At 29.4% G+C, this 461,373-nt stretch carries 459 protein-coding genes, 25 tRNA genes, 3 rRNA genes, 14 pseudogenes, 1 CRISPR repeat array and 2 other annotated features (2 of these 504 only partly in view); of the genes and pseudogenes, 97 read left to right on the top strand and 404 right to left on the bottom strand.

The annotated features are described in order from the left end of the window. On the bottom strand, positions 1–448 hold the 5' portion of the coding sequence (locus I6H46_RS05515) for a metal ABC transporter substrate-binding protein (protein WP_019118071.1). It extends 665 nt beyond the left edge of the window; only the first 448 of its 1,113 coding nucleotides appear in the window; it begins with the start codon at positions 446–448; its stop codon lies off the left edge, out of view. A 93-nt stretch (positions 449–541) separates the two neighbouring features. Here I6H46_RS05515 and I6H46_RS05510 point away from each other — a divergent pair, with 93 nt between their 5' ends. Beyond that, positions 542–973 carry a Fur family transcriptional regulator gene (locus I6H46_RS05510; protein WP_019118072.1) on the top strand — a complete coding sequence of 144 codons (432 nt, stop codon included), beginning with the start codon at positions 542–544 and terminating at the stop codon, positions 971–973. Between the two features lie 31 nt (positions 974–1,004). Here the strand turns inward: I6H46_RS05510 and I6H46_RS05505 are convergent, their stop codons facing one another. From I6H46_RS05505 to I6H46_RS05470, 8 genes are all read right to left on the bottom strand, one after another. Next, the gene (locus tag I6H46_RS05505; protein WP_026074047.1) at positions 1,005–2,276 is read right to left on the bottom strand and encodes a dicarboxylate/amino acid:cation symporter; all 1,272 of its coding nucleotides are present in this window, start codon (positions 2,274–2,276) and stop codon (positions 1,005–1,007) included. Beyond that, positions 2,266–3,117, bottom strand: a complete 852-nt coding sequence (locus I6H46_RS05500) for an SDR family oxidoreductase (protein ID WP_004838306.1) — start codon at positions 3,115–3,117, stop codon at positions 2,266–2,268. The genes I6H46_RS05505 and I6H46_RS05500 overlap by 11 nt, the downstream gene beginning before the upstream one ends. Positions 3,118–3,264: 147 nt before the next feature. Next, complete coding sequence (gene purD / locus I6H46_RS05495; protein ID WP_019118074.1) at positions 3,265–4,509, bottom strand: phosphoribosylamine--glycine ligase; 1,245 nt, start codon at positions 4,507–4,509, stop codon at positions 3,265–3,267. A 9-nt stretch (positions 4,510–4,518) separates the two neighbouring features. Next, the gene (gene purN / locus I6H46_RS05490; protein ID WP_019118075.1) at positions 4,519–5,136 is read right to left on the bottom strand and encodes a phosphoribosylglycinamide formyltransferase; all 618 of its coding nucleotides are present in this window, start codon (positions 5,134–5,136) and stop codon (positions 4,519–4,521) included. After that, positions 5,108–6,133 carry a phosphoribosylformylglycinamidine cyclo-ligase gene (purM, locus tag I6H46_RS05485; RefSeq protein WP_019118076.1) on the bottom strand — a complete coding sequence of 342 codons (1,026 nt, stop codon included), beginning with the start codon at positions 6,131–6,133 and terminating at the stop codon, positions 5,108–5,110. The genes purN and purM overlap by 29 nt, the downstream gene beginning before the upstream one ends. A 1-nt stretch (position 6,134) precedes the next feature. Further along, a complete protein-coding gene (locus tag I6H46_RS05480) occupies positions 6,135–7,418 on the bottom strand; it encodes an amidophosphoribosyltransferase (RefSeq protein ID WP_019118077.1) in 1,284 nt (427 codons plus the stop codon). Beyond that, complete coding sequence (purE, locus tag I6H46_RS05475) at positions 7,415–7,897, bottom strand: 5-(carboxyamino)imidazole ribonucleotide mutase (RefSeq protein WP_019118078.1); 483 nt, start codon at positions 7,895–7,897, stop codon at positions 7,415–7,417. Before purE ends, I6H46_RS05480 begins: the two co-directional genes overlap by 4 nt. A gap of 12 nt (positions 7,898–7,909) precedes the next feature. Continuing rightward, entirely contained in the window at positions 7,910–8,590 is a 681-nt protein-coding gene (locus tag I6H46_RS05470; RefSeq protein WP_019118079.1) for a phosphoribosylaminoimidazolesuccinocarboxamide synthase, read from the bottom strand. A gap of 309 nt (positions 8,591–8,899) precedes the next feature. Here I6H46_RS05470 and I6H46_RS05465 point away from each other — a divergent pair, with 309 nt between their 5' ends. Further along, positions 8,900–9,481, top strand: a complete 582-nt coding sequence (locus I6H46_RS05465; protein WP_019118080.1) for a DUF4230 domain-containing protein — start codon at positions 8,900–8,902, stop codon at positions 9,479–9,481. Between the two features lie 51 nt (positions 9,482–9,532). Continuing rightward, complete coding sequence (locus I6H46_RS05460) at positions 9,533–10,042, top strand: nucleoside 2-deoxyribosyltransferase (protein ID WP_019118081.1); 510 nt, start codon at positions 9,533–9,535, stop codon at positions 10,040–10,042. A gap of 322 nt (positions 10,043–10,364) precedes the next feature. Here the strand turns inward: I6H46_RS05460 and I6H46_RS05455 are convergent, their stop codons facing one another. From I6H46_RS05455 to I6H46_RS05425, 7 genes are all read right to left on the bottom strand, one after another. Further along, the gene (locus I6H46_RS05455; RefSeq protein ID WP_200225541.1) at positions 10,365–10,727 is read right to left on the bottom strand and encodes a hypothetical protein; all 363 of its coding nucleotides are present in this window, start codon (positions 10,725–10,727) and stop codon (positions 10,365–10,367) included. A 17-nt stretch (positions 10,728–10,744) separates the two neighbouring features. Next, positions 10,745–11,239 (bottom strand): hypothetical protein, encoded by a 495-nt coding sequence (locus I6H46_RS05450; protein ID WP_200225539.1) that lies wholly within the window; start codon positions 11,237–11,239, stop codon positions 10,745–10,747. Between the two features lie 169 nt (positions 11,240–11,408). After that, a tRNA-Arg gene (locus I6H46_RS05445) sits at positions 11,409–11,482 on the bottom strand. Then, on the bottom strand, positions 11,473–12,264 hold the full coding sequence (locus tag I6H46_RS05440) for a metallophosphoesterase (RefSeq protein WP_026074049.1): 792 nt from the start codon (positions 12,262–12,264) through the stop codon (positions 11,473–11,475). Before I6H46_RS05440 ends, I6H46_RS05445 begins: the two co-directional genes overlap by 10 nt. After that, complete coding sequence (gene nadE, locus I6H46_RS05435) at positions 12,257–14,071, bottom strand: NAD(+) synthase (RefSeq protein WP_019118083.1); 1,815 nt, start codon at positions 14,069–14,071, stop codon at positions 12,257–12,259. Before nadE ends, I6H46_RS05440 begins: the two co-directional genes overlap by 8 nt. Before the next feature lie 93 nt (positions 14,072–14,164). Beyond that, a complete protein-coding gene (locus I6H46_RS05430; RefSeq protein WP_004838286.1) occupies positions 14,165–15,403 on the bottom strand; it encodes an FprA family A-type flavoprotein in 1,239 nt (412 codons plus the stop codon). A 12-nt stretch (positions 15,404–15,415) separates the two neighbouring features. After that, positions 15,416–17,347, bottom strand: coding sequence for an acyl-CoA dehydrogenase family protein (locus tag I6H46_RS05425; RefSeq protein WP_004838285.1), 1,932 nt, complete (start codon positions 17,345–17,347; stop codon positions 15,416–15,418). A 366-nt stretch (positions 17,348–17,713) separates the two neighbouring features. On the opposite strand from I6H46_RS05425, the gene I6H46_RS05420 reads away from it, so the two are divergent. Continuing rightward, positions 17,714–18,928 (top strand): FprA family A-type flavoprotein, encoded by a 1,215-nt coding sequence (locus I6H46_RS05420; protein WP_019118084.1) that lies wholly within the window; start codon positions 17,714–17,716, stop codon positions 18,926–18,928. A 106-nt stretch (positions 18,929–19,034) separates the two neighbouring features. On the opposite strand, the gene I6H46_RS05415 is transcribed toward I6H46_RS05420, so the two are convergent. The 10 genes from I6H46_RS05415 to I6H46_RS05370 form a co-directional block, all read right to left on the bottom strand. After that, a complete protein-coding gene (locus I6H46_RS05415) occupies positions 19,035–20,510 on the bottom strand; it encodes a 4Fe-4S dicluster domain-containing protein (RefSeq protein ID WP_200225536.1) in 1,476 nt (491 codons plus the stop codon). Positions 20,511–20,533: 23 nt separating this feature from the next. Continuing rightward, entirely contained in the window at positions 20,534–20,824 is a 291-nt protein-coding gene (locus tag I6H46_RS05410; protein WP_004838280.1) for a (2Fe-2S) ferredoxin domain-containing protein, read from the bottom strand. A gap of 65 nt (positions 20,825–20,889) precedes the next feature. Beyond that, on the bottom strand, positions 20,890–22,509 hold the full coding sequence (locus I6H46_RS05405; protein WP_200225533.1) for a sensor histidine kinase: 1,620 nt from the start codon (positions 22,507–22,509) through the stop codon (positions 20,890–20,892). Then, positions 22,506–23,165 (bottom strand): response regulator transcription factor, encoded by a 660-nt coding sequence (locus tag I6H46_RS05400; protein WP_019118086.1) that lies wholly within the window; start codon positions 23,163–23,165, stop codon positions 22,506–22,508. Before I6H46_RS05400 ends, I6H46_RS05405 begins: the two co-directional genes overlap by 4 nt. Continuing rightward, a complete protein-coding gene (locus I6H46_RS05395; RefSeq protein ID WP_019118087.1) occupies positions 23,162–23,779 on the bottom strand; it encodes a phosphate signaling complex PhoU family protein in 618 nt (205 codons plus the stop codon). The genes I6H46_RS05400 and I6H46_RS05395 overlap by 4 nt, the downstream gene beginning before the upstream one ends. 1 nt (position 23,780) lies before the next feature. Next, the gene (pstB, locus tag I6H46_RS05390; protein ID WP_019118088.1) at positions 23,781–24,632 is read right to left on the bottom strand and encodes a phosphate ABC transporter ATP-binding protein PstB; all 852 of its coding nucleotides are present in this window, start codon (positions 24,630–24,632) and stop codon (positions 23,781–23,783) included. A gap of 10 nt (positions 24,633–24,642) precedes the next feature. Continuing rightward, the gene (gene pstA / locus I6H46_RS05385) at positions 24,643–25,443 is read right to left on the bottom strand and encodes a phosphate ABC transporter permease PstA (RefSeq protein WP_019118089.1); all 801 of its coding nucleotides are present in this window, start codon (positions 25,441–25,443) and stop codon (positions 24,643–24,645) included. A gap of 9 nt (positions 25,444–25,452) precedes the next feature. Beyond that, a complete protein-coding gene (gene pstC / locus I6H46_RS05380) occupies positions 25,453–26,313 on the bottom strand; it encodes a phosphate ABC transporter permease subunit PstC (protein ID WP_019118090.1) in 861 nt (286 codons plus the stop codon). Then, positions 26,314–27,174 (bottom strand): substrate-binding domain-containing protein, encoded by an 861-nt coding sequence (locus I6H46_RS05375; RefSeq protein WP_019118091.1) that lies wholly within the window; start codon positions 27,172–27,174, stop codon positions 26,314–26,316. Positions 27,175–27,320: 146 nt separating this feature from the next. After that, positions 27,321–28,274 carry a substrate-binding domain-containing protein gene (locus I6H46_RS05370; RefSeq protein WP_019118092.1) on the bottom strand — a complete coding sequence of 318 codons (954 nt, stop codon included), beginning with the start codon at positions 28,272–28,274 and terminating at the stop codon, positions 27,321–27,323. Between the two features lie 166 nt (positions 28,275–28,440). On the opposite strand from I6H46_RS05370, the gene asnA reads away from it, so the two are divergent. Continuing rightward, entirely contained in the window at positions 28,441–29,454 is a 1,014-nt protein-coding gene (gene asnA, locus I6H46_RS05365; protein ID WP_019118093.1) for an aspartate--ammonia ligase, read from the top strand. Positions 29,455–29,517: 63 nt separating this feature from the next. On the opposite strand, the gene recQ is transcribed toward asnA, so the two are convergent. From recQ to I6H46_RS05325, 8 genes are all read right to left on the bottom strand, one after another. After that, the gene (gene recQ / locus I6H46_RS05360; RefSeq protein WP_200225530.1) at positions 29,518–31,305 is read right to left on the bottom strand and encodes a DNA helicase RecQ; all 1,788 of its coding nucleotides are present in this window, start codon (positions 31,303–31,305) and stop codon (positions 29,518–29,520) included. 40 nt (positions 31,306–31,345) lie between these two features. After that, positions 31,346–32,347, bottom strand: coding sequence for a DUF4097 family beta strand repeat-containing protein (locus I6H46_RS05355; protein ID WP_200225527.1), 1,002 nt, complete (start codon positions 32,345–32,347; stop codon positions 31,346–31,348). Between the two features lie 21 nt (positions 32,348–32,368). After that, positions 32,369–33,127 carry a tRNA pseudouridine(38-40) synthase TruA gene (gene truA / locus I6H46_RS05350; RefSeq protein WP_019118097.1) on the bottom strand — a complete coding sequence of 253 codons (759 nt, stop codon included), beginning with the start codon at positions 33,125–33,127 and terminating at the stop codon, positions 32,369–32,371. Then, positions 33,124–33,918: an energy-coupling factor transporter transmembrane component T family protein gene (locus I6H46_RS05345; protein ID WP_019118098.1), complete on the bottom strand. Its 795-nt coding sequence runs from the start codon at positions 33,916–33,918 to the stop codon at positions 33,124–33,126. Before I6H46_RS05345 ends, truA begins: the two co-directional genes overlap by 4 nt. Continuing rightward, entirely contained in the window at positions 33,911–34,768 is an 858-nt protein-coding gene (locus I6H46_RS05340; protein WP_019118099.1) for an energy-coupling factor transporter ATPase, read from the bottom strand. Before I6H46_RS05340 ends, I6H46_RS05345 begins: the two co-directional genes overlap by 8 nt. After that, positions 34,765–35,598: an energy-coupling factor transporter ATPase gene (locus I6H46_RS05335; protein WP_019118100.1), complete on the bottom strand. Its 834-nt coding sequence runs from the start codon at positions 35,596–35,598 to the stop codon at positions 34,765–34,767. The genes I6H46_RS05340 and I6H46_RS05335 overlap by 4 nt, the downstream gene beginning before the upstream one ends. Before the next feature lie 71 nt (positions 35,599–35,669). Continuing rightward, positions 35,670–37,088, bottom strand: coding sequence for a L,D-transpeptidase family protein (locus I6H46_RS05330; RefSeq protein WP_019118101.1), 1,419 nt, complete (start codon positions 37,086–37,088; stop codon positions 35,670–35,672). A 41-nt stretch (positions 37,089–37,129) separates the two neighbouring features. Further along, positions 37,130–38,260 carry a THUMP domain-containing class I SAM-dependent RNA methyltransferase gene (locus I6H46_RS05325; RefSeq protein ID WP_200225524.1) on the bottom strand — a complete coding sequence of 377 codons (1,131 nt, stop codon included), beginning with the start codon at positions 38,258–38,260 and terminating at the stop codon, positions 37,130–37,132. A 110-nt stretch (positions 38,261–38,370) separates the two neighbouring features. On the opposite strand from I6H46_RS05325, the gene I6H46_RS05320 reads away from it, so the two are divergent. Continuing rightward, entirely contained in the window at positions 38,371–38,730 is a 360-nt protein-coding gene (locus I6H46_RS05320) for a desulfoferrodoxin family protein (RefSeq protein ID WP_019118102.1), read from the top strand. Between the two features lie 71 nt (positions 38,731–38,801). On the opposite strand, the gene I6H46_RS05315 is transcribed toward I6H46_RS05320, so the two are convergent. Both I6H46_RS05315 and I6H46_RS05310 read right to left on the bottom strand, forming a co-directional pair. Further along, on the bottom strand, positions 38,802–39,656 hold the full coding sequence (locus tag I6H46_RS05315; protein ID WP_019118106.1) for a DegV family protein: 855 nt from the start codon (positions 39,654–39,656) through the stop codon (positions 38,802–38,804). Between the two features lie 4 nt (positions 39,657–39,660). Further along, complete coding sequence (locus I6H46_RS05310) at positions 39,661–40,434, bottom strand: MBL fold metallo-hydrolase (RefSeq protein WP_019118107.1); 774 nt, start codon at positions 40,432–40,434, stop codon at positions 39,661–39,663. Between the two features lie 102 nt (positions 40,435–40,536). Here I6H46_RS05310 and I6H46_RS05305 point away from each other — a divergent pair, with 102 nt between their 5' ends. After that, positions 40,537–41,013 carry a YbaK/EbsC family protein gene (locus tag I6H46_RS05305; RefSeq protein ID WP_004838245.1) on the top strand — a complete coding sequence of 159 codons (477 nt, stop codon included), beginning with the start codon at positions 40,537–40,539 and terminating at the stop codon, positions 41,011–41,013. Further along, positions 41,010–41,714 (top strand): hypothetical protein, encoded by a 705-nt coding sequence (locus I6H46_RS05300; protein ID WP_200225521.1) that lies wholly within the window; start codon positions 41,010–41,012, stop codon positions 41,712–41,714. The genes I6H46_RS05305 and I6H46_RS05300 overlap by 4 nt, the downstream gene beginning before the upstream one ends. 115 nt (positions 41,715–41,829) lie before the next feature. Here the strand turns inward: I6H46_RS05300 and I6H46_RS05295 are convergent, their stop codons facing one another. From I6H46_RS05295 to I6H46_RS05220, 18 genes and pseudogenes are all read right to left on the bottom strand, one after another. Then, positions 41,830–42,666 (bottom strand): class II fructose-bisphosphate aldolase, encoded by an 837-nt coding sequence (locus I6H46_RS05295; RefSeq protein ID WP_004838241.1) that lies wholly within the window; start codon positions 42,664–42,666, stop codon positions 41,830–41,832. Beyond that, a complete protein-coding gene (locus tag I6H46_RS10285; RefSeq protein WP_267907432.1) occupies positions 42,666–42,791 on the bottom strand; it encodes a hypothetical protein in 126 nt (41 codons plus the stop codon). Before I6H46_RS10285 ends, I6H46_RS05295 begins: the two co-directional genes overlap by 1 nt. A gap of 157 nt (positions 42,792–42,948) precedes the next feature. Then, positions 42,949–43,832 (bottom strand): annotated as a pseudogene (locus tag I6H46_RS05290) (PTS transporter subunit IIC). A 165-nt stretch (positions 43,833–43,997) separates the two neighbouring features. After that, positions 43,998–44,159 (bottom strand): PTS transporter subunit IIC, encoded by a 162-nt coding sequence (locus I6H46_RS09780; protein WP_234287435.1) that lies wholly within the window; start codon positions 44,157–44,159, stop codon positions 43,998–44,000. An 80-nt stretch (positions 44,160–44,239) separates the two neighbouring features. Next, positions 44,240–44,527, bottom strand: coding sequence for a PTS sugar transporter subunit IIB (locus I6H46_RS05285; RefSeq protein WP_004838236.1), 288 nt, complete (start codon positions 44,525–44,527; stop codon positions 44,240–44,242). Between the two features lie 122 nt (positions 44,528–44,649). Then, positions 44,650–44,976 carry a PTS sugar transporter subunit IIA gene (locus I6H46_RS05280; protein ID WP_200225518.1) on the bottom strand — a complete coding sequence of 109 codons (327 nt, stop codon included), beginning with the start codon at positions 44,974–44,976 and terminating at the stop codon, positions 44,650–44,652. A 4-nt stretch (positions 44,977–44,980) separates the two neighbouring features. Beyond that, entirely contained in the window at positions 44,981–45,268 is a 288-nt protein-coding gene (locus tag I6H46_RS05275; protein ID WP_200225515.1) for a PTS sugar transporter subunit IIA, read from the bottom strand. Further along, a complete protein-coding gene (locus I6H46_RS05270; RefSeq protein WP_200225512.1) occupies positions 45,250–46,656 on the bottom strand; it encodes a BglG family transcription antiterminator in 1,407 nt (468 codons plus the stop codon). Before I6H46_RS05270 ends, I6H46_RS05275 begins: the two co-directional genes overlap by 19 nt. Before the next feature lie 53 nt (positions 46,657–46,709). Next, positions 46,710–46,871, bottom strand: a complete 162-nt coding sequence (locus I6H46_RS05265) for a helix-turn-helix domain-containing protein (protein WP_200225498.1) — start codon at positions 46,869–46,871, stop codon at positions 46,710–46,712. Next, the gene (locus I6H46_RS05260) at positions 46,872–47,279 is read right to left on the bottom strand and encodes a hypothetical protein (protein WP_200225496.1); all 408 of its coding nucleotides are present in this window, start codon (positions 47,277–47,279) and stop codon (positions 46,872–46,874) included. Positions 47,280–47,295: 16 nt separating this feature from the next. Further along, positions 47,296–47,472 (bottom strand): DEAD/DEAH box helicase family protein, encoded by a 177-nt coding sequence (locus tag I6H46_RS05255; protein WP_200225494.1) that lies wholly within the window; start codon positions 47,470–47,472, stop codon positions 47,296–47,298. 233 nt (positions 47,473–47,705) lie between these two features. Continuing rightward, a complete protein-coding gene (locus I6H46_RS05250) occupies positions 47,706–48,626 on the bottom strand; it encodes a DMT family transporter (RefSeq protein ID WP_200225493.1) in 921 nt (306 codons plus the stop codon). Between the two features lie 7 nt (positions 48,627–48,633). Beyond that, on the bottom strand, positions 48,634–49,500 hold the full coding sequence (locus I6H46_RS05245) for a DegV family protein (RefSeq protein ID WP_019118110.1): 867 nt from the start codon (positions 49,498–49,500) through the stop codon (positions 48,634–48,636). Positions 49,501–49,508: 8 nt separating this feature from the next. Then, the gene (gene hisS / locus I6H46_RS05240; RefSeq protein ID WP_019118111.1) at positions 49,509–50,807 is read right to left on the bottom strand and encodes a histidine--tRNA ligase; all 1,299 of its coding nucleotides are present in this window, start codon (positions 50,805–50,807) and stop codon (positions 49,509–49,511) included. Between the two features lie 13 nt (positions 50,808–50,820). Then, positions 50,821–51,498, bottom strand: coding sequence for a DUF6873 family GME fold protein (locus tag I6H46_RS05235; RefSeq protein ID WP_019118112.1), 678 nt, complete (start codon positions 51,496–51,498; stop codon positions 50,821–50,823). Positions 51,499–51,547: 49 nt separating this feature from the next. Beyond that, positions 51,548–51,621, bottom strand: a tRNA-Cys gene (locus I6H46_RS05230). Positions 51,622–51,625: 4 nt separating this feature from the next. Then, positions 51,626–51,700 (bottom strand) — tRNA-Gly (locus I6H46_RS05225). Positions 51,701–51,708: 8 nt separating this feature from the next. Further along, a tRNA-Phe gene (locus I6H46_RS05220) sits at positions 51,709–51,784 on the bottom strand. 310 nt (positions 51,785–52,094) lie between these two features. On the opposite strand from I6H46_RS05220, the gene I6H46_RS05215 reads away from it, so the two are divergent. After that, entirely contained in the window at positions 52,095–52,475 is a 381-nt protein-coding gene (locus tag I6H46_RS05215; protein ID WP_004838221.1) for a VOC family protein, read from the top strand. 52 nt (positions 52,476–52,527) lie between these two features. Here I6H46_RS05215 and rlmH read toward each other — a convergent pair whose 3' ends face one another. After that, the gene (gene rlmH, locus I6H46_RS05210) at positions 52,528–53,010 is read right to left on the bottom strand and encodes a 23S rRNA (pseudouridine(1915)-N(3))-methyltransferase RlmH (RefSeq protein ID WP_019118113.1); all 483 of its coding nucleotides are present in this window, start codon (positions 53,008–53,010) and stop codon (positions 52,528–52,530) included. Beyond that, entirely contained in the window at positions 53,007–53,639 is a 633-nt protein-coding gene (trmB, locus tag I6H46_RS05205) for a tRNA (guanosine(46)-N7)-methyltransferase TrmB (RefSeq protein ID WP_019118114.1), read from the bottom strand. Before trmB ends, rlmH begins: the two co-directional genes overlap by 4 nt. A gap of 118 nt (positions 53,640–53,757) precedes the next feature. Here trmB and I6H46_RS05200 point away from each other — a divergent pair, with 118 nt between their 5' ends. Together I6H46_RS05200 and I6H46_RS05195 are read left to right on the top strand one after the other, a co-directional pair. Next, positions 53,758–54,141: a PadR family transcriptional regulator gene (locus I6H46_RS05200; RefSeq protein WP_234287268.1), complete on the top strand. Its 384-nt coding sequence runs from the start codon at positions 53,758–53,760 to the stop codon at positions 54,139–54,141. Beyond that, the gene (locus I6H46_RS05195; RefSeq protein WP_019118115.1) at positions 54,138–54,719 is read left to right on the top strand and encodes a DUF1700 domain-containing protein; all 582 of its coding nucleotides are present in this window, start codon (positions 54,138–54,140) and stop codon (positions 54,717–54,719) included. The genes I6H46_RS05200 and I6H46_RS05195 overlap by 4 nt, the downstream gene beginning before the upstream one ends. Before the next feature lie 92 nt (positions 54,720–54,811). Here the strand turns inward: I6H46_RS05195 and I6H46_RS05190 are convergent, their stop codons facing one another. From I6H46_RS05190 to I6H46_RS05170, 5 genes are read right to left on the bottom strand one after another with little or no spacing between them, the layout of a single operon-like run. Beyond that, positions 54,812–55,519: an ABC transporter ATP-binding protein gene (locus tag I6H46_RS05190; RefSeq protein WP_004838212.1), complete on the bottom strand. Its 708-nt coding sequence runs from the start codon at positions 55,517–55,519 to the stop codon at positions 54,812–54,814. Position 55,520: 1 nt separating this feature from the next. Next, a complete protein-coding gene (locus I6H46_RS05185) occupies positions 55,521–56,303 on the bottom strand; it encodes an ABC transporter ATP-binding protein (RefSeq protein ID WP_004838210.1) in 783 nt (260 codons plus the stop codon). Next, positions 56,296–57,276: a branched-chain amino acid ABC transporter permease gene (locus I6H46_RS05180; protein WP_004838209.1), complete on the bottom strand. Its 981-nt coding sequence runs from the start codon at positions 57,274–57,276 to the stop codon at positions 56,296–56,298. Before I6H46_RS05180 ends, I6H46_RS05185 begins: the two co-directional genes overlap by 8 nt. 1 nt (position 57,277) lies before the next feature. Beyond that, complete coding sequence (locus I6H46_RS05175) at positions 57,278–58,165, bottom strand: branched-chain amino acid ABC transporter permease (RefSeq protein ID WP_019118117.1); 888 nt, start codon at positions 58,163–58,165, stop codon at positions 57,278–57,280. Positions 58,166–58,218: 53 nt separating this feature from the next. After that, positions 58,219–59,385, bottom strand: a complete 1,167-nt coding sequence (locus tag I6H46_RS05170; RefSeq protein WP_019118118.1) for an ABC transporter substrate-binding protein — start codon at positions 59,383–59,385, stop codon at positions 58,219–58,221. Positions 59,386–59,738: 353 nt separating this feature from the next. Between I6H46_RS05170 and I6H46_RS05165 the strand changes: the two genes are divergently transcribed. The 4 genes from I6H46_RS05165 to I6H46_RS05155 all read left to right on the top strand — a co-directional run bounded on the left by I6H46_RS05165 (position 59,739) and on the right by I6H46_RS05155 (position 64,485). After that, positions 59,739–61,244 carry an acyltransferase family protein gene (locus I6H46_RS05165; protein WP_234287267.1) on the top strand — a complete coding sequence of 502 codons (1,506 nt, stop codon included), beginning with the start codon at positions 59,739–59,741 and terminating at the stop codon, positions 61,242–61,244. Between the two features lie 69 nt (positions 61,245–61,313). Continuing rightward, positions 61,314–61,661 (top strand): SGNH/GDSL hydrolase family protein, encoded by a 348-nt coding sequence (locus tag I6H46_RS09775; protein WP_234287266.1) that lies wholly within the window; start codon positions 61,314–61,316, stop codon positions 61,659–61,661. A 195-nt stretch (positions 61,662–61,856) separates the two neighbouring features. Next, complete coding sequence (locus tag I6H46_RS05160; RefSeq protein WP_019118120.1) at positions 61,857–62,765, top strand: AAA family ATPase; 909 nt, start codon at positions 61,857–61,859, stop codon at positions 62,763–62,765. Next, a complete protein-coding gene (locus I6H46_RS05155) occupies positions 62,758–64,485 on the top strand; it encodes a vWA domain-containing protein (RefSeq protein WP_019118121.1) in 1,728 nt (575 codons plus the stop codon). Before I6H46_RS05160 ends, I6H46_RS05155 begins: the two co-directional genes overlap by 8 nt. Positions 64,486–64,551: 66 nt before the next feature. On the opposite strand, the gene murJ is transcribed toward I6H46_RS05155, so the two are convergent. The 9 genes from murJ to I6H46_RS05110 form a co-directional block, all read right to left on the bottom strand. After that, positions 64,552–66,078 (bottom strand): murein biosynthesis integral membrane protein MurJ, encoded by a 1,527-nt coding sequence (gene murJ / locus I6H46_RS05150; RefSeq protein WP_019118122.1) that lies wholly within the window; start codon positions 66,076–66,078, stop codon positions 64,552–64,554. Between the two features lie 213 nt (positions 66,079–66,291). Further along, complete coding sequence (locus I6H46_RS05145) at positions 66,292–67,299, bottom strand: M15 family metallopeptidase (protein ID WP_019118123.1); 1,008 nt, start codon at positions 67,297–67,299, stop codon at positions 66,292–66,294. Between the two features lie 321 nt (positions 67,300–67,620). Continuing rightward, the gene (gene murI, locus I6H46_RS05140) at positions 67,621–68,370 is read right to left on the bottom strand and encodes a glutamate racemase (protein ID WP_019118124.1); all 750 of its coding nucleotides are present in this window, start codon (positions 68,368–68,370) and stop codon (positions 67,621–67,623) included. After that, positions 68,363–69,205, bottom strand: a complete 843-nt coding sequence (gene ispE, locus I6H46_RS05135; RefSeq protein ID WP_019118125.1) for a 4-(cytidine 5'-diphospho)-2-C-methyl-D-erythritol kinase — start codon at positions 69,203–69,205, stop codon at positions 68,363–68,365. The genes murI and ispE overlap by 8 nt, the downstream gene beginning before the upstream one ends. Before the next feature lie 115 nt (positions 69,206–69,320). Next, positions 69,321–70,163 (bottom strand): 3-hydroxybutyryl-CoA dehydrogenase, encoded by an 843-nt coding sequence (locus I6H46_RS05130; RefSeq protein ID WP_019118126.1) that lies wholly within the window; start codon positions 70,161–70,163, stop codon positions 69,321–69,323. A 114-nt stretch (positions 70,164–70,277) separates the two neighbouring features. Then, on the bottom strand, positions 70,278–71,615 hold the full coding sequence (locus I6H46_RS05125; RefSeq protein ID WP_200225490.1) for an acetyl-CoA hydrolase/transferase C-terminal domain-containing protein: 1,338 nt from the start codon (positions 71,613–71,615) through the stop codon (positions 70,278–70,280). A gap of 151 nt (positions 71,616–71,766) precedes the next feature. Then, the gene (locus I6H46_RS05120) at positions 71,767–72,771 is read right to left on the bottom strand and encodes an electron transfer flavoprotein subunit alpha/FixB family protein (RefSeq protein ID WP_019118128.1); all 1,005 of its coding nucleotides are present in this window, start codon (positions 72,769–72,771) and stop codon (positions 71,767–71,769) included. Between the two features lie 10 nt (positions 72,772–72,781). After that, positions 72,782–73,594, bottom strand: a complete 813-nt coding sequence (locus I6H46_RS05115) for an electron transfer flavoprotein subunit beta/FixA family protein (RefSeq protein WP_019118129.1) — start codon at positions 73,592–73,594, stop codon at positions 72,782–72,784. A 30-nt stretch (positions 73,595–73,624) separates the two neighbouring features. Further along, entirely contained in the window at positions 73,625–74,761 is a 1,137-nt protein-coding gene (locus I6H46_RS05110; protein WP_019118130.1) for an acyl-CoA dehydrogenase, read from the bottom strand. A gap of 865 nt (positions 74,762–75,626) precedes the next feature. Between I6H46_RS05110 and I6H46_RS05105 the strand changes: the two genes are divergently transcribed. From I6H46_RS05105 to I6H46_RS05095, 3 genes are read left to right on the top strand one after another with little or no spacing between them, the layout of a single operon-like run. Then, positions 75,627–77,054 (top strand): FAD-binding oxidoreductase, encoded by a 1,428-nt coding sequence (locus tag I6H46_RS05105; protein ID WP_019118131.1) that lies wholly within the window; start codon positions 75,627–75,629, stop codon positions 77,052–77,054. Positions 77,055–77,071: 17 nt separating this feature from the next. Beyond that, complete coding sequence (locus I6H46_RS05100) at positions 77,072–77,422, top strand: CidA/LrgA family protein (RefSeq protein ID WP_004838185.1); 351 nt, start codon at positions 77,072–77,074, stop codon at positions 77,420–77,422. Next, the gene (locus tag I6H46_RS05095) at positions 77,415–78,107 is read left to right on the top strand and encodes an LrgB family protein (RefSeq protein ID WP_004838184.1); all 693 of its coding nucleotides are present in this window, start codon (positions 77,415–77,417) and stop codon (positions 78,105–78,107) included. Before I6H46_RS05100 ends, I6H46_RS05095 begins: the two co-directional genes overlap by 8 nt. A gap of 33 nt (positions 78,108–78,140) precedes the next feature. Here I6H46_RS05095 and I6H46_RS05090 read toward each other — a convergent pair whose 3' ends face one another. The 4 genes from I6H46_RS05090 to purH form a co-directional block, all read right to left on the bottom strand. After that, positions 78,141–78,533 (bottom strand): ATP cone domain-containing protein, encoded by a 393-nt coding sequence (locus I6H46_RS05090; RefSeq protein ID WP_019118132.1) that lies wholly within the window; start codon positions 78,531–78,533, stop codon positions 78,141–78,143. A gap of 429 nt (positions 78,534–78,962) precedes the next feature. Then, a complete protein-coding gene (gene guaB / locus I6H46_RS05085; protein ID WP_019118133.1) occupies positions 78,963–80,414 on the bottom strand; it encodes an IMP dehydrogenase in 1,452 nt (483 codons plus the stop codon). 8 nt (positions 80,415–80,422) lie between these two features. Beyond that, positions 80,423–84,091 (bottom strand): phosphoribosylformylglycinamidine synthase, encoded by a 3,669-nt coding sequence (locus I6H46_RS05080; protein ID WP_200225488.1) that lies wholly within the window; start codon positions 84,089–84,091, stop codon positions 80,423–80,425. 9 nt (positions 84,092–84,100) lie between these two features. Further along, a complete protein-coding gene (gene purH, locus I6H46_RS05075) occupies positions 84,101–85,606 on the bottom strand; it encodes a bifunctional phosphoribosylaminoimidazolecarboxamide formyltransferase/IMP cyclohydrolase (protein WP_019118134.1) in 1,506 nt (501 codons plus the stop codon). Positions 85,607–86,100: 494 nt separating this feature from the next. Between purH and I6H46_RS05070 the strand changes: the two genes are divergently transcribed. The 5 genes from I6H46_RS05070 to I6H46_RS05050 all read left to right on the top strand — a co-directional run bounded on the left by I6H46_RS05070 (position 86,101) and on the right by I6H46_RS05050 (position 89,615). Then, entirely contained in the window at positions 86,101–86,499 is a 399-nt protein-coding gene (locus I6H46_RS05070; protein WP_019118135.1) for a helix-turn-helix domain-containing protein, read from the top strand. 7 nt (positions 86,500–86,506) lie between these two features. Beyond that, positions 86,507–87,058, top strand: coding sequence for an ImmA/IrrE family metallo-endopeptidase (locus I6H46_RS05065; protein ID WP_019118136.1), 552 nt, complete (start codon positions 86,507–86,509; stop codon positions 87,056–87,058). Then, positions 87,045–87,608 (top strand): tRNA (mnm(5)s(2)U34)-methyltransferase, encoded by a 564-nt coding sequence (locus I6H46_RS05060; RefSeq protein ID WP_019118137.1) that lies wholly within the window; start codon positions 87,045–87,047, stop codon positions 87,606–87,608. The genes I6H46_RS05065 and I6H46_RS05060 overlap by 14 nt, the downstream gene beginning before the upstream one ends. A 45-nt stretch (positions 87,609–87,653) precedes the next feature. Then, positions 87,654–88,979 (top strand): S41 family peptidase, encoded by a 1,326-nt coding sequence (locus I6H46_RS05055; protein ID WP_200225486.1) that lies wholly within the window; start codon positions 87,654–87,656, stop codon positions 88,977–88,979. A gap of 78 nt (positions 88,980–89,057) precedes the next feature. After that, entirely contained in the window at positions 89,058–89,615 is a 558-nt protein-coding gene (locus tag I6H46_RS05050) for a manganese efflux pump MntP (RefSeq protein ID WP_019118138.1), read from the top strand. 62 nt (positions 89,616–89,677) lie between these two features. On the opposite strand, the gene I6H46_RS05045 is transcribed toward I6H46_RS05050, so the two are convergent. The 8 genes from I6H46_RS05045 to rpsL all read right to left on the bottom strand — a co-directional run bounded on the left by I6H46_RS05045 (position 89,678) and on the right by rpsL (position 98,909). Continuing rightward, positions 89,678–90,214: a phosphoribosyltransferase family protein gene (locus tag I6H46_RS05045; RefSeq protein ID WP_019118139.1), complete on the bottom strand. Its 537-nt coding sequence runs from the start codon at positions 90,212–90,214 to the stop codon at positions 89,678–89,680. An 8-nt stretch (positions 90,215–90,222) separates the two neighbouring features. After that, positions 90,223–91,284, bottom strand: a complete 1,062-nt coding sequence (locus I6H46_RS05040; protein WP_019118140.1) for a guanine permease — start codon at positions 91,282–91,284, stop codon at positions 90,223–90,225. Between the two features lie 144 nt (positions 91,285–91,428). Continuing rightward, positions 91,429–91,893, bottom strand: coding sequence for a peptidylprolyl isomerase (locus tag I6H46_RS05035; protein WP_200225484.1), 465 nt, complete (start codon positions 91,891–91,893; stop codon positions 91,429–91,431). Positions 91,894–91,985: 92 nt separating this feature from the next. Next, positions 91,986–94,490, bottom strand: coding sequence for a bifunctional lysylphosphatidylglycerol flippase/synthetase MprF (mprF, locus tag I6H46_RS05030; RefSeq protein ID WP_019118142.1), 2,505 nt, complete (start codon positions 94,488–94,490; stop codon positions 91,986–91,988). 109 nt (positions 94,491–94,599) lie between these two features. Beyond that, the gene (gene tuf, locus I6H46_RS05025) at positions 94,600–95,796 is read right to left on the bottom strand and encodes an elongation factor Tu (RefSeq protein WP_198482170.1); all 1,197 of its coding nucleotides are present in this window, start codon (positions 95,794–95,796) and stop codon (positions 94,600–94,602) included. Between the two features lie 9 nt (positions 95,797–95,805). Then, positions 95,806–97,881, bottom strand: coding sequence for an elongation factor G (gene fusA / locus I6H46_RS05020; protein WP_019118143.1), 2,076 nt, complete (start codon positions 97,879–97,881; stop codon positions 95,806–95,808). An 8-nt stretch (positions 97,882–97,889) separates the two neighbouring features. Then, positions 97,890–98,360: a 30S ribosomal protein S7 gene (rpsG, locus tag I6H46_RS05015; protein WP_004818603.1), complete on the bottom strand. Its 471-nt coding sequence runs from the start codon at positions 98,358–98,360 to the stop codon at positions 97,890–97,892. Between the two features lie 138 nt (positions 98,361–98,498). Continuing rightward, positions 98,499–98,909: a 30S ribosomal protein S12 gene (gene rpsL, locus I6H46_RS05010; protein ID WP_004838162.1), complete on the bottom strand. Its 411-nt coding sequence runs from the start codon at positions 98,907–98,909 to the stop codon at positions 98,499–98,501. Between the two features lie 194 nt (positions 98,910–99,103). Between rpsL and I6H46_RS05005 the strand changes: the two genes are divergently transcribed. Further along, the gene (locus I6H46_RS05005) at positions 99,104–100,270 is read left to right on the top strand and encodes an aldehyde ferredoxin oxidoreductase N-terminal domain-containing protein (protein WP_200225482.1); all 1,167 of its coding nucleotides are present in this window, start codon (positions 99,104–99,106) and stop codon (positions 100,268–100,270) included. Here the strand turns inward: I6H46_RS05005 and I6H46_RS05000 are convergent. The 13 genes and pseudogenes from I6H46_RS05000 to I6H46_RS04940 all read right to left on the bottom strand — a co-directional run bounded on the left by I6H46_RS05000 (position 100,262) and on the right by I6H46_RS04940 (position 113,834). Continuing rightward, positions 100,262–100,843 carry an energy-coupling factor ABC transporter ATP-binding protein gene (locus tag I6H46_RS05000; RefSeq protein WP_019118146.1) on the bottom strand — a complete coding sequence of 194 codons (582 nt, stop codon included), beginning with the start codon at positions 100,841–100,843 and terminating at the stop codon, positions 100,262–100,264. The genes I6H46_RS05005 and I6H46_RS05000 overlap by 9 nt on opposite strands. After that, on the bottom strand, positions 100,815–101,477 hold the full coding sequence (locus tag I6H46_RS04995) for an ABC transporter permease (protein ID WP_019118147.1): 663 nt from the start codon (positions 101,475–101,477) through the stop codon (positions 100,815–100,817). Before I6H46_RS04995 ends, I6H46_RS05000 begins: the two co-directional genes overlap by 29 nt. A gap of 1 nt (position 101,478) precedes the next feature. After that, positions 101,479–102,378, bottom strand: a complete 900-nt coding sequence (locus I6H46_RS04990; protein WP_019118148.1) for a substrate-binding domain-containing protein — start codon at positions 102,376–102,378, stop codon at positions 101,479–101,481. Positions 102,379–102,387: 9 nt separating this feature from the next. Then, complete coding sequence (locus I6H46_RS04985) at positions 102,388–104,283, bottom strand: molybdopterin biosynthesis protein (protein WP_019118149.1); 1,896 nt, start codon at positions 104,281–104,283, stop codon at positions 102,388–102,390. Continuing rightward, the gene (locus I6H46_RS04980; protein WP_234287265.1) at positions 104,280–105,377 is read right to left on the bottom strand and encodes a molybdopterin molybdotransferase MoeA; all 1,098 of its coding nucleotides are present in this window, start codon (positions 105,375–105,377) and stop codon (positions 104,280–104,282) included. The genes I6H46_RS04985 and I6H46_RS04980 overlap by 4 nt, the downstream gene beginning before the upstream one ends. 129 nt (positions 105,378–105,506) lie before the next feature. Beyond that, the gene (locus tag I6H46_RS04975; protein ID WP_019118151.1) at positions 105,507–106,205 is read right to left on the bottom strand and encodes a formate dehydrogenase accessory sulfurtransferase FdhD; all 699 of its coding nucleotides are present in this window, start codon (positions 106,203–106,205) and stop codon (positions 105,507–105,509) included. Continuing rightward, positions 106,192–106,812, bottom strand: a complete 621-nt coding sequence (gene mobA / locus I6H46_RS04970; protein ID WP_200225480.1) for a molybdenum cofactor guanylyltransferase — start codon at positions 106,810–106,812, stop codon at positions 106,192–106,194. Before mobA ends, I6H46_RS04975 begins: the two co-directional genes overlap by 14 nt. Then, positions 106,812–107,312, bottom strand: coding sequence for a ferritin family protein (locus tag I6H46_RS04965; RefSeq protein WP_019118153.1), 501 nt, complete (start codon positions 107,310–107,312; stop codon positions 106,812–106,814). The genes mobA and I6H46_RS04965 overlap by 1 nt, the downstream gene beginning before the upstream one ends. After that, positions 107,305–110,001: a formate dehydrogenase subunit alpha gene (gene fdhF, locus I6H46_RS04960; protein ID WP_019118154.1), complete on the bottom strand. Its 2,697-nt coding sequence runs from the start codon at positions 109,999–110,001 to the stop codon at positions 107,305–107,307. Before fdhF ends, I6H46_RS04965 begins: the two co-directional genes overlap by 8 nt. A gap of 1 nt (position 110,002) precedes the next feature. Further along, positions 110,003–110,947 (bottom strand): 2Fe-2S iron-sulfur cluster-binding protein, encoded by a 945-nt coding sequence (locus I6H46_RS04955; RefSeq protein WP_019118155.1) that lies wholly within the window; start codon positions 110,945–110,947, stop codon positions 110,003–110,005. 4 nt (positions 110,948–110,951) lie between these two features. Next, complete coding sequence (locus I6H46_RS04950; protein WP_019118156.1) at positions 110,952–112,490, bottom strand: NADH-ubiquinone oxidoreductase-F iron-sulfur binding region domain-containing protein; 1,539 nt, start codon at positions 112,488–112,490, stop codon at positions 110,952–110,954. 7 nt (positions 112,491–112,497) lie between these two features. After that, positions 112,498–112,998, bottom strand: coding sequence for an NADH-quinone oxidoreductase subunit NuoE (gene nuoE / locus I6H46_RS04945; protein WP_019118157.1), 501 nt, complete (start codon positions 112,996–112,998; stop codon positions 112,498–112,500). A 2-nt stretch (positions 112,999–113,000) separates the two neighbouring features. Then, positions 113,001–113,834 (bottom strand): annotated as a pseudogene (locus tag I6H46_RS04940) (formate/nitrite transporter family protein). A 326-nt stretch (positions 113,835–114,160) separates the two neighbouring features. Between I6H46_RS04940 and I6H46_RS04935 the strand changes: the two are divergent. Then, positions 114,161–114,442, top strand: a complete 282-nt coding sequence (locus I6H46_RS04935) for a hypothetical protein (protein WP_019118159.1) — start codon at positions 114,161–114,163, stop codon at positions 114,440–114,442. 30 nt (positions 114,443–114,472) lie between these two features. Here the strand turns inward: I6H46_RS04935 and rpoC are convergent, their stop codons facing one another. The 3 genes from rpoC to I6H46_RS04920 form a co-directional block, all read right to left on the bottom strand. Continuing rightward, the gene (rpoC, locus tag I6H46_RS04930) at positions 114,473–118,033 is read right to left on the bottom strand and encodes a DNA-directed RNA polymerase subunit beta' (protein WP_019118160.1); all 3,561 of its coding nucleotides are present in this window, start codon (positions 118,031–118,033) and stop codon (positions 114,473–114,475) included. A gap of 10 nt (positions 118,034–118,043) precedes the next feature. Further along, entirely contained in the window at positions 118,044–121,754 is a 3,711-nt protein-coding gene (gene rpoB, locus I6H46_RS04925) for a DNA-directed RNA polymerase subunit beta (RefSeq protein ID WP_019118161.1), read from the bottom strand. A gap of 256 nt (positions 121,755–122,010) precedes the next feature. Continuing rightward, on the bottom strand, positions 122,011–122,523 hold the full coding sequence (locus I6H46_RS04920; protein ID WP_019118162.1) for a nitroreductase family protein: 513 nt from the start codon (positions 122,521–122,523) through the stop codon (positions 122,011–122,013). 116 nt (positions 122,524–122,639) lie between these two features. On the opposite strand from I6H46_RS04920, the gene I6H46_RS04915 reads away from it, so the two are divergent. Both I6H46_RS04915 and I6H46_RS04910 read left to right on the top strand, forming a co-directional pair. Then, positions 122,640–123,269: a hypothetical protein gene (locus tag I6H46_RS04915; protein WP_019118163.1), complete on the top strand. Its 630-nt coding sequence runs from the start codon at positions 122,640–122,642 to the stop codon at positions 123,267–123,269. A gap of 87 nt (positions 123,270–123,356) precedes the next feature. Beyond that, entirely contained in the window at positions 123,357–125,285 is a 1,929-nt protein-coding gene (locus I6H46_RS04910; RefSeq protein WP_019118164.1) for a fructose-bisphosphatase class III, read from the top strand. A 47-nt stretch (positions 125,286–125,332) separates the two neighbouring features. Here the strand turns inward: I6H46_RS04910 and I6H46_RS09770 are convergent, their stop codons facing one another. Then, positions 125,333–125,563 carry a hypothetical protein gene (locus I6H46_RS09770; protein WP_234287264.1) on the bottom strand — a complete coding sequence of 77 codons (231 nt, stop codon included), beginning with the start codon at positions 125,561–125,563 and terminating at the stop codon, positions 125,333–125,335. Between the two features lie 105 nt (positions 125,564–125,668). Then, a complete protein-coding gene (locus tag I6H46_RS04905) occupies positions 125,669–126,547 on the bottom strand; it encodes a hypothetical protein (protein ID WP_234287263.1) in 879 nt (292 codons plus the stop codon). 141 nt (positions 126,548–126,688) lie between these two features. On the opposite strand from I6H46_RS04905, the gene I6H46_RS04900 reads away from it, so the two are divergent. After that, on the top strand, positions 126,689–127,483 hold the full coding sequence (locus I6H46_RS04900) for a histidinol-phosphatase HisJ family protein (RefSeq protein WP_200225478.1): 795 nt from the start codon (positions 126,689–126,691) through the stop codon (positions 127,481–127,483). Between the two features lie 18 nt (positions 127,484–127,501). On the opposite strand, the gene hydE is transcribed toward I6H46_RS04900, so the two are convergent. Next, positions 127,502–128,536, bottom strand: a complete 1,035-nt coding sequence (gene hydE / locus I6H46_RS04895; RefSeq protein WP_019118167.1) for a [FeFe] hydrogenase H-cluster radical SAM maturase HydE — start codon at positions 128,534–128,536, stop codon at positions 127,502–127,504. Between the two features lie 237 nt (positions 128,537–128,773). On the opposite strand from hydE, the gene I6H46_RS04890 reads away from it, so the two are divergent. The 3 genes from I6H46_RS04890 to I6H46_RS04880 all read left to right on the top strand — a co-directional run bounded on the left by I6H46_RS04890 (position 128,774) and on the right by I6H46_RS04880 (position 130,479). Beyond that, positions 128,774–129,589 (top strand): aggregation-promoting factor C-terminal-like domain-containing protein, encoded by an 816-nt coding sequence (locus I6H46_RS04890; RefSeq protein WP_019118168.1) that lies wholly within the window; start codon positions 128,774–128,776, stop codon positions 129,587–129,589. Between the two features lie 165 nt (positions 129,590–129,754). Next, positions 129,755–130,243 (top strand): dihydrofolate reductase, encoded by a 489-nt coding sequence (locus I6H46_RS04885; RefSeq protein WP_019118169.1) that lies wholly within the window; start codon positions 129,755–129,757, stop codon positions 130,241–130,243. After that, positions 130,240–130,479: a hypothetical protein gene (locus I6H46_RS04880; protein WP_019118170.1), complete on the top strand. Its 240-nt coding sequence runs from the start codon at positions 130,240–130,242 to the stop codon at positions 130,477–130,479. The genes I6H46_RS04885 and I6H46_RS04880 overlap by 4 nt, the downstream gene beginning before the upstream one ends. Positions 130,480–130,623: 144 nt before the next feature. Here the strand turns inward: I6H46_RS04880 and I6H46_RS04875 are convergent, their stop codons facing one another. The 54 genes and pseudogenes from I6H46_RS04875 to cls form a co-directional block, all read right to left on the bottom strand. Continuing rightward, positions 130,624–133,734 (bottom strand): InlB B-repeat-containing protein, encoded by a 3,111-nt coding sequence (locus I6H46_RS04875; RefSeq protein ID WP_200225475.1) that lies wholly within the window; start codon positions 133,732–133,734, stop codon positions 130,624–130,626. Then, positions 133,653–136,451 (bottom strand): InlB B-repeat-containing protein, encoded by a 2,799-nt coding sequence (locus I6H46_RS04870; RefSeq protein WP_200225473.1) that lies wholly within the window; start codon positions 136,449–136,451, stop codon positions 133,653–133,655. Before I6H46_RS04870 ends, I6H46_RS04875 begins: the two co-directional genes overlap by 82 nt. A 341-nt stretch (positions 136,452–136,792) precedes the next feature. After that, positions 136,793–138,505, bottom strand: coding sequence for a hypothetical protein (locus I6H46_RS04865; RefSeq protein WP_200225471.1), 1,713 nt, complete (start codon positions 138,503–138,505; stop codon positions 136,793–136,795). Then, positions 138,480–138,845, bottom strand: coding sequence for a hypothetical protein (locus tag I6H46_RS04860; RefSeq protein WP_200225469.1), 366 nt, complete (start codon positions 138,843–138,845; stop codon positions 138,480–138,482). The genes I6H46_RS04865 and I6H46_RS04860 overlap by 26 nt, the downstream gene beginning before the upstream one ends. 168 nt (positions 138,846–139,013) lie before the next feature. Further along, positions 139,014–140,240, bottom strand: a complete 1,227-nt coding sequence (locus I6H46_RS04855; protein ID WP_019118172.1) for a diphosphate--fructose-6-phosphate 1-phosphotransferase — start codon at positions 140,238–140,240, stop codon at positions 139,014–139,016. A 123-nt stretch (positions 140,241–140,363) separates the two neighbouring features. After that, a complete protein-coding gene (locus I6H46_RS04850; protein ID WP_019118173.1) occupies positions 140,364–140,945 on the bottom strand; it encodes a ribonuclease H1 domain-containing protein in 582 nt (193 codons plus the stop codon). Positions 140,946–140,950: 5 nt separating this feature from the next. Then, on the bottom strand, positions 140,951–142,396 hold the full coding sequence (locus tag I6H46_RS04845; RefSeq protein WP_019118174.1) for an alpha-amylase: 1,446 nt from the start codon (positions 142,394–142,396) through the stop codon (positions 140,951–140,953). After that, entirely contained in the window at positions 142,397–143,038 is a 642-nt protein-coding gene (gene deoC, locus I6H46_RS04840) for a deoxyribose-phosphate aldolase (RefSeq protein ID WP_019118175.1), read from the bottom strand. Continuing rightward, positions 143,028–144,128 (bottom strand): PP2C family protein-serine/threonine phosphatase, encoded by a 1,101-nt coding sequence (locus I6H46_RS04835; RefSeq protein ID WP_019118176.1) that lies wholly within the window; start codon positions 144,126–144,128, stop codon positions 143,028–143,030. The genes deoC and I6H46_RS04835 overlap by 11 nt, the downstream gene beginning before the upstream one ends. A gap of 782 nt (positions 144,129–144,910) precedes the next feature. After that, positions 144,911–145,252: a 50S ribosomal protein L17 gene (gene rplQ / locus I6H46_RS04830; protein ID WP_004838127.1), complete on the bottom strand. Its 342-nt coding sequence runs from the start codon at positions 145,250–145,252 to the stop codon at positions 144,911–144,913. A 9-nt stretch (positions 145,253–145,261) separates the two neighbouring features. Beyond that, a complete protein-coding gene (locus I6H46_RS04825) occupies positions 145,262–146,218 on the bottom strand; it encodes a DNA-directed RNA polymerase subunit alpha (protein WP_200225467.1) in 957 nt (318 codons plus the stop codon). A 33-nt stretch (positions 146,219–146,251) separates the two neighbouring features. Further along, complete coding sequence (gene rpsD / locus I6H46_RS04820) at positions 146,252–146,845, bottom strand: 30S ribosomal protein S4 (protein ID WP_004838125.1); 594 nt, start codon at positions 146,843–146,845, stop codon at positions 146,252–146,254. 12 nt (positions 146,846–146,857) lie between these two features. Beyond that, complete coding sequence (rpsK, locus tag I6H46_RS04815) at positions 146,858–147,262, bottom strand: 30S ribosomal protein S11 (RefSeq protein ID WP_004838124.1); 405 nt, start codon at positions 147,260–147,262, stop codon at positions 146,858–146,860. A gap of 8 nt (positions 147,263–147,270) precedes the next feature. After that, positions 147,271–147,612 carry a 30S ribosomal protein S13 gene (gene rpsM / locus I6H46_RS04810; protein ID WP_004838123.1) on the bottom strand — a complete coding sequence of 114 codons (342 nt, stop codon included), beginning with the start codon at positions 147,610–147,612 and terminating at the stop codon, positions 147,271–147,273. A gap of 11 nt (positions 147,613–147,623) precedes the next feature. Further along, entirely contained in the window at positions 147,624–147,737 is a 114-nt protein-coding gene (gene rpmJ / locus I6H46_RS04805; RefSeq protein ID WP_004818043.1) for a 50S ribosomal protein L36, read from the bottom strand. 71 nt (positions 147,738–147,808) lie between these two features. Then, entirely contained in the window at positions 147,809–148,027 is a 219-nt protein-coding gene (infA, locus tag I6H46_RS04800) for a translation initiation factor IF-1 (RefSeq protein ID WP_019118178.1), read from the bottom strand. 166 nt (positions 148,028–148,193) lie between these two features. Beyond that, positions 148,194–148,838, bottom strand: a complete 645-nt coding sequence (locus I6H46_RS04795; RefSeq protein ID WP_019118179.1) for an adenylate kinase — start codon at positions 148,836–148,838, stop codon at positions 148,194–148,196. A gap of 4 nt (positions 148,839–148,842) precedes the next feature. Continuing rightward, positions 148,843–150,114 carry a preprotein translocase subunit SecY gene (secY, locus tag I6H46_RS04790; RefSeq protein ID WP_004838120.1) on the bottom strand — a complete coding sequence of 424 codons (1,272 nt, stop codon included), beginning with the start codon at positions 150,112–150,114 and terminating at the stop codon, positions 148,843–148,845. Continuing rightward, the gene (rplO, locus tag I6H46_RS04785; RefSeq protein ID WP_004838119.1) at positions 150,114–150,557 is read right to left on the bottom strand and encodes a 50S ribosomal protein L15; all 444 of its coding nucleotides are present in this window, start codon (positions 150,555–150,557) and stop codon (positions 150,114–150,116) included. The genes secY and rplO overlap by 1 nt, the downstream gene beginning before the upstream one ends. A 10-nt stretch (positions 150,558–150,567) precedes the next feature. Beyond that, entirely contained in the window at positions 150,568–150,750 is a 183-nt protein-coding gene (gene rpmD / locus I6H46_RS04780; RefSeq protein WP_004838118.1) for a 50S ribosomal protein L30, read from the bottom strand. 10 nt (positions 150,751–150,760) lie between these two features. Continuing rightward, positions 150,761–151,267, bottom strand: a complete 507-nt coding sequence (gene rpsE / locus I6H46_RS04775; protein ID WP_004838117.1) for a 30S ribosomal protein S5 — start codon at positions 151,265–151,267, stop codon at positions 150,761–150,763. A 15-nt stretch (positions 151,268–151,282) separates the two neighbouring features. Then, positions 151,283–151,648 carry a 50S ribosomal protein L18 gene (rplR, locus tag I6H46_RS04770; RefSeq protein WP_004838116.1) on the bottom strand — a complete coding sequence of 122 codons (366 nt, stop codon included), beginning with the start codon at positions 151,646–151,648 and terminating at the stop codon, positions 151,283–151,285. A 9-nt stretch (positions 151,649–151,657) separates the two neighbouring features. Beyond that, entirely contained in the window at positions 151,658–152,197 is a 540-nt protein-coding gene (rplF, locus tag I6H46_RS04765) for a 50S ribosomal protein L6 (RefSeq protein WP_004838115.1), read from the bottom strand. Positions 152,198–152,207: 10 nt separating this feature from the next. Then, the gene (rpsH, locus tag I6H46_RS04760) at positions 152,208–152,603 is read right to left on the bottom strand and encodes a 30S ribosomal protein S8 (protein WP_004838114.1); all 396 of its coding nucleotides are present in this window, start codon (positions 152,601–152,603) and stop codon (positions 152,208–152,210) included. An 18-nt stretch (positions 152,604–152,621) separates the two neighbouring features. After that, positions 152,622–152,807, bottom strand: coding sequence for a type Z 30S ribosomal protein S14 (locus I6H46_RS04755; protein ID WP_004838113.1), 186 nt, complete (start codon positions 152,805–152,807; stop codon positions 152,622–152,624). Positions 152,808–152,818: 11 nt separating this feature from the next. Beyond that, complete coding sequence (gene rplE / locus I6H46_RS04750) at positions 152,819–153,361, bottom strand: 50S ribosomal protein L5 (RefSeq protein WP_004838112.1); 543 nt, start codon at positions 153,359–153,361, stop codon at positions 152,819–152,821. Between the two features lie 17 nt (positions 153,362–153,378). Beyond that, positions 153,379–153,687 (bottom strand): 50S ribosomal protein L24, encoded by a 309-nt coding sequence (gene rplX, locus I6H46_RS04745; RefSeq protein WP_004815475.1) that lies wholly within the window; start codon positions 153,685–153,687, stop codon positions 153,379–153,381. Positions 153,688–153,696: 9 nt separating this feature from the next. After that, on the bottom strand, positions 153,697–154,065 hold the full coding sequence (gene rplN / locus I6H46_RS04740) for a 50S ribosomal protein L14 (RefSeq protein WP_004815474.1): 369 nt from the start codon (positions 154,063–154,065) through the stop codon (positions 153,697–153,699). Between the two features lie 19 nt (positions 154,066–154,084). Next, entirely contained in the window at positions 154,085–154,345 is a 261-nt protein-coding gene (gene rpsQ, locus I6H46_RS04735; protein WP_004838111.1) for a 30S ribosomal protein S17, read from the bottom strand. Positions 154,346–154,349: 4 nt separating this feature from the next. After that, the gene (gene rpmC, locus I6H46_RS04730) at positions 154,350–154,556 is read right to left on the bottom strand and encodes a 50S ribosomal protein L29 (RefSeq protein WP_004838110.1); all 207 of its coding nucleotides are present in this window, start codon (positions 154,554–154,556) and stop codon (positions 154,350–154,352) included. Beyond that, the gene (gene rplP / locus I6H46_RS04725) at positions 154,556–154,987 is read right to left on the bottom strand and encodes a 50S ribosomal protein L16 (RefSeq protein WP_004838109.1); all 432 of its coding nucleotides are present in this window, start codon (positions 154,985–154,987) and stop codon (positions 154,556–154,558) included. The genes rpmC and rplP overlap by 1 nt, the downstream gene beginning before the upstream one ends. A 29-nt stretch (positions 154,988–155,016) precedes the next feature. Beyond that, positions 155,017–155,742, bottom strand: a complete 726-nt coding sequence (rpsC, locus tag I6H46_RS04720; protein WP_004815467.1) for a 30S ribosomal protein S3 — start codon at positions 155,740–155,742, stop codon at positions 155,017–155,019. Positions 155,743–155,744: 2 nt separating this feature from the next. Then, entirely contained in the window at positions 155,745–156,092 is a 348-nt protein-coding gene (gene rplV / locus I6H46_RS04715) for a 50S ribosomal protein L22 (RefSeq protein WP_004838108.1), read from the bottom strand. A 10-nt stretch (positions 156,093–156,102) separates the two neighbouring features. After that, complete coding sequence (rpsS, locus tag I6H46_RS04710; protein WP_004838107.1) at positions 156,103–156,390, bottom strand: 30S ribosomal protein S19; 288 nt, start codon at positions 156,388–156,390, stop codon at positions 156,103–156,105. Positions 156,391–156,399: 9 nt separating this feature from the next. Further along, on the bottom strand, positions 156,400–157,233 hold the full coding sequence (gene rplB / locus I6H46_RS04705) for a 50S ribosomal protein L2 (RefSeq protein ID WP_004838106.1): 834 nt from the start codon (positions 157,231–157,233) through the stop codon (positions 156,400–156,402). An 11-nt stretch (positions 157,234–157,244) separates the two neighbouring features. Next, positions 157,245–157,538, bottom strand: coding sequence for a 50S ribosomal protein L23 (gene rplW, locus I6H46_RS04700; protein WP_004838105.1), 294 nt, complete (start codon positions 157,536–157,538; stop codon positions 157,245–157,247). Next, the gene (gene rplD / locus I6H46_RS04695) at positions 157,538–158,161 is read right to left on the bottom strand and encodes a 50S ribosomal protein L4 (protein WP_004838104.1); all 624 of its coding nucleotides are present in this window, start codon (positions 158,159–158,161) and stop codon (positions 157,538–157,540) included. The genes rplW and rplD overlap by 1 nt, the downstream gene beginning before the upstream one ends. A 13-nt stretch (positions 158,162–158,174) precedes the next feature. Next, complete coding sequence (gene rplC, locus I6H46_RS04690; RefSeq protein WP_004838103.1) at positions 158,175–158,804, bottom strand: 50S ribosomal protein L3; 630 nt, start codon at positions 158,802–158,804, stop codon at positions 158,175–158,177. 65 nt (positions 158,805–158,869) lie between these two features. Further along, positions 158,870–159,178, bottom strand: a complete 309-nt coding sequence (gene rpsJ, locus I6H46_RS04685; RefSeq protein ID WP_004815458.1) for a 30S ribosomal protein S10 — start codon at positions 159,176–159,178, stop codon at positions 158,870–158,872. Positions 159,179–160,080: 902 nt separating this feature from the next. Then, a complete protein-coding gene (locus I6H46_RS04680) occupies positions 160,081–160,290 on the bottom strand; it encodes a P-loop NTPase family protein (RefSeq protein WP_200226241.1) in 210 nt (69 codons plus the stop codon). A gap of 96 nt (positions 160,291–160,386) precedes the next feature. Continuing rightward, complete coding sequence (locus I6H46_RS04675; protein WP_019118190.1) at positions 160,387–160,542, bottom strand: hypothetical protein; 156 nt, start codon at positions 160,540–160,542, stop codon at positions 160,387–160,389. 199 nt (positions 160,543–160,741) lie between these two features. Continuing rightward, positions 160,742–160,858 (bottom strand): annotated as a pseudogene (locus I6H46_RS04670) (single-stranded DNA-binding protein); the annotation flags it as partial. Between the two features lie 502 nt (positions 160,859–161,360). Then, positions 161,361–161,858 (bottom strand): hypothetical protein, encoded by a 498-nt coding sequence (locus tag I6H46_RS04665; RefSeq protein WP_200226238.1) that lies wholly within the window; start codon positions 161,856–161,858, stop codon positions 161,361–161,363. 511 nt (positions 161,859–162,369) lie between these two features. Next, positions 162,370–163,142: pseudogene (locus tag I6H46_RS04660) on the bottom strand (VirD4-like conjugal transfer protein, CD1115 family); the annotation flags it as partial. Between the two features lie 137 nt (positions 163,143–163,279). Continuing rightward, positions 163,280–163,696, bottom strand: a complete 417-nt coding sequence (locus tag I6H46_RS04655; protein WP_004838098.1) for a hypothetical protein — start codon at positions 163,694–163,696, stop codon at positions 163,280–163,282. Positions 163,697–163,823: 127 nt separating this feature from the next. Further along, positions 163,824–163,985: a hypothetical protein gene (locus I6H46_RS04650; RefSeq protein WP_019118194.1), complete on the bottom strand. Its 162-nt coding sequence runs from the start codon at positions 163,983–163,985 to the stop codon at positions 163,824–163,826. Positions 163,986–164,220: 235 nt separating this feature from the next. Next, positions 164,221–164,823 carry an HD domain-containing protein gene (locus tag I6H46_RS04645; protein ID WP_019118195.1) on the bottom strand — a complete coding sequence of 201 codons (603 nt, stop codon included), beginning with the start codon at positions 164,821–164,823 and terminating at the stop codon, positions 164,221–164,223. Further along, entirely contained in the window at positions 164,816–165,514 is a 699-nt protein-coding gene (locus I6H46_RS04640) for an acyl-ACP thioesterase domain-containing protein (protein WP_019118196.1), read from the bottom strand. The genes I6H46_RS04645 and I6H46_RS04640 overlap by 8 nt, the downstream gene beginning before the upstream one ends. Position 165,515: 1 nt before the next feature. Further along, positions 165,516–167,150 (bottom strand): ABC1 kinase family protein, encoded by a 1,635-nt coding sequence (locus tag I6H46_RS04635; protein ID WP_019118197.1) that lies wholly within the window; start codon positions 167,148–167,150, stop codon positions 165,516–165,518. 7 nt (positions 167,151–167,157) lie between these two features. Next, positions 167,158–167,598 carry a deoxycytidylate deaminase gene (locus I6H46_RS04630; RefSeq protein WP_004838093.1) on the bottom strand — a complete coding sequence of 147 codons (441 nt, stop codon included), beginning with the start codon at positions 167,596–167,598 and terminating at the stop codon, positions 167,158–167,160. A 97-nt stretch (positions 167,599–167,695) separates the two neighbouring features. Continuing rightward, positions 167,696–168,949, bottom strand: coding sequence for a membrane protein (locus I6H46_RS04625; RefSeq protein ID WP_019118198.1), 1,254 nt, complete (start codon positions 168,947–168,949; stop codon positions 167,696–167,698). Beyond that, positions 168,949–169,812 carry an ATP-binding cassette domain-containing protein gene (locus I6H46_RS04620; protein WP_019118199.1) on the bottom strand — a complete coding sequence of 288 codons (864 nt, stop codon included), beginning with the start codon at positions 169,810–169,812 and terminating at the stop codon, positions 168,949–168,951. Before I6H46_RS04620 ends, I6H46_RS04625 begins: the two co-directional genes overlap by 1 nt. Further along, entirely contained in the window at positions 169,784–170,176 is a 393-nt protein-coding gene (locus I6H46_RS04615) for a GntR family transcriptional regulator (RefSeq protein WP_019118200.1), read from the bottom strand. Before I6H46_RS04615 ends, I6H46_RS04620 begins: the two co-directional genes overlap by 29 nt. A gap of 150 nt (positions 170,177–170,326) precedes the next feature. Then, the gene (gene cls, locus I6H46_RS04610) at positions 170,327–171,928 is read right to left on the bottom strand and encodes a cardiolipin synthase (RefSeq protein WP_200226236.1); all 1,602 of its coding nucleotides are present in this window, start codon (positions 171,926–171,928) and stop codon (positions 170,327–170,329) included. Positions 171,929–172,085: 157 nt separating this feature from the next. On the opposite strand from cls, the gene I6H46_RS04605 reads away from it, so the two are divergent. The 3 genes from I6H46_RS04605 (at position 172,086) to I6H46_RS04595 (ending at position 174,592) form a co-directional block, all read left to right on the top strand. After that, positions 172,086–172,874: a bifunctional hydroxymethylpyrimidine kinase/phosphomethylpyrimidine kinase gene (locus tag I6H46_RS04605; protein WP_019118202.1), complete on the top strand. Its 789-nt coding sequence runs from the start codon at positions 172,086–172,088 to the stop codon at positions 172,872–172,874. A 16-nt stretch (positions 172,875–172,890) separates the two neighbouring features. Then, positions 172,891–174,231: an MATE family efflux transporter gene (locus I6H46_RS04600; protein WP_019118203.1), complete on the top strand. Its 1,341-nt coding sequence runs from the start codon at positions 172,891–172,893 to the stop codon at positions 174,229–174,231. A gap of 139 nt (positions 174,232–174,370) precedes the next feature. Further along, positions 174,371–174,592, top strand: coding sequence for a hypothetical protein (locus tag I6H46_RS04595; RefSeq protein ID WP_019118204.1), 222 nt, complete (start codon positions 174,371–174,373; stop codon positions 174,590–174,592). 149 nt (positions 174,593–174,741) lie between these two features. Here the strand turns inward: I6H46_RS04595 and I6H46_RS04590 are convergent, their stop codons facing one another. The 4 genes from I6H46_RS04590 to I6H46_RS04575 form a co-directional block, all read right to left on the bottom strand. Further along, positions 174,742–174,981, bottom strand: coding sequence for a Veg family protein (locus I6H46_RS04590; RefSeq protein ID WP_019118205.1), 240 nt, complete (start codon positions 174,979–174,981; stop codon positions 174,742–174,744). Between the two features lie 92 nt (positions 174,982–175,073). Beyond that, entirely contained in the window at positions 175,074–176,459 is a 1,386-nt protein-coding gene (locus I6H46_RS04585; protein ID WP_019118206.1) for an aminopeptidase, read from the bottom strand. A 9-nt stretch (positions 176,460–176,468) separates the two neighbouring features. Then, complete coding sequence (gene htpG / locus I6H46_RS04580; protein WP_200226234.1) at positions 176,469–178,313, bottom strand: molecular chaperone HtpG; 1,845 nt, start codon at positions 178,311–178,313, stop codon at positions 176,469–176,471. A gap of 61 nt (positions 178,314–178,374) precedes the next feature. Beyond that, on the bottom strand, positions 178,375–178,707 hold the full coding sequence (locus I6H46_RS04575) for a hypothetical protein (RefSeq protein WP_200226232.1): 333 nt from the start codon (positions 178,705–178,707) through the stop codon (positions 178,375–178,377). Between the two features lie 99 nt (positions 178,708–178,806). Between I6H46_RS04575 and I6H46_RS04570 the strand changes: the two genes are divergently transcribed. Next, on the top strand, positions 178,807–179,022 hold the full coding sequence (locus I6H46_RS04570; RefSeq protein ID WP_004838081.1) for a DUF1858 domain-containing protein: 216 nt from the start codon (positions 178,807–178,809) through the stop codon (positions 179,020–179,022). A 47-nt stretch (positions 179,023–179,069) separates the two neighbouring features. Here the strand turns inward: I6H46_RS04570 and I6H46_RS04565 are convergent, their stop codons facing one another. The 7 genes from I6H46_RS04565 to I6H46_RS04535 form a co-directional block, all read right to left on the bottom strand. Beyond that, entirely contained in the window at positions 179,070–180,425 is a 1,356-nt protein-coding gene (locus I6H46_RS04565; RefSeq protein WP_456151203.1) for an alanine/glycine:cation symporter family protein, read from the bottom strand. A 212-nt stretch (positions 180,426–180,637) separates the two neighbouring features. After that, a complete protein-coding gene (locus I6H46_RS04560; RefSeq protein WP_019118212.1) occupies positions 180,638–181,165 on the bottom strand; it encodes a tryptophan transporter in 528 nt (175 codons plus the stop codon). Positions 181,166–181,217: 52 nt separating this feature from the next. Continuing rightward, positions 181,218–181,486, bottom strand: a binding site (T-box leader). Positions 181,487–181,494: 8 nt separating this feature from the next. Further along, positions 181,495–182,535: a prephenate dehydratase gene (locus I6H46_RS04555; RefSeq protein ID WP_019118213.1), complete on the bottom strand. Its 1,041-nt coding sequence runs from the start codon at positions 182,533–182,535 to the stop codon at positions 181,495–181,497. Beyond that, on the bottom strand, positions 182,528–183,604 hold the full coding sequence (gene aroC / locus I6H46_RS04550; RefSeq protein WP_200226230.1) for a chorismate synthase: 1,077 nt from the start codon (positions 183,602–183,604) through the stop codon (positions 182,528–182,530). The genes I6H46_RS04555 and aroC overlap by 8 nt, the downstream gene beginning before the upstream one ends. Before the next feature lies 1 nt (position 183,605). Beyond that, positions 183,606–184,616 (bottom strand): 3-deoxy-7-phosphoheptulonate synthase, encoded by a 1,011-nt coding sequence (aroF, locus tag I6H46_RS04545; protein ID WP_019118215.1) that lies wholly within the window; start codon positions 184,614–184,616, stop codon positions 183,606–183,608. A 286-nt stretch (positions 184,617–184,902) separates the two neighbouring features. Beyond that, positions 184,903–186,558: a putative manganese-dependent inorganic diphosphatase gene (locus tag I6H46_RS04540; RefSeq protein WP_019118217.1), complete on the bottom strand. Its 1,656-nt coding sequence runs from the start codon at positions 186,556–186,558 to the stop codon at positions 184,903–184,905. Between the two features lie 7 nt (positions 186,559–186,565). Continuing rightward, positions 186,566–187,819 (bottom strand): hemolysin family protein, encoded by a 1,254-nt coding sequence (locus I6H46_RS04535; protein ID WP_019118218.1) that lies wholly within the window; start codon positions 187,817–187,819, stop codon positions 186,566–186,568. A 99-nt stretch (positions 187,820–187,918) separates the two neighbouring features. Between I6H46_RS04535 and I6H46_RS04530 the strand changes: the two genes are divergently transcribed. Beyond that, on the top strand, positions 187,919–189,244 hold the full coding sequence (locus I6H46_RS04530; protein WP_019118219.1) for an NCS2 family permease: 1,326 nt from the start codon (positions 187,919–187,921) through the stop codon (positions 189,242–189,244). Positions 189,245–189,304: 60 nt separating this feature from the next. Here the strand turns inward: I6H46_RS04530 and I6H46_RS04525 are convergent, their stop codons facing one another. Together I6H46_RS04525 and I6H46_RS04520 are read right to left on the bottom strand one after the other, a co-directional pair. Next, positions 189,305–189,604 (bottom strand): MTH1187 family thiamine-binding protein, encoded by a 300-nt coding sequence (locus I6H46_RS04525; protein WP_004838072.1) that lies wholly within the window; start codon positions 189,602–189,604, stop codon positions 189,305–189,307. Positions 189,605–189,613: 9 nt separating this feature from the next. After that, complete coding sequence (locus I6H46_RS04520) at positions 189,614–190,900, bottom strand: M18 family aminopeptidase (protein ID WP_019118220.1); 1,287 nt, start codon at positions 190,898–190,900, stop codon at positions 189,614–189,616. 103 nt (positions 190,901–191,003) lie between these two features. Here I6H46_RS04520 and I6H46_RS04515 point away from each other — a divergent pair, with 103 nt between their 5' ends. Next, complete coding sequence (locus I6H46_RS04515; protein WP_026074055.1) at positions 191,004–191,576, top strand: xanthine phosphoribosyltransferase; 573 nt, start codon at positions 191,004–191,006, stop codon at positions 191,574–191,576. Positions 191,577–191,660: 84 nt separating this feature from the next. On the opposite strand, the gene yihA is transcribed toward I6H46_RS04515, so the two are convergent. The 12 genes from yihA to I6H46_RS04455 all read right to left on the bottom strand — a co-directional run bounded on the left by yihA (position 191,661) and on the right by I6H46_RS04455 (position 206,423). After that, positions 191,661–192,248: a ribosome biogenesis GTP-binding protein YihA/YsxC gene (gene yihA, locus I6H46_RS04510; protein WP_019118222.1), complete on the bottom strand. Its 588-nt coding sequence runs from the start codon at positions 192,246–192,248 to the stop codon at positions 191,661–191,663. Then, entirely contained in the window at positions 192,245–194,575 is a 2,331-nt protein-coding gene (gene lon / locus I6H46_RS04505; protein ID WP_200226228.1) for an endopeptidase La, read from the bottom strand. The genes yihA and lon overlap by 4 nt, the downstream gene beginning before the upstream one ends. A 43-nt stretch (positions 194,576–194,618) precedes the next feature. Continuing rightward, the gene (clpX, locus tag I6H46_RS04500) at positions 194,619–195,827 is read right to left on the bottom strand and encodes an ATP-dependent Clp protease ATP-binding subunit ClpX (RefSeq protein ID WP_004838067.1); all 1,209 of its coding nucleotides are present in this window, start codon (positions 195,825–195,827) and stop codon (positions 194,619–194,621) included. Between the two features lie 2 nt (positions 195,828–195,829). Next, positions 195,830–196,417 (bottom strand): ATP-dependent Clp endopeptidase proteolytic subunit ClpP, encoded by a 588-nt coding sequence (clpP, locus tag I6H46_RS04495; RefSeq protein ID WP_004838066.1) that lies wholly within the window; start codon positions 196,415–196,417, stop codon positions 195,830–195,832. Positions 196,418–196,449: 32 nt separating this feature from the next. Continuing rightward, positions 196,450–197,784, bottom strand: coding sequence for a trigger factor (tig, locus tag I6H46_RS04490; RefSeq protein ID WP_019118223.1), 1,335 nt, complete (start codon positions 197,782–197,784; stop codon positions 196,450–196,452). 49 nt (positions 197,785–197,833) lie between these two features. After that, a complete protein-coding gene (locus tag I6H46_RS04485; RefSeq protein ID WP_019118224.1) occupies positions 197,834–199,162 on the bottom strand; it encodes a CCA tRNA nucleotidyltransferase in 1,329 nt (442 codons plus the stop codon). Beyond that, entirely contained in the window at positions 199,162–200,094 is a 933-nt protein-coding gene (locus I6H46_RS04480) for a CdaR family protein (RefSeq protein WP_019118225.1), read from the bottom strand. Before I6H46_RS04480 ends, I6H46_RS04485 begins: the two co-directional genes overlap by 1 nt. Then, positions 200,087–200,902 carry a diadenylate cyclase CdaA gene (cdaA, locus tag I6H46_RS04475; RefSeq protein ID WP_004838061.1) on the bottom strand — a complete coding sequence of 272 codons (816 nt, stop codon included), beginning with the start codon at positions 200,900–200,902 and terminating at the stop codon, positions 200,087–200,089. The genes I6H46_RS04480 and cdaA overlap by 8 nt, the downstream gene beginning before the upstream one ends. Before the next feature lie 505 nt (positions 200,903–201,407). Further along, positions 201,408–202,202 (bottom strand): ZIP family metal transporter, encoded by a 795-nt coding sequence (locus I6H46_RS04470; protein WP_200226226.1) that lies wholly within the window; start codon positions 202,200–202,202, stop codon positions 201,408–201,410. 19 nt (positions 202,203–202,221) lie between these two features. Beyond that, a complete protein-coding gene (locus I6H46_RS04465; protein WP_019118231.1) occupies positions 202,222–204,585 on the bottom strand; it encodes a glycogen/starch/alpha-glucan phosphorylase in 2,364 nt (787 codons plus the stop codon). A 26-nt stretch (positions 204,586–204,611) separates the two neighbouring features. Then, positions 204,612–205,226 (bottom strand): hypothetical protein, encoded by a 615-nt coding sequence (locus I6H46_RS04460; protein WP_019118232.1) that lies wholly within the window; start codon positions 205,224–205,226, stop codon positions 204,612–204,614. Next, positions 205,227–206,423: an AI-2E family transporter gene (locus tag I6H46_RS04455; RefSeq protein ID WP_004838057.1), complete on the bottom strand. Its 1,197-nt coding sequence runs from the start codon at positions 206,421–206,423 to the stop codon at positions 205,227–205,229. A 101-nt stretch (positions 206,424–206,524) separates the two neighbouring features. Here I6H46_RS04455 and I6H46_RS04450 point away from each other — a divergent pair, with 101 nt between their 5' ends. Further along, the gene (locus tag I6H46_RS04450) at positions 206,525–207,148 is read left to right on the top strand and encodes a thiamine diphosphokinase (RefSeq protein ID WP_200226223.1); all 624 of its coding nucleotides are present in this window, start codon (positions 206,525–206,527) and stop codon (positions 207,146–207,148) included. 16 nt (positions 207,149–207,164) lie between these two features. Here I6H46_RS04450 and I6H46_RS04445 read toward each other — a convergent pair whose 3' ends face one another. The 9 genes from I6H46_RS04445 to I6H46_RS04405 form a co-directional block, all read right to left on the bottom strand. Beyond that, complete coding sequence (locus tag I6H46_RS04445; protein ID WP_019118235.1) at positions 207,165–207,518, bottom strand: Spx/MgsR family RNA polymerase-binding regulatory protein; 354 nt, start codon at positions 207,516–207,518, stop codon at positions 207,165–207,167. A gap of 59 nt (positions 207,519–207,577) precedes the next feature. Next, the gene (locus I6H46_RS04440; RefSeq protein WP_004838054.1) at positions 207,578–208,021 is read right to left on the bottom strand and encodes an Asp23/Gls24 family envelope stress response protein; all 444 of its coding nucleotides are present in this window, start codon (positions 208,019–208,021) and stop codon (positions 207,578–207,580) included. An 18-nt stretch (positions 208,022–208,039) separates the two neighbouring features. Beyond that, a complete protein-coding gene (locus tag I6H46_RS04435; RefSeq protein ID WP_019118236.1) occupies positions 208,040–208,345 on the bottom strand; it encodes a hypothetical protein in 306 nt (101 codons plus the stop codon). Between the two features lie 8 nt (positions 208,346–208,353). Continuing rightward, positions 208,354–208,893, bottom strand: coding sequence for an alkaline shock response membrane anchor protein AmaP (gene amaP, locus I6H46_RS04430; protein WP_019118237.1), 540 nt, complete (start codon positions 208,891–208,893; stop codon positions 208,354–208,356). Between the two features lie 54 nt (positions 208,894–208,947). Beyond that, entirely contained in the window at positions 208,948–210,870 is a 1,923-nt protein-coding gene (gene abc-f, locus I6H46_RS04425; protein WP_200226221.1) for a ribosomal protection-like ABC-F family protein, read from the bottom strand. A gap of 7 nt (positions 210,871–210,877) precedes the next feature. Then, positions 210,878–211,516: a redox-sensing transcriptional repressor Rex gene (locus tag I6H46_RS04420; RefSeq protein ID WP_019118238.1), complete on the bottom strand. Its 639-nt coding sequence runs from the start codon at positions 211,514–211,516 to the stop codon at positions 210,878–210,880. An 11-nt stretch (positions 211,517–211,527) separates the two neighbouring features. Then, complete coding sequence (locus I6H46_RS04415) at positions 211,528–211,968, bottom strand: hypothetical protein (protein WP_004838049.1); 441 nt, start codon at positions 211,966–211,968, stop codon at positions 211,528–211,530. A 10-nt stretch (positions 211,969–211,978) separates the two neighbouring features. Next, a complete protein-coding gene (gene typA / locus I6H46_RS04410; RefSeq protein ID WP_019118239.1) occupies positions 211,979–213,805 on the bottom strand; it encodes a translational GTPase TypA in 1,827 nt (608 codons plus the stop codon). A 118-nt stretch (positions 213,806–213,923) separates the two neighbouring features. Continuing rightward, complete coding sequence (locus I6H46_RS04405) at positions 213,924–214,322, bottom strand: ATP-binding protein (RefSeq protein WP_019118240.1); 399 nt, start codon at positions 214,320–214,322, stop codon at positions 213,924–213,926. 135 nt (positions 214,323–214,457) lie between these two features. On the opposite strand from I6H46_RS04405, the gene rd reads away from it, so the two are divergent. Further along, complete coding sequence (rd, locus tag I6H46_RS04400; RefSeq protein ID WP_004814307.1) at positions 214,458–214,616, top strand: rubredoxin; 159 nt, start codon at positions 214,458–214,460, stop codon at positions 214,614–214,616. A 61-nt stretch (positions 214,617–214,677) separates the two neighbouring features. Beyond that, a complete protein-coding gene (locus I6H46_RS04395; RefSeq protein ID WP_019118241.1) occupies positions 214,678–215,274 on the top strand; it encodes a TVP38/TMEM64 family protein in 597 nt (198 codons plus the stop codon). A 32-nt stretch (positions 215,275–215,306) separates the two neighbouring features. On the opposite strand, the gene I6H46_RS04390 is transcribed toward I6H46_RS04395, so the two are convergent. The 12 genes from I6H46_RS04390 to I6H46_RS04335 all read right to left on the bottom strand — a co-directional run bounded on the left by I6H46_RS04390 (position 215,307) and on the right by I6H46_RS04335 (position 223,045). Then, positions 215,307–216,137, bottom strand: a complete 831-nt coding sequence (locus I6H46_RS04390; protein WP_019118242.1) for a glycosyltransferase family 8 protein — start codon at positions 216,135–216,137, stop codon at positions 215,307–215,309. 12 nt (positions 216,138–216,149) lie between these two features. Then, positions 216,150–217,124, bottom strand: a complete 975-nt coding sequence (locus I6H46_RS04385; RefSeq protein WP_019118243.1) for a YitT family protein — start codon at positions 217,122–217,124, stop codon at positions 216,150–216,152. Positions 217,125–217,180: 56 nt separating this feature from the next. Next, positions 217,181–218,362, bottom strand: coding sequence for a coenzyme F420-0:L-glutamate ligase (locus tag I6H46_RS04380; RefSeq protein ID WP_019118244.1), 1,182 nt, complete (start codon positions 218,360–218,362; stop codon positions 217,181–217,183). A gap of 67 nt (positions 218,363–218,429) precedes the next feature. Beyond that, a complete protein-coding gene (locus tag I6H46_RS04375) occupies positions 218,430–218,804 on the bottom strand; it encodes a hypothetical protein (protein WP_004838041.1) in 375 nt (124 codons plus the stop codon). A gap of 2 nt (positions 218,805–218,806) precedes the next feature. Continuing rightward, positions 218,807–219,544 (bottom strand): NAD-dependent protein deacylase, encoded by a 738-nt coding sequence (locus I6H46_RS04370; RefSeq protein WP_200226219.1) that lies wholly within the window; start codon positions 219,542–219,544, stop codon positions 218,807–218,809. Positions 219,545–219,569: 25 nt separating this feature from the next. Beyond that, positions 219,570–219,734, bottom strand: coding sequence for a hypothetical protein (locus tag I6H46_RS04365; protein ID WP_004838039.1), 165 nt, complete (start codon positions 219,732–219,734; stop codon positions 219,570–219,572). Positions 219,735–219,741: 7 nt separating this feature from the next. Beyond that, positions 219,742–220,476: a hypothetical protein gene (locus I6H46_RS04360; RefSeq protein WP_019118245.1), complete on the bottom strand. Its 735-nt coding sequence runs from the start codon at positions 220,474–220,476 to the stop codon at positions 219,742–219,744. Between the two features lie 9 nt (positions 220,477–220,485). After that, positions 220,486–221,274, bottom strand: coding sequence for an ABC transporter permease (locus I6H46_RS04355; RefSeq protein ID WP_019118246.1), 789 nt, complete (start codon positions 221,272–221,274; stop codon positions 220,486–220,488). Beyond that, positions 221,271–221,969, bottom strand: a complete 699-nt coding sequence (locus I6H46_RS04350; protein ID WP_019118247.1) for an ABC transporter ATP-binding protein — start codon at positions 221,967–221,969, stop codon at positions 221,271–221,273. The genes I6H46_RS04355 and I6H46_RS04350 overlap by 4 nt, the downstream gene beginning before the upstream one ends. After that, on the bottom strand, positions 221,962–222,312 hold the full coding sequence (locus I6H46_RS04345) for a hypothetical protein (protein ID WP_004838035.1): 351 nt from the start codon (positions 222,310–222,312) through the stop codon (positions 221,962–221,964). Before I6H46_RS04345 ends, I6H46_RS04350 begins: the two co-directional genes overlap by 8 nt. Before the next feature lie 28 nt (positions 222,313–222,340). Beyond that, positions 222,341–222,595, bottom strand: a complete 255-nt coding sequence (locus I6H46_RS04340) for a barstar family protein (protein ID WP_019118248.1) — start codon at positions 222,593–222,595, stop codon at positions 222,341–222,343. After that, on the bottom strand, positions 222,596–223,045 hold the full coding sequence (locus I6H46_RS04335; protein WP_019118249.1) for a ribonuclease domain-containing protein: 450 nt from the start codon (positions 223,043–223,045) through the stop codon (positions 222,596–222,598). Positions 223,046–223,088: 43 nt separating this feature from the next. Here I6H46_RS04335 and I6H46_RS04330 point away from each other — a divergent pair, with 43 nt between their 5' ends. Beyond that, the gene (locus tag I6H46_RS04330; RefSeq protein WP_019118250.1) at positions 223,089–223,541 is read left to right on the top strand and encodes a DUF523 domain-containing protein; all 453 of its coding nucleotides are present in this window, start codon (positions 223,089–223,091) and stop codon (positions 223,539–223,541) included. Positions 223,542–223,623: 82 nt separating this feature from the next. Next, positions 223,624–223,700: transfer RNA gene (locus I6H46_RS04325), tRNA-Pro, on the top strand. A gap of 406 nt (positions 223,701–224,106) precedes the next feature. Here I6H46_RS04325 and I6H46_RS04320 read toward each other — a convergent pair. The 5 genes from I6H46_RS04320 to I6H46_RS04300 all read right to left on the bottom strand — a co-directional run bounded on the left by I6H46_RS04320 (position 224,107) and on the right by I6H46_RS04300 (position 229,977). Then, complete coding sequence (locus I6H46_RS04320) at positions 224,107–225,042, bottom strand: ABC transporter permease (RefSeq protein WP_019118251.1); 936 nt, start codon at positions 225,040–225,042, stop codon at positions 224,107–224,109. Next, a complete protein-coding gene (locus I6H46_RS04315; protein WP_019118252.1) occupies positions 225,035–226,153 on the bottom strand; it encodes an ABC transporter permease in 1,119 nt (372 codons plus the stop codon). The genes I6H46_RS04320 and I6H46_RS04315 overlap by 8 nt, the downstream gene beginning before the upstream one ends. Further along, entirely contained in the window at positions 226,146–227,669 is a 1,524-nt protein-coding gene (locus I6H46_RS04310; RefSeq protein ID WP_019118253.1) for an ABC transporter ATP-binding protein, read from the bottom strand. Before I6H46_RS04310 ends, I6H46_RS04315 begins: the two co-directional genes overlap by 8 nt. 104 nt (positions 227,670–227,773) lie before the next feature. Continuing rightward, positions 227,774–228,847, bottom strand: coding sequence for a BMP family lipoprotein (locus I6H46_RS04305; protein ID WP_019118254.1), 1,074 nt, complete (start codon positions 228,845–228,847; stop codon positions 227,774–227,776). Between the two features lie 98 nt (positions 228,848–228,945). Further along, the gene (locus tag I6H46_RS04300; RefSeq protein WP_019118255.1) at positions 228,946–229,977 is read right to left on the bottom strand and encodes a M42 family metallopeptidase; all 1,032 of its coding nucleotides are present in this window, start codon (positions 229,975–229,977) and stop codon (positions 228,946–228,948) included. Positions 229,978–230,190: 213 nt separating this feature from the next. On the opposite strand from I6H46_RS04300, the gene I6H46_RS04295 reads away from it, so the two are divergent. Continuing rightward, on the top strand, positions 230,191–230,907 hold the full coding sequence (locus I6H46_RS04295; RefSeq protein WP_019118256.1) for an MIP/aquaporin family protein: 717 nt from the start codon (positions 230,191–230,193) through the stop codon (positions 230,905–230,907). A gap of 33 nt (positions 230,908–230,940) precedes the next feature. Further along, positions 230,941–232,428, top strand: a complete 1,488-nt coding sequence (locus tag I6H46_RS04290) for an NAD(P)/FAD-dependent oxidoreductase (protein ID WP_019118257.1) — start codon at positions 230,941–230,943, stop codon at positions 232,426–232,428. A gap of 33 nt (positions 232,429–232,461) precedes the next feature. On the opposite strand, the gene I6H46_RS04285 is transcribed toward I6H46_RS04290, so the two are convergent. The 3 genes from I6H46_RS04285 to I6H46_RS04275 are packed head-to-tail and all read right to left on the bottom strand — an operon-like array spanning position 232,462 to position 235,481. Then, entirely contained in the window at positions 232,462–233,790 is a 1,329-nt protein-coding gene (locus I6H46_RS04285) for an ABC transporter permease (protein WP_019118258.1), read from the bottom strand. Continuing rightward, positions 233,780–234,775 carry a COG1361 S-layer family protein gene (locus I6H46_RS04280; protein WP_200226217.1) on the bottom strand — a complete coding sequence of 332 codons (996 nt, stop codon included), beginning with the start codon at positions 234,773–234,775 and terminating at the stop codon, positions 233,780–233,782. Before I6H46_RS04280 ends, I6H46_RS04285 begins: the two co-directional genes overlap by 11 nt. Beyond that, positions 234,765–235,481 carry an ABC transporter ATP-binding protein gene (locus I6H46_RS04275; RefSeq protein ID WP_019118260.1) on the bottom strand — a complete coding sequence of 239 codons (717 nt, stop codon included), beginning with the start codon at positions 235,479–235,481 and terminating at the stop codon, positions 234,765–234,767. Before I6H46_RS04275 ends, I6H46_RS04280 begins: the two co-directional genes overlap by 11 nt. Before the next feature lie 273 nt (positions 235,482–235,754). On the opposite strand from I6H46_RS04275, the gene I6H46_RS04270 reads away from it, so the two are divergent. The 7 genes from I6H46_RS04270 (at position 235,755) to I6H46_RS04240 (ending at position 239,225) form a co-directional block, all read left to right on the top strand. Next, the gene (locus I6H46_RS04270) at positions 235,755–235,991 is read left to right on the top strand and encodes a hypothetical protein (protein ID WP_200226215.1); all 237 of its coding nucleotides are present in this window, start codon (positions 235,755–235,757) and stop codon (positions 235,989–235,991) included. A gap of 68 nt (positions 235,992–236,059) precedes the next feature. Continuing rightward, positions 236,060–236,461 (top strand): hypothetical protein, encoded by a 402-nt coding sequence (locus I6H46_RS04265; protein WP_200226212.1) that lies wholly within the window; start codon positions 236,060–236,062, stop codon positions 236,459–236,461. A gap of 179 nt (positions 236,462–236,640) precedes the next feature. Continuing rightward, positions 236,641–237,243 carry a G5 domain-containing protein gene (locus I6H46_RS04260; protein WP_234287423.1) on the top strand — a complete coding sequence of 201 codons (603 nt, stop codon included), beginning with the start codon at positions 236,641–236,643 and terminating at the stop codon, positions 237,241–237,243. A 146-nt stretch (positions 237,244–237,389) separates the two neighbouring features. Continuing rightward, on the top strand, positions 237,390–237,695 hold the full coding sequence (locus I6H46_RS04255) for a DUF5011/hyalin repeat domain-containing protein (protein WP_200226208.1): 306 nt from the start codon (positions 237,390–237,392) through the stop codon (positions 237,693–237,695). Positions 237,696–237,821: 126 nt separating this feature from the next. Then, positions 237,822–238,355, top strand: a complete 534-nt coding sequence (locus tag I6H46_RS04250) for a helix-turn-helix domain-containing protein (protein WP_004839952.1) — start codon at positions 237,822–237,824, stop codon at positions 238,353–238,355. Between the two features lie 118 nt (positions 238,356–238,473). Then, the gene (locus I6H46_RS04245) at positions 238,474–238,833 is read left to right on the top strand and encodes an IS3 family transposase (RefSeq protein WP_234287422.1); all 360 of its coding nucleotides are present in this window, start codon (positions 238,474–238,476) and stop codon (positions 238,831–238,833) included. 29 nt (positions 238,834–238,862) lie between these two features. Continuing rightward, positions 238,863–239,225 (top strand): DDE-type integrase/transposase/recombinase, encoded by a 363-nt coding sequence (locus I6H46_RS04240; RefSeq protein ID WP_200226204.1) that lies wholly within the window; start codon positions 238,863–238,865, stop codon positions 239,223–239,225. Positions 239,226–239,430: 205 nt separating this feature from the next. On the opposite strand, the gene I6H46_RS04235 is transcribed toward I6H46_RS04240, so the two are convergent. From I6H46_RS04235 to I6H46_RS04215, 5 genes and pseudogenes are all read right to left on the bottom strand, one after another. Beyond that, on the bottom strand, positions 239,431–241,089 hold the full coding sequence (locus I6H46_RS04235; RefSeq protein WP_019118261.1) for a peptide ABC transporter substrate-binding protein: 1,659 nt from the start codon (positions 241,087–241,089) through the stop codon (positions 239,431–239,433). Next, a complete protein-coding gene (locus tag I6H46_RS04230; protein ID WP_019118262.1) occupies positions 241,073–242,074 on the bottom strand; it encodes an ABC transporter ATP-binding protein in 1,002 nt (333 codons plus the stop codon). Before I6H46_RS04230 ends, I6H46_RS04235 begins: the two co-directional genes overlap by 17 nt. Then, positions 242,064–243,071 (bottom strand): annotated as a pseudogene (locus I6H46_RS04225) (ABC transporter ATP-binding protein). The gene I6H46_RS04230 and the pseudogene I6H46_RS04225 overlap by 11 nt, the downstream one beginning before the upstream one ends. Positions 243,072–243,078: 7 nt before the next feature. Continuing rightward, the gene (locus I6H46_RS04220; protein WP_019118264.1) at positions 243,079–244,104 is read right to left on the bottom strand and encodes an ABC transporter permease; all 1,026 of its coding nucleotides are present in this window, start codon (positions 244,102–244,104) and stop codon (positions 243,079–243,081) included. A 1-nt stretch (position 244,105) separates the two neighbouring features. After that, on the bottom strand, positions 244,106–245,035 hold the full coding sequence (locus I6H46_RS04215) for an ABC transporter permease (RefSeq protein ID WP_019118265.1): 930 nt from the start codon (positions 245,033–245,035) through the stop codon (positions 244,106–244,108). 338 nt (positions 245,036–245,373) lie between these two features. Here I6H46_RS04215 and I6H46_RS04210 point away from each other — a divergent pair, with 338 nt between their 5' ends. Both I6H46_RS04210 and I6H46_RS04205 read left to right on the top strand, forming a co-directional pair. Beyond that, positions 245,374–245,814 (top strand): LytTR family DNA-binding domain-containing protein, encoded by a 441-nt coding sequence (locus tag I6H46_RS04210; RefSeq protein WP_019118266.1) that lies wholly within the window; start codon positions 245,374–245,376, stop codon positions 245,812–245,814. Between the two features lie 9 nt (positions 245,815–245,823). Next, positions 245,824–246,249: a DUF3021 family protein gene (locus I6H46_RS04205; RefSeq protein WP_200226201.1), complete on the top strand. Its 426-nt coding sequence runs from the start codon at positions 245,824–245,826 to the stop codon at positions 246,247–246,249. A gap of 161 nt (positions 246,250–246,410) precedes the next feature. Here I6H46_RS04205 and I6H46_RS04200 read toward each other — a convergent pair whose 3' ends face one another. From I6H46_RS04200 to srtB, 27 genes and pseudogenes are all read right to left on the bottom strand, one after another. Beyond that, a complete protein-coding gene (locus tag I6H46_RS04200; RefSeq protein WP_234287421.1) occupies positions 246,411–247,199 on the bottom strand; it encodes an IS3 family transposase in 789 nt (262 codons plus the stop codon). 213 nt (positions 247,200–247,412) lie between these two features. Beyond that, a complete protein-coding gene (locus tag I6H46_RS04195) occupies positions 247,413–247,814 on the bottom strand; it encodes a helix-turn-helix domain-containing protein (RefSeq protein ID WP_200226199.1) in 402 nt (133 codons plus the stop codon). Between the two features lie 111 nt (positions 247,815–247,925). Further along, on the bottom strand, positions 247,926–248,285 hold the full coding sequence (locus tag I6H46_RS04190; RefSeq protein WP_019118268.1) for a DUF1667 domain-containing protein: 360 nt from the start codon (positions 248,283–248,285) through the stop codon (positions 247,926–247,928). Beyond that, a complete protein-coding gene (locus I6H46_RS04185) occupies positions 248,282–249,541 on the bottom strand; it encodes an NAD(P)/FAD-dependent oxidoreductase (RefSeq protein ID WP_019118269.1) in 1,260 nt (419 codons plus the stop codon). The genes I6H46_RS04190 and I6H46_RS04185 overlap by 4 nt, the downstream gene beginning before the upstream one ends. Before the next feature lie 11 nt (positions 249,542–249,552). Continuing rightward, positions 249,553–250,974, bottom strand: coding sequence for an NAD(P)/FAD-dependent oxidoreductase (locus tag I6H46_RS04180; RefSeq protein ID WP_019118270.1), 1,422 nt, complete (start codon positions 250,972–250,974; stop codon positions 249,553–249,555). Between the two features lie 127 nt (positions 250,975–251,101). Further along, a complete protein-coding gene (gene glpK / locus I6H46_RS04175) occupies positions 251,102–252,607 on the bottom strand; it encodes a glycerol kinase GlpK (protein WP_019118271.1) in 1,506 nt (501 codons plus the stop codon). Positions 252,608–252,618: 11 nt separating this feature from the next. Beyond that, positions 252,619–253,191 (bottom strand): glycerol-3-phosphate responsive antiterminator, encoded by a 573-nt coding sequence (locus I6H46_RS04170; RefSeq protein WP_004838009.1) that lies wholly within the window; start codon positions 253,189–253,191, stop codon positions 252,619–252,621. 262 nt (positions 253,192–253,453) lie between these two features. Beyond that, positions 253,454–254,164, bottom strand: coding sequence for a pseudouridine synthase (locus I6H46_RS04165; RefSeq protein ID WP_019118272.1), 711 nt, complete (start codon positions 254,162–254,164; stop codon positions 253,454–253,456). Further along, the gene (locus I6H46_RS04160; RefSeq protein WP_004838007.1) at positions 254,145–254,480 is read right to left on the bottom strand and encodes a PadR family transcriptional regulator; all 336 of its coding nucleotides are present in this window, start codon (positions 254,478–254,480) and stop codon (positions 254,145–254,147) included. Before I6H46_RS04160 ends, I6H46_RS04165 begins: the two co-directional genes overlap by 20 nt. Positions 254,481–254,520: 40 nt before the next feature. Further along, positions 254,521–257,109: an ATP-dependent DNA helicase gene (locus I6H46_RS04155; RefSeq protein WP_019118273.1), complete on the bottom strand. Its 2,589-nt coding sequence runs from the start codon at positions 257,107–257,109 to the stop codon at positions 254,521–254,523. After that, a complete protein-coding gene (locus I6H46_RS04150; RefSeq protein WP_234287420.1) occupies positions 257,106–257,609 on the bottom strand; it encodes a GNAT family N-acetyltransferase in 504 nt (167 codons plus the stop codon). Before I6H46_RS04150 ends, I6H46_RS04155 begins: the two co-directional genes overlap by 4 nt. Before the next feature lie 121 nt (positions 257,610–257,730). Beyond that, complete coding sequence (locus I6H46_RS04145) at positions 257,731–258,576, bottom strand: MetQ/NlpA family ABC transporter substrate-binding protein (RefSeq protein WP_200226197.1); 846 nt, start codon at positions 258,574–258,576, stop codon at positions 257,731–257,733. A gap of 16 nt (positions 258,577–258,592) precedes the next feature. Next, a complete protein-coding gene (locus tag I6H46_RS04140) occupies positions 258,593–259,465 on the bottom strand; it encodes a MetQ/NlpA family ABC transporter substrate-binding protein (protein ID WP_019118276.1) in 873 nt (290 codons plus the stop codon). Positions 259,466–259,485: 20 nt separating this feature from the next. Continuing rightward, positions 259,486–260,151 (bottom strand): methionine ABC transporter permease, encoded by a 666-nt coding sequence (locus I6H46_RS04135; RefSeq protein ID WP_019118277.1) that lies wholly within the window; start codon positions 260,149–260,151, stop codon positions 259,486–259,488. After that, entirely contained in the window at positions 260,138–261,166 is a 1,029-nt protein-coding gene (locus tag I6H46_RS04130) for a methionine ABC transporter ATP-binding protein (RefSeq protein ID WP_200226195.1), read from the bottom strand. Before I6H46_RS04130 ends, I6H46_RS04135 begins: the two co-directional genes overlap by 14 nt. Next, a complete protein-coding gene (locus I6H46_RS04125) occupies positions 261,159–262,052 on the bottom strand; it encodes an amidohydrolase (RefSeq protein ID WP_234287419.1) in 894 nt (297 codons plus the stop codon). Before I6H46_RS04125 ends, I6H46_RS04130 begins: the two co-directional genes overlap by 8 nt. Next, positions 261,976–262,374 carry a zinc-binding metallopeptidase family protein gene (locus tag I6H46_RS09765; RefSeq protein ID WP_234287418.1) on the bottom strand — a complete coding sequence of 133 codons (399 nt, stop codon included), beginning with the start codon at positions 262,372–262,374 and terminating at the stop codon, positions 261,976–261,978. The genes I6H46_RS04125 and I6H46_RS09765 overlap by 77 nt, the downstream gene beginning before the upstream one ends. A gap of 62 nt (positions 262,375–262,436) precedes the next feature. Next, positions 262,437–262,660, bottom strand: a binding site (T-box leader). A gap of 266 nt (positions 262,661–262,926) precedes the next feature. Next, positions 262,927–264,747 (bottom strand): glutamine--fructose-6-phosphate transaminase (isomerizing), encoded by a 1,821-nt coding sequence (gene glmS / locus I6H46_RS04120; protein WP_019118278.1) that lies wholly within the window; start codon positions 264,745–264,747, stop codon positions 262,927–262,929. Between the two features lie 551 nt (positions 264,748–265,298). Further along, positions 265,299–268,832 (bottom strand): pyruvate:ferredoxin (flavodoxin) oxidoreductase, encoded by a 3,534-nt coding sequence (nifJ, locus tag I6H46_RS04115; RefSeq protein WP_019118279.1) that lies wholly within the window; start codon positions 268,830–268,832, stop codon positions 265,299–265,301. 87 nt (positions 268,833–268,919) lie between these two features. Continuing rightward, the gene (locus tag I6H46_RS04110) at positions 268,920–270,143 is read right to left on the bottom strand and encodes a dicarboxylate/amino acid:cation symporter (RefSeq protein ID WP_019118280.1); all 1,224 of its coding nucleotides are present in this window, start codon (positions 270,141–270,143) and stop codon (positions 268,920–268,922) included. Between the two features lie 472 nt (positions 270,144–270,615). After that, positions 270,616–270,954: pseudogene (locus tag I6H46_RS10525) on the bottom strand (SHIRT domain-containing protein); the annotation flags it as partial. Between the two features lie 44 nt (positions 270,955–270,998). Then, entirely contained in the window at positions 270,999–271,100 is a 102-nt protein-coding gene (locus I6H46_RS10520; protein WP_200226284.1) for a hypothetical protein, read from the bottom strand. Further along, positions 271,079–278,125: an SHIRT domain-containing protein gene (locus I6H46_RS04095; protein ID WP_200226193.1), complete on the bottom strand. Its 7,047-nt coding sequence runs from the start codon at positions 278,123–278,125 to the stop codon at positions 271,079–271,081. The genes I6H46_RS10520 and I6H46_RS04095 overlap by 22 nt, the downstream gene beginning before the upstream one ends. A 460-nt stretch (positions 278,126–278,585) precedes the next feature. Then, on the bottom strand, positions 278,586–280,202 hold the full coding sequence (gene groL, locus I6H46_RS04090; RefSeq protein ID WP_019118286.1) for a chaperonin GroEL: 1,617 nt from the start codon (positions 280,200–280,202) through the stop codon (positions 278,586–278,588). 9 nt (positions 280,203–280,211) lie between these two features. Continuing rightward, a complete protein-coding gene (locus I6H46_RS04085) occupies positions 280,212–280,493 on the bottom strand; it encodes a co-chaperone GroES (RefSeq protein ID WP_019118287.1) in 282 nt (93 codons plus the stop codon). Positions 280,494–280,576: 83 nt separating this feature from the next. Beyond that, positions 280,577–281,482 carry a DNA-3-methyladenine glycosylase family protein gene (locus I6H46_RS04080; RefSeq protein ID WP_200226191.1) on the bottom strand — a complete coding sequence of 302 codons (906 nt, stop codon included), beginning with the start codon at positions 281,480–281,482 and terminating at the stop codon, positions 280,577–280,579. A gap of 7 nt (positions 281,483–281,489) precedes the next feature. Continuing rightward, a complete protein-coding gene (gene srtB, locus I6H46_RS04075; RefSeq protein ID WP_019118289.1) occupies positions 281,490–282,260 on the bottom strand; it encodes a class B sortase in 771 nt (256 codons plus the stop codon). Between the two features lie 81 nt (positions 282,261–282,341). Here srtB and I6H46_RS04070 point away from each other — a divergent pair, with 81 nt between their 5' ends. Beyond that, positions 282,342–282,572, top strand: coding sequence for a glutaredoxin family protein (locus I6H46_RS04070; protein WP_019118290.1), 231 nt, complete (start codon positions 282,342–282,344; stop codon positions 282,570–282,572). A 95-nt stretch (positions 282,573–282,667) separates the two neighbouring features. After that, entirely contained in the window at positions 282,668–283,486 is an 819-nt protein-coding gene (locus I6H46_RS04065; protein ID WP_019118291.1) for a Cof-type HAD-IIB family hydrolase, read from the top strand. A 48-nt stretch (positions 283,487–283,534) separates the two neighbouring features. On the opposite strand, the gene I6H46_RS04060 is transcribed toward I6H46_RS04065, so the two are convergent. The 11 genes from I6H46_RS04060 to I6H46_RS04010 form a co-directional block, all read right to left on the bottom strand. Next, on the bottom strand, positions 283,535–283,768 hold the full coding sequence (locus tag I6H46_RS04060; RefSeq protein ID WP_004837990.1) for a hypothetical protein: 234 nt from the start codon (positions 283,766–283,768) through the stop codon (positions 283,535–283,537). Between the two features lie 10 nt (positions 283,769–283,778). Continuing rightward, complete coding sequence (locus I6H46_RS04055; protein WP_004837988.1) at positions 283,779–283,952, bottom strand: hypothetical protein; 174 nt, start codon at positions 283,950–283,952, stop codon at positions 283,779–283,781. Positions 283,953–284,113: 161 nt separating this feature from the next. Next, positions 284,114–284,815 carry an aldose epimerase family protein gene (locus tag I6H46_RS04050; RefSeq protein ID WP_019118292.1) on the bottom strand — a complete coding sequence of 234 codons (702 nt, stop codon included), beginning with the start codon at positions 284,813–284,815 and terminating at the stop codon, positions 284,114–284,116. Positions 284,816–284,864: 49 nt separating this feature from the next. Next, on the bottom strand, positions 284,865–285,350 hold the full coding sequence (locus tag I6H46_RS04045; RefSeq protein WP_019118293.1) for a ferritin: 486 nt from the start codon (positions 285,348–285,350) through the stop codon (positions 284,865–284,867). Then, the gene (locus I6H46_RS04040) at positions 285,350–285,643 is read right to left on the bottom strand and encodes a hypothetical protein (protein WP_004837984.1); all 294 of its coding nucleotides are present in this window, start codon (positions 285,641–285,643) and stop codon (positions 285,350–285,352) included. Before I6H46_RS04040 ends, I6H46_RS04045 begins: the two co-directional genes overlap by 1 nt. 49 nt (positions 285,644–285,692) lie before the next feature. Continuing rightward, positions 285,693–286,322: an epoxyqueuosine reductase QueH gene (locus I6H46_RS04035; RefSeq protein WP_019118294.1), complete on the bottom strand. Its 630-nt coding sequence runs from the start codon at positions 286,320–286,322 to the stop codon at positions 285,693–285,695. A gap of 6 nt (positions 286,323–286,328) precedes the next feature. Beyond that, on the bottom strand, positions 286,329–286,883 hold the full coding sequence (locus tag I6H46_RS04030) for a chromate transporter (RefSeq protein ID WP_019118295.1): 555 nt from the start codon (positions 286,881–286,883) through the stop codon (positions 286,329–286,331). Next, positions 286,877–287,434 carry a chromate transporter gene (locus tag I6H46_RS04025; protein WP_019118296.1) on the bottom strand — a complete coding sequence of 186 codons (558 nt, stop codon included), beginning with the start codon at positions 287,432–287,434 and terminating at the stop codon, positions 286,877–286,879. The genes I6H46_RS04030 and I6H46_RS04025 overlap by 7 nt, the downstream gene beginning before the upstream one ends. A gap of 481 nt (positions 287,435–287,915) precedes the next feature. Then, the gene (gene rpsI / locus I6H46_RS04020) at positions 287,916–288,308 is read right to left on the bottom strand and encodes a 30S ribosomal protein S9 (RefSeq protein ID WP_004837979.1); all 393 of its coding nucleotides are present in this window, start codon (positions 288,306–288,308) and stop codon (positions 287,916–287,918) included. Between the two features lie 11 nt (positions 288,309–288,319). Continuing rightward, a complete protein-coding gene (gene rplM / locus I6H46_RS04015) occupies positions 288,320–288,760 on the bottom strand; it encodes a 50S ribosomal protein L13 (protein WP_004837978.1) in 441 nt (146 codons plus the stop codon). Between the two features lie 217 nt (positions 288,761–288,977). Continuing rightward, entirely contained in the window at positions 288,978–289,442 is a 465-nt protein-coding gene (locus I6H46_RS04010) for a hypothetical protein (protein WP_019118297.1), read from the bottom strand. A 247-nt stretch (positions 289,443–289,689) separates the two neighbouring features. Here I6H46_RS04010 and I6H46_RS04005 point away from each other — a divergent pair, with 247 nt between their 5' ends. Then, positions 289,690–290,574, top strand: a complete 885-nt coding sequence (locus I6H46_RS04005; RefSeq protein WP_200226189.1) for a helix-turn-helix domain-containing protein — start codon at positions 289,690–289,692, stop codon at positions 290,572–290,574. A gap of 94 nt (positions 290,575–290,668) precedes the next feature. Here I6H46_RS04005 and thiD read toward each other — a convergent pair whose 3' ends face one another. Further along, complete coding sequence (gene thiD / locus I6H46_RS04000; protein WP_200226187.1) at positions 290,669–291,478, bottom strand: bifunctional hydroxymethylpyrimidine kinase/phosphomethylpyrimidine kinase; 810 nt, start codon at positions 291,476–291,478, stop codon at positions 290,669–290,671. A gap of 277 nt (positions 291,479–291,755) precedes the next feature. Here thiD and I6H46_RS03995 point away from each other — a divergent pair, with 277 nt between their 5' ends. After that, a complete protein-coding gene (locus I6H46_RS03995; protein WP_019118299.1) occupies positions 291,756–292,439 on the top strand; it encodes a DUF554 domain-containing protein in 684 nt (227 codons plus the stop codon). Positions 292,440–292,491: 52 nt separating this feature from the next. Here I6H46_RS03995 and I6H46_RS03990 read toward each other — a convergent pair whose 3' ends face one another. From I6H46_RS03990 to I6H46_RS03820, 35 genes are all read right to left on the bottom strand, one after another. Continuing rightward, positions 292,492–293,952: a TrkH family potassium uptake protein gene (locus I6H46_RS03990; protein WP_019118300.1), complete on the bottom strand. Its 1,461-nt coding sequence runs from the start codon at positions 293,950–293,952 to the stop codon at positions 292,492–292,494. A gap of 2 nt (positions 293,953–293,954) precedes the next feature. Further along, positions 293,955–295,322, bottom strand: coding sequence for a Trk system potassium transporter TrkA (gene trkA, locus I6H46_RS03985; RefSeq protein WP_019118301.1), 1,368 nt, complete (start codon positions 295,320–295,322; stop codon positions 293,955–293,957). A gap of 533 nt (positions 295,323–295,855) precedes the next feature. Further along, positions 295,856–295,932: transfer RNA gene (locus I6H46_RS03980), tRNA-Ile, on the bottom strand. 65 nt (positions 295,933–295,997) lie between these two features. Continuing rightward, positions 295,998–296,074 (bottom strand) — tRNA-Ile (locus I6H46_RS03975). A gap of 16 nt (positions 296,075–296,090) precedes the next feature. Then, a tRNA-Trp gene (locus I6H46_RS03970) sits at positions 296,091–296,166 on the bottom strand. 88 nt (positions 296,167–296,254) lie between these two features. Beyond that, a tRNA-Phe gene (locus I6H46_RS03965) sits at positions 296,255–296,330 on the bottom strand. A gap of 3 nt (positions 296,331–296,333) precedes the next feature. Beyond that, a tRNA-Ser gene (locus I6H46_RS03960) sits at positions 296,334–296,427 on the bottom strand. 30 nt (positions 296,428–296,457) lie between these two features. After that, positions 296,458–296,548, bottom strand: a tRNA-Ser gene (locus tag I6H46_RS03955). Between the two features lie 6 nt (positions 296,549–296,554). After that, positions 296,555–296,630, bottom strand: a tRNA-Lys gene (locus I6H46_RS03950). An 87-nt stretch (positions 296,631–296,717) separates the two neighbouring features. Further along, positions 296,718–296,793 (bottom strand) — tRNA-Lys (locus I6H46_RS03945). Positions 296,794–296,797: 4 nt separating this feature from the next. Next, positions 296,798–296,873, bottom strand: a tRNA-Gln gene (locus I6H46_RS03940). A gap of 3 nt (positions 296,874–296,876) precedes the next feature. After that, positions 296,877–296,953 (bottom strand) — tRNA-Arg (locus I6H46_RS03935). Between the two features lie 4 nt (positions 296,954–296,957). Next, a tRNA-Gly gene (locus tag I6H46_RS03930) sits at positions 296,958–297,031 on the bottom strand. A 4-nt stretch (positions 297,032–297,035) separates the two neighbouring features. Beyond that, a tRNA-Tyr gene (locus I6H46_RS03925) sits at positions 297,036–297,121 on the bottom strand. A 72-nt stretch (positions 297,122–297,193) separates the two neighbouring features. Continuing rightward, positions 297,194–297,269, bottom strand: a tRNA-Thr gene (locus tag I6H46_RS03920). A gap of 26 nt (positions 297,270–297,295) precedes the next feature. After that, positions 297,296–297,372, bottom strand: a tRNA-Asp gene (locus I6H46_RS03915). Positions 297,373–297,404: 32 nt separating this feature from the next. Beyond that, positions 297,405–297,480, bottom strand: a tRNA-Val gene (locus tag I6H46_RS03910). Positions 297,481–297,483: 3 nt separating this feature from the next. Beyond that, a tRNA-Glu gene (locus I6H46_RS03905) sits at positions 297,484–297,558 on the bottom strand. A 27-nt stretch (positions 297,559–297,585) separates the two neighbouring features. Continuing rightward, positions 297,586–297,662, bottom strand: a tRNA-Met gene (locus I6H46_RS03900). A gap of 4 nt (positions 297,663–297,666) precedes the next feature. Continuing rightward, positions 297,667–297,755: transfer RNA gene (locus I6H46_RS03895), tRNA-Leu, on the bottom strand. Between the two features lie 3 nt (positions 297,756–297,758). Then, positions 297,759–297,833 (bottom strand) — tRNA-Asn (locus I6H46_RS03890). A 92-nt stretch (positions 297,834–297,925) separates the two neighbouring features. After that, a 5S ribosomal RNA gene (gene rrf / locus I6H46_RS03885) occupies positions 297,926–298,042 on the bottom strand. Positions 298,043–298,173: 131 nt separating this feature from the next. Further along, positions 298,174–301,240: ribosomal RNA gene (locus I6H46_RS03880) — 23S ribosomal RNA — on the bottom strand. Positions 301,241–301,482: 242 nt separating this feature from the next. Continuing rightward, positions 301,483–301,557: transfer RNA gene (locus I6H46_RS03875), tRNA-Ala, on the bottom strand. A gap of 101 nt (positions 301,558–301,658) precedes the next feature. After that, a 16S ribosomal RNA gene (locus I6H46_RS03870) occupies positions 301,659–303,184 on the bottom strand. Together the 16S, 23S and 5S rRNA genes with 20 tRNA genes alongside form the textbook arrangement of a ribosomal RNA operon. Before the next feature lie 336 nt (positions 303,185–303,520). Further along, positions 303,521–304,840, bottom strand: coding sequence for a glutathionylspermidine synthase family protein (locus I6H46_RS03865; protein WP_019118878.1), 1,320 nt, complete (start codon positions 304,838–304,840; stop codon positions 303,521–303,523). Positions 304,841–304,859: 19 nt separating this feature from the next. Next, positions 304,860–305,084: a DUF951 domain-containing protein gene (locus I6H46_RS03860; RefSeq protein WP_004839914.1), complete on the bottom strand. Its 225-nt coding sequence runs from the start codon at positions 305,082–305,084 to the stop codon at positions 304,860–304,862. Then, positions 305,071–305,946, bottom strand: coding sequence for a mechanosensitive ion channel family protein (locus I6H46_RS03855; protein WP_019118880.1), 876 nt, complete (start codon positions 305,944–305,946; stop codon positions 305,071–305,073). Before I6H46_RS03855 ends, I6H46_RS03860 begins: the two co-directional genes overlap by 14 nt. Continuing rightward, entirely contained in the window at positions 305,939–306,457 is a 519-nt protein-coding gene (locus I6H46_RS03850; protein WP_019118881.1) for an SGNH/GDSL hydrolase family protein, read from the bottom strand. The genes I6H46_RS03855 and I6H46_RS03850 overlap by 8 nt, the downstream gene beginning before the upstream one ends. After that, on the bottom strand, positions 306,457–308,448 hold the full coding sequence (locus I6H46_RS03845) for an alpha-amylase family glycosyl hydrolase (protein ID WP_019118882.1): 1,992 nt from the start codon (positions 308,446–308,448) through the stop codon (positions 306,457–306,459). Before I6H46_RS03845 ends, I6H46_RS03850 begins: the two co-directional genes overlap by 1 nt. Before the next feature lie 27 nt (positions 308,449–308,475). Further along, positions 308,476–310,536, bottom strand: a complete 2,061-nt coding sequence (gene fusA, locus I6H46_RS03840; protein ID WP_019118883.1) for an elongation factor G — start codon at positions 310,534–310,536, stop codon at positions 308,476–308,478. A 422-nt stretch (positions 310,537–310,958) separates the two neighbouring features. Continuing rightward, positions 310,959–311,327 carry a DUF956 family protein gene (locus I6H46_RS03835; RefSeq protein ID WP_019118884.1) on the bottom strand — a complete coding sequence of 123 codons (369 nt, stop codon included), beginning with the start codon at positions 311,325–311,327 and terminating at the stop codon, positions 310,959–310,961. Continuing rightward, a complete protein-coding gene (locus I6H46_RS03830; protein WP_019118885.1) occupies positions 311,327–312,256 on the bottom strand; it encodes a PTS system mannose/fructose/sorbose family transporter subunit IID in 930 nt (309 codons plus the stop codon). Before I6H46_RS03830 ends, I6H46_RS03835 begins: the two co-directional genes overlap by 1 nt. An 8-nt stretch (positions 312,257–312,264) precedes the next feature. Further along, complete coding sequence (locus I6H46_RS03825; RefSeq protein WP_004839902.1) at positions 312,265–313,074, bottom strand: PTS mannose/fructose/sorbose transporter subunit IIC; 810 nt, start codon at positions 313,072–313,074, stop codon at positions 312,265–312,267. Between the two features lie 9 nt (positions 313,075–313,083). Then, positions 313,084–314,085, bottom strand: a complete 1,002-nt coding sequence (locus I6H46_RS03820) for a PTS sugar transporter subunit IIB (RefSeq protein WP_019118886.1) — start codon at positions 314,083–314,085, stop codon at positions 313,084–313,086. A gap of 170 nt (positions 314,086–314,255) precedes the next feature. Between I6H46_RS03820 and I6H46_RS03815 the strand changes: the two genes are divergently transcribed. The 4 genes from I6H46_RS03815 to I6H46_RS03800 all read left to right on the top strand — a co-directional run bounded on the left by I6H46_RS03815 (position 314,256) and on the right by I6H46_RS03800 (position 319,721). Then, a complete protein-coding gene (locus tag I6H46_RS03815) occupies positions 314,256–317,114 on the top strand; it encodes an insulinase family protein (RefSeq protein ID WP_200226185.1) in 2,859 nt (952 codons plus the stop codon). 113 nt (positions 317,115–317,227) lie between these two features. Then, complete coding sequence (locus I6H46_RS03810; protein ID WP_200226183.1) at positions 317,228–318,352, top strand: 5-bromo-4-chloroindolyl phosphate hydrolysis family protein; 1,125 nt, start codon at positions 317,228–317,230, stop codon at positions 318,350–318,352. Further along, positions 318,345–319,451, top strand: a complete 1,107-nt coding sequence (locus I6H46_RS03805) for a toxic anion resistance protein (RefSeq protein ID WP_019118888.1) — start codon at positions 318,345–318,347, stop codon at positions 319,449–319,451. Before I6H46_RS03810 ends, I6H46_RS03805 begins: the two co-directional genes overlap by 8 nt. 9 nt (positions 319,452–319,460) lie before the next feature. Beyond that, positions 319,461–319,721: a hypothetical protein gene (locus I6H46_RS03800; RefSeq protein WP_019118889.1), complete on the top strand. Its 261-nt coding sequence runs from the start codon at positions 319,461–319,463 to the stop codon at positions 319,719–319,721. A 424-nt stretch (positions 319,722–320,145) separates the two neighbouring features. On the opposite strand, the gene I6H46_RS10280 is transcribed toward I6H46_RS03800, so the two are convergent. The 11 genes and pseudogenes from I6H46_RS10280 to I6H46_RS03770 all read right to left on the bottom strand — a co-directional run bounded on the left by I6H46_RS10280 (position 320,146) and on the right by I6H46_RS03770 (position 325,177). Then, positions 320,146–320,469, bottom strand: coding sequence for an FGGY-family carbohydrate kinase (locus I6H46_RS10280; protein ID WP_267907459.1), 324 nt, complete (start codon positions 320,467–320,469; stop codon positions 320,146–320,148). A gap of 52 nt (positions 320,470–320,521) precedes the next feature. After that, entirely contained in the window at positions 320,522–320,668 is a 147-nt protein-coding gene (locus I6H46_RS10275) for an FGGY-family carbohydrate kinase (protein WP_267907458.1), read from the bottom strand. After that, positions 320,665–321,473 (bottom strand): annotated as a pseudogene (locus I6H46_RS09750) (FGGY family carbohydrate kinase). The gene I6H46_RS10275 and the pseudogene I6H46_RS09750 overlap by 4 nt, the downstream one beginning before the upstream one ends. After that, on the bottom strand, positions 321,440–321,622 hold the full coding sequence (locus I6H46_RS09745; RefSeq protein WP_234287416.1) for a hypothetical protein: 183 nt from the start codon (positions 321,620–321,622) through the stop codon (positions 321,440–321,442). Before I6H46_RS09745 ends, I6H46_RS09750 begins: the two are co-directional and overlap by 34 nt. 106 nt (positions 321,623–321,728) lie before the next feature. Next, complete coding sequence (locus I6H46_RS10270) at positions 321,729–321,857, bottom strand: hypothetical protein (protein ID WP_267907457.1); 129 nt, start codon at positions 321,855–321,857, stop codon at positions 321,729–321,731. Further along, the gene (locus tag I6H46_RS03790; RefSeq protein ID WP_234287415.1) at positions 321,854–322,594 is read right to left on the bottom strand and encodes a ketose-bisphosphate aldolase; all 741 of its coding nucleotides are present in this window, start codon (positions 322,592–322,594) and stop codon (positions 321,854–321,856) included. The genes I6H46_RS10270 and I6H46_RS03790 overlap by 4 nt, the downstream gene beginning before the upstream one ends. A gap of 42 nt (positions 322,595–322,636) precedes the next feature. Beyond that, positions 322,637–323,256: pseudogene (locus tag I6H46_RS03785) on the bottom strand (D-lyxose/D-mannose family sugar isomerase). 130 nt (positions 323,257–323,386) lie between these two features. Beyond that, positions 323,387–323,869 (bottom strand): hypothetical protein, encoded by a 483-nt coding sequence (locus I6H46_RS09740; RefSeq protein ID WP_234287414.1) that lies wholly within the window; start codon positions 323,867–323,869, stop codon positions 323,387–323,389. Then, on the bottom strand, positions 323,869–324,411 hold the full coding sequence (locus I6H46_RS09735) for a PTS transporter subunit EIIC (RefSeq protein WP_234287413.1): 543 nt from the start codon (positions 324,409–324,411) through the stop codon (positions 323,869–323,871). The genes I6H46_RS09740 and I6H46_RS09735 overlap by 1 nt, the downstream gene beginning before the upstream one ends. Before the next feature lie 78 nt (positions 324,412–324,489). Next, positions 324,490–324,723 (bottom strand): PTS fructose transporter subunit IIB, encoded by a 234-nt coding sequence (locus I6H46_RS03775; RefSeq protein ID WP_267907456.1) that lies wholly within the window; start codon positions 324,721–324,723, stop codon positions 324,490–324,492. Then, positions 324,626–325,177, bottom strand: a complete 552-nt coding sequence (locus I6H46_RS03770; RefSeq protein ID WP_234287412.1) for a PTS sugar transporter subunit IIA — start codon at positions 325,175–325,177, stop codon at positions 324,626–324,628. The genes I6H46_RS03775 and I6H46_RS03770 overlap by 98 nt, the downstream gene beginning before the upstream one ends. Before the next feature lie 302 nt (positions 325,178–325,479). On the opposite strand from I6H46_RS03770, the gene I6H46_RS09730 reads away from it, so the two are divergent. Together I6H46_RS09730 and I6H46_RS09725 are read left to right on the top strand one after the other, a co-directional pair. Next, the gene (locus tag I6H46_RS09730) at positions 325,480–325,659 is read left to right on the top strand and encodes a hypothetical protein (protein WP_234287411.1); all 180 of its coding nucleotides are present in this window, start codon (positions 325,480–325,482) and stop codon (positions 325,657–325,659) included. A 16-nt stretch (positions 325,660–325,675) separates the two neighbouring features. Continuing rightward, positions 325,676–326,212: an SIS domain-containing protein gene (locus I6H46_RS09725; protein ID WP_325100620.1), complete on the top strand. Its 537-nt coding sequence runs from the start codon at positions 325,676–325,678 to the stop codon at positions 326,210–326,212. Between the two features lie 313 nt (positions 326,213–326,525). Here I6H46_RS09725 and I6H46_RS03760 read toward each other — a convergent pair whose 3' ends face one another. From I6H46_RS03760 to I6H46_RS03690, 15 genes are all read right to left on the bottom strand, one after another. After that, positions 326,526–327,476 (bottom strand): CorA family divalent cation transporter, encoded by a 951-nt coding sequence (locus tag I6H46_RS03760; protein WP_019118890.1) that lies wholly within the window; start codon positions 327,474–327,476, stop codon positions 326,526–326,528. A 180-nt stretch (positions 327,477–327,656) separates the two neighbouring features. Beyond that, positions 327,657–328,289: an ABC-2 transporter permease gene (locus I6H46_RS03755; protein WP_019118891.1), complete on the bottom strand. Its 633-nt coding sequence runs from the start codon at positions 328,287–328,289 to the stop codon at positions 327,657–327,659. Beyond that, the gene (locus I6H46_RS03750) at positions 328,270–329,136 is read right to left on the bottom strand and encodes an ABC transporter ATP-binding protein (RefSeq protein ID WP_200226181.1); all 867 of its coding nucleotides are present in this window, start codon (positions 329,134–329,136) and stop codon (positions 328,270–328,272) included. The genes I6H46_RS03755 and I6H46_RS03750 overlap by 20 nt, the downstream gene beginning before the upstream one ends. After that, positions 329,129–329,506 carry a GntR family transcriptional regulator gene (locus I6H46_RS03745; protein ID WP_004839873.1) on the bottom strand — a complete coding sequence of 126 codons (378 nt, stop codon included), beginning with the start codon at positions 329,504–329,506 and terminating at the stop codon, positions 329,129–329,131. Before I6H46_RS03745 ends, I6H46_RS03750 begins: the two co-directional genes overlap by 8 nt. Before the next feature lie 91 nt (positions 329,507–329,597). Further along, positions 329,598–330,092, bottom strand: coding sequence for an SH3 domain-containing protein (locus tag I6H46_RS03740; RefSeq protein WP_019118892.1), 495 nt, complete (start codon positions 330,090–330,092; stop codon positions 329,598–329,600). Between the two features lie 9 nt (positions 330,093–330,101). Further along, complete coding sequence (locus I6H46_RS03735; protein ID WP_200226179.1) at positions 330,102–330,707, bottom strand: CpsD/CapB family tyrosine-protein kinase; 606 nt, start codon at positions 330,705–330,707, stop codon at positions 330,102–330,104. Next, entirely contained in the window at positions 330,700–331,563 is an 864-nt protein-coding gene (locus I6H46_RS03730) for a YveK family protein (RefSeq protein ID WP_019118894.1), read from the bottom strand. Before I6H46_RS03730 ends, I6H46_RS03735 begins: the two co-directional genes overlap by 8 nt. A gap of 363 nt (positions 331,564–331,926) precedes the next feature. Beyond that, complete coding sequence (locus tag I6H46_RS03725; protein ID WP_019118895.1) at positions 331,927–332,811, bottom strand: undecaprenyl-diphosphate phosphatase; 885 nt, start codon at positions 332,809–332,811, stop codon at positions 331,927–331,929. Continuing rightward, a complete protein-coding gene (locus I6H46_RS03720) occupies positions 332,808–333,617 on the bottom strand; it encodes a tRNA 2-thiocytidine(32) synthetase TtcA (RefSeq protein ID WP_019118896.1) in 810 nt (269 codons plus the stop codon). The genes I6H46_RS03725 and I6H46_RS03720 overlap by 4 nt, the downstream gene beginning before the upstream one ends. After that, positions 333,617–334,408: an MBL fold metallo-hydrolase gene (locus tag I6H46_RS03715; RefSeq protein WP_019118897.1), complete on the bottom strand. Its 792-nt coding sequence runs from the start codon at positions 334,406–334,408 to the stop codon at positions 333,617–333,619. The genes I6H46_RS03720 and I6H46_RS03715 overlap by 1 nt, the downstream gene beginning before the upstream one ends. 120 nt (positions 334,409–334,528) lie before the next feature. Then, positions 334,529–335,344 (bottom strand): Cof-type HAD-IIB family hydrolase, encoded by an 816-nt coding sequence (locus I6H46_RS03710; protein WP_019118898.1) that lies wholly within the window; start codon positions 335,342–335,344, stop codon positions 334,529–334,531. Positions 335,345–335,416: 72 nt separating this feature from the next. Beyond that, positions 335,417–336,724, bottom strand: a complete 1,308-nt coding sequence (locus I6H46_RS03705) for a radical SAM protein (protein ID WP_200226177.1) — start codon at positions 336,722–336,724, stop codon at positions 335,417–335,419. Beyond that, a complete protein-coding gene (locus I6H46_RS03700; protein WP_200226174.1) occupies positions 336,721–337,998 on the bottom strand; it encodes an HAD-IA family hydrolase in 1,278 nt (425 codons plus the stop codon). Before I6H46_RS03700 ends, I6H46_RS03705 begins: the two co-directional genes overlap by 4 nt. A 1-nt stretch (position 337,999) precedes the next feature. Then, on the bottom strand, positions 338,000–338,446 hold the full coding sequence (locus I6H46_RS03695) for a PPC domain-containing DNA-binding protein (protein WP_019118902.1): 447 nt from the start codon (positions 338,444–338,446) through the stop codon (positions 338,000–338,002). Positions 338,447–339,220: 774 nt separating this feature from the next. Beyond that, a complete protein-coding gene (locus tag I6H46_RS03690) occupies positions 339,221–339,763 on the bottom strand; it encodes an ECF transporter S component (protein ID WP_019118903.1) in 543 nt (180 codons plus the stop codon). 220 nt (positions 339,764–339,983) lie between these two features. Here I6H46_RS03690 and I6H46_RS03685 point away from each other — a divergent pair, with 220 nt between their 5' ends. From I6H46_RS03685 to I6H46_RS03675, 3 genes and pseudogenes are all read left to right on the top strand, one after another. Then, the gene (locus tag I6H46_RS03685; RefSeq protein ID WP_200226172.1) at positions 339,984–340,640 is read left to right on the top strand and encodes a hypothetical protein; all 657 of its coding nucleotides are present in this window, start codon (positions 339,984–339,986) and stop codon (positions 340,638–340,640) included. Positions 340,641–340,693: 53 nt separating this feature from the next. After that, positions 340,694–341,278, top strand: a pseudogene (locus I6H46_RS03680) (uracil-DNA glycosylase family protein). Positions 341,279–341,312: 34 nt separating this feature from the next. After that, positions 341,313–341,600, top strand: a complete 288-nt coding sequence (locus I6H46_RS03675) for an AraC family ligand binding domain-containing protein (protein WP_019118904.1) — start codon at positions 341,313–341,315, stop codon at positions 341,598–341,600. 161 nt (positions 341,601–341,761) lie between these two features. On the opposite strand, the gene I6H46_RS03670 is transcribed toward I6H46_RS03675, so the two are convergent. The 5 genes from I6H46_RS03670 to I6H46_RS03655 all read right to left on the bottom strand — a co-directional run bounded on the left by I6H46_RS03670 (position 341,762) and on the right by I6H46_RS03655 (position 345,316). After that, positions 341,762–342,985, bottom strand: a complete 1,224-nt coding sequence (locus tag I6H46_RS03670) for an ABC transporter permease (protein WP_019118905.1) — start codon at positions 342,983–342,985, stop codon at positions 341,762–341,764. Next, a complete protein-coding gene (locus I6H46_RS03665; RefSeq protein ID WP_019118906.1) occupies positions 342,978–343,868 on the bottom strand; it encodes an ABC transporter ATP-binding protein in 891 nt (296 codons plus the stop codon). Before I6H46_RS03665 ends, I6H46_RS03670 begins: the two co-directional genes overlap by 8 nt. 73 nt (positions 343,869–343,941) lie before the next feature. Then, a complete protein-coding gene (locus I6H46_RS10265) occupies positions 343,942–344,181 on the bottom strand; it encodes an aromatic acid exporter family protein (protein WP_267907455.1) in 240 nt (79 codons plus the stop codon). Positions 344,182–344,183: 2 nt separating this feature from the next. Continuing rightward, positions 344,184–344,459 carry an aromatic acid exporter family protein gene (locus I6H46_RS10260; protein ID WP_267907454.1) on the bottom strand — a complete coding sequence of 92 codons (276 nt, stop codon included), beginning with the start codon at positions 344,457–344,459 and terminating at the stop codon, positions 344,184–344,186. Continuing rightward, on the bottom strand, positions 344,456–345,316 hold the full coding sequence (locus tag I6H46_RS03655; RefSeq protein ID WP_019118908.1) for a nucleoside hydrolase: 861 nt from the start codon (positions 345,314–345,316) through the stop codon (positions 344,456–344,458). Before I6H46_RS03655 ends, I6H46_RS10260 begins: the two co-directional genes overlap by 4 nt. 260 nt (positions 345,317–345,576) lie before the next feature. On the opposite strand from I6H46_RS03655, the gene I6H46_RS03650 reads away from it, so the two are divergent. Beyond that, positions 345,577–346,602, top strand: coding sequence for a PTS transporter subunit IIC (locus I6H46_RS03650; protein ID WP_019118909.1), 1,026 nt, complete (start codon positions 345,577–345,579; stop codon positions 346,600–346,602). 116 nt (positions 346,603–346,718) lie between these two features. On the opposite strand, the gene I6H46_RS09720 is transcribed toward I6H46_RS03650, so the two are convergent. The 9 genes and pseudogenes from I6H46_RS09720 to gltX all read right to left on the bottom strand — a co-directional run bounded on the left by I6H46_RS09720 (position 346,719) and on the right by gltX (position 355,379). Further along, entirely contained in the window at positions 346,719–347,120 is a 402-nt protein-coding gene (locus I6H46_RS09720) for a hypothetical protein (protein WP_234287410.1), read from the bottom strand. A gap of 60 nt (positions 347,121–347,180) precedes the next feature. Continuing rightward, positions 347,181–347,240 (bottom strand): annotated as a pseudogene (locus I6H46_RS09715) (hypothetical protein); the annotation flags it as partial. 5 nt (positions 347,241–347,245) lie between these two features. Then, positions 347,246–347,515 (bottom strand): hypothetical protein, encoded by a 270-nt coding sequence (locus tag I6H46_RS09710; RefSeq protein WP_234287409.1) that lies wholly within the window; start codon positions 347,513–347,515, stop codon positions 347,246–347,248. 687 nt (positions 347,516–348,202) lie between these two features. Further along, a complete protein-coding gene (locus tag I6H46_RS09705) occupies positions 348,203–349,531 on the bottom strand; it encodes a hypothetical protein (RefSeq protein ID WP_234287408.1) in 1,329 nt (442 codons plus the stop codon). Between the two features lie 631 nt (positions 349,532–350,162). Further along, positions 350,163–351,164 carry a sigma-70 family RNA polymerase sigma factor gene (locus I6H46_RS03640; RefSeq protein WP_004839833.1) on the bottom strand — a complete coding sequence of 334 codons (1,002 nt, stop codon included), beginning with the start codon at positions 351,162–351,164 and terminating at the stop codon, positions 350,163–350,165. A gap of 89 nt (positions 351,165–351,253) precedes the next feature. Then, positions 351,254–351,778, bottom strand: coding sequence for an NYN domain-containing protein (locus tag I6H46_RS03635; RefSeq protein ID WP_019118912.1), 525 nt, complete (start codon positions 351,776–351,778; stop codon positions 351,254–351,256). Continuing rightward, positions 351,765–352,478: a 23S rRNA (guanosine(2251)-2'-O)-methyltransferase RlmB gene (rlmB, locus tag I6H46_RS03630; RefSeq protein ID WP_019118913.1), complete on the bottom strand. Its 714-nt coding sequence runs from the start codon at positions 352,476–352,478 to the stop codon at positions 351,765–351,767. The genes I6H46_RS03635 and rlmB overlap by 14 nt, the downstream gene beginning before the upstream one ends. After that, the gene (cysS, locus tag I6H46_RS03625; RefSeq protein WP_019118914.1) at positions 352,478–353,896 is read right to left on the bottom strand and encodes a cysteine--tRNA ligase; all 1,419 of its coding nucleotides are present in this window, start codon (positions 353,894–353,896) and stop codon (positions 352,478–352,480) included. The genes rlmB and cysS overlap by 1 nt, the downstream gene beginning before the upstream one ends. 1 nt (position 353,897) lies before the next feature. Then, a complete protein-coding gene (gene gltX / locus I6H46_RS03620; protein ID WP_019118915.1) occupies positions 353,898–355,379 on the bottom strand; it encodes a glutamate--tRNA ligase in 1,482 nt (493 codons plus the stop codon). Between the two features lie 304 nt (positions 355,380–355,683). Between gltX and I6H46_RS03615 the strand changes: the two genes are divergently transcribed. Then, positions 355,684–358,491: an AAA family ATPase gene (locus tag I6H46_RS03615; RefSeq protein ID WP_019118916.1), complete on the top strand. Its 2,808-nt coding sequence runs from the start codon at positions 355,684–355,686 to the stop codon at positions 358,489–358,491. 2 nt (positions 358,492–358,493) lie between these two features. Next, complete coding sequence (locus I6H46_RS03610) at positions 358,494–359,162, top strand: hypothetical protein (protein ID WP_200226170.1); 669 nt, start codon at positions 358,494–358,496, stop codon at positions 359,160–359,162. A gap of 41 nt (positions 359,163–359,203) precedes the next feature. On the opposite strand, the gene I6H46_RS03605 is transcribed toward I6H46_RS03610, so the two are convergent. From I6H46_RS03605 to I6H46_RS03565, 9 genes are all read right to left on the bottom strand, one after another. After that, positions 359,204–360,085, bottom strand: a complete 882-nt coding sequence (locus tag I6H46_RS03605) for a radical SAM protein (RefSeq protein ID WP_019118918.1) — start codon at positions 360,083–360,085, stop codon at positions 359,204–359,206. Positions 360,086–360,089: 4 nt separating this feature from the next. Beyond that, positions 360,090–361,100 carry a threonine aldolase family protein gene (locus tag I6H46_RS03600; protein WP_019118919.1) on the bottom strand — a complete coding sequence of 337 codons (1,011 nt, stop codon included), beginning with the start codon at positions 361,098–361,100 and terminating at the stop codon, positions 360,090–360,092. Positions 361,101–361,274: 174 nt separating this feature from the next. Further along, positions 361,275–363,347, bottom strand: coding sequence for a heavy metal translocating P-type ATPase (locus I6H46_RS03595; protein WP_019118921.1), 2,073 nt, complete (start codon positions 363,345–363,347; stop codon positions 361,275–361,277). 1 nt (position 363,348) lies between these two features. Beyond that, entirely contained in the window at positions 363,349–363,675 is a 327-nt protein-coding gene (locus tag I6H46_RS03590) for a DUF6110 family protein (protein WP_019118922.1), read from the bottom strand. 244 nt (positions 363,676–363,919) lie between these two features. Continuing rightward, entirely contained in the window at positions 363,920–364,117 is a 198-nt protein-coding gene (locus I6H46_RS03585; protein WP_004839813.1) for a hypothetical protein, read from the bottom strand. Between the two features lie 27 nt (positions 364,118–364,144). Then, entirely contained in the window at positions 364,145–366,295 is a 2,151-nt protein-coding gene (gene feoB, locus I6H46_RS03580; protein ID WP_019118924.1) for a ferrous iron transport protein B, read from the bottom strand. Further along, complete coding sequence (locus I6H46_RS03575; protein WP_019118925.1) at positions 366,296–366,520, bottom strand: FeoA family protein; 225 nt, start codon at positions 366,518–366,520, stop codon at positions 366,296–366,298. A 2-nt stretch (positions 366,521–366,522) separates the two neighbouring features. Further along, positions 366,523–366,741, bottom strand: a complete 219-nt coding sequence (locus I6H46_RS03570) for a FeoA family protein (protein ID WP_004839809.1) — start codon at positions 366,739–366,741, stop codon at positions 366,523–366,525. A gap of 841 nt (positions 366,742–367,582) precedes the next feature. Next, the gene (locus I6H46_RS03565) at positions 367,583–368,449 is read right to left on the bottom strand and encodes a DegV family protein (protein ID WP_019118928.1); all 867 of its coding nucleotides are present in this window, start codon (positions 368,447–368,449) and stop codon (positions 367,583–367,585) included. 252 nt (positions 368,450–368,701) lie between these two features. Between I6H46_RS03565 and I6H46_RS03560 the strand changes: the two genes are divergently transcribed. Next, positions 368,702–369,748 carry an exonuclease/endonuclease/phosphatase family protein gene (locus I6H46_RS03560; protein WP_019118929.1) on the top strand — a complete coding sequence of 349 codons (1,047 nt, stop codon included), beginning with the start codon at positions 368,702–368,704 and terminating at the stop codon, positions 369,746–369,748. A gap of 209 nt (positions 369,749–369,957) precedes the next feature. Here I6H46_RS03560 and I6H46_RS03555 read toward each other — a convergent pair whose 3' ends face one another. From I6H46_RS03555 to I6H46_RS03515, 9 genes are all read right to left on the bottom strand, one after another. Then, positions 369,958–370,470 carry a nitroreductase family protein gene (locus I6H46_RS03555; protein ID WP_019118937.1) on the bottom strand — a complete coding sequence of 171 codons (513 nt, stop codon included), beginning with the start codon at positions 370,468–370,470 and terminating at the stop codon, positions 369,958–369,960. 75 nt (positions 370,471–370,545) lie between these two features. After that, a CRISPR array of direct repeats spans positions 370,546–373,010; the repeat unit is 30 nt; unit sequence ATTTCAATACATCAAATGTTAATAATCAAC. A 135-nt stretch (positions 373,011–373,145) separates the two neighbouring features. Beyond that, entirely contained in the window at positions 373,146–373,427 is a 282-nt protein-coding gene (gene cas2 / locus I6H46_RS03550) for a CRISPR-associated endonuclease Cas2 (protein WP_200226168.1), read from the bottom strand. Beyond that, a complete protein-coding gene (cas1b, locus tag I6H46_RS03545) occupies positions 373,427–374,425 on the bottom strand; it encodes a type I-B CRISPR-associated endonuclease Cas1b (RefSeq protein ID WP_200226166.1) in 999 nt (332 codons plus the stop codon). The genes cas2 and cas1b overlap by 1 nt, the downstream gene beginning before the upstream one ends. 8 nt (positions 374,426–374,433) lie before the next feature. Beyond that, positions 374,434–374,919, bottom strand: coding sequence for a CRISPR-associated protein Cas4 (gene cas4, locus I6H46_RS03540; RefSeq protein ID WP_019118940.1), 486 nt, complete (start codon positions 374,917–374,919; stop codon positions 374,434–374,436). Then, positions 374,916–377,438, bottom strand: coding sequence for a CRISPR-associated helicase/endonuclease Cas3 (locus tag I6H46_RS03535; protein WP_019118941.1), 2,523 nt, complete (start codon positions 377,436–377,438; stop codon positions 374,916–374,918). The genes cas4 and I6H46_RS03535 overlap by 4 nt, the downstream gene beginning before the upstream one ends. Continuing rightward, on the bottom strand, positions 377,428–378,165 hold the full coding sequence (gene cas5b, locus I6H46_RS03530; protein ID WP_019118942.1) for a type I-B CRISPR-associated protein Cas5b: 738 nt from the start codon (positions 378,163–378,165) through the stop codon (positions 377,428–377,430). The genes I6H46_RS03535 and cas5b overlap by 11 nt, the downstream gene beginning before the upstream one ends. Position 378,166: 1 nt before the next feature. Next, positions 378,167–379,120: a type I CRISPR-associated protein Cas7 gene (locus tag I6H46_RS03525; RefSeq protein ID WP_019118943.1), complete on the bottom strand. Its 954-nt coding sequence runs from the start codon at positions 379,118–379,120 to the stop codon at positions 378,167–378,169. Beyond that, positions 379,107–380,876, bottom strand: coding sequence for a hypothetical protein (locus tag I6H46_RS03520; protein WP_200226164.1), 1,770 nt, complete (start codon positions 380,874–380,876; stop codon positions 379,107–379,109). The genes I6H46_RS03525 and I6H46_RS03520 overlap by 14 nt, the downstream gene beginning before the upstream one ends. A gap of 11 nt (positions 380,877–380,887) precedes the next feature. After that, on the bottom strand, positions 380,888–381,574 hold the full coding sequence (locus I6H46_RS03515; protein WP_200226162.1) for a CRISPR-associated endoribonuclease Cas6: 687 nt from the start codon (positions 381,572–381,574) through the stop codon (positions 380,888–380,890). 467 nt (positions 381,575–382,041) lie between these two features. Between I6H46_RS03515 and panD the strand changes: the two genes are divergently transcribed. From panD to I6H46_RS03500, 3 genes are read left to right on the top strand one after another with little or no spacing between them, the layout of a single operon-like run. After that, positions 382,042–382,425, top strand: a complete 384-nt coding sequence (gene panD, locus I6H46_RS03510) for an aspartate 1-decarboxylase (RefSeq protein WP_019118946.1) — start codon at positions 382,042–382,044, stop codon at positions 382,423–382,425. A gap of 54 nt (positions 382,426–382,479) precedes the next feature. Further along, a complete protein-coding gene (gene panC, locus I6H46_RS03505; RefSeq protein WP_019118947.1) occupies positions 382,480–383,319 on the top strand; it encodes a pantoate--beta-alanine ligase in 840 nt (279 codons plus the stop codon). 2 nt (positions 383,320–383,321) lie between these two features. Next, positions 383,322–384,278, top strand: a complete 957-nt coding sequence (locus I6H46_RS03500) for a bile acid:sodium symporter family protein (RefSeq protein ID WP_019118948.1) — start codon at positions 383,322–383,324, stop codon at positions 384,276–384,278. A gap of 256 nt (positions 384,279–384,534) precedes the next feature. Here I6H46_RS03500 and I6H46_RS03495 read toward each other — a convergent pair whose 3' ends face one another. Then, positions 384,535–385,899 carry a DUF438 domain-containing protein gene (locus I6H46_RS03495; protein WP_019118953.1) on the bottom strand — a complete coding sequence of 455 codons (1,365 nt, stop codon included), beginning with the start codon at positions 385,897–385,899 and terminating at the stop codon, positions 384,535–384,537. A 189-nt stretch (positions 385,900–386,088) separates the two neighbouring features. Here I6H46_RS03495 and I6H46_RS03490 point away from each other — a divergent pair. Beyond that, positions 386,089–386,888, top strand: a pseudogene (locus I6H46_RS03490) (transposase). A gap of 63 nt (positions 386,889–386,951) precedes the next feature. Here the strand turns inward: I6H46_RS03490 and I6H46_RS03485 are convergent. From I6H46_RS03485 to I6H46_RS03445, 9 genes are all read right to left on the bottom strand, one after another. Then, entirely contained in the window at positions 386,952–387,812 is an 861-nt protein-coding gene (locus I6H46_RS03485; RefSeq protein ID WP_200226159.1) for a DegV family protein, read from the bottom strand. A 74-nt stretch (positions 387,813–387,886) separates the two neighbouring features. Continuing rightward, the gene (gpmA, locus tag I6H46_RS03480) at positions 387,887–388,576 is read right to left on the bottom strand and encodes a 2,3-diphosphoglycerate-dependent phosphoglycerate mutase (RefSeq protein ID WP_019118961.1); all 690 of its coding nucleotides are present in this window, start codon (positions 388,574–388,576) and stop codon (positions 387,887–387,889) included. Further along, positions 388,576–389,625, bottom strand: a complete 1,050-nt coding sequence (gene mreB / locus I6H46_RS03475; protein WP_019118962.1) for a rod shape-determining protein — start codon at positions 389,623–389,625, stop codon at positions 388,576–388,578. Before mreB ends, gpmA begins: the two co-directional genes overlap by 1 nt. A gap of 8 nt (positions 389,626–389,633) precedes the next feature. Further along, the gene (gene metK, locus I6H46_RS03470; protein WP_019118963.1) at positions 389,634–390,803 is read right to left on the bottom strand and encodes a methionine adenosyltransferase; all 1,170 of its coding nucleotides are present in this window, start codon (positions 390,801–390,803) and stop codon (positions 389,634–389,636) included. Between the two features lie 57 nt (positions 390,804–390,860). Continuing rightward, entirely contained in the window at positions 390,861–391,337 is a 477-nt protein-coding gene (gene ispF / locus I6H46_RS03465; RefSeq protein WP_019118964.1) for a 2-C-methyl-D-erythritol 2,4-cyclodiphosphate synthase, read from the bottom strand. Position 391,338: 1 nt separating this feature from the next. Further along, a complete protein-coding gene (gene ispD / locus I6H46_RS03460) occupies positions 391,339–392,028 on the bottom strand; it encodes a 2-C-methyl-D-erythritol 4-phosphate cytidylyltransferase (RefSeq protein ID WP_019118965.1) in 690 nt (229 codons plus the stop codon). Between the two features lies 1 nt (position 392,029). Beyond that, on the bottom strand, positions 392,030–393,130 hold the full coding sequence (locus tag I6H46_RS03455) for a PIN/TRAM domain-containing protein (protein WP_019118966.1): 1,101 nt from the start codon (positions 393,128–393,130) through the stop codon (positions 392,030–392,032). Between the two features lie 17 nt (positions 393,131–393,147). Next, positions 393,148–393,627: a CarD family transcriptional regulator gene (locus I6H46_RS03450; RefSeq protein WP_019118967.1), complete on the bottom strand. Its 480-nt coding sequence runs from the start codon at positions 393,625–393,627 to the stop codon at positions 393,148–393,150. A gap of 81 nt (positions 393,628–393,708) precedes the next feature. Continuing rightward, a complete protein-coding gene (locus I6H46_RS03445) occupies positions 393,709–394,650 on the bottom strand; it encodes a diacylglycerol/lipid kinase family protein (protein ID WP_019118968.1) in 942 nt (313 codons plus the stop codon). A 153-nt stretch (positions 394,651–394,803) separates the two neighbouring features. Between I6H46_RS03445 and I6H46_RS03440 the strand changes: the two genes are divergently transcribed. After that, positions 394,804–395,352: an energy-coupled thiamine transporter ThiT gene (locus I6H46_RS03440; RefSeq protein ID WP_019118969.1), complete on the top strand. Its 549-nt coding sequence runs from the start codon at positions 394,804–394,806 to the stop codon at positions 395,350–395,352. A gap of 37 nt (positions 395,353–395,389) precedes the next feature. Here I6H46_RS03440 and I6H46_RS03435 read toward each other — a convergent pair whose 3' ends face one another. The 10 genes from I6H46_RS03435 to I6H46_RS03390 all read right to left on the bottom strand — a co-directional run bounded on the left by I6H46_RS03435 (position 395,390) and on the right by I6H46_RS03390 (position 403,340). Next, positions 395,390–396,316 carry a type I phosphomannose isomerase catalytic subunit gene (locus I6H46_RS03435; RefSeq protein WP_019118970.1) on the bottom strand — a complete coding sequence of 309 codons (927 nt, stop codon included), beginning with the start codon at positions 396,314–396,316 and terminating at the stop codon, positions 395,390–395,392. Positions 396,317–396,381: 65 nt separating this feature from the next. Beyond that, on the bottom strand, positions 396,382–397,194 hold the full coding sequence (locus I6H46_RS03430) for a hypothetical protein (protein WP_200226157.1): 813 nt from the start codon (positions 397,192–397,194) through the stop codon (positions 396,382–396,384). Beyond that, on the bottom strand, positions 397,187–397,876 hold the full coding sequence (locus tag I6H46_RS03425) for an ABC transporter ATP-binding protein (RefSeq protein ID WP_019118972.1): 690 nt from the start codon (positions 397,874–397,876) through the stop codon (positions 397,187–397,189). The genes I6H46_RS03430 and I6H46_RS03425 overlap by 8 nt, the downstream gene beginning before the upstream one ends. Next, on the bottom strand, positions 397,876–398,235 hold the full coding sequence (locus tag I6H46_RS03420; RefSeq protein WP_019118973.1) for a GntR family transcriptional regulator: 360 nt from the start codon (positions 398,233–398,235) through the stop codon (positions 397,876–397,878). The genes I6H46_RS03425 and I6H46_RS03420 overlap by 1 nt, the downstream gene beginning before the upstream one ends. Then, the gene (locus tag I6H46_RS03415) at positions 398,236–398,502 is read right to left on the bottom strand and encodes a hypothetical protein (protein WP_019118974.1); all 267 of its coding nucleotides are present in this window, start codon (positions 398,500–398,502) and stop codon (positions 398,236–398,238) included. A 490-nt stretch (positions 398,503–398,992) separates the two neighbouring features. Then, a complete protein-coding gene (locus I6H46_RS03410; protein ID WP_200226155.1) occupies positions 398,993–399,901 on the bottom strand; it encodes an SHOCT-like domain-containing protein in 909 nt (302 codons plus the stop codon). Then, positions 399,894–400,250: a DUF2089 domain-containing protein gene (locus I6H46_RS03405; protein ID WP_004839748.1), complete on the bottom strand. Its 357-nt coding sequence runs from the start codon at positions 400,248–400,250 to the stop codon at positions 399,894–399,896. Before I6H46_RS03405 ends, I6H46_RS03410 begins: the two co-directional genes overlap by 8 nt. A gap of 255 nt (positions 400,251–400,505) precedes the next feature. Further along, entirely contained in the window at positions 400,506–401,198 is a 693-nt protein-coding gene (locus I6H46_RS03400) for a hypothetical protein (protein WP_200226153.1), read from the bottom strand. Then, entirely contained in the window at positions 401,195–402,202 is a 1,008-nt protein-coding gene (locus I6H46_RS03395; RefSeq protein WP_019118986.1) for a glycosyltransferase family 4 protein, read from the bottom strand. Before I6H46_RS03395 ends, I6H46_RS03400 begins: the two co-directional genes overlap by 4 nt. Then, positions 402,183–403,340 carry a glycosyltransferase gene (locus I6H46_RS03390; RefSeq protein WP_019118987.1) on the bottom strand — a complete coding sequence of 386 codons (1,158 nt, stop codon included), beginning with the start codon at positions 403,338–403,340 and terminating at the stop codon, positions 402,183–402,185. The genes I6H46_RS03395 and I6H46_RS03390 overlap by 20 nt, the downstream gene beginning before the upstream one ends. Positions 403,341–403,486: 146 nt before the next feature. Here I6H46_RS03390 and I6H46_RS03385 point away from each other — a divergent pair, with 146 nt between their 5' ends. Beyond that, positions 403,487–403,861: an SdpI family protein gene (locus tag I6H46_RS03385; RefSeq protein WP_195217761.1), complete on the top strand. Its 375-nt coding sequence runs from the start codon at positions 403,487–403,489 to the stop codon at positions 403,859–403,861. Positions 403,862–403,924: 63 nt separating this feature from the next. Here the strand turns inward: I6H46_RS03385 and sdaAA are convergent, their stop codons facing one another. Genes sdaAA through I6H46_RS03370 form a run of 3 tightly spaced genes read right to left on the bottom strand, consistent with a single transcriptional unit; the run spans position 403,925 to position 406,113 of the window. Continuing rightward, complete coding sequence (gene sdaAA, locus I6H46_RS03380) at positions 403,925–404,806, bottom strand: L-serine ammonia-lyase, iron-sulfur-dependent, subunit alpha (RefSeq protein WP_019118989.1); 882 nt, start codon at positions 404,804–404,806, stop codon at positions 403,925–403,927. 3 nt (positions 404,807–404,809) lie between these two features. Next, entirely contained in the window at positions 404,810–405,466 is a 657-nt protein-coding gene (gene sdaAB / locus I6H46_RS03375) for an L-serine ammonia-lyase, iron-sulfur-dependent subunit beta (RefSeq protein ID WP_019118990.1), read from the bottom strand. Then, positions 405,466–406,113 carry an HAD family hydrolase gene (locus I6H46_RS03370; protein ID WP_019118991.1) on the bottom strand — a complete coding sequence of 216 codons (648 nt, stop codon included), beginning with the start codon at positions 406,111–406,113 and terminating at the stop codon, positions 405,466–405,468. The genes sdaAB and I6H46_RS03370 overlap by 1 nt, the downstream gene beginning before the upstream one ends. A gap of 112 nt (positions 406,114–406,225) precedes the next feature. Between I6H46_RS03370 and I6H46_RS03365 the strand changes: the two genes are divergently transcribed. Further along, positions 406,226–407,668 (top strand): nicotinate phosphoribosyltransferase, encoded by a 1,443-nt coding sequence (locus I6H46_RS03365; RefSeq protein ID WP_019118992.1) that lies wholly within the window; start codon positions 406,226–406,228, stop codon positions 407,666–407,668. Next, entirely contained in the window at positions 407,623–408,411 is a 789-nt protein-coding gene (locus I6H46_RS03360) for an SDR family NAD(P)-dependent oxidoreductase (RefSeq protein ID WP_234287407.1), read from the top strand. The genes I6H46_RS03365 and I6H46_RS03360 overlap by 46 nt, the downstream gene beginning before the upstream one ends. Positions 408,412–408,667: 256 nt before the next feature. Here the strand turns inward: I6H46_RS03360 and I6H46_RS03355 are convergent, their stop codons facing one another. Further along, complete coding sequence (locus I6H46_RS03355) at positions 408,668–409,525, bottom strand: MurR/RpiR family transcriptional regulator (RefSeq protein WP_019118994.1); 858 nt, start codon at positions 409,523–409,525, stop codon at positions 408,668–408,670. 220 nt (positions 409,526–409,745) lie between these two features. On the opposite strand from I6H46_RS03355, the gene gnd reads away from it, so the two are divergent. The 6 genes from gnd to I6H46_RS03325 are packed head-to-tail and all read left to right on the top strand — an operon-like array spanning position 409,746 to position 414,362. Then, a complete protein-coding gene (gnd, locus tag I6H46_RS03350) occupies positions 409,746–410,651 on the top strand; it encodes a phosphogluconate dehydrogenase (NAD(+)-dependent, decarboxylating) (protein ID WP_019118995.1) in 906 nt (301 codons plus the stop codon). Between the two features lies 1 nt (position 410,652). Next, positions 410,653–411,642, top strand: coding sequence for a D-isomer specific 2-hydroxyacid dehydrogenase family protein (locus tag I6H46_RS03345; RefSeq protein WP_019118996.1), 990 nt, complete (start codon positions 410,653–410,655; stop codon positions 411,640–411,642). A 30-nt stretch (positions 411,643–411,672) separates the two neighbouring features. After that, positions 411,673–412,506, top strand: a complete 834-nt coding sequence (locus I6H46_RS03340) for a PTS mannose/fructose/sorbose/N-acetylgalactosamine transporter subunit IIC (RefSeq protein WP_019118997.1) — start codon at positions 411,673–411,675, stop codon at positions 412,504–412,506. 14 nt (positions 412,507–412,520) lie between these two features. Then, complete coding sequence (locus I6H46_RS03335) at positions 412,521–413,375, top strand: PTS system mannose/fructose/sorbose family transporter subunit IID (protein WP_019118998.1); 855 nt, start codon at positions 412,521–412,523, stop codon at positions 413,373–413,375. A gap of 1 nt (position 413,376) precedes the next feature. Next, positions 413,377–413,880: a PTS system mannose/fructose/N-acetylgalactosamine-transporter subunit IIB gene (locus I6H46_RS03330; RefSeq protein ID WP_019118999.1), complete on the top strand. Its 504-nt coding sequence runs from the start codon at positions 413,377–413,379 to the stop codon at positions 413,878–413,880. Between the two features lie 38 nt (positions 413,881–413,918). Further along, the gene (locus I6H46_RS03325; RefSeq protein ID WP_019119000.1) at positions 413,919–414,362 is read left to right on the top strand and encodes a PTS sugar transporter subunit IIA; all 444 of its coding nucleotides are present in this window, start codon (positions 413,919–413,921) and stop codon (positions 414,360–414,362) included. A 172-nt stretch (positions 414,363–414,534) separates the two neighbouring features. On the opposite strand, the gene rbsB is transcribed toward I6H46_RS03325, so the two are convergent. From rbsB to I6H46_RS03285, 8 genes are all read right to left on the bottom strand, one after another. After that, positions 414,535–415,473 (bottom strand): ribose ABC transporter substrate-binding protein RbsB, encoded by a 939-nt coding sequence (gene rbsB, locus I6H46_RS03320; protein WP_004839719.1) that lies wholly within the window; start codon positions 415,471–415,473, stop codon positions 414,535–414,537. Between the two features lie 9 nt (positions 415,474–415,482). Next, positions 415,483–416,427 (bottom strand): ABC transporter permease, encoded by a 945-nt coding sequence (locus I6H46_RS03315; protein ID WP_004839717.1) that lies wholly within the window; start codon positions 416,425–416,427, stop codon positions 415,483–415,485. Next, positions 416,424–417,905 (bottom strand): sugar ABC transporter ATP-binding protein, encoded by a 1,482-nt coding sequence (locus I6H46_RS03310; protein WP_019119001.1) that lies wholly within the window; start codon positions 417,903–417,905, stop codon positions 416,424–416,426. Before I6H46_RS03310 ends, I6H46_RS03315 begins: the two co-directional genes overlap by 4 nt. Positions 417,906–417,914: 9 nt before the next feature. Then, the gene (gene rbsD / locus I6H46_RS03305; protein WP_004839714.1) at positions 417,915–418,307 is read right to left on the bottom strand and encodes a D-ribose pyranase; all 393 of its coding nucleotides are present in this window, start codon (positions 418,305–418,307) and stop codon (positions 417,915–417,917) included. Beyond that, positions 418,304–419,197, bottom strand: coding sequence for a ribokinase (locus tag I6H46_RS03300; RefSeq protein WP_019119002.1), 894 nt, complete (start codon positions 419,195–419,197; stop codon positions 418,304–418,306). Before I6H46_RS03300 ends, rbsD begins: the two co-directional genes overlap by 4 nt. Beyond that, complete coding sequence (locus I6H46_RS03295) at positions 419,197–420,186, bottom strand: LacI family DNA-binding transcriptional regulator (protein ID WP_200226152.1); 990 nt, start codon at positions 420,184–420,186, stop codon at positions 419,197–419,199. Before I6H46_RS03295 ends, I6H46_RS03300 begins: the two co-directional genes overlap by 1 nt. Before the next feature lie 275 nt (positions 420,187–420,461). After that, the gene (radA, locus tag I6H46_RS03290; protein ID WP_200226149.1) at positions 420,462–421,835 is read right to left on the bottom strand and encodes a DNA repair protein RadA; all 1,374 of its coding nucleotides are present in this window, start codon (positions 421,833–421,835) and stop codon (positions 420,462–420,464) included. Continuing rightward, positions 421,822–423,138, bottom strand: a complete 1,317-nt coding sequence (locus I6H46_RS03285) for a glutamate-cysteine ligase family protein (RefSeq protein ID WP_019119005.1) — start codon at positions 423,136–423,138, stop codon at positions 421,822–421,824. The genes radA and I6H46_RS03285 overlap by 14 nt, the downstream gene beginning before the upstream one ends. A 223-nt stretch (positions 423,139–423,361) precedes the next feature. Here I6H46_RS03285 and I6H46_RS03280 point away from each other — a divergent pair, with 223 nt between their 5' ends. Both I6H46_RS03280 and I6H46_RS03275 read left to right on the top strand, forming a co-directional pair. Then, positions 423,362–424,219, top strand: a complete 858-nt coding sequence (locus I6H46_RS03280) for a hypothetical protein (RefSeq protein ID WP_019119006.1) — start codon at positions 423,362–423,364, stop codon at positions 424,217–424,219. Next, positions 424,219–424,659, top strand: a complete 441-nt coding sequence (locus I6H46_RS03275; protein ID WP_200226148.1) for a methylated-DNA--[protein]-cysteine S-methyltransferase — start codon at positions 424,219–424,221, stop codon at positions 424,657–424,659. The genes I6H46_RS03280 and I6H46_RS03275 overlap by 1 nt, the downstream gene beginning before the upstream one ends. 104 nt (positions 424,660–424,763) lie before the next feature. Here the strand turns inward: I6H46_RS03275 and I6H46_RS03270 are convergent, their stop codons facing one another. Both I6H46_RS03270 and I6H46_RS03265 read right to left on the bottom strand, forming a co-directional pair. After that, entirely contained in the window at positions 424,764–425,765 is a 1,002-nt protein-coding gene (locus I6H46_RS03270) for a Gfo/Idh/MocA family protein (protein ID WP_019119008.1), read from the bottom strand. Further along, on the bottom strand, positions 425,758–426,384 hold the full coding sequence (locus tag I6H46_RS03265; RefSeq protein ID WP_019119009.1) for a hypothetical protein: 627 nt from the start codon (positions 426,382–426,384) through the stop codon (positions 425,758–425,760). The genes I6H46_RS03270 and I6H46_RS03265 overlap by 8 nt, the downstream gene beginning before the upstream one ends. Before the next feature lie 1,414 nt (positions 426,385–427,798). Between I6H46_RS03265 and I6H46_RS03260 the strand changes: the two genes are divergently transcribed. The 6 genes from I6H46_RS03260 (at position 427,799) to I6H46_RS10255 (ending at position 432,587) form a co-directional block, all read left to right on the top strand. Next, positions 427,799–428,479, top strand: a complete 681-nt coding sequence (locus tag I6H46_RS03260) for a ZinT/AdcA family metal-binding protein (protein ID WP_200226146.1) — start codon at positions 427,799–427,801, stop codon at positions 428,477–428,479. Between the two features lie 45 nt (positions 428,480–428,524). Further along, a complete protein-coding gene (locus tag I6H46_RS03255) occupies positions 428,525–429,865 on the top strand; it encodes a metal ABC transporter substrate-binding protein (protein ID WP_200226144.1) in 1,341 nt (446 codons plus the stop codon). Further along, entirely contained in the window at positions 429,843–430,514 is a 672-nt protein-coding gene (locus tag I6H46_RS03250; RefSeq protein ID WP_019119013.1) for a metal ABC transporter ATP-binding protein, read from the top strand. Before I6H46_RS03255 ends, I6H46_RS03250 begins: the two co-directional genes overlap by 23 nt. After that, positions 430,508–431,308: a metal ABC transporter permease gene (locus tag I6H46_RS03245; RefSeq protein WP_004839695.1), complete on the top strand. Its 801-nt coding sequence runs from the start codon at positions 430,508–430,510 to the stop codon at positions 431,306–431,308. Before I6H46_RS03250 ends, I6H46_RS03245 begins: the two co-directional genes overlap by 7 nt. A 298-nt stretch (positions 431,309–431,606) precedes the next feature. Beyond that, a complete protein-coding gene (locus I6H46_RS03240; protein ID WP_200226143.1) occupies positions 431,607–432,395 on the top strand; it encodes a hypothetical protein in 789 nt (262 codons plus the stop codon). 60 nt (positions 432,396–432,455) lie between these two features. Beyond that, complete coding sequence (locus I6H46_RS10255; RefSeq protein ID WP_004839693.1) at positions 432,456–432,587, top strand: hypothetical protein; 132 nt, start codon at positions 432,456–432,458, stop codon at positions 432,585–432,587. Positions 432,588–432,676: 89 nt separating this feature from the next. Here the strand turns inward: I6H46_RS10255 and I6H46_RS10650 are convergent. The 11 genes and pseudogenes from I6H46_RS10650 to I6H46_RS03190 all read right to left on the bottom strand — a co-directional run bounded on the left by I6H46_RS10650 (position 432,677) and on the right by I6H46_RS03190 (position 443,011). Further along, a pseudogene (locus I6H46_RS10650) lies at positions 432,677–433,428 on the bottom strand (ArsA-related P-loop ATPase). A gap of 67 nt (positions 433,429–433,495) precedes the next feature. Next, positions 433,496–434,416, bottom strand: coding sequence for a TRC40/GET3/ArsA family transport-energizing ATPase (locus I6H46_RS10645; RefSeq protein WP_325100613.1), 921 nt, complete (start codon positions 434,414–434,416; stop codon positions 433,496–433,498). A 66-nt stretch (positions 434,417–434,482) separates the two neighbouring features. Then, positions 434,483–434,769 (bottom strand): annotated as a pseudogene (gene arsD / locus I6H46_RS03230) (arsenite efflux transporter metallochaperone ArsD). A gap of 113 nt (positions 434,770–434,882) precedes the next feature. After that, positions 434,883–435,185 carry an ArsR/SmtB family transcription factor gene (locus I6H46_RS03225; RefSeq protein ID WP_039920662.1) on the bottom strand — a complete coding sequence of 101 codons (303 nt, stop codon included), beginning with the start codon at positions 435,183–435,185 and terminating at the stop codon, positions 434,883–434,885. A gap of 107 nt (positions 435,186–435,292) precedes the next feature. Beyond that, a complete protein-coding gene (locus tag I6H46_RS03220) occupies positions 435,293–437,704 on the bottom strand; it encodes an ATP-dependent Clp protease ATP-binding subunit (protein WP_200226141.1) in 2,412 nt (803 codons plus the stop codon). Beyond that, positions 437,704–438,672: an ATP--guanido phosphotransferase gene (locus I6H46_RS03215; RefSeq protein WP_019119016.1), complete on the bottom strand. Its 969-nt coding sequence runs from the start codon at positions 438,670–438,672 to the stop codon at positions 437,704–437,706. Before I6H46_RS03215 ends, I6H46_RS03220 begins: the two co-directional genes overlap by 1 nt. Further along, positions 438,669–439,250, bottom strand: a complete 582-nt coding sequence (locus I6H46_RS03210) for a hypothetical protein (RefSeq protein ID WP_004839686.1) — start codon at positions 439,248–439,250, stop codon at positions 438,669–438,671. The genes I6H46_RS03215 and I6H46_RS03210 overlap by 4 nt, the downstream gene beginning before the upstream one ends. Positions 439,251–439,252: 2 nt before the next feature. Further along, positions 439,253–439,717, bottom strand: coding sequence for a CtsR family transcriptional regulator (locus I6H46_RS03205; protein WP_019119017.1), 465 nt, complete (start codon positions 439,715–439,717; stop codon positions 439,253–439,255). A gap of 177 nt (positions 439,718–439,894) precedes the next feature. Further along, positions 439,895–440,580: pseudogene (locus tag I6H46_RS03200) on the bottom strand (zinc metallopeptidase). Positions 440,581–440,968: 388 nt separating this feature from the next. After that, positions 440,969–441,634, bottom strand: a complete 666-nt coding sequence (locus I6H46_RS03195; protein ID WP_200226139.1) for a potassium channel family protein — start codon at positions 441,632–441,634, stop codon at positions 440,969–440,971. 9 nt (positions 441,635–441,643) lie between these two features. After that, a complete protein-coding gene (locus I6H46_RS03190; RefSeq protein WP_019119019.1) occupies positions 441,644–443,011 on the bottom strand; it encodes a TrkH family potassium uptake protein in 1,368 nt (455 codons plus the stop codon). Between the two features lie 177 nt (positions 443,012–443,188). Here I6H46_RS03190 and I6H46_RS03185 point away from each other — a divergent pair, with 177 nt between their 5' ends. The 3 genes from I6H46_RS03185 to I6H46_RS03175 all read left to right on the top strand — a co-directional run bounded on the left by I6H46_RS03185 (position 443,189) and on the right by I6H46_RS03175 (position 447,351). Then, positions 443,189–443,689 (top strand): LURP-one-related/scramblase family protein, encoded by a 501-nt coding sequence (locus I6H46_RS03185; RefSeq protein ID WP_019119020.1) that lies wholly within the window; start codon positions 443,189–443,191, stop codon positions 443,687–443,689. Positions 443,690–443,875: 186 nt separating this feature from the next. After that, positions 443,876–446,551, top strand: a complete 2,676-nt coding sequence (locus I6H46_RS03180; RefSeq protein ID WP_019119021.1) for a cation-translocating P-type ATPase — start codon at positions 443,876–443,878, stop codon at positions 446,549–446,551. 542 nt (positions 446,552–447,093) lie between these two features. After that, complete coding sequence (locus I6H46_RS03175; protein ID WP_200226136.1) at positions 447,094–447,351, top strand: hypothetical protein; 258 nt, start codon at positions 447,094–447,096, stop codon at positions 447,349–447,351. A 32-nt stretch (positions 447,352–447,383) separates the two neighbouring features. Here the strand turns inward: I6H46_RS03175 and I6H46_RS03170 are convergent, their stop codons facing one another. Together I6H46_RS03170 and I6H46_RS03165 are read right to left on the bottom strand one after the other, a co-directional pair. After that, positions 447,384–447,944 carry a chromate transporter gene (locus tag I6H46_RS03170; protein ID WP_200226134.1) on the bottom strand — a complete coding sequence of 187 codons (561 nt, stop codon included), beginning with the start codon at positions 447,942–447,944 and terminating at the stop codon, positions 447,384–447,386. Then, positions 447,937–448,470 (bottom strand): chromate transporter, encoded by a 534-nt coding sequence (locus I6H46_RS03165; RefSeq protein ID WP_200226132.1) that lies wholly within the window; start codon positions 448,468–448,470, stop codon positions 447,937–447,939. The genes I6H46_RS03170 and I6H46_RS03165 overlap by 8 nt, the downstream gene beginning before the upstream one ends. Positions 448,471–448,590: 120 nt before the next feature. Here I6H46_RS03165 and I6H46_RS03160 point away from each other — a divergent pair, with 120 nt between their 5' ends. Together I6H46_RS03160 and I6H46_RS03155 are read left to right on the top strand one after the other, a co-directional pair. Further along, complete coding sequence (locus tag I6H46_RS03160) at positions 448,591–449,130, top strand: GNAT family N-acetyltransferase (protein ID WP_019119024.1); 540 nt, start codon at positions 448,591–448,593, stop codon at positions 449,128–449,130. Between the two features lie 20 nt (positions 449,131–449,150). Continuing rightward, positions 449,151–449,804, top strand: a complete 654-nt coding sequence (locus I6H46_RS03155; RefSeq protein ID WP_200226130.1) for an HAD family hydrolase — start codon at positions 449,151–449,153, stop codon at positions 449,802–449,804. Between the two features lie 55 nt (positions 449,805–449,859). Here the strand turns inward: I6H46_RS03155 and I6H46_RS03150 are convergent, their stop codons facing one another. The 11 genes from I6H46_RS03150 to I6H46_RS03100 form a co-directional block, all read right to left on the bottom strand. Then, positions 449,860–451,221 (bottom strand): MATE family efflux transporter, encoded by a 1,362-nt coding sequence (locus I6H46_RS03150; RefSeq protein WP_019119026.1) that lies wholly within the window; start codon positions 451,219–451,221, stop codon positions 449,860–449,862. Between the two features lie 267 nt (positions 451,222–451,488). Next, complete coding sequence (locus I6H46_RS03145) at positions 451,489–452,601, bottom strand: ABC transporter ATP-binding protein (protein ID WP_004839663.1); 1,113 nt, start codon at positions 452,599–452,601, stop codon at positions 451,489–451,491. Between the two features lie 52 nt (positions 452,602–452,653). Then, complete coding sequence (malQ, locus tag I6H46_RS03140) at positions 452,654–454,114, bottom strand: 4-alpha-glucanotransferase (protein WP_019119027.1); 1,461 nt, start codon at positions 454,112–454,114, stop codon at positions 452,654–452,656. Then, complete coding sequence (locus tag I6H46_RS03135; protein ID WP_019119028.1) at positions 454,111–455,154, bottom strand: LacI family DNA-binding transcriptional regulator; 1,044 nt, start codon at positions 455,152–455,154, stop codon at positions 454,111–454,113. The genes malQ and I6H46_RS03135 overlap by 4 nt, the downstream gene beginning before the upstream one ends. A 4-nt stretch (positions 455,155–455,158) precedes the next feature. Further along, positions 455,159–455,995 (bottom strand): carbohydrate ABC transporter permease, encoded by an 837-nt coding sequence (locus I6H46_RS03130; RefSeq protein ID WP_004839659.1) that lies wholly within the window; start codon positions 455,993–455,995, stop codon positions 455,159–455,161. Next, positions 455,995–456,840: a carbohydrate ABC transporter permease gene (locus tag I6H46_RS03125; RefSeq protein ID WP_004839658.1), complete on the bottom strand. Its 846-nt coding sequence runs from the start codon at positions 456,838–456,840 to the stop codon at positions 455,995–455,997. Before I6H46_RS03125 ends, I6H46_RS03130 begins: the two co-directional genes overlap by 1 nt. A gap of 143 nt (positions 456,841–456,983) precedes the next feature. Beyond that, positions 456,984–458,345 (bottom strand): ABC transporter substrate-binding protein, encoded by a 1,362-nt coding sequence (locus I6H46_RS03120; protein WP_019119029.1) that lies wholly within the window; start codon positions 458,343–458,345, stop codon positions 456,984–456,986. Between the two features lie 639 nt (positions 458,346–458,984). Then, on the bottom strand, positions 458,985–459,248 hold the full coding sequence (locus tag I6H46_RS03115; protein ID WP_004839655.1) for a hypothetical protein: 264 nt from the start codon (positions 459,246–459,248) through the stop codon (positions 458,985–458,987). A gap of 8 nt (positions 459,249–459,256) precedes the next feature. After that, the gene (locus tag I6H46_RS03110) at positions 459,257–459,511 is read right to left on the bottom strand and encodes an ion transporter (RefSeq protein WP_070737189.1); all 255 of its coding nucleotides are present in this window, start codon (positions 459,509–459,511) and stop codon (positions 459,257–459,259) included. A 180-nt stretch (positions 459,512–459,691) separates the two neighbouring features. After that, complete coding sequence (locus tag I6H46_RS03105) at positions 459,692–460,423, bottom strand: TIGR03915 family putative DNA repair protein (protein WP_019119031.1); 732 nt, start codon at positions 460,421–460,423, stop codon at positions 459,692–459,694. A gap of 3 nt (positions 460,424–460,426) precedes the next feature. Beyond that, positions 460,427–461,373, bottom strand: partial view of a putative DNA modification/repair radical SAM protein gene (locus I6H46_RS03100; protein ID WP_019119032.1) — the 3' portion only. The gene runs 289 nt beyond the window's last position; 947 of the gene's 1,236 nt are visible here — the last part of the coding sequence; the start codon falls outside the window, past its right edge — the gene reads right to left on this strand; the stop codon is at positions 460,427–460,429.

Below are 461,373 nucleotides of genomic sequence, written 5' to 3'. Positions count from 1 at the left end.
AAGATTTAGGTCTATCTTCACGTTTTTTATCATGTTCTTTTTCATCTTCATGCGTATTTTCTATTAAATTAATTCCTTTAGAAGTATCCACAATTTCAACTTTTGAAGATTCTGATATTTTTTCTTGCCAAGATTCAAGCCCTGCTCCATTTAAAAATAATACTTTTGCCTTTGACAAATCTGCCATATCTTTTGCAGATGGTTCAAAATCATGAACTTCTGTATTTAAATTTGTAAAAGATTTTACATTAAATTTATCTCCTGCAATTTGTTTTGTTAAATTATAAATTGGATAAAAAGAAGCATAAATTGTTTCTTTATCTTTATTTTCACTTTGACTTGTTTGATTTGAATTATTTGAATTTATATTTGATTTTTCATTATTTTTTGCACATCCTGTAACAAAAATTCCGAAAACCAAAATCATTGCTAATATTTTCTTTTTCATTTTTCCCCCTTTTATTGCAAATCATTTGCAAAGAATATTATATAGCTGTTTCATTTTTTGTCAATATGGTAATATATTTATAGAGGTGAGATTGTGAAAGCAGAAGATTTACTAAAGCAAAATAAGATTCGTGTTACTGAAAAAAGAAAAATAATTTTAGAAAAGATAATTGAAAATGATGATCCAATTTCTGCAGAAGAAATTTTAGAAAATTTAAAAGAAGAGAATATCAATATGGATCTTTCAACAATTTATAGAAATTTAAATACCTTGGAAGAGATAAATCTCCTTTTAAAAAATACAAATACAGATGGCATTTCTTATTTTCAATTAAATTCTAACAATCACAAACATTTTATAAGGTGTATTTCTTGTAATAAAAAATTTATAATAGAAAATTGCCCAATCCATGAAATTGAAGAAGAGATAGAAAAAGATACTGGCTTTGTAATTAAAGGACACAGTTTTGAATTTACAGGAATTTGCCCACAGTGTCAAAAAAAATTAAATAAACAAAAAAGTTGATAAAGAAAATTCTTTACCAACTTTTTTTATTTTAAACTCTTTTATTAAATTTTTCTTTATTAAATGCATTTACAGAATTTGCAACTATAATTGTTCCAGATGCATCTCCTGTTGTGTTTATTGCTGTTCTTGCCATATCCAAAATTCTATCTATTCCCATTATCATAGCAATTCCTTCTACTGGAAGTCCAACTGATGACAAGACCATTGACAAAGTAACAAGTCCTACTGATGGAATTCCTGCTGTACCAACGGAGGCAATTGTTGCTGTTAATATTACAGTTAAATAATCATTCAACGTTAAATCAATTCCATAAGCATTAGCAATAAATACTACAGCTACTCCTTGCATTATTGCAGTTCCATCCATATTTATTGTCGCTCCCAAAGGAATTGTAAATGAAGAAATTTTTTTATCAACTCCAATATCTTCTAGAGTTTGAATATTTAATGGAACTGTCGCATTTGATGATGCGGTTGAAAATGCAAAAGTCATAACTGGAAAATATTTTTTTAGAAAAGCAAATGGATTTACTCTTACAAATATCGTCAAAAGCAGCATATAAACTATCAGAAGTTGGAAAGCAAGTCCCAAAATTACAGAAATCATATATGAAAGCATAGACAAAATTACATCGTAACCAAGATTTGAAAATGTTCTTGCTATTAAGAAAAATACTCCAATTGGTGCAAGTTTCATTACAGCCATTGTCATACTCATCATCAAATCATTCATTTCTGTAATTATATTTCCCAAAGTTTCCATCCTATCTTCCATTCCTGCAATCAAAAGTCCAACTATAACTGCAAAAATAATTATTTGTAGCATATCGCCTTTTGCCAAAGCTTCAATAGGATTTGTTGGAATCATATTTAAAAGCGTATCTTTCATTGAAGTTTTTTCTCCAGCATCCATATTAAATTCATTTGAACCCAACTTCATATTCATTCCTTTTCCAGGATTTATAATTGACGCCAAAGAAAGAGCAATAATTATTGCAAGGGCTGTTGTCAAAAGATAAAATAATACAATTCTTATTCCAACTTTTCCAAGAGTTTTTGTATCTCCCATATTTCTGCAGCCATCAGCTATTGAAAAAAATACCAATGGAACAACTAGCATTTGCATAGCTCTTATAAACATTTGACCTAATAAATAAAAAATTCCATCAATTATAATGTCATCTTTAATATGACCTTTTGGAACAAAATAATGCATTACAATTCCAAGAATCATTCCACAAATTAGGGCAATAAAAATTTTAGAAGTTAAGCCTAATTTTTTATTAGATTTAGCTTTCATAACCATACTCCCTTCTCAGGTAATCTTTTAAGGCATCTTCCCAAGTTGAAAAAGTATTTTTGTCCAAAAGATTTAAAAAATAATTATCTATTCCCCTAAAGGCTGGTTCAAAATCAATTCTATCAGAATCTCTAACTTCTTCTACCTTTGCATCAATTTTTGTAATATCAATAATTTTTTGAGCAAAAGCTCTAAAGGAACAAGTCCCCTCACATGAAGCATGATAAATTCCATAAGCATTAGTTCCCATTATTGAAATCAAAAATTTTGAAAGCTCATAGGCTGATGTTGGAGAACCATATCTTGATTTTGGCACTTTAACAATACCATTTTTTGCTTGTTCAATAATTGATTCAACCAAATTATTTTCTTTTGAATAAAGTCTTGAAACCCTAACTATAAAATATCTATCAGCAAAATTTTTTACAAATTCTTCCCCCAAAAATTTACTTTTTCCATAAACTGTATTTGGATTTGCCTTATCAATTTCTTTGTATGGATGAATTGTTTGTCCATCAAAAACATCTGCTGTAGATAACTGAACAAGTTTTGCTCTAACCCTATTTGACGCAATGGCAATATTTTTTGCTCCCAAAGCATTTAACAAATATGCTTTATCAGGATCATTTTCGCATTTTAATCTATTGGTAATGCCCGAACAATTGATAATTATTTTTGGTCTATTTCTATCTACAAACAAATTTACTTCTTCTTGTTTTGTAATATCAACTTCATCTTTGTCAGTTGCAATTATTTCAGCTTCCAAAGGATCTAAATATCTTACAAGAGTCGATCCAAGTCTTCCATGAGCTCCTGTAATCCAAATTGTATTAATTCTCATAAATTTTCCTTTCTATATTTTTTTTAAAAAAACAATTATATGTTTTATTATAACATATTGCAAATTATTTTTCATTTTTGTTTGTTCTTTATCTTACATAAAAATTAATAAATAAATTAAGCAAATAAAAAAAGCTAGTTAAACTAGCTAATTTAATCCAATATCTTTTCTATAATATTTATTTTCGTATTTTATTTTTTCGCAATCATTATAGGCGATTTTTCTTGCAAGTTCTAAAGTTTTTGCTTTTGCGTTTATTGTAAGAACTCGTCCGCCATTTGTTAAAATTTTTCCATCTTCTAATTTTGTTCCATTATGAAAAATAATTGAATTTTTTACATCTTCAAGTCCACTTATTTCTTTATTTTTTTCATATTTTAATGGATAACCATCTGAAACAAGAATTAATGATAGAGAATAATCACTAGACCATTTTATATCGTCTTTCTTTAAACTATTATCAAGAGTTTTTTCTATAATTTCTACAAGGTCTGATTCAAGTCTTGGCATTAGGGTTTCTGTTTCTGGATCTCCAAATCTTACGTTAAATTCTAATATTTTTGGTTTATCTTCATCGATCATAAATCCAATAAACAAAATTCCATTATAAGAAAGTTTTGAATCATCAAGTCCTTTTTCAATTTGCCTTAAAATTATTTCTATATTTTCCCCTGTTTTTTGTGAAAATTTACTTGGAGAATATGTTCCAACTCCTCCAGTATTTGGACCCTTGTTTCCATCATAAATTTGCTTGTGGTCTTTGCAAGTTTCTAACGGAAATAATTTATTGTTTGAGACCAAACACAAAAGTGAAGCTTCTTCGCCTTTCAAAAATTCTTCGATTACAACAGTTTTTCCCTCATCTCCAAATATTTTTTTATTAAAAATATCATCAAGACTTTCTATAGCTTTTTTTTCATCTTCGCAAATTATAACACCTTTTCCAAGACAAAGCCCATCAGCTTTTATAACTAAAGGATAGGAAAAATCTTTTAGGGAATTTAAGGCATTGTCAAAATTTTCAAAAGATTTATATTGTGCTGTTGGTATCTTATATTTTTCTAGGAAATTTTTGGTAAATTTTTTTGATTTTTCAAATTTTGCACATTCTTTGTTTGGTCCAAATATTTTAAGATTATTTTTTTCAAATTCATCTACAATTCCCATACATAAAGGATCTTCTGGTCCTACAATTGTAAGGTCAATTTTTTCTTTTTTAGAAAAATCAACCAAGGATTTTATATCTGTTGGTTCGATATTTATATTTTTGCAAAAAGAATTAGTGCCAGCATTTCCTTTTGCCATAAATATTTGGTCTACTTTTTTTGATTGTGAAATTTTCCAAGCAAGTGCATGTTCTCTTCCACCATTTCCAATTATTAAAACTTTCATCAAAAACTCCTATTTTTTTACGAAAACCTTATTATTTTTTATGTAAAATAAATCATCACAAAAATCTTTTACTGATTTTATCAAAATTTCGTGTTCTTTTTCCAAAACATTTTTTGCTATATCATCGATTGTATCTTCTTGATTAATTTTTACAATTTCTTGATAAATTATTGGGCCATCATCTGCATCTTTTGTAACAAAATGAGTACTTGCTCCAGTAAATTTCACTCCTTTTTCATAGACTTTTTCATGAACCTTTCTTCCATAAAATCCCATCCCACAAAATGATGGTATAAGGGATGGGTGGATATTAATAATTCTTGACTCAAACTTGTCAATTATTTTTTGAGGTAAAATTTTAAGGTAGCCTGCAAGAACAACAAGATCGATTTTTTCTTTTATTAAAGTATCGAGCAAAATATCATTATCTTTGCAAACCAATGTTTTAATTGAAGCATTTTTTGCTCTTGTAAGCCCGTAAGCATTTTCTTTATTTGAAATTACTATAGATATTTTCCCATTAATAATTTTATTTTGGCACGAATCAATTATAGCTTGAAGATTTGTTCCTGAGCCTGAGATCAAAACTGCAATTTTTTTAGAATTTGAGGTCGATTTTTTCATCATTTTCTATAACCTCTCCAAGATCTAAAAGCTCATCTTCATCAATTATTTCTTTAACTTTTTCAATATCATTTTTATCGACTGCAAAAACAAGTCCAACGCCCATGTTGAAGGTTTCGTACATATCTTTTTTGTCAAGCTCTCCCCATTTTTCTAATAGTGAAAATATTTTTGGAAGAGGAATATTTCTCACATCAATTTTTGCACAAAGTCCATCTGGAATCATTCTTGGAATATTTTCATAAAATCCACCACCAGTAATATGGCTTAGGCCATTTATTTCAATTTTTTCAAGAAGATCTAAAATTTCTTTCACATAAATTTTGGTTGGTTTTAATAATTCTTCTCCAAGACTTGTATCAAGTCCTTCAATTTTTTCATCTAAAGATAATTTTTCTTTTTCTAAAACAATTTTTCTTACAAGAGAATATCCATTTGAATGAATTCCTGAAGATTTTAAACCAAAAATATGATCGCCTTTTTTAATTTTTTGTCCAGTAATTATTTTTTCTTTATCAACTATTCCCACACAAAATCCTGCAAGGTCATAGTCATTTTCCTTATAAAGACCTGGCATTTCTGCAGTTTCTCCGCCAATCAAAGAAGAATTAGCTTGAAGACAGCCATCAGCTACTCCTTTTACAATTTTTTCCATTTTTTCTGGAACAAGTTTGCCACATGCTATATAATCTAGAAAAAATAAGGGCTTTGCTCCTTGGCAAAGAATATCATTTATGCACATTGCCACGCAATCAATTCCAATTGTATCGTGCTTGTCCATCATCTGAGCAAGCATAACTTTAGTTCCAACTCCATCTGTCCCTGAAACCAAAACTGGATTTTTTATATTTAAATTTTCCAAACTAAATAGACCAGAAAATCCTCCAAGTTTGCTCAAAACATTTTCTGATTGAGTTTTTTCTACTAATTTTTTTATAAGTTCGACTTCTTTTTGACCGTTAGCTACATCAACTCCAGCGTCTTTATAATTTATTGGCATTTTATATCCTTTCTAAAGGGTTATATCCATTAAAACAATTTTCGTAATATGTTTTATTTCCACAAGCTTGTCTTAATCCTTCTAGGGAAATAAATCCCAAAGAATCTGCTCCTATAATTTTTCTAACTTCTTCTACACTTCTGTTGTTGCTAATTAAATGATCTTTGTCTGGCACATCAAAAGTAAAAGTTTCTTCTTTTATCACTTGAGGAGATGCAATCCTAATGTGGACTTCCTTTGCTCCTGATTCTCTCAAAATTTCTATTACTCTTTTTATAGTATTGCCTCTTACAATAGAATCATCCACAAGAACAACTCTTTTTCCTTCAATAAGATGTTTTATTGGATTTAATTTTATTCTTATTCCTTTTTTTCTCATTGAATTTGTTGGAAGAATAAATGTTCTATTTATATATCTATTTCTTACTATTGCTCTTTCGTATTTTATATTTGATGCACGCGAAAATCCAACAGCTGAAATTAATCCACTATCAGGACTTCCAACAACTATATCTGCATCTACAGGATGTTCTTTGTAAAGAATTTCTCCCATTTTAATTCTTGCATCATAGACGCTAACCCCATTTATTGAAGAGTCAGGTCTTGCAGTATAAACAAAATCAAAAATGCAAGGAGAATTAGAAAGCTCTTTTGCAAAATAGGATTCTTCTCCATTATCGTCAACTATATAAATTTCTCCTGGTTTTAATTCGTGACAAAGTTGCCCATCAATTGATTCAATCACACAAGATTCGCTTGCAACTATATAAGAATCTTCTTTTTTACCAACGCAAAGATTTTTAATTCCATAAGGATCTCTAATCGCAATCATCCTATTTCCATTTACGAGAATAATAGAATATGCTCCCTTTAAATTATTTATAAATTGTATAATTTCATCTATATTATTTGAATTTAATTTATTTACAACATCTTCAGGACTTGTTTCATCAAGAAATTTTCCATCAATTGCAATCAAATTTTTAAAATTTGAATTTTCAGGATAAAATAACCATGGCATAGGCATAAGAGATTTATCATCTTCAGCAAATCTATATTTTACATAACCAAGACCAACATTTCCTGCAAGAGTTGAAATATTATCTAGGCTAATATTATTGGCAATTTCTCCCTTACCTCTAATTTCTGATAATTTTTCATGAGCAAGAAGTGATATTCCCATTGACTCTTGACCTCTATGTTGGATTGCATAGAGGCCAGAGTATAATTCGGGAAAAACATTTTTATATTTCTTTTTTGAAAATATTCCTACAATTCCACTCATTTATTTGCCTTATATTCATATTCAGAATTATCTATAGTTTCTTTCATTTTTATTCTCATATCCTTTAATTTTTCTCTTAAAGAATCATATTTTATTGCAAGAATTTCTGTAGCCAAAATTGCAGCATTTTCTCCTCCTCCGATTGCAACAGTTGCAACAGGAACTCCACTTGGCATTTCAACTGTAGAAAGTAAAGCTTCAAGTCCACCAAGATGAGATGATTTTGCAGGAATTCCAATTACAGGTCTTGTTGTTAACGCTGCAATAACTCCAGATAAGTGAGCAGCTTTTCCTGCAATTCCAATATAAACTTCGCTTTCATTTTCGCTTTTTTCTACATATTCTTCTAAACTTTTTAAAGCTCTATGAGCAGAAATAACCTTAACTTCATAATCAATTCCAAATTCATTTAATTTTGAAACAACCTTATCAGCTATCGGGCTATCAGATAAAGAACCCATGATTATAGATACTTTCATATAAACTCCTTATTAAAGTCCTAAATATTTTGACAATTCCATTGGTTCAATATAAGTTCCATCTTTATAAACTCTCATATTTCCACCAGAAACTTCATCAATCAAAACAACTTCTCCAGTTGAAGCAAGTCTTCCCCATTCAAATTTTATATCGTATAAATCAAGACCATATTCTGCTAAGATATCCTTTACAAGTTTTGCAACTTTTTTATTTTCTTTAATAATTTCTTTATATTCATCATGAGATAAAATATTTAATTCAACTAAAGCGTCTTCTGTAATAAGTGGATCTTCACGGTCATCATCTTTTAAAGTAATTTCAGAATAAGCATCAAGATCTTGTCCTTCACTTGCATAAAGACCATATCTTCTCATAAAAGATCCAACTGCTTTAAATCTTGTAATAACTTCTAAACCTTTTCCAAAAACTGTACATTTTTCAATTTCCATAAGATTTTTATCAAGGTCCGCTCCAAGATAATGAGTTTTTACACCAGCCTCATTTATTTTTTCAAAGAAAAATTTAGAAACTTTTAGACACTCTTGACCAGCGCCTTCTTTTTCTCCAGCAACTTGATTTCCACCAGTATCAAATACTCCATCAGTACCAGTCATAGTATCCTTAAATAAACAAAAATATTTTCCATCATTTTCAACCAAATTTTTTGTCTTACCTTCGTAGATTGTATGCATTTTTTTCTCCTTAAAAATTTTTACAAAAAATAAGCCCAGAAGGACAGGCTACGAAACCTATCCTCCTGGGCTTTTGTCCCTCTGGTGTAATACTAAAAAATATCCGTACCGCTCGGTCTTGAAAAAAACAGATCCCTAGGTACACTTTCGCCCATTTCAATGAGCCTATTCTTCGTTCAAATTCATAATACCAAGGTAAATTTTAATTGTCAAGAAAGTTTTTTGATAAATTTTAATATTTTTCATTTACGACTTGTAATTCATTATATTTATAATAAGATAATATTAATTATGAATAAAGGAGCAAAAATGTCAAAAATAAAAAATATTATTATAGCAATTCTTTTAGCCGTTTGTTTATTGTTTTCATTCAATTATTTTTCTTCAAAAAATGAAAATAAAATAGACAACAAATTAATAGAAAATAGAATAGAAAATGCAAAAGAGCTAACAAGTTTAAAATATTCCTACACAAATATGGGACAATTTGAAAATTCAAATAAATTTTATGGCTACGATATACCATTTACCCAAAAGAAATTTATAGTTTCTTATGATGGAATGATTTCTTGTGGAGTAGACCTTGAAAAAATGGACGTAAAGGTTTCAGGAAAAACAATAAATATAAAATTACCAAAATCAAAAATTTTATCCCACGAAATTTACGAAGATTCCCTAAAAATTTTCGACCAAAAAACATCAATTTTTAATCCAATTAAAGTTGAAGACTACAATGACTTTGCCAAAAATCAAAAAAAATCAGTAGAAAAAAGAGCAATAGACAAAGGAATCTTGATAGAAGCCAACAAAAAATGTGAAAAAGCAATAAAAGATATAATCAACATAGACAATAGTCTTGAAGATTATACAATAAATATACAATTTAAATAAGGGTTCGCCCTTATTTTTTAGTGCTATAATATACTTATGAAAGGTGGTAATATGAAAATATATTTAGGTTGTGATTTATTTACAGAAGGACAAAGATGGCAAGCACTAGAAATTCAAAAGGCACTTCAAAATGAATTTTCAGATATAGAAATTTATAATCCCGCTCAAAATTTAGAAATAAATGATAAAGATGCAGGCTTTACATCAAATTACGATATACTATTAGCAGACTACGAAAGACTTAAAAATGCAGATATATTAGTAGGATTGATGGACACACAAGATTTAGGCCTTGCAGCAGAGATGGGAATTGCATTTGAAAAAGGTCTTCAAATTTTTCAACTCTACACAGATATAAGACTTGGAGGAAATGACAAAGAAGATAAATTTCCACCAATGAAAAAAGACATATTTCAAAATGATTTTTTATATATAAACAAACTCATAACAGGACTTTCTTACGTAGATAAAAATGGAAATAAATTCAAAAAACCAAGAATTTATAAGAAAAAAGAAGAATTGATTGAAGATTTAATTTTGTATATAAAAGAAAATAAATAAGACTACAAATTGACTATTAATTTTCACAAAACTTTTGAGCTAAAAGTTTATACTTTAAATTTGAGGATCTAAAAAAATTATCAATTAATTTTTCCTTTAAAGTAGGCTCTTATTTAAAATTCAATAATTTCGATAAAAAAATGAGTATCAAACCAAGTCACAAAGACAAGTTTGATACTCATTTTTGAATTTTTAATTTTTTAAAATATTAAATTTTATTATTTTCTTTTGCTTTTAAATAAGCCTAGGCTTGATGCTCCTAATAAGCCCAAAATTGCTGAAAGGCTACCAACTCCTGTTTGTACATTTTCTCCAGCATTATTTACTTTATTGCCTGTATTTGTTGTGCCTGTTTTTTATTTTTTCTGTTAGGATTTTTTTGGCTTGGATTTTGTGGTTTTTGATTTGCCATATCGTCTATGATTTTTACTAAATCACTATAAAGTTCATCAAAAGTTATTTTATCTTTTGCAAATAAGTATACTTTTGCTAAAAATGCCTTATCTCGTTTAGTTGCTTCCATAAGCTCTTCTAAATTTTTTGCTTTTCCAACTCTATCCAATTCTGCTTTTAAATTTTTTTCATTTTCGGGTGTTAGTTCAAATCCAAGTGTCTCTCTAATAGAGTACATAATCCAAGTTTTTATTACTTCAAAAGAGTCTTTATTTTTATAAACTTCACTCATTTTGAATTCTTTAGGTTTTACTTTCTTTTCGTCTTTTGGTTTTTCTTCATCAGTTTCTGGATTTTCTTTTTTGTCATCTGGTTTTTCTGTTTCGTCTTTTGGTTCTTCTTTGTCGCCTTCTTGTTTTCTGTTTCGCCATCTGGTTTTTCTGTTTCGCCATCTGGTTTTTCTGTTTCGCCATCTGGTTTTTCTGTTTCGCCGTCTGGTTTTTCTGTTTCGCCGTCTGGTTTTTCTGTTTCGCCGTCTGGTTTTTCTGTTTCGCCATCTGGTTTTTCTGTTTCGTCATCTGGCTTTTCTTCTCCGTTTTCATTTACTGGAGCTTTCTTTATAGTGATTTTTTCATTTACTACAGCTGATTTTTCTTCTGCTTTTACATTTTCACTTGTTTTTACTGGCTCTTTTAAGGCATTTTCTACTGATTTTTCTTCATTTGCTTTTGCATTAGGAATTAATAAGCTTACTCCTAGTGCCAAGGCTAGGCTTGCGCTTATAATTTTCTTATTTTTGTTCATAAATTTTCTCCTTTTATTTATTTTTTTAAATATTCTTTCACTAAACATTATATATATATATATATATTGTCAAATATTTTAAATATTTATCCATAAAATAAAATTTGAAAATTTTCAAATAATTTTTAATAAAAAATAGGCTGAAGTAAATTTACTTCAGTCTATTTTTTGGCACGCCAAAGAGGAATTGAACCCCTATCTTAAGCTTCGGACACTTTTGTTTTACCATTAAACTATTGGCGCATGATAGTGATATTGGAAAACTGTATCCTATTTAAAAATCTCAAATCCATAAAGGTATTTCCTAGTCCTGAATCTATATAAATTTGTGAATTTTTATATTTAAATAATCCTTTATCAAATTTTGGAAAATATCCTTCTCCAGGTGCTAGCAAAGCTCCCAAAAATGGAAATCTAACTTGTCCTCCGTGGGTATGACCTGAAAAAATCATATCCATTGTATCGTCTAAATTATCTCTTATGTTTTTAGAAAAATGACTTAATATTATATTTAAATTTTCATCTTTTGTTTTGTAATTTTTTAATGAAAAATTATTATAGCTTACTCCATAAATATAAATATTTTCTTCCCTAATTTTTAAATATTCTCCCTCATTTTTTAAATATTTTATACCAAGCCTTTTGATTTTTTCTATAAATTCATCAAGCATAGGACCTGCTTCTTCGTGATTTCCTGTTATATAATAGGTTTTTATTTCTAATTTTGAAAGCTTTTCTAGAAAGTCTATTGCCCTATTAAATTTCTTTTCTTCTCCATAATCATTTATATCTCCTGTCAAAATTATAAAATCTGGATTAAATTCTAGGATTTTTCCCTTAAAATATTCCATATTTTTTAATTTATTCGAATGAAAATCACTAATTTGTGTTATTTTTATTTTATTTTTTATTTTTTTGCTGTATATATCTTGCTTTACTTCTTTTGCCCACTTGCATTGATAGTAAATGTATGAGAAAAGAAGTAAAATTAGGCAAAATATTATAAAAATTATTATTTTATTCATCTAAATTTTCTATTCTTTCTAGAAAAACTTCTGCAGACATGTCTGAGGCTAACAAGTATCCTCTTCTTGGGGAGAATGATTTTTGTGATAAGGCTGGGCCGTCTACTGAAACTGATCTTTTAAATTGACTTGTAATTAGTCTTTTATAAAATGATTTGAGCCATTTTTTTATGGTTTTTTTGTCATAGTCGTCTTTGAAGGCAACTTTTGCTTTTTCATATATTTCTTCTACTGATGAATTTTCCAAAAATTCAAATGTGAAAAAGTCTATTAATTCATAAGGGCCTATTATATCTTCAGTTTTTTGGCTGATTTTTTCTTCATTTTCATTTTTTAGCTCTGGAGAAATTGGAGTTTTTAATATATCGTCCAAAACTTCTTTTAATTTTTGATTTTTTGTATTTTCTACAAGATAGGAAACAATATATCTTAATTCGGTCTTTGTCAAAGAGGCATTAACTGCATAGGATGACATGTGATCACCGTTGTAGGTTGCAAAGCCTTGGGAAATTTCTGACTTATCTCCAGTTCCTATTACTAGAGCATTTTCCATATTTCCTATATCAAATAAAATTTGAGTTCTTTCCCTTGCTTGAGCATTTTCGTAGGCTATATCTTGAGTTTTTCCATCATGGCCAATATCCTTTAGATGAATATTTACTGCATCTTTTATTACAATTTCATTTAATTTTATTTCAAAAGCTTCTGCAAGCTTAAAGGCATTTGATTTTGTTCTCTTGCTTGTGCCAAATGCTGGCATTGTGTATAAAAGAATATTTTCTTTTGGAAGACTCATTTTTTCGAATGCTTTTACTATAAATAAAAGTGCCATGGTTGAATCAAGTCCGCCACTTAGTCCCAAGACTACTTTTTTACAAGAAATCGCCTCTATTCTTTGAATTAAAGCTCTTGTTACTATATCAAAAGCATCTTCTACATAGATTTTTTTATCATCAAGCAAATAAGGAAATTTATCCCAATATGAAAGACTTGGCTTATTTTTAAAATCAAAAAATTCTTCTATAGTATTTTGACTTATATCAAAATATGAACACAAATCAGCAAATTCATCTCTCTTACTTTCTTTAATTTTTCCATTTTCTCCAATAATATTTAAGCCTTCATATACAAAATCGGTTGAACTTTCTCCAAGTCCTGTACTTGAATAGAGATAAATTGTATCTTTTGATAAAAATTTAATTTTATCTTCTATATCTTTTTTTGATCCTATATATCTAGTTTTTGCTGACGGATTTAAAATTATATCTATGTTATTTTTCGACTTAGAAATTAATGAATCGGGAATATTTTTCTCCTCATTTTCTCCTATGCTTACAGTTATTTTTATATCGTTAATTTCTATATATGATTTATTATAGAGATGAACATATTCATCTTTTATCTTAATAAATTCATCTTCTTCTGGAGTGTCAAAAACATATTTTTCGTGGTCTTTAAAATTATCTTTAAAAAATCCTCCAATAATATCGCCTTCTTTTAATAAAAATACCATATCAATTATTTTTCTTCCCTCTTTTACAGGAAGTCCAACAGAAAACAAAGTATCAATATTTTTTGAAAATTTTTTCAAATCAAATAAAGCATCAAGGCATTCTTCTAAAATATCATCATTCGCAAATCCATCATACAAACTTGCTCCAGTAATACAAAGTTCTGGCAAAAGCAAAATATTTACTAAATCATCATTTGCTTTTTTTATCGTTTCTTTTATTTTTTTCTTGTTGTAAGATATATTTCCAATTTTAATTTTAAAATTTTCTGCTCTTAATTTTAAATTTTTTTTCATATAAACCTCAAATCTTTTTAAACTATAAAATTATTATATAAGATTTACAAAAAAACTGCCACAGTTTCCTGTGACAGTTTTGAATTTATTTTTTTATTTTTGATCTTTAGCTTTTTGAACTTCTTCTCTTCTTTTCTTCATTGATTCAAAAATTCCGTCAACTAAAGCATCCATATCTGGTTCTTTTGCAGATTTTAATGATGAAACTATATTTACTTGTTCTGGTAGAACGTCTATTAATTTCATTTCATTATCTAAGAATTCTTCCATTTTATCTGCAGCTGTTGGAGCCCAAGTACCATTATCCATTAATGATACTGCTCTATTTTGTACGTTAAGTGCTGCCATATCATGGATGAAGTCTTTCATTTTTGGATATATTCCAAGGTTGTATGTTACTGATGCAAGAACGATATTTGAATATTTAAATGCATCTGCAATTAGGTAAGATACATCTGTGCTTGAGACATCTCTTAGAGAAATATTTGTCATTCCTCTTTCAGCAAGTTTTGATGCTAGAGCTTGAGCTGCATATTCTGTATTTCCATACATTGATGCATAAGCTATCAATACACCTTCTTCTTCTGGTTCATAGCTTGACCATTTGTTATATTTATCTAAGATATAACCGAAGTCTTTTCTCCAAACAAGTCCGTGAAGTGGGCAGATATATTTAATATCAAGTCCTGCTGCTTTTTTAAGAACTGCTTGTACAAATGTACCATATTTACCAACTATATTTGTGAAATATCTTCTTCCTTCATCTAGCCAATCTCTATCCCAATTTACTTCATCGGCAAAAAGTCTTCCGTCATTAGATTTAAATGAACCAAAAGCATCTGCTGAGAATAAAACTTTATCTGTTAAATCATAGGTCATTAAAACTTCTGGCCAGTGAACCATTGGAGCTTCTACGAATGTAAATTCGTGTTTACCAAATGAGATTGAATCTCCTTCTTTTACTTCAATGTATCTATCATCTACGTGATAACCGAATTGTCTCATAAATAATATAGCTTTTTCACTTGCTATAATTTTTACGTTTGGATAGTAATGTAACATTAATTCGATTGCAGAACAGTGGTCTGGTTCCATGTGTTGAATTAACATATAATCAAGATCACGATCTCCAAGAACTCTAGATACGTTTAATATATATTCTCTAGTAATAGACCAGTCAACTGAATCTATTAAAACTGTTTTTTCATCCATTAAAAGGTATGAGTTGTATGAAACTCCGTCTATAGGAAAAATATTTTCAAATAGAGCAAGTCTTCTGTCATCTCCACCTACATAAAATAAGTCGTCTGTAACTTTTCTAACTGTATACATATATTCCTCCTACTACTTTCTGTCTTCTGGTACATCCATTTTAATGAATTGATCTTTTGCTTCGCCTGATACTGGTGATACCCAAGAATCTGGTAATTTATCGAATGGTGTTCCTGGTTCAATTCCATTTTCTGGATCTCCAAGTTCAGGATTGTATTCATATCCAGAACCTAAATCTACATAAATTGGATTTGTAGGAGCCATTTTTCTTGGTTTAGATCTTTTTATTTTCTTCATTGGTGGTGCTGGTTTCTTAGCTTCTCCATTGTCTAATTCTTTGATTAGAAGTGGAAGAATTACCATAGCATCTCCAACTATACCATAATCACAGTTGTTGAAAATTGGTGCATTTTTAGAATTGTTAATTGCAACTATTGTTGATGCGTTTTTGATTCCCTTTAAGTGTTGTCCTGCTCCAGATACACCTACACCTATATAAAGATTTCCTTTGAATGTTTGACCACTCATACCAACGTATCTATTGATGTCTACATATTTAAGTGTTTCTGCAACTGGTCTTGATGATGAAATAGATGCTCCAGCTTGATAAGCTAAATCTTCAATCAATTTCATATTTTTCTTTTCGCCTATACCACGGCCTGCTACAACAATTCTTTGAGAATCTGCAATTGGTGTGTAAGGATCAATTCCTACAGTAAAGTCATATCCGTCTTTTTTAAGTGCTGCTACAAGATTTTTAACTGCTTCTTTTGGATCTCCTTCATAGATTTCGCCTTTTCTAACTCCTGCAATAGGGCCAGATTTTTTATTTGATCCAACAGCTTTAACCTTTGGAGCTCTACCTACTGTATTAGCTCCAACAACAACTCTCATAATTTCATTTGTACCTTCATAGATTTGTGTAATCTTAGAATCTCTATAGAATCTTTCAACATCGATACCTTTAATAAATCCAGATCCACCGTACAATTGTAAAGCTTCATTAGTTATCTTTGATGCAAGATCAGATGCAAATTGTTTTGCCATAGCTGCATCTGCTGAATATCTTTCGTGATTTTCTTTTAATTCTGCTGCAGAATAAATCATAAGTCTTGCAGCTTTTAAATTTGTTGCCATGTCAGCAAGTTTAAATGTATTTGCTTGAAGATGAGCAATTGGCATACCAAATTGTTCTCTTTCTTTAGCATAAGCAAGAGCTGATTCATAAGCACCTTGTCCAATACCTAAAGCTTGAGATGCAATACCAATTCTACCACCGTCAAGAGTTGCCATAGCAATCTTAAATCCTTGACCTTCTTTTCCCAAAAGATTTTCTTTAGGAACTTTTACATTATCAAAATGTAATTCAGCAGTACATGAAGATCTAATACCTAATTTGTCATAGTGATCAGAACATGTGAATCCTTCCATTCCTTTTTCAACTATGAATGCTGAAATACCATGAGTTCCAATTCCTGGAGTTGTTACCGCAAATACTACGTATGTATCTGCTTTTGGTGCGTTAGTAATAAAGATTTTTTTACCATTTAAAATATATCTTTTTCCATCCAAATCTAATTCAGCTGTTGTTTCTGTTCCACCTGCATCAGATCCAGCATTTTCTTCTGTAAGACCAAATGCACCAATTTTTTCACCTTTAGCTAATGGTGTTAAATATTTTTTCTTTTGTTCTTCTGTACCAAAAGCATAAATAGGCCATGAACCCAAAGATGTATGTGCAGAACAAATAACTCCAACACCACCATCAACTCTTGATAATTCTTCAACTGTGATCGCATAGCTCATTACGTCTAAACCTTGACCACCGTATTTCTTAGGATAAGGAATTCCTAAAAATCCTAATTCTCCCATTTCCTTTACAATTTCGTCAGGAAATTCGTTGTTTTGATCAAGCTCAAAAGCAATTGGTTTTACTTTTTCTTCAGCAAATTCTCTGACTTTTTTACGTAAAGCTTCATGCTCATCTGTTGTTTTAAAAAGCATATATTCCTCCTAAAAAATATAATATCCATTTTTGTTTTACAATATAATTCTATACTGAAAATGTTTTTTTGTCAACACAATTTATTTTTATAAAGATTAAAAATAATGATAAAATTAAATTGCAATATATGAATATGTAAAACATCTACACTTATTATATATCCTAAAATTCTTTATTTAATCAAATTTTTTAGAATTTTTCCAAATATTTTTTTGTAATAAAAATATATATTTAAAAACTTTGCTTATGAAAAAGTTTTCTAGTGAAAATATTAAAATTTAAATAATGATAGCTTTATTTTTTATTTAATTTTATACTTATTAAGGTATAATAGGTTTTAAGAAAAATAAAACTTTGGAGGTTATATGCAATTTATAAAAAAAGTTTATGACAATATATATTGGGTGGGTGCCAATGATAGGGACTTAAAAAGATTTGAAAATATGTTTACCCTTCCAAATGGCGTAACTTACAATTCATATATTATAAAAGATGAAAAAAATGTTTTGATGGACGGCTCTGATTCTTCTGTAATAAGAACTTATCTTGATAATGTTGAAAAAGCTCTTGACGGAGAAGATTTAGATTATATTATCGTTCAACACATGGAACCTGACCATTGTGGATCAATTGATTTTATTTTGGACAAATATCCAAATTGTAAATTTGTAGGAAATCAAAAAACCATAAAATTTTTCCATCAATTTTATCCAAATGACAAATACAATGAAGATAGATTTTTAGAAATTAAAGATGGCGATGAATTAAATATTGGTAAAAGAAATTTAAAATTTGTTTTTGCTCCAATGGTTCACTGGCCAGAAGTTTTTATGACTTACGAAACAACAGAAGGTTTATTCTTCTCAGCTGATGCTTTTGGTTCATTTGACGTTATTGAAGGACATATTTCTGCAAAACACTATATCAAAAAGCAAGCTTGGGTAGATGAAAATAGAAGATATTATATAAATATAGTTGGAAAACAAGGAAAAATGGTTACAAATCTTCTTAAAAAAGTTTCAGATTTTGAAATCAATGCAATCTTGCCTCTTCATGGACCTATTTATGATGACAAAGAATCAATAGAATTTATTTTAGATAAATATGATAAGTGGGCAAATTTTAAACCAGAAGTTAAGGGTGTAAATATAGTATTTTCTTCAATGTATGGAAACACAGAATTAGCAGCTGATATTTTAGCTTCAAAACTTGATGAACTTGGAGTTGAAAATATAAAATTATATGATGTTTCTGACAATGATTTTTCATATATAATTGCTGATAGCCACAAATATTCAAACCAAGTTTTTGTAGCAATGAATTATAATGCAGGTTTATACCATAAGATGGATGCTTTACTTAGAGAATTAGTTGGAACAGGCTACCAAAACAGACACATCTCATTCATTCACAATTATTCATGGGGCGGAAAATCTCTTGAACAAGCAAAAGAAATTCTTGAAAAAGGAAAACACGAATACGTTGGAGAAGATTTCATAATAAATTCTTCAATGAAAGATGACCAAGAAAAAACTCTTGAAAATTTAGCTAAGGCTATTAAAGAAGATTTAGATAAGTAAAAAATATTAAAAAGATGCGAAAATTCTCATCTTTTTTGTACTCAAAAAGAGCACATTCCTGTGCTCTAATTTTTCAGTCTTTTGGTTTATCTTCTTCTGGGATGTTTTAGTTGTCGTATGGAGATTTGTAGATTGATTCTTTGGCAAATTGTTTTACTGCTTTGCCTGTTTTTAATTCTGAAATTAAGGTTCCAGGTCCTCCTACGCATCCTCCAACGCATGCCATTCCTTCTAATAATAGTCCGTCTTTTCTTCCTAGTTTTGCCATTTGGGCAAGTTTTACGCAGTCGGCAAGTCCTTCTGCCTTTTCTACGTTTACTTCTAAATCAGGATTTATTTCTGCAATTCTTCTTTTTACAGCTTCTGCTACTCCTCCGCTTACTGCATAATTTCTTCCTGTTTCTGATGCATCTTGCCAATCTTCTTCAATTTTTATTTCTGCTGGGTCTATATCTTTTGCCAAGAACATTCCCATTAATTCTTCATAAGTTATTACATAATCAATTGTTTCTGCAACTTCTGGTCTTCTTGCTTCAAGTTTTTTTGAAATGCATGGCCCAATAAATGCCACTTGTGCTTTTTCATCCATTTTTTTGATGTGTTTTCCTGAATAAATCATTGGTGTTGATGATTCTGAAATTTTGTCATTTATTTCTGGGAATTTTTTCTTTACCATCAATTTCCAAGAATAACAGCATGATGTTCCCATAAATGGAATTTTTTCTGGCACGCTTTCTACGTATTCGTGGGCTTCATTTAATGTTGTAAGGTCTGCTCCAAGTCCTACTTCTATTACATCTCTAAAACCTAATTTTCTAATTGCTTCTTTTATTTGAACAGGAGATGCCATTTGACCAAATTGTCTTACAAATGATGGTGCAACAATTGCGTAAACGTGTTTATCTGTATTTAATGCTTTTGCCAATTGGTAAATTTCTGTTTTATCTGAAATTGCTCCAAATGGACAAGATGTTATACATCTTCCACAAGCTACACATTTGTCATCGTCAATTTCTGCCCTTCCTAATTTATCACTTTTTATCGCCTTAACTCCACAAGATTCTGCGCATGGTCTTTTTGTATGAGCAATGGCATTGTATGGACAAGCTTCTACGCATTTTCCACATTTTATACATTTATCTTGGTCGATTATTGAACCTTTTGATGTGTAGGTGATAGCATTTTTGGGACAAACATTTACGCATGGATGGGCAATACATGCTCTACAAGTATTTGTAACTTCAACCCTATTTTCAGGACATGCTTCGCAAGCTATTTTTATTACTGAGACGAGTGGTGGTTCATATTTTTTTATATCAAAATCTTCGTCATCCAAACCATCAGTAATAGCCCCAGTATTATCGGCTGTTCTTGCGTGAAGACCAACTCCCATTCTTAGTCTTTCGCCCATTACTGCTCTTTCTCTAAAAATATTTTCCCTATAAGATGCTTCTTCTCCTGGAAGTATATCAAATACTTCTGTAGCTATGTCATATATTGGCCTATTTTCAAAAGCAATTTTTGCTATATGTTCAAAGGCCATTCTTCTAATATTTAATATGTTTATGTATGTTTCTTTCATTATTTATTCTTTCCTTAAATATTTTATTTAAAATTTTCTTCAAAAGCCTTATCTAATATGTACTCCATGATAACTTGTGTTTTTGCATTTGTAAAAATTTTTCCATCAACAATTACCACTGGGGAATTTTTTTTATTTTTTTTGCAAACATCATTGCAAGTTACCATTTCTATTTCAAGTTCAATTTCTTGTACATCTAAATCGCCCTTATATATTCTGTCGTTAAATTCTTCTACAAAATCTGATAACCTATTATAAATTATGTCAGATCCTAGCATAGTACATCTTGCGCCTGCACAAACTTGTATTTTCATATCTACTCCTTAAAATTTTAATAATTACTCATAATAATTATATCAAATAAAATTAAAAAATAAAATTACAAAGCTGGAATTGAAATTATAAATTTACTACCATATCCATATTTGCTTTCTACTTTTATATCGTAATTTAAATAATCACAAATATGTTTTACGATTGATAAGCCAAGTCCTGTTGATTTTAATGTTCTCGTTCTTTGTTTGTCAGCTACATAAAATCTTTCAAAAATTCTTGGCAAATCTTCTTTTTTTATGCCAATTCCCCTATCTTCAATTATTAATTTTATATTTTTTTTATTTTTTTCACATTTTATTGTAATTTGTCCGTTTGTTTTGTTGTACTTTATTGCATTTTCATAAATATTTGTAACTAAGTCTGTAAAAAGTGATTCGTGAGTTTTTATATTTATATCACAAACTTTGTTTTCGACTTTTATATTTTTCATTTCAGAAATCCTTTTAAATCTATTTATACTTTGATCGACGACATTTTTTATATTTACTATGGTTTTTCCTTCTTGTAAATTTTCTTCATCAAGTTTTGAAAGTTTTAATATATCGTCAATAATATTTAAAAGTCTTTTTCCTTCTTCATTTATAATTTGTCCAAATTTTTTTATATCATCATCTTTTGCAAGACCTGTGGCTATTAGCTCTGCATAACCATTTATACTTGTAAGAGGAGATTTTAATTCATGGCTTACATTTGAGCTAAATTCTCTTCGCATTGCTTCTGCTTTTTTGTTTTTTGAATTGTCAATTACAATTACAATATAAGAAACAATATATTCATCTATTACAGGATCCAAAAATATTTTTACTGAAATTTCATCAAGATCCAAGTCTAAATTTTTTCCTTTTTTTAGAAGTCTTGTTTGTCTTAGGGCAAGTTTAAAGTCTTCATTGTCAATTAAATTATCTAGTATATTTTCTCTGTTGATATTTAATAAATTTTTTGCAGCATCGTTAATTATTACAATATTTCCATCTTTGTCGAAATATATAAAGCCTTCTTCCATATTTGATGTTATTTTTTCAATATTGGCTATTCTTGTTTTTAATTTTAAATTTTCATCTTCAATTTTTCTTTTTTCATTTATTAATTTGTCCAAATATTTTTTGGGATTGTCTTTTAAATCTTCAAAATCTTTTTTATCATTTATTTTTTCTTTGAATTGATTTATAAGTTTTTCGTATAGGGAATTTGTGAAAAATTTATTTATTATTAAAGCAATAATTATTGCAAATATTAACATATAAATTCTTTTAAAAAGATAAAAAAGAAAAGAAGTATTATAAAATTCTATGGCAAATATTTTGTCATGAGATTTTTTCGCAAAAATTTTTCTTTCATAGCCTAGGTAATTTTTTTTGGATTTTTTTACTATATCAATATCTTCAAACTCATAATTTTTTATTATATTTTTATCTATCCCAGTATTATAGATGACTTTTTCTTTTTCATCTTTTATTAGCAAATCATATTTGTAGGATTTTTTAAAATTTTCAACTTTATTTTCATCAATTTCTCCAAAAGCAAAAAAGCTCAAGGAATTTTCTACAAATTCATCTTGAGCTTTTGTTTGTCTTTGGTATGAAAATAAAGAGAAAATTATAAAAATAACAATAATTAATGAACTTGTTATAATATTAATATTTTTCTCAATTATTTTTTTCATATTTCTCCAAGTTTATATCCTAAATTTCTTACAGTTTTTATGTGAAGACCTGCAGATTTTAATTTATTTCTAAGACTTGCTATGTGAACGTCAACTGTTCTTGTTTCGCCCTCATAATCATAGCCCCAAATTTTTAGTAGAAAATCTTCTCTTGTTATAACATTACCAATATTTGATAAAAATAACAAGAGCATTTCAAATTCCTTATAGGTTAAGTCGATTTTTTCTCCATCAATTTTTGCTGTTCTTTTTTTGATATTTACTCTTATGTTTTTATAAGATAAATGCTCGCTATCTTTCTTTTCGCTTCTTCTTAAAACAGCCTTAATTCTTGAAATTAATTCTAAAATAGAAAATGGTTTGGTAATATAATCATCCGCTCCGCTTTCAAGTCCCAAAACTTTATCATATTCATCATTTTTTGCTGTAAGCATTATTATAGGAATATCTGAAAATTCTCTAACTTCTTTCAAAATTTCTATTCCGTCTTTTTCTGGCAACATTATATCCAAAATTAACAAATCTACATTTTCATTTTTCAAAGATTCTACAACATTCAGACCATCTTCAAAGCCTCTAACTTGATAATTTTTTTCTTTTAAAGCATATAAAACTAAATTTCTTATTGCCTTGTCATCTTCTACAACATAAATCATAATCTTGTTGAATAATCAGCTATTTTTGCTAGCCTATCTCCTACTCTTTCAAAATATTTATAGAAAAGTACTTTTTCAGACAATTCCATAGGTGTTATTTGGTCTGTTTTTGTAAGTTTTACTAGATAATGAAGGCAATTTTCAAATAATTTATTATTAATTTGGTCATCTTCTATTGTTCTTAGGGCAAGCTCATTATCATTGTCTTCGAAACTTTGAATGCTATTAATATTCATATCTTTTTGATTTTTTATAAATTCTTTTACAAATTCTCTTTCTTCATCTCTTAATGGAAATTCTAAAATAATTGCAGCAGCTTGTGCCAAATGATTTGAAATTCTTTTGTAGGTTGATGCAAGTTTAATAGACATTTGTAAAAATCTCAAATCTCTTGCAACTGGTTGTTGCAAAGCCAAAAGATCATAGCAAAATCTTTCTATATCTGCGCCATATTGTCTAATATCATGATCAAGGTCAATTATTTCTTCGAGATTATTTTTTTGATTATTTTCAACATATAAAATAAATCTATCGTATGACACCTCGATTAGCTCCGAAATATTTTTTTCCATTTCCCTAATATTATTTAAATCTTCAATATATCTTGTTCTCATATCAACCGAACCTTCCTGTTATATAATCTTCAGTTCTTTTATCTTTTGGATCATTAAATATTTTTTTTGTTTGATCCATTTCAATAACTTCTCCAGTCAAGAAAAATGCCGTTTTATCAGAAATTCTTGCTGCTTGTTGCATATTATGAGTAACTATTACTATAGTATATTTACCCCTTAAATCTTCTAATAATTCTTCAATTGATGCAGTAGAAATTGGATCAAGGGCACTTGTTGGCTCGTCCATCAAAATTATTTCTGGATTTACAGAAAGAGTTCTTGCTATACAAATTCTTTGTTGTTGTCCACCAGAAAATGATAGAGCATTTCTGTCTAATTTATCTTTTACTTCATCCCAAACACTTGCAGCTTTCAAAGATTTTTCTACAATTGCATCAAGCTCATCCTTATCTTTTATTCCATCAATTCTTGGCCCGTAGGTTATATTGTCATAAACTGATTTTGAAAAAGGATTTGGTGTTTGAAAAACCATTCCTACATTTCTTCTAAGACTAACTACATCAACATCTTTTTTATTTATATCTTTTCCATCAATTTCAATTAAACCTTCGATTTTGCAATCATCAATTAAATCATTCATCCTATTAAAACATTTTAAAGTTGTAGATTTTCCACAACCACTTGGTCCAATAAAAGCTGTAATTTCATTTTCTTTTATTTCCATATTTATTTTTTTTAGAGCTTGAAAATCTCCATAATATAAATCTAAATCTTTTACATTTATTATGGTTTTATTATTAGCTGAATTTTCTGATTCTTTATTTCCAAAAAATGTTTCTATCCTTCTTTTATCATTAGATAAATGTTTATTTTTATCTTTTGTTTTTTCCATTATTCTCTCCTTATTTTACTATAGCCTTAGAAATTTTTGCTGATACAAAATTTAATAGTATTACAAAAACTAAAAGTAATACTGCCGTTGCATAGGCTTCTTTTACGTGGAAACCTTCTGTCGATAGGACATACATATGAACTGCCATTGTTCTTGCAGAATCTAATATTGATGTAGGTGTCTTTGCTACTGTTCCCATTGTGTAAATCAATGCAGCAGATTCACCAACTATTCTTCCTGTTGATAAAAATATTCCTCCCAAAATTCCATTAATTGCTTCTGGTATTACTATTTTAAAAATTGTTTGAATTTTTGTAGCTCCGAGAGCAAGTGATGCGTGAGCTTGGAGAGGATTTACATTTAAAATCGCCTCTTCTGTTGTTCTAATTATAGTTGGAAGAATCATAATTGAAACTGTCAAGCAACCAGCGATTAAGGAATATCCCAAATGAAGGGCATCAACAAAAAATAAATATCCAAACAAACCATAAACGATTGATGGGATTGATGATAAAATTTCTGTAGCAAATCTTACAGATTTAATTATAAATTTATTTTTTGCATATTGGGACAAATAAATTGCAGTAAAAATTCCTATTGGCAAAGTTACAAGTAGACTTATCAAAATTGATAAAAATGTTGTAACAAGAGCTGGAATTATTGAAACATTTTGGGATGAATATTTAAATTCAAAAAGTGACGGCGAAATATTTGGAATTCCATTTAATAAAATATATGCAATAACAATTCCACCTGCAGCAAATCCCAAAAGTGATAAGATATAAATTATTATTTTAAAAGATTTTTTCATCTTCTACCTCTACATTCTTGATTGATCTTTATTTCTTATAAAATTAAATATTATATTTATCAAAAGAATAAATACAAATAAAACCATGCCTGTGGCAATGAGGGACTCTCTGTGAAGACCAGATGCATAGCCCATTTCCAAAACTATATTTGTTGTAAGAGTTCTTACTCCATCAAAAAGACTATCAGGCATTCTTGGTTGATTCCCAATTACCAAATACACTGCCATAGTTTCTCCGATTGATCTTCCAATAGCAAGAATTATTGAAGAATAAATTCCGCTTTTTGCATAAGGCACCATGACTTTTCTAATTGTTTCTTCTTTTGTAGCACCGAGAGCAAGAGAGCCTGTATAAAAAACTTCTGGAACTTGCTCTAAGGAATTTTTTGAAATATTTACCATGGTTGGAAGGATCATAATTGCTAATAAAATTGATGCGGTTAGCATATTCATTCCACCAGTTTTAAAAGTTTTTGAAATAAATGGAACCAAAACCATCATAGCAAAAAATCCATAAATAATTGAAGGAATTGCTGCCATCAAATTAATAAGTCCGTTCAAAAAATTGTAAGATTTTTTTGAATAATAAGCCATAAAAATTGATACAGCAAGTCCAAATGGAATTGCAATTATTGCTGATAAAACTGTTACAATAATTGAGCCGACAATCATTGGCCCTATTCCAAAAAATGCTGGTTTTGCGGTTGGCGCCCATTTATTTCCTGTAATAAATTTTATAAGTCCATATTTATTAACAAAATCTATCCCTGACCTAAAAATAAAAAAAGTAATAAGAATTATTAATAAAATAGACATAATAGCAGAAATTAAAAATACAATTTCTCCAAATTTTTCCTTAAATGATTTCATTTATTTTAACTCTCCTGTATTTTTTATCTCTCCCCTATAAATATCTCTCAATTGTTCCATTGTCAAATCATTAATTTGAGTGTTATCTTTATTTACAATTATTGCTATGCCATCAATGGCAAAAATTTCTGAAAAAAGATTTTCATCTTGTAATTTATTTGAAACCATAGCAATATCTACAACATTATCTTTTACATTTTTTAAACCTGTCAAAGATTCGTTGGATAAGACTTCTACTTCAACATTTTTATTTAATTTTTCATAATTTTCAGCAAGTTTTTCTACAATTGAACTTAGTGATGATGAACCTGTAATTGTTAATTTGCCTTTGAGATTTTTTGATTTATATTCTTTTTCATTTGTAATAGCAAGAAGTCCTTCATCTTCAATTAATTTTTTTGCACTTTTGCTTTTAACATATTCCAAAAAATCTTTGGATAAGTCTTTGGCTGAATCTTTTTTGTAGGCAAGTCCAAATGGTCTTTGCAACTTATATTCGCCACTTTCAATTGTATTTTTATTTGGACTTACTCCATCAATTTTAATAGCTTTAACTGAATCATCCAAAGCAGTTAAAGATACATAAGCTATTGCAGTTTTATCAACTCCAACGGCTTTCAAAACTCCGCTTGTCGAATTTATAACCATAGAATTATCTGTTGTCAAATCTTTATAATTTCCATTTTTATCTTCTTTTATCAAACCAACTTGTTCGATAAAACTTTTTCTCGTTCCTGAACCATCTTCCCTACTTGTAACAGTAAGGTCGAAATTTTTGCTCTTATTTACATTTGTTTTTTTACCAGTGCATGATGTAAGTAAAAGCAAAGTAGAAATAAGCAACAATATTTTTTTTGCCATAAAAACTCCTTCTCATTTTCTTTACATAATAATATTAAATCCTTGTATTGATTTGATAAATCTTATGTAAAATCTATGTAAAGTTTATAAAAAAATTCAAAAAAATAAGCTCATAGGAATTTTACCTAAGAGCCTATTTGAAATTTTTATTTATTTATATTAGAGGTATTTTTAAGTTTGCCAGAAAAAATTTCTTTTAACTCATCTTTTGTTAAATCATTTATTTTAGAATCTTCTTTGTTAACAATTACTGCAATTCCATCTTTTGCCAAAACTTCTACTTGAAGTTTATCTTTTTCATCATCTTTTAATTCTCTTGATGCCATAGCAATTTGACTTACATCAGAAATTGTTGATTCAATTCCTGAAGATGATCCTGTTGATTGAATTTCTATATTTGCATCTGGATTTACATCTTTATATTTTTCTACAAGTTTTTCCATAAGAGGAGTAACAGATGTAGAACCTGCAATTGTTAAATCTCCTTTGATTTTTTTGCCCTTGTAATCTTTTGCTTCAACTTTTATATATCCTTCTTTTTCAACAATATCTTGAGCGTCTTTGCTCAAAACAAATGCCAAGAAGTCTTTTGCCAAATCGTCAAGTTTATCTTCTTTGAAAGCAAGATTAAATGGTCTTTGTAAAGTATAAGCTCCAGATTCAATATTTTCTTCTGTTGCTTCTGCTCCATCAACTTTTACTTTTTTTACATTATCATTTACACTTCCCAAAGAAACATAACCAATTGCAGATGGATCTTGAGATACAGTTTGCATAACTCCATTTGTAGAATTTTGAACTACAGCCTCATCAGTTGTTAAATCTTTTTTCTCTCCATCTTTTTCTTCTTCAAGACCAACAAGTTCAATAAAAGCTCCCCTTGTTCCTGAACCATCTTCTCTTGATACAACACTTATATCAAAATCTTCTTCATTAGCTTTAGTATTTTCGCCTTCTTTTTTCTCACTTGCAGTACTTGCATTTTCAGTTGGATTTGATCCGTTTGATCCATCATTAGAATTATCCTTATTTCCACAAGCTGATAAAATCATTGATAAGGAAAGTGCCGCAACTATAATTTTTGAATTTTTAATTTTCATTATTTTCTCCTTTAATATTTGTAACTTCATTATGAATAATAAATCCTTTTTGTTTTGAAATGATTAGGCAAATGTAAAATTTATGTTAATTATTTTAAAATCTTGTAATTAATATAAAAAACTATATAATCTAATAGTAAAAATAGAAAAAGAATTAGGAGAGAATATGCAAGAAATAAAAATACCAGAAAATTATCAAAGCGATAAAAATTTATATAAGACACAAATGTTAATAAAAGAAATAAAAGATTTTTTCCAAATAAATTTATCAAATAATTTGAATTTAAAAAGAGTTTCAGCACCTTTATTTGTAGAAAATTCTACTGGTTTAAATGATAACCTATCTGGTGTTGAGGAACCTGTTAAATTCACACTTCCTGAAGCAAATAATGAAAAAATGGAAATTGTTCACTCACTTGCAAAATGGAAAAGATATGCTCTAAAAGAATATAATTTTGCAATGTATGAAGGACTTTACACTGACATGAACGCAATTAGAAGATGTGAAGTGCCAGATAATACTCACTCATTTTATGTTGACCAATGGGATTGGGAAAAAGTAATTGAGCCTAGCGATAGAAATGTAGATTATTTAAAAGCAACAGTTATTACAATTTTTAATACCCTAAGAGCCCTAGACGAATATCTTTGTCATCTAATTCCAAAAAGAGTTAAATTGTTGCCAAATAATATAAAATTTATGACAAGCCAAGAATTAATAGATGAATTTCCAGAATGTAAAGACAGTAAGGAAAGAGAAAAAGCTGCTTGCAAAAAATATAAGGCAATATTTTTAATGCAAATTGGAAAAGTTTTATCAAATGGAGAAGTTCACGATTTAAGATCTCCAGATTATGACGATTGGAATTTAAATGGAGATATTTTAGTTTACAATCCAGTTTTAGATGACCAATTAGAACTATCATCAATGGGAATAAGAGTTGATGCAAAAACACTAAAAGAACAATTAAAAATTTCTGATTGCGAAGAAAGATTAAATTATAAGTATCACAAATTACTTGTAAATAATGAACTTCCACAAACAATAGGAGGTGGAATCGGTCAATCAAGACTTTGTATGTTCTTTTTACAAAAAGCCCACATTGGAGAAGTTCAAGTATCCTATTGGCCAGATGAAATGAGAGAAGAATTAAAGAAAAATTCAGTTATATTATTATAAATTAAAAAAAGGATTTTTATACCTAAGAGTTTTTGAATAGGTATTCTAATCCTTTTTTATTTTTTAATTATCAAATTCTATAATTTTGCCAATAAACAAGTCCCCATATTGGCTTAATTTTTTTTCGCCTACTCCTTTTATTTTCAAAAAATCTCTTTCATTTTTTGGTTTTAATCTTGCCATATCTATTAAAGATGCGTCAGAGAAAACTATAAAAGGCGGAATATTTCTTTTTTTAGAAATTTCTAGCCTTAATTTTTTCAAATTATTAAATAAATCTATGTCATAATCAAAATTTCCATTAAATTTATCAATTTTTCCTTTTTTATTTTCTTCTTTCAAATCCCTAATATAAACTTTCTTTTTAGAAAATAAAACTTCTTTTGATTTTTCATTTAATTTTAAAATTGGATATTTAAAACCAGAAACTTTTATATAACCATCTGCAATCAAAACTCCTATCAAATCCTTTATATATTTTGTATTATTTTCTTTCATCAAAGCAAAAGTTGATATATTTTTTAAATTTTTTTCTTTGGAATTTTTGTTATTTGACCCTTTCAAACAATCGACAATTGTAGAAATCCCATATCTTTGTCCTAACCTATAAATACAAGATAAAATTTTTTGACTATCAAGGCTTACGTCAATTTTTTCATAATCATCTAGGCAATTCGAACAATTATTACATTTTTCTTTTGCATCTTGACCAAAATATTCCAAAATAAATGCTCTCAAACACTTATTTGTATTTACATAATTTATTATTGTTTGAAGTTTTTCTAATTTTACCAATTGATAAGCTCTGTTAGAAGATTGAGAAATTAAATATTTATTTATAACTATATCTTGGGTTGAATAAAGTAAAATTGCATCAGATTTTTCGCCATCTCTTCCAGCTCTGCCCGCTTCTTGGTAATAAGATTCCATATCCTTTGGCATATTCATGTGAATTACATATCTTACATCAGATTTATCAATTCCCATTCCAAAAGCATTTGTTGCAACAATTATATTTTTTCTGTCATAAATAAAATCTTCTTGATTTTTCTTTTTTTCCTTATCGCTTAGTCCTGCATGGTACAAAGTTACATTATAAGATAATTTTTTCAAATATTTATAAGAAGTTTCAACCCTTTTTCTAGTTGAGGCATAAATTATTCCCGATAAATCTTTTTTATCTGATAAATAATTCGAAAGAAATGCCAATTTATCTTTTGGCTTTCTTACTTCAAACAAAAGATTTTCCCTATCAAATCCTGTGACTTTTACAAAAGGATTAGATAATTTTAAATTATTTATTATATCTTCTCTAACTGATTTTGTAGCTGTTGCAGTGAAGGCTGCTATTTGTATTTTTTTATCAAACAAATCATAAATTTGGGGAATTAATTTATATGATGGTCTAAAATCATGTCCCCACTGAGAAATACAATGTGCCTCATCAACTGCTATAAAAGAAATATTTAAATCTTCAATAAAATCGATGAAAAATTCATTTTCTAATCTTTCTGGGGAAATATATAAAATTTTTATTTCATTTCTTTTTATTTTTCTTAATGTTTGTGTATAAGTTTTAATATCTTGGCTTGAATTTATAAATTCTGCCTTAATTCCATTTTCTTTTAAAGAATCTACTTGATCTTTCATTAAAGAAATTAAAGGAGAAATCACAAGGCAAATTCCATCAAGCATTAATGCCGGAAGTTGATAGCAAATTGATTTGCCCCCACCTGTCGGCAAAACTCCCAAAACGTCATTTCCTTTTAATATATTTTCAACTAATTCATCTTGCCCTTTTCTAAAAGAATCAAAACCAAAATATTTTTTTAAACTTTTTAAAATATCCATATCCTACCTTTTACCTAAAAAAAATAATTAAGCCTAACACTTAATTATTTTCATCTTTATTATTTATATTGTCGTCATTTGAATTTGAAGATTCATTTGAAGATTCATTTGAAGATTGCTCATCTGGCCCATCTATAAAATCTTCTTCATTTATTTGTTCTTTTTCATTTTGATTAAACAAAATATCTCCTATGTTTGTTTTAAGATTTAGGATTTTCTTTTTATTTTTTCCGGTTTGGTATCCATCCAAAATATTTCTATAAGAAACATCTCCCAAAACAAAATTTCCTACATTTAATTTTGCATTAATATTAAAAGAATTTATCGGATCTTTAATTTTTATTTTTATATCTCCATTTTCTGTTTCCATTGATTCATTTGCCATAAGCTTGCAATCAGAAATCAAAATATTTCCACTTGTTGTTGTCAAATTAGTATTTTTGATTTCAGATTTTTTTAGCATAATAGAGCCAGTTTTATTTTTAACTGCACCAGAAATTTTTGAATTTTCAAAAGAAATATTTCCGCTTTTTAAATCAAGATCCATATCTTTACATGAAAGCCCACTTATTTTTATATCTCCAGCACCAACTCTACCCTTGATACTTTCTAGATATTTATTTTTTGGCAAAAAAATTCTAACAATTTGAATTTTATTTTTCATATAAAGTTCTCTTCCTTTTATATCAGAAGATAATTTTAAATTACCATCTTTATACTTAGTTTTTACTTCATAGGAATAATCATCTTTATAAAGATTTGTATATTCTACGTAAGGGTTTGTAGAAGACTCTTGAATTCTTACATCACAAGTATTCAAATCAAAATCAATTGATTTTAGATCATCAAGGTCAACTCTCATAATCTTTGATGAATTATAAGAATTTTCATTAATTTCTTTTGAAGACTTGCCTTCTTTACTAGCAAAATCTATATTTCTTGACAAAAAGAAAATTAAAGCCAAAACAATAAGGGCAAAAAAGCCTATAGCCATTTGCTTTTTATCAAGTTTAAAGCTATTATTTTTTTTATTTTTACTCATTTAACTCTCCCATAATAATAACTAACTTTTTAAATTGCTATAGTCTATGCTATCAAGATAAAGCCCTCCAGCTTTTAAAGTTGGATTTGCTCTTCTTGTATTATTTTCATTAAAGTAATATTTAAAATCATCAAGGCTAATTTTCCCACGACTTAATTCAATCAAAGAGCCAGCCATAATTCTAACTTGATTGTGAAGAAAACTTTCAGCCTTAAAATATAAATATAATCTATTTTCATTCAAAACAAAGTAGCAATCATCAATTTTTCTTATTGTATTAATTATATCATTTTTTTCACTAAGCATAAAGGCTTTAAAATCATGTTCGCCCTTTAAAATTTCCATTCCTTGTCTAAGTTTATCAAAATCAAGTTTGTAAGTTACCTGCTCCATATAATTTCTATAAATTGGATGGAGAATTTTATCAAGTGAAATAACATACTTATAGGTTTTTGTTTTTACTGAAAATCTTGCATGAAAATTTTTGTCTACTTTTTTTGATTCAAGAGCTAAAATATCATCAGGTAAATATTTTTTAAGATGAAAATGAAATTTATCCGCCCTAATATTTTTGGCAGTCAAAAAATTTATATACATTTCGTTTGCGTGAACACCACTATCTGTTCTTCCACTAGCAATAATTCTATTTTCTTCTCCAGTAACTTTCCTAATAGCATCTTCCAACTCTTTTTGTACTGTTCTTTTGTTTTTTTGAATTTGAAATCCTTCAAATAAAGACCCATCATACTGGATCTTTAATAAAATATTTTGAATTGTCATATAAAAAATTTAATAATAACTATGCTACAAAATAAAATAAATAAAATCAAAACTAAACTATCAGTTTTTGTCATTTTTATTTCATTTAGCCTTGTTCTTTCTCTACCAATTCTATAAAGCCTTGCCTCCATTGCTGTTGCAAGATCATCACTTCTTTTAAATGAATTTATAAAAAGAGGAACTAATAAGGGAATCATATTTTTTGCCCTGTTAATAATATTTCCAGATTCAAAATCTGCTCCTCTTGCCATTTGTGCCATTTTTATTCTTTGAGCTTCTTCAAATAAAGTCGGAATAAATCTTAGCGAAATTGAAACCATCATAGCAAGCTCTCCTGCCGGAAAACCAAATTTTTTTAAAGGCCCTAATAATTTTTCCAAACCATCTGTTAATTCCATTGGAGAAGTTGTAAAAGTTAAAACTGAAGTTGATACAACTATCATTATAATTCTTACAAACATAAAAATAGTTTTATACAATCCCTCATAAGTTGCCGTTAAGGAAAAAATTGTAAAAAGTGTCCTTCCACTTGTTGTAAATAAATTTATAAGTCCAGTTATTAATAAAATCCATATCAAGGGCTTAATACTTTTTATAAGAGATTTTACGGGGATTTTCCCAATACTTACCATGGCAATTAATAAAATCACAAAAGGAATATACCCTACAAAACTTTCTACAAAAAATATTGTAATTATAAAAAGCAAAGATGCAATTAATTTTACTCTTGGATCAAGTCTATGAATAAATGTATCGTATGGCAAATATTGACCTATAGCTATGTTACTCATTTTTAGCCTCCAAATACTTTTTTAATTCAATTACTGCATCTTCAACAGTATAAATATCATCTCTTACATTTTCGCCTCTTTCTTTTAAGGCTTTCATAAATTTTGTAACTTGAGGAATATCCAATCCTATCGACAATAAATCTGTTTTTGTAAAGGTGTCATAAGTTGATTTATCAGAAAATATTTCTCCCTTGTTCATAACAATAACTCTATCAACATATTTTGCCACATCTTCCATTGAATGCGAAACCAAAACAATTGTAAGTTCTGGGTCATTGTTATATAATTTTAAAATTTCTCCAAAAATATTATCTCGTCCCCTTGGATCAAGTCCTGCTGTAAGCTCATCTAAAACTAAAACTTTCGGATTCATAGAAATAATTCCGCAAAGAGCAACTCTTCTTTGTTGACCTCCAGATAATTCAAAGGGAGATTTTTCTGCTATAGTTTCATAATCAAGACCTACTGCTTCCATAGAATTTTTTACTCTTTTTTGAATTTCTTCATCAGAAAGCCCCATATTTTTTGGACCAAAGGCAATATCCTTTGCAACAGTTTCTTCAAACAACTGATTTTCTGGATATTGAAAAACAAGACCAACCTTAAATCTTATATCTCTTCTTGTCTTTTTTTCTTTTGTATTAACTCCATCTACAAAAACATCTCCATTTGTAGGAATCAAAAGTCCATTTAAAAGTTGTACTAGAGTGGATTTCCCAGAACCAGTTTGTCCAATTAAACCAATTATTTCATGTTTATCAATCTCTAAATTTATATTTTTTAGAGCGTAGCTTTTTTCTTCTCTATCTTCATTATAAATATAATCGACATTTTTTAATTCAATTTTCATACTAGCTCCAAAAATTCTTCTATATTTAAGGGCAACTTATCAAAATTATAGCCTTCTTTTTCAAGCTCATAGGCAATTTCTGTCACTTGTGGAACTGTAAGTCCTAATTCTTTCATTTCTTTAACATTTGAAAAAACTTCCCTAGCACTTCCTTCAAGCTCTTTTCTCCCTTTGTTTAAAACAATAATCCTATCAGCAAGAGCTGCCTCTTCCATATAATGAGTAATATGGACAACTGTTTTTTTATATTTTTTATTTAAATCGTGTATTATATTCATAACATCGGCTCTACCTTTTGGATCAAGCATAGCTGTTGGTTCATCAAATATAATACAGTCTGATAACATAGCTATAACTCCAGCTATAGAAACTCTTTGTTTTTGACCGCCTGAAAGCTCTGAAGGTGATTTTTTTATATAATCTTGCATACCTACAAGTTTTATTGCCTCATCTACTCTTTGTCTTAATTCGGGATTTTTAATTTGCAAATTTTCAGGACCAAATGCAACTTCATTTTCTACAGTAGTTGCCACCATTTGATTATCAGGATTTTGAAAAACCATAGAACATTTTTCCCTAATTTCCCAAATTTTTTTATCATCCTTTGTGTTCATTCCGCAAATTAAAATATCTCCACTTGTAGGAAATATTTGTCCATTCAAAAGCTTTGCCAAAGTTGATTTTCCTGATCCATTATGACCTAAAATAGCTACAAATTCTCCCTTATTAATTGACAAATCTAAATCATTTAAAGCTGCTGTGTATTCTACATTTTCATTTTCGTCTGAATTATTTTTATAAGAAAAATTTAAATTTTCAATTTTAATCAATTTTTCTTCCTTTCAATACTTTTTTAAACATAAAAAGCGACTATCTAAAAATAGATAGCACTTTTTAAAAATTAATATGACATTGGTGGTGAATAATCTGTTGATGATTCATATATAACTACAGGAGTATTATGCTCAACTAAATTAAATAATTTTTCAGCTTGACTTGGTGGCATATTTAGACAACCATGAGATCCATTATATAAATAGATATTTCCACCAAAAGCATATCTCCAATTAGCATCATGGAATCCTTCGCCATCCCAGCCTATTGGCATCCAATATTTTACTGGAGTTTTGTAATCACTTCCATCAAAATTTTTTCCCTTTAATGTAGAATTTTTTTCTTTAGAAAGTATAGCCCCTACACCTTTATTAGTTAAAGCTCCCTCAGATAATCTTCCTGTAACTATGTCAGTTGACAATAATACTTCTCCATTTTTATAATACCAAACATGTTGTCTAGATAAATCTACTTCTATATATGTGTCTTTAATATCAGACCCATCTTCATATCTGTTAAGACCTGCTTTTAAATAAACAGGCTCGATTTCTGCTGATTTACCTTTTTCGAAAGCATCTAAAAATGATTTAATTGTTTCTTCTTCATTTAGTTTATAACCATAAACTCCAGGATTTACAGTTATTTCTCCAAGATCAGTAGCTTTAAACTTTCTATTTTTGCCGTAAGTATTTGTTTCTTCTGCCATTTTACTTACATATTCTGTAACTTTTTCGTGATTTAAAGTTAATTTTCCATCTTTAAAATCAACCATTTCAGCTAATTTTTCGCCTTCAATTTTATAATCAAATCCATTAATATTAAATTTAAAGCTCAATTTTAATGCTTCGTTTGCTTGGTTTAATGCTTTTTGTAAATTTTCATCTTTTGCATAAACTTTTGGTTGTTCATAAAAAGATTCATCAAGTTCTATATCAGCATTTCTTGTTTTTATTGCTGATACAAGGGCTTCCTTTAATTTATTGTATTTTACTTTATTTCCCTTTATTTCTTCTTTTATTTTAAATTCTTTTCCATCAAATTCTAATTTTGCATCTTCTGGTTCTACTATTTTATTCATAAACTGAGAATTTTTTAAAATATCTTCAAGTTTATTTTCATCATAGTTTACTTTATAATCAAATTCAAAACTTTCTTTTGAGAAAAAACTTATAGGCCATTTTAATGGATTTTGGTCAAGGCTTGCTCCTTTTGGGATATTTGCCTTGTAGTCAATATCTTTTGAATTAAAAACTAGCTCTTTATCATCAATTCCTTTGATTTTTATATCAAAATCTCCAACGCTATCTCCAATAACTGATTCTTTTGGAGCAAATGAAACATCTCTGCCATTTACGTGTGTATTTGGTAAGCTTACAAATGTAAATAAAATAGTACCAATTATATATATTCCTACAACAATACCGCCTATTGTTAAAATAACTTTTTTTGTATTGTTACTTGTTTGTTGATTATCGATAATAAACACCTCCTAAATAACTGTAATTATAGTACCACTTAAAAGTAATTTTATCTATCTTTTTTTGGTTTTTTGCCGAAAAATTGATATAAATCTACTTTTTGTCCTCCATTATATAATTTTCTTTTTTTGGATAATTTTCTTTTTATATTTTTATCAATATTTTCATCTGAAGATATTATAAACATTGACCAAGTATTTAAATTTTTAAATTTTTCATTTATCATTTTTGAAATTTTTGCCTTATCGAATCTTGATAATCTTTCTCCGTATGGTGGATTTGAAATGAAAATTCCAAAATTATCTTTTAAATTTATTTCTTTAAAATCCTTATTTAAAAAAGTAATATCTTCATAAACTCCTGCATTCAAAGCATTATTTTTTGCAAGCTCAATTGCTTTTTTGGATATATCAGAACCTAGAATATTTATTTTTTTCCTATAATCAATTTTTTCATAAGCTTCTTTTTTTATTTTTTCAAATCTTTTTTTGTCATAAAATTTAAAAGATGTAAAATCAAAATCTCTATCAAGTCCTGGTGCTATATTTCTTTCTTTTCTTGCAGCCTCAATTAAAATAGTACCTGAACCACAAAATCCATCAAACAAAAACCTATCATCTTTATAAAAAGATAAATCAACAAGCCCTGCTGCCAAATTTTCTCTTATAGGGGCTTTTACACTTCCTTGTCTATAACCTCTTTTATGAAGACCATCTCCTGATGTATCAAGGCAAACTGAAACCACATCCTTTTCAATCATAATTTCAATTTGAACACGAGATGATGATTTTTTAAAAGTTAAAATTTTATATTTTCTTTTTAATGAATCAATTATAGCTTTTTCACTTATTGATTGGATTGACGGAATAGAAAACAATTTTGATTTGTAAGTTCTTGCATTTACAATAAAATTATCATCGATTTTTAAATAATCAAACCAGTCTATTTTTTTTATATTTTCAAATAATTCTTCAAAAGTTTTTGCAGTAAAAGATTCAATTTCTAAAAATATCCTATCAGCTTCTCTTAAATTTAAATTTAAATAGCCTATATCATCCAAATTTCCATTTAAAATAATTTTTCCATTTAAAACTTCAAATTTTTTGTAATTTTCTTCTTCTAATTGTCTTTTTATTAAGCTTTCCATACCAAAGCTTGTTGTTATTATTATTTTTTCCATAATATATTTATTATATCAAATTCAAGGGATTTTAAAAACTTTTATAATTTTGTTATTTTTTATCATGGAAGGGTATTAAATAAATGTAGATAAAAATTTAGGAGGATTTTATGTTATTAACACAAACAGTTCAATCAGGCGATTGGAAAAATGAAAAACACGTACCAGAATTAGAATATAAAGAACTTGGCGAAGGAAAATATGAAGTTTCTGCTTTTGTTGGAAAAGAAATTGCACACCCAAATACTTTAGAACATCATATTGTTTGGATTAAAGTTTTCTTTGTTCCTGAAGGTGGCAAATTGCCAGTAGAAGTTGCAAATTATAATTTTTCTGCTCACGGCGAAGGAGAAATTTTTACAACTCCAAAAGCTATTGGAGAATTTAAGTCAGATAAAAAAGGTACTTTATTTGCCTTATCTTATTGTAATATTCACGGACTTTGGGAAAGTTCTTTAGAAATTAAATAATATTTTATTAAAAAAGGACTGTTGCTAATGAATAAATCATTTTGCAACAGTCCTTTTTAATTTATAAATTTTTAATCAAGTGGCAAAAATCCAAAACCAAATAAGCCTGGACCTGTATTTGCTCCAAGGCTTGGAGCTATTTGTGAAGTTAAAAATAAAGTGGATTTTTCTTTAAATACTTTTAATTTTTCTTCTAAAATTTCTGAGCCTTTCTTGTAGCCACCATTTGAAATTATCATATAATATTTGTCAAATTTTCCCAAATATTCGCTTGCAATCTTTTCCATTTCTTTAAGAACTTTTTTCTCTCCTCTGCAAGTTTTTTCTATATGATATTTTCCATCTTCTGGACTACAAACAATTATTGGTTTGATATTTAAAAGCTCTCCCACTTTTCCAAAAGCTTTTGGCACTCTTCCCCCTGCCACTAGATATTTAAAGCTATCGATTGTAAAAAATATTTTTGATTCTTTTTTCTTATCCTCCAACCTATCTACAATTTCTTTAAATTCATAGCCTTTTTTGATTAAATCTTTTGCATAAATTGCAAGTAAGCCTGTGGTTAGGGCAACTGATTTTGAATCTATTACTTCAATTTCTAAATTGTCGTATTCTATTTGTGAGCACAAATTATAAAAACCTGTGAAATTTTTTGATATAGTTATTATTATTAATTTTTCAAAACCATCATTTTTTATTTCATCAAGTTTTTCTATCAATTCTCCAGGAGATGGAATTGATGTTTTTGGTAATTTTTCGTGCTTTTTAATCCAATTATAAAATTCGTCTGCTTTTAAGTCTACTTGCTCTCTATAAAATTTTCCATCTAAATTTACATAAAATGGCATCATATAAATGCCAAATTCCTTAGCTTTTTCTAAATCTAAATCTGATCCAGAATCTACTAATACTGCTATTTTTTCCATTTTTCTAATCCTTTATATCTACAATAATTTTTTGACCTTTGTCAATAATTGCTCTAAATACAGTTTCTTCTAATTTGATTTCTCTAGCAAATCTTTGGCTTATGCTTTCATGATCTCCACTATGAATTGGAAACATCAATTGGGGCTTTACAGTATCTGCAAATATTTTTGCACCCTTATAATAATTTTCTCCAAGCCTATAATCAACTGGGAAGAAAGCTATATCTATCGAATCTTTTTTAATTTTTTCTACTTGGTCGATAAAAGCATAATACTCTTTTTCTAGTCTTTTGTCATCATAATCTTCCCAAGCCCAATAATTTAAATCGCCCGCATGAAATATTGATAAGGATTCAATATATAAAATTAAAGAAATCCCTTCATCAGTTGAGCCGAAAGTTTTTATAGAAATTTTTCTTCCATTAATATTAATTTCTTTAAATTGATAAGGATCAACAAGATAAACATTTTTAGAATTATACAAAGATTTCAATTGGTCCATGCCAAGTTTATTATCCTTTATATAAATAATATTATCATCGCTTTCTAAATGTCCAATATCACTTGATAAAATATAAGTATAATTTTTCATATTAGGAATTTTTAAAATTTCTGAAGTGTAATGGTCAGAATGTCCATGACTTGCAACAAAAATAACAATTTTATCTTCAGGAATATTTAAAACTCCTTTATAATAATCAAATATAATAAAATAATCCCCTATTTCTACAGTATAACAGGAATGATAAATATAAGTTATTATAATTTTTTCAATCATCAAAATTCTCCTAATTTCTTATAAAATAAATATACCCAAAATCGCCTTGAATTAATGAATTTTTATATTTTTCTGGTAATATAAAAAAAGAAAGGAGCAAGTATGGGAAAAGTTAAAACAAACGCAATGAGAATTTTGGAAAATAATAAGATAGAATACGAAGAAATAGAATACGATTTGGGCGGAGAATTTAAATCAGCCGTAGATGCTGGCAAAAAATCCCACGTAGATTTAAATATAATGTATAAAACCATAGCGACAATTTCAAAAGAAAATGAAATAATAATCTATTTACTAAGAAGCTATGATTCAATTGATATGAAAAAAGCTGCAAAAGTTGCAGGAGTTAAAAGTATTTCAATCCTTCCAACCAAAAATTTAAAAGCAAAAGTTGGCTATCAAAGAGGCGAAACCACTCCCCTTGCAATGAAAAAAGATTATCCAGTTTTTATAGATGATAGCGCAAAAGATTTGGATAAAATGATTGTATCAGGTGGAAAATGTGGAGTAAGTTTAAAACTAAATCCATTTGATTTGGCAAAAGCAGTAAATGGAAAATTTGAAAATATAAGACAATGATAATTAAAATATTTAAAAATAAAAAAATATATCAATATAATGCAAAAGACGTATTCGAACTTGATAATAAATTAAAAAATAAAGACTTTTCTAAATTAGAAAAAACAAGTGAAGAAGAAAAAATAATTATAAATTTTAAAAATGACAAAGAAAACGAAATTTTAAGACTTTTGGTGATTTTATCTCCAATTTTTATAACAATTTTTGACAATTCCACTTCCCTAGAATTTTTTAAGAAAAATTTAGAAAAATCAAATTTTGAATATGGACTCTATCCTAATTTTTTTGAAAATTTTTCTAAAGAAAAATATTTTAAATTTTATAAAAGCCACGACAAAATCGAAGATATTATTTTAAAAGAAGATGAGAGCATAGATTTCAAAATTAATTATCTAGAAAATAAATATCTTTTGGCTTTAGTAGCAATGATAGAAGTAATTTTTTCAAAATACAATAGAAAAAATTTGATAAGATATTTTAAAGAAATTCGAAATGACATAGTAATAAATGGAAGAAGATCAATACTTGCAAACGACATTTACGCTTTTTACTTATCAAAATATTTAGTAAATTGGGCACTAGATTTGATGAGAATTGCAAAGTACAAAGATAAAAATAGGTATTTATATATAGATGAAATTTATAAATTAACAAACAATTTAAAAAGACCAATAAAAAAAAGTGATGTTTCAGAAAATTAGTTTTTTCTCTAACACCACTTTTTAATCTTTAAGTAGGCAAAAATTCTTTATCAATATAAATTCTAACTAAAGATAATACTCATACATTTTTAAATTTTAGAAATTTGGTATAATATTAAGCTAATTTTATTACATTTGACCTATGCTCAACTATCTTAACTATTGATTCATTAGCATTTTTTAACAGGCCTCTTAAAGATGTAGTTGGCTTAGCTGAAGGAAAATCTTTAAGTATATTTTCAATATAATTTTTATTTAGCTCAGTTCCAACGTTAAATTTCATCATTCCTTTTTCTGCACACTTATGAAAATCTTCATCTGAAACACCTGTTCCACCATGTAAAACCATTCCAACATCTATTAATTTTTTTGTCAAAGTATCAAGTAATTCAAAATTTATTTTAGCTTTTCCATTATATAAACCATGAACTGTACCAATAGCTACCGCTAGGGCATCTATTTCTGTTTCTTCAACAAATTTTACTGCATCTTCTGCTTTTGTGTAAATAATTGAGTTTATTTTTTCTTCAATTCCATCTTCTGAACCACCTATGCTCCCAATTTCACCTTCAACGCTTACATTTCTTTTGTGCGCATACTCTACAACTTCTTTTGTATTTTTTATATTTTCTTCAAAATCTAGAGATGAACCATCATACATTACACTGTTATAACCTGAATCAATTGCTTTTATTATAAAATCAATATCCTTACAATGGTCTAAGTGAACACATAGGTCTATATCTTTAGCAAATAATTTTGCTGTTGTTACTATCCAATCAAATCCTAAATATTCAGCAGTTCCTTTTGAAGTTTGAATTATCAATGGACTGTTAGATTTCTTAGCTCCTTCTACAATATATGGAAACATCTCCATACAATGTAGATTAAAAGCACCAATTCCTGTCTTTCCCCTATATTTTTTAAATAGTTCATTCAAATTTAAATACATTATCTTCCCCTAACTATATCTTTTGATTTTTGCATAAGTTTATCAATTCTGTCTAAATTAAATTTTATTTTTTCATCTTCTCCATTCAACCTAGCTTCACTTAATTGTTTGTTATATAATTCCATTAGATAAGTAAAAACTTTACCTAACTTTTATTTTCTTCTATATATTTTTCTAATTTATTAATCGCTGAATCTATATCATTTTTTTCAACTAAATTTTTGCATTCATCAAGCAATATTTTTCTTCATTTTTTTATCTTTATTTATTTTAAAAAACATTTTAAATTCCTACAAATCCAATAATTGGTTTAATTATCCAAGCATACAATAAGGCTGCTGCAACTGTATCTACGTCTGTAGCTGTTGCGTTTATAAATCCCATAGAATTAAATATCATAACTAATAAAGCTGGTAATAAAGTGATAAATAATCCATGAGCTATACCACCAATAATCGTTCCTCTTGTTCCACCCACTTCGTTACAGAAAATTCCAGCTGTACCACCAGCAAAGAAATTTGATAACATACCTGGTAAAAGCATTGCTAATCCAATTTTAGGGAAGAATAACATTCCTATAACTGTTCCTATTGTTGTTGAAACAAATCCTAATGTAACAGCATTAGGTGCATAAGGAAATAGTACTGGACAATCTAAAGCAGGTTTTGCATCTGGGACTATTTTTAGAGCAATTCCTCTAAATGCTGGAACTATTTCTCCAAGCAATAATCTAACTCCAGCTAGCAATACATAAACACCAACAACAAATTGCATTCCTTGTGTAAATGCATAAACGATATAATTTAAGTTACCTGTTCTTTCTGCTACTACTTCTGGTCCTGCAAATATTGCTGTTATTATAAATAACAAAATCATAACAAATCCTACAGAAAGATAAGTGTCATTTAAAAATGACAATGATGATGGTAATTCAATATCTTCAGTAGAATTTTCTTTATTTCCTGAAGTTTTTGAAACTAAGGCTGCAAATAAATATCCTATTGTACAAAAATGTCCTAATGCAATATCATCGCTTCCAGTTATTTTCTTACTATTGGTTGTGCAATTGCTGGCATTGCTACTGCAAAAATACCACCAATAATTGAACCAATTATTATATTAGGTACAACTCCTAATCCTGCATCTGAACCAAAAACTATTACCATTGTAGCCATCCACAAAATAGCTTGTCCTGTCAAAATATATATTTCCATTTAGTAAGTCTTGCTATTATAATATTTACTAAAATATTCCCAAAAATGCTAAAGCTATTTGATTTCCAAGACCAAGCTCATTCATTGCTTGACCATTAACTGCCTCAATAGATGGAACTATTCCTTGCATTCCAAAGCCTGCTGTAAAATTTCTCCAAAATATATTAATACTTGAACTATTATTGATGAACCTGCTGATAAAACTAAATAACCTAACATAGTTTTAAAAGTACCTGATACTATGTCGCCAAAACTTTTCTTTTGCGCTAATAATCCTATAAAAGCTATTAAACCTATTGTTATAAAAGCTTGGGTTAAAATATTATTAATAATAAATTTAATACTGCCATAAATTCCTCCTATAATTTTCCCATTTCAATTAAAACTGGCTCTAATTTTTCTTTAATTTCTTTTTTATCAATCAATTTATCCAAATATATTACTCTTGTGTCTAAATTATATTTGTCTATTTGATTTTTAAAGTTAGAAGCGAGAATTAATATATCTGCTCTAGTTCCTGCTGCTGAAGAAATATCACTGTGATCGACTTTTGCATCAACTCCTAATTCCTCCAAAACACTCTCTACCGACATTTGGCAGGCAAAGCTACTGCCTAATCCCGCGCCACACACAACTAAAATATTCATTATTTTCCCCCCTTTACTAATGAATTTAAATATATAAGCTTATCTTTTTTGATAAGTTTAAAAAATAATTTAATTTATCCACTAATCCTTTTTCAATTATATTAATGATATTTTTAGCATCTCTAAATGATTTTATTATCTATTGCTGTAAAACCAATTAAAACTTTAATTGCATCTTTGTTATTATCATCAAAATATATATCATTTTTTATTGTTATAATCGTACAGCCAATTTTTAAAGCTCCATTTTCTGGTCTTGTATGTGGGATTACAACATTTGGACTAATCATAATATATGAACCATAATTTTTAACATCATTAATTATGTTATATTTATAATTCTCATTGGCATAACCGGATTCTTCTAATAATTTTCCAGTTTCAAGAATTGCTTGTTCCCAGTCTTTAACTACAATGTCAAATTCTGTATTTTTATCTGTAAATTCCAAATAATCACTCCATTTCTACCATAAATACTTCTTTAAATTCATTTAATGTATTGCTATTTATTAATTTATCTACATTTTTTCTAGAACTAAATACTTTAAACATCTTCTTGAAAAGAACATCCCAGTCCTTTATTTTATCTTTGGGTATTAGTAACAGCATAACCACAAAAACTTCTTCATTATCCCAATCTATTGCTTTATCATTTATCAATACAGAAATTTTCATTTCTTTTGCTGTATATGATAATGGGTGAGGTATAGCAATTCTATTTCCTAAACAAGTATTTCCCATTTTTTCTCTATCATATATAGACTCAATTTGTTTTTATTAAGTATATTTTTATTTGACAAATCTGTGGTTAAATAGTCTAACACTTCTTTCTTACTCTCAAATGATTTTTTATAAAATAATTCATTATTAAATACTTTAAGATGTTCTAAATTTTTTGCGTATCTTAATTTATTTTTTACAATATTTACTTCTATATTATTTAAGATATAGTTAACCTTTATTGAGCCTTCAATATTAATCAAGTTATTTATGCTACTTAATACCAAATCATAATTATCAAACATATCGTCTTTATATTGACTAGAAGATATTATGTCTATGTTCTTAATTTCCTTATCAAATTTTTCTAAGAGAGAATATTTTAAAAATCTAGCTGTTGATAGACCTGCTCCACAAACTATCAAAATATTACTTCCAGATTCTTTTCCATCATTATTCACTCTATTAAAAGCAGTTCCTAGATGTAAGGCTAAAAATAATATTTCTGTATCATCAATATCTCTTTTTATTACAGAATGTATTTCTTCAGCTGCAACTATTCCCATATCGTAAGCAATAGGATACTGACTTTTTATTTCAGATAAATCAATATGGTTAATAGAACTATTTAACATATATCTATTTATTGAAGTTGTAAGATGAATTTTCAAACTTCCTGTAAGTATCTCGTCATTTGAAAAGTCTATTGAAAAATCTCTTTTGATTCTATTAATTATGTTGTTGTATATAATATTTACAAATTCATCTGCTTCTAATTTATCATCATCTTTTGAAAATTTTTGACTTGTTATTAAATGTTTTGTTAAATAATAATAATCACTAGATAAATCGTAATTTAGCTTTTCTTTTATGGTTTTCATTAGTTCTCTAACAATATCTTTTTCAACTGATTTATCCATAGTTTTTAATAAATCCTTATCATAGTTAATTTCGTTTTGATTTCTAATTATGGAAATTAAGATATGAATTACAAAGCTGTTAAAAGCAACTCCTGTTAAGGATAGGTCATATTTATTTAATATTTTTAATGTTAGTCTTTTTATTTCATCAATTTCTTTAATATTAAAAAGATTAATAGAATCTAAAAAATATTCATAATCACTAGATGAAGAAAATAATATATTGGACATACACAGCCTTATATTATTTTCTCTACCTTTTATAAATATTCCTTCTTTATTGTTCACTATTAAATCTATCTGATATCTTTTCAATACTTCTCTAGTATCCCTTATTAGTTTTTTAAGAGTATTTTGGGAAATATAAAGCTCTTCTATAAAATCTATGCTATATTTTTTTTGCTTAAAATAATTATTAATTAAGAGTGTGTTGATAAATCTTTTTATCAAAATTTCATTTTCATCTTCTGAGTTATACAATTTATGCAACTCATAAATTGTTGTATTTCTATTAAGTTTTATCCCTTTTCCCTTAGCAACAGTTAACCTATTCCCGTCACTAAGTTTTTATTTATACTATTAACTTCGTTTAAAACAGTCCTGTCAGATACATTTATTATCTCTGCTATTTCTTGACAAGTTATTGTATCCTTAGACTCTAATAAAATTCCTATAATTTTCTTTTGCCTATTTGTAATTTCCATTTAAGTTCTCATTTCTAAATCAAGGAATTCATTAATAGAGTCTACATCTGCATATTTTTTTGTAACGTCTATTTCTAAAAGCTTGCCTAATTTAAATTTATCGTATTCTCTTAATTTGCAATGTTTTATAAATTCTTCAAAACTTATTAGATTATCTTTTCTTTCTTCTAAACTCATTTTTATATTTTTGTCATAACTATTTACTAGGTGTGCAGGATTTCTACTTTCATCTAAATCTCTTTTAACTCTTCTTTTGTAGATTTCTTTTATATCTCCACTTAATCTAATTGTGATACACTTATAATCGTATTTAAAAGATAATTCTTTAAGAATTGGATATTGTAAATAACTAAAAGGATAATCTATTACGATATCATAATTTTTATTCATCATAGACTTTAGTTTCATATAAAAAATTCAAAGCTCAAATTATAAATTTTATTCTTTTCTTTTTATTTTTAAAACCTAAATTATCATAGAAAAACTCTTCTATCTCATCTATCGAAATATATTCTAATTTCTTATTATGTTCCATCAAACCATTTATGATACACGTTTTCCCTGTGGCTGGATATCCCGCTAAAATTATTAAATTTTTCATAAGTCCTCCATCACATTTTTTATTTTTATCTAACAAGTAATTTTGATTAATTTAATTATAAGTTATTCTTAAAAATTCATTAAGTTGCTTTTTTTCGTTACAACGAAATTCTAAAATTATTACTATTTAAAAGAAAAGCTCAAAAAAGACGTGGAAATAAAATCCACGCTTATTTTTAATTGTATTAGAATGTATTATTTAACACAAAAAAGTGGTGTTACAGAAAAATTTAATTATTCTGTAACACCACTTTTTTTATTTTTACCCTTCATCAAAACCAAAGAGCCTGTTAGAACTAAAATAAGTCCTATAAATAATCTTATTGTAAAATTTTCTCCCAAAATTATTACTGATAAAATCGAGCCGAATATTGGGATAAATAATTTGAATACTCCAAATTGGTTTGCGCTATGATTTTGCAAAACTATTGTCCAAATTGTAAATGATGTTGCTGTAATAAATGCTCCATAAAAAAGCATTAAAAAAGCTTTCAAGTTTATAACAACTGGATTTATATATAAAAATCTGCCAAGTATTATTAAAGGCAAGGAACCGAATAAAAGCACCATGCCATTTAAAATATATGGATCTGAATTTTTTGAATATTTTCTTAATAAAACTGATGCTAAAGCATTAATAAATGTTGATGTAAAAATGAATCCTTCTCCTGTTAGTTTAAATCCACTTCCCATTTTTTGATTTGAATTTACCAAAATAATTCCTGCTGTTCCAATTATTAAGGCTATAATTGTATTTATCGAAATTTTATCTTCTGGAAGTAGAAAAAGTGAAATTATTACAATCATAAATGAATTTGATGCTTGTATGATTGATGATTTTACTCCGCTTGTATTTGAAAGTCCTATATAATAGAAAAAATATTGCAAAAAAGTTTGTAGTATTGCAAGAATTATAACTAATTTTATATTTACTTTAGAAAATGAAATTTTGTTTTTTCCAAAAATTTTGGCATAAAAAAATGCCAAAATCCCTGCCATAAAAAATCTAATTCCAGCTATATAAACTTTTGCAAAGGTGTCGTATGATTCTATCTGCAAAACTTCATAAGTGGATTTAATAAGGGGGATTGCACTCCCCCATAAAAACATTGCTATTAAAGAAAAAATTACTGCATTTTTTTTATTTTTGAGCATATTTCTCCTATCTTTTTTCTCCAAAATATGACAAGGAATACATTCCTGGTCCAACGTGAGATCCAATCAAAGATCCAATTGGAGCAAGACTTACTTTTGCATCTTTAAAATTTTCTTCTATTAATTCTTTTAATATTTTAGCATTTTCATCAAAGTAAGCATATCCTATCAAAACTTCTTTTGATATTTCTGGTTTCCAATTTTTTTTGAAATTATTGAACAAAACTTTTATAGCTCTTTTATTTCCTCTTTCAATTTTCAAAACTTGCAAAGAACCATCATCAGATACATGTAAAACTGGCTTCACTTTCAAAAAACTTCCTATTCCTGCGCTAGTTTTTGAAATCCTTCCACCTTTATATAAATATTTAAGATTGTCTACTCCAAATTGGGCTACCATATATTTTGAATTATCTTTTATAAAAGAATCAATTTCATCTATACTTTTTCCATCTTCTTGCATTTTACAAATAATTTGGCACAAAAGACCAGTACCTGTTGACGCTTGATTTGTATCATAAACATAAATTTTTCTATCTGGATATTTTTTTTCTAAAATTTCCTTTGCTTTCATAGCATTTTTATAAGTTCCAGATAGAACATCAGTAATACCTATATAAAATACGTCTTCTCCATTTTTTAAAACTTCTTCAAAATATTTTTCAAAAGCAGCTAAGTTTACTTGGCTTGTAAAAACATTTTTATCTTCTAACATAAATTCATAATATTCATTTAGTTTTTCAATATCTGTACCTATAATTTCATAAATTTCATCTTCCATATTTGATTGCATAGGCACTATGGTAATATTCGATGATTTTATAAAATCAACGTTCATATCGCTAGAACCGTCTGTTATTATTCTAAAATTCATAATTCTCCTTATAGATATTCTCTAATCTCTTCAATTTTCACACTAACTTGCTTTCCATCTTCCATATTTTTTACAGAAACCATTTTGTTTTCATATTCTTCTTGTCCGATTATTAAGACTTTTTTTACGCCAATTTTGTCTGCATAATTAATTTTTTTCTTAAATTTTCCGTCTTCAAGATATATATCAACCTTTAGACCTTGCTCTTTTAATTTATTTGCTATGTCTATGGCATAAAAATTTAATTTCTCATCCATAGGAATTACAAGACAATCTGTAAATTTAGCTTTATATTTTTCTACAAGACCAAGCTGTTGAAATTGATAAAATAATCTTGTAAGACCAATAGAAAGTCCAACTCCTGGTAAATTTTGTTTTGAGAAATTTCCTGCAAGATTTTCATATCTTCCACCAGAGCATACACTTCCAATTGACTCATAACCATCCAAAAAAGTTTCATAAACTGTAGATGTATAATAATCAAGACCACGAGTAATTGACAAATCAATAATAATTGAATCATCATCAATTCCAAATTTAATCATATAATCATAAACTTCTTTTAATTCATCTAATCCAATTTTATAATTATCATTTAAATTTAGTGATTCAAGATAAGTCAAAAGCTCTTTGTTTTCTCTTTTATTATTTATAAGCTCCATCAATTTATCTGCTTTTTCTTCCCCACAAATTTCTACCAAAAGCTCTCTTGTATTTTCTTCACCGATTTTTGCTTTTTTATCGATTGTTCTTAAAACTTCTTCCTTATCAGAAATTTCAAGTGATTCAAAAAATCCATTCAATAGCTTTCTATTATTAATATGGAACTTTATTCCGTTAAAGTCAAGTTTTTGGAAAATTTCATAAATAACCTTAGGCAAAAGTGCATCATTGTGTATTGACAAAGAATTGTTTCCAATAATATCAATATCGCATTGGTAAAATTCCTTGTATCTTCCTTTTTGATTTCTTTCTCCCCTATAAACTTTTGCAATTTGATACCTTTTGAAAGGGAAATTCAAATCAGAAAAATGTTCAGAAACATATCTTGCAAGAGGAACAGTTAAATCAAATCTCAAAGACATATCTTTTTTTGATGAATCAATTCCAAAAATTTGCTTTTCAGTTTCTCCGCCGCCTTTTGCAAATAAAATATCATTTTTTTCAATTGCTGGCGTATCAATTGGTAAAAATTGATAAGACAAAAAAGTTTCTTCAATGATATTTTTTATATAATCAAATGCTAATTGATCTTCTGGTAATAATTCCATAACACCTGCAATAGTTTGTGGTTTTACTATATTCATTTTAATCTCCTAATCATATCCATATTAAAGATCCAGTATCTACTAAATTAGTGTCTGGATATAATAAATTTAATTTTTCCTTATATACTATATTTTTAATTATATCATACGAATTTAATCTTTCTATATTTCCATTAAATAATATAGTATTTTCATCAATTTTTCCAAAACATCCACCCAAAAATCCTTGATCAAATCCGTCAAGAGAAATTTTTTCTTCTTTTAATAAAGTAAGTGGCAAAATATTTTTTAATTTTTTAAAAATTCCCATATCAGAAGTCATTAGATTTTCATTAAAAACAAGCATAGAACACCTTGAGTAGCCTTGCTTGATAAATAAGTGCTTGATATTTTTTTCTTCAAAAAATAATTTTATATTTTTTTCAGTAAAATCATTGTGGATATAAAAATTTTTAAATTTTACAATATTATAAAGAGCATCATAAGGATAATTTTTTGAAACTTCTTCTCCTTTAATAATATTAATATTTTTTATATTTTTTTTGTAATACTCATAGACATTTTTATCAACTATTAAATTTTTATCATCCAATTTAAATAAAGAAAGATCAGGATGATCTGAAATTCTTTTGTCAAGATTTGGATTATCAATTGTTTTTAAATATTTTATATTTTTAAAATCCAAAAAATCTGTAAATTCTTTTTTTGATTTGTGACTAATAATTAACATAATTCTCCTTAAATTTAGGTACAAAAAAAGTCCTCAACGAGGACAAATTTGGAGGCGCCACCCAGATTTGAACTGGGGATAAAGGTGTTGCAGACCTCTGCCTTACCACTTGGCTATGGCGCCATATTGGAGCGGAAGACGGGATTCGAACCCGCGACCCTCGCCTTGGCAAGGCGATACTCTACCACTGAGCCACTTCCGCATTTTTTCTGGTGCCCAGAGGCGGAATCGAACCACCGACACGGGGATTTTCAGTCCCCTGCTCTACCGACTGAGCTATCTGGGCTAAACATTACTTTTATAGTATATGCTAAATTAAAATTCTTGTCAAATTTTTTTAAAATTTTACAAAGAAATAATCCAATTTTTTATTTTTAAATTTACAAAATCAATTTTATTTGTAAATAAAATTTTTCAAAAAAAGAGCCTTGCAAAACAAATTATTTTTCATAAATTGCATAAGCTCTGGTCATAAGGTTGCGAAATTTCTTATCCCTTATTTATATACCCTAGAAAAAATTTATCTTGTAAAATATTAGTAAAATTCATTTTAAATTTTTTGGGTAAAAATATAATATAAGAAATTAGGAGGTTTTATGAAATTTAAATCAATTCACACATGTATATACACAGATAACGATAAGGAAAGTATAAAATTTTATGAAGATGCATTAAATATGCACATTACTAGAAGAAAAGATTACGATGAAGATGAATTTTCTTTAATTTATATGGCAACAGAAGATGGAGCTTACGAACTTGAATTAACATTTAATCACGACGGAAGAAAATATGAGCACGGCTCATATTACGGTCACATGGCATTTAAAACAAAAGAATTTGAAAAATCCTATGACCTTCACAAAAAAATGGGAGTAGTAAGTCAAGAAATCGGCGGACTTTCTGACGGTTCTGACAAATTTTATTTTATAAAAGACCCTCAAGGCTTTTCTATAGAAATAATTGAAGAAAAATAATAATTGATTGATAATTTATATTTTTTAAAAAATGGACCTTTTTGGGTCCATTTTATTTGTGATAAGGTTCATTATTTATAATTTTGTAAGCCCTATAAATTTGTTCAATTAAAATTAATCTCATTAATTTATGGGGAAAAGTCATTTTTGAAAATGATAATTTGTAATCAGCCTTTTGGCTTATTTTTTTTGAAAGACCATTTGACCCACCAATTAAAAAAACTAAATCGCATCCCATTCCATAAGTCATTTGCTCTTTAATTAATTTTGAAAAACTTTCTGATGATAGGCTTTTGCCTTCAATTTCTAGGCTTATAATATAGGAATTTTCTTTAATCTTTTTCAAAATCCTATCAGCTTCCCTATCTTTTACAATTTCCAATTCTTTTTCTGATAAATTTTCAGGGGCTTTTTCGTCATTTACTTCAATGATTTTTAATTTTACGTATGGTTTTAATCGTTTTTCGTACTCGCTTATTGCATCTTTAAAATATTTTTCTTTAATTTTTCCCACACTTACTATTGAAATATTCATTTATTAAATCTCGCTTTTATATAATAAATCGGCATATTTTTATTTCTAAATTTTCTTTCATATTCGCTTATATATTTGCTTTTTTCTTCTGAAATATTTTCATCTTTTTCAATTATATCCATAGAAAATTCTTCAAAATATTTAACTGAAGCCTCATATAATTCTTTATTATCTGTCTTTAATTCCAAAATCGCCTTATCTTTTATAATATTTTTGTACCTATTCAAAAATCTCTCGTGGCTAAGCCTTCTTTTGTGGTGACGTCTTTTTGGCCAAGGAGTTGAAAAATTCAAATATATTCTTGAAATTTCTTCATTTTCAAAAATTTCTTCCAAATTTTCCGCATCTGCTATAAGCCCTCTAACATTTGTAAGTTCATTTTCTTTTATTTTTCTGCTTGCAACAACAAAGGCATTTGTATTTACTTCAAGTCCTATAAAATTTATAGCAGGATTATCCTTAGCAATTTCAATTAAAAAATCTCCCCTGCCAGATCCAATTTCCAAATATATTTCATTATCATTTCCAAAAATTTCTTTCCATTTCCCCTTGTTTTCTTTTCCATCAAAATAAATCAAAGGATTTTCTTTCATTTCTGGAATTGCATTTTCTTTAAATCTTAATCTCATTTCTCATCCTTTCTATTAAGTATTAGTTTACAAAATATTTGTTATAAAAACAAGGAAAATAAAATTTAAAATTTTAAAATCCAATATACCTATTGACATTAATATACTATGCTGTACAATGTATATATCAATAAGATGGATTAAATTATTATTGGAAAGGATTGTTATGAATGAAGATTGGATTTCTCAAATTAAACGTGGAACTTTAGAATATGCTATCTTAATTTTAATTAAAAAAAAGGATAGATATGGCTATGATTTAATTCAAACTCTTGAAAAATATCCAATGTTACAAACAAAGGAGAGCACTGTTTACCCACTACTTCGAAGACTTCTAAAAAATAATTATTTAGAAGCTTATTGGAAAAATATAGAAGAAGGCACTCCTCCAAGAAAATATTATAAAATTACAGAGCTTGGAAATTTTTATTTAAATGCTTTGAAAAGAGATTGGATGATTCTTGTAAAAAATATTTCAGATCTTAGTGAGGAAGAAAAATGAAAAATAGTAAAATTGATAACAATTTAGAAAAATATTTATCAAAAGTAGACAGCAATTTAAAATATATGTCTATTTCTGAAAAAACTGATATTTTAAGTGAACTTAAAAATTCATTTTATGAAAGGCTTAATGATGGGCAAAGTTCTGAGTACATAATCTCTCAAATGGAAAGTCCAAAAGACTTAGCATTTTCTTATATGAGCGATAGTATTGTAAAAAGTAAAGATTTTTCCTTTAAAAATTTAATTATGGCTATAGGATTTTATTCTTACGCTTCATTAGCGTGGATTTGTCTTATACCAACTCTTGCAATACTTTCCATATCTTTTTTCTTTTCTAGTGGAATTAGCATATTTGCAGGTGTAATGGGACTTTTTAAAGGAATAATTCACATTAAACCAATCGATGAATTAAAATTTATCTTTTTTGGCTTTGAATTAAAAGGGATTTTCGCTTTAATTGCAGGTCTTATTTTAGCCTTGATATTTTTTATAATTGGAATTTTATTTTGGAAAGCTACAATTGCTACAATTAAATTTTTAAAAAATCAAAAAAGAAAATTAAATAATGGAAATTGATAATCCAAAAAAACTTGCAAAAATTATAAATTTAGCTTATAAAAATTTTTTTAAAAAAACTAGGAATTAGCTTAAAACTAATTCCTAGTTTTTTAAATTCCTAAATATGCACTTCTTACGGCAGGATCATTTTTAAGGTTTTCTGCCTTATCTTCTTTTACAATTTTTCCTGTTTCTATTACATAAGCCCTATCTGATATATCTAGGGCAAGATTAGCATTTTGTTCTACAAGCAAAATCGTTGAGCCTTCTTCTTTTAAAACTTTTATCGTTTCGAATATTTTTTCTACATAAAGAGGCGAAAGTCCCATTGATGGTTCGTCTAATAAAAGCAATTTTGGATTTGTCATTATAGCTCTTGCCATAGCAAGCATTTGTTGTTCTCCTCCTGACAAAGTTCCTGCTTTTTGATTTCTCCTATCTTTTAAAACTGGAAAAAGCTCATATATTCTCTCAATTTTTTCTTCTCTTTCTTTGTCTTTTAAATTTGTTGCAACTGAACCTAAATTTATATTATCTACGACTGAAAGATTTGAAAAAACTCTCCTTCCTTCTGGAACTTGTGCAATTCCAAGCCTTGTTATTTTGTATGCTTTTTTATTTGTTATATCTTCATTTTCAAAAGTGATTTTTCCGCTTCTTTTTTCAAGCAAAGAAGATATTGCTTGAAGGGTTGTAGTTTTTCCTGCTCCATTTGCTCCAATTAATGAAACTACTTCTTTTTTATTTACTTTTAAGGAAACATCCTTTATAGCGTGGATATTTCCATAATATACATTTAAATTTTCTACATTAAGCATTTTATTCTCCATATCCACTTCCCAAATAGGCGCTTACTACGTCATCTTTTTTAACAACTTCTTCTGGTTTTCCTTTTGCTATTACTATTCCGTGATTTAATACGTAAAGTTTTTCGCAAATTCCCAAGACCAATTTCATGTCATGTTCTATCAAAACAATTGATAAATTAAAATTATCTCTTATCATTCTAATTGTATCCATCAATGACTCTGTTTCAATTGCATTCATACCTGCAGCTGGCTCGTCTAATAATAATAATTTTGGATTTGTCGCAAGAGCTCTTGCTATTTCTAATTTTCTTTGGGCTCCATAGGATAAATTTCCTGCGCTATCATTTGCATAAGCTGCAAGTCCCAAAATTTTTAAAATATCCAAGGCTTTTTTTGTTGCTTCTCTTTCTTCTTTCCAATAATTTTTAAGCCTAAGCATTCCGTCAACAATTTTATACCTCATATCTCTGTTCATAGATACTTTTACATTATCTACAACTGATAAGTAATCAAATAATCTTATATTTTGAAAAGTTCTTGCTATACCTTTTTGACTTAGTTTGTGAACAGGTAAGCCTGTTATATTTTCTCCATCTAAATAAATCGCTCCTTCTGTTGGCTCATAAACTCCACTTAGCATATTAAAAACTGTAGTTTTTCCTGCTCCATTTGGCCCAATTAAACCAATTAAATCTTTTTCTTTTACATCAAGATTAAATCCATTTACTGCCTTCAATCCTCCAAAGGAGATGGAAATATTATCACATTTTAATACAGATCTTCTTTTATCCATTTTTTACTCCTTCTTTGTTGATTTTTCTTTTAAATTTTGCAATTTGTCTTGAAATAGAAAATTCTTCTCTTCCCATTAAGCCTTGCGGTCTAAATATCATAACAATTACTAAGATTACAGAATAAATTATCATCCTATATTCTGCGAATGCTCTTAATATTTCTGGAACTATGGTTAATGTTATAGTTGAAATGACTGAACCTGTAAATGAACCCATTCCTCCTAAAACAACCATTACTAAAATATCAAAACTTTTATTATAATTAAATACATCGGCTGCTATTACTCCAGTTGTTTGAGCGTATATTGCTCCTGCAACTCCAGCAAAAAGCGCTGATAAAGTAAAGGCAAATATTTTAGATTTTGTTGTATTTATTCCACAGCTTTCAGCGGCAAGCTCATTATCTTTTATTGCCAAAACTGATCTACCAAATCTTGATGTCATAATTGAATACATAAATACAACGCACAAAACTGTAACAAAAAATACTAAAGCAAAAGAATCAACTGTAGGTATTCCTGCCATTCCTTGAGCTCCACCAGTAATAGATAAATTTTCTACAACAACCCTAATTATTTCTCCAAAAGCCAAGGTTACTATAGCAAGATAATCTCCATTTAACCTCAATACTGGTATTCCTATTGCAAGAGAAAATAAAAATGCAAACAGCCCTCCAATTAATAAGGCTATAAAAAATCCTGGTATTCCTTCTATTATTCCAGTTTTCAAAAAAATTCCTGCACTATATGCACCTATTGACATAAAACCCGCATGTCCCAAGGTTATTTGTCCCAAATTTCCTACGGTTATATTTAGTGAAATTGAAAGAATTATATTAATGCATAGCAAAAATAAAATTGATTGCCAATAAGAATCGATTATTCCACTTAAAATTAATATTTGAATAATTGCAAATGAAACTAATACAAGGACAAAGCTAACTAGATATGATGTTTTTTTATTTTTATCCATTTTATACTTTCTCCTTTTCCATATTTCCTAAAATTCCTGTTGGTTTTACTATTAAAACTAAAATTAATACCAAAAATACTATTGCATCTGCGTATGAGCTTGAAAGATATGCTCTAGTCATAACTTCTATCATTCCCAAAATAAATCCACCAATTACAGCTCCTGGTATTGAACCTATTCCTCCAACAACTGCTGCTGTAAAAGCTTTTATTCCTAGCATAGAACCTATAAAAGGAGTTATTTGAGGATATGATGAAACATACAATAAAGATGCAACTCCAGCAAGTGCAGAGCCAATTGCGAAAGTCATAGTCATAATATTATCTACATTTATTCCAACAAGACTTGACGCCTTATAATCTTCGCTAACCGCAAGCATCATCTTGCCATATTTTGTTTTAGAAATAAAAATTTGCAAAATTATTGTAAGAATAATAGTTAAAACTATTGTAAAAATTGTTTGAAAAGATAATCTTATTCCAAAAATATTTAAGCTAGCTTGATTAAATAAACTTGGAACAGGTCTTGCGTTAGCAGTAAAAACTTTTACAAATAAATTTTCCAAAAATAAAGATACTCCTATAGCAGTAATTAAAATTGAAATTGATGAAGAATTCCTCAAAGGTTTGTAAGCAATTCTTTCTATTACAACTCCCAAAAGTGTACAAGCAATAATCGCTGGTATTATCGCTAAATATAATGGTAAACCACTTCTGAAAAGACTTGTTTGAACAACAAAAAATATTGTATAAGCGCCTACCATTATAATATCTCCATGGGCAAAATTTATTAATTTTGCTACGCCATAAACCATTGTATAACCCAAGGCTATTAAAGCGTATATTGATCCTAATTGTAGACCATTAAAAAGTTGAATTAAAAAATCCATAAAATCTCCTTAAAATTTAAGGGGTTTTGCTAATTCGCAATCCCCCTTTTTTATTAATTTTCATCAGCTGTTACTGTTGAATTAAATTTATATGTTCCATCTTTTATTTCCATCATTGATGCTGATTTGATTGGATTATGATTTTCATTAAATTTAAATTTGCCGGTTATTCCATCAAATTCTATAGCTTTAATTTTTTCTATAATCTTATCACTTTCTTCGCTTTTCGCTTGTTCAATAGCTTGTTTTAATAAATAAATTGTATCGTATGACAAAGCAGAAAAAGCTGAAGGATCTTCTTTATTTTCTTCTTTATATTTTTTTACAAAATCTTTTACTCTTTGGTCATCACTATCTAAAGCAAAGTGATTTGAAAAACATGAGCCTTCTACCAATCCTAATTGAGATTTATCCATTACATTTACAACTCCATCCCAACCATCAGAACCAATAAATTTTGCATCAATTCCAGCATCTCTTGCTTGTGGAGCTATAAGAGCAACTTTTTCGTAATAATCCGGAACTAATAATACATCTGGTTTTGCTTTTGCAATTTTTGTAAGTTGTGCCTTAAAATCATTGTCATTATCTCCATAAGATTCATCAGCAACTAAATCAAGTTTTAATTTGTCTACTTCTTTTTTAAATTCATTAGCAATTCCATTTGAATAATCTGAAGAAGTATTTCTAAGGATAGCTACTTTTTTTGCTTTTTGATTTTCTGCTGCAAATTTTGCCAATAATTTTCCTTGATAAGGATCAGTAAAGCAAGTTCTAAATACATTATCCTTTCCTTCTGTAATATTTCCTTGAGTTCCTGTTGGTGTTATCATAGCAATTCCATCTTTTTTTGCAATTTCAGAAACTGCTAGAGCAGGTTTTGATGTAATAGGCCCTACAATTGCTGTTACTTTTTCTCCTTTTAATTTATTGTATGCAGTTGTTGAATCTGTTATTTCTCCCTTATCATCATAAGAAATCCATTCAATTTTTTTGCCATTAATTCCACCATTTTTATTTATCTCATCAACAGCTAACAAAGCTCCTTTTTCTGATGAATTTCCATAATTTGAAACTGGACCAGTTTGTGGTATTATTGCTCCAATTTTAATTGTGTCAGAATTCTCAGATTTTTTATTTTCTCCATTTTTTGCTTGACATCCTGCAAATGCAAATATTGATGCAAAAGCTAAGGTCATTAATTTTTTTGTTTTTTTCATTTTTTCCTCCACATATTTTTTTAATAATTAAGTATAAATAAAGATTAAAATTTATAATAATAATTATGGCACAGGATTTTCATCTTGTCAAATGTTTTTTGCTTGATTATTTTATTGTCTTTTTTTCAACGCTTATCTTGTTATTATTTTTTGATTTTTAAAATGAATATTTATTTATAATTTTATGCAAAGGTATATTTATTATTTATTTAATGTTAAATAATGCTTTATGGTTTATTTATGTGATTTTATTTTAAAATATTTATTTTACGATAGTTTACAAAGGTTACAATTTCGCACTTTTCTTGATATTTTTTATTTTTTCGCCTATAATAAAATTCATTGGGGGACACATGAGAAAACAAAAACAAATTGATTCATTTACTTTTTTAAGAGCTATTTTTATTATTGCTATTTCCATATTTCATTCATCAGTACAATTTCTTCCTGGTGGTTTTATGGCAGTAATTGGCTTTTTTGTAATGAGTGGATTTTTAATGATGAAAAAATTAAATACTATAGATGATTATGATTTTAATGAATTTAAATCAATTATTAAAAAAAGATTCAAAAAGCTATTGCCAAGTTTATATTTTGTTATAAGCCTATCTTTGGTTTTTGCTTTGATTTTTTCAAGAATAATATTTCATGATTCTATAAAATCATCTTTACCTACAGCCCTTTCTATTCAAAATTTATACCAAATTTTTAAGGGTGGTTCATATTTTACAAAAAATGGATATTTTGATATGTTTACACATTTTTGGTATATATCCATGCAAGTTCAATTTATCCTTATTTTCTACTTGGTAAATTATTTGCTCAATAAATATAAGGAAAAATTTGAAAGTAAAAATGTAAAAATTTATGTTTTTGCTCTTATTTCTGCAATAAGTATTTTGTTGATGATTATTTTTTCTTTTGATAAAAATAATATTTCAAGAATTTATTATGGACCTGACGCTAGAATAAATGCTATTTTTATTGGAGCACTTGCTTATCTTTTGATAGATTATTTTTCAAAAATTTTTGAATTTGCTAAGGAGAAAAATTTTTCTGAAAAATATATTTTGTATGCTCTTTTGTTTTTAACTTTGCTTGCTTACTTTTTTGTAAGGGGTGAAAACTTATATACTTACAGAATAATAATCCCAATCTACACTCTTATTCAAGCATTGTTAATTGGCGTGTTATACTCTTATGAAAAGGAAAATAAATTTGTAATAAATAAAAAAGAAATGGGAATTTTCAAAACTTTCCTTTATTATATAGGTCTTAGATCTTATTACATTTATTTGTGGCAATATATAATAAGCACTTTTCTTTCTTATGCTTTTGCCCACACAAGCAAAAGTAGGATTATAGCTTATATTTTGGAAATAATTATTGTTTTGATTTTATCAGAGCTAACTTACGTTATTTTAAATAGAAAATTTGATTTTAAAAAATATTTTATTATCACATCTGCTCTTATTTTAGGATTAAATGCTTTGGCATTTTTTATTCCAAATCCTAAGGAAAAAGATATGAAAGAGCTTGAAAAAAGAATTAGTGAAAATCAAGATAATATAAAGAAAAACAATGAGAAATATGTAAAAGAACAAAAGAAAAAAGAGAATAAAGAAAATTTAGAAAAATCTAAAAATCAGCTTTCAAACGAAAATAAAGAAACAGAGCCAAAGCAAAATGAAAGTAACAAAGAAGATGAAAATAAAAATAAAGAAGAAAATAAAGAGCCTGCTTTTGAAAAGAAAGCTTATGATGATTTCAACTTTACCGATAAGGAAAAAGAATTTTTAAAAAATACTTCTATTACTGCTGTTGGCGATTCTGTTTTGATTAATATTGATCCTTTTTAGAGAGAATTTAATCCAAATCTTTACCTTGATGGAGAAGTTGGCAGACAAATGACCGATGGTCCAAAAGTATTGCAGGATATAAAAAATAAAAACGGCCTTGGCAATATTGTTCTTGTAAGCCTTGGTTCTAACGGAACTTTAAGCGAGCAAAACATGGTAGATATTTTAAATATTTCTGAAGGAAGAAAAGTTTATTTTGTAAATACTGTAAATAGTCAATCTTGGGAGATGACTATTAATTCTAAAATCAAAAAATTCTGCGATGAAAACCAAAATGCCTACATGGTTGATTGGTATAAATTTGCAAAGGAAAAAGCAAATTTATTTGCAAAAGATATGGTTCATCCAGAAGTTGAAGGTGCAAAAGCTTATAGAAATCTAATTGAAAGAGAAATAATAAATTCTTTTGCTAAGTAACAATTAAATAATGTAGATCTAAAAGCGTAGAAGTCTTAGATGACTTTCTTCGCTTTTATTTTTTTGAAAATTTTCATTTTAAAATCTCTATACTTTTTTAATAAAAAAATTATTTGAAATAATTTACAAATTTAAAATGGACTTTATCAATAGCCTAAGAATATTTTTGTCGTATAATAGCAAATGAGGTGAATTATGATAGATTATTTAAAAGAAATAAATTTAGATCAAAATTTAATAGATAAAATAATAGAATTTAGAAAAGCAAATATAGATGAAGAAGACAAGGATAGGATTGTTAAACCAGAATTTAAATATTATGGAGAAGATGTTTTGAAAAAAGCAATCACTGCTATTCTTTCTGGAAAAAATATTTTACTTTCTGGCCCAAAAGCTACAGGAAAAAATGTTCTTGCTCAAAATCTTTCTTATATTTTTAATCGTCCATCATGGGATATTTCTTTTCATGTAAATACTGATTACAATTCCTTGGTTGGAGCCGACACTTTTAAAGACGGAAAAGTTGTTTTTAGAAAGGGTCCTGTTTATGAATGTGCAAAAAAAGGTGGATTTGGAGTTTTAGATGAAATAAATATGGCAAAAAATGAAGCGATTTCTGTCCTTCATGCAAGCTTAGACCACAGACGTGTTATTGATATCCCAGGCTATGACAAAATAAAACTTGACGATAAGACAAGATTTATTGCAACAATGAATTATGGTTATGTTGGAACAAGAGAAGTAAATGAGGCACTTGCATCAAGATTTATGGTTATAAATATGCCAAATATTACGAGAGAAAATTTAAAACATTTACTAAAGGATAAATTTCCAAAATTAAAGGAAAAATATATGAATACTTTTATAGACATTTTTGAATCTCTCCAAGAAAAAAGTGAAAATTCAGAAATTTCTACAAAATCAGTCGACCTTAGGGGACTAATTTCTGCAATTGAAACTATGGAAATTGGACTTAATCCATATGATGCAATTGAAATGGGACTTATCAATAAATCTTTTGATGAATTTGAAAGAGAGCTTGTAAGAGATAGCGTTGACTCAAAACTTCCAAAAGAAATCAAAGAGAGTGTATTTGATGACTGATACTTTTGAAAAGTTAAGGGCTATGAATGTGATTTGGGATTTTGCTGATGATTATAAAATTTTTCCAAAATCCTACTATCCCATGGATAAAAATTACAAAAATATAATTGAAGGATACAAGTTTAAAAATTTTAGGCTTGATTTATTTTCTTCATTTTTTTCTTATTTAAAAAAAGACAACCCTTTTTTTGAAGAATTTAAGGCAATCACCCTTCTTTTGTTGGAAGATTTAGCCTACAGAAAATTAGAAAAAACTAATCTTGTAATAAAAGATTTAAGAAAATCTTACGCCAAAAAAATTCTCGACAAATACCAATACAAAAAAGAAACCGACAATGTTTCCGAACAAATTGAAAAGGCCTACTATGGGAAAATTTTTAATAAACCCATAACAGAAGCTAAACTTGTAAGAGATTTTTATGCTGAACTTTTTTCTATTGATACCTATAAATCAAGTGAAATAATTGACAAACTTAATGAACTTTTTAAAAAATATTTTCTTTTTGAAAGATTTGACCAATACAACGAACTTTTTGATCAAATGGTAAAGGAAGAAAAACCTAAAAATTTTGACCATGATGATTTGGAAGATGCTGATATTGAAAAAAATATTGAAGACCAATTTCAAATCCAATCTGCAGAATTTAATGGTTATATTTATTTCGAAGAAAAAAAAGAAGATATGAACAAGGATATATTTATCTTTGAAAAATCCGATAAGGAAAAAGAAAAAAGAGAAGATTCCTTTATAGAGGATTTTTATGGAAAACTTTCTATAAGCAAAAAAAGACAAGAACTTTTGGAAAAAGAACTTGCCAAGGGTATCCATAAGTCAAAAAAATTATATTTTACCAAGGGAGAATACACCGATTCTCCAAATGCAAAATTCAATCAGAAAGTCAGAAAAAAACAAAAGGAAAAAACAAAAGAATATATTGAAAATAATCTTTCAATAAACAACAGAGCTGTAAATGAGCTTACAAGAACTATAGAAAATTCTTTGGCAAATCACGAAGAAGATGAACTTTACAGAAAAAATTATGGACTTTTAGATTCTGTTAATGTTTGGAGAGCTCCTGTATTAAATGAATCCAAAGTGTTTTTTTCAAATAACAAAGACCCAAAACCAAAATTTCAAATGGATTTACTAATTGATGGATCAGCAAGCCAAATTCAAAGGCAAAATCTCGTAGCAAACCAGGCTTTTATAATTGCAAATGCCATGGATAAGGTAAATATTCCAATAAGAGTTTCTTCATTTTCTACTTTGAGAGATTATACAGTTTTTAATATGTACAGAGATTTTAAAGACAAGGGCAATAATGAAAGTATTTATAATTTTTTCGCTTCCGGTGCAAACAGAGATGGACTTGCCTTTAAAACAATCCACAAATTAATCAATGAAGATAAAAATGAAAGCGTAAGAAAAATTTTAATAATTTTATCAGACGGTCGCCCAAACGATGAAAAACACAATATAAATACAGTAAACGCAAAAATCAAAGATCAATATATAGACAAAAAGGCGGTTGATGATACTGCAAAAGAAATAAGAGCATTAAAAAGCGATGGAATCCAAGTTTTGGGAGTTTTTACTGGAGAAGATGAAGATATAGAAAATGCAAAATTAATCTATGGAGCAGATTTTTGTAGGATAAAAAATTTAGACAATTTCTCCAAAATTGTTTCAATTTATATGAAAAATTTAATAGCAAATTAAAATTGGCTGGCAAAAAATTATAAACTATAATAATTTATAATTTTTACCAGCCTTTTAAATTATTTTTTATTTTTTCTTAGAAAATTTATGGTAAAGACGATTTACCATTTTCATAACTTCAGGAATTCTTGCAAATAAAATTGTAAGCGCATAAAATATTGCTGCTATTATTATTGCAATAAACATAGCCAGAAGATATGACAATTTCCCACTCAAATTTCCATAAATTGCACTTGCAATTAGTCCCATTAAAATTGATAAAACTGTAATTTTTATCAAAGATTTTAAAGAACTTTTAAAATTAATTCTTCCAAAATTTTTCCTAAATTTTATTAACATCATAATTGCACCAGCCGCAGCAGAAATTGCAGTTGCTAGGGCAAGACCTTGAATGTCAAAAAATTGTATCAATATAAAATTCAATATTACATTTATTATTTGTTGGATAACTACAATTATTACTGGCGATTTTGAATCTCCAACTGCATAAAATCCCTTGTCGATTACATCAGAAAATGATTGAAAAATAACAAATGGCGCATAGGCAATTAGCATGGATGCTGTAACTACTACAGATTTATTATCAAAAGCTCCCCTTTGATAAACCAATTTTATTATTGGCTCTGCCAAAGACATCATTCCAATTGTTGCTGGTATTACCAAAAGCATAGTCAAAACTATAGCTGAATTTATTTGAATTTTCATATTTTCTATATCGCCTTTTTGTCCCAAATGTGAAATGGTAGGAAATATTGAAGTTGTAACTGAAACTGTTATTACTCCTGTAATCAGTGCCAAAAGTGTTTTTGAATATCTCAAAAATGATATTGATGCATTTCCAAAAAAGTATGATGCCATAGAATTATCTACTGTAAGAGCTATCTCTCCTGCAGCTGATGAAACTATAACAGGAATTGCAATCATAATTAAAGATTTAATATATTTATTGTGAATATCTATTTTTTTCTTGTATTTATATCCATGCTCCCTATTTGCCTTAGGAAACATTATATATTGCAAAACATTTCCCAACAAACAACCTATAGCAAGTAGGTAAGGATTTTTGGCAAGTCCACTTATAATTGTAAATGTAATTATAATTATATTCATAATCAAGCCAGTTACAGCTGGAATAAAAAAATTGCCTTTTAAATTTAAATATCCCCTAAAAACAGCTGAATATAAATATGCAAATATTGCAAACATTATAATTCTTGTAAAAACTATGGCAGTATGTAAAAGTTCGCCTTTTAAATCTGGTGAAAATAATTTACAAAATGCTCCAGCAAAAATAAAACCAAAAATAACTGCTAAAAGACCAAATACCATCAAGATATTAAAAATATTTGATGTGAATTCTTCAGCAACCTCTTCGCCTTCTTCATTTTTTGCCTTGGTATAAATTGGAATAAAACCATAAATGATACCCGACGCAACAAAATTTGCTATTACTACAGGAAGAGTATTAGCAACAGCATAAATTGCAACTATATCCCCCGCTCCATAAAAATAAGCCATAACAGATTCTCTCAAAAATCCAAAAACTTTAGAAAGAATTGTTACAAGCATTAACATAAAAGCAGTTTGTCCCATAATTACCTCTCTTTTTTAATTTATAAATTTTATTATATCTGTAAAAAATCTTCTTTCAATGGATAAATTTATCCATAAATAAGTCTATTATCTTAGAAAATTTTACGATAATTTTATAAACTCTTTATTTTTCTTTAATCTTATTTATTGTTTAAAAAAATTAAAAATAAAAATAAGCACAAGAAATAAAGCTATCACTTGTGCTATAATTTATTATTTTATTTTCAAGTATTCTTCCAAAGAAAGATCGTTCTCATACATAGATTTTGCATTTTCTACACCAACATATCTAAATTCCCAGCACCTTTCTTTTTTGCCAGTAATTTCTTCTTTTTCTTTGGTGTATCTTTGAATAAATCCATATTTATAAGAATTTTCCTTTAGCCACTTATATTCATTTGTATCTTTAAATTTATCTGAATATTTTGTTTGGTCAGTATAAAAATCAAAACTTGTTCCTGTTTGGTGGTCACTTGTATAAGGCAAATCAGCATCAGGATTATTTTGATCTACCAATTTTTCTTCACTTTGTCCCATCCTAAAATCAGATGCAATTTTTATATCCAAGCCTTCTCTTTGCATATCAATAAGCATAGTATCAAAAGCTTTTTTGCTTGTAGAATCAACGCCAGGATTAAAATCTTTAGGCAAAGGATTTGATTCATTTACAAAAACAACTCCCTTCACTACACTAATATTTTCGCTATCTTTAAGCTTTCCAAGACCATATTTATTTACATAATAAAATTCATCATTAATTTTAATTTTTGAAAAAGAATTTTCTGTACCAAAATATTCTATGTATTGGTTATTATTAATGCTTACATCAGTTTTTGTAAAATCGCTTGGTTCTTGGTAGCAATATTGACTTTTAAGAGATTTGACATAGGATTTCATAGTATCACTATATCCATCATCATCAATTTTTTCCCCATCACTAATTACTACATTTTCAAAACCAATAGGAGTTGCTACTTGAGTTTTTGCATTTTTTAGTTCTTCTTTAAGCACTTCATTTTCTTGTTTTTTATTAGCTTGGGCATATCTGTTTTCTATTGGTTTTCTAATTTGAAAATCATCACTACTTTTTTTAAAATCTATATTCAAAGCTCCTGTTATCAAAAGAGCACAAATTCCAACTTTTATTAAATTATTTCTTCTTTTTATTTTTCTTTCTTTTACCTTTTTACGTCTTAAATCTCTAATACTTTTGTTTGCCATTTTTAGTTTTCTTCCTTAAATCTATTTCAATATAACTAAATTTACGTCTGTGGGATAGTTTGTAAAATCATATAAATGTATTTCAATCTATAATAAAAGACTTTACAAAACTTTTTAATATTTTCTTAACTCCATTATAACACAAGTATAAAAAAATATGTATAGTATAAATGATTTTTTTTGTAAAATATTAGAAAAAAATCGCTAAAAATTAATTTTTTTTAATTTTAGCGATTTTTTTAATACATTTTTATAAAATTTTTTACTCTTTTTTAAAACCTTATAAGTTTTTATAATAAATTTTTTAAGCTAATTAATTAACTATAAACTAGCTTTTTGGATTTTAATTTTTTCTCCCATTATTTTATTTGTCATTTTTTGAGAAATTTCATTTACATCTGTCATATATATTTCTATATATTTTTTTTCGGTCTCATCAAATTTTATATTTTTTGCCAAAACCTTAGCAGGGTCAATAATATTTGCTTTGTAGTTTAAATTTTTAAAAATTTCATCTTCTACTATAGGATAGTGGGTACAACCTAAAACTATATTTTCAATTTTTTTCTCATTTGCAAGTTCTAAATAATCTTTTAAAGCCTTATCCACCTCATCTCCACTTACTATTCCTTTTTCTATAAGGGAAACAAGTAATGGACAAGCTTTTTCAAAAACTTTTTTATTAGAAATTTTTTCAATTTTAATTTTATAAGTATGTTGTAAGCACGTTGCCTTTGTAGCCATAACAAAAATATCCCCTTCACATTCTAAGGATTTTTTTATTGCTTGGTCTGTAATTGAAATAAATTTTTTATCAAATTCTTTTCTAAGATATTCTATTGCAACAGTAGAAATTGTATTACAAGCTATCACAAAAAAGTCAATATCTTTCTTTAATAAAAATTTTACTATTTTTTTTGAAAGCTCAATTATTTCTTCATTTGACTTATCTCCATAAGGAACATTTTTATTATCTCCAAGGTAAAAATAATTTGCCTTGTGTTTTTTAGACAATTCTTTAAGAACAGTAAGTCCTCCAAGTCCTGAATCAAATACACCAATATTAGTCATCTATTAAATTCACCCTTTCAACAAATTTATAATCATTTTTTATTTCATTTAATGCATAATTGATTTTTTCTTCATCAAAAAATACAGCAAAAATACTTGCACCGCTACCACTAAGAAGTGCTTTGGCTGCCCCTAGATTTTCAAGTCTATTTTTTATTTTATAAAGATGAGGAAAATTTTCATATACCACATCTTCCATAACATTAGAAAAATATTTTACAATATTTTTATCAGAAGATTTTAATCCCTCAATTATTTTTTCAGTTTCAATATTTCCATAATCCTTTAATCTTTTATATACAAAATTTGAAGAAATACTTGTCCCATCATTTACCAAAAGAATTTTCATATCTAAATTTATATCAAAAGGCGATAAAATTTCTCCAATACCTTGAGCCCTCGCAGATTTTTTCAAGAAAAAAAACGGAATATCAGCTCCTAAACTTTTCCCAATTTTAAAAATCTCATCATCACCCAAATTTAAATTCCAAAGCTCATTTAAAGCCAAAATCATTTCAGCACAATTTGTAGAACCACCAGCAAGCCCTGCAGCTATGGGAATATTTTTTTCCAAAAACACATCTACTCCACATGATTTAACTCTATCTTTTAATATAGCCCAAGCCTTGTAAATCAAATTATTTTCAATATTTTCCTTTGATAAAATTTGGCTATTTGTTTTAATTTTAATTTCATTAGTATTATTTTTTTCAATTTTTAATTTATCAAACAAAGAAATCCTAGTCATAATAGTATCAATTTCATGATAACCGTCATCTCTTTTATACAAAGAATCTAAACTAAGATTAATTTTTCCATAGCATTTTCTTTCCATAATTACCTCACTACAATTATACCATAAGGAATTTGTTGAAAATAAAATTTAAAAATAAAAAATTTTAATCAAAAAATAGACCTTGCTTTCGCAAAGTCTATTTGTAAATTTAAATTTATTTAGAATAATCGTAGAATCCTTTACCAGTTTTTCTACCAAGATCTCCTGCTCTTACCATTTGTCTTAATAATGGATTTGGACGATATTTGCTATCACCAAATTCATTGAATAATACTTCCATAATTGCAAGACATGTATCAAGTCCTATAAGGTCAGCTAATGCTAGAGGTCCCATTGGATGGTTTGCTCCAAGTTGCATTCCCTTATCAATATCTTCAACACTTGCAAGTCCATCATATAAAACTCCGATTCCTTCGTTAATCATTGGAATTAAAAGTCTGTTTACAACAAATCCTGGACCTTCTTTTACTTCTATTGGTTGTTTTCCAAATTCTTCAGCAAGTTCAAATACTTTTTTGTTTGTTTCGTCGCTTGTGTGAAGTCCTCTGATAACTTCTACAAGTTTCATTACTGGAACTGGATTGAAGAAATGCATTCCTATTACATTTTCTGGTCTATTTGTTGATGCAGCTATGTCAGTAATAGAAAGTGAAGATGTATTTGAAGCAAGAATTGCTCCTTCTTTAACTACTTCATCTAATTCTTTGAAAATTTCTTTTTTAAGTTTTGGATTTTCTGTTGCAGCTTCTATAACTATATCACAATAAGCTAAGTCTTTTACTTCTGTTGTGTAGGAAATGTTTTTGATTGCTTTTTCTTTAGCATCTTCTTCCATTCTTCCCTTAGAAACTTGTTTAGCATAATCTTTTTCAATTCTAGCTTTTGCATTTTCTAAGAATTCATCTTTAATATCTCTTACTACTACTTCGTGGAATTTTGCAGCAACTTCTACAATTCCTCCACCCATAATTCCTGATCCAATTACACCAATTTTCATATTTACTCCTTTGTGTGTTTTAAAAAAGTTTCGTTTGTTTGTTAAATTAATAACTTATACATATATTATAACATTGTTTTCCCGTTTTATCAAGAAATATTGACTTTTTTTTAACTATTTATTAGATTTTCTCCAAATTCTCATTTTTTCAGCTTCTTTTATCAAATCATCTCTAAATTCTGGGTGAGCAATTGAAATCAATTTCTCAGTTCTTTCCCACAATGATTGTCCTTTAAGATTAACCATTCCAAATTCTGTTGCAACAAAATGAGTATTTGCTCTACAACCTGTTGGTTGTGTTCCTTCAATTAATCTTGGAACTATATTTGAATGTCTTACTCCTTTTTGATCAACTCTTGATGAGTGTAGGGTTACAAAAGATTTTCCACCTTTTGAATTATAAGCACCAAGCATAAAATCTAAAGCTCCACCTGAACCTGAAATGTGTTTTATTCCAGAACTTTCTGCAGAAACTGTACCATTCAAATCAACTTCAAGGGCTGAATTTATTGACATGAAATTATCTAAAGCAGAAATTTGTTCAATACCATTACAATAATCTACTGGTGCTGCACAAAGTTCTTCATTATTATCTATAAAATCATATAATTCCTTGCTTCCAGCTGCAAAAGCATAAACTTGTCTTCCCCTATCAATGCTTTTCTTTTTACCTGTAATTTTTCCAGCCTTTGATAATTCAACAAAAGAATCTACATACATTTCTGTATGAACGCCCAGGTCTTTTAAATCAGAATTTGCAATTTCTTTTCCGATTGCTGTAGGAAGTCCACCAATTCCAATTTGAAGACATGCCCCATCAACTAATTCTTCTACTACAAATTTTGCAACTTCCTTATCTAAATCGCTTGGTTGTGCTTTTCCTAAAGCTATCATTTCAGGATTTGATCCTTCAATAATATAATCAACTTCTTTAATATGAACACAATTTTCATATCCACCAAGTCCTCTTGGTACATTTTTGTTCACTTCAATTATTACTATATCCGAATTTTCGATTGCAGCATAAAGATGTGATGCTGAAGCTCCGAAGTTAAAAAATCCGTGCTCATCCATTGGAGTTGCTTGAGTTACAAAAATATTTGGTTTTTTTATTGATGTTCTGTAATATTTTGGAAGCTCTGAATATTTTAATGGTGAATAAAATGCTCTTCCTTCTCCTGCTAATTTTCTTATAGGTCCTAATGAATGCCAAGAGTTATAAACAAAATGTTCATTTGTTGGATCAGCATCAAATATTTTGAATTTTTCAAGCTCCACTCCACCCCTGACAACGATGTCATTAAGATTAGTAATTTCTTTTGCCAAAGCTTCGTCAAAATCATGTGGTGAAACTATTCCCCATGAATAATCTACATAATCGCCGTCCTTTACAAGTTTTGCAGCATCCTCTGCACTTATTAGTTTTTCCTTATATAATTTATTATAGTCCACGTTATCCTCCCATTAAATACGCATATTTTTACTTATATATTGGAATAATTTTTAATTATCTCCATAAAAATTAAGGATGAGAGTAATCTCATCCTTAAAATCAATTTGAGATACTAATAATGATATACCCAAATTTATAAATTTAATTTAATTATTTTCCTTTTTTCTTATTGATTGCTTCAGTAAGTTTTGGTACTACTTCAAATAAGTCCCCAACTATACCATAATCAGCTCTTCCAAATATTGGAGCATCTGGATCTTTGTTTATAGCTATAACTTTATCAGCAGCATTTATACCTGCCAAGTGTTGAATAGCTCCAGAAATTCCTACAGCTATATAAACTCTTGGTCCTACAGTTTTTCCTGATTGTCCTACTTGGTGAGAGTGTGAAATCCAACCAGCATCTACAGCCGCACGGCTTGATCCAACAGTTCCGTCAAGTGCATCAGCTAAATCTTTTATTAATGCAAAGTTTTTAGGATCTCCAAGTCCACGTCCACCAGAAACTATAAATTCAGCTCCAACTAAATCAACTTCATCTCCTTCATCTCTTGGAATGAAATCTAAAATTTTTGTTCTAGCTTCACCTTCAAATTTGATGTCTTCATCAATTATTTCGATATCATCTTTTGCACCAATAGCTTCTTTTGAAAATACTCCTGGTCTTACAGTTCCCATTTGTGGTCTGTGATCTGGGCAAAGAATCATTGCCATTAAGTTTCCACCAAATGCAGGTCTTGTCCATCTAACTTCTTTTTTCTCAGCGTCAATATCAAGTTCTGTACAATCTGCTGTAAGTCCTGTGTGAAGTCTTGCTGAAACTCTTGGGCCTAAATCTCTTCCTTGATTTGTTGCACCTATCAAAATTATATTTGGACTATATTTTTTAACTAATTGGTCTATTGCATCTGCATAAACTTCTGTATTATATTCTTTGTAAATTTCATTATCAACTGTGATAATTCCATCTACGCCGTATTCTTTTACTTCTTCTTTAGCTTTATCAACATTTGATCCGATAATTATAGCGTAAAGTTTTTCATCAATAGCATCAGCCATTCTTCTTCCTGGATTCATTAGTTCAAGTCCAACATTTACAGCTGATCCATCTTCTTTTGTTTCTACAATTACCCAAAGATTTTTATTTTCACTCATCTATATCCTCCTAAATAAGTTTCTCATCAGAAAGAGCATTTATTAACTTATCTACAGAAACGCTAGCATCTTCATCGTTGTAGATTTCTCCAGATTTCTTATGTTCAGGTGTATAAGATTTTTTAACTCTTGTTGGTGAACCTTTAAGTCCTATTGCTGTTTCGTCAATATTTTCTTTTAGTTCTTCAAAAGTAATTTGTTCGATTGTAGCTTTTTTAGCTTTCATTTTATTTTTGATTTTTGGATATCTTAATTCTTCATCGCCATATTTTGTAAATGTTATAAGAGCTGGAAGTTTTGCTTGAATATTTAAAGCTCCTCCTTCAACTTCTTTAAGAACTTTGATTCCCTCATCATTTAATTCTGCTGTATAAGCATAAGTTACTTGTGGTAAATCTAAGTGTTCAGCAATTTCTGGTCCTACTTGTGCTGTATCTCCATCTATAGCTTGAAGACCACAGAAAATCATATCATAATCTCCTTCTCTTTTAGCTACTTCTTTTATAGCTTCTGAGATTATATAACTTGTTGCAAGTGTATCAGAACCACCAAATTTTCTATCAGTAACCAAGTAAGCTTTGTCAGCTCCTACTGCCAAAGTATCTCTAAGCATAGATTCAGCTTGAGGTGGTCCCATAGAAATAACTGTGATTTTTACATTTTCTGGATCATTATCTTTTATTCTTAAAGCTTGTTCAAGGGCAAAAGCATCATAAGTATTTAAGATACTAGGAACTCCCTTTCTAATAAGAGTATTAGTTTCAGGATCTATTTTGATTTCATTAGTATCTGGAACTTGCTTTGCACATACAAAAATATTCATTTATTCCTCCTAAATTTATCTTCTTAATTATTATCTTAAAAGAGCTCCTGATACAACCATTAACATTACTTCTGAAGTACCTTCATAAATTTCTGTAATTTTTGCATCTCTCATCATTCTTTCAACGTCATATTCTTTGATATATCCATATCCACCAAGAATTTGAACTGCTCTATCAGCAACGAATGATGCTGTTCTAGAAGCTTTTAATTTTGCCATAGCTGCTGCTACTGAGTAATTTTCTCCAGCATCTTTTAAGCTTGCTGCCTTATAAACTAAATTTCTAGCAGCTTCAATTTCTATAGCCATTTCAGCTAATTTAAATTGTGTATTTTGGAATTTAGCTAAAGGACGTCCAAATTGTTCTCTTTCTTTAGAATATTGAACAGCTTTTTCTAAAGCGCCTTCTGCAATACCAAGAGCTTGAGCTGCAATTCCAATTCTTCCACCATCAAGAGTTGCCATAGCAATCTTAAATCCTTTACCTTCTTCTCCAAGTAAATTTTCTTTTGGTATTCTACAATCTTGGAAAATTAATTCCATAGTTGATGAACCATTGATTCCCATTTTGTTTTCAAGTGTACCAAAATCAAATCCTTTAGTTCCTTTTTCAACTATGAATGCAGAAATTCCGTGATTTCCTTTTGACTTATCTGTCATGGCAAATACTACATAAATATCAGCATATCCACCATTTGTTATAAAGATTTTTGTACCATTAAGTACATATTCATCTCCATCAAGTTTAGCTGTTGTTTGTTGACCTGAAGCATCAGTTCCTGCATTTGGTTCTGTAAGTCCAAAAGCACCTAATTTTTCTCCACTTGCAAGTGGTGTTAGATATTTTTTCTTTTGTTCATCATTACCAAATTTATTGATACAATCAGCTGATAATGATGTGTGAGCTGATAAAATTACACCTGTTGATGCACAATATTTTGAAAGCTCTTCAACTGCAAGTACGTATGTAAGTGTGTCAGCACCTTGACCGCCAAATTCTTCATCAAATGGAATTCCAAAGAAACCTAATTCTTGCATTTTTGCAACTGTTTCTTCTGGGAACATATGTTCTTCATCTACTTTTTGAGCTAATGGTTTAACTTCACTTTCTGCAAAGCCGTGGAACATCTCTCTCATTTCTTCATAATCTTCTGATAATTTATACATATTTTCTCCTAAATAATTTTCCATATTTATTATTTTTAAATTTAAAAATAATATTAAGAAACACTTTTTATCACTTATGTTATTATATTAACAATCGGAACTAGACTTGTCAAGCTTTTTAGCCAATTTTTTATCAAGCTTTTAGCTTTAAGTCTTAAATTTTTTTGGAAAATTTTTTCTAGCTTTATCCTTTTATTATATAAATTAAAATTCTATCACTTTATCATTTTATATAATTTAAAATTCTAAAATTCAAAACAAAAAATAAAACTTAGTCTATTATTATATGGAATTTAAAATTTATTTAAATATTTTTGCTAAATTTTATTTCTTTTATTTCTCTTATAATATAGTAAAAAGATTTCCCAAAAAAACATTTACCTACATTATAATAATATCACAATCAGTCTATCTGTCAAATCTTTATCAATATATTTACAAATTTTAACTATATATTTTATTTTATAAATCAGTTTTTAAATTTTAAGAATGAAAAATATTTTTTATGCTTAAATTTAAGATAAAAAGAATTTCATTTAATCCGAATCTATTTTGTTTATTATTAAAAAGCTAATATATTTAGATATCTTGATTTTAAAAATTTTCAAATTTAAAAATCAAAATTTTTCAATTTCTATTTTGATTTTAGTCGATTTCTTATTTGCTCTTAGAAAATTTAATTTTTTGATTTTTTAAGAACTTTAAAATAATTTCTAATTTTAAATTATAAATTTATTTGTTATTGATATTTATATTTAATTAAAGGAAAACTTTTCTATTCGATTTTTTCATGTTATAATTGATACATAATTAACTAAGTTACTTAGTTAAGTATACAATTTCTATTTACATTTAGGAGGGAAAAATGGATTACAACAAAATTAATGACGAAATTATTGAACAAATCAAATTATCAGTAAATGGAAAAGTTTATGTAGGAGAAGAAATTAATGAAGATTTCTTTCACGATGAAATGCCAATTTATGGCGAAGGAATCCCTGATGTTTTGATTGACGCTACTTGCAAGGAAGATGTTTCAAAAATAATGAAAATTTGTAATGAAAATAAAATTCCTGTTATAGCAAGAGGTGCTGGTAGTGGTTTGACTGGCGCTGGTGTTGCTATTAAAAATGGCGTAATGATTAATATGCAATCCATGAACAAAATTTTAGAATTTGATGAAGAAAATTTAGTTGTTAGAGTTGAACCTGGTGTTTTATTAAGTACTTTGGCTCAAACTTGTCTTGATAAGGGATATTTATATCCACCTGATCCAGGCGAAAAAAATGCTACACTTGGCGGAAACGTTTCATTAAATGCAGGAGGAATGCGTGCTGTTAAATATGGCACAACTCGTGATTATGTAAGAAAAATGGAAGTTGTTCTTCCTAGTGGAGAAATTACAACTTTTGGATCTATTGTTTCTAAATCATCTACTGGTTATTCTTTAAAAGATTTGATGGTTGGAAGTGAAGGAACTCTTGGAATTATTACTGAGCTTACTTTAAAAATCGTTCCAAATCCAAAACATACTGTTTCTTTAATCGTACCTTTTGAAGATTTGGATGATTGTATTTCTACTGTTCCTAAATTATTCCAAAATAATTTAAATCCACAAGCTATTGAGTTTATGGAAAGAGATATAGTTATAGCTAGTGAAAAATACATAGGCAAAGAAACTTTCCCTAAAAATATGGAAGGAATTGATGTTGGAGCTTATTTATTAATTACTTTTGATGGTGATGATGAGGATCTAATCGACAATACTCTTGAGCAAGCTGCTGAAGTTTTGGTTGATAATGGCGCAATTGATGTTTTGGTTGCTGATACTCCAAATTCAATTAGAGATGCTTGGGCTGCAAGAAGTTCTTTCCTTGAAGCTATTGAAACACAAAATAAACTTTTGGATGAGTGCGACGTTGTAGTTCCTGTAACAAAAATTGCTGAATATATTAATTTTGTTAATAAGGAAAGTGAATCTTATATGTTTAATGTTAAATCGTTCGGCCATGCTGGAGATGGAAACTTGCATATTTACACCCTATCAAATGAAGAAGATAAACTTGATCAATTTAAAGAAGAAGTTGATAAATTTATGGATGTAATCTATAAAAAAGCTTATGATTTGGGAGGAAAAATTTCTGGAGAACACGGAATAGGAAACGGAAAGAAAAAATATCTAAAGAGCTTTGAAGGTAACGTTAATATTGAAATAATGAGAGGAATTAAAAAAGCATTTGACCCAAATATGATTTTGAATCCAGATAAAGTTATTGCCTTATTAGGTGAATAAATTTAAAGGATTTGATTATGAATTACCTAAAAGAATTTGTAATCCTTTGTGTTTGTTTATTTTTAGGAGCTATTACAAGAAGTATTATAAATTATCCAATACCAGAACCTGTTTATGGAATGATTTATCTTTTTATAGCCCTACAATTTAACATACTCAAAAGTGAAGATATAAAAGAAACTTCTGATGGTATTTTAAAAAATTTAGCTTTTCTTTTTGTACCAGCAGGAGTAGGAATACTTGCTAATGTCGATGTCATTAAAGGAAAAATTTTCCAAATAATTATTTTAGTTATAATTGGAACAATAATTTCAATGGCTCTTACAGGACTTGTAGTGCAATTTTTACAAAGGAGGAAAGATGCTTGATAATCAATATTTTGGTATAGTTTTATCCTTTGCTGCCTACGAAATTGGAAAATGGATAAATAAAAAATTAAAAACTCCTATAGCAAATCCACTTCTCATTGCTATACTTTTGATTATAGGATTTTTATCCATCACAGGAATCGACTATGAATATTACAAAAAAGGTGGAGATTTTATAGCATTTTTTATAGGACCTGCAACAGTTGCAATGGTTTTAGATTTATATGCAAATCTTGACACACTAAAGAAAAATATTTTGCCAATACTTGTTGGAGTTGGATTTGGAACAATATTTTCATTTGTACTTGCCATATTTTTATCAAAAATATTCCAAATTGATAAAAATTTAGTTGCAAGTTTAATTCCACAATCAATAACAACAGCAATAGCCATTTCACTTTCCGGAGAATACCAAGGAATAATTGGACTTACTGCAATTGTCGTTGTAATTAGAGGAGTAAGCGGAGCAGTTTTTGCCCCTATTGTAATGAAAATATTTAGAATAAAAGATCCAGTTGCCCAAGGAGTAGCCATAGGCACATCATCCCACGCAGTTGGAACAAGTCAAGCAAGACTTATGGGAGAAATTCAAGGAGCAATGAGCGGACTATCAATTGCTATTGCTGGAATAACAGCAGTAATAATAATGCCACTTGCTATGAAATTAGTTGAAATAATAATTTAATAGAAAAATAAAATGAGCCTAAATTGGCTCATTTTATTTGCTTTTAATATAAGATTTATAGCTTTCTAGCACTTTTTTGTAACCATCTTCTTCTAAAATATTTTCTACATATTCTTTTATTTTTGCTGTAGGAATAATTCTCTTGTGGTTTTTTTCTACCATTTTCATTAAATCATTTTTTAAAATTGATATATCTGATGTATTAAGGTCAATATTTCCATCTCTTGCTGCATTTTTTATTGATCTTAATATCTTGTCAATATCAAATAATTCAATTTTTCCATTTCTTTTTTTAACATATAATTTGTTGTCCAAAAAATTTTCAATAACTTCAATCTTCGCTTTATCCAATTCATCTGCAATTTCTTCTATTGATAAATTTTTTCCTTGATAATAATCGATAATTATTTTTGTAAGATCTGACATATATCCCCCTAATTTTTTTCTTTTTATATTCTTACCCTAATTTTTTAGAAAATAAAAGATTGGACAAAATCCAATCTCAGACTGTTGACAAAGTATACAAACCCTCATGCTAAGAATATCATACGGAAAAAATTGATTTGATTTCAAATTTTAAAATTCGTCAAAAATCGCACTCTAAAATTTAAAGCTATGATATTTTATTAAATAAATTAAATTCAATTAAATTTTAATTCTTCGTTTTATTCCGAGGGATAAATATTAAAATCGTGCCACTGGCACAATTTTAAGCTATTTATCTGTCATCGCGTTAGCGAGTTTGCGATTTTAGAATTTTGAAATTTAGAAATCAACAATTTTTGTAGTCAGATATTCGTGCTTGAGGGTTTGTCTACGCTCTGAAATTGGACAAAATCCAATCTTTTTTATTTATTATTTTTTTGTATAGTTTGGAGATTCTCTTGTTATTTGAATATCGTGTGGATGGTTTTCTACTAGGGTTGCTGGGGAGATTTTTACAAATTTTGATTTTTCTTCTAATTCTTTTAAATTTCCTGCACCAACATATCCCATTCCTGAGCGAAGTCCTCCAAGAAGTTGATAAATTACATCTCCAACATATCCTTTTAAGGCAACTCTTCCTTCAACTCCTTCTGGTACAAATTTTTTGGTATCATTTTGGAAATATCTATCGCTTGATCCGGATTTCATTGCAGAAAGTGATCCCATTCCCCTGTATTCCTTGTATTGTTTTCCTTCAAATACAATTGTTTCTCCTGGTGATTCTTCTGTTCCCGCAAATAATGATCCTGCCATTATTACACTTGCTCCACATGCTAAAGCCTTTGTAATATCTCCAGAATATTTTATACCACCGTCGGCTATAATTGGAATTTGCGAATCTTTTGCAGCCTTTACACAATCAATTATTGCAGAAATTTGTGGAACTCCAACTCCTGTTACAACTCTTGTTGTACAAATTGATCCAGGTCCTATACCAACTTTTACAGCATCAACTCCTGCTTTTATCAAATCTTTTGTGGCTTCTCCTGTTGCAACATTTCCTGCTATTAATTGAAGATTAGGATATTTTTCTTTGATTTTTTTAATTGCAGTAATTACTCCTTTTGAATGCCCATGAGCTGTATCAACTGTTACAACGTCAACTTTTGCACGAACCAAGGCATCAATCCTATCCATCATATCACGAGTAATTCCTACTGCAGCTCCTACCAATAATCTATCATGCTCATCTCTTGCAGAATCTGGATATTGTCTTGATTTTTCTATATCTTTTATTGTAATTAATCCTTTTAATTTAAAATCATCATCAACTATTGGAAGCTTTTCAACTTTTCCTGATTCCATTTTTTTAACAGCATCTTCCATAGAAATTCCAACTTGACCAACAATAAGACCATCTTTAGTCATAATGTCGTCAATTTTTACATTTTCATCATTTTGAAATCTCACATCTCTGTTAGTCAAAATTCCCTTTAAGGTCATATTATCATCAACAATTGGAACACCACTTATCTTATAATTTGCCATTATTTCCAAAGCTTCTTTTAAAATATTTTCAGGTTTTAAATAAAATGGATCAGTTATTACGCCGTGTTCACTTCTTTTTACCCTATCAACTTCTTTGGCTTGGTCTTCTATTGACATATTTTTGTGGATTATTCCAATTCCACCTTGCCTTGCCATGGCAATTGCCATTTTTGATTCAGTTACAGTATCCATTGATGCTGACATCAAAGGAATATTTAATTTGATTTTTTTTGTAAGATTTGTTTGTAATGAAACTTCATTTGGTAAAACTTCTGATGGTCCTGGAACCAAAAGTAAGTCATCAAATGTTAATCCTTCTCCTATTATTTGCATAAAGCCTCCTATTTTTTAAAATAATTTATTGCATTTTCAAATATTTTTTGCTCTTTTTTATCGTAAATATTTTTGTATAAATCTGAATCTAATCTTTCAACATGGCCCATTCTACCCAAGATTTTTCCGTCTTTGGATAAAATTCCTTCAATATTATAATCAGATCCGTTTGGATTTATTTCATATACAGAAAAAATTTGACCGTTTTCTAATAAATCTTTGTATTTTTCTTCATTTACAATAAATCTTCCCTCGCCGTGAGAAATTGGAATTTTGTAAGTTACATCCAAATCAAGACCACTTGTCCATGGACTTTGATTATTTAAAACTTTTGTATCAACAATTGTTGAAATGTGCCTATCATTTGTGTTGTAAGTTAATGATGGGTCATCTTCTTCGATTTCTTTAATTTTTCCATAAGGAAGAAGTCCAGTTTTAATCAAAGTTTGGAAACCATTACAAATTCCAATTATTAAGCCATCATTTTCATCAAGCATATATTCAATGGCATCTTTTATTTTTTTATTTCTTATAATATTTGCCAAAAATTTACCAGAACCATCTGGCTCATCTGCCATTGAAAATCCTCCAGGAATGGCAAAAATTTGTGAATTTCTGATTGATTTTGAAAGATTTTCAATAGATTCTTCGATAGCTTTCTTATCTAAATTTCTAAATAAATTTATCTCAACTTCTGCCCCATATTTTTCAAAGACTTTTTTTGTATCCCATTCACAATTTGTTCCTGTTACGGCAAGAATTGAAACTTTGACCTTATCAACTGGTTTTTTTGATTTTAAAGAAACTTTCATCTCTTTTTGGTCGATTTTTTCATAAGGAATTTCTTCTTTTGGTGCAAATACTTGATTTAATTCATTTAAGTAAGATTTTTCTAATTTTTCACTATCTAATTTTTCTCCATTTACAATTAAATCATCAGAAAATTCTCCAATTTTTTCAACAAAGTCTAAATCTTTCTCATATTCAACCACGAAAGATCCAAACATTGGATTATATAAATTATCAAAATTTAAAGTAAAATTAGAATTTCCAAAGGCTTGTTCGTAAATATTTGCTAAAATTCCCTTATTATCAAGGGCAATAGTAGAAATTATTTTTCCATCTCTCATTGCCTTTATTAATTTTTCCAATAAATTTTTGTAATGATCAAGGTCAAGGGTCATATCAGAATTATATTTTGCCCTAACAAGACCAATTTTTCCTTTGCCTTTCAAATCGTTTGATTTTATATTTTCAATATCTTCAGTTGTCGCTGCAAAAGAAATTAAAGTTGGTGGAACATTTAAATCTTCAAAGCTTCCACTCATTGAATCTTTTCCACCGATTGGAGGCATTTTGAAAAAGTTTGTTACTTCAAAAGCTCCCAAAAGTGATTTTAATGGCTTGGACCAAGATTTTTCATTGTCCATTTTTTCATAAAATTCTTGGAAGGATAATCTTATTTTTTCCAAATCGCTTCCAACAGAAACAAGTTTTGCAATTGATTCTATTACTGCGTAATATCCTCCCAAATATTGGCTTTTTTCTGACAAATATGGATCAAATCCGTAGGACATTATTGAAACAGTTTTAGATTTTCCTTCATTTACTGGAATTTTTGCAACCATGGCTTGAGATGGATTTACTTGTTTTTTTCCTCCAAGGGGTTGAAGGACGGTGTTTTGTCCAATGGTTGAATCAAATATTTCTATTAAATTTCTTTGGCTAATAACATTTAAATCTTTTATTTTATCGTAAAAATATTTTGGATCAGAAGATTTTTCTTTCAAATATTTTGGAACTTCTTCGCTTACAAAATTAACTTTCGCCTTTCTTTCTGCTCCATTTGTATTTATAAAATCATAGGAAATATCTGCAATTTTTTTATCTTCATAAAACATTCTCATCCTATTTGTGTCAGTAACTGTTCCAACTAGAGCTGTTTCTACATTTTCTTCCCTACAATATTTTTCAAATTCTTCTCTATCATTTTTGTCAATTAAAACTGCCATTCTTTCTTGGGATTCTGAAATTGCAATTTCTGATGGTTTAAGTCCTTCATATTTTAATTTAACTTTTGAAAGGTCTATATCAATTCCATCATAAAGTTCTCCAATTGCAACTGATACTCCACCAGCCCCAAAATCGTTGCATTTTTTTATAAGTTTTGAAACTTCACTTCTTCTAAATAATCTTTGAAGTTTTCTTTCTTCTGGGGCATTTCCTTTTTGAACTTGGGCAGATTCTGTAATTATTGAAGTTAATTTGTGAGATTTTGATGAACCTGTTGCTCCACCAATTCCATCTCTCCCAGTTCTTCCTCCAATTAACAAAACTATATCATCTTTTTTTGGCCTAAGTCTTTTTACATTTTCTTTTGGAGCTGCGGCGATTACTGCCCCACATTCCATTCTTTTTGCCTTGTAGCCTTCGTGGAAAATTTCTTTTACAAACCCTGTAGCAAGACCAATTTGGTTTCCGTAGGAAGAATATCCCTTGGCAGCAAGTTTTGAAATTTTTCTTTGTGGAAGTTTCCCCTCCATAGTCTTATCAACATCTTCTAAAATATTTCCAGCTCCAGTAATTCTCATAGCTTGGTAGACATAGCTTCTTCCTGAAAGTGGATCTCTAATTGCTCCCCCAAGACAAGTTGATGCCCCACCAAAAGGCTCGATTTCTGTAGGATGGTTGTGGGTTTCATTTTTAAACATCAAAAGATAATCTTCAAGATTTTCCTTGCCATTTTTTTCTACCCTAACTTTTACATAAACAGAGCAGGCATTTATTTCACTTGAAACTTCCAAATCATCAAAGTCATTTTTACTTCTCATATATTTTGAAAGAATCGTTCCAAAACTCATAAGATTTATTGGCTTTTTAATTTCAAGTTCATCTCTCATTTTTAAATATTTTTCAAAAGAATTTTTAATAGCCTCATCAAGAATGGTTTTTGCCTTTATGTCAATCTCAAGGTTTGTATTAAAAGTTGTGTGCCTACAATGGTCTGACCAATAAGTATCTAATATTTTTATCTCAGTTTCGTTTGGATCCCTATTTTCTTTTTTAAAATAATCCCTAACCATTTTCAAATCATTTTCGTCCATGGCAAGGTCGTGGGCCTTTAAAAATTTAGAAATTTCCTCATCTGAATAATCTATAAATCCATCATATATTTCATTTTCAAGATTTTTTTCCTTTTTTGTATCCAAGCTTTCTGGCATTTCTTTCAAATCAATTTTGTGGCTATCAACTGGATTTACTAGATAATTTTCAATTTTTTTAAGGTCATTTTCACTTAATTTTGAAAATTCATAAACTGTTGCAGTCTTACAGTCTGTTTTTTCATCCAAAATTAAATCTAGAATGTCAACAACTCCCTTTCTTCTTTGGTCAAATTGGCCTGGAAGATATTCTACTGCAAGGGAAGATTCAAAAGAATCCTCAAGTTTTTTTGCCTCATCTTTTGCATAAACATAATCAAGATTTCTTTCAGATAAGACATTATTAATTGCCTTATCCAAATTTTCATCGCTTATTTCAAGGTCGTATCTGTTGTAAATATTTAATTTTTCTAATTTTATTTTCAAAAGATTTTCTATTTCTTTTTTTACTTCTTTGGACTTGTAATCGAACCTATCTTTTTTTCTTACATAAATTCTCTTAACTGACTTTTTCATATCATATCCTTAATGTCTAAAGTGTCTGTTGTTGGTAAATACCATGGACATTTTGTACTCATTACATTTTTCAATTGAATCCTTATCTCTAATTGATCCACCTGGTTGGATTATTGATTTTACTCCAATTTTGTGAGCAAATTCTACACAATCATCAAATGGGAAAAAGGCATCAGATGACATAATTGAATCAGTAAAGTCTACATCTGGGTGGTTATTTTTGATTGATTCCAATGCCCAAATTCTTGAAGTTTGTCCACAGCCAACTCCCAAAGTTTTTCCATCTTTAACAATTACAATTGCATTTGATTTTGTATATTTTACAACTTTCATTGCAAATTTTAAATCATCAATATCTTTTTTTTCTGGTTTTACTTCAGTTACAACTTCAAAATCATCTTCTTTTGAATCGGTATCTTGAACTAAAACTTTTCCTTCCAAATATTTAACATCTTCTTCAACCATATCTTTTGATAAGTCAACTTTTATTATACGAACATTTTTCTTTTTAGATAAAATTTCCAAAGCCTCTTTTGTAAAGTCATTTGCTGCAATAATTTCTAGGAAAATTTCACTCATCATACTTGCAGTTTTTTCATCAACTACTCCATTTAGGGCAACAATTCCACCAAAAATTGATAAAGAATCAGCCTCATATGCTTTTTTGTAAGCATCAAAAGCATTTTCTCCAATAGCAGCTCCACAAGGAGATTGGTGTTTTAAAGCTACACAAGAATTTTCTCCAAGTTCTTTAGCAAGTTCCAAAGCAATATTTAAATCATTATAATTATTAAAGCTCATTGCCTTGCCGTGTAAAATTTCTATATCTTTTAAAAGTCCTTTTGCATAAGTATCTTCATAAAGACTTGCTTTTTGGCTTGGATTTTCTCCATATCTTAAATCCTCAATTTTTCTAAGACCATAAGTTTTATATTCACTTTCTTTTTTGGTTAAATCTTTGAAAAATCTAGAAATTACACTATCATAATAAGCTGTAAGAGAATAAGCTTTCATAGCCAAATATCTTCTATATTCTAAATCAACTTGATTATTTTCTAATTTTTCCAAAAATTCATCATAATCACTTGGGTCAGTCAAAACTACACAGTCCTTGTGATTTTTGGCAGCAGATCTAATCAAAGTAGGCCCACCTATATCAATATTTTCAATAATATTGTCAACATCATTACTCTTTAAGGACTCTTCAAACTTATATAAATTTACAACAACTATATCAATATCTTTGATATTATTTTCTTCCACAGTTTTTTTGTGATTTTCGTCATCTCTTTTGTAAAGAATTCCTCCATGAACATAAGGAGATAAAGTTTTTACCCTACCATCCAAAATTTCAGGAAAATTTGTTATCTCTTCAATTTCTTTTACATCTACTCCGCTTTCTTTAATTTTTTTATATGTACCGCCAGTAGATACAATTTCCACACCTAATTCACTCAATCCTCTAGCAAGTTTTTCTACATCCTTTTTTTCAGTAACAGATATTAAAGCTCTCATTAATCCCTCCCATAAGCTTTTAGTCTAAATTTAAAGACAAGAAAAGGGAAGCTAACAAAATTAGCTTCCCTGATAAAACATTACTCCATTCATAGACAAATTTGGGCATAGAAATTCACAGAAAGATCTTAGCCTTTCAATTTTTTTCATAGATAAAATCATAATTGTAAATTTTTCAATTTTAAAAATAAAATCCATGATAAATACCCCCAAATGAATGTAAAATAATCATACCACAATATTTTTAAAAATTAAAGATATATTTTTATTTTTTTAAGAAAATTAATAATTTTTTGCAATCTACATTTTTCTAGCTTTGTATTTGCTTTTGCACTTATCCTCTATCTTCAATAATTTCTATGCAATTTTAGCAATTATTCCCATATTTTCCCTCCTTGAACTTAAATGACCATTATTGTATAATTATGTCATTAAATGACTTAATTAAATTTTAAGATGCTCAAGAATTTGAGTGTATATTAAAAGGAGAAATTATGAGTTTTGAATCTAAGTTAAGAAAGCTTCGCGAAAATAAAAATTTAACTCAAGAAGAGCTGGCAAAGCTTGTTGGTGTTTCTTTAAAAACTATTTCAAGATATGAAATGGGAGAATCTAAACCGAGATATAGAAAAATTTATGATAAACTTGCAGAGGTTTTGGACACTAGCCACGATTATCTTGTAACTGATGAGGAGAATTTTATTCTTGATGCTAGGGAAAAATACGGCTACAAGGGAGCAAAAGATGCAAAGGAAATGGTTGATGGGGTAATTGGTCTTATGGCTGGTGGAGAAATAAATGAAGAGGATAAAAAAGCAATCCTTGATTCTATCCAAGAGGCCTACTATATTGCAAAAAATAAGAATAAAAAATATAACCCTCACAATGATTAGGTGAAATATGTCTTTTTTATACGATGAAATTTTTGATGATGTAAAAAAATTAATTAAAAAATATGACAGCAGAAATCCAAAAGAAATTTTAATTCAAAGGGGCGTAAATATAATTGCTTTTAAGGAAAATACAAAACTTTTGGGTATGTATAAAATTATCAAAAGAAATTCTTTTGTTTTTTACAATCCCTTTGTTGACAAAAGAATTCAAAATATGGTTTTTGCTCACGAATTGGGCCATGACCTTTATCACAAAGATATGGCAAAAAATGAAAATCTGATTGAGTATGAACTTTTTGATATAAATAGTGAAATGGAATTGTGTGCAAATATTTTTGCAGCTCATCTTCTTTTGGATGAAAAAGAACTGATAAATGATGTAAAAGCAGGCTATACTTACAACCAACTAGCCTCTATGTATAATGTGAATGTAAATCTTATGATTTTTAAATTAAATGAGATGCATAGGATGGGCATGAATATAAAAAAAGAAGAAGCTGATCCTAATTTTTTTAAGGATATTAACGGCAAGGATATAAGAAATCATGATATATACTGATGAAATTATAAATAATCCGGTAAAACTTTCCCATTATTTGATAGAAAATAGGGTGAAAAATAATATAAGAGCTTGCGATATGACAGCAGGAAACGGCAAGGATTCAAAATTTATTTTGGATAAGAAAAATCCCAAAATTTTGTATGCTTTTGATATACAAAAACTTTCACAAGAAAGATGTGAAAAACTTATAGGTCAAAGGGATAATTTTAAATTTATCCTTGATGATCACAAAAATATTGAAAAATATATAGAAGAAAAAATTGACCTTTTTATCTATAATTTGGGATTTTTGCCAAAAGGAGATAAGTCAATTACAACAAATCATAAGTCTGTGATACAATCTCTAAAATCTTGTTTGGATTTATTAAATGAAAAAGGTCTTATTCTTATAACTTTTTATCCAGGTCATGAAGAAGGCAAAAATGAGGAAAAATATGTGGGAGAATTTTTAAAAAATCTAGATCAAAAAACATTTCAAGTCATAAAATATAATTTTTATAATCAAATAAACAATCCTCCCTTCCTTATTTCCATAAGAAAGGTGTGAAAGAAATTTTTATTTGTTATAATTAATTAGGAAAGGATAAATTAGATGAAAAAAAGAAGACTTTTTCCCTTTGCTATAATTTCACTCTTACTTATTTTGGCTTTTTTGAATTTTACAAGTCCAAAAAATGCTGAAAAAATAAATCTTCCAAGCTTGGAAGAAAAAAAGATGAAAGATTTGACAAAGGATAAATATATAGAAGATTTTGAATTTGCCTACAATATTTTAGAAACTTATTATCCTTATTTTGACATAAATAAGAAAATTAATAATATTGACTGGTTAGGAAAAAAAGAAACCTTCAAAAAATATATAGAAAATTCCAAAAATGATGTGGACTTTGGCTTGAGAATGAATAAAATTTTGTATGAGCTAAATAACGACCACACCCAAATAATTGACCAAAATCAGGCAGTTGAAATGTATATAACCTACTACAAAATGCCAGAAAATGATTGGCGTCATTATATAAGCCATGTTTATGAAAAGGAAAATGTAAGAAGAAGATACAATTTAGATAATAAAAAAATAAATGATTATTTGAAATACAACCAGTATGAAACAAAAGCTAAAATAAATAAAAATAATAATATTTTAGGAAAGGCAACAGAAAATTCAAACGAAATTCGTACAGACAATATTGAAGCTAAAGATATAAATGATAAGATAGGATATTTAAAAATTAATTCAATGGTAAATTATGATTATTCAAATTATGACCGAAAAAAATTGAAAACCTATCTAAAAAAACTAAAAAACAAAAAAGCTCTAGTTATTGATATAAGAGGAAATACTGGTGGCGATTCTAGATATTGGCAAGATTTTCTTCTTCCACAAATTATAGATAAGCCATATTCTACAAGTTATTATTCTTTTATCAAAAAAGGAGATTTAAATAAGAAAGTAATAAGCCAAGAAAAATACAAAGAAGGCGTAAGCGAATTTTTAAATGCAAGTAATTTTTCAAATGATACAAAACAGATACTTTCAAAATTTGATTATTACACAAATTATCCTGCAAAAATAAGCCCAAGCGAAGATTCCATAAAATTTAAAGGAAACATCTATCTTCTTATAGATTCGTCAGTATTTTCATCAGCAGAAATGCTAGCATCTTTTTGCAAAGAAACAAAACTTGCAACAATTGTAGGAAGCCAAAGCAAGGGAGATGGAATTGGAACTGACCCCTTGCAAATTGATTTGCCAAATTCTGGATATGTATTGAGATTTTCAAAAGAAATCGGAGTGACTGAATCAGGATATATAAACGAAATAGAAAAAACAAATCCTGACATAAATATAGATTCAAATAGATTTGATGAAATAAAAGACCAACCAATAATACAAAAAATTATAGAAATAGAAGGCTAAGGCCTTCTATTTTCTTATATAAAAATATCAAGTATAGTTTCTTCGTTGATAAATTTTTTCCGAAAAAAAGGAGTAGCAATGAGTCTTATTTCAATTTTAATTTTAGCTATCGGACTTAGCATGGATGCTTTTGCAGCAAGCATTTGTCAAGGTCTTCAAATAAAAGAAAATAACATAAAAAATACCCTAAGCATTGGACTTTGTTTTGGAATTTTCCAAGCACTTATGCCTATTCTTGGTTATTTTCTAGCATCAAGTTTTGCAAATTCAATCAAAGCAATTGACCATTGGGTTGCCTTTATTTTATTATTTATAATTGGCTTCCAAATGATAAGAGAATCAAAAGATGCAAGCTGTAAAATAAGCCACGGCTTAAGCTTAAAATCTTTATTTTCACTTGGAATCGCAACAAGCATTGATGCAATGGCAGTTGGAGTTTCCTTTGCATTTTTGAATGTAAATATATTTTCTTCAAGCACAATAATAGGAATCACAACCTTTATTCTCTCATCAATAGCCTTTAAAATAGGAAATAAATTGGGCATGAAAAGCAAACAAATTTCAGAGCTTATTGGCGGAGTAATTTTAATTTTATTAGGAACAAAAATTCTAATTGAGCACTTATTTTTACAATAAGCGCTTTTTATTTGCAATTAAAAAACTTCCATTTTCCTTGGAAGTTTTTATTTTTTTTAATATTAAATTTCAAAAATTGGAAGTTTTTCTAAAAATATTATATCATCCCTATTAGCTGCATCTCCTTCTGCAAGAATCGCAAGTTTTTGAACAACCTCTCCTCCTGCTTTTTTCACAAGATTTTCTAAAGCTTTTATAGATTCTCCTGTGGAAATTACATCATCAACTAGGGCTACTTTCTTCCCTTTTATTTTTTCTACATCTTTAAAATCCAAAAATAATTTTTGGGTATTTTTTGTTGTAATTGACTTTACTTCTACACTTACAGGATTTTCCATGTAGGATTTTTGTGATTTTCTTGCAACTACAAATGATTTTTCTCCAATATTTCTTGCAATTTCATGTGCAAGGGCTATACCTTTTGCTTCTGCTGTAAGAATTATATCGCAATCAATTTTTTTACTTAATTCATATCCTGCTTTTGTTGCAAGCTCTGTATCTCCCAATAAAACAAATGATGCAATTTTTAAATTATCTGATATTTGTATTATTGGCAAATTTCTTTCGACTCCACACACATTTAATTTATAATAATCCATAAAATCTCCTATAAAATTATAAATTTAAGAATTACTCCTGCTACAAGTCCCATAAAAGGATCGCTTGCTGCAGTTGTTGCCATAGCTATACCTGCAACTAATATTGTATCGCCTCCTCCTGCAAAAGCAAGATTTGCATTTGTTGGAACTGTTACAAGAGCGCCAAGTACAAATAAAAATCCGTGGATTGATTCTCCTGGAACATATTTTCCAAGTTTTGGCAAAAATCCCATAAACATTATTACTCCAAGAATTGCCATCATCAAAATTCCAGAATTAATTGGATTATCGCTTGCTCCTGTTGCAGAAATTATTGCCTCAACTGGAGCTCCCCCAAAAAGTGAAGAAATAGAATCAGCAAGACCTGAATAAACTGTCAAATGATCAATATTTGCAGTCAAATTTCCATCTCCAAGAGATGCTGTAATATTTCCAAAGGCAATATTTGCACCAATTGTAAGGCAAGCAAGAGATAAAGAACCTCTGATAACTTTTTTATTTAAAATAGGTTTTTTAATAGAAAGTTTTCTTTCTTCTTTTTTAATCTCTTTTCCTATTTCCATTTTCATAATATTTGCATAAATTGAAGAAATAACAACAGAAATTATAATAGTGTAAACAAGATTTCTTCCAGAAACAAAATATGTTATAAGGGCTGAAATTATAGAAATTAAACTTACCATTTTTGTTTCAAGTTTTAGTCCATCAATTGCAATTTTTGCAAGAATCAATCCAACTCCTGCCATCATTCCATTTAATACATAAACTCCAGCCAAATCAACAATAAAATTTAAGCTTCCAGTAATTCCAAGTATGGACATAATAATTCCTGCCCAAAATACAACCGACAATCTTTCCCTAATATTATCGCCATAAGATCCTGCAAGGGCAATTGTTTCAGCTTGCATAGAAATTGGAATTGGAGATTGCAAAAGCATACAAGCAACTACTCCCACAGCAAAACCAAGCGAAGTTGGAAATGCAGAAAAACCTACCGAAAGTGCCAAAAGTGCTTGGGGAATTCCATTAATTACAACCCCCAAGGCTGCCATAATGTCATTAAAAGTCATAAGACCTCCTAAAAATTTATTTTAAAAATCCGAATAAAATTATACCATATTTAGAAAATAAAAAAAGGCAGAAATTAATCTGCCTTAAATTTACATTTTTTCAACTTCAGGATAATCAATTCTCTTTGTATCAACTGTAACTTTTTAGATTTTTACATCTTCAAGAGGTCTGTCATTATAATCTGTTTTTACATTTGCGATTTTGTCAATTTCATCCATACCCTCAATAATTTTTCCAAATCCTGCATAATCTCCGTCAAGATGTGGACTTTTTTTGTGCATTATAAAAAATTGACTTCCTGCAGAATCTGGCATAAATGATCTTGCCATTGATAAAACTCCTTTATCATGGAGCAGATTATTTTCAAAACCATTTGAAGAAAATTCTCCTTTTATAGCATATCCAGGGCCACCCATTCCACTTCCTTGTGGATCTCCTCCTTGAATCATAAAATCTTTTATAATCCTGTGAAAAATTAGCCCATCATAAAAATTATTTTTTATTAATGAAATAAAATTATTTACAGTATTTGGAGCAATTTCTGGATATAATTCAGCTTTAAAGATTGCACCATTTTCCATTTCAAATGTAACTATTGGATTTTCCATTTATTTCTCCTTTAAAATTATTTTTATTAGAATTTAATTTTCTGTATAAATTCATAATTTATTATACTATTGTCCTTGATTTTGCCACAAAATTATTTCGCCTTTTTATTTATAGCATAAAATAAGGTCATTGCAGAAAAAATCAAAGATGAACCCCTAGAATAGGAAAGATATTTTTCTTCCCAAAAACTTGCATACTTATCCTTATAAGCCTTGAGCCCTTCAAAAGAATAAAAATGATCTCCCAATTTAAAAATCGTATATACCATTCTCTCTTGCAAAAACGAATGTCTCATAACTCCTACATTTGAAAGTGGAGCCATCCCAAGATCAAAATATTTTATATTATTTTCTTTCAAATATGTGAAAATATTTATAAACAAATAATCCATCAAGCCATCAACATTTTCTTCATAACGCATAAGGTCAACTGTTGCCCAATTTTCTACATAAATTGGCGATAAATTTGCAAAAGCAATTATTTTTTGATTAGGATTTTTTATTACAGCAATATCTCCGCTATTCAAATAATCTTTGTCAAAAAATCCCAAAGAAAATCCCTTTTCTTTGCCTTCTCCAAGCCAAGAATTAGAAATTTCTTGAAGTCTTTTTATAGTTTTTCCATCAAAAGGTCCTTGCAAAATTTCAAAACTATATCCATCTCTACCAAGTTTATTTATAGTTTTTCTTAGATTTTTCTTTTTCTTGCCATCAAGATTAAATTGTTCAAGATTTACATTTGCACTTTCCCCAAATTTCATAAAATTGAAACCATATTCATGAACTTTCATTGTTATATCTTTATTTATTTCATAAAAAACAATATTATAACCCAAATCATCAGCTTCATAAATAAATTTTTCCAAAAGCTCATCAAAATATTTTTCATTTCCAATAGGATCTCCCATGACAATTACCTTATCGCCCACTGTCCTAATTTGAAGACAAGCCAAATCATATTCATCATTTTTTAACCAATAAAGATCCTTATCATCCAAAAAAGAGAGAAAAGCTTCTTTGGAACCTCCCTGATTTTTAAGTAAATTTATATACCTATCATAATCAAATTTTTCCCCAACTTTTAACCTAGGGCCTTGCAAATTCCTAATCAAAAGATAAACAATAAAATAAATTATTGATATTGTAGCAATTATTGAAATAAAATTATACTCAAAAGGAATCAGAATAAAATCATTAGTCTCACTAATATTCACATCAATGATAGAGCCACGTTTCAAAATTTTCCCTACATAAACTATGAGCATAAAATTTGTCAAAAGTAAATCAATAAACCTATCTTCGCTAGCATAAATAAATTGTTTGGTATAAAGTTCATCTTTTGTAAGTAGATTAATTACAAACATTATAAAAATATAAATAAGAGTAGATAAACTATAACCAGTTATATAAGTATAGCAAAATACAAGAATTAACATTATGGTATTTAAAAGAAAAGATTTTTTCTGTTTTGAAATATAAGCTCTTGCCATAACTATAAATATAAATCCAAAAAGAAGAGATGGAAACTGATAAATAGCCGAAGCTCTTATAGGATTTAATTTTGTAAGAAGACCTCCACCATAAGCCTTATCTGGCAAAGTTGCAGCCAAAATCATAAAAAGTCCAAAAATATACAATAAAAAAGTATTCAAAACCAAAATAATATTTTTGAAAAGTCTTTTTACAAAAGCAGATTCCTTAAATTGAAAAGCAATTGTAAAATTTTTAGTAAAAAATACAAAAGCAAGGCAAAATGGAACAATATAGTAAAACATTCTATAAAGAAGAATCCAAGCAAGTGCCAATTCTTGATTTATACCCTGACTTTTTAAAGCAAACAAAATTATAAGGTCAAAAGAACCGATGGCACCAGGAATCATAGAAATATATCCTACAATATTTGCCGCAACAACCAAAGTTGATAAACTAAGCAAATCAAATTTAATCCCCATTAAATACCCAATAACCACAAAGGCACTCATAACTCCAAACCATTCAGCAATTGAGATTAAAAATAATTTTATTTGATTTTTTCTAGAAAATTTAATCTTTCCCAAAAAAGACAAAGCCAATACAAAAGGAATATACAAACTTGCACCAACAAGCAAAAGCGTATAACTTTGTAAATTTGGATTTGAGTGAAACATTAAAGAAATTAAGGAAATAATAGAAAAAAACGATAAACCACATGGCAAAAATACCAAAAGCTGTAAGATTTTTTTCACAAGCTTTGTAGCTTCATGTCCCTTACCATAAAAAGCCGTTCTAAGTCCAATAGAAATAAATCCACCAAGCCCCAAAAGATCATTAAAATTATTAATGCAAAATCCAGTTTCTCCTATGTATTTTTTATCATAATTATTTCCAAGCTCTTCATTCAAAATAAAATCATACAAGCTTGCTGGAATATTAGCAAAAATTCCATAGATTCCCATAAAAAGTAATGTAATAACCGATAAGCTAGAAAAAATAAATTTTACATCTTCAAGTTTTATTTCTTTGGATATTTTTCTAAATTCTACAATTACAAGAATTAATACAGATGTAAAAAATATTTTCTTAAATATTTCCTTAAAATTACTCAATTTTTCTTTCATTTAATTTCCTCATTAAATTTTAAATAAAATTTCAATAATATTCTTAAAAAAAAGACGGGGACTTCCCCGCCTTTTAATGAAAGTATTTTATTTCAAATTTTTAGCTAAATTAAGCTATAACTTTAGAAACAACTCCAGATGCAACTGTTCTTCCACCTTCTCTTACTGCGAATCTTAATCCTTCTTCTAGAGCGATTGGTTTTTGTAATTTGATTTTGAATGTTGCGTTGTCTCCTGGCATTACCATTTCTGTTCCTTCTTCTAGTTGGATATCTCCTGTTACGTCTGTTGTTCTGAAGAAGAATTGTGGTCTATAGCCTGAGAAGAATGGGGTATGTCTTCCGCCTTCTTCTTTTGTTAGTACGTATACTTGTCCTTCGAATTCTGTGTGTGGGTGTACTGAGCCTGGTGCTGCTATTACTTGTCCTCTTTGGATTTCGTTTCTTTGTACTCCTCTTAGTAGTAATGCACAGTTGTCTCCTGATTCTGTTGTTTCTAGGGATTTGTGGAACATTTCGATTCCTGTTACTACTACTTCTCTTGTTTTGTCTGTTAGGCCTACGATTTCTACTGTTCCGCCTAGTTTTAGGGTTCCTCTTTCTACTCTTCCTGTTGCTACTGTTCCTCTTCCTGAGATTGTCATTACGTCTTCTACTGGCATTAGGAATGGTTGATCGTTGTCTCTTTCTGGTATGTCAAAGTATTCGTCTACTTCGTCCATTAATTGTAGGATTTTGTCTGACCATTCGCCTTCTCCGCCTTCTTGTAGGGATTTTAATGCACTTCCTACTACTACTGGCGCATTGTCTCCGTCGAATTCGTATTCTGATAGTAGATCTCTTACTTCCATTTCTACTAATTCGATTAGTTCTGGATCGTCTACTTGGTCTTCTTTGTTTAGGAATACTGCGATTTTTGGTACGCCTACTTGTCTAGCTAGTAAGATGTGTTCTCTTGTTTGTGGCATTGGACCGTCTGCTGCACTTACTACTAGGATTGCTCCGTCCATTTGGGCTGCTCCTGTAATCATGTTTTTAACGTAGTCTGCGTGGCCTGGGGCGTCGATGTGTGCGTAGTGTCTTTTTTCTGTTTCGTATTCTACTACTGAGGTATTGATTGTTATTCCTCTTTCTCTTTCTTCTGGTGCTTTATCGATTTTATCGTAGTCTACGAATTCACCTGTTCCATATTTTTTGTTTAATGCTTGGGTGATTGCTGCTGTTGTTGTTGTTTTTCCGTGGTCTACGTGACCTATTGTTCCGATATTAATATGTGGTTTGCTTCTTTCAAATTGTGCTTTACTCATTATTTCCTCCTAATTTTTATTTAATACTTCTTCTTTTACACTTTCAGGTACTTGAGCGTAATGATCAAATTGCATTGAATATGTTGCTCTACCTTGAGTTTTACTTCTTAGGTCTGTTGCATATCCAAACATTTCTGAAAGTGGTATGAAAGCATTTAATACATGAATTCCATCTTTTGGATTCATTCCATCAATCTTACCTCTTCTTGATGAAACATCTCCCATTACATCTCCTAGGTATTCATCTGGTGTAGTAATTTCAACTTTTTCCATTGGCTCAAGTAAAATTGGTTTAGCTTTTGCTACTGCGTTTTTAAGAGCCATAGATCCTGCTACGTGGAAGGCAACTTCTGATGAGTCTACTTCGTGGTATGAACCATCGAATACTTCAACGTGCATATCAACCATTGGATATCCACCAAGGATACCTTGAGTAGCTGCTTCTCTAACACCTTCTTCAACTGGTTTGATGTATTCTTTTGGAATTGCTCCTCCGACGATTTTGGATTCGAATGTGATTCCTGCTCCTTCTTCGCCTGGCATAATTCTAAGAACAACATCTCCGTATTGACCAGAACCACCGGATTGTCTTACAAACTTACCTTGTGCTTCTGCAGGTTGTGTTATAGATTCTCTGTATGCTACTTGTGGGTTACCAATGTTAGCTTCTACTTTGAATTCACGAAGTAATCTATCAACGATAATTTCAAGGTGTAATTCTCCCATTCCTGAAATTATTGTTTGTCCAGTTTCTTCATCTGTTTTTGTAACGAATGTTGGATCTTCTTCTGCAAGTTTTTGAAGTCCTATTGCCATTTTATCTTGACTTGCTCTTGTTTTTGGTTCAATAGCTACTGAGATAACTGGATCTGGGAATTCCATGTTTTCAAGAATTATTTGGTCATCTTGAAGGCAGAGTGAATCTCCTGTTGTTGTATTTTTAAGTCCAAGAAGAGCTACTATATCTCCACAATAGCCTGTTTCGATTTCTTCTTGTTTGTTTGAGTGCATTTGCAGGATTCTTCCTACTCTTTCTTTTTTACCTTTTGTAGCATTGTAGATGTATGAACCTGATTCAATTGTTCCTGAATAGATTCTTGCATAAATTAACTTACCTACATAAGGGTCAGTTACTACTTTAAATGCTAAAGCAGAAAGAGGTTCTTTATCTCCAGCTTTTCTTTCAAGAATTTTTTCTTCATCTTTAGGGTCAGTTCCTTGAACTGCTGGTATATCAAGTGGGCTTGGCATGTAATCAACTATGGCATCAAGAAGTGCTTGAACACCTTTGTTTTTGTATGCTGAACCACATAGACATGGGAAAATTTTCTTTTCAATTGTTCCCTTTCTTATAGCAGCTTTAATTTCTTCTTCAGAAACTTCTTCACCTTCTAGATATTTCATCATTATTGTATCATCAATTTCTGATAATTCTTCTAAAAGATTTGCTCTATATTCTTCAGCTTTTTCTTTTAAATTTTCTGGAATTTCGCCTTTGATTGGGTGAGCTCCTAAGTCTTCTGTTTTATATGTTACAGATTCCATTGTTACTAGGTCAACTACACCTTCAAATTCTTGTTCAGCTCCTATAGGAATTTCTATAGGTACTGCATTTGCTTTTAATTTTTCTTTTATTGTATCTACAGACATGAAAAAGTCAGCGCCTGTAGCATCCATTTTATTTATGAAACAAAATCTTGGAATGTCATATTTGTCAGCTTGTCTCCAAACTGTTTCAGATTGTGGTTCTACACCACTTTTCGCATCAAAAAGTGCAACAGCACCATCAAGAACTCTTAGAGATCTTTCTACTTCAACTGTAAAGTCAACGTGGCCTGGTGTGTCTATGATGTTTATTCTGTGATCATTCCAGTAACATGTTGTAGCAGCAGAACCAATTGTAATTCCACGTTCTTTTTCTTGGTCCATGGAATCCATTACTGCTGTACCATCATGGGTATCACCGATTTTATATATCTTTCCTGTATAAAACAACATTCTTTCTGTTACTGTTGTTTTACCAGCATCGATATGCGCCATGATACCAATATTTCTGGTTGCTTTTAATGAGACATCTCTTGACATTGATCCCCCTAATATCTATAGTGTGCGAAAGCTTTATTAGCTTCTGCAGCTCTGTGCATTTCTTCTTTACGTTTAACGCTGGCACCAGCATTGTTTGATGCATCTAAAATTTCTTTAGATAATCTTTCTACCATAGTTTTTTCTCCACGTGCTCTTGAGAAATTAACTAACCATCTTAAACCTAAAGTTTGTCTTCTTTCTGGTCTAACTTCCATAGGTACTTGGTAGTTAGCTCCACCTATTCTTCTTGCTTTAACTTCAAGTGTTGGCATAATATTTTCTAAAGCTTGGTAGAATACTTCTAATGGATCATTTCCTGAAGTTTCTCCAACTATTTCGAAAGCATCATAAACTATTTTTGTAGCAACGCCTTTTTTACCATCAAGCATAACGTTGTTGATTAGTTTTGTTACAACTCTATCGTTATACTTTGCATCAGGCATTACCTCTCTTTTTGGTATATGTCCTTTTCTTGACACTTTGCTTCCCTCCTTTACCAATTTTAGTAATATCTTTAGTACTCGACCATAAGGCCTTAAAAACGACCTTAAAGCCGTTCGTGTGCACATATACTTTTATTTTAATCTCAGTACATTATGCACTACATCTAAATACTACTAATTATCTTTTTTAGCTCCGTATTTAGATCTACCTTGTTTTCTTCCTTCTACTCCTGCTGTATCAAGAGTACCTCTTATGATATGGTATCTAACACCTGGAAGGTCTTTTACTCTTCCTCCTCTAATTAGTACAACAGAGTGTTCTTGAAGATTGTGTCCGATTCCTGGTATATAAGAAAGAACTTCTGCACCATTAGTAAGTCTTACTCTGGCAATTTTTCTCAAAGCTGAGTTAGGCTTTTTAGGTGTAACTGTTCTTACTGAAGTACAAACTCCACGTTTTTGTGGTGATTGAGATTTAGTTTGTCTTCTTTTAAGAGTATTGAAGTTATAACCTAAAGCTGGTGTATCTGATTTTTCCTTAGTAGTTTTTCTACCTTTTCTAACAAGTTGATTAATTGTAGGCATAATGCACCTCCTTTTTTTCTAAATTTTAATCATCTTAAAAATTGGCCTTACGCCAATCCTTATTAATTTTACACTCTTAGTATATATATGTCAAGTAATTTAAAGGCTTTTAGATATTTAAAATTATTTTTGATTTAATTAAATTCTTACAAATTTTTTTATAAATAGTACAATGTAATCAAAAAGAGGAAGATATGGAAAAATTTTATAAAATATTATTGCTAGATCTAGAAAAAAAGAAATATGAAATTGAATATATTGATAAAAAAACTAAAAATTTTTATATGGGTGGATTTGCTCTTTCTTTGTTTTTTTTTAATAAAAACAAAAATTTTAAAAATCCTTGGATGATTTTTACATCTTCAATCATTGAATATAAAAATCCAATTTCTAAATTTATAATTATGGGAAAAAATAATTCGGGTAAAATTTTCTACAAAAATATGGGAGGAGTTTTTTCTTATTTTCTTAAATCAAATTCTTATGATGGACTTATTTTGTTAAATAAGTCTGATTTTCCTGTGGAAATTTATATTGATAAAGATAAAATACTATTTAATGAAAATTCTAATAAAAATCATTCAAACTCTTCTACTTTTAATTATTTAAGGAAAAAATATGGAGATGATTTATCTTCTATTTATATTACAAATTCAACTATAAAAAAAGATAATTTGGCAAGACTTGTTGAAGATAAATATCGTGGTTGTTCAAAAAATCTTTCAAATCTTTTGTATGAAAAAAATGTAATTTCCATTTCGGTTAAAAAAAATAATTTAAGAAAGATAAATAGTCCATCAATTTTTAAAAAAAATCCCAATAGACAATGTGATGGATGTATTTTGGGTTGTTTTGATAAAAAATTTCACGAAAAAGAAAATCTTTTTTCAATTAAAAATTCTTATAATGATGACGATTTAGAAAAATTAAATAAAATAAAAACTAGACTTGATGAGTATGGAATTGATATTTATGGCTTATCAAAAAGCATAGAATTTTCATATAAATATTTAAACCATATTTACAAATTCGAAAATTTAAATATCGACCAATTGGATAATATTACAAAAAAAATCGTAAGTGATAAAAAAGATGAAATTTATAGTGATTTGGCTTGCGGTAGAAAATATCTAGAGAAAAAATATAAAATAAAATCTTTATCAGATAAAAAAGGAAAAAATATGCCTAAGGATTATTTAAAGATAATTGATTCGGCAGGAATGTGTTTATTTGCTACAAACCCAAAAGATTTATCAAATATTGTAAATACCATAAATGAACTTTCAAATTTAAATTATAGTACTTGTGATGTTGAGAATTTAATAAAAGAAATCGGAAAATTAGAAAGCAGCTTAAATTAATTTAAGCTGCTTATTTTTTAATTCTATGTGATAGTCAAAGCTATAATCATCTAAATTATCATGACTTATTATAATTATCATCCTATCTTCTTTTTCTTTTAGCCACTTATCCAAAAATATATTTGCATCAATCCTTGATTTTTTATCCATTTGAGAAAAGGGTTCATCTAATAGCAAGGTCTGATTTGCTTTTAACATAGTCCTTAAAAAAACTACTTTTTCCTTTTCTCCTCCTGATAAGCTTTTTATATTTTGGTCTAATAAATTTTCTATTGCAAAAAATTCCAAGTCTTTTTTTATATTTTCGATATTTTTTCCTATTATTTTAAAATTATCTCTTGAAGTCTTTTTGAAAATAAAGGGATTTTGAGCTTGATAAACTATATTTTTATCATTTTCAATACTTCCTTTTACAAATGTATTTATTCCAATAAAAGACTTTAATAATGTCGATTTGCCCGCTCCATTTTCTCCAGTTAAAATATATTTTTTTCCATCATAGAAAGTAAAATCTTCTATGTGAAATAATAATTTTTCATAAATTCTAGCTTGTACGTTTTTTATTTTTATCATCATTTCTCCTAGAAAAAATCATTGCAAAAATAGAAATTCCAAAGGAAATTAGCATAAGAATAATTCCAAGTTTTATACTCATAGAATAGTTTCCCTTATTATTTTCAAGAACTATTGCGGATGTCAAAACCCTAGTTTTATATCTTATATTTCCTCCTACAATCATTACAGCTCCTACTTCTGATATAGCTCTACCAAATCCTGTTATAAGCGCCGAAGAAAGCGAATAAGAGCTTTCTTTTATTAACTGCCTATACATCTTGAATTTTGAAATTCCAAGTCCTAAGCAAGTTTCTACAAATGAATTTCTAATTTCTTCTACTGCTGGATATATATTTGCACAAATTATTGGTGTTACTATGAGAATTTGGGCAATTATTATAACTTTTTGCGTATAAAGCCAAGAAAGTTTTCCAAATATTCCATTTTTTGAAAATAAAATATATACAAAAACTCCTGCTATTACTGGTGGCAAAGATGTGAAAGCATTAATAATTATTTTTAATATTTTTATAAATTTATTTTCATTTAATCCAAGGTAAAATGCCAAAAAAATTGCAAAAATTCCAGATATTATCGTTGAAATTATACAAATTTTTAAGGTCAATAAAACTATGGAATAAATTTCATTCATCCTATTCTCCTAAAAAGAAAAGTTGTTGACCATATTCCTCTTTTCCGTATTCGCTAATTAATTTTTTTGCCTTATCTGATAGCATCCAATCTTGGAATTTCTTAGCTACATCTGGGTTTGTGCCTTTTACTTTGTCAGGATTTACTATAATAATTGAATAAACATTTTTAAGAGCATCTGATTGGTCAACTAAAACTTCCAAATCCAAATCATTTTCCATGGTTAAAAATGTTGATAAATCTGTAAGTGTATAGGCGTTATTTTCTGAAGCAAAAGTTAAAGTTGCTCCCATTCCATCACCAAGTGAGTTGTAGTTATCTTTTTTTGATAATTCGTCAACATCAACACCTGCTTTTTCCCAAATTTTTAATTCTTTGTTGTGGGTTCCCGACTCATCTCCTCTTGATACAAATTTTTCGTCCTTTTCACTTATTAATTTGAAGGCTTCTTCTGCATCTTTTCCTTTGATTCCTGCTGGATCATCTTTTGGTCCAACTATTACAAAGAAATTGTGCATGAAAGATTTTCTTTCAAGTCCATATCCTTCTTCAATAAATTTTTCTTCCGCATCTTTTGAGTGAACCAAAATTACATCAGCATTTCCTGCCTTTGCATCTTCGATTGCAGCTCCTGTTCCTTTTGAAACAATTTCCATGTCAAGTCCTGTGTCTTTTTTGAAATCATCTCTCAAATAATCCATTAGTCCTGAATCATTGACTGAAGTTGTTGTTGTAAGCTTTACAATTTTTTCTTCGCTTGTATTTTCGTTTGAGCTTTCCACAACTTCATTGCTTGTAGAATTTACATTGGAATCTGTTTTTATTTCTTCCGTATTTTTCCCACATCCTGTTAGTCCAAATAACAAAGCAAGTGCCAACAAATTTAGTTTTTTAATTTTCATATTATCCTCCTATAAAATATTTCCACTTTCCTTAGTATTATACCCACCTAAGTCTTTCATTTTACTTTTAAATTCATCTGATCTTAAAACTTCAACCAAGTCCTTGATAGATTCAAGTTTTAAATTTTCTTTTTTTATTATAAATTGATATTCTTCATCTTTTAGGTAAATAAAATCTATATCCATTTTTATAGCTGCAGATTCAACTCCAATTGAAAAATCACAATCCCCATTTTTTACAGCAAGGGCAGCTGACAAATGAGTAGTCACTTCGTTGTCGTATCCATTTATTGTTTCTGGATCAATATTCTTATTTTTTAACAAATAGTCAAACAACAAACGAGTTCCTGCTCCTCTTTGCCTGTTTACCATTTTTTTATCAAGAAGGTCTTCTATGTTTTTGATTTTTAATGGATTATTTTTTTGAACAAAAATCCCCTGCCTACGTCCAACCACATTTATTTTTGAAACTTCTTCTTTTTCAAAAAATAAATCAATAGCTTCGTTGTTATAAGTTCCATTTTGATCTAGCAAATGAGAAGGAGCAAGCATACAGTCGCCTTGGCTTAGGGCCTTGAGTCCTGCCAAAGAACCCACGTGGGATGATGAAATTCTTGTAATCTTATTATCTTTTGCAAATAAATCATTTAAAATATCTAAAACTATATCATGAGATCCAATCGAAACCATCCTGTTTTCAAAAACTTTTTTTGGAATTGGACTATGAAGGGTGACTTCTACCAAATCTCCCCTATTATAGCCTTCGATATTTCTATCAATAATTAGATAACCATCTGATTCTGATAGAGAAAAAAGGGATCCAGCCTTCCTATCAAGTGGTGTTACAATAATTTCTCCATCAACTAAGCCAATTTTTACCCTTATATATTCCCTGTTTTTTAGAGAGGAAATTACAGGTTTGGTAAGTTTTGCCTTAATTTTTATTTTATCATCAGAAATAATTCTCATTTTTTTAAGAAGAGTAGGAAGAACAATTTTATCAAAAACTATGTGGGTTGAAACTGGATAGCCCGGAAGTCCTACAAAGGGAGTTTGGGAAATTTTTCCAAGAATTGCTGGTTTTCCTGGTTTTATTGAAAGTCCATGGACAAAAACCTCTCCAATTTCTTCCACAATTTCTCTTGTATAATCCTTGCTTCCTGCCGAAGTTCCCGCAATCAATGTTACAAAATCGCATTCTTTTTGAGCTTTTTCTAGAACTTTTTTAATTTGTGCTTTTTCATCTTTTACAATGGGATAAATTATTGTTTCAAATCCACACTCTTTTGCCATAGATTTTAACATTGAAGAATTTGATTCGATAATTTTTCCCTTGACCAAGTCTTCCTTGTTATCAATTATTTCATTTCCAGATGGAATAATTCCAATAATTGGTTTTTTTAAAACTTCAACTTCATTTATTCCTGCAGAAATTAAAACTGAAAGATCAACCGACCTAAATTTGTGGTAAGATGTAAAAATCAAATCTTTTTCGATTACATCTTCTCCTTGGATTCTTATATTTTCCCAAGCATTTACAGGTTTTAAAATTACAATTCCATCTTCTTGAATTTTTACATCTTCTATCATTATTACTGCATCATAGGGTTTTATTAAGGCTGAGCCCGTATTGCAATAAATAAAATCTTCATTTTTTAAAAACAAGGGCTTATTTTCTCTTGCAAGTTTTGTCATCTCACTTTTTACCATTACCCCATCCATGGCTGATGAATGGTAGGCTGGTGATGAATATTTTGCAAAAATTGCATTTTTTGAAATCCTTCCAAAGGCATCCTTGGAATCTATAATTTCACTTTTTTCATCTTCAAAAAATCCCCCAATATTTTCGTGGAAAATCTCTATTGCCTCTTCTAATTCTTTTGTATCTAAATAAATATTTCTCATCTAATAAGATTCACCCACACTTTTTCATTTTCTTTTATTCCTTCAACGTATTCATCAATTACAATATAGCCCTTGGCTTTTTTTAATAGGGAAATATTGTTAGAAAATCCAAAAATAGGACTTGCCACAAGCGCATCTCCTTCTTTTTTTATTTCAACAAGACAAATCATGGTTTTTGCTGAAGTATTAGCAATATTTCTTTTGATTTTGCATTTTATTTTTAAATTTTCGTCAATTTTAAAATATTTTTCATAGGCTTTTTGAAAAACCGTCCTAAAAACTGCATAGGCACTAATAGGATTTCCAGGAAGTCCCAAAATCATTGTATTGTTATTTTGACTTAAACTTGTCGGCTTTCCAGGTTTTATAGAAATTCCGTGATAAATCATTCCAGGATTTAATTCTTTTGTAATCTCTGGAACAAAATCCTTGTTTCCCTTTGAGGATGATCCAGAAATTATTATCAAGTCCAAATCTTCTTCAAGCTCTTTTTTTATAAGGTCTTTATCATCTTTTAGATGTTTCATAGAAAGAACATCAATTCCCATATTTTTCAACATTGAATAAAGCATATAAGAATTAATATCCCTTGATTTTCCTGGGACTAGTTTTGCATTTACCGGAATAATTTCATCTCCTGTTGATAAAATTTTACATTTTAATTTGTCATAAACTTCAATTTTTTCATAGCCCAAACTTGCTGCCATGGCTATTGTTTCAGGGTCTATAATTTTTCCTTCTTTTTGGTAAATATCTCCAACTTTTGAATCATCGCCAATATCTATAATATTTTCCATAAAAACAACTGGCTTACTGATTGAAATTAATTTTTTTGACAAAATTTCTGTATATTCTATGGGTAAAACTGCATCTGCTCCTTCTGGAACCATACCGCCAGTATAAATTTTTGAGGCCTCGCCTCTTTTTAATTTTTTTTGGGGAATATTGCCCATTTGAATTTCTTCAACAACTTTTAACATTGAAGGAATTGAATCAGTCGCACCTAGACTATCCTTATAATTTATGGCATAGCCATCCATAGTACTTTTTCTAAAACATGGCAAATTATCTTTTGAAATCAAGTCTTTTGCCAAAATATAGCCTAAAGAATCGCAAGTTTTTATTTGGGTAGTTTTTTCTTATATCCAATTTTTTCCATCAAAGAAACTTGTAAGTCAATAGCCTCATCAATTTTTACAACATCTAATAAATCCATAACTTCCTCATTTTATAAAAAGATTTTCATTTTTATTATAAATGTTAAATCTTTCGCCTCTTGCAAAACCAATCAAATTTATATTTTTCTCCCTTGCCAAATCAACTGCAAAACTTGTTGGGCATGACTGAGAAATAAGAAGGTTAAAACCTATATTTGAAATTTTTTCCATAATAACTTCACTTATCCTACAAGATGTAAAAATAAATTTATCTGATAGGTCGATTTGATTTTTTAAAATATAGCCAATTAATTTATCAACGGCATTGCTTCTTGAAACATCTTCTTCAAATTTTATAATTTGGTAATTTTTTACAAGAGCACAAGAATGAGCTCCACCTGTTCTTTTAAAAATCTCCGACTCATTTTGAAATCTTTTAGAAAATTCAAAAAGTTTTTCCCTATCAATTGTTTGATTTTTAATCTCCCTAGTCTTCTTTTGAGATTTTTCTTTGTATAATTCAACATAGGCTTTGTTTTCTTCTATTTTTAAATTTTTAATATCGTTTATTGAATTAATCAGATTTTTGCTATAAAGATGACCTATGACAAGATTTTCTATTTCAACTGGAGTTAAGCTTAGTCTTGTAAATTTTTCCCCATTTACATAAATTTCTATAGGATATTCAACAATGACCTCATCCATCAAGTTTAGGTCCTTGCCCTTTCCAATTTTTTCAATTTGGTATTTTTTAACTGAATTCATTTTTACTCTCTTCTATAATTTTTTTCCAATCATCAGGATAATTTAGATTTTTAAAAATTTTATCGAAATTTTTAATTTCTTTTATCTCTTCTTTTTTTATCACGGTAGGAGAAATTTCTCTTAAAAATCCATTCAAACTGCGTCCGCCCTTTTTTATATATTTTTCCAAATCTTTTGCCAATTCTTTTTGATAAAGGGCAAAAAAAGGCTCATAATATTTTTCATTTTTGTAGGCTAAAATTTTTTCATAGGATTTTTCTTTCAAAAAATCAATGTAATCTTGATTAAAATATGGCATATCGCAGGCAATCAAGAAATTATCCTCATTTTTTGCATAAATAAGGCCACTATACAATCCTGCACAGGGGCCAATATTTTTTATTATATCTTCTTTAATTAGTATATCATTTTTATAATTTTTATACCTATTTTCAAAAAAGTTTTTTTCATTTGACAAAATTATGATTTGATCAAAATTTTTTGCCAAGTTTTCTATAATGGTGTCAATCAAATAGACACCATTATAGGATAACTTTTGTTTATCAACTCCCATCCTTGTACTTTTTCCTCCGCAAAGAAGGAGAGCCGTCATTTTTTTATTTCCCATCAGCCACCCCAGCTAATGTTCATGTATTGGTCCATCAATTTATCATATTCTTTTTTGAAAATATTTGCGTGTTCATCTTCCCAACTAGAAAAATTTTCTAAAATTTCTTTCAATTCTCCATCATCAACTTTTTTTGCCATAGATTTATAATAATCTCTAAAATCTTCCTCAATAAGATATGCCATTCTTAAAACATTCATATCAGGAATCATGGATTGTTCCAAATTTTGGTCCAAATTTTCGCTTTCTTTTCTTTGGTCAAAAAATTCTTCTGCGTTGTCTTTTGGCAAAGTCAAATCTTTTTCATCAACATCTTCTCCCTTGTATTTGGAAAGAAGATTTTTTAGATATTCATAATGACTCCACTCAATTTTTGATAATTTTTTAAAAACTGCTTGAGTTTGTAGATTTTGACTTTTTTCTGCATTATCTTTATAAAAATTGTGCCCATATAATTCCATTTCCATGGCAAGGCTAATTATTTTTATTGGATCATACATAAGAGCCCCTTTCTATTTTTTCAATCATAACACTTGCAACTTTAAGCTCAGGAATTTTTGCAATTGGATCTAGGGTTGGATTTGTTAGCCTATTTGCTGGTCCATCAACATAATGGAAAGGCATAAATACAACTCCTGGATTTATTTTTTCAGTTACTTTCGCATAAGATTCTACACTTCCACGTCTTGATGAAACTTTGATTTTTTCACCATTTTTTATATTGTAAATTTTTGCAGTTTGTGGAGAAATTTCTATATAAGATTTTCCTGCAATTTCACTTAATCCTTCAATTTTTCCTGTCATAGTTCTTGTGTGATATTGGTAAAGCATTCTTCCAGTTGTAAGAATCAACGGATATTTTTCATCTGGCAATTCCTTGCTCTCTTCATAATCTATTGGTACAAAAAGTCCCTTGCCCCTTGCCATTGTATTTTTGTGTAAATATTTTGTTCCAGGGTGGTCTTTGTTTGTGCAAGGCCATTGAAGAGATTCTTTTTTAAGCCTTTTGTAAGAAATTCCACCGTATGAAGGAGTACAAGCAGCAATTTCATCCATAATTTCACTAGGATCTGCATAGTATTCTTCATATCCCAAAAGAGTAGAAATTTCCATCAAAATTTGCCAATCAGCTTTGGAATCTCCAATAGGATCAATTGCCTTATTTATTCTTTGAATTCTTCTTTCTGTATTTGTAAAAGTTCCGTCTTTTTCTGCAAAAGATGCTGCTGGTAAAACTACATCAGCAAATTCTGCAGTTTCAGATAAGAAAATATCTTGAACAAGTAAAAAGTCCAATTTTTTCAAGGCTTTTTTGATATGATTTTGGTCTGGATCTGAAATCATAGGATTTTCTCCCATTATATATAAAAATGAAAGCTCTCCTTTGTCTGCCGCATCCATCATCTCTGTAATTGTTAGGCCCTTTTTATATGGAAGATCTCTTTTCCAAAACTCTCCCATTCTCTCTCTTACAGGGTCAATAAATACTTTTTGATATCCTGTATAATCTGTTGGAAGAGCTCCCATATCGCAAGCTCCTTGAACGTTATTTTGTCCTCTCAAAGGATTTATTCCTGTAGATTCAAAACCAACATTTCCTGTAAGCATTTGTAGGTTTGAAGTTGATCTTACTCCGTTTGTTCCTGAAGAATGTTGGGTGATTCCCATTGAATAGTAAAGTGCGCCTTTGTCTTCTTTTGCATACATTCTTGCAGCTTTTATCAAATCTTCTTTGTTTATGTGGCAAATTTCTGCCACAAAATCTGGCGTATATTTTTCTACAGTTTTTCTAAATTCTTCAAAGCCTTCGCATCTTTCACTTATATAATCCATATCGTGAAGATTTTCTTTTAAAATTATATGCATTAGGCCATTTAAAACTGCAATATTTGTTCCAGGTTTTATTTGTAAATAAATATCTGCATAATCTGCAAGTTCGATTTCCCTAGGATCTATAACTATAAGTTTTGCCCCTTCTTTTACTCTTTTTTTGATTTTTGTTCCAATAACTGGGTGATTTTCTGTTGTATTTGTTCCAATTATTATAAAGGCATCGGTTCCTTCAATTTCTGCAATACTGTTGGTCATAGCACCACTTCCAAGGGTATTGGCAAGACCTGCTACGGTTGAAGCGTGGCAAAGACGAGCACAGTGATCGACATTATTTGTTTTAAAAACTGTCCTTACAAATTTTTGGAATAGATAATTTTCCTCATTTGTACATCTTGCTGAAGAAAATCCTCCAAATCCATCTGGACCTTTTTTCTCCATAGTTTCATCATATTTTTCTTTTATGACTCTGTAGGCTTCTTGCCAAGATGCTTCAACTAATTTTCCATTTTTTCTAATAAGAGGTTTTGTAAGTCTATCAGGATGGTTTACAAATTTGTGGGCAAATTTTCCTTTTACACACAAAAGCCCATCATTTGGAATTGTATTAATTGGTTCAACTTCAACAATCCTATTTCCTTTTATTAGTAAATTAATTTGGCAACCTACTCCACAATATGAGCAAGTTGTTTGAACTTTACGAACTTCCCAATACCTAAACTTATCTTCTTCGTATTTTTTCTTAGGATTTAAGGCTCCAACCGGACAAGCTGAAACACAGTTTCCACAAGAAACACAATCTGAAAAACCAAGTCCCTTATCCATAGGGGTTCCAATATATGTATCAAATCCTCTGTCGACAAAACTTATGGCATGGCTATTTTGGAGATTATTGCACACACTTACACAAATCCCACATTTTATACATTTATTAGGATCGTAAGAATAAAATTTATTTGAAAAATCAATTGGTAAATCTTTTATCTCTCTTTTAAAAGATCCCTCACTTATTCCATACTCATAGCAATAATTTTGTAATTTACATTTTCCAGACTTATCACAAGATAGGCAATCATTTGGATGATTTGAAAATAATAAATCCAAAATTTCTCTTCTCATTTTCATTATTTTTTCACTGTGAGTATAAATTTTCATCCCATCTTTTAATTTTTGTGAACAAGCCGTAACTGGAGTTTTATATCCTTCGATTTCAACTATACAAAGTCTACAAGCTCCATTTGGCAAAAGTCTTTCATCCTTACAAAGGGTCGGAATTTCTATGCCAATTTCCTTACAAAATTCAAGAATAGTCTTAGGAGTATCAAGATTATATTCAAAATCATTAATTATGACTTTCATATTATTCTCCTTTGTCTTCTATTTTTTCAATTTTTTTATAAACATTATTTAAACCTGTAACAGTCATCCAATTAGTTTCTTTAAACTCTCCAGCCCCTTTCATGTATGGTTTATCTGGATTATCCAAAAACATCAATTCTGTCATCATTCTTCCCTTTAAGCAAAGTGGTCTTCCAGAACCAGGTTTTTTTGCAGTAACTGCAATATTTTTGCCATTTTTTGAATGTAGATTAAAATCACATCCATAATCGCAAACCTTACACTTAACTTCTTTAGTTTCTCCTTCAAAATTTCTAATTTTTCCCATAAGTCTTCTATCAACCAAGGCTCCAACAGGACAAATTGAAACGCACCTGTTACATGAAACACAATAGGAATGAGCAAAATCTTCTCCCAAATCACAAGCTATATAAGAGTCATAGCCCCTGTCGGCAAAAGATAAAATCGCCCTTTCTTCTACTTGCCTACAAATTTGTACGCATTTTCCACAAAGAATACATTTTGAATTGTCTTTATAAATATAAGGGCTTGATAAATCATATTTTTCTTCTCTTTTTGCCCCATCATGGTCCCTGAATTTTACATCATATTCATAGGCATATTTTTGTAAAAGACAAGTTCCAGCTTTTTGGCAAGTTAGGCAATCATTTGGATGAGAATCTAGTAAAAGTTGCAAAATATTTCTTCTTTTTTCTTTTAATTCTTCCGTTTGAGTTTTTACTTCCATTCCATCACTTGCCCTTGCTGAACAAGAGGTTTCAATTTTACTTCTACCGTTTTTTGTAATTTCAACTATACAGAGTCTACATCCACCAAAGGCCTTTAAACTTGGATCATAGCAAATTGCAGGAATTTCTATCCCATTTTCTCTTGCTATATCCAAAACGAACCTATCTTTTTGAGTTTTTATTTCTTTTCCATCAATTTTTATCGTAATATCTGTCATAAGATCATCCCTTTACTACAGCTTTTGGTTTTATTGGACAAACATTAAAGCAGGTTCCGCACTTGATACATTTTTCTTGATCAATTGTATGTTTTTCTTTAACTTTTCCACTAATACATCTAACAGGACAATTTCTCTTACAAGTTCCACATCCTATACAATTATCTTCGATTTTATAGGATAATAATGCTTTACAAGATCCAGCTGGGCAGTGTTTATTTTCAATATGGTCTATGTATTCATCCTTATAATATTTCAAGGTGGAAATTACTGGAAAGGCTGCAGATTTTCCTAAACCACAAAGAGAAGCCTCTGTTACCAATTCGCTTAACTCTTCAAGCCTATCAATATCTTCCATTTTTCCCTTTCCTGCTACGATTCTTTCAAGAATTTCCAAAATTCTCTTTGTACCTTCTCTACAAGGAACGCATTTTCCACAGGATTCATCACAAGTAAAGTCGAGGAAAAATCTTGCTATGTCAACCATACAAGTATTTTCATCCATAACTACCATTCCACCTGAACCCATTATAGAATTTAATTCTTTTAAGGTTTCATAATCTACAGATGAATCCAAATATTTTGCAGGAATACATCCACCGGATGGTCCACCTGTTTGAACAGCTTTTAACTCTTTGTCGCCTTCAATTCCTCCACCCAAATCATAAATAATTTCTCTTAAAGTTGTTCCCATAGGAACTTCGATCAATCCACTGTTTTTTACATCCCCAACCAAGGAGAAAACTTTGGTTCCAGGAGATTTTTCTGTACCAATGCTTCTGTACCAATCAGCACCATTTATAATAATTTGAGCTACATTTGCCAAAGTTTCTACGTTATTTATAACTGTAGGTTTTTGCCACAAGCCCCTAAAGGCTGTACGATGGATTTTAACCCTTGGCATTCCTCTTTTGCCTTCAATTGATTCCATCAAAGCTGTAGATTCTCCACAAACAAAAGCACCAGAGCCTAGCCTTAATTCAATTGTAAAATCAAAACCAGAATCCATAATATTTTTGCCTAGAAAACCTTTTTCTTCAGCATCTTTTATAGCATATTTTAAACTTTCAACAGCCTTTGGATATTCAGCCCTTACATAAATAAATCCCTCATCACTTCCAATTGCATAACCTGCAATAGCCATTGCCTCAAGAACTGAATGTGGGTCATTTTCAAGAATTGACCTATCCATATAAGCACCAGGGTCTCCCTCATCGGCGTTACAAATTATATATTTTTTATCTACATCATAATCATAAGCAGTTTGCCATTTTTTCCCAGTAGGAAATCCAGCTCCACCTCTTCCACGAAGCATTGAATTTGAAATAATTTCAATAATTTCTTTCCTATCCATTTCTGATAGGGCCTTATGTAGGGCAAAATAACCGCCCCTTGCTATGTACTCATCGATACTTCTTGGATTTATAACTCCACAATTTCTTAGGGCAATTTTAACCTGAATATTGTCAGTTTTTTCAAGTTTTTCTGGATGGGAAACTTTCGTATTTTCTTTTATATTTTCAAGATATTCCAAATTTATCATAATTCACCTACTTATTTTCTTCCAAAACTTTAGAAACATCATCTTTTGTAAAATATTCAACTTGCTCTCCATTTATTTCAACAACAGGAGCTTTTCCACAATTTCCAAGACACCTTGTCTCTGAAATAGAAAATTTTCCATCAGGAGTGGTCTCGCCTTTTTTTATACCAAGTCTTTGTTCAAATTCATTTAAAATATCCGCAGCCCCTTTTACATAACAAGCTGTTCCAAGACAAATATGTATATCAGTTTTTCCCTTTGGTATAAAAGTAAATTGTGAATAAAAAGTTGCGACCCCATAAACTTCTGCTAATGGAATATTTAATTTATTTGAAATAAGTTCCATCATTTCATCTGGAAGATAGCCAAAAATACTTTGTGCTTCTTGTAGAATCGGCATCAAAGGTCCTTTTCTATCCTTGTTTTTTTCTATAAATCTTTTAAATTCGTTAATTTTTTCCCTGTTTTCTTCTTTATCAAAAACAAAATTTCCTTTTATAGTTTTCATATTTAATCCTCTTTTTTTCTCAATGATAACCAATAAGCTAAACCTACAAAAATTCCTCCGCCAACAATATTTCCTAAAGTTACTGGAAGTAAATTATGGATGAAAAATCCTGACCAAGTAAGTGAGGTAAGTCCATCTCCTAGTCCACTTGCAGCCGCATAAGCTGGAACAGATTTTGCAAAAATTCCTGCTGGAATATAGTACATATTTGCAATACTATGTTCAAAACCAGAAAGAACAAACAACATTACTGGAAAAAATGCACAAAGCATCTTGCCAACTTGACTATCAGATCCAAAAGACATCCAAACAGCCAAACAAACTAGCCAGTTACAAAAAATACCAAGGATAAAAGCCTCAGAAAATCCAAGATTTACCTTAGAATTTGCAATTAAAATTGTTCTTGCCCCAAGCATAGAATCGCATGCATTCCATTGACCTGATTTCATCATTAAAAATGCTACAAAAACTGATCCAATAAAATTGCCCAAATAAACAATGCCCCAAGCTCTTAAAAGCTCTTTAATATTGATTTTTTAGTCATATACAGAAATAAGCATTAAATTATTTCCAGTAAAAAGCTCAGCTCCTGCAATAAGAACAAAAATTAAACCTGGAGTAAAACACAAGCCTTGAACTAATTTGCCAAGACCCAAAGTATCTTTATTTGCTAGCAAATTAAAAGATGCAAAACTTGATCCTGCCGCTGCAAAAGCGATAAAAGCACCTGCCAAAAATGAAAGGATAAAAAGTCTTTTTGCGTTTGCCCTAGCCTTTTTTACATAAGCATCACTAACCCTGTCCAAAATCTCATCTGGTCCTAAAATATTTGCCATAGCTCCTCCTTTTTATTTAAAATCATATAGACATATTTTTATATATTAAAACTATACTTAATTAAATTTTAAATCTTTTTAATAATTATGTCAATCGATTTCACTAAATATTTATATGTGTTTTAATTTTAACAATTAATTTGTATTTATAGCAAAGAAATCTTTTTCCTGAAATACGGTTTTTTATTTATCCTATCTTAATTTTTTGAAAATAAAAAGATGCTGTTGCAAAATAATTTATTCATATTTTGCAATAGCCTCTTAAAATTTAATTTGTCTATTAAGAACAAATCCCCTATAATGAATTTATAGGAAAGGAGAATTTTATGAATTCTAAAGAAAATTACAGACAATATATTCATGCTCTTCCTTGTGCTGCAAGTTTAGTTTTGCTTATTCAATATTTAGCTTTTTTTTACATTTATAAAAACAGTCAACAAGAATCTTTGAAAAGATCCTTAATTTATTCCCTAGGATTTTTGATTTTTTCCATATTTTTAGCAAAAGTTCAAAAAGTTGATTTTAATTTTAAAGATATAAAATACAAAAAACTAACTATAATTTTATTATTGGTATTTGTAGTTTTAAATTTAATAAACACAATATAAAAGAGCCAGCTTATGCTGGCTCTTATTTTTTTATTCATTTAACGCTTCTTTTTCTCTATTTTCTACTTCTTCTATATTCATTTGGATTTGTGCATCTTCTAGGTCTTTATTTTCATAGTTAATATCAAAGTCATTGTAGACTTTCATCCCTGTACCTGCTGGTATTAGTTTTCCTATGATTATATTTTCTTTTAGTCCTTTTAGATCATCAACTTTTCCTTTTATTGATGCATCTGTAAGAACTCTTGTTGTTTCTTGGAAAGATGCTGCTGATAACCAAGATTCTGTTGCAAGTGATGCTTTTGTAATTCCTAGAAGTTGTTGAGAATACTCACATGGCTTTTTGCCTTCTTCTTGCATTTGTTCATTTGCAATTCTTACTTCTCTAATTTCTTGCAATGAACCTGGTAAAAATTCTGTATCTCCAGCGTCTTCTATTTTTACTTTTTTAAGCATTTGCTTTGTAATAACTTCTATATGTCTATCGTCAATTTCTACACCTTGAAGTCTGTAAACTTTTTGAACTTCTTTTGTGATGTAATCTTGAACTCCAACTTTTCCCAAAACTTTTAGTACATCGTGTGGATCAAGGGAACCTTCTGTTAGTTGTTGTCCTTTTTCAACCACATCTCCTTCTGATACTAAAAGTCTTGCACCAAATGGAATATTGTATTTTTTAGAATATCCATCTTCAGATAAAATTTCAACGTCAGTTTTCTTTTCATTTTGAATTAGTGAAACTGTACCAGAATTTTCTGCAATGAAGGCAAGTCCTTTTGGTTTTCTTGCTTCAAATAACTCCTCAACCCTTGGAAGACCTTGAGTAATTCCTACTCCTGCAATTCCTCCTGAGTGGAAGGTTCTCATTGTAAGCTGAGTACCTGGCTCTCCGATTGATTGAGCAGCTATAATTCCTACAGCCTCTCCAATATTTACTTTCTTGCCTGTAGCAAGGTTTCTACCATAACATTTTTCACAAACACCATGTTTAGATTTACATTCTAGAACTGAACGAAGTTTAACTTCTTTAATTCCATTTGCTACAATATTGTCAGCCTTATCTTCATCAATAATTTGATTTTTACTAACTATAAGTTCCCCATCATTATCATAAATATCTTCAAATGATGTACGTCCTACAATTCTTGTAAATAAATTTTCGATTAATTCATTTCCATCTTTAAATTCACGAGCAACTACATATCCATCTGTACCACAATCATCTTCTGTTACAATAACATCTTGAGAAATATCTACCATTCTTCTTGTTAAATATCCTGAATCGGCAGTTCTTAAAGCTGTATCTGTAAGTCCTTTACGAGAACCGTGTGTTGAAATAAAGTATTCTTGTACTGAAAGTCCTTCACGGAAGTTTGCCTTTATAGGAATTTCTATGATTTTTCCATCAGCTCTTGACATAAGTCCACGCATTCCACCTAATTGTCTGATTTGGTTTGTAGAACCACGGGCTCCAGAATCTGCAAATATTTTAATATTATTGTCAGATTTTAATTCGTCAAGTAGAGCTGCTGTTACTTCATCAGTTGCCTCTCTCCAAATATCTATAACTTTTTCGTATCTTTCATTATCAGTTATAAATCCACGTCTATAAAGTTTTTCATACTTATCAACTTCGCTATCAGCCTTTGAAACTATATCCCATTTTTGATGTGGAATTGTAACGTCTGACATAGAAACTGTTAGTCCTGAAAGAGTTGAGAACTTATAACCTGTTGATTTTATATAATCTAGAACTGATGCTGTTTTTATATTTCCATGTTTTCTAAAGCAACGATCAACAATTTCTTTTAATACACCAGATGATGTAACTTGATCAACTTCTAGAGAATATGGATCTTCTTTTCTATTTACATATCCTAAATCTTGTGGAATTCCTTCGTTGTAGATAAATCTACCAACTGAAGAATTTACAATTTTTCCAGGATCTTTTTCATCTTTTTTAATTCTTACTCCAACTTTTGTTTGAAGGGTAACATCATGATTTAAAAGAGCTTTTTTCATTTCTGAAATATTTTCGAAAATCATTCCTTCGCCCTTTGCACCTTCTTTAATAGTTGTTAAGTAATATGCACCAAGAACCATATCTTGGGATGGAGTTGTTATTGCCTTACCATCTTTTAGACCAAGAATATTGTTTGTTGACATCATCAAAAGTCTTGCTTCAATTTGTGCTTCATTTGATAAAGGCAAATGTATTGCCATTTGGTCTCCGTCAAAGTCCGCGTTAAAAGCAGGACAAGCAAGTGGATGAAGTTTCATCGCCTTTCCTTCAACCAAAACCGGTTCAAAAGCTTGGATACCAAGTCTGTGAAGTGTAGGAGCACGGTTTAATAAAACTGGATGGTCTTTTATTACATCTTCAAGTATTTCATATACTCTTGGATCTTTTTTCTCAACCATTTTCTTTGCAGATTTTAAATTATGAGCAAGGTCTTTTTCTACAACCTTATTCATAATAAAAGGTTTAAATAATTCTAGAGCCATCTCTTGTGGCAAACCACATTGGTTAAATTTAAGATTTGGACCTACAACTATTACAGAACGTCCTGAATAATCTACCCTTTTTCCAAGTAAGTTTTGTCTAAATCTACCACTTTTACCCTTTAATAAATCTGATAGAGATTTCATATTTCTATTTGATGCCCCTGTTACAGCACGACCACGTCTACCATTATCTATAAGAGCATCTACAGCTTCTTGGAGCATTCTTTTTTCATTTCTTACAATGATTTCTGGAGCTCCAATGTCAAGAAGTCTTTTTAATCTGTTGTTTCTATTTATAACTCTTCTATATAAATCATTTAAATCACTTGTTGCAAATCTTCCACCTTCAAGTTGAACCATTGGTCTAAGTTCTGGTGGCATAACTGGAAGAACATCAAGTATCATCCATTCTGGTTTATTGCCACTTGTTAAAAATGCGTCGACAACTTCAAGTCTTCTTGAAATCCTTACTTTCTTTTGTCCTTTTGCATCTTCAAGTTCTTTCATTAAAGATTCATATTCTTTTTTAAGATCCATGTTAGCAAGAAGTTTTTTAACAGCTTCTGCTCCCATTTCAGCTTGAAATTCTGTATCATCTGGATAATTATCTAGAGCCTGTGAATATTCGCTTTCAGATAATTCTTGTTTTTCGTAATATTCAGTTTCTCCTGGATTTATTACTACATAGGATGCGAAATATAATATTTTTTCCAAAACTCTTGGACTCATATCTAATAGTAAACCCATTTTTGAAGGGATTCCTTTGAAATACCATATATGACTTACAGGAGCTGCAAGTTCAATATGTCCCATTCTTTCACGTCTTACTTTAGATTTTGTTACTTCAACACCACATTTTTCGCAAACAACACCCTTATATCTAATTCTCTTGTATTTACCACAAGAGCATTCATAATCCTTGGTTGGTCCAAAAATTTTCTCACAGAATAAACCATCTTTTTCAGGTTTAAGTGTTCTGTAATTTATAGTTTCTGGTTTTTTTACTTCGCCATGGGACCATGATCTGATTTTTTCAGGAGATGCTATTTTCATTCTCATAGCACCAAATTCTTGTAATTCTGACAAAAAATCCCCCTTAATCTTCTAGCTCTTCTATATCTTCATTAGTAGAATCAGTTACTTCTACTTTTTCCTCTTCTTTTGCTGAAAGATTTGCTCCACTGAGTTTTTTTGATTGGCTTCTAATTTTTGATGCATCAATCTTTTCAACTTCTGAGAACTTATCTTGTTCATCTATATTTTCTTTAATTTCAATTACATTTCCATCTTCATCTAAAAGCTCAACATCTAAGGCTAGAGATTGTAATTCTTTTACCAATACCTTGAAAGATTCAGGTGTGCCTGGTTCTGGAACATTTTCTCCCTTAACAATTGCTTCGTAAGTTTTAACTCTTCCAGTAACATCATCTGATTTTACAGTCAACATTTCTTGAAGAGTATGACTTGCTCCGTATGCCTCAAGAGCCCAAACTTCCATTTCTCCAAATCTTTGTCCCCCAAATTGTGCCTTACCACCTAGAGGTTGTTGAGTTACAAGTGAGTAAGGTCCAATACTTCTAGCATGGATTTTTTCTTCAACCATGTGATGAAGTTTTAGCATATACATAACTCCAACTGTAACTGGATTATCAAATTCTTCTCCAGTTCTACCATCACGAAGTCTGATTTTTCCAGTTTTATTTACATAAGGAGCTGTCTTTTGAGCTTCTTCTAAGGCTTCTTCTATTTCTGTATCCAAAGCACCATCAAATACTGGTGTAGCAATCTTCCATCCCATAGTTCTTGCAGCAAGTCCCATGTGAACTTCCAAAACTTGTCCGATATTCATACGTGAAGGAATACCTAATGGATTCAAACAAATTTGAATTGGAGTTCCGTCTGGTAGGAAAGGCATATCTTCTCTTGGCATAATTCTTGAAACAACACCCTTGTTACCGTGTCTACCACACATTTTATCTCCAACCATAATTTTTCTTTTGGTTGCAACAAAAACTCTAATAACTTTGTTTACACCTGGAGATAATTCATCTCCATCTTTTTTGTTATATTCTTTTACATCAACAACAATACCACTTTCTCCATGTGGAACTGTAAGTGATGTGTCACGAACTTCACGAGCTTTTTCTCCAAAGATTGCTCTTAGTAATCTTTCTTCTGGAGATAGTTCAGTTTCTCCTTTTGGTGAAACTTTTCCTACCAAAATATCGCCGCTTTTAACTTCAGCACCAATTCTAATAACACCATTTTCATCAAGATTTTTCTTCATGTCATCGCCAACATTTGGAATATCTTTTGTTATTTCTTCAGCACCAAGTTTTGTCTCACGAGCTTCGCATTCATGCTCTTCTATGTGAACTGATGTAAGAACATCATCCATTACTAATTGTTCATTTAAAAGCATAGCATCTTCGTAGTTATATCCTTCCCATGTTGTAAAGGCAATAAGGATATTTTTACCAAGGGCAAGCTCTCCTTGTTCTGTTGAAGGACCATCTGCAATTATTTCGTTTGCATCAACATGTTCTCCAAGTTTTACAATTGGTCTTTGGTTAATTGTTGTCCCTTGGTTTGCACGTCTAAATTTAAGAAGTCTATAATAATCAATTTCTCCATCTGAATCTCTTTTGATTCTGATTTTTTCATCTCCAACATATACAACTTCTCCAGCGTTTTTGCTTACTACACAAACACCAGAATCTTTTGCAGCCCTATGTTCAATTCCTGTAGCAACTATTGGAGCTTGGGATTTTAAAAGAGGAACTGCTTGTCTTTGCATGTTGGCACCCATCAAGGCACGAGTTGAATCGTCATTTTCCAAGAAAGGAATTAAACTTGCTCCAACTGATACGATTTGTTGAGGAGAAACGTCCATATATTCAACTTTTTCTCTTGGATAAATATCATTTTCTCCATTTATACCACGTCCTGATACACGATCATTTATAAATCTATTATTTTCATCAAGTGGCTCGTTAGCTTGGGCAATTATGAAATTATCTTCAACATCTGCAGTTAAATAATCTATTTCATCTGTTACGTGTCCATCTTTGCCAACTTTTCTGTAAGGTGTTTCAATAAATCCATATTTATTAATTCTTGCATAAGTTGTAAGAGATGTAATTAGACCGATGTTTGGACCTTCTGGAGTTTCTATTGGACAAATTCTTCCGTAGTGGGAATCGTGAACGTCCCTTACTTCTACTCCTGCCCTATCTCTTGAAAGTCCACCTGGTCCTAAAGCTGATAATCTCCTTTTGTGAGTTAGCTCACTCATTGGATTTGTTTGATCCATAAATTGTGAAAGCTGACTTGAGCCGAAAAATTCTTTTATTACAGCTGTTACTGGTTTTATATTTATAAGTCCTTGAGGAGTTGCAAGGTCAGGATCTTGAGTTGTCATTCTTTCTCTTACAACTCTTTCCATTCTTGCAAGACCAATTCTAAATTGGTTTTGTAATAATTCTCCAACGCCTCTAACTCTTCTATTTCCTAAGTGGTCAATATCATCAACATCGCCTATTCCTTCAAAAAGGTTAAATTGATAATTTACTGCAGCAAGAATATCAGATTTTACTATATTTTTTGGACAAAGTTCTTTTTTTCTTCTTTCAATTTCATTTATAATTGATTCTTTATCTTCATTTTCGTCAAGTATTTCTCTCATTACTGGATAATATACTTTTTCTGATAATTCAAGATCTTCAAGATCAAATCCCTCTAATTCTTCAAAAGAATCAAGATAAACAAAGTGGTTTCCACAAATTCTTAATTCTTTGTCCTCACCGTTTTCTTGTTTTACAATTATGTCTACAACATTAATTCCGCTATTTTCTATATTAAGAGCAGTTTGTCTATCTATCATTTCTCCAGCTTTTACAAAAAGCTCGCCTGTTTCATCACTTACTACATCTTTTGCAGAAATTTGATCTATAAGCCTATCATGTAAAGCTAGTTTCTTGTTGTATTTGTATCTTCCTACTTTAGCAAGGTCATATCTTCTATCATCGAATAAAAGATTATTTATTAAATTTTGTGCAGATTCTAGACTGGCAGGGTCTCCTGGTTTTAATTTTTTGTAAATTTCTATTAAAGCTTCTTCGCTTGTTTCTGAATTTTCTTTTTCAAGAGTGTTTCTTAAATGTTCAGTATCTCCTAAAGCTTCAATTATTTCTTCATCATTTTCAAAAAGTAAAGCTCTTACAAGAGTTGTAGCTGGAAGTTTTCTTGTACGATCAAGTCTTACATTTACTGTATGAGATGCGTCAGTATCAAATTCAATCCATGCTCCTCTGTTAGGTATAACTGTTGAAGAATACATTTTATTTCCTGATTTATCAAGCTCTGATGCATAATAAACTCCAGGACTTCTTACAAGCTGACTTACAATAACTCTTTCAGCACCATTTATTACAAAAGTTGCTGAGTCTGTCATCATTGGGAAATCTCCCATAAATACTTCTTGCTCTTTTACTTCTTCAGTTTCCTTATTAATAAGCCTAGCCTTAACTTTAAGGTCTCTAGAATATGTTGTATCTTTGTATTTTGCTTCTTCTATTGTATATTTTGTTTCATCATCAAAATCATATCCAACAAATTCAAGTATTAAATTGCCATTATAATCTTCGATTGGGGAAATATCTTCCAAGATTTCTCCCAAGCCTTCTTCGACAAACCACCTATAAGAATCCTTTTGAACTTTTAATAGGTTTGGCAAATCAAGAACTTGAGGAAATTTAGAAAAGCTAACACGTTCAGTTTTACCAAATAACTCTTTATGATATTGCACTATAAATTACTCCTTTATCTTGCTTTTAGCCTAAAACTTTGCTTATGACCTTTTATGTAATTTCTAGGCTTAAAATAGAAAACTAAGCCTTTTTTACATAAATAAAAAATCTCGCTAAATTAGAATTCTAGCAATTGTTTATTATATCACTACACGCTAGTAAATGTCAAATAATTTAGGAGATTTTTCAAATTATTTTTTAATCTCTATTTGATTTTCACTTACTATATATTTTTTTGTAAATTTGTCAAATAAATCAGTCTATATAATTTGTTTTTATCTTATGATTTTTTCCTTGTAATTTTTCTTCTGGATAACCAAGTATAAGACCATGAACTGGGTAGAAATTTTCTTCTAAATTTAATTTTTTGATAAATTTTGCGTTATTATCAAATCTTTCAAACATTCCTCTTATATAACAAGAGCCTATTTCAAGATCTGTTGCTTTTAGTGCCATATTTTCTATAATGCAAGCTGTATCTTCAAGTCTTGTTATGTGACCTTCTTTTGCTGAAATTATTATTAAATATGGAGCTGAATAAATCGGATTTGCTTTTGGATCATTTACAATTTCTCTAGCTTCTTCTAAAATTTCTTGAATTAAATCCTTATTGCTTATTACAGTTATTGCCATATTTTCGTATAAGCTGTTTCCAACTGGGGCTTTTACTCCTGCTTCTACAATTTTTTCTAGATTATTTTTTTCAATTTTTTTATCTATATATTTTCTTGTTGAAACTCTTGTATCTATTACCTTGTCAAAATCCATAAATATCTCCCTTCTTTTCTTTTATTATACTATAAAATTTTTTATCAAAAATCGTTTTTTATAGATAAGTAGATTTTGTATATTTGTGGTATAATTAATTTAAATAGGAGGATTTAATGAAAAAAATTAGTAAGTTTTTTTTAGGACTAGCATCAATTTATTATTTGTTTATTAGCTTGGCACTTTTTTTGGCAAGTTTGTTTTCTTTATTGGTAAATAGGAATTATGTTTTTGCCATTTTTGATTTGTTGGGCTTTTCAAATATTTCACTTGAAATAATTAAACCTATTTTGTTTGTGATGCTTTTTTTATTATTTATATTAATCTCAACCGTAGATAGAAAGATTTTTAAATCTATAAAGTTTGGGGAATATTTTTTATTTAATATTTTTACAGGATTTTTCTTTATTTTTATTTCTATTGTCGGCCAAGTATTTTTTAGGGATAAAATTTTTATTGTATCTTATCTTTTTAATATTTTCCTTATTATTGGCTCTATGATTGGACTTAAGGAAAAAAGCAAAGTTTATTATAATGATGAAGAAAATTCTAATGAAATAAATGTTGATGATAATAAAACTTTTGAAAAAACAAATGAAGATGAAAAAGAAATTGAAATTTCTGATGAAAATTTCAAAGAAAATAAGATAGAAGAAAATCCTCAAGTTTTTGTTAAAAAAGATGAGGGAAATACAAATCAAAAAGATATTGTAAGTAATAGAAAAGAAGATACAGAAAATAAGTAAGTTGTTTTGAATTTAATATAGGTATAGAAAAGAGAAAAAGTAAGGTTAGCCTTGCTTTTTTTTGAAATTATTATGAAAGGGTTTGTTATGAACGAAAAATATTTAAATCTTCTTAGAGAAAATTATCCAAGTAGAACTCATTTGGTTGATGAATTGATTGGTTTAAACGCAAAATTATATCTTCCAAAGGGAACTGAGTACTTTTTTTCTGATCTTCATGGAGAGGCTAAGGCTTTTATTCATCTTTTAAGGTCGGCTGCTGGAAATATTAGAGATAAGACTAAGCAATATTTTGGCGATACTTTAATAAAAAAAGACCAAGACGATTTGGCAAGTTTGATTTATAATCCGGAAAGAGAACTTGTAAGATTAAAGGAAGAAAATATTGTTGATGATGATTGGTACACAATTAATATTCACAGACTTGTAAATTTGTTTAGGTTTGTTTCTACAAAATATCCAAAAGATACAGTAAAAGAAAAATTTCCTACAAATTACAAGGAAATTATCGATGAACTTTTGTACACAAATGATTCTGAATTTAATAAAAAATTATATTATGAAAAGATAATTGAGAATATTATAAAATATAAGGCTGCTGATGATTTTATTATTGTTTTATCAAGCCTAATCCAAAGAATTTCTGTTGATAGCCTCCACATAGTTGGAGATATTTACGACAGGGGTCCTGAACCTCATATTATTATGGATGAATTAATTTCTTTTCCAAATGTTGATATTCAATGGGGAAACCACGACCTTGCTTGGATGGGGGCTGTTAGTGGAAATAAAGCTTTGATTGCAGCTTGCCTTTGCAATGCATTTTCCTACAATAATTTTGATTTTATTGAAGAAGGTTATGGAATAAATTTAAGACCACTTTATGAATTTTCGATGAAAACTTATAGGTATGATCCATGTGAGAGATTTATGCCGAAAATTTTTGAAGAAAATATTTATGACAAGGTAAATAAAGATGTGGCTGCAAAAATGTATAAGGCTATGAGTGTAATTAGGTTTAAACTTGATAGCTTGCTTCTTGAAAGAAATCCAGATTTTAATATGAATGATAGAAATTCATTAAAACATATTAATTTTGATGAAATGACCTATAAGGGAGCAAAACTCCTTGATACAAATTTCCCAACTATTGATCCAAAAAATCCAAGCAAATTAACCTATGAGGAAGAATTTATAATTGATATTCTCCAAAAAGAATTTTCAAAAAACCTTCTTTTAAATAAGCACATTAAATTTATGTACACAAATGGTTCAATGTACAAAAAATCCAACGGCTCACTTTTATTTCACGGCTGCATTCCAATGGATTCTGATGGAAATTTCCAAGAAGCAATTATAAATGGCAAATCCTATAAAGGAAAAGCCATGCTTGATATTTTTGATAAGCTTGCAAGAGATGCTTATTTTTCAAATGATTCAAAGAAAAAAGTATTTGCTCAAGATATTTGCTGGTACTTGGTTTGTGGCAAAAAATCTCCAATTTTTGGCAAAAGTCAATATTCATATTTTGAAAATTTATTGGTAGATGATAAAAATTTAAAATACGAAGAAATGAATGCCTATTATGATTTAAATAAAAAAGAAGAAATTTGCGATAAAATTTTAGACGAATTTGATTTAAAATGCGAAAGAAGAAGAATCATAAACGGTCATGTTCCAGTAAGAGTCAAAGAAGGCAAAAAACCAGTAAGAGCAAATGGAAAATTATATGTAATTGACGGCGGAATTTCTAAACCTTACCAAAAAAAGACAGGTATCGCTGGCTACACTTTGATGTATAATTCCCACCACGTAGCCCTTGCAGAACACGTTTCATATTCACACATTAGAGATAACATGGGAGCCTACACTCCAAAAATTTACGAAACAGAAAAACTTATTCCAAGAATGCTTATAAAAGATACAGACGATGGAGAAAAAATAAGAGCAAGGATAGAAGTTTTGAAAGAATTATTGGAAGTTATAGATAAGGGCAAAAATATTTCAAATAAATAATAAACAATAAAAAAATCTTCAAGTTTTACTTGAAGATTTTTTTGTTTTTATTTTTTACTTTTCTTTGATAGTAAGAAGTATCCAGCTCCTGCAAGTATTAAAACTACAAGAACAATTCCTACAGATTTTACTCCTGTTCTTACAAAGGAACGGCTTTTCTTCGTGGCAGGTTGTTTTTTAACTGCAACTTTCCTTGATACTTTACTTAATTTCCCTTTTTGTTGATTTTCTTCTATAGCTTTTTCTATTTCAGCTTTTAATTTTTTTATGCTATCCAAATTAGAATCAGCCTTATCTGGTAATCCTTTAATTAAATCATCATATTTTTTTTGATTTGATGAAGATAATTTGCCCTTATTTTTTTCAAAATAATCAATAAGTTTTTAGTGTTCAGCCATAAACTTATCTCCATTAAGATTGTTGTAGGCTGTATTATAAGAAGTTACCAAATCATCAATATTATTAACTTCTTCTTTATTTTGAAGTTTGCTGTAAGCTTTCTTTATAGCATCAAGACTTTGATTGAAATTATTTTTCAAACTTTCATCTGATTTTTTATAAAAATACTCACTTTTTGTTTTTCCTTCTCCATCTATAATTTCTTCTTTCAAAGTTTTAGCATTATATGCCTTAACCTTATTATTTAAGCTTTCAATGGCTTTTTCTACTTTTTCTAGATTTGAATTAGCATCATCCAAAACTAATTTTTCTGCTTTTAAATCAATGCCAAAGTTTTTATATTTTTCTAAACCGTCTTTTAAGATGTCCTTGAATTTTTTTAAATCCTTGTTGTAATTTTCTATATTTAATTTAGTAGTTTTTAGATTTTTTATTTTTTGTTCGTAATCTTTATAACTATCATAAGCTTCTTCGTAAGAATTAAGTTCATTTTTTAAATCATCAGACAAAGATTCAGCTTTTAAATTGAAAACTTCTTTTTTCAAATCTTCGTATTGTTTTTTTATATAAGGTAATTTAATACTATCAATAGATTTTAAAATTTCTTCTTTTTTCTCTTCTACATTTTCAACTTTTAAATCTTCAATTAATTTTTTATATGCGTCTTGACCTTCTTTTGTATATTGCTTAAATTCTTCTGAATTTACAAAGTCTTTAGCTTTTTGTATAAATTCCTCTGGAGTTTCACTCATCATCTCTTCAGCATAAGCAACATTTGCCTTATTTGAAATCACGTTATTAATTGGCGAAAATGCCAAAGACATACTTAAAGCCAAAAATAATATTTTTTTACTTTTTTTCATTGTTCCCCTCTCCTGTTTAACTTCTATTTATGATTATATCAAATTTTCAAAAAAAATTGTAGTAGAATATAAAATTTAACATAAAAATAAAAAAATATTGTGTTATTATATAAAGAAGAAGAATAAAAAGAAAGGAATATTATGCAAGACTTACATTTACACTCACATTTTTCTTTTGATTCAAATACAAATCCAGAAGAAAATGTAAAATCAGCTATAAAAAATAAAATAAAAATAATGGCATTTACAGACCACTTGGATAATTTTTGCCAAAATGACAGGGACATTTCCTTTGATCTTGATGAGTATTTTTCTACCATATATAAGCTTAGGGAAAAATATAAAAATCAAATAAAAATTTTGGCAGGAATTGAAATAGGATTGGCTTATGAAAATGCAGATAAAATTGATAAATTTATTGACGAAAATCCATTTGATTTTGTAATAGGCTCAATCCATGCCGTAGAATTTAAAGATGTTTGGCTAAATAGAAAAAATATAGAAAATAATCCAAAACATTATTACAGAAAATATTATAGGTATATGCTAGATTCTGTAAAATCCTGCAAAAACTTCTCAGTTTTAGGTCATATTGACTACATTGATAGGTATGTCCAAGACAAATCAGTAATACCAGACTTTTCATTTTATGAAGATTTGATTGAAGAAATTTTAAAAGAATTAATAAAAACAAATAGAGCTTTCGAATATAATACAGCAGGATTTAGAAATAATTTGTCCTACGCAAATCCAAAAGATGAAATCTTAGAAAAATACAAAAATCTAGGAGGAGAAACTATAACTTTAGGATCAGATTCCCATTTCCCAGACACAATTTCCTATAAAATAAATGATGGAATAAAACATTTAAAAGATTTGGGCTTTGACCACATTTCCTATTTTGAAAATAAAAAAGAAAAAATTATAGAAATTTAAAAGGCTCACGAAGAGCCTTTATTCATACATTTTTTTATAAAAAGACACATCTCCTCTGTGGGTTACTATCTTGTAGCCTGCTTTTTTTATTCTTAATTCTAAACAATTTCTACACTCTGCCGCCTCATCGCCCGTACAAATTTTATTATCATATAAGGAATAAAGTTCTCTGTATGATGTTGGAGATAAATTTGGCATTAGGACATTTGCTCCTGCCTTCAAGCCTTCTTCTCTTCCAAATGGATTTATTGTTCCAAGCGCTGTTGTAGCTGGTATCAAACAATAAGGAAACATTAATCTTAAAATAGAAATAAGTCTTAAAGTTTTTTTGTAAGAACCATTTTTCATATTTTTAAATGGAGTATCGTGTTGGGATAAATAAGGGCCTATTCCTATCATATCCGGTTTTAATTTTTGCAAAAATCTCAAATCCGAAATCAAATCTTCATCCGTTTGATAAGGAGAATCCACCATAAAACCTCCCCCAACTTGAAATCCAATTTCTTTTAAATCAAAAAGAGCCTTTCTCCTATTTTCAAAAGACATTTCTTTTGGGTGGATTTTATAATAATGATCTTTGTTTGAACTTTCTTCTCTTAATAAAAACCTATCAGCACCAGCATCAAAAAATTTCTTGTAAGATTTTTTTGACCTTTCCCCGATTGACAAAGTTATAGCACAATCAGGATGAATTTTTTTAATTTCTTCAACAATTTTACAAATATCTTCATCTTTATAAGATAAATCTTCTCCGCCTTGGAGAACAAAAGTTCTATAACCCAATTTGTAACCAATTTTTGCACAGGTAATAATTTCATCAAAAGAAAGTCTGTACCTTTCTACACTTGAATTAGATCTTCTAATCCCACAATAATAACAATCATTTTTGCAAAAATTTGTAAATTCAATTAGACCTCTTACATATACGTCTTTGCCATAAATTTCTTGTCTTACCTTGTCGGCTTTTTTTGCCAAATATTCGTTGTATGATTCATCTTTTATAAAATTTAAAAGTTCTTGGTCAGTAAAATTCTCTGCTTTTACAAAGCCCATTATAATTCACTCCTTTTCGTATTTTTATATTATAACAAAAAAAAGTTTTTTATAAAACTTGAAAACAAAATTTATTTTTTTCTACATATTTTCTACACATTCTTTGGATATTATATTGCTTGTAAAAACGAGTTGTAATTATTTTGTAACTATTGTTACGAAAAAGAAATGAAAAACATAAAAAAACTATTAATTAGTTACAATAAATTAAAAAAACACAAAAAAGGAGTAATCATTATGACAAATTTTAAAAAATACGCTCTAGCAGCGGCAATCGTACTACCAACATTATTTACAGTATCAAATAAGGCTGAAGCTTCATCTGCAGTTAAAGATGCAAGCAAAGCTAATGCTGTTAATGTAAGAAGTGACGCTAGTGAATCAAATAATATAATTGGACTTATAACTGATGATAAATCTTATGAAGTTCTAGGATCAACAGATGGTTGGTTAAAAATCAAATTTAACGGTAAAGAAGCTTACGTTGGTGGTCAATGGTTTAATATTACAGAAACAGCTAAAATTTTAAGCCCAGCAAACTTTAGAAAATCTGACAACTTAAATTCAGAAGTTTATCAAGTTCTTAAAAAAGATGAAAGTGTTGAAGTAAAATCAGCAGCAAACAATGGATTTGTAAAAGTAGTTTTTGAAGGTAAAGAAGGATATATTCACAATAGTTTACTAGGACTTTCTAATGATTTTATAAATAAAAATTATGCACCAGTTCAAAGTCAAGAAAGTAGCTATCAAGCTCAAGCTTCATACCAAGCACCAGCTCAATCTTATCAAGCACCTGCTCAAACACAAGCACCAGCACAAAATTATACAGCTAATAATTCATCAGCAAAACAAATTATAGCTCAAAGAGAATCTGGTGGATCTTACAATGCTAGAAACGGACAATATATAGGAAAATATCAATTGTCAGCATCCTACTTAAACGGAGATTATTCTCCAGCTAACCAAGAAAGAGTTGCAGACCAATACGTAGCTCAAAGATACGGTTCATGGGATAACGCCCTAGCATTTTGGAACAACAACGGTTGGTACTAAAATTAAATAATAAAAATTAGAACTTCAAGCTAATTGCTTGAAGTTTTTTTGTGAACATTTTTACTGCCATTTCCCCATCACTTTTGATATATCAATTTAAAAAATTTAATTTATTTATCAAAAATGATAGAATAAAAGAAGATTATAAATTTACAAGGAGCAATTATGAAAATAATTTTGGCTGTAGATAGAGATTTTGGGATAGGAAAAGATAATAAACTTCTTTTTCATTTAAAAAAAGACTTGGCTCATTTCAAAGACCTTACCCTAAATAATATAGTTATAATGGGAAGAAAAACTTATAAGTCTATGAATGGGGCTCTTCCCAAAAGAGAAAATATAGTTTTGACAAGAAATAAAGATTTAAAACTTGATGATGCTCTAGTTTTTAATGACATTGAAAATCTTTTGGAATATGTAAAAGAGAATAAAAATGATAGAGAAGTTTTTGTCATCGGCGGAAAAGAAATTGTAGACTTGCTCTTAGATTTTTGTGATGAGGCAATTATTACAAAAATTGATGCAAAAAAAGACGCTGATACCTTCCTTCACAATTTTGATAAAGACGAAAATTTTGAAATTGTAAATAAATCAGAAGATTATTACGAAAATGACCTTAAATTTAATTATATAACTTATAGGAGAAAAAAATGATAGAAATATTTGTTAGCAAACTTTGTCCAGATTGCACTGAAATAATTGAAGATTACAATAATGATTCAAAAAATTTCCAAGGATGTGAAATCATAGATATAACCGATTCGATGATAAATCTCAAAAGATTTTTGGCATATAGGGATAATTTTAATACTTTTGAAGAAAAAATCAAAACAAATCAAGTAGGAATCCCTGTAAAAATCACTGATAAAAAAGAAGTTGAATTTCTATAAAATTAATTTTTAACTAATTAACAAATAATAATTTAAAAACAAAAATCCAATCTATATTTTCAAAAGCTTATTGCCTATTGAAATTTATAGATTGGATTTTTTTGTAAAAAATAACCCTAGCTTTAGCTAGGGTTAGGAAAAATTTTACTTATTTTTCTTTTTTAGGATAAATAATCCAATTGTGCTTAGTCCAATTGTTGATAAATAGAATCCTAAATTGCTTTCAATTCCTGTTTTTGGCATTTTTGTACCTCCAACATTTGAACCTTTTTTATCATCTCCACTTACTTTTTGTAATTTGCCATCTTTATCTTTATCCTTTTCATTGCTAGAACTTGGTTTTTCTTTAGAAGGTTCTGTGCTTGATGGTTTAGATGGTTGTGGTGGATTTGTTGGTTCTTGTGGCTTAGGATCTGCTTTTTCAATTTTTTCATACAAGGCAGTTACTATTATATTATTATTAATTACTGTCTTATCATCTGTATCCCATCCTTTTACTTTGTAATCTGTTTTTGCTACAATTTTTGGATGAGCAATTTCTGCTAAAGTTTTTCCAGCTTTTGGATTTACATAATATTTTGTTATTCCTTCAAGATCTCCATGATCTCCTTTTTCAAAAATCACTTCAACATATCCATGAGGTTTATCATTAATATTACCATCTCCATCAACTTCTGGAATTATATCAGGAAGTTTAGCAAATGTTCCAGTAACTACTTTATTCTCTTTGTATTGAACAAATTGTATTGTATCAAAATCCCAACCATTAAATAGGTATCCAATTTCAACATTTAAACTTGGTGGTGGAAGAATAACTTCTTTTTCTGGATTTACATAGAATTTTGTAATTTGTCCATCCATTATTGAGCCACCTTCGCCTTGTGTTACAAAAGAAACTTCAACATATCCTTCTACAGGTTCAGTACTTACATCATTTAGTTCGTTGAAATAAGCTGTAATTGTTGTATCAACTCTATAAACACTTGGCATACTTGCATCATGATCCCACGCTCCAAATTCATATCCAGTATTTGGACTTGCTTCTGGAATATTAAGCGTAACTTCTTTTGTAGGATTTACAAAATATGATAATTGTCCACTTAGACTTCCATGACCATCAGTTTTAAAATCTACTTTTACATAGTCTTTTGGCTTTTCATGATTTCCATCATTTGGAATTACATCATCAATCGCCTTTGAGCTTGCCTTTACAACTATATCTTGATCTTTTATTTCTAAAGTTTTTTCTTGATCCCAACTTACAAATTCATAACCCAAATGTTCTCCAATATTTGGCCATTTCAAATCACTTAATTTGACATTTACATTTTTCTTTACAGCATAATTTTGTGTACCTTCTAAATACAAACCATTATCATTCGTAAATGTTACGCTTACATAGCCATCAGGTATTTCTTCTGGATCAGGAATAATATTTTTCTTGGTTTCTTCTATTTGCCACGCTTTAAGACTATATTTCGCTATTATTTCTGTGTCTTTTTCGAATTTTCCTGTGATTTTTTTACCTTTTTCCCATTTTCTTGGATTGGTGTCCTCTTTTTCTCTCCATTCACTAAATTCGTAGCTGTGGCTATCTTTTTCACTTTTTACTTCTATTCCTGTTGGATCTTTTTCTGGAATTGTTACTTCTACATCTCTTCTTACTCTGTAGTATGATTTTTCTTTGTTTACTGCTTTGTCTGTTGGATCTACTGTTACTAGGATGTAATCTTTGTAGTCTTCTCCTGGAATTGTATCTGGATCTGGTACTTCTTTGATTGTATCTAATACTTTTACTGGTACGTCAACTAAGAATACTTCTCCTGTTTTGTAGATTACTTTTATTGTTTGGTAATTTTTGTAAACTTTCTTTGTTGGATCTGTTGGATCTTCTATTTCTTTTTCTGGATCTAGAATTTCTTTGCTTACGTCTGGTTTTTTATCTTTTATTAGATAATAAGAGTCAATTTCCGCAACTTTTCCACTGTTTCCAATTTTTCCAGCTTTTATTTTTTGTTCATATTCTTCTAAACTTGGATATTTTCCTACATAGGTTGTTATCATTTCTGCACTTGGTTCTTGTGCTAATGGTGTAAGTTCTTTGCTATATCTTGCTGTGACGATTATTTTTTTGGTTATTTCTGTATTTTCGTCTTTATCCCATCCGTATTTTTCGTATCCATTGTTTGCTTTGATTTCTGGATGCTTAATTTCTTTTAATTTTTTACCTGCTGTTGGATTAACGTAGTATTTTGTTATTCCTTCTAAGACTCCGTGTTTTCCTTTTTCAAAGATTACTTCTACGTAGCCTTTTGGTTTGTCGTTTGGTTTTCCATCCTCATCAATTTCTGGGATTATGTCGGCTATTTTTTCAAATGTTCCTGTTATTATTGTTTCTTTTTCTGTATATTGGGTTAGTTTACTTGTATCTTTATCCCATCCTTTGAATTTATAGCCTATTTCTGTTTCTAGCTTTGGCGATGTTACTATGACTTTCTTTTCTGGATTTACATAGTAGGTTTCTACTTCGCCTTCTTTTATTTTTCCACCTTCTCCTTTTATTTGGAATATTACTTTTACGTAATCTTTTATTGGTGTTTCGCTTACATCATCTAGTACTTTGAATTTTGCTGTGATTGTTGTATCTTTTTCATATTTTGTTGGCTTGGTTGCGTCTTTGTCCCATTCTTTAAACTGATAGCCTATCTTTGCTTTTGTTTCTGGAACTTTTAGTTTTACTTCTTTGGTTGGATTTACATAGTAGGTTGTTTCTCCTTCTAGTGTTCCATTTCCGTCTGTTTTGAAGTCTACTTTTACGTAACCTTTTGGTTGTTCTTCGCCATCTTTTTTTGGTATTACATCTTTTAATGGGATTGATGTTGCATTTACAACTATATCTTCTTCTTTTATTTCTAAATCTTCTTCTTTATCCCATTTATCGAATTTATATCCTACTTTTTCTTCTATTTGTGCCCATTTTATATCTTTCAATGTTATTTCAAGGTTTTTCTTTACGAAATATTCTTGAATTCCACTTAGTGTTAATCCCTCATCACTTGTGAATTTTACACTTACATAACCTTTTGGTTTTTTTTGTGGATTATCTGGATCATTTGGTATTATATTTTTCTCTGGTTTTTCTTGTTGCCACGCTTTAAGACTATATTTTGCTTTTATTTCTGTGTCTTTTTCGAATTTTCCTGTGATTTTTTTACCTTTTTCCCATTTTCTTGGTTTTGTATCTTTTCTTTCCATTTGGTAAATTCGTAGCTGTGGCTTTCACCGTTTTTACTTGTTACTTCTATTCCTTCTGGATTATTTGATGGAATTGTTACTTCTACATTTTTTCTTACTCTGTAGTATTTCTTTGTTGGATCTTTTGCTTTGTCTGTTGGATCTACTGTTACTAGAATGTAATCTTTGTAGTCTTCTCCTGGAATTGTATCTGGATCTGGTACTTCTTTGATTGTATCTAATACTCTTACTGGTACGTCAACTAAGAATACTTCTCCTGTTTTGTAGATTACTTTTATTGTTTGGTAATTTTTGTAAACTTTCTTTGTTGGATCTGTTGGATCTTCTATTTCTTTTTCTGGATCTAGAATTTCTTTGCTTACGTCTGGTTTTTTATCTTTTATTAGATAATAAGAGTCAATTTCCGCAACTTTTCCACTGTTTCCAATTTTTCCAGCTTTTATTTTTTGTTCATATTCTTCTAAACTTGGATATTTTCCTACATAAGTTGTAATCATTTCTGCACTTGGTGGATATACAATATCTTTTGGTGTTTTTGAATATCTTGCAGTAAGCACAGTTTCTTTTTCAAAGATATGACGATTTGGCATTTGGAAATTATCCTTATCTGCCAATGTATCCAAATCAGCAGTCCATTTTTCAAATGTCCAGTCATTTTCTCCTTCTGGATCATTTTCTGGAATTTTTACTTGAGCTTTTGGATTTACATAATAAGTTTTTATTTGACTGTCTTTAGCCTTCTTTGTTGGAACTACATCAACTTTTACAAAATCTTTCAAAAATTCGTCGTTTTGAACTATATTTGGTTTAGATTTACTATCCAATGCCCTATAAATATTTTTGTAAATTTCTACAGGAATATCAAAATCTTTGTAAGTATCATTTTTGAAATTAACCCTTACTTTAATTGAATCTTTATTAGGTTTAACATCACTTGGCTTATTATTGTAATCTTCGTTTTCTTTTACCTTATCATAGATTGTATCTTCTTCTAAGACTTGGTAATCTTTATATTTTTCAAGTTTCATTAAGTCACTAATAGATTCTTCTATTTGGGCATTTGTTGGCATAAAGTCATTGATGAAGTTTCCGCCATCATCTTTTGATGATTCAAAAACTTTAATAGGTTTTACTTCTGGATATTTATCTTCTACAAAGTCAATTTCAAATTCATAACTCTTTTTGATTTGAGTATTTTCATCAAGTAAACCTTTTAATTCTTTTCCATCTTCTCTTTTTCCACTCCATGAACCAATGTTGTAATTTTTGGCTGGAGTGATTTTTATACCATTTTTCTCTTCATCTGTTGGTACAGGAATATTTGAGAAATTCAAACCATCTATTACATCATAATAAATTTCTTTTATTTCCTTGCCATTTTCGTCTGTTCCAAATGAACCATTGTCAAGTGCCTTAAAGGTAACTCTGTGATAGCCCTTAGGTATTGGTGTCTTTGGATTTTTTGTTTTTAAAACTCTGACATCTTTATAATAGAAATTTATATCTTTTGTTTTTACTCCATTAATACCAAGTAATTCGTGAGTATCTTCGTTAATATCAAAGAATAATTGAGTTTGTGGAGGACTTACTAATTTGAAACCTCTTATTTTTCTATAGTTTACAGAATCAAAGTGCCTGTTTCCATTCAAAACTTCTTCAGGTTCTATTACATTTTCAAATTTGTCCCCTTGACTTCCAACTGCTTCAAACTTATCTTGTCCATCTTTTGCTAGTAGATAATTTACTGTATATTTTCTATAACGATAAGGTCTGTAGTAGAAGTGGAATTGATTTTTAAATTCCAACTTTATTGGTTGTTGATTATCATCAGATTTTTTGTCATCATTTTCAGCTTGAACAACTTGGTTTTGATAATAAGTATTTTTTCTCTCAGTTTCTTTTTTATAAGCTTCATATTCATTTTTTGTATCTTCATTTACATTTTTATTATCAAACTCATCATCATTAGCCAAGATGTATTCTTCACCTTGCATAACACCATAAGCTGTAGTGTTTGTTTTAACTCTTTGATTTTTTATTACGCCATCAACTAATTTTACTTCATTAAAATCTTTATCAAGCAAGTGATGGTATACTTTTACATCAACTAAACTATTTTTAGCCCAAATTGCTCTAAGATAAAGATCTGATGTAATTTCATTTCCAAAAGAATAAAGTCTTGGTACTTCATATTTATCTTTATAAGAAGTATCTTCACTTCCATCTTCATTATAAGTTACAAGCTCCCAACCCAAGAAATCATAACCATCTCTTTGTGGTGTTGGTGGCGCTTTTATTGTCATTCTATTTGCTACATCAAATACTTGAACATTGCCTTCATTTTCAAATTTTTCAGGAAGCTTATATGGAACTTTTCCAAATTCAGTTGATATTTTAATTCTTTCGCCATCTTTGTGAGTTGCAATATCATTTTGCCCAATAGAATCAATCTCTCCACCATTTGGATCAAATTTTACCTTATAATTTTTGTCAGGTTCGCCCCATTTTGCATAAAGGACAACATCATAATTAGGCATATTAGCATCAGCATCATCTAGCTTAGACTTTAACTCTTTTATTTCATTTTGTATTTTAAATTTCTTTTCTTTGTCGTTTGAATTTTTTTCAAGTTCTTTATATTTTTCAGCAATTTGAGATTCAATCTTTTCAGATTCTTTAATAGTATCCTTAATGAGCCTGCTACCTTGAGCATCCAATGCCCAACCCTTAAATACATAATTATCAGGAAGATTTTTAGGTTTATCAGCTTCAGTAAGCTTATATTCTTCATCAAGATTTAATTTTCTAAGAGGTATATCATAATATACATCAGATATAATCGCATCTTTACCATTTGAAAATGTCTTTCCAGAAAAATCAGCATGTGCATTTACATCTGATGGATCTTTATCAAGATATAGTGTATATTTTTCACGTTCATAAGTAAATGCAAAGCGGTATTTATCAATATCCTTGAAAGGAACTCCATTAATTCCATTTTGACCAATAGGATCAAAGAAGGACTTTTCATCCTCTGGTCTTTCTTTCTCATATTCATCTAATTCATTTTTAAGTTCATCAAAAGTGTATTCTGTAAGTCTTTCTGTATAGCCTTTTTCTTTGCAGGACGTTGAAGTACATCGTCATAAGGATCAATTCCCTCATATTTAGGTGTAAATCCTACAATGCCTGGAGAAGGATATGGGTATGGAACATTTGTGTCAATTTTTGTATATGACATATCTGGATTATAGTGGAGCTTGCCGTCAAAGCCCTCAAACAAATATTCCATATAGTAGATAGCAAATTGGAACTCTGCACTTTCACAAGGTCCAAGAGAAATTGTTCTTTCAGGTAATTTTTCTCCTGTTGAAATTGAGTGAGTTGCAGGTCTTACCGCTGGATCTAATTCTGTAAAATCTTTATCTATAAAATCCTTTGATGTTAGCCAGTATGGTGGAGTATCAAGATATAAACCTTGATCTAAATTTCCATTATTTTCTGAATTTAATTGCCATCCTATAAAACTATGATTTGGAGCAAAGTCAATTCCGCCTTTTTCTATAAGCCACATATCATTAGGCCATTTTGTCATTCTCTCGCCAAATTTTGCTGTAAATTTATATGGTTTGTTCACTTCTTTTGTAGAATCATATTTTCTTCCATCAGGAAGTACCATTTTTGCTTCTTTAGCTGGAAAACCAGCATCAGGTTCATCAATACAGAATTTTTCAAATAGCATTGTATATGTTTGACGATCATAGTAAATGTTATAGGTAGTTGAGCTATCAGAATGAACTTTTTTTACAAGAACTTCACTTGTTCCATCATCATTTTTAACATTTTCTGTGTTTTCTTCTTTTATTTTTTGTGTATTTCTAACATAATATTTATTAAGTTCTTTTTCTTTTCCCTTTTCTGTAAGATCTTTTTCTATTTCAGGGAATTTGAAACCTTCTGGTAACATTTTATCTAAATCTGGGCGAGAGTTTGTTTTCGCATCTTTTATTACTTTTGCTCCAATAAAATCATAGCCATCAGATTCAGCTTTTTGAGTCCAAAATTGAATCTTATAATCTGCTTTTGGTTTTTCATCCCATACTGCAGTAAAGATGATGTTTTCTGCTGGCATTGCCTCTTTTAGACCATCTGGATAATTTTTCATGTCTATAAGATCGCCTTTTTCTATTTTTTTGCCATCAGAAGTTTCTAAATCTATATTAGACTTCCATCCTTTAAATATAGACGTACTTTTTGTTGGTTTGTAATCAAAATATGGAATAGTTTGACCATAATATAAGGTCATATTTGGTACATAAGATCCACCATCAGAATCAAAATCTACTTGGAAAGTTTTTCTATTGTAGTGATAAATTAATGGAGTTTCACTTGCATTTTCTGGAACTGTTACCTCAAGATTGTTTTGTTCTGGTTCAAATCCTTTTGCATACTTTTCACTATCTTTTTCATTTAATTCTGGAATTTTAAATTTATCTCCAGTTTTTGCCTTATATTCTCTGATTAATGGTTTTTCTCCATCTTTTGGATCTTCATATTTTTCATGATCATATAAGTTTTGGAAAAGATATTTTACTTTAATTTTTCCTTCTTTTGGTTCATATTTATAATCATGATTTCCATAAAACAAAAAGCTCGCTTTTTTTGTATCTTCGGCATTCTTTTTTACAAAATCATAAGTAACATCATAGGAATCAATGCCATTTGGTTTGTCGTAGCCTTTTATTTCAGGCAAGTTTATTTTTTTCAACATTTTTCTTTTCTTCTGGGCTTGCATTTTCTCCTACGCTTGCTATGTATGGTTGAAAAATTATTTTGTCCTTATCTAAACCATTTTCTTTTACACCAATTTTGTAATCCCACCTATAAGTGTAAATGTCAGGATATTTTGGATTTTCTAATTGTTCTTCAATATCCTTGCTTTCATCAAGCTCAGTAGGTTTTTTTACAATTGATTCATTTATCTTGTCGATATAAATATCATCGCTATCGTCATCACGTTTTGTATACGACGCCAAAGCTATATTTGTACCGAGCAAAATAATAGCTAGTAATAGTGTTAAAATAATTTTTTTATTCTTTTTACTTTTCACTAAAAATACCTCCTTTTTTTTACTATATTATTACTTCAATTATATACTAATAATCAATGAAATAAAAGTCTTTTTACAAAACATTTACATATTTGCGAAAAAGATTACCTCAAAAAAAATCAGCACAAGAATCAATATCCTTATGCTGATTTATTTTTATAAATTTATTTAATTATTTTTTGTAAAATCTTCCAATCTTATATAATCAAAAATTCCATCTGTAAATTCTTGGTCTATTTCTCCTTTTATTAATGGAAGAGTGTAATTTGTAATTTTTTCTTTTAAAATCTCTCGTGATTCTAGCCATTCTTGTGGGATTTTTTTCTCTTTATTTGCTATATTTGATGGTTTTGTTGTAAAATATTTTACTTTGTAATCCTTAGAATTTTCTCTTTTTAATATTGGAACTAGATTTGTTTTTTCCTTCCCATATTTTATTGTCAAATATCCCAATTGGTAAGCCTCATCTGAATCGGTTTTTGAAATTAGAAAACTTGTTCTTTGGACAATATTTAATTCAACCGAACGAGTTTTTACTTTTAATTTATCGTGAATATAATCTGAAATTTTTAAGCCAATGCCTGCAATTATTGGATGATTGAAGCCTTTATCAAAAGATTTTTGTTTTTCATTTAAAAGTTTTCCATCTTTGTCCATAAAGCCTTCTGAAACTGCTATTAGCAAATTATTATCTTCTTCGAATTTTTCTTTAATTTCTTTTTCTATATCATCTAATAATTTTTTATCTTCTGGAAGATAGACTAAATTTACTATATCTTTTTTTCTTTTATAATTTGCAAGATAAGAAGTTGCTGTAAGCCAGCCTGCATTTCTTCCCATAATTTCCACAAAGGTAACTGATTTTATTGGATATATATCGCAATCAAGCCTAATTTGTCTTAGGGCAGAATTTACAAATTTTGATGCAGATGCAAAGCCCGGCGAATGGTCCATTTCGCACAAATCATTATCAATTGTTTTTGGGCAACCAACCACATTTACCCAATCAATCTTATTTTTTTCTATGTATGAATTGAGTTTCATAACTGTATCCATTGAATCATTTCCACCAATATATACAAAAGTTGAAATCTCATATTTTTTTAAATTTTCAAAGATTTTTTTATATTGCCAATCTTTCAAATCATCACTTAATTTAAAACGACAAGAACCAAGAATAGAAGAAGGTCTTTTTCTTAGCCTTTCGTTCGCCTTTTCTTTTTCAAACAAATCTTTGTCAACTATTTTAATATTTTCACTTAAAAGCCCTTCAATTCCATTTAAAGAAACAAATACATTTTCAAAATCAAAATCAATCCCAGCTTGGATAGCACCAGCCAAAGAAGAATTAATAACAGCGGTGGGACCACCTGACTGACCAATTAAACAATTCATATATCCCCCTTAAATTTTTATCCTTATATATAGTACCATTTTATTTAGAAATTTTAAGGCAAAAATAAAACAGAAAAGCTTTTTAACTTTTCTGTCTATCTTAATTTATTATAAATTTTATCCTTATATCCCCAAGGATTTTTTTGCCAAGGCGTCTGCCATGTCGTTGTATTTGTCGTTTGAGTGCGCCTTTACTTTTATAAAATGAACATCAATTTTTTCTTTTGCTTTTTGGAAAAATTCGTAGTATCTTTGGGTAAGTTCGTTATTTCTTTTCCACTCTCCTTTTGCCCAAGATTCTATGCCTTGATAATCGTAGTGGATATAGATTGTTTTTTTGCCTTCAGAAATCGCCTTGTTGATTGCTCCTACACTTGCCTTTACTTCTCCTGCAACATTTCTGTGGATATGAAATTCATCATCAAAATCTTTATAAATTTCTTCGATTTTTTCGTCTGTTATGTAGACTATTCCTACTCCGTATTTTTTATCTTTTTTGGAATAAGAACCATCAATGTAGGCTATTACTGAATCTTTATCTGCTTTTATTTCAATATTTTTATCTTCCAAAAAATCTTCTGCATCTTCTTTTTTCTTAAAAGACTTGTAAACTGCTCCCTTGTAACCTTTTACTTCTTTTAAACACAAATCCCAGGATGTGTATATCCCAGGATTTCTGCCTTTTTTTACTGCGTAATATTTCATTTGTTTTAATTTTCCTTTGCTGCCCAATATGAAACTGAGCCAGGTCCAACATTAAAAATTCCGTTTCCATTTTCATCGATTGTAACTTCGTTTTTGTTGTTGCCTGACAAATCTATATAGGTTTTTCCAGCTTCTTCTTCGCCTACAAACATTTGTTTTTCAGCCATATCTCCTATGGAAATCAAAACTGCAAGGGAAGATGTATCAGAATCTGTCCTTCTGACCCAACCTACAACTTGAGGATTATCAAAATAATCATCTTGGTCTCCAAAAGCATATTTTTTTCTCACATCAAGCATCTTATCTATCATTTCTTTTAATGGATCTTTTTTAACCTCTCCTTTTAGTCCATAATAATCTCCTGCAAAAATACAAGGATAGCCGTCTTTTCTAAATAAAATCAAGGAGTAGGCGATTTCTTTAAACCAATCTTCAACCCAAGAATCCAATGACTGACCTGGTTGGGAATCGTGATTGTCGACAAAGGTTACTGCTTGGAGGGGATGATTTTTGACAATTGTGTTGTTAAAAATATTTCTCATATCATAATTTCCGTTTGACTTGCTCGCCTGTTCAAAGTGAAAATGAAGTGGCACATCAAATAAGTCTATTTTCCAATCAGTATCGTCCAAATATCCATCAATTTGACCTTCGTCATATTGCCAATATTCCCCAAAAAGATAAAAATCGTCTTTCTTTTTTTCCATAATATGATTTGATAAATCATAAATAAATTCGTCAGAAATGTGCTTTAATGCATCATACCTAAAACCATCAACTCCAGTTTCTTCCATAAACCAATCGACCCATTTAAATATTTCTTCTCTTACTTCCGGATGGGAATGGTCTATGTCAGCGTTCATAAGGTAATCGAAATTTCCTTTTTCATCGCTCACGCCATCGTCCCAATATTTTCCTTCGCCAAGGACTCTAAATATTGCCTTTGTGTCGGTATTTGAATCATAATCAACGCCTGTAAAATGATAATAATGCCAAATGAAATCAGAATATTTACCTTCTCTTCCAGGAAAATCAAAACCTGTCCAAGCCTTTATTTTCATATCTTCTGATACGTCTTTTTCTCTGTTATTTTGATCTACCATTCTCGCCATAAATTCTTCTTCAAAATCGGCGTTTCCCTTGTGATTTAAAACAACATCTGCATAAACTTTTATATTATTTTTGTGAAGTTCATCAATAGCCTCAAGAAGTTCTTTTTTTGTTCCATATTTTGTCCTAACTGTGCCTTTTTGGTCAAATTCTCCCAAATCCCACAAGTCATAAATTCCATATCCAACATCTTGGTCGCCTCCACCCTTACACATTGGTGGAAGCCAAAGAGCATCAATTCCAGCATCCTTTATTTTTTTTGCATTTTCCTTCAAAAAAGCATAATAGCCTCCGTCAGCGGGACTGTCCCACTCGAAGGCTTGCATCATAACATCGCTCATTTATTTTTCCCCTTCAACGATGGCAATTGATGCTGAACAACCAAGTCTACTTGCTCCAGCATTTATCATCTCCATTGCCTCATCATAGGTATGGATTCCTCCACTTGCCTTAACTCCCATTTCTTCTCCAACAGTTTTTCTCATAAGAGCCACATCTTCTTTTGTAGCTCCACCCGTAGAAAATCCTGTAGAAGTTTTTACAAAATCTGCACCAGCTTCTTTGGAAAGTTCGCACACTTTAATTTTTTCTTCATCATCAAGTAGGCAAGTTTCAATAATAACTTTTAAAATTTTATCTCCACAAGCTTTTTTAACTTCTTTTATATCTTCCAAAACGTAAGCATAATCTTTATCTTTTAATCTTCCAACATTAATTACCATATCAATTTCATCTGCCCCATCTTTAATGGCATCTTCTGTTTCAAAAACCTTAGCCTTTGTAGTCATTGCCCCCAAAGGAAAACCAATAACAGATGTGATTCTAATATCCTTATCCATATCTCTAATCATAGCAACATAAGAAGAATTTACACATATAGATTTAAAATTATATTCTAAAGTTTCTTCTACAATCTTTTTAACTTCATCTTTTCTTGCATCAGCTTTTAATATAGTGTGGTCAATATATTGATTAATTTTCATTTTTTTCTCCTTTATAATCAATTAGGGCAAGACTAATATCATCATCTTGTTCGCCCCAAGTAAATTTTTCCAAATCTTCTAAAATAAAATCAAGATTATTTTTATTTTTTAAATTTTCCATCAATCTTTCAACAGAATACTCGTTTTTTTCAATATCCTTACTTTCAATAACACCATCAGTATAAAATAAAATCCTGTCTTTAGGATGAAGTTTAATAGTAACTTCTTGGTAAATATTTTGCTCAATAATATTAGAAATCATCCTACCAGAAACAACAAGTTTATTTACACGATTTTTATTTTCAATAAGATGAAGAGGTGGGCAATTATGTCCAGCATTAGAAAAAGTAAGGCTATCATTTAGGCTATCAAAAATTCCAACCCAAACTGTAAAATACTGGGATGAATTCATATCAAGTTTTACGAACTTTTCCCTAAGTTTTTTCAAAACTTGACCTGGAGAATAATCACTATGTCGTTCAAAAATTCCGCTTATAGATAATTTTACAAACATGGTCATAATAGAAGATTTAACCCCATGACCCATAACATCGGCTATATAAAAGGCATACCTATTTTCATCAACCTTAATAATATCAAACAAATCCCCCGAAAGATCATTTGATGGAATATATCTTCCCTCAAGCTTTATATCCCCATAAGTTTTATTTTTGGGCAAAATACTCGCTTGAATTTTTCTAACAAATCTAATATCTTCAAGCATCTTTCTATTTGCATTAAAAAGATCAACTTTCATCCTAGATTCGCTAGTTATATCCCTATAAACTTCAATAATTCCCATAAATTCATTGTCATTATAAAGGGGAGAAGATTTAATAGAATAATATTTGCCATTAATGAGTTTTTCCTCTTCAATTGTAGTATTTTTAAAAATATCAGCCTTTTCACTAAGTTTTTCTATATCAATATTTTGCTCAATGAGCGACCTGTCAAGATGAATATCTCGTTTCATTTTTTCATTAATAAAAACAAGCCTACCATACTTATCAAGTATCCTAACCCAGTCATCCATTGAGTTTAAGACATAGAAATTATCATCCCTAAATTTTTCTATATTCGCCTTACCCATAAGAACCTCTTTATAAACATTTATTCTCTTTTTATGGTAACATTTATAAGATATATTTTCAATTAATTAAGTAAACTAATGAAATTTTTAATATAAAAATTATTAATAAAGACTAAAATTTAAAGAAAATATCGATAAAAAGAAATACAAAATTAAAAACTAAATCCAAAAATTAAATTCATAATAAAATCTAAATCAGATACAAAACAAATTTGATAATAAAACTCTATACAAAATACAAATCAAAAAAAACAAAATTCATTATAAAACTCTAAATCAGATACAAAACAAAATTCAAAAGCAATACTATAAAAATATCAATAAAGCATTGAAAACTTCACATAAAATCTAAACTGAATTTTAAAACTCCATTTACAATAAAATCTAAATTAAATTTTAAAACCCATTTACAATAAAATCTAAATTAAATTTTAAAACTTCATTTACAATAAAATCTAAATAAACCTATCTAACTCCGTTGATAATGAATCTATATGTCATTAGCCAATCTATATTAAAAATTTTTATATTAATTTAAAATATCCTTTACAATAAAAATAAATTAACTTATCTAAACCCGTTGATAATGAATCTATATTTCATTTGCTAATCTATATAAAATATTTATATTAAATTTAAAATACACAAAAATTTTCATTCTAAAATAGAAGACTACTATCCAAAAATAAAAATCAAATTATAATTTTTCATTTTATTTTGAAAATTAAAAATTACCACAAAAAAAGCACCTTATTTTCATAAGATGCTATAGAGTAAGTTTATTATACAAGTTCTATTATTGCTCTTTCGGAACCATCGCCTCTTCTTGGTCCTAATTTTAATACTCTAGTATATCCACCGTTTCTATCTTCATATTTTGGTGCAATTTCGCCAAATAATTTTTGAACTGTAGATGGTTTGTATATATATTGAGCTGCTTGTCTTCTTGTGTGAAGTGTATTTTTCTTACCTAATGTAATCATACGATCAGCCATTTTTTGAGTTTCTTTTGCTCTTGTTAGTGTAGTAGTAATTCTACCATTGTCTAACAAAGAAGTAACTTGATTTCTAAGTAGGGCATTTCTATGATCTGTTCTTCTACCAAGCTTTCTTTTATTAGCCATCATATCCTCCTATTCTTCTCTTAAACTAAGTCCTAAACTGTGGATTTTATCAATAACTTCTTCTAGTGATTTTTTACCGAAGTTTTTGATATCCTTTAGCTCAGATTCACTTTTTTCTATTATCTCACCAACAGTATTATATCCTGCTCTTTTTAGACAATTGAATGATCTTAATGAAAGATCTAATTCCTCAATAGTTTTTGATAATTCCATTTGATTATTATCTTCTTCATCGATTTCTTCAATTTCTTCTTCCTCATCTTCTGGTGGGAATTGTTGACCTGGTAGGTCTTTGAAAAATCTTATATCTTCCATCAAAATTGAAGCGCCTTCTGATAAGGCTTCTTGTGGAGTGATTGTTCCATCAGTCCAAACTTCAAGAATTAATTTATCATAATCAGTAGACTCACCTACTCTAGTATTTTCAACTGTAAAGTTTACGCTTTTTACTGGTGTAAATGATGAATCTATAGCTATTGCTCCTATTGGGTCGGTATCCTTTTTGTTTTGTTCAGCTACCCTATATCCTTTACCATCTGTAACGTCAAGGGCAATAAACAATCTTCCTTTATCATTAACTGTTGCAAGATAATGATCTGGATTTGCCACTTCGATTTGGGCATCTGTTTTTATATCTTTAGCTGTAACAATTTTAGGTCCTTCTATATCTAAAAATAGTGTTAGATCTTCTTTAGTATGTTTTTTAATATCAATACCTTTGATATTTAATATTAATTCAGGTACATCTTCTACAACTCCAGGAATTGTGGAAAATTCGTGTAGTACCCCGTCTATAAGAATCTTTGAGACGCTAGAACCAGGTAAGGATGATAAAAGCATCCTTCTCATACTGTTTCCTATGGTTGTACCATAGCCTCTTTCGAGTGGATATAGGACAAATTTACCGTAATTAGTTTCTTCGTCTATATCTAAAATTTCAATCTTTGTATCTAATTTTTCTATCATTGTATCTCCTTAGTTCTAACAATTTAACTAATTCTATTTAGAATAGAACTCAACAATCATACGTTCTTCTACAGGTATATCAATATCTTCTCTTGTTGGGAAGTTTGTAACTTTTACCTTTAAGTTTTCTAAATCTGAATCTAACCATGAAACTACTCCAAATGATTGGTTTGTTTCTTTGATAGCTTTAAATAATTGGCTTGATCTAGATTTTTCTTTAACTTCAATAACATCTCCTTCGTTTACAAGAATTGATGGGATGTCAACACTTTTTCCATTTACTAATAAATGTCCATGTGTTACGATTTGTCTTGCTTCTCTTCTAGTTCTAGCAAGTCCAGATCTAAATGCTATATTGTCAAGTCTTCTTTCACAAAGGATTATTAGGTTTTCACCTGTTTGTCCTTGCATTTTTGAAGCTTTTTCATAATAACTTCTAAATTGTTTTTCACTTACTCCGTAGATGAATTTAGCTTTTTGTTTTTCCCTTTGTTGCATACCATATTCACTAAGTTTTCTTCTTTGATTAGAGTTTGTTCTTTTAGATTCTCCTGAGTAACCTAAGTATGCTGGGCTGATTCCTAAGCTTCTACATCTTTTAAATATTGGATCTCTGCTTACTGCCATAGTTTCTCCTTATTAAACTCTTCTTCTCTTAGGTGGTCTACAACCATTGTGAGGAATTGGTGTTACGTCTTTTATCATTGTTACTTCAAGTCCTGCTGCTTGTAAGCTTCTGATTGCAGATTCTCTTCCTGAGCCTGGTCCTTTAACAAATACTTCTACACTTTTTAAACCATATTCCATAGCTTTTTTTGCTGCTTCTAAAGCTGCTTCTTGTGCTGCAAAAGGAGTTGATTTTCTTGATCCTCTAAAACCTAATTGTCCAGCACTTGCCCATGATAAGGCATTTCCTTGTGCATCTGTCAAAGTTACCATTGTATTATTGAATGTTGAATTGATATGAGCTTGTCCTCTTTCGACATTCTTTTTAACTCTTCTTCTACCTCTTTTAGCAGAAGATTTTTTAGTCTTTGCTGCCATATCTCCTCCTAATGTCTTCCTTTTCTAGTTCTTGCGTTATTTTTTGTATTTTGACCTCTTACAGGTAAACCTCTTTTGTGTCTAATTCCTCTGTAGCAATTAATTTCTCTAAGATTTCTAATATTCATAGATACTTCACGTCTTAAATCACCTTCGATTGTATAGTCGTCTAATATCTCACGAATTTTTCCTAGTTCTCCTTCTGTAAGGTCTTTCATTTTTGTATCAGGATTGATTCCTGCTTTTTCTAATATTTCTTGCGCTGAAGATTTTCCTATACCATAAATATAAGTCAATCCAATTTCTGCTCTTTTTTCTCTAGGTAAGTCTATACCAGCTATTCTTGGCATCTAATACCTCCTTAACCTTGTCTTTGTTTATGTTTTGGATTTTCGCAAATTACCATAACTTTACCGTTTCTTTTGATAATTTTGCATTTATCACACATTTTTTTTACTGATGCTCTAACTTTCATTATCGTTCTCTCTTTCTTTATCTACACTTTTAGATTTAAAATAACAAGAAAAAATCGTAGATTTTTTATTGTTATTTGCGTCTCCAAGTAATTCTGCCTTGAGTAAGATCGTATGGAGATAATTCTACTGTTACTGTATCTCCTGGTAATATTCTAATGTAGTTCATTCTAAGTTTGCCTGAAATATGTGCTTGTATTTCATGGCCATTTTCTAGTTCTACTTTAAATATTGCATTTGGTAGAGCTTCTTTAACTACTCCTGTTACTTCTATAGCATCTTTTTTTGACATCGATAAAATCTCTCCTTTTCTTTTATTTTGATCTATTAATGTCTGATTGATTCTTTTTAACAACAAGACATAATCTAGATATCTTTAATGAAAGACTCTATCTTTATCTCGTTTTCGATTTTGTAATTCATTGAAAAATTTAGCATATTTGTTAATATTTTTTATTTTATTTCTCTAAACTTTTTTTAATTTGATCAAAAACTTCTTCAGGAGTTTTTGCACCGTCAATAGTAACTAATATACCTTTTTTGTTGTAGTAATCAATCAAAACTGATGTGTGTTTGTTGTAAACATCAAGTCTTTCTTTAACTGCAGCTTCTGTGTCATCTTCTCTTTGGATTAATTTTTCTCCTGTTTCATCATCAATTCCTTCAATTTTTGGTGGGTTGAATTTTATATGATAAACTTTTCCGGTTGACACATTTACTCTTCTTCCAGATATTCTTTCAATAATTACATCTTCAGGCACATTGATATTTATTACCTTATCAATCTTATTATCTCTTTTTTGCATTCCTTCATCAAGTGCTTCGGCTTGAGTAATATTTCTAGGAAATCCATCAAGTAGTATGCTTTTTCCATCTTCTACTTTGTCTAAGGCATCCCAAACTAAATCTATTGTTAATTCATCTGGAACTAATTGGCCTTTGTTCATATATTCTTTTGCCTTAGCTCCCAAAGGTGTGTTATTTTTTATATTTGTTCTAAATATATCACCTGTTGATATTTGAACTGCATCTAATTCTTTTATTAATTTTTCTGCTTGTGTTCCTTTTCCGGCTCCTGGAGGGCCTAACAATATGATATTCATAATATTACCTATTTAAAAATCCTTTATAGTTTTTCATAGTAAGCATTGCTTCTATTTGTTTCACTGTTTCAAGTATTACACCAACAACGATTATTACTGAACTTCCTCCAAAGGATAAGTTTAGTCCTAAAAATCTTGATGATAGTGCTGGTACTATTGTAAGTAGCGCTAACGAAATAGCACCAATAAATGTAATTTTATTTCCTACTTTTGCTAGGTAGTCGCTAGTTGGTTTTCCTGGTCTTATTCCTGGAATAAAACCACCATTTTGTTGAAGTTGTTTTGCATATTCAACTGTATTAAATTGTATCATGTTGTAGAAATAAGCAAATACTAGGATTAGTACAGCTTGTACAACAAGATAAATTACAAAACCATAAGTTGATTTGCTAAAGAATTGATTCAATCCTCCATTAGCATTTCCCATAAATAATGAGATTGTTGATGGAATTGCTAATACTGCTGAAGCAAATATTATTGGCATTACTCCGCTCATATTTACTTTTACTGGTATATGAGTTGATTGTCCGCCATACATTTTTCTTCCAACTACTCTTTTTGCGTATTGGACTGGTATTTTTCTTTCTCCTTCTGTAATTTTTACTGTAAATACTACTATAAAAATTACTACAAGTGCCATGATTAAAATTGAAATCCATGTAATTGTATTGTAATGAAGACCAGTCTTCCAAGTTTTTAATGTTTTAGGTACATTTGCAATGATACCCATAAAGATTATAATTGATACACCATTTCCAATTCCTTTTTCTGTTATGGTTTCTCCCATCCATGTAACAAGCATTGTTCCACCGATTAGGACTACATTCATAACTATTTTTTGGAATGGTGTTGCAGATGATAAAGCTGCTCCATATAATCCGTTTGTTATTGCTATAGCTTGAAATATTGCAAGAAATATTGTCATATATCTTGTATATTTTTGTATAGTTTTTCTTCCTGCTTCGCCTTCTTTTGTTAGCTCTTCAAGTCTTGGGATTACAACTGTTAATAATTGCATTACGATTGATGCTGTAATGTATGGTTGCACTCCAAGTGCAAATATTGATAGGGTTGAAAGTCCGCCACCTGTTAGCATATTTAAATAATCTACAAGTGTTCCTTCCATTCCCTTATATGCTGCTGCTAACTTTTGTGCATCTATAAATGGAATTGGGATGTTATTTCCTAATCTATATATTAATAACATCACTAGAGTGAAGTAGAATTTTTTTCTTATTTCTTCTTCACCCCAAGCTCTCTTTAGCGTATCTAACATTAGATCACCTCAGCCTTTCCCCCTTGGGCTGTGATTTTTTCTTCTGCAGATTTTGTAAACTTGTGAGCTTTTACTGTTAATTTCTTTGTGATTTCGCCATCGCCAAGAATTTTAATTCCAGCTTTTGCTTTATTTTTATTTAAAATTTTATTTTCAAATAGTAGTTCAGGTGTAACTTCTGTACCGTCTTCAAAAATATCTAAATCACATACATTTATTGTTTCGTATTGTTTTCTATTGATATTTTTAAATCCTCTTTTTGGAAGACGTCTAAATAATGGCATTTGGCCACCTTCAAATCCTGGTCTAACTCCGCCACCGCTTCTTGAGTTTTGTCCGTCTTGACCACGACCTGCTCTAGTTCCGTTTCCACTTCCTGGACCTCTACCTTTTCTATTTTTTGTTTTTAGCTTTTGGTTAGGTTTTAAATCGTGAAGTTTCATTTTACACCTCCTAGCTTAATTCTTTAACTTCCAACATAAATGGAATTTTGTTTATCATTCCTCTTAATGCAGAATTATCTTCTCTAACTACTGTTTGACCAATCTTTCTAAGACCTAGTGCTTTTGCTGTAGCTATTTGATCGTCTTTTCTGCCTATGAAGGATTTTTTTAATTTGATTTCAACTTTTGCCATAGAATACTCCTTAATAATCGAATTCTTCTATTGATTTACCACGTAATCTTGCAACTTCTTCTACTGTTTTCATAGAAGCAAAAGCTTTTAAGCAAGCATTAATGATATTTTTTGGATTTGATGAACCTAAGTTTTTAGCTCTGATGTCCTTGTATCCTGCAAGTTCACAGATAGCACGAACTGGTCCACCAGCTATGATTCCTGTACCTTCTTTAGCTGGCATTAATAGTACAGATCCTGCACCTTTGTTTGCCAATATTCTGTGTGGAACTGTAGTGTTTACTATAGGAACTGTAACCATGTGTTTTTTTCCATCTTCTGTTGCTTTTCTTATAGCTTCAGGAACTTCTGTAGCTTTTCCTGTTCCTACTCCTACATGTCCATTTTGATCTCCTACTACCACTAGGGCAGCAAATCTCATGTTACGTCCACCTTTTACAGTTTTTGCAACTCTATTTATACTAACTACTCTATCTTCGAGGTTTAGTTTGTCTACATCTTGTTTTAATAAATACATCTAAATCCTCCCTCGTTAAAACTTAAGACCATTTTCTCTTGCTGCTTCAGCTAGGGCTTTTACTTTTCCGTGATAAAGATATCCGTTTCTATCAAAAACAACCTCTTCGATTCCTTTATCAAGTGCAACTTTTGCTATCATTTCGCCAACTTTTGTGGCAGCTTCTATATTTGCACAATTTTCTAAACCTTCGTTTACTTCTTTTTGTAATGTATTTGCACTTGCAAGTGTTACTTGTGCATCATCATCTATTAATTGTGCGTATATATTAGTATTTGATTTGTAGACACTAAGTCTTGGTTTTTGAGCAGTTCCACTGACTTTATTTCTAACTCTATATTTACGAGTTTTTAATCTTTGCTCTTTTGTTTTTTTAGCCATTATTGCCCCCTACTTACCTGTCTTACCAACTTTTCTTCTAATATGCTCACCTTCGTAACGGATTCCTTTACCTTTATATGGTTCAGGTTTTCTCCAGTTTCTAATGTTTGCTGCATATTGTCCAACAAGTTGTTTATTGATTCCTTTTACAACGATAGTTCTATCGTTAGGAACTTCTACTTCAATTCCTTCAGGATCGTCCATTTTAACTTGGTGTGAAAATCCTAGATTCATTACTAGGGTTTTACCTTGTTTTTGGGCTCTATATCCTGTTCCTTCTATTTGAAGAGTTTTTTGATAACCTTCTGTTACTCCCAAAACCATATTAGCAATTAATGATCTGTAAAGACCATGTTCTTGGTTTTCGATTTTTGTAGGATTTTCAGAAGTCATTACTAATAACTCGTTTTCTTCTTGTTCAAGTTTCAAGTTTTTTGATACTAATTGAGAATCTTCACCTTTTGGTCCTTTAACTGTAACCAAATTGTCTTTAACATCAATAGTTACTCCAGAAGGGATTTCAATTGGTTTTTTACCTATTCTTGACATTTATTCCTCCTTACCATACATAACACATAACTTCGCCGCCGACATTTGCCTCTCTTGCAGCTTTATCTGTTAATAGTCCTTTTGATGTTGAGATTATTGCAATTCCAAGTCCATCTAAAACTTTTGGTACTTCATTTGCTTTTACATAAACTCTTAATCCTGGTTTAGAAATTCTTCTAAGTCCTGATATAACTTTTTCGCCTTCTTCTGCGTATTTTAAGTCTATTGTAAGAATACCTTGCTTATTGTCTTCTTCTACATCAAATCCTTTGATGTAACCTTCGTCTAATAGAATTTGAGCAATAGCACGTTTCTCATTAGAAGATGGTAAGCTTACAGATAAATGATTAGCTTTGTTACCATTTCTTATTCTTGTTAGCATATCCGCAATTGGATCTGTCATCATAATTATTTTCCTCCTAACTTACCAGCTTGCTTTTCTTACTCCAGGAATTTCACCTTTGTTTGCGAGCTCTCTAAAGCATACACGGCAAATACCGTATTTTCTTAATACAGAATGTGGTCTTCCACAAATCTTGCATCTTGAATATGCTCTTGTACTATATTTTGGCTTTCTTTTTTGTTTCGCAATCATTGACTTTTTTGCCATTTTTTGCTCCTTTATTTTCTGTAAGGCATTCCCATTAATGTTAAGAATGCTTTAGCTTCTTCATCAGTTTCTGCTGTTGTTACAAATGTAATATCCATACCATGTAAGAAATCAACGTCATCATAGTTAATTTCTGGGAATATTAATTGTTCCTTGATTCCTAATGAATAATTTCCTCTTCCATCAAATGAATTTGGATTAATTCCTCTGAAGTCTCTAACTCTTGGTAGAGAAATTGAAATTAATTTATCCATAAAATCATACATTTTTTCTCCTCTAAGAGTTACCTTTGTACCTATTGGTTGGCCTTCTCTTAGTTTGAAGTTTGATACAGATTTTTTTGCTTTTATTTCAATTGGTTGTTGACCTGTAATAAGTGCAAGTTCATTTTTTGCCTTGTTTAAAATGTTTTTGTTATCTTTAGCTTCGCCAAGTCCGATATTTATAACAATTTTTTCAAGTTTTGGTACTTGCATTAAGTTTTCATAACCGAATTGATCCACAAGTCCTTTAACAACTTCTGATTTATATTTTTCTTTTAATCTACTTGTCATAATTACTCCTTTTGGATCTAATCGAATTTTTCGTCAGTTTTTTTGCAAACTCTAACTTTTTTTCCATCGATTATTTCAGTTGATGTTCTTACACCTTTTTTCAAGCTTTCTGAGTATAGTAGAACTTTTGATGCTGAGATTTTTCCTTCTCTTTCAAATCTTCCACTTTCTTCTCCCATTTGTCTTGCTTTTTGGTGTTTAGTTTGAATGTTTGCACCTTCAACTATTACTCTATTTTCCTTAGGAAATGCTTTAATAACTTCTCCTACGTGTCCTTTGTATTCACCTGATATTACTTGGACTTTATCGCCTTTTTTAATATGCATTTAATCCTCCTATAATACTTCCGGTGCAAGTGAGATAATTCTCATGAATCCTTCATGACGAAGTTCTCTTGTTACTGGCCCGAATATACGAGTTCCTACAGGTGATTTGTCATCTTTTACTATTACAGCAGCGTTGTCATCAAATTTTATATATGATCCATCGCTTCTTTTAACTCCTCTTGAAGTTCTTACTATAACAGCTTTTACAACTTCACCTTTTTTTACCGCTCCACCGGGTGTTGCACTTTTAACTGAACAAGTAACTATATCCCCAATGTTTGCGTATCTTCTTCCGGCTCCTCCAAGAACTTTGATAACTGAAAGTTCTCTTGCTCCGGAGTTATCTGCTACTCTCATACGAGATTCTTGTTGTATCATAATAATCTCCTTTACCTAATTAAGCACGAACCGCAGTTTCGTTAATTTTAACTAGTCTCCATCTTTTTGTCTTTGCTAATGGTCTAGTTTCCATTATTGTTACTGTATCGCCAACTCTAGCTTCATTGTTCTCATCGTGAGCTTTATATTTCTTACTTACTTTTAATCTTTTCTTGTATACAGGGTGTTGGATTTTTGTTTCAACTTTTACTGTGATTGTTTTATCCATCTTATCTGATACAACTACTCCTTGAACGGATCTTCTACTATTTCTTTCCATCAAGTTAAGCCTCCTTATTTATATTGAGCTTTCTCTCTGTTTGGATTGTTTTTACTCTAGCTATATCTTTTTTAACATTTCCAATAGCAGCTGGGTTTTCAAGTTGACCTGTAGCCATTTGGAAACGAAGATTAAATAATTCAGATTGTAAATCGAAAAGTTTTTTATTTAATTCGCTTTCACTTAATTTTCTGATTTCTACTGCTTTCATTAAGCTTCCTCCACTTCTTTGACCTCAAGCCTTTTAACGAATTTTGTTTTGATTGGAAGTTTTTGTGCTGCAAGTCTCATAGCTTCTCTTGCTACTTCTTCGCTTACTCCACTCATCTCAAACAACATTCTACCTGGTTTTACTACTGCTACCCAATATTCTGGAGCACCTTTACCAGATCCCATTCTTACTTCTGCTGGCTTCTTTGATACTGGTTTATCTGGAAATACTTTTATCCAAATATTTCCGCCTCTTTTTATATATCTTGTCATAGCACGTCTTGCAGCCTCTATTTGGTTTGCTGTAAGCCATGTGCTACCAAGTGATTGTAATCCGTATTCACCATAAGAAAGTGTATTGCCTTTTTGGGCTTTACCTTTCATTCTTCCTCTATGTTGTCTACGATATTTTACTCTTTTAGGCATTAACATAATCTTGTTTCCTCCTTGAGATAATAATCTTATCTATCGTTATTTCTTCTATTTGGACGTCTTTTCTTATTTCTTCTGTTTTGCTTTGGTTGTTTGATGTCTGGAATTCTTTTTGCTTTTTCTCCAGGAAGAACTTCTCCTCTGTTTATCCAAACTTTACATCCGATTTTACCGTATTGGGTATCTGCTTCTGCAAAACCATAATCAACATCTGCTCTTAGTGTTTGAAGTGGTACTTTTCCTTCGTTGTATCCTTCACTTCTTGCCATATCAGCTCCACCAAGTCTACCAGATACTTGTGTTTTAATTCCTACAGCTCCAGCTCTCATTGTTCTTTGAACTGCTTGTTTCATAGCACGTCTAAATGTGATACGATTCTCAAGTTGTGCTGCAATGTTTTCAGCTACTAATTGGGCATCAACGTCTTGGTTTTTAATTTCTTCAACGTTTATGATTACTCTTTTACCTGGAGCGATTTTTTCAACTTTTTTCTTTAATTCTTCAACTCCTGCTCCACCCTTGCCGATTACCATTCCTGGCTTTCCGGTGTAAACTGAAACTTTTATGTTATTTACTGCTCTTTCAATTTCTATATCAGAAATTCCTGCATCGTAAACTTCTTTTTTAACTAATTCTCTTATCTTATGATCTTCTACTAAAAGTTCAGAAAAGTCTTTTTTATTTGCATACCATTTAGAGTCCCATTCTTTAATTACGCCAACTCTAAAACCTTTAGGATTTACTTTTTGACCCATTATTATGCCTCCTCTACTTCTTCTTGTGTAAGAACTACGCCTATGTGAGATGATCTCTTAAGGATTGGATAAGCTGCACCCTTTGCCTTAGGTCTCCATCTTTTCATAGTTGGAGCGTCGTTTGCGAAGGCTTTTTTAACAATAAGATTTTCTCTAGATAATCCGTTATTGTTTTCTGCATTTGCTATTGCACTTTTTAGTACATCTGAAAGTAGTCTAGCACCTTTTTTATTTGTAAATCTTAAAATATTAAGTGCTTCGTCTACTTGTTTACCTCTAATTTCTCTACATATATAATTAACTTTAAGAGGAGATATTCTTACATATTTAGCTGTTGCTTTAACTTCCATTTATACTCTCCTAACTTAATTTTGATTTCATTTCTGTTGCTTTTTTAGCATGGCCTTTGAAAGTTCTTGTTGGAACGAACTCTCCAAGTTTATGTCCAACCATATCTTCTGTTATATATATTGGAACATGCTTTCTACCATCGTGAACTGCTATAGTATGTTCTACAAATTCAGGAAATATTGTAGAACGTCTTGACCAAGTTTTAACTACCTTTTTGTCATTTTTTTCATTTAATGCTTCAATTTTTTTCATTAAATGTTCATCGACAAAAGGTCCTTTTTTTAGTGATCTAGCCATTAAATCCCCCTATTTTTCGTTTCTTCTTCTTACTATATATTTAGAAGATTTATTTTTCTTTTTTCTTGTTTTAAGACCAAGTGCTGGTTTACCCCATGGTGTTGATGGTGCTGGTCTTCCTACTGGTGTTCTACCTTCACCACCACCGTGTGGATGGTCTACTGGGTTCATTGCTGATCCTCTTACGTGTGGTCTTTGTCCCAAGTATCTTGTTTTTCCAGCTTTACCAATTCTTACTAATTCGTGTTCAATGTTTCCAACCATTCCGATTGTAGCTTTACAATCATTGTGGATTAGTCTTGTTTCTCCACTTGGTAATTTTACTGTTGCAAATCTTCCTTCTTTAGCCATAAGTTGAGCAGAAACTCCTGCACTTCTTACAAGGATTGCTCCTCTTCCTGCTTTAAGTTCGATATTGTGGATTTGTGTACCTACTGGAATATCTTTTAACTCAAGTGCATTACCTGGTTTAATATCTGCTTCTTTTCCACTTTCAACTACATCTCCAACTTTTAAATTTCTTGGAGCAAGTATATATCTTTTTTCTCCATCAGCATAAGCTAAAAGAGCAATATTTGCTGATCTGTTTGGATCATATTCAATAGCTTTTACTCTTGCTGGTATATTATCTTTGTTTCTTTTGAAATCAATGATTCTATATTTTCTTTTAGCTCCACCACCTCTATGGCGAACTGTTATTCTACCAGTATTATTTCTTCCACCTGATTTTCTTAAATCAGTTGTTAGAGATTTTTCTGGTGCTTTTTTTGTAATTTCACTGTATGTCATAACAGACATATTTCTGTGTCCGTTTGATGTTGGTTTTAATTTTCTTATAGGCATTTAAATCCTCCCTACATTCCGTCGAAGTATTCAATTGCTTCAGAATCTTCAGTTAATGTAACATAAGCTTTTTTCCAATCAGCTTTTTTACCATAACCATATCTAGTTCTAACTTTTTTACCAGTAAAGTTTAAAGTTCTTACTTTTTTAACTTTTACTCCTTCAAAGATAGTTTCGATTGCGTGTTTGATTTCTGCTTTGTTTGCATTTTTGTCTACTTCAAAAGTGTATTTATTTTCTTCAATTAATTCCATACTTTTTTCAGTAATTATTGGTCTTTTTACTATATCGTAAGGTGATTTCATTATATAAATACCTCCTCAAGTTTGTTTATTGCATCTTTTGTAATAACAAGTTTGTCATGTCTTAAAAGATCATATACATTGATTAAGTTTGCTTTTTCTACGTTGCATCCTTCAATGTTTCTAAATGATCTATAAACTTTGTCATCATTTTCAGCAATAACTACATAAGCTTTTTTGTTTGCATTAATGTTATTTAAAATTTCATTAGCTTCTTTAGTTTTGTATGAATCAAGTTTTAATTCATCAAGTACGATTAATTCATTATCATTTACTTTTGAAGTTAAAACTGAGTAAAGAGCTTTTCTTCTCATTTTCTTAGGAATTTTGTAGCTATAGTCTCTTGGCTTTGGCGCAAATACAATTCCACCACCTGTATAGTGAGGAGCTCTTATAGATCCTTGTCTAGCTCTACCTGTTCCTTTTTGTCTAAATGGCTTTCTTCCACCACCTCTTACTTCTGCACGAGTCTTAGCGGATTGTGTGCCTTGTCTTTTATTAGCTAGTTGGTTTTTAACTGTATCATAAACAGCTGTTTCAGCAATTTCTGCTGCAAAAAGAGTTTCATTTAACTCGATTTCACCAACATTTTCTCCTTTAATATTTAAAACTTCTACTTTAGGCATTTATTCCTCCTTATTATAGGCTCTTTGTTGCTTGTTTAACTTGAACAAGTCCACCTTTTGGTCCTGGAACTGCGCCTTTAACTAGGATGTAGCTGTCTTCTGTGTTTACTTTAACAACTTTTAGGTTTTGAACTGTTACACGTTCATGTCCCATTTTTCCAGAGCCTTTTCTACCTTTGAACACTCTAGCTGGATCAGAACCTGCTGCTCTTGCTCCTGCTACTCTGTGTGATTTAGAACCGTGGCTTGCTGGTCCTCTTCCATAATTCCATCTTTTGATAGCACCTTGTGTTCCTTTTCCTTTAGAAATAGCAGTAATATCTACTAATTCACCTTCTTCAAATTGGTCAACACTAAGTGTATCTCCAGGATTTAATTCAGATTTTTCATCAAGTCTAACTTCTCTTAAAAATCTTTTATAAGAAGCGCCAGCCTTGTCAAAGTGTCCTTTGATAGGTTTTTTTACATTTTTTTCTTTTTTGTCATGATAACCGATTTGGATTGAATTGTAACCATCAACTTCTTCTGATTTAACTTGAACTATTACATTCTCATCAGCTTTAAGTACAGTTACAGGTGTAACAACACCATCTTCATCAATGACTTGAGTCATGCCTACTTTTGTTGTAAATATACTCTTCATTTGAGTACCTCCTTAATTACAGCGGATTGATCCAAAATTATTTGGAAAACCTTCAATCATTCTAATTACAGTTTTATTTCTATGTCAACACCAGCTGGTAAATTCAATTTCTTTAGAGAATCTAAAGTTTTTGCATTTGGTCCAATGATGTCGATTAATCTTTTGTGTGTTCTTTGTTCAAACTGTTCTCTTGAGTCTTTGTATTTGTGAACCGCACGAAGAATTGTTATTACTTCTTTTTCAGTTGGTAATGGAATAGGTCCACTTACTTTTGCTCCTGATCTTTTTACCGCTTCAACGATTTTCTCTGCAGAGCTGTCAATTATTTCATGATCATACGCTCTTAGTCTAATTCTTATCTTTTGATTAGCCATTTTTCCTCCTTTTGATGTGCCACCCTACCGGGCGTTTAATTATATTTGGAAAGCACTAGAGATTTTTCTCTAGCTTGCTTGGTGGAAATTACCTTCCACATCTGGCTTAGTGTGAAAGCAACCTCCCACTTCATAGCACTTAAATATGATACAACAATTCATAAGAAAAATCAAGTAAATTTCCTAATTTTTTTAAAAATTTTCAAGCATTTTCTTATAATTTTTGTACCAATCCGTTTTATTATATATGCCAAAGTAAAAATTTGCAAATTTTTATTTCTTACCTTATATATAGGAGATAAAAACAGAGAGTAAAAATTTATCAAAAATTTTTCTACAACAAATTTCAACTATCAAAGTGAAATTAATACATAAGCTAAGCTCCTAAGGTCTGTTTAATTTCTTTTGTATTTAGGTTGGTACTTATAAGTTGTATTTGTTTTGAAAATTAATAAAAGGTGTAGACATCAAAATCGTCTATACCTTTTATTAATTTATTTTTTAAATTTTTTGCAAGTTTATTTATTTTATTTGAACTATAGGAACCTCTATAAAAATACTGTATATTTTTAAAATTCACTTTGTAATTTTATATCTCCTCCACCATTATTTATGATTTTTTTACTAAAGATAAGCCTATTATCGTACTTTCTTTTATACCATTATTATAAAAATATTTTCTATTTCAGTTTTAAATGATTTATTTAAATCTTCTACAATTTTATCTAAAGACTCCCCAGCTTTTATGTAATTTATATCTTTGTAATATATGCCAAATGATGAATACTTTTTAGTTACTTGATTCTATTGTTCAATTTTTATTTATTATTCTTATATATTAATCCTTTTTTGGGCTATCAGCAACTCCGTCACTTATTTCATCTGTGTGGGCTTGGCTTATATTACAGATAAGGAAGTTGATAAGTCATGCCAAGTCTTTGTTTCATACCCAAAGAGTATGATACAAATTTTTCTTTACCCCTATCTTTTAAACCTACTAATTCAAGTGATTTATCAATATCTTTATCACTTGTTCCATCAATTAGTTTTGCCATTAATTTTAAATATCCATGCCCAGATAGATTTCCATAAAACTTAGGAGCTCCTACCATAGCTCCTATATTTTTAATTGCTTGATCCCAATTTTTTATTACAGGTTTATCATTTATTAAAATCTCTCCAGAATCTACCCTTATAAGCTATATAAGTTATGTTATCATTCTATTAGCAGTTGTTTTCCCTCTCTTTTTTTCAAAAAAACTATAAACATTTACTCTAAATACATTCATATTTAAATTATTTATAATTTTTCTTTTAACATAAGATTTGTTTAGATATTTTATTTCAAGTACTTTCTTAGACATAACTTTCTCCTTTGATTATTTAATTATTAAGAGGTAAATCTAAAAAAATAAAAAAATCATAAATTTTTACTCATTTTAAAAAAATAATCAATAATATAGTATTTTATAAGTCATTAAAAGCTAAAATAAACCTGCAACAATTGCAGTTGCAACTTCCTTTAAAATACAACTCCAGCTGCGAAATTCTATATTATTTCTCCTAGTTTTCTTGTCTTTTTTCTATTTTGTTTAGTGATTTAACTATAAAATTCTTGTAGATCTTATCTCCTTTTTTGTTTTCTTTGAAATATCCAAAGACATGGATTAGATCTCCTTTTTAAAATTCTGAAAATCCAGCTTCTTTAACTAAATTTGCATTAAATTTATCATTTCTCTATCAATTAATTTCTTATCATTGATATATAAATTTCAATTAAAAAAGCCACTAATTTTTTAATAAATCGCTAAATTACTAATATATTATATTTTTAAGCAAGACTTATTATCCTTAGCATTTTAACCTCCTAATTTTGGGTATAGAAAAGACGATTAGAGTTATAATTTATTATCATCTTTAATATATTTGTTATATTAATTATTTAGTAAATCATTTGTGATACAAATTCCTATTATATCTTCACATTGATATAATCTTGATTTTAGTTTAGTTTGTTCATTATCATTAAATCTTCCCTTTTTATATCATAAAAAAATACTGGATCTATTATTGAAGTTTCAAATCTACAATTTTCAACTTCACTTTTTATTTTATTTTATTATAAATTTCATGATAATCTTTTTGAATATCTATAACTAGATCTTTATAATCTGATATCACTTTAGAATATTGATTTTTTTAAGTATTTTCCCCGTAAAGTTATTCCCGTCATACTCAAAGAATTCAAAGTTATCAAAATAATTTTTTTATTAATATTGTACCAACCATAACCACAGTCTGTATTAGCTGTTACAATTACAGGGGACCCTAATATTCTTATCATTCCATCTTCTGTAATCTCTTTTTTATCACAAATAGCAAGAATATCCTTCCAACCGAAATTTTTTGTTCCCATTCTTGCTGTGCTAGGTTTAATATTGCTTTCTAAGTTTTTAAAATTTATATCTCCCTCAATTTTTTTATTGTTTAAAACATACTTTTCGATTTCTTCAAGCAATTCTTCTGAAGCACCTAAATTTGAGGGGTTCCAAGTATACTCATCAAAGTTTTTACAATTTTCTCTGTCTACATTTTTTATATTTCCACATAAAAATATCTCAACATTTCTATATCTCCCTGTCCAAACATATATCGAAGGATATTTTTTGACAAAGAACAAATCCTACCTCCATATACAGGAAACCTTATTTTAAAATAATTACCTGCTTTAACATCAAAACAATTATCTATATTATTATTGTTACTATTTAAATAATTTCTAATATCACTAATTATGGATTGAGAACTATATTCTATTCCTTTTTCTACTGATTTAGAATCATGACTACCAAAACTTGCATTTATTTCTGAATATCCATTTCTTATATTAGCACCTATAGAAGCATTCCTTTCATTTGTCCCTTTATCTTTATATGTAATTATTCTGGTTTCATATATACTACAATTATCAATAAATTTTTTTATCTTTTCTGTAGAATTATACTCAATTAAACTAGCATTAAAAGTACAATTATTTATCGCATCCTTAGATTTTTTCAGACTGCCTATATAAATCTTATAATTATCCGAATGAATTTTCTTTTTTGTTTTAGTTTCATTTTACAGCGTTCGAACATGCTTACCCTCACTTTTTTGATATTATATTAATTATATCATATGAGCTAACTTACTTATATATTATCGTACAACAATATAGTGTTAAATTTTATTTTATACTTATTTTTCAATATAAATAAGTTTTCATTAATATAATCCTCAAGTAGCTTATATTTTCTATACTTTTTAATATCAAACTTATCTGATAAAGTCCTCACTACTCTTAGTATATAAATACACTTACCACAATTCATTAAAGTCATTTCATCTTGCTCATAAGTTCTTTACCAGTTTTTTGGTAATTTAGACCAAAAGATTTTTGATTTGGTCTTGTTTCTGATGTGTTATTTAAGTCTATAGTTTCTTTTCATAATGTTTCTGATAATCTTTTAATGTTTTTTCTCCTAGAAAGAGTGTGGAATCACAGTTATCAACTATTGTATCTGCATTTTCTTTATAAATTTCTTTTAACTGAGATTGTTCTTGCAGTATTATACTTGCTTATATTTTTCTTAAACGAATTGTTGCAATCAATTTTTTTAAATTTAGGAATTAATCCTATATTTGCAAACTCATCAAGTAGACACCTAACATGAACTGGAAGTCTTCTACCATACACATCATCTGCCTTATCACATAGTAGATTAAATGATTGAGAATACATTATTGAAACTACAAAGTTAAAGGTATCATCTGTATCTGATATTATTACAAACAAGGTAGTTTTCCTATCTCCAATTTTATCAACTTCTAGTTCGTCTTCGCTCATTAGTTCTCTAAGCTCTCTTATATCAAAAGGTGCAAGTCTTGCTCCACAAGATATTAGAATTGACTTTTCAGTTTTTCCAGTAACAAAATGTCAATAGTTTTTTAATCACTTTTTTCAAAAAGGCAAAAAAATAGAACGTATAGATTATTTCCATACGCTCTATCTCACATTTCATATTAAATTTTGTATTCTACAAACTGGAATTTGGCGATTGCTTACTTCCTTATCGTATTAAGAACATTTAAGACTTGTTCACCTTCATCTCTGTTGGTACTCCATACGCTGATAGACAATAATTCACCCGCAGAATAATACCCTACATAAACAACATAAATAGTGTTGCTATCTTCCGTTAATACATCGTCGTATATCTTTGCTTCAAATCCGCTTGGAATGTAGAAATCTAAATTTCGCTGTCTTGCAGATAATGGCACTGTTCTGATATAAGCATCTTCCATTACTTCTCTTGGTGCAAGTATACCATCCCTTTCTGCGTGGAACGGTGTTATACGAATTGTCAAATCACTATTGTCAGGATAAAAAATGTACTGACCACTCTCTTTATCGTATTCGCCTTGCCAGTTATCTGGCATAGAAATTTGCCAATCAAAAAGTAATTTATAAGAATTCATGTTGCACCTCCAAATCCCGATTTGTTACTCTCATAATATCATATTTTTTCTTCAATTACATCCACCTAATTCTAATACACTGCCATTCGGCTTGCTTCTGTAACCATCACATCCAGTTGATCTTCTCCTACATTGTTTCCTTTGCCTCTTCATCTAAATGATAACGGACAACATAGACCATCTGCCCGATTTTCTTTGTAAATGTGTTCCCATCTGTTTGTGTATTCATCATCTTTTCCATAATCATTTTTTCCTTTCCTTTTAGATCCCTAGCAGAGAGCCATTTCATTGGTCTCTATCATGGTAATATTTACAACTCCATTTAGTATGTGATAAACTATGAGTGTCATTTAATACCTCATTGATTTTTTTATTTTGCAGTTGGCAGACCGCAAATTTATTATATCACTGAGGTATTTTTGTTTGGTTATCATTGCTAAAGCTATACTGACTCCCAAGTCTAACTGAGGGGGCTTATACAAACAAAAAACGACTCTTTCAAATCGTATTTGCTTTGAGTCGTTTTATTTTTTTATATTTTTATTTGTATAATATTCTATTGGATTTTTTAATTTATTTTCAAAATATTTTTGGTAGCTTTCTAGTATTTTTAATCTTTCTTTTTCGTATGGAATTTTTTTGTATTTTTCTTTTAAATATTTTTGATATTTTTCTATTCCTATATATTTATCTGTGATTGAATTGTCTAGCACTTGGATTAGTTTATCGTAATCTGTGTAGGTGTAGGATAGGAGAAAATTTTTTATTATTTTTTTATCTTTTTCTTCTAGATTATCTTCTCCTATAAAGGAGTCTATATCTTTTATTATAAAGGAATGGCTAAGATTGGTTTTTGCTGGAAAAAAATATGATTCTTTTCTTAAAATATAAAATCCTCTTATATTTTTTTCTAAATTGTTTTTATTTTCTTTTTTCCCAATTTCAAAAAGTGAGCCACAAGCAAAGGCTATGTCTTTGTCTAGTCCTAATTCTTTTGCCATCATTTTTGCTGTTTTGCCTATAATTTTTGATCTTCTTACCCAAGCTCCTATATTTTGGTTATCTTCTATTAAATAATAATTTATTTTGTCTTTGTTTGGAATGTTTCCGTAATTTTCTTTATACATTTCTTTTTACTATCTTTCCGTAGGTATAAATTTTTTTGTCATCGTCTACAAATCTATATGAAATTTCATTTTTGTTTTTGGATTTTTCTCCAAGTATATATTTTTTATCTCTTATTTCATTTTTATAAACTATATTTATAAATTCTATATCTTGGTCTTTGACTTTTGTAATTTCTCTTAATAAATCCATGTAGGATGCGTTATTCACATGATAATTTGTGTCTATATCTGTATATCTTATTTGAATTTTTTCTAAATTTGTAAATTTATCGCCATATTCGTGTGATTTTTCTTCATATATGGCTTTTTCTTTTTGGTAGGCTTTTGCTATTTCTTTTGGAATTTTTATTGGTCGCATTTTTTTAAGGTCAAAAAGCAAAAACACGCAATAGGCTTCTACAATTTCTTCATCATTTCTTTCTATGATAAAGTTTCTGTAAGCGTAGAATTTTTTCATATCAATGGCGAAGGTGGTAATTTTTATTTTATCTTTTGCTTTTATGGGCTTTTTGATTTTTATATCCCAAGAATAAACTATCCACCTCTTATCTTCCATGATTTTTCCATCTTCTACTTCTTCTGCTTGATCAAAGGATACTTCAAACATTAAAGACAAAAGATATTTATTTTTTAAATATCCCTCGCTATTTGCAAGAAATCTTTCTACTTCAAATTCTTTTGTTTTTCTCATTTTATTCCTTTCTGTATATATTTTTGATTATGGCAAATGCCATAAAAAATCCCAAAAATAAACTTGTTACCAAGAGTGCTTTTAAAATATTTTTATCAATTTCTACAAATGCCAAGCCAAAAAGTGATGATGCAATTATTAGGCAAAGTCCTAGAAAAATTATAGCTTGTGTTTTTTGATTTTCAGTTTTTTCATAGGACTTTCTTTCTTCTTCGCTTTTTTGGTCGATTATCCTAAAATCTCCTCTTGCTAGTTGCCTTAAAATATTTAGGGTTGTTTGTGGAAATTCTTTTATTAATGAGTAGGTATCATACATTTTTGGTCTTATTCTATCAATAACTAAGTCTGGACTAAAAATTTTAAATACCATAGATTTTGCTATTGGAAGGGCAAGTTCTAGGAATGATTCTTTGTAAACTAATTTTTCGATTAAGCCTTCCAAAATTAAAACTGTTTTTGCAAAATTTGTAAGCTCTGATGGTATTTTTATGGAATAATCCACCAAAAGCGTATAAAAATCTCTAATCAAATCTGCAAGTTTCATTTGATTTAGGCTCATCACCATGTATTTATCCAAAAGTTTTTGTATTCTTTTTTCAAAATCTCCAATTTTTTTGGAATCAAATTCCAAAAGTCCCATGCCAATTATGGCATCAGTTATAAGTTTTACTTCATTAAAACTTGCTCCCAAAAATATTTTCATTATTTGATAGCGATAATTTTCCGATAAATTTCCAACAATACCAAAATCTATCAAATAAATATTTAAATTATCATCTACAAAAATATTTCCAGGATGAGGATCAGCGTGAAAATATCCATAAGTAAACATTTGATTTACATAAGCTCCTATGATTTTTTCAGCTAATTCTTTTCTAATATCTGACCTTTTTTCATAAACTGACCTTATAGATTTGCCATCAATGTATTCCATTGTCAAAACTTTTTTGCTTGAATATGAATCATAGACGTCAGGAGAAAGGAGGTCTTTTTTTTGAATATTTAATTTTCTGTATTTTTTTATATTATTTTTTTCAACTTCAAAGTCAATTTCTCTAATTAGGGAAAGAGAAAATTCTTGGATAATTTCTCCAAAATTAAAAGATTTTATTCCTTCAAGTTTTATTTCGAGTTTTTTATAAAGATCATTCATTATTTTCAAATCTTCAACAACTCTTTTGTCCATATCTTTTCTTTGAATTTTGACAACAACTTTTCTCTCAAGAGAGCCGACCTTTATAGTTGCCAAGTGGGTTTGGGCAATTGAGCCTGATGCAAGTGGTTTTTTTTCAAATTCATCAAAGACATCATAAATATCTTTTGAAAATTCTTCATAAAAAACTTCTTTTATATTTTCAAAATCTTCTTCTTTTACATCATCTTGTAATTTTTCAAGCTCTGTAATTATATTTTCTGAAAATATATCTCTTCTTGTAGATAATAATTGTCCAAATTTCACAAAAACAGGTCCCAATTCTTCGAACAAGCTCCTCAAATTTTTGCCAAAATGACTTTCAAGCTCGCTTAAATCTTTTGAATTTTCTCCCTTATTTTTCAAAAGTTTTCTGCCGTCCAAAATAATATTTAGACTTATAAATTTTTTTATTATCTCAAGTTTTCTTTTTTTGTATCCCATTTTATTCTCAATTTCTATTTTCTATCTTTTCATATTTTATTTTATTTTTCTCCAAAAGTTCTATTGCATAAGGATCAATTCTATAATCATTTGAATAATAAATTTCTTTAATGCCCGCTTGAATCAAACTTTTTGTGCAATTTAGGCAAGGAAAATGAGTTACATAGCAAATAGAATTTTTGACAGGAATTCCTTCTTTTGCACAATACAAAAGCGCATTCATTTCTGCATGAATTGTTGCAATACAATGACCATCTCTCATCGTATGCCCTACTTCATCGCAATGCGGATTTCCTTTTATTGAACCATTGTAGCCTGTAGAAATAATTCTATTTTCGCCATTTACAAGAACGCAACCAACATAAGCCCTGTCGCAAGTTCCCCTAAGAGCAACCATGTGAGCAAGTTTTATAAAATATTCATTCCAAGTCAACCTATCTTTTGCCATAATTTCACTCCTTAATTTTTTTCTTTATTCTATTTTACCAAATTTAAAATTTTAATCACACAAAAAGACTGAAGATAAACTCCAGCCTTTTAATTTTTTAAACTTTTAATTTTAATTTAAACAAAATATTAAATATTTTAGTAAATACAAAAATTAAAAATGCAAATATTACAAAATTAATTATAGAGAATCCTTTGAAAACAGATTGTTGAAAAATCATAGTTCCACCGCACGCACAAAGCAAAATTATTAAAACTTTCGCAAGATTTTCTATAGGTTTTAACAAAACCATCTTTCCAGATTTTTCTGTTTTCGTTTTTTCTATCAAAGAATATGAAACTATAAATACAAGCAAGGAAAATATTATTAATCCAGCCAAGGCTAAGTAAGAATTATCATAATTTGAAGCAGGTCTTAAAATAACTTTAATAATTTTGTTAAAATAAGATGTGTCATTAGGAATTTTATTTTCAATTAAATATATTAAAGACCTTTCATATAAAGATTCGCCTTTGAATAACATATTTAAACTGTCCCATATAGCATTTACAATATCAATAAAGAAAAAAGTCATTACGCCTAGTCCAACATGACCTAAAATATTTCCTGCCATAAAACCTACTGACAAAATTGTAAGATAAATAGCTGACAAAAATCCAAAATTTTTCAAATTTCCTGGAATATATTTGACGCCAGTTTTTAAAATTTCAACATTTGAAGTTTTTACTATCATATAATTTAAAATTGAGCTTATCAAAACAAAGCCAAAAATAATTACAAGCCCAAATATAATTTTCATTAGAAAATCTTTTTTCTTTGTCCATGGATAAGTTCTGGCAAATTCATAATAAGAAGTTGAATGCTCCATTGATGAAAATAAAAATCCCAAAACTAAAACCACAATCATACCCGTAATACTTATAGGAATTGAAAAGAAATTGTTCGTTTTTTCCTTCATCTCTTTTGACAAATAGTTATAGCTAGTTAGGTTTTGCAAATATTCTCCATTTTTTAAATAATACTCATCATATTTTTTCATTTCCTCTTCACTTGCTTTTGAAAAATTAAAATTATCATACTTGCCATATTCATATTTTTTTGCCATTTTTTTAAAAATAATATCATTTTTTTCAAAGAATTCTTTATCTATTACTACATCTTTTTTGTATTTCTTGCCTGTATTTGCCATGATATTTATTTTATTTGTAACACTAACCAAAGAATCATGTTTTTCTTCCAAGGTATTTGTTTGGAAAACTCCATAAAAAAGAAGGCTAACTAAAACAGCAAGAATTATCCAAAATCCATTTCTTATTGTAAGAATTTTAATTTCTTTCTTAAAGTCTTTCATTATTTACTCCTTCCCTTCTCCCAATAAAAATTATCCTCAATTTTTGATTCCAAAACATCAAATTGTACAATAGATTCATTTCTTTTTATATCATCAAGAATATTTTCTCTATTATCAATCAAAATTGTATAAACTCTTCCCAAATGAAATCTCAAAACAGATTTTTCAAGAATTTTTGGATCTAATTCATCCTTTACAACCACTTGCAACTTAACAAATTTTTCCTTATTTTGATAAAGATTTGTAAGTTTTCCTTCCTTAGAAAGATAGAGAGTTTCATCAGCAACTTTTGCCAATTCCTCAAGCTCGTGGCTTGATGCAAGAACAGTTCTTCCTTCTTCTTTCAAATCCAAAATATAAGTAAGAATAATCTCCTTATTTAAAACATCCATCCCATCAAGAATTTCATCCAAAAGAACAACTTTTGCATTTGTAGAAATAGTAGCCAAAAGCCCAATCAAATTTTTATATCCTTTTGAAAAAGATCTCAAAGATTTTTTTAAATCTATATTATTTTTTTCAAGCTCTTTTTTTGCAAATTTTTTGTTGAAATTCGGATAAATAACTTCATAATATTCAAGCATTTTTTCAACCGATATATAATCAAAATAATCAAACCTATCAGGCAAATAAACAATATTTTCCAATATGTGCTTATCCTCCGCACAAGATTTTCCAAAAACATTAACCTTGCCCAAATCTTTTTGAAAAATATCAGCCATTACTTTCAAAAGAGTAGTTTTGCCAGAGCCATTTCTTCCAACCAAAGCATATATTTTTCCTTCTTCCAAAGAAAAATTTACATCTTCCAAAACCTTATTTTCCCCAAAAGATTTATAAAGGCTCATTACTTCCACAGCCATTAGAGTCCTCCTTGCTCTTTTCATAAATATTTTTAATCTTTTCAAAACTTATTCCATAAAAAATACATTTCAAAAAAATATCGTAGAGTTTTTTCTCAAGTTTTTCTTTTTTTACATCAATTATTTCATCATCTAAACTTACAAAAGTCCCAAGACCTTTTTTTGTAAGCAAAATTCCTTCTTCTTTTAATTTGTTGTAGGCTTTTTGAACGGTAGATTGATTAATCAAAAGAGCTTTTGATAAATCTCTTACAGATGGCATAGTGTCGCCGTCAATCAAAATTCCTTGAGCAATCATTAATTTTGTTTGCTCAACGATTTGTTCATTCAAAGGAATTTGAGATGAGCTATTTAAATCAAACATAAAAACCCCTTCCTATAATTTCTGTATGGTGTATGGTGTATCTCCATACACTTCTTAATTCAATTATAACTAGAATATTTTTCTTGTCAAATATTTTTTTGAAATTTATTTTAAAATTTTTCAAAGAAAAAAACCTAGATAAAACTAGGTTTACATTAATGGGGCAAATGGTTTTACTATGAAAGCTATTATTTTTTTATAAATTGGATAAGATTTTACATCGTCAAGGCTTATTTGTTTTCCTATATCAAAACTTATTTCAAAATCTTTTAATATTTCATTTATTACTGGATGTTTGTGAATATACACTCCGCATTCAAAATTTAAATAAAGAGCTCTATAATCTACATTTACTGATCCTACTACTGCTTTTTCATTATCGGAAACCCAAGTTTTTGCATGGATAAATCCTGGCAAATATTCATAAATTTTAACTCCGGATTCAATTAATTTTTTGTAATGAGATTTTGCTAGCATATATGGAATTTTTTTGTCTGGAATAGCTGGAAGAATTATTCTTACATCTACTCCTCTTTTTGCTGCAAAAGTTAAAGATTTTGTCATTTCATTATCTATAATTAAATAAGGTGTCATGATATAGGCGTAGTCTTTAGCTGTATCTAGTATGTGCATATAAATATTTTTGAAAAATCTTTCTTTTCTAATCGGATTATCTCCAACTCCAATCATATAGCCTTGTGACTTTTGTGAATATGTTTGTAAATATCTTTTTAAATCTTCTTTTTCTTCGCTATCCCACAATTGCAAAAACATAATTGTAAATGATTGAACTACTGGGCCTTTTAATCTTATAAAAGTATCTTTCCAATGGCCAAATCTTTCTTCTACATTTATATATTCGTCAGCCAAATTTACTCCGCCTGTAAAAGCTACTTTGCCATCTACTACCAAAATTTTTCTATGATCTCTGTTGTTGTGGTAGGTTGATATAATTGGAATTATTGGAGAAAAAACTTTGCATTTTATTCCAAGATTTTCCATCTCTTCTGGAAAATTTTTTGGTAGATTTAAAATTGCATTTGTTCCATCATACATAAGTCTTACTTCAACACCCTCACTTGCTTTTTGTGCAAGCTCTTCTAGAATTGTCCCCCAAAAATATCCTTGGTGTATTATAAAAAATTCTACAAAAATAAAATCCTTGGCGTTTCTTATCGCCTCAATAATATCATTAACTGCGTCATCTCCAACTCTGTAATATTTTGCATCATTATTTTTGCTTACAGGATATGAGCCGTAATCATTTAAATATTTTACTAAATTATAAAATTCCTTATCTTCATTTTTTAATTCTTCTACCAAATCTTCATCGATTGTGTGCAGATAATTGGTTTCTTCTTCGCTATCCATAATTGAGCTTTCTTCGATTTTTTTTCCTATATCAATTCTTGATAAGATAAAAAACATAATTCCAAAAGTAGGAAAAGCTGCAATTAGAAAAAACCAAGAAAGCTTTTCGTAAGGATTTACATCCATTGACAAAATCACAAGCAAAGAAATTGCCGCTATTAATGCTGATGATCCAAAAATTACAGATGGGTCGATTGAAAGATGTCTAAGTATTGCCATAAAAATAAAAATTTGAGCAAGTACCAATAAAACATACAAACCCGCCCTGCCAAAAACAACTTTCAATAAAGATGATTTTGTTTTTTCAACAAATTTGTTATCGTTTAATATTTTTTTAATTTTTTTATTATATTTTTTCATATTGTTATTATACTTTTTCATGATATTATTATACCTAATTTCGCCTTATTTTAACAGGATAAAAATTTAAAATATTTTATTAAAAAATCTAACAAAAATCTTCTTATTTGCTTATTTTCATTAATATAACTATAATAGTTCTATAAGAATGAATTAGTATTTTTTTTAAAGGAGTTATATGAAATCTTGTAAAAATAATGAAAAAATTTTGCTTATTAATGACTTTCTTTCAAGTGGAAATATTGGTGGAAGTCTTTGCAAAAGTGTATTAAATTTTTATTCTTTTGATGTAGATTTTGTACCTACAGCTTTAATTTCAAATATGTTTTCTCTAAAACCCATAGAAATTTTTGATTCTAGTAATTTTTTGACCAATACTCTTGAAGTTTATAAAAAGCAAAACAGAAAATATAAGGCAGTTTTTGTGGGCTTTGTTTTAAATTTTAATCAGGCAAAAATAATTTGTGATTTTGTAAAAGAAAATAATCTATTTATGGTACTTGATCCAATCATGGGAGATTCTGGAAAAATCTATAGTGGTCTTGATAAAAATATTGTAGAAATTTATAAATATATGGCAGATTATGCCCATATAATTATTCCAAATCTCACAGAGGCAAGGCTTTTGACTGATAATAAATTTAAAAAAGCTCATGATATTGTAGATTATTATGAAAATATCGGTAAAAAATTTATTATTACAAGTGTTGAAGATGGAAACAGACATTTTATTTTGGCTAAGGATAAATATTTTATAGAAGAAGATTATAAATTTTTGGACAAGTCTTTTGGCGGAAGCGGGGACTTGTTTGACTCAATTTTTTTGGCAAATTATTTGAAAAATAATGATTTTTTACTTGCAATTAAAAATACAAGGGATATGATAGCTTGTATTCTTGATATGCAAATTAAGATTGATGATAAAGCAAATGATATTAGTATAAATGAAATTTTGAAAAAATTATAGAAAGTGAGGTAGTTTTTTGATTAAAAATAAATATTGGAAAAGGGCCTTGCAAATTGCTTGGCCGTCTGTCTTGGAGTCATTTTTTATTTCTTTGGCAGGCTTAATTGATACCTTTATGGTTTCATCAATCGGTTCATCAGCAGTTGCTGCAATTGGACTTACAACCCAGCCAAAATTTATCGCCCTTTCCTTCTTTATTGCAATTTCCGTTTCAGTTTCAGCCCTAGTTGCAAGAAGAAAAGGCGAAGAAGATAAAAAAATGGCGAACCAAACTATGGTTACTGCAATGATTGTAGCTGTTAGTTTATGTATAATAATCTCTTCAATTTTTGTAATATTTACTCCACAAATTATAAAACTTGCAGGCTCATCTCCTGACACTCACGATTTGGGAGTTTCATATTTTAAAATTATAATGGCAGGAATGATATTTAATGTAATTTCCATGACAATAAATGCAGGCCAAAGGGGAAGTGGAAATACACAAATAGCCTTTACAACAAATCTAGTTTCTTCTATTATAAATATATTTTTCAATTATTTACTTATAAATGGAAATTTTGGTTTTCCAAAATTAGGAGTAAAAGGAGCTGCAATCGCAACAGTTTTGGGAGCTTTTGTTGCAGCAGTTATGAGTTTTTCTTCTCTTTTTAGAAGATCATCATATATGTCTTTTGGGCTTATAAAAAAATATAAACTTACTTTCTCAAATTTTATATTTAAAGAAATTTTTGGACTAGGCTCAAATATTTTTATAGAAAATATAGCAGCAAGAATTGGATTTTTGGTTACAGCAATCACAGCCGCAAAACTTGGAACAGACCAATTTGCAGCTCACAATGTAGGAATGAATTTGCTTTCTCTTTCATTTTCATTCGGGGATGGTATGCAGGTTGCAGCAGTTGCCCTTACAGGCAATGCCCTCGGAGCAAGAAAAAAAGAAGAAGCAATAAAATATGGAAAAACTTGCCAAGAAATTGGCTTAACAATTTCAATAATAATATCTGTTATTTTTGTATTGTTTAGAAAAAATATTTTCAGATTATTTTTTGATGATGACAAAATAATAGCTATGGGCTCTGTAATAACTTTTTATCTTATATTCATAGTTATTTTCCAAATTTCTGAAATAATTTTTGGAGGAGCTTTGAGAGCAGCAGGCGATGTAAAATATACACTTGCCGTAAGTTTGATTTCAATTACCTTTATAAGATCTGCTGCAACATTATTTTTTGTAAATATTATTCATTTGGGACTTCAAGGAATTTGGATAGGAGTTCTAGCAGATCAAGTTTCACGATTTATCGGATTATGGACAAGATTTAGAAAAGGCGATTGGGTCAATATAGAAATTTAATTAAATGAGATTTTAATTATATATTATAAAATAAAAATATTTTTCACATAAATATTTGAATTTTTCTTCAAATCTGGTATATTATACTTACTATCGGTTAAGATAGTAAGTATATTTTTTTAAACAGGGGGATTAAACAATGAAAATTAAAAAAGTATTACCAGTATTAGCATTAACAGTTGCTTTAGTAGGATGTGGAAAAAAAGCTGACACAACATCAAACGCTTCAAGCACACCAGCTTCAACAACAACTACAGAAAAATCTGATTCTAACGCTAGTACAATGGATTCAAACGCAGCAAGCACACCATCATCAAACGATGCTAGTACACCTGCTTCAGACGCTGGATCAAATAAATAATTAAATTTTAAACAAAAAAAGAGCAAGAATTTCTTGCTCTTTTTTGTTGAAATTTTTTAAATCAAAATTCAAATTAATTTTTTTAATAAAATTAAAATCAAAAAAATCATCCTCAAAATATTAGGATGATTTTTTGAATTAATCTATAATTAATTGTTTATTTGTAATCTAACTGTAGATGTTAAAACATCTGAGTAGCTGTATGATACAGTTCTTTCTGCATCAAAATCATTATTTACTTTTATTGTAAATACACTTGGGAAAGCGTCTAAAATTATACCGCTTTTGGTAACAATTCTTTTTCTACCCTTATCAGCTTTTAAAGTAACTTCTTTTCCTACGTTTTTTTTAACTTCTGACCTTATTTCACTAACTGATTTAAATTCCATATATCCACCTTCCATGCATTTGTATATATTATACAACAAAATTGTGGATAAGTCAAATTAGCGTAATATTATACGCTAGATTAAAATTCTTGTCAAATATTTTTATAAAAGGCTCTATAAGCTGTAAAAGTTGAGTAGAAATCTGCTTTCGAAATTAATTCTATTGGTGCGTGCATAGATATTACTGGCGTTCCACAATCAACTACATCCATTCCATATTCTGCAAGAATATAGGCTATTGTTCCTCCACCACCTTGATCAACTTTTCCAAGCTCTCCTGTTTGAAAAATTACTTCATCTTTATTAAAAGCAAGTCTAACTTGTGATAAATATTCTGCATCTGCATCATTTGATCCACCTTTTCCACCTGAGCCTGTGTATTTTGTTAAGGCAACTCCGTGAGAAATTTGTGCTGAGTTTTGACTTTCTGTTGCATCTTTAAAGTTTGGATCTTCTGCCAAGGTTACGTCAGCTGATAAAACTTTTGAATTTCTCAATGCCCTTTTAAATTTAATCAAATCAAATTCTTCTTTTAAATTCATAATTTCTAAAAGAGTATTTTCAAAAAATTGTGAAGTCATTCCTGTTGCTCCAACTGAACCAATTTCTTCCTTGTCAACAAAAAGTCCTACCAAAGTTTTTTTACTTTCTTTTATATCAAGCAAAGCTCTCAAAGCTGCGTATGAGCAAACTCTATCATCATGGCCGTGGGAGGCTATCATTGATTTATCAAAACCAACCTCTCTTGCTTTTCCAGCTGGAACTGCTTCAAGTTCTGCCGTTATAAAATCTTCTTCTTCAATTCCGTATTTTTCATTTAAAATTTTTAAAATATTTTTCTTAACTGGATTTTCTTTTTCATCTAATAGTGGCCTATTGCCAACTATAATTGACAATTGCTCGCCTGTTATAACTTCTTTTGCAGATTTTTCCATCAATTGTCTTGATAAATGAATTAAAAGCTCTGAGATAAAAAATACTGGCTCATCATCCTTATCTCCGATTGAAATATCTACTTTTTCTCCATTTTTTGTAAAAACTACTCCGTGAAGGGCAAGGGGCATATTTGTCCAATTATATTTTTTTACTCCCCCATAATAGTGAGTTTTTAAATAAGCAAGTCCGTTTTCTTCTGTAAGCGGAACAGGTTTTAAATCAAGCCTTGGCGAATCGATGTGACCTCCAACTATAGCAAGTCCATCTGATAAATCTTCGCTTCCTATATGAAACATAGCTACAGCTTTATTTTTATTTACTGCATAGATTTTATCGCCAGTCTTTATTTTTCCAGCCTTTATTTTTTCTTCAAGGTCAACATAACCTGCTTTTTTTGCTAAATTTATAATTTCTTTTGTAGCAAGTCTTTCAGTTTTTCCCTTGTCCAAAAAATCCATATAATCTTTTGAAAGACTTTCTAATTCTTTTTCTTGGTCTTGGGATAAATTTTCCCAGACATTTTTTCTTTTGTACTCTGTCATTTTTTTCTCCTAAATTAATTTCCATATATTTTTTGCATACTCAAGAGGATTATCAATTTCAAGTCCTTCTATAAGTTTTGCTTGATCAAATAAAATATTTACTATCATTTTAAATTCATCAGAATTTTCTTTCAAATCTTTTTCTAATAATTCATAGGCCTTGGAATTTTGATTTATTTCTAAAACTTTCTCCGCCTTAATATCTGGGGCATTTACTTGAGATTTTAAAGTTTTTTCCATCTCAATTGAAACATCTCCCCTTTGTTTTATCATTGAAATTACATCTTCTGATAAATTATCTGAAATTTTTACATCTACTACTTCTTCAGGTAAAATTTCCTTGATTTTTTCAACCAAGTCTTTGTTTTCTTCGTTTTCACCTTCGTTTTCTTCAACTTGATTTATTGATTTAAAAGGAATTTCCTTGTAAGTATTTAGCATTTTTATCAAAAATTCATCCAATTTTTCATCAAGTAAAAGAACATCTTTGTCTTCATCTACTGATTTTAAGGCTGGGGAATTTTTGATTTTTTCTAAATTTTCTCCAACTGTATAAAGGATATTTTCATCTGTTGATTTCAAATCTTTCTTGTATTCATTTAATGAAATCATTTTGTCTTTTCTGTAGGAATTGAATAATAGTAAATCTTCTAGCCTATCTTTTTTCCCTCCAAATGATTCATAAATTGCAACTTTCAAATTGTTACCAAATTCTTTGAAAAATATTTGGTATTTTTCCCTATCATTTTTCATCAAATCCATTAAGTGAGATCTGATTTTATTATTTATTTGTTTGGCAATAAATCTTAATTCTCTTGTTTCTTGAAGGGTTTCTCTTGAAATATTTAAGGAAATATCATCACTTTCAACAACTCCTTTGGCAAAAGAAAATTCATCTTCAAGTAAATCTTCGTGCCTATCTTTAATTTTTACTCCTGATGAATAAAGTTGTAGACCTTTTTGGTAATCTTTTGAATAAAAATCAAAAGGAGCTTTTCTTGGAATATAAATTATCGCCTTAAATTCAACAGTTCCTTCTATGTTTAAATGAATCCATGATAAAGGATCATCAAAACCAAATCCTTGATCCTTGTAGAAATTTATATAATCTTCATCAGTCAAATCTTTTTTGGATTTTTTCCAAATTGGAATTTCAGAATTTAAAACTTCTACTTCCTTATAATCTTCATATTTTGGATCTTCATCTGTAGAATCTTTAGTTTTTCTTGACTTTGTAACTTCCATTTTGATTGGATATCTGATGTAATTTGAATATTTTCTTACAAGTTCTTTGATTTTATATTTGTCAAGATAAATATCATAGTTTTCATCTTCTGTATTTTCTTTTAAAAATAAGGTAATATCTGTTCCATTTTCTTTTTTGTCAGATTTTTCAATTTCATAGCTTTCGGCATTTTCACTTACCCATTTATAAGCTTGGTCATCTTTTTTGGTATTTACGATAATTTTTTTGCTTACCATAAAGGCTGAATAAAATCCAACTCCAAATTGTCCAATTAGATTATTTAAATCTTCGCTTTCAATTTCTTTTTTGAAAATTTCTGTACCAGATTTTGCAATTGTTCCAAGATTTTCTTCCAAATCTTTTTCATCCATTCCAATTCCAGTATCCCTTATTGTTAAAGATCTTTCTTCCTTGTTTGGAATTATTTCGATATAATAATCTTTTTTGTCTACGTTTTTATCTGATTTTAAATCTTTATAATATAATTTATCAATAGCATCTGAGCCGTTTGATATTAATTCCCTAAGAAAAATATCCTTGTTTGTATAGATTGAATTTATCATCAAATCCATAACTTTTTTGGCTTCTGCTTTAAATTCTTTTTTCATAAATCCTCCTTAGCACTTCACATTGCCGACTGCTAATATTATACTTACTCTAAAATTTTTTTCAATTTTCTAAATCTTTGGCAAGGCTGAATATTTCAGCTTGAATTTTAATTTTTTCCCTTTTTATTTTTTCAATTTCCTCATTTTGTTTTTTTGAAATTAAAATCGACTGAACAAAATTTGAAATAATAAAAGCTCCAACAAAAACCATAATTTTTGTAGGCGTTTTTGTCTTAGCCAAAGATATAATTAATAAAAAAATCAAAGAAAAAAATAAAGATTTAAGAAAAAATGAAAAAAATGAATTTTTCTTTTTTATTTTTTCCAAATTTTCATCTAGATCTTGGAGTTTTTTCCTTAATTCCATAATATTTTTTAAATTTTTCTCATTCATAACATCACCAAAATAATTGTACCCCAATTCCTAGTATTTTACTTTGATTTTTAATTTCTCTTATAGTAAAATAATTTTTAGACATAAAGGAGGGTTTTTATGGCTTTAGAAGATAGAAAAAAAGAGAAGGTGGAAATCACACACGATATGTTAATCGGAGATATAATCCAAGCAAAACCAGAATCAATTAACACTTTCCTTTCAATAGGAATGGGTTGTATTGCTTGTCCTTCATCTTTGTACGAAACCTTAGATGAAGCTTGTATGGTTCACGGAATTGATCCAGATTTCTTGCTTGAAAAATTAAATAAATAAAAAAAAAAGACTTTTGCAAATACCAATGCAAAAGTCTTTTTTGATTTTTAATTTTTTTCAAAATATTTTTCCCACTTATTATCATAAGTCCAAAAATAATTTCCTTTTTTTTCTGAATCTTTGTACTTATCAAAATCATTTAAAATTTTCCTATAAGTCTTGCTCATTATAATCAGTGCCAAAATATTTGGAACAACCATTAAAGCATTTGCTGTATCAGCAACCGACCAAGCAAATTTCAAACCGCCGATTGAGCCTAGATAGCAAAAAATAATATAAATATATTTGAATAAATCAGAAAGTTTACTTGATCCTGTCAAATATTTTACACATCTTTGCCCATAATAGCACCAAGAGACTGTCGTTGTAAAAGCAAATAACACTAAAGCCAAAGAGACCAAATATTTTCCCCAAAAAATTGATTTTGAAAATGATGCAGCCGTAAGGGCAGCACCTTCAAGGCCTTGTGTTTTATAAATTCCACTTGTAATAATTACAAGGGCAGTCATGGTACAAATAATCATTGAAGAAATAAAAACTTCAATCGCTCCCCACATTCCTTGTCTAATTGGATGGTCGGTATGACTTGTTGCATGAGCCATGGGTGCTGTACCAAGACCTGCTTCATTAGAAAAAATTCCCCTTGCAAGCCCCCACCTAATAGAAATTAAAATCCCAGAGCCTGTTGCTCCTCCTGCAAAAGCTTTTGGATTAAAAGCTCCAATAATAATTTCTTTAAAAGCTGGAATTAAATTTTCAATTTGCAAAATAAGAATCAAAATACAAGCTACAATATAAAAAACTGACATTATAGGCACAATTTTAGATGCAAAAGCTCCAATTCTTTTTATCCCACCAACAAGAACCAAAAGCATAAAAATAACGATTAAAATTCCACCAAGATGCAAATTTAAACCAGTCATAGCATTTAAAGATTCAGAAATAGAATTTGATTGAACCAAAGCTCCCGTTCCAATAATTGCAATAAAAGCAAAAAACGAAAAAATTTTCGCCAAAAATTTTGAGCCAGTTCCCTTTTCGATATAATACATTGGTCCGCCAATATATTTTCCATCATCATCTGAAATTCTTGTAGCAACAGCCATAGTAACTTCAGCCATTTTTGTTGTCATACAAATAAAACTTGCAATCCACATCCAAAAAATCGCCCCAGCACCACCAAAGCCAATTGCCGTTGCAACTCCTACAATATTTCCAGCCCCAATCGTTCCAGCAAGAGCTGTCGAAACCGCCTCAAAAGGAGAAATAGAATTTTCATCAGATTTTGAATCCTTAACAAGTCTTCCAAAAGTATTTTTAAAAATATAAGAAAAATTTTTAAAAACCCAAAAATTTGACCTATAATTTAAAACTATTCCCCCAAAAATCAAGACGATAATCATAGGATAACCCCACAAAAAATCGCCCAACTTAGCATTTAATTTTATAATTTCCAAAACGGACTAACCTCTTTCTAATTAATATAAGTTTATTCTTATTATTATAAAGGTTTTTTAAAAAAATAAAATAATAATTTATATTTTTTCCATTAAAAAAATTTTTATCCTATAAAAATCAAAAATTTTTCCTTAATTTAAATTGTCTACGCTCTAAATCAAATCTGAGCTAGGCTTCTTGCAAAATTTTTATTATACGTGCTCATAACTTTATCAAAAAATAAGCCTACAAGAATATTTATGCCAGCAGTTGGAAGAACTAGGCTTACAAACATTAATTTTATACCAAATCCTTCTGGTAAAGCTCCTGTTATATTCATCAAAAATAAAAATACAAGTCCAGATATTGCAGTTCCAAGAAAATATAGGCTCCCAATCGAAAAAATATTTTCTATTTTTATTTTTTCAAAAAATTTTACAGCAAAATATACAAATAAGGATGAAATAATTTTATCTGTAATATTTGGCACAAAACCACCTGGTGCACTCGTTGTAATTCCTGCCAAAATTCCACCAGCAAGACCTACTGCAAGTGACATTTTAAAATCCTTATTTAAAATAATAATTGTAAAAACACACACCAACATAAAATCAGGTTTTACCATTCCCACAAAGCCTGGTATCAAATGAAGTATTGTTCCTATTGCAAGTAAAATTGACGCTTGAGTTATAGTTTTTGTTTTCATAATTTTCTCCTTTAAATATTTTAAAATTTTCCAATAAAAAAACCACTTACTCCAAAGGAGCAAATGGTTGAATTCGCGGTGCCATCCTTTTTATGTAAAATAAATTTCAATAAATTAATAAATCCTACATATCTTTATTCTGATACTAATTTAAAATAATTTCATATCATATCCCTATAACGTGGGAAGACGGCCTTGGGTACTTTTTTCACCTTAGCACTCTCAGATCCATTCGGTTTTACTTCTTTGCTTGTTTCCACCACACACAAACTCTCTATAAAAGATTTATAAAACTTACTTACTTCTGATCAAAGTTTTATTATTTTAACTTATAAGTTATTTTGATTATATATTGAATTTATATTTTTGTCAAATGCTTTGTTAAAGTCAATATAAGCTCCCATAAATTCAAAATCTCTAGTATTTTCATATAAAAAATCCAAAAGACTCCTAATTCTTTTCTCTTTAATAGAGCCTTCAAAGTCAAAATAAAATACAAATTCAAAATCAGAACCAGGAATTGGAGAAGATTCAAGCTTAGTCATATTTACACCCAAAATTTTAAATTTTTCTACAATATTAATAAGAGAACCCGGCTTATCAAAAGCTTTTAGCCTTACAGAAATTTTATTTGCCTTTTCATAAATTTTTAAATTTTTAGACACTATAATAAATCTCGTATAATTATTTGATTCATTTTGAATATTTTCGTCAATTATTTTTAATTTATAAACCTTAGCACAAAATTTTGAGCCAATAGCTCCAAGTTTTTTATCATTTTTCTCTTTTATATATTTGCTCGCAAGAGCCGTATTATAATATTCTTTTTGAATAAATCCGTGTTTATTTATATATTTTCCACATTGGCCAAGAGCTTGCGGATGAGAATAAACTGTTTTTATATCAGAAAGTTTTGCATCTAAATTTCCCAACAAATAATGATTTATATCTAGCTTATAATTTCCAATTATAAAAAAATTTCTTTCAAGCATTAGATTATAAACTTCTTTTACAGAGCCAAAAGATGAATTTTCTAAAGGCAAAATTCCAAAATCACATATATTTTCATCTATTGAATCAAGGATTTGGTTAAATTTTTTGTAATAGTTTATTTTACCTTTGGGAAAAATAATATGGGAAACTTGATCGGCATAAGAGCCTTTTGCCCCTCCTACAGCAATTTTTCCTTCTTTAGGAAAAATTTCTCTTATAAATTTATCTTGTAAATATTTCGAAAATTTTCCATCACAAAGGCTCATCATATAATCTTTATATTTTCCTTTTACAAGTTTATCTAGATTTTCCAAATCTTCTTTTTTATAATTTTCTTTTTCTAAATTTTTAATAATTTTTTCAATATTTTCAATCATTTAACAAGTCCAATAAGGTTAAAGCTAAAATAGATTCTCCAATAGGAGGAGTTCTAAGGGCAAGGCATGGATCGTGTCGTCCTTTAATTTGCAATATTTTTTCTTTTTTTTCTTTTATAGAAAATGATTTTTGACAAATAGAAATTGACGGAGTCGGTTTGAAAATTAAATCAAAAACTACAGGCATACCATTTGTAATTCCTCCAACAACTCCACCAGCATTATTTGTTATAGTTTTTACTTGTCCATTTTTAATTTCAAATTGGTCGTTGTGCTGAGAACCTTTCATTTTCATTGCATCAAGTCCCAAACCAAAAGAAACCGCCCTAAGAGCAGGAATCCCATAAGAAAGATAGGAAATTTTTGCCTCAAAAGAATCAAATAGCGGATCTCCAAGTCCTTTTGGAATATTTTCCCCAAAAACTTGGCAAATTCCTCCAATAGAATCTCCATCTTTTTTTACTTCTTCTAAAAGATTTCTAATTTCTTTTTCTTTTTTTTCGTCCAAAACAAGAATTTCTTTTTGAGAAATTTTTTCCAATTCATCCATAGGAGGATTTGCCAAATCAATATTTTTATCTTCAATTCCTCCAATATTTTTAATCCTTGATGAAATTTTTATATTTTTTTCTTCTAAAATTTGCTTGGCAATTCCTCCTGCAAGACAAAACGGTGCAGTTAATCTTCCAGAAAAAGGTCCTCCCCCATTCATATCCATATCATTTCCATATTTTATAAAACTAGTATAGTCTGCATGAGATGGCCTTGGAATATCATTTAAATTTTCATAATCTTTGGATTTGTAATTCTCATTTTTTATTATTGCTGTTATGGTTTTTGAAATTATTTTATTATCTCTTACTCCAGAAATAAAATTTATCTTGTCACTTTCTTTTCTTTTTGTGGTAAATTTTGATTTTCCTGGAGCTCTTCTTTGCATAAAATTATTAAGTTTTTCCATGTCAATTTCAAAACCAATTTTCATATTATCCATAACTACACCCATATATTCTTGGTGGCTTGAGCCAAATATGGTTATTTTTAAATTTTTGCCAAAGCTTTGACTCATTTTAAATTTCCTTTCTTAAATCATGGATTTTTTTTGTAGCCTTTACTATTTTGTCAAAATCATCTGGAACTACGCATTGAGCTCCATCAGAAAATGCTTTTGCAGGATTTTCGTGAACTTCTATCATAAGTCCATCTGCCCCAACTGCCGTTGCACTAAGAGATAAATCTTTTACATATCTTGAAATTCCCGCCGCATGAGATGGGTCGATTATTATTGGAAGATGAGTTTTTTCGTGCAAAAATGGAACAGCAGTTACGTCCAAAGTATTTCTTGTTGCTGTTTCAAAAGTCCTAATTCCTCTTTCACAAAGAATAACTTTTGTATTTCCCCTGCTCATAATATATTCTGATGCCATCAATAATTCTTCATAAGTTGCAGATAGGCCTCTTTTTAATAAAATTGGTTTATCAACTTCTCCAAGTGCTTTTAATAAATCAAAATTTTGCATATTTCTTGCTCCAACTTGAAGAATATCTACATTGTCAAAATATTTTAATTGGTTAATTTCCATAATTTCTGAAACAAGGGCAAGACCTGTTTCTTCTTTTGCTTTTATTAGATAATCAATAGCTTTTTTGCCATAACCTTGAAAAGAATATGGGCTTGTTCTTGGCTTAAAAGCTCCTCCTCTTAAAATTGTTGCACCAGATTTTTTGATTTTTTTTGCAATTGATACAATTTGTTCTTCGCTTTCGACTGAACATGGTCCTGCCATATAAACAAAAGATCCACCACCGATTTTTGTTCCATTTTCGAGAGTAATTATTGTATCTTCTGGGTGAAATTTTCTGTTTGCTTTTTTATAAGGCTCTTGGATTCTTATTACATCATCAACAACACTTTTTGATTTCATATCATCTTTTGAAACCTTGGATGTATCTCCCAAAAGTCCCAAAATAGTCGTTTTAAAACCAACTGCCTTACTTACTTTAAGCCCCATATCTTCAATTTCTTTTATAAGATCTTGTACTTCTTTTTCATTTGCACCATTTTTTAATTTAATAATCATTTTCTTCTCCTAATAAAATCTCTTTTTTCTTTTAAAATTTTTTATGTAATTTTTTAAGCTAATTTATTATTTAAAAATAAAAAAGCTTCCTGGCTATTACCAAGAAGCTAAAATTCAAAAAAACTTAAAATGTTTTAAAATTTTGCACATGATAAATAGCCTTACTTTTGTCAAAAGTAAAGTTAAAAAAGTAAAAGCTAGTTTGTGCAAAATTTAAGTTTTTCATTATTTTCTCCTGTTTTCTAAATTTTCTATATTATAGCATAGAAATTTTTTTCAGTAAAGTTTAATTATTGTGGGAATTCATAATAGCTTCAGTTATTTTTGGTATAACTTGTTTTTTTCTGGATAAAACACCAGGAGCTGAAATTGTTCCATTGTTTACCTTATTTCCAAAAACTTTTTCTATATCATCAAGATAGTTTCCCACGACTAATAATTCAGATTTTTTATTGAAAATATCTGTAAGAACAAGGACAAATGTATTTTCTCCCTTAGCATTTAATCTTTCTTTCATAAGAGCAATTAATTTATCTTTTATAGGATTTAATTCTTCTGGATTCATTGTCATAACTTGTCCAACTCTAATTTTGTCATCTCCAATTGTAAATGCTTTTACATCTCCATCAATTAAATCTTCTGGCGATTTATTTTTAAGACTTGTTCCAGCCTTAAACATCTTCATAGCAAAATCTTCTGGATTAATATCTGCAATTTTTGTAAGTCTATTTAAAACTCTTTTGTCAGTTTCTGTTGTTGTTGGAGATCTAAATAAAAGAGTATCAGAAATTATTGCTGCTGAAAGTAAACCGGCAATCTCTTTTGTAGGTCTTATTCCTGATTCAAAAAACATTTTTGCAACTATGGTTGCAGTTGAACCCACAGGCTCTGCCCTAAAAAATAAGGGTTGATTTGTTACAACATTAGCTACTCTGTGGTGGTCAATTATTTCAATTATTTCTGCATAATCAATATCATCAACTGATTGGTTTCTTTCGTTGTGGTCAACCAAAATTAATTTTTTCTTCTCATCAGAAATCAAATGGTATCTTGAAATTGCCCCAAGAACTTTTCCCCTTGCATCAACAATTGGATAAGATCTAAATCTAGTTTTTCCCATAACTTCACGAACTGTATCAACTGTATCTTCTGGAGAAAAATAAACCAAATTTTCTGTGCTCATAACATTTGCAATTGGAACTGCCATTGGCAAAAGTCTTGCAGTCATAAAGGTATCATATTCTGTTGAAATAATTGTAATATTATTTTTTTCAGCCTCTTTTTTTAGCTCCTCTTTCATATCAGAGCCATTGGTTAAAATAATTAAAGAAATATTTTTATTTATCAAATACTCTTGAGCTTCAAGCCTATTTCCTGTTATAACCAAATCTCCATCTCCAACCAAAGAAGTTTCTGGAGAATCTTTTTCATTCATGGCATAAACCATCATTTTGCCTGTAAAATCTCTAGGTTTTTTTGGATTGACCATAAGCTTTGCAGATAAAATATCCACTATATTTTCAATTGGCGTGTGAGTTCTTCCAATAATTCTATCATCCCAAACTTCCATATAAGAATGGGTTAAGTTTGACAAAGATGCAACTCCAATTAATCTTTCCTTATCATCTACTACAAAAAGAGAGTTCAATTTATTTTCTTGAATTATTGACCAAGCATTTCTAATTGGAAGAGATTCATCAACATTATAAGAATTGTCATAGTCAATATCTTTTATTTGAAGTTTCATAGAATCCTTGTGAAGAGGAGCCTTAACTCCAAAATAATCAAGAACAAATTGAGTTTCTTGATTTACATGACCAAGTCTAATCGGAATCGCCTCGCTATCTCCCAGCCTATTTTTTAGATTTGCATAAGCAAGGGCTGAGCAAATAGAATCAGTATCTGGATTTTTGTGACCTGTAATATAAACTGTTTGTTTCATAATACCTCTAACTTTCGCTATCAAATTTAACTCTAAGTAAATTTATCTTGTAACGTTCAACCTTCTCACAAATCAAAGTAACATCATCAACCTTTACAATATCTCCAGTTTTAGGAAGACGGTTAAGATAATCAATTACCAAACCTCCAACCGAATCATTTTTAACTTCTTTAATATCTCTATTAAAATAATCATTAAAATCATTTATGTGCATACTTGCATCAACTATAAATTCATTATCAGAAACCTTGTAGACTTTTTCATCATCAGGATCATATTCATCGTAAATATCTCCAACAAGCTCCTCAATAATATCTTCAATCGAAACAAGCCCTTCCGTTCCGCCGTATTCATCAACAACAATAGCAAGGGACACATTCATTTTTTTCATTGATTTAAAAAGATCAATTATATTCATATTTTCATAAGCATAGTAAGTTTGCCTTAGCATATCTTTAAGCCTTGGCTCTCTGCCCTCAGCGACAAAAGTAACAATATCTTTCATGTGCAAAACGCCTACAATATTATCAATACTTTCGCCATAAACAGGAATTCTTGAATGCTTAGATTCAATTAAAAATTTATCCAATTCTTCCTTAGTCGAATCAATAGCTATTGCCTCCATATTAGTTCTTGGAGTCATAATATCAGATGCAAAAGATCCAGCAAAATCAAAAACATTATTTATAATTTCACTTTCTTCATTGTTAATAACGCCTTGCTCTTCCCCAACATCTACAATAGTTTTCAAATCTTCTTCTGTAACCTTATCAGAATTATCAGCCCCATCAGATAATTTTTTTGTAAGATATTTTGTAAATAATCCCAATAAAAATACCGTAGGCTTTAAAATTATAGAAACAATATAAATAGCTTTTGAAAATCTAAGAGCTATTTTTTCGCTATTAATTTGAGCTGCAAGCTTTGGAGTAATTTCTCCAAAAATTAAAACTGTTATAGTTACAACAACTGTAGAAATAAAAGCACCAGCAGCTCCAAAAATATCAGTAAAAAATAATGCAGCTATGGTAGTAGTAACAATATTTACAATATTATTTCCAACAAGAATTGTTGTAATTGTGTTTTGGCTATCATCAACGAGTTTTCTAAGCAATGATGCGTTTTTTACATTTTTTTCTTCAAGTTGCCTTAATTTAAATTTGTTTACAGAAGTAATAGCAGTTTCTGAAGATGAAAAAAATGCAGAAAGCAAAATCCCCAAAATCATTACAAATAACTCAATTATATTTTTTGTCGTCAAAACTTCCTCCTTGAATACATTATATGAGAAATTTATAAAAAAATAAAGTGATTAATTAAAGTAATTATGATATAATATGCTCGAAAAAAAGGAGGAATTATGGAAAAAAATTCGAACGAATCACTTGCCGAAAAAATTTTCAGATTAAAAGAGAAAAAAACAAATGTAAAAACTGAAATTATGGCAGGAATTACAACATTTATGACTATGTCATATATTTTGGCAGTAAATCCACAAATTTTGGGAGATGCCGGAATGGATAAGGGCGCAGTATTTACTGCAACAATAATTGCATCAATAATTGCAATTTTAATTATGGCTCTTTACGCAAACCTTCCTTTTGCCCTTGCACCAGGCATGGGACTAAACGCATTTTTTACCTACACAGTTGTAATGACTATGGGAAAAAGTTGGGAATTTGCATTAGCAGCCGTTTTTATTGAAGGAATTATTTTTGTATTTTTAACATTTTTTAATGTACGTGAAGCAATTTTTAATGCCATACCAAGAAGTTTGAAAACTGCAGTATCAGTAGGAATCGGATTATTTATTTCTCTAATTGGTTTATTAAATTCTACTGTAATTGTAAAAAATGATGTAGGCCTTGGACTTGGAAATTTAGTTAGCAAAGAAAGTTTTATATTTTTTATAGGACTTTTGATTATGGCAGTTTTAACAGCAAGAAAAACAAAAGGAGCCTTGTTAATAGGAATCATAATTTCTACAATTATTGCCCTATTTACAGGAGTAAGCAAGCTCCCAGAAGGCGGAATTATTCAATTGCCACCATCACTTAGTCCAATTGCTTTCAAATTAGATTTTTCATCAATGTTTTCACTTGAAATGTTTTCTGTTGTATTCGCATTTTTATTTGTAGATTTATTTGATACAATAGGAACACTTACAGGAGTTGCAACAAAAGCAAAAATGTTAGATGAAAATGGACAGTTGCCAAATGCTGGTCGTGCACTTTTTGCAGATAGTATTGGAACAACAATAGGAGCACTTTTAGGAACATCAACCGTAACAACATTTGTAGAAAGTGCAACTGGAGTTGCAGAAGGTGGAAGAACAGGACTAACTGCTTTATCAACAGGATTTTGTTTTTTCCTATCAATATTTTTCTATCCATTAATCACAATAATTCCAGCTCAAGCAACAGCAGCTGCTCTTGTAATGGTAGGATTATTTATGATAGATTCAATTGTTGATATTAATTTTGGAGATTTCACAGAATCATTCCCAGCCTTTATGACAATAATAATGATGCCATTTGCTTACTCAATTGCAGAAGGAATCGCCTTTGGAATGATTTCATACGCAAGCGTAAAATTATTAACAGGAAAAGGAAAAGAAGTTTCCCCACTTGTTTATGTCCTTGCCTTAGTATTTTTACTAAGATATTTACTTCCATTATTTTCGTAAAATAAGCAAACAAAAATTCCCCATTAATTTTGGGGAATTTTTAAATTAAGATAAAATATTTTACATCTTATCTTCAACTGATTTTATTTTTTGGTCAAGACTTGCTTTTTTGTCGCGTCTGTCGTCTATTTTTATTACTGAATAAACTCTATCTGCTCCATTTTTAAAAACTGATTCTTGGCAGGCTCTGATTGCTTCAAAGGCCCTGTCTATATCTCCATGGATAACTGTTCCCATCGGATTTAATCTTACTTCCAAATCTTCATATTCTTTCAAAACTTTTTCGCATCCTGCTACATATTTTGAAACTGAGGTTTCTTTTGTTCCTATTGGTACTACTGTTAATTCTATAACTGCCATAATATCCTCCTAATATTTTTTATTGTAAAAATCTTCAAATATTTTTATAGCTTCTATGTGATCATCTACTCCGCCAAACTCTCTTATTGAGTGCATAGCAAGAATTGGTGTGCCGACATCGATTGATTTTATTCCGGATTTGGAAGAAACAATTGGACCAATTGTAGAGCCACCGACCTTGTCAGATCTGTTGTGAAAAGTTTGAACTTTTGCTCCAACATTTTTTGCATGTTTTAAAAATCTCGCCCTAGTTTCTACATTTGTTGTATAAGCACCATTAGAAGCTACCTTTATTCCTATACCCATATTTATTCTTGTATTATTTGTAGAATCGAATAAATTACTATAGTTTGGATGAATTGAGTGAGAAAGGTCTGCTGAAATTAAATATGAATTAGAAAGAGAAATAAAATAATCTTCCCTATTATAACCCAAATTCATTACAATTCTTTCCATAATTTCATCCAAAAATGGAGAAGATGCTCCTGTCCTTGTGCCTGATCCAATTTCTTCATTGTCATTTAATACGCACATATTAAATTTTTTATTTTCACTATTAATTAAAGCTGTAAGAGATTGGTGGACACTTGCAAGATTATCAAGTCTTCCAATATGAATAAATTCATCATCACTTCCCATAAGAGATCCTTTTTGCCTATCAAAAAGTGCCAAATCAAAATCTATTATTTTTTCTTCATCTACTCCAATTTCTTTTGCCAATAATTTTTGCAAAAATCCTTCTTTTTTAAAATCATCTTCGATAGTTTTTATAATTGGAGAAAGTTCATCTTGCATATTGTACTTATATCCAGAATTTAATTCTCTATTTATATGAATTGCGCAGTTTGCAATTGTCAAAAGATTTTTTTCAATTTTTACAAGTTTTGATTTAAATTCTCCATTTTCTTCAAAAACAACTTTTCCTGCCAAAGACAAATCCCTATCAAACCAAGAAGATACAATCATTCCCCCATAGCCTTCAACATTAAATTTCAAAAATCCATTTGAAGTCATTTCTGGATTTGATTTTATTTTAAAAGTTGGAGAATCTGTGTGAGATCCAATTATATCAAACCCCTTTCTTGGATCATCTCCCACACTAAAAGCAATTAAAGCTGTATCGTCACGACTTACAAAATATTTTCCGCCTTTTTCTAGTTTCCATTTTTCATTTTCATTTAGTTTTTTAAAACCATTTTTTTCTAAACGATCAATAGAATTTTTGACAGCAAAATAATTTATTGGACTTTGGTCAATAAATTCTATTAAGTCATTGATTATTTCATTTCTATTCATATAATATATATTACCCTATAGATAGCTTTATAAAAGTGATTTTTGACTTTTTGTTAAACTTTGCTTTATAATAATAAAAAGAGTACGGAGGTAAATGTTTATAATGAAAAAATTAGAAGAAGTAATATTAAGCCATGGTAAGGTTCTTGGCAAAGATATTTTAAAAGTTGATTCTTTTCTAAATCATCAAATAAAACCAAAATTGATAAAAGAAATGGGAGAAGAATTTGCTGAGCATTTTAAAGACAAAAATATAAATAAAATTTTGACAGTTGAATCATCAGGAATTGCCCCAGCAGTTATCACAGGTCTTGTCCTTGATTGCGATGTAGTTTTTGCAAGAAAACAAAAATCTCTTACAACCGATGATAATACATTTTCTTCAACTTGCTATTCTTATACAAAAGAAGAGATGAAAAGACTTATTGTAAGCAAGGATTACTTACACGAAAATGAAAATGTCTTGTTGATAGATGATTTTTTGGCAAATGGTCAAGCTGCCAAGGCTATGGTTGCAATTTGTAAACAAGCAGGTGCAAATGTGGCTGGTATTGGAATAGTTATAGAAAAATCCTACCAAGACGGAAGAAAACTTCTTGATGATATGGGCATAGATGTTTACTCTCTTGCAAGAATTTCTCACATGGACGGAAAAGAAATAGAATTTATAGATTAATCTAAGATGGCTTTTGCCATCTTTTTTATTTTAAATTTAAAAAAATAAAAAATCCCACTTTCGTGAGATTTTCAAAATTTAAATTTATGAATTTACTATTACTTCAACCTGCTCTAATAAAACATTTTTATTGTGAGAAGTTATTGATGAATAGGCAAAAATCAATCCTTCATCATCAATATTTAAAGTTTTCATTATTTCTTTTATGTGTTTTTTTAAGTGTGTTTTAGGAATTTTATCGTATTTTGTTGCTATAACAAATCCTGTAAAGCCAGAATCTATTATCCAATCATACATTTCTTTATCTTGTTTTGTTGGAGCGTGTCTTATATCTACCAAAAGAAAAACTTCTTTTAAATTTTCTCTTTCATATAAATATTGGTGGATTAAATTATTCCATTTTTCTTTTTCTGTTTTTGAAACTTTTGCATAGCCATAGCCTGGAAGATCTACCAGCCTAAATTTATCGTTTATTTTATAAAAATTTATGGTTTTGGTCTTGCCCGGTTTTGATGAAGTTTTGGCAAGATTTTTTTTATCCAAAAATGAATTTATAAATGAAGATTTTCCCACATTAGATCTTCCTGCAAAGGCAATTTCTTCAAAATTATCATTTGGAAATTGGGAGGGAAATCCTGCAACTTGATCTAAATTTACTGATTTTATTTTCATAGCAAGGCTTCCTTTAAAACTTCTGAAACTCTTGATACCTTTATAAAGTTTATTTTTTCCCTAACTTCCTTGTCAATATCTTCAATATCTTTTTCATTTTCTTTTGGAATAATTACATTTTTTATATCATAAGCATAAGCTGCGAGGGCTTTTTCTTTAAGTCCTCCGATTGGCAAAACTTCTCCTGTGATTGTAACTTCGCCCGTCATTGCAAGATCCGATCTTACTTTTTTTCCTGTAAGAGCTGATGCAATTGCAGTTGTCATTGTAATTCCTGCTGATGGGCCATCTTTTGGAGTTGCTCCTTCTGGAACGTGAACGTGAATGTCTTTATTTTTATAAAAATCTGGATCGATTTCTAATTCTTTTGAATTTTTTCTCAAATATGAAATTGCAGCTTGGGCTGATTCTTTCATTACATCTCCCAAACTTCCTGTAAATAAATTTGCCCCTTTTCCGTCCATGGCATTTACTTCAATTGTTAAAATTGTTCCGCCAACTTGAGTCCAAGCAAGTCCATTTGCAATTCCAATTTTATCTTCTTTGAGTCTTTGGTCTTCAAAAAATCTCTCCTTGCCAAGATATTTCTCATAATTTCTCATAGAAACATTGACCTTCTCTTTTCCTTCAAGAATTTCTTTTACAGCACGTCTACATATTTTTGCAATATTTCTTTCAAGTGACCTTACTCCTGCTTCTCTTGTGTAGGATTTTATGATTTTTTCTATAACTGGATCTGAAATATTCAAATCATCTTTACAAAGACCGTTGTTTTCCATTTCTTTTTTAATCAAATATCTTTTGGCAATTTCTTCCTTTTCTCTTTGAGTGTAACCAGAAATTTCTATAATTTCAAGCCTATCAAAAAGTGCTGGAGGAATATTTGAAATATCATTTGCTGTTGTTATAAAAAATACTTCTGATAAATCAAAACCAATATCAAGATAACGGTCAATAAATTTATCATTTTGTTCAGGATCTAAAACCTCAAGAAGGGCTGATGAAGGATCTCCCCTAAAATCTGAACCCAACTTATCAATTTCATCTAGCAAAAATACTGGATTTTTTACTTTTATTCTTGATATATTTGATAAAACTCTTCCAGCCATAGCCCCAACATAAGTTCTTCTGTGACCTCTTATTTCTGATTCATCAGTCACTCCACCAAGACGCATGGAAATAAATTTACGATTTAAAGCACGAGCAATTGATTTTGCAATAGAAGTTTTTCCAACTCCAGGAGGGCCAGCAAGACAAATTACAGCAGCTTGGTTGTCTCCTTTTTTCTTTCTTACAGCAATTGATTCTAAAATTCTCTCCTTAACTTCCATAAGTCCATAATGGTCTTCATCCAAAACTTTTTTGGCATGAATTATATCCAAATTATCCTTTGATTTTTTGGACCAAGGAAGAGATAAAACAAAATCAAGGTAGGAAGTTATAACCCCATAATCAGGGCTCATTTCAGGAATCATTTCAAGTCTATCAATACTTTTTAATAAAGTTTCCTTATCTTCCTTATCGATTTTTAATTTTTTAATTTTTTTCCTAAAGGCATCCGCCTCGTTCAAATCTTTTCCTGTCAAATCATTTAATTCATTTTTAACAACATCAAGTTTTTCCCTAAGATAATATTCTTTTTGTCCCTTATTAATATTTTCTTGAACCTTAGAATCTATTTTTTTTGACAAATCTTTTAGTTCAATTTCTTTTTGAATAAGCCTATGAAGATTAATAAGTTTTTCTTCAATATCAAGCTCTTTTAAAAGGGAATAATTTTCTTTTGGACTTAAAGGAAGATAATATGTTATTAAATTTGCAAGTTTATCAATATTTTCAATTTCTACCAAAGAAAAAGCAATTTCTGGTGGAATAGAATTGTCAATTGAAACATAAGATCTAAAATCTTCAACCAACATTTTTTTCAAGGCTTCTATATTTTCGTTACTTTCAAAATTTTCTTCATCGAAAATATATTCTTTAACCTCTGCCTTAAAAAATCCATCTTCAATTTTTACATCCAAAACTTCGCCAACAGATTTTGCTTCAATCAAAACCCTAAGCTCTCCATTTTGCAAATTAAAAGTTTGTTTTATGCTTGCAATTGTTCCATAATCATAAATATCTTCTTTTTTCGGATTATCTTCTAAAATATCTTTTTGATTTACCAAAAAAATTTCAGATTCATTTAACAAAGCATCTTCTACAGCCTTTTTTGAAACTGCTCTTTGGCAATCAAAGTGGACTACTGTATCAGGAAAAGCCCACAAGCCCCTAACAGGAACCATTGGATATTCTTTTGTATCTATTTTATAGATAAAGCTCATTTTATCTCCTTGTAGTAAAAAGGGAGCCCAATGTCTCCCTTTTTTATTTGTATATTAATTTTTTCTTATCTTTTATAGCACCTTTTGATACAATAACTTCTTTTATATGATCTTTTGAAGGAATCTCAAACATTACATCCAAAAGCAAATCTTCCAAAATTGTCCTAAGTCCTCTAGCACCTGTTTCTTGCTTGAAGGCTTTTTCGGCAATTTCTTTGACTGCTTCATCTTCAAAAGTTAATTTTACTCCATCAAGCTCAAATAATTTTTGATATTGTTTTAATAGAGAATTTTTTGGCTCTTGTAAAATTTTTACAAGACTATTTACATCCAAATCTTCAAGTGAAACAACTATTGGAACTCTTCCAATAAATTCTGGAATTAATCCAAATTTCAAAAGATCTTCAGTTGTAACATCTGCCAAAGAAACTTCTTTATTTTCACTATCTTCTGAACCAAAACCAATTGACTTTTTGTTGGTTCTTTGTTTTATTATATCTTTAATTCCATCAAAGGCTCCACCAACAATAAACAAAATATTTGTTGTATCAACTTGGATATATTCTTGGCTTGGATGTTTTCTTCCACCTTGTGGAGGAACATTTGCAACAGTTCCTTCAATTAATTTTAAAAGTGCTTGTTGAACTCCTTCTCCACTAACATCACGAGTAATTGAAGGATTTTCACTTTTTCTAGTTATTTTATCTATTTCATCAATGTAGATTATTCCTGTTTGGGCAAGCTCAATATCATAATCAGCAGCTTGAACTAATTTCAAAATTATATTTTCAACATCTTCTCCAACATATCCTGCTTCAGTCAAACTTGTTGCATCTGCAATTGCAAATGGAACGTTTAATTTCTTGGCAAGAGTTTGAGCAAGAAGAGTTTTTCCAGAACCAGTTGGTCCAAGCATCAAAATATTTGATTTTTGTAGCTCAACATCATCTTTGCTATCATAATTTGAATTTATTCTTTTGTAATGATTATATACTGAAACTGATAGTGTTTTTTTTGCCATTTCTTGTTGGATTACATATTGATCTAAATAATCTTTTATCTCACTTGGTGTGGCAAGATCAATGTCCATGTGGCTGTGTTCAACTAATTCTTCTCTTTGAATAATTGATGAACAAAGCTCAATGCATTCATTACAAATAAAGGCATCTGGTCCTGCAATTAATCTATCAACTTCATCAGCGCTTTTCCCACAAAAGGAACATCTATTTTCTTCAAATTCCATTTTACCCATACTTATTCTATTACCTTGTCTATTAAGCCATATTCTTTTGCTTCATAAGCATCCATAGCAAAATCTCTGTCTGTATCTTTTTGAATTTTTTCAATACTTTGACCAGTATTATCTGCCAAAATTTTATTTAATCTTTTTTTCATTTTTAAAATTTGCTCAGCTTGGATTTGAATATCGCTTGCTTGACCTTGAGCTCCACCTGATGGTTGATGGATTAGGATGTTTGAATTTGGAAGAGAAAATCTCTTTCCCTTTGCTCCAGATGAAAGCAAAACTGCTCCCATTGATGCAGCTTGACCTATACAGATTGTAGATACATCTGGTTTTATATAATTCATTGTGTCATAGATTGCAAGTCCTGCTGTAACTACACCACCTGGCGAATTTATATAAAATTGAATATCCTTATTTGGATCTTGGCTTTCTAAAAATAAGAGTTGAGCAATAATTATATCACTTACTCCATCTTCAACAGGACCTGTTAGAAAAATAATCCTATCTTTTAATAATCTTGAGTAAATATCATAAGCACGCTCGCCCCTATTTGTTTGCTCTATAACTGTAGGAACTAAAAAGTTTTTTGCGTTCATAAAATCTCCTTATCTTTTGGAGTTTATGATTACTAGTCTTCTTTTTCGTCTTCTTTATTTTCTTCTTCTTTTTTAGCTGGAACTAATTTTACATTTTTTTCTAGAAGTTCTACAGCTTTTCTTCTTTTAACATTTTCTATAACTGTATCTCTAGAAACATTCTTTTCGAAGATTTCTTTGAATTTTTCGTAATCGTCTACTCCATATTGTTTAGCGGCATCTTTTATTTCATTTTCTATTTCTTCATCACTTACTTCAATATTTTCTTTCAAAGCAACTTCGTCCATTACAAGATTTGCTTTTACTTTATCTTCTGCAACAGCTCTATATTGATCTCTAATTGCAGACATATCCATTTTTGTCATTTCAATATATTGTTGTAAAGAAATTCCCATTTGACGTAATCTTTGGTCAAGATTTTGCATTTCAAGATCAATTTCTTGGTTTACTAATGGATCTGGAGCGCTTACTTCAGATTTTTCTACCAAAGCTTTGATTGCTTCATTTTGAATTTGATTTTTTACAAATTTTTCTTTATCTTCTTTAAGATTTTTCTTTGTATCTTCTTTTAATTCTTCTAATGTTTCAAATTCAGAAATATCTTTTGCAAATTCATCGTCAATTTCTGGAAGTTCTTTTCTTGAAATTGAATTGATTTCTACTTCAAATCTTGCATCTTTTCCTTGGAATTCTTTTGCTTGATAATCTTCAGGGAAAGTTACATTTACATCAAATTTTTCTCCAACTTTGTGGCCTTCAACTTGTTTTTCAAAATCGCCTACAAATGATTTTGATCCAAGAACTAAATCATGATTTTCAGCTTTTCCGCCTTCAAATCTTTCTCCATCAAGAAAACCATCAAAATCGATATTTACTGTATCTCCATCTTGAGCTTCGCCGTCTTCTATTGGAATAATTCTTGCATTTTCTTCTTGTTGGTGTTTAAGTTCGTGTTCTACATCTTCATCTGTAACTTCTGTTGGGATTTCTGTAACTTCAAGCTCAGAATAATCTCCAAGTGTTGGATGTGGTTTTGTTTCAACTTCTACTTTAAATACAACGTCTTTTCCTTTTTCTATATCGTCAAAATCAACTGATGGTTGATCTATTACTTCAAGATTTAATTCATCAATTGCCTTGTTATAAGGTTCTGGGAAAACTTCTTGAATTGCTTCATCGTAGAATACTTCTACTCCGTACATTTTTTCAATAATTCTTTTTGGAACTTTTCCTTTTCTAAATCCATCTACCCTATATCTAGACTTATTTTTTTTATAAACATTATTAACTGCTTTTTCAAAATCTTCAGCAGCTACTACTAAGTCAAATTTTGCTATATTATTTTCATGTGATTTTAATTCTGTCATCGTTTTGCCTCCTAAAACACTACATACTCATTAGTTTAATATACTACTTCTAATAATTTCTATCAAGATTATTGTATTTATTTTTTATATATTTAACAATTTCACTTTTTTTATTTTCTAATTTTTCATCCATTACCAAATTATAAACTTCATTTAAAATCTCTCCAAGTTTTTTTCCCTCTTTAAATCCCATTTCTATTAAATCATTTCCTGAAAAATCAATTTGATCTTTTTTCCTTGGAGTATTTGAATTTAAAATCTCTTCTAAAAGTATTTTTGCATTTGAAATATTTTCTGTATTATCGTGAACTGTCGAAAGAACATCTGCTTTTTGCAAATCAAACAAATCGTAAATATTTTCATCTCCAACTTTTCTCAAAAGCTTTCTTACAGATTTTTTTGTGTATGTATTGGTATTATCCATGTGCCTTTCTACCAATAGTGATGTGTTTTCTATAAATTTTTTGGAATATTTTAAATCTTTTAGTCTATTTTTAATTATTTCTTTTGATATTTCTTGGTGTCCAAAAAATCTACCCTCTCCATTTTCATCAAGAAAAAATGTATCAATTTTTCCTGTATCGTGAAAAAGCCCTGCCATTCTTGTTTTTAAATTTGCTGGCGTCATATCCAATACTTTCATAGAATGTTCAAATAAATCAAATTTATGGTGGGAGGAATGTTGATTAAAGCCTATCATTTTTTTAACTTCTGGAAATATATATTCCAAAAGACCAAGCTTTTCTAATAATCTAATTCCTTTTGATGGATTTTTAGATAATAAAATTTTATTAATTTCATCCCTAATTCTTTCTTTTGATATTTCTTCTATATTATTTTTCTTATTTTTTATTGCATTTTTAAAATTTTCTTCAATTTCAAAATCCAAAACTGTAGCAAATCTTACTGCTCTTAAAGCTCTTAGATAATCTTCTTCTATTCTTTCGTAAGGATTGCCAACAGCTCTTATTATCTTATCCTTTAAATCTTTTTTCCCATCAAATAAATCTATTATCTTGCCATTTCTTTCTGCCATGGCATTTATGGTAAAATCTCTTCTTTTTAAATCTTCTTCAATTGTATCTGAAAAGGAAATTTTATCAGGATGCCTTTTGTCTTTGTATAGAGATTCAGCCCTAAAACTTGTAATTTCAAATTCTTCGGATTTATAAATAACCTTTATTGTTCCAAATTTTTTCCCTATATCTATTAATTTCATATCAGAAAAAATTTTCATTATTTGTTCTGGTCTAGCTCTTGTTGTCAAATCAATATCGTGGATTTTCTCTCCCAAAAGCTTATCCCTTAGTGCTCCGCCTACAATATAAGTTTCAAAACCAGAATCTTCAAGTCTTTTTACTAAATATTTATAGGACATTAATTTTTCTTTCCTAATTTCACATAGACATTTACAAAATAATCTCCCTCATTTAGCTCGACAGCTTGTGGGATTTCAAGTTCTACTCTTTGTTCAAATTCGTCGTTTTTCAAATTTGATAGGTCGATTTCTCTAGTTTTAATTGCACTTATTTTATCAACAATACTTTTTTCTCCCTTTAATATAACCTTGTTTGGAGAAATTTTACTTTCTTCAATTTGCATATTTTTTGGAAGATTGTCGTAATTTAATTCTACGCCTACTTCCTTACTTTGGAGAACATCAAAAGAAATTGACACATCATTTTGTGACAAGTCTACATTTTCTACAGCTTTTCCATCTTTATCTACAGCTTTTACTCCAATATCATGAATTTTCCCATCAAGATATTCTTCTTCATTTATATTTAGTACAATTTTATCAACCTTATCAACATAATTTCTAAGGCCAGATACAGTGATTTTTTTGGTAGATTGCTCGCTTACATTAATAATTTTTGATTCTTTTAGCCTATCAGAAATTTTTATATCTACAGTCAAATCCTTTTTTACAATTTTTTCCATTTTTAAATTAATGTTTGACGGACTTACACTTTCAATCCTAATTCCTGACGGAACATCAACATTTACATTTAAAGTTTTTATTCCTTCTGTTGGAACGCCCAAATCTATGCTTGCAACCAAATCTTCTGCTGACAATGATGCAAGATCTGATCTTGAACCTTCAACTTTTACATTTACACTTGCCACCTCATCTTTACCAACCAGGGCGTAGCCATCTTTTTGCATTACTTCTTGATTTTTGATTGTTAAAGGAACATTTCTTATAGTTTTTGATAAAGAAGGATTTGTTGAAGTCATTACAAAAGCCCACATAATGACAGCAACAAGAATTGATAAAACAATCAATTTTCTGTCATTTTTATTATTCATTTTCAATCCTCCTTTTAAAATTCAATTTATTCTCATCATCTCTTAGCTCTTTCATAAGCCTATCTTTTAAAGACTCGTCATCAAAATATCTATTTATAACACCATTGCTTACTATAGAAATTGTTCCAGTTTCCTCGCTAACAACAACGACAAGGCAATCACTTTTTTCGCTAATTCCAATAGCTGCTCTGTGACGAGTGCCAAGTTCTTTTGACAAAGTATTATTTGTAGTTAATGGCAAATAACAAGCTGCCGCTTCAATCAAATCATCACGAATTATAACCGCCCCATCATGAAGAGGTGTGTTGGGAATAAAAATATTTATCAAAAGTTCGCTGGAAATTTCAGCAGAAAGATTAGTTCCACTTTCAATAATATCGTTAAGTCCAACTTCTCTTTCAATAACCACCAAAGCACCAATTTTTTGCCTAGACAAGGAGCTCATAGCAGAAACAATTTCATCAATAGATCTTTCATTCTTATTGTAAGAATCACTAACAAAAAAGCTTCGTCCCCTACCAATTCTTTCCAAAGCAGACCTTAATTCTGGTTGAAAAACTACAATTATAAATACCAAAGAAACAGTAAAAAATTGATTCATAAGCCATGAAACAGTATTTAATTTAAAAATATCAGCAATTGATGCAAAGATTAAAACAAAAATAAATCCCTTCATAACTTGCTCAGCTCTAGTATTTTTGAGAAGCTTTAACAATTTATATGCAATAAAAGCAATAAGCGTTATATCAATTATATCTGTAATCCTAATTAGCGATAAATACGCTACAAAATTATCTATGTAAGACATGTCTACCTCCTAAGTCTATTTATATTATATACTTTATTATAAAATTTTGTAGAAAGGAAAGGCTTAAATGAAATAAAATTTAAATTTTTTGAAATTTTTATATTTAAAATTTTTTGGGGAAATTTTTTACAAAAAAATACCAAGTTTTTGACTTGGTATTTTTTTGATTTTTATTTTTTAATTTAAATTGTTTTTTATTTCTTTGTACCTATTTCGCGGGGCATTAGTAGAAATTGTGCCACAGGCACAATTTCTAAGCCAAGCACGCTCTTTGGTTGCGTTTTACTTAATTTGGTTTTTATTATTTTAAAACTGATTTTTAATTCTTCGATTTTACTTCGCGGGATGTTGGTAGAAATTGTACCACTGGCACAATTTTTAGCCTAACATACGCTCTTTGGTTGCGTTAAACTTAATTTTCTTAGTTTCCAAATTAAAACTAAATTTTTATTCTTCGATTTTACTCCGCGGGGCATTAGTAGAAATTGTGCCACAGGCACAATTTCTAGCCTAATGCCACATCCAGGATCATCATTACTGAAAAGCCTACTGAAAACCAAATTACTCCTAGGTTTGAATGATCTTCGCCTTCGCCTGTTGCTTCTGGTATTAATTCTTCTACTACTACGTAAAACATCGCTCCGGCTGCAAAGCTTAAAAGATATGGCAAAATTGGAATCATTATTTGGGATAATAATATTGTAAGAACTGCTGCTACCGGCTCTACTGCTCCTGATAAAACTCCCATTATAAATGATTTATTTTTTCCTATTCCTTGACTTTTTAATGGCATAGAAATTATTGCTCCTTCTGGAAAATTTTGAATTGCTATTCCAAGTGAAAGCACCATTGCTCCTGCCATTGTTAAACCTGTATTTCCTGACAAAACTCCTGCAAATGTTACTCCTACTGCCATTCCTTCTGGAATATTGTGAATTACAACTGCAAGTACCATCATTGTTGTTTTTCTTAAGGAATCATTTTTTGGTCCTTCTGCCACATCGCTATCAACGTGTTGATGGGGAACTACATTATCTAAAAATAATAAAAATATAATTCCAACGGCAAATCCTACCACAGCAGGAATCCACGCCATTTTTCCTAGCTTTTGATCTACCATATCCATTGCTGGTATTAAAAGCGACCAAATACTTGCCGCAACCATTACGCCTGCGGCAAAGCCTGATAGGGATTTTTGAATTTTACTTGATAATTCGTTTTTCATTAAATAGACCATAGCCGACCCAAGGCTTGTGCCTATAAATGGAATTAGTAATCCTATTACTAAATCTTTGCTCATTTTTCTCTCTTTCTATTTTTTATAATTTCCAAATATCTTTTGCATATTCAAGAATTGTTCTGTCTGATGAAAAATATCCTGCGTTTGCAATATTTTTTAGGCTCTTTCTTGCCCATGTTAATCTATCTGAATATTCTTTATTTATTTTTTCGTGTGTTTTTTTGTAATCTTCAAAATCTTTTAAGACAAAATATGTGTCAGCTTTTTCTCCACCTTGTGGATTTATTAGACAATTGTAAATATCTAGGAACATATATGAGTCATTATCGTTTAACTCTCCTGATAAAAGTGTATCTACTGCATCTTTGATGTCTTCATTTTTGTAATAAAATTCTTTTGGATTATAGGAATCATAAATTTCATTTAATTCTTCAACTTTTGCTCCGAATAAATAATTATTTTCAACTCCTGCATTTTCAAAAATTTCTATATTTGCTCCATCATAAGTTCCAAGGGTCAAGGCTCCATTCAGCATAAATTTCATATTGCCTGTTCCTGAAGCTTCTTTCCCTGCTGTTGAAATTTGCTCTGAAATATCTGCTGCTGGGAAGAGTTTTTCGCCGTAGCTTACCCTATAATTATTTACAAATACTACTTTTATTTTGTCATTTACTTCTTCATCGTTATTTATAACTCTTGCAATTTCGTTTGCAAGTTTTATTATTGCTTTTGCTCTAAAATATCCTGGTGCTGCTTTTCCTCCAAGAATAAATGTTGTTGGGTAGAAATCCATATCAGGATTTTTCTTTAATTTGTGATATAAATTTATAATGTGAAGAAGATTTAAATGTTGTCTTTTGTATTCGTGAATTCTTTTTACTTGTATATCAAAAATTGAATTTGGATTTATACTTATTCCTTCATTTTCCAAAATATATTTTGCCAACTCTTTTTTATTTTCAAATTTAATTTGATTAATTTCTTCTAGAGTTTTTTCATCGTCTAGGTATTTTTCTAGGTCTTTTAATTTTGTAAGATCGTATTTCCAATCATCGCTTCCTAATTTTTCTGTGATGAAATTTGATAATTTTATATTTGAATATACTAGCCATCTTCTTGGTGTAATGCCATTTGTTTTATTGTTGAATTTTTCTGGCATTAATTTATACCAATTTTTAAAGGTATCGTCTTTTAAAATTTGTGTGTGAAGTTTTGCAACTCCATTTACAGACTTACTCATTACTATTGCAAGATTTGCCATTCTCACTTGGTCAAATCTTATAATTCTATAAGGATCGATAGCTTCTTCTGAAAGTCCTTTTTCTTTAAATTCTTTTACTAAATTTTCATTTAATTTTTTAATTATATCAAAACATCTTGGACATACTTCAAGCATTATATCTTTTGGCCAAGATTCTAGAGCCTCTTGTAAAACTGTGTGGTTTGTAAATGCAAATGTATTTTTTGTTATTTCTACAGCCCTTTCAAATTCAATTCCATTTTCATCGACTAAAACTCTTATAAGCTCTGGTATGGCAATAATTGGATGGGTGTCATTTAATTGGATTATGTGATATTTTGAAAAATCTTCAAATTGTAAATCGTGGTCAAAATATCTTTTGTATTTTGAAACCATATCTTGAATTGATGCTGAGCAGAAGAAATATTGTTGTTTTAACCTTAAAACTCTTCCTTCTCTTTGCATGTCATTTGGATATAAAACTCTGGTTATATCTTCAGCCCTATTTTTTTCTTCAACTGCCTTATCATATTGAAAATTATTAAAATATGAAAAATCAAATTCTTCAAATGGTTCTGCTTGCCAAAGTCTTAATGTATTTACTTGTTCATTTTCAAAACCTAGCATTGGCATATCGTAAGGAACTGCTTTTACAGTTTGGTCTCTAAATTTTACAATTTTTGAATCGGATTCAACTCTTATTGACCAGCCATCGCCATCTTTTATCCAATGATCGCCACCTTCAACTTGAAAGCCGTTTTCTATTTTTTGTTTGAAAAGTCCTTCTCTGTATCTTACTCCGTATCCATACATATCAAGCTTTTGGGTTGCCGCTGAATCCATAAAACAAGCTGCAAGTCTACCAAGACCACCATTTCCAAGAGCAGCATCATCTTCAAAATTTTCTATTGATTCAAAATCAATGTCAATCTCACTTAAAATTTCTTTTACTTCATCATAAATTCCAAGATTAATTAAATTATTTCCAAGAGATCTTCCTACCAAAAATTCCGCAGAAAAATAATAGGCTTTTCTTGATCTTCTTGTCCTATTTTTGCAATTTCTCCATTCTTGATTGATAAGCTCCATTATTGTATCGCAAAGAGCAAAATATCTGTCCTTGTCTGAAGTTTCTGCAAAATTTTTTAGTGTAATTCTCTGTAAATTTTCGATATAACTTTCCATAAATTTGTTTTTGTTCATTTTTTCTCTCCTATATTTTAAATTTTTTATATATTATCTTTTTCAAAATAAATAAAACCAGTATATGTTCTATTTTGTTCCAAAAATTCTTTTAATGAAATCTTATAAACTTCTCCCCATGATGAGATTGTAAGTTTATAATCATCTTCGCATTTTTCTATTTCTGTAATTGTAACTCCATGATGTTTCATCACCCTAATCGACCTACTGACCCAATTAAAAAATATAACTGGCAGATCTTTTCCTATGGCTTGGAAAATAAAATTTGCAATCTCTTCCATTGATTTTCTTTTTATTGGATTATCTTCTAATATGTGTGATTTTAATTTCAAATGGTAGGATTTTCTAAATTTATTTAATTTGAAATCCAAAAGCCTTGCCGTTGGCACTCCATAAACTCTTGGTTTTATAATTTGAAAAAACCAATATTGGTAATCATTAAATTGATCTAGGCTAAATTTTTCATCTTTTCTGTAGAGATATAGGTAAGTGTTTGTAAATGCCGTAACTACACAAGACCTATCCCTATAAAATTTACTCACTCCTACTTCTTTTAAGTCATTTTGGTAGCCACCATAGTAAATTTTATTATTTTTAATTACTGGAACAAATTCGCCTTTTTTAGATCTTTTTAATTTCATCTATTTTTCTTCCTTTTTGTAGTGAACTTTTTCTGATAATTCTTTAATTTCATTTTCTGAAATTTCTTTTTTTGCCAAAGTCTTATCCATTTTTTCATTCATCAAAGTGTACAAAATTGATGCAATTGGAATTGATACAAGCATACCAACAATTCCAAACAAACTTCCACCAATAGCTATAGATACAATTACCCAAATTGATGGAAGACCTATAGTTTTTCCAGCCAAAGCCGGATAAATTATTGAGCCTTGAACTTGTTGGGCTATTAATAAAAATATTAAAAATACCAAAGACTTAAATGGTGATTCTATAAAAATTAAAATCATCATTATGACAGTTGCAATAAGTGGTCCAACATAAGGAATAAAATCTGCTATTGCAACCAATATTGCAGCCATAGCCGCAAAAGGAATTTTTAAAATTAACATACCAACAAAAACCAAAATTCCAAGTATCAAACTAGAAAGAGCTTTGGAATTAATATAAGATGCAAATGAAGAATAAGAAAGACTTGCCACCTTGTTAATTTCATCAGCAGTACTCCTTTTAAATAAGGAATAAATAATTCTATTAGCTAAAATTTTCAAATCTTTTTTATTAATCAATACAAATACCGAAAATATTGTAGCAGCAGCTATGGTTATAATAGTTGATGATACAGAATTTATAATTGAAGTTGTTTTATCAAAAATATTTCCCGCCTCTCCAACAAAATAATCCTTAACTTGAACTAAGACATTGTTCCAATCAACACTATTTATATATTTTTGAGCATCATCGGCAAAATTTTTTGTTAATTTATTTTTATTTAATAAATCTATCAAATCATCTAAAAATAACGGAAATCTTTCAATAAGAGCAGTTACCGCCTTAGATATTCTTGGAATTAATACATTCAAAAATATTACAATACCCAAAATAAATAAAATCCAAGAAGATATAAGTGAAAAAACTGGAACTAACTTTTTTGTCTTTTCTGTTTTAAAAATTTTAGAATACACTTTTCTTTCAAAGAAATTCATAGGCAAATTAATAATAAAAGCCAGCATAAATCCAATCAAAAAAGGTTGTATTACAGCAATAAATACCGTCAAGCCATTCTTAACATTTTCAATATACCAAAATGCAAAAAATACCAAAATAGATATAAGAATAACTTTTAGTAATTGTGAATTCTTTTCATCTAATTTTTTCATTAAAGTTTCCCTTCTCCCTATTAATCATTTACCTATATTCTACCATAGAAATTTTTCATCTTCCATTTTATAATAATGATATAATAAGCTTGAGGTGGATTATGAAAAAATGTTATATATTTGCCGGCGGAGATTTCGACGGATTTTTTGATAAAATAGGAAAAGATGATTACGTAATAGGAGCAGATAAAGGCTATACATATATAGAAAAAATCGGAATAAAAATAGATACAATAATCGGAGATTTCGATTCAGCACAACAACCAGATTTTGAAAATAAAATTACATTAAAACCCGAAAAAGACGAAACCGATTTGTACGCTGCGATAAATTTTGCAATAAAAAAAGGCTACAAAAAAATAATTGTCTATGGAGGACTTGGCGGAAGAATTTCCCACACTATTGCAAATATAAAAATAATGGAAGAATTTAAGAAAAAAGGAATTGATATAGAATTAAAAAATAAAAATCAAAAATTATTTGTAATAGATAAAAATTTTCAAGAAAAAAAACAAATAGAAAACACCTATATTTCTCTTTTTTCCATAACAGAAAAAATAGAAAATTTAAATTTAATAAATTTAAAATACGAGCTAAAAAATTTCACCCTAAAAAACGACATGCACCTAGGCGTATCAAATGAGCCAATAGGAAAAGAATTTAAAATAGAATTTGATGAGGGAATGATTCTTGTAATTTATGAAAACAAAAATGTATATAAATAAGGCAGGATTTCCTGCCTTATTTATCAAAATATTTTTCTATATTTAATCTACCAACTACGACATCATCGCCGTAAAGTAAAATTGGTCTTTTTAATAACATGCCATCTGATGCTAATAAATCTAATTTTTCATCTTCTGTCATATCTTTTAATTTGTCTTTTAAATTCAACTTCCTATAAATTTGTCCGGATGTGTTGAAAAATTTCTTTATTTCAAGACCACTTTTTTCATACAAGTCTTTTATTTGGTCTTTTTCTGGCTTTTCTTCTTTCACATCTTGAAATTTATAATCAATTTTCTTTTCTTCCAAAAATTTCTCAGTTTTTTTGCAAGTTGAGCAAGATTTATATCCTATTAATAATGCTTTCATATTTTTCTCCTTAAATTAATCTTTAAAAAAGAGGTTGACCTTGCAACCTCTTTATTTTTTTACTTTCTATCGTCGTTATCTGATTTTTTAGATTTGTATTCTTCTCTTGTCATAACATCAACTACATCAACATTTACTGTTACAACATCAAGTCCTGTCATTTGCTTTACATTTTCTTTTACAACTTTTTTGATATTTTCAAAAATATGTGGAGCAGATTTTCCATATTCTAAGATTATTTGCATATTTACTTTTGCTTCTTTTTGTCCAACTTCAACATCTACTCCTGATGTATCTTGTTCACTTGATGATTGGAAAACTGATGAAACTGAATCAAAAAAACTTGCCTTCATATCCAAAATTCCATCAACTTTATTTACTGCAATTCTAGAAATTTTTGCTACAACCTTATCAGCAATTGTAAGTTTTGAAACTTCTTTTTCGATTTCTTGATCCTCTTCGATTCCTTTTTCGTAATCTTTGTCAAATGTTTTTTCTGTCATAATTTTCCCCTATCTTTTTTATTGAAATTTTTTTAATAAGCTAATTACAAATCCTATAACCTTAGGATCTTTGTCGAGCCATCCGCCCAAGCAATAACAAAATCCTAGCACAATCCAAATACCAACAGTTCTAAAAAATCCAAAATCAAATAGCGAACCTATTGTTGCAATTCCCAAAATCAAAGAAATAATTTTGTGTTTATTTTTTTCTTTAAATTCCTTGCATTCTTTTTCTTTTTTCTCTCTTATATCAAGTTTTCTCATTTCTACATCATAGGCGGTTACTTGTTTTTCTAAATCTAATTTTGTTTTTTCTTTTTCCATAATACCACCTACCTAAGTTCTCTTTCTTGACTTTTATGAGCTTTATTTAATTGAACATGGGCATTTGCATTTTCAAGTCCTGTAAGCATTCTAAGTCCCATTTCAACTTCAGCTTGAATTTTTCTACCTAAATCCTCAAAGTCCCTATCTCCAAAAACGTCACATTTAATTTTTGCTTCTACAGTTTCGCCTTTTATTATTTTAACTTTTGAATCTGTAAGTTCTGTTCCCATAAATTTATTTACTGCAGAATTTACTGCTGAATCCAAGGAATTTCTTGTAATAAAAATATCGCCTGTATTATCTTCTACTAGATATTCACGCTTATCATTTTGATTTGCTATAATATCTATCAAAAGAATAATTGCAAAAATCAAAATTGCTATAGCAACACCGAGAAGTACGTATCTGTAATTTTGTATTTCTAAATATGATAATAAATCATGCCTTACTCCATCGTCTGCGAGAGCAAGTGTTCCAAGTATGGCGGAAATTATTATCAAAGCTATGGTCATAAGTGACCACAAAAATTTTTTAAATCCTCCCATAAAGCCTCCTTACTTATAAGTTACCCATGCTTTAGCTTTTGAAACAAAACTTTTTTAGTCATCTTCTAATTCCAAAGATAATTCTAACCACCTATCTTGGTATCTTTGCTTCTTTTCTTCAAGATTTTTTATCTTAGCAAAAGTTTCTATGACTTTTTTTTCATCATCATAAAAACCTTCTTTGAGGCTTTCTACTGTAAGTTTATGAATTTTTGCATCAATTGTATTGGATTCTTTTTCTAATTTTTCTATTTTTTCTTTTATTTTTTTTACTTCAAGCCTTTTAAGTTTTTTCTTTTTTTCTTCTTTTTTTATTTGGGTTTGTGTCATTATTGGCTTTTTTTCATCTTCTAATGATTCTTCTTTTAATTTTTCTACATAATAATCGTAATTACCCAAATACTCTTTTATATAATCCTTGTGCATATCAAGAATTTTTACGGCAATTTTATTTAAAAAATACCTGTCGTGGCTTATTACAAGAACTGTTCCTTCATAAGCAATAAGCGCATCTTCAAGGGCTTCTTTTGAATCTATATCAAGATGGTTGGTTGGCTCATCCATCAAAATAAAATTACAATCTGAAAGCATAAGTTTTAAAAGAGAAATTCTTGCCCTTTGTCCTCCAGATAATTCATTTATTGGTTTATCAACTTCATCTTGGTAAAACATTATTTTTGCAAGATATGATCTAATTTCATAATTTGTAAGATCAGGATAAGCTTCTCTTATTTCTTCAAACAAAGTGTTTTCTGTATTTAAGGATTTTTGTTCTTGGTCAAAATATCCAACTTTTACGCTAGAGCCTAATTTTATTTCTCCATCATCTTTTCTTTCTTGGTTTAAAATAATTTTAAAAAGAGTAGTTTTTCCTACACCATTTTCTCCAATTATTGCCACCCTATCGTTTCTATAGATATTAAAAGAAATATCTTCAAAAATATCCTTATCGTAAGATTTTTTTAGTTTATCTACACTTAATACATCAACTCCCGAAATTATTCTTGGAGTAAATCTTATATTTATGGATTCATTTAAGTTATCAGGCTTTTCTACCCTTTCCATTTTATCCAAAAGTTTTTGTCTTGATCTTGATTGAGAAATTCCTCTTTTTCTTTTTGAACCGCCAAGATTTTTTAACCTATCAATTATTTCTTCTTGCCTTTTGATTTCTTTTTGCTGGGTTTTATAAAGATGGTTTTGGACTTTCAAATCTTTTTTTCTTTGAGCCATAAATGATGTATAATCTCCATCATAAATTTTTAATCCACCATTTTCCATCAAAAATATTTTTGAAACTGTTGCATCCAAAAAATATCTATCGTGGCTTATAACTATAACTGATCCCTTAAAATTTTTTACAAAATTTTCCAAAAAATTAATCGCCTTTATGTCAAGGTGATTAGTCGGTTCGTCTAATAAAATTAGGTCAGGTTTTTCCAATAAAAGACAGGCAAGTTCAACCCTTGCCTTTTGTCCTCCTGATAAAAGCGAAATTTCTTTTGAAAAATCTTCTTCGCTAAAGCCCATTCCTATAAGTACGCCTCTTATTTCCGACTTATAGGAATAGCCATTTTGTTTTTCAAATTCTTCGCTTTTTTTTGCATATTCAATCATTATTTCATTGAGCTTATCTGGATTTTTTTCCTCGCTCATTTTTATTTCAAGATCTCTAATATTTTCTTCTAGTTTTATAAGATCTTTAAAAACTTCCAAGCAATAATCATATATACTTTTATCTGACATAAGCCCTAATTGTTGTTTCAAATAACCAAGGCTTACATCATTTGGTATATGAATTTTTCCAAAATCTTTGGAAATTTCTCCTGTCAATATATTAAATAGTGTAGACTTTCCAGAACCATTATTTCCTATTAAGCCAATTTTATCTCCCTTATTTATCGTAAATGATACGTTTGAAAATACGTATTGGGTTGGATAGGATTTTTCTAAATTTGATACTGACGCTACAATCATAATTTTTTTAGAAAATGAAATCTTCTGGTGTGTTGATAAAATATGTTAGGGTAAATAATGATTCATCTAGGTGAACATTTTCTATTACCACATTGTTTTTTGTTTTCAAATCAACTGGTGCGAAGTTCCAAATTCCTTTTATTCCTCCTTCACAAAGAATATCACAAACTTCTTGGGCGCCATCTTTTGGCGTTGTGATAATTCCTATATCTATTTCATTTTTTTCTAAATATTCTTTTAAATCATCTGTTGACAAAACTTTTAAATTTTCTGTTGAAACTTCTTCATTGTTTTTGTCAAATACTGCTTTTACATTGTAGTCTAAAGTCTTAAAACCTGAGTATTGGAAAAGAGCATGGCCAATATTTCCAAAACCGATTATTATCATAGAATATTCTTTGTTTACTCCAATAATTTTTGCAAGCTCTTGCATTAATTCTTTTACATTATAACCATAACCTTGTTGACCAAAGCAGCCATAGTGATTTAAGTCTTGTCTAATTTGGCTTGCTGTTAAGCCTGTAATTTGTGAAAGTTCTTTAGATGAAACTCTTACAATACCTTTTTCATTAATTGCTTCTAAATACCTATAATATTTTGGTAACCTTTTTATTACTGATAAAGAAACGTTTGACCCTTTTTTCATAACAACCTCCGTTAATCATTATTTTTTATTTCTTTAGACCTTAATCTGTTCAAAAGTATTACATTCAAAAGATGAACTATATAAATAATTATTAGTCCACTATAAAACAACTCTTGCCAATAACTTGATATTCTTTCATCTACTGCTATGTATTTTGGTAATAATGGTGTATAGTTGCTTACCACAAGTAGGGCGTGGTAGCTTAGGATTGCAAAAACTATAATGCTTATTATTGCTACAAAAATTGAATAGCCTCTTGTTTCTTTTTCCATTAATATATAAAGAGGATAAATAAGCATTATAACCCAAGAAATAATGAAGGAGATACTCCAAACATTATTTACTACTTGTGGGTTAATTTTTGTAAGAATTAGGATTAAATTTGATACTAAAACCACTAATACTGATAAAAGCAGAGTACTTGAAAGAAATCTTTCAAATCTCTTTTTCATCTTTAGCTCCTTACTTACTATATTTTTTTGATTTATATCTTAAATTATTATCTAAGATTTTTTTTCTAATTCTTAAATTGTGTGGAGTAATTTCGATTAATTCATCTTCTTCCACAAATTCCATCATCTCTTCAACGCTCATAATTTTTGCAGGAGATAAAACAAGGGCTTCATCAGCTGCTGATGCTCTGACGTTGGTTTGTTTTTTCTTTTTGCAGACATTTACGTCGATGTCAATTCCTTTTGCATTTGAACCTATGACTTCTCCCTCATAAACTTCATCTTGAGGTTTTACAAAAAGTTGTCCTCTTGATTGGGCAGCGTGAAGTCCATAAGTAGTTGCTACTCCTGTTTCAAAAGAAATAAGTGAACCTGCTTGTCTTTTTGCAATATCTCCCTTATATCTTTCGTAAGAATCAAATTCTGTATTTAAAATTCCAGTTCCTTTTGTATCTGTTAAAAATTCTTGCCTATAACCTATAAGTCCTCTTGCAGGAATTTTAAATACCATTCTTGTGTATCCTGATGAATTTGGAGCCATATCCATTAGCTCTCCTTTACGAAGACCTAATTTTTCTATTATTGAACCTGTGTATTCTTGGTCAACATCAATTGTTGCAAGCTCCATTGGCTCAAGTATTTTTCCATTTTCATCTTTTTTAAACATAACTTCAGGTTTTGAAACTTGGAATTCATATCCTTCTCTTCTTAAATTTTCTATCAAAACTGAAAGATGAAGCTCTCCTCTTCCAGAAACCTTAAATGCTTCTGTTGAATCTGTTGTTTCAACTCTAAGTGATACGTCCGTTTCTTTTTCTTTAAATAACCTATCTCTAATATGCCTACTTGTTACATAATCTCCATCACGTCCTGCAAATGGTGAATTATTTACAGAAAATGTCATTGAAAGTGTTGGCTCAGAAATTTTTGTAAATTCTATTGGCTCCATATCATTTTCTGTACAAATTGTATCTCCTATATTTATATCTTCCATTCCCGATAAGGCAACAATTGAACCGAAATCTGCTTTTTCAACTTCACTTCTTTGTAGTCCTTCAAATTCATAAATTGTAACAATTTTTGATTTTACTTTTCTATCCTTGTCGTTGTAATTTACAATTATGCAAGAATCATTTTTATTTATTTGTCCACTTTCAACTTTTCCAATTGCAATTCTTCCAAGGTAATTGTCATAGTCTGTCGTTGAAACCAAAACTTTAAATGGAGCATTTTCTTTAGCTTCAAAAGCTGGTGTGTAATCAATTATTGTATCCAAAAGATCTGTCATATCATTTTTTACTTCACCAAATTCTAAACTTGCCCAACCTTCTTTGGCTGATGCAAAAACAAATGGAGAATCAAGATATGATTCATCAGCTTCAAGGGAAATAAATAAATCCAAAACTTCATCCATTACTTCTTCAACTCTTTGGTCAGGTCTATCAACCTTATTTATACAAATAATTGCAGGAAGATTTAATTCGATTGCCTTTCTCAAAACAAATTTTGTTTGAGGCATTGGACCTTCACGACTATCTACAACCAAAACTACAGCTTCAGCCATATTTAAAACTCTCTCAACCTCTCCACCAAAATCGGCGTGTCCTGGAGTGTCAATTATATTTATTTTTATTCCCTTATAATTGATCGCAGTATTTTTTGAAAGAATTGTAATTCCTCTTTCTCTTTCAATAGAATTTGAATCCATAACTCTTTCATCAACTTGTTGATTTTCTCTAAAAATTCCGCTAGTTTTTAAAAGACCATCAACAAGAGTTGTCTTACCATGATCAACATGGGCGATTATCGCCACATTTCTTATATCTTCACGTTTCATTAAATCACTTCTTTCTTAACTAATATAAACTATTTATTCATCAATTTATTATATCATATGTGATAAGATTATCAATAAATAACAAAAAAAATACTTGATAAAAAAAACTTACCAAGTATTATATATATAATTTTCTCTTGGAATCTCTTTTTACAAAAGCGATTATAATATTATCTTTAATAATAAGCTCATCTGCTAAACTATAAACAAGTTTAATTCCCCTGCCGTGATCATGGAGTCCATCATTTTCAAAAAGATAATCTATTCCTTCTCCCTCATCTTTTACTTTTATCAAACAGCAAGTATCATCCATAATAAAAGTTGTGTCAATAATTTTATCATACTCACACCTATTTCCATGCTCGTAGGAATTTATTATAAGTTCATCCAAGATCAATCTTATTTTAAAAATTAAATTTTCATCTATATTTTTATTTTTTAAATTTAAAACAAGCCCATCCCTAAATTTTTTTATCATTTTTAAGTCAGTAGGCATTGTGTTTCTAATAAGTTCCATCTTACCCCTCATCTCTTACTAATAAATTTATACCCAAATAAAAATTTTTTGTTAATTTTTGTCTAAAAAGTCAAAATTATTGCTTTTTTTGTTTTTGTAGTATAATGTATGTATAACAAATGAAAGGAGAATATTATGAAATACGTATGTACAGCTTGTGGATATATCTATGATCCTGCTAATGGAGATCCAGATAACGGAATCGATGCAGGAACAGAATTCAAAGACCTTCCAGAAGATTGGGTATGCCCAGTTTGCGGAGTTGGCAAGGATATGTTCGAAGAACAAGAATAAGATTTTTTAAAAGGGAGGCAATCGCCTCTCTTTTTTATAAATTCGTATTCATGATTTTTTTATGAAATATTTTTTAAAAAAACATAGCAAAGAAATTAAAATCTTTATAAGCCTTGGACTTTCTATTTTATTTTTGACCTTTCTTTATAGATTGTACAAATTGGGAATACTTACAAATTCGGATAAATTATACGATTATATTGGAGCTTTTACTTATCTTGCCCCTCTAATATTTATAATTCTAAAAGTTTTGATTGGATTTGTTCCTTTTATTCCAACGACGATTTTTATAGTAATAGGCTTTGCCTTGTTCGGTCAAAAATTTGGTTTATTTTTAAATTACATAACAGGTCTTATGACTGCTGTTTTAAATTACACTTTAACTAGAATTTATGGTAAAAGATTTTTGAATTTATTTTTGCCAAAAAAAAGCCTTAAAAAATACGAAAGTGCAACAAGACAAAGCACAAAAAGATTTAAAAAAGTTTTGTTTCTAACAAGCGCCATGCCCTTTGCTCCTGACAACGCCTTATCAATGGTTGCAGGATTTAAAAAATTAAAATTTGAAGATTATTTAAAAATAATGTTTGTGGCTAAATTTATTGAAATTGTGATTATAGCATATTTAATGTATCATTTAAAATTATTTTTAGCATAAAAAAACTCCTAATCAAAAAAATTAGGAGTTTTTTATATATTCATTGCTTTTTTCCAAAAATATAAATAAAGCGATGTAAATACGCCTAGATTATTTTCTTCTAACCAAGGTTTTCTTTTTCCACAAAAATGCAAAAAGCATGTATTTGAAATTATGTAGGACAAATTATATTTTTTATCCTTCAATTTGTAAGCCAAGTATCTTCTTGCATCATAATTATATTTTATTTCGTCAATTTTTATTATTTTATTTCTAAAAACTACATTCAAAAGATCTTGATCTGGCATTATAAGCCCCAAAGATTTGGTATTTTTTACATAATTTAAAACTTCTTTTTCATAGCTTTGACTATTTCTTGCAAGTTTTAAATTTATCATCAAAATTCCTGAATTAAAATAATTTTCTATATCTTTATGTCCTGATGAAATAGATAGCCTTGCTACATTCGCAGATTGAACCGTTGGAATAGTATGAGTTGCTGCTGCAAAATAATTATCTCTTAAATCCATATTGTAAAGTTTTTCGCAAGAATTTAAAACTAAAACATCTGGATCTAGGTATAAAATTCTATCTAAATTTTCTGGCAAATATTTATAAGCCAAAAGCCTATAATACATTTCTTCTGTGTAATAAAAAGTTGTTTTTGCATTTAAAAAAAGATTTTTAACTTTTATCGGATTTAATTTTGCCCTTTTTGAGCTTGCTTTTATTACAAATTTTTCAATTTCTTTTATTTTTTCATCTCTTATATCTTTATGAATCAAATAAATTTCAAAATTTGTATCATTACTTTTAAATAATGAATATAGCATAGTTTTTAGAGGATTTAAATAATTTTCATCACATGAAACCAATATATTCATAGTTTTCCCTTTCTATTGAAGGTCTGTCGTATAAAAACCCTTGCCTATTATTGATGATGTATCTAAGACTGTTATAAAACAGCGTGGGTCAATTTCTTTTATATATTTTCTAAATAAAACGGCCTCGTAATCATTTGTTACACACAAAAACACTGATTGGTCTTTTTTATAATAAAGTCCTGTTCCATCCAAAACTGTAGCCGACCTATTTAATTTATCTCTAATAAATACACTTATTTCTTCTTGCTTGGATGTAATAATCAAAAATAGTTTTGCTGTATTAAATGATGATATAAATTGATTTACTACAACGCCTTTCATCAAAAGACCTAGGCAAGATAAAAGTCCAATTTCTACTCCAAATATTTTGATTGATAAAATTGTTAGAATAGAATCTCCCATCAAAAGTGATTTTCCAATATTTAAATTTGTGTATTTATTTATAATCATAGCGATTATATCTGTACCACCACTTGATGCTGATAAATTAAATAAAATTGATGAGCCAAGAGCTGGTATTAAAACTGCACAAAATAATTCTAATAATTTATTATCAGTAAATGGCGTTGTGTGAGGTAAGACTTTGCTTAGAGCAAGGGCCGTTAAGGAATTTAATATGGATACATAGCCAGTCTTTAAAACAAAATTTTTACCCAAAATAAAATACGCCAAAACTAACAAAGTAACATTTAAAATCAAAGTCATAAAGGCAGGAGATAAGGCAAGACTATTTGAAAGCAGTATGGATGCCCCCTCTACTCCTCCTATTACAAAATGATTTGGATATTTAAAAAAATGTGTTCCATTTGCCATAAGTATGGCAGCAAAGCTCATAAGTAAAAATTTCTTTTTTTCACTCAAGGGCTTGTGGGCAAATTTATCTTTTTTTCTATCTTTTCTAAGTATTTTTATTGCAGCATTTCTATCAAGAATATGTTTAATTTTTTCCTTGTCGGAATAATTATTAGGATCTATATTTTCATTCATTTTTGTTTATTTTTTTATCCTCCAACTTTAAAAAAAAAAAGCCTAACGGCTTTTTTTTAGTCATTCGAATAATTATCAAAATATCCTTGTATAAGAACAACAGGAGTTCCCTTATCGCCTGAGCCTGATGTCAAATCGCAAAGTGAGCCTAAAAGATCTGTGATTTGTCTAGGAGTTGTTCCTAAGGTTTCATTTGTTCCTTTTAAATCAGCTGCTTTTTGTGAAATTCTTTCTCTCATTTTTGCAGTTCTTTCATCTATTGATAAGTCTTTTAATTCTGTATCAGCTATATATTTTATTTTCAATTCATTTGGTGTTCCAGAAAGTCCTTTTGTATAAGCTGGAGATACAACTGGATCTGCAAGCTCCCAAATTTTTCCAACCGGATCTTTGAATGCTCCATCTCCGTAGATCATCACTTCAACTTCTTTATTATATTTTTCAATAAATTTTTCTTGAAGTTCATCTACAAAACTTTGGCCATCTCTTGGGAATAATTTTACAACATCTTCTGTTGAAAGATTTGAGCCAAGTAAACCGTAATCTTCATTATATCCTGAGCCATCAACTGATTTTGTCATTATTTCATCTAGACCATAAATTTCTTCAGCACCAGATTTTTCTAGAAGTTTTTTAGTTAAATCTCTATTGTGAATTTCACAAACCAAAACACTTTTTGTAAATTTTAGTACATCTTTTGGATTGTTGAAGAAATGTACTTCGCTGTTTTTTGCCATTTCTTTATAAAGAGAAATATAATCAACTCCAGTAAATTGATGTTTATAATCTCCTGCAAGTTTTCTAAATTCTTCTTCTGACAAAATATCTGAATAAGGATTTACATCACTTTCAAATAAATCCATTCTGTCCATAATGTAGTTTCCTACCTCATCTTGTGGATAAGATAAGCAAATGTGAAGTTTTTTTCCACTCAAAGCAAAAGCTTTTAGCATTATTGAAAATCTATTTCTACTTAAAATTGGAAACAATATTGCTATTTCGTCAGATTTAAATTTATCATTTATATCTTTAGCAATTTGTTCACAAGTTGCGTAGTTTCCTTGAGCTCTTGCTACAAGGGATTCTGTAATGCAAACTACATCCTTATCATTTATTTCGATATTTTTTGATTCGACAGCCTTGTTTACGCTATCAAACACAATATCTACTAAGTTATCTCCTGTCTCAATAATAGGTGTCCTAACACCCATTGATACTGTTCCTATTAATCTATCCATACATGCTCCTTCCTCACGTATTATACATTAATTTTTTTAAAAAATAAAGATAAAATTTTTATTTTTTTTATGATTTTACTTTTTGTTTGGTCTTGCATTTTGGGCATTTTACGATTATTTTTCCTTTGCCTTTAGGAATACGTAATTCTTGTCCGCATGATTTGCATTTAATATACTTATATTTTTTATCTCCAAATATTTTCCTTTTAATACTCCTATATTTTTTTTGAATAGGATTTAAAAATTTTAATTTAAAAATATAATTTTCGCTGTTTCTTTTTATTTCGTTTGTTGATATAGTCCTAAATATAGCATAAAAAACTATCACAAGTGGCATTGCTTGTAAAAAATTAATTTTTAAAAAATAATTTATAAGCATTAAGCCAATTGCAAACCACACAAGTCCTATAGATAGCTCATCAATTCCATGTCTTTTTTTCAAAATTAAACACCTTCTACTAATTCTTTCATTATTTTTGATATATCTCCTTTTAAAAGATAATCTGCTTTATTATCTTTTGGGGTAGGATCTTGATTAATTACTACAAGTTTGTTTCCCCTATAAAAATCTATCAAACCTGCCGCAGGATAAACAACTAAACTTGTTCCACCGACAATTAATACATCTGCTTCGCTAATTAATTTTACCGCATAGCTAATGTTATCATTGTTCAAACTTTCTCCATACAAAACAATATCAGGTCTAACAACTGAGCCACACTCATCACACTTAACTACATTTTTAAATTTTTTTACATAAGATAAATCAAAATTTTTACCGCAAGATGTGCAATAATAATCTCTCAAATTTCCGTGAAGCTCTATAACATTTTTGCTTTTTGCTTCTTGGTGGAGAGAATCTATATTTTGGGTAATAATTCCCTTTAATTTCCCTTCTTTTTCAAGTTTTGTTAAAGCAAGATGACAATCATTTGGTTTTATTCCTTCAATCATCAAATTTTCTTTTGCGTATTCCATAAATTCATCAGGATGATTTACAAAAAATTCATGGCTAAGCATATATTCAGGCGAATATGATGAATTATTTTCTCTATTATAAAGTCCAGTTGCAGATCTAAAATCTGGAACGCCAGATGCTGTTGATACTCCTGCTCCTCCAAAAAATACAATATTATTTGATTCTTTTATGATTTTTTTAACTTCATTAATTTTATTATCCATAATATCTCCTTACTATGACTATACCCTACTTAGATTTTTTAAATTTATTATCAATGCTTGCTCCAAAAAATGCGCCTATTACTGCACAGACTACTGCAACCATTTCTTTGTTTGGAAAATTGTAGGCATTATTTAAAATTATTGAAATAATTACTCCTCCTACAATTCCTATATACATATTTTTATTCATAAAGTCCTCACGATAAGTCTAAATCTTTTCTTAATATTTTTGCATTTATCCAAAATAATCCTAGAAATATCAAAATATAATAAATAAATCCTGTCAAATTTATATATGATTCTCCCTTGTATTTTATATATGAATAAACAAAAGCCATATAATTATAATCTTTTAAAATAATCTTATTGTGTAAAAGCAAGAAATTTTTATTTATGAAAAATGAAAGAGCAAGTATGGCTGTTGTCATTATAAAAATTAAAAATACTGAAATTTTTCTTTTAAACAAATACCTATCCATTTGCATATATAAAAATACTAAAAGAGCACTTATATTTATCAAAATCATTATAAAGACCAAAGATAAAAGTATTTTTGTATTTAAATATGTTCCTACTATATAGAATAAAAACACTGACAAAAACACCAAAAGCCAATAGAAAATATTTATTACTATTAGTTTTGCCAAAATAAATTCTCTTGCGCTTATTGGCAAGGAAAATGTAAGTATTGACCTGTTTGTGTAAAGGTCTTTGTAAAAACTATTTATAATAAAATAGGAAATTGTTAGGATAAAAACTACAACTACAATTATTTCTATTGAATTTATGGCTGAATTTATTTCTAGTGTTCTTGAAAATGCTCCAATTGTTTTGATTGACATCATTGAGATTAAAAGAATTACAAAACTTGCAATTGTTGAGATGAAAAATTTCATATTCGATTTTGCATCATACTTTAAATATTTTCTCATAATAATCTCCTAAAAATCAATCTTCTCTTCTATCAAAAATACATTGTAAAAAAATGTAACTGCTATTATCAAAATAGAAAATGTCAACATCCAAATATTTATTCCCAAAACTTTTCCGTCAACTCCATTGTAAAGCATGGAAATATCTACTCCATTTATATTTATTATCCTTTGGATGGCAAAGTCTTTAAATCTTAAAATCACAGGACTTATTGTGTAAATATTTCTTAAAAGCCAAACTATTATTGTAAATAAAACAATGGACAAAACCACTGATACAAATGAATAATATCTTCTAAAAATTTGTACTTTTGAAAGGGTTATTCCAAAAACCAAAAGAAGATAGGCAATTGAATAATAGATTTCTAAAACAAAAATATATACCATAAGAACCTTTATAGATATATTTATTAAATCATCATAAATCCCCAAAAATTTTGAGCTTATAATTAAAGATCCAACAAAAACTACAAGGCTTAAAAAGCCTATCACAAGACTTGCCAAAAATTTTGCAAAAATAATCTTAGCTACAGAAATATTTATGGTAAAAGTTATGTAAGATGACTTGTCAAAAATATCTCTTTTGTATCTAATGGTAAAAAATATCAAACAAACTGACAAAATTATAAGGGCAAGAGCTATAAGGAGAATAAAAAATGAAGTGTTTTTATTTTCCAACTCAAAGCTATTTAATTTATAAAATATTCCAACAAGACCTTGAGAAAGTATGGCAAATAATGCCATCAAAAGAAAAAATCCCCTTGACCTTTTTAATTCATATTTCAAAAATCTAATCATATTACAAAAATTTCCTTATACAAATCTACCATTTGCTTTTTATATTTATCTCTCAAATCTTCGGCGTCTTCTTCCAAAAGAATTTGTCCTCTTTGGATAAAGGCAGCCCTATCAAAAAGATTTTCCAAATCTCCAATTTGATGGGTTGTAATAATAATTGTCCTACCAATATCTACAGTTTTTATAATTGCAGATAAAATCATATCCTTTGCAATAGGATCAACTCCTTCGATTGGCTCATCCAAAATATATAATTTTGTATCACGAGAAAGAGTCAAAGCCAAAAGAAGTCTTTCTTTCATTCCCTTTGACAATTTATCAGAATAACCTTCCTTTGGAATTTTCATAAAATCAAAAAGTTCCTTGCAAACTCTCATATTAAAATCATCATAAAAATCCTTGTAAAGATTTACCGTATCCTCAATTGTCAAATTGTCATAAAGATGGTAGGCATCAGGCAAATAAGAGATGATTTTTTTAGTTTCAACTCCTACTTTTTTCCCATCAATTAAAATTTCTCCATCATTAGGCTTGATAAGGCCCATAATACATTTTAAAAGAGTAGTTTTTCCTGAACCATTTGGACCCATAAGTCCCAAAATTTTCCCTCTTTCAAGTTTTAAATCAATCCCATCAAGCACATTTTTTTTGCCATAAGTTTTTTTCAAATTTTTTATTTCTAATATATTATCCATTAGCATTCATCCTCAAAGATACAAAATCATAAACTCCCTCATTTGTAATTCCTATTGAATTCATATTTTTCAAAAATTCATTCAAATATCCATTTGCAAATTCCACAATTAGGGCATTTCTTTTGTTTTCATCAATTTTCATATAATAATAATCACTTTTCGCCTCAATCAAATCCTCATCCAAAAGTCTTTGGTAAGTTTTATCCACATAAGAAGGATTTACCCTAAATTTATTAATAAGAAATTCCTTATCATAAAACTTATCCCCATTTTTTAGAAAATTATTTATAATATTTTTGGCAACAAAGTTTCTAATTTCATTATTTACTGACCTATCTTCCATATTAGCTCCTTTTCTTTACTATATTAATCTATGATAGAAAATCAATTTCCAAATCAAAACAAAGACTTGCCTTCATAAAACAAGACAAAAATTTTTCCCCATAATCATTCAAATTTTTATAAATAAGAGGATAATTTTTAATAACAATTTTCTCATCAAGCATAGAAAGTTCATCAAAAAGCCCATCAAGATTATTTACTTCATATTCAAAATCAATTTTTTCATTCAAATAAGAAAAGGCCTCATCCCTTGACTTAAATTTATTTCCATCCAAACAAATCATCTAATTCTCCTTGGTAAAACTTTTGTAATGGTCTTTGGTGTAAAAAATATTAAAATCCTCATCATAAATAAGTCTTTCGCCACCACGTCTTCCACCAAAATAATTTACATCACATTCCTTGTAATTAGCTTCTGGAAGTTTATTTTCAAAATTTCCAAAATAATCTCCGCCAATTACTCCCTTATCAGTAACTTCCCATAAATTTCCCTTTTTAGGAATCCAACCAAGTTTTTTCGCCTCTTTTTTTGTCAAAAAATTTGGAGGAAGTTTTTTATAAGCTTTAATATAATCAACCACATCATCTTTTTTATAATAAGCCTTATCTTCAAGAAGACTTGTACATTCAACTTCTTCATTAGAATTAATATTTTCATGCTTTACACATCCAGTAAAAGCAAAAATAAGAAAAAAACTTAAAATAAATTTATAAAAAAAGTTTTTAATTTTCATTTAATTACTCCTTTGCTATAATTATATCAGAAAGGATAAAAATATGAATGTATTAATATCAAGATGTCTTTTGGGAATAAATTGTCGCTATGACGGAAAAAATAACGAAATAAAAAATTTAAAAGAAAAATTTCCACAAATAAATTTTATAGATGTATGCCCAGAAGTAGATTCAGGAATGAAAACACCAAGAAAGCCATGTGAAATAAAAAATACTAAAGTTATAAATGTTGATGGAGTAGATTTTACGAAAAATTTCAAAAAAGGCGGACAAATCGCCCTAGAAATTTGTAAGAAAAATAATATAAAAATCGCCCTTTTAAAAGCAAAATCTCCATCTTGCGGAAAAGATTTGATTTATGATGGAAATTTTAATAAAAATTTAATAAAAGGCGATGGAATAACTTGCCAAATTTTAAAGAAAAATGATATAATTATTTTCAGCGAAAAAGAAATTGAAGAATTTTATTCTTACCTAAAAGCTAAAATTAGCTAATCTTAAAATTTTAAAAAATTTCCAAAAAAATATTTGACAAATATTTTTAAAGCTGGTATATTATATATTGTCGTTAGGACATCGGGGTGTGGCGCAGCTTGGTAGCGCGCGTGGTTTGGGACCATGAGGCCGAAGGTTCGAATCCTTTCACCCCGACCATTTTTTTGCAAGCAAAAGCTTGCTTTTTTAGTTGTAATACGTAAATTTTCCCTTTTAAAATTGCACCGAGCGGTGCTTTTTTTATGCCTATTTTTAAAAATAAATTCTTTAGCAATAAGCAAAATAAAAATTTAACCCATAAAAGAGATCTCTCCTCTCTTTATAATCGGTAGAGATGGGTTATGGAACTCTTTATTTTATTGCTAAAGTTTTTAAATTTTATCTTTTTTGATTTACATAAATTTTTAAAATAAAATTTAAGAAACATTCTACTTTTTCTTCAGTAATTAATAATAAAAAAAATAACCCATCTCGACCTTGTGGAGAGATCTCATTTATTAAATCTATCTATGAGTTCTCTTTTGATTTTGCGATCGATATGGGTTATTTTTATATTCTGTTATTTTTAAATATCTTCTGTCAAATATGGCTTACCACTTGCTTTTGGTGCATTTGATTTTTTATTAAATAAAATTAAGAAAATCAAAATTGAAATGTATGGAATCATTGAAATAAATTCCATTGGAAGGCTTATGGTTGTTCCTGTTAAATAAGTTGCTATAGCTTGGGTTAATCCAAAAAATAATGAACCTATCAAAACTCCTTGTGGTTTCCAATTTCCAAATATTACACAAACGAGTGCAATGTATCCTTGGCCTGCAATTAAGGTTGGAGAAAATACACTTACTACTGCAAGTGACATAGAAGCTCCTCCAAGTCCTCCCATAAATCCTGAAAACATTACTGCAAGATACCTAATTTTTCCTACTGAAATATCTAAAGTTTCAGCTGCTTTTGGATGCTCCCCAACTGCAATTAACCTTAGTCCCCATTTTGTTTTATATAAAAATACATAAAGCAAAATTACAGATATTAAAGCAATATAAACTGTTGCATATTGAGAAAATATATTTTTTAAGGCTTGATTTGTAATCAAACCGTCAAATAATCTAGGAATTTTATTTTCCAAAGCAATTGATGGTGTTTGAGTTGCGCCATCAAAAAATAATCTTGCTAAAAACAAAGCCAAACCTGGCGCTAATGTATTTATAGCAATACCTGAAATTGTTTGATCTCCTGCAAATGTAACTGAAACAAGTGCATGGATTAGTCCAAAAAACATTCCAGCAAGACCGCCCGCCAAAAATCCTAACCATGGATTTCCTACATAATATCCTACTGTCGCTGCTACTAAAGCACCTATTGTCATCATTCCTTCAAGTCCAATATTTACTACTCCAGATTTTTCTGAAATCATTCCACCAAGGCCAGTCAATAATACTGGTGTAGCATTTGAAAGTGTATTTCCAATTATTAATCCTAAAACTGTCAAATTAAGCATTATTTCCCGCCTTTCTATTTTTCTTTTTGTTTACTTTTGCTTTTATAATTCTAAATATTAAAGGAATAGCTGTAAATAAAATTATTGTTCCTATAATTATAGAAATTAATTCACTAGGAACTCCCATTGTTCTTTGTAAATTACTTCCTGCGTATTTTAATGATCCCAAAAATAATCCTGAGAAAATACATCCTATTGGATTGTTAGATGCCAAAAGTGAAACTGCAAGTCCATCAAATCCAAAATTTTCCATAGCTGATAATAAAGGAAGTGAATAAGTGTAACCCATTACTTGAGTTACGCCTGCAAGCGAACACAAACATCCAGAAATTGCCATTGATTGGATTATTTTTTTATTTGCATCAATTCCACCGTACTCACTTGCTTCTCTGTTTAATCCTACGGCTTTTAATTTATAACCAAGACTTGTTTTTTCAAGAATAAACCAAATAATAATTACGCTAACAATAGCAAGAATTATTCCTAAATGAATTGGTGCTCTAAAAAATTTTCCAAAAAATCCATCAAATTTTTGGCTAGCGTTTGTAACTAGAGTAACTTTTGCTGAATCATTTATATCAAATGTTCCCATAGAATTTGGTTTTTGATAGCGATAAACTATAAAATTTTGAAAATAAAATGCTACCCAGTTAAGCATTATAGTAGAAATTACTTCGTGAATTCCAAATTTTGCTTTTATAAATCCTGCAAGTCCTCCATACAAAAATCCTGCCAAAAGTGCAACAATTATTGTAACAATAACATGGATTACTGGTGGAAGTTTTAGTAAGTAGCCCATCAAAAATCCTACAGTTGAACCAATTATAAATTGTCCCTCTGCTCCCATATTAAAAAGTCCTGTTTGAAAAGCAAAACATACACCGAGACCTGTAAGAATAATTGGAGTTGAATTTACAAGAGCCCAGCCGATATTTCTTGGGGATTTAAAAATTCCTTCTATTAATTTTCCATAAGCTTCTATTGGATTATAACCTGTAAGAGAAAGAACTATAGCTCCTACCAAAAGTCCCAAGATTATTGATACAAGAGTAAATAATAATTTTGAATTTGAAAAAGAATTTTTTCTTTTTGTTTTTGCTTTCTTATTCATGATCTCCTCCTGCCATTAATCTTCCTACTTCGTATTCATCAGTTTCTTTTGGATCAAGCTCTCCTACAATTTGTCCATCATAAATTACGCAAATTCTATCAGATAAATCCATTACTTCATCTAATTGAAAACTTATTAATAAAACTGCCTTGCCTTGATTTCTAAGCTCTACTAAATATTGATGGATAAATTCTATTGCTCCAACGTCAAGTCCTCTTGTTGGTTGAGCAGCTATTAATAAATCCGGATCATTTGTAATCTCTCTTGCGATAATTACTTTTTGTTGGTTTCCGCCTGAAAGACTTCCTGCTTTTTCGTTTATATCATTTGGTCTTATATCAAATTTATCAATCAAATTGTTTGCATTTTCTTCTATTTTTTTGAAATCCAAAATTCCATTTTTTGAAAAGTCTTTATCTATATTCTCCAAAATCAAATTATCTTTAATTGGATATTCTAAAACCAGACCTCTTTTTTGTCTATCTTCTGGAATTTGGTTCATGCCAAGGTCAATTATATTTCTAGGAGCTTTATTTGTAATATCTTCTCCTTTTAAAATAACTTTGCCTTTTTGAGCTTTTCTCATTCCAGAAATTGCATCTATTAATTCTGTTTGACCGTTTCCATCAACTCCTGCAATTCCTAGAATTTCTCCTTTTCTTATCGAAAGATTTAAGCCTTTTACCTTGTCAACTTTTCTGTTGTCCTTAACCCAAAGATCTTCTATCTTAAATATTTCTTCTCCAAGGTCAATTTTTTCTTTTTTTACATTAAAGCTTACATCACGGCCTACCATTTTTTCAGCAAGATCAGCCTCACTTACATCTTTTACATTAACTTTGTCGATGTATTCTCCCCTTCTAATTATGGTACAAGTATCTGCCATAGCTTTAATTTCTTTTAATTTGTGGGTAATTATTATAACTGATTTTCCAAGTTCAGTTAATTTTTCAACTATTTCTATAAATTCATTTATTTCTTGAGGAGTTAAAACTGCTGTTGGCTCATCAAAAATCAAAATATCTGCTCCATGATATAAAGCTTTTAAAATTTCAACTCTTTGTTGTTGTCCAACAGATATATCCGCAACTTTGCTGTCCGGATCTATAATAAGTCCATATTCTTGGCTTAATTTAACAACTTCTTTTTTTGCCTTAGCTCTATCAATGAAAGAATTTTTTCCTTCATAACCTAATATTATATTTTCTGTAACTGTAAATGGTTCTATCAGCATAAAATGTTGGTGAACCATTCCTATGCCCATGCTAATTGCTTTTTTTGGTGAATTATTTATAATTTCTTCGCCTTTTATGTAAATGTTTCCTTCAGTTTGAGGAAACATTCCATATAAAATATTCATAAGAGTAGTTTTACCAGCTCCATTTTCTCCAAGCAGAGCGTGTACTTCACATTTGTGAAGGTCAAAATCTACGCCTTTTAAAACTTTCTTGTCGCCAAAGCTTTTATGAATATTTTTCAATGAAACAACTGGGCTTTCATTTAAATACTTATCCATAATACCTCACTATTAATTTAGAATTTTCTAAATATTTTTGTAAAAAAAAGAGTAGTTTTTCTTCCTACTCTTTTAATTACTTATTTTTCTAAGTAGATTTTTACTTATTTGTCGTAACCCATTGATTTAAATTCTTCTTCGTTTTGTGGAACTTTAATTTTTCCATCAACGATTTGATTTCTTAAATCTTCAACCTTATCTTTAACTTCTTGGTCTACTAGGTCATTATCTCCATAAGCTATATCCAAAGCATCTCCATCTTTAAGTGAGAATGCTCTTGTTTCTCCACCTTTGAATTTTCCATCTTTGTAATCATCAAGTGTTAATTGAACAGCTTTTCCTACGCCTTTAACTGTTGAAGCCAAAATATTATCTGGAGCTTCTTCTTTTTGGTCACGGTCAACGCCGATTACGTATTTATTATTTTCTTTTGCTGCTTCAAATACTCCAATTCCTGTACCACCAGCTGCGTGGAAGATTACATCTGCACCTTTTTGATACATTTGGTTAGCAATATTTTTTCCTTTTGCTTGGTCAGCATAAGAATTTGCGTATTGAACTTGAACTTCTATGTCTTTTCCTTTTTCTTTTGCTGCTTGTTTTACACCAGCTCTAAATCCATATTCAAATCTATCGATTACTGCTGATTCCATTCCACCTACAAATCCAACATTGTTAGATTCTGTTTTCATTCCTGCAATATATCCAACTAAAAATGAGTTTTCATTATCTGCAAATGTTATTCCTAAAAGATTTTCAATTTTATCAGGATTTGCGTTGTCGATTATTGCGTAATTTTGATCTGGATTGTCTTTTGCAGCCTTGCTTGTTGCATCATAAAGAGCATATCCTACTGTAAAAATCAAATCTGATTCACTATCAAGAGCTGATTCAAGGTTTGGTTGGTAATCAGAATCTTTGTGTGATTCAATATAATCAAATTTAATTTTTCCATCTTTTTCGTAAGCTTTTAATCCTTCATAAGCAGATTGGTTAAATGATTTATCATTTATTCCACCTTGGTCAGTTACCATTGTAGCTGATACTTTTGCTCCATTTGCATTAGAGGCTGTAGAAGCCATTGAACCGTTATCAGAATCTTTTTTTGATCCACAAGCTGTAATGCTTAGTGAAAGTGCTAGAGTTAGAGCTCCAGCCATAATTTTTTTAATTTTCATCTCTCCCCCTTAAATTAAGAAATTGTTTTTTTGTGTAATACTATTTTATATGAAATTTATCTTTCTGTCTAGCTATTTTACAATAATAAAATTATTTTTCATTTTAATATATAAGTTTTTAATAAATCAAACAAATTCATCAAGGCATTTTCGTGACATCTTTCATAGCCATGAGATGCTGAAATTCCACAGCCTACAAGGGCGTGCCTATAATCATAAAATGAGCTCATAGCAGCAGATGCATCTGAGCCATAAAATGGATAAATATCAATTGCAAAATCAATTCCAATTTTTTTGGATGTATTTATCAAATCATTTGTTAAATCAAAATTGTAAGGACCTGATGAATCTTTTGCACAAATTGAAACCAATCTATCATTTGTTTTTAAATCATCGAAAACAACTCCCATATCTACCGCAATCATATCTTTTATTCCAGATGGATGGCCCGAACTTGCTCCGTGTCCTACTTCTTCATAAGTTGTAAACATCATATAAATATTTCTATCAAATTTTAAATTTTCTTCTTTAATTTCTTTTGCAAGTGCAAGCAAAACTCCACTTGATGCCTTATCATCAAGATGACGTGATTTTACAAAGCCATTTGAATATCTAAATCTTGAATCAAGGGCAATAAAATCTCCAGGATTTATTCCAAGTTTTTTTACATCCTCATCGCTTTCAACAAGCTCATCGATAACAACTTCCATTTCATCAAAATTTCTTTTTGAAATTTTTGGTGTATCTGATCCATGAACTGAAGGCTCATTTAATCTAAAAACTCCTTCAAATTCTTTTCCATCTCTTGTAAAAATTTTTACATTTTCAAATTCTGCATAATTTAATGGAAAGCCACCAAGAGTTGTAACTTGAATTCCTCCATTTTCTTTTATACTTCTTACCATAAGACCAAGCGTGTCGATATGAGCTGATAATAAAAGTCCATCGTCTTTATTTTTTTCATCTACATAAATTGGAACAATTACATTTCCCTTGTTGTTTTGGTAAGGCTTGTATCCTAAATTTTTAAATTCTTCCATCAAATATTTTTCGCATTTTTTTGTAAAACCAGTTGGTGATGGTCTTGTGCATAATTCTTTTATATAAGTTATTATTGTATTTTTGTCCATTTTTACTCCTTTATTTTCTTATAATTTAATTATAAATTAAATTTTTTTCCTTGTAAATTTAAAAATAAAATAAATATTTGTATTATAAAAATATATGTGCTATAATATTGGTGTAAACATTTTCACAACTAAATATGAAAGAGACTTTGCAACAAATTTATCCCATTATTTTTGTTGCTTTTTTTATATTTAGTAATAAAACAGGAGGTTATTATGAGAGACATAATACTAGGTGAATTTTTTGGAACAATGTTACTTATTTTATTAGGAGATGGAGTTGTTGCAAACGTTCTATTGAATAAGAGTGGACAAAAAGGTGCAGGTCCTGTTCAAATTACATTTGCTTGGGGTCTTGCAGTTATGATTCCAGCTTGTATTTTTGGTGCATTAACAGGTGCTCATTTTAATCCAGCCCTATCAATTGCTCTTGCATTTAACGGTGGAATCGAATGGAATACAGTTCCTTCTTATATAATTGGACAAATGCTTGGAGCTTTTTGCGGAGCTATTTTAGTTTATATTTTATTTAAAGATCATTATGACGCAACAAGCGATGATCCATTAACAGTTAGAGCAACTTTCTGCACAGCTCCAACTATACCAAACACTTTTAGAAACCTATTATCAGAAATTATTGGAACTTTTGTTTTAGTATTTGCTATTTTAGGATTTGGTAATGTTGCTGGCGCTGGAATGGGTGGCGTTGACAAATTATATGTATTTGGTCTTATCGTTTCAATTGGTATGAGTTTAGGTGGACTAACAGGTTATGCAATTAATCCTGCAAGAGATTTGGGACCAAGAATTGCTTATGCAGTATTACCTTTCAAAAACAAAGTAGATCCAAACTGGGGATATTCATGGATTCCTGTTGTTGGACCAATAATTGGTGGTATCTTAGCAGTTCCAGTTTTTAATTTTATATTTTAGTTTTTTATAATTTTAAGAAAAGAGAAGAATAAAATGTATGATGTAATAATAATCGGTGCTGGTGTAACTGGTGCATCAATTGCAAGAAGACTTTCTAGGTATAAATTAAATATTTTAATTTTAGAAAAAGAAATTGATGTGTCCATGGGAGCTAGCAAGGCAAATTCTGCCATAGTTCATGGTGGTTATGCTGAAAGCCATGATGAGCTAAGAGGAAGAATTTGTTACAAGGGAAGAGTGGAATTTAATAAGTTAAACCAAGAGCTAAACTTTGGATTTTTGGAAAACGGATCTTTGGTTTTAGCTTTTGATGAAGATGATGAAAAAGAACTTAATAAACTCTACAAAATGGGTCTTGAAAATAATCTTGATGATATTGAAATAATTAATCAAGAAAAGCTTAGACAAATAGAACCTAATGTATCCGATGATGCAATATCTGCTCTTTATTGCAAAGGAGCTGGTGTTTGTTCTCCATACGAATACGTTATTGCCCTTGTAGAAAATGCCATAGAAAATGGCGCTGAATTAAAACTTCAAAGTGAAGTTGTTGATATAAAAAAAGAAGAGGATATTTTTAAAGTAAAAACTTCTGATGACAATACTTATGAAGGAAAATTTGTAATTAATGCTTCTGGATTAAATGGAGCAAAAATTTCAAGTATGATTACAGAAACTAATTTTACAATCCATCCAAGAAGTGGCGAATATTTACTTATGCAAAAAGGAACTGGCGAGAAAATAAAACAAGTTTTATTCCAAACGCCATCTAAAAAATCAAAAGGAATTCTTGTAACAAGAACCTACCACAACAATCTTCTTTTGGGCCCTGATGCCATTGATGAAGAAGAAATCGATCTTGGAACACACATTGAAAGGCTTGCAGAAATTTACAAGCTTGGATTAAAATCTGTAAAAGATAATGTAATAGATTTGAAAAAATTTATCCGCTCCTTTGCAGGACTTAGACCTGCTTCATCAACGGGAGATTTTATAATAGAAAATACCAAAACTTCTGGTTTTATAAATGTTGTAGGAATCCAATCTCCAGGTATAACTTCTTCTCCAGAAGTTGCCAAAATTGTTGAAAATATTTTAATAGATTTAAATTTAAAATTGGAAGAATATCCTTCCTACAATCCTTATAGAAAACCTATTATAGAATACAAAGAGCTTGAAGATTTTAATAAGGTAAAAGATAAAATTGATTTGCCACTTGGAAATCCCGAAAGACTTGTATGCAGATGTGAACAAGTTAGCGAAAAAACAATAAGAGATGCAATGAACAGGGGTATCCCTTGTCTGACATTTGACGCAATAAAAAGACGTACAAGAAGTGGAATGGGATTTTGCCAAGGAAATTTCTGTAGGCAAAGAGTTCTAGAAGTTATGGAAGACGAAACAGGAGAAAAAATTTTAAACAGAAAATTCGACAGCGAACATTCTGGAATTTCTAGAATAAATAAAAAAGATATTAATAATTTCATAAAAGAATTAGAAGAAAAAAATTTAGAAGAATAATAAAAAAACCACAGGCTACATGCCTGTGGTTTTTTAATTGCTTCTTAATGTTTCTATTGCTGATAATTTTGTTGCTCTTATTGCTGGTAGATAGCCTGCTAGAATTCCTATAAATGATGAAAAAATCACTGCCATAACTCCTAGCCAAATTGGGATATTAAATTCCAAAGCTGTATCCATGGCTTGGGCGAATCCTGCTAGCAAAAATTTATTTGCTATAAATCCTAACAAATAAGAAATAAGTAAGCCTACAAGCCCTCCAAAAAATCCTATAAATCCTGATTCTAATAAAAACATAGTCTTTATATCTGAAACGCTTGCGCCAATTACTTTCATAAGACCAATTTCTTTTTGCCTTTCGTATATGCTCATAAGCATTGTATTTATTATTCCTATCGCTGCTACAATAAAGGCGATTGAACCTATTCCTGCAAGTATGAGCATTATTGTTTTTGTGGATTTATTTATCTCTTCTATCATATCTATTGATGATGATGTTTGATAACCCATCGACTTTACTTCATCTTCTACTGCTTTTACATTTTCATATTCATCGCATACAAGGGTAATATTTTCGTACAAATAATTTGATTTTTTCCCGCCATTTTCGCTCATATCATCAAGGCTTGGGCTTTGCAATTTTTTATCTTCTTTTTGCAAAGTTTTGTAAGTTTTTTCATTTATATACATTCTACTTTTTTCTAAAAAACTTGATTCATTCATTATCCCCTTAACTTTTATTTCAAGATCTGCAAAAGTTGGCTTGGAATTTCCTTCTTCGTCTGTGGGATTATTTTCCATATCTTCATAACCTAATCTTAGAATAAATTTTTCTTTTAAAATATTTAGGCCTTCAACATCTTCTTGTTCAAAGGATTCACCTTGTTTTTTCATCTTATATAAGTGATAGTCTGAACCCAAAATCATAGACATTTCATCTGATGGATTTAAATTTGATCCTGAATCTAACATGTCAGATTTTATTTGAGCAAAGACCTTATCAGGTATAAGGCTTATTCCATTATTTGCTTCAAGTTTTGTATCTTTATTCTTTTTCAAAAAAATTTCTGTATATAAATCCTTATGAGGAATTACATATTTTACATGTTTTATTTTTTTAAACTTGCCTATGCTACTTTGATTTATAGAAGTTTGTGCTTTGTCAGAACTTATTTCTATATTTTCCAATCCTCCAAAAGATTCAACCATATCTCTTTGTTGTTTTGCCATCGCCAAACTCAAGGAAATCATCATTATTATTGACACTGTTCCAATCAAAACTGAAAGTATGGTAAGAATAGTTCTAGATTTTCTTCTCAAAAGATTTCTAAAGGCAATATCTATCCTATCTTTAATTTTCATCTAAATCTAATTCCTTATTTTTTTTCTTTTTACTCCTTTTTCTTATAAAATAAATCAATAAAACTATTAGAAAAATAGAGCCGATTCCTATAACAGGTGCCATATTAAAATCTTGTTCTACTTGTTCGGTAGATTCTATTGGATTGCCATTTTCATCCACATTTTCATTTTGGGACATTTGAACTTGTTTTTTAAAAGTTTTTTCTTCCTTGTGCACTTCTCCCTTGGAATCTTCATAAGTTAAAATTATTTTTCCCTTTAAAGGACCTTCTTTTTTAGGATTCATATTAAAAGAAAAAGATTCGCTCGCTCCTTGTGCAAAATTTCCAATAAAATGACTATTTTCATCTACATCAAAGCCTTCTCCTTCGACTTTGCACATAAAATTTGTCAAATTATCCTTGCCAGTATTGTAAATATTCATCGAAACATTTGTATCTTCTCCAACAAATAGTTCATCTATATTTATGTCACTTGTACTTATTGCTGCAGTTGCTACAACAGGTATTCCTATACTTTCTGTAGTTTGATATTGATTGCCAAGATAATCTTCATATTCAAAATTAACGCTCATTTGATAATTGCCAGCTTTTGTATTAGGCAAAACATTCATTTTTATAGTTTCTGTTGAATAATTCCAAGGATAAATTGCAGACCTATAAAAAGTATTTGACCTTTCAACTGGTGTAAAAACGGATCCCTCATTCCCATAAGCAGTTTCCGAACCTGCTTGATTATTTCCAGAAACTTGTTCAGTTGAAGATGTTTGGTCAAGAGAAACTTTCAAATTAAATATAGCATTTTGTGCATTCGTATTATACAAAGTCAAAATTATATCAAAATCTTTTCCAGCTTCAACCATTTTTGGTTGGATTTTATATGAAGAAATAATTAATTTTGGTTTATTTCTTATTTGAGCTTGCTCACTTGCAGAATCATCTTGTTTATTAAAATTTGTAGTGTTTTCAACTTGATTATTTTCCATTTTTTAATACCTCATCTATACTTAATTTTTCATGTATTTTTTCTATAAGTCCATCTCTCATAAAAAGGGTTCTATCAGCAAATTCTGTCATTTCCTCATCATGCGTTACCATAATAAGGGTTTGATTATTTTTTCTAACAATTGATTTTATCAATTCCATAATTTCAAAAGAAGTTTTTGTATCAAGATTTCCCGTAGGCTCATCAGCAAAAATAATATTTGGATTTCCCACAAAAGCACGAGCAATGGAAACTCTTTGTTGTTGTCCACCAGAAAGCTCGTTTGGTTTATTGTAAACTCTTTTAGAAAGTCCCATGTCTTTTAAAATTTGGTAGGCTTTCTCTTCTCTTTCTTTTTTGCTTTCGCCTTTAAAAATTAAAGGCAAAGCCACATTTTCTATAGCCGTAAGATAAGGCATAAGATTATATGATTGAAAAACAAAACCAATATTCAAGTTTCTAAATCTAGTTATATCTTCCTCACTCAAAGAATTTAAAGAAATATTTTTGTATAAAACATCTCCAAAAGAAGGTCTTTCAAGACCTGCAAGAATATTTAACAAAGTCGATTTGCCAGATCCAGAAGTTCCAAGCAAAGCAATAAATTCGCCCTTATCAATTGTTAAATCAATTCCATCTAAAGCTTTTATAATATTTGAACCAAGCTTATAATATTTTTTTACATTTTTTATTTGAATAAAAGTCATACAAGATCCTTTTAATTGATTAATCTAAAATAATAAATTGTTTTTCTTATTATATAATTTTTATAAAAAACAATCAATAGTTAATTTAAAAATTTTCAAATTAAATAAGTATTTATATAAATTTATAAGTTGATTTAATTATTATTTAATTTTTTAAATTATAATAATTTTAGATTTTTTTAATTATTCAAGTATAGTTTATATGTAAATGGAAAACAGATTTTGTTATTACTAATAACAAAAAAAGTCAAAAAACATTAAAAAGGAGAACACATGAAAAAAGATAGAAGAAAGGTAAGCACTCCAATTTTTACAGCAGCCCTATCATTAACAATGATTCTTCAAGCGCCTGCAACAGCTTTTGCAGAAAATGAAAAAGCTTCTGAAAGTCAAAACCAAAGTATTGTAGAAATATCTACAAAAGTAGAAATATCTACAAAAAATGAAGAAGTAAATAATCAAAAAGTACAAAATGAACAAAAAGCCTTTAATTTAGCGAAAATAATATAAATAGCCTAAAAAATGCAGGATACTCTTTAGAAGAAATTTCAGTATTTGAAAATCAAATTAGAGAATCTTTGAAAAGTAATCCAGCTTTTAAAGTTGAAAATTTTGTGAATGAAAAAATAGGACAAAAAGCTAAAGAAAATAAAGTTGAAGAAAATAAAAATCCTGAGAAAAAAATTCAACCATCTCAAAATATAATAAATGACGAAAATAAGGACAAAACCAATAAGTCTAATGATGGATTAGAAATTAATAATGAAAACAAGCCAGAAAATAGTAGAGTAAATGCTTTCGCAAAACATGAGAATGTGAAAGTAAGAATAGGCTGGAAATATAGTGATAGTAAAGGATATTACAACCAAGCCGATGAGGGTAAACCTGTATCCTTTAATTACTCTATAAGAATTCAATATATCGGAGAGAACGGCAAAAAAATTATACATCTGTTACGAAGCGTTTTGATGGTAAAATAGGAACACCTTTAGAATTTGATATCAAAACAGATGAAATAAAAGATGATAACGGTCAAATTATTAAGGATTTTAATGTTGAAAGTATTGATATAAAACCTGATGATGAAAATTATATATATCAAATTTCAAATCAAAATCAACCTAATAAAGGCATAATAGGTGGTTATATTACACAAAACATGAACACTTCTCTTGTGGGAATAAAAGATCCCAATGCTATTATCTTAGATGAAGATAAAGAAAGTCTAAATATTGAATTTACAATAACACAAATTCATAATGGGCAAATAACAGAAAAACTTACAAATAGAAGAAAACTAATTTCTTCTAACAGAAAATTCCAAGAAGGTGAATTTAAATTATATAATGATAGGTCCTTTAAAAGAGCTCTTATTCAAAACTCACTTAATTTATATAGTCACTCTTCAGAAAAATTTAAAGATTTTATACTAAAAGCAGAATTTACAGGCGACAATGCTGAACGTTTAAGAAAGCTTTATTCTTTAGATATGCAAGGAAATGACCTAGATGGTTGGAAGCTAACTCTTAAATCCAAAATCCTAAAGGAAGATAAAAGAGAGGAATCAGAAATAAAATATAAGACTGTCTATGAAGATGATCCTACACTAGAAGAAGGAAAAACAAAAGTAAAACAAGAAGGTGTAAACGGACTAAGTGTTACCTCTACTCCTTATTACTACGTTATAAACGAAGACGGAACTAAAGAAATTATAAAAGAATTAACTAATGAAAAAGTAGAAAAAGTAGAAAAAAACCAGTAGATAAAATCATCCTAAGAGGAACAAAAAAAGTCGAAAAAAATAAAGCTCCAATTCTTGAGGTTAAACCATCAAAAGAAATTGATCTTGGAGAAAAATTAGATTTAAAGAAATTAATACTAAAGGCTTTTGATCCTGAAGATGGAGAAATGATTGACAAAGTTGTAATCGATAAGGGAAATTTTGATAACAATAAAGCTGGTGAGTACAAAATAAAATTCACTCTTACTGATAAAGACGGATTAACAACAACAGCTTTATCAACTATAACAGTAAAAGAATATAAAATAGAAAAAGAAAAAGAAAAAGATGAAAAGAAACCTATAGTTTCTAAAATTGTATCTAACAAAAATAACAATAATAATGTTAAAACAGGCGTAGGTTCAATTTCAAGTCTTCTTGCCCTATTGGGAATGGCAAGCGGCGGACTATTTGTTTCTAAAAAAAGAAAATAAATTGAATGATTAAATTTTAAAGATTTTAAAGTAATAATTTAGAAAATCTTAATAAAAAAGGTGATGAATCTGAACTGACCCCAAAAGTTAGACCAAAAAACTAACTAAAGGAGGTCAGTTTTTTTAATGGCAAAATATAGCAAAGAATTCAAAACAAAAATAGTAAATGAATATTTAAAAGGAAATATAAGCTTTAAAAAATTAGCTGAAAAATATAAACTTTCTCATCAAGAAATAGTAAAAAGATGGGTAAATGCATACAAGTCGCAAGGCAATGAAGGACTAAAAGTAAAGAGAAAAAATACACAATACACTTTGGAATTCAAGTTAAATGTAGTAAACTTGTACTTAACAGGAGAAATGTCCTATCAAAGCCTAGCAAATGAATTAAAGATAAACAACCCATCAATAATAGCAAGATGGGTAATAGACTTTAGAGAAAAAGGCATAGAAGGACTGAAATCTAAAAAGAGAGGAAGACCTTCAAAAATGCCAAAATCCCAAAATAAATCAAAAGCCACAAAAATAGAATCATCAGCAAACATAACTAATATAGAAAACGAATCATTAACACAAGCACAATTAAAAGAAAAAATAAAGAAATTAGAAGAAAAAAACTATTGGCTTAAATTAGAAAATGATGCAATAAAAAAAAGATAGAATTGTCTCAAATGACAGAAGCAGAAATAAGACAATTACTGAAACAATCAAGCTCTTAAGAAACAAATACAAACTAAAAGACTTGTTAAAATACTTTAATATTTCAAAATCAACATACATGTATTGGCAAAAACACTTAAATAGACCGAATAAAGATATAGAAATAGAAAAGAAAATACTTAAGATAAGAAAAGACAATCCAAACTATGGCTACAGAAGAATAACAGCCATGTTAAAAAGATTAGGACTAACAACAAATAAAAAGAAAGTACAAAGGCTGATACAAAAGTTAAAACTACAAGTAAAAAGTTATTCAAGAAAATCTAGAAAATACTCATCCTACAAAGGGACTATTGGAAAAATAGCTGATAATAAAATAAAGAGAAACTTTAAAGTAGAAAAACCATACACACAAATAACAACAGACACAACAGAATTTAAGTATTTAGAAAAGATAAATCAGGAACCTATCAAATAAAGAAACTCTATTTAAACCCATACCTAGATATGTACAACAGTGAAATACTAAGCTATGAAATATCAAAACACCCAACAATAGAACCAATCATAAAAGCCTTAGATAAAGCTATAGAAATAACTAACAAAGCAAAAGAAGAAAGAATATTCCACTCAGATCAAGGCTGGGCATACCAAGTAAAACAATACACATCAAAACTAGAATCAAATAGTATAATCCAATCCATGTCCAGAAAAGGCAACTGCTTAGATAACTCGCCAATGGAAAACTTCTTTGGAATATTAAAACAAGAAATATATTACGGAAATAAATTCTATTCATATGAGCACTTAAAACAAACAATCGAAGCTTTCATAAAATATTATAACGAAGAAAGAATAAAAGAAAATTAGGATACTTATCGCCAGTAGAATATAGAAAGAAGAATGCAGCATGAAAATTTCCTACCCCTAGGGTAGGAAAGGAAAAAGAAATACCAGAGCTAGTTTAGTCCTAACTCTGGTATTAGGTCCAACTTTATGGGGTCACCTTAATCAGAATTATATTCTGAATCATCACCTTTTTATTTTTAAATTTCCCTACTTACTATATTTTTTTCTAGAATCCTGTTGCTGATTTAAAGAAGAAATATCCAAGTGGTGTGTAGTACATTCCTTTGATATTTGGTTTCATCATGTATGGATTTACATAGAAATAAATTGGAGCTACTACTGAATCATCTTTTATTAATATGTCTTCAGCCTTGTGCATGTTTTCCATTCTTTCTTTTTGGTCTGATGTTGCTTTAGCTGCTTTTACATATTTATCAAATTCTTCATTTTTATATTGAGCGTCGTTATTTCCACCGCCTGTTAACCACATATCGATAAAGCTCATTGGATCGTTGTAGTCAGCAATCCATCCGTGTCTTGCTATATTGTAGTTTCCTTCTTTTCTTTCTTTTAAGAATACATTCCAATCTTGGTTTTGAAGATTAACTTGAACGCCTAGATTTTCTTGCCACATATTTTGTAAAGCTTCTGCTATAGCCTTGTGGTTATCATCTGTATTGTATAGATAATCAATTTGTGGGAAGCCCTTGCCGTCTTTAAATCCAGCTTCTTCCATAAGTTTTTTGGCTTCTTTAATATTTTTTTCATATTCGTCAGATTTTATTGAATAATAATCTCCACCAACTGTTCTAAAGTCATCGCCTTTAGCTCCATCTGCATCATAAACTCCTGCTGGTACAAAACCGCTAGCAGCTTTTTCTCCTCTTCCTGTAACTTGATCAACTATAAAGTTTCTATCAATTGCAAGTGAGAATGCTTTTCTTACTTTTGGATCGTCAAATGGTTTCTTTTCTGTATTGAAACATACAAAATATGTTCCTACGTATGGAAGAGTTTTTAATTCTTTTGTATCTAGAAGTTTTTTAATTTCTTCTTGTGGAGCTGAGTTTACAAAATCCAAATCTCCTGATCTATAAGCAGCATAGATTGCGTTTTGATCATCTTGTAAATGGAAAGATAATTTTTCAGCCTTAACTGATTTTGCATCATAATATTCTGGGTTTTTAACCATTGTTAAAGTTTGATTGTGATCCCATTTTTCTAATTTAAATGGTCCATTTGATACTAATGTATCAGGAGAGTTTGTCCAAGTTTCACTTTTTTCTACAATATCCTTTCTAACTGGCATAACTGCAGGAAAAGCACAAATTTCTTCAAAGTATGGACATTTTACATTTAAATTTACTACAAAAGTTTTATCATCTGGAGCAGAGATATCAAGTTTTTTATCTTCATATCCTTTTACCATATCAAGCATATATTCATAGTCTGCTCCTGTTTTTGGATCTACAAGTCTGTTCCAAGCATAAACAAAGTCATTTGCTGTTACTGGTTTTCCATCTGACCATTTTGCATCTCTTAATTTAAAGGTCCATTTTAGTCCATCTTCTGAAACATCCCATTTTTCAGCAATACCTGGTTTTAAAACAGCATTTCCTTTTCCATCATCATCCCATCTTAATAGAGATTCAAACATGTGAGAGATCATTATTGATCCATCTGATGCTGTATTTAGTTGTGGATCTATAGTTTCAGGTTCTGATGCAATATTTATATCCAATACTCCATCTTTTTTGCCTTCTTCTTCGTTTGTTGCAACATTAGAATTGCTACTATCATTGCTTTTAGAATTATTTCCTCCACATCCTGTAAACAGCATTGATAAACTCAACAAGCCTACTAATAATTTAGCCTTCATTTTCATTTTTATTACCTCCTAAATTGTGACAACTTACATAGTGTCCTTCTTCTACTTCTCTAAACTCCGGCTCTTCCTTCTTACAAATTTCTGTCGCATACGGACATCTTTCATGAAACCTACAACCTTTTGGCGGATTAATCGCCGATGGAACTTCTCCTTCTAGCTTTATTCTTTTTAACGATCTAGTAAGTTTGGGATCTGGAACTGGTATAGCTGTGAGTAGGGATTGGGTGTAAGGATGTAATGGGTTTTCATAAAGTCTTTCGGCATCAACAAGTTCAACCATTTTTCCCAAATACATTACTCCAATCCTATCTGAAATATGTTTTACAACTGACAGGTCGTGAGCTATAAATAAATATGTAAGACCCATTTCATTTTGCATATCTTCAAGCATATTTACAATTTGTGCTTGAATAGAAACATCCAAGGCTGAAATTGGCTCATCGCAAACAATAAATTCTGGCTCAACTGCAAGTGCTCTTGCAATTCCTATCCTTTGTTGTTGTCCTCCTGAAAATTCGTGAGGATACCTGTTTGAATGTTCTTCGTTTAATCCTACTGTTCTTAAAAGTTCATTTATTCTTTCTTGCCTATTTTTTTTGTATAGGCCGTGAATGTCTAAAGCCTCTCCAACAATTTCTTGAACTGTCATTCTTGGATCAAGAGATGCTGATGGATCTTGAAAAATTATTTGCATTTTTCTTCTTAATTTATACATTTCTGGGCGAATATTTTTTTCGCTATCAAAAATTGCCTCTCCATCATAAATTATTTTTCCACTTGTAGGTTCGTGTAATCTTAAAATTGTTCTTCCAAGTGTTGTTTTTCCACAACCAGATTCTCCTACAATCCCAAGTGTTTCTCCTTTTCTTATAAAAAAGGATACATTATCTACTGCATGAACTTTGCTTACTTTATTAAAGGAAGATTGAACTTCAAAATGTTTTACTATATTTTCACATATTAATAATTTATTATCTTCCATTTATTGACTCCTTTATGTGTAGGAAACATTTTGATCTGTGTCCATTTCCCATTTCAAGCATTGGTGGTTCTTTTTTTAGACAAATATTCATGCAATGTTCACATCTTGTCGAAAATCCACATCCTTCTGGTGGGTTTAGCATATCCACAGGAGTTCCTTTTATACTTTCAAGCCTTACTTGTTCTTTTGAATCAATTCTTGGCATTGATTTTAAAAGTCCTTTGGTGTAAGGATGTTTAGGATTGTAAAATATTTCTTCTACACTTCCTTGTTCTACAATTCTTCCTGCATACATTACACTAACTGTATCGCAAATTTGTGCAACTACTGCAAGGTTGTGAGTGATAAAAATTACACTCATTTTTGATTTATTTTGAAATTCTTTTATTAATTCAAGAATTTGAGCTTGAATTGTTACGTCAAGAGCTGTTGTCGGCTCATCTGCTATCAAAATATCTGGTTCGCAAATAAGTCCCATTCCAATCATTACCCTTTGCCTCATTCCTCCTGATAATTCGTGAGGATATTGTTTCATACGTCTTTTTGGATTGGAAATTCCAACGCTATCAAGCATATCAACAGCCTTTTGATAGGCTTCATCTTTTGAGCATTTTTAGTGTACCAACAAAGCTTCCATAAGTTGGTTTCCAATTGTATAAACTGGATTTAGGCAAGTCATTGGATTTTGAAAAATCATAGAGCATTTTGCTCCCCTAAATTCACTCATTTTATTTTTGTCATAATCAAGAACATTTTCTCCTTTAAAAAGAATTTTTCCTGATTTTACCTTGCCTGGCTCTTGTAAAAGTCCCATTATGCCGTAGCTTTCTACAGATTTTCCAGAGCCAGATTCTCCAACTATTCCCATAATTTCATTTTCGTGTAGGGTATAACTTATTGAATCAACTGCCTTAACTTCTCCAACAGGTGTGTAAAATGATATGCTTAAATCTTCAATTTTTAAAACTTCTTTTTTATTTTCTTTTATATTTTCCATAAGCCACCTATTTTTTCAACCTTGGATCTAAGGCATCTCTTAGTCCGTCTGCAAATAAATTCAATGATAAAATCATCAAACTTAATAGTAAAGAAGGAATTATTAATCTATAAGCGTAGGAATAAATTCCTCCAAGAGCGTCTGCTGCCAAAGCACCAAGGGATGTCATAGGTGCTGAAACTCCTATTCCTAAAAATGATAAAAATGATTCTAGAAATATTGCTGATGGAATTTGCATGGCAGTCATAACTATTACTTGTCCAATACAATTTGGAAATAAGTGTCTTCTAATTATTCTTTTTTTAGAACCACCCAAAGCTTCAACTGCTGTAACAAATTCTTGTTTTTTTAGCATTAAAACTTGTCCTCTTATAATTCTTGCCATTCCTACCCAATAAAGTAGACCAAAGGCAATAAATATTGAAATAAGAGCAGGTCCTAGGACACCAATTTTTTTTGCAAATTCTGATGATGAGGAATTTACAAAAGATTTCATAGGTTGTGATATACCAATTGATAGTAAAATTACTACAAGTACATCTGGAATTGAATAAATCAAATCCAAAATTCTCATCATTATAGCATCTACTTTTCCACCAAAATATCCTGAAATTGCTCCATAAATTGTTCCTATTATCAAAACAATAAATGATGCAAAAATTCCAACTATAAGTGAAACTCTAGTTCCATACATTGTACGAACCATCAAATCTCTTCCTAATTTATCAGTTCCAAAAGGATACCTAAGACAAGGAAATAAATTTTCATCGCCTCTGTATTGAGTTGTGTAATCTCCTTTTACCAAAAATGGTCCGATAAAAGCAAAGATACAAACAATTATCAAAAATCCAATAGAAACCATAGCTACTTTATTTTCTTTTAGCCTTCGTAAGGCATCTTGAAGATAGGAAGTTGGAGGAGTTTTTGTCATGAAATTTTCTTTTGAGCTTTCAGATGCAAGCTCAAAATCATCAGATGAAAATTCATATTCCTCTAATTTTAATTTTGAATTTAAACTAAATAAATCTTCCATACTAATCTCCTTTAGTTAAGTCTATTCTTGGATCTATAAATCTGTATAAAATATCAACAACCATATTCATAACAATTACCATAAAGGCAAAAAAAAGTGTTGTCGCCATTATTATTGGATAATCTCTATTTAAAACTGAGTTAATAAAATATCTACCAAGTCCTTGAACAGAAAAAACTGATTCAACTACCATAGATCCTGTAATAATTCCAGCAGTAAGTGGTCCAAGATAAGTTAAAACTGGAATAAAAGCATTTTTTAGGGCGTGTTTAAATAAAATTTTTCCTTCAGAAACTCCCTTTGCTCTTGCAGTTCTAATGTAATCTTGACCAATTGCATCAAGCATTGATGATCTTGACAACCTTGCTATGTAGCACATAGGATAAAATCCTAAAGAAAAACATGGCATAAAATAAGAGCCAACAGTGTTAAGTCCCATTGTTGGAAAAATTTTTAATTTTACACCAAAAAATAAAAGTAGGAGAGTTGCTACTACAAAGCCAGGAGCGGAAATTCCTATGGTTGTCAAAACCCTCAAAAATGAATCCAACTTTTCGCCTCTGTGATAAGCTGCGAGAGCACCTAAAGGAACTCCCACCAAAGTCGCCCACAAAAGTGCGATAAGTCCAAGTTTTACACTTGTTGGAAGCATTTCTTTTATAATATCGATAACTGGTCTGTTTTTTTGCATTTTTAAAGATACGCCAAATTCTCCGTGAAGAGCATTTACAATAAATCTTTTTAGTTGCACAGAATAAGGTTGGTCTAATCCATATTTTTTATTTAAAGCCTCTAGCACCTCAGGCGATTGAGATTTTTCACTTGCAAAAGGTGAACCAGGCACGAGCTTCATGAGAAAAAAAGTAATACAAGTTACCAAAAGCAAAACTGCTATCGCTTGTAAAATTCTCTTTATTATGTACTTAATCATATTTCCTCCTTGTTTTATCTAATTATATACTTTATCAAGATAAATTGCAAGCACAGTAAATTATTAATGTGATAACGTTATAAATTAAGATTTATCAATACTTTTCGCCGATTTCAAAAAACGAAAAGTTGAAATATTTTTCCAAAAAAATTAATTTATTTTAATTTTTTTCTTATAAAAACTAGGTTCTAAATATTATTTTAATATTTATTTATTCTACACTTATTTTCTTCAAATTTTTCGATAAAAACCGCTTATATAAATTTAATGACCGCTTATCCAAATATTGTAGTCAAGGCAAAAATTTTTATGTATTATATAAACACAGGGAGGATTTAATGAAAGTCGAATTAATAATTGATGAAAGTTTAGATGAAAGTCTTGTAAAAATTTATGCTCCTTCATATAACGAAGATATTGAAAATATAAAAAGAAGTCTTGAAACTACCAATATTGATAAACTTGTTGTTTTTAAAGATGATGAAATTTATCTTTTGGAATATGAAGAAATTATTAGGTGCATAACTAAGGATAAAAATGTATTTATTGAAAGCAAAAACGGTGAGTATAAATCTAGAATCAGACTTTATGAACTTTATGAAAGGCTAAACAAAAATAAATTTATAAAAATATCAAGATATGAAATTATAAATCTTGATTATGTAAAAAAACTAGACCTTTCTTTTAAAGGAACAATAGCAGTGGAATTTAAAAATGGAAGCATTTCCTATGTTTCTAGAAGATATTTAAAAGAATTTAAAAAAGCCTTAGGATTTTAGGAGGAAATTATGGAAGATTTAAAAAATTTATTAAAATCATTTTTGATAGGAGTTGGAATTGGAAGTATCATAGAAATATTTATCTCCCTTGCTATAGGAGAAATCACTTTGGGAGTTCCAGAATTTTTAAATGGACAAGACTCTCTTTTAAAAGCAAGAATTATTGAGATAATCTTATACGGTGGTTTTGGAATAGTATCTTTTATCGGAGATAAGATAATAAGAGAAGATAATTTGTTAAAGGCAAGTCTTTTACATTTTTCAGTTTTAGCCATATATTTTATAATAGTAGGATTTTATCTAAAATGGCTACCTGATATAAAAACAGCGCTTATTTCTTTAATATTTTTTATCATTATTTACTTGATTATTTGGACATTAATATATTTTTCAATAAAGGCTGATATAGAAAAATTAAATAAAAAATTTAAGTAAAAGAAAAGTGATGAGCTAAATAAGGTGACCCCATAAAGTTGGACCTAATACCAGAGTTAGGACTAAACTAGCTCTGGTATTTCTTTTTCCTTTCCTACCCCTAGGGGTAGGAAATTTTCATGCTGCATTCTTCTTTCTATATTCTACTGGCGATAAGTATCCTAATTTTCTTTTATTCTTTCTTCGTTATAATATTTTATGAAAGCTTCGATTGTTTGTTTTAAGTGCTCATATGAATAGAATTTATTTCCGTAATATATTTCTTGTTTTAATATTCCAAAGAAGTTTTCCATTGGCGAGTTATCTAAGCAGTTGCCTTTTCTGGACATGGATTGGATTATACTATTTGATTCTAGTTTTGATGTGTATTGTTTTACTTGGTATGCCCAGCCTTGATCTGAGTGGAATATTCTTTCTTCTTTTGCTTTGTTAGTTATTTCTATAGCTTTATCTAAGGCTTTTATGATTGGTTCTATTGTTGGGTGTTTTGATATTTCATAGCTTAGTATTTCACTGTTGTACATATCTAGGTATGGGTTTAAATAGAGTTTCTTTATTTGATAGGTTCCTGATTTATCTTTTTCTAAATACTTAAATTCTGTTGTGTCTGTTGTTATTTGTGTGTATGGTTTTTCTACTTTAAAGTTTCTCTTTATTTTATTATCAGCTATTTTTCCAATAGTCCCTTTGTAGGATGAGTATTTTCTAGATTTTCTTGAATAACTTTTTACTTGTAGTTTTAACTTTTGTATCAGCCTTTGTACTTTCTTTTTATTTGTTGTTAGTCCTAATCTTTTTAACATGGCTGTTATTCTTCTGTAGCCATAGTTTGGATTGTCTTTTCTTATCTTAAGTATTTTCTTTTCTATTTCTATATCTTTATTCGGTCTATTTAAGTGTTTTTGCCAATACATGTATGTTGATTTTGAAATATTAAAGTATTTTAACAAGTCTTTTAGTTTGTATTTGTTTCTTAAGAGCTTGATTGTTTCAGTAATTGTCTTATTTCTGCTTCTGTCATTTGAGACAATTCTATCTTTTTTTTATTGCATCATTTTCTAATTTAAGCCAATAGTTTTTTTCTTCTAATTTCTTTATTTTTTCTTTTAATTGTGCTTGTGTTAATGATTCGTTTTCTATATTAGTTATGTTTGCTGATGATTCTATTTTGTGGCTTTTGATTTATTTTGGGATTTTGGCATTTTTGAAGGTCTTCCTCTCTTTTTAGATTTCAGTCCTTCTATGCCTTTTTCTCTAAAGTCTATTACCCATCTTGCTATTATTGATGGGTTGTTTATCTTTAATTCATTTGCTAGGCTTTGATAGGACATTTCTCCTGTTAAGTACAAGTTTACTACATTTAACTTGAATTCCAAAGTGTATTGTGTATTTTTTCTCTTTACTTTTAGTCCTTCATTGCCTTGCGACTTGTATGCATTTACCCATCTTTTTACTATTTCTTGATGAGAAAGTTTATATTTTTCAGCTAATTTTTTAAAGCTTATATTTCCTTTTAAATATTCATTTACTATTTTTGTTTTGAATTCTTTGCTATATTTTGCCATTAAAAAAACTGACCTCCTTTAGTTAGTTTTTTGGTCTAACTTTTGGGGGTCAGTTCAAAAATTTTTTTATGCTCATCACTTTTTCTTAGTTAATGCAATTTTAATTTAATTTTATTTTCTATTTGCTGTAGCTATTAAGGAAATTCCTGTATCTGCTATATTTTCTATAACAATATCTCCAACATGGACCGGAGCTTTGATACTTGCCTTATTTATTTCTACCATAGCTTCTTTCATTTTATTTTTTGGAATTGCATCGGCAGTTTTTACTGAAACTGAATATTCTTTTCCACCATCAAGTTTTACAGTTGATGTAACAACTCTTACTGGATTTTTTACTTCGTTTCTAGCGTAAACTTCCCCTCTTTTACAGGTATTTCCTGTAATATCGCTTATATTTCCTTCTTCATCCATTGTTACTGTCACAAGGCAGCCTAGAGGACAATTTATACAAGTTAAATCCTTTTTCATATTTCCTCCAATTTAATTTCTATTTCTTTTGCATTTTCATCTATATCTTTTTTCTTTAAAATTAAATTTTCCATCTCTCCTGGAGCATAAACTAATTTTCTTTTCTTTGTTACTTCTTTGCCGTCGACAAACATTTTTAAAATTCTATTTTGATAAACATTGTTTACCCTAAACCTAATTATAGCTTCATCTTGCATGGTATCTGGATTTATATATTGTGGAAGTGTATAAGAAATTCCATCTCCTGCCTTTAAATATATTGGCTCTTTTTGAGATTTTTGGAAATTATCTTTAATATAATCTGCTGCGTTTTTGGCTGCAAGTTCACTTTCTTCTGTTACATAATCTACCAAATCGTGAACATGAAGAACATTTCCTGCTGCAAATACTCCATCAACATTTGTCATTAACCTGTCTGAGACTACTGCTCCCTTAGTTTTTGGATCAATTTCAATTTTTGCTTCTTTGGTAAGTTCGTTTTCTGGCAAAAGTCCTACTGAAAGTAAAATTGTATCGCAGTCAAAGTGTTTTTCTGTTCCAGGAATTACTTTCATATTTTCATCTACTTGTGAAAGGGTACAACCTGTAACTCTTTCATCTCCTTCGATTGATGAAATTGTTGTATTAAAATAAAGTGGAATATCAAAATCGTCTAAACATTGAACAATATTTCTTTTTAATCCTCCAGAAAAAGGCATAATTTCAGCAACACATTGAACATCTGCTCCTTCTAAGGTCATTCTTCTTGCCATAATTAAACCAATATCACCAGAACCCAAAATAACTACTTTTTTTCCTGGCATATAGCCTTCAAGATTTATCATTCTTTGGGCTGTTCCTGCTGAAAATACTCCTGCCGGTCTACTTCCTGGAATATTTAACGCTCCTCTTGGTCTTTCCCTACAACCCATAGCAAGAATAACTGCCTTTGGTTTTAAAGTAAACATTCCATTTTCTTCATTCATCAAAGTTATAGTTTTATCATTTGCAAAATCTATTACAATTGTATTTAATAAAACATCAATATTTCTTTTTTCAACTTCATCAATAAATCTTTGAGCATATTCTGGACCTGTAAGTTCTTCATTAAATCTGTGTAAACCAAAACCATTGTGGATACATTGGTTTAAAATCCCACCAAGCATTTCATCTCTTTCAACTATAAGTATATTTTCAATTCCTTCATCATAGGCACGAGCAGCAGCTCCAAGTCCTGCAGGACCTCCACCTATTATTACTAAATCATAATTTTTCATTTAAATGCTCCTTACTTTACATGTCCTTTTATGTAGTAAGAATCTTTTCCATTTTTTACTACATCGTCATAGTCTTCGCCCAATTCTCTTGCAAGTATTTCCATAACTCTTGGCAAACAGAATCCTCCTTGGCATCTTCCTGCTGTAGCTCTTACCCTTCTTTTGATTCCATCAACAGTTCTTGCCCCAAGAGGACGATTGATTGCATCTACAATTTCACCTTCTGTTATAGATTCACACCTACAAATGATTTTTCCATATCTCTTGTCTTTTTTGATTAATTCGTCGTGTTCTTCAAGACTTAATTCGCTAGTTTTTGGAGTAGGTTTTCTATCATAAGTAAAATCTTTATTTTCTTCTAGATTTAATTTTTCGCTTACAAGATTTGCCATATATTCCCCAATAGCTGGAGCTGATGTAAGACCAGGGGATTCAATTCCTACACAGTCAAAAAATCCATCAAGACTTTCTTTTAAAATAAAATCTCCACCTACTTCATGAGCTCTGTTTCCAGAAAAAGATGTTATAACCATTCTTACAGGAACATTTTTTACAGTGTGATTTGATTTTTCTATAACTTCTTCAATGTGTTCTCTTGTTGAACGTCTATCATGTTTATCATCAATAAAATCTGAAGTTGGTCCTACAAGAGTGTTGTTATCGATTGTTGGAGATACCAAAATTCCCTTACCTTTTTCAGTAGGAAGATTAAACATAACGTGATTTACAAAGCCTTTTGTATCCTTATCCAAAAGTAAATATTCTCCACGTCTTGCTTTTATTTCAAATTTTTCATCTGAAACAGCATTGTGGATTTCATCTGAATATACTCCAGCAGCATTTATAACTGCCTTAGTTTGATATGTATTATTTTCAGTAGAAACTTCCCAATATCCGTCTTTCTTTTCAGTTTTTATAACTTTTTCGTAAAATTTATAGGAAACTCCATTAATATTAGAAACTTCTGCAAAGGCAATGTTCATCAAAAATGGATCAACAATTCCTGCCTCTTTTGCATACAAAGCAGCCACAACATCATCTGTTATATTTGGCTCCATTTTTAAAACTTCTTCTCTGTTTAAAATTTCCATTCCAGAAACGCCATTTTCAATTCCTTGATCATAAAGAGCTTGCAATTTTGGCATATCTTCTTCGCTGTGACAAAGAACAAAAGTTCCAATTTTTTTGTAAGGGAAAGATAATTTTTTGGCTTCATCTTCCATCATGTGATTTCCTCTTACATTCATTTTTGCCTTCATTGTTCCAGGCTCTGCATCATAACCACCATGGCAAATTGCTGAATTTGCTTTTGAGGTTTCTGTGCATACATCTTCATTTTTTTCTAAAACTAGAAATTTTCCTTTTTTCTTTGATAGTTGGTAGGCAATAGAAGTACCCGTTACTCCTGCTCCTATAATTATTGCATCAAACATATTTCTTCCTTTCAAATAAATTTAAATGAAAAAAAGCAAGTTAAAGTAGGGCCTACTTTAACTCGCTTTCTCATCGTCTTATTTTATTGTTAATTTTATTATATTACATTATATAATCTTTGTAAAATTATTCTTCGTAATGATTTGCCCAACCAAAGGCTCTTTGCATAGCTCTTTGCCAGTTTCTATCTTTTTTATCTCTTTCTTCAACAGAAATTTCTGGTGTAAATTCTCTATCAACAAGTCTGTTTTCTTTAATTTCTTCAAGATCTTGATAGAATCCTACAGCAAGTCCTGCCAAGTAGCAAGCACCTAGAGCTGTTGTTTCAAGAGTTTCTGGTCTTTCAACTTTTGTTTGAATCATATCAGATTGGAATTGCATTAAGAAATTATTTGCACTTGCTCCACCATCAACTTTTAATTCTTTAAGTGGCGCACCAGAATCTTTTGCCATAGCTGTTAGAACATCATTTGTTAAATATGCAAGGGACTCAAGAGTTGCTCTTACAATATGGTATTTGCTAGTTCCTCTTGTAATTCCTACGATTGCTCCTCTTGCATAAGCATCCCAATATGGAGCACCAAGTCCTGTGAAAGCTGGAACTACATAACAACCATTTGTATCATCAACTTTTGTAGCCATATATTCTGTATCATCAGCTGCATCAACAATTCTTAATTGATCTCTTAACCATTGAATTGCAGAACCTGCAACAAAGATTGAACCTTCAAGAGCATAATTTACTTTTCCTTCTTCAAGTCCCCAAGCAATTGTTGTTACAAGTCCGTTATCAGATTTTACAGCTTCTTCTCCAGTATTCATAAGTAAGAATGCACCTGTTCCATAAGTATTTTTTGCATCCCCTTTGTTAAAGCATGTTTGTCCAAACAAAGCTGCTTGTTGGTCACCTGCGATTCCTGCTATAGGAATTTCGCCATCAAAATATCCAGCAAAAGTATTTCCATAAACATAGCTTGATGGTTTAACTTCTGGGAGCATACATTTTGGAATATTTAAAATCTCTAGAAGTTCATCATCCCATTCAAGAGTATGAATATTAAATATCATAGTTCTTGAAGCATTTGTATAATCTGTTACGTGAACTTTTCCACGAGTTAAATTATAAATTAACCATGTATCAACAGTACCAAATAAAAGCTCTCCGTTTTCTGCTCTTTCTTGTCCATTTTCGATATGGTCTAAAATCCATCTAATTTTTGTTGCTGAAAAATATGGATCAACTACAAGTCCGGTTTTATTTTGAATTGTTTCTCTGTAACCATCTTCTACTAATTTGTCAGCCATATCAGCTGTTCTTCTACATTGCCAAACGATTGCATTATAAACTGGTTTGCCCGTAGCTTTTTCCCAAACTATTGTTGTTTCTCTTTGGTTTGTAATTCCTATAGCTTCAATATCTTTTGATTCAATTCCTAATTTTGCAATCGCTTCAGTACAAACTCCAAGTTGAGTAGACCAAATTTCTGTAGCATCATGTTCAACCCAACCAGGGTGTGGGAAAAATTGAGTAAATTCTTTTTGAGCAACAGACATTATTTCGCCTTTTTTGTTAAAAATAATTGCTCTGTTACTTGTGGTTCCAGCATCCAACGCCATAATATACTTTGTCATACAAACTCCTTTTACATTTTCCAAACATTATAATTTGATGATGATACAGCAATCGCCTTTGAATTTAGGGCATCAAAAACATCTTTTTTATCTCTAATAAGCCCTCCAGCAATAATTGGGATAGATGTTCTTTTTTCTATATCATCTAGTATTTTTGGCATAATACCAGGAAGTATTTCAACAAGATCACAATTTGCTTTTTTTAAAGTTTCTTTTACATTTTTATAGGACAAGGAATCAAGTACAAAAAATCTTAGTATGGATAAAAGTCCTATTCTTCTTGCATAAGCCGCATTTTGACTTCTTGTTGTAATAATTCCATCGGCATTTGTGTATTTTTTGATAAATGATGAAGATAGAGATGATGAAGAAAGTCCCTCAATAAGGTCTTCATGAACAAAAACAATCTTATCATGGTCTTTTAATTTTTCAACAATATTGGTTATATTTTCAATATTTCCATAAAGAACAAAAACTATTTTATTATTCTTGTAATCATCTTTAATACATTCTTTCAAATCCGTATTATCTTTTATTGCCATAATACAAGGATTATCAAAAAGCAAATCCACTATATCAATCATTTTTCCTCCAAATACACAAAGCGAGCCTTATAAAAAATAAGTGCTCGCTTCTCCAAATATATTTATTACACCCTCATTGTAGCACATAAAATTTATAAATGCAAACAATTTCATCTAATATTTTTTATTTTTTTAAATTTTTCTCTTATCATTGTAAATTCAAAGATTTTTTTATTTTTTAATTATTATTTTTTAAAATAAAATCTTGAAATCATTTTAAATTTTAAATTTTTCAAATAAAAAAGATGGAAATAATCCATCTTTATTGTTCTTTTGTAAATAATTCTTTTTCTTCTTGTGTAAGTTCTCTGTAATCTCCTGGATTTAAGGTCTTATCTAATTGCAATTTTCCTATTGCAAGTCTTTTTAATTTTACTACTTCGTTATCGTTATTTGAAAATAATCTTTTTACTAAATGAAATTTTCCTTCTGTTACGTAAACGTAGGCTTTTTTATCTTCAATTATTTCAAGCTTTGCACTTCTTGCATAATAATCATCTTCTTTTATATATACGCCTTCTTTAAAAATTTCTACTAGGGCAGGTTCGATTTTTTTTGATGTTTCTACTTCGTATTTTTTCCAAATATTTGAATTTGGACTTATTACTCTGTGGATAAATTTTCCATCGGTTGACATTAACAAAAGTCCTGTTGTATCTTTATCAAGACGACCCGCTATTGCCAAATCTAAATTTAAATAAAATTCATCCAAGTCACTCATTACAGTTCCATCAAGTTCGTTTGATTGGCAAATTAATCCTTCTCTTTTGTTCATCATTATATAAATATTTTCAAAATAATCTACAAGCTCTCCCATATAGATTACTTCGTCAATATTTGGATCAACTTTTACTGATGAATCTTTTATAATTTCTCCGTTTATTACAAGCCCGCCTTTTTTTGCATTTTTCTTTATATTTTTTCTAGTATCAAGATTGGCGTTTCCAATCATTTTATCTACTCTCATTATCATTTTTAACTCCTAAAATATTTCTTACATTTTCTTCTAATTCTAGGAAATCTTCTATAAATCCTAATAAATATTCTTCGCCTTTTGCTGTTATATAATAATATTTTCTTTTTGGTCCAACTTTTGATTTTTCTTTTGAAGAAAATATAAGACCTTTTTTCGATAATCTTTGCAAAATAGGATAGACTGTAGATTCGGTCATATTATAAAAACCGTTAAGTCTTAGGGTTTCTACAATCTCATATCCATAAGTTTCTTTGTCTTTGATTATTTTTAGAATTACCCCTTCGATAACTCCTTTTAACATTTGAGATTTCATTTTATCACCTTAAAAAATTGTATTCTTTAGTAGGACTTAATCAAGTTCTTTTGCAAAAATATGCCATAGGACAAAATTTGCATTGTTTCTTATCTTGAGTTTTTATTTCAATATTTTTTTCTACTATATTTTTTCCTATTTCGTCTATATTTTTCATATCAAAATCCGATTTTTCTACTTCTATAAGTTTGTCTTCTTCAATAAAATATAAGATCATCTTGTTTACTTTTTTATTATTATAAACTAACAAATTGTAGTAAGTAAGTAGTTGGTTTTTGTAGGAAATTAAATTATTTTCATCTGCCTTTCCAGTTTTTATATCGATAATTGTTCCATCTTCAAGGATTATATCAATATTTCCTTGCAAAATATAGGAAAATCTATCAAGTTTTATATTCATTTCCGAATGTTTTATCGGAAAATTTCTATTTACAAAATTTTCAATTGGTTTTTGAAATTCTTTGTTTTCCTTTATAAAGTCATTTATTGCATGGTAAGAAAGATTTTCTTTTTTTAAATTTGTAAGATATTCGGCAAGAGAGTGAACTTTTGAACCAAATTCCAAAGATTTTGATTTTTCTTTTTTAAAATCCAAAACTCTTATAAATTTATATTTTAATGGACAAGATTTGTAAATTGAAATATCCGTTGTATATGCCAAAATTTCTTTTTTTACAATATCTTCTTTGAATTTAAAATCTATGGTTTTTAATATTGAAGACGAATTTAATGAAAAGGCAAAATTTTTAATGTAGGAATTTTTGGAATTATCCAATAAAACCAAAAGATTTTTTGCTCTGGTAAAGGCTGTATAATACTTCCTATAATAATTTTTTAAAAAATCACTTTCTTTTGCAGCCTCTAGTTTTGGACTAAATGCGCGCATATCTTTTCTTGGATTATCATTTAAACTTGATACAAATACCACATCATACTCAAGTCCTTTTGCTTGATGAATTGTAGAAAATATTACAGAATTTTTTGGAGCATCAAAATTTTCAAATTCGCTTACGGCTGAATTTTTGAAAAGATAAAAAATATATCCATAAATTAAATCCACTGATTTTTTGTAATAATTTATATCATAGCCACAAAGATTTGTAAAATCTGATAAAATTGATGTAAATTTCCCAATATTTGAAAGCTCTCTTATTGAATTTAATTTGTCAATTTTTTTATCCAAAATCTCCCTAAAAATTTCAAGTCCAAAAGCTTTGTATAAAATATCCGTGTAGGATTTATTTTCTTCAATAATTAATTTTTCTTCCTTTATATAGGCATTTAATTCTTCATTTTTTGTAAATTCTTTATCATCGAAAATGCTAACAATATATTTTTTGAAATTCGTTTCTTGAGTCCATTTGTACTTATCTGGATTTGAACCAGTAAGTTTTTTTGGTTTTTTTGAAAAAATTGAAATAAGAACATAAAGGCAAAGTCTAATTTCTCTTCTTTTGAAAAACAATTTCGATGATTTATTTAAAACATTTATTCCGTGATTTTCAAAATAAGTTTGCAAAGATTTTGGATAATCACTATTTAAAGACGGAAACAAAAATGCTATTTGATTCAAATTTATTTTTTTGTTCAAAAATTTTACTATATATTCAATATTTTCATATTCATTTGCCCTAGCCCTTACAACAGAATTTTCATTTTTTTCGCCATCATTAGCCTTAAGATTTTTTATTTTTTCAAGGTCAAAAGCATTAGAATTTACAAGAAATTGTCTGGATTTGTCAATTATTTCCTGATTAGACCTGTAATTAATATCAATATGATAAAAATTAGCCTTTCTTTTCATCTTCATCTTGCAAGTTTTATCAAAATCTCTCAAATTTTTAGGACTTGCTCCCCTAAATGAATAAAGAGCCTGATCATCATCTCCAAAAACCATAAGGTTTTTGCCCTTACAAAGGCTAAAAGAAATTTCTTCTTGAATAGTATTTGTGTCTTGGTACTCATCAATTATTACAAAATCAATCCTATCCCTAATTTTTTTTCCATAAAAAGGATCTTTTAAAAGATCATAAAATTTTTTTAAAATCAATTGATAATTTATAAGGTCATTTTCATCTAGAAAATTTGCCCATGCCAAATAAATTTCCAAAGCTAGAATATCACGAGGATTATTAGAATTACGAAGTTCATCCAAGTCGACCAAATTATTGGTAATATTCGCAAAAATCCCCTGAATTTGTCCGACCTCATTATAAGAAATAAATTTTGAAAAATTTGGAAGATTTTCAAAAATATCCATATTTTTTTCAATCAAATATCCTTCAATATGAGAGTCGATAACCAAAGGATCAAAAATTTTATTCGTAAAGGATTTATATTCTTTCAAAAAAGAAAGAGCAAGGGAATGGAAATTTCCAATCAACATATTTGAAGTATCAGCAAAAATTTTCTCTTTTTTAAGACCTGACTCCACCCTTTCAATAAGCTCATTCGCTGCTTTTTTTGTAAAAGTAGTTACAAGGATTTTGTTAGGACTAATTCCGTCATTTTTTATTAAAGAAATAATTTTTTGAACAATTGTGAAAGTTTTTCCCGTACCAGGCCCTGCCAAAACTGCACAAGGATATTTTGCATCTTCCACAATCAATTTTTGTTTTTCATTTATCATAAAATCAACTCATACACAAATCTTTTAGACCTTTTAATTTTGTCATCAACAGTACAAATTCCAATTTTTTCAAAAGAAAATTTTTTAATTAAACTTTGCATTTTATAATTATCAGGATGAGTGTCAATCCTAATCGACTCCATTTTTGAATTTTTTCCATAAGAAATAATTTCTTCAAAAAATCTATTAGCAAGACCCTTGCCTTTTGCACTTTCCTTCACACTCAATCTGTGAATAGTAAAAAATGGTCCATGATTTTTAAAATCATTTTCAATGTTTTTGTAATCTTCTTCGTAAGATTTTTTTAAAAAAGCAAAAGATAAAATTTCTCCATTTTCCTCATAAACAAAACTTTCTCCCGTCAAAATATTTTCCAAAATCCCCTTTCTATCAGGAAGTCCATTTTGCCATTGGTCAACTCCATCTTTTTTCAAAGCTTTTTTCCCATCATTTATTATTACCATTATTTCATCTAAATCTTTAATTTCTGCTATTCTCATACAATCATTATACATTAAAAATTTTTTTATTAAATTTTCAAAATTTCTTTTGGTTTTGAAAATAAAAAGCTATGAGCAAAACTCATAGCCTATATATATTTAAGGTGGTCTTATTTAATTTTTACCAAGCAGGAATCCATGCTCCTCCTGTTAATTTTTCGTAGTCTTTTTTGGTTTGGTCTGTTTGGTAATAATTTTCTACAAAATCATTTAAAACTTTATCGTCTTTTCTTTCTTTTTTGGCTGCAAATACATTTACGTATGGATTAGTGTCATCTGCTTTTGATTCCTCAAATTTTAAAGCTGGATATTCGGTTGCAATTTTTGAATCTAGGGCAAAAGTATCATTTACTATTGCAAGAGCAGCTGAATCGAGATTTCTTGCTGTTTGTGCTGCGTCAACTTCTGTGATTTTTAATTTTTTTGGATTTTCTTTAATATCTTCAACTGTTACCGGATCTCCCTTTTCGCCTTTTACTTTTATAAGGCCTGCATCTTGTAATAAAAACAAGGCTCTTGCTCCATTTGATGCATCATTCGGAATTACTATTTCGTCATTTTCTTTTACTTCGTCTAGTGATTTATATTTTTTGGAATAAATCCCAAGCGGTGCAAGCATTGTATTTCCTATTGAAACAAGTTCTGTCTTGTGGTCTTTGTTAAATTCTTCTAGAAATTTTTTGTGTTGGTAAGCATTTAAATCAATATTTCCAGATTCCAAAGCCTCATTTGGTTGATTATAATCTGTAAAAACTACAAGCTCTACATCATTTCCCGTTTTTTCTTCGTATCTTTTTATAACTTCATTTAATACGTCGTTATATTCTCCAACCACACCGATTTTTATGCTTTGTTTTTCTTTTGCGTTTTCGTTTGAATTTGATGTATTTTTTTCTTCCTTGTTTCCACATGAGCTAAGTCCTAGGAGTAGGGCAAGTCCTAAAGCAATTTTTCCTATTTTTTTCATTTTTTATCTCCTTTTTTTATTTCCAAGCTGGGATTTCTGATCCCTTTGTTTCTTTTTCTATTAATTTTTTAGTTTCTTCTGTTTGATAATAATTTTTTACAAAATTTTCTAATGTTTTTGAATCTTTATCTTCTTTTCTTGCTGCAAATATATTTACATAAATTGCTTTTGCTGGATCGTCTTTATCTTCTAAATAAATTGAATCTTGTGTCGGAATAAATCCAGCATCTACTGCCATTCCAGAATTTATAACTGATGCAGCAACTTCTGTAAGATTTCTTGCTGTTTGGCTTGCATCAAGTTCAATTATTTCCAAATTTTTTGGATTTTTCTTGATATTATCAATAGTAATTGCATCTCCTTCTTTTCCTTCAACTTCTATTAATCCTGCTGATTGTAAAAGAAAAAGTGCTCTTGCTCCATTTGTTGGATCGTTTGGAATTGCAATTTTATCCCCATCTTTTATTTCTTTTACATTTTTTATCTTGTTAGAATATATTCCCATTGGTGCAAGCAAGGTGTCTCCAACTGAAACTATATCTGTTTTGTGTGATTTATTATAATCTTCCAAGAATTTTTTGTGTTGGAAGGAATTTATATCAATATCTCCAGAATTTAACGCTTCATTTGGTTGGTTATAATCTGAAAATGGTACGATTTTTATTTTCTTTCCCGTATCTTTTTCAAATCTTTTTGCCACATCTTCTAAAACTTCATTTTTTTCGCCACAAACTCCTATTTTAATTTCTTTTGCATCGGCAAATCTGTCTTCACTTTTTGCTTGATTTGATGGATTACTATTTGAATTTGTATCTTCTTTTTTATTTCCACATCCTGTTAAAGTTAGTACAAGTGACAAGCCTAGGGCAATTTTCTTTAAATTTTTCATCATTTTTCTCCTAATATTTTTTAATGTGATGTCTTTTTTATAATTAAATTGGCAATGCCTTGGATGGCATAGACAATTATCAAAATAACTATGACCGATATAATAACTACATCGTTTTTGTATCTGTTGTATCCGACTGCTATTGCAAGATTTCCTATTCCTCCTGCTCCAATTGTTCCAGCCATCGCTGTAAGTCCCAAAAGCGAAATCAAAGTTATTGATGAAGCTCTTACAAGTGATGGAAGTCCCTCTCTTAAATAAACTGCTGTTATAATTTCAAATGGTGAATTTCCCATAGCTTCCGCCGCCTCTATTACTCCCGGATCAACTTCTGCCAAAGCTTGCTCAACTTGCTTTGCAAAAAATGGCACGCAAGAAAAAACTAAAGGAACTATTGCAGCTGTCGGTCCAATCCTCGTTCCTACAATTAAATTTGTTATAGGACTAATTACTGCAAGTAAAATTATGAAAGGAACTGCACGAAAAAGATTTGTTATCTTATCCAAAATTCTATAAACTTTTTTGTTTTCTAAAATTCCTCCGTCATTTGTTACTACAAGTATTACTCCTATTATTAGTCCAAAAATTCCTGAAAATATGGCTGATAAAAATAACATATAAAAAGTAAGACCAATATCTTCAAAAATTCTATCTTTTATTGAAAATGCATAATCAAAGTATCCCATTACTATCTCCTAAAAGTTGTACATTTGTTCCACAGGCTATTAAATATTCAATCGCCTTGTCGATATTTTCTCTTTCTGCCTTAAAAGTCACTATAAGATTTCCGACTGGAACATTTGTAATAAATTCTATGTTTCCTGCCAAAACATTGGTTTTGACTTTAAATTTTTCATAAATTTCATTTATAACCGGCTGAGTTGTAGCTTCTCCAACATAAGAAAGTTTTACCAAAAATTCATCTTTTTTCAAAACTTTTAAATTATTTTTAACTTCCTCAAGGGTTTGATTTACATTTGTTGAAGTTTCTACAAAATCTTTTGTGAGTTTGTGTCTTGGATTTGAAAAAATTTCAAGAGTTGTGCCTTTTTCAATCACTTTTCCATCTTGCATTACCGCAACCTTGTTGCAAAGATCTTTTACAACTTCCATTTGATGAGTGATTATTACAATTGTTATTCCAATTTTTTCTTTGATTTCTCCCAAAAGTTTTAAAATTTGCTTGGTAGTTTTTGGATCAAGGGCGCTTGTTGCCTCATCGCAAAGTAAAATTTCTGGATCAGATGCAAGGGCTCTTGCTATGGCACACCTTTGTTTTTGACCTCCAGATAGTTCTCTTGGAAAAGATTTTGCCTTATCTCCAATCCCAACCAAATCTAAAAGTTTTTTTGCTTTTTGAATTTTTTCTTCTTTTGAAATTTTTTCCTTTCTTATTGGAAAAATTACATTATCAATTACCGAAAGATTGTTCAAAAGATTAAAGTGTTGGAAAATCATACCAATTTTTTTACGTCTTTTTCTCAAATCTTTTTCAGATAAGTTCAAAAGATTTTCTCCTTTTATTAAAACCTCTCCCTCAGATGGTTTTTGCAAAAGATTTATGCACCTTACAAGAGTTGATTTTCCAGCTCCTGAAAATCCAACTATGCCAAAGGCATCGGCCTTTTCAATTTTAAGATTAACTCCATCAACTGCTTTAAAACCATCAAAGTCTACGCTTATATTTTTTAGTTCAATCATTATCTCTCTCTTTTCTATCAAAATTTATCAAAAAATTTAAGGCACAAGCTAGTCCATAATAAAGACCGTCGTTGTCTACATCAAATTTTTCAGTGTGAGCTCCCGCTCCACATCCTTTTTCTTCATTTTTTACACCGATTTTTACAAAAACGCTTGGAGCAATTTTCCCATAGCCATAAAATGATTCAGATCCAAAAGAAATTTCTTCATCAACTCTTGCATTTGGAAAAATTTCATCCAAAGAAAATCTTGTAAAATCAGCAAGTTTTTCATCATTTATAACTGGATAGGCAACTACTCTTGTGTAATCATTAAATTTAACCTTGCAATCATAAATACTTGCAGTTTTTTCTGCTACATTTTTTAATTTTTCCAAGGCTTTTTCTCCAACCTCATCTTCAAAAAATCTCAAGGTAGCCTTTAAATTCGCCTTATCAGGAATTACATTTGAAGCAACCCCTGCATTTATCGACCCAATTCCCAAAGTTACAATTTCATTTGGATTAAGTCCACTCGCCCATGTTTGGTTTAGGTTATTTATAATTGCAACAAGAGCATTTATTGGAGAAATTAATAAATCAGGTCTTGAGCCGTGACCGCCCTTGCCGATTACATCAAAATCAACCCCTGCACAACCCGCATAAACTTTTCCTTTGGAAATGGCAAATTTTCCTGTAGGAATTTCTGTATCAATATGATTTCCATAAATTGCATCAAATTTTATATTTTTTAAATGCTTAACCATTGGATAAATTCCAGCTCCTGTTTCTTCGCCTTCTTCAAAAATAAAATAAATTTTTCCATTTAAGTTATTTTTTATTTCTGAAAGAATTTTTGCACTTGTAAGGGCAAGAGCCATGTGAAAATCGTGACCACAAGCGTGCATCACGCCAGGATTTTTTGATACAACTTCTTTTTTTTTTTAAATTATTTTCATTTTCAAAAATTGGGAGAGCATCTATATCAGTTCTAAGTCCCAAAATTTTACCATTTCTTTTTGTATCAAGAATTGCCACAAAGCCTGTGGAATTTTCTACTTCTTCAACTTCCAAACCAATTTTTTTGCACTCATTTATTAAAAATTTGCGAGTTTCAAATTCCTTGCTTGAAAGCTCTGGATTTTCGTGTAAATAATTTTTGATTTTTTTTGCAAAATCTAAATTTTCCTTTACCAAATTTTTAATCTCTTTTGCACTTATATTTGTCATTTCCAAAACCTTTCCTTTCTAAATTTATGCAAAATAAAAAGTCCTTACTGTAGATAAACTACAATAAGGACGAAATTTTTCCGCGTTACCACCTTTTTTGCACTAAAAAATGCCTCTTCAGATACTATCATATCCTAACTCTATAACGGGAGTTCCCGTATAAGTCTAAATATCGACTTATCCCATCTGAGACCATCTTCATCACACTTTTTATTCACCCCTCTCAGCTAAACAGGGCTCTCTGTACAATAATCCATACGACTACTCTTCTCTTTATCTGGTTTTTAAAATCTATTTGATAAGTCAATAATACTATGATTGAAAAATCCTGTCAAGTCTTTTTTTATTTTTATAAATTTATTTAGTATATTATAAATAAAAATACCGTAATTTCAAGCTTTTCTTTATAAAGATTAAAAATAATTTATCGGTCTTTTTATATAAAAATCGAAATTAAAAATATTTTAAAATAAAAAAGAAGCCCTAAGGCTTCTCATGGTTTTGGTAAAATAAATTCATTTATAATATACTGTATTTAATTATTTGTGCAAGTTATTCCACCGTTACTGATTTTGCTAAATTTCTAGGCTTATCCACATCAAGTCCTTTGGCACAGGAAACATAATATGCCAAAATTTGTTGAGGAACAACCGACAAAACTGGATAAAGAGGGTCAATTGTCTTTGGCAATTCAAAAGTAAAATTAGAAATTTCTTTTAGATGATCATCTTTTCTTGAAATTGAAAAAATATTGGCTCCTCTTGAAATGATTTCTTTTACATTTGATATGGTTTTTTCCATTATATTTTCTTGACTTGCAACAACTACAACCGGTGTTCCTTCTTCAATCAAAGCTATTGTTCCATGTTTTAATTCCCCTGCAGCCAAAGCCTCAGAGTGAATATAAGAAACTTCTTTTAATTTCAAAGAACCTTCAATTACAGATTTATAATCAAGACCACGTCCTATATAAAACATAGAATCAAAATCTTTTATCTCATTCGCGTAAGTTTTTATTTTTTCACTGTCATCCAAAATTTCTTTTATTTTTTCAGGCATTTTTTTCATTTCTGAAATTATTTCCTTGTATTTTTCTTCATCAATTGTTCCAAGCTTTAAAGAAAAATCTAGGGCAAGCATATAAAGAGAAATTATTTGTGTAGTGTAAGCCTTAGTTGATGCTACTGCAATTTCTGGCCCTGCATAACAATAAATGGTTTTGTCAGCTTCCCTATCAAGAGATGATGCAACTACATTTGTCAAAACCAAAGTCTTTGCTCCCTTAATCTTTCCAAGTCTTAAAGCTGCAAGAGTATCGGCAGTTTCTCCAGATTGGCTTACCAAAATCATCAAAGTATTTTCGTCAATAAATGGGTCATTGTACCTAAATTCACTTGCAATATCACAAATTACAGGAATTTTTGCAAATTTTTCCAAAGCATAGGCACCAACAAGACCAGCATGATAAGCTGTTCCGCAAGCAACTATATAAATTTTATTGAAATTTTCAATTTCTTTTTTGCTAAAGGCATTTTCTTTAAAATCAATCATTTCATCAGTCATTTTGAATCTTATTGTATCAGAAATCGCCTTTGGTTGGTCAAATATTTCTTTAATCATAAAATGATCAAAGCCTTCCTTAGTTGAATCTTCAAAAGAAAAATCAACTTTTGAAATTTTTCTTTGGATTTTTTGGAAATTTCTATCATAAATTATAAAAGATTCGCCCTTAATATCAACCAAATCTCCATTTTCAAGATAAATTACATCTTTTGTATATTTTATAATTGAAGGAAGGTCGCTTGCTGCAAGAATGCCGTCATCTGTTATTCCCAAAACAAGTGGACTTTCTTCCCTTAAAACTATAAGTCTATCGCTTTCATCTTGGCACAAAATTCCAAGAGCAAAAGATCCTCTCAAGTCATTTTTTGCTTTTTTTACAGCCTCTAAAATATCATCTTTATAATATTTTTCAATCAAAACTGCAATAACTTCTGTGTCAGTATCAGACTTAAAGCTATATCCTTCCTTTTTTAGATTTTCTTTTAGCTCATTATAATTTTCAATAATTCCATTGTGAACTACAGAAATTTTCCCATTATTTGAAAGATGTGGATGAGAATTTATATCTGAAGGACCACCGTGAGTTGCCCATCTAATATGACCAATCCCGATATTTCCATCGATAGGATTTTTTGAAAGCTCGTCTTTTAAAACTTTAACCTTGCCGCTTTTTTTGACAGTTTTAATTAAACCACCATCAATAAGTGAGATTCCCGCCGAATCATATCCCCTATACTCAAGCCTTTCAAGACCATCCATAATAACTTCTCTGGCATTTAGCCTTCCCTTATAACATACTATTCCGCACATAGTATCCTCCTAATATTAAATTTTAGAGGTATCACTTTATTTTCTTTGTCATAAGAATTGCTTCTTATTTTTGTAAAATACTGAGCCTGTGAAAGCTATGGAGCACCCGCCGAATTTTCGATAACTCCATTCCTCGTCATCCCAAAAGGATCTGGCGCTTGTTATATTTTTACCTCGTTTTTTAATTATACACTAAAATTATGAGTTAAAAAAGTGCCATAAAACTAATTATTTTTATAAAATTTTTAAATAAAACTTTAAAAATTAAAAAAAGAAAATTTAAATTTTTTGGCAGTCTAAAAATATCCATACGCTAAAAATATTATTTAATAAAAGCAAAAATAATACAATCTCTTAAATTTTTAAAATTTCAAAAATTAAACATCAAAAATTAAACATCAAAAAATTAAGCAAAAAATAATTTTAAAAATTAAATAGCAAGCGATTTGAAAACTTAAATAGAAAATAATATAAAAAAATAAACCAGACTTTTGAAAGTCTGGTTTATTAAAACACTTAGTGATTCATATACTATTTTTAGGATTTAATTTTTATTTATTTTCCATTTTTTTGTAAGATTCTAATCTTTCCTTTGCAGCTTCTTCAGCTTCTGCATATAATCTATCTGCATCTTCTGGGAAGGCTTTTTTAAGGGAAGCGTATCTTACTTCGCCTTGTAGGAATTCTTGGAATGATTCTGTAGGATCTTTTGAATCTAGGCTAAATGGATTCTTTCCTTCTTCTTTAAGAAGTGGGTTAAATCTCCATAAGTGCCAATATCCACTTGCTACAGCTTCTTTTTCTCTTCTTTGAGTCTTGCCCATTCCTGCTTTTAGTCCGTGGTTAATACATGGAGCATAAGCAATTATTAATGATGGACCATGATAGCTTTCTGCTTCTTTTATTGCTTTTAATGTTTGAGCTTGGTTTGCTCCCATTGCAACTTGTGCAACATAAACATAACCATAAGTTGTCATCATCAATCCAAGGTCTTTCTTTCTAACTTTTTTACCACTTGCTGCAAATTTTGCTACTGCTGCAAGAGGAGTTGCCTTTGAGCTTTGTCCACCTGTATTTGAATAAACTTCTGTATCAAATACGATAATATTAATGTCATCGCCACTTGCAAGAACATGGTCTACTCCTGAGAATCCTATATCATAAGCCCAACCATCTCCACCATAAATCCAAACTGATTTTTTAACTAAATAATCTTTTAATGATTTAATTCTTTCGATAATTTTATTAGCTTCTTCATTATCAGTTTCATTTGCAATTAATGATTCAATTTTTATGGCTGCTTTTTTGCTTTCTTCAAAGTCATCGTTATTTTCTAACCATTCGTTAAATGCATCATTTAATGGTGTAGAAACTTTTAATTCTAAGAATTTTTTCATCAAAGTTTCTAGTAAGAATTTGTTTGATTTTGTTGCAAGCAACATTCCATAACCATATTCTGCTGCATCTTCGAATAATGATGATGCCCAAGCTGGTCCTTCGCCATTATTATTTGTACAATATGGCATTGATGGAACTGATGAACCCCAAATTGATGAACATCCTGTTGCGTTTGAAATAATTTGATGATCACCATATAATTGAGTGATTAATTTAGCATAAGGAGTTTCTCCACAGCCTGCACATGCACCTGAGAATTCAAGCAATGGTTGGCTAAATTGAGAATTTTTAACATTTGTTGGAGCTATTTCATCATTTCTATATCCAACTTCGCCATGAGCATATTCCCAATTTTCTGCTTGTTTTTCGATTTGTTCATCTATTGGTTTCATAGCCAAAGCTTTCTTTGGAGCAGGACATACGTCAACGCAGTTTCCACATCCCATACAATCGTATGGAGAAACTTGAATTCTAAATTCGTAACCTTCAAGTCCTTTGCCTATAGCTTTTTTAGTTTCAAATCCTTCTGGAGCTTTTGCTTTTTGATCTTCATCTAATAAGAATGGTCTAATTGTTGCGTGTGGGCAGATATATGAACATTGGTTACATTGGATACAATTATCTATATTCCATTCTGGAACAAATAATGCTATACCACGTTTTTCATATCTTGATGTTCCTGCCATATATTGACCATCATCGTATGGAAGATATGTTGAAACTGGAAGATCATCTTCTTCTAGATTTATTATTGGTCTTACCATGTTTTTGATAAAGTCTGGTTCATTTTCATTTGCACCTTCTCTATCTTCGCCAAGGTTTTTCCATTCTTCTTTAACTTTTATTTCTTGTAATTCTTCACTTGCACGGTCAACTGCCTTGTTGTTCATATCAACAATATCTTGACCTTTCATTCCATAAGATTTTTCAATAGAATCTTTTAGATATTTTATAGCATCTTCAATTGGTAAAACTTCTGAAAGAATGAAGAAAGCTGTTTGGATAACCATGTTTGTTCTGTGTCCAAGTCCAACTTCTTGAGCAATTTTTGATGCGTTTACTGTGTAGAATTTAATATTTTTATCTGCTATTTCTTTTAATAAATAATTTGGTATATGTTCTTCAAGTTCTTCTTCTGACCAAATTGTATTTAATAAGAAAATTCCACCTTCTTTAAGGTTTTTAACAAGGTCATATTGTCTTACATAAGCTTGAGGAGAACATGATACAAAGTCAGCCTCATCTATAAAGTATGCTGCATGGATTGGGTTTGGAGAAAATCTCAAGTGAGACATTGTTAGACCATTAGATTTTTTAGCATCATAGTCAAAATATCCTTGAGCAAACATATCTGTATTATCGCCTATAATTTTTATAGCGTTTTTATTTGCTCCTACTGTTCCATCTCCACCATTTCCCCAGAATATACAACGTGTTGTTTGTCCATCAGAAATTACAAAACTATTGTCAACTTCAAGAGATGTATTAGTTACATCATCAATAATTCCAACTGTAAAGTGATTTTTTGGTTCATCTTTTGCTAAATTATCGAATACTGATTTTATATGAGCAGGTCTTGTATCTTTTTGTCCAAGTCCATATCTTCCTGCAATTATTTTTGGATTTCTATCTGAATCTGAGAAAGATTCTAATACATCTAAGTATAGAGGTTCTCCAGCAGAACCTTTTTCTTTTGTTCTATCTAAAACTGCAATTCTTTCAACTGTTTCTGGAATTGCTTCAAGTAAATGTTTTGTTGAAAATGGTCTATAAAGATGTACTTTTACAAGTCCAACTTTTCTTCCATCTTTATTTAATTCTTCTACTGTTTGTTGAATTGTATCAGTACCAGAACCCATAGCTATAATTATATCTGTAGCATCTTCTGCCCCTTCATAATTAAATAATGAATAATTTGTTCCAATTTTTTCATTAATTTTATTCATATAATCAACAACTATTTCTGGAAGTCCATTGTAAGCTTTGTTTTGAGCTTCAGTTCTTTGGAAATATCCACTCTTTTCAAATACACCACGCATAGTTGGTCTGTGTGGATTTAATGAATCATTTTTAAAATCATCAATTGCTTTCCAATCAACCATATCTTCAAATTGGTCATAATCCCAAACGTCGATTTTTTGAATTTCATGGCTTGTTCTAAATCCATCAAAGAAATTAACAAATGGAACTCTAGCTTTTATAGCTGAAAGATGAGCTACTGGAGAAAGATCCATAATTTCTTGTACAGAACCTGATGCAAGCATAGCAAAACCTGTTGCTCTTGCTGCCATAACGTCTTGATGGTCGCCATACATATTGATTGAGCATGTTGATAATGAACGTGCTGCTACGTGAAAAACTGCAGGAAGTCTTTCGCCGGCAATTTTGTACATATCAGGAATCATTAGTAGAAGTCCTTGACTTGCTGTGTATGTAGATGTAAGTGCTCCTGCTGCAAGTGATCCGTGAACTGCTCCTGCTGCTCCTGCTTCATGTTGCATTTCTGTAACTGAAACTGGATTTCCATATAAATTTAATCTTCCATTTGCTGCCCATTTGTCTATAAATTCTGGCATTGGTGAAGATGGAGTTATAGGATATATAGCTGAAACTTCACTAAAAGCGTAAGATACGTGAGCTGCTGCTGTGTTACCGTCCATGGTAACTTTTCTTCTCTTTATCGTCATAAAAATTACTCCTTTTTAATAAATTTTCATAATTAATTGTCTTAAGATCATAAGCTCAAAAATAGAACTCAAAAGAGTTCTATTTTTTTATTGCTTAACTAGTTCATCAATGTATTCTGCATTAGCTTCTGGATCTAATTTAAATCCTGAAATTTTATTTACTATACAAGCTATTGCAGCATCGCCTGTGATATTACATGCTGTACCAAATGAATCTTGAGCAACATATAATGCAATAATTAATGCTGTCATAGGTTCTGTAAATCCTAGCATTGATTGAAGAATACCTAGTGCTGCCATTACTGCTCCTCCTGGAACTCCAGGTGCTGCTACCATTGTAACACCTAGCATAAGGATGAATGGGAACATGTGTTGGAATCCTACATCTGATCCATTAAGCATAAGAATTGATAATGAACAAGATGTTAATGTGATTGTTGAACCTGATAAGTGAATTGTTGCACAAAGTGGAATTACAAAGTCTGCTATACCTTTGTTTACACCTAATTTATAAGTTTGGTTAAGTGTAACTGGGATTGTTGCTGCAGATGATTGTGTTCCTATAGCTGTCATGTAAGCTGGAATCATAGTCTTGATTTTTGAGAATGGATTTCCACCTGACATTGAACTTGCAATTGTAAATTGTGCAGTAATTGTTAGATAGTGTAGTATCAATACCATGATAAATACTCTTGCGAATACTGATAATACTACTGCTACAGTTCCTTCATAAGCCATGTTAGCAAAAATACCACAAATGTGGAATGGCAATAATGGAATTACAACATTTGATATTAATTTTGTAATAATATCAGAGAATTCATGAACTGCTTTTTTAAGAACTTCAGCTTTAGCTGCTGCTATACCAACACCTAGTATAAATGAAATGATAAGTGCTGTTGTAACAGAAAATACTGGATCCATTGGTGATTCAAATATTTTTTCTAGAGCTTTTCCTGAGTTTTTCTCTGGATCAAATGAGATTGCTCCCTTTTTAATAAAGTTAGGAAGAACAACGCTGCCTACAAAATATGTAATAGTTCCAAAGATAACGGTTGACAAATATGCAATACCTGCTGTAATTGCTAGTGTCTTTCCTGCTGAATCTCCAAGATCTGCTATACCTGGAATTACAAATCCCATAATAATTAGTGGAATAACAAATCCTAAGAAGTTGCCAAATAGACCATTAAAAGTAATTAGTAATCTAACTAAGATTTTTAAAACGTCAACTTTTTGACCTGCAAGCCCAATTAGAATACCTAGAATGATTGCAATAATTAGTCTTGGCAATAAACCTAGTTTCTTCATTTCTATTTTTCCTCCTTGAAATGAATAATATTGATCTTAAGATCAACTAAATAATATCAGTTTTACGTTTTCATGTCAACTTTATTTATGATTTTAAAAATATATTTTTATTCTCTGAGATTTTTTTCAAAATTTATTTTAAATCTTGTAAGTTCAAAGATTATAAAATTTATATTTATTTGTTATACACTTATTTTTTAAAATTTTATAAAAATTTTACACTTATTTGATTTATGATATAGTTTTCCCTCTGTACCTAGATAAAATAAAAGGATTTGCATCTAAAATTTGTAATCTACAAAAAAATATACTAAAATATACATCAATTATTCCATCAAACTTTCCAAATATTTTAATTTTATATTGATTTCATAAATATTATGCACAAAAAAGACGAGGATTTTTAATTTCCTCGCCTTTTTATAGCTAGATACTTTTATATCTCTTAGCTTATTCCTTATTAATAAATATTTTAATATTTATTTTTTTTATTTTTGTATAGAGCAAATGCTGATCCAATTAAGACAAATATAAGATTTGAAGAACCTTCTATACCAGTCTTAACATTTGATTTGCTTCTAGAATTTGTTCCAGTTAAAACTTTTACCTTTCCAATTTTGTTTGGAACAAATTTCCATTTTCCTGTGAAATTTACATCCTTATTATTAACTACGCTACTATCTTTATCATATCCTTCAAATACCCAAATACCATCTTTTACTTTAACTTCTAATTTAGAAGGTTTTGTAGGAGAAACTTTTCTACCATTTTCTATTCCATCTTGATTTTTTGGAAGAAGGTCTAAGATTTCTTTTGGTAGAGATTTACCTGGTGTAGATGATTCAAATTTGTGAGTTACTTTATATTTATTTTCTTCAGATGAAGATTTTTCTTGTAGATGTGTTTTGTATTACCTTTATCATCAGTTTCAGTTCTTACAAATTCATAGCCTTTAATATCTTTTTAGATTTTTTACCATCTTCATTAGGTGCTATTGTTTTACCCTTTTCATCTACAAATTTAGTAACTACTTTTGGAGTATTTTCTTTCTTCTTGTAGATATGAATAGTATTGCCGTATTTATCTGTTTCAGTTTTTACAAACTCATAGCCTTTTATATCTTTCTTAGGTTTTTTACCATCTTCATTTTCTGCGATAGGATTACCTTTTTCATCTACAAACTTAGTAACTACTTTTGTTGGATCAGGTTTCTTTCTATAAACATAGATTATATTTCCCTTCTCATCTGATTTTGTAGTTATTATTTCATATCCTTCGATATTTTTGCTTGGATGTTTTCCTTTTTGAGTGTCAGCAATTTCATTTCCATTTTCATCAACATACTTAGTTACAACATCTGGTGTAATAACTTTCTTCTTGTAAACATGAATTGTATTACCATTATTATCTTTATTTGTACTTATATAATCGTAGCCATCAATATTTACTTGATTTTGTGTTCCTTCTTTTGGTGGAAGTAGTTGGTTTCCATTTTCATCAACATATCTTGTCTCAACTTTTTGAACAGGTGCAAGTTTTTGATAAATATGTCTTGTATTACCTTTTTCATCTTTTTCGGTTCTTACAAATTGATAACCTTCTATAGTTGATGGATCATGTGTTCCTGCTTTATCAGCTAGTATTTGATTACCTTCTGTATCCACATATCTTGTTTCTACATCTTGGATAGGTTTTTTCTTGTAAACATGAATTGTATTACCATTATTATCTTTATTTGTACTTATATAATCGTAGCCATCAATATTTACTTGATTTTGTGTTCCTTCTTTTGGAGGAAGTAGTTGGTTGCCATTTTCATCAACATATCTTGTCTCAACTTTTGGAACAGGTGCGATTTTTTTGTAAATATGAACGGTATTACCCTTTTCATCTTTTTCTGTTTTTACAAATTGATAACCTTCTATATTTGATGGATCATGTGTTCCTGCTTTATCAGCTAGTATTTGATTACCTTCTGTATCTACATATCTTGTTTCTACAGTTGGATTTGGTGTTTGTTTAAACTTATAAACATGAACAATATTTCCATACTTATCTGTGTAAGTCCTTACAAACTCATAAGCAGGAATATCTTTTTTATCTTTCTTGCCTTTTTCTTCCATAGCAAGAGGATTTCCTTTTTCATCTACAAATTTAGTAACTATAGATGGACTAGGAGTGGTTTTTTTCTTGTAGATATGCTTTGTATTACCCTTATCATCTTTTTCGGTTCTTACAAATTCATATCCATCGATATCTTTTTTGTCTTTTGTTCCATTTTCTTTTGGAGCAATAGTATTACCATCTTCATCGACGTATTCTGTAACTACATCTGGAATAAATTCCCATGTTCCTTTTACGTTTTCGTCTTTATCGGAAATTGTTACATCTTTTTTATCGTATGATTTGAACTTCCAAGTTCCCTTGTTTACATCATCTCTGTATTCAGCGTCTTTTCCTGTTGGAACTGGGGATGTTACTTTATCGCCTTTTACTTTGCCGGTTACTTTTTCTGGTGCTTTTGCTTTTAATGCTTCTGGTAATTCTTTGCCTTTTGTTCCACTTACGTATTCATATGTTACTTTGTGTTCGTTTGGTGTGAATTTCCATTCGCCTTCGAATTTTACATCGGCTCCGTTTACTTTTGCATCTACTTCGTCTGTAGTTTTATCTTGGTCTTTGTAGCCTTCGAATGTCCATGTTCCATCGTTTTCTGTATCTTTTACTTCTATTTGTGTTGGAGCAGTTGGTTTAACAACACTTCCATCTTCTTTTCCTGTTTGATCTTTTGGTATTAGATCTTTTACGGCTTTTGGAAGGTCTTTTCCTTTTGTTGATGATACAAATTTATGTTCTACTTTGTATTCTGGATCTGGTGTAAATACCCAAGTTCCTGTAACTTTTTCATCTTGGTTTGAAATTTCTACTGAATTTTTGTCAAAAGATTTGAATTTCCAAGTTCCCTTGTTTGCTTCATCTCTAAATGTAGCTTCATCGCCTGTTGGAACTGGGGATGTTACTTTATCGCCTTTTACTTTGCCGGTTACTTTTTCTGGTGCTTTTGCTTTTAATTCAGCTGGTAATTCTTTGCCTTTTGTTCCACTTACGTATTCATATGTTACTTTGTGTTTGTTCGGTGTGAATTCCCAACTTCCTTCAAACATTACATCGGCACCGTCAACCTTAGCATCTACGTCATCAGTAGTTGTATCTTGGTCTTTGTAGCCTTCGAATGTCCATGTTCCATCGTTTTCTGTATCTGCTACTTTTTCCTTTTTAGGAGAAGTTGGTGTTACAGTTTTTCCGTCTTCTATACCAGTTTGTTGATCAGGAAGTTGATCTTTTACTGCTTGTGGAAGGTCTTTTCCCTTTGTTGCTGATTTGAATTGATGGTTAACATTGTAGGTTACAGGATCAGGTTTTGGAGAGAATTTCCATTTACCAATAAATTCTACATCTTTATCGCCAACAGTTTTGCTTTCTTCGTCATAACCAACAAATGTCCATACACCATCTTTAGTTGTGATTGATTCTGGAACAGGTTTAGTTGGTGTTACCTTATCACCCTTTACCTTTCCTTTTTCTGGATTTGGAAGTAGATTTTTCACTTCATCAGGAAGAGGTTTTGTTGGATCTTCACTTTCAAACTTGTAAGTTACTTTATGTTCGTTTGGTGTGAATTTCCATTCGCCTTCGAATTTTACGTCAGCTCCGTTTACTTTTGCGTCAACATCTTTTGTATCTGGATCTTGGTCTTTGAATCCTTCGAATTTCCAAACTCCGTCATTTGTTTTGTCTTCTACGTCTTTTGGATCTTTTAATTCTCCTGGGGTTGTTGTTTTGCCATCTTCTGCTTTTTTATCTTCTGGAAGTTGGGAATCAACTGCTTTTTTAACTTCAGCTGGCATTTCTTTTATTGGAGAATCTTCTGAAACTTTAAATTCGTGTGTTACTTTGTAATCAGTAGGAGTGGTTTTTGGTGTGAATTCCCATGTTCCTGTGAATTCTACATCTTTATCTTCTACAGTTTTGTTGTCTTTATCGTAACTTACAAATTTCCATGTTCCATCTTTAACTTTTACTTCTTTTGTTTTTGGCTCTGTTGGTTTTACTACATCGCCTTTAACTTTTCCAGTTTGATTTGCTGGTAGTAGATCTAGTACTTCTTGTGGAAGTTTTTTGTTTGGATCTTTACTTACAAATTTGTGTGTTACGTTGTATTTTCCTGGTTCTGGATCTGGTGTGAATTCCCATGTTCCTGTGACTTTTTCGTCTTTGTTAGAGATTATTACGTCATTCTTATCGTATGATTTGAATGTCCATGTTCCTTTGTTTGCTTCATCTCTAAATGTAGCTTCATCGCCTGTTGGAACTGGGGATGTTACTTTATCGCCTTTTACTTTGCTGGTTACTTTTTCTGGGGCTTTTGCTTTTAATGCTTCTGGTAATTCTTTACCTTCTGTTCCACTTACGTATTCATATGTTACATTGTGTTTGTTTGGTGTGAATTTCCATTTTCCTTCGAATGTTACATCAGCTCCGTTTACTTTTGCGTCTACTGCTTCTGTATCTGGATTTTGATCTTTAAAGCCTTCAAATTTCCAAACTCCATCATTTGTTTTGTCTTCTACGTCTTTTGGATTTTTTAATTCTCCTGGAGTTGTTGTTTTGCCATCTTCTGCTTTTTTATCTTCTGGAAGTTGAGCATCAACTGCTGTTTTTACATCAGCTGGCATTTCTTTTATTGGAGAATCTTCTGAAACTTTAAATTCGTGCCTTACGTTAAATTCATTAGGTGCATCTTTTACAAAATTAGCTTTAAATGTAAGTGGTTCTGTTATTACTGCTTGTTTTAATTGTTCATCAGTAATTTTTTCTCCAGCAGGAATTTTTGTTCCATCATTTAGTGTAATTTCTTTATCAGCTGTCCAGTGGCTAAATTTATATCCTTCTTTTGCTTTTGTGTCGGTTCCTTTTGGATTTGATTTAAGTTCAACTTCTTCTTTTGTATTATCTACAAAGTTTTCGCCTTCCTTAACTTGTCCATTGCCATCAGTTGTGTAATTGATGATAGGAGCCCAGATAGCATAGATATAATTATTTTTGCTTTCATCTAAACTAGTTACAGTAACTTCATCATCTTTTTGGAATTCGGCTTTTGTTGCGTTTTTATCTCTATTCCATCCCTTAAATACATAACCTTCACGGGTGTAATTAATTTTTTCGCCTTCGCCGTTTCCTAAAACTTTATGAAAATCATTTGTAATAATCTCGTCAACTACATGTTGATCGCCAACTCCACCGTTTGCATCATAGGTTACTTTTGTAGTTGGTAAATCTGGAATTTCTTTCCATTGAGCGTAAAGAGTTTTATTTTTATCCATTAAGACAGTTTCGCTTGGTAGAATTAGTCCGCTAGAACCATCTTTTGTTTCACTCCAACCTACGAAAACTTTTTTGCCACCATTTACAGTAACTTTTCCAATATCTTGAACTTGTGCTTTAGCATCTTTGATATAGCTATCTGAATCTGTTGGAGCAGTTCCTTCTACTTTGTCAGTATCTGGCAAATTCAAATCGTATTTTAATTCTAGATAATCATATTTCCACTTAGCATATAAGTGAGTATCATTATTTTTAATTGGTTTGTGAAGATTTGCTTTTACAAATCTATTATTTTCATTTTTCTCATACCATCCCAAAAATGCTCTTGCACCTTCTGGTTTAACTGGTTGAGGGAAATTCTCTTCGCTAACTTTATCATCTTTATATTTTCCATCATAAAGAGTGTCATCTTCAGGAATTTCGGTTATTTTTTCTATATCTCTTTCATAGTCATCTTGGTTGGTGTGGAAGGTCACTTCGTATTGACGAGAATCCCATTTTGCATAGACTGTAATGTCATGAGCAGGCATTTTTGCTCCATTTTCATGTTTGTGTTCTACGCTAAATGTTGAGTCTTCATACCAACCCATAAATACTTGATTAGGATTTGTGGTTTCTCCTATTTTATAATTAAGTCCAAAATCGCTTGTATCAGCTTCATATTTGTAAGGATTTGAAGCTAATTTCTTATTTCCAGAGTAATAAATTATATTATAAGTTTTGCGTTCGTAGAATAAGAAACCTACATAAGAACCATTATCTATATATTTTGTTCCTGTGTAATTAAAATATCCACCATAACCTTTTGGAGTAAACATATAATCTCTAAAGGCTGGATTATTTACATTTACTGATTGCAAACCATCAGCTGACATATCTCCAGTTTTAGGTTGGAATCCTTTTATGTCATCTACATGGTCAGTCTCATCTACCCAAGAGTATGTGACTTGTTGATAATTATTGTTGTATGGTTCATAGACTCTATATTTACGTCCATTCCAATTCATGTACCACTCTGTGTTTTGGAAGCTTACTCTTTCATCAATTTCTTTCATGGTGCCAAGAGTAGCTTTCAATTGGTCTAGTGATCCGCTATTTATTTGTGCATTAAATTTACTTGGATCCCATTCAACAAAACGCAATTGGAATCCTTGACCTTTAGCATAAACTCTATACATATAAACATCTTTATCACCCATTACCGGGGCTTTAGTATAGAAAGATCCTATGCTTTTATCCTTGTAATAAATATAATCTTTATTTAGCTGATAAAACCATTGGTCAGAACTTTGACCATAGCGCAAATCTACGTGAATATTTCCGTTTTCATCTGTAGCATTGACCCAATTAGCTTGATAATAACTAGTTCCACTTGCATTTTTATAGACCCATATAGTATGAACATTTCTATCCATATAGACAGGCACAACTGTACTGCCATCAGCTTTTATTGTTTCAAAAGCTTGTTTTGTTTTTTCTTCGTTTAAATGGAAGCCTAAATAATCTAGGGTTTGAGGATTAGAATAGGTGTGATCCATTTTTCCATTTTCGTCTTTACTGTTGTAGCTATCATTAAATCTACCATCTTTTTCTGTTAGCTTAGCAATATCTTCAACTATTGGACCAGATGGAGCAACTTTAGGATCTGGATTTTCACTTCCTTTAAAAGGTAGGCTTGTTTTTTCTCCATTAAGTCCTCTTGCTGATATTATTTCATGGAAAGTGTAGCCATCATCATTTATATTTTGGACCATAACTTTAAATTTATAGTCAACTACAACTGGTTTCCATACAGCATAAACATTAATGTCTTTGTCTAACACTAGAGTATTAAGATCAACAGGATCTCCATCTTCTGTCAAAGACCAATGGCTAAATTCATAACCTGGTCTGGTAGGATCTTCTGGCATTTTGTCAAGCTTGCTATCTTTGCTTGCAAGTATTTGATCTTGGAAGCTTGCGCCGTCTCCTGTTATAAATGTCGCCTTGTGTTTAAACTCTGTAATCGCATAAAGTTTAATGTCAGTTTTTCCTGCTGCAATATCTTTTTTCAATGATTCCTCATCATAAACACCAGATTTTCCGTCTTTTGATGTTGACCAATTTACGAAGTATTTATTAGCATCATAAATTGTAGGATCTACTGGCAGTTTATAAGAACTAGCATCAGTGATGGTGTCAGTCATATAAACTCTATCATTTGTACTGCCACTTATGTAGTAAGTTATTACTACTTGGTTTTTGAAAACTGGGTAAACATTAATTATTTTTTTGTCGTTACCTTTAACTTCTATTGGCGTATCAAATTTAATATCATTACCTTCTTCATCTTGCCATTTCTCCAAAACATTGCTTTTATCTTTGAAGACATGACCTGGATCAGAAATTGATTTTCCATCAAGAATGATTTGTTTTTGAATCTCTTTTGCTGTATCTTTGTTTTCTATTGTGTCATTATAGAAATGATACTCATTGATTCCTTGTTTTGGAGATATTATATTGGCATAACCTAATTTAATACCAGCTAAAACTACAAAAGCAATAGCAATTAATACAGAAAACAAAATCTTTCTTGGATTTTTATTCTCCCTTCTCATAATTCTCCTCTTTTTCATTAGCATAAATCACAAATACAAGTCAAATTTGCGTTTCAGCTAGTTTTTGTAAACGTTTTTCAAAAACATTTAACGTGCAACAATCCAACAAATTTTAAATGAACTGATTGCTACCCCCCCCGTATAAATATACTTGTTTTTGAATATTTTTTTTACAAGAAATTTTTTAAAAATTTTATTAGCTTGTAAAAAATTATTATATTTTGTTCATTTTCTAAATTATACCATATTTTTAAACTTTTTTATACTAGATAATTACCTTATTAAATTATTTTTTTTACTTATTATAGTATTGTTAATAACTATAAATCTATTGTGAATTATAAGCTTTAAATTTCAAAAAATATTTTTATTTTAATGCTTAAAAAATTATAAATTTAATTTTAAAAATAAAAAAACTCTTGCAAAACAATATTATTGTCTTGCAAGAGCAAATTTTTTATTAATATCCCATTGGCATCTGTGGTGGCATTTCTGGTTTTTCTTCTTTTATATCTGCCACTGCTGCTTCTGTTGTTAAAATCATGCTTGCAATGCTTACTGCATTTTCTAGGGCTGATCTTGTTACTTTTGTTGGTTCTACTATTCCTTTTTCAAACATATTTACATATTCATCATCGTAGGCATCGTAGCCGTTGTTTTTGTCTGATTTTTTTACATTTTCAAGTACAACTGATCCGTCCATTCCAGCATTTTCTACGATTTGTCTTAGTGGTGCTTCTAGAGCTTTTTCTATTATTTTTGCTCCTGTTTTTTCATCGTTTTCTAATTTTTCTTCTAGAGCTTGAACTTTTTTGATTGCTTCTATCAGAACTGTTCCACCACCTGCAACTATTCCTTCTTCAACTGCAGCTCTGGTTGCTGATAGGGCATCTTCGATTCTGTATTTTTTATCTTGCATTTCTGTTTCTGTTGCAGCTCCTACGTTTATTACTGCAACTCCTCCTGCAAGTTTTGCTACTCTTTCTTGGTATTTTTCTTTGTCGTATTCTGAATCGCTTGCTTCGATTTGACCTTTGATTTTTTCTACTCTTTCAGTTAGAGCTTCTTTGTCGCCTTTTCCTTCTACGATTACTGTGTGGTCTTTGTCAACTTTAACTTTTTTAGCTGATCCAAGATCTTCTATTGTAGCTTCTTTTAATTCCATTGATAGGTCTTCTGAAATTACTTTTGAACCTGTAAGAATTGCTATATCTTCAAGCATTTCTTTTCTTCTATCGCCATAGCCTGGTGCTTTTACTGCTACTACGTTGAAGGTTCCTCTTAATTTGTTTAATACTAATGTTGTTAAAGCTTCTCCGTCTACATCATCTGCAATTATTAAAAGTGGTTTTGATGATTGAACAATTTCTTCAAGAAGTGGTAGGATTTCTTGGATATTTGAGATTTTTTTGTCTGTTACAAGTATATATGGGTCATCTAAATCTGCAACCATTTTTTCGTTGTCTGTTGCCATGTATGGTGACAAATATCCCTTGTCAAATTGCATTCCTTCTACTACATCAAGGTAGGTGTCTGTTGTTTTGGATTCTTCTACTGTGATTACTCCATCATTTCCTACTTTTTCCATAGCATCTGCAATAAATTTACCAATTTCTGGATCTGCTGATGAGATTGTTCCTACTTGCTCGATTGCTTTTTTATCTTCTACTTCTTTTGATGATTCTTTGATGTAAGAAACAACTTCACTGCTTGCCTTTTTTAGTCCCTTATTTAAAACTACTGGATTTGCTCCTGCAGCTAAATTTTTAAGTCCTTCTTTTATTATTGCTTGGGCAAGAACTGTTGCTGTTGTTGTTCCATCTCCTGCTACATCATTTGTTTTTGTAGCAACTTCTTTTACAAGTTGAGCTCCCATATTTTCAAACCTATCTTCAAGTTCGATTTCTTGGGCAATTGTTACACCATCGTTTGTGATTGTTGGTGCTCCGTATGATTTATCTAAAACTACATTTCTTCCTTTTGGTCCTAGAGTAACTTTTACAGCATTTGCTAATTTATCAATTCCTCTTTCAAGACCATCTCTTGCATTTTTGCCATAATTTATATCTTTTGCCATAATTTTCTCCTATTCTACTACTGCTAATACGTCTTTGTATGCTAAAACTACGTAATTTTCGCCGTCAATTTTTACATCAGTTCCTGCATATTGGGAATAAATAACCTTATCTCCTTCTTTTAAGGAATCTTTTTTGTCTTTGTCATTTAAAATATCATTGCTTATTGCAACAACTTCTGCGTATTGTGGTTTTTCTTGTGCAGATTCTGGTAAAACTATGCCAGATTGAGTTTTCTTTTCTGCTTCTAATTTTTTTATAACTACTCTTTCACCGATTGGTTTTAAGTTCATTTTATTTCCTCCTTTTAGCACTCTTTGTCTTTGACTGCTAAGCTCTAATTTAAATATACAAGTAATTTAAAATAATGCAAGTTTTATTTGCCGATGGCATTTTCTCTTCCATAATAAAATAAATATTGTTGAACGTATCCTGCATTTTGTCCAAAATATTTATCAGCGTAGGCAGAAATTTGTTTTTTTGGAACTTCTTTTTTTATAAATAAAAATTCCATAACTCTTTTTATCCAAACATCAACCGGGAAAGTTTCTCTTTTGTGAAAGGCAAAAAGCAAAATACAATCGGCAACCTTTGGTCCAACTCCTGGAAGCTCTTGTAGTTTTTCTCTCAAATCTTCTGTCGGCATTTTTATATCTTTTTCAAAGTCAAAAAATCCATCATTAATTAATTTTGCAGTTTCAACTATTCTTTTATCACGAAAACCAACTCTTGCCTTTTCTCTTAAGTCTTCTGGCCTTGCCTTGGATAGTTGTTCAGGATTAGGGAAAGAATAATATTTTCTTCCTTTATATTCTCCAATATAATCTCCATACATTTCAGAAATTATCCTCACAGCTTTTTTAATTCTTGGGATTTGGTTGTTGGCTGAAATTATAAAAGAAATTAGGGTTTCAAAAAATTGTTGATTCAATATTCTAATTCCTGCCCCATATTCTGTAGCCTCTTTTAGGGTCTTATCTAGAGAAATTTTTTCTTTTATTTTTCCATAATCTACTCCAAGGTCAAAATAATCGTAGAAAATATCATAAAAATCTTTTTCACTTACATTGTCTATAATTATCTTTTCCCCTTCTTTTTTGAGATTTATAATTTTTCCCAAAAAAACTGCAGTAAATGATCCATCTTCTTCCTCAAAAAAATTAAAACATTGGCCGCAGGTAAAAATATCTTTTGGGTCAAAAGATTCATGGTAAAAAATCAATTGACCCTTTTCTTCTTTTATATTTAATTTATTTTTATTTTCTTCTATATATCTATTCATTTTTTTCCTACTTTATTCTTAGAGCATGGACTGCAAGTCTTTGATCTTTATAATCGTATTGGCAAGTTGATAGGGTAATTATCGTGTCATCTTCCTTAAAATCACGAGTTTCAAGTTCATTTTCAGAATTTGATTTTAACTTGTCAAAATATTTAAGTTTTTCCTCTTTATCTTCAAAATCCAAAGTCCTATAATCATAATTTGATGGAATACCATAAGCTGCGAAAACTTGATATTCTCTAAGCCCTTCATTTGTTGTAACATATATAGTTCTATGACTTTGAGCAAAATCATTTTTTCTATATCCATCAAGACCTGTAAACATTGATTTTATATCATCCAAATGATGCCCATATATTACACTATTGTCATCATTCATTTTAGGATCATTCATATAATCCATAAAAATAGAACCAGCTATATCATAATTTTTATCTATACCCTTTCTTAAATAAAAATTATTGTCCTTAGCTTGAAAAATCGGATAAGAAATATAAGTTCCTGGAATTTCCAAAAAAGCAACAATATCAGAATTTTCTTTTTGCAATTTTTTCAAAATAGCCATATATTTCTTTTCTAATTTTTCAAAATCATTTAAATTATCATTTGAGTCATTTTCGCTTTGATCTTTCTCAACATTTTTTACTATATCTGATATGTGTTTGTTATTCTTATAATTTTTATAATAGTCATATCCCCTTCTACCAAGAAGGAATAAACATACAATTATAACTATAACAAGAATAAGCCTAATAAATTTTAAAATCTTATCTTTCATTTTCTCACCTTTAAAACTTCCTTTCTATTAGTATAATAATATAAAATGGAAAAATTTTGAAATTTATTTTAAGGAGAATATATGTCAGAATATAAATTATTTGTAGGAACAGCTTGTCCTCACTGTAGAAAAGTTGAAAATTTTATGGAAGAAAATAATATAGAAATTCAAATAGTAAATATAAATGAAGATAGAGAAGCTATGAAAGAATTAATCGAAAAAGGCGGCAAAAGACAAGTACCATGTCTTTTCCATGATGGAGAATACATGTACGAATCAAATGATATAATAGAATTTTTAAAAAACAAATAAATTTTTAGGCGTGTGTTTTAAATGCACGTTTTTTTTATATTTAAAATTTACAAAATAAAAAAAGACTTTGGGTATAAAGTTAGAAAGGAGAGTTTATGATAAAATTAATAGCAACAGATTGCGACGAAACCCTCTTATCAGACGATAAGACCATTCACAAAAGAAATATAGACGCTATAAAAAAAGCCCAAGAAATGGGAATAATAATTGCAACAGCAACAGGTCGTGGACCCTACCAACTTTTTGATATACTAGAGCAAATCGATAATGTAAAAGAAGATAGATTTTCAATTCTTTGTAATGGTGGGATAATAATGGACAATGTAACAAAAAAAGTTGTAGAAGCATCCCCAATAGATTACAAAAAAGCAGTTGAAATTTCAGATTATTGCAACGAAGTAGGAGTACATTTTGAAATTTATACCGATAAACACTGCTATGTTTTTGCAAACGGAAACGAGGTAGAAGGAAATTACGACAAAAATATCTACAAATTTGTCCAAAAAGCAAAAGACATTAAAAATCTAGATAAAGAAATAATAGTAAAAGTAATAATAAAAAATTCAAATCTAAACTATTTAATGAGCTTAGAAGAAGATATAGCAAGAATATGCAATTGGGATATTTCAATCTCCTACTCATCAGATACCTTCATGGAAATAAACAGAAAAAATGTAAACAAGGCAAAAGCCCTAGAAAAATTGTGCGCTCACTATGGTATAGGAATGGAAAACGTCCTAACAATAGGAGATAATTACAACGACAAAGAAATGCTAGAAGAAGCAGGCTATTCCGCCGCAGTCCAAAACGCCCATCTTTTATTAAAAGATATATCAAAATACACAACAAAAGCAACAAATAACCAAGGCGCAGTAGGCGAGGCGATAGAAAAATTTGTTTTAAATGAAATATAAATTTAAAAAATACCCCAAAATCTTTTTTTTTTGATTTTGGGGTATTTTTTACCACACAGATTTTTCTTTTAGGAAAAATTTGTAGATAGCGTATCCTATTGCTGACAATATTCCTAGAGGAATTATTAAAAGTAAGATTGGGATAAGGATTAGTCCTCCTCCTATAAAAACTGGTATTAGTAGGGCAAATATTATTGAAAATATTATTTTTAAAATTTTAAATCCTAGTATTATGCCTAAGATTCCTAGGATTATTTTTATAATTTGATTTTTATCTTTCATTTTTTTACCTTTATCTAAATATGTCTTCTTTTTTTATCAAAACTTTGTATAGGAAATATATAACAAATAAGGGTATTACTACTGACCAAATTATTTTTATTGCTACTCCCAAAAGTTTTAATATAATCGTTGCTATTATGGCTAATACAAAAACTCTTAGTACTCTTTCTGCTTGTTGGTTCATAATTTCCTCCCATCTTATTTTTATTATACTTCCTTTTTATATTTTTCAAGTTTTATTTTAATTTATTTAATTTTTTACTTTAATTTTATTAATTTATATTTATTTTTGTTATAAATATTTATTTTATCTATTTTTTCAAAAATAAAAAATAGCCTAGCTGGCTATTTTTCTTTTATTGTTATTGTAAAATTTTCTTTGAATTTTTCTTTTGCTTTTAGGATATAGGGATTGTTTAATTTTTTTGTAAAACTTGGCCCGTTTAGGCATGGTTCTAGGCACAAATAATCTCCGTGAAAATCTGTCCATATTGCAAATTCTTGGAAATTATTGTTTTCTATATCTATATTGTAGTATTTGCTTTCTATGCTTGCTTTTTTTTCTTTTAAAAAATATGTTTTTTCTAAATCTATTTTTTCTAGATCTAGATTTTTTATTTTAAAATTTTTGTCTACGTAAAAATACGGATGAAAGCCGGGTCCTATTGGTAAATTTTCCTTTGAATTATTTATTATTTCTAATTCTACCAATAGTGATGAATCTATTAATTTGTATTTTATATAATAGATGGATTTTTCGTATTCTCCTTTACCTTCTAATTTTAATTTTACTGAATTTTCAGTTTTTTCTTCTATATCCCAAAACGAAATTCTTCCAAATCCATGTTGGTCTAATTTTTTTATTTCACTTTTTCCAAAATTTGGAAGGCATGGATGCATACCGCCTCTTGTTTTTAATTCGTTTTTAATTTTTATAAGAAGTTTTGGGAAAAATATAGGCTTTTTTTCTTTGGTAAATTTTTCTATGTAGGCCCCATAGGTATTTACTGTAAGCTCCATATCTTTTTCTTTTAAATTTATTTTCATATTATTTTTTCTTACAAAAAAAGACCAAGCTTAAACTTGGCCTTATTTTTTATCCTCTGTGTGCAAGTTGGCCATCTAGTAGGTAAAGGCCACCGTAATTTCCGTTTATTCTTTCTAGTCTTGTGATTAATTTGTTGAAGGTATCTTCTTCTTCGATTTGTTCATCTACATACCATTGGATAAATGAAATTACTCTTTCGTCTCCTTCTTCTCTTGCAGCTTTTGCTATTTCATGAATTCTTTTTGTAACTTCTTTTTCGTGTGCTAAAGCTTGTTTTGCAACGTCTAGAAGATCTTTGAATTCTGTATTTGGTGCTTCTAGTGTTTTATAAACTGGTTTATATCCTACTTCTTGTAAGAATTTGGTCATTTTTTCTGCATGTTCAATTTCTTCTCTAACTTGATGACCATACCAATGTGCAAATCCTTCGAATTCTTCATCATCAGCATATATTTGCATTGCTTTGTATTCATAAGCTGATTGTAATTCAAAATTCATTTGTTCGTTAATCATATCTAGTAATTTTTCACTCATTATTTTCCTCCTAAATAATTATCATACAATATATATACCCCATATATCATAAAATCATTTTTTATCAATTCTTTTATTACTTCTGTTATATTTGAAGAGAATAATTCTAAGGTAATTGAAGATTTTTTTATCCCTAGTTTTTTATTTTCGACTAATTTTTTATCTTTCAAAACATTAAAAATATTTACAAGCTTGTCTTTATCGCTTATATTTGTTTGAAATGTTACAGGTATTAGACTTTTACTATTTAATTGGTCTTCATTTAAATTTTTTATCAGTAATACATCAGCCATAATTATCTCTCCTTATATAAAATTACCCAAAGTAAGATAAAAATAACATTTATTTTTCGTGTTTTTTCTCCTGCATTTCTTTAAATGAAAATACACAACCACAATAATCTTGCCTATATAAATTATATTTTTTTGAAAGGTCTATCGAATCCTTGTAGCCATTTTTCTTCTTAAAGTCTGAATACAAATATTTTATCCCATATTCTTCCTCTAATTTTTCTCCAATTTCATTAAGCCAAGTTGAATTTTTGTAAGGAGAAATCGAAAGAGTTGTCGTAAAATAATCATAAGAATTTTCTTTGGCATACTTGGCAGATTTTTCAAGCCTTAATTTGTAACACTTATAACAAGAATCTCCACCTTCGTGATCATTTTTTCGATTTTCCACAAATTTATAAAAATCTTCAGGATTATTTTCAGGAAAAATAACCTTTGAATCAAGGTTCATTTCATCCACAAGTTCTTTTACTGTTTCTACTCTTTTGTTAAGCTCATTTGCTGGATAAATATTTGGATTGTAATAGTAAATATCTATATCAAAATATTCTCTCAATCGTGTTAAAACACTTGAAGAACATGGAGCACAGCAAACTTGAAGTAAAAGCCTTGGTTTTTTTTCCTCTTTTTTTATACTTTTAATTATCTCTTCCATTTTCAAATTATAATTAATTTTTCCCATAAAACCTCACAAAATTAAATTTATACAAAGATATATAAAACCAGAACCAAGCATCAAAATTATAGGGTCGATTTTTGTCTTTCTAATAGCTAAAAGCATCAAAAAAAACAAAATAACCATACTAATATCAAGATTTTCAAAAGAAATTTTATTTACATCAAAAAAAGCAGTTTTTAATATATCAATTCCAGCCGCCAAAATCATAGACACAACAGCAGGTCTCAAAAACCCCAAAACACTTTGCATTGAATCAAGCTTTCTATACTTATTATAAAAATAAGAAATAGTCCCCACAATTATAAAAGAAGGAGTCACACAACCAAGGCTTGCAACAATCGCCCCACTTAAACCATAAACCCTTGTCCCAACAAAAGATGCAGAATTAATAGCAATTGGGCCTGGAGTCATTTGACTGATTGTAATTAAATTATTAAATTCACTTATACTAAGCCAAGAATTTAAATTCACAACCTCTTCTTGAATAAGAGGAAGAGCAGCATAGCCACCTCCAAAAGAAAAAAGTCCGACCTTAAAAAAACTTATAAATAATTTGATTAGCATATTTTTTTCCTTTCAACAAAAGAGTAAATAAGACCAAATAAAATAAGTCCAGTGATAATATAAATAATATTTACATCAAAGAAAACATTCAAGACAAAAGAAATAAAAAATATTCCATAAATCAAAAATCCCTTGCCAATAATTACATCTTTTGTCATATCAATCACGACATTAATAATCAAAGCCCCAACGCCCGCCTGCATTCCTTTTAAAATCAAAGCAATATATTTATTAGAAATAAAAGCATTATAAAAATAAGAAATTACAGAAATAATTACAAGAGGCGGAATAAGAGTCCCCAAAGTTGCAACCAAAGCACCAACAAAACCAAATAATTTATAACCAACAGAAATTGATGCGTTAATAGCCACAGCCCCAGGAGCCGATTGAGCAATAGCCGTCATATCAAGCATCTCTTCCTTATTAATCCATCCTAATTTTTTTACAAAAGTAGATTCCATCAAAGATAAAATTACATAGCCACCACCAAAAGTAAAGGCAGACAAATAAAGTGTGTGCAAAAATAATTTAAATAACTTTTTAAAATCCATACCAAAGTCCTTTCTCCTTACATTTTACTATAGATTTTTCGTAGTAAAAATTTTTGAAAATAAATATATAATTTCTTTTCCAAAAAAATAATTTTTCCCACAAAAAAACAAGGAATAAAAATTCCTTGTCATACTGTTGCCAAAGTATACAAATCCTCATGCTAAGAATATCATACGGAAAAAATTGTTTTGATTTCAAATTTAAAAATTCGTCCAAAATCGCACTGTTCGAGCGTTAGCGAGTTTGCGATTTTAGAATTTTAAAATTTAGAAATCAACAATTTTTGTAGTCAGATATTCGTGCTTGAGGATTTGTCTACGCTCCGAATTTATTTTATAAAATAAATTAATTAAATCTTTTACTTTTATTTGGCAAGTCTAAATTAAAATTATTTTACTAACAAATCCCTTTTTAAAATTATCTTTTGATTTTTCCCACAAAAAAACAAGGAATAAAAATTCCTTGTTTGTAAAATTCTTCTTATCTTTTTGAGAATTGTGAAGATTTTCTTGCTTTCTTTTGACCGTATTTGTATCTTTCTTTTTTTCTTGGGTCTCTTGTAAGAAAACCTGCTCTTTTAAGAGCTTGTCTATAATCAGGATTTACTTCTAGTAAAGCTCTTGCTATAGCGTGTCTTATAGCTCCAGCTTGTCCGTTAAATCCTCCACCTTGTACATTAACTTTAATGTCATAAGTTGATTCATTTTCTGTTAATTTTAATGGTGCTTTTGCTATGATTTTTAATGTATCATATGAAAAATAATCATCAAGATCTCTTCCATTAACTTTTAATTCTCCGCTACCTGGTTTCATTGTAACTCTTGCTACTGAAGTTTTTCTTCTACCTGTAGCTTGATATATAATATCTGCCATCTAAGTCCTCCTTACTTTAAGTCCAAAACTTCTGGGTTTTGAGCTTCGTGATTGTGATTTTCACCTACATAAACCCTAAGTTTTTTGGCCATTTGTCTACCTAATTTGTTGTGTGGAAGCATACCTACTACAGCGTGTTCTACAATTCTTTCTGGATGTTTGTCCATCATATCTTGATAAGTTGTAGTTTTTAATCCACCTGCATATCCAGAATATCTTTTGTATTCTTTTTGGTATTCTTTGTTTCCAGTAAGAACGACTTTTTCAGCATTTACTACTATTACATAGTCACCTGTGTCCATGTTTGGAGTAAATGTTGGTTTGTGTTTTCCTCTAATAATTGCTGCAACTTGGCTTGCAAGTCTACCTAAAACCATGTCAGTTGCATCAACTACATACCATTTTGGTTCAATTGTTGACTTTGTTGGTACATATGTCTTTTGATTTTTCATCAAGTTCCTCCTTAAATATTTTGCCTATCAATTTAGAAACCGCTCGGATAGGTGGCGGCTTTACTCGTCCTGACATTTATGAATCGCCCTCAGGATCTGCGATTATGTCAAAAGTATTTGGAACTTTTTTCATACCAAATTATGATACACCGAAATCGTGTTTTTGTCAAGCTTTTTGTCTATTTTTTCGCCTTTTTAAATTGGAATTTTTTTAATTTTATTTTTCCTTATTTTTTATTAACCAATCTTTAAATAATTCGCCTTTATCAATATTTTTTTTGTCAAAAGTTTCAAAACTACCATCTTCTTTTACCAATACCATATAAGGTACTTGATCTATTTGATATTTTTCTAATATTTCATCATAATATTTTGAGTTCCTATATTTATCTGTATCAAAATATTTTATATTTATTTCTTTTTCAGAAGTAATTTCATTGATGACTTTTACAAATAATCGACATGATGATGAGGTTTTTCTTCCTATAAATACAAAACCTTCTAAAGTTCTATCATTATTTAAGAATTGTAAGTCTGTTATCTCTTCATATTTTGAAACACTAGACTCATAATTTTTTATTTCTCTTTCTTTTTCAGCTTTCTCTTTGGCCTTTTGACTAAAAATCCCTATAAGTATAAATACTATTAAAGATAAAATTATAAGCAAATTCCTTTTTTTCATTTTTTCTCCTAGAATTAATTTAAATATTATAATTGTACTTATAATTTTTATCTTTATAATTATTTTATTATTGTTTTCTACAACTTTTACTTCTTGCTTTTTTTGAAAACACGATAGTTGCATTAAAATTAGAAATACAATCAAGACTTTCTTTTCATTTTTTTCTCCTTTGTATTTGATTAACTTAATTATATTATCTATAATAAAATCAAAACAACGGCATATATGGTACATTTTGGAGGAAATTTTGGAAAAGGATAAGTTAATACTATTAGCTAAAAAAATCAAAGAAGTTAGAAAAACTAGAAAAATTAGTCAACTAGATTTATCTATTGAAGCTAATATAGACAGAAAAACTATAAGTCGTATAGAAAATGGTATTAATGAGCCTTCTTTTTCTACTCTCTATAAAATATCATATATCTTAAATCACGATTTTATAAAAGACTATTTGAATTCTAGTCTAAAAGATTACTTAATTTTCAATGAAACTTTTGAAAAAATAATTGACAAAGTAGAAAATAAATTGCCTTTTGATGATGAAGAAAAAATAATTATTTATCTCAAAGATTTTACTGATATTGAATTTATCAAAACTTCATGTAAGCAAGTTATTTTATTTCTTAAATCAATGAATGAAGACTTGTCAAAATCAGAAGAAAGAGAGATTCTAATAAAAGCTTTAAATTCTTTTACTAATAAATATGATAACTTCAAAATACAATCTTTTTCTATATTTGAATTAAGAATTTTAATGGATATAGCTATGACTTATACAAACATTGATAACAAAAAATATCTTGAGTTACTTAATTTTGTATATGATAAAACCAACAAAGATTCATCATTATTCCCTATTATCAGCTTAAACTTAACTAATGCTTATATAATTTTAGAAGATTATGAAAAATGTCCAGAAATAATAAATGATGCTATTTCTTATTTTTTAATTAGAAATAAAATTCCTAATCCTATTTTGTATTTCACTAGAGCTTTGTACAAAAGACTTAAAAATATGGATTATAAAGAAGACTATGACAAGGCAATTTTAATAGCAAACCTTGCTAAAAATTATAATTTAATAAATAAATTTGAACAAGCCAAGAGCTATTATGAAAAATATAATACTTGATAAAAAATAAGTTTTACCTTTTTTATTCTTTAATTTTAATTTGCCAATAAAAAAGGTAAAACTTTTTAACAAAAATACAAAATCAAATCCACTTTTACTTTTCACATAATTTTTTGTAAGAATCTTTTATGTCAAAGGCATGGTTCATCGGACCTGAGCCTTTGCCCAAATCTAGCATATCCAAAAGAGCGTTTGACAAAAATTCTTTTGCCATTTTTATTGAATTTTCCATATCATAGCCTTTGGCAAGATTTGCTGCAATGGCTGATGATAGGGTGCAACCTGTTCCGTGGGTATTTTTATTTTTTATTCTTTTTCCTTTAAACCAAACTCCTTTTTTATTTTCAAACAAATAATCATTGGCATCATTTATTTTGTGTCCACCTTTTAATAGGCAAGCACAATTGTATTTTTCAGAGATAATTTTTCCTGCTTTTTGCATATCTTTTTCATCATTTATTTTTATCCCCGATAAAATTTCGCCTTCGGGAATATTTGGTGTTATTAGATCTGCCAATGGCAAAAGTTCATTTTTCAAAACATTTATTGCTTCATCTTTCAACAATTTTGCTCCGCTTGTTGCAACCATCACTGGGTCTATTACAATATTTTTTGCTTTTTTTTCTTTTAATTTTTCTGCTATAACTAAAATTAAATCAGAATTTGAAACCATTCCAATTTTTACGCTATCTGGGAAAATATCATCAAATATCATATCAAGCTGGTCTTTTAAAAATTGTGGGCTTGAGTCTAAAACCGACAAAACTCCTGTGGTATTTTGGGCAGTTAAGGCAGTGATTGCACTTTCTGCATACACTCCGTTTAGTGTCATAGTTTTTATGTCAGCTTGAATTCCAGCTCCACCTGATGAGTCACTTCCTGCTATGGTCAATCCTATTTTCATAATTTTTCCTTTCTTTTGTTAAAAATGAATATTATTTCATATTTTATTTTTCAAATAATCGTAGAAACCTAATTAATAAATCGTTTTTCTCTAATTATTTTTCTATATAAAAATAAAAAAATTTTTATATCAATTAATCTTTTTATAGATTTTTCTTTCATTATGATAGGTCAAAGGCGTAATTTTGTCAATTTTCTTTAGCCCTTTTATGGCTTTTTTGCAATTATTTCAGAGCTTTGATATAATTTAACAGAATAATATGTAAAGAAGGTTTTTTATGTTTGGAGTTTTTATTAACGCTATTTCTGTTTTGATTTTAGGTTTTTTGGGAGCAAAAGCTGGAAATCATTTTTCTGATAGATTAAAAAATGATATGATGAAATTTCTTGCAATTTTAATAATGGTTACTGGGATGAATTCTGCAAGAAAAGGAGATAGTTTGGTTGTAATTATTTCTATAGTTATCGGTTTAATTATTGGAAATTATTTAAAATTGGACGATAAATTAAATAGTTTTGCTTATTTTTTGGGCAGACTTTTTTCTGAAAATAAAAGATCTACTTTCCCAAAAGCTTTTATTAATGCTACTTTAATTTTGTGTGTTGGTAGCATGGGAATTATCGGCTCAATTGAAGCTTCTGTTAATTCTAATAATGAAATTCTTCTGTTAAAGTCGATGATTGATGGTGTTACTGTATTTTTTATGGCTCAAAGTTTGGGACTTGGCGTTGCTTTTGGTGCAATTCCAATTTTGGTTTATCAAGGGCTAATAGTAATTTTATCAGGTCTTATTTCTCCAATTTTAACCAAGGAAATTCTTGATAATATTTCAGGTGTTGGCGGTCTTAGCATAATTGCCATTGGGCTTTCAATGTTGGATTTGGTTGATATTAAAATAGTAAATTCTATTCCTGCTATTTTGATTCCTATTATTTATGGGCTGATTACAACTTTATTTTGATTGATTAAATTAAAAATCCTATTTTGCACTCAGACAAAATAGGATTCTTTTTTTATTTATTTCTCAATTTTCTATAGGTTGATGGATACAAAAGTAAAAGCATTGGGAATATTTCTAATCTTCCCAAAAGCATGGCTATGGTTAGAACAAATTTTGATAAATTTGTCATTTCGGCAAAGGTCGTTATTGGTCCAAATGCTCCAAGTCCTGGTCCTACGTTATTGAAAGTTGTTGAAACTGCTGCAAAAGCTGTTTCAAAATCATCCATATCTAATGATACTATCATAAACAAAACGATAAAGATCATTATATATATTACCAAATATTTTAAAACAGACCTTTCTGTTTGAGCATCTACTTTTTTTCTATCCATCCTGTTTATTGTTATTTTTTTTGGATTCATAGACTCTTTTATTTGATTAATTCCACCTTTTACCAAAATTACAAATCTTGAAACCTTGAGTCCTCCCGCGGTTGAACCTGCACATCCGCCTATAAACATTAACATTATTATTACAGATTTAGAAAATAAGGGCCAAGTTCCAAAATCTGCTGAAACATATCCTGTTGTTGTAATTATTGATGATACAGTAAAAATCGAATTTACAAATGAATAAAAAACATCTTTATAAATAGTAACTATATTTGCAAAAATAAGTCCTGATGCTATCAAAATAATTGATATATACCATTTTAGTTCTTCACTTTTTACTGCTTCTCTTACATTTTTTGTCACAGCATAAAAATAAATATTAAAATTCACTCCAAAAACTGCCATCATAATCGCAAGTACCATTTCTATATATCTTGAATTATATGCACCAATCGAAATTCCTTTATTAGAAAATCCTCCAGTTCCAGCAGCTCCAAAAGCGTGAATTATTGATTCAAATAAATTCATTCCCCCAAAAAGAAGAAGTATTACTGTAATAATTGTCAAAACTATATACATTCCATACAAATTTCTAGCTGTATCAGAAAGTTTTGGGGTAATTTTACCAAAAGTTGGTCCAGGGACTTCGCTTTGCATCAAAAGAGATGATTCTTTGTTTGAATTTGGCAAAATAGCCAAGGTAAATACCAAAATTCCCATACCCCCAACAAAGTGGGACAAAGACCTCCAAAAAATTATAGAATGTGGCAAAAGTTCCACATTAATAGCAACTGATGCACCAGAAGTTGTAAAACCCGATACCATTTCAAAAAAAGCATCTATGTAGCCATTATAATTAGATTTTGTCAAAAATAAAGGTATAGCTCCTATCAAAGAAAACAAAACCCAAGTTGACGCAGTAATAAACATTGCCTCTTTTGTATAAAGATGGGATTTATTATCTCCTCTTTTGCTCAAAGCAAATCCCAAAATTAAAGAAACAACAATAGGAATTACAAAATTTATTTTATCCTGAAGGCTTTCCCTATAAATAAAAGCAACCGCTAAAGGTAAAACCAAAAGCCCTGCAAGAACTATTAAAAGTTTTCCAAGTGAATATTTTACAATTTTTAAATTCATGCCTACTCCAATATATCGTCAATTTCTTTAAAATCTTTATTTTTAGTTACAACCATAACCCTATCGCCAAGTTCAATTGTACTTTCTCCGTTTGCAACTTCGATTTTGCCACCCAAATTTTGTCTTGATATACCAACAATCAAAGTATTGGCCTTTACATTTAAATCTTTCAATTTCTTTCCAGTAACCCTAGAATTTTCAATTACAGTAAAATCAATTGCCTCAACCCTGTCATCAGACAATCTAAACAAATTAGAAATAGATTCTCCCCTAGAATTTTCCTTAGATCTCAAAAGCCTTGAAACAAAAAATGAAGCAGATTTTTTTGGAGTAACAGTCGTATCAACATCAAGAATACCTGTAATTTTAAGAAGTTGAGTCCTATTTACCTTAGCAATAATTTTGTCAATTCCTCTTTTTTTAGCAAGAAGAGAAATCAAAATATTTTCCTCATCAATTCCAGTAAGAGCAACCACAGCATCATAATTTTCAATTCTTACCTCATCAAGAATTTCGGGATCAGATCCATCAGCATTGATTACTTCACATTCAGGAAGTCTTTCAGAAAAATCAATCGCCCTTTCCTTATCAATTTCCAAAACAGTAACATTAAAATTTCTTTTAAGCAAAAGCTCAGAAAGATTAAGAGCAATAGAACCCCCACCAATAATCAAAACATTTTTGATAGACTTCTTATTATCAACCTGTCTTTTATAAAATTTATCAATATCTTCCCTAGGACCTGCAACATAAATTTTTTCGCCAACTTCAAGAATATGATTACCATTAGGAATAACAACCTGATCATCTTTCTCCCCAATAACAATAATCGTATTTCCCAAAAGTCCCTCAGCATTAAGATCCATCAAAGACTTATTAGCAAGTTTAGAATTTTCATCAATTTCAAGTTCAATCAAAATAACCTTAGAATCCAAGAAATTTTCCACATTAACAGCATAAGTATATTTCAAAGTCCTTTGAATTTCCTTAGCAGCATAATACTCAGGATTTACAAGCCTATCAACACCCATGGTTTTTCTCATAAATTCATCATATTTAATATATCTAGGATCACGAAGCCTAACGATAGTGGATTTAGCACCCTTTTTCTTAGCAATCATAGACGAAATCAAATTAACATCATCATTAAAAGTCATTGCAATAAAAGCATCGCACTCATCCACATTAGCCTCATCAAGAACAGCAAGATCACGACCATCGCCCAAAATCCCCATGACATCATTAGAAGCCAACAATCTTTCCAAAACATCCTTGTTTTTCTCTATAACTAAAATATTGTGCCCCTCATCAGAGAGCTTGCTAGTAAGATAAGAACCAACCTTACCAGCACCTACAATAATAACATTCATAAATCCTCCTAAAGGTAGAAATACCTAATAACATTGTATAATAACTAGAAAAAAAAACAAAGTAAATTTGTCAAAGTTATGGAAAATCAAAAAAATCGAAAATATATAATTAAAAATTAAAAAATAGAAAATATTTTAACATTAGAATACAGGAAAATTAAAATAACAGATGCTTAAAGTAAAAAATAAAAACTTTCGAAATCAAAAATCAATTCATTTAGATTTATCTTTACACGTAAACAAATAAATTTTCAAAATCTTCAAATATTAAAATTTAAAATCCTTAACCTATCAGCTAAACATTTTAAAATACATATATAAATAGAAAATATTTAAGATTATATAGCCAATAAAAATTTTAAAAAAACAAAGACATAATTATAGATAAAAATGTTCTTAGTAAAATCACATCAGAAAAATATCATTAACTCTTACCAACAAGATTTATTATAGACTCATAAAAATTACAATCCAAATTCAAAAATATATTTTTTCATAAAGAAAAACACCAATCAAAAGATTGGTGTTAAATCTGGTGGGCCTCCAGGGACTCGAACCCTGGACCTACCGGTTATGAGCCGGGCGCTCTAACCGACTGAGCTAGAGGCCCAAACAAAACCCTATAATTTTTAATAAAAAAATTTTATGAAATAAATTCATAATTAGGTTTGTTTTTGGTGGACCTGAGTAGACTCGAACTACCGACCTCACGCTTATCAGGCGTGCGCTCTAACCTGCTGAGCTACAGGTCCATATATAAAATTTAAATGGCAGGGGTTACAGGACTTGAACCCGTGACATCCGGTTTTGGAGACCGACGTTCTACCAACTGAACTAAACCCCTATTAAATCAAATATCCTAAAAAATAAAATAAATGATAATGTCCTATATATGAAAACAAAATAATTTTCATAAATTAGACGGGCTATTTTGGTGCCCAGAGGCGGAATCGAACCACCGACACGGGGATTTTCAGTCCCCTGCTCTACCGACTGAGCTATCTGGGCATATGGCGGAGAAGGAGGGATTTGAACCCTCGCATCCCTTTTGAAAGGATCTACTCCCTTAGCAGGGGAGCCTCTTCAGCCACTTGAGTACTTCTCCAAAAATCAATATATAAATTGATTTTTTATTTGGCGGAGAGGAAGGGATTCGAACCCTTGTGAGCCGTAAGACTCTAACGGTTTTCAAGACCGCCCCGTTATGACCGCTTCGGTACCTCTCCAAATTGTGGTGACCCATCGGAGATTCGAACTCCGGACACCTTGATTAAAAGTCAAGTGCTCTACCGACTGAGCTAATGGATCAATCTAGAAATACAGTGGCTAAAAATTTGCCTTTCTTGCCTATTTAGCTTGCCAGTATAACCACTAAATAATATTTAAAAATATTAATGGTGACCCATCGGAGATTCGAACTCCGGACACCTTGATTAAAAGTCAAGTGCTCTACCGACTGAGCTAATGGATCAAATTGGCTGGGATAGCAGGACTCGAACCTACGCATACCAGAGTCAAAGTCTGGTGCCTTACCGACTTGGCTATATCCCAACATGGCGCGCCTGAGAGGAGTCGAACCTCTGACACACGGATTAGAAGTCCGTTGCTCTATCCAGCTGAGCTACAGGCGCATATTGGAGCGGGTGAAGGGAATCGGACCCTCGCAACCAGCTTGGAAGGCTGGGGCTCTACCACTGAGCTACACCCGCAAATTGGTGGGGAAGAGCGGATTCGAACCACTGAAAGCTAAGCTAACGGATTTACAGTCCGTCCCATTTGGCCAACTCTGGAACTTCCCCAAAATTTGTATTTCATAGTAACACATTATAGCATAAACTATATATTTATTCAATTTTATATCACAATAAAATTGGAGCTGATGATAGGACTTGAACCTACAACCTATTGATTACAAATCAATTGCTCTACCAATTGAGCTACATCAGCACATTGGATCTCTATTGAAATCCAAATGGCGACTTAGATGGGACTCGAACCCACGACCTCCGCCGTGACAGGGCGGCATTCTAACCAGCTGAACTACTAAGCCATAATTAAAACAGCCTAATATTAAAAATATTATGGTGGAAGTAACAGGGCTCGAACCTGTGACCCCCTGCTTGTAAGGCAGATGCTCTCCCAACTGAGCTATACTTCCATTTGGTGACCCTACCGGGATTTGAACCCGGGATACCGCCGTGAAAGGGCGATGTCTTAACCGCTTGACCATAGGGCCTTATATAATTTTATTACTTAAAAAGTATGGTTGCGGGAGTAGGATTTGAACCTACGACCTCCGGGTTATGAGCCCGACGAGCCACCAAGCTGCTCCATCCCGCGTTATTGGTGCCGAGAATCGGAATCGAACCGATACGGTGTTTGACCACCGCAGGATTTTAAGTCCTGTGCGTCTGCCAGTTCCGCCACCCCGGCATTTGGCGCTCAGGGTGGGGCTCGAACCCACAACCTACCGGTTAACAGCCGGGTGCTCCACCATTGAGCTACCTAAGCACATACAATATGTATAATTATAAAATATTAAATTTACTTTGTCAAAATTTTCTTACAAATTTTGTGAAGAAATAATCTTCACAAAAAAGTAAGTTTGGCAACTTCCTAGTCTCCCGGGAGGTCTCCCTCCGAGTACCATCGGCGTTAGAAGGCTTAACTTCTGTGTTCGGTATGGGAACAGGTGTATCCCTTCTGCCATCGTCACCATATTATGATCCTAACCCAATTTGTGTAACAAATTGTTGGTAGGTCAGATGTCGCGGTGTTTCAAAGTTGCTTGCAACTTTGTCAACAAGCCGACGAACTTTTTAACCCTTTTAATCAATAGCTATAAATATTTCCAGTCAAGATTTAAAGTTTAGTATCCATTAGCTTAATACATTACTGCACTTACACCTTGGACCTATCTAAGGTATTTCTTTACCTACTCTGAGAAATCTTATCTTGAGGCATGCTTCGTACTTAGATGCTTTCAGTACTTATCATTCCCGCACTTAGCTACCGAGCCATGCTAGTGGCCTAACAACTCGTACACCATTGGTGCGTCCATCCCGGTCCTCTCGTACTAAGGACAGCTCCTCTCAAATTTCTTACGCCCACGCTGGATAGGGACCGAACTGTCTCACGACGTTCTGAACCCAGCTCGCGTGCCTCTTTAATGGGCGAACAGCCCAACCCTTGGGACCTACTCCAGCCCCAGGATGAGACGAGCCGACATCGAGGTGCCAAACCTCCCCGTCGATGTGGACTCTTGGGGGAGATAAGCCTGTTATCCCCGGGGTAGCTTTTATCCGTTGAGCGATGGCCCTTCCATGCGGTACCACCGGATCACTAAGTCCGTCTTTCGACTCTGCTTGAGTTGTAGCTCTCGCAGTTAAGCTCGCTTCTGCCTTTATACTCTGCGAATGGTTTCCGTCCATTCTGAGCGAACCTTTGAACGCCTCCGTTACTTTTTAGGAGGCGACCGCCCCAGTCAAACTGCCCAACTGACAATGTCCCATGCCCTGATTCAAGGGCTATGGTTAGAACTTTGATATTAAAAGGTTGGTATCCCACCAGTGACTCCTCCTAGATTGGCATCCAGATATCTCAGTCTCCCAACTATCCTGTACATTTAATCTCAAAATCCAATATCAGCCTACAGTAAAGCTCCACGGGGTCTTTCCGTCCTAGCGTGGGTAAGTCGCATCTTCACGACTACTACAATTTCACCGGATCCTTTGTTGAGACAGTGCCCAAATCGTTACACCTTTCGTGCGGGTCGGAACTTACCCGACAAGGAATTTCGCTACCTTAGGACCGTTATAGTTACGGCCGCCGTTTACTGGGGCTTAAGTTCTAGCCTTCGATTGCTCTAAGCCTTCCCCTTAACCTTCCAGCACCGGGCAGGTGTCAGCTCCTATACTTCATCTTGCGATTTTGCAGAAACTTGTGTTTTTGGTAAACAGTCGCTTGGGCCTGGTTTCTGTGGCCATATTTCTATGGCTCCCTTCTCCCGAAGTTACGGGGACATTTTGCCGAGTTCCTTAACAAAGGTTCTTCCGCGCGTCTTGGTATTCTCTACCTCCCTACCTGTGTCGGTTTTGGTACGGGCGCTTTGGTCTGGATAGTGACTTTTCTTGGCAACCTGGAATCGGCAACTTCTCTACTTATGTTTTCGATACCTATCGGCTTTTAGAATTTGTGAAAAGCGGATTTGCCTACTTTTCTTCCTACGGCTTTAGACCATCTTTTCCATCTGATGGCTTTGCTTATCCTTTTGCGTCATCACTTCTCTCATATCGACTTCAAGCGGTACAGGAATATAAACCTGTTATCCATCGCCTACGCCTTTCGGCCTTGGCTTAGGTCCCGACTTTCCCTGAGGGGACGAGCCTTGCTCAGGAGTCCTTAGGGTTTCGACGGGGATGATTCTCACATCCCTTCTCGCTACTCATGCCAGCATTCTCTCTTGTATTAGATCCACTTTTGCTTTCGCCTTGGCTTCGTCTCTAATACAATGCTCCTCTACCACTAATAGAGGTATTAAGTTTAGCTATGAGTCCTAGTTTTTAACTCTAACCAGTGATTGTTAGTTCATAATTTCTTATGTTACTCACTTTTGACTTTAGACTTGTGTTTTTGAATATTTTTCTTTTTTAATATCCTATCTTTTATGTCTGCGTCTGAAATTTGTTTTTCTTTTTAATCTCTTCTGTTTTTGTTAAATATTTCCTAGTCTCATTTGTAAACTTAATCCCTCTATTAATCCGAAGCTTCGGTATTGAATTTGAGCCCCGTTCATTTTCGGCGCAAACCCACTTGACCAGTGAGCTATTACGCATTCTTTAAATGCATGGCTGCTTCTAAGCCAACGTCCTGGTTGTCTTAGTAGATTCACATCCTTTTCCACTTAATTCAAATTTTGGGACCTTAGCTGTCGGTCTGGGCTGTTTCCCTTTCGACTTAGAAGCTTATCCCCCTAAGTCTGACTCCCTGACTTGATTTTTTGGCATTCGGAGTTTGATAGGTTTTGGTACGGTAATCCGCCCTAGACCATTCAGTGCTCTACCTCCTAAAATCTTAGGTCAGAGGCTAGCCCTAAAGCTATTTCGAGGAGAACCAGCTATCTCCGGGTTCGTTTGGTTTTTCGCCCCTATCCACAGTTCATCCGATGCGTTTTAAACCGCACCCGGTTCGAGCCTCCATTGAATTTTACTTCAACTTCACTCTGACCATGGATAGATCACCCGGTTTCGGGTCTATTCTAACTTACTTCCGCCCTATTAAGACTCGCTTTCGCTGCGGCTTCTGATCTTAAATCATTAACCTTGCAATTTAGAATAACTCGCTGGCCCATTCTACAAAAGGTACGACATCACGTTCGTTCACGCTCTGTCTGCTTGTAGGCACTAGGTTTCAGGTTCTATTTCACTCCCCTTTCGGGGTTCTTTTCACCTTTCCCTCACGGTACTTGTTCACTATCGGTCACATGTTAGTATTTAGCCTTAGGGGATGGGCCCCCTATCTTCACACCGGGTTACTCGTGCCCGGTGATACTTTCCCTCTCGTTTATTAATGTTTTCGTCTACAAGACTTTCACTTTCTTTGGTTTATCTTTTCAGATAATTTGACTAACTTTAACAAATCGCTATTGAGTTAGGCTCTTTTCCTTTCGCTCGCCGCTACTTAGAAAATCGATGTTTCTTTCTTTTCCTCCTGCTACTTAGATGTTTCAGTTCGCAGGGTTTCGCCTTACTAAGCTATGTATTCACTTAGTAATGATTGTGTCTTCCACAACCGGGTTGCCCCATTCGGAGACCTAGGGGTCAATGCTTTTTGTGAGCTTACCCTAGTTTTCGTTCACTTACGTCCTTTTTCGCCTTCATGTGCCAAGGCATCCACCTTGTGCCCTTGCTTTCTTGACTGGAAATATTTATAGCTATTTAATTTTATTAGGTTCTAATGGAATTGTCACAGCGAATTTATGAGCTGATGAAATTCCTTATGCAGGGATTTTTGATTTTTCAAAAATCATCGCATTTATGCCCTGTTCGAGTTTTTCTTTGGTTAGTTACTGTAACCTACCGTAATTTTTCTCGTTTTCTTCGAAAACTTTGAAAAATTATGAAAGATTTCTTTGAAATCTTCCACCCCTCGATTATGGGCTTGGTGGAGATGAAGAGATTCGAACTCTTGACCCCTGCGTGCAAGGCAGGTGCTCTCCCAACTGAGCTACACCCCCATGTAACCTTTAAAAATTTACTACAAAGTTTTCTTTGTTCCAAACAATGTTTTTTTAAATTTTCTTTGGTAAAAGTCAGCGTACCGACTTTTTTCTCTTAGAAAGGAGGTGATCCAGCCGCACCTTCCGATACGGCTACCTTGTTACGACTTCACCCCAGTTACTGACCCTACCTTCGACTGCTGCGTCCAATTGGTTCGCTCACAGGCTTCGGGTATTGCCAACTCCCATGGTGTGACGGGCGGTGTGTACAAGACCCGGGAACGCATTCACCGCGACATTCTGATTCGCGATTACTAGCAACTCCAACTTCATGTACTCGAGTTGCAGAGTACAATCCGAACTGGGACAGACTTTGTGAGTTTCGCTTCAGATCGCTCTTTCGCTGCCCTCTGTATCTGCCATTGTAGCACGTGTGTAGCCCAAGTCATAAAGGGCATGATGATTTGACGTCGTCCCCACCTTCCTCCGGTTTATCACCGGCAGTATCGCTAGAGTCCCCAACTTAATGATGGTAACTAACGATAGGGGTTGCGCTCGTTATGGGACTTAACCCAACATCTCACGACACGAGCTGACGACAACCATGCACCACCTGTAATACAGCTCACCGAAGTGATAAGCAATTATCTCTAACTCCCTCCGTATTATGTCAAGACTTGGTAAGGTTCTTCGCGTTGCGTCGAATTAAACCACATGCTCCGCTGCTTGTGCGGGTCCCCGTCAATTCCTTTGAGTTTCACACTTGCGTGCGTACTCCCCAGGCGGAGTGTTTAATGCGTTAGCTGCGGCTCCCAGATTATTCCAAGAACCTAACACTCATCGTTTACAGCGTGGACTACCAGGGTATCTAATCCTGTTTGCTACCCACGCTTTCGTACCTCAGCGTCAGATGATGACCAGAAAGTCGCCTTCGCCACCGGTATTCTTCCTAATATCTGCGCATTTCACCGCTACACTAGGAATTCCACTTTCCCTTTCATCTCTCAAGCCTAACAGTTTTAAAAGCTTTATATAGTTGAGCTATATTATTTCACTTCTAACTTACTAGGCCGCCTACGTACCCTTTACGCCCAATGATTCCGGACAACGCTCGGTCCATACGTATTACCGCGGCTGCTGGCACGTATTTAGCCGGACCTTATTCTTATGGTACTGTCATTTTCATCCCATAAAAAAGATTTTTACAACCCGAAGGCCTTCTAAATCACGCGGCGTCGCTGCATCAGGGTTTCCCCCATTGTGCAAAATTCCCCACTGCTGCCTCCCGTAGGAGTTTGGGCCGTGTCTCAGTCCCAATGTGGCCGTACACTCTCTCAAGCCGGCTACTGATCGTCGCCTTGGTGGGCTTTTATCTCACCAACTAGCTAATCAGACGCAAGTCCATCTTACACCGATAAATCTTTGGTTAGTCTACCATGCGATATTGTGACTTTATAGGGTATTATTCTTCGTTTCCAAAGGCTATCCCCTTGTGTAAGGCAGGTTACTCACGTGTTACTCACCCGTTCGCCACTAATCCACTTAATTTCATTCCGAAGAAATCAGCTAAGTTTCATCGTTCGACTTGCATGTGTTATGCACGCCGCCAGCGTTTATCCTGAGCCAGGATCAAACTCTCAATTATTGTTTGATCTTGACTTTTGTCATTTTTCGTTTGTCTCAAAGTATTAACTTTGTAGTTTTATTTTGTTTTAAAGGTTCATCCGCCAGTTTTAACTGACTATTTTAGTCTACCATCTTTTTTTTAGCTTGTCAAGTTTTTTTATTGATTTTTTTATCTTTTTTTACTTTTCTCGACTGCTTTTTTTGATGTCGACTTTTTTATTATATCGCGTTTATTTTTATTGTCAAGACTTTTTTTTCTTGCTTTTTTAAACGTGATAAAAAAATATAGCTGTTGTTTAACAGCTATATTAGTATATTATTATTTTTTGCTATTGTCAAATATTTTTTTATTAATTTATTTCTCTTTTATTTTTAGGGAACTTACTACGTAATATTCTCTTGCTGAACTTATCATTGCTGCGTTTCCTATTCTCATGTATGGTGCTATGAATTTTTTATTGTAGGCAAATAGGCCTGTTACGTATGAAAAGTTTTCTAAACTTGCTTTTTCTTTTTCCATTTTTATAAATTTCATAGGATTTACTGTGTAATATTCTTGGTAAATGTAATTTTTATTTTTTATTTCTTCTAAGATTTTTTCAAATTCTTTTTTTGTGTGTTCTTTTCCTACGTAGATTCCGTGTGATGCGTAGCCTTGGATTGGTTTTAGTATATATTTGTCCTTGTTTGCTACCAATTTTTCTTTGTCTTTTTCGTAATTTAATTTTTCTGTATATGGTATGTGATTTTTTATAAATTCATTTTCTTTTTCTGATAGAATCTTTTGACTTTCTTCTAGCCTTAGGATTCTAAATATATCTTTTGTGTAAAAAAGTGTTGACCTAAATGAGCCTATGCTTATTATTTCGTCATTTAAATAGGCATCTATTAAATTTTTTCCTAATTCTTTGTTTTCTATTAAATCGCTTGTGACAAGTCTTCTATAGACTAAGTCGATTTTCATATCTTCTATATATAGGCCATTATTTTTTCTTTCTAAATCTTTTAGGTTTGCAATTTTGCAATTGTGGCCTCTTTTTTGGAATAGTTTTTTTATTGTTTCAAATTCTATGTTATCAAATTCTATTATGTCGACTATGGCTATGTTTATTTTTTCTTTTTTGCCTTTTATTGAAAAATATAAATCTTCTATTGAATCTACCAAACTTTCTAGTAGGTTTATATGATTTATTTGATATTTTTCTTCTAGTTTTTTTATAGCTTTGGAATCTTTCATCAAATCTGCCAAGGACTTATCTTCTAGCATAGCTGATGAGCCGTCTGTGTTTAGCTCGCAAAATTTATAGTCTTTTTTGCCATCATACATTACGTCAAATCTCGCTATTGGTGTTGAAATGTCATAGCCTGGATCTTTTAGGATTAATTTTTCTGTCAAAGGATCTAGGTCGAATAATTTTCTGTAATTTTCATTTTCTAGGTATTCTTTTGTGACTTTTTCTACTATAGACATAAAAATATTTATCATTTCATCATAGAGTTTGAAATCTTTTTTGTCGTAAAAATACGCATCATACAAGGTAGGTAGAACTTCTTCCTTGTAGGTCGCTCCATATTCTTTTCTTTTTTCTAGCAAATTTTTGTAATCTTTTCTATAATCTTTATAATCTTCGTTTATTATTTTTATATAATCTTCTTTTATTTTGTCGTTTATCATTAATTCCTTTTTTTCTCCTCTAATCTTCTGGATTGTAATTTACTATCGATACAAATTTCCCGTTTTTATCTTGAATTTTCCTAATTCTTTTGTCGAAATCTGTTCTTTTTAGCCAAACTAACTTATCACAACCCAAACATCTTAACTTCATATCTGCACCCATTCTTTCGATTTTCCATTTATTTTCTCCGCACGGATGAGATTTTTTTAGGCTAACTATATCGTTTAATTTATATTTTTTCATAAATTTCCTCTTCTAATAAGCTACTTTTTATTTTTCTTTTTTCCATCTCTTCTTTTATAAGTTCTCTTACTTTTCTTGAAATCTCCCATTGCATTCCTGCTTTTACCAAGGATGTCACCCTTACTGTGTAGGAGAAATCCTTAAATTCGTGTATTTCAAAAAAGCTCAAATCTTCTACAAAAGCATTTTTGTATTTTGGCGTTGTTTTTATTTGTTGAGATACGCTTTTTATCATCGCTTTTACTTCATCAAGCTTTGTATCATTAGATACGCAAAAATATGCCTCACTTTTTTGAGCTCCCCTATCAAAATTTTGGACATTTGTTATATTTGAATTTGGAATAATGTGAAGGGATCCGTTATAATCTCTGATTTTTGTGATTCTAAGATTAACCTCTTCGACAGTTCCCTCAACTCCAGAGCATGAAACCCATTCGCCAACTCTTATCTTGTCATCAAATATTATCAAAACTCCCTTTACAAAATCTGCAATAAGAGTTTGAGCACCAAGAGCTATGGCGATACCACCAATTCCTGCTGTAGCTATAAGACTTGATGTGTTTACTCCAAAAATATCCAAAATCATAGTTATGGCAATAAAAATTATAAGTATCCTAATTATAGAATAAAAAATCCTTGATAGGGTTTCAAGTTTTGCTGTATTTCTTTTTGCTTTGCTTTTGTTTCTTTCAAAAAATTTTCTTATTATTTTATGAACTAATTTTAATGTAATAAAACACAATAACAAAACAATTAGGACAGAAATAATATTTATAGTAATTTTATTTCGCATAAAATCTGGTAAAAGAGAGCTCTTTGCAACCATCTTATCAATATTTTCAATATCTTCTAATTCATTCATTTATATCATCCTCTATAATTTTTAAAATTTCACAAGCAAGCTTTTCGTGAAAAATTTTCCCCATGTGCAAACCATCAAGATAATATGGCTTGATTTTTCTCGAATCAACTTTCAAACAATCAAAGTCCAAAAGTTTTTTTGCAAATTCATTTATTTTTTCATTTACATATCCATAAATCGGATAAGAGTCTTCCTCCTCTATTAAAGGCGGTATAATTATAATATTTTTTCTGGCAGTAGATAAATTTAATATACTTTTGACATTTGAATATGCAAGATTCACACTTTGCCCATTCAAAAAGTCATTTGAGCCACCAAATATTATCAGATAATCTACATTTTTGTATTTATTTTTGATTTTTTCATACCTTTTAACCATATCAGAGCTTGTAGAACCGTTTATTCCAAAATTTATAATTTCAAAACCCGCCTTAGTTAAAAAGCGGGTGTAATTATTGCATTCTACAAGATAACCTTGGGTAAAGGAATCTCCAAGAGCAAGTATTCTCATTATTTTACCTTCTTTAGGGCAAGGGCCGTTCTTGATGGAATATAAATTTCAATTCCATCGTAGTCAGTATTTTCTAAATTTTTGGATTCATAAATAAAATCTTTTGAAATTCTTCCAAGTCCACCAAATTTTTCATCGTCAGTATCCAAAATCACTTTAAATTTTCCCTTATCGTGGATTGGCACTTGGAAAGAATCATAGGAATTTTGTGGGTGGAAATTGAAAATATAAACTATATCCCCATTTCTGTAGGCAATAACTTTCCTATCATTATCAAGCCATAGCCTAAAAATATCATTTCCTAATTGCTTATTTTTTTTGATTTGGTCAATCATTTTTTCATCCCATTTCAAAAGCCAATCGTATTTTAATAGGTCATTGTCAGCCAAAGACCAAAGACGCCTTGCGTAATGGAAAGAATAATTATTGCCTTCTCTTGGAAAATCTATCCATTCAGGATGGCCAAATTCATTTCCCATAAAATTCAAATAAGATTCAGCGCCCATAGATATAGTAATCCATCTTATCATTTTGTGAAGAGCAATCGCCCTATCAATTATGATATTGTGGGTTGTTTTTTCCATATCCCAATACATGGAAGAATCTGCAAGTCTAAAAATCGTAGTTTTTGAACCGACAAGAGCTTGGTCGTGGCTTTCTACATAAGAAATTCTAGCTTCGGATGGTCTAGAAGTTGAAAGCTCGTACCACATTTTTCCCATGTCCCAATCTTCATCTCGTTTTTCTAGGGCCTTTTCCCAAAAATCTGGCATACCCATAGAAAGTCTATAGTCAAAACCAATTCCTCCATCTTTAATTGGTAGGCACATTCCAGGCATAGCTGACATATCTTCAGCAATTGTTATGGCATTTTTCTTAACTTCTCTTATAAGTTCATTGGCAAGTTGAAGGTAGTTTATAGCTTCGATGTCAGTATTCATAGAAAAATATTTTGAATAGTTGTCAAAACTTTCCCCTCTTCCGTGATTTTTGTAAATCATTGAAGTTACTCCATCAAATCTAAAACCATCAAAGTGGTATTCTTCTAGCCAATATTTTATATTTGAAAGAAGAAAATGGCATACTCCAGGTTTGTGATAATCAAATAATTTAGAATCCCAATCAGGATGATTTCCCTCATCGCCTTCATGGAAAAATTGGTAGTCTGTTCCATCGAAAAGATTTATCCCCTCAATAGTATTTTTTACAGCATGGGAATGAACCAAATCCATTATCACATTTAAACCCATTTCGTGGGCAGTATTTATTAAAGATTTTAAATCATCATTTTCTCCATACCAAGAAGAAGGAGCGAAGAAATTTGAAACTTGGTAGCCAAAAGATCCATAATATGGATGTTCAGCTATAGCCATAAGTTGGACTGTATTGTAGCCTTCTTTTTTAATTCTAGGCAAAATATTTTTTTCAAATTCTTTGTAAGTTCCAACACCTTCTCTTTCACAAGCCATACCAATATGGGCTTCATAGATTAGAAGATCGTGGTTTTTAATTTTAAATTTATCATCTGTCCATTTAAATTTTTTCCTAGGATTTTCTACAATTGCAGAAAAATCTAAATTTTCATCTCTTTCAACCCTTCTTGCAAAAAGAGGAATCCTATCTTGGATGCTTTCTCCATAGTCAACCATAACTTTCACTCTGGATTTGTGTGGAATAGTCCTAATTCCTTTAACAAAAATCTCCCAATCTTCGTCATTAATTTTCTTTAGAGGATGGGAATGTCTATCCCAATTGTTAAAATCTCCAATTAGATAAAGTCCCTTGGCGTTTGGAGCCCATTCCCTATAAATCCATCCAGTTTTTACCTTGTGAAAGCCATAATAATTGTGGGCATTGGCAAAATCTTTTAATTTTTCGCCTTTTTTCAAAAGTCTAGCCTTTTGTTTTTCATATTCATCCATTCTCAGATTTATATCATTTTTATAATCCTTGATCCAAGGATCAATTTCCAAAATCTTCCAATCTTTCATTATTTGCCCCTTTTCTATACTATTTTTTTATTCTTTTTTATTTTCCTCAATAATTTTTTCTGTTATTTCTTTTGGAACTTCTTCATATTTATCAAATTCCATTGAGAATGATCCACGAGCCTGTGTCATTGATCTTAAATCTATTGAATATTTTAAAACTTCACTTTCTGGTGCAAGAGCTGAAATGATTTGTGAGCCGTCTTCTTGTGGTTCCATGCCCAAAATCTTTCCACGTCTTTTGTTCATATCTCCCATTACATCGCCCATGTACTTCTCATCAACTTTAATTTCAAGTTTCATTATAGGCTCAAGCAAAATTGGTTTTGCTTCAACAATTCCTTTTTTGAAAGCAAGTCTTGCAGCTGATTTGAAGGCTTGTTCGTTTGAATCTACTGGGTGGTAAGAGCCATCATACAAAGTAGCTTTTATTCCAACAACCTTATATCCTGCAAGAGGACCTTCATCCATAGAATCACGAAGTCCCTTTTCTACAGCAGGGAAATAATTTTTAGGAACTGCTCCACCAAATACTTCCTCATCAAAAACAAATTCTTCATCGCATGGTTCAAATCTAATAAATACATCTCCATATTGACCTGCACCACCAGATTGTTTTTTGTGTTTACCTTGAACATCAGATTTCCCCTTGATAGTTTCTCTGTAAGGGATTTTTAAATCAACAATTTTTGTATTAACAGAATAATTTTCTTTTAATTTATCCATCAAAACTTCAAGTTGAACATTACCAAGTCCTGCCAAAACTTCTTGGTGGGTTTCAGCATCTCTTCTATCTTCAAAAGTAGGATCTTCTTCTGATAATTTTTTCAAAGCAGCTGAGATTTTATCCTCATCATTTTTACTTTCAGCCTCAATTGCATAATATAAAACCGGTCTTGGATATTTAATTTTCTTATATTCTATAGGACTTTCTTTTGTGCATAAAGAATCTCCAGTTTGAAGAATATCCTGTTTAGAAAATGCTCCAATATCTCCAGCAACAATTTTTTCCGCTTTAAATTGTTCTTTTCCTCTTAAATAGAAAATATTTGAAGCCTTTAATTCCTTGTCCTTACTTATATCATAGAAATTTTGATCTTTTTTAATAGCTCCAGATAAAACCTTAAATATTGAAATCTTACCCAAAAATGGATCAGCAATTGTTTTAAATACAACAGCAGAAAAAGGACTATCTTCGCTAACTTCAAATTCTTCATAATCATCAGTAACTCTAAATCCAATATTTGCAGCCTTGTGATCAGGAGATGGCATATATTTTGTAATAACATCCATCAACAAATCAAGACCAATATTTTTCTCCAAGCTACCAGCAACTAAAGGAACAGCATTACCATTTATAATCGCCTTTCTAAAACCTTCTTTAAATTCTTCTTCAGTAAAACTTTCGCCTGAAAAATATTTATCCATTAACTCGTCATCACTTTCAGCAACAACTTCTTGAATTTCTTCATAAACAGCATTTACTTCTTCAACTCTGATTTCAGGTATGTCAACCTCTTCTATCTTGCCATCAACATATTTAAAAGCTTTTTTATCTATAACATCGATCAAACCTTCAAAATTTTCGCCTTCACCAAGGGTTAAGGTTAGTGGGATTATTTTTTTGGAGAAATCTATGTGTAGGTCACTAACTACTTGATTGAATTTGGCATTTTCTTTATCCAATTTATTTACAAAAATAATTCTTGGCAAAGAAATATTTTCTGTATATTTCCAATATTTTTCAGTTCCTACTTCGATTCCATTTTCTCCATCAATTACAAACAAAGCTGACTCACTTGCTCTAAGAGCATTTAATACTTCTCCTTCAAAATCAAAAAATCCAGGAGCATCGATAAAGTTTACCTTGTAGTCCTTATATTCAACAGGAATTATTGAGGTTTGGATTGAAATTTTTCTTTTAATTTCTTGTTTTTCATAGTCAGATACAGTATTACCATCCGCTACTTTTCCAACCCTGTTAATAGCCTTTGTAAAATATAGCAAAGATTCAGTCAAGGAAGTTTTTCCTGCTCCTGAATGCCCTACTAAAGCTAAATTCCTTAATTTGTTTGTTTTATAATCTTTCATAATAAAATAACCTCCGTTTTGTCGATGAAAACATTTTTTCATTCTATGTATATTTATATACCCAATTTATTAAATTAACTAAAAATTTTTTATAAAAATTAAATAATTTGTTTTTGCAAATATTTTCATTGTTAAAAACAAAGGTAAACTTATTATTAAAATATCAAATTACAATAAAAAAAGACTTAGAAAAAATCCAAGCCAGACCGTTTCAAAAGTATACAAATCCTCATGCTAAGAATATCATACGTAAAAAATTGATTTGATTTCAAATTTCAAAATTCGTCAAGAAATCGCACTGTTCGAAAGCGTAGCTTGAGTTTGCGATTTTAGAATTTTGAAATTTAGAAATCAACAATTTTTGGAGTCAGATATTCGTGCTTGAGGATTTGTTTACGATCTGACTTAGAAAAAATCCAAGTCTATTTTTTAATTAAATTTTTAATACCTCTTTTTATTACCTCAAAAAATGATAGAGACCTTCTCAACTTATTTGACTCAATATAATTATTTAAAGCTCTCAAAGTTTTTTTATTATCCTTTGTTGTAAAAACAAAATTGCCACTTTCTTTTGTATGAATCGCAAATCTATTTATTTTTTTGCCAAATAAAACTGACGCACTCACAAAGGAAATTTCCTTGTAAGGAATTTGTATATAATCTTCTACATTTTTTTCATTATAAAATTCAAAGGCCTTATCGCCTACCATTATATTTCCATCAGAGGTAAATCCATTAAGGCATCTTCCCTTAATAGATAAGTCTACATTTTTATTTTGACTTTGAACCATTACATGATTCCAAGTACAGATGCTATTATTCCTATTATAAATAAAGCAACTATTATAATAATTGGAGATACATTTTTCTTTAATAATTTACAAATTCCAAGTGTTAATAACATTGGAACAAGTCCTGGTATTAATTGGTTTAAGTTATCTTGTAAGGTTGTAACTTTAACTTGATCAAGTCCAGCTGAGCCTAATTGATCGTAAAGTTTAAAGGCTTCTTGAAGTCCCTTGCTACCTGTTGATAAAGAATTCCAATCAATAAATGATCCTGCTTGTTGAGTTACTTCTGATACGTTTACAGTAAATGTTACATTTACCCATCTTTGTACCAAAGCACCAACTATAAACATACCAACAATTGATGCAACCAAGTTTACTTTTCCTAAAAGTCCACCAGATAAATCTTTTGTAATTTCATTTCCTACTTTGTAACCAAATTCTTGAGTTTTCCACTCAAATGCCATTCTTATAATATTCCAAAATACAAAAAATATTATTGGTCCAATAATATTTCCTGTTAAAGCCATTGATGCACCAAGAGCTCCAAGTATTGGTCTTGCTGTAAACCAGAAAACTGGATCACCAACACCTGCCAAAGGTCCCATCATTCCTACTTTAACAGAGTTTATTGTTTTATCTTCAATAGGAGCTCCATTTGCTTTTTCTTCTTCCATAGCAAGAGTAACTCCCATTACTGGGCTTGAAAGATATGGGTGAGTATTATAAAACTCTAAGTGTCTTTTTAAAGCAGATTTTCTTTCTTCATCTGTTTTATATAATTTTTTGATAGCAGGAATTATTGAATAACACCAGCCACCGTTTTGCATACGTTCATAATTCCAAGAACCTTGTAGGAGTTGATGACGATTAAATACTTTTATCCTATCAGATCTTGATAATTCTATTCTTTTTTCATTTACTTCAGTCATATTTCCTCCTAATAATCATTTATAATATCGCCAAGTGGATCTCCAGTATTAGCTGATCCATTTGATGAAGATGATTCTTTAAGTTTTAAATAGATAAGTGCAAGTGAAAATCCTACTACACCAAGTCCGATTAGAGTTAGTTGTGGGATTGCTGCAACTGCAAAACCAATAGCAAAAAATGGCCATGTTTCTTTTGTACTCATCATATTAATTACCATCGCATAACCTACTGCTGCAACCATTCCTCCACCTACTTCCATACCATGAGTTAACCAACCTGGCATAGAATTTAAAACGCCTGTTACAACTTTTGGTGAAACAAAACAAAGTGCTGCTGCAGGAACTGCAATTCTTAATCCTTGCATCAAAACTGCTAGAATATGAAGAACTTCAATTTTTCTGAAATTTCCTTCTTCTGCTGCTGCATCCATTCCGTGAACTATTGGAATTGATAAAGTTCTTGCTATCATTGTCAAAAATAGACCTGCTACTGAAAGTGGTATAGCAACAGCTATTGATGTATTTATTGCATTATCTACATTTCCTGAGCCATCTTGTAGAGCTAAAACCATGATAATAGCACTTGCAACTGATGCCAAAGCCGCATCCGGAGCTACTGCTGCTCCAACATTTGCCCAACCAAGAGCAATCATTTGAAGAGCACCGCCAAGCATAATTCCTTCTTTTAAATGTCCACTTACAAGTCCAATCAAAGTACAAGCAACGATTGGTTGATGGAATTGAAATTGGTCTAAGATTCCTTCCATACCCGCAAGTAGAGCAACTATAACAATTAAAATAATACTAATTGCTGACATAATTCCTCCTTAAGCCAAACCAAGTTCTGATTTTGCTTTTTTCATAATATTTGTAAAGTTTTCAGGCTGATTTGCTGGAACTTTTCTTACATCGATTTTTATTCCTTTATCAAGTAATTTTTCAAAAGTTTCAACATCTTCTTTTCCCATAGAAACGGTAGAAGTTACATAAGCCTTTCCTTGTGAGTGAGCCATAGAGCCAAGATTTATTTCTTTTAAATCTGCGCCTTTTTCGATAAGAGCTAAAGCATCTTGTGGTGTTTCAAATAATAGCATTGCTCTTGTATCTCCAAAACGTGGATCTTCAAAAATTTCTGCCATTTTCCAAATTGGCACAACGTGAGCCTTAACTCCTGGAGGAGCAGCCTCCATTATCATTGACTTACGCAAAGCATCTTCACTTACATTGTCACTTACGACAATAATTCTTGTTGGATTTGTAGATTTTGTCCAACTTGTAGCAACTTGTCCATGAAGTAATCTTGTATCAATCCTTGCAAGAACAACGTCAATTTTTCCATCTCCAATTACTGTTCCTTCTGGAATTGTTCCAGTATGTTTTGGAAGATTTTCTTTTGAATCATCTTTTGCATTAGATTTATTGTAATCGTCCATCAAGGATTCTGGTTTAGTTTTTACTCCTTCTTTGGCAGGCTCTAATAAAACTCTTGCAAGATCATGTGATTTTTCTTCCATAAGTCTTGAGCCAAGTGCCTCAATTAGCATGGGTAAATTAAGTCCGGTAAGAACTGCCCACTTTTCTTCATTTCCATCCATTAGAGCTGAAACTTGATTAAAAGGTGTTCCACCCCAAAGGTCAACTAAGAAAAGAATTTCTTCACAATCAAGTTTTTTGATTTTTTCTTCAAGATCTTTTCTTAAATCATCAGGACCCATTGAAGGTAAGAGAACTGCTGTTTCTAATTTTTCTTGTTCTCCAAAAATCATTTCCCCAGATTGTCTTATACCTTGAGCAAATTCGCCGTGACTTGCCAGTATAATACCTATCATTTACTTCCCTCCTTAAATTAAATTGATTTATTAAATAAACCTATTTTTATTTTACACTATATCAAAAAATTTTTTAAATATTTTTTTAAAAATTAATTTTTTCCTATTAATGAGATGAAATTTATTTAAGAGTATAGTTGTAGTAATAAATATAAAGAAAGGATTTATTAATGGAAAAATATTTTTTAATAAAAAATAAAAAATTTGAAAAACTTGGTCTGGATGTTTTTTTGTATGAACACAAAAAATCTGGAGCAAGAATTAATTATATAAAAACCGATGACAAAAACAAAACTTTTGCAATTGCTTTTAAAACGCCACCAGAATCTTCCAAGGGGATTTCTCACATTTTGGAACATTCTGTTTTAAATGGTTCAAAAAAATATAGAACCAAAGAGCCTTTTATGGATATGATTGCATCAAGTCTTCAAACTTTTTTAAATGCAATGACCTATCCTGATAAAACTGTTTATCCTGTTGCAAGCGAAAACGATAAGGATTTTTTTAACCTCCAAGATGTTTATTTGGATGCAGTTTTTAATCCAAAAGTTTTAGGTAAAGAAGAAATTTTCTTACAAGAGGGAAAATCTATAAAAATTGATGAGAATGGAAAATTTTCTGTATCGGGCGTTGTTTACAACGAAATGAAAGGGGCAACTACAAATCCAGATACTATTATTGTAAATGAAATAAATAAATATCTTTACAAAAATTCCTGCTATGAATATGTTTCAGGAGGAAATACCTACGATATTTCAAAATTATCATACGAAGAATTTTTGGATTTTTATAAAAGATTTTACCACCCATCAAGCGCTGAAATTTTTTATTATGGAGATATGGATATTGAAAAATATTTAAAAAATCTTGATGAAGAATATTTGTCCCATTATGAGAAAAATGAAATTATTGCAGATTGTAAGGTCGTTGAAAATTATTACCAAAAACCAATTTTTACTTCTTATCAATCAAATAATGAAGATAAAAATAAATCATACCTAACCTATTCATTTTTAACTAATAAAAGATCTGATATAAAAGAACAATTGGCAAATGCTATTTTATCAATCGCCCTTTTTAATTCAGATTCATCAGAAATTTCTCAAAGAATTTATAAGGAAATTTCTCCTGAAAGTTTTTATGCAAGGACTGGCTACGGAGAAAGATCTTCCATTCAAATTACAGCCCAAGGCACATCAGTTGAAAACTTAAATAAGTTTGTAAAAATCATCGAAGAAGAGCTTGAAAAATATGCCCACCATATTCCAAAAGATTCCCTAAAAGCTGCCCACGCTATTTTTGATTTTTCCCAAAGAGAGCAAATGAATTCAGCATCAAAGGGCATTGAATATATACTCATGCACAATTTGGACAATGAAATTTTTGATAGCCTAAATTTGATTGACTATATAAACGAATTGGGAGCTTTGATTGAAACTGATTATTTTGAAAAACAAGTTGGGAAATATTTTATAAATAACAAGACTAAACTAGTTCTTGTGGCAAAACCAAATAAGGATTATTTTAAAAATATTGAAGAAAAAATCGACCAAGATTTGGAAAATTTGAAAAATTCCTTATCAAAAGATCAGATTGATAAATTAAAGGAAAAGGAAGAAAAATTAAAAGCCTTCCAAGAAAAAGAAGATTTAAAAGAAGATAAGGCTACCATCCCAGCCCTTGAAATTAAAGATGTTGACCTTGATATTGAAAAAGTTCCAAGACAAATCGAAGATGATGATTTCAAATTTATCTACCACAACCTTGATAGCGCAGGGATGATTTATAATGAATTTTTCTTTGATATAAACCACCTTAACCTTGAAAATCTCAAATATCTTTGCCTGATTTCAGACTTTTTGGGCTCAATTGATACAAAAAAACATTCTTACCAAAATTTGGATGATTTAATTCCAATAAATATGGCAGGGCTTAATTTTACAATCCAAAATATAAAAAACAAGGACGGAGAAATTAATAATTATTTAAAAATTTCCTTTAAAACTACTATAGATAGGTACGAAAAATCCTTAGAAATTGTAAAAGAAATAATGAATGAGTCTGTTTTTGATAATGAAAAAAGAATTAATGATATTTTAAAACAAATTAAAGCTTTATTTGAAATGAATATGTATGATTCTGGTCATAGCCTTGCCCTTACCCGTTCATTTTCACATTTTGATAAACTTTCATATATCAAAGATGAGCTAAATGGCTTTGGATACTATGAATTTATAAAGAAAATTTCCAAAGATATAGAAGAAGATTTCCATAAATTTAAGGAAAAATCAGAAGATTTGTATAAAGAAATTTTTTCAAAAAATCTTTTAATAAATATCACAGGATCAAATGAAGATTATAAAAAAGTTAAGGCTTATGTAAAGAAAGAATTTTCAGACCTTGAAAAGATAAAAAAAGAAAAAGGTCAAATAGATTTTCATAAGTCCTATTATAAAGAAGCAATTTTGTCTGATGCAAATGTAAATTATGTGTCTGTGGGAGGAGATTTAGAAGAATTTTCTGACAATAAATTAAATCTTTTGGCTCTTTCCTCATCAATTATTTCTAACCCTTACCTTCATGATTTGATTCGTGCAAAAGGAGGAGCCTATGGAGCAGGTCTTATGGTTGATAAGTACGGAAATATTGGAACATATTCTTACAGGGACCCTCACATAAAAAACACTGTAGAAAATTATAAAAAAATCCCTCAAATTTTAGAGGATTTAAAAATTGATTCAAATGATTTGAAAAACCAAAAAATTTCAAAAATGGGTTCATATTTAAAACCTCAATCTCTTCAAGCCAAGGGATCTTTGGATTTTATAAGATATTTACAAGGATTTTCTTATAAGGAGCTTGAAGAAAAACTTCTTGATATAAAAAATGCTAACTTAGATGATATAATTAATTTGAAAGATGATTACAGAAATATTTTGGATAAAAACAATCTTACAGTTTTTGGAAATAGGGAAAAATTAAGGGAAAATGAAAATTATTTTGATAAAATAATAGATTTAGATTCTTAAATATCCTGATTTTATTATTAATTTATTTAATTTTAGCTATTTCATATTAAATAAATATTAAGATAGTTTTTATATATTGAATCTTTCTGGTATAATTTTACTAAGGAGTGAATATGACAAATTATGATAAAGAAAACGAAAAATCTTTAGAAAATAGTCTAAACAAAGCTATTTCCGATATGGATTTTTCTGATATAAGTGAAAAGGTCAAGACAAGTCTTGATATATTTATTGATAAAACAATGAATTTTATAAACGGAAATCAAGTTAGAAAACCCGCAATCCAAACTAAAAATCCTCAAGTTTGCGCCCAAAAACTTCCAGAAAAAACTAAAGCTGGCTTACTTAAAACAGCAATGGTAATTTCTTTTCTATTTGCATTTTCTATGCTAATAGTTTTATTTTTTGACGGATTTTCCTATGATTTTTTTAAAAATCTATTTTTAACAGCTTTGTTTTCAATATCTGGATTTTTTACTTTTAAAAAATCTCAACAATTGGATATGATTTCAAAAGATTACACAAGATTTTTAAGAGAGCTTGGACATAACACCGTAATTCCAATAAGAGATTTGGCATCATCAGTTCAAAAATCAGAAGAAGATACCATAAAAGAGCTTATGTATATGATGAATAAAGGATATTTTAAACAAGCAAGAATTGTAGAAAATAATTCATTATTTTTGTTAGATATTCCAACTTTTAAATTATATAAAAATCAAAAAAATCAAATGCCAAATTTATCACACGAAGAAAATAAAAAAATAGCCCAAGATGCAAGCACAAAAACAAACAAGGATAAAGCTGAAGAAATAATAAGAATTTCAAGCAAAGAAATTACTTCCATAAATCTTGATATTTCAAGAATTAAAAATAGAAATTTTCTTGAAAAAGTAATAGAAATCAAAAAAACAATTGAAAATATTACAAACATTATTAAAAGATACCCAGAAAAAGCTTATGTTTTGGACAAATTTATAGAATATTATTTGCCAACAACTGTAAAATTAATTGATGCTTACACAGAATACGAAATTATGGAATCAAACGATTCAAAAATTAAAAATTCACTTGCAGAAATAGAATCTTCCATAGAAATAATCAATGAAGCCTTTGAAAAAATCCAATTAGAGCTAATGGAAGACAGGACAATGGATATAAAAACAGACATTGATACAATGAAAATTTTGTTAAACCAAGAAGGATATTTAGAAAAAGATTGGAGCAAAGATGAGTGATATTAAATTAAGATTAGACGGAGAAAATGAAGAGGTCGAATTAAAACCAGCCCAATATAAGGAAAAAATCCAAATAGATCAGTCAATAAAATTTTCTCCAGAAGAAGAAAAACAAATTGACGATTTTTCCCAAAAAATTGACCTAGAAGATTCAAATATAATTCTCCAATACGGGGTTGGAGCTCAAAAAAAGATTTCAAATTTCTCAGAAAAAACCTTAAACACAGTAAAAAACAAAGAGCTTGGAGAAATTGGAGGACTTTTGGATAAGGTTGTTTCAGAAATCAAGTCAATGGACCAAGACGATGGTGGTATGTTTGGATTTTTTAAAAAGCAAAAATCAAAGCTTGAAAATATGAAATTAAAATACCAATCAACCGAAAAAAATATAGACGAAATCGCCAAAGCCTTGGACAACCATCAAATAAGACTTTTAAAAGATATTTCTCTGCTTGATCAAATGTACGAATTAAACGAGGATTATTACAAAGAACTTTCTATGTATATAGAGGCTGGAAATAGAAAACTCAAAAGAACTTTTGAAAAAGATATACCAGCTCTTGAAAATACAGCAAGAATTTCAAATCTTCCAATGGATGCCCAAAAAGCAAATGACATAAAAGCCCAAGCAAACAGGTTCGAAAAAAAATTGCACGATTTAGATTTAACAAGAATGGTTTCAATGCAAATGGCACCACAAATTAGGATGGTACAATCATCAAACTCAATTATGGCAGAAAAAATCCAAACAACAATTGTAAATACAATTCCTCTTTGGAAAAATCAAATGGTTTTAGCCCTTGGCATGAGCCACACCGAACAAGCAATACGTGCCCAAGAAGCCGTGACAAATCTTACCAATGACTTGTTAAAATCAAATGCCGACAAATTAAAACAAAATACAATAGACACAGCAAGAGCAACCGAACGCGGTATAATAGACCTTGATACAATAAAATACACAAACGATAGACTAATCGAGGCGATTGATGAAGTAAGGACAATCCAAATCGAAGGAAAGAAAAACAGAGAAGACGCCAAAAACGAACTTGGCCGTCTTGAAGAAGAATTAAAAAGAAATTTATTGAAAAATAGTTAGGAGAAAAAAATGGCAGAAAAAATAGAATTCAAATTTGACACCCAGCTTTTAATAGCAGGGGAAAATTTAGACGAAGACGAAATTTTCGATCATATAACAGAAAATTTCGAAGGAGATAGCCTACTTGCAGTAGGAGATGAAGATTTGATAAAAATCCACTTCCACACAAATAAACCATGGGAAATATTAGAATACGCCCAATCAATCGGAGATATTTTTGACGTAGTAGTAGAAAATATGCAAAGACAAGCAGATGGTTTAAAAGGATAAAAAACAACCGGACTAAAAAAAGGCAGGAATTTTCCTGTCTTTTTGTTTGTCTTGGAATAGAAATAAATTTGTAGCTTGAAGGCTCTCCTCTAGCTTTGTACAATAAAATCGGTTAAAAATAATTTTATATAACAAAATGCAAACTTTTCTATTTTAAAAATAAAAACCATATACAAAAACATTTTATCCTTTAGAAATTAAGGAAAATAAAGAGAAAACCAATCTCAAGCTTGTCGATAGATCTATTTTGTTTTACTTTACATTTAAATTTAACCTATTCAATTTAGATTTCGACTCATTCCATTCGCTCGAGATGGGCGATTGTTTGATTTTGTTTTTTGCTAAAGTTTATATATTTAATCGTTATCAGTTAATATTTTAAGATATTTTCAATTACTTTTATTTTGATTTTCACATATACCAATTAAATTGTAACAAATTGATTTTGTATTTGGGTATATTTTTTGTATTGTTCAAACAACTTATCATATATTCTTGAATTTTCTTTATTTGGTTTTATAATTTGTGTATATTTTATAAAGGCATCTGAACACTCTTTTACATTATCAAAATATTTCATGCCTAAAGCCGCAATCATAGCTGCACCAAGTCCTGGTCCTTCTTCTATATTTATAGTCATAATATTTTTATTAAATATATCTGCTTGGATTTGTAGCCAATCTTTATTTTTTGAACCCCCGCCAACTGATATAATATTTTTTATTTGAGAATCTATTGATTTTTCCATCATTTCAAAATTATCTCTAAGTGAAAAGTTATTCCTTCTAAAGTTGATTTTACTAAATGTTTTTTGTATGAGAAATATCTAATCCTATGAAACTTCCTCTAATATTTCCATCAAAATATGGACTTCTTTCGCCATTTAAATATGGAGCAAAAATTAGACCATCAGCTCCTGCTTTGATTTTATCTATATCTTTAGTCAAATCTTCAAATTTTTCTTTTTTGAGAAACTTTTTCTAAACCAATTTAGACTCTGTCCTGCTGATAAGGTAACTCCCATAGAATAATACGTATCTTTATAAATCGAATTAAAAAAATGTAATTTTCCATTGTAAGATCTATTTATTTTCTTTTCCGGATTAAGGATTACTCCAGATGTACCTATACTTAAAAGCATGGTATCGTCTTTTCCTATAACCCCACTTCCTATTTCACTAGCACAATTATCAGCACATCCTGCAAATACTCTTACTTTTTTCTTAAACCCGTATTTTAATATCAAATCTTTTTTAACATATCCAACAAAATCTGTCGAATTTAGTAAAGGTGGTAGTAATTTTCTATTTATTCCAAATTTTCTTATAATTTCTTCCGACCATATATGGTCTTCAATATCTAAAAGTAAAGTTCCTGCTGCATCAGAATAATCCATGTTATATTTTCCTGTTAGATAGTATCTCAAATAATCTTTAGGTAATAAAATGTGGTGTGTTTTTCAAATATTTCTGCTTCGTATTTTTTTACCCATAAAATTTTAGGAAGTGTAAAACCTTCTAATGCGATATTATTTGTAATTTCTAATAGTTTATCAGAAAACTTATTTCTTATATATTTACACTCATCAATAGTTCTTACATCATTCCATAATATAGCATCTCTTAAAACTCTTCCTTGTTCATCAAGTAAAACCAAACTATGCATTTGCCCAGAAAAACTTAATGCTATAAGATTTTCATTTAAATCAAAATCACGATTTAATTTCTCAATAACATTTTCGAAAGCATCAATCCAAAATTTAGGGTTTTGTTCACAATATCCTTTTTTGGGATTGCAAACATCATAAGAACTACTTTTGCACCAATGAAATTTCCATCCTGATCAAAAACTACTCCTTTTAATGAAGATGTTCCTAGGTCAATTCCTAAAATATAATTCATTTTATTTCCTTTCATTAATGATTTTAATTTTATATTTTTATTTATATTATTTAAAAATGTGCAAAGGTATAACTTTGCACATTCTTGCTATCAATTCTTAATATTTTTATTGAAAAAATAATTCAGCTTTATTATCTGATTCAAACAATTTAACTTTTTCTTCTACAACTTCACACATAGCTTCTATGCAAGCAGGATATATAGCGTTAGGTTCTCTTAAAGAATTGTCTTTCAAAACTTCTCTACATTTTTGAAAAATGCCACTTTTATATCAGATGATATATTGATTTTATTGATTCCTCTTTTTACAGCTTCTGCAATTTCGGCATTAGGATTTGATGAGCCACCATGTAATACTAGAGGAATTTTTACTAGATCTTTTATTTGTGTTAATAAATCTAGTTTTAATTTAGGAACATAATTTTCAGGATATATTCCGTGAGCTGTTCCAATTGCTATTGCCAAAGAGTCACAATTTGTTTGATCTATAAATTTTTTAGCATCTTCAGGTTTTGTGTATTGAATATCTTTTGAACCACCATATTCATCTCCAGCATCTACACCAATTGTTCCGAGTTCTCCTTCTACAGATACATCTACGCTATGAGCAAGCTCTACAACTTTTTTTGTCATTTCAATATTTTCTTCAAATTTAAATGTACTAGCATCAATCATAACTGATGTAAATCCATCTTTTATTGCATTAATAACTTGTTTTATAGAAGAACCATGATCTAAATGTAACACTACTGGTAATTCAGATTTATTTGCTTTATCAATTATTGTTTTTACAAAACTATCTTCCACGTATGAAAGTTCATCGGGATGTATAGCTATAATTACTGGAGATTTTAGTTCTTCACATTTTTTGAAAACTCCATTAAGCATAGGTAATGATGAGATATTAAATGCTGGTACAGCAAAATTATTCTCGTTAGCAACTTTCAACATTTCTTTCATATTAATTAACATTTTAAACTCCTATATTATTAATTCCATTTTCTATTTATTCTCTTATCCATTGTATTTAGGATATTCGTTGCATAATAATTTGTAAGGTTTTTCATCCTCTATTATTTCAGGAAATCTTCCTACTTGTTCATAAAACCTATTGTCATTATCATCATCATTAACTTCAGAAACTTCTCCCACTAATACATCTCCAGTATTTTCTTTTACAGAAAATTTATGATATTGATATGGCTTTAAGGTAATACTTTGTCCAGGATTTAATTCAACACTTTCTCCTGCCTTTACATAATATTCTCTTCCATCAGATTCTACTAAGACATCATCTTTAGAAAAATTTCCATCGTCATCATTATAAACAGTTATAAGCAAAGTTCCTCCGCCTCTGTTTATAATATCTTCTGTTTTTTGCCAGTGAAAATGAAACGGAAATTCTTGATTTTGCTTTATCATAATATATTTTTCTGCATATTTTTTGAAGAAGATTTATTTATATTTCCATTTCTACAAGTAAATAATGAAAAACCTATATTTTCAAAATCATCTAAACCAGCATCGGTTATATCCCATCCAAGTTTATTATCTCTGATTATGTCATATTCATTATTTTTATCTTTCCAGTCTTCAGTTGACCAATATGCAAAATCAGGTAGATATACATTCATTTTCTTCAAAAATTTTTCCATATCTTTTATTGCTTTATTAATTTGTGATCTTTTCATATAACCTCTCTAATTTATGAAAAACTTAAATTTTCTAGCTCATCATTATTATCTTTTTTATTCTCAAAATTTGTTACTTTTTTATTTTTAAAAATTGTAACAAAATAGCAAATACTAAAGATCCTACTAATAAAGAAACTAACCACAATAAAGGTTTGTTAATTCCAGGTAACGCTACCAATCCACCTGATGGAACTTTTGATTCAATATTCCAAAGTCCAACTAATCCACCACTTACACCAGCACCAACAGCTGTGCATATAGTTATTCTTAATAAATTATTCAATATTATTGGAAATGAACCTTCTGTTATTTGAAAACATCCCATAATGAATGCTGTTTTTAAAGAATCAACCTCTTGTTGTGAAAATAAATCTTTTTTGCCGATGATTTTTGATAAGAAATATCCAATTGTTAATCCAAATGGTGCAATCATACTCGCTTGAATCAAATTACATATAGGACCACCAAATCCTTCGGACAAAGCAGCTGCTGAAAATGTAAATACAACCTTATTTATTGGTCCACCATAATCTACCGCAGATAAAACTCCCACTACAACTCCAAAATCATAGAATATTCTGGCTTAGAGCTTAAACTTTTAAGAAGTGAATTTACACTTTCTGTCAACCAAATTATAGGAACTCCAATTATATATTGCATCAAAATAGCTATAATCAAACTTACTATTAAAGGTTGAATTAATTGAGGCATAAGTCCTTGCATCCACTTTGGAAGTTTTAAATTACTTAAAACTATTTTTGTTAAATATCCAGCTAAAAATCCTACTACTATACCACCTAAAAATCCATAACCATTTGTCTTACATAAAACACCCAAAATAATTCCTGGTGCTATTCCAGCTTTGTCCGCTATAGAATACGCAATTCCAGTTGATATGACTATAGGTATAAAGCCTAATCCATTAGCTCCCAATGTGCTCAAAGCATCATTTAAATTAATAAATCCACCATCTATCTCAACAACTTTTCCACCTAAAATATTTCCAATTACCATAAGCATTCCTGCCGCAGATACAAAAGGTATTAGATAGGATATGGCTGTCATGACATGTTTTCTAATATTTAATTGTTTCATTTTATTTCTCCATTAATTTTTCTATTTTTTCAATCAATTTATCAGATGATTGAACAACTGTGCTAGTTGAAATTTCTATTATTTTTTGCCATCAAAACGATTTCTCTTTGATACAGAAACATCTACTGCTAAAATTACTACATCTGCTTCTTTTATTTCTTCTTCGGTAAGCTCATTTTCAATTCCAATAACTCCTTGCGTTTCAACTTTTATTTCATGTCCTCTTTTGCAAGCTGCATTTATTAACTTTTCTTTCGCTAAATATGTATGAGCTATACCAGCAACACACGCACAAACACCAACTATTTTCATCCCTAACTCCTAAAACAATTTTTATTTCTTCTTTAGAATCCGCACTTAACAATTTTTTTAATATATCTTCATTTGCTAAATTAGAAGCTACTTTTGATAGTAATTTCAAATGTTCATCTGCAAAGTTCTTATCATTCTTTACAACAAATAATATAACTATCCTTACTCCATTATTATCTAAACTTTCCCATTCAATTTCCTTATTTAATTTCCCAATCGCTATTGTTGTTTCGTTTACATAATCACTTTGCCCATGAGGTATTGCAACAAAATTTCCAATGCCTGTTACTCCGAGTTTTTCCCTTTCTAAAACATCTTTTACAAAACCATCCACTTCTGAAATATATTCGTTTTCTTTCAAAACTTTAGATAATTTTTCTAATACTTGAATTTTAGATTCTGCCTTTAAGTCATTTAAAATCAAATTGTCATCTAATATTTTGTCAATTTCCATATTTCCTCCTTTCGTTTTAGCAAATACAAAATATATTATTACATAAATTGTACTTTATATTTTTTTATGTAATACCATTTCATATTTATATAATAACACTAATTATAAAAATGTCAATATGAAACTATATTTTTTATTTTGCTATTTTATATAATGTAATATAATTACATAGAGGTGTATTATGACTAAATTGGATAAAAATGAAAAAGTTATTGATATTTTAAAAATAATTACAAAAATCTTTTTAAAGCAGAAAAATAGTTGCGGATTATATAATCAACAATCCAAACAAAGTAACTCTTATGAGTGTAAAAGAAATAGCAAACGAAACAAAAGTAAGCGATGCAACTGTTGTTAGAATGTGTCAACATTCTGGTTTTGACGGTTTTTACCAAATGAAAATTTTACTTTTAAGAGATATTGGTGAAGGAAATCAAAATGATATTGCCGATTTTCAGGATAAGCCAATAGAATTTTTTTAAATAGAAAAAAAGTTTAATAAACACTATTAACAAAGAAGATAATATAAATAATATAAAAAAATTAGTAAGTAAATTATTAGACAGCAACATAACCTTAATAGCCGCCACAGGAAATACTCTGCCCGTTGCCCTAGATTTAGAATTTAGACTAAATAGACTAGGCATAAAAACTTTTACAACTTCTACTAATGAAAGATTATTAAATTATACAAGTAACTTAAATGAAAATGATTTTTTAATTACGATTTCAAAATCTGGTTTATCAAAAAATATATTAAAAGTTAGCGATATAGCTAATAACAAAAATATAAAACAAGCTTGTATCACTTCAGAAATAAATTCCAGTTTATCTGAAAATTCAGATATTACAATATTTTCAGGTAAACTTTATAATGATATAAATGACTCTTATAATGGTTTAGAATCTCATATAGGAGAATTTATAATTAATGATATAATTATAGCCTTTGTTGCTTCAACAAAACATAATAAAAATCAACTGCTACAATCTCAACAACTAGAATACGAGTTTTTCTCTTCTTTAAAATTATAATAATTTATAATTATAATTTATTTAGAAATCTTTCCTATTCTCATCTGAAATTAATAAAATAAAAAAGGGCTGTTGAAAAATGATGTGTACCCTCCCTACTGGGTTATCCAGTAAAGAGGGTACACATCATTATTTTTCTGCCTTTTTTTGTTGAATAAAAAAAGTTAATCATTTAAAAATTAAGGAAAATAAAGAGAAACCCATCTTGAGCTTGTCGAGAGATCTCTTTTGTTTTACTTTATATTTAAATTTAACCTATTCCATTGAGATTTCGATCCTTTCATTCGATTTAGATGGGTTTTATATTTTATTTTCACCTATCAAATCTCCTAAATAATATATATACTAAAATTACACTAATCAAAGAAATTCCAATAACATAAATGTAGCCAAAATTCCATTTTAATTCTGGCATATTTTCAAAATTCATCCCATACCAACCAGTTATTATCGTGATTGGTGTAAAAATTGTCGTTACAACTGTCAAAACTTTCATGGTGTTATTCATAGAAAGGTCCATTTTTGATGTGTAGGAATCTTTAACATTTGTAATATATCCGCTTAGGTAGGAAATATTTGAAGAATATCTTTCCACCCTAAATAAAACCGATTTTAAATGTTTTATATCGTCATCATCAAAAATTTCATTTTCATTTTCCATTAAAACTTCCAAGGTATCTAGAAGTCTTTCGTATGATGCATACAAATTTAGAGCCTTATGCCTATTGTCAGAAATTATTCCTATGCTATCTCTGTTTTTTTTATTTTTTATTATCGCATCTTCCACAGCTGCTGTTGAATTTTTTATTTGATCAAATATTCTTGTGTGGTTGTTTACCAGAGCTGTAATAAAATATTTCAAAAGCCTTCCAGGAGATCTTGCTGAAAATTTCTTTGTTAGCATCTTCCTAAATGCCTCTGTTGTCGATTGGTCTCTGTCATACAAGTCAACAATTATAAGTCTGTTGTTTTCTATATAAAATCCTATAAGATCTGAAGTTTCAAGATTTCCCATAATGTCTAATAATTCTAAAATTGCAAATGTATAATTATCTTCCACTGCCATATAAGATTTTTTGGCTGTATCTGACAAGAGCAAATCAATTATAGCATCATCCAAATTATAAGTTTTTGCAAAATCAATAAAACTAGCCTTGCCCAAATACATCAAATAAAAATCATCATCTTCTATAACATCATAAAAACTAGAAATATCGGTTTGTTCAAAACCATTATCCGTGTCAAATTTATAAATATAATCCATTTTTTTCTCCTTAAAATCGGGAAACTTTTCTTTTACATTATGACTATATGAATTATCGATAAAATTTCAACGATTTAAAGCTTAATTTATAGATATTATTTTTAAAAATAAAAAATAAGAATCCTTTATTCAACGATTTTTTACAAACGTCTAAAAAAGATTCTTATTTTTATAAACATATTATAGTTCTTTATTTTCAAAAATTTTTATGGAAATAAAAACCGAAATTGAGTGGACTATTATTGTTATGACAAAAATTATTAAGGATAAAAGTGTTTTATCCATTGTTAAGCCCTTATTTACATATTCTAAAATCCATTCTTTATTTGATGAAATTGTTGAGAAAAATGCAAATACTACAAAATATAAAATTACAAAAACCAGTCTTGCTTTTTCTGCCCCAAATTTATACATTAATGGAAGTTCAACTACTCCAACTATACTTGTTACAAAAAATAGGGATGATATAAGCAAAATTAAGGGAATTTCTTTTGTAAGTGGGTTTTTATTAAATCCTACAAGAAATGACAAGGCCATTGCAAAAATAGACATAAACCAAATTATGGCATATCTTGAAAATACAATTTTTTTCCTAGAAATTCCACTTGAAATCAAATATTTATTTGTTGAATATTGGTTGTCGATTCCAAAGACCATTCCCAAAAGTATTATTGGAATTAGAATAAAAAATAAGGGAATCAAAACCAGTTGATTTTCTTTGTAAAAATAAATACCCAAAGCAATTATTATTACAAATTGTAAAAGCAAAGCGTTTTTTATTGAAATCAAATCTTTATATATCAAGGCTTTCATTGTATTTCTCCTTTATCATATAAACCATAATTTCCTCTATACTCACATTTTCTACTTCAAGATTTTGAGGAATTAATTCTTTTTTGACCAAACATTCTTTTCCAAATTTATAATCTCTTACTGCAATTATGGAATTTTTATCAATACTTTCAAATTCTTCTTTTGAAAGAGAAACTAGGCCATAATCTTCCTTTAATTTATCCTTATTCTCAACAAAAATTAGCTTTCCCCTATGTAAAAAGGCAATTTCATCTGCAATTTTTTCTAAATCTGACAAAATATGGGATGAAATCATAATGCTTTTGTTTTCATCTTGGATAAATTCTAAAAGTATATCCAAAATATCATCCCTTGCCACAGGATCAAGCCCACTTGTCGCCTCATCCAAAATCAAAAGCTCTGCCTTGTGGCTTAATGCCAAAATCAAAGACAATTTCATCTTCATTCCTCTAGAAAAAGTAGAAATTTTCTTTTTTTCTGGAAGCTTAAATCTTTTTAAAAGCTTATTAAAAGTTTCTTTTTCCCAAAAATTTCCATAATACATGGAGTGAAATTTTTCAACTTCTTTAATATTTAACTCTTGGGGAAAGAAAAAATCTTCAAAAACAAAGGCGATTTTTTTCTTCTCATCCTCAGTCAAATCTTCAATTTTTTTGCCGAAAATATAAATTTCACCAGAATCTTTTTTCATATCGCCCAAAATCAATTTGATTGTAGTAGATTTTCCAGCTCCATTTTCTCCAATATATCCTACAATAGATCCTCTTTTGATATTTAAATCCAAAGGTCCAAGATAAAAATCATTCAAAGATTTTTTTAGACCTTTTATTTTTAATATATCATCCATCTTCTTCCTCCAATATATCCATAAGAGAAATAATTTCTTTTTTTGAAATTCCTGCAAGTTTAGACAATTTGATAATTTCTTTTAGATGATCTTCAATTTTTATAGAAAATTTTTCCCTGATTAATTCTGGATTTTGATCTTTTACAAAATTTCCCTTTCCTGGAACAGAATTAATAAGTCCATCTTTTTCAAGTTCATCATAAGCCCTTTTCGTTGTAGCTACACTAACTCTAAGCTCTTTTGCCAAAAGTCTAATAGAAGGAAGAGGCTTATCCTTTTCTATCTTATCATTTAAAATTGCGTCTCTTATTTGATTTTTGATTTGTAAATATATGGGATCTTTACTCGAGTATTTGATCTTAATATCCATTTATTCCTCCTACTGTTCATAGTGTACCTTAACAGTTGAAAAGTGTCAAGATATACAAATAAAAAAAGCTTGGTTAAAACCAAGCTAATTTTTATTGAATATCATCTAAAAGCTCTGTCAAAATATAGCCTTGGTATTCTCCATAGCTTACTTTTGACCATTCGCCTACTATTTCTGATCTTTCTATTTGTGTTCCGGGTTGGATTGTTGCTACAATTTCTGAATCTGTGTTTGTTTGTCTTCTTATATTTGAAATATCTTTTACTGTGAATATTCCATAAGCTTGTTTTGGCTCTTTATCTTTATCTTTTTCTTTTTTATTTTTCTTATCTTTCTTTTCTTCTTTTGTTTCTTTTTTGTCTTCTGTTTCGTTTGATTTATTTTTTTCATCAAGATTTTTTAGACTTGCAAGATTATTTGAAGAAGAATTTTCGTTTGTTTCGTTTTTCTTTTTGAAGGTTACTTCTGTTGAAACTTTATTTGATATTTGGCTTTCTTCTGGATGTCTTTGGGATACATATTCTTCTTTTGAACATGCTGAAAGTGTTAAGCTCAAGGCTAATATTAATAAAATTTTCTTTTTCATTTTTCCTCCTTAATTATCCGTTGTTATTATTCCCGAAATTTGGGCATTTACATTTTCAAGTTTTCTTATTGATGAATTTAATTTTTTTCTTCTGAAATCTTTTTTTCTGGCAAAAACTATAACTGAATCTGCGAGTCTTGGATAAAAATTTGCATCGTCGTATTTTTCGTTATCTGCTGTATCTAAAAATATAAAATTATATTTTTCTTTTAGAGAATCAAAAATATTTTCTATCCTATCATAGTTTAAAATGCTTGGATTTATTTCTCTTTGTTCTGGTGCAAGAATTAGGTCAAGATTTTTTTGGAAATGATCTTTTACTATGAAATTTTCATAAGGTTTTTCCTTTTCCAAAATATCAAAAAATCCTCTATCAAATTCAATATCGCACAAATCTCCCATCATTGGATTTCTAAAATCAGCTTCTATAATAATTACCTTGTAATTATCTTTTGCCAATGCTCTAGCTAAATTTAAAATCAAAGATGACTTGTTTATCTTTTCATTTGATGATACAAATTGTACCAAAGAATTTTTATCTGCAATTTTCAAAAAATTATTTTTTAAGGATTCAAAAGATTTTTCTATCTCCTTCGCCTTATTTTTATTAAACATCTAAATCACCATCATCATATTTTGGCATATCTGCAATTATTGTATAGTCTTTGTTGTTTTCTTTGTTTTGATATAATCTAAAATCTTCATCTTCCTCAGCTGATAAATCTTCATTAGAATTTATATCTTGGGATAATTCATTGTCTTCGTCGTCGTAGTATTCTTGTACTAAATTTCCATCTTCATTTATATAAGATTCTTTTACATTATCATAATCATTTTCATAATCGTATTCTTCTTTATCATCATCTTTTGTAAATACGACTTTTCTAATTTCTTTTTCTTCAACATATTCTTCTTCATCATTATTTTTTGAATTTCTAATTGACACTACAAGTGAACCGAAAATAAAATATGTTATAAAAGCTGCAAGTCCAACTTTTAGTGAATCTTTTTCGCTCGTTTTTGCTAAACTTGCATTTGGATAAGCCTTGTCAATTACTACCGCATCAGCTTTGTAAAGTTGATTAATTACTGCAACTGTAATTTCTGCATATTCATCTGCTATATCTTCTGCCCTAAGTTTTATAGAATCTTTTACATTTATATTTAAAATATGGGTATTGGCAATTGCTTGTATTTGAATTTTTTTGTCAAGTTCGCCAGGATCCATATCAAGTTTTAAATTTTCAATTACCCTTTTTTTGATAGCATTTGAATTTACAGTTTCTGCATAAGTGTAAGCAGTTTTATCATCATCTTTTATTTTTTCATTAGAGGTTGTAAGGATTTTTGATTGAGCCTTATAAGTTTTTATACCAAACTTATCAAACAAAAAATAAAATCCTATTCCAATTATAAGGCCAAAAACCAAAGCCTTTGGTATTACGCTAAATACTGATTCTTTCTTTTTCATTATCTCCTCCGAAATTTCTGTAATTTATTTTTATTTAAATTATTTTTATTTTTCAAAACTCTTATTCTAATTTTACACTATAAGGAAAATTTTTTAAAGTTTTGCCAAAGCAAAAAGGCGGGTTTCCCCACCTCAGATTTCTAACAACATATCAAATCCTCATGCAAAGAATATCATACGGAAAAAATTGACTTGATTTCAAATTGAAAAAATCCGTCAAAAATCGCACTGTTTGAGCGTAAGTGAGTTTGCGATTTTAGGATTTTGAAATTTAGAAATCAACAATTTTTGAAGTTAGATATTCGTGCTTGAGGATTTGTTATCTCCTGAAGTGAATCTTCCCACCTTTTATTTTTTAAAATTTTATTTAATTATTAGAAAATATAAAAATACAATTACTGCAAGGACAATTCTATATTTTCCAAAAATAATGAAGTCATTTTTTTGTACGTAAGAAATAAATTTCTTAATTACTATATAAGCAACTATAAAACTTAAAATCATTCCTATAAGAATTAAAATCCATTCATATCCTGAAAATCCTGATACATTTTTTACAACTTTTAAAAGAGTTGCTCCAAGCATAGTTGGAATTGCCAAAAAGAATGAAAATTCTGCACTAGCTGATCTTGAAAGTCCCAAAATCATTGCTCCAATTATTGTCGCAGCTGACCTTGATGTTCCTGGAATCATTGCAAGAACTTGAAAACATCCTATAAAAAATGCTGTTTTATAAGAAATTAATGAAATATTATCGACTCTTTGTCTGTTTTCTTTTTTGTTTTTATTTTCAATTAAAATTATTCCAATACCCCAAACAAAAAGCATAAGGGCAACAACCATTGGATTAAATAAATACTCATCAATTATATCGTCAAATAAAAATCCCAAAATTCCTGCTGGTATTACTCCAACTATAACTCTTTTCCAAAGCTCAATTGTTTCTTTGTAAGGATGAGTTAATCTATAATAAAATTTTGATTGGCCATTTAATTTCGCATAATTTTTTGGAAAATATCTTTTTGTTTTTTCAAAATCCCAAGGATTTAATTTAGAAAAATACAAAACAACTACTGAAAGTATTGCTCCAAGTTGAATTATTACATTAAAGGCGTTGGCAAATTTTTCTGGTTCAAGTTTTACAAACTCATTTACCAAAATAAGATGACCTGTTGATGAAACAGGCAAAAATTCTGTAACTCCTTCTACAATAGAAAGAATTATTACTTTTAATAAATCTAAAATCATTTTTCAAATTCCTCCATGAATGAATGTTCTTTACCATTTATTTTATATCCCAAAACCATATCGCAATTTACATTTTCAGCTGATCTTAGGATTGATTTTTCTACATTTGGTATTTCTTCTTTTAAATCTTCAATAAGATTTTTTATTTTTTTTCTTGTATAAGACTCACTTTTTTTTGTAACAGTGCAAGCACAATTTAAGGCACTTAATCCTACATAATCACGCCAAGCTATTACATCTTTTTCTTCTATAAAATACATGGGTCTTATAAGCTCCATATCATCAAAATTTTGCGCCAAAAGTTTTGGCTTCATTGTTTTATAATTTCCAGCATACAAAACATTCATCAAAGTCGTTTCGATTGCATCGTTCATGTGATGGCCCAAGGCAACTTTATTACAACCAAGCTCTTTTGCCTTGGCGTATAAAAATCCCCTCCTCATTCTCGCACACATATAACAAGGATAGTCTCCAGAAATTTTTTCGCTAATTTCAAAAACATCCGAATCGAAAATTTTTGCTGGAATATTTAAATATTTTAAATTTTTCTCCAACAAATCTCTGTTTTCTTTATCGTAGCCTGGATCCATGCAAATATATTCAACTTCAAAATTTACATTTGAATGTTTGTGCAATTCTTCAACAAGTTTTGCTGTCAAAAGTGAATCTTTTCCACCAGAAATCGCACAAGCGACCTTGTCGCCCTCATTTATTAATTCATATTTTTTTACAGCTTTTATAAATTTTGACCAAAGCTCTTTTCTATATTTTTTTATAATTGATCTTTCAATTTCTACTAATTCCATCATAACTCCACTATGCTTGAAGGTTCGTTTCTTTTTGCAACTTCCAATTGTATATCTTTATTTGTGTCTAGTCCGCAGGATTTTAGGTAATTATCTACAGTTATCCTGCAAAGTTCTTCTGAATTATTTGTTTCAGACAAGTGAGCAAGAAAAATTTTTTCATTTTTGCCTTGAAGGGCATCAGCCAAAGATTTTGCCGATTGTTCATTTGATAAATGTCCCATCTTTCCCATAATCCTAACTTTCATCGAATAAGTATAGGGACCTCTTTTTAAAGCATCAAGGTCATGGTTTGCCTCAAAATAATAAACATCTGATCCCTTTATCTCATTTAAAATTCTCTCATCAATTATTCCCGTATCAGTCAAAACCGTAATTTTTTTATTATCCAAATACAAAATAAAACCAACTGGTTCATTTGCATCGTGATGAATTGATATTGGAAAAATATCAAAAGAATTGAAATTAAAAAAAGAATTCGATTTGAAAATTTTTATATTTTCATCTTTTAATTTCCCAGCATTTTTAATAAAAGAAAGCCAGGTTCCCTTGTTGGCATAAATTGGAATATCATATCTTCTGCTCATGACAGATGCTCCCTTTACGTGGTCGATGTGTTCATGAGTTAAAAAAATTGCATCCAAATTTTTTGGATTTTCGCCAATTTGAGATAAAAGATTTTCAATTTTTCGTCCCGAAAAACCACAATCAATCAAAATTTTTGATCCCTTGTGTTCAACAAAAACAGAATTTCCCGAAGATCCTGAAGCTAGAGAGCAAAATTTACTCATAATACTTCCTATCTTTTTTATTTTACAAAATTTATTTTAACATAAAAATATGTAAGATTTTAGAAAAATCTTACATAAATAACTAATCATATAATACTGGTTTTTTCGCTCTTTTCAATTTTAATTGGCAAAAAATATTTTTTCTAAAATATCACAAACTCCATCTTCATCGTTTGAATAATTTGAAACAATATCAACCATTTCTTTTACACTTTCTCTCCCATTTCCGCAAGTTGCAGAAACTCCTGCCATGTTTAGCATAGTTTTGTCATTATTTGAATCGCCAATAGCAAGCGTTGATTTTAAATCAACATTTAAAATTTCGCACAATCTTTTTAAAGCCTGACCCTTGTCAGCCTCCTTGTGCAAAACTTCAAAAACTTCTGGCACATTTCTTACTGTTTGATAAGTTTTTAAAAGTATTTCATTATAATTTTTTTCAAATTCATCAACAGCATCTTTGTTTCCAGTTATGGTAATACTATCAACCCTTTGACTCATATCTTTCTCATCAATTTTTTCAATAGGCATTTTTAAAATTTCAGATTCAAATAAAAAATATTTATTTACCTTTTCGCTATTGCTATACAAATTATATTTATTGTAAATTCCTATTTGAAGCTTATCGTTTATTATCTTTTTAAGATTTAAATAATCTCCCATGCTTAAAATTTTTTTTGAAACATCCGACTTGTCCTTATTTTTAATTATAAGAGAGCCAGTATTTGTTATAGAATAATCATCATCAGAATTTAATTCCAAATCATCAAGTATCCAAGAAAATCCACCAAGAGGTCTTCCAGTAGCAATAACTACAAAAATCCCCTTTGCTCTCAACTTTTTAATAATTTCAAAATTTTTCCTAGAAACTTTTTTATCCGAATTTAAAAGAGTTCCATCAAGGTCAATAGCTACAAGTTTTATATTTTTTTCCATATTCACTCCTAACTTTCTTCTCTTTTTATTCTATCACATAAAATTATATATTTTAAAAAATAAAAATAAGCCTTAATGTAAAGGCTTATTAATAAAATTTTCTATTAATTTATTTTTATCATAAATTTCTTTTTCTATATTTTTATAATAATCTCTAAGATTTCTCTCATTTCTATATTTTTTTCCATTCATCAATTTTGAATTTGCATTCATGCCAAGGCCTATAATATTTTCAAGCTCTTCATTTATTAAAATATTATATCGTTGAGAAGTATTTTCTTTTTCATATCCAATATTTTCCAAATTTCCTATTATGTTTTTTTGCCTATAAAGATAATAGGGCTTGTAGGAATTTTCTTTTGTAAAAATTTCTATATCCTTTGCAATTTTTATACTTTCGCTTTCATTTCCATTTATATTTTCTTCGAAATATTTTGAGCCAACTTTCTGAGCCAGTGCATGGAAGGTTATATTATCTGGTTCTAATTTTTTTAAAATTTCAAAATTTTTAGAAAAACTTTCCCTATTTTCTCCATAAAGTCCAACTATAAAATCCATATTTACAATAAAACCAAGTTTTTTGGCATAGTCATAAATTTTAACAAAATTATAAAAATTGATTGGTCTGTTTATATTTTCCAAAACATTCACGCTAAAAGTTTGGGGGTTTAAGGAAATTCTTCCTACATTTTTTTCTTTAAACAAAGCTAATTTTTCAAAGTCAAGAGTATCTTCCCTGCCTGCTTCAAGTGTAAATTCATTGAAAATAAATTTTTCGTTGATTAAAGACAAAATCCTATCCAAATCTTTCACAGATAAATTTGATGGCGTTCCTCCGCCAAGATAAATTGTATCCAATTTTTCTGGCAAATTAATTTTTGAAATTTCTTCTAATAAAAAATCGACATAAAGATTTTTTTCTACTGTGTTTGACACAATAGTCGGATAAGAACAATACCTGCACCTTTGAGGGCAAAATGGAATATTTATATAAAGATTAAAATCTTTTGCATCAAATTTTAATTTGTCCTGACTTTCTTTTATAGCTTTTAATAAATTGATTTTATTATCTTTTAACTTGTAAATATTTTTCAAATCATCAAAACTATGATTTTTTAAAAGTTTTGAAGGCTTTGACCCTGTTAAAATCCCCCAATCAGAAGTTTTTTTGCTTTCTTTTTCCAAAATTTCAAAAAGAATTTGTTTTAATTTTAAATTTGAATCAAAAAAGTAGGACTTATTTTTATTTTCAATAAGTCCATTTTTTATCAATATATCAGGATTTTTTTCAACAAAAGAAAAATCTTCTTTGTCATAAAAAATATTTAAAATATCATATACAATTTTTCTTTGATTTTCATTTTCTAAATATATTTTCATATTTCTTTTACAATTTCTCTCGCCCAAACTTGGTCGATCATTGATGTTTCTTTGACATCAACAAAGGCTATGTATTTGTCATACAAAGTTTGATAAAGATCATCCACAAATGGCATTTTGAATTTTCCATTTTTTGTTACAATTATAAATTCATTATTTTTATAGTGCATAGCCAAAATATCTTCTTTTTTAAATTTAAAATCTGGACTTTGAATTAGGACAAACTTCATTATTTCAATTATATTATCAATTTTCCCATCATCGAAAATAGAAATTTTTTCCTTCAAATCAAGGTCATTTTTGCACATTCTTATTATAAAATCTTCTGCCTTATTTTTATTTAGCCTATCCAGAATTTTTAGGGAAGATTTGAAGGCTAGTTGATTTCTTTTTTGGATAAATTTAGGATCATTTACAAACATCAACTTCTTGTCATTATCTGTATAAACATATCTATAATTTAATTTAAATAATTTTTTGCAAGATGGACATTCAACAAGACCTACATTTTCTATAAAATCTTTGTCATTAAGAGAAAATATTGCAGTAGGCAAAGATTTTGTAAATTTTTCCTTACAAGATGGGCAAGATAAAGAAAAATCTTTATTTCTTGTATCAATATTATTTTTATTTTTTAAAAAATCCAAAAATTCTTCCAAAGATGAAAACACCAAATCTGCTTCATTTTTTATAAGCTCACTATCGTCCAAATCAACTATCAAAACTGCCACAGCACCACTTGCCTTTGCAGCTTTTATCCCAGAAAGAGAATCTTCCAAAATATAAGTTTTATTTTTATCAGCATTTAATTTTTCCATAGCAAAATTAAAAATTTCAGGATTTGGTTTGCCTTCAACAATATTATCCGAAGAAATTATCAAATCAAAATAATTTCTCACCCCTTCCCTATCAACCAAAAAATCTACCCTGTCTTTTTCAGAAGAAGACGCAAGAGCAAGTTTCTTATTATTTTTTTTCAAATAATCCAACAATTCCACCAAACCAGATTTTTTTAAAGAATAATCAATTTTTCCAAATTTTTCTTCCCTCAAATCATTTAAATCTTTTCTAATTTCTACAGCTTTTTTTCTGTCCATAGAAAATTTTTCAACCATATAAGAAATAGATTCATCCATTTTTCTTCCAGATAAAAGAATCTTATCTTCTAAATCAAAAGAAAAATTATTCTTTTTTGCAATCTCACGCCATGTTTGATAATAAAAATTTTCCGTATCAAACATAGTTCCATCCATATCAAATATAAAATAATCCATACTAAAACTCAATTAAATTTAATCCCAATTCTTCATCAAATTTTCTATTAATATCGCCATCAATAATTGTAACAAAAATTTCCGCAGTTAAAGAAATAATAGCCTCATTCAAATGACCTGCAATTGCTTCCCCTGCAATATCTCCAGTAAGAGCATTTGTTTTTGCCTTGCCACAAGTGATGTGAAAATGAGTATAAAGCTTACCGTCTTTATTAGAAATATTTCCACAAAGATTTGAAATTTCTAAATATTCTTCATATTTTTTTATATTATAATCCTTAGTTTCAGGATCAAAAAGACCAATATCAAGATTATCAGTAGCACCAATTCCAGTTAAAAAACCAGCCTTTACATTTTCCTTTTCCAAAATTTCCCTAACAGATTCAACAAGCTTGTCGCCCTTTTTTAATCTAATAACTAATTTATCATCAAATCTTTTATAAACCATATAAAATCCTTTCATTTTTCTTTAACTTACACATTCTTTAAACATTATACCCAAACAAGGGGAGGGATATTGGATTTTGATTTTTTTTTAATCTTTAATTTTAAAATAAATTATTTTATTAAATTAAAACTTCGTATACTTAGGGCGGAAGGAACAGGGGACTTCCGATTGTCCCCTTTTTCCTTCCCCCTAAGAACTCCCATCTTTATAACCCTTAACCGGCCCTTGCAGGGAGCAAAATCAGAAAGAAACTTACGTTTCTTTCGTTTTTTAATCGATTATCCAAATTTAATAAGTATATAAGTCCAAAATAAATAAATTCTAAGTTCATTAAAAGAGAAAAAATAACTCACTAACGTTCAAACAATTTTTTCTCTAATAATTCACTTGAATTTATAATTATTTTTAAAAATCAAATTTAAAAAAATTGAAAGAAGCGAAGCTTCTTACAAAATTAGCTCCATGCAATGGTCGGTTGCAGGGGGGCAAAAAGGTGGGGGTTTTAGGGATATAATTAGCTTGAAATTGTGCCAGTGGTACAATTTCAATAATTATACCGCGGACTTTATTCGTAGTTTTAATTTGAAATTGAATTTTGATTTAAGATTTTTTTAAATTTAAAAAGCAAGTCAGCGTGGAAAAAGGGGACAATCGGAAGTCCCCTAATTTGTCCCCTTAGTAACGAAGTATTAAAAATTAATTGTAATTTAGTAAATCATAGAAAAACATTAAGCTTAAAAAATAAAAAAATCTGCATTTAAAAAAGGACTATTTCTAGTCCATTTTCACTCTTTTTAAAAGTGCCATTGCAAAAATAGCAGTAATTATTACAGAAATAACTCCATTTATTGAAGAAACTCCAAGTTTTTGTACAACTTCTACCATATTTGCTTCAAATGACAATCCCATAGCAACTTTATTTTTTATAAAAGTGTATAACAAATAAAGAATAATATAGGTTATTTGTCCAAAAAATCCTGCAAGAGCTGCTTTTGCTTTTTCATTTTTTATTTTTGTTTTGTGAAAAATCAAACCTGCCACAAAGCCCATCATAAATTTATTTATAAATGTAAATGGTGCTGATGCAAAATAAAGTGGATTTGTTAAATCAAAAATTGCAGAACCAACTCCTGCTGCAAGTCCTCCAAGTCCTGGTCCTAAAATTATTCCTCCCAAAAGACAAAAGGCATTTCCTAAATGAAATCTTGTATCTCCCATTGGCGTTTTGAGTGGTATTTGAAAAAATGCTGAAAAAATAAATACCAAGGCTATAAAAAGACCTGTATATGTAAGTTTTTTTGTAGATAATTTAATCATGAGTCCTCCTATTTTTATTTCTACGTTTTTCTATCACAAACTAATTATATAATACAAAGGAAAATGTGTAAATATATCATTTTTCTATAAAATATTTTATAAATATCCATTTTCAAATTTAAAATGCAATTTTTTTCTATAAAATTAAAAATGTAACATGAGTTACAGAAATTAATTTGAATTTTTTATATAATAAATTAAAAACAAAAAGGAGTTATAGATGAGCGAATTTTTAGGACCAATACATTATATGATGTATGAAAAAATAAAATTTCAAGATAAAATTACAAATTTTCTTTTAGATGGCAATACAAAAGAAATTGACGAAAAAATTAAACCAGTTTCAACTGATAATTTGGAAAATTTAATAGACCAAGAAAATATTCACGGCTGGCTTGATTCAAAAATTGATGTTGTAGAAAATAGACTTGCTTTTGCAATTAAAAATAGCAAAAATGCCAAGGAAAAATTATTTGATTTTGGAAAAAAACAAGCAGTTGGAAAAAAATTTTCTGATTATAATGAAATTTTTAAGGATTTAAATGCCATGATTCTTGATGGAATGCCATGTGACAACGGACTTTCTGCAACAATTGATGAAAATGGAGATTTATTTTTAATTACAAATGTAAATACTCACGAAAAATATTTCAAAGATTTTATAAATCCAGAAGATTCTCTTTCAAACACTTGCGAAGGAGGCCACAGCCACGACCACCACGAAGCTTTTGAAATTAATAAAAATGGTTTTGAATTAAAAGAAGAAATTTCTCCATATCATGAATATAGGTACGAATTTTTAAAAGGATATTTTGAAAATTCTCCCTACGCAGTTGACCTTGTTTGTGGAATTAATTATAGAATTTACAAAAAATAAAAAATATTATACAAAATGGATAAGTATATCTTGGAAAAATAATAAGGATTTTTATGAAAATAGAAGATGTAGTTAAAAATTAAAGGATGATCCTCGAAATAAAGACTATACGAACAGGGGATTGGTCCAATTTTTCAGTTAAATAAAGATTCTAAGATTTTAATAATTGGTCAGGCTCCCGGCAAAAAGTTGAGGAAAGCGGAATTTTATTTAATGATAAAAGCGGAGAAAATCTAGTTGATTGGCTGGGAATAAGTATGGATACCCTCCATGGCAAAAACTTTTCAATACTTCCCATGGATTTTTATTATCCAGGTAAGGGAAAAAGTGGTGACAAGGCTCCAAGAAAATTTATAGCAAAAGAATATCATCCTCTCCTACTTGAAGAGATTAAAAATATAAATTTAACTATATTGATAGGTGCCTATGCACAGAAATTTTACCTAAAAGATGATTTTAAGAAAAATCTAACGGAGACAGTAAGGAATTTTAAAGATTACTTGCCAGAGTACTTTCCCCTAGTCCACCCAAGTCCTTTAAATAATAGGTGGATGGCTAAAAATAAATTTTTTAAGGAAGAAACCCTGCCAGAACTAAAAAAATTATCCAAAGAATACTTTAGAAAATTTTATAGTTGAATGAAATAATAAATATTAGCAATAAGGAGGCTATATGAAAAAATTAAGTGCAAATATTTTAGATGGCAAATTTGAACATTTGATAGACGAAGACAAACTACAAATCACCCACCTACAAATCAAACAAGGTGAGGAAATTCCAAGCCATAAGTCAGATAAAAACGTAGTGGTTGTAATTTATAAGGGCAAGGTTAATTTCACTGGAGAAAATAAAAGTGAGATTATAGTGCCAGGTAATATAATAACTATGAAACCTAATGAAATGCACTCTTTAAAGGCAATTGAAGATAGTGATTTGATGGTTATAAAAGCAAAAATTTAAAAAATAAAAAAAGGATGTTGCAAAATGATTAATCGTTTCAAAATAATCATAGGGAATTCTCATAAAGTTTCGCATAAATAAAGCGATAAGCTCAGTACGAAGCTTTAAAAAATCTATGATAATAGGACGATAGTAATTCACACTTTGCAACATCCACTTTTTTATTTGTTTTTCTTTTTAATTTTTAACTTTTTTTCTCTTCCAAACAATTTATTTGTTGAATAATTTAGGATATTTTTCTTGTAAACTCTTGCTGCGATTATATACATTAGAACTATTCCGCCTAACAAAATTACTAAGGAAATCATTCCTTGTAAAAGGCTTGCGTTTTCGTAGATCAATCTCATTGGCATAAAAAATGTTGACAAGAATGGGATGTAGGATAAAATTTTTATAAAATTATTTGGCTCACTTCCTACAAATGATGTGGAAATAAAATAGCAAAACATAATTATTAGCATAATTGGCGTTGCCATTTTGCCTGCATCTTCTTGCTTTTGTACCAAAGAACCAAGCATAGCTGAAAGGATTATATATAAAATCAATCCCAAAACCATAAATAAAACTATTTCTCCAACTAATTTATAATTTATTCCTTCAAAAATTTCAGAAATATTAAATCCTAGCATAGTTTTTATTTTTTCGTAAAATCCTGTAAATTTAATTATGGCAAATCCAACAAGTCCCAAGGCTAAATAAATTCCAAAATGAACTAGCATAGCAAGAATTGTTCCAAAAATTTTTCCAGCCATATAAGTGCCAGCTTTTACTGATGAGAAAATAAATTCTAGCATTTTTGTGCCTTTTTCAACTGCAATATCTTGCATTATTATTTGTGAATAAAAAATTAAAACAAAATACATTACAAAAATTGTAGCAAATAGGGCTAGCATATTTCCTGGATTTTTTAAATTATCTTTTATTTCGTGAAGATTTACTTCTGGTTTTTGGCTAATTATTGCATTTTGCTTGGCGTCAATATTAGAATTTTTCAAATTTTCTTTTCTTTGCATATCCTCTGCCAAAGAATTTATTACAAGCATAGGAGTTCTTGCTGTTGTATCTCCATAATAATCAAAATTTAAAAGTCCGTCTTTGTTTTTCACTTCAAGGTAGGCTGAAATATCTTTGTTATCAAGAGCTTTTTTCGCCTCATTTTTTTCTTTAAATTCAAAATCTACCATAGGATTATTACGGAAATTTTTCTTGTATTTTTCTTCCGTTACAACTGCAATTGTGTCTGGAGTTTTGGTTGAGTAAGAAATGTAGGAAATTATTCCAATAACTACAGCCATAATAAAAGGCATAAGAACCATAACCCAAAAAGTAGGCGATTTAAGGTGTTTTTTTAAAGTATCAACTGATACAGTCATAAATCTATTCATTTTCTTCCACCTTTCTTGCAAAAATTTCATTTAATGTAGGAGGCGATTGGTCAAAATATGGAACAAATCCAATATTATCTACAATTTTTTTGAAAATAACTTTTGCGTAATCTTCATTTTTCAAAATAAAAGTCCACTTATTACCATCTTGGCTAATCATTTCTATATTTTCATCGTTTAAGAAAAATAAATCTTCGCTTGATTCGACTACAATTTTATTTCTTTCGTAAGAATTTCTAATTTCTTGAGGCGAACCATTCAAAACAATATTTCCTTTTTTAAGCATTATCAATTTTTTGCAAAGACTTTCCACATTTTCCATATTGTGAGATGAAAACATAATTGTCGTTCCTTCTTTATTTACATCTTTGATTATTTTTTCCAAAAGTCTGATGTTGTATGGATCAAGACCAGAAAAAGGCTCATCCAAAATTACAAATTCTGGTTTATAAATTAAAGCACAAAGAAGTTGAACTTTTTGTTGGTTTCCTTTTGAAAGCTCCTTGATTTTTGATGATAATTTTCCATCAATTTCAAAATATTCAAACCATTCTTTCAATTTTTCATCAGAAATATTATTCATTTTATTTAATTTTGCAAAATATCTTATTTGATCTTCTACTTTTCTTTTTGAATCAAGAGATCTTTCTTCTGGCAAAAATCCAATTTTTTCCAAAGGAACTTTAGAAAATTTTTTGCCATTATAAGTAATCTTGCCATCATATTTTGAATAAAAGTTCATTATACACCTAAAAAGTGTTGACTTCCCAGCGCCATTTTGTCCTATAACTCCAAAAAGTTCTCCATCTTTCACTTCAAAATCAAGATTATTTAAAGCAAGAAGATCTCCAAAACTTTTACTTAATCTTTCTACTTTTAGCATGGATACTCCTTTATCATAAATATCTATTCACTCTTATTTTACCATAGAAAATCAAATTAAAAAAGATGAGAAATCACTTCTCATCTTTTTCCTTTTCATACTTAATATATTTTAAAATTTCAAAATCAAGAGAATTTACCAAAATTGCAATTACAACTCCTACCAAAGTATCCAAAGTTCTATTTAGGGCAAAATTTATAGCTCCAAAATTTTCTCCATAATGATTTATTGAAACCGAAGCTAGGACTATGCACATTATTGAAATGGCGTTTGGTTTTTCCATAGAAGAAACTATCCAAATCAAAAAAGCCATAATTACCGATAATAAAAATAATTTCCTATGTCATTTGTAAAATTTTTCCTAACAAATAAAAGATATAAAAATCCAACAAATCCTCCAATGCAAGTTCCCAAAATCCTATTTAATCCAATATCAATTGAGCCGTTTACGTCATTTTTTGTACAAATTATAGCAGCTATGGCAGAATAAAATGGCAAGGCATTTGCCGATCTAAAATGCGAAAATGTAAAAGATAAAAATACAGCCAAAGCTGTTTTGAAAATTCTTTGTCCCGGTTTTTTTAATTTCATAATCCAAGCCTATCAAATAAAAAATCAAAAAATGTATCTTCATTTACCCTGTTTGCTATATATTTTTTATTTTTTGAATTAATTTCAACAATACTTCCCCTATCAAAATCTTCATTTACCTTGATAGCTTTTTCTTCAAAAATAAATGCTTGTGGTTTCAAAACCATATAAAGCAAAATCCCTGCCTTTATTTCTCTTTCATTTTTTGGATAAAATTTATAAAGATTTTTGATATTTTCAAAAACAGGATCAGAAGTTGATTTTTTCAAAATTTCATCAGGCAAGGTCAATGAATTCGAAATATCTATTGGCAAAATAAAAGTTTCAATATCTTCTTTCAAAACAATATTTGTAGCCTTTGGATCGGTAAAAAAATTAAATTCTGAATTTTTTGTAATATCTCCAGAAGAAAAATTTGAACCCAAAATAAAAATATGGTCAATGTATGAAACAAAATCATCATATTTTATTATTGCTTTTGCTATATTTGTAAGAGGACCTGTCGCAATAATATCAAGCCTTCCACAATCTTTTGCCAAATCATATAAAAAATCTTCAGGACTTGCATCAGATAAATAATCTTTTTTCTTGTCAAAAATTAGAGAATTTTCTCCCCTAATCAAAATTTCTTGATTTTTCAAATTAGAAGATGAGCCCTCACAAATTGGCAAAATTAAATCTTCCATATTTGCCATAGAAAGAATATTTTTTGCGGCAAATTTTGAATCCATAAAAGAGCTTACAGAAGAAATTCCAACAATTTCAAATTCATTAGAATTAAATGCCATTTTAAGCATCAAAATTTCTGATAAAGTAAAATTTGTATCTATATAAATAAATGGTTTTTCTTTTTCCATAATTCACTTCCTTTTTTTAAAAATTATACCAATATTAATTGAATTTTCTATCAAATTTTATAAGCAAAAATATAAAGAATATATTTTTAATTTTTACAATCAATTAAAACTTCTTGGTTTTTAATTTTATTTTCAAAATATATAGTTGTTTGACAAAATACAAATTAATTAAATAAATATAAGAAGATGACCGATTTTTGTGAATATTTACAAATAATAATTTATATAATAAAATAGTTTTTAATGATTAGGAGGAAAAAATGAAAGAATTTTTAAAAAGAAAAGGAATAAGTTTATCGGCAAAAGTTTATTTTATTGATGCTCTAGGCTCAATGGCTTTCGGACTTTTTGCAACTCTTTTGGTTGGAACAATTTTAAACACAATCGGCAAATCTTTTGACATTAAATTTTTGTCAGAAACAATTTGGCCCCTTGCCCAAGAAGCCACAGGACCTGCAATCGCCGTATCAATCGCCTACGCTTTAAACGCTGACAGATTAATTTTATTTTCATCAACAATTGTAGGACTTTCTGCAAATAAATTGGGAGGTCCAATGGGAGTTTTTATCGCAACATTAATCTCCGTAGAAATTGCAAAAATAATTTCAAAAGAAACAAAAATCGACATAGTTTTAACTCCAGTTGTGACAGTTTTAGTTGGAGTAATGATTGCAAATTTAGTAGGGCCTTTTATCCAAACGCTCATGACAAAAATCGGAATAATTATAATGGATGCAACAAGACAAAAGCCTTTTATAATGGGGATTATTGTTTCAGTAATTGTAGGAATTGTTTTGACTCTTCCAATTTCATCGGCTGCTCTTTGTATGACCATAAGTCTTTCAGGACTTGCGGCAGGAGCTGCGACAATTGGTTGCTGTTGTCAAATGATAGGCTTTGCAGTAATTTCATTTAAAGAAAATAAAACCCAAGGCTTAATTGCTCAAGGACTTGGAACAAGTATGCTCCAAATGCCAAATATAATGAGAAATCCAAAAATTTTAATTCCGCCAACACTTGCCTCAGCAATACTAGGACCTTTTTCAACAATAATTTTTAAACTAGAAAATTCTCCAATAGGAGCCGGCATGGGAACATGCGGTTTGGTAGGACAAATTTCAACTTTCACAGCAATGAGCCATGTCCCATTTTTAAAATTATTATTTACAATAATAATAATAATGCATATAATCCTTCCAGCCATAGTTTCCTTAATAATTTATTATTTCATAAAAAAAATCGGCTGGATAAAAGATGGAGATATGAAGTTGGATTTCTCCAAATAAAATTTATTTAATAAAAATATTTTAAATTTAAAAATGGACTATGCAATGCACAGTCCATTTTTATTTGTAATTTTTTAAATTCTTATCCAAGTTTTCATCTATTAAATTGAATTTATTTATTTTTTTCTTTTTTTAGAAACAAATAGGCCGCCTACAGAACCTGCCAAGATTGTCAAAATACTTGCTGATGAACCTACTCCAGTTTTAACATTTTTTGATTTATTATTAGCTGGTGTAAGTTTTGCTTTTTTAGAATTTGATGTGATTTCTTTAGCTTTTTCACTTACAAGCTTAGAGCCATCAATCATATTTTTTGAACCATCTGGATATGTTATTGTTACACTACCATTTTTTGTCACTTCAATGTTGATAGCCTTTGGATTTGATTTTTTAACCTTACTAGCAATTTCTGCTTTTTCCTTATCAGTCAAATTATTTTTATCTTTAACCAAAGTCTTAGCCGGAATTACTGCTGGATTATTTTGAGCATCTGTTTTATTATTTTGTGCTTGTGCCATTTTCTCAACCAAATCGCTAGCATTAATTGTATCCTTAGAATTATCTGGATATGTTACACTTACATTTCCTTTTTCATCTACTTCTACTTGTGTATTTTCTGGGAAATTATTTTTGTTTATGTCTTTTATTTTATTTTTATTTCCTCTTTTTCTTTTTCTGTTAATTTTTCTAAATTTTTAACTTTTATTTTATTTTTTGGAAGAATTGGGTCAATTGTATCAGCAATTGGTTTTTGTTCTAAAGCAGCTAGCATTTGTCTTTTCTTATTAATTTCAAGTCTTAGATTTTTTATTTCCAAATCTAGTCCCTTAATTTTTTCATCTATTTCTTTTATTTTTTCTCTTAACTCTTTTTCTTTTTCATCTTCAGCCTTTTGTTCTTCTTCTAATTTCAAAAGTTTTTCTTTAAGAGTTTTTATCTCATTTGCTGTCTTTTCACTTAAAGCCTTGCTAGCATTTTTTTCTTTTTCTAATTCTTCTATTTCTTTCTTATTTGCGTCAATTTTTTCTTGAATTTTTGCTTTTTCTTCTTCAAGTGCTTTAATCGCTTGGTCTTTGTTGTCTATAGCCTTTAATTTATTTTGTTTTTCTTCAATGCTATTTTGAATATTTTTAAGATTTTCTTTTTCAGCATCTACTTCTTCTTTAGCTTTTTCAACAAGTTTTTCTTGTTCTTCTTTTGCTGCTTTAAGCTCATTGACATTTTTTTCAGTTTCTGGCTTGATTTTCTTTATATCTTCAATCTCTTTTTCTAAACGCTCAATTTTTTTGTCAAGCTCAGCTTTTTTAGCCTCTAAATTTTCATAATCTTTAAGCTTTTCTTGTTTTTCTGAAATTTCTTTTCCAAGTTTTTCTTTTACTTGTTTTATAATATTTAATGCACTTTCTCCACCAATTTTTTTATTTTCAAGTTCTTTTATATCTTTTTTTAATTTCTCAATTTCATCAATTACATCTTGTGGTGTTTTATTATTTAATTTTTTTTCTAATTCTTCTTTTTCTTTTTGAATTGGTGCTATTTGAGCTTTTTTAGCCTTAATATTTGTTTTTATTTCTTGTATTTGTTTATCAAGTTCTTGATTTTACTTAGCTAAGTCTATTGCATCTTTTTTAGCTTGTTCTTTCTTATTTGAAAGTTCAGCAATCTTATTTTGTATATTTGTGTTTTCTTGTTCTTTTTCTTGAATTTGTTTTTTTGAATTTTCAATTATTTCATCAAAATTAGGAATAACACCTTGAGGAGGATTACCAGCTTTTTTAGCCTCTTCATAGTTTTGTTTAGCTTCTTTTGTCCTTTCAATATGTGTATTCAAATTTTGAATATTTCTTTTATTTTCTTCGATTTTTGCTTGTTCGCCTGAAATTTTATTATCAAAGTCTGCTACTTCCTTGCCTTTTTCAGCGATAGTTGCAGAATTTCTTGTCTTTTCTTCCTCTAATTCTTTTACTTTTTTTTCAAGAGTAGACATTTCATCTTCAATTTTTTTAATTTCTTTTTCTTTATTTTCAATGTTTTTATCCAAATCAGTATCATAATCTGGATATTTATCTATCAATTTTTGCAATTCAGCCTTTTTCAATTCATAACTAGCATTAACAACCTTTAATTGATCCTCAAACTCTTTTTTATCTACTTCATTTTTCTTTTCTTTTGCTTTCAAATCAGTGATTTCTTGTATAAGGCTTGTCTTATTAGCGATTATATTGTTTAAACTTTCTTGAATTTTTTCTCTTTCTTCTTTAGCTTTTGGAAGTTCTTGTTCATACTTAGCCAAATCAGCTGTATATCTTTCTAAAAGAGCATTTTCTTTCTCATAAGCTTTTTTCTTTTTATCTAATTCTTCACTAGATTTTTCTAGGCTTTCCTCAAGTTTTTTCTTTTTATCTTCACTAGCTTTTTCTTTTTCCTTATCTTCTTCTATACTTTCTTCAAGAGCCTTCTTATCCTTTGCTGGATCAAAGTTTTTTATATCCTCAATTTCTTTTTCCTTTTTCTCAAGGGCTTTTCTTAAATTTTCTTTTTCCTCATTAGCTTTTGCTAATTTTTCATCAAAAGATTTAAGAATTTTTTGGTTTTCAGCTTCTTTATCCTCAAGTTCCTTGATTTTATTTTTTAAATCATCAATTTCCTTAGCCAACTTGTCATTTTTCTTGGATAATTTATTAGAAAGTTCAGATTTTTCTTTAAGCAAGTCTTCTTTTTCTTTTAATTTTTCATCCAATTGCTTTTCTAATTGAGCAATTTCTTTTTTAATAAGAGCAATTTTATTTTCAATTTCTCCCTTACTTTTCATATTTATAGAATTTACATTAAGATTTTCTTCAGCTCTTACCATTTTTCCATTTGAAAAAATAATGCTAGAAGACAAAGCAAGCACCATAGCGTATTTTGCTAATTTTTGTTTTTTCATAATTTATACCTCATCTTTTATATTGTATTAGTTTTGTTTTATACATTATTTTCATATCTTACCAAAATATTTCTAAAGTGTCAACAAAAAATTTTCAAGAAAGTTTATTGATTTAATTTAGCAAACTTAATAGGTGTATGTTAGTAAATATGAGCTTTTTGTGAAATAAAAATGTAAGAAATGTGAGGGATTTTTTAAATAGCAAAAGCAAAATTTGATTTTTAAATAAATATATCTAAAATTTACTCTGGGGAGAAAAAAATATTTGAAATTTTAAAAATAAAAATAAATAAAAATTATTTATTAGAAAATTTCAAGTTGTTAATAGAATTTTTTGTGAATTTTTAAAAAATTTTCAAAAAAAGAAAGTGCAAGCACTTTCTAATTTTTAATATTAAAATTTTTATTTCTAATTATAAGTTAATTTTATTTTTTGGAATTTTTTCCAGCTTTGTGGGATAAATATTAAAAACGTGCACACTGGCACGTTTTTAAGCTAATTTACACGCTAATTTATCATTCATTTTTTAATAAATTAGCATTATATTTTATTTTTCGAAATTTAATCCTTAGTTATAGTCCGCGGGATAATCATTAAAAATGTGCCACTGGCACATTTTTAAGCTGATTATCAATCCTGGTCGCTGTATTGTTTTAGTTTTCCTAGGGCTTGATTTTCTATTTGTCTTATTCTTTCTCTGGATAGATTATAAATTGTTCCTATTTCTTCTAGGGTTTTTGGTTTTTCGTTATCCAAACCGTATCTATAAATTATTATTTGTTTTTCTCTATCTGAAAGTTGATCCAAAGCTTTCATTAGGAAATCTTCCATATCTTTTTTTAGGATTTGATCGTCTACTGGAATTGAATCGTCTCCTACCATATCCATCAGCTCATCGCCTGTTGAATCTTCTGAGTCAAGATTTATGTTTAGGCTTGTTGAATTTACTTGATTTCTGTTTATCAAAAATAAATCGTCGGCTTGTTTTTTGTCGATTCCTTCTTGTTTTAAAATCTTGTATAATTCTTCTTCGCTTGCTTCTGGATTTGCTTTTAATATTTGTTTTAATTTGTTTAATTTTAAATATTTTCCAGCTGGTATTCTTATTGTATGACCTTCTTTGTTGATTGCTTTTCTTATTGCTTTATCAATCCACTTGTAGGCGTAGGTTGTAAATTTGTATCCTAATGTTAGATCAAATTTTTCTGCAGCCCTTATCATTCCAAGCATGCCTGATTGGACTAAATCTTCAAGTTCAAGGTCGTTTCCATGTGAGCGATAAAAATATGAAGCCCTGCTTCTGACTAAACCTTGGTTTTTATCTACTAAGGCTCCAAGGGCATTTTGATTTCCTTCTTGAAATTGTTCTACAATTTGCTCATTTGTTAAATCAGAAAGCCTAATTATGTCAGATCTTTGCCTTGCAACGATAGAATTTTTTATTTTTTTTCTATCTTCTTCCTCTTCTATTTCCAGTTCTTCATCTTCCAAAAACTGTTCAAATTCTTCTTTTTCATCTTCTGTTAAGCCCTTATAAATTTTTTGGGCTTGTTTTTCATCAATATCATCTTCATCGAAAAAATCTTTAAATTTTTCAAAGACTTCTTCGTCATTAAAATCTATTTTATCCATATAACCACCATAATTGATCTGCCTAAGCAGCCAAGTTCTTATAAAAATGATTTAAATTTTTATAAATTGAATTTATCTACCTTTACCATTTATTTTTCCAAGTCTTTTTTTATATCATCAAGTTTTTTTATTATTTGATCTGATAAGGGAAATTGCTTGAAATTATTTGAGAAATCTTTTTTTTGATTTCTTTTTATTTTTACCCTCTTATTTAAAAGATCATTCCTAAGCTCAAGGGCAGTCATCCTGCTTGCTCCTCTTTCGAAAGCAAGTGATTGAATTTGCCCATCGTCGGTTACAACTTTTACATTGTGACGACGTGCATATTTGTTTGTCATTTTTTCAATGTAGGTATCTGCTGTTTGAAATTTTTTGGTATAGACTATTTCTATGCCTAGTTTTTCAAATATATTTTCTTTTTCACCGTCTGAATTGTAGGCATCAAAGACTACAATAACTTTTTCATTTGAAAGGGATGCGTATTCTGCCATCTCGTCTATTAATTTTTCACGAGCAAGCTCTAGGGAATTTTCTTTTATATGAATTAATTCAGGCCAAGAATTTATTATGTTATAGCCATCAACATAGGTTATATTTTTTTTAGTTAAAGCCATTTTGTCTTAGACTTTCATAGATTGCGATTGCACTTGCTACCGATGCGTTTAATGAATTTATTTTGCCAAGCATTGGTATTTTTATTAGTCCATCGCAATTTTCTCTTACAAGTCTTGAAAGTCCCTTTCCTTCATTGCCAACAACTAGGGCAATTTTTCCTGTAAGATCTGTTTGGGTAATATCTCCTTCTGCTTCTCCAGCTAGTCCATAAACCCAAAAATTTTCTTTTTTTATTTCTTTTATGGCCCTATTTATATTCTTAACCATGGCTATATCAATGTTATTGATTGCACCTGCACTTGTTTTGTAAACTGTTGAATTTACTTTTGCAGATCTTCTTTCTGAAATAATTATTCCATCAAATCCAAAGGCCTCTGCACTTCTAATTATTGCACCAAGATTGTGAGGATCTTCTATTTGGTCTAGAATCATTAATCTTTTTTTATCTTTTAAATCATCAAGGTCCTTGTATTTGTAATCTTCTACTTCAATTTCAACACCTTGGTGGTTGCCAGAAATTTTTGAAAAATAATCCTTGTCTTCATAAAAAATCGGAATATTTTTATCTTCTAATTTATTTATAATTTTATCAATTAGCTTGTGATTTTTGCCTTTATTATTTAAAATATGAGCTTTTTTTATATTTTCTCCTGCATCAATGGTTTCAAGTACAGATTTTCTTCCATATATACTTGCCATTATTTAAGCTCCCACTTGGTTCCTTCTCTGGTATCTTTGATTAAAATTCCCATTTCAGAAAGTTTATCACGAATTTGGTCAGCTTTAGCAAAATCTTTTGCTTTTTTCGCTTCTTTTCTTTCTTCAATTAATTTATTTATCAAATCTTCATCAAGAGAGTCATCTGTTTTTTTCCTATTTTCTATTCCAAGAACATCTTCAAGTTTTATAAATAAATCTCTAGTTTTTTCTACAAATTCTTTTGAAGAATTTTCATCTAGTTTGGTATTAGCAAATTTTGAAATTTCAAATAAAACTGTAAGGGCATCTGCAGTGTTTAGGTCATCATCCATAACTTTTCTAAAATTATTTTCAAAATTATCAAGCTCTCTTACCAATTCTTTTTCTTCATCTTTTAAATTTCCACTTGCTTTTTCTAAGAGATCGTCCATCCTAAATTTGGCATTGTTTAATCTTTCTAGGGAATTTTTTGCTTGCTCTATTATTTCTCTTGTGAAATTTATTGGAAGTCTATAGCTTGCAGACAAAAGCCAAAATCTTACAACCATAAGGTCGTATTCTTTTTTAATATCGTGTAGGGTAAAGAAATTTCCCAAAGACTTGCTCATTTTGGTTCCATCAACTTGGATCATGCCGTTGTGCATCCAATAATTTGCAAATTTTTTGCCTGACCTTGTTTCTGATTGGGCAATTTCATTTTCGTGATGAGGGAATTGTAAATCTTCTCCACCAGCATGAAGGTCAATTGTTTCTCCCAATATTTTTTTACTCATGGTTGAACATTCTATATGCCAGCCCGGTCTACCCTTGCCCCAAGGAGAATCCCAAGAGATTTCTCCCTCTTTTTTTGTAGCTTTCCATAGGGTAAAATCCATAGGATTTCTTTTTTTGCCCTTGTCCTTATCATCTAATCTGTTTGATGCGCCTTCTCTTAAATCTTCAATATTTTTTCCAGAAAGATGACCATAATCTTTTGCTTTTGAAATATCAAAATAAACATCTCCATCAGATTCGTAGGCACAATCCTTATCCACCAATTCTTTTACAAATTCTATAATATCATCGATAGTTTCTGTAGCTTTTGGGTGAATGGTCTGATCTTCATCAAGATTTAAATCTTTTGCATCTTCCATATAAGCTTTTATATACTTATCTGTAACTTCCTTAGTTGATATTTTATCTTTAATGGCCTTGTTTATAATTTTATCGTCAACATCTGTAAAATTTACAACATATTTTACGTCATTGCCAAGATATCTTAAATACCTTCTCATTGTATCAAAAATTACCAAAGGACGGGCGTTTCCTATGTGCATATAATCATAAACTGTTGGGCCGCATACATACATTCTTACCTTATTTTCATCAATTGTCTTGAAATCTTCTTTTTGTCTTGTGAATGTATTATATATTTTCATATTAAAAATTTTCCTTAACGTAATTTAATCTGTCGATCATTTTTTCCTTGCCCATAATTACAAAGGCATTTACAAGTTCTGGTCCGTGAACATTTCCTGTAAGTCCTGCCCTAACTGGGAACCATAAATTCTTTCCTTTTATTCCTGTTTCTTTTTGGATAGATTTCATTATGGTTTTTGCAAAGTCTAGGTCAACTTCATCAACTTCTTCAAGTTTTCCAATAAAGGCATCAAATAAAGTTTTAGCATCATCAGTTTTTATAGCTTCAACCGCTTCATCAGTCCATTTCATATCTTTATCATCTACATAATAAACATATGCCTCATCCTTGATGTCAGAAAATTTATCAATTGCTGATTGCCAAGTTGCTGCAAGAAGATTTAATTTTTCTTCTGGATAATCTTCGCCGAAAAATCCTGCTTCAATACAATATGGTTTAATTGCAGCTGCTAAATCTTCAACGCTCATTTCCCTTACATAATGACCGTTAACCCAATCAAGTTTTCTTACATCAAAAACTGCTCCGGTTTTATTTACCCTATCAAAAGTAAATTGGTCAGCAAGTTCTTTCATTGTAAAAATTTCTTCTTCACTATCAGGTGACCATCCCAAAAGAGCCAAATAATTTATAAGTCCTTCTGGTAAATATCCTCTTTCGATGAAATCTTCAACCATTCCATCTCCATTTCTCTTAGAATATTTTTTGTGATCTTTATTTAAAACTGTAGGAAGGTGGATATATTCTGGAGCTTCCCATCCAAAAGCTTGGTATAAAAATACGTGTTTTGGAGTTGAAGAAATCCATTCATCCCCTCTTACAACGTGAGTGATTCCCATTTCGTGATCGTCAACAATAACTGCAAAATGATAAGTTGGATATCCGTCTTCTTTTATTAAAACTTGGTCATCCATATCATTTGTATTAAAGGTGATTTTTCCCTTAATTCTATCTTCAAAAGAAATATCTGTATCTTTTGGAAGTTTTAATCTTACAGTATATTTTTCTCCGTTAGCAATTTTTTCTTTTGCTTCTTCTAGTGTTAATGAACGACAAAGTCCATCATATTTTGGAGTAAGACCATCAGCTTTTTGTCTTGCTCTTAAATTGTCAAGTCTTTCTTTTGAGCAAAAACAATAATAAGCCTTGCCTTCTTCGATTAATTTTTCAATATATTTATCATAAATTCCAGCCTTAACCCTATCAGATTGGATATAAGGACCGCAATTTCCTTTTTCGGTAATTTCTCCATTTTCATCAAGCATAACACCTTCGTCAATTTCAATTCCTGACCATTTTAAAGTCTTCAATAAATTTTCCAAGGCTCCTTCAACAAATCTGGTTCTGTCTGTATCTTCAATTCTTAAAAGCATTTTTCCACCAGTATGTCTTGCATAAAGGTAATTAAAAAGTGCTGTTCTAAGTCCACCGATGTGGAGGTAACCCGTTGGTGATGGTGCAAATCTAACTCTTGTTTCTGTCATAAGTCCTCCTTAAAAATATCACTTTTATTATATAATATCTCGACTAATTTATAAACTTATATTTTTTTGAAATTTTTCACATTTTTTAAAAATAGCGAAAACGAAAGGGAGTGCAAAACTCACTCCCTCCCAAATACTTCTTATATATTAGCATAAAAAATAATTTTTTTCAAGATTTATTATCAATTATAAGGATCTACTTTTAAATGAAAATAAATTATTTTTCAAAGAATAACTTCCTATTACTAATTGATATTTTTATATTTTAAATATGATATAATTAAATAAAATTAAGGAGGAACAAATGGCAAGATATTTAATAGGCAATTCTAACGATACTTGGAATTTTTATCAAGCTTATTATGCTTGTAGTCCTGGCGATATTTTAGAATTAAAAGAAAATTTTCATCTAATTTTAGAAGATGGATTTTTTGAAATAGATAAAGATTTGACCTTAGAAGGTCACGTTAATTTTGAAGATAATACAAATTATTATACAAATAAAATTGTTGGAAGACTTAACATAAAAAATAAAGCAAATGTAAATATAAATAGTTTGTGGTTAGAATCAAATAATAAATTTGATAATATTTTAAATATTAAAGATTCTTCCACTGTTTTTTTAAATAAAGTAATAATAGATAGGACTGATCTTATAAAATTAGATTCTAGTCAAGAAAAATATCCAGAAGTTTATGTTTCTGAAAATTCAAGCTTAAATTTTGAAAATGTTAGTACATTTGATAAGGGAGATTTTTATTCTAAATTATATGCAAAAAATTCTAATATAGAAATCAACAATTCAGACTTATGTCTTTCTTTATCATTTGATTATTCTAATGTAAGTATTAACAAGTCCTGTATAAAAAAATATTACACAAATGCAATAAATGCTAAACATTCAGATTTAAAAATTAATAACTCCACTGTCAACGGAGGAGATACCCAAAAAAGATATCCTTGTTTATACATATATAACACAAATATAAATTCAAATAACAATTTATTTATACAAAAAAATTACCCTAGCTGCTTGTTTTTAAATGAAAACTCATATTTGATCTCTAATGATGACATAGTTTCATCTGTGGATATTAATTCTAGTAGAGCTTTTATTTCAAAATTAACTGTTAATGAAATATTTTGTATAAATCAAAAATCTCTTGCAATTGTAGAAGACTCCTTTAATTTAAAAGGAGAGAATAATGAAAAAATTGACTTGCTTATTCAAGATAACTCTATACTTAAAGCTTACGAAATTTCCCTTAATAGATATTTTGCCCCTAATATTAGAATTAATGGTAGCTCTACCTTATTAACTGAATTTTTATCTATTAACGGCGAATATTATTATGATGAAAATTCTCCAATAAAAATAGAAAGGTCTGATGATTCCTATTATAAGGTCGGCTTAATTGAAAATGATAATTTGGATGAGGAATTTTTATATGACGATATAGATGATGATGAAAATATCTCATCAAATGAAAACGAGCTTTCGCCATACGATAAGCTTAATAAATTAGTTGGATTAAATTCTGTAAAAAATGAAATAAACAAAATGATTAGGATGGTCGAATTTAATAATAAAAGAATCCAAATGGGTTTTCTTCCTGAAGAAAATTCGCTCCATTCTGTATTTCTTGGAAATCCTGGAACTGGAAAAACAACTGTAGCAAGGCTTATCGGAGAGATTTTATTTGAATATAAGGCCTTATATAATAAGGAAGAATTTATTTTCATTGAAGCTAGTGAATCTGATTTGATTTCATCTAATGTAGGTCAAACTGCTGAGCAAACTTATAAATTATTAGAAAAAGCAAAAGGCGGAATTTTATTTATAGATGAAGCTTACACCTTAAATAAGGGAGATTCCTCTGTAAATTTCGGTCAAGAAGCTATAAATACTATTCTTAAATATATGGAAGATCACAGAAGTGAAATTATGATAATTTTTGCTGGATACACTAAGGAAATGGAGGAATTTTTAGATACAAATCCTGGTCTAAACTCTAGAGTTGCCAACAAATTTGTTTTTGAAGATTACTCAAGTGATGAGATTGTTCAAATCGGAGAAAGTATTTTAATTGAAAAGCAATATGTAATAGAAGATAGAAATTATTATGAAAAAAATGTGAAATTTGCTTATGAACAATCTATAGATAAATCTAACGCTAGATGGATTAGAAACTTTAACGAAAAACTACTAAAAGTATTTGCGACAAGAGTTATAGAAAGTGAATCAACAGATCTTTCGACTTTAACAAACGAGGATATTGATCAGGTATTTAATATTGGCAAATACAAAAACTATGATGGAAAAGATGAGGATGCTTATAATAAATTACAAAATCTTATAGGAATAGACCAAGTAAAAAGGCAAGTTGATGAATTTATTTCTATGGCAGAGCTAAATAAAAAAAGAAGAGATTCAGGACAAAAAATCCAAAACTTCACTTTGCATTCCTTATTTCTTGGAAATCCTGGTACAGGAAAAACCACCGTCGCTAGAATTTTAGGTAATCTTCTCTATCAAAAATCTATTATAAAAGAAAATAAATTTATAGAAGTTTCAAGATCAGATCTTGTCGCAGGTTATATAGGTCAAACTGCAATTAAAACAAGAGCCGTTTTAAAATCAGCACTTGGTGGAATTTTATTTATAGACGAAGCCTACAGCCTATCACAAGGATCTGATAATGATTTTGGAAATGAAGCAATAGATGAAATCTTGAAATTTATGGAAGATTATAGAGAAAGCATAGTAATAATATTTGCTGGATATAGCAAGGAAATGAAAGAATTTCTATCTTTAAATTCAGGTCTTCAGTCAAGAGTTCCAAACAAATTTTATTTTGAAGACTACACTGTAGATGAGCTTGTAAAAATCGGCTTATCAAGCTTAGATAAATTCGCATATAAGGTTGATGAACAACTCTACTATCAAGTTGTAAAAAACAATTATAACAAATCAAACGACCATAGTAATGGACGATGGATTAGAAATTTTAACGAAAAATTAATCAGAATAATGAGCCAAAGAATTTCAAATACAAATGAAGATGATGTAAACACAATTACAATAGAGGATTTGGAACAAATTAAGGAGTAAAAATGGCTAATCAAAATCAATATATTAAACCACCATCAAAAGATAATAATAAAGTTATTAATAATGATGACGAATATATTACACCACCTTCCAAAAAAGAAGCAGAATATGTAAAACCTCCAACAATTGAAGAAACTACCAATCAAAATGTTACTTATGATAATAAGTCTAAAGATGAATTTATTGACCCTTACAAAAATCCATCTTATTTTTCCACACCAAAAATGGGAATAACATTTTATATAAATTCATATATAATAATTTCTTCAATTTTTATTCTTATTAGCTTTGATTATAGCTTTCTAAAAGGAATGCTTTATTTAGCGTATTTTTTATTAACAAATTATACTTATTCGTGGTATGCAGATTATAAAAGATATGTTGGTGGAAGATTTTCATCATTTTTCAATCCTTATGGAGCTGTAAATATGGCAAAAGCTTCAAGCAAATTTATGAACTATCACGAATCATCCACTAGCACAAATTGGCTTGGCGAAACAAAAACAATCTACAAAAGAGACGTAGGATCTTCCTTGTTATCATTTTTAGCTATACTAATATTTACAGAGCTAATTAAATATTTTATAACCATACCTTTGGCCTTCTTAACATTATTTTTTCATAAAAGAACCATAAGAAAATATAATGAGGCTGTTGATAATAATAACTAAAAAATAGGCTGTTGCAAAAAACTCTTGCAACAGCCTATTTTTTAAATTGCCCTACCCATATTTTTGGAATCTAGGATTTTTTCGTCTAGATTTTCTAGGGCGTCTTCTAATTTTTTTATCATTTTTTCTTTATTTCTCATGTGAGATGTTACTTTTACAAGATTTACTATGTGTCCTGATGAGTAGAGGACATTTCCCGGAACATCTAGATTTTTTAATAATTCTATTTGTTCTTCTAGGTTTTCTCTGTTACTTGTTTCTTTAAAATCTCCTTCTTCTCTCATTTTATATAATTTTGACCCTCTTTGAACGTCTGTACTCATTATAAAAATTCCTATTGGTGGATAGAGGTTTAAAAATTTTGCTGTTTCTCTTGCATTTTCTTTTGAATTTCCATTTCCTGCAACTCCTTGCATTACTATGGCGTTGTAGGTCATGTTTGCATATTTCATTTTCTCTATACCTTTTTTATAATCTTTTAGATCTGCTCCCTTATCAAGCCAGTCTAGGACTTTTTGATTTCCTGTTTCTACTCCAAACCAAAGTTCATTGTAGCCTTTTTCTCTTAAGAGTTTCAAATCTTCTTTGGTTTTATTTTTTAAATTATAAAAACTTGCGTAGGAAGTTATTGTTTTTACTTCTGGGATATATTTGTGGATTAAATCGGCAATTTCTACTAATTTTACTGTTGAAAGGACAAAGGGATCTCCGTTTAATAAATAAATTCTTTCTATTGGTCTTGGATAGGTCATGGAAATTTCTAAAATATCACTTTCTACATCTTTTAAAGGAGAAATTCCAAAATTTGTCATACCATACATGGTACAAAAGGCACACTTATTGTGGGAACAGCCGTAAGTAACTTCCAAAAGTGGAGTGTAGGCTTCAAGTGGTGGTCTATAAACTTGTCCTGTGTAATGCATAATACTAAATCCTTTCTAAAAATTCTTCGATTTCTTCTTCTTTGCTCTTGTAGGTTGTTACAAATCTTGCTACGAATTTATCTTCTCTTTTTTCTCCCACTTCAAAATAAGCAAATTCTTCCCATTTTTTTATATCTTTATCTGAAATTTCTACAAAAACTTGGTTTGATTCAAATTCATAGGCAAGCTTGTAGCCTTTTTCTTCAAAGCCTTTTGCCAATTTTTCTGCCATTTTGTAGGCTTTTTTTGCTCCTTTGATATACAAATCATCTTGGAAGAGTCTTTCAAACATAATTCCTGTAACAAAACCTTTGGCAAGCATAGCTCCTTTTTGTTTTTGCAAATTTCTGAAATTTTTCTTCAAATTATCATTTACAATTACAAGGGCTTCCCCGAACATAAGTCCGTTTTTTGTTCCTCCAAAATAAAAAATATCGCAAAGTTTGGTCAAATCTTTAAATTTTAGATCAGATTTTTCATTTGCCATGGCGTGTGCTAGTCTTGCCCCGTCCATAAATAAATATAAGTCGTGTTTTTTACAAAAATCGTAAAGCTCTTCCAAATCTTTTTTACTATAAAGTGTTCCAACTTCTGTTGTGTTTGATATATAAACTTTTCTTGGAACTGTGTGGTGTTCGTTGGTAAAAGATTTATATTTTTCTTCCAATAATTTTTTTGTGATCTTTCCGTCATTTGTTGGAATTGTTTCGATTTTTATTCCACAAGCCTCGATTGCTCCTGCTTCTTGATCTTCAATGTGGCCTGTTGTTGCAGAAATTATTGATTCTTGTGCCACCATTCCTACACTTGCCCCAAGAATATTTGCTCCTGTTCCCCCGTGGATAAAATAAATATCAACATTTTCATCTTCTAATTTTTCTTTAATCAATTTTTCAGCATTTTTGCTGTGATCATCAACCCCATATCCTGGATTTATTTGGTCAAGATTTTCTTTTATAGCATCTAAAATTTCTGGATAACAAATATCTGAATAGTCATTTCTAAAATTAATCATAAATTCTCCTTATAAAAAACGATTTTCTTATTCCTATCATACATTTTTCATAAGTTTTTTCCATTTTGAAAATTTTTAATATATGTGAAAATTAATGATTTTGTTGAATTTATTTATAGAAATTATTAATTTAAAAGTTCCAAAATAAAAAACCAAAGCTTTAAACTTTGGTTTTTAAAATTTATATTTTTTCATATTTTCACTTGCTATAGCTACAGTGGAAATATTGTGTAAAAGTGCTGATTGAGTATTTGTTATAAACGATGTTAAACCTAACGCTATCAATAAACTATTAAAGGCAATTATTTTTTCATAATCATTTTTTACCCTCTTATCTACACTTCTTGAAAGTTTTACAAGATCAACTAATTCTTTGAGCGAATCTGTTTTTATTGAAACGTCAGAGATTTCTTTGGCAAGATCTGCACCTTTTGACATAGAAATTCCCACGTCTGCCCTTGATAGAGCAATTGAATCGTTTACTCCATCTCCTATCATTATAATTTTTCTTCCCATTTGTTTCATTTTTCTTACATAATTTTCTTTGTCCTCTGGAAGAACTTGGGATTTATAAAAATCTAAATCAAGTTTTTTGCTTACAGCTCTAGCAGAATTTTCATTATCTCCTGTAAGCATAGCAATATGAGTAAAACCTAAATCTCTCAAAGCCATTACTGTCTTTTTTGCATCTTCTCTAATTGGATCATCAATGCATAAAACCGCCATCAATTTATTGTCATAAGCCATAAACAAAAGAGAATATTCTTCTTTTAATGAATTTATCAAATCTCCTTGTTGGGAATTAATTTTTATTCCTTCGTCTTCAAGAATAAAATGTTCGCTTCCTATGAGAGCTGTTTTTCCATTTATTTTTGATTTTATACCATGAGCCATTATATATTCTGGCTTTGAATGCATTTCTTCGTGGCAAAGATTTTTTTCCACAGCTTTTTTCACAACAGCTCTTGCTATTGAATGAGGAAAATGTTCCTCAAGGCAAGCAGCTATTCTTAAAGCCTCATCCTCATCAATATCAAAGGAAATTACTTTTTTGACTTCTGGCTGGGACTTGGTTAATGTTCCAGTTTTATCAAAAATAATTGTGTCAGCTTTAGCTATGCTCTCAAAATATTTTCCACCTTTTACCAAAATATTTTCTTCTCCAGCCTGACTTATAGCCTTCATATATGCAATTGGAATTGTAAGTTTTAAGGCACAAGAATAATCTACCATCAAAAATGATTTTGCTTTTATGAAATTTCTTGTAAATAAATATGTTAATCCTGCCCCAATAAAAGAATATTTTACCAAAGAATCAGCCATAGATTCTGCTTTTAATTGAGCAAGAGATTTATTTTTTTCACTATCTTCAATAAGTTTTATTATGTGATTTAATCTAGAATCTCCATATTTTTTATTAGTTTTTACTAAAAGCTCTCCTTCTTCAAGAACAGTCCCTGCAAAAACAGTAGAATTTTCATTTTTTTCAACAGCTTTTGCCTCTCCAGTAAATGAAGCCTCATTTACCATGGCAAATCCCTCAACAACTTCTCCATCCACAGGAATTTTACTTCCCATAGAAATATAAATTAAATCTCCGATTTCTACATCTTTTAAATTTTTGATTATTTTTTGATTTCCATCTTTTACAAAAACTTTATCAACATTTAAAGCAAGCGAAGATTTTAAATTAAGTCTTGATTTTTTTAAGGTATAATCCTCAAGCTCTTCTCCCAATGATAAGAGGGCCATTATGCTAGCCGCATCCCCAAATTTTCCTGTAATTATAGAAATTGTAATTGCACTTGCATCCAAAACTGCCACATCTATCTTTCTATTTTTTATGGATTTTAAGCCTTCCTTTATAAAAGGATAAGCTCTCAAAAGTGTAAAAAATGGCCTAATACTGATAGGCATAAGATAACCAAACACAATTCTCTTGTATGCTGAATTTCTTAATATATGAAAAATTGATTTATCAACCTGAGGAATAAAATCCGCATCTTCAATATCAAAATTATCCAAAGATTTCAAATCAAAATCTAGGATAAATCTTGCAATATTTCCTATCAAATCTTCATCATAATTTACAATAATAGATTTTGATATATAAGAAATTTCACAAGATTTCACGCCCTTTACTTGTTCAATTTTGTACTTTAATTTATTGATGTTAGATTTTTTTAGATAATCCTCGTAAATAAACCTACTTCTTCCAATAGTTCTCGCCTTTATGGCCGCTCTCATCCTAGTCCTCTTTAATTTCTTTTATTATTTCTTCCTTAACTTCTTCTTTAGCTTCTGAAGCAACATTTTCTATATCAAGCTTATCTTTTGCTTCAGCTTCAAGTCTTTCTTCTATTTCATTTTTAATTTTTGCTTCAGCCACTATATCATCAGTTGTAACTTTTATATTTTCTACAGTCTTATCAACAGCACTTTTTGCTTTCAATCCTTGTTGGACTGTAGCTACAGCAGCCTTTTTTGCTAATTTTGATGTAAGAACCTTTCCCCCAATAGCTCCCGCTATTACTCCAATACCTGTACTTATAATTTTTTTGTTTACTTTAATCATCTTTTCCTCCTATTTTTTTTATTGAAATAATTATAACCGCTTTAATTATTTTTTGCAAATTTTTTTAGCTTTATTTTAAATTTTGCTAATAAAAATCTTTATCATTTGTAATGATTTCTAATATCGGCAAAATTTATTGTGAATTATTTTATATTTTTAAAAAAGAGCTTTTGCAAATACATCCTTCATGGAAATAATCAATTTACAAAAGCCTTTCTTAATTAAGAATTATTTTAAAATTAAATCAGTCACAATATGGACATGATTTAGATTTTTCTTTATTTTTTTCTTTTTTACTTTGACACTTTCCACTATTGCAAGAAGTTTTTTGAGCACAGTCTTTGCAACCAAAATTTGAGCCTTCTTTTATAAATCTAGTATAGATAATATAAGAGCAAGTTCCCAAAATTATTATCAAAAGTATCCAAGATTGTATATTCATAAAACCATCCCTTCATAATGATTTTTTTTATTTTCTTGCAAAATTTAATTTGTAAGATCTTTTTTCTTCTTTGTATTTTACAGGTCTAAAAATCAAATACAAAACACCTATCAACACTATTATTGCAAGTATTGTCATAAATGAAAATTCTTTATATACAAAGAAATTTGCTAAATGATAGAAAATAAATGCAATCGCATAGGCAAATGCCATTTGGTATCCTATAGCAATAAGTGTCCATCTATTATTATTCATTTCTGTTTTTATAGCTCCAACTGCTGCAAAACATGGCATACAAAGCATATTGAAAAGCAAGAATGAATATCCAGCAACTGGTGTTCCTATAGCTTGGTTGAAAGCTGTAATTAATTGTCTATTTGTTTCATCAAGATCTGCTCCAATTCCAAGAACAACACCCATTGTTGAAACTACGTTTTCTTTTGCAACGAATCCTGTAATTGTTGCTACTGCTGATTGCCATTGTCCAAATCCTAATGGTTTAAATAAAACTGCTAAATATCCACCCAAAACTGCAAGCATTGAGTTTTCTGATTCAGCTTCTACCAATTTAAATGAGAAGTCAAAGTTTGATAAGAACCAAATAATTATTGATGATACTAAAATTATTGTTCCTGCTCTTTTTACAAAGCTCATTCCTTTATTAAATACATCTCTTAAAACTGAAGTAACCCTTGGTGCGTGGTATGGTGGAAGTTCCATAACAAATGGAGCTGGCTCTGATGCAAATTCTTTAAATTTCTTTAAAATAATTCCAGAAATTATTACAGAAACTATTCCAATTATATAAAATGAAAATGTAACTAGGGCTTGGTTTTCTTTGAAAAATGCTCCAGCGATTAAAGCTATTACAGGAAGTTTTGCAGAACATGGCATGAAAGATGTAGTTATAATTGTAATTCTTCTGTCTCTTTCATTTTCTATTGTTCTTGATGATTGGATTCCTGGAACTGAACAACCTGTTCCAATCATTACTGGTATAAATGATTTTCCAGAAAGTCCAAATTTTCTAAATACTCTATCCATTACGAAAGCAACTCTTGCCATGTATCCTATATCTTCAAGAATTGAAAGTAGGGCAAACAATACTAACATTTGTGGTAAAAATCCAAGAACTGCTCCAACTCCAGCAATAATTCCATCAGTTACAAGTCCTACTAAAACATCGTTAATTCCCATATTTGTTAGAAAATCTGCAACGGCAGGTGTCATTGTATCTTCAAAAAATCCATTTACAGCATCAGTTGCACCAGTTCCTAAAGTTGAAATTGCTATATAATAAATAATAAACATTACAAGGGCAAAAATTGGAAGTCCCAAAATCCTATTTGTAACTATTTTATCGATTTTGTCAGTTGTTGAAAGTTTTGGAGGAGCTTTCTTTAAAACTTTTTCTCCAACTTCTCCAAGAGCTTCATATCTTTCTGTAGTTATAATTCCCTCAGCAACATCATCTTCTTTTTTCTCAAAATCTTCTCTTAAAGTCTTTATATTTTCTTTTTGGCTAGTTGATAAAGAAATATTTTCAAACATATCTTCATCATTTTCAAAAGCCTTTATTGATAAATATCTTTCTAATTTAGAATCAACAGAATCTGAAATTTCACTAGAAATTTTTTCTAAAACTTCTTCTAGCTCTCCAGAATATATCAATGGCTTAGGCAAAGATAATTTATTTTGTGATTTTACAATTTTTTCTATTAAATCTTTTGTTCCTTTTTTCTTACTAGCAACAATTTCTACAACTGGGCAGCCAAGAATTTCAGAAAGATTATCTTTATCAATAACATCGCCGTTTGATTTAACAATATCCATCATATTCAAAGCTATTATTGTTGGAATACCAAGTTCAATAAGCTGACTTGTAAGATAAAGATTTCTAATCAAATTTGAACCATCAACTAAATTTACAATCAAATCTGGTTTTTGTTCAACCAAATATTCTCTTGAAACCACTTCTTCCATTGTATAAGGAGAAAGTGAATAAATTCCTGGCAAATCTTGGATAATAATATCCTTGTGCCCTTTTAATTTTCCTTCTTTTTTATCAACCGTAACCCCTGGCCAGTTACCCACTCTTTGGCTTGAACCTGTAAGCTCATTAAAAAGAGTAGTTTTTCCTGAATTAGGATTTCCAGCTAAAGCAACTGTATAGGTCATCTATTCCTCCACTACTATATTTTTTGCATCTTCTTTTCTAAGAGTTAATTCATAACCACGCAAATTAACTTGGATAGGATCTCCCAATGGAGCAATTTTTCTTACATAAACTTCAGTTTTTTTTGTAAGACCCATATCCATAATTCTTCTTATGGTAGCTCCATCTCCCTTAATTTTTTTTATTATAGCAGTTTCTCCTACTGCTACATCTTTTAAAGTTTTCATTATTATATCTCCCTCACGTATATTCTTTTTGCTAAGTCTTTGTTAAGAGCATACTTGCTATTGTCAACCATAATAATGTAATTTACTCCATCAAAGAAAAATAATTTAACTTTTTTCCCCTTTACAAAACCTAAATTTGAAAGATGGGTTTTCATTTCATCATTTCCAGTTACTCTAATAACTTCTGCTTCTTGTCCATTATTTAATAAGGTTATTGGCATATATTCCTTCTTTCTATTTATTAATCTATTATTTTAAATAAATTTATTTATGGCTTATAATTATATGATTTTTCGTAATAATAGTCAATATCAGCAATCTCTAAAAAAAAAAGAAATCCAGCTAACCGAACCAGTGAAGTTTTACTTAGTCATAATAATAATAATATGTAAAATAATGATATATATTATCACTATCTTCATTAACAATTATACACCGAATAATCTGATATTGAATATCATTATATTGGTTTTATTTTTTGAGAACATAAATATAAATAAAAAAATTTTGTTATTAAAAATTTTATTTTCTCAGAGTAAAAAATAATAAAAATCTAAATTTTTTGTAAAATTTTATGTGAAAATGAAACAAAAAATAATCAAAAATTTTTTAAAATTTTCCAAAAATAAAAAGCCCAGATGATTGGGCTTAGACTGTTGACAAAGTATACAAATCCTCATGCTAAGAATATCATACGGAAAAAATTGATTTGATTTCAAATTTTAAAATTCGTCAAAAATCGCACTCTAAAATTTAAAGCTATGATTTTTTATTAAATAAATTAAATTCAATTAAATTTTAATTCTTCGTTTTATTCCGAGGGATAAATATTAAAATCGTGCCACTGGCACAATTTTAAGCTATTTATCTGTTCTCGCGTTAGCGAGTTTGCGATTTTAGAATTTTGAAATTTAGAAATCAACAATTTTTGGAGTCAGATATTCGTGCTTGAGGGTTTGTCTACGCTCTGAGCCCAGATGATTGGGCTTAGATTATTTACAAAGTATTAAAAATCACATAGCAAAATTTAATACGAAAATATTTTATTTCAAATTATTAAATCTAATTTATTGGGAAAACTGAGCAGAAAATTACTCCATCTCCTAAGTGGGAGCCTATTACTGCTGTTACGTCTATTATTTTAAAATCTAGGGCATTTCCTATTTCGCTACTTAGTCCTTCTTTTAAAATTTCGATTTCTTCTCCACTATCTGCTCCGCCAATTATTATTTGATAATCCTTGTATTTTTTGCAAAGCTTTTTCAAATATTTTATTAATTCTTTGTATGATTTTTTCTTTCCTGTGACTTTTTTTATTAATTTTATTTCTCCATCTTCTATGCACAAAACTGGAGAAAATGAAATTAAATTTGCAAGCTTGGCTATAGTTTTTGGAAGTCTTCCGCCCCTAACCAAGGCATCCAAATTTTTTACAACTCCTGCCACGTTGCAATATTTTAAATTATCCAGACTTTTTTTGTAGATTTCATCAAGTCCCATTCCATCTTTTGCATAAATTGCAGCTTTTATTACAGGATAAATTGCAGCTATTGTGGCTGTATTTGTATCTATTATTTTAATTCTTGCATCTGAATTTTCTTCTACAAATTCCTCTTTCATCATATCCATCATTTGATAAATTCCAGAAAATTTCTTTGTAATTGAAAATACTATAAAATTTCTATATCCTTTTTGGTATTCTTCTTCCAATAATTTCAAAAATTTCCCAGGAGATGGCATAGAAGTTGTAACTCTTTCTTTGCTTTCCTTATATTTTATAAAAAAATCTTCCCTACTTAATTCGTAAAGGTCAGTGTAAGATTTGTCTTTGAAATTTATATTAAAAGGAAGTATTGAAATATCATATTCCTTTGCCATATCAAGGTCTATATTGCATCCCGAATCAGCTATAATTTTTACTTTTTCCATAATAACTCCATCAATTAAAGGCTCTTTATTTATATTGTAAATATTTTTTAATACATAATCTTTCGTAAAGTAACTATACTTTTCTAGAAATTTAAAACAATCTTATTAAATTTATTTTACAAAGTAATTATAGAGATTTTATTTATTTTCCTATTTTAATTTTCTTTCCTTATATATAAGAAGAAAAAAGGGGTATTTATATTATACAAATAACAAATAAGGGAAATTTCCCAAAAATTATAGAGGTGAAAAATGAAAAAAGCATTCAAAATTATCTTTTCCATAATAGGAATAATTCTAATAGGAATTTTGATTCTCCTATCCTATCTTTGGATAAAAGAATACAGACCAGAAAAAATTGAAAATGTAGAAATCCAAGGAAAAGGCGAAAAAAATCCAGAAATCGGCAAAAATTATACAATAATGACATGGAATATCGGTTACGGCGGACTTGATAAAGACACAGATTTTTTTATGGACGGAGGCAAAATGGTCTTTCCAATAAACAAAAACCATGTAGAAAAATCAATTAACCACATCATTAATTCAAGTGAAAAAATAAATGCCGACATAAAATTTTTCCAAGAAGTAGATATAAATTCAAAAAGAACCTACTACATTAACGAGTACGAGAAAATAAGAAAAAAACTTTTGGGCAACACGACTTTCACCCTAAATTTTAAGGCATCATTTATTCCATACCCAATCCCACCAATGGGAAAAGTTGAATCAGGAATAATGACCCAAACAAATTTTAAAATACAAAAATCAAAAAGGTACCAACAAGAAATCCCTCACAAATTTCCATCAAGACTTGTAAATCTAAAAAGAGCCTTCAACCCTTCATACATTGACATAAAAAATTCCGATAAAAAATTAGTAATAGTAAACGTCCACCTAGACGCTTACGAAAAAGGAAACAAGGGAAGAATCGATCAAACAAAAGAAATAATAAATTTTGTAAACAAAGAATACAAAAAAGGCAATTACGTGATAGTAGGCGGAGATTTTAACCAAGAGCTAACAGGAAACTACAAAGAATTGCCAGAAGGAATTTGGAATCCAAATATTTTGCCAAAAGAATTGCTAACAGAAAATATAAAACTCTACTACGACAAAAACGGAGAAACATCAGTAGTAAACGACAAACCATACACAGGAAAAGACGCCTACCTTTCAACCATAGACGGATTTATGGCAACAGATAATATAAAAATAAAAACAATAAAAACCCAAGAAAAAGAAAATTTCCAATACTCCGACCACAATCCAGTTTTGATGGAATTTGTTTTGAAATAAAATTTAAAAGTTAATATCAAATAAAATATAAAAAAGTGCTTTTGTAAAATGAAATTTATTTCATATATTGCAAAAGCGCTTTTCCATTAAATATAATAAATAACACTAAAATTCAAAAATAATTTAGCTAATATCTCAAAATCAATAGCAAAAATAAAATAAAGATACAGAATATCAAGTATTCCATATCTTTGCTAACCCCCATTGTCCTAAATAAATTTTACAGTTTCATCAATATTTTTGCGTTTATAATGATTTTCTAAAGGCTTAACTCCATCATTCGCATAGCCCAAATCAATCATTGCAACAATTTTTTCATTTTTAGGCAAAGAAAATTCTTCGCTAGCCTTATCAGGATCAAAAAGATTTACCCAACAAGAATCAACATCAAGGCTTGAAGCTGCCAAAACCATGTGACTTGCAACAATCGTAGCATCTTCAACACCAGTATTATATTTTCCTCCCGGATAAACAAAAGCCTCACTCTCATCAAAAGCTACAAGCAAAACAAGAGGAGCATTATACCTACAAGGAGTAAGCTCATCAATTTTTATAAGAGCATCATTTGATTTTGCAACGTAAATTCTTTGAATCTGATTGTTCTTAGCAGTAGGTGCAAGCCTGCCCGCTTCAAGAATAATATCAAGCTTCTCCTTTTCAACTTTTTTATCACTAAAATTTTTACAAGAATAACGATTCTTCACAAGTTCAATAAAATTCATAATACCTCCTTTAATAAAATTTCAAGTAATATACAATATCATATATTTAATTTAACTATATAGTGAAAAGTTCACACTTCAATACATCTAATGTTATCAATCAACTATGATTCATAAAATTGGAGTTTATCATATGGACTAATTTCAATACATCTAATGTTACTATTCAACATCTCTTCCTCGTAAATTTCCATTTTCTTTGCCTTTATTTCAATACATCAAATGTTACTATTCAACTTAAATGCTTTTAAAATATTTAATTTATATTCTTCATTTCAATACATCTAATGTTAATAATCAACAAGTCAAGTTTTTGAAATGTTAGATGGAAGAAAGATATTTCAATACATCTAATGTTAATAATCAACTTTCATACAGTGAAATTATTGAAATTTTAAAGTATTTCAATACATCTAATGTTAATAATCAACGGAAAAGCTCCATCATTTACTTTTAAGTTATTTAGATTTTAATACATCTAATGTTAATAATCAACGGAATATCATCATTACTTTGGTTTTGTCCGATTATATTTCAATACATCTAATGTTAATAATCAACTGAGTTTTTTTTCTGGATATGCAATTAAATTTGCATATTTCAATACATCTAATGTTAATAATCAACAAACAACTAAAACAGTAACAAAAACTGTAAATGTTAAATTTCAATACATCTAATGTTAATAATCAACTACTTATAATGATTTTACTGGGTGGTCTATATATTATTTCAATACATCTAATGTTAATAATCAACAAGAATTGAAAAAAGACTTATAAATAAAGTTGAATTATTAGAATTTCAATACATCTAATGTTAATAATCAACAGACGTATTGAAATGTTAAAAATTAAAATGTTTCATATTTCAATACATCTAATGTTAATAATCAACAAGAATATGAGCAGGAAGAAAAGAAACTGTCCTGATTTCAATACATCAAATGTTAATAATCAACTTAGTATCCGTAAAATAAGACTTATTAACAGCAATAATTTCAATACATCAAATGTTATCAATCAACTTTTATCTTCCCAAATCTGACGCTGTCTTAAATAATTTCAATACATCAAATGTTAATAATCAACACTGGAGCAATAGCATTAGTTATACTTGCAGGAATATTTCAATACATCAAATGTTAATAATCAACTAAATAATCTAATTTTTATTATTATAAAGTTTATGATTTCAATACATCAAATGTTAATAATCAACTGTCTTATAATGATGATTATTGTGATTTATTTGATTTATTTCAATACATCAAATGTTAATAATCAACAATTTCAACCGTTCTGAATGAGATAAATAATCCCTATTTCAATACATCAAATGTTAATAATCAACGATCTAAGAGGAATAAATTTTAGTAACGCTGCTCCAATTTCAATACATCAAATGTTAATAATCAACTGAGTTATATTATGATGAAAATGGTAATATAATTGAATTTCAATACATCAAATGTTAATAATCAACTATTTCAATGGGGTTGGCTCTGGTATTTATCCTAGAAATTTCAATACATCAAATGTTAATAATCAACTAAGTCTAAGGCTTATAACAATATAACCAATATTGAATTTCAATACATCAAATGTTAATAATCAACGTTGCTATTACTTATGCGTGGCTAAATGTTGTAAAAATTTCAATACATCAAATGTTAATAATCAACACGGATATGCAGTTTATAAAAATGACGAATTTGAACTATTTCAATACATCAAATGTTAATAATCAACGAAGTAGGAATACCTAATCTTTTACCCATTTCAGTTATTTCAATACATCAAATGTTATCAATCAACGCTATCTTGGTTATAGGATGTGTTCTTCTTCCACTAATTTCAATACATCAAATGTTATCAATCAACTTGGATCGTATCAGCTTTCGTCTTAAATAAACTAATATTTCAATACATCAAATGTTAATAATCAACTTCTTTCCTCTTTTTAATCAAATCATTCATAATACTATTTCAATACATCAAATGTTATCAATCAACAAATATCAAACTCTAAAGCGTCTTTTCTGGACTTATATTTCAATACATCAAATGTTAATAATCAACCTTGTTAATATTGATAATAGGGTTTCAGCTCTTGAATTTCAATACATCAAATGTTAATAATCAACTTAATATTACCAACAGAAATATCAAGAGCAGAAACAATTTCAACACATCAAATGTTAATAATCAACATATCATTCTATCGCCTCAATCTTTCTTAAAACGGCATTTCAATACATCAAATGTTAATAATCAACAAGGGCAAGCCCCTAAGGGGTTGCAAAGCAACCCTATTTCAATACATCAAATGTTAATAATCAACTCAGAAAGTTTAGATCTAATTTTAAGAATTATTATATTTCAATACATCAAATGTTAATAATCAACTGATATTCAACTATATTTCTTATCTGTCTATCAAGATTTCAATACATCAAATGTTATCAATCAACTAGCACCAGACAACTTAAAATTTTTATATTCTCTATCATTTCAATACATCAAATGTTAATAATCAACCAATATAAAATGCACATTTTAAATATACATCCTATCAATATATTACCCATTTTATGAGATTCTTTGATTTTTTACCAGCTATTTCTATTTTTTTCTTTTCTTTATTTTTTCAAATTCTTTTGTTTTTGCTGGTATTTATATGATTAGGTCTTCTTCTAATGATTTGTATTTTCCTATAGTTTCTTCTTCAAAGGATTCTTTGTTGTACATTTTTATTATTGTTACAAAGTCTTCTTCTTTTTTTATTGTTTTTTCAATTTCTCTTTTTAGAGCAATAATTTTTGACGGGCTTATTTCTCCTCTAAATACTGAATTTTGGTGGTGAGTTAAATATTTTTTGCAAATTTTAAAGACTTTATTTACTCTTTTTTCTCCAACATCATAGAATAGAAATACATAATTGTAATTTTTCCCCATCAATATTTCCTTTCTAATAAATAAGGTTCGAATTCTTTGTCTTCTAGTATATATTTTATTAATTTATAGCAATCTAGTTTTATTTGTGTTTGATAGCTCACATTTCTTTTTAATTTTTCATTTTTAAATTTTGTTTCTATTCTTTTTTCAAAAGCTGCTATAAATATTTTCTTACCTTCATCATTTAAAATACAATAATTTTGCTCTTTTAAAAAATGATCTTCTACTCTAATTTTTCTATTATTTACCAAATCAAATATTGTTTTAAATACTATTATAGGCTTGAAAGCTTCACTCATATCTAGGGAAAGAGAAAATCTTGATTCACTTGGTTCGTGTAAATAACTTATGGCTTGATTTAAGTGAGTCCTGTAGATTGCTGTTATAGTTTTTGTGTATAAAAGTGAGTTTCCAAATGATATTAGGGCATTTATTGGATTATCAGGAGGTCTTCTTACTCTTTTATTCAAAATAAAATCTTCATTTAGAAAATATTTGAAAGAATCGTAAAATCCTTGCCAAATTTTTCCTTCTATATATAAAACTTGTTTTATGTTATTTGATTTTTCAAGCTCATTCGGAATTTCATTTTTTAGATAATCAAGGAAAGTTTTAACTTCTTTTTGATCATGTTTATAGTAATGATAAAGAACTTGGTAGATATTTTTCCCTATTGCTCCTACAATTTTTTTAGCTATTTCTATCCTTTTTTTATTGTATGCTTCTACTTGTTTGACTAAAAGTTTTCCACTTATATATTTTTCCCTTGGATAAAATGTTCCTGAATAGTTTCCATAATAATTAAAAAAATGTAGGACTATATGCTTACTTGCAAGAAAATCTAATAATTTTGTATTTATTGTAGTCTCACTTAGTATGTAAAGCTCTCTTATGCTTTCTATTGGTATATAAACATTTTTTCCATTTACTCTATAGCACAAGGAATTGTCTTTTCTTTTTATTTGTCCATCTGTTAAAAGATATTTTGTTTTTCCCATATTCCCACCTAGATTTTGCAATATTCATAATAGGCACATTTGGTACATCCCTTAATTTTTTTGAATTTTGGGATTTTTTCTTTTGAAATAAATTCTTCTATTTCTTTAAGTAATTTTTCTAGTTCTTTTTCTTTTTTATCATCTAAGTCCAAATATTCTATTTTTTTACCTTTATTGTTTTCAACAAATTCTAATTTTCCTTTTTTGACTATTCCTTTTTTCTTCAATATATAAAGATAATAGTAAAGCTGCCATCTAGCAGCTTCTTTGTCTGCATCTGACTTTTTTATTTCTACTAAATATTTATCTGTAATTTTATCAACTACTATATTGTCTATTTTTATCTCAGAATTTTTCTTGTTTTTGCTTTTATTTAGGTGGATTTCTTTTCCTATTTTTACAAGTTCACTGTTATCTTCGAAATTCAATTTATTTGCAAATAAATAACACTGCCTTTTGCAATGAAAATAATAATTTATTATTGTTCCATTCATATTATGTCCTCAAATTCATCATTTTCATTTTTATAGTTTAATCTTTCATTGTAAATATATTTTTCCCCATCTTCTATATAAACAAGATTTCCTATTATATCATTTGCTTTTCCAATATATTTTACAAAATCTCTTTTTGTAATTCTATATAGAAAATCTGACATTTGAGCTTTCTTTTCTGAAAGTTTTACAATTTTTTCACTATAATTCATATCTTTATTTTCAATAAGGTTTACGTATTGATCCCAAATTTCAAATCCATTTATTTCTTTTCCATTTATCCTTAAATTTCTATTTAAAAATAATTCAATCATTTGCCTATTATCATCAATTAATTCCATGTGTTTGGATATTTTTTCAAAATTTAATTTAATAAGGTCTTTTCCAAAATTTATATAGGCATATTCATCCCTATCATTTTTTGCTTTTTGTAATTTTAAGGCAAAATATCTAGAAAAATCTTTTGTTTCAAGATCTTTTCTTCTATCCTTATTTCTTAATGTCAAAATATCTTGGGCATTTTTATAAATTTTCTTTTCATCTGCCATATCAAAAAAATATGCTACAGCATCATTTTTTAAAGCCGATCTTCCAATTCTTCCCAAAAATTGTTCTTCATTTTCAAGCATAGATATATCTTTGTAACCAATATCCATGTCAATATCAATACCTGCTTCTACGACCTGACTCGCAATTAATATGGTTTTTTTAATAACTTCTCCACTTATCTGTCTGATAACTTGAGACTTTCTTCTCAAATTATCATCGCCTGTTAAAATCAAAATATTATATTGGTTAAAAAATTCCTCCTCATTTAAAATTTTAAAGAAATTTTCCGCATCTTTTTTTCTAATAAATTCAACCAATATTTTTTGATGGTTTCCTATATTTTCTTTCATGTGTTTTAAAAGATGATCATAGTCAATCTTTCCCAAATCTAACAAATCATAGTTTATTTTGACCCTATTTTTAAATAAAGGCTCATCAAAAATTTCTCTTGGATTTTTAATTAATTTTCCTATATTTTTCTTTTTATCATCATTTAATAAAGCTGATAAGTCAGGAAGAGTTGCTGACATTATAATTATTTTTAAATTAAAAATCTTTGCATAAATTTCCAACATTTCTATAATTTCATTCCACAAATCTTCTCTATAAGCTTGAATTTCATCCAAAACAATGACAGAATTTGTAATTTGATAAAGACCAAATATATTTTTTCTTTTGTTTGAAAAAAGCGTATTAAACAGCCCTACATTTGATGTGATGATAAATGGAGAGTGGAGAAACTGTCTATCCAATAAAGATTTTATATAATAATCCCAATCTCTCATAAAATCATCATTGTCACTTTTTCCAATTGGAGTTATTGAATTTATAATTGAAATTTTTTCTTCAATACTGGTTTTTTTATAATATTTTAAGAGGGTATTTTTATTTTGCTCCACCAAGGTATTAAATGGATAGGCATAGATTATTTTATTAATCTGATCATTTAATAATTTGAAAGATAAATTCATAGCAGTATTAGATTTGCCAGAACCTGTAGGAGCTTCTAGGAAAAATATATTCTTATCACTTTCCTTTTCTAAATTTTTTTCTGCATTTAGAAAAATTTTTGTCCTAAGATCATTTATATTTTCTTTTTTCTCATAAGACTTGCTTTTTTGGCTTTTTCTAATATTTTTTATAAGTTTCGAATTATTATATATTTTAATAAGGTCATTTTGGTCAATTTTTGGAAGCTTTGTCTTATATCCATTCATATAATCAGTTGTAGCATAAAAGTCAGATGAAACTAAAATAGAGTAGATTAGTCTTGTGTAGATGTATATTTCTTTTGATTTTGATTTTTTGAAATCTTTATAAGAAGAATCCATATCAAAATCATAGATTAAATCCATAATATCATTTGAAATTTCTTCAAAATCATCAAAAAATTCTTCTTTTATGTTTTCATCTTTCTTTAAATATTTTAAAGTTTTGTAAAATTTACTTGTTTCATCAATAAATAAATCAAAAAAATTATGAATTGAATATGAAAAGTCTGATAAATCACTATGATGTCTTGAAATTACAAAGGCATTTAAAAAAATAAGATAATATAATTTTTCTTTTAATTTATCATCAATTTTTAAGTTTCTAGTTTTTCCAACAAAAATATAAAGGTAAATAAATGATGAAAGTATAGAATGTTGACCTTCTATCCCCAAATCTGTAAGGTCTATTTCAAAGTTTTTTAATTTATTTCTTTGAAATCTAGAATTTATCTTTCCCAAATCGTGAAACAAAATTACTGAATCTATTAAATCTTTAAAATATGTATATCCTTCCTTTTCATCGAAAATACTTAGGAAAAATCTTTCAAAGACTTTCCCCAAGTTTTTTTCTTCTAGAATTTTTTTATAATATTTAAAAGTTTTATTTATGTGATCTTGTAATTTTTCTTTACTATCTCCAACTCCATCAATATGGGCTAGATAATTGTCAGAATTTTTAACTATAAAATCAAGTTTCATAAATTCCTTCTTCACTGTAAAAGACAAGTTTTAAATTATTATCTAAATCTTTAAATATGACATTTTTATCTGATTTTTTTCTAACTTCTCCATTACTTGCTAATGTTTTTTTTCTTATATATCTTTCGGTGTCTTCTTCTAAGAAAAACGGAAGATTTTCTTCATATTTATAAATCTTACTTTTTAGCCTTAGTTTAAAATCTTCATCCCAAAAAATGGAATTTATAATATTTTTATCACTTTTTTCTATATCAACAATTTCACAATCACTAATATTTGCCATGTGATCATTTGTTCCAAGATAAGGAGTAAAAATTGTTTTTTTATTTAAAATATATTCTTTTATCATTTCACTTTGGTCACTATCTAATAAAATATAAATTAGCCATGAAGGATTTTCTAGCCAAACTTGTTTTACTATTAGATTTCCACCTTCTTCATTCGATGCAAAAGCTGTAGAATTATTAAATATTTGCAACTTTTTATCAAAAATCCCATCATTTCCCTCTGAAACTATAGAAATTTTAAGATCTTTTAATTTTTTATAAAACTCAGGATATTTTTCCCTGCCTTTTTCGTTATATCCTTTGTACCCAACAATTGCTCCCAAAAGTCCTAGAAGGGCAACTCTGTGAATTTGTCCATAAGTATAATATAGATAAGTATTTACATCTGGCTGTTTGAAAAAACCTGTTTTCCCACTTAATCTAAATCTCAAAGCTTTCATATTAAGCCTCGATTTTTTCTCTTGTGTATATATTATAAATTTCTATATTGTCTGGAAAATCAACCAAGTCAATTTTTTCATTATCGTAATAAATTTGAATTTTTTCTATATCATTTCTTTCTTCTATAATAGATTTTCCTGTGAAAATTATCTTATCTTTTAAGTTTTCTTCAAAATTTTTTTCAAATTCAATGTAATTTGCAAGACTTGGAAGATAAGTATCTAATTTTGTTTCAACAAACATAGAAAATTCATTGTTCGCTCCTTCTTTTGCATTCGTTGCGTATGAAGTTGCAGAATCAATTGCTGCTAATTTGAATTTTTCATAATCTTTTTCGCTATAGCCTTCTGTAACTCCTAATTTTTTGTAATCATCATAAGCTTTTGGATTTATTACAAAAGAATAAAAATAATGAGCCTCATCTGATACAATTTTATTTCCTAAAGTAGAATTTTGAGCATCTTCTCCTGATTTACTTTTTTCTTTTGCATTAGGGTCTCTAAAAGGAGATAAAATTTGTTGATCTAGAGCCCTGCTATCTTCATATTTGTTCATCCCTTGGGAAATTTGCACAGCTCCAGTTATAGAAATATTATTTCCTTTTTCTGCAAAAGTAGCTCCAAAATTTTTTACATCTGTTGCAGAAAACAAGTTAGTCAAAATTTTTTCTGATTCACCAGACTTTATTTCTGTATCAAAAACTTGTTCATACCTTTCTTTTAAAGTTCTAGGTATTAGATTTCCTTTATTATCTATTATGTAACTTTTTATATAAATCACCTTCTCGCCTTGTTCAGACCATTTTTTCTTCATTGTATATTTTAAAGCCTTATCTGATCCAAAAATTTCACCAGAAGACAAAGATTTTGGAAATCCAGAAAAATCTGCATTCCAATTTGCCATCTTTGATCCTATACCAATAATTCCATAAACTCTCTTATTAAGCTCTGTCATTTTCTTCTCCTTCACTTAGTTTTTTTCCATAAAGATATGATTCTTCTAAAAATCCTGCCATTATCCACTTATCATCAGCCTTTTCCTTTTCAAATTCATAAACAAGAATTTGGCTTACTGCCCTGTTAAATCTTACATCTTTAGTGCTAATATTGTGGGCATAAGTTACAAGCAAATGTTTTAAATTTTCAATTATCTTAGAAGTTTTTTGTTCATCCAAGAAATTTCTAATAAAGGTTAAATTTTTATCGCTAATCTTTGAATGATTGAGCAATTTTCTCAAAACTTGTCCTAGGGCAAACAAAATTTCTTCATCACCTTCAAGAGAAATATCTCCTGCTGATTCTAATTTTCTTTTCATCTTTTCTTGAAAATCCATGTAATTTTCCTCCTTTTTTTTAAAATATTCTTTTAAAGATAAATAATAATTAAATTGAGTAATAGCCTTGGTCTTATAATCATTTGTAAGAGAATATTTAATAGAATCTTTCAAAAGCTTATCTAAGATCCTTACAACTTCTTTATTCTTATTATTTATTATTGCAACTTCCAGACTTTTTCCATAGTTTAAAATTATAATTTTGAAATTTAATTCTTTTATATTTAAATTATCCAAATTATACTTATTTCTTTGGTAATAATTATAGAAAAAAACTGCATCTATTTTATTTAAAAGTATATTTTTTTCAGTAACAAGACCGTATTTCTCTTCTCTTTTAGAAAAATCATCTGCCTTAGCATTTTCTGGCAAATACTCTTCAATATATTGGTTAATTTGAATTTCTATATCATCAAAATCATTTGAATAAATATTATAATCCAAAATAGCTGCCTCTTTTTTTTCAGGATACAAGAACAATTCAAATCCTATAAAATTCTTATTTTTTTCAAAACCTATTTCTTTATTTACTGTATTAAAATATATTTTGTTATTTCCTCTTTTTACAGATGAAGAAAGGTAAGAAAAAAATAAATTTTGTAGCTTTGCCGTATCCATACTTATTAGATATGGTTGTTTTACTTTTCTAGATAAATTTTCCAAATAAGGCTTTTTACCATCTATTCCTAAATTATCATCAGAAACACCAAAAGTTTTTCCATTAACTTCTATATTATATTTATTCTTATTAAATAAATTGGTAAGTAAATACCTATCTTGCTCTCTTTGGTAAGCTTTTTTTGTTTTTTCTTCATCTTCATAGACAAAAAATATTTTGAAATAATCTTTTGAGCTTGTATCAATATCAAAGATATTTTTATTATCAATATTTTCAATAAGCCACTTTTCGATTTTTTCAGCCTCATCTACATTGACGCCACCCAGTTTTTCTTCATTCTCCAAATAAAGATTTTTTGCATTTTTATCCTTATATTTTTTGAGTGGATTTTTTAAAATTGAAAAATATCTTTCTATTGCATCTTTATTAATCTTATCTTCATAAGAATTTTCCTTGAAGAAAAAACTATAATAATTAGAACTATGGATCGCTTTTTTATTGTCTATGCTTTTGTTCATGTTTAAGAGATTGGAATTAAAATCCAAATCTCTAATAAAAGAATAGTTCAATGGTTGATTTTCAATTTTCTTTTCTTTTTTGTTATATTTAATCTTAAAACTTGGACTTACTTCCCAAGGACCTTTTTCTTTCATAGTAACAAGATAATATTTACCGTCTTTGGGAATATATCCTCTCAAAACCATATCAGGATCTTCATCCAAATTTTTTTTAAAAATCTCCAAACATTCTTCTAGCACATAATCACCTCCTAAATTAAATATTTGTAGCCCAAAAATCCTGCCCCATAAGCTGCATTTTCGCTAAAAGTTACAGCAAGTGCAAAATAAGCTAGGTCTTGACTTCTTTTATCCATATTTATTTCAAGTTCAAGCTTATCTCCCAAAAGTTTTATGTTTTTAAATTTAAAAGCGATTGGCCCTTCATTTAAAATCTTAAGACTTGTATAAAATTTCCCCTCTTCTACATTTTCATCAATGAAAAATTTGTATTTTTTAATTAAATTGTCTGTAATTCTCTTTTCAAATTCTTCTAAAGTAAAATTATCTTTCCAATATCCAAAATCATTTTTTATTATTATAGGATTTAAGGTAAATAATTTTGAAATCGGTGATTTTGGAATTATCCTAACATCCACAGTCAAGTTTTTGAAAACCTTATCCTTGTAATCAGAAAACCCATTTAAAATATAATTTACAAATTCTTCATTAACTGACCTAATTCTATACTGATAAACCATATTTTTTTTGTAGAACTTTTTTATTGGATATAGATTATCGTGGCAATAGGATTTATAATTTTTTGCATTATGCATATTTAAAAATTTTTCATTTTCTGACAAATAAGAAATTATTGATTTTGAAATGAATTCCAAAGAATCTGATGAATCAATATCTTCTAATAAAAATGTTCTAATTTTTAGTTCGTAAACTTTCATTTTCTCATCTCCTTTCTATAATTATAATATTTTAATTATTAGTTGATTATATTTTTATAATATCATCTTTGAAAATTTTGTCAAATTTATTTCACATCTTATGTTAATAATCAGTCCAATATTTTAATTTTTAGTATTTCAATACTTATCAAGTTACTAATTAAATATATAAATACTCTACCTCTTATGAAAATTTTAACCACAAGTTCATTATTGTTTTAAAAAGTTTATATTATTTTTAAAAAATTTCTCCCCCACACATTGTTAATTTTATATTAATGATTTATAATACCCCTAGAGATAGTATTTAAGTTTTAAAACTATACTCTTTTACACCATTATATTTAAATTTTTAAAAATGAGCTTATATATTTAGTGAGACTCAAAATATTTTGTTACTTGCGCAAGGTTTTTGTCTGTTTATTAAATATAAACTGCTTTTACCTTGCTTTTTTTAAGGAGATTTTATGGAAATTGAAATGTTAAAAGGAAAAATTCATAGGGCTACTGTGACTCAGGCTGAACTTGACTATGTTGGTTCTATTACTGTTGATGAGGCTTTGCTCAATGCAGCTGGAATTAGAGAGTATCAGAAAGTGCAAGTAGTTAATATTAACAATGGAAATCGAATTGAAACTTATACGATTGCTGGCGAGAAAGATAGCGGTGTTATTTGTTTAAATGGTGCTGCGGCAAGACATTTTTCGCCTAATGATTTGGTTATTATAATGGCTTATGCCTCTTATAATGAAAAAGATTTAGAAAATTATAGTCCGAAGGTTGTTTTTGTTGATGATAAAAATAAAATCAAAAAAATTTCATCTTACGAAAAACATGGAACTTTAGTGTAAATAAATTTTAGTGGTGTAATAGGCTATCTCTAAATATTTTTAGAGGAGAAGAAAATGAAAGTTATCAAAAAAATTGATGAATTGAGAGATGTTTTAAAGGATTTTAAAAAAGAGGGAAAATCAATTGGCCTTGTTCCTACAATGGGATTTTTGCACAAGGGACATGCAAGCCTAATTAAAAAAGCAGTTTCAGAAAATGACATCGTAGTTGTTTCTGATTTTGTAAATCCAATCCAATTTGGACCAAATGAGGATTTGGAGGCTTATCCAAGGGATATAAACGCTGATAGCAAATTGTGCGAAGACTTGGGAGCTGATTTTATTTTTAATCCTGAACCTTCAGAAATGTATCACGACAAAAAAGCCTTTGTTGATATTGAAGGTCTCTCTGATAATTTGTGTGGCGCAAGAAGAGCTGGACATTTTAGGGGCGTTTGTACTGTTTGTACAAAATTATTTAATATTGTTGGCCCTAATAGGGCGTATTTTGGACAAAAAGACGCCCAACAACTTTCAATCATCAAAAAATTAGTTTTTGATTTAAATATTCCAGTTGAAATTGTTGCTTGCCCAATTGTAAGAGAAGACGACGGACTTGCCATGTCTTCAAGAAACACTTATCTTTCAACTGACGAAAGAAAAGCTGCTCTTTGCCTTTCAAAAGCAATTTTTGAGGGGGAAAAAATAGCAAAGAATGGAGCAAGTGTAGGTGAAGTTTTGGAAAAAATGAAAGAAATAATTTCATCAGAAAAACTTGCAAAAATCGACTACATCCAAGCAGTTGACCTTGAAACAATAAAAGACGTGGACAATTTCAATAAAGATACCTTGGTAGCCATTGCAGTATATATTGGAAAAACTAGATTGATCGATAATTTTATTTATGAGGTATAAAGATGGAAAAATTTTCAAAAATTTCAGATAAAATAACTCAAAATATCGGTTTAATTATTGTAATATTTTCTGTTGTAGCCTATTTTATCCCAGATTATTTTTCTTGGATGACAAATTACACAACAATTTTTCTTGCCCTTGCCATGTTTGGAATGGGAACATCCATAGATTCAGATTCTTTTAAGAAAATTTTAAAAAATCCTAGGGATATTTTTATAGGAGCCTTGGCACAATTTACAATTATGCCCTTGCTTGCATGGATTTTAGCGGTAGGATTTGACGTAAACAAGGATATTGCCTTGGGAATAATTCTTGTAGGATCTTGTCCTGGAGGAACCGCGTCAAATGTAATAACTCACATAGCTGGCGGAAATGTTTCAATGTCAGTTTCTATGACAATTTTATCAACCCTTCTTGCCCCAATAGTTACACCATTTTTGGTTTATCTTTTGGCAGGAAGATGGGTTGAAGTTTCAATTTTAGCCATGTTTAAATCAGTTGTTACAGTCGTTTTAATACCAGTTTTGATGGGAATTTTTGCAAAAAATTTAAGCCCCGAAAAAATGGAAAAATCAAAATCAATTTTCCCATTAATATCATCCCTTGCAATTATTTTAATAATTTCAGGAATAATCGGAGCAAATGCAGAAAAAATTGCAAAATCTGGACTAATCGTTTTATTAATAGTAATGATTCACAATGCCCTAGGACTTTTATTAGGACTTGGCGTTGCAAAAATTTTCAAAATGGATTACGACAAGCAAACAGCCCTTTCAATCGAAGTTGGAATGCAAAATTCAGGCCTTGCAATCCAACTTGCAACAGCAAATTTTGCCCTAAACCCACTAGCAACCCTTCCAGGAGCAATTTTTTCAATCTGGCACAATATTTCAGGTTCAATTTTCGCATCAATCAGAAGAAAAGACGAAAAAGATCTTGCCTTTGCTAGGGAAAGATAATTTTTAAATATTTAATCAAAAAAGATGAGGAAATTAATCCTCATCTTTATTTTATATTTCTTACTTTTGGGAGTTTCCTCTTATATCAACTTCTATTATTTTTTCAAGATCATCATTTCTGTAACCGTAAAAATAATATGTTAGGTTTGCTGTTGAGCATGAGTGGTTTGGAATTATTTGGATTCTTTGTCAAACTATAAATCACTTTTATATTAATTTATTAAATAATTAAGATTTAAAATAAAAAGGATTTTTTTTATTTCTTCTTAGCCTTATCCCAAATATCAAGATAAGATTTGTAGAAAGAAAGATCTTGGACAGTTTCCAAAACTCCTAAATAATTTCCGTTCTTATCCCTAACTGCATAGTAGGTCACAGCGTGGTCATTGCCCTTTATGTTTTTTATGATTTGAAATTTATCCTTGCTACCTTTTTTAAATTCACCGATAAGCTTTCTTACAATTGGCTCAACTTGGGGTGGGTGACATGAATAAACTTCTCTTCCCAAAGATGTCTTAGCCCTTTTAAAAATTTTTTCACTCTTTATATTATTATAATAAGCATTTATATCATTTTTATCTACAAAAGTTATCTCAATTTCTAAAGTATCAAGAAGAGCCTCAAGCTCGTCAACTTTCATCTTTCCCTTAGAAAAATTAATATATCCATCCATAGAATCTTTCTCATTATTTGTATTTTCTCCATCATCCCAAATTTCTTTTTTGATTATATCATCAGGATAATCTTTCAAATCCTCATAAAGACCTAAAAAATCTTCATTTGAAATCACATCTTCCATCAAAGGATACAAGATATTTTCTTCCTTATAAGTCATCTCCCTTGCTCTTTCAAATACTTTTTTGACATCATCAAAATCAGATTTTTTGAAAGCTTTTTTGAAATTTTTAGAAATTTCAATATCAACTCCCCACATAATTTCAGATGGGCCTGGCTTATTGTAATTTTCCTTTAACAAAGGATAAATCAAATCCCCCTTTTTCCTATAATGTGAAGTGATTTTATTAGAAATATCTTTAATTTTTTCCAAATCTTGACTGTTTTCTCCTAAATCGATAAGTTCTTTAATTTTTTCATTTTCCAAAAAGAAAAACCTAAGAGGATGACCAGAAATATTAATTAATTTCAAATCCTTTCCTCCTTCACTTTCCGTTTTCCCATGAAAAAGTGAGGAATGTACATCACAAAGCCTTTGAACATCAGCCCTATCAACTCCCCCTTCAAGAAGAGCTTCCTCAGCATCCATAATTTCAGAAGATGAAACATTTTCGAAATTTTTTACAAAATCCTTTCTAACACTTTCAAGATCCTCACCCTCTGACAATCTTTTTACATAAGATTTAATCAGATTTCTTCTATTTTTAACTTCAAAATCATCATAAGAGTTTATAATTTCATACCCCAAATCTTCTAACTTTTTGTCAACATTGTCAATTCCAACCATCTTTGCCCCGCGTCTAATAGACATTTTTTTGCCCATAGTTTTAAGCATAAGAGGATTGGAAAGATTTTTAAAACCAAGACCTATAAGATCTTCTTTCAATTTATCATCACGATTAACTAAATCATAAATCGCCTTATTAATATCAATTTTTTTAGCCATAATATCCTCCAATATTATTATACTCTTCAATTGATAATGTCTATTATTTAAATAAAAAAAGCAAGATTTATCTTGCTTCAGACTGTAGACAAAGTAGATGAAAAACGCAATTTCATCTACTTTGTCTATATAATAAACGCTTAAATCAAGCTATCTATGGGTATAAATATACTAAAGATGGAGGAAGTTATTCTACATAAAAACGAAAATAATAATACTGAACAAGTCCAAATGGTATCAGTAGAACAACTAGTTCCAAAAAATCACATATTAAGAAAAATAGATAAACACATAGACTTCAACTTCATATACGACCTAGTAGTATTAATAAAACTTGTAATCCTACAATACTTCTTCAACATAAACAGCATGAGGCAAACAATAAGAGAAGTAGAAGTAAACCTAGCCTCGTCGGTTCTTAGGACTGGACTTCTACGATAAAGTTTCACACTTTTCAACTTCCGGTAAAAACTATGAAAGAAGATTTAAAAATACAGACCTATTCACTCAAATATTCGAAAATATCCTAGACCAAGCAATGAATTATGGATTCGTAGACGCAAAAATACAATTTGTAGACTCAACCCATGTAAAAGCACATGCCAACAGACATAAAAATCAGAAAGAAAAATAAAGAACAAATTAAAAGCAAGGTAAAAGTAATAATCAGACATATCTGGCAAGAATACATAGACTATTGTGAAAGATATAGACTAACTAAAGCAGGAAAAGCTGAATACAAGCAAAGAAAAGAAACAATAGAAAGACTATTCGCAAGTGCAAAACAATACCATAGCTTTAGATATACTAACATGATAGGAAAAGCAAAAATGAGTATGAAAGCAGCACTAACTTTTGCGTGCCTAAATATGAAAAAACTAGCAAAATTACTTGATAAATCAGAAGATAATGGAGGTAAATTTTCTCAATTTACTATATTATTTGAAAAATTAATATATTTGAGAATAAATATAAAAAAGTGTCGATAAACCTGTTTTATTAGGAGGTTTGCCGACGCTCTGAAGCGATGTCTTCGCTTGTTTTACTTTTTACTATTCATAATCTACAACACTTACAAGTATTGATTTTGGTCCTAAATGGACTCCGAATACTGGGGGTACTGTCATTTCTTTATATATTTTTGCATTTTTTATTTCTTCTTTTAGCAATTCTTTTATTATTTTTATTTCTTCAAAGCTTGCTCCGCCGCCTATTGCTAGACCGTATTCTTTTTTATCTTTTATTTTTTTCTTTATGATTTTTGCTATTTCTTGGAATGATTTTTTTCTTCCTATAACTTTTTTTGCTATTTTTATTTCTCCGTCTTTCATTGTAAAAATCGGTGTGAAATTTATAAGATTTGCAACTTTTCCTATTGATTTTGGTAATCTACCTCCTTTTACAAGGTAGTCAAGACTTTCTGCTCTTACGTATATATTTGCTTTTTCTACATCTTTTATTGCTCTTTTATAAATTTCTTCGTATTTTTTTCCTTTTATAGCTGATTTTGCTGCTTTTGTTGCTATAAAATATAGGGGTAGTGATGCTATTTTTGTATCTATTATATCGATTGTTACATTTTTATTTTCTATATGATCTTTTGCTAAATTCATCATATTATTCATTCCTGAAAGATGGGATGATATTGAAAAACATAGGATTTTATTGTAGCCTTCTTCTATATATTTTTCTAGAATTTCCACAAATTCTCCTACTCCTGGTATTGATGTGCTAACTTTTTCTTCTGTGTTTTTTAATTTTTCAAAAAATTCTTCGCTTTCTAAATCTATTTGGTCCGTGTAGCTTGTATCTCCAAAATGTATTTTGAATGGGACTATGCCTATGTTATATTTTTTTGCTTCTTCCAGGTTAATCGAGTTTCCTGAATCTACTATTATTTTTATTTTCTCCATTTTATCCTCTTCTAATTATTTTTTCTCAAAAAAATAGCCTCAAAACAAAAAGTTTTGAGGCCTTATGTCTTTTTTTATAAGTAATATTTTTTTACTACGTTTAATTGGTCATCTAATTCGTAAACTAATGGTTGTCCTGTTGGGATTTCTAAATCCATTATGTCATCATCTGAAATTTTTTCTAAATGTTTTGCCATAGCTCTTAAAGAATTTCCGTGTGCTGCTACTAAAACTGTTTTTCCATCGATTAAATCTTTTGCTATATTGTCTATATAGAATGGAAGACATCTTTCTAGTGTTACTTTTAAATTTTCTGCAACTGGAATTATATCTTTTGGATATTCTTTAAATCTATCTTCGCTTGCTTGTGCATTTGCTTCTTCGTCTGTTAAAGCTGGTGGAAGTGTATCGTATGATCTTCTCCAAATATGAACTTGTTCATCTCCATATTTTTCTGCTGTTTCTTTTTTGTTTAATCCTTGTAATGCTCCATAGTGACGTTCGTTTAATCTCCAAGATTTTACAACTGGCACATACAATTGGTCAGAGTATTCAAGGGCAAAGTTACAAGTTTTGATTGCTCTTTTTAAAATTGATGTATAAGCTATATCAAATTTTATTCCAGCATCTTTTATTTTTCTTCCAGCATCTTTTGCTTCTTCTACTCCCTTGTCTGATAAATTTACATCTACCCAACCTGTAAATTTATTGGCAAGATTCCATTCGCTTTGTCCATGTCTTACGAAAACTAATTTTTTTGTCATTATCTTCTCCTCATTTTTTCCTTTTTTTCAAGCTGTTTTTGCTTGGCTTTCATTGACTCATTCTTTTCTTCATCAATATTGTCAATCCATGTTAGGGCGTTTGCTGTTCCTTTTATTACACATTCTCTTGGATCTTGGGCAATTTTTACATCAATTTGAAGTCTTTCATTGATTCTTTTTGCAAGTCCCAAGGTTAATGCTCCGCCACCTGTTAAAAATATACCTCTTTCATACAAATCTGCAGCTAATTCTGGAGGTGTTTGCTCTAATACATTTTTTACTCCATTTATTATTTTATCAATTGATGGGAGTAAGCAAGAATAAATTTCTCCAACTGGAAGATAGATTCTTGATGGAAGTCCATCTTCTATAAGTCGTCCTACAACTTCGATTGAATCTGTATAGTCTGCTTCTTGAGCTTTTATTTTTATCATTTCTGCACTTGATTCGCCAATAAGCATCCTATATCTGTTTCTTATATGATCTTTTATATCATTGTCGAAAGTATCTCCAGAAATTTCTATAGAATCGCTTGTTACGATTTGTCCCATAGAAACTACTGCAATGTCTGAAGTTCCTCCTCCAATATCTATAACCATATTCCCTTTTTCATCTGTTATATCTATATCTGCACCAATCGCTGCTGCGAGAGGTTCATCTATCAAATAAACTCTATGAGCTCCTGCGTTTTCTGCTGCTTGAAGAACTGCTCTTTTTTCAATCTGAGTTGCCTTGCTTGGAACACAAATCAATAAATCAGGTTTAAATAAAGATTTATTCAAGGATTTTTTCAAAAAATATTTAAGCATTTCTTCTGTTGCATTAAAATCTGCAATTACTCCGTCTTTTAAAGGCTTTAATGCAATTACATTTCCAGGAGTTCTTCCCAAAATTTTTTTTGCATCCTTTCCAACTGAAAGAATTTTTCCTGTGAGTGTATCTTTTGCTATAACTGAAGGTTCTTCTAAGCAAATCCCCTTATCTTCAACGTAAACAAGGACTGAGGCTGTTCCCAAATCTATTGCCACACTTTTTCTTAACCTTGACATGGCCTCTCCTATTTATTTTTTAATTTATCAACTTGGTCTAATTTTTCCCAAGTAAAATCTTCATCATTTCTTCCAAAGTGTCCGTAAGCTGCGGTTTTTTTGAAAATTGGTCTTTGTAAATCTAATTTATCAATTATTGCTTGAGGTCTAAAATCAAAAACTTCTTTTACAATTTCTGTAAGTTTTTCATCTTCATATTTTCCAGTTCCAAAACTATCTACATAAATTGATAGAGGTTTTGCAACTCCAATTGCATAAGCAACACCAATTTCACATTTTTTGCAAAGACCTGCTGCAACCATATTTTTTGCTGCATATCTTGCCATATAAGCTGCTGATCTGTCAACTTTTGTTGCATCTTTTCCAGAAAATGCTCCGCCACCAGATTTTGAATATCCACCGTAAGCGTCAACGATTATTTTTCTTCCTGTAAGTCCAGAATCTCCTTTTGGTCCACCAATTACAAATTTTCCTGTTGGATTTATATAGAATTTTGTAGCATCGTCGATGTATTTTGGATCAATAACTTCTTTGATTACTTTTTCTATTACATCTTTTTTGATTTGTTCAAGGCTTACTTCTTCTGAATGTTGAGTTGAAATTACTATAGAATCTACTCTTTTTAATATGTCATCATCATATTCTACTGTAACTTGGCTTTTGCCATCAGGTCTTAAATAATCAAGAATTCCTTCTTTTCTAACTTGAGCAAGTCTTTTAGAAAGTTTTTGTGCATAAACAACTGACAATGGAAGATATTCTTCTGTTTCATCATCTGCATAACCAAAAACCATTCCTTGATCGCCCGCTCCAATTTTGTCGTATTTGTCATTTGTAGATTTAAAATCCATTGAATCATTTACGCCTTGAGCAATGTCAGGAGATTGTTCTATAAGTGATGTAAGAACTGCTACGTTTTGATAATCAAATCCTAATTTTGGATCATCATATCCTATTTCTTTGATTGTATCTCTTGCTATATTTTCTATTGGCGCATAAGCATTTGTCGAAATTTCTCCAACAACCAAGACAAGACCTGTTGTTGTTACACATTCACAAGCTACTCTCGAATTTTTATCTTGCTTTAAACATTCATCTAAAATCGCATCAGAAATTTGGTCGCAGACTTTATCTGGATGTCCTTCTGTTACTGATTCTGAAGTAATTAATTTTTTCATATTAAGTCCTTTCTTTTAAGGATAATTATACCTTAAATTATTTTGAATTGTTATATTTTAATCAATTTTTTCTAACAAAACTACAGCTCTTGCCTCAATTCCTTCTCCACGTCCTGTAAAAGATAATTTTTCTGAGGTTGATGCCTTGATTGATACATTTTCTATATCAGTTTTTAAATGTTTTGCCAATTTTTTTTGAATCTCTTCTCTTTTCGGAGAAATTTTTGGCATTTCACAAATTATAACTGTATCTAAATTTCCAATTTTGTAAGATTTTTCTTCCATTAATTTTACAACCCTATCAAGAAGTTTTATTGAGTAAATATCTTTAAATTCATCATCAGTGTCTGGAAATAAATTTCCAATATCTGGAAGATTTAAGGCTCCCAAAATCGCATCCATTATGGCATGAACCAAAACATCTGCATCTGAGTGGCCCAAAAGTCCTTTTTCATATTGAAACTCAACTCCACCCAAAATTAATTTTCTATTTTCAACTAATTTGTGAACGTCATATCCTATTCCGATTCTCATACTAATCCTCTAAAAACGCCTTGGCAAATATCAAATCTTCTGGTGTAGTCATTTTTATATTTGAATATTCGCCTTCAACTACTTTTATTTTTTCATCACTATATATTTCAAAAAGCTGGCTATCATCTGTTATTGTAAAATTACTTTGTGTATATTTTTCGTAAAAATCCAAAATCATTTCCTTATCAAAGGCTTGAGGAGTTTGAACATTGTAAACTTCTTTTCTAAGTGGTGTAGTTTTTACCAAAGAATTTTCATCTACAATTTTTACCGTATCTTTTGATTTTACCGCACTTATTACAGCCTTATAGTATTTTAAATTTTCTAGCACTTTTTCAAATAATTCTTTACTTGCAAAAGGTCTTACCCCATCATGGGTTAAGACCAATTTTGAATTTTTATCTACAGCTTTTAAGCCTTCATAAGTTGAAAGTTCTCTTGTTTCTTTCCCAAAAACATAGGAAATTTTCTTGTCATATTTTTTTAAAATATCCTTCAAATAATTTTCATCATCTTTTCTAATTACTACAATTATTTGGTCAATTTGGTCAAGTTTTACAATGGTATCAAGGCTAATTTCTAGAATTTTTCTGCCCATAATTTCTATGTATGGTTTTGCCTTGTCAGATTTCATCCTTAATCCATTACCTGCTGCTGTAATTACCGCTGAAATTTTTTTGCCGTCTATCATATTATTCCTTTGCTCTTACAAATATCATTTTTCCAGCCGATGTTTGTAAAACACTGGTTACTGTTGTATTTATTTTCTTTCCAATTAAATCTTTTCCATCTTCAACTACAACCATTGTTCCATCTTCAAGATAACCTACTCCTTGATTTCTAGATTTTCCTTCTTTGATAACTTCAATTTCCATTATCTCTCCAGGCAAAACCTTGGTTTTCATTGCATTTGCCAAATCATTTATATTTAAAACTGTAATTCCTTGAACATCTGCAACCTTATTTAAATTGTAGTCATTTGTAAAAATTTTTGCTCCTGTATCTTGGGCAAATTTCAAAAGCTTTGAATCTACTTCTTTTATATCTGGATAATCTTTTGAAGTGATTTCAAGATTTATGTCTTTATTTTTTTTGATTTCTTTTACAACATCAAGCCCACGTCTACCTCTTTCTCTTTTTAAATCGTCGGGACTATCGGCTATGTGTTGAAGTTCTTCTAGGACAAATTCTGGAATTATTAATTTTCCTTCAATGAAATTAATCTTTATAATATCCAAAATTCTTCCATCAATTAAAACTGATGTGTCAATTAATTTTAAGGATGTATCCTTTGAAATTTCTTTTTTATTTTCTCTTCTATTTGATATTTTTACATTTTTTACTTTTTGGAATGTTTGAGGATACTTGTCAGGATATTTTGATGCAATTCTCCAACCCAAAAGTCCAAAGCCCAAATAAATAATAATAGATAATAGCACAAAAATTGAATTACCAACTACTGGTAAAGACAAAGAGCTTAATGGTTTGGTTGCAAGAAAGGCTAAAATTAAACCTACAATTACCCCGCTTATTCCAACTGCCACACTAAGTGGCGGTAAATCTTCTAAGTATTTTTCTAACTTCATAAATACATCTTCCATCATTTTGTAAATAAAACCTGATAGAAAATAAAATATGCCTGCAAATAATAAAGCCACTAAAACATTTACTGCAATGAAAAAAACAGAACTACCTATTGTAAAATCCACAACAGATAGTACCAATTTTAATACAGATATGCCTAGAATAGCTCCAATTACAGAAAACATAATTCGAAATATTCTATTTAACATTATCTTCTCCTAATTTTTTATAATCCGATTGATTCATCAATCATTTTTTCTGCCTCATCTCTTTCGAGAGAGCCTGACATGACTAATTCGCTAGCCATAATTCTTCTTGCCCTATTTAAAAGCTTTTTTTCCGTTGTTGAAAGTCCCTTATCATCGTCTAAGGCAACAAGGTCTCTTACCATATTTGCAATTTTGAAAATATCTCCAGTTTTTAAAATTTCTTGATTTTCTCTATATCTTAGATTCCAATTAGAATTTAAATCTTTAGGATCTTGTTCAAGAATTGCAAGTATTTCTTCTCCTTCTTTTTTGGATATAACATCTCTAATATTCATTTTGTTGATATTCGCTTTTGGAATTGATATATCCATGTTACCTATAGGCATTTTGAGTATAAAATATTCTTTTTCCTCGCCTAAAAACTCTTTGGTTTCTACAGAATCAATTATCCCAGCTCCATGCATAGGATAAACTATTTTATCACCGATTTTAAACATTTTGACCTCCTAGGTTCTCTCTTTTATTATAACCTTTTTTGCCAAAATAGTAAAATCAAATAATTTTACAGTATACTACCACTATATTCTTTTGTCAATACTTTTTTTCCTATTCGAAATCAACTCCTTACTATCTTTTGAAAAGCCCGTTCTCATTTTTACAGCTCTGTTTAAAACTTTTACTTCACTTTTTTTATAAGAGCCTCCAAAATCGCCGTCCAAAGTCCAATCAATTTTTTCTTCGCTTTCAACTTTAAAAACAGAACCAGACCTAAAAATCACATTATCATTTTCTTTTTTGCTCCTAAGCCCATCGATAATTTGATTTAGTTCTATTAATCCTTTTGGTTTTTTAATTAAAACAGCTTCAAAAATTCCATCATCAAGACCAATATTTTTATTGTAAAAATTATTAAAGCCTCCAACCGAAACAGAATTTGTTGCCATAAAATGAATAAATTCTCCTTCAAAAATTTCTTCATCAATTTTTATTTTTGCCTTATAAGATTTTAAATTTGAAACAGTTTTTACTCCCTCCAAAATATAAGCAAATCGTCCAAAAATATTTTTCATTGATTGGTCAGTTTCGTAAGAAACTTGGGCAATTGAACCAAAGGCTGCAACGTAGGTAAAAAATTTAGAATTAAATTGCCCTACATCCACATCCATAACTTCGCCTTTTATAGCATATTTGCTAGATTTTTTTATGTCAGAAGGAATTTTTAATGACCTTGAAAAATCATTTGTTGAACCTGTTGGAATGTATCCGATTATAGAATTTGCATCAGCTTTTAAAACACCAGAAACAACTTCATCCAAGGTTCCGTCACCACCGCTTACCAAAATCTCATCATATTCTTTGGCAAATTCTTTTACTTTTTCTCTCGCATCATCCGCTCTTTGCGTTGCATAAACCGTCGGAAAATAAGAATTTTTGCTAAAATATTCAACAATTGAGCTTAAATAATTTCCTATAGTTCTTTGCCCGCTCATCGGATTATATATATATAATAACTTTTTCATTTTATCCCTCAAATTTGTAAATAATATATTTATATTTTACTTACATTTGCTAAGTTTTAAAGTATTAGCTAATTTTAATTCCAATTTATCAACTAACATGATATACTTAAAATTGTTATTATATAAAATATAACAGAAAAAAAGGAGTAAAATATGGAGAAAAATAATACAAGATTTATAGTCGAAGGAGGAGTGTCAATCGCCCTTTCTTTTGTACTTTCTTTTGTAGTTTTGTTTAAAATGCCTCTAGGAGGTTCAGTAACTCTTGCATCTAGACTTCCAATTATAATTTTTGCAATAAGGTGGGGAGCTAAAAAAGGACTTTTGGCTGCAGGAATTTTGGGATTGTTGAATATGGTTTTTGGAGGATATGTAATTCATCCAGCCCAAGCAATTCTTGATTATATTCTTTCATTTTCAGCAATTGCCCTTGCAGGTCTATCATTTAGCAAAAATAAAAGCAAATATTCATACATTCCATCAATAATAATTTCATATTTAGTAAGTGGAGCTTTTAATGTGATTAGTGCTTTTATATTCTTTAACGACATGGCGACAGCAAAAGCAGCTGGCTTTAACAACTTTACCCTCTATGCTTTTGCATATAATTATTCTTTCTTAGCAGCTGATGCTTTTATTTTAATAATTGTATTTTTGCTTATTTTTGATAGGGTAAAAAATTTTTTAGATAAACAAAATTAGAAATAATAATTCAAAAAGACCATCTTCCGATGGTCTTTTATTTTGAAGATGATTCTACAATTTCTAGATTTCCTTTAAAAGAATAGGATTTGGCATAATTTGTTATTATAAAAAAATCTCCTTTTTTTATTGGATATGTTTCATCATCTATTATAATTTCCCCACGCCCATTTATTATGCTTTGTAAAATATATGGCTCTTTTCTTTCAAACGAAATTTCTTTTTCTACATTTATTTTTTTTACTGTAAAATACTCATTATCATACAAAATCTCCGTATTTTTTTCTAAATTTTCGTGGATTTTTTCTGTGTCTAGGCACTTTAAGGCTTTTTTTGATTTTTCTAGGTGCAAAGCTCTTTTATTTCCATTTTTATCAACTCTATCGTAATCGTAAAGTCTGTAAGTTATATCTGATGCTTGTTGGATTTCCAAAATCAAAGAATCTTTTTTTATGGCGTGAACCATGCCAGCTGGCACTTTAAAAAAATCTCCTTTTTTTGAATTTTCTTCTTTTAATAAATCTTCCCATTTTTCCTTATCTATTACGTCAATGGCTTCTTTTTTGTTTTTTGTTTTTAATCCATAGATTATTTGGGCTTGATTTTCATTTAAAATATACCAACACTCACTTTTGCCGTAGGAATTTTCTTTTTTTGCCATTTCATCATCTGGATGGACTTGGATTGATAGGTCATCATTCGCATCTATTAATTTTATCAAAAGAGGAAAATTTTCTTTTTGTTCATTTCCAAAAAGTTCTTTGTGATTTTGGTATAAAACATCTAAATTTTTTCCCCTATATTTTCCCTTTAAAATTTTTGATGGAAATTCTTTCATAGCAGAAATCGCCCAATATTCTCCTATATTTTCTGATTCAAATTGGTAGGGAAATTCTTTTTTAAGTCTTTCTCCTCCCCAAATTTTTTCTACAAATTTCCCTTCTAAAAATAATATTTTTTCCATAAGTCACCTCCTTTTTATTATACTAAGAAAAAAATAAAGCCCAAGGATAAAGCTTGGGCTTATTCTTATGCTACTGTCAATTTATTTTTGTGGAAGAAGTTTGTAAGATAGATTTGAACTGCTGATACTACTATGTTTAAAATAGTACCGAACCCCATTACTCTTGTTAATTCTTCTATAGTTTCTATTTTGCTTAAATAGAAACCGTTTTGTATTTGACTTGAACTTTTTGATACATTTACTGAGAATGTTTCTAAAAATTTAACACCAAACGTTAGTCCTAAAATCGAAATTATTATTGTTATCAAAATAAAGACTAAAACTGGTCCAAATTTTCCCAAATCTTTAAAAGTTTTGCTTGAGCCTATGCTGATTGAGGCTAAAATTCTTGTAAAAGTTGCAAGCAAGGAAAATATCAGTGTTATTATCCCCATTATTAATGTTTTTGATGGAAATTGATCAAAAAAGCTTTTTATTTGGTCAAACAATTCTTTTATTCCTATTCCATCTTGTCCTGTCGAAATAACTAAAAATCCAAAAAATTCTAGCAAAAATACAAGGCCTGCAAGTAAGGCAAGGATCATTATGTTTAAAATCCTTGATGTGGTTACATCTTTATCTTTTACAGGAAGGACATCATAAAAGGCAGCTTGATCTCCATAAAATTTCTTGTAGTCATTTAATATTACAATTATCATAGAAATTGCAAAGGATGAATACATAACAAGCATCGAAAGAACTGTTATAAAATCCAAAAACGCTGAATCAAAATATAAATTTATGTAATTTAATACAACTGACAAAATTAAAGGAATTACCATCCAAGGAATTATGTCCCTAATATTTTCTTTTAATTGGTGTTTTAATAATTTAGCCATTGAAAACCTCCTCAAAGTATTCTTCAACTCCCATCTTGTGATTTTGTCTTAAATCATCAATATTTTCTTCCAAAATAATTTTTCCATCAGAAATAAATACAACCTTATCCAAAAGTCTTTCGATTTGACTAATCAAATGAGTTGAAATAATCATAAGACCTTCCGAATCAAAATTATCAATTATTACATCCATAATTTTTCTCCTACTTGCAGGATCAATCCCACTCATTGGCTCATCCAAAAGATATAAATCGGACTTTCTTGAAAGAGAAAGAGCAATTTGCACCTTGTCTTTCATACCCTTTGACATATTTTTTATCTTCATTTTCATATCAAGTTTAAAATCTCTAATTATTTTTTCAAATTTTTCCTTGGAAAAATCTTCAAAAAATTCGTCATATAAATTTGAAATTTGAATCAAATTATATGATTTGTCCAAAGGAAGATGGTCTGGTTGGTAGGATACAAATGATTTTGTAAGATAGTCTGGATTTTCTCCACTAATTTTAACCTCGCCCTTATAATTTTTTTCAAGACCTGCAAGAATTCTAAGCAAAGTTGTTTTTCCCGATCCATTAGGTCCCAAAAGCCCAACAATTTCTCCTTTTTTAAAATATAAATTTAGCTTATCTAAAACAAGTTTATTTTTGTATGCAATAGATAAATTTTTAATCTCTAACATTAGTCCACCTCCCAAAATTTATCAAGACCATCAAGAGCATCTTCTTTTGAAATTTTTAAATTTTTTGCATTGTTAATAAAATCTTCACAAATTATTTCAAAAGCATTTTTTGACAAAGATTTTATCAAATCCCTATCATCAGTTACAAATCTTCCACTAGTTCTTTGGCTTTTGCAAAGCCCATCTCGTTCAAGTTCAGCCAAAGCTCTTTGGACAGTATTTGGATTTACTTCATAATCCTTGGCAAGATTTCTAACAGAATCAATTTTATCGCCAGCTTTCCACTCGCCACTTGAAATTTTCGACTTAAAATCTTCTAAAATTTGAAGATAAATGGGTCTATCATTATCAAATTCCATTTATTCCTCCTTTTTTTCTATCGCTTGCCCAACAACCAAACCAATCAACATTCCAATCGGAAGAAAAGTTCCAATATTATCGTACAAAGAACCAAAAATTATACCAAAACTCATTCCGATAGTCATACCTTCTGCCAAATAATTTTGCTTGTTTTTATGATTTTGATTTTTTCCTTTAATTTTTTCGCTTTTTTCAAGTTTTTTTATAATAAATACAAACAAAAAACCCAAAAGCCCCATAGGCAAAATTATTTTTAAAATATTCATTCACTTTCCTTTTTGTATTTTTGTATTATTGTATCGCTCTCTTAATACAATAATATTATATCCCCGATTTTTATTTTTGTAAAGTTTTTTTTTAATTTTTAAAATTAAAAAATAAAATACACTAAACGCCTAATTTAAAAGCTTTTGCTAATTATTTTTTAAAATTTTATTTTGTTTTTTAAAAATTTTCAAAATATTTACTCAAATTTTACAAAAATTTTTACATTTCCTAATAAATATAATTTAATATCTAAATTGAAAGAAAATTTGAAAATAATCCCTCAAAATTTACGCTCTTTTCCAATAATTTCATTTTTTCTTTTACAAATATTTGTTGGTAATTGCCTCAAAAATTTTTAGCCTAAAAAGGCTAAATTTTTTAAACAAATATACTAAACTAAATAAGTGATTTTAAAACCTATTTTTCAAAATCTCCAAACAAAAAAGGCCCTAGGATTTCTCCTAAGACCTTTTTGTTTTGTTTTCAATTTTATCTAATGCTTACTCTACCAAAAGCTGATTTTATATCCAAATCCAAATCTGATTCCTCTGGATTAGTTGAAACTTGGTAGCCATCTTTTGTTTGCAATTTATTTTTAAATTTATCCGCAATTGAATAAGATGATGATTTAATCAAAGCTTTTATATTTTTATTAAATTCATTTGTATCAATTACAACTGATCCAAATTGTGTTCCTATATTAACTTCTTTTGCATCGACAATTTTAAAAATTTTAATTGAACCAGCTTTTGATGAAAGATCTACATTTTCCATATTTAAGCCATCAATTCTTATAGAACCATTTACAAGATCTACATTTGCATTTTCTCCAGAAATATTTGAAAGATAAACTGATCCATTTACAATATTTATATCAAGACTATCATAAATATTTTTGCCCAAATATAATTTTACATTCGCACTTGCATCCAAAGACTTATAATTTTCATTTACACTTACAATTAATTTATCCTCAACAACTTCAATATTTAAATAATCATTTACTTGGTCTTCTTTGTTTTTGAAATAAACTTTCTCATCAACCATAATATGATTTTCTTGAGCTCTTTCAATATCCAAAGAACCATTTATAAGATCAATTTCAATAGCATTAACATCATCATCAATTTTTGTTTGATTTTCAGTTTTTTGAGAATTTATATGGTAAATATTAGGAATATTTACACTATCAAGATCAATATCAAAATCAAAATTTGAAATAGTTTCACTTGTCTTTTTCATAATTTTTTCAAAAGAAGTTGATAATTTATCAACAAAACTTTCCTCATTATTTTTAGACTTGTCTTTGCCAACTGCCTCCAAAAGATCGCTAGCTTGTTCAACTGTAATCTTTCCTTCTTTTAACATATCTAAAATCATTTTCTTTTCTTCATTCATCTTTAAGCTCCTTTAAAAGTTCACTTGCTTGGTCAGGAGTAATCTCTCCGCTGTTGACCATATTCAAAATATCTATTCTAGATTCTTGTTTATTTATTTTTCCACCAAGTTTTTTTACAATCTTGTCAATTCTATTTCTAACAGTCGGGTAAGAAATTCCCAAACTCTCTCCAACATCTTTTATACTGCCACGCTTTTGCAAAAAAAGCTCAATAAATTCCAAATCCTCAATATCAAGTCTTTGAAATTTACCCATTTCAAATTCTCCACTAACTTCAGTAAAACATGAATTACATTTATAAGAAGTGATAACCAAGTCACCACCACAATTAGGACATTTATTAATCAAAACCCGCCTCCTTTATAAAATAAGTATACCACCATTTTAATTTTTGTAAAGTTGGTTTTTAATTTTTTTAATATTTTAATAGCATATATTAATTAATTTAATATTTTGTTTTAATTAAATCGTTTCAAAAATTAATTTTCAAATTTTTCAAAAAAAAGACAAAAGATAAAACTTTTGTCTCAAACTATTAAAAAAAATATAAAACTATAACTAATAAACAAGTTACCATTTCTCTTATTTATAATTTATCATGCTTTAAAGTAAATTTTTTGCCCAGTAACTTTTCAAGCTTCTTAGGATCCAAATAATTGTATTTACTACAAGTGCTAGATTGAAAGTGAAATTTAATAATACTACTATCCCATAAATTTCTTGATTTTTTATGAATTTGAATGGATTTAAATATGAAATTAGGGAAAAAATCAAAAATACTCCTATCCATTTTATTGAAGTTTTTAAATTTTCTTTGTAATCTGGGAAAATAAAATGTCTATTTTTGTATCTTTTTATAAAATTATCTCTTTTTTGTTTGTAATTTTTTCTATCATCTCTCTCATTTTTTATAAGGGCTGAATAATAAAAAATCATATCGTCGTAGGTTGATGTGAATTTTTTAAGGTTTTCGCATTCTTCTTTTGAATAGGAGATGTCTATTATTTGTTTTGTTATATTTGCTTTTGATTTGTATGAAATTTTTTCATTTCTTAATTTTTTTAATTTTTTTATATTTTTTTCGTTTTCGATTTCTTTTTTCGTTTTATCTTCGTATTTTTTTGTATTTTTTCTAATTAGAAAATAAAAACTTAATAATATTAAAAAAACTAAAATTTGTCCTAAAAAAATTAACATAAAATTACTTACATCAAGGCTTGTCACAAATAGCATAACAAAACTTGGCAGTAAAATAATCAAAAGGACATAGCTTATAAATTTTATTACACTTCTCATTTTTCTTCTCTTTCTAATAGGTCTTGGTAATATTTTTTTAGTTTCAAGCCTATATTTTCTATGGATTTTTCTTGGGCGAGCTTGTAGCCTTCTTCTTTTAGTGAAGGATATTTTCCTTCCAAAATCAATTTTATTTTTTTGTAAAATTCTTCTCTGTCTTTTGCCTTATAAATTTCTTTTCCATCTTTGAGATTTTTATAAATTTCTATATTTCTAATTATTGTGTCGGCTTTTGTTGCAAGGGCCTCTAGTAGAACTATTCCTTCGGTTTCTTCAAATGTTGGAAATATATAAAGATCTGAGCCTGAATATGCTTCTCGCAATAATTCTTGGCTAACATAGCCTGGAAAATGTAAATTTTTTAAATCTGTTTTGACAGCTTTTTTGATTTTTTCTGGCACTAAGCTCAATTTCAATTCTCCAAACCACACAAATTCATATTGGGGAAGTTTTTTTGCAAGGTCTACGAAATCCAAAATTCCTTTTCTTTCTATAAATAATCCAACTGAAATAATTGATTTTTTATTTTTATCAAGCTTATATCTTTGGTAAAAATTTTCCCTGTCATTTTCTTTTTTCTTCCAAAAATCTAGGTCGACTCCGTTTGATACGACTTTAATTTCTTTTCCAATCTTATATGAATCCAAAATATTTTTGGAATATTGTGTTGGAGTTAAAATCAAATCTCCTTTTTTATAACAATGTATAAGCCGTTTTTTGAAAAATGGTGCAAGTTCATTTGATAGGATAAAAGAATTTTTAAAATCTTCCTTAGTGGAATGCCCATGATAGACAACTTTTTTTCCAGATTTTCTCACCTTATTTGCAAAAAAAGCAGACTTTGGAAAAACTGTATTTATGTGGCAAATATCATAATCGTCATCTGGATTTAAGGTATATGAAACTCCAACCAAATCCAAAGCCTTTTTTTGGTGGTCTATTGCTTTTCCAACGCCAGATTCTTTTACAGTTTGATAATCTTCATTATAAATAAGAATTTTCATGTGTCCTACCTTTTTTGATTGCTTCTTTATATAATTTTTCGCAATTTTCGCCAAAAGAATCTATAGAAAAATTTTCCAAAGCATATTTTCTTGCGTTTCTAGAAAGTTTATCCTTTTTTTCTTTATCAAGAAAAATCATTTCCAAATATTTTTTAAAATCAGAAAAATTTTCATATTGGTAGCCATTAAAATCATCAATTATTACCTTATCAAGGCAGTAATCTTTTCTACAAATCGCAGGAGTGCCGTTGCTCATCGCCTCATAATAAGTAAGTCCTTGAGTTTCGGACTTACTTGCAGAAACAAAAGCATCTGCCATTCTATAATAATTATTTACTTCCAAAGGCTTAACCATACCAGCAAAATAAATTTTTTTATCAATATTTTTTGCATAAGATTTCAAATCTTTTAAATAAGGTCCGCCCCCAACAAGAATAAATTTTAATTTTTCTATATCAAGCCTTTCGTAATAATCAATTAGTTCCTCAATATTTTTTTCTTCGGCAAGCCTACCCAAATAAAGAATTATTTTATCGCTTGCATCAAATCCGTAATAATCTCTAATTTTATTTTTATCTTCCAATTTTTCTGGCATTTCTATGCCAGTAGGAATTATTTTTATTTTCTCATCTTCAATATCATAAGATTTTAAAATTTCTCTAGTTTTTTCGCTTGGAACAATAATCATTTCAACCCTATCGGCAATTGCTTTTGAAAAAACCGAAATCATTTTTTTGCCCACCTTTTTTGATGGAGAAAAATAATGAGTATAGTCTTCATAAATTGTATGATAGGTGTGAACTAAGGGACAAGATGTTTTTTTGGCAATTTTTGTCGCCATCATAAAAGTAGAAAATTCACATTGTGAATGGACAATATCCGGCTTCCAATCTTTTATTTCCTTAATAAATTTATTTCTTAAAGTTGCAGAAATCCTTGCCTCTGGATAAATTTTCCCTGCACCAAGACTTCCTATATAATAAACATTTCCTTTTTTATAACTTTCAGTTGAATTTGAGAGGGTTAAAACTTTTACGTCAAATCCCCTATCTTCTAGATAGGATTTTAAATTTAAAATTGATCTTACTACACCATTGACGACGGGATCGTACCAATCGGATGTAATTAAAATTTTCATCGAATCACCTCTTTAACTAACTTAACATTTCTTCCATTATAAACTTACAAAGTCTATTAATATTGTATGCAAAAAGTAAATATTTTTCAATTTATATCAATTGGGGTATATTTTATCTAGTATTAATTCAAAGAAAGGGTGATAATTTGGGAAATTTAATAGTTGGCGATGTGCTTTTATTATTCTTTTCAATTTATGTAGGAATATTTTTCAAAAAATTTCACACAGACTATCCAAAAATGAGAGTAGGTTTTCACATTTGGGAAGTTTGTTACAATAAAGAATGTTGGGAATACGGAAATAATTTTGCAGGAAATCTTTCAATAATAATCGGCATAATTTTATTTGGCATAATTTATCCAATAATTTTGTATTTCAAAATAAAAAGAAATATATGCGTAATCCTTCTAATTCTTTTTACAATCCTATATTTTATCCTTTTACTTTTAATTTTAAGACACCACATGAGAAAAAAATTTAATTTAAAAGATGAAAAAGATGATGAAGATGATAAAAAATAAAGCTATTTTACTTTTTTTGTAAAATAGCTTTATTTTTTTCTTTGAGATTTTTATTTAAAAATTTTAGTCTTCTTCTTTGTCTATATATTTTCTTTTTAATCTTATAGCTGATGGGCAAGCTGCAACTCCACCTTCGCCTGTTTCTCTTAGGCTTGCTGGAAGGGCATCGCCTACTTCTTTTAAGGCGTCTACTGTTTCATCAAATGTTACCAAAACTTTTACTCCAGCAATTGCCATATCTGCTGCAGAAAGTGCATTTATAACTCCTGATGCGTTTCTGATATTGCAAGGAAATTCTACCATTCCTCCAATTGGATCGCACACAAGGCCCATTATTGATAAAAGTGCAATTGATGCCGCATCTTCCATAACATCAATGTCACAACCTCTCAAATAACAAATTGCTGCTGCACACATGGCTGCTGCAGAACCGCATTCCGCTTGGCATCCACCCTCAGCTCCAGCAAAAGTTGCATTGTCAGCAATAATTTGTCCAAATTCTGTTGCAACGAGAATTGCTTTTATCAATTCTTCATCAGAATATCCATATTTTTCGCGCATTGCCATTAAACTTGCTGGAACAATTCCTGCAGATCCTGCTGTTGGACTTGCTACGATTTTTCCCATTGATGCGTTTACTTCTGATGTTGAAAAAGCCATAGCCATTGCCTTTGTTGGCAAATCTCCCATTATTGTATCTTCTGATAGAAAATAATTGTTCATTGATTTTGCATTTCCACCAGTCATCTTTGTCATTGACATTAATTTTTTATCGAGTGCTTTTTGTGAAGATTCTTTCATAACATCAAGAGATTTTTGTAATAATTCAAAAACTTCTTCTCTTGATTTTCCTGTTAGCTCCATTTCATCTTCAAGCGCAATCTCCCAAACTTCCTTGTTTTCTTCTTTTATTCTATTTTTAATATATTCCATTGTTGTTTTCATAAATTACCCCAAATATTTTATAAATTCAAAATTCTTGCCAGCTTCAATTTCTTTGTAAACTTCTTCTTCCAAATCTTGATCTAATTCTACAATTAGCATAATTGTGTTGCCCTTGTTTATAGTTTTCATATTTTTTATATTATAATTGTGGTCAAACAAAACATTTGAAATAAAAGCTATCATTCCTTTTTGTTCAGGATAGGTGCAAATAATTGTAGGATTTTTTCCATTATATTCTACTTCATTATCCATTATTTGATTTATCATAATATTTCCGCCACCAATTGATGAGCCTCTCAATTTAAATTCATGGCCGTCTGGGTAGTAAAGAACAATTTTTACTGTGTTTGGATGAACTTCTCCCATATCTTGAGGAATAAAATTATAAGTAATTCCTGCGTCATCTGCTATTTTAAATGAATCTCTTAATCTTTCATCTTCTGGTCCAAAACCTAAAACTCCTCCAACCAAAGCCCTATCTGTTCCGTGACCTTGGTAAGTTTTTTCAAATGATCCGTGTAAATAAAAATCAACTTTTGTAAATCCTTCTCCGCCCAAATCTCTTGCGATTTTTGCAATTCTGTTTGCTCCCGCAGTATGGGATGATGATGGGCCAATCATTACAGGTCCAATAATATCAAATACTGATAAATTTGCCATTATACTCTCCTTATTTTTGAAATTTCTTTTGGACTATCTATTATAAGATTTGGCTTTAAATTTTCCAAAATTTTTCTTTCTCTAAAGCCCCAAGCACATCCTACAGTAAATACTCCAGCATTTTTTCCACATTTCATGTCGACTTCACTATCTCCAAAATAAAAAATATCCGAATAGTCAACTCCAAATCTTTCTTTTATTATATACATACCCTCAGGCGACGGTTTTCTTTTTATATCTTCTCTATATCCTAAAATAAAATCAAAATAGCCTTCTCCAAAAATTTCTCCTATAACTTTTTTGCAAGTGTAATCTGGCTTGTTAGAAAAAGCAACCAAAATTTCGCCCATTTCTTTTATTTTTTCAAGCTCTTCTACGATTCCATCATAAGGTTTTGTAAGATAAGTTGGATTTTCATCATATCTTTTGTTATAAGAATCTAAAATCTCTTCTCTTTTTTGAGATTTTTCAAAGCCAATATAATCAAGAGTTTTTTCAATCAAAACCTTCGGGCCATTTCCTACAAACTCCTCAATTTTTTCTTTCGGTACTTGACTTAAAGAAAAATTTTTTAAAGTTTGGTTTATATTATATGAAATAGAATCAATCGTATTTAAAAGTGTTCCATCTATATCAAAAATATACATTTATGTATCTCCTTTTGTTTGCCAATTTGTGCCAAACTATTATTACTATACCACTCATTAGTGGTATAATAAAAACAATATGTGAAACGAAAAAATAATAAGGAAGGAAAATATGCAAACAAGAAGAAATTTATCTATGCTCAGTGATTTTTATGAATTTACTATGGCTTATGGATATTTTGAAAGTGGAATGAAAGATACGATTGCAGTTTTTGATGCATTTTACAGAAAAAATCCTGACGGCGGAGGATTTTCAATTTTTTCTGGCTTAGATGATATTATTGATTACGTAGAAAATATTCATTTTGATGAAGAAGATATTGAATATTTTAGAAAAAATACAAGATTTTCAGAAGAGTTTTTATCTTATTTGAAAAATTTTAAATTCACAGGAGATATTTGGGCATTTCCAGAAGGATCAGCAATGTTTCCATCTGAACCGATTGTGACTGTAAGAGCTCCAATAATTGAAGCACAAATTTTAGAAACTTATTTGCTTTTATCATTAAATTACGGCTCCCTTGTTGCTACAAAAACAAATAGAATTGTAAGAGCTGCAAAGGGAAGAACTGTGATGGAATTTGGGGCAAGACGTGCTCAAGGTCCTGACGCTTCTGTAAAAGGAGCAAGGTCTGCTTTTATAGCTGGAGCTCCAATCACATCAAATACCCTTTCAAGTCAAATGTATGCTTATCCTGCTGGCGGAACTATGGCTCACTCTTGGGTTCAATCATTTGATTCAGAATACGAAGCATTTTTGGCTTATGCAAAATTATATCCAGATAACTGTATTTTATTAATTGACACCTACGATGTTTTAAAACAAGGTTTGCCAAATGCTATGAAAATTTTCAAAGAAGTTTTAGAGCCTTTGGGACTTACTGGCGGTGTAAGAATTGATTCTGGCGATCTTGCCTATCTTTCAAAAGAATGCAGAAAAATTTTGGATGAAAATGGCTACAAGGATGCAAAAATTGTCGCAAGTAATTCACTTGACGAATACAAAATAGAATCTCTACTCCAACAAGGAGCAGAAATTGATTCATTTGGAATCGGCGAAAGATTAATAACAGCAAAATCTGATCCAGTTTTTGGTGGAGTTTATAAACTTGTTCAAGTTGAAGATGAAAAAGGTAAACTCGCAAAAATAAAAGTATCAGAAAATGTAGAAAAAATTACAACACCTGGTTTAAAAGAAGTTTACAGATTATACGACAAAAAAACAGGCAAGGCAGAAGCTGATTATATAACCTTAAAAGAAGAAAAAGTTGATGAAACTAAACCACTTGTAATTTTTGATCCACACTTTACATGGAAGATGAAAAGAATGGAAAATTATGAAATTCGAAAAATGCAAATTCCAATTTTTGAAAACGGAAAAAAAGTTTATGAATCTCCAAAAATTGAAGAAATAAACGAATATTGCAAGTCTGAAGTAAAATCCTTGTGGGATGAGGTAAAAAGATTTGACCAACCTCACAATTATTACGTCGACCTTTCTCACGATTTGTGGAATTTAAAACAAAATCTAATAATGAAGGCTATGAGCAAATAATGATAGCCATAATTACTGGCGCAAGTTCAGGCATAGGCTATGAATTTGCAAGGCAAATTGACAAAAAAAATTATGAAGAAATTTGGTTAATCGGAAGAAGAGCCGAAAAACTTAAAGACTTATCAGAAAAATTACAAACAAGGGCAAGGATTTTTGCCCTTGATTTGTGTGAAGAAAAATCTTTTGAAACTTTAAAAAAAGAATTAGAAAGTTCAAATAAAAAAATTGGACTTTTGATAAATTCAGCCGGCATGGGAGAAAATGATTATTTTAAAAACACAAAATTAGAAAATGACATTAAAACTTTGGATTTAAATATAAAAGCTCTCACAGCAATGACAAAAATTTCCTTAGATTTTTTCCAAAAAGACGGAATAATTTTAAACATATCTTCATCAGCAGCCTTTATTCCGCAGGCAAAATTTGCCCTTTACGCTGCAAGTAAGTCTTATGTTCTGTCATTTTCAAGAGCTGTAAGGAGAGAGTTTAAAGATATAAAAATTTCAGTTTTATGCCCAAACAGAGTTGAAACAGAATTTTTAGAAAAATCAAACAATAATTCGGGTGGAATAAAAAATTTAGGAAATGAAAATCTAGAAAAAATGGTAAAAAAAGCCATAAAAAAAATTGGCAAAAAAGATTTAATAACAACTCACCCAGCAGCAAAACTTTTATTAATAATTTCAAAAATTTTCCCCCATTCTTTTATAATGTGGATTGAGAAAAAACTTTCTATGTATTAATTTTTTATTTCAAATTAAAAAGAAGGCAAGTGTGCATTCTCAGACTGTTGATAAAGTATACAAAACCTCATGCTAAGAATATCATACGGAAAAAATTGATTTGATTTCAAATTTTAAAATTCGTCAAAAAAACGCACTGTTTGAGCGTTAGCGAGTTTGCGTTTTTAGAATTTTGGAATTTAGAAATCAACAATTTTTGAAGTCCGATATTCGTGCTTGAGGGTTTGTAGACGCTTTGAGAAGGCAAGTATGCCTTCTATTTTTTTGTAACTTTTAATGCATCTAATCTTTTTTTCATGTATTTTTTATTTTCTTCGACGTTATCATACATCAAAGATATTAAAAGTATGTCCATAACTGTTAGGTAAAGAATTCTTGCGTTTAAGGATTCTGTTCCGTGTTCGGATTCTATTGATGGCAAAATCATAGCCTCATCTGAGATTTTTACCATTTCAGATTTTGGATTTCCTGTAAGGGCAATAATTTTTGCCTTATTTTTTTTGGCAACTTTTGAAACTTCTATTACCTCTAGCGTTCTTCCTGAATGTGAAAATACAAAAATACAGTCGTTTTCGTCCATCTTTGTGCAAGCACTTAGTTGCATGTGAGAATCCGAAATATAATTTACCATATATTTTGTTCTCAAAAATTTATGATATGAATCGTAAGCTATGGTTGCTGATCCTCCCATGCCAAAAAAGTGAATTTTTTTGGATTTTTTTATCAAATTTAAACAAGATTCAAAAGGAATATTTTTAATATCTTCTTTTAGCGTATACATTGATTGAATATTAAACGCCATAATTTTGTTAGCTATTTCATCAGGGCTGTCATTTTCATTTACACTTGTTATAGCTGTAAGTAGCGAATCGTCAGAATTTTTATTTATATTTGTAGCTAAGTTTAATTGAAAATCTTTATAGCCTTTAAAGCCAAGTTTTTTTATAAATTTAAAAATTGATGCTGTGGAGCTTTCTGTTTCTTCAGCAACATTTGATATAGTTTTATTTAATATTTCATCATCTAATTTTAAAAAATATTCTGCATAAAAATTTTCCGTTTTTGTAAAGGTACTTTTTTTAGACAAAATAATTCTTTCTAAATATCGGTTCAAAATATCCTCCAATCTATTCTTACTTATATTATACATAAATTTGTAAAAATGAATAGAAATTTTTATTTGCAAAATTTTTTTGTTTTTTTATTGTTTGACAAGTAAAAATTTTTTTCGTATAATTTATTTAAATAATGAACTACAGATAGTCTTACAATTTTTTGAAAAATATTTTTTTAAAAAATTATTTGAAAAGGTTATCAAAAAGAAAGGAGTTTATATGAAAATAGGTTTTTTGGGACTTGGAAAAATGGGTTACAACATAGCCTTAAATGCCATCGACAATAATTTTGAAGTAATCGGCTATGATGTAGATGAAAATGTTAGAAAAAAAGCAAGCAAAGATTTTAAAATCGCAAATTCTATTGATGAACTTATAGGAAAATTAGATGATGTAAAATTTATTTTATTGAGTTTGCCTGCAGGAAAAATCACTGATGACATGATTTTTCTTTTAAAAGAAAAACTTAATAAAGACGACATTATAATTGATACTGGAAATACTAATTACAAAAAAACTTTAGAGCATTACGAAATTTTAAAAGAAAAAAATATTGGTTTTCTAGATTGTGGAACTTCTGGCGGAATGAGTGGTGCTAGAAACGGTGCTTGTCTTATGGTTGGAGGAGAAAAAAAATATTACGATCAAGTAAAAGATTTTTTTGAAGCAATTTCTTGTGAAGATGGACTTTTATATACAGGACGTGCTGGTTCTGGTCATTATTTAAAAATGATTCACAATGGAATTGAATATGGAATGATGCAAGCTATCGGCGAAGGATTTGCCGTTTTGGAAGCTAGCGAATTTGATTATGATTACGAAGATGTTTCAAAAGTTTGGAATCACGGATCTGTAATTAGGTCTTGGCTAATTGAACTTGCCCAAGAAGGCTTTGCCAAAGATCCAAAACTTGATTCTCATTCTGGCGTTATAAATGCAAATGGAGAATGTAAATGGACAGTTGAAGAAGCACTAAGACTTGACGTTCCTGTTCCAGTTATTTCTAATTCTTTGTTTGTAAGAAATACAAGTAAAATAGATGTTGATGATAATTTTTCTAATAAAGTTGTTGCTCAACTAAGAAACGGTTTTGGCGGACACGATCTTGTAAAAAAGGATAAATAAAATGAAAATTGCTATTGTAAATTCTAGTAGTTTTGGAAAAATTTTCCCAGACCATATAAAAAAACTAGAAAAAATTGGACAAGTAGATCGCTTTGAAGTCGACCAAAATATAGATGGAAAATCTCTAGGTCAAATGCTAAAAGGCTACCAATATATAATAGCGAGCGTTACACCATTTTTTGATAAAGAATTTTTTGAAAATGTAGATGATTTAAGACTTATCTCAAGGCATGGAATTGGCTACAACAATGTAGATTTAACTTGTGCAAAAGAAAAAGGAGTAATTGTTTCTATTGTTCCTTCTTTAGTAGAAAGAGATTCAGTTGCAGAAAATAATATTACAAATCTATTGGCTTTGATGAGAATGACTATAAATTCTTCCAAAAAAGTAAGAGATGATAAGTGGGAAATGAGAGCAAATTTTGTAGGAAATTCTCTCTACCACAAAATTGTTGGCGTAATCGGCGTTGGAAATACCGGAAGCCAAGTTGCAAGAACACTTAGAGAAGGTTTTCAATGTAGAGTATTAGGCTATGATCCTTACAAAGACAAATTAGAGCTAGAACAATTCGGCGTAGAAAAAGTTGATTTTGAAACACTTTTAAAAATGTCTAATGTTATTTGTTTATGCGCAAATTTAACCAAAGAAAATTATCACATGATAAATAAAAATACAATATCAAAAATGAAAAATGGAGTTTATATATCAAATACCGCAAGAGGCGCTCTAATTGATGAAAAAGATATGATTGAAGCTTTAAAAAATAAAAAAGTAAAAGCTCTTGCAACAGACGTTATGGAAGTTGAGCCTGCAAGAAGTAATCATCCCTACTTGCAATTTGATAATGTAATAATTACACCTCACACATCAGCCTACACAAAAGAATGTTTGTATGCAATGGGAGAAAGTTGTGTAAATGATGTTTATAATGTACACAATAAAAAACTTCCAAAAAGATGTGTACAAAAAGAAAGTCCCTTTGTGGAATAAAAATTTTTAAAAAAATTTAGGAGGAAAAAAATGGAGACCTTATCTGTAGCAAAAAGTTTATTAATAGCTTTGTGGGTTGCAGGCGTTATGTCACGTTGGCTATTGGGTGGCGCATCTTTAACATTAAGATTTTCGCCATTAATGACAGGCCTTGTTGTAGGAATTGTTATGGGAAGAGTTGCTGATGCAATGATAGTAACTGCAAGTTTGCAATTAATATATATGGGAGTATTTTCTCCAGGTGGCTCAATGCCATCAGAACCTGCAGTTGCAGCCGCAATAGCAGTTCCAGTTGCTCTATTAGGAAATTTAACACCAGAAGCATCAATTGCCATTGCCGTTCCAGTTGGATTTTTAGGATCATATCTTTACCAATTTAGATTTTTCCTAAATACCTTTATAGGCAAAAAAACTGACGTCGCAATTGAAAAAATGGATGAAAAAGCAATCAAAAGATCAATAATAACATATCCAACTATAGCATCTTTTGTTTTATTTGTTCCATTAATCTTTGTAGCTTTATATTTTGGCGCACCAGTAATCGCTGATGTTGTAGCAAAACTTGAAGGAACAGTATTTTTACACATACTAGATGTAGTCGGCGGAGGACTTGCCGCAATCGGTATCGCAACAACAATTTATGTAATAGGTAGAAAAGATTATTTGTTATTTTTCCTATTAGCATATTTTTTAAGCGTAATTTTAAAAGATATGAATGTAAATATGTTAGTTTATGCAATTTTGGGAACAATAATTTCAATTTTGGCAGTAGGAAATAAAAATCAAGCCAAAGAAGATAAAGAAGTAAAAACAGAAACTTCAGGCGAACGTGAAATGACATTTGAAGAAGAAGATGACTTTTAGTAGGAGGTTTTAAAATGCAAGATATAAAAAAAGACGAAATGGCTCCAGAAGAATTAGAGCTAAAAGATGTTAGAAAAGCATATTTAAGATGGCATTTCGCAAACGAAATTCCTCACACTTTTGAAAGATATTTGGCACCTTCCCTCTTATATGCAATGATGCCAGTTTTGAAAAAATTATATAAAAATAAAGAAGATTTGAAAAAAGCTTACAAAAGACAATTGTTATTCTTCAATACACAACTTACTTGGGGCGGTGGAATAATCACAGGTCTTATGTCATCAATGGAACAAGAAAGAGCCCTTCAAGAATACAACAACGAAGAAATAACTATGACCGATGATTTGATGTATAATACAAAAGCAGGACTAATGGGAGCTCTTGCAGGAATTGGCGATGCAATTGATTCAGGAACAATCCAATATATTTTTATAGCAATAGCAATTTCTTGGGCACAAGCAGGATCCCCAATGGGAGCTTTGTTTCCATTCGTAGGATTTTCCTTATACCAAGTTTTTATCGGAAGATTTTTTGCAAAACAAGGATTTGTTTTAGGTAAAAACGCATCAAGTTTATTAAAAAGCACAGGAGTTCAAAACGCAATAAATATTTTATCAGCCTTGGGACTTTTTATGATGGGAATTTTGGCAGCAAATTATGTAAAAGTAAGCTCAGCATTAAAATTTACAATCTCAGGAAAAGAATTTGTTTTCCAAGAGCTTTTAGATAAAGTATTACCAGGAGCTTTGCCATTAGTAACAGTTCTTGGCGTATATGTTTTTTATTTGAAAAAAGGTTTAAAAGTTACTCAAGCTTTATTAGGCTTAACAATAATTTTAGCAGTATTAGCAGGAATAGGAATATTATAAAATGGGAAAAGTAGTATTAGGTAGAGTTGACGAAAGATTAATTCACGGACAAGTAATGATTACCCTATCGCAAAAAGACGGAGTAAATTCAATTTTTGTAGTAGATGATGTCGTTTACAACGAAACTTTTATGAAAGATTTATACAAAAGTGCTGGAAATAGAACAGGAAAGAAAACAATAGTTTTAAACGAACAAAGAGCATTCTACTATTGGGACAAATACAAATTTAAAGATTATAATTGTATCCTAGTTGCAAAAAGCATAGATGTATTTTATAAATTAATCAAACACGGCGTTGAAGTTTGCGAATTAAACGTTGGAGGAATAGCAAAAAAAGACGAAAATGATTTGTTAGTTACAAAATCAGTTTATCTTAACAAAGAAGATGCAAAAAAATTAAAAGAGTTAAGAGAAGATTATAAAATAGACAATATTTATTTTCAAGCAACCCCATCAGCACCAAAATCAAGTTTAGACGAAGTTTTAAAAAATTTTGATTTATAAATCATTTAAGCTCCCCTTGAATTAAGAAAGGATAAAAAATGATAGGAATACTAATTGTAAGTCACGGAAAGCTTGCACAAGGATTTAAAAGTTCAGCAGAAATTATTTTTGGTCAAGCAGAAAACATAGATTATCTAGGTTTATATCCAGAAGATGACATAAATAATTTCAACGAAAAAATAAAAGAAAAAATAATAAATTTAGACAAAGGCGATGGAGTAATTGTCTTTACAGATTTAATTTCAGCATCCCCTTACACCCAAAGCCAAATTGCCATATCAAAATTAGAAAATAATGAAAAAATATCATTAATAGGAAATTTAAATTTCCAAATGCTAATTCAAGCAATAAATGGCCAAGTCTTAGAAGAAAACATAGACCAAGTTGTAAAAAATATCCTAGAAATCACAAAACAAGAAGTCTTAGAATGGAAATATGAAAAAATACAAATAGAAAACCCAGATGAAGATGATGATTTTTAGATAAAAATTTTTTTCCCTTACAAATCGTGCTAGAAAATATCCCTAGCACGATTTTTTTTATTTTAAAATTAGATTTAAAAATACCAAGGCTAATATGTTTAACCTTGGTATTTTAATTTAATATTTTCTGATAGTTAATAATTAATTTTAGGCTTATTATTGGGAATTTAATTTATTTGATTAATTCTAGTGGTGAATCTACTTTTTCTTCTACTTTTTCACCTTTTAGATATTTAATTGCTGTTTCTAGAGCGATTTTTCCCATTTCCTTTGGTTTTTGAGCAACTGTTGCTGACATTGAGCCTTCTTTTACAGCATTTATTGCGTCTTCGTTTCCATCAAATCCAACTACAACAATATCTTTTCCGCTAGCTTTTATTGCTTCTATTGCTCCCAATGCCATTTCATCGTTTTGACAAAATACTGCTTTTACATCTGGTTGAGCTTGAAGTAAATTTTCCATTACTGTCATTCCTTCTGCTCTATCAAAGTTTGCAGTTTGGCTTGCTAATAGATTTATTTTTCCATCTGTAGCTTTTTTAAATCCTTCTCCTCTTTCACGAGTTGAGCTTGCTCCAGGAATTCCTTCTAGTTGAATAACTTCTGCGTTTTCTCCAATTTTTTCAAGAATAAATTCGCCTGCAAGTTTACCACCTTCTACGTTATTACTTGCAATTAAACTTACAATTTCTCCCTCATCAGAATTTCTATCAACGCATATTACAGGTATATTTGCTTCGTTAGCTTTTTTTACTGATGTTGAAATTGCTGTTGAATCTACTGGATTAATTATAATCAAATCAACTTTTTGTGTTATAAGATCTTCTACTTGGTTGTTTTGTGTTGAAGAATCATTTTGTGCATCTGTTATAATTGTTTTTGCGTTTGCATCTTTTGCTGCCTCTTCAACGCCTTCTCTTATTGATACAAAAAATGGATTGTTTAAAGTTGATAAAGAAACTCCAATTTTATATTCGCCATCTTTGGCTTTTGTTTCTTCTTTTGCATTACTAGATGCATTATCATTTTTATCTTGTCCTTCAACGCTACAAGCTGTGAATGTAAACATAGCTATAGCTAAAACTGCCAATATTCTTCTAAATTTTTTCATATTTTTCTCCTATTTATTTCTCTTTCTGTCTATTAGAACTGCTATTAATATTACAATTCCTTTTACTATTTGTTGATAGAAACTTGAAACTCCCAATAAATTTAGTCCGTTATTAAGGACTCCTAAAATTAAAATTCCTATTAATGTTCCTGTTAATGATCCACTTCCACCTGTCATACTTGTTCCACCCAAAACTACTGCTGCTATAGCATCCATTTCATAGGCTGAACCTGCTGTTGGTTGAGCAGAATTTAATCTTGATGTAAGTACAAGACCAGATATAACTGCCATCAATGCACTTATTACATATACAAATGTTTTTGATTTTGCTATATTAATTCCTGAAATAAAACTTGCTTTTTCATTTCCTCCAACGGCAAATATTTTTCTACCATAAGAAGTTTTATTTAAAATCATCCAAAGTATTATATAAACAATTATAAATAAAATAACTTGGAAAGGAATTCCTAAAACTTGTCCTTTTCCTAAAAATTGGAAAGCAAAGTCATCTCTAGGTCCTGCTATTGGTCTACCGTCCATAAAAACTAAAGTAAGTCCTCTAAATATTGTCATAGTTGCAAGTGTTACTATAAATGGTGCAAGTTTCCCTTTTGTAATTAACAAACCATTTATTAGCCCCAAAATAATAGCTAATAAAATAGCTACAAGTATAGCAAGAATTGTATTTGTTCCATTTTGCAAAAGCCCTGCAAAAATTGCTGAGCTTAAGGCAAGAGTTGAACCAACTGAAAGATCAATTCCTCCAGTTAAAATTACAAAAGTCATTCCTAATGCCACAAAACCATTTATGATTAATTGGCGCATCAAATTTAACAAGTTGCTAACTTGCAAAAATGCTGGATTAAGTACGCTCACAAAACATATCAAAATAAGTAAGGCAACTATTGTCCCTAAATTTTGATTTTCTTTAAATCGATTTTTTATATTACTCATAACCTTCCTCCTGTTGCAAGGGTCATTATTTTTTCTTGGCTAGCATCTTTCTTTAAAAGTTCTCCTTGTATTTTTCCTTCATGAATTACATAAATTCTATTTGATAAACTTATAAGCTCTGGCAAATCGCTTGATATAAGTATAATTGAAACTCCCTTATTAGTAAGGTCTTTTATTAAATCATAAATTTCTCTTTTTGCCCCTACATCAACGCCCTTGGTTGGCTCATCAAGGATTAATATTTCTGGACCAATCGCATACCATTTTGCAAAAACTACTTTTTGTTGATTACCTCCAGATAAATCGCTAATTTTGCTTTCTGATGATTGGGTCTTAACTTTAAAACTATCTACCAAATTATCTGAAAGATTTTTTTCTTTTGCTTTATCTATAAAAGAATTTTTTGAAAATTTGTCAAAATTTAACAGAGAAATATTTTCTCTAATTGATTCATCAAGAATCAATCCTTCTTCTTGCCTATTTTCTGTTACAAATCCAATTTTATTTTTTATTGCATCTGCTGGATTTTTTATTTCTATTTTTTTACCATCTATAAATACTTCTCCACTATCTTTAGGATCAAGTCCAAATACTGATCTCATAATCTCTGTTCTTCCTGCTCCCATAAGCCCAGAAATACCAAGGACTTCTCCTTTTTTTGCTTTTATATTTATATCTTTAAAAAATCCTTCTCTATTAAAATTTTTAAGCTCTATCTTTACATCAGAAATTTCAGCATCCATTTCAGGATAAAAATCTCCAATATCACGACCTACCATATAAGAAACAACTTCTCTTTCATCAGTCTTATTAGTATCCATTACTGATACGGATTTTCCATCTCTCATTACTGTAATCTTATTAGTTAATGAAAAAATTTCTTCCATTCTATGAGAAATATATATCATAGAAACATTTTTATCTCTTAGTCTTTTTATTAGCTTAAATAATTTGTCAATTTCATTATTTGTAAGTGCAGATGTTGGCTCATCAAGAATTAGAACATTTACTTTATTTAAGTTAGCCTTTGCTATTTCCATCATCTGTCTTTGCCCAACTGAAAGTTCAGAAACTTTTGTTTTTGGATTTATATCTAAATCAAATCTTTCAAGAAGTTCTATACATTTTTTTCTCATTTTTGCCTTATCAAGAAAAATTCCATTTTTTATTTCATTATTCATAAAGATATTATCCATAACTGTAAGCTCTGGCCAATCAGATAATTCTTGGTGGATAAAACTTATTCCATATTTTTTGGCTACATTTGTATCACTTATGTCAACTTCTTTGCCATCAATTAAAATTTCTCCCTTATCTTTAGATAAAACTCCCGACAAAATATTCATCAAAGTAGATTTTCCTGCTCCATTTTCTCCTACCAAAGCATGAATTTCTCCATCATTTAAGGTAAAATCCACTCCTTTTAAAACATCATTTTTACCAAAAGACTTGTAAATATCTTTCATTTCAATTTTCATAAAATCCTCCTAAAAGATATTCTTTGACCTTAAAATTATATTTGAATAAGGTGTATTTTCTCCAGTCCTTATAACAAATTTAACGTCTTTTAATTTTTTCTTAAATTCTTCATGAGATATATATTCGCATTCAATATCTGGCAAAAGTTTTTTAATATTTTCTTCTTGACTTGGATTTTTTTCTTTGATTTCTTTTGCCAAATAATAATATTCGCAACCAAAATCACTAAGCAGAATTTCTAAAACATCTATAAACTTAGGTTCGCCAAGTTTAAGTGCTAAGTCAATCTTTTTGTCAGAATCAATTGGAAGACCACAATCTCCAACAGCTATTAGGTCTGTGTGTCCCAAATCAGAAAGTCTTTTTGAAATTTCGCTATTTAATATTCCTTTTTCTTTCATACATTCTTCCTTTCAAATTCTTTTACATCACAAAGGCTTGGAATAGATATGCTAGCCCCGCTTTTTGTTACAGAAAGAGCTGACGCTAGGCTTGCAAACTTCAAAGAATCTCTTACACTTTTTCCTTGATAAAAATATGATACGAAAAATCCTGTAAAAGTATCTCCAGCTCCTGTGCTGTCAACAGATTCAACTTTTATTCCTTCTTGTTTAATTTTTTCATCTTTATTTACAAAAATTGATCCTTTACTTCCAACAGTTACAATCAAATTTATATTTTTATAAGTTGATGTAAAATAATCAATGCTCTCATCCACACTATTTTTATTTGCTATATTCTTTGCCTCTATTTCATTTACCAAAAGCAAATCTATTTTATTAAAATCAAATTCTTTTATCTCATCTGTTATTGGAGAAGGATTTAAGACTATTTTCATTCCCTTTTCATAGGCCTTATCTATCAAATATTTCATAGAGCTTATTTCATTTTGCAAAAGCAAAATGTCATCTTTATCAAAATTATCCAAAACTTCATCTATAAATTTTTTGTCATTATCAAAATTTGCTCCCTTGTAGAGAACTATGGAATTTTCTCCCCTATCATCTACTTGGATAATCGCATTTCCAGTTAATTTGTCAGATTTTTTTATATACTTTGTATTTATATTCTCACTTTTTAAATAATCAATAAGAAAAACACCATCATCTCCTACGCTTCCTGCGTGATATACATTTTCAAAACTTTTGCTAAGAGCAACAGATTGATTAAGTCCCTTTCCACCTGGTCTTTTTTCAATGCTTTTTGCACTTATAGTTTCTCCTGGCTTTACAATATTTTCTACTCTAAAAAATATATCAATATTTAAAGAACCAAAATTTAGTATTTTCATTATTTTTTACCTACACTTTCTCCACAAGCCACAAAAGGCTCTACCATAACTTTTTTATTATTTTTTCTTCCATTTATCAAATCATCCGCCATTTCAATAGAAGATTTTGCTATCATTTCCAAATTTTGGTCAATTGATGTTAATTTTGGACTAATTAAATTATTTAAAAATAAATTATCATAACTTATCAAAGAAATATCTCTTGGAACTTTTATTTTGTTTTCATCAAAATATTTCAAAAGTCCGTATGAAGACATATCAGCAAAAGAAAAAATAGCATCAACTTTTTTTTCTAAAAAAATTTTTCCAGCCTTGTAACCACCTTTATAAGAATAATCCCCATGAATTATATTTGAAGAATCAATATAAATATCATTATTCATAGCAGCTTTTATGGCACCAGATAATCTTCTTGAAGAATTTGCAGTAGACCTTGGACCTATTAAAAGCCCAATATTTTTAAATCCTCTATCAATTAAATATTGCATGCCCAAAAATCCACCTTTTTCATTATTGCCAGTAACTATGTGAGTTTTTCTATCATCAAAATCAACCTCATCCAAAAAAATAATATTATTTTTTCTTACTAGCTCGTCGTCTAAATCTTTCATATTTCTATCAACTAGCAAAGATGCTCCAATAACATTGCTAGTAATCATATTAATAAATTCTTGCTTTTTAATATTTTTATTATTAGTATTGTGAATGTACAAAAAATAAGAATATTTTTCTGCATAATAAGTAAGATTTTTAACTAACAAAGAAAAAATAGGATTGGAAATATCTGGAATAAGAGCCATAATCACATTGCTTTTTTTACTAGCAAGAGCTTTGGCAAAATTATTTGGATTATAACTAAGAGTATTTGCCGCTTCAATTACTTTTTTTCTAGTTGCATCCGATATTTTGTTGTTAGTATTATTCAAAACCATAGAAACTGTTGTAATAGATACTCCAGCAAGTTTTGCTACATCTTTTATATTCGCCATATCGACCTCGTTAAAACGTTTTAATTAACTATAATATATTCTTTTATTAAGGCTTTGTCAATAGATTTTTTTCTACCTATTAAAAAAAATATGAAAATATTTAGCAAATTATTCTATAAATATCTCACAAATTATAAATTTTTTCTTTTGCTTTTTAAAATATTTTTATGCTTTAATTAAAACAAAATTATACTTTTGCACGAATTTAAAAATAAAAAATCGCACTGATAAAGTTTTTTCTTTATCAACGCGATTTGTGTAAATAATTTTAATTTTTATTTGGAAAAAACATCTGAAATTACTTCTTTTATATTTTTCATCTCTTTTATTTCTAAATTTTGATATTCTTTTTTATCTATTGAACATTTTCCTATATAGGCTTTTTTGTAGCCTAGTCTTTCTATCTCTTTTAGTCTGGATTTTATTTGCGGAACTTTTTTAAGCTCTCCTGTAAGTCCTACTTCTGCTATAAAAACTGTTTTGTTATCGACTGGTTTTTTTAAATATGATGAGGCAATTGAAATCATTATGGCAAGATTTACTGATTGCTCTCTAATTTTTAGTCCGCCTGTTGCTTTTATTATTACATTTTCGTCAAATAGATTAATTCCTGCTCTTTCTTGTAAAATTGAAATCAAAGTATTTAAGTCATCTTTTCTCAAACTATCGCCGATTCTTTGGGGATAGGGCATAAATGATTTTGAAACCAAGGATTCTATTTCAATTTCCAAAAGCCTACTGCCTTCTTTCATAACAGAAATTGCTGATCCTTCAATTCCCGAATCTCTTTCTGTAATAAAATATTCCGACGGATTTGTAATTTCGATTAGACCTTCTTCTTGCATGGAAAATAATCCGACTTCGCCCGTTGGTCCAAACCTATTTTTTGTACTCGTCAAAAGCCTAAGGTCATCTTCGCTTTCTCCATCTAAAACTAAAACCGTATCTACCAAATGCTCCAAGGTTCTAAGCCCTGCCATTTCTCCTGATTTATTCATGTGGCCTACCATAATAAAGGCTCTTTTTTTCTCAGGATTTTTTGCAAGGTCAACGCATTTATTTGCGCATTCAATAGTTTGGGTAGGAGAACCTTGTTTGTTATCAAATTCGTTTAGAAAAAATGTTTGAATTGAATCTAAAATTACAATATCGGCATCTTTTTTCTTTATTTCAATTTCTGCAAGATCCATTGAATTTGTTGATAAAATCCAAATATTTTTTGAAATTTCTCCAATAATTCTATCAGCTCTTGCTTTTATTTGAGATTCACTTTCTTCTCCAGAAACATACATTACCTTAAAACCATCTTTCGCATAAGACGAAGACAACTCTAAAAGCAAAGTAGATTTTCCAGCTCCAGGTCTTGCTGTCAAAATTGAAACAGAATCTCTTACAAGTCCTCCGCCAATCGCCCTATCAAATTCGTCAAAAGAAGATTTTATTCTTTCAAACTCATCAAGTTTTACTTCTTTTAATAGCCTTGCCTCATTTTCAAAATCAAGGGAATTTTCTTTTGATGATGTCCTTTCGTTTTTTATAGTTTTTTCAATTAAAGTTCCCCATTTGCCACATTCTGGGCATTGACCTGCCCAAACATTTTGAACGTGACCACAATTTTTACATTCAAAAGCTCTTTTAAGCTTTGCCATTAATCTCACCTAGGACATAATTTACAGAAAATTGCTCGCAAGCTTTTTTTGGATCTTCCTTATAAATTTTTTCAAATTTATCTCTCAAAGTTTCCTTTTCATCAATTAATTTTTCAATACAAGAAAGATAAGTTTTCTCCTGACAGCTAAGTCCAGCTTTTGCTAAAGAAATAAAATATCTTATCCATTCACAAATAGTTTTCCCCTCATATTTTGCATCAAAGCCGTGCTCTTTTGCATCCATTTTTAATTTTTGACAAGAATCATAAGTCATATTTTTAAAATCTTCTCTCAATTTATTTAGATTTTCTTCATTATAAAATAAACCCTTGATTAAGGCTGGAAAAGAAAGATTGTATGGATAAGAAACTGCATCAGGCATCCTAATTTCTATATATTTTTTAACCCTAACATCAGGAAAAACTATAGAAAGAGCGTGAAAAATAATCTCATCAGAAAAATCTTTGTCCATTATTTTTTCAAATTTTGTATTCCCCTTATAAACATCTTGTCCATCTTCATGAACAAAAATTATATCAGTGTTTAAAATTTTTTCTGCATATTTTTCATAAGACATATCATCATCAAAGGCAAAATCATAAACGCCCGTCCTATTTTTGTCACAATATTCCCAAATTTCTTGGCGAAGATTTTTATTTTCATAAGGCTTTCCTTGGAAAATATAGGCATTGTCATAAAGAGTGTACATAAAAGGTGCAAGAGCATTTGCTACAAAAAATTTCTTTTTAAAATCTTTTTCATCTGAAAAATCTATGGCAGATTGAACACTTGCAGTTCCTCTCATCATATTTAAAGCATATTTTCCACCAAATTCAGTAAAATATTTTTGCATATATTTATACCTATCTTTTGGAATAATATTCAAATCCATTATTTTTGATTTTGGATGATAGCCCAAGGTTTCAAGATATTGATTTTTTTCATCAAAAATCGGAACAATTTCTCCCATAATTTTTTTATAAGACTTATCCAAATCATTTATATTTTTTTTAGCATCAATTGCAAGTTCAAATTGACCAGCAGGTTCAAGATTTACAGCAATATCTTCTTTTCTAAGTCCAAGAATATATCCATCTTCCTCGTTTGTCACAGAAAAACCCATACCCTTTAAATCTTTCAAAGTACTGCCCACGCCCTTTTCTCCAAAATAATCATAAGAAAAAAGCTCATCTTTATCTATAACAAAATGCTCCATTTCTAGACCAATTTTAAAATTTTCCTTTTGGCTTTCGCCAGATTTTATATATTCAACAATTTTATCTTTTTTTTCTTGATAATTCACGACATCCTCCACTTTCTAGACATTTTTCTATTCTTAATATACCCTTTTTACTTTAATAATAAATTTGCTTATATTTAATTTAATAATCTTATCAAAAGCAAAATAATTTTAAATATTTTATCTTTTTCTTGTAAATGTATATAATATAATTAAGAAAATTTAAAAATCCTTACGTGATTATATTTAATAAAAATATAATTTAAATAGTAAAAAAGGAGGAGATATGAAAAAGAAATTAGCACTAATTTTTACTATGGCTTTAATCTTTTCATCTTGTAGCGGAAAAATTATAAAAAATAATCAAAAAGAACCTGAAACAAAAAGCCAAACAAAAGAAACTCAAAAATTAGAAGAAGATAATTCAAACGAAAAAGTTTCTCAAAAAACAGAAAAAGACAATGTAGATAAAAAAATCGCAAAAGATAAGACAGACCAAAACGAAAATCAAGAAACAAATACTACCAATAATCAAAATAATTCAGAAAACAAAACTCAAACTGTACCAACTCCTAGCCAAAAAAAATCTTATGTAACATTTACAAATCCCGACCTATCAGACAATTCTAATAATTATCCTGAAGTTTTAAACGATTTAAATGGAAAAGAATTTCGATTTTCATCTGGAGCTGGCGGCTGGTGGACTATATTAAATTTTACAGAAAATGGCAATTTTACAGGTGTCTATAAAGATTATGATGCTGAGAGTGTAGCTGTTTGTGAATTTAATGGAAAATTCTCAATTGATTCAAAAGTAGATGAAACTTCCTATACTTTAAGACTTGATAGAGCAGAAATAAATAGTCCAGTAAATACTGAAGAAGTTCAAAATATTGATGGACAGGATATGACAGTAAAATATGTCGATCTTCCTTACGGATTTGAAGCAAGTGATGAAAAAATTCATTCTTTCCAAGATAAATTTACCTTATATCTTCCTTTAAGAAAAAGATCAGAAATGAGTGATGATGTAAACTACTGGTTAGATATAACTATTAATCCATTTATAGAAAAAGACATAAGCAGAGTTTACATACTTGTAAACGAAATAAATCAATTTCCTTTCAGGGAACAAGTAAAATAATGAAAGCATATTATAAAAAAGATAAATTTATTTTTGAAATTGAATATAATGAAAAAATTGAAAAAATTGCTTTGGTTGATGAAGAAAAGTCTGGCAAAGAATCTTTTATTTCAGATTTTTCTTTTGAAGAAATTTCTGCCTTTCTTGATGGGAATTTAAAAAAATTTTCATTTGAAATAAATCCTCAAGGGACAGATTTTCAAAAAAAAGTTTGGAGAGAAATTGAAAAAATCCCTTATGGAAAGACTATAACATACAAAGAAATTGGCGAAAAAATAAATTCTAAGGCCTACCAAGCTATTGGCTCTGCTTGTGGGAAAAATCCAATTTTGTTGAGAATTCCCTGCCACAGAGTTGTAGGAAAAAATAATTTGGGTGGATTTTTTTATGGACTTGATTTAAAAAAATATTTATTGGAGCTTGAAAAAAATAAAATATAAATGAATTGTAATAGGAATTTTTCTTAGGAAATTTTAATAGCTTAGTCTTTTTAAAATTTCCTAAGATTTTTTTCTTTTAATATTTCATAATTTTTTTCAAAAATTTATTTACTACTTGGCTCTATCATATTGTAACAATCTCTGATTTTCCCAGTTTTTTTCAATTTTTCAAACATTTCCAAAACATCTTTTGACTCAAAAAGTCTTTTTTCAAAAGCATTGTAATCTTTTTTTTCAAAAATTTTCTTAAAATATTCAAATTCATAAAAATACAAATCTTTTTCTTTTTTTATATCAATAATTTCAAGCTTTCCATCTGAAAAACATTCAATTTTTTCTGCCTCTTGAATATTTCCCAAAACTTTTATATAGCCTTCTTCGCCTTGGATTATTATATAATTTTCACTTTTACTGTCTTTGGCATTGGTAAATGATACAGAAAAATCTCCATAAGAGATCAAACCTTGCCCTGCAATATCAACGCCGTATGGATTTATATTTCCAAAATATGAATAATCTTTTCCTTTTCCAAAAAGTTCATAAATCAAATGCAAATTATAAATTCCAAGATCTGCCAAAGCTCCTGCCGAAAATTCGCTTTTAAAAATATTTTCAACAACTCCTTCTTTATATTTATCAAATCTTGATGAATATTGGGAATAATTAATCATACAAGTGGAAATTTTTCCGATTTTTCCCAAAAGATTTTTTAAAATCTCAAGGCTTGGCAAATATTTTATGGAAATCGCCTCAAACAAAAACAAATTTCTTTCTTTTGAAATTTTTATTAAATCATCAAGCTCTTTTGTATTGGTAAAAAATGGCTTTTCACAAATCACATTTTTATTTGCCAAAAGACACATTTTTGCCTGCTTATAATGCAAAGAATTTGGGCTTGCTATATAAGCAAAATCAATTTTTGGATCTTCAAGCATTTTTTTAAGATCATCAAAAGATTTTTCTGCCCCAAATTTTTCTTTCAAATAATCAGCCTTTTCAATAGACCTTGAATAGGCTCCATAATAATTATATCCGTCCATTTTTACCACAGTTTTCAAAACATTTTCAACTATAAAATTTGAACCTATGCTTACAAAGTTAATCATATAACCCCCTATTTTTTACCCTAATATAAAAAATAATTGTAGAAATTAAATAACAAAAAATAAATAAATATATCAAAGAAAGTCTTTCAAAGACTAAAGTTATTAATAAATCAATAAAAAAAGATGGAAAAAATGATTTAATATAGCCTTTGCCTATATATTTATCTCCAATCATTGATTTTGGATATTCAGTAAATATAGGCTTATTATAAAATAACAAAACTATATTCTCACTTGCCAATGTAGCAAGAATTAAAATTATAATATCAAAAAAATCTTTGATACCTACTAATTTATATTTTAACAAAAAACTAAGTAGGAAAACCAAAATTACTAGCACACCTGTAAGAAAAATTGTGAATAAATTTTTACTTAAAATATATGATAGAATATTATTTTTATTAAGCTTTTTCTTATCCTCAAAATAAATTTCATCCGAAAGACAAGCCTCTCTAAAAATAAGGGAGGTCAAAAGAGAAATAAAAAAATAAAATAAAAATATTAGTCCTCCCCTATTTATCAACAATTTCAAAGATAGATATACCATAGCTAAAATTGTAAAAATAATAAAAATTAATTTTTCATCAAAATATTTTTTGAATGTATCTTTAAAAAACATATATCCTCCCAATAAATTTTTACCCAAAATTTGGGTAGATAAATACAAGGAGGTACTATGAAATATTTTTATTGATCGGCTTATTAGTATGGATTATCTTTATCAAATCCATACAAAATAAAATAATTACTAAGATCATGTTTTTACCAATATATTATTTTATTTGCCTAGGACTTTTTTTGATTTTATTTTTGATAATTTACAAATTTTCTTTTACTTTTCTAGATTTTTCCATAATTTTTTTGATAAGCTTTGGATTTTTCTTATCCTTAAAAAGTCAAGGAGTTACAAAAAATTCTATTATTATTTTTGAAAAAATTCCTGTTTTCCCAAAATTTATAAAGTTTAAATACATAAAAAATATAGAAACTATAGAAAATTCAAAATATCCAAAGTGTAGAATTTGAGCTTATGGAAATTTTTATGATTTTTACTTTAAAGATTACAAATATATAGTGATTTTTAAAAATATTTTTGAAAATTACATAGATCATAAACTTTAACCTAGTATATGATTAAAAATCTTAAATTTAAAGCCTAGGTAAAATAAGTTAGCATTATACAAAATATAATTCAGAGCGTAGACAAAGTAAGTTTAGTAATTTATTAGTAATTCAAAATAAAATTAGGAAAAAAACCATCTCAACTAGATAAATGGGCATTGATTTTGCACATTTATTCCTAAAACTAGTTTGATAACACAGAAAAGTTTGCAAAGCAAAGGTGTTTTAGCGTGAGTGAAACGAAGGCATGGAGAAATCACATGAGATTTCTTCGCTCGTTCCACTAGATCAAAATAGGCAATTTTTTTACTTTGTCAACAATCTGCACTATACAAAATATAATTTTATTTTACATAAGATATAAATATCTAATAAAATTTATAAATTTCAACTATGTAAAATAAAAAGATTGGTTCAAATTTTAAAATTTTTCTATTATTGCCTCGACATTATCAATTCAAATAAAACAAATTTATGTGATCAGAATTCTTATATTTAAATGAATAATTTTTTACAACAGACATTTATTTTTACATTTTACACTAATCAGTTAATAAAAAACTTTTATAATTTTTAGTTTTAAACATAAGCTCAACATTTATTTTCATAATGATTTTACAAGTTTCATTTTTCCAAATATCAAATTTAAAATATAAGTTTTAAAGATTTAATAATAGAAAAAATTTTTATAGCTTAGATTTTAAAGTTTATCCATATTCTTATTGATTTCATTGGTTTTTTTATATTTTCGTAGAGAAGTTTCTTCATCCATTTATTTTAAATTTTTAGAAAATTTTAATTGATAATGCAAATCATTCTTGACATTTGTTATTTTTATTGCTAATATTTAGTTGTCGATAGTTAATTAACTAAAAATACAAATTTATAAATTAAATAATAAGGAGAATAAAATGAAAAATAAAAAATCACTTAGTTTAATTGCCCTTTTATCTTTGGGCCTTGTTATGACAGCTTGTCAAAAAGATCAAAAAAATGATGAGACTTCAAGTTCAAATGTTTCTCAAGAAATGAAAAAAGATGATGCTTCTAATAAAAGCAATGATTCTTCTGATGCTGATAAGGAAAAATCTAGCGAAGTAAGCCTTGCTGACTGGGAAGGCGAATGGAATGATATGGGCGGATATCTTGACAAAGATGAAGTTCAAAGTGCTTTTAAAACTTTAGCTGAAAAAGAAAAAGTTGATGAAAAAGAAGCTAAGGAAAATTATTTAAAGAAAAGAAAATGTGATTTTGGTGGTCTTGAAATAAAAGATAATAAAATCAAATTCTTAAAAGATTTCCCTGATAAAAAAGGTGAAGTTATCGGTGAGAGCGAATATAAATATGTTGGAAAAGAAGAAGTTGAACATGGTGGTCATAAATTAGAATGGGATATTTTTGAAGCTGTAAATGATGATGCGCCTTATAAATTTATTCTTATGATGCCAATTCATGGGGAAGAAAGTCTAACACATTTCCATATGAGATATGGTGATGATAAGGAAAGTTTATTAAAAGATGAAGGATGGTTCCCTACTTTTGTAAAACCAAATACAACTGATGCACAAATAATTGATGAAATTACTGAATAGATTATGTGGGTTGAAATTTTTCAACCCTCTTTCTAAGGAGGAAGAATGAAAAAAAGATATATAAGTTTTTTTGTTTTCTTGCTTTTTCTTTTTAGCTCTTGTGCAAACAAGAATGAACACTCTTCCGATAAACCTTTGGTTTATACTTCCTTTTATCCTGTTTATGAAATGACAAAAATGATTGGTGATGACACGATAGATGTAGAATCTTTTATGCCCCTTGATAAGCAACCTCACCTTTGGGAGCCAAGTCCTAAAGATATGAAAAAACTTGCAAAATGTGATCTTTTGGTTGTAAATGGCGCCAATATGGAACCTTGGCTTGATAAGGTTAAGGAAAATTTACCAAATCTTGATATTTTAAAATTATCTGATTCTGTTGACCTTATTACTTATAAGGGAGCAGCAGCTATCGGTGATTTTCAATATATGTCCAAAGTAAATTTAAAAAAAGGAAAAAATAAATTTGATTTTGGTCACACTCACGAAGATATGATGAGGGTTGCCTTTATAAAAGATGATGGTACTCGTGGAGAAAATTTGGTAAAAAAATGTAAAGATATAATGGGCCAAAAGGGAGAGCTAATTCATCAAAAAGAAACTTTCGATCTTGAAGAAGGAAAGGTTTATGGACTTGAAATGGGACATGAATCTGGAGAAATTTTCTTTAATATTCCAAAAGATGGAGATTATATTTTTATAAGCGACAGGATAAGTGAAGATCTTCTTCCATATAATTTGGTTGGAAGTAATGGTAAATTTTTAAAAGATGAAAAAAGAGAAGAACCTTTGATGGAAGGTTCATCTTCTGGATTTGATAAAATAACTTATGATCCCCACTCATGGTTATCCATTACCAATGCAAAAAAATATTTGAATGCTATCAATGAAAAATTAACCGAAAAATATCCGAAAAATGAAAGAATTTATAGGAAAAATAAATTAAAGTATGTTGATAAACTTACTGATATTGATGCAAATTATAAGGAAAAATTTTCAAAAATTGACAAAAATAAAAGAAATTTCTTGGTAATTCATTATGCCTATGCTTATATAGCAAGAGATTTTGATTTGATTCAATATCCACTTCAAGGTCTAACAAGTTTAGAAAATCCTAGCCTTAAAACTATAAAAAAAGCCATAGACTTTTCTGAAAGCAAAAATGTTTCCACAGTTTTTTATGAATATGGACAAAATCCAAAACAAGCTCAGGCTTTGGCTGAAGAAATTGGTGGAAAAATCTCTCCTCTTGCTTCTATGGAATATGTTAATAAGGAACAGGAGAAAGGTAAACTTAATTATATTGATCTTATGGAAATGAATCTTGAAAATCTCTACAAATCTATGACCGAGGAGGAAAATAATGAAAGCAGTATCAATAAATAATTTGAATTTTTCTTATTCACAAATTCCTGTTTTAAAAAATTGCAATTTGAATGTTGATGTTGGTGAATTTACGGTAATTCTTGGTGGAAATGGTTCAGGTAAATCAACTTTAATAAAGCTTATGCTTGGAGAATTAAAAAGTAATAGTGGAGAAATTAAAATTCTTGGCAAAAATATTGAAGATTATGTTTCTTTTAAAGACATTGGCTATGTCCCACAAATAAATATAGTAAATAAAATTGCCTTTCCTATAACTTGCCTTGAACTAGTTTCATTAAATCTTTATGAAGAATTTGGTCTTATTAAAATCCCTAAGAAAAATCATTACCAAAAAGCAAAAGATATACTAAAAAAAATGGGTATGGAAAATTATATCAACACTCCTGTAAATGAATTGTCGGGAGGTCTTGCTCAAAGGGCGATGATTTCAAAAGCTATGATAAATGATCCAAAAATTTTAATTCTTGATGAACCGACAGCAGGAGTTGATAAATATTCTAAGGACCATTTTTTTGAAACAATAGATTTTCTTTCAAAAAAATTTAATGTAACTATAATTATGGTTACTCACGAATTAAAAGAAATGGAATCTTTAAATATTAAAATGACAAAATATGAAATGATAGAAGGGAGTTTGAAAAAATGCTAGAATTTGCTTTTATGAGAAAGGCACTTATTTTGGGATTTTTACTTTCTATTATGATTCCTATAATAGGAATTGTAATGGTAAATAGAAAAACTTCCATGATAGGTGATGCCCTATCTCACACAGCTCTTGCTGGAGTTGGAATGGGATTAATATTAGGTTTTGATCCTCTTTTGGGATCATCAATTGTTTGTATTGTAGCTGCCTTTTTGATAGAACTTATAAGAAAAAAACTTCCCCAATATGGAGATATGGCAACAGCAGTTATTATGAGTACTGGTTTAGGAATCGCAGCCATTCTTTCAGATTTTGCTCCAGGTGGAAATTCTTTTGAATCTTACCTTTTTGGATCAATTTCATCAGTTACAGATAGAGATATAGTAAATACAAGTATTGCCTTTATTTTGGTTTTAATATTATCAATTTCAAGATATTCATCTCTTTTAGCTATAGCGATAGATCCAAATACAGCTAGGCTTTCTGGAGTAAAAGTAAAAAGACTTGATGCATCTTTTACTCTCCTTGCAGCCATAACTATAGCCTTGTCTGTAAAAATAATTGGAGCTTTAATGGTTACAAGCTTAATAGTTTTACCAGTAGCAACAGCCTTAATTATTGCTAAAAGTTATAAACAAACATTTTTTATAACAATTACACTCGGCGTAATCTATATGATGCTTGGTATTATTCTAAGTTATCAATTCGATATAAAACCCGGTGGAGCAATTGTTGTAAATGCAATAATAGGAATGTTAATATTTGTTTTATATAAAAAGTTAAGAAAAAATAAAGTATAAAAATTGGGCTTTTACAGAATCTTATATTTTGTAAAGCCCATTTTAAATTTAAAAATTTCACTTAAATTCAATTCGATTTTATAACTTTAATAAAATTAATATTTTAAATATAGATTAAATTGATTTATAAATGTTTTTTTGGTAAACTGTTTATATATTGTGCAAATGTTTTCTAATGGAGATTATCTTATGAAAATTTCATAAAAAAATACTCTTATCAATCATATTTGTCCTAATTATTCTTTTTATTATCGCCATTATTACTTATTATTCTTTTAAATAATCACAAGGAGCCTTAATGAAAATAAAAATTGAACTATTACTTATTATAAGCTTATTTTCTATATTTGTAGGATGTAATATCATAAAAAATGAAAAAAATTTTTCTGAAGAAGAAATAAAAAAAGACGCCTTTATTATGTATAATCCTAAAAAAGAAAATGCAAAAAGCATTGAAACTTACAAGTCTTCTATGGCTGATGAGCTTTTTGAAGATACTTATGCTTACAAAATTTATGAAAAAAATAAGGAAAATCTTGGCAAAACTCGTGATATTCTTATGGAAGAATGCATTGATTACGCAAATAATTTGTATTTTATTTTTAGCTCTGATCTTGAAAAAATCAAAAAAAATAAGGGAAGTCTTAGGGCTAATTTGACTAATGAAAACGGCGAAGAATCTATCGAAAAAAGTTTATACGAAACTCAGCTTTTGGCAATTTGTGACACTTCTTCCAAACTTTATTATGCAATAAATGATTTAAAACTTGTAAATGATTTGATGGGAAATTCCTCTGATGATTTAAAAATTTATACAAAAGATTTTGTTGAAAAAAACGGGGAAAGTTTGCTTGATGACCAAATGAAAAATTTTGGTTTTGCTTATAATGATAAGGCTAAAGAAACTATAGAAAATCTTATAATATCCTATCTGGATGAATTTAAAAAAGATCTCCCTCACAAAGATGGAGATAAGACAAATATTAAAATCGAAAAAGAAGTTAAGCTCAGCATGGAAAAGCTTGAAATTTTGAAATATTTTGATGATTTAGAAAAAGCAGTAAGAAAAGTTTATAAGGAAGATTAGCTTATGATTTAATGAACAAAAAATAATTATAATGGGTTTGATTTTGCCCTTACTTGTTTCATGCAAGGAAAATTTATTGTAGAAAATCATCTTGATGAAACTTGCTACATATTAATATTAACAAATCCAACCATAATTTCAAAAACAGGAGAAAGCGAACTTAATTCAGATTATCAAATTGAGAAGGATTAGAATAATTTTTAAAAATAGGCTTAAATAAATTTTTAAGCCTATTTCTATACTAAAATTTGTGTAATTAAATAATTGTCCAAATCTTTTAACTACTTTATTAAATCTTCTAAGACATCTCCACTTAATTTTTTAGGATTCCAACCAATTATAGCTAAATTTTCCTTTGTATGGTCATTTAAATAATTAATCCATTTTACTTCTTCATTTGCTTTTGATTTTAGGATTTTATTTGTTGTGTTTGAAGCATATAATGAGGAATTTATAAGCCACCATTTGCTAAAAATTCCTGCTCTTTTTAAATCTTCTTCAAGTCTTAAAGCTTCATAAACTGGAGTTGGTTCTGCAAGTGTTACTATTATAACTTCTGTTTCTTTTTCATTTTTAAGTCTTGGCAAAAGTTTTTAGTTGATTCTGGAATATCTCCATTTGAACGCATTATTTCTTGGTTATAACTTTGGGTTGATTCTAATAATAAAAGAGTGTGGCCGGTTGGAGCTGTATCAATTACAACTATTTCCTCCTCACTTTTTTCTACAATATCTGCAAAAGCTCTAAAAACTGCTATTTCTTGTGTACAAGGTGATCTTAAATCTTCTTCTATATAAGAAAGATCATCATTTGACATAGTTTCTTTCGCCTTTTGTAAAACTTCTTTCCTATATTTTTCAAGCTCTAACTTTTCATCAATATGACTTACTGATAGATTTTCATTTTCTTTTATTGTATATTTTAAATGATCTGCTGGATCAGTTGTTGTAAGATGAACTTTCTTTCCTTTTTTTGAAAGTCCAAGAGCTATAGCCGCTGCCACAGTTGTCTTTCCTACTCCACCTTTTCCCATTGTGAATATAACTTTCTTATTATTTTTGTACAAATCATCTATTATATCTTTTAATTTTTATCAATTTTTATTTCTTTGTCAAAAGTTTTTCTGTATAAGTATCTTCATCAAACAAGGCCCTAAGATTTGAAATTCCTGTTATATTATATCCTCTTAAAGGTATAAGATAATTTTGTAATTTTTTTAAATTTTTTGGCATTTTTTCTAGGGATTCTTTTTGTTTTTCATAATAGACCTTGGATATTTTATCATCATATATAGTTAATAGGCCGTTTACCAATAATATTTGATTTTTAATACCTATATCTTTTAATTCCTTTGAAGCCCTATCAGCTTCTTTTAAAGGACCATCTTCTGGTCTTGTTACAAGGATTAAACTTGTTTTATATTTATCAGATAAAGTTTCTACAGCTTTTTTATACATACCTTTTTGACTTTCAAGACCTGATAGTTGTCCCAAACAAGATACACCTTGGGTATTATCTTCAATAAAATTATCCCAAGCTTGTGGAAGTTGTAACATTCTTAAAGTGTGGCCGGTTGGTGCTGTATCAAAAATAATAAAATCGTATTTATCTTCAGTTTCTTTATCTGTAATATATTTTGCAAATTCATTAAAAGCTGCAATTTCTACAGTACATGATCCAGATAATTCTTCTTCCATTTTATTTATTACACTATCTGGAAGTTTACCAATATAGGGAGATACTATACTTTTCTTATATTCATCTGCTGCCTTAATTGGGTCTAAATTTGCAACAAACAAACCTTCTACTTCTTCAATTTTTGTAATTTCATTATCTAATTTTTCCACAAAAATATCTTGGAGGTTTGAGGCCGGATCTGTGCTTACCAATAAAACCTTAGATCCCTTTTCACATAAATTAACAGCCGTAGCACAAGCAGTGGATGTTTTTCCAACTCCTCCCTTTCCTGTAAAAAATATATATTTTCCTAATTTTATTTTCTCAGGACTAAATTTTTCCATAAAATACCTTCTATTCCTTAACAACAACATCCACTATCAGAAGAGCATCCACAAGAACTTTCTTCTTCATTTTTTTATCAATTTTATAGATAAAATTTCTTCAAATTCTTCATTTGAAGGATATGCTCCACTTTTTATTATTTCATCATCAACCATTGTAAGAGGAAGAATATCTTCTCCCTTTTCGTTTAAAATTTCATTTACCTTTTTATTTTCAACAAATTCTTGAGGGGCATTGTTAAGATTAAATCTTTTTATATCTATTCCTTTTTATCTAATTTTTCTACTAGGCTTGACATTCTTAAAAGCTCAGGGTCAACACTTACCCCACAAACTCCTGTTGAGCAACACATCGCTGGTTCATATATTCTTATTTTTTCATAATTTTCTCCTTTTATTTTTTTTGAGGAAATTTAAATCTAAATATAGATACATTTAAATTTATCTATGTATTTGAGCAAAAAAATTATTTTTTGCAGATACAATCTAGGCTGGATTCAAATATTTTTCCCAATAAATTATAAAGTTCATCTAGATTTTCTTTGTTTACAATATAAAATACATTTTTACCCTCCTTGCGACTTTTTATTATATTCGCATCTTCAAGTTTTTTCATATCACTTGATAAGGTTGGTTGGCTTATATCAAATTTTTCTAGTATTTCACAAGCACAAAGCTCCTCGCATGATAGCATATCTACAATTTCAAGTCTTTTGGGATCACTTAGAACTTTTAATTTTTTAGAAATATTTATATATTTATTATCCATTTCTCTCCTCCTAAAATTTATTTTACCACACATATAGAAATTTTTCTATGTGTTTTTTGTTCCATTAAAAACTGCTGTAAAATTTTTACAGCAGCTTATTTATATTTTTAAGAAATAGGTATTTCTTCTTTTATTTTTTCTTTTTTGTTGGCAAAATTTATTTTTCCTTCTTTTACTGTAAGATTTATTACCATATCTTTTGATAATTTTCCTTCCAAAATTTCTTCTGCCAATTGGTTGTCAATTTTATTTGTGATGTGACGTTCAAGTGGTCTTGCCCCGTATTCTTTTGAAAATCCGCCTTCTGAAAGTAAATCAACTACTCTCTTGTTGTAATTTATTTCTATTCCAAGATTTTTAAGTCTATCTTTTGTTTCTTCAAGTAAAATTTTTGTAATTTCCTTGATAGCATCTTTATCAAGTGAATTAAACATTATTATATCGTCAAGTCTGTTTAAAAATTCTGGAGCAAAGGCGTTTTTTATTGCCTTATTTATTATTTCCTTATTTGAATCGTCAATTTCTTTTTCCACATCTCCGGTTCCAAATCCAATTTTTGGATTTTGATTTAAAGAAGAAACTCCAACGTTACTTGTCATAATTATAATTGTATTTTTAAAATCTACAGTTCTTCCTTGACCATCTGTCAAACGTCCATCATCAAGAATTTGTAAAAGCAAATTGAAAATATCTGGATGGGCTTTTTCAATTTCGTCAAATAAAATTACAGAATATGGATTTTTTCTTACAGCTTCTGTAAGTTGACCGCCTTCTTCGTAACCAACATATCCTGGAGGAGATCCAACAAGTCTTGACACAGCAAATTTTTCCATATATTCACTCATGTCCATTCTGATTAGATTATCCATATCTCCAAATAAATTTTTTGCCAAAGATTTTGCAAGATATGTTTTACCAACTCCTGTTGGCCCTACAAAAATAAATGAACCTATTGGTTTTTTTGGATCTTTTAAGCCAACTCTTGCTCTTTTTATAGCGTGAGAAATTTTATCAATCGCCTTATCTTGACCTATAACTTCTTTTTTAAGGTCAATATCAAGATCCATATATTTTTGTTTTTCGTCTTCTGTTAATTTTGTTATTGGAACTTTTGACCAAGATGAAACAATTTTTGCAACTTCATCAAAAGAAATTTTTAAATCTGTTTTGTTTTCTTCTTTTTCTTTTTCAAGTTTTTCGCGAGTTTCATTTATTTGATCTCTTAGGCTTGCGGCTTTTTCAAAATTTTGCTCATTTATAGCTATATTTTTTTCTTCAATGAGCTTATCTAAAATTTCTTTATTTGAAACTTGATTTTTATTTTCCTTATAATTTTTAATTCTTTCTTTTGAACAAGCCTCATCAATTACGTCAATCGCCTTGTCTGGCAAAAATCTATCTTGGATATATCTTTGTGATAAATCTACAGCAGCTTTTATGGCTTCATCTGTAATTTCTACCTTGTGATGGTCTTCGTATTTATCTTTCAATCCTTCAATTATTTTTATTGTGTCATCTTTATTTGGCTCTTCGACATGAACTGGTTGCATTCTTCTAGTTAAAGCTTGGTCTTTTTCTACATGCTTTCTATATTCATCAATTGTTGTCGCACCAATTATTTGAATATCGCCTTTGGCAAGAATTGGTTTTAAAATATTTGCTGCATCCATAGAGCCTTCGCTTGCTCCAGCTCCCAAAACCATGTGAAATTCGTCAATAAATAAAACTACATCTTCTCTTTGTTCAAGTTCTCCAAATAATTTTTTAAGTCTATCTTCAAAATCTCCACGATATTTTGTTCCAGCAATCATGCTTGCAAGATCAAGAGATACAATTGTTTTTTCTTTCATAACAAAAGGAACTTTTCCATCAACAATTCTTTGAGCAAGTCCTTCGATTATTGCTGTTTTTCCAACTCCTGGATCTCCAATCAAAATCGGATTGTTTTTTGTTCTTCTTAAAAGAATTTGAATAACTCTTTCAACTTCATCTTCCCTTCCAATAACTGGATCAATTTTTCCAGCCTCTGCCATTTCATTTAAATTTTTGGCGAATTTTTTTAAATTTTCGCTCAAATTATTAGATGTATTAGAAGATTTTTCTTCCTTTTGCAAACGAATCAAATTGTCTCTGATAATTTTTTTATCAAGACCTGACAACATAAACATTAAATTTGTAAATGAATCATCGTCATTTAAAATTGCAAGAAGAACATCTTCCTCGCTTGCAGAAACTTTTTTTCTTTTTTGGGCAAAAAGTCTTGCCCTATCAAAAATTTGTCTTACTTTATTAGAATATTCCTTTGCAGGCCTTACCGCAGAGCCTTTGCCAATATTATTTATTACAATTGACCTTAAAAGTTCGTAATTTGCACCAGCTTCTTCCAAAGCCTTTGTCGCAAGAGAACCTGTTTTCATAAGAGCCAAAAGCAAATGTTCAACTCCTATATAATCGTGGCTAAGAGAATAGGATTCCCTTCGAGCCTGACCTGTTAGCCTATTTAATTTGTTATTTTCCATTATCTAGCCTCCATGTACGAATTTAAAAATTCATTTCTTTCATTGTCACGGTTGCCCTTGTACTTATCCTTTGTAATATTGAAAATCAAATACTCAATTTCTTGATTTGATAATTTTGTTTTAAAACCCAAAATATTATATTTTTTTAAATCATAAAGACAATTTATCATACTGGTTAGGGTCTTTAAATTCTTACTTTCTAAATTATCTTCCAAAATTTTTATAGAATCTTTTATATCTTCATCATTTAATCCATTTAAAGATTGGAAATCTCTCCTAAATCTTCTCTCATTTCTAACGACTGTATCTAAAATATTTTCAAAATTTTCCAAATATTCGTCCATTTTCTCCCTATAATTTCCGAAATTTTTCAAAATATAAATATCATCGTCATAGGATTTAAAATATTCTGGAACAAATCTTGTAAGATAAATTCCATCATGAGCAAGACTTGATTTTAAAGTTAGATATGCTTGGGTATTATCCAAAAGTCCAAACAAAAATAATTTAAACCTTATTTCAATTCCATTTCCACAATCTCTACCAAAACTTGTCAAATATCCATATTGAGGAGAAAAAGAAAAATCAAATTTTTTATCCAAATCTTCTTCAATTTCCATCGCCCTTTCATAAGCAAGTTTAATTTCTTCTCCAAAATTTGAAATATTTATAGAAATATGATCCTTATCATTTATAACAAGAATATAATCATCCTCAAAAACAAAACCAATCACAGCTTCTTTATTTTTTGAATCTTCTGTAATTATTCCTGCATTAATAAGTTTATTTAAAGTATTTTCATCTATCTCATCTAAAAGTATCAATTCATCCCCATAAATCCCCCTAAATTTTTCAATAATTTCTAGAGAATCTTTTTCCGAAAGACTTATGGGAAAATTATATCCTTCAATATTTCTTTTCAAAGATAAGTTGTTTTCAAGTATTATGTCCTTATAATAATCTATCAATTTCTCACCTTCATATTTAATTCATCTATTTTTTCTTTAAGATCTTGAGCCTTCTCAAAATCTTCAATCTCAACTGATTTTTGCAACTGTTCTTGCAAATTTTTAATTTTTATTGCCACTTCTCTGAAATCTCTGTGTTTTTTTGGAAATTTTCCGTCATATTTTTTCAAATTATTTACAGCCTTCAAAATTTCTACCGTAAGTTTTTTGTCGATTTCATAGCAATGAGGACATCCAAAAACTCCACTTTTTATATTTGTCAAAGAATTTCCACACTTTGGACAAGTTTCTTCTTTTAATGATGAAAAATAATCATAGGAAAAATTATTTTTGGAAATTTTATAATCATAATAAGAATCTATAATTTGATCCAGGCTTGGAACAAATTTATCTACCAAGCTTTTCCAATCAAAATTATTTATATCAATATCTTTTTCATTTCCATCAAAAAGAAAATTTCCTTCGCCTTTGGATAATTTTTCCATACAATCATTGCACAAGTGGAAATCATGTTCTATGCCATTTATAATTGCTTTTACAGTTACATTTGCTTCGTTGTCGCATCTGTCACACTTCATAATTAACTCCTTATTAGAAAGCTCAGTAAAATATTTTTTACTATATCATGCCTTACTAAATTTCTCTTATTTTTTTCTACATTCATAAGGGACTTGTCAAGGATAGCATAGACTGCAATTCCCAATTCATTTTCGTTCATATATCCCTTGTTAAAAAGTTCTGTAAAAAAACTTTTTGCCCTTTCCTCAGTTAATTCTTTATCTAAATTTTTAATAATATATTTTATATAATCATCTTCATCTTCAACTATAGTAATAATTCTTATAAAGCCGTTGCCGCCTCTTTTGCTTTCAATTAAATATCCATTGTATGGAGTAAATCTTGTAGAAAGCACATAATTAATTTGACTTGGAGAACACTCAAACCTTGTTGCCAAATCATTTCTTCCAATTTCTACAAAACCATCTTGAGTATCTTCCAAAAGAGCTTTCAAGAATTTTTCTATATCAGACGTTAGTCCTGCCATAGATTTACCTCGATTTCTTTGACTTTCTCTGACCTTTCAAATAATAAATAAAGATTCAATTCGAATCTTATTTTTATTGTACACTAAAATAGTATAGATTCAAGAATGTTGATATGCAATAAAAATATAAAAAAACAAGGCCAAATATTTTAAAATATTTTAGCCTTGTTAATTTTTTTAATCATCTCGCCTATTGCCAAACAAAATCCAAAGTCTTAAAAATTGTAAGGCAGTAGAAATTGTAGCTGCCACATAAGTTAAAGCTGCAGCTTTTAGCATATCTTTTGCATAATCATTTTCAACACCAACAAGCATGCCCGATTCATTTAAAACTTTCAAAGCTCTCCTTGATGCATCAAATTCTACAGGAAGAGTAATAATTTGAAAAATTAAAACAAAAGAAAATAAAAATATTCCAATGCTAATTAATTTTCCCATAGAAAGAAAGATTCCCAATAAAATCATAGGAAAAGATAATTTTGAGCCAAGATTTACTGCAGGAATCAAGAAAGATTTTATTTTTAAAGGAATATAGCCTTTTTTGTATTGAATAACGTGACCGCACTCATGAGCTGCAACCGCAAGAGATGCAATTGAAGTGTCAGTCATAGAAGTTTCTGATAAAGCAATTTCTTTACTAATAGGATTAAAATAATCAGACAAAGATCCTCCAACTTTTTAATAGAAATATCATTATAAGAATTTGTAGATAAAATATATCTTGCAGCATCAAAACCTGTTATAGATTTTTGAGTTTTTATTTTTTTGTACTTATCAAATTTTCTTTGAATATTAGCTTGAGCAAGACTACTAATAAAAAGTCCAATCAAAACTAAAAAATAAGTTCTGTCAAAATAAAACATAATTTTCTCCTTTTATTTTTTTCAATATACTACAGGGATTTTTTATTTCAATTGTAAAAAAATAAAACACAAGGAAATTAGAAATTTAAAATATAAAGATAATAAAAAGAGCTATTGATTTAAATATGCAAAAAATCAAATAAAATCTTTGAAAATATTTCCCAAAATAAAAAGACCCCTTTGGGCCTTTTTATAATATAGAAAAGAATAAGTTAGTCCTAGTTTTCTATAGGGAAAACTATAAGGAATTAATAATGAAAAACCTAGCTATTTACTAGCTAATATTATTATAGCATGATTTTTTAAAAATGCAAACTTTTTTCACGAATTTTTACATCCTTTTGTTTTCAATATTTATAAGATAAATTTTCGTTTTCCTGAAATTATTTTATTTGTATTTGTCTACTTCTTTTTGAAGTTTTTCTGCATGCTCGCTGTCTCCCAATAAAACTAGGGTATCATCTTTTTTTATTTTCCAATTTGCATCTGGATTTATAACCATTTCTCCATCTCTTTTATAAGCTATTACCATCATTTTATATTTTTTTCTAAAATCTATTTCTTTTAGAGATCTTCCTACAAGCTCATCGTAGGCTTTTAATTCTAGCATAGAATAATCATCTGAAAAATGGAAAAATTGTAGAAGATTTGATCCTGCAATGCTTCTTGCAAGCTTTTCTCCCATATCAATTTCTGGAAAAATTATTTGATCTGCTCCAATTTTTTTCAAAATTCTTGCGTGATTTGTTGATGTTGCTTTGGCTATAATTTTTTCTACATTATGGTCTTTGGCAAATAAAGTTGCAGCCATTGACGCCTCAAGACTTTCTCCTGTTGCTATTACTGCCACATCAAAATTTCCAATTCCTAATTCTTCTAGCGCTTTGTCATTTGAAATATCGCATTGGACAGCACTTGTTACTTTGTCTGAAATATTTTGAACTAAATCATAATCTTTGTCCACCGCCATAACTTCTAATCCGTCTTCAAAAAGTTTTGTTGCAACTCTTTCTCCAAATCTTCCGATTCCTAAAACTATTACACTTTTTATCATTTTTTTCTCCTAACCTATACTAATATTTGCTTCTGGATATCTTATATATTTTGTTTTTGATTTAAGTCCAATTGAATAAGCCATAGTCATTGGACCAATTCTTCCTAGATACATACTTATTGTTATCAAAATTTTTCCAAGTGTTGACAAGTCCCCTGTGATTCCTCTACTTGCTCCAACTGTTGCAAAGGCTGATGAAACTTCGTAAGAAATATCAATTACTTTAAAATTTTCGCTCAATGACAAAATAAAAATAACTATAAATATAAGTCCCAAATAAACCATTATAATTGCAAGTGCCTTTCTAATGATTTTTGGTTCTATATGTTTTTTAAAAATTGTAACTTCATCTTCTTGTTTAAAAATTGAAATTGTTGATAAAATTAAAACTCCAAAAGTTGTTGTTTTTAATCCACCAGCAGTTGATCCTGGGGAACCACCTATTACCATCAAAATTATCAAAAGCAAAACACTTGTATCGTGCATTTGATTTAATTTTACAGAATAAAATCCCGCAGTTCTTGCAGAAACTGATTGAAAAGCTGATTGCATTATGGAATTTTTAAATCCTTCCTTATACAAAACTCCACCAGCTTGGCTTTCGATTAAATAAAAAGCAAGTGTTCCTATAACAATAAGACTTGCACTTATTATCAAAACTAGTTTGGCGTGAGTTGATAATTTTTCGAAAGATTTTTTCCTAAAAATTTCTGCTGTAACCATAAAACCAAGTCCGCCGATTACAACCAAACTCATAAGAGTTATATTTATTAAATTATCATTTCTGTATGGATAAATTGAATCTCCCAAAAGATCAAAGCCTGCATTACAAAAAGCAGAAACCGAATGGAAAATAGAATACCACAAGCCCTTTGCCATTCCAAAAATCGGCACAAAGCGAAGGGATAATAAAATTGCTCCCAAAATTTCTACTAAAAAAGTAAAAACCAAAACATATCTAAATAATTTCATAATGCCTTGGAGGGTGTCAATATTTAATTGTTCTTTTAAAATTTGTCTTGACTTTAATCCTATTTTTTTTCTTAAAAGTAAGGGAAAAAGTGTAGCCAAAGTCATTACACCAAGTCCTCCTATTTGAATGAAAATCAAAATCAAAATATGACCGTAGGTATTCCAATGTTCAGCCGTATTTACAGTTGTAAGTCCTGTAACGCAAGATGCAGATGAGGCAACAAAAATTGAATCAACTAAATTTGTAGCCTTGCCACTTCTTGTAAAAATCGGCAAAGATAAAATACATCCTCCAATAATAATCAAAATTGCAAAACCCAAAGTCAAATACAAGGGTGGATTTGATGTAATTTTATCTGATAATTTTTCCAAAAAATTTTGTTTATTTTTACTAATATTTCTCATTTTCTTTCCTTAAATAAAACCAATAAATTTAAAGCCTATTTTAAAGCTTATCTCATCTAATTTTATACCCTAGATTATAAATGTCAACACAAAGACAAAAGACTTTACAAATAATTTATTTTTTTGTTTTATATTATTTTTGAGGGTATAAATTAAAAAAGCAGATTGGAGTTTTTTATGAAAAAATATTATTTTAAGGAAAAATTTTTTAAAATTACAGATAAGTATCCGATTTTAGATGAAAACGGAAAGGAAGTTTTCTTTTTTGACCAAGATTTTAAATTCGTAGGTTATGAGGCGAAATTAAAAGATATGGATGGAAATATTTTATTTAATATTTCCAAAAAAATTCTTTCTTTTCTCCAAACTTATTATGTTGATTTTTGTGATGGAAGTCGTATGGAAATAAATCAAAAATTATCTTTTTTAAAAAGGAAAGTCGATGCTTTTTATGATGGAAAAGAATTAAATTTAAAAGGCTCTTTTATGGACCATGATTTTGAAGTTTATTACCAAAATAATTTGATTGCTGATATGAACAAGAAATTTTTTGCTTTTAGCGACCAATATGAGCTTACGGTTTATGACGAAAATTTTACTTTAGTTTTGATTGCCCTTTGTCTTTGCATAAATGAAATGAAAAATAGAGATGATGCTGCAGCTAACGCTTCAAATTAAAATTGATTTTTAAAATATTTAACATATAATTATATCAACAAGAGGGAGTAGCTTAATTATTCAATCGTCATTACGGTTTAACCCGGTTGAATAAACCACTTGGTAGCAAGACTTTTGGCGATGTGCCAGAAGTCTTTTCTTTTTGTAAAGAAAAAAATTAAAATAAAAAAATTTAAGGAGGTAGGAATGGACTATTTAGGTCAAAAAAATGAAATTGTAAAAAAACTTGACTCAGATAGCGCAAGAGGCTTGTCAAGCGAACTTGCAGCAAAACGTCTTGAAGAAAACGGCCCAAATAAAATTGAATCTAAGAAGAAAAAATCTCTTGGTAAAAAAATCGCCGAGCAAATCATTGATCCTATGGTAATTTTATTGATAGTTGCATCAATCGTTTCAGCTTTTACAGGCGATAAAGTTGAATGTTTTATAATTATTGCTATCGTTATTATCAATGCAATTATGTCAATTATTCAAGAAGGAAAAGCTGAAGATTCTGTTGAGGCCTTGCAAAAAATGTCATCGCCTGAGGCAAGCGTAATTCGTGATGGCAAAAAAATAAAAGTAAAAGCAGAAGAATTGGTTGTGGGAGATGTTGTCGTAATTGAAACTGGCGATATTGTTCCAGCTGATATGCGTTTATTAGAATCATCAAATTTAAAAATCGACGAGTCTTCTCTTACTGGAGAATCTGTTGCAACAGAAAAAAATTCTGAGGCTGTTTATGACAGCGAAGTAGGAATTGGCGATAGGGAAAACTTTGCTTTCTCATCAACAATTGTAACTTACGGACACGCAAGAGGAATTGTTACTCAAACTGGTTCTGACACAGAAATGGGAAAAATCGCATCAAGCCTTCATCAAGTTGAAGATAAGGATACGCCATTACAAAGACAATTAAATAAATTATCAAAACTTTTGGCAATTCTTGTAGTTGTTGTTTGTATAATTGTATTTGTTGTTGGATATTTTAGAACTGGCGATTCGCTTTTAGATAATTTAATGGTTGCAGTTTCTCTTGCAGTTGCAGCAATTCCTGAAGGACTTACAGCAGTTGTAACAATAGTTTTATCAATCGGAATGAACAGAATGGCAGAAAGAAAAGCCATTGTAAAATCCTTGGTTTCTGTAGAAACTCTTGGAGCAACAACAGCAATTTGTTCAGATAAAACTGGAACTTTGACTCAAAATGAGATGACCATTACAAAAATTTGGACAAATGAAAAAGAATATGAAGTTGAAGGGAGTGGATACGAACCAAAAGGCCACATAAAACTTGACGATGAAAAAATAGAAGATGAAGAAAATATAAAACTTCTAATGAAAATTTCGACTTTATGTAATGATGCTGATTTGGTTTTGGAAAATGACCAATATAAAATTATTGGAGATCCAACAGAAGGCGCTATGCTTACATTTTCTGAAAAATGGGGAATTGTTCAAGAAGATTTAGAAAAAAAACATCCAAGAATTGAAGAAATTCCTTTTGATTCTGACAGAAAAATGATGACAACCTTCCACAACGTCGAAGAAAATTATAAGGCAATGACAAAAGGCGCTCCGGATATAATAATTTCAAATTCTTCAAAAATTTTATTAAATGGAGAAATTGTAGATTTCACACAAGATTTAAAGCAAAAGGCAATGGATGAAAATAAAAATCTTGCCAAACAAGCTCTTCGTGTAATGGCTTACGCCTTTAGAGAATTTGATTCAATAAAAAATGAAGATTTAACAAGCGAAAATATAGAAAGAGATATGGTATTTGTTGGACTTACTGGAATGATAGATCCACCAAGACCAGAAGCAAAAAAAGCAGTAGCAGAATGCCACTCATCAGGAATTGATGTTGTTATGATTACTGGAGATTATTTAGAAACAGCCTTCGCAATCGCAAGAGATTTGGGAATTGCAGATTCCAAAGACCAAGCAATTGAAGGAAAAGAATTAAATAATATGAGTGATGAAGAAATTAGAAAAATTGCCAAAGAAAAAAGAGTTTTTGCAAGAGTATCTCCACAAAATAAGGTGCAACTTGTAAACGCCCTCCAAGAAAACGGCGAAATAGTTGCCATGACAGGAGACGGAGTAAACGATGCTCCAGCAATTAAAAATGCTGACATAGGAATTTCTATGGGAATTACAGGAACTGACGTTGCAAAAGATACAGCAAATATGATTTTGGTTGATGATAATTTTGCAACAATTGTAAATGCAGTCGAAGAAGGAAGAATAATTTTTGCAAATATTAGAAAATTTGTTTCATTCTTACTTTCATGTAACATAGCAGAAGTTTTGATTGTATTTTTGTCAATTCTATTTGGCCTACCTTCTCCACTTACACCAATTCAATTACTTTGGTTAAACCTAATAACAGATGCTTTCCCAGCACTTGCCCTTGGAGTTGAGCCTGGAGAAAAAGATATAATGGAAAGAGAACCAAGAGATCCAAAAGAATCAATAATTTCTGGAGATTTGAGAAATTCACTAATCGTTCAATCACTAGCAATTACCTTTGCAGTTTTGATGTCTTATATAATAGGATTAAAATTAATCTTCCCAGGAAATATAGAAGGAGCTCACACAATGGTTTTTGCAACCTTAATCACAAGCGAGCTTTTGAGAGCATTTTCTGTAAGAAGTACAAAATATACCCTAAAAGAATTGGGAATCGGTTCAAATAAACAATTAATAAAAGCAAACATCCTATCATTTGCCCTACTTTTAATAGTAATGTACGTAGGACCATTAAGATATTTATTTGAATTAGAATTAATAACCTGGCAATGGATAATAATTTTAGCCCTTGCCTTTATCCCATTAATTTTAGGAGAAGTTCACAAAATTAGCGTGAGAAAAAAATAAAATAATTTTAAAAAGCAAGAGTTTTAATTCTTGCTTTTTTTTGATTAATTAGTATAATGTAATTGACAAAAAGTTATGACAAGATAATGATAATCACAAAAAAGCAGGAGGGCAAACTCCTGCTTTTTTATTTTGGGCTACTTATCGTTAAAATATCTATCTAGCCACTTGCAGGTAAAATGACAAATTATTCCTGCCAAAATAGATATTATTAAAGTTATGACATAATCTATGATAATCACCCCCTAACTGTTACCAGTATAGGTTAACGATAACAAAAATATTATATCATAATTTTATTCTACAGTTTTAGCTTTTTTAAAAAACTCTTGTTGATTTTTATTTTTAAATAAGTATATTATTTTAGAGTAAAGGAATATATATTCATGGAATCAAAAAAAGCAGGAGGGCCAACTCCTGCTTTTTTATTTGGCTAAGTTTCACCTTTTTCATTGGCATCTAAGCATTTACAAATAAATGAACTATTGTATCATACAAGTTGGAGGTAGATTTATGAGAAAAAAGAAAAACAAAAGTATTTTATGGAAAAAATTCACCAAATTTACAATGATAAAAATTTAAAATTAAGCAAATCTTGTAGAAAAGAAATTTTAGACCAATATAAAGACTTGTCAAACAATAAGACAAATATAAACTATGCCTCATATAAGCTCTATCCTTATTTAAGAGATGCCCTTTATGACAATAAGGACTCCAAACTTTTAGGTGATTTTTTAAAAATAATTTTAAAATACAGGTGGAAGGCATATTTTGCAATGATTTTACCTACAAAATTTTAATTTCAAAAAGCAGGAGTATAAATTCCTGCTTTTTATAATTTAAACACAATCCCAAACAAAGCCCCCATCCCTATTATTAATAGTGGATGGATTTTTTTGTATTTTCTTAATAAAAATAAAAATCCTAGGAACAAAATAAGTTGAATTAATTGAAATAAATCTAGAAAATTTCCTGTTTTTTCATATAATTTTACGTTAAATAAGGAAATTATCATTACATTTAACATCGCTCCCAAAATAAGTCCTGCTGTTGATGGCCTTATATATTCAAAAGCATTTTTTACTATAATTGATGTATTAAATTTATCCAAAGATTTTGCTATTATTAAAATTATAATTATTGCAGGACTTATTAAAGAAATACTTGCAAGGATTGCTCCAACAATTCCGTAGGCTCTATATCCTGCAAAGCTTGCAACATTTATTCCTATTGCTCCGGGCGTTGATTCTGAAACGGCAATCATATCTAATAATTCTTCGCTTGTAAACCAATCGTAATTTTCTGCCATTTTTTGCAAAAATGGAAAAGTTGCCATTCCTCCCCCAATTGCAAAAAGTCCAGTTTTGAAAAATTCCCACATCAACCTAAGCATATTTGCCTCCAAAAATAATTCCAAAAATTCCACAAGCTATAACAATAATTATTGGCGAAATAGAAAAAATTCCTATCGCAATAAAAGTTAATAAAAAAATTAAAATTTTTATTTTTGTATCAGCAGTTTTTTTTACCATATTTATTACAGTATTTAAAACTAGAGCTGAAACTGCAATTCTAATTCCAGCAAATGCGTGTTTAATTAAAATTATATGAGAAAATGCTTTTAAGAAATTTGCAATTATTGTAATGATTATTATTGATGGAGTAATAAAACCTAGTGATGCAACAATTCCTCCAAGATTTCCTTTTCTTTTTCTCCCACAAAAAGTCGAAGTATTTACAGCAATTATTCCTGGAGTTGTTTGACCTATTGCGTAATAATCTAAAATTTCTTCTTGGCTAATCCATTTTCTTTTGTCAACCAATTCTCTTTGTAAGAGCGGAAGCATAGCGTAGCCTCCCCCAAAGGTAAAAGCGCCTATTTTAAAAAAAGTTATGTAAAGCTCAAATAATATTTTCATTTTAATTTCTCCTTTGTATTTTATTATAGCACAAGGCAGAGGTCAGGCTAAATCTCTTGATTTTAAGCTTTCTTGCAGTATGATTATTTAATATATGTAAAGAAAAACGAAAGGGACTTTATGAATTTAACTTTATCAAATTCTTATTTAGAACACTTAGAAGAAATTAAAAATTTATATATAGAAGCTTTCCCAAAAGCTGAAAGAAAACCTCTAGACCAAATTATAAAAGTTTGCGAAAATTCTTTGGGAAGAATTATTCCGATTTTGCTTGACGATGAATTTGTAGGAATGTTTATCACCTTGGATTCGGATTTCGACGATACGCTTTTGATTGATTATTTTGCCATAAAAAGCGATTATAGGGGGCTAAGTCTTGGTTCAAAATCTATAGAACTTTTGAATGAAAGAGAAAATAAAACAATAATTATTGAAATTGAACCTTGCGTTGAAGATGCTTGTAATCTTGTTCAAAGGCAAAAAAGAAAGAATTTCTACAAAAATTTGGGCTTTAAGCAAACTGACATAAACATTTCATGGTTTGGAGTTGATCTTGAGCTAATGAGTTTAAATAAAACTATAAATTTTGAACATTATATGAATCTATTAACTTCAATTTTCCCAAAATCTTACATTGAAGATAATATAAAGCTTGCATAAGAAAATTTTAAGGAGTTTTTATGAAATTATTTTTTGATTGCGATGGAACTATCCTTGATTCCATGCACATTTGGCTAGAACCAATAGCGAAACTTTTAAAAGAATATAATTACAAACTTACAACCGAAGAGAAAGGAAAAATTGAAGCCTTATCATTTTTGGATACAGTAAAATGGTTAAAAGAAAATGTCTGCACAGACAAGAGCGAAAAAGAAGTTTTAGATTATTTTTCTTCTACCATAACAGATGCCTACAAAAATCATTTGTTAGCAAAAGATGGAGCTGTTAAAATTTTACAAAAATTAAAAAACGATGGCTATGATATGTGTATTTGTTCATCAACTGACAAAATGCATCTAGAAAATGCCCTAAGAAGACTTGGCATAATAAATTTATTTGATTTTATCCTAACTCCAGATAAATTTCCTTACAAAAAAAGCGACAAGGAATATTGGCAAAAGGCACTTGATAATTATAAAATTGATGCAAAAGACGCAGTTTTATTCGATGATGCCCTTTATGCAGTAAAATCAGCCAAAAAACTTGGAATAAAAACCGTAGGCATAAAAGATTTCCCATACAACAAAAACGAATGGGACAAAATAAAAAAACAAGCAGATATGGTAATTGATAATATCAAAGATATTGATATAGAAAAAATTAAAAATCTATAAAATAAAACCACCTAAAGGTGGTTATTTTTTTGAATATTTTTCTTATTTTAAAAAATCATCTAAAATCTATAACTTTTAAATTCTTTTTCATTTTCTTTTTCAAAAGAAAAAGTGAAAGAAGTCCTTTTATAATTGATGTTATTGTCATTGATAGCCAGATTCCCAAAACACCAAAATATGGCATTAATAAAATTGATATTGGAATTCTTGCTGCATTAAATATTATCGAAATTGCTGATGGCGTTCTTGTATCTGACAAGCCTTGGAAAATTCCTGTAGAACCTATTTCTAATGCCATCATAAGTTGGCTTGCTGAAAGAATTGCCAAATATTTTGCACCCAAATTTATTGTTTCCAAATCGCCTGGCACAAAAATTTCAAATAAATAATTTCTAAATGCAAACAAAATAATTGTAGCAATAATTCCAATTGCCCCTACAAGTTTTAGACTTTCTTTGACGCCTTTTTTTACCCTATCCATTAAGCCTGCTCCGTAATTTTGTGCGATTAATGATTGAACTACAACTTGGCATCCTTCTGTTGTTTTCCAAGAAATTGATTCGAGCTGACTTCCTATTGAATAAACTGCAACTGGTTTTGGTCCAAAATTTGCCATTAATTTATTTAAAATCATAGTTATTAGAGCGTGTATTCCGCTGATAAAAGCAACGGGAAGTCCTAGTTTAAAAATTCTCACTTGCCATTTTGTTGAAAGTGTAAAATTTTCAAGAGAATCTTTTATTACACCAACTTTTCTTTTCATAACAAATAAAAATATAAAAAATACAGTTGCTTGTCCCGTAACAGTTGCTATTGCCGCACCCCTTATTCCTAATTGAGGAATTGGTCCAAGACCAAAAATAAAAATCGGATCAAGAACTATGTTTAAAACCAAACCAATTGTATTTATTTTAAAAGGAGTAATACTTTCTCCAATCGAATAAAATGATTGGGAAAAAATCGGATTTAAAAATACAAATATATAACCCAAAGCTGTTATAGAAAGATAAGCATTTGCAAAATTTGAAACCTCTGCTCCTAGTTTATAAAAATCTATAATATAAGTTTTGAAAGTAAATATTAAAATTATGTAGATTATTGAAGTAATGCTTCCTTGCAAATATCCATTTTGTAAAATCAAAGACGTAAGTTTTTTATCTTTTCTTCCATAGGCTTGAGCCGCATAAACTCCTCCGCCAATTTTTGCAATCAAAGACAAAGCCTCAGCAATCCAAGCCAAAAAATAAGAAACTCCAACAGCAGCGACAGCATTAGAGCCAAGTCTACCAATCCAAATCATATCTACCAAAGTATAGGCGATTTGGACAAAAGCTGTAAGAGTTAAAGGAATGGATAATTTTATTAAAGATTTTCCAATATTTTCCTTTGTAAGATCAATATTTTTTCTTTTCTCCATAGGCATCTCCTTTATATTTTTCAAAATTTTTTATCAAATCTATTAGACTAATTAAAAATAATTATTTAAATCTCTATAATCTCCTAAATTTTACAAAAAAGGAATTTAATTGTCAATATTTATCAATATCAAAAACAGATTTTTTGAAATTTTTAAAAATTTATAATTTATTTAAAAATACTTCCTTTGACTTTTAAAATTTTAAAGAAAAAACTCCTAATCATTTTGATTAGAAGTTTTAAAAAATATTTACCAGTTTTTTATTTTTTATTCTATTATAAGAGAAGTTTCTGGATCAAAGAGATAGGTTTTTTCCATATCAAAAGCAAATTTTACTTCTTGTCCAACTTTTGCTTTTGTTGATGGATTTACTCTTGCTGTTATTTGATCTTCGCCTAAATCAAAATACAAATAAACTTCTGCTCCCATTAGCTCAAATACTCTAATTTTTGCATTTATTATTGAGCCATCGCTTGCTTTTTCTAAAAAGTCTTCTTCGTCATAAATTGATTCAGGTCTTATTCCAAATACAACTTTTTTTCCTATATAATCCTTATCGATTAATATGTCTGCTTTTTCCTTTGGAAGTTTTAATTTTAAATAATCATTTTCTACGAATACTTCTTCGCCTTCTTTTACCGCTTTAACATCTATCAAATTGATTTGTGGTGAGCCTATAAAACTTGCAACAAATAAATTTTTTGGATGATCGTAAAGATTTTGTGGTGTATCAATTTGTTGAACAACTCCATCTTTCATTACAACTATTCTTGTTCCAAGAGTCATTGCTTCTGTTTGATCGTGAGTTACATAGATCATTGTTGTTCCCAATTTTTGATATAATTTTGAAATTTCAATTCTCATTTGAACTCTAAGTTTTGCATCAAGGTTACTTAATGGCTCATCCATCAAAAATACTTTTGGATTTCTAACTATAGCACGTCCCATAGCAACTCTTTGTCTTTGTCCACCTGATAATTGTTTTGGTTTTCTTTTTAATAGATTTTCTATATCCAAAATCTTTGCTGCTTCTTTTACTTTTTTGTCAATTTCATCTTTTGGCACCTTATTTATTTTTAATGAAAATGCCATATTATCATAAACTGTCATGTGTGGATAAAGAGCATAATTTTGGAAAACCATAGCTATATCTCTATCTTTTGGTAGAACGTCGTTGACAACTTTCCCATCAATTTTTAGCTCTCCAGAGCTTATATCTTCAAGCCCTGCTATCATTCTAAGAGTCGTAGATTTTCCACAGCCTGATGGTCCTACAAAAATTATAAACTCCTTGTCCTCTATTTCCATATTAAAATCTTTTACAGCATGAAAGCCGTTGTCATAAATTTTATTTATATTTTTTAAACTTAAATTTGCCATTTTTTCTCCTTTAATATTAAAATTTACAGGGTAAATCTATAATATTATGAATTTATTTCCTATTTTTTTCTATAATTTCTTTCAAAAATTCTTCTTTTTCTTTTAATTTTTCCATTGATTTGAATTTATAAGACCAATTTTTTTCATCCAAGGTGGCTGGTGTATTTATTCTTGCTTCTTTGCCCAAGCCCAAAATATCTTGTAGAGGAATTATTACATATTCGCTATCGCACCTCATTGCAAATTCAAAAAAATTATCGTAAATATTTTCGTTTCTTATGCCGATTTTTTGGAAAAGTTTGTTTATATTTTCTTTTTCTTCTTCGCTTAAATCTTCAAACCAATCCATAATAGTTTTGTTATCATGAGTTCCTGTATAACAAATCGAATTTTCTGGTGCGTATATATAATTTTTTTCAGTTGCTCTTATATCTGTTTGAATTATTACCATTCCTTTTAGGTTAAAATAATCTCTAAGCTCAAAAACTTCTGGTCTTATTTCGCCTAAATCTTCTGCAATAAATTCTACATCTTTCAAATCTTTTTTTATTTTTTCAAACAATTCATAGCCAGGTGCAAAAAGCCATTCGCCTTCTACGGCTGTTTCATTTTTTGAATCTATTACCCAATAAGTATCAAAGGCTCTAAAATGGTCAAGCCTTACTATATCGTAAAGTTTTCCGTTATAGGCAAGTCTATTTATCCAAAAAGAAAAATCATCTTCTTTTATTTTTTCCCAATTATAAATAGGATTGCCCCATCTTTGTCCTGTAGCTGAAAAATTATCTGGTGGAACACCCGCTATTAATTTTGGATTGCCATCTTTTGTTATTTCAAAATATTGTTGATTTTCCCAAACATCAAGGCTATCAAGTCCTACATAAAAAGGAATATCTCCAACAATTTTTATGTTATTTTCGTTGGCATAAGCCTTTAATTTCATCCATTGTTTGTAAAAAATATATTGAACAAAAATTTCATAATTGATTTTGTCTTCATAAGGTGTTAAATCGAATTTTTTATCTACAATCCAATTTTTCATCTCATCTGGCCATTCATTCCAGCTTCTTAAATCATTTTCTTTTTTTAAAGTTATAAAAACGCCATAATTATACACAAAATCAAATTTCAAAAAATCTTCGTAGGCTTTTGTTTGATTTTCTTTGGTTTTTTTAAAATTTTCGTAGGCAATTTTTAAATATTTTTCTTTAAATTTTCTTACAAAATTATATTCAATTCTTTCTTTTTGTTCTATTTTTTCAGCCCTTTTTTCAAGCAGTCCGTCTTCATATAGCAAGTCTAAACTTATATAAATTTCATCTCCAGCAAATGAGGAATATGGCTGGTAGGGAGAATTTCCATATCCTAAGGGATTTAATGGCAGAATTTGCCACATATCGAATCCTGATTTTTTGATTATATCTATAAAATCAAATGCAGCTTTTCCAAAATCTCCAATCCCATTTTCTCCATTTAGACTTTGAAGGGGTAATAAAATACCTGCTTTTTTCATTCTAACTCCTTACTAACAATTGGTGCTGTTGTTTTTCCTACAAACAATTCAGCATCAAATTCCATTATCTTTTCATACGGTTTTTTCTTTATTATTTTAAATAAATCTTTTACTGACTCATAAGCAATTTCTGATGCTGGTTGGACTATGGTTGTGATTGGTTTTAATAAATATTTATTTATTTCCAATCCATCAAAACCTGCAACTGAATAATCTTGCGGAACTTTTTTACCAAAATCATCTATTGCCTTAATTGCTCCCATGGCGACTACATCAGATATTGCAAAAATTGCTGTGCATGGAATATTTTTTTTCACAATTTTTTTGCCTACTTCATATCCGTGTTCCATGGAATAGGGATTTATTCCCTTTTTGGGATAAAAAATTAATTTTTCATCAAATTCTATCTCATTTTCTTCTAGGGCTTTTTGGTAGCCCATAAGCCTTAACTTTCCTATACTTTGATCTTCAATTCTTGGCGCTATAAAAGCAATTTTTTTATGCCCAATGCTTATCAAATAATTTACTATTTTTTTGCTTTGAACAAAATCATCTACGCCAAGACAAGCTGATTTTTTTATTTTTAAATCTTTATTTATTATTGTCGTCATTGTAAAAGGAATTCCCAAAGAATTTAATTTTTTTCTATCTTCTACAAAATATCCGCCCAAAAATATTATTCCTTCAGGCTTTAAATTTTTTTCAACTTTATAAGCTATATCAATCTCACTTAAATGTTCTTCTACTTTTTGTAGGGCAAAAGTGTAACCAGCTTTTGTTATTTCTTCTTCGAGAACCTTTAACATTGGTGTAAAAAAAGGATTTGTAATTCCTTTTATGAGAACTGCTATTGTTTTTGTTTTTGTAATTTTTAAATTTCTTGCATTTTGATTTGGCACATAACCTAAATCATCAATGGTTTTAAGAATTTTTTGCTTGGTGGCATTGCTTATTTCTCCACCATTATTTATAGCTCTTGAAACAGTGCTCACACTTACCCCACACATAGATGCTATGTCTTTTATGGTTACTCTTTTCAATTTTTTATCCTTTAATTGCTCCTGCCGCAACTCCTTTAACTATGTGTTTTTGCATTGTCAAATAAAATACTATAACTGGCAACATACTAAGAACAAGCATAGCCATCATAGCTCCCAAGTCTTTGTTTCCATTACTTCCTACAAGCATTTGGATTACAACTGGAATTGTTTTGTATGGAGTACTTACTCCTATTACAAGATATGGAAGAAGATAATCATTCCAAATCCACATTGTATTTAAAATTGCAACTGTAATTGCTGTTGGTTTTAAAATCGGAAGAATTATATAAAAGAAATGTTTTATTGGCGAACATCCATCTATCATAGATGCTTCTTCGATTTCTATTGGGATTGATTTTATAAATCCTGAAAACATAAATACTGAAAGCCCACTTCCAAATCCTAAATATAAAACAACCATGCCGATTGGATTATTTAAATGTAGAAAGTCTGCAACTTTTATTGTTGGAAACATAACCATTTGGAAAGGTACTATCATTGAAAATACAAACAAGTAATAAATCACTTGTGTAAATTTATTTTTTACTCTTGTTAAATAATAAGCAGTCATTGCTGATAAAAGTACCACTACAAAAACTGAAATTATTGTTATAAAAAATGACCAACCTGCAGCTTGGAAAAATCCTGTTCTTGCAAGTCCAGAAACATAATTTTCAAGCCCTGCAAAAGTATCTCCTGTTGGAAGTGTAAAAGGAGAATCGCTTATGAAAAATTTTCCTTTAAAGGAATTCATAAGGATAAAGGCAATAGGAAATAGGAAAATCCCAAGTAGAAATAACATTATTACAAACAAAATTGCATTTATGGTTTTTTCTTTCATTATTGTTCCACCTCTTTTTCTCTGGTAAGTCTGATTTGAAGATAGGCAATGGCTGCTACTATAATAAAGAAAATAACCGCTTTTGCTTGTCCAACTCCTTCAAATCCATTTCTTGAAAACATAGTATCTACTATATTCAAAGCTAACATTTCCGTCTTATACAATGGTGCTCCTGCTGTTAAAGCAAGGTTTTGATCGTATAATTTGAAACTGTTTGTTAGTGTTAAAAATGTACAAATTGTAATTGATGGCATAACCATTGGAATTGTTATAGATTTTAAAGTTTGCCACTTACTTGCTCCGTCAATTTCGGCAGCTTCTATAAGTGATGGTGGGACATTTTGAAGACCTGCTATATAAATTACCATCATATAACCAATCAATTGCCAATTCATAAGTATTACCAAGCCCCAAAATCCATATTTTTGATTTGCTAAAAGCGTTTGTCCAAAATTTAATAAAAATGAATCAATCATAACTTGCCAAGTATAACCAAGGACTATTCCACCGATTAAGTTTGGCATAAAAAATACAGTCCTAAATAAATTTTTGCCTCTAATTTTTCTTGTAAGAACAACAGCTAGGGCAAAGGCTATAACATTTATAGAAATTACACAAACTATAGTAAATAAAACCGTAAAAACAAAAGCTCTACCAAATCTTTGTCCGCTTGATAAGGCTGTTACATAATTTTGAAAACCTACAAACTCAGAATTAAAAATTGTAGTGAATTTTGTAAAAGAAAGTCCGATTCCAAGTATAAAAGGAATAATAAAAACTATACAAAATACTAAAAAAGTAGGTAATACAAAAAATGGGAAATATTTTTTCAATATTTTTTCCATAAAAACCTCCTTTATGGATTTGTTTTAAAAAAAGTCTGAATGCAGGATTGATTTTTAATCAAGCTAACATACATTCAGACTATTTTTTTCTATCACAAAGATAGATTAATTTAACCTATAATCTTTTTTGGCTGCTAATTTTTTTATTTTGCAGCAGCTTTTTCATCTTTCCATGTTTTTACAAAAGAATCTTTAACTTCATCCCATTTCATTTCTCCAGATGCATATTGTCCTAGAGCTTGTCCAAAGAAATCTTTGAATGCTTGGCTTGGGAATGATGTGAAGTTCCAATCAATATTATATAAGTCTTTGTCAGACATATATTTTACAACTTCTTTTGCAAGAGGATCTGATGGTTGATCTTTTTCTTCAAATGTATCGAAAGGTGAAATAAATCCTAAATCTTTTGTTACAAATTCTTTTCCTTTTTCAGAAGTAAATAACCAAGTTAAAAATTCTTCTGTAGCTTTTTGATCTTCTTTGCTAGCTTGTGAATTTACAGAGAAGAAGTTTTCTGTACCAACACAGATACCTTGTTTTTCTTCGCCTTTAACTCCTGTATAGATTGGTAAGAATTTAATATTTTCTTCTTTTACTTTGTTTCCAGAAACTTCAGAAATTTGGCTCCAAGCCCAGTTACCATTTTGAACAAAAGCAGCTTTTTCAAGAGCAAATTCAGCCATAGAATCTGTAACAGCTTTTCCAGTTAAAGCATTTGGATCAACTGTAGAATTTTTAATATAAAGATCAAAAATATTTTTGTAATTATCAGCATATTTGAATTTAACTTCATCCATATCTTTTACTTTATTATCTTTATATTCATAATAAATTGGTAAGTTTGCTAAGTGAGTTTGCCATCTCCAATCTTCACCTGGTTTTAAAGATGTAGAAGCAAAGGCTCCATCGATGCCAAGCTCTTCTTTTTTAGCTTGCATATCTTCAGCAACTTCTTTTAATTTTTCAAAATTTTTGATTTCATCAACACTTTTAATCTTTGCACCGTCAAGGCCTATATATTTTTGTAAAATTGCATCGTTGTAGATAATTCCATATCCTTCAACTACATAAGGAATACCAAATACTCCTTCTCCATCCTTAACAGCAAGTTCTTTGTCGATAAGATGTTTGTAAAGTTCAGAATCTTTCAAATCTTTTGTGTAATCTTTCCAATTTTTGTAACCAATAGGACCGTTGATTTGGAAAAGAGTTGGTGCATCCTTTTTAGTAATTTCCGCTTTCAAAGTAGATTCATAAGTACCACTTGCAGCAGTAACAACTTTTACAGGAACACCAGTTTCATCAGTATAAGTTTTTGCGATTTTGTTCCAAACTTCCTCAACTTCAGGTTTAAAGTTTAAATAATAAACAGAACCCTTTGCACTTTCTCCGCCTTCTGCATTAGAATTGCTGTTGTCAGCATCATTTTTTTGTCCACAAGAAGTAAGAGCAAGAGAAGATGCAAGCACTAAAGCAGTTGTCAATAACGTTTTCTTCAATTTCATAAAAAATATTCCTCCATTTTATTTTCCAACTAACCAAAAACATTTATAAAAAGAAAACTCCAAAAATCCCTCTATTAATATTTTTTTAGAATTTTTCAATTTCTTTGCATTTTCAAAAAATTTAAAGCAAACAGTTTTCGGTATCGTTTCCGTAAATTCACTATATCATATTCCAAAATAAAAATCAAGACTTTTTTTCAAAAAATTTAAAAATTTTCAAAAAATAAAATCCCACAATTCCAAAGACTAAAACGAAAAATAAAATTTTTTATAAAAATTAAAATATTTATCAAAAAATAATGATTTCCCTAAGATTTTTACTTCAAATTATTTTATCCAATAAAAAAGACCTTAAGGTCTCAGAGCGTATACAAAATCCATATTATAATTTTTAATAATTTAAAATTAAAGTGATGAGACAACCCATATCGACTAGATTATTGTGCCTTGATTTGGCACAATAATCCCTAAAACTAAGTGCGAAAGCACGAAGAAGTTTGCGAAGCAAACGTGTTTTAGTGTGAGTGAAACGAACGCACGGAGAGATCTCATGAGATTTCTCGACTCACTACGTTCGCTCGAAATGAGAATTTCCTTAGTTTGTCTACGCTCCGATACATAAGGCCTTTTTACAATTTATTAAAAATAATATCCAATACTCATAGTAATTGGAAAAGCAAGTATTAAAAAAATATTTAAAAACGATAATATGATATTTCTATTTTTTATAGAAAAAAGCATTCCAATTATTCCCAAAATCGGGCAAATAAATATAGTTGCAAGTCCTAATGGCCTTAGTCCATTTCCTAAAATAAATTCCAAGCTATCAACTGGCAAAAATATTGCAACAACCCATATTACAATTCCCAAAATAAAAATTGGTACTTCAACTTGTCTTTTCATATCTCCTCCTAAATTAAATCGCGAAAACTTGTAAGCATTATAGCGCCAAAACCAAGTATGGTTAAAAATCTAAAAACAAATTCACTTTTTTTAAGTTTTTCTTTTTTTATAAAAGTTTTATAAGTCAATCCAAATAATATCATTGTCGAAAATATAGCGTTTGGTCCGCTGGTATTTAAATTTTTTACCCATGATATTATCATGACAAGAATATAAGAAAGACTTGCTCCTATAATTTGAAAATTTCTTGTCCTATCTTCCATATTTCTCCTTATTATTTTTCAAACTCAAATACTTACTCTCTCTTTTAAATTTTTACCCCAATAAAAAATATTAAATCCAATTTTATAATATAAATTTTAAAAAATAATTATATTATTTTTAAATTAGATAAAACAATTAAATGTGTTATTTTCACAAAAAAGGAGCTTACGCTCCTTTATCTACTTTTTTCTATTTTTTTCTGGCAAATATTTCCAGTATTTTTTTGGCATATTTTCTATCATTAGTTTTTTATTTTTTCTTTCTTTTATAGCTATAGCATCGTAAAATCCTATCCATAGATTTTGAAAAAATTCTTCCTTCTTACTTTCTTTTGTATCAAGATTTAATATTTCTACCACTTCAAAATTTCCATAAATTGATACAAAAGCCTTGTTTCGATTTTTGTCGTATATTACAATTTTTTCCTTTGGCATTCTTTGTAAAAAATGTCTGGACAAATCTTCTAAAATATCGTTGTGGGATTCGTATTTGGCAAATAAAAATCCTTCTTGGATTTCCTTAAATCTCAAAAGCCCCTTAAAGGCATGAGCCTCTCTGCTGTAATTTTTTACCATTTTATTAAAGGCTATTGCGTATTTGTTGGTTGATTTTGTGATTTTTTCTCCTTTTATAAAGGCAAGTTTTATAAGCCTTGCAATTATCGTGTCCTTGTTTTTATAATCTGATTTAAAGGCTATTTTTATATCATAATAAAATTCTTTGGAAATATTTTTCTTTATGGAATCTTCAACTCTTTTTGCTTTTTCAAAATCTGTTTTTATATATTTTTGGTCAAGAAAAGAAATTTGATCTTTTTCCCTTTCTATTTTTATTTTGAAAATTTCTTTATATTGTGTAAAAATTACCGTCAAAAAACCTTCAAAAGTTCCGTCATAAACTATAATTTTCATATTTCACCCAAAAAATGATAATTGCTCAAAAGATTTTGGAGCAGAAAGGCTTATCCTGTCTTTTAAATCTTTTTGGTCTTTGACTTTTAAACCTTGGTACTTGCCATTTACAGTTATAAAATTTCTGGCTTTTTTTACAGAAATATTTAAGGCTTTCAAATGCCAATATTCAAGTTTTCTGTATTTTCTTGCATTTACAATTTTTCTTGCAGAAATTATTCCGATTCCTGGAATTTTAATTAAATCATCAAAGCTCGCCTTGTTGATTTCCATTGGAAACTTCGAAATATTATTTATAGCCCAATCTGTTTTGGGATCTATTCTTAAATCAAAATTTTTATTTTTCTCATTTAATAAATCAGAAGATTTAAAACCATAAAATCTCAAAAGCCAATCAGCTTGATAGAGTCTATGTTCTCTCAAAAGTGGAGCTTTTTTTATATCTTTTGTAAATTCACTTTTTACAACTGGAACAAAAGCTGAATAAAAAACCCTTTTTAATGAATAATCGTCGTACAAATTTTCCGCCCTACTCACAATGTCAAAATCACTTTCCTCATCTGCTCCTATAATCATTTGGGTTGTTTGTCCTGCCGGAAGAAATTTTGGAGTATGCTTGTATAATTTAATCTCATTTTTCCTTTGGACAATTTTTTTATTGGCAAAATCCATAGAAGATTCAATCGCCTTTATAGATTTTTGGGGAGCTAGAATTTTTAGAGATTTTTCTAGAGGAAGTTCCACATTCACACTCATCCTATCCACCAAAAGTCCCATTTTTTTGAGCAAATCAGAATCAGCGCCCGGTATTGATTTCATGTGAATATAGCCATTGTAATGATATTCATTTCTCAAAATATCAGCAGTTTTTATCAAAAGCTCCATTGTATAATTTGGATTTTTTGTAACGCCAGATGATAAAAATAAACCTTCAATATAATTTCTCTTGT

Origin of the sequence: Anaerococcus obesiensis, from assembly GCF_016599815.1 — a bacterium.
Taxonomy (GTDB): Bacteria; Bacillota; Clostridia; order Tissierellales; family Peptoniphilaceae; genus Anaerococcus; species Anaerococcus vaginalis.
This window is presented reverse-complemented; position numbering and strand designations above follow the sequence as displayed.

Coding starts and splice junctions, on each gene's coding strand:
- I6H46_RS04680 (WP_200226241.1), bottom strand. CDS start 160,290: ATGGTAGGAGCTCCTAAGTTTTATGGAAATCTATCTGGGCATGGATAT.
- I6H46_RS03205 (WP_019119017.1), bottom strand. CDS start 439,717: ATGGCAGGACTAACGTCTGATATAGAAAAATTCTTGAAAGCTCTTTTG.
- I6H46_RS04525 (WP_004838072.1), bottom strand. CDS start 189,604: ATGGCAGTTATAGAATTAACAGTAGTACCAATAGGAACAAAAGAAACC.
- I6H46_RS04635 (WP_019118197.1), bottom strand. CDS start 167,150: ATGGGATACAAAAAAAGAAAACTTGAGATAATAAAAAAATTTATAAGT.
- I6H46_RS04590 (WP_019118205.1), bottom strand. CDS start 174,981: ATGGAATTTAAATCAGTTAGTGAAATAAGGTCAGAAGTTAAAAAAAAC.
- fusA (WP_019118883.1), bottom strand. CDS start 310,536: ATGAAAGATTATAAAACAAACAAATTAAGGAATTTAGCTTTAGTAGGG.
- I6H46_RS04245 (WP_234287422.1), top strand. CDS start 238,474: ATGTATTGGCAAAAACACTTAAATAGACCGAATAAAGATATAGAAATA.
- I6H46_RS04190 (WP_019118268.1), bottom strand. CDS start 248,285: ATGAAAAAGGATTTAACTTGTATAAATTGTCCTCTAGGCTGCCTTGTG.
- rpsM (WP_004838123.1), bottom strand. CDS start 147,612: ATGCCAAGAATAGCTGGTATAGACTTACCTAGAGAAAAAAGAGCAGAA.
- I6H46_RS03810 (WP_200226183.1), top strand. CDS start 317,228: ATGACAAATTATGATAAAGAAAACGAAAAATCTTTAGAAAATAGTCTA.
- rpsC (WP_004815467.1), bottom strand. CDS start 155,742: ATGGGTCAAAAAGTAAATCCTAAAGGTTTTAGAGTTGGCGTAATTAAA.
- I6H46_RS03595 (WP_019118921.1), bottom strand. CDS start 363,347: ATGAGAGCGGCCATAAAGGCGAGAACTATTGGAAGAAGTAGGTTTATT.
- I6H46_RS03440 (WP_019118969.1), top strand. CDS start 394,804: ATGGAGAAAAATAATACAAGATTTATAGTCGAAGGAGGAGTGTCAATC.
- I6H46_RS04150 (WP_234287420.1), bottom strand. CDS start 257,609: ATGAGAATAGCAGAAATTAAAGATTTAGATGAAATAATGGTAATAATA.
- I6H46_RS04995 (WP_019118147.1), bottom strand. CDS start 101,477: ATGAATGAAATTTATTCCATAGTTTTATTGACCTTAAAAATTTGTATA.
- I6H46_RS04160 (WP_004838007.1), bottom strand. CDS start 254,480: ATGAAATCTCAAATGTTAAAAGGAGTTATCGAAGGGGTAATTCTAAAA.
- I6H46_RS03570 (WP_004839809.1), bottom strand. CDS start 366,741: ATGCCAATAACCTTATTAAATAATGGACAAGAAGCAGAAGTTATTAGA.
- I6H46_RS05200 (WP_234287268.1), top strand. CDS start 53,758: ATGTATATATCAATAAGATGGATTAAATTATTATTGGAAAGGATTGTT.
- mobA (WP_200225480.1), bottom strand. CDS start 106,812: ATGGGAAATAAAAAAATGACGGCTCTCCTTCTTTGCGGAGGAAAAAGT.
- I6H46_RS04065 (WP_019118291.1), top strand. CDS start 282,668: ATGATAAAATTAATAGCAACAGATTGCGACGAAACCCTCTTATCAGAC.
- aroC (WP_200226230.1), bottom strand. CDS start 183,604: ATGAGTCAAAGCTTTGGCAAAAATTTAAAAATAACCATATTTGGCTCA.
- I6H46_RS05120 (WP_019118128.1), bottom strand. CDS start 72,771: ATGAGTGAAAATAAAAATCTTTGGGTAATTGTAGAAACAAAAGAAGAT.
- rbsB (WP_004839719.1), bottom strand. CDS start 415,473: ATGAAAAAATTTAGAAGAATATTGGCAGTTTTAGCTATAGCTATGTTT.
- I6H46_RS09730 (WP_234287411.1), top strand. CDS start 325,480: ATGAGTGTAAAAGAAATAGCAAACGAAACAAAAGTAAGCGATGCAACT.
- I6H46_RS04825 (WP_200225467.1), bottom strand. CDS start 146,218: ATGATAGAAAAATTAGATACAAAGATTGAAATTTTAGATATAGACGAA.
- I6H46_RS03710 (WP_019118898.1), bottom strand. CDS start 335,344: ATGGAAAAAAATATAAAACTTGTAGCTATTGACCTTGATGGAACTCTT.
- I6H46_RS03665 (WP_019118906.1), bottom strand. CDS start 343,868: ATGCTAAAAGTAGAAAGATTAAGTAAAAGTTTTGGAGATCTTCTTGCT.
- rplO (WP_004838119.1), bottom strand. CDS start 150,557: ATGAAACTTCACGATTTAAAACCTAACCAAAAGCTAAAAACAAAAAAT.
- I6H46_RS03345 (WP_019118996.1), top strand. CDS start 410,653: ATGAAAATTGCTATTGTAAATTCTAGTAGTTTTGGAAAAATTTTCCCA.
- I6H46_RS03330 (WP_019118999.1), top strand. CDS start 413,377: ATGGGAAAAGTAGTATTAGGTAGAGTTGACGAAAGATTAATTCACGGA.
- I6H46_RS03365 (WP_019118992.1), top strand. CDS start 406,226: ATGCAAACAAGAAGAAATTTATCTATGCTCAGTGATTTTTATGAATTT.
- rplB (WP_004838106.1), bottom strand. CDS start 157,233: ATGCCTATAAGAAAATTAAAACCAACATCAAACGGACACAGAAATATG.
- I6H46_RS04390 (WP_019118242.1), bottom strand. CDS start 216,137: ATGAATATATTGGTTTCATGTGATGAAAATTATTTAAATCCTCTAAAA.
- I6H46_RS03125 (WP_004839658.1), bottom strand. CDS start 456,840: ATGGAAAAAATATTGAAAAAATATTTCCCATTTTTTGTATTACCTACT.
- I6H46_RS04300 (WP_019118255.1), bottom strand. CDS start 229,977: ATGGACAAAAATACAATAATAACTTATATAAAAGAATTATGCACAAGA.
- rpsQ (WP_004838111.1), bottom strand. CDS start 154,345: ATGGAAAGAAATAGTAGAAGATCCGTTCAAGGAGTAGTTGTATCAGAT.
- I6H46_RS04305 (WP_019118254.1), bottom strand. CDS start 228,847: ATGAAAATTAAAAAAATTATGGCTGGAGCTCTAACTCTAGCACTTTCA.
- I6H46_RS05170 (WP_019118118.1), bottom strand. CDS start 59,385: ATGAAAAAAACAAAAAAATTAATGACCTTAGCTTTTGCATCAATATTT.
- I6H46_RS04030 (WP_019118295.1), bottom strand. CDS start 286,883: ATGCTAATCAAATTATTTATAAGTTTTTTTAAGGTCGGACTTTTTTCT.
- I6H46_RS03430 (WP_200226157.1), bottom strand. CDS start 397,194: ATGGCTAAATTATTAAAACACCAATTAAAAGAAAATATTAGGGACATA.
- deoC (WP_019118175.1), bottom strand. CDS start 143,038: ATGAAAATTAATCAATATATTGACCACACTATATTAAAAGCTGATGCA.
- I6H46_RS03740 (WP_019118892.1), bottom strand. CDS start 330,092: ATGAAAAAGAAAATTTTATTAATATTAGCCTTGAGCTTAACACTTTCA.
- hydE (WP_019118167.1), bottom strand. CDS start 128,536: ATGGGCTTTGTAAAAGCAGAGAATTTTACTGACCAAGAACTTTTAAAT.
- I6H46_RS05180 (WP_004838209.1), bottom strand. CDS start 57,276: ATGGATAAAAATAAAAAAACATCATATCTAGTTAGCTTTGTCCTTGTA.
- I6H46_RS05265 (WP_200225498.1), bottom strand. CDS start 46,871: ATGGAAATTACAAATAGGCAAAAGAAAATTATAGGAATTTTATTAGAG.
- I6H46_RS04885 (WP_019118169.1), top strand. CDS start 129,755: ATGAAAATAATTTTGGCTGTAGATAGAGATTTTGGGATAGGAAAAGAT.
- I6H46_RS10265 (WP_267907455.1), bottom strand. CDS start 344,181: ATGGCTTTTTTGATTTGGATAGTTTCTTCTATGGAAAAACCAAACGCC.
- I6H46_RS05305 (WP_004838245.1), top strand. CDS start 40,537: ATGGGAAAAGTTAAAACAAACGCAATGAGAATTTTGGAAAATAATAAG.
- I6H46_RS04965 (WP_019118153.1), bottom strand. CDS start 107,312: ATGTATGATCCAATAAAAATAATTAGCCTTGCCATGGAAATGGAATTA.
- I6H46_RS04080 (WP_200226191.1), bottom strand. CDS start 281,482: ATGAATAGATATATAGAAGAAAATAAAAATAAATTAAATATAAAAGAA.
- I6H46_RS05070 (WP_019118135.1), top strand. CDS start 86,101: ATGAGTTTTGAATCTAAGTTAAGAAAGCTTCGCGAAAATAAAAATTTA.
- rpsL (WP_004838162.1), bottom strand. CDS start 98,909: ATGCCTACAATTAATCAACTTGTTAGAAAAGGTAGAAAAACTACTAAG.
- I6H46_RS04025 (WP_019118296.1), bottom strand. CDS start 287,434: ATGGATTTTAAAAAGTTATTTAAATTATTTTTGCACACACTTTATTTG.
- I6H46_RS05110 (WP_019118130.1), bottom strand. CDS start 74,761: ATGTATAAATTATCAGAAGATTATGAAGAAATGAGAGAGATGTTCCAC.
- I6H46_RS03495 (WP_019118953.1), bottom strand. CDS start 385,899: ATGGCTAAAAAAATTGATATTAATAAGGCGATTTATGATTTAGTTAAT.
- thiD (WP_200226187.1), bottom strand. CDS start 291,478: ATGAAAATAGGATTGACCATAGCAGGAAGTGACTCATCAGGTGGAGCT.
- I6H46_RS05395 (WP_019118087.1), bottom strand. CDS start 23,779: ATGAGAACAAGATATATTGAAGATTTAAATAATATTAGGGAAATGGAA.
- I6H46_RS03805 (WP_019118888.1), top strand. CDS start 318,345: ATGAGTGATATTAAATTAAGATTAGACGGAGAAAATGAAGAGGTCGAA.
- I6H46_RS04615 (WP_019118200.1), bottom strand. CDS start 170,176: ATGTTTGATTTAAATAGCTCATCTCAAATTCCTTTGAATGAACAAATC.
- I6H46_RS03760 (WP_019118890.1), bottom strand. CDS start 327,476: ATGGATTATATTTATAAATTTGACACGGATAATGGTTTTGAACAAACC.
- I6H46_RS03720 (WP_019118896.1), bottom strand. CDS start 333,617: ATGGAATTAGTAGAAATTGAAAGATCAATTATAAAAAAATATAGAAAA.
- I6H46_RS03500 (WP_019118948.1), top strand. CDS start 383,322: ATGGAAAAATTTTCAAAAATTTCAGATAAAATAACTCAAAATATCGGT.
- I6H46_RS05100 (WP_004838185.1), top strand. CDS start 77,072: ATGAATTACCTAAAAGAATTTGTAATCCTTTGTGTTTGTTTATTTTTA.
- I6H46_RS05155 (WP_019118121.1), top strand. CDS start 62,758: ATGACTGATACTTTTGAAAAGTTAAGGGCTATGAATGTGATTTGGGAT.
- rpsK (WP_004838124.1), bottom strand. CDS start 147,262: ATGGCAGCAAAGACTAAAAAATCTTCTGCTAAAAGAGGTAGAAGAAGA.
- rplW (WP_004838105.1), bottom strand. CDS start 157,538: ATGAAATCACCTTACGATATAGTAAAAAGACCAATAATTACTGAAAAA.
- ispE (WP_019118125.1), bottom strand. CDS start 69,205: ATGGAAAGAAAATGCTATGGAAAAATTAATCTTAGTTTAGATTCTTTG.
- I6H46_RS05355 (WP_200225527.1), bottom strand. CDS start 32,347: ATGAGTAAAAATAAAAAAAATAATAGCTTTAAACTTGATAAAAAGCAA.
- I6H46_RS03650 (WP_019118909.1), top strand. CDS start 345,577: ATGAAAGAATTTTTAAAAAGAAAAGGAATAAGTTTATCGGCAAAAGTT.
- I6H46_RS04040 (WP_004837984.1), bottom strand. CDS start 285,643: ATGGCTGATGTATTACTGATAAAAAATTTAAATGAAGACCAATTAAAT.
- I6H46_RS04215 (WP_019118265.1), bottom strand. CDS start 245,035: ATGATTAAGTACATAATAAAGAGAATTTTACAAGCGATAGCAGTTTTG.
- I6H46_RS05050 (WP_019118138.1), top strand. CDS start 89,058: ATGAGTCTTATTTCAATTTTAATTTTAGCTATCGGACTTAGCATGGAT.
- I6H46_RS04130 (WP_200226195.1), bottom strand. CDS start 261,166: ATGATTGAACTAAAAAATATAAGCGTAGACTTTGATGGTTTTAAAGCA.
- radA (WP_200226149.1), bottom strand. CDS start 421,835: ATGGCAAAGCTTAAAAGAGCTTTTGAATGTAAAAATTGTGGTCACGTT.
- I6H46_RS03270 (WP_019119008.1), bottom strand. CDS start 425,765: ATGATTAACTTTGTAAGCATAGGTTCAAATTTTATAGTTGAAAATGTT.
- fdhF (WP_019118154.1), bottom strand. CDS start 110,001: ATGAAAGTCATAATTAATGATTTTGAATATAATCTTGATACTCCTAAG.
- I6H46_RS03210 (WP_004839686.1), bottom strand. CDS start 439,250: ATGAAGTGTGACAGATGCGACAACGAAGCAAATGTAACTGTAAAAGCA.
- I6H46_RS05105 (WP_019118131.1), top strand. CDS start 75,627: ATGGATTACAACAAAATTAATGACGAAATTATTGAACAAATCAAATTA.
- I6H46_RS03635 (WP_019118912.1), bottom strand. CDS start 351,778: ATGGCTTTAACTAAAAAAAATATAACCTATGTTGATGGCTATAACATA.
- I6H46_RS04170 (WP_004838009.1), bottom strand. CDS start 253,191: ATGATTGATATAGTGGATTTGCTTTTTGATAATCCTTGTATTATGGCA.
- I6H46_RS04935 (WP_019118159.1), top strand. CDS start 114,161: ATGAATTCTAAAGAAAATTACAGACAATATATTCATGCTCTTCCTTGT.
- I6H46_RS04880 (WP_019118170.1), top strand. CDS start 130,240: ATGATAGAAATATTTGTTAGCAAACTTTGTCCAGATTGCACTGAAATA.
- I6H46_RS04140 (WP_019118276.1), bottom strand. CDS start 259,465: ATGAAAAATTTAAAGAAAATTGCCCTAGGCTTGTCACTTGTACTAACT.
- rd (WP_004814307.1), top strand. CDS start 214,458: ATGAAATACGTATGTACAGCTTGTGGATATATCTATGATCCTGCTAAT.
- I6H46_RS03315 (WP_004839717.1), bottom strand. CDS start 416,427: ATGAGTAATATAAAAAATCGATTTAAAGAAAATCAAAATTTAGGGACA.
- rpsD (WP_004838125.1), bottom strand. CDS start 146,845: ATGGCAGTAAGCAGAGATCCAATATTTAAAAGATGTAGAAGCTTAGGA.
- I6H46_RS05185 (WP_004838210.1), bottom strand. CDS start 56,303: ATGGATAAAAGAAGATCTGTATTAAAATGTGATAATATTTCCATCTCC.
- I6H46_RS04205 (WP_200226201.1), top strand. CDS start 245,824: ATGGAAGATTTAAAAAATTTATTAAAATCATTTTTGATAGGAGTTGGA.
- truA (WP_019118097.1), bottom strand. CDS start 33,127: ATGACAATTCAAAATATTTTATTAAAGATCCAGTATGATGGGTCTTTA.
- I6H46_RS05285 (WP_004838236.1), bottom strand. CDS start 44,527: ATGAATATTTTAGTTGTGTGTGGCGCGGGATTAGGCAGTAGCTTTGCC.
- I6H46_RS05425 (WP_004838285.1), bottom strand. CDS start 17,347: ATGCTTTTTAAAACAACAGATGAGCATGAAGCTTTACGTAAAAAAGTC.
- rlmB (WP_019118913.1), bottom strand. CDS start 352,478: ATGGCAAGTATATATGGAAGAAAATCTGTACTTGAAACCATTGATGCA.
- aroF (WP_019118215.1), bottom strand. CDS start 184,616: ATGATTATTAAATTAAAAAATGGTGCAAATGAAAAAGAAGTACAAGAT.
- I6H46_RS03525 (WP_019118943.1), bottom strand. CDS start 379,120: ATGACAGAGCTTAATAAGAGAGTTTATGGAATTATTGGTATAGGATCA.
- I6H46_RS05165 (WP_234287267.1), top strand. CDS start 59,739: ATGAGAAAACAAAAACAAATTGATTCATTTACTTTTTTAAGAGCTATT.
- I6H46_RS04385 (WP_019118243.1), bottom strand. CDS start 217,124: ATGAATGAAAATATAGATCCTAATAATTATTCCGACAAGGAAAAAATT.
- abc-f (WP_200226221.1), bottom strand. CDS start 210,870: ATGATTGTAGCGTCAGTATCAAATTTAGAAAAATCCTATCCAACCCAA.
- I6H46_RS09735 (WP_234287413.1), bottom strand. CDS start 324,411: ATGAAACAATTAAATATTAGAAAACATGTCATGACAGCCATATCCTAT.
- clpP (WP_004838066.1), bottom strand. CDS start 196,417: ATGAACGCAAAAAACTTTTTAGTTCCTACAGTTATAGAGCAAACAAAT.
- I6H46_RS03370 (WP_019118991.1), bottom strand. CDS start 406,113: ATGTATATTTTTGATATAGATGGAACACTTTTAAATACGATTGATTCT.
- I6H46_RS04565 (WP_456151203.1), bottom strand. CDS start 180,425: ATGATTATCGTCTTGATTTTTGGGGGAATAGTTTTAAATTATAGGTCA.
- I6H46_RS05005 (WP_200225482.1), top strand. CDS start 99,104: ATGGAAAAATTTTATAAAATATTATTGCTAGATCTAGAAAAAAAGAAA.
- I6H46_RS05040 (WP_019118140.1), bottom strand. CDS start 91,284: ATGACTTTTAATGACATTATGGCAGCCTTGGGGGTTGTAATTAATGGA.
- I6H46_RS04555 (WP_019118213.1), bottom strand. CDS start 182,535: ATGATTGAAAATATTGAAAAAATTATTAAAAATTTAGAAAAAGAAAAT.
- I6H46_RS05245 (WP_019118110.1), bottom strand. CDS start 49,500: ATGAATTTTAGAATAATAACAGACGGTTCTAGCGATATGAACGTTGAT.
- I6H46_RS05505 (WP_026074047.1), bottom strand. CDS start 2,276: ATGAAAGCTAAATCTAATAAAAAATTAGGCTTAACTTCTAAAATTTTT.
- typA (WP_019118239.1), bottom strand. CDS start 213,805: ATGAAACGTGAAGATATAAGAAATGTGGCGATAATCGCCCATGTTGAT.
- I6H46_RS04310 (WP_019118253.1), bottom strand. CDS start 227,669: ATGGATAAGTATTTAAATGAAAGCCCAGTTGTTTCATTGAAAAATATT.
- I6H46_RS04630 (WP_004838093.1), bottom strand. CDS start 167,598: ATGGCAAAAGATAGGTTGACTTGGAATGAATATTTTATAAAACTTGCT.
- I6H46_RS05440 (WP_026074049.1), bottom strand. CDS start 12,264: ATGAATAAAATAATAATTTTTATAATATTTTGCCTAATTTTACTTCTT.
- I6H46_RS03255 (WP_200226144.1), top strand. CDS start 428,525: ATGAAAAAAAGATATATAAGTTTTTTTGTTTTCTTGCTTTTTCTTTTT.
- I6H46_RS03835 (WP_019118884.1), bottom strand. CDS start 311,327: ATGGTTCAAAGTCAAAATAAAAATGTAGACTTATCTATTAAGGGAAGA.
- I6H46_RS03240 (WP_200226143.1), top strand. CDS start 431,607: ATGAAAATAAAAATTGAACTATTACTTATTATAAGCTTATTTTCTATA.
- rpsH (WP_004838114.1), bottom strand. CDS start 152,603: ATGATGACAGATCCAATTGCGGATATGCTAACAAGAATAAGAAATGGT.
- I6H46_RS04865 (WP_200225471.1), bottom strand. CDS start 138,505: ATGTTGAAAAAAATAAACTTGCCTGAAATAAAAGGCTACGACAAACCA.
- I6H46_RS05415 (WP_200225536.1), bottom strand. CDS start 20,510: ATGAAAGAAACATACATAAACATATTAAATATTAGAAGAATGGCCTTT.
- rpmJ (WP_004818043.1), bottom strand. CDS start 147,737: ATGAAAGTTAGAGCATCAGTAAAAAAAATGTGTGATAAATGCAAAATT.
- I6H46_RS04595 (WP_019118204.1), top strand. CDS start 174,371: ATGAAAATTAAAAAAGTATTACCAGTATTAGCATTAACAGTTGCTTTA.
- I6H46_RS03335 (WP_019118998.1), top strand. CDS start 412,521: ATGCAAGATATAAAAAAAGACGAAATGGCTCCAGAAGAATTAGAGCTA.
- I6H46_RS04230 (WP_019118262.1), bottom strand. CDS start 242,074: ATGGAAGATAATAAATTATTAATATGTGAAAATATAGTAAAACATTTT.
- I6H46_RS04260 (WP_234287423.1), top strand. CDS start 236,641: ATGAACACTTCTCTTGTGGGAATAAAAGATCCCAATGCTATTATCTTA.
- I6H46_RS05370 (WP_019118092.1), bottom strand. CDS start 28,274: ATGAAAATTAAAAATTCAAAAATTATAGTTGCGGCACTTTCCTTATCA.
- I6H46_RS03730 (WP_019118894.1), bottom strand. CDS start 331,563: ATGAAAAAGAAAGAATCAGTATTTAGCGTAATACCAAAGGCTTTGGTT.
- I6H46_RS04605 (WP_019118202.1), top strand. CDS start 172,086: ATGAAATCTTGTAAAAATAATGAAAAAATTTTGCTTATTAATGACTTT.
- I6H46_RS04585 (WP_019118206.1), bottom strand. CDS start 176,459: ATGACAGAGTACAAAAGAAAAAATGTCTGGGAAAATTTATCCCAAGAC.
- rplN (WP_004815474.1), bottom strand. CDS start 154,065: ATGATACAACAAGAATCTCGTATGAGAGTAGCAGATAACTCCGGAGCA.
- I6H46_RS04855 (WP_019118172.1), bottom strand. CDS start 140,240: ATGAATTGTTTAATTGGTCAGTCAGGTGGTCCCACCGCTGTTATTAAT.
- I6H46_RS03265 (WP_019119009.1), bottom strand. CDS start 426,384: ATGTTTTTTAAAGATACATTCAAAAAATATTTTGATGAAAAATTAATT.
- I6H46_RS04460 (WP_019118232.1), bottom strand. CDS start 205,226: ATGAAATTAAAAAGATCTAAAAAAGGCGAATTTGTTCCAGTAATTAAA.
- I6H46_RS04320 (WP_019118251.1), bottom strand. CDS start 225,042: ATGCTTAATTTGACAGTTTTAGGATTAATAATTGGAAATACACTTTCA.
- I6H46_RS03175 (WP_200226136.1), top strand. CDS start 447,094: ATGGAAAAAATTCACCAAATTTACAATGATAAAAATTTAAAATTAAGC.
- I6H46_RS03170 (WP_200226134.1), bottom strand. CDS start 447,944: ATGCTTAGGTTGATGTGGGAATTTTTCAAAACTGGACTTTTTGCAATT.
- I6H46_RS03815 (WP_200226185.1), top strand. CDS start 314,256: ATGGAAAAATATTTTTTAATAAAAAATAAAAAATTTGAAAAACTTGGT.
- I6H46_RS05190 (WP_004838212.1), bottom strand. CDS start 55,519: ATGCTTAATGTAGAAAATTTAAATGTATATTATGGAAATATCCACGCT.
- I6H46_RS05500 (WP_004838306.1), bottom strand. CDS start 3,117: ATGAGAATTAATACAATTTGGATTACAGGAGCTCATGGAAGACTTGGA.
- I6H46_RS03425 (WP_019118972.1), bottom strand. CDS start 397,876: ATGTTAGAGATTAAAAATTTATCTATTGCATACAAAAATAAACTTGTT.
- I6H46_RS05055 (WP_200225486.1), top strand. CDS start 87,654: ATGAAAAAAAGAAGACTTTTTCCCTTTGCTATAATTTCACTCTTACTT.
- I6H46_RS04915 (WP_019118163.1), top strand. CDS start 122,640: ATGAAAAAAATTAGTAAGTTTTTTTTAGGACTAGCATCAATTTATTAT.
- I6H46_RS04465 (WP_019118231.1), bottom strand. CDS start 204,585: ATGAACAAAAACAAATTTATGGAAAGTTATATCGAAAATTTACAGAGA.
- I6H46_RS04270 (WP_200226215.1), top strand. CDS start 235,755: ATGAAAAAAGATAGAAGAAAGGTAAGCACTCCAATTTTTACAGCAGCC.
- rplV (WP_004838108.1), bottom strand. CDS start 156,092: ATGGAAGTTAAAGCAACAGCTAAATATGTAAGAATATCTCCTCTTAAA.
- I6H46_RS04485 (WP_019118224.1), bottom strand. CDS start 199,162: ATGTCCTATAAATATTTAGTAAAAAGACTTGAAGATTCTGGTTTTGAA.
- I6H46_RS03575 (WP_019118925.1), bottom strand. CDS start 366,520: ATGAAAACTTTAAAAGATGTAGCAGTAGGAGAAACTGCTATAATAAAA.
- I6H46_RS05175 (WP_019118117.1), bottom strand. CDS start 58,165: ATGGATTTTTTAATTCAACTTTTTAATGGTCTACAATTAGGATCAATA.
- nadE (WP_019118083.1), bottom strand. CDS start 14,071: ATGAAAAAAAATTTAAAATTAAGAGCAGAAAATTTTAAAATTAAAATT.
- I6H46_RS03295 (WP_200226152.1), bottom strand. CDS start 420,186: ATGGCGAATATAAAAGATGTAGCAAAACTTGCTGGAGTATCTATTACA.
- I6H46_RS03105 (WP_019119031.1), bottom strand. CDS start 460,423: ATGAAAATTATAGTTTATGACGGAACTTTTGAAGGTTTTTTGACGGTA.
- I6H46_RS03400 (WP_200226153.1), bottom strand. CDS start 401,198: ATGAGAAGTGTAATAAAATTTATAAGCTATGTCCTTTTGATTATTTTA.
- glpK (WP_019118271.1), bottom strand. CDS start 252,607: ATGACAAAGTATATTATGGCGTTGGATGCTGGAACCACAAGTAACAGA.
- I6H46_RS05405 (WP_200225533.1), bottom strand. CDS start 22,509: ATGAAAAAAATAATTGAGAAAAATATTAATATTATAACAAGTTCATTA.
- I6H46_RS03275 (WP_200226148.1), top strand. CDS start 424,219: ATGAAAGCATATTATAAAAAAGATAAATTTATTTTTGAAATTGAATAT.
- I6H46_RS04195 (WP_200226199.1), bottom strand. CDS start 247,814: ATGGCAAAATATAGCAAAGAATTCAAAACAAAAATAGTAAATGAATAT.
- I6H46_RS03865 (WP_019118878.1), bottom strand. CDS start 304,840: ATGATAAACGACAAAATAAAAGAAGATTATATAAAAATAATAAACGAA.
- rpsS (WP_004838107.1), bottom strand. CDS start 156,390: ATGGCTAGATCACTAAAAAAAGGACCTTTTGTCGATGAACATTTAATG.
- I6H46_RS04250 (WP_004839952.1), top strand. CDS start 237,822: ATGGCAAAATATAGCAAAGAATTCAAAACAAAAATAGTAAATGAATAT.
- I6H46_RS03800 (WP_019118889.1), top strand. CDS start 319,461: ATGGCAGAAAAAATAGAATTCAAATTTGACACCCAGCTTTTAATAGCA.
- rplD (WP_004838104.1), bottom strand. CDS start 158,161: ATGCCTAAAGTAGAAGTTTTAAATATTAAAGGAGAAAATGTTGGTGAA.
- pstC (WP_019118090.1), bottom strand. CDS start 26,313: ATGAAATCATTTAAGGAAAAATTTGGAGAAATTGTATTTTTAATTTCT.
- I6H46_RS03560 (WP_019118929.1), top strand. CDS start 368,702: ATGAAAAAAGCATTCAAAATTATCTTTTCCATAATAGGAATAATTCTA.
- gltX (WP_019118915.1), bottom strand. CDS start 355,379: ATGACAGAAACAAGAGTTAGATTTGCACCATCACCAACGGGTTACCTC.
- rlmH (WP_019118113.1), bottom strand. CDS start 53,010: ATGAATATTTCAATAGTAAGTGTGGGAAAAATTAAAGAAAAATATTTT.
- I6H46_RS05470 (WP_019118079.1), bottom strand. CDS start 8,590: ATGCATACAATCTACGAAGGTAAGACAAAAAATTTGGTTGAAAATGAT.
- I6H46_RS04280 (WP_200226217.1), bottom strand. CDS start 234,775: ATGGAAAATAATCAAGTTGAAAACACTACAAATTTTAATAAACAAGAT.
- I6H46_RS05095 (WP_004838184.1), top strand. CDS start 77,415: ATGCTTGATAATCAATATTTTGGTATAGTTTTATCCTTTGCTGCCTAC.
- I6H46_RS03695 (WP_019118902.1), bottom strand. CDS start 338,446: ATGGTTTATAAAAGATTTGATGATAAATTAGTTATTAGATTAAAAAAG.
- I6H46_RS03415 (WP_019118974.1), bottom strand. CDS start 398,502: ATGAATATTTTAAAAATAATTTTGCCTATGGGGCTTTTGGGTTTTTTG.
- rbsD (WP_004839714.1), bottom strand. CDS start 418,307: ATGAAAGAAAAAGGAATATTAAATAGCGAAATTTCAAAAAGACTTTCT.
- I6H46_RS04335 (WP_019118249.1), bottom strand. CDS start 223,045: ATGAAAATTAAAAACTTTTTTTATAAATTTATTTTAAGTTTTTTTCTT.
- cas1b (WP_200226166.1), bottom strand. CDS start 374,425: ATGGGAAAAACAAAATATCTTTTAACAGATGGACAAATAAAAAGAAAA.
- I6H46_RS04540 (WP_019118217.1), bottom strand. CDS start 186,558: ATGAAACAAACAGTTTATATTACAGGTCACAAAAATCCAGATACTGAT.
- I6H46_RS05375 (WP_019118091.1), bottom strand. CDS start 27,174: ATGGCAAAAAAAATATTGTTGCTTATTTCTACTTTGCTTTTACTTACA.
- I6H46_RS05235 (WP_019118112.1), bottom strand. CDS start 51,498: ATGTTAATTATTAGTCACAAATCAAAAAAAGAATTTACAGATTTTTTG.
- I6H46_RS04755 (WP_004838113.1), bottom strand. CDS start 152,807: ATGGCAAAAAAGTCAATGATTGCGAAACAAAAAAGAAAGCCAAAATAT.
- I6H46_RS04395 (WP_019118241.1), top strand. CDS start 214,678: ATGAAATATTTTTTAAAAAAACATAGCAAAGAAATTAAAATCTTTATA.
- I6H46_RS10285 (WP_267907432.1), bottom strand. CDS start 42,791: ATGGAATTATATAACAAACAATTAAGTGAAGCTAGGTTGAATGGAGAA.
- I6H46_RS05320 (WP_019118102.1), top strand. CDS start 38,371: ATGTTATTAACACAAACAGTTCAATCAGGCGATTGGAAAAATGAAAAA.
- I6H46_RS05400 (WP_019118086.1), bottom strand. CDS start 23,165: ATGATTTATGTTGTAGAAGATGACAAGGCAATAAGAAATTTAGTTTTA.
- I6H46_RS03990 (WP_019118300.1), bottom strand. CDS start 293,952: ATGAATTTAAAAATTGTAAAATATTCACTTGGAAAACTTTTAATAGTT.
- I6H46_RS03775 (WP_267907456.1), bottom strand. CDS start 324,723: ATGAAAATAGTTGGTGTTTGTGCGTGTGTTGCTGGTATAGCTCATACA.
- I6H46_RS04640 (WP_019118196.1), bottom strand. CDS start 165,514: ATGAGAAAAACAAAAGAATTTGAAGTAGAAAGATTTCTTGCAAATAGC.
- rpsE (WP_004838117.1), bottom strand. CDS start 151,267: ATGTATTTATTAAAACAAGATGTAGACAAACTAAACCTCGAAGATAGA.
- I6H46_RS04135 (WP_019118277.1), bottom strand. CDS start 260,151: ATGGGATACTTTGATTATGCATTTTCAATAAAAGATAGAATTTTTGAA.
- fusA (WP_019118143.1), bottom strand. CDS start 97,881: ATGTCAAGAGATGTCTCATTAAAAGCAACCAGAAATATTGGTATCATG.
- I6H46_RS04450 (WP_200226223.1), top strand. CDS start 206,525: ATGAAAAAATGTTATATATTTGCCGGCGGAGATTTCGACGGATTTTTT.
- I6H46_RS04910 (WP_019118164.1), top strand. CDS start 123,357: ATGAACGAAAAATATTTAAATCTTCTTAGAGAAAATTATCCAAGTAGA.
- I6H46_RS03655 (WP_019118908.1), bottom strand. CDS start 345,316: ATGGAAAAAGAAAAACCATTTATTTATATAGATACAAATTTTACTTTA.
- cas5b (WP_019118942.1), bottom strand. CDS start 378,165: ATGAAAGCTTTGAGATTTAGATTAAGTGGGAAAACAGGTTTTTTCAAA.
- I6H46_RS03600 (WP_019118919.1), bottom strand. CDS start 361,100: ATGATTAATTTTAGAAATGACTATTCAGATATTTGTTATCCAGAAATT.
- I6H46_RS04890 (WP_019118168.1), top strand. CDS start 128,774: ATGACAAATTTTAAAAAATACGCTCTAGCAGCGGCAATCGTACTACCA.
- I6H46_RS03715 (WP_019118897.1), bottom strand. CDS start 334,408: ATGAGTAAATTTTGCTCTCTAGCTTCAGGATCTTCGGGAAATTCTGTT.
- rplE (WP_004838112.1), bottom strand. CDS start 153,361: ATGACAAGTAGATTAAAAGAAAAATATAAATCAGAAGTTGTTAAAGGA.
- I6H46_RS04285 (WP_019118258.1), bottom strand. CDS start 233,790: ATGAAAATTAAAGATAGGATAGATATTGCCTTTAGAAATCTTTTGAGA.
- I6H46_RS03690 (WP_019118903.1), bottom strand. CDS start 339,763: ATGATTAAATTATCTACAAAAAAACTTACATATACAGGTCTTTTTATA.
- I6H46_RS04095 (WP_200226193.1), bottom strand. CDS start 278,125: ATGAGAAGGGAGAATAAAAATCCAAGAAAGATTTTGTTTTCTGTATTA.
- I6H46_RS03670 (WP_019118905.1), bottom strand. CDS start 342,985: ATGAATAGATTTATGACTGTATCAGTTGATACTTTAAAAAAACACCTT.
- glmS (WP_019118278.1), bottom strand. CDS start 264,747: ATGTGCGGAATAGTATGTTATAAGGGAAGGCTAAATGCCAGAGAAGTT.
- purM (WP_019118076.1), bottom strand. CDS start 6,133: ATGCCAATAAATTATAAAGACGCTGGAGTTGATGTAGCTAACGGTCAA.
- I6H46_RS05260 (WP_200225496.1), bottom strand. CDS start 47,279: ATGAAACTAAAGTCTATGATGAATAAAAATTATGATATCGTAATAGAT.
- I6H46_RS03705 (WP_200226177.1), bottom strand. CDS start 336,724: ATGAAAATATATTTAGAAAATGAAAATCAAAGAAAAATTGTATATGAT.
- I6H46_RS04470 (WP_200226226.1), bottom strand. CDS start 202,202: ATGAGCAAAGATTTAGTAATAGGATTACTAATTCCATTTATAGGCACA.
- I6H46_RS04255 (WP_200226208.1), top strand. CDS start 237,390: ATGATTGACAAAGTTGTAATCGATAAGGGAAATTTTGATAACAATAAA.
- I6H46_RS04330 (WP_019118250.1), top strand. CDS start 223,089: ATGAATGTATTAATATCAAGATGTCTTTTGGGAATAAATTGTCGCTAT.
- I6H46_RS03745 (WP_004839873.1), bottom strand. CDS start 329,506: ATGGATATTAAGATCAAATACTCGAGTAAAGATCCCATATATTTACAA.
- mprF (WP_019118142.1), bottom strand. CDS start 94,490: ATGAAAGAAAAATTGAGTAATTTTAAGGAAATATTTAAGAAAATATTT.
- I6H46_RS04185 (WP_019118269.1), bottom strand. CDS start 249,541: ATGAAAAATTATGATTTAGTAATAATAGGTGGAGGTCCTGCAGGACTT.
- I6H46_RS03755 (WP_019118891.1), bottom strand. CDS start 328,289: ATGAAAGCCTTGATATATAAAGATTTGATTTCAATAAAAAACGCTTTG.
- purE (WP_019118078.1), bottom strand. CDS start 7,897: ATGAAAGTATCTATAATCATGGGTTCTTTATCTGATAGCCCGATAGCT.
- I6H46_RS03195 (WP_200226139.1), bottom strand. CDS start 441,634: ATGATAAAAAGTGTAATAGTTTTAGGAATCGGAAGATTTGGAGAAAGA.
- gpmA (WP_019118961.1), bottom strand. CDS start 388,576: ATGACAAAAAAATTAGTTTTCGTAAGACATGGACAAAGCGAATGGAAT.
- I6H46_RS03860 (WP_004839914.1), bottom strand. CDS start 305,084: ATGAAAAAATATAAATTAAACGATATAGTTAGCCTAAAAAAATCTCAT.
- I6H46_RS03155 (WP_200226130.1), top strand. CDS start 449,151: ATGAAATTATTTTTTGATTGCGATGGAACTATCCTTGATTCCATGCAC.
- htpG (WP_200226234.1), bottom strand. CDS start 178,313: ATGAAAAAAGAATTTAAAGCAGAAGCCAAAAAAGTTATGGATTTGATG.
- I6H46_RS03250 (WP_019119013.1), top strand. CDS start 429,843: ATGAAAGCAGTATCAATAAATAATTTGAATTTTTCTTATTCACAAATT.
- I6H46_RS03515 (WP_200226162.1), bottom strand. CDS start 381,574: ATGAAAGTTTACGAACTAAAAATTAGAACATTTTTATTAGAAGATATT.
- I6H46_RS04990 (WP_019118148.1), bottom strand. CDS start 102,378: ATGAAAATTAAAAAACTAAATTTGTTGGCACTTGCTTTGTTATTTGGA.
- I6H46_RS03130 (WP_004839659.1), bottom strand. CDS start 455,995: ATGAAAGAAAAAACCATAAATGCAATTTTGTTTGTAATAATGTTATTT.
- I6H46_RS03410 (WP_200226155.1), bottom strand. CDS start 399,901: ATGAATGAAGAAAAGAAAATGATTTTAGATATGTTAAAAGAAGGAAAG.
- I6H46_RS05160 (WP_019118120.1), top strand. CDS start 61,857: ATGATAGATTATTTAAAAGAAATAAATTTAGATCAAAATTTAATAGAT.
- I6H46_RS03605 (WP_019118918.1), bottom strand. CDS start 360,085: ATGCATTACACAGGACAAGTTTATAGACCACCACTTGAAGCCTACACT.
- I6H46_RS03260 (WP_200226146.1), top strand. CDS start 427,799: ATGAAAAATAAAAAATCACTTAGTTTAATTGCCCTTTTATCTTTGGGC.
- I6H46_RS05295 (WP_004838241.1), bottom strand. CDS start 42,666: ATGTATTTAAATTTGAATGAACTATTTAAAAAATATAGGGGAAAGACA.
- rpmC (WP_004838110.1), bottom strand. CDS start 154,556: ATGAAAGCAGTAGAAATCAGAAAATTAAGTGAAAGCGAATTAAATAAA.
- recQ (WP_200225530.1), bottom strand. CDS start 31,305: ATGGATATTTTAAAAAGTTTAAAAAAATATTTTGGTTTTGATTCTTTT.
- I6H46_RS05255 (WP_200225494.1), bottom strand. CDS start 47,472: ATGAAAAATTTAATAATTTTAGCGGGATATCCAGCCACAGGGAAAACG.
- murJ (WP_019118122.1), bottom strand. CDS start 66,078: ATGGGACAAACTGCTTTTATGTTAATGCTTGTAACAATTCTTTCTAAA.
- I6H46_RS03640 (WP_004839833.1), bottom strand. CDS start 351,164: ATGGATAAAATAGATTTTAATGACGAAGAAGTCTTTGAAAAATTTAAA.
- clpX (WP_004838067.1), bottom strand. CDS start 195,827: ATGGGTAAAATGGAATTTGAAGAAAATAGATGTTCCTTTTGTGGGAAA.
- I6H46_RS04085 (WP_019118287.1), bottom strand. CDS start 280,493: ATGAACTTAAAACCAATCGGTGAAAGAGTAGTTATAAAAAAATTAGAA.
- I6H46_RS03445 (WP_019118968.1), bottom strand. CDS start 394,650: ATGAAAAAGTTATTATATATATATAATCCGATGAGCGGGCAAAGAACT.
- I6H46_RS03845 (WP_019118882.1), bottom strand. CDS start 308,448: ATGAAAGATTGGAAGATTTTGGAAATTGATCCTTGGATCAAGGATTAT.
- I6H46_RS05340 (WP_019118099.1), bottom strand. CDS start 34,768: ATGAAAATTGAATTAAAAAATGTCGATTATATTTATAATGAAGATAGA.
- I6H46_RS10645 (WP_325100613.1), bottom strand. CDS start 434,416: ATGGAAAAATTTAGTCCTGAGAAAATAAAATTAGGAAAATATATATTT.
- I6H46_RS05090 (WP_019118132.1), bottom strand. CDS start 78,533: ATGTCAGATCTTACAAAAATAATTATCGATTATTATCAAGGAAAAAAT.
- I6H46_RS05115 (WP_019118129.1), bottom strand. CDS start 73,594: ATGAATATTTTTGTATGTGCAAAGCAAGTTCCAGATACTAATGAAATC.
- rplF (WP_004838115.1), bottom strand. CDS start 152,197: ATGTCAAGAATAGGTAAAAAACCAATTGAAATCCCTTCTGGAGTAACT.
- I6H46_RS09745 (WP_234287416.1), bottom strand. CDS start 321,622: ATGAATTATATTTTAGGAATTGACCTAGGAACATCTTCATTAAAAGGA.
- I6H46_RS04070 (WP_019118290.1), top strand. CDS start 282,342: ATGTCAGAATATAAATTATTTGTAGGAACAGCTTGTCCTCACTGTAGA.
- I6H46_RS04950 (WP_019118156.1), bottom strand. CDS start 112,490: ATGATAAATTTGGAATATCTTGAAAATATAAAAGAAAATACGAAAGTT.
- rplX (WP_004815475.1), bottom strand. CDS start 153,687: ATGCATATTAAAAAAGGCGATAAAGTCCAAGTAATATCAGGTGAATAC.
- I6H46_RS03585 (WP_004839813.1), bottom strand. CDS start 364,117: ATGAATATACAATCTTGGATACTTTTGATAATAATTTTGGGAACTTGC.
- I6H46_RS04315 (WP_019118252.1), bottom strand. CDS start 226,153: ATGAATAAGAAAGCAAAAACAAAAAGAAAAAATTCTTTTTCAAATTCA.
- I6H46_RS04645 (WP_019118195.1), bottom strand. CDS start 164,823: ATGTATAAAGAAAATTACGGAAACATTCCAAACAAAGACAAAATAAAT.
- I6H46_RS04050 (WP_019118292.1), bottom strand. CDS start 284,815: ATGAAAATAAATTTAAAAGAAAAAGATATGGAGCTTACAGTAAATACC.
- I6H46_RS03995 (WP_019118299.1), top strand. CDS start 291,756: ATGTTTGGAGTTTTTATTAACGCTATTTCTGTTTTGATTTTAGGTTTT.
- I6H46_RS04165 (WP_019118272.1), bottom strand. CDS start 254,164: ATGATAATGAGAGTAGATAAAATGATTGGAAACGCCAATCTTGATACT.
- I6H46_RS05035 (WP_200225484.1), bottom strand. CDS start 91,893: ATGGAAAATCCAATAGTTACATTTGAAATGGAAAATGGTGCAATCTTT.
- I6H46_RS04380 (WP_019118244.1), bottom strand. CDS start 218,362: ATGGATAGATTAATAGGAACAGTATCAATGGGTGTTAGGACACCTATT.
- lon (WP_200226228.1), bottom strand. CDS start 194,575: ATGAGCTTTATCTATAAAATAGATACAAAAGAATATCCAATGGTTCCT.
- I6H46_RS03685 (WP_200226172.1), top strand. CDS start 339,984: ATGAGCGAATTTTTAGGACCAATACATTATATGATGTATGAAAAAATA.
- I6H46_RS03830 (WP_019118885.1), bottom strand. CDS start 312,256: ATGACTGAAGTAAATGAAAAAAGAATAGAATTATCAAGATCTGATAGG.
- I6H46_RS04275 (WP_019118260.1), bottom strand. CDS start 235,481: ATGACTTTTATTCAAATAAAAAATGTAAAAAAATATTATAAGCTTGGT.
- I6H46_RS04975 (WP_019118151.1), bottom strand. CDS start 106,205: ATGAATTCAGTTAAAAAATACCAAATTGAAAAAATTGGAAAGGGCAAG.
- I6H46_RS04675 (WP_019118190.1), bottom strand. CDS start 160,542: ATGTCTAAGAAAGTACTTGAAATAAAATATCTAAACAAATCTTATGTT.
- I6H46_RS05145 (WP_019118123.1), bottom strand. CDS start 67,299: ATGGCAAACAAAAGTATTAGAGATTTAAGACGTAAAAAGGTAAAAGAA.
- I6H46_RS03735 (WP_200226179.1), bottom strand. CDS start 330,707: ATGTTTAATAAAAATAAGGCGAAGGAGATAGAAAAATCTTTTGAATCC.
- panD (WP_019118946.1), top strand. CDS start 382,042: ATGGAAATTGAAATGTTAAAAGGAAAAATTCATAGGGCTACTGTGACT.
- I6H46_RS04560 (WP_019118212.1), bottom strand. CDS start 181,165: ATGAAAACAAAAACTATAACTCAAGCGTCAATTTTACTTGCAATAGGA.
- I6H46_RS03615 (WP_019118916.1), top strand. CDS start 355,684: ATGGCAAGATATTTAATAGGCAATTCTAACGATACTTGGAATTTTTAT.
- I6H46_RS04220 (WP_019118264.1), bottom strand. CDS start 244,104: ATGGAAGATTTATTTAGTTTAAATTCAAAATTAAAATTAGAGGAATAT.
- purH (WP_019118134.1), bottom strand. CDS start 85,606: ATGAGAGCTTTAATATCTGTTACTGAAAAAAAGGATGTAGAAAAACTT.
- groL (WP_019118286.1), bottom strand. CDS start 280,202: ATGGCAAAAGATATAAATTATGGCAAAAATGCAAGAGATGGTCTTGAA.
- I6H46_RS04655 (WP_004838098.1), bottom strand. CDS start 163,696: ATGAATTCTTATAAATTACTTTTTGATTGGCAAATTTCTATGCCAGAT.
- feoB (WP_019118924.1), bottom strand. CDS start 366,295: ATGACCTATACAGTTGCTTTAGCTGGAAATCCTAATTCAGGAAAAACT.
- I6H46_RS04905 (WP_234287263.1), bottom strand. CDS start 126,547: ATGAAAAAAAGTAAAAAAATATTATTTTTGGCTTTAAGTATGTCTTTG.
- I6H46_RS03190 (WP_019119019.1), bottom strand. CDS start 443,011: ATGAGAAATATTAGTAAAAATAAACAAAATTTTTTGGAAAAATTATCA.
- I6H46_RS04295 (WP_019118256.1), top strand. CDS start 230,191: ATGAGAGACATAATACTAGGTGAATTTTTTGGAACAATGTTACTTATT.
- I6H46_RS05465 (WP_019118080.1), top strand. CDS start 8,900: ATGTCAAAAATAAAAAATATTATTATAGCAATTCTTTTAGCCGTTTGT.
- I6H46_RS03160 (WP_019119024.1), top strand. CDS start 448,591: ATGAATTTAACTTTATCAAATTCTTATTTAGAACACTTAGAAGAAATT.
- cas2 (WP_200226168.1), bottom strand. CDS start 373,427: ATGGGGAAAAATTACAATTATGTATTTCTATTCTATGATGTTGGAGAA.
- I6H46_RS03750 (WP_200226181.1), bottom strand. CDS start 329,136: ATGGATGATATATTAAAAATAAAAGGTCTAAAAAAATCTTTGAATGAT.
- I6H46_RS04620 (WP_019118199.1), bottom strand. CDS start 169,812: ATGGCTGTGGAAGTAATGAGCCTTTATAAATCTTTTGGGGAAAATAAG.
- I6H46_RS04340 (WP_019118248.1), bottom strand. CDS start 222,595: ATGATTTGTTTGGATGGAAATAAATTTAAGTCAAGGGATGAGGCCTTT.
- rplQ (WP_004838127.1), bottom strand. CDS start 145,252: ATGGCTAATAAAAGAAAGCTTGGTAGAAGAACAGATCATAGAAATGCC.
- panC (WP_019118947.1), top strand. CDS start 382,480: ATGAAAGTTATCAAAAAAATTGATGAATTGAGAGATGTTTTAAAGGAT.
- I6H46_RS05420 (WP_019118084.1), top strand. CDS start 17,714: ATGCAATTTATAAAAAAAGTTTATGACAATATATATTGGGTGGGTGCC.
- I6H46_RS03700 (WP_200226174.1), bottom strand. CDS start 337,998: ATGGATTATTTTATATTTGATATGGATGGAACTATGTTTGATACGGAA.
- gnd (WP_019118995.1), top strand. CDS start 409,746: ATGAAAATAGGTTTTTTGGGACTTGGAAAAATGGGTTACAACATAGCC.
- I6H46_RS03825 (WP_004839902.1), bottom strand. CDS start 313,074: ATGTCAGCAATTAGTATTATTTTAATTGTTATAGTTGCTCTACTTGCG.
- I6H46_RS03390 (WP_019118987.1), bottom strand. CDS start 403,340: ATGAAAATTTTAATTACATCCGATTGGTACGATCCCGTCGTCAATGGT.
- I6H46_RS05000 (WP_019118146.1), bottom strand. CDS start 100,843: ATGATAAAAATAAAAAACGTACAAGCTAGAATTTATGAAAAATTATTA.
- I6H46_RS03610 (WP_200226170.1), top strand. CDS start 358,494: ATGGCTAATCAAAATCAATATATTAAACCACCATCAAAAGATAATAAT.
- I6H46_RS04405 (WP_019118240.1), bottom strand. CDS start 214,322: ATGGAACTTATTAGAAACACAATGCCTACTGACTTAAAAATGATAAAA.
- I6H46_RS03145 (WP_004839663.1), bottom strand. CDS start 452,601: ATGGCAAATTTAAGTTTAAAAAATATAAATAAAATTTATGACAACGGC.
- I6H46_RS04900 (WP_200225478.1), top strand. CDS start 126,689: ATGCAAGACTTACATTTACACTCACATTTTTCTTTTGATTCAAATACA.
- I6H46_RS04845 (WP_019118174.1), bottom strand. CDS start 142,396: ATGAGCGATGTTATGATGCAAGCCTTCGAGTGGGACAGTCCCGCTGAC.
- I6H46_RS04920 (WP_019118162.1), bottom strand. CDS start 122,523: ATGGATTTTGACAAGGTAATAGATACAAGAGTTTCAACAAGAAAATAT.
- amaP (WP_019118237.1), bottom strand. CDS start 208,893: ATGGGAGGATTTAAAAAATTTTTGTGGTCACTTATGACCATAGCTTTG.
- I6H46_RS04575 (WP_200226232.1), bottom strand. CDS start 178,707: ATGAATGAGAAAAATTTAAAAAATATTATGGAATTAAGGAAAAAACTC.
- I6H46_RS04835 (WP_019118176.1), bottom strand. CDS start 144,128: ATGGGTAAGGCGAATATAGAAAAATTTAGGGATGATAATTTCTATGTC.
- I6H46_RS05080 (WP_200225488.1), bottom strand. CDS start 84,091: ATGAAAAAGTCAGTTAAGAGAATTTATGTAAGAAAAAAAGATAGGTTC.
- I6H46_RS03325 (WP_019119000.1), top strand. CDS start 413,919: ATGATAGGAATACTAATTGTAAGTCACGGAAAGCTTGCACAAGGATTT.
- I6H46_RS04035 (WP_019118294.1), bottom strand. CDS start 286,322: ATGGGAAAAATTAATTATAATTTGAAAATGGAAGAGATAATTAAAAGT.
- secY (WP_004838120.1), bottom strand. CDS start 150,114: ATGTTAGATACGCTAAAGAGAGCTTGGGGTGAAGAAGAAATAAGAAAA.
- I6H46_RS04365 (WP_004838039.1), bottom strand. CDS start 219,734: ATGAATAAAAATATGTATATAGGAATTGTAGGAGGAGTAATTATTTCA.
- I6H46_RS04145 (WP_200226197.1), bottom strand. CDS start 258,576: ATGAAAAAAATAGGAAAAATTGCTTTAGGACTTGCCCTACTCCTAGGA.
- I6H46_RS04625 (WP_019118198.1), bottom strand. CDS start 168,949: ATGAAAGACTTTAAGAAAGAAATTAAAATTCTTACAATAAGAAATGGA.
- I6H46_RS04480 (WP_019118225.1), bottom strand. CDS start 200,094: ATGAATAATAAAAATGACAGAAAATTGATTGTTTTATCAATTCTTGTT.
- I6H46_RS04650 (WP_019118194.1), bottom strand. CDS start 163,985: ATGAAATGGCTCTCTGCTAGGGATCTAAAAGGAAAGGAAAAAATGATT.
- tuf (WP_198482170.1), bottom strand. CDS start 95,796: ATGAGTAAAGCACAATTTGAAAGAAGCAAACCACATATTAATATCGGA.
- I6H46_RS04045 (WP_019118293.1), bottom strand. CDS start 285,350: ATGAGTGAAAAATTACTAGATATGATTAACGAACAAATGAATTTTGAA.
- cls (WP_200226236.1), bottom strand. CDS start 171,928: ATGAAAAAGTATAATAACAATATGAAAAAATATAATAAAAAAATTAAA.
- I6H46_RS05195 (WP_019118115.1), top strand. CDS start 54,138: ATGAAAAATAGTAAAATTGATAACAATTTAGAAAAATATTTATCAAAA.
- metK (WP_019118963.1), bottom strand. CDS start 390,803: ATGAAAAAATTAATTACTTCAGAATCAGTAACAGAAGGACATCCAGAT.
- I6H46_RS04210 (WP_019118266.1), top strand. CDS start 245,374: ATGAAAGTCGAATTAATAATTGATGAAAGTTTAGATGAAAGTCTTGTA.
- I6H46_RS04010 (WP_019118297.1), bottom strand. CDS start 289,442: ATGAAAAAAAGGAATTTGCTTATAATTTTATCTTTAATAGTATTTATA.
- I6H46_RS05480 (WP_019118077.1), bottom strand. CDS start 7,418: ATGAGTGGAATTGTAGGAATATTTTCAAAAAAGAAATATAAAAATGTT.
- I6H46_RS05325 (WP_200225524.1), bottom strand. CDS start 38,260: ATGGAAAAAATAATAATAACAACAAGCTTTGGTATGGAAAGCTTAATA.
- I6H46_RS04345 (WP_004838035.1), bottom strand. CDS start 222,312: ATGGAAGATAGGTCAGTAAATAATGAAATTAGAAACTTTGTTGCCAAA.
- I6H46_RS03300 (WP_019119002.1), bottom strand. CDS start 419,197: ATGAAAATACTAAATTTTGGTTCTTTAAATATTGATATATTTTTTAGA.
- rpsI (WP_004837979.1), bottom strand. CDS start 288,308: ATGGCAGATATTATATATCAAGCTACAGGTAGAAGAAAAACTTCAGTA.
- trkA (WP_019118301.1), bottom strand. CDS start 295,322: ATGAATGTTATTATTGTAGGTGCTGGTAAGGTTGGTTCTTATCTTACT.
- I6H46_RS03110 (WP_070737189.1), bottom strand. CDS start 459,511: ATGGAAGATAGGACAAGAAATTTTCAAATTATAGGAGCAAGTCTTTCT.
- I6H46_RS03310 (WP_019119001.1), bottom strand. CDS start 417,905: ATGAAAATTGAAATGAAAGATATTTACAAGTCTTTTGGTAAAAATGAT.
- I6H46_RS03165 (WP_200226132.1), bottom strand. CDS start 448,470: ATGAAAATATTATTTGAGCTTTACATAACTTTTTTTAAAATAGGCGCT.
- I6H46_RS03855 (WP_019118880.1), bottom strand. CDS start 305,946: ATGAATGAATTAGAAGATATTGAAAATATTGATAAGATGGTTGCAAAG.
- pstB (WP_019118088.1), bottom strand. CDS start 24,632: ATGGAAAAAACAAAAGATAAAAATAAACATTTATCTAATGATAAAAGA.
- I6H46_RS04180 (WP_019118270.1), bottom strand. CDS start 250,974: ATGTTTGATGCAATAATTATAGGAGCAGGAGTAACGGGTACTTCTATT.
- I6H46_RS05300 (WP_200225521.1), top strand. CDS start 41,010: ATGATAATTAAAATATTTAAAAATAAAAAAATATATCAATATAATGCA.
- ispF (WP_019118964.1), bottom strand. CDS start 391,337: ATGAGAATCGGAATAGGATATGACGTTCACAAATTAGTTGAAAATAGA.
- I6H46_RS03820 (WP_019118886.1), bottom strand. CDS start 314,085: ATGATAGGTATTATACTGGCAAGTCACGGCGAATTTGCTCAAGGTATA.
- I6H46_RS10255 (WP_004839693.1), top strand. CDS start 432,456: ATGCAAGGAAAATTTATTGTAGAAAATCATCTTGATGAAACTTGCTAC.
- I6H46_RS03115 (WP_004839655.1), bottom strand. CDS start 459,248: ATGAAAAGACAAGTTGAAGTACCAATTTTTATTTTGGGAATTGTAATA.
- sdaAB (WP_019118990.1), bottom strand. CDS start 405,466: ATGGCAAATTTATCAGTATTTGATATTATTGGACCTGTAATGATTGGC.
- I6H46_RS04235 (WP_019118261.1), bottom strand. CDS start 241,089: ATGAAAATGAAGGCTAAATTATTAGTAGGCTTGTTGAGTTTATCAATG.
- I6H46_RS04125 (WP_234287419.1), bottom strand. CDS start 262,052: ATGCACGCTTGTGGTCACGATTTTCACATGGCTCTTGCCCTTACAAGT.
- I6H46_RS05275 (WP_200225515.1), bottom strand. CDS start 45,268: ATGGGAAATACTTGTTTAGGAAATAGAATTGCTATACCTCACCCATTA.
- infA (WP_019118178.1), bottom strand. CDS start 148,027: ATGTCAAAAAAAGATGCTATAGAAGTAACAGGAGTAGTTAAAGAAGCT.
- I6H46_RS03220 (WP_200226141.1), bottom strand. CDS start 437,704: ATGGAAAATAACAAATTAAATAGGCTAACAGGTCAGGCTCGAAGGGAA.
- I6H46_RS04440 (WP_004838054.1), bottom strand. CDS start 208,021: ATGACAGAAAAAACATTTGACAAAGATTACGAAAAAGGAATCGAAGAG.
- I6H46_RS03565 (WP_019118928.1), bottom strand. CDS start 368,449: ATGGAAAAAGTAAAAATTATAGCTGATTCGGGATGCAATATAGACCTT.
- I6H46_RS04055 (WP_004837988.1), bottom strand. CDS start 283,952: ATGAACCAACAAGCAGAAAGAGTACTAAGAGTTTTTGTATTAGCCATA.
- I6H46_RS03850 (WP_019118881.1), bottom strand. CDS start 306,457: ATGAGAATACTTGCTCTTGGAGATTCCTTTACCCAAGGTTATCTTGTA.
- I6H46_RS05450 (WP_200225539.1), bottom strand. CDS start 11,239: ATGAACAAAAATAAGAAAATTATAAGCGCAAGCCTAGCCTTGGCACTA.
- I6H46_RS04515 (WP_026074055.1), top strand. CDS start 191,004: ATGAAAAAATTAGAAGAAGTAATATTAAGCCATGGTAAGGTTCTTGGC.
- I6H46_RS05310 (WP_019118107.1), bottom strand. CDS start 40,434: ATGATTGAAAAAATTATAATAACTTATATTTATCATTCCTGTTATACT.
- nuoE (WP_019118157.1), bottom strand. CDS start 112,998: ATGAAAACTATAAAAGGAAATTTTGTTTTTGATAAAGAAGAAAACAGG.
- I6H46_RS04985 (WP_019118149.1), bottom strand. CDS start 104,283: ATGAGAAATATTTATTTAGATACAAAAGAATTAGAAGAGGCAATAGAG.
- I6H46_RS04155 (WP_019118273.1), bottom strand. CDS start 257,109: ATGATAAATGAAAAACAAAAATTGATTGTGGAAGATGCAAAATATCCT.
- pstA (WP_019118089.1), bottom strand. CDS start 25,443: ATGAAAAAATCTTTTAAAATAATAATTTATATCTTATCACTTTTGGGA.
- guaB (WP_019118133.1), bottom strand. CDS start 80,414: ATGCAAATAATAGGAGAAGGATTAACATTTGATGACTTACTTTTGGTT.
- I6H46_RS10260 (WP_267907454.1), bottom strand. CDS start 344,459: ATGAAATTAAAAAAACCGGGACAAAGAATTTTCAAAACAGCTTTGGCT.
- I6H46_RS03790 (WP_234287415.1), bottom strand. CDS start 322,594: ATGTTAATTAATATGAAAGAAATGTTGAAAGTTGCTAACGAGAATAAT.
- I6H46_RS04570 (WP_004838081.1), top strand. CDS start 178,807: ATGGCTTTAGAAGATAGAAAAAAAGAGAAGGTGGAAATCACACACGAT.
- I6H46_RS04795 (WP_019118179.1), bottom strand. CDS start 148,838: ATGAATATCATATTGTTAGGCCCTCCAGGAGCCGGAAAAGGAACACAA.
- asnA (WP_019118093.1), top strand. CDS start 28,441: ATGCAAGAAATAAAAATACCAGAAAATTATCAAAGCGATAAAAATTTA.
- I6H46_RS04360 (WP_019118245.1), bottom strand. CDS start 220,476: ATGAGAAAATATTTAAAGTATGATGCAAAATCGAATATGAAATTTTTC.
- I6H46_RS04875 (WP_200225475.1), bottom strand. CDS start 133,734: ATGGAAAGAAAAGATACAAAACCAAGAAAATGGGAAAAAGGTAAAAAA.
- I6H46_RS04290 (WP_019118257.1), top strand. CDS start 230,941: ATGTATGATGTAATAATAATCGGTGCTGGTGTAACTGGTGCATCAATT.
- yihA (WP_019118222.1), bottom strand. CDS start 192,248: ATGAAAATAAAATCAGTAAATTTAGATCAAGTTGCAGGATTTCCCTCC.
- I6H46_RS04415 (WP_004838049.1), bottom strand. CDS start 211,968: ATGAAAAAGAGATTTGAAAGATTTCTTTCAAGTACTCTGCTTTTATCA.
- I6H46_RS05060 (WP_019118137.1), top strand. CDS start 87,045: ATGATATATACTGATGAAATTATAAATAATCCGGTAAAACTTTCCCAT.
- cysS (WP_019118914.1), bottom strand. CDS start 353,896: ATGAAAATATATAATACATTCACAAGACAAAAAGAAGATTTCAAGACA.
- sdaAA (WP_019118989.1), bottom strand. CDS start 404,806: ATGAAAACAACAATGGAATATATTAAAAATAGAATAAAAGAAGAAAAC.
- I6H46_RS03395 (WP_019118986.1), bottom strand. CDS start 402,202: ATGAAAATTCTTATTTATAATGAAGATTATCAAACTGTAAAAGAATCT.
- rplC (WP_004838103.1), bottom strand. CDS start 158,804: ATGAAGAGTATATTTACAACAAAAGTAGGCATGACTCAAGTCATTGAT.
- I6H46_RS04355 (WP_019118246.1), bottom strand. CDS start 221,274: ATGATTAGATTTTTGAAATATGAATTAAAAAGGTCAAGGGGATTTTTT.
- I6H46_RS09720 (WP_234287410.1), bottom strand. CDS start 347,120: ATGGCACAAGCACAAAATAATAAAACAGATGCTCAAAATAATCCAGCA.
- malQ (WP_019119027.1), bottom strand. CDS start 454,114: ATGAAAAAAGCAGGTATTTTATTACCCCTTCAAAGTCTAAATGGAGAA.
- I6H46_RS05315 (WP_019118106.1), bottom strand. CDS start 39,656: ATGGAAAAAATAGCAGTATTAGTAGATTCTGGATCAGATTTAGATTTA.
- I6H46_RS05455 (WP_200225541.1), bottom strand. CDS start 10,727: ATGAGTGAAGTTTATAAAAATAAAGACTCTTTTGAAGTAATAAAAACT.
- I6H46_RS04370 (WP_200226219.1), bottom strand. CDS start 219,544: ATGGATAATAAAATTAATGAAGTTAAAAAAATCATAAAAGAATCAAAT.
- rplP (WP_004838109.1), bottom strand. CDS start 154,987: ATGTTAATGCCTAAAAGAGTAAAATATCGTAGACAACATAGAGGAAGA.
- I6H46_RS03180 (WP_019119021.1), top strand. CDS start 443,876: ATGGACTATTTAGGTCAAAAAAATGAAATTGTAAAAAAACTTGACTCA.
- I6H46_RS04850 (WP_019118173.1), bottom strand. CDS start 140,945: ATGAAATATTACGCAGTAAAAAAAGGCAGAAATCCTGGGATATACACA.
- I6H46_RS03725 (WP_019118895.1), bottom strand. CDS start 332,811: ATGATTTTAGATTTATTAAAAGTAATAATTCTTTCTATTGTAGAAGGA.
- I6H46_RS04240 (WP_200226204.1), top strand. CDS start 238,863: ATGTACAACAGTGAAATACTAAGCTATGAAATATCAAAACACCCAACA.
- I6H46_RS05460 (WP_019118081.1), top strand. CDS start 9,533: ATGAAAATATATTTAGGTTGTGATTTATTTACAGAAGGACAAAGATGG.
- tig (WP_019118223.1), bottom strand. CDS start 197,784: ATGACAGAATTAAAATCACATGAAAATAATATAGCAAAATTTGACTTA.
- I6H46_RS04435 (WP_019118236.1), bottom strand. CDS start 208,345: ATGGAAAAAGAAAAAACAAAATTAGATTTAGAAAAACAAGTAACCGCC.
- I6H46_RS04520 (WP_019118220.1), bottom strand. CDS start 190,900: ATGAATAGAAATGAAATAATCAATGACTTAATAGAATTTATTGACCAA.
- I6H46_RS04455 (WP_004838057.1), bottom strand. CDS start 206,423: ATGAAAAAATTAGATGAAAAGAATTCACAATTACTAAAAGTTATTCTT.
- purN (WP_019118075.1), bottom strand. CDS start 5,136: ATGATGAAAAAATCGACCTCAAATTCTAAAAAAATTGCAGTTTTGATC.
- I6H46_RS04955 (WP_019118155.1), bottom strand. CDS start 110,947: ATGACAGATATTACGATAAAAATTGATGGAAAAGAAATAAAAACTCAA.
- I6H46_RS05250 (WP_200225493.1), bottom strand. CDS start 48,626: ATGCTCAAAAATAAAAAAAATGCAGTAATTTTTTCTTTAATAGCAATG.
- I6H46_RS04420 (WP_019118238.1), bottom strand. CDS start 211,516: ATGAAAAAAGGGTCAAACGTTTCTTTATCAGTAATAAAAAGGTTACCA.
- rpsJ (WP_004815458.1), bottom strand. CDS start 159,178: ATGGCTAATCAAAAGATAAGAATTAGACTAAGAGCGTATGATCATGAA.
- I6H46_RS05345 (WP_019118098.1), bottom strand. CDS start 33,918: ATGAGTAACATAGCTATAGGTCAATATTTGCCATACGATACATTTATT.
- cdaA (WP_004838061.1), bottom strand. CDS start 200,902: ATGTCTTACATAGATAATTTTGTAGCGTATTTATCGCTAATTAGGATT.
- I6H46_RS05410 (WP_004838280.1), bottom strand. CDS start 20,824: ATGAAAATACAAGTTTGTGCAGGCGCAAGATGTACTATGCTAGGATCT.
- I6H46_RS05430 (WP_004838286.1), bottom strand. CDS start 15,403: ATGTATACAGTTAGAAAAGTTACAGACGACTTATTTTATGTAGGTGGA.
- I6H46_RS03455 (WP_019118966.1), bottom strand. CDS start 393,130: ATGTTAAATAGAATATTTCGAATTATGTTTTCTGTAATTGGAGCTATT.
- I6H46_RS03120 (WP_019119029.1), bottom strand. CDS start 458,345: ATGAAATTGAAGAAAACGTTATTGACAACTGCTTTAGTGCTTGCATCT.
- I6H46_RS03420 (WP_019118973.1), bottom strand. CDS start 398,235: ATGGAATTTGATAATGATAGACCCATTTATCTTCAAATTTTAGAAGAT.
- I6H46_RS04530 (WP_019118219.1), top strand. CDS start 187,919: ATGGAAAAAAATTCGAACGAATCACTTGCCGAAAAAATTTTCAGATTA.
- I6H46_RS03245 (WP_004839695.1), top strand. CDS start 430,508: ATGCTAGAATTTGCTTTTATGAGAAAGGCACTTATTTTGGGATTTTTA.
- mreB (WP_019118962.1), bottom strand. CDS start 389,625: ATGTCAAGGTTAAGAAAAAGTGTGGCAATAGATTTGGGAACAGCCTCA.
- I6H46_RS03770 (WP_234287412.1), bottom strand. CDS start 325,177: ATGGAAATTGACAAAATATTAGATGACAATTTGATTTTAAATGACTTA.
- srtB (WP_019118289.1), bottom strand. CDS start 282,260: ATGAAAGATAAGATTTTAAAATTTATTAGGCTTATTCTTGTTATAGTT.
- I6H46_RS03340 (WP_019118997.1), top strand. CDS start 411,673: ATGGAGACCTTATCTGTAGCAAAAAGTTTATTAATAGCTTTGTGGGTT.
- nifJ (WP_019118279.1), bottom strand. CDS start 268,832: ATGACGATAAAGAGAAGAAAAGTTACCATGGACGGTAACACAGCAGCA.
- I6H46_RS03450 (WP_019118967.1), bottom strand. CDS start 393,627: ATGTTTAAAATCGGTGATAAAATAGTTTATCCTATGCATGGAGCTGGG.
- I6H46_RS03675 (WP_019118904.1), top strand. CDS start 341,313: ATGAAAAAATTAAGTGCAAATATTTTAGATGGCAAATTTGAACATTTG.
- I6H46_RS05130 (WP_019118126.1), bottom strand. CDS start 70,163: ATGAAAATTGGTGTAATTGGATCAGGAATTATGGGTGGAGGAATTGTA.
- rplM (WP_004837978.1), bottom strand. CDS start 288,760: ATGAAAAATCAAAAGACATATGTACCAACAAAGTCAACAATTGAACCA.
- I6H46_RS04350 (WP_019118247.1), bottom strand. CDS start 221,969: ATGGATAATATATTAGAAATAAAAAATTTGAAAAAAACTTATGGCAAA.
- I6H46_RS10280 (WP_267907459.1), bottom strand. CDS start 320,469: ATGGAAAAATCAATAGATTCTCAAATAAAAAATATTATATCAGTTGGC.
- I6H46_RS03590 (WP_019118922.1), bottom strand. CDS start 363,675: ATGATTAAAGTAAACAAAAAAATTATAAGTACAGGTATTGGAGTAATA.
- rpmD (WP_004838118.1), bottom strand. CDS start 150,750: ATGGCAAAAGTTGAAATCAAATTAAAAAAATCCTTCATAGGCAGAAAA.
- trmB (WP_019118114.1), bottom strand. CDS start 53,639: ATGAGATTAAGATTTAAAGAAAATGCAATTCCAGAAATGAAAGAAAAT.
- I6H46_RS03435 (WP_019118970.1), bottom strand. CDS start 396,316: ATGGAAAAAATATTATTTTTAGAAGGGAAATTTGTAGAAAAAATTTGG.
- I6H46_RS09705 (WP_234287408.1), bottom strand. CDS start 349,531: ATGAAAAAACAAAAATTAGCAAAATACGCTATGGTGCTTGCTTTGTCT.
- I6H46_RS03535 (WP_019118941.1), bottom strand. CDS start 377,438: ATGAAACTTGATTTTATAGTTAAAAATTCTGACAATTATCTAGCCCAT.
- ispD (WP_019118965.1), bottom strand. CDS start 392,028: ATGATAGACGGCAAAAAAATTTCAGCGGTAATTACAGCAGCAGGTAAT.
- I6H46_RS03555 (WP_019118937.1), bottom strand. CDS start 370,470: ATGAATTTTATTGAACTTGTGAAGAATCGTTATTCTTGTAAAAATTTT.
- I6H46_RS05065 (WP_019118136.1), top strand. CDS start 86,507: ATGTCTTTTTTATACGATGAAATTTTTGATGATGTAAAAAAATTAATT.
- I6H46_RS03280 (WP_019119006.1), top strand. CDS start 423,362: ATGAAAAAGAAATTAGCACTAATTTTTACTATGGCTTTAATCTTTTCA.
- I6H46_RS05045 (WP_019118139.1), bottom strand. CDS start 90,214: ATGGATTATTATAAATTAAATGTGTGTGGAGTCGAAAGAAATTTGCCA.
- purD (WP_019118074.1), bottom strand. CDS start 4,509: ATGAAAGTTTTAATAATTGGAAATGGTGGAAGAGAACATGCACTTGCT.
- I6H46_RS04445 (WP_019118235.1), bottom strand. CDS start 207,518: ATGAAAGCATTATTAATAGGATATAAATCTTGCTCAACTTGCAAAAAA.
- cas4 (WP_019118940.1), bottom strand. CDS start 374,919: ATGAATGGAACAATAATAAATTATTATTTTCATTGCAAAAGGCAGTGT.
- I6H46_RS09765 (WP_234287418.1), bottom strand. CDS start 262,374: ATGACAAATATAAGTGCAAAAGAGATTAAAAATTTGGTAAAGGAAAAT.
- rplR (WP_004838116.1), bottom strand. CDS start 151,648: ATGGCTAAAAAAACAAAAGAGCAAAGATTAAAAACTCGTAAATATAGA.
- murI (WP_019118124.1), bottom strand. CDS start 68,370: ATGACTAATATTGGTGTATTTGATTCAGGACTTGGAGGACTTACTGTT.
- I6H46_RS05215 (WP_004838221.1), top strand. CDS start 52,095: ATGAAATTTAAATCAATTCACACATGTATATACACAGATAACGATAAG.
- I6H46_RS04060 (WP_004837990.1), bottom strand. CDS start 283,768: ATGAAAGATAAAAATCAAATTATAAAAATAATCCTAGGAATCTTAGGC.
- I6H46_RS03185 (WP_019119020.1), top strand. CDS start 443,189: ATGAAAAAATATTATTTTAAGGAAAAATTTTTTAAAATTACAGATAAG.
- I6H46_RS03485 (WP_200226159.1), bottom strand. CDS start 387,812: ATGGAGAAAATAAAAATAATAGTAGATTCAGGAAACTCGATTAACCTG.
- I6H46_RS03225 (WP_039920662.1), bottom strand. CDS start 435,185: ATGGATAATAAATATATAAATATTTCTAAAAAATTAAAAGTTCTAAGT.
- hisS (WP_019118111.1), bottom strand. CDS start 50,807: ATGAATATAGTAAAACCACAAACTATTGCAGGTGTTATGGAATTATTA.
- I6H46_RS03150 (WP_019119026.1), bottom strand. CDS start 451,221: ATGGAGAAAAGAAAAAATATTGATCTTACAAAGGAAAATATTGGAAAA.
- I6H46_RS04110 (WP_019118280.1), bottom strand. CDS start 270,143: ATGAAGAAACTAGGTTTATTGCCAAGACTAATTATTGCAATCATTCTA.